431 protein-coding genes, 9 tRNA genes, 2 pseudogenes and 1 riboswitch (2 of these 443 only partly in view) are annotated in these 447,702 nt (G+C 66.6%); of the genes and pseudogenes, 207 read left to right on the top strand and 235 right to left on the bottom strand.

What is annotated here, in order from left to right:
- The 3 genes in view from sufB to ACIQC9_RS04100 are tightly spaced (at most 3 nt apart) and all read right to left on the bottom strand, a layout consistent with a single transcriptional unit that may run on beyond the window.
- Positions 1-97: the 5' end (the start) of a Fe-S cluster assembly protein SufB gene (gene sufB, locus ACIQC9_RS04110; protein WP_400612693.1), read on the bottom strand. It extends 1,370 nt beyond the left edge of the window; 97 of the gene's 1,467 nt are visible here — the first part of the coding sequence; its start codon is at positions 95-97; its stop codon lies beyond the left edge, outside the window.
- Positions 98-100: 3 nt separating this feature from the next.
- The gene (locus ACIQC9_RS04105) at positions 101-1,237 is read right to left on the bottom strand and encodes a cysteine desulfurase family protein (RefSeq protein ID WP_400612691.1); all 1,137 of its coding nucleotides are present in this window, start codon (positions 1,235-1,237) and stop codon (positions 101-103) included.
- Positions 1,234-1,698 (bottom strand): Rrf2 family transcriptional regulator, encoded by a 465-nt coding sequence (locus tag ACIQC9_RS04100; RefSeq protein WP_400612688.1) that lies wholly within the window; start codon positions 1,696-1,698, stop codon positions 1,234-1,236. Before ACIQC9_RS04100 ends, ACIQC9_RS04105 begins: the two co-directional genes overlap by 4 nt.
- Positions 1,699-1,858: 160 nt before the next feature.
- Here ACIQC9_RS04100 and ACIQC9_RS04095 point away from each other — a divergent pair, with 160 nt between their 5' ends.
- Positions 1,859-2,509, top strand: coding sequence for an alpha/beta hydrolase (locus ACIQC9_RS04095; RefSeq protein ID WP_400612686.1), 651 nt, complete (start codon positions 1,859-1,861; stop codon positions 2,507-2,509).
- Here the strand turns inward: ACIQC9_RS04095 and ACIQC9_RS04090 are convergent.
- From ACIQC9_RS04090 to ACIQC9_RS04075, 4 genes are read right to left on the bottom strand one after another with little or no spacing between them, the layout of a single operon-like run.
- On the bottom strand, positions 2,506-3,192 hold the full coding sequence (locus ACIQC9_RS04090) for a DUF6624 domain-containing protein (RefSeq protein WP_400612683.1): 687 nt from the start codon (positions 3,190-3,192) through the stop codon (positions 2,506-2,508). The genes ACIQC9_RS04095 and ACIQC9_RS04090 overlap by 4 nt on opposite strands.
- Positions 3,193-3,246: 54 nt before the next feature.
- On the bottom strand, positions 3,247-4,449 hold the full coding sequence (locus tag ACIQC9_RS04085; RefSeq protein ID WP_400612681.1) for an exo-beta-N-acetylmuramidase NamZ domain-containing protein: 1,203 nt from the start codon (positions 4,447-4,449) through the stop codon (positions 3,247-3,249).
- On the bottom strand, positions 4,446-4,952 hold the full coding sequence (locus tag ACIQC9_RS04080; RefSeq protein ID WP_400612679.1) for a DOMON-like domain-containing protein: 507 nt from the start codon (positions 4,950-4,952) through the stop codon (positions 4,446-4,448). The genes ACIQC9_RS04085 and ACIQC9_RS04080 overlap by 4 nt, the downstream gene beginning before the upstream one ends.
- Position 4,953: 1 nt before the next feature.
- Positions 4,954-5,238, bottom strand: a complete 285-nt coding sequence (locus tag ACIQC9_RS04075) for a hypothetical protein (RefSeq protein ID WP_400612678.1) — start codon at positions 5,236-5,238, stop codon at positions 4,954-4,956.
- 63 nt (positions 5,239-5,301) lie between these two features.
- Here ACIQC9_RS04075 and tyrS point away from each other — a divergent pair, with 63 nt between their 5' ends.
- The 3 genes from tyrS to ACIQC9_RS04060 all read left to right on the top strand — a co-directional run bounded on the left by tyrS (position 5,302) and on the right by ACIQC9_RS04060 (position 7,852).
- On the top strand, positions 5,302-6,558 hold the full coding sequence (gene tyrS / locus ACIQC9_RS04070) for a tyrosine--tRNA ligase (protein WP_400612675.1): 1,257 nt from the start codon (positions 5,302-5,304) through the stop codon (positions 6,556-6,558).
- 144 nt (positions 6,559-6,702) lie between these two features.
- Positions 6,703-7,176 carry a thioredoxin-dependent thiol peroxidase gene (gene bcp, locus ACIQC9_RS04065; protein ID WP_400612672.1) on the top strand — a complete coding sequence of 158 codons (474 nt, stop codon included), beginning with the start codon at positions 6,703-6,705 and terminating at the stop codon, positions 7,174-7,176.
- A gap of 103 nt (positions 7,177-7,279) precedes the next feature.
- Positions 7,280-7,852, top strand: a complete 573-nt coding sequence (locus ACIQC9_RS04060; RefSeq protein ID WP_400612670.1) for a polymer-forming cytoskeletal protein — start codon at positions 7,280-7,282, stop codon at positions 7,850-7,852.
- Here the strand turns inward: ACIQC9_RS04060 and ACIQC9_RS04055 are convergent.
- A complete protein-coding gene (locus ACIQC9_RS04055; protein ID WP_400612667.1) occupies positions 7,849-9,306 on the bottom strand; it encodes a phospholipase D-like domain-containing protein in 1,458 nt (485 codons plus the stop codon). The two genes, ACIQC9_RS04060 and ACIQC9_RS04055, sit on opposite strands and share 4 nt — an antisense overlap.
- A 187-nt stretch (positions 9,307-9,493) precedes the next feature.
- Between ACIQC9_RS04055 and ACIQC9_RS04050 the strand changes: the two genes are divergently transcribed.
- From ACIQC9_RS04050 to ACIQC9_RS04040, 3 genes are all read left to right on the top strand, one after another.
- Positions 9,494-9,682 carry a hypothetical protein gene (locus tag ACIQC9_RS04050; protein WP_400612665.1) on the top strand — a complete coding sequence of 63 codons (189 nt, stop codon included), beginning with the start codon at positions 9,494-9,496 and terminating at the stop codon, positions 9,680-9,682.
- Positions 9,683-9,800: 118 nt separating this feature from the next.
- On the top strand, positions 9,801-12,311 hold the full coding sequence (locus ACIQC9_RS04045; protein ID WP_400612662.1) for a tipN: 2,511 nt from the start codon (positions 9,801-9,803) through the stop codon (positions 12,309-12,311).
- A gap of 89 nt (positions 12,312-12,400) precedes the next feature.
- The gene (locus tag ACIQC9_RS04040; protein WP_400612660.1) at positions 12,401-13,000 is read left to right on the top strand and encodes a hypothetical protein; all 600 of its coding nucleotides are present in this window, start codon (positions 12,401-12,403) and stop codon (positions 12,998-13,000) included.
- Here the strand turns inward: ACIQC9_RS04040 and ACIQC9_RS04035 are convergent.
- Positions 12,997-14,154, bottom strand: coding sequence for an MFS transporter (locus ACIQC9_RS04035; RefSeq protein ID WP_400612658.1), 1,158 nt, complete (start codon positions 14,152-14,154; stop codon positions 12,997-12,999). The genes ACIQC9_RS04040 and ACIQC9_RS04035 overlap by 4 nt on opposite strands.
- Positions 14,155-14,201: 47 nt before the next feature.
- Between ACIQC9_RS04035 and ACIQC9_RS04030 the strand changes: the two genes are divergently transcribed.
- Entirely contained in the window at positions 14,202-14,573 is a 372-nt protein-coding gene (locus ACIQC9_RS04030) for a DUF423 domain-containing protein (protein ID WP_400612656.1), read from the top strand.
- 25 nt (positions 14,574-14,598) lie between these two features.
- Positions 14,599-15,573, top strand: a complete 975-nt coding sequence (gene pip / locus ACIQC9_RS04025) for a prolyl aminopeptidase (RefSeq protein WP_400612653.1) — start codon at positions 14,599-14,601, stop codon at positions 15,571-15,573.
- Here pip and ACIQC9_RS04020 read toward each other — a convergent pair.
- The 8 genes from ACIQC9_RS04020 to ACIQC9_RS03985 form a co-directional block, all read right to left on the bottom strand.
- Entirely contained in the window at positions 15,570-16,058 is a 489-nt protein-coding gene (locus ACIQC9_RS04020; RefSeq protein WP_400612651.1) for a DUF6173 family protein, read from the bottom strand. The genes pip and ACIQC9_RS04020 overlap by 4 nt on opposite strands.
- A 28-nt stretch (positions 16,059-16,086) precedes the next feature.
- A complete protein-coding gene (rodA, locus tag ACIQC9_RS04015) occupies positions 16,087-17,244 on the bottom strand; it encodes a rod shape-determining protein RodA (RefSeq protein WP_400612649.1) in 1,158 nt (385 codons plus the stop codon).
- Positions 17,241-19,247, bottom strand: a complete 2,007-nt coding sequence (gene mrdA / locus ACIQC9_RS04010; RefSeq protein ID WP_400612648.1) for a penicillin-binding protein 2 — start codon at positions 19,245-19,247, stop codon at positions 17,241-17,243. The genes rodA and mrdA overlap by 4 nt, the downstream gene beginning before the upstream one ends.
- A complete protein-coding gene (locus ACIQC9_RS04005; protein WP_400612646.1) occupies positions 19,244-19,750 on the bottom strand; it encodes a hypothetical protein in 507 nt (168 codons plus the stop codon). The genes mrdA and ACIQC9_RS04005 overlap by 4 nt, the downstream gene beginning before the upstream one ends.
- A gap of 8 nt (positions 19,751-19,758) precedes the next feature.
- Positions 19,759-20,775: a rod shape-determining protein MreC gene (gene mreC, locus ACIQC9_RS04000; RefSeq protein ID WP_400612643.1), complete on the bottom strand. Its 1,017-nt coding sequence runs from the start codon at positions 20,773-20,775 to the stop codon at positions 19,759-19,761.
- A 150-nt stretch (positions 20,776-20,925) separates the two neighbouring features.
- Positions 20,926-21,966, bottom strand: coding sequence for a rod shape-determining protein (locus tag ACIQC9_RS03995; protein WP_400615368.1), 1,041 nt, complete (start codon positions 21,964-21,966; stop codon positions 20,926-20,928).
- A 246-nt stretch (positions 21,967-22,212) separates the two neighbouring features.
- On the bottom strand, positions 22,213-22,830 hold the full coding sequence (locus tag ACIQC9_RS03990) for a glutathione S-transferase family protein (protein ID WP_400612641.1): 618 nt from the start codon (positions 22,828-22,830) through the stop codon (positions 22,213-22,215).
- A gap of 23 nt (positions 22,831-22,853) precedes the next feature.
- Entirely contained in the window at positions 22,854-23,573 is a 720-nt protein-coding gene (locus ACIQC9_RS03985; protein WP_400612639.1) for a TVP38/TMEM64 family protein, read from the bottom strand.
- 104 nt (positions 23,574-23,677) lie between these two features.
- Between ACIQC9_RS03985 and ACIQC9_RS03980 the strand changes: the two genes are divergently transcribed.
- The gene (locus ACIQC9_RS03980; protein WP_400612637.1) at positions 23,678-24,883 is read left to right on the top strand and encodes a pyridoxal phosphate-dependent aminotransferase; all 1,206 of its coding nucleotides are present in this window, start codon (positions 23,678-23,680) and stop codon (positions 24,881-24,883) included.
- Here the strand turns inward: ACIQC9_RS03980 and ACIQC9_RS03975 are convergent.
- On the bottom strand, positions 24,880-25,908 hold the full coding sequence (locus tag ACIQC9_RS03975; RefSeq protein WP_400612635.1) for a polyprenyl synthetase family protein: 1,029 nt from the start codon (positions 25,906-25,908) through the stop codon (positions 24,880-24,882). The genes ACIQC9_RS03980 and ACIQC9_RS03975 overlap by 4 nt on opposite strands.
- 107 nt (positions 25,909-26,015) lie before the next feature.
- Here ACIQC9_RS03975 and ACIQC9_RS03970 point away from each other — a divergent pair, with 107 nt between their 5' ends.
- The 3 genes from ACIQC9_RS03970 (at position 26,016) to ettA (ending at position 29,208) form a co-directional block, all read left to right on the top strand.
- The gene (locus ACIQC9_RS03970; protein WP_400612633.1) at positions 26,016-26,774 is read left to right on the top strand and encodes a tRNA1(Val) (adenine(37)-N6)-methyltransferase; all 759 of its coding nucleotides are present in this window, start codon (positions 26,016-26,018) and stop codon (positions 26,772-26,774) included.
- 42 nt (positions 26,775-26,816) lie between these two features.
- Entirely contained in the window at positions 26,817-27,428 is a 612-nt protein-coding gene (locus ACIQC9_RS03965; protein WP_400612631.1) for a TIGR02466 family protein, read from the top strand.
- Positions 27,429-27,540: 112 nt separating this feature from the next.
- On the top strand, positions 27,541-29,208 hold the full coding sequence (gene ettA, locus ACIQC9_RS03960; RefSeq protein WP_400612628.1) for an energy-dependent translational throttle protein EttA: 1,668 nt from the start codon (positions 27,541-27,543) through the stop codon (positions 29,206-29,208).
- A gap of 41 nt (positions 29,209-29,249) precedes the next feature.
- On the opposite strand, the gene ACIQC9_RS03955 is transcribed toward ettA, so the two are convergent.
- Positions 29,250-31,085, bottom strand: a complete 1,836-nt coding sequence (locus tag ACIQC9_RS03955) for a PHA/PHB synthase family protein (RefSeq protein ID WP_400612627.1) — start codon at positions 31,083-31,085, stop codon at positions 29,250-29,252.
- Positions 31,086-31,384: 299 nt separating this feature from the next.
- On the opposite strand from ACIQC9_RS03955, the gene ACIQC9_RS03950 reads away from it, so the two are divergent.
- Genes ACIQC9_RS03950 through metH form a run of 8 tightly spaced genes read left to right on the top strand, consistent with a single transcriptional unit; the run spans position 31,385 to position 40,486 of the window.
- Positions 31,385-32,293, top strand: coding sequence for a LysR family transcriptional regulator (locus ACIQC9_RS03950; protein ID WP_400612625.1), 909 nt, complete (start codon positions 31,385-31,387; stop codon positions 32,291-32,293).
- 46 nt (positions 32,294-32,339) lie between these two features.
- Positions 32,340-33,269, top strand: a complete 930-nt coding sequence (locus ACIQC9_RS03945; RefSeq protein ID WP_400612622.1) for a 2-hydroxyacid dehydrogenase — start codon at positions 32,340-32,342, stop codon at positions 33,267-33,269.
- Between the two features lie 32 nt (positions 33,270-33,301).
- Complete coding sequence (locus tag ACIQC9_RS03940; protein ID WP_400612619.1) at positions 33,302-34,081, top strand: DUF6065 family protein; 780 nt, start codon at positions 33,302-33,304, stop codon at positions 34,079-34,081.
- A 50-nt stretch (positions 34,082-34,131) separates the two neighbouring features.
- The gene (locus tag ACIQC9_RS03935; RefSeq protein ID WP_400612617.1) at positions 34,132-35,094 is read left to right on the top strand and encodes an ArsR/SmtB family transcription factor; all 963 of its coding nucleotides are present in this window, start codon (positions 34,132-34,134) and stop codon (positions 35,092-35,094) included.
- Positions 35,091-36,038 carry a methylenetetrahydrofolate reductase [NAD(P)H] gene (metF, locus tag ACIQC9_RS03930; RefSeq protein WP_400612615.1) on the top strand — a complete coding sequence of 316 codons (948 nt, stop codon included), beginning with the start codon at positions 35,091-35,093 and terminating at the stop codon, positions 36,036-36,038. Before ACIQC9_RS03935 ends, metF begins: the two co-directional genes overlap by 4 nt.
- A 1-nt stretch (position 36,039) precedes the next feature.
- Complete coding sequence (locus tag ACIQC9_RS03925) at positions 36,040-37,134, top strand: homocysteine S-methyltransferase family protein (RefSeq protein ID WP_400612613.1); 1,095 nt, start codon at positions 36,040-36,042, stop codon at positions 37,132-37,134.
- On the top strand, positions 37,131-37,820 hold the full coding sequence (locus ACIQC9_RS03920; protein WP_400612611.1) for a class I SAM-dependent methyltransferase: 690 nt from the start codon (positions 37,131-37,133) through the stop codon (positions 37,818-37,820). Before ACIQC9_RS03925 ends, ACIQC9_RS03920 begins: the two co-directional genes overlap by 4 nt.
- Positions 37,820-40,486, top strand: coding sequence for a methionine synthase (gene metH / locus ACIQC9_RS03915; protein ID WP_400612609.1), 2,667 nt, complete (start codon positions 37,820-37,822; stop codon positions 40,484-40,486). Before ACIQC9_RS03920 ends, metH begins: the two co-directional genes overlap by 1 nt.
- A gap of 83 nt (positions 40,487-40,569) precedes the next feature.
- On the opposite strand, the gene ACIQC9_RS03910 is transcribed toward metH, so the two are convergent.
- The 3 genes from ACIQC9_RS03910 to ACIQC9_RS03900 all read right to left on the bottom strand — a co-directional run bounded on the left by ACIQC9_RS03910 (position 40,570) and on the right by ACIQC9_RS03900 (position 48,049).
- The gene (locus ACIQC9_RS03910; RefSeq protein WP_400612607.1) at positions 40,570-43,764 is read right to left on the bottom strand and encodes a TonB-dependent receptor domain-containing protein; all 3,195 of its coding nucleotides are present in this window, start codon (positions 43,762-43,764) and stop codon (positions 40,570-40,572) included.
- Positions 43,765-44,130: 366 nt separating this feature from the next.
- Positions 44,131-44,676 (bottom strand): hypothetical protein, encoded by a 546-nt coding sequence (locus ACIQC9_RS03905; protein ID WP_400612605.1) that lies wholly within the window; start codon positions 44,674-44,676, stop codon positions 44,131-44,133.
- A gap of 112 nt (positions 44,677-44,788) precedes the next feature.
- Positions 44,789-48,049, bottom strand: coding sequence for a TonB-dependent receptor domain-containing protein (locus ACIQC9_RS03900; protein ID WP_400612603.1), 3,261 nt, complete (start codon positions 48,047-48,049; stop codon positions 44,789-44,791).
- A gap of 213 nt (positions 48,050-48,262) precedes the next feature.
- On the opposite strand from ACIQC9_RS03900, the gene ACIQC9_RS03895 reads away from it, so the two are divergent.
- Together ACIQC9_RS03895 and ACIQC9_RS03890 are read left to right on the top strand one after the other, a co-directional pair.
- The gene (locus ACIQC9_RS03895; RefSeq protein ID WP_400612601.1) at positions 48,263-48,676 is read left to right on the top strand and encodes a TIGR01244 family sulfur transferase; all 414 of its coding nucleotides are present in this window, start codon (positions 48,263-48,265) and stop codon (positions 48,674-48,676) included.
- 208 nt (positions 48,677-48,884) lie between these two features.
- Entirely contained in the window at positions 48,885-49,781 is an 897-nt protein-coding gene (locus tag ACIQC9_RS03890; protein WP_400612599.1) for an MBL fold metallo-hydrolase, read from the top strand.
- On the opposite strand, the gene ACIQC9_RS03885 is transcribed toward ACIQC9_RS03890, so the two are convergent.
- On the bottom strand, positions 49,776-50,456 hold the full coding sequence (locus tag ACIQC9_RS03885) for a hypothetical protein (RefSeq protein ID WP_400612597.1): 681 nt from the start codon (positions 50,454-50,456) through the stop codon (positions 49,776-49,778). The two genes, ACIQC9_RS03890 and ACIQC9_RS03885, sit on opposite strands and share 6 nt — an antisense overlap.
- Before the next feature lie 4 nt (positions 50,457-50,460).
- A complete protein-coding gene (locus ACIQC9_RS03880) occupies positions 50,461-52,092 on the bottom strand; it encodes a long-chain-fatty-acid--CoA ligase (RefSeq protein WP_400612595.1) in 1,632 nt (543 codons plus the stop codon).
- Between the two features lie 139 nt (positions 52,093-52,231).
- Here ACIQC9_RS03880 and udk point away from each other — a divergent pair, with 139 nt between their 5' ends.
- Both udk and ACIQC9_RS03870 read left to right on the top strand, forming a co-directional pair.
- Entirely contained in the window at positions 52,232-52,879 is a 648-nt protein-coding gene (gene udk / locus ACIQC9_RS03875; protein WP_400612593.1) for a uridine kinase, read from the top strand.
- A 66-nt stretch (positions 52,880-52,945) separates the two neighbouring features.
- Complete coding sequence (locus ACIQC9_RS03870) at positions 52,946-53,590, top strand: TetR/AcrR family transcriptional regulator (protein WP_400612591.1); 645 nt, start codon at positions 52,946-52,948, stop codon at positions 53,588-53,590.
- Here ACIQC9_RS03870 and pdxH read toward each other — a convergent pair.
- On the bottom strand, positions 53,581-54,255 hold the full coding sequence (gene pdxH, locus ACIQC9_RS03865) for a pyridoxamine 5'-phosphate oxidase (protein ID WP_400612589.1): 675 nt from the start codon (positions 54,253-54,255) through the stop codon (positions 53,581-53,583). The genes ACIQC9_RS03870 and pdxH overlap by 10 nt on opposite strands.
- Positions 54,256-54,354: 99 nt before the next feature.
- Here pdxH and ACIQC9_RS03860 point away from each other — a divergent pair, with 99 nt between their 5' ends.
- The 3 genes from ACIQC9_RS03860 (at position 54,355) to ACIQC9_RS03850 (ending at position 57,279) form a co-directional block, all read left to right on the top strand.
- On the top strand, positions 54,355-55,059 hold the full coding sequence (locus ACIQC9_RS03860; RefSeq protein ID WP_400612587.1) for a DnaJ C-terminal domain-containing protein: 705 nt from the start codon (positions 54,355-54,357) through the stop codon (positions 55,057-55,059).
- Positions 55,060-55,069: 10 nt separating this feature from the next.
- Positions 55,070-56,155, top strand: a complete 1,086-nt coding sequence (gene aroC, locus ACIQC9_RS03855) for a chorismate synthase (protein ID WP_400612584.1) — start codon at positions 55,070-55,072, stop codon at positions 56,153-56,155.
- Between the two features lie 428 nt (positions 56,156-56,583).
- Positions 56,584-57,279, top strand: a complete 696-nt coding sequence (locus tag ACIQC9_RS03850; protein ID WP_400612582.1) for a pirin family protein — start codon at positions 56,584-56,586, stop codon at positions 57,277-57,279.
- Here the strand turns inward: ACIQC9_RS03850 and ACIQC9_RS03845 are convergent.
- Positions 57,276-57,899, bottom strand: coding sequence for a methyltransferase family protein (locus tag ACIQC9_RS03845; protein WP_400612580.1), 624 nt, complete (start codon positions 57,897-57,899; stop codon positions 57,276-57,278). The genes ACIQC9_RS03850 and ACIQC9_RS03845 overlap by 4 nt on opposite strands.
- 93 nt (positions 57,900-57,992) lie before the next feature.
- Positions 57,993-60,389, bottom strand: coding sequence for an endopeptidase La (gene lon / locus ACIQC9_RS03840; protein ID WP_400612578.1), 2,397 nt, complete (start codon positions 60,387-60,389; stop codon positions 57,993-57,995).
- A 352-nt stretch (positions 60,390-60,741) separates the two neighbouring features.
- Here lon and ACIQC9_RS03835 point away from each other — a divergent pair, with 352 nt between their 5' ends.
- Complete coding sequence (locus ACIQC9_RS03835) at positions 60,742-61,059, top strand: hypothetical protein (RefSeq protein WP_400612577.1); 318 nt, start codon at positions 60,742-60,744, stop codon at positions 61,057-61,059.
- A 54-nt stretch (positions 61,060-61,113) separates the two neighbouring features.
- On the opposite strand, the gene clpX is transcribed toward ACIQC9_RS03835, so the two are convergent.
- A complete protein-coding gene (clpX, locus tag ACIQC9_RS03830) occupies positions 61,114-62,391 on the bottom strand; it encodes an ATP-dependent Clp protease ATP-binding subunit ClpX (protein WP_400612575.1) in 1,278 nt (425 codons plus the stop codon).
- Between the two features lie 192 nt (positions 62,392-62,583).
- On the opposite strand from clpX, the gene ACIQC9_RS03825 reads away from it, so the two are divergent.
- The gene (locus tag ACIQC9_RS03825; protein ID WP_400612573.1) at positions 62,584-63,222 is read left to right on the top strand and encodes an HAD-IB family hydrolase; all 639 of its coding nucleotides are present in this window, start codon (positions 62,584-62,586) and stop codon (positions 63,220-63,222) included.
- A 7-nt stretch (positions 63,223-63,229) separates the two neighbouring features.
- Here the strand turns inward: ACIQC9_RS03825 and ACIQC9_RS03820 are convergent, their stop codons facing one another.
- From ACIQC9_RS03820 to tig, 5 genes are all read right to left on the bottom strand, one after another.
- The gene (locus tag ACIQC9_RS03820) at positions 63,230-63,547 is read right to left on the bottom strand and encodes a hypothetical protein (protein WP_400612571.1); all 318 of its coding nucleotides are present in this window, start codon (positions 63,545-63,547) and stop codon (positions 63,230-63,232) included.
- 71 nt (positions 63,548-63,618) lie between these two features.
- Entirely contained in the window at positions 63,619-64,260 is a 642-nt protein-coding gene (locus ACIQC9_RS03815) for an ATP-dependent Clp protease proteolytic subunit (protein WP_400612569.1), read from the bottom strand.
- A 101-nt stretch (positions 64,261-64,361) separates the two neighbouring features.
- Positions 64,362-65,288 (bottom strand): hypothetical protein, encoded by a 927-nt coding sequence (locus tag ACIQC9_RS03810; RefSeq protein WP_400612567.1) that lies wholly within the window; start codon positions 65,286-65,288, stop codon positions 64,362-64,364.
- A gap of 70 nt (positions 65,289-65,358) precedes the next feature.
- Complete coding sequence (locus tag ACIQC9_RS03805; RefSeq protein WP_400612565.1) at positions 65,359-66,291, bottom strand: hypothetical protein; 933 nt, start codon at positions 66,289-66,291, stop codon at positions 65,359-65,361.
- A 67-nt stretch (positions 66,292-66,358) separates the two neighbouring features.
- A complete protein-coding gene (gene tig / locus ACIQC9_RS03800; protein WP_400612563.1) occupies positions 66,359-67,702 on the bottom strand; it encodes a trigger factor in 1,344 nt (447 codons plus the stop codon).
- A 179-nt stretch (positions 67,703-67,881) separates the two neighbouring features.
- Here tig and ACIQC9_RS03795 point away from each other — a divergent pair, with 179 nt between their 5' ends.
- Entirely contained in the window at positions 67,882-68,577 is a 696-nt protein-coding gene (locus tag ACIQC9_RS03795) for an MBL fold metallo-hydrolase (protein WP_400612561.1), read from the top strand.
- On the opposite strand, the gene ACIQC9_RS03790 is transcribed toward ACIQC9_RS03795, so the two are convergent.
- Positions 68,574-68,858 carry a hypothetical protein gene (locus ACIQC9_RS03790; RefSeq protein WP_400612558.1) on the bottom strand — a complete coding sequence of 95 codons (285 nt, stop codon included), beginning with the start codon at positions 68,856-68,858 and terminating at the stop codon, positions 68,574-68,576. The genes ACIQC9_RS03795 and ACIQC9_RS03790 overlap by 4 nt on opposite strands.
- A 147-nt stretch (positions 68,859-69,005) precedes the next feature.
- Here ACIQC9_RS03790 and ACIQC9_RS03785 point away from each other — a divergent pair, with 147 nt between their 5' ends.
- Together ACIQC9_RS03785 and ACIQC9_RS03780 are read left to right on the top strand one after the other, a co-directional pair.
- Positions 69,006-69,185 (top strand): hypothetical protein, encoded by a 180-nt coding sequence (locus ACIQC9_RS03785; protein ID WP_400612556.1) that lies wholly within the window; start codon positions 69,006-69,008, stop codon positions 69,183-69,185.
- A 123-nt stretch (positions 69,186-69,308) separates the two neighbouring features.
- Positions 69,309-69,533, top strand: a complete 225-nt coding sequence (locus ACIQC9_RS03780; protein WP_400612554.1) for a general stress protein — start codon at positions 69,309-69,311, stop codon at positions 69,531-69,533.
- 54 nt (positions 69,534-69,587) lie between these two features.
- Here the strand turns inward: ACIQC9_RS03780 and egtB are convergent, their stop codons facing one another.
- The 3 genes from egtB to ACIQC9_RS03765 form a co-directional block, all read right to left on the bottom strand.
- Positions 69,588-71,744, bottom strand: coding sequence for an ergothioneine biosynthesis protein EgtB (gene egtB, locus ACIQC9_RS03775; protein WP_400612552.1), 2,157 nt, complete (start codon positions 71,742-71,744; stop codon positions 69,588-69,590).
- Between the two features lie 99 nt (positions 71,745-71,843).
- Positions 71,844-72,857, bottom strand: coding sequence for a threonine aldolase family protein (locus ACIQC9_RS03770; protein ID WP_400612549.1), 1,014 nt, complete (start codon positions 72,855-72,857; stop codon positions 71,844-71,846).
- A 4-nt stretch (positions 72,858-72,861) separates the two neighbouring features.
- Complete coding sequence (locus ACIQC9_RS03765; RefSeq protein WP_400612547.1) at positions 72,862-73,842, bottom strand: mechanosensitive ion channel family protein; 981 nt, start codon at positions 73,840-73,842, stop codon at positions 72,862-72,864.
- A 101-nt stretch (positions 73,843-73,943) separates the two neighbouring features.
- Between ACIQC9_RS03765 and ACIQC9_RS03760 the strand changes: the two genes are divergently transcribed.
- Positions 73,944-74,561: a hypothetical protein gene (locus ACIQC9_RS03760; protein ID WP_400612545.1), complete on the top strand. Its 618-nt coding sequence runs from the start codon at positions 73,944-73,946 to the stop codon at positions 74,559-74,561.
- Here the strand turns inward: ACIQC9_RS03760 and ACIQC9_RS03755 are convergent.
- The 4 genes from ACIQC9_RS03755 to ACIQC9_RS03740 all read right to left on the bottom strand — a co-directional run bounded on the left by ACIQC9_RS03755 (position 74,546) and on the right by ACIQC9_RS03740 (position 79,131).
- Positions 74,546-76,240, bottom strand: coding sequence for a cisplatin damage response ATP-dependent DNA ligase (locus tag ACIQC9_RS03755; protein WP_400612542.1), 1,695 nt, complete (start codon positions 76,238-76,240; stop codon positions 74,546-74,548). The two genes, ACIQC9_RS03760 and ACIQC9_RS03755, sit on opposite strands and share 16 nt — an antisense overlap.
- A gap of 70 nt (positions 76,241-76,310) precedes the next feature.
- A complete protein-coding gene (locus tag ACIQC9_RS03750) occupies positions 76,311-76,781 on the bottom strand; it encodes an RcnB family protein (RefSeq protein WP_400612540.1) in 471 nt (156 codons plus the stop codon).
- 137 nt (positions 76,782-76,918) lie between these two features.
- Positions 76,919-78,634, bottom strand: a complete 1,716-nt coding sequence (locus ACIQC9_RS03745; RefSeq protein ID WP_400612538.1) for an ATP-binding protein — start codon at positions 78,632-78,634, stop codon at positions 76,919-76,921.
- Positions 78,635-78,837: 203 nt separating this feature from the next.
- Positions 78,838-79,131, bottom strand: a complete 294-nt coding sequence (locus ACIQC9_RS03740; protein ID WP_400612536.1) for a BolA family protein — start codon at positions 79,129-79,131, stop codon at positions 78,838-78,840.
- Between the two features lie 45 nt (positions 79,132-79,176).
- Between ACIQC9_RS03740 and ACIQC9_RS03735 the strand changes: the two genes are divergently transcribed.
- From ACIQC9_RS03735 to ACIQC9_RS03715, 5 genes are read left to right on the top strand one after another with little or no spacing between them, the layout of a single operon-like run.
- The gene (locus ACIQC9_RS03735; protein ID WP_400612534.1) at positions 79,177-79,851 is read left to right on the top strand and encodes a J domain-containing protein; all 675 of its coding nucleotides are present in this window, start codon (positions 79,177-79,179) and stop codon (positions 79,849-79,851) included.
- A 51-nt stretch (positions 79,852-79,902) separates the two neighbouring features.
- Complete coding sequence (locus tag ACIQC9_RS03730; RefSeq protein WP_400612531.1) at positions 79,903-80,331, top strand: organic hydroperoxide resistance protein; 429 nt, start codon at positions 79,903-79,905, stop codon at positions 80,329-80,331.
- 10 nt (positions 80,332-80,341) lie between these two features.
- Positions 80,342-81,451, top strand: a complete 1,110-nt coding sequence (locus ACIQC9_RS03725) for an FAD-dependent oxidoreductase (RefSeq protein ID WP_400612529.1) — start codon at positions 80,342-80,344, stop codon at positions 81,449-81,451.
- A gap of 10 nt (positions 81,452-81,461) precedes the next feature.
- Positions 81,462-82,466 (top strand): cobaltochelatase subunit CobS, encoded by a 1,005-nt coding sequence (gene cobS / locus ACIQC9_RS03720; protein WP_400612526.1) that lies wholly within the window; start codon positions 81,462-81,464, stop codon positions 82,464-82,466.
- A complete protein-coding gene (locus tag ACIQC9_RS03715) occupies positions 82,463-83,638 on the top strand; it encodes a hypothetical protein (protein WP_400612524.1) in 1,176 nt (391 codons plus the stop codon). Before cobS ends, ACIQC9_RS03715 begins: the two co-directional genes overlap by 4 nt.
- Here the strand turns inward: ACIQC9_RS03715 and ACIQC9_RS03710 are convergent.
- Complete coding sequence (locus ACIQC9_RS03710) at positions 83,627-84,211, bottom strand: DUF2239 family protein (RefSeq protein WP_400612522.1); 585 nt, start codon at positions 84,209-84,211, stop codon at positions 83,627-83,629. The two genes, ACIQC9_RS03715 and ACIQC9_RS03710, sit on opposite strands and share 12 nt — an antisense overlap.
- Before the next feature lie 136 nt (positions 84,212-84,347).
- Between ACIQC9_RS03710 and ACIQC9_RS03705 the strand changes: the two genes are divergently transcribed.
- Positions 84,348-84,740: a GFA family protein gene (locus ACIQC9_RS03705; RefSeq protein ID WP_400612520.1), complete on the top strand. Its 393-nt coding sequence runs from the start codon at positions 84,348-84,350 to the stop codon at positions 84,738-84,740.
- Positions 84,741-84,853: 113 nt separating this feature from the next.
- The gene (locus ACIQC9_RS03700) at positions 84,854-85,165 is read left to right on the top strand and encodes a CsbD family protein (protein WP_400612517.1); all 312 of its coding nucleotides are present in this window, start codon (positions 84,854-84,856) and stop codon (positions 85,163-85,165) included.
- A 79-nt stretch (positions 85,166-85,244) separates the two neighbouring features.
- On the opposite strand, the gene ACIQC9_RS03695 is transcribed toward ACIQC9_RS03700, so the two are convergent.
- From ACIQC9_RS03695 to ACIQC9_RS03680, 4 genes are all read right to left on the bottom strand, one after another.
- On the bottom strand, positions 85,245-86,786 hold the full coding sequence (locus ACIQC9_RS03695) for a methyltransferase domain-containing protein (RefSeq protein ID WP_400612515.1): 1,542 nt from the start codon (positions 86,784-86,786) through the stop codon (positions 85,245-85,247).
- Positions 86,787-86,879: 93 nt separating this feature from the next.
- Positions 86,880-89,189, bottom strand: coding sequence for an ATP-dependent Clp protease ATP-binding subunit ClpA (gene clpA, locus ACIQC9_RS03690; RefSeq protein ID WP_400612513.1), 2,310 nt, complete (start codon positions 89,187-89,189; stop codon positions 86,880-86,882).
- Between the two features lie 8 nt (positions 89,190-89,197).
- Positions 89,198-89,530 (bottom strand): ATP-dependent Clp protease adapter ClpS, encoded by a 333-nt coding sequence (clpS, locus tag ACIQC9_RS03685; protein ID WP_400612511.1) that lies wholly within the window; start codon positions 89,528-89,530, stop codon positions 89,198-89,200.
- Between the two features lie 260 nt (positions 89,531-89,790).
- Positions 89,791-90,282: a phasin family protein gene (locus ACIQC9_RS03680; protein ID WP_400612508.1), complete on the bottom strand. Its 492-nt coding sequence runs from the start codon at positions 90,280-90,282 to the stop codon at positions 89,791-89,793.
- Positions 90,283-90,537: 255 nt separating this feature from the next.
- On the opposite strand from ACIQC9_RS03680, the gene ACIQC9_RS03675 reads away from it, so the two are divergent.
- The 7 genes from ACIQC9_RS03675 to ACIQC9_RS03645 all read left to right on the top strand — a co-directional run bounded on the left by ACIQC9_RS03675 (position 90,538) and on the right by ACIQC9_RS03645 (position 98,473).
- On the top strand, positions 90,538-91,971 hold the full coding sequence (locus ACIQC9_RS03675; protein ID WP_400612506.1) for a D-alanyl-D-alanine carboxypeptidase: 1,434 nt from the start codon (positions 90,538-90,540) through the stop codon (positions 91,969-91,971).
- A 192-nt stretch (positions 91,972-92,163) separates the two neighbouring features.
- Entirely contained in the window at positions 92,164-92,553 is a 390-nt protein-coding gene (gene rpsF / locus ACIQC9_RS03670) for a 30S ribosomal protein S6 (protein ID WP_400612503.1), read from the top strand.
- A 12-nt stretch (positions 92,554-92,565) separates the two neighbouring features.
- On the top strand, positions 92,566-92,844 hold the full coding sequence (gene rpsR / locus ACIQC9_RS03665) for a 30S ribosomal protein S18 (RefSeq protein ID WP_400612500.1): 279 nt from the start codon (positions 92,566-92,568) through the stop codon (positions 92,842-92,844).
- Position 92,845: 1 nt separating this feature from the next.
- Complete coding sequence (gene rplI / locus ACIQC9_RS03660) at positions 92,846-93,430, top strand: 50S ribosomal protein L9 (protein WP_400612497.1); 585 nt, start codon at positions 92,846-92,848, stop codon at positions 93,428-93,430.
- A gap of 109 nt (positions 93,431-93,539) precedes the next feature.
- Positions 93,540-93,648, top strand: a riboswitch (SAM riboswitch).
- Between the two features lie 286 nt (positions 93,649-93,934).
- Entirely contained in the window at positions 93,935-96,388 is a 2,454-nt protein-coding gene (locus ACIQC9_RS03655) for a TonB-dependent receptor plug domain-containing protein (protein ID WP_400612495.1), read from the top strand.
- Between the two features lie 101 nt (positions 96,389-96,489).
- Positions 96,490-96,873 carry a hypothetical protein gene (locus ACIQC9_RS03650; protein ID WP_400612492.1) on the top strand — a complete coding sequence of 128 codons (384 nt, stop codon included), beginning with the start codon at positions 96,490-96,492 and terminating at the stop codon, positions 96,871-96,873.
- Between the two features lie 112 nt (positions 96,874-96,985).
- Positions 96,986-98,473: a replicative DNA helicase gene (locus ACIQC9_RS03645; RefSeq protein ID WP_400612490.1), complete on the top strand. Its 1,488-nt coding sequence runs from the start codon at positions 96,986-96,988 to the stop codon at positions 98,471-98,473.
- Here ACIQC9_RS03645 and ACIQC9_RS03640 read toward each other — a convergent pair whose 3' ends face one another.
- The 6 genes from ACIQC9_RS03640 to ACIQC9_RS03615 all read right to left on the bottom strand — a co-directional run bounded on the left by ACIQC9_RS03640 (position 98,474) and on the right by ACIQC9_RS03615 (position 107,138).
- Positions 98,474-99,289: a carbohydrate ABC transporter permease gene (locus ACIQC9_RS03640; protein ID WP_400612489.1), complete on the bottom strand. Its 816-nt coding sequence runs from the start codon at positions 99,287-99,289 to the stop codon at positions 98,474-98,476. It lies immediately after the preceding gene.
- Positions 99,286-100,185: a carbohydrate ABC transporter permease gene (locus tag ACIQC9_RS03635; protein WP_400612487.1), complete on the bottom strand. Its 900-nt coding sequence runs from the start codon at positions 100,183-100,185 to the stop codon at positions 99,286-99,288. Before ACIQC9_RS03635 ends, ACIQC9_RS03640 begins: the two co-directional genes overlap by 4 nt.
- Positions 100,182-101,456 (bottom strand): extracellular solute-binding protein, encoded by a 1,275-nt coding sequence (locus ACIQC9_RS03630; RefSeq protein ID WP_400612484.1) that lies wholly within the window; start codon positions 101,454-101,456, stop codon positions 100,182-100,184. Before ACIQC9_RS03630 ends, ACIQC9_RS03635 begins: the two co-directional genes overlap by 4 nt.
- Positions 101,453-102,799 carry a glucoamylase family protein gene (locus ACIQC9_RS03625; RefSeq protein ID WP_400612482.1) on the bottom strand — a complete coding sequence of 449 codons (1,347 nt, stop codon included), beginning with the start codon at positions 102,797-102,799 and terminating at the stop codon, positions 101,453-101,455. Before ACIQC9_RS03625 ends, ACIQC9_RS03630 begins: the two co-directional genes overlap by 4 nt.
- Before the next feature lie 191 nt (positions 102,800-102,990).
- On the bottom strand, positions 102,991-106,080 hold the full coding sequence (locus ACIQC9_RS03620) for a carboxypeptidase regulatory-like domain-containing protein (protein ID WP_400612479.1): 3,090 nt from the start codon (positions 106,078-106,080) through the stop codon (positions 102,991-102,993).
- A gap of 14 nt (positions 106,081-106,094) precedes the next feature.
- The gene (locus tag ACIQC9_RS03615) at positions 106,095-107,138 is read right to left on the bottom strand and encodes a LacI family DNA-binding transcriptional regulator (RefSeq protein ID WP_400612476.1); all 1,044 of its coding nucleotides are present in this window, start codon (positions 107,136-107,138) and stop codon (positions 106,095-106,097) included.
- Positions 107,139-107,392: 254 nt separating this feature from the next.
- Between ACIQC9_RS03615 and ACIQC9_RS03610 the strand changes: the two genes are divergently transcribed.
- Positions 107,393-108,760: a GH1 family beta-glucosidase gene (locus ACIQC9_RS03610; RefSeq protein ID WP_400612474.1), complete on the top strand. Its 1,368-nt coding sequence runs from the start codon at positions 107,393-107,395 to the stop codon at positions 108,758-108,760.
- Between the two features lie 3 nt (positions 108,761-108,763).
- Here the strand turns inward: ACIQC9_RS03610 and ACIQC9_RS03605 are convergent, their stop codons facing one another.
- Positions 108,764-110,347 (bottom strand): carboxylesterase/lipase family protein, encoded by a 1,584-nt coding sequence (locus tag ACIQC9_RS03605; protein ID WP_400612472.1) that lies wholly within the window; start codon positions 110,345-110,347, stop codon positions 108,764-108,766.
- Positions 110,348-110,451: 104 nt separating this feature from the next.
- Between ACIQC9_RS03605 and ACIQC9_RS03600 the strand changes: the two genes are divergently transcribed.
- The gene (locus ACIQC9_RS03600) at positions 110,452-111,960 is read left to right on the top strand and encodes a sensor histidine kinase (RefSeq protein WP_400612470.1); all 1,509 of its coding nucleotides are present in this window, start codon (positions 110,452-110,454) and stop codon (positions 111,958-111,960) included.
- Positions 111,957-112,334: a response regulator gene (locus tag ACIQC9_RS03595; RefSeq protein WP_400612468.1), complete on the top strand. Its 378-nt coding sequence runs from the start codon at positions 111,957-111,959 to the stop codon at positions 112,332-112,334. Before ACIQC9_RS03600 ends, ACIQC9_RS03595 begins: the two co-directional genes overlap by 4 nt.
- Here ACIQC9_RS03595 and ACIQC9_RS03590 read toward each other — a convergent pair.
- Both ACIQC9_RS03590 and ACIQC9_RS03585 read right to left on the bottom strand, forming a co-directional pair.
- On the bottom strand, positions 112,331-113,914 hold the full coding sequence (locus ACIQC9_RS03590; protein WP_400612466.1) for a phytoene desaturase family protein: 1,584 nt from the start codon (positions 113,912-113,914) through the stop codon (positions 112,331-112,333). The genes ACIQC9_RS03595 and ACIQC9_RS03590 overlap by 4 nt on opposite strands.
- Positions 113,911-114,768, bottom strand: coding sequence for a DUF817 domain-containing protein (locus ACIQC9_RS03585; RefSeq protein ID WP_400612463.1), 858 nt, complete (start codon positions 114,766-114,768; stop codon positions 113,911-113,913). Before ACIQC9_RS03585 ends, ACIQC9_RS03590 begins: the two co-directional genes overlap by 4 nt.
- 121 nt (positions 114,769-114,889) lie before the next feature.
- Between ACIQC9_RS03585 and ACIQC9_RS03580 the strand changes: the two genes are divergently transcribed.
- From ACIQC9_RS03580 to ACIQC9_RS03570, 3 genes are all read left to right on the top strand, one after another.
- A complete protein-coding gene (locus tag ACIQC9_RS03580) occupies positions 114,890-115,237 on the top strand; it encodes a hypothetical protein (protein WP_400612461.1) in 348 nt (115 codons plus the stop codon).
- 102 nt (positions 115,238-115,339) lie between these two features.
- Positions 115,340-116,491, top strand: coding sequence for an efflux RND transporter periplasmic adaptor subunit (locus tag ACIQC9_RS03575; protein ID WP_400612458.1), 1,152 nt, complete (start codon positions 115,340-115,342; stop codon positions 116,489-116,491).
- A 2-nt stretch (positions 116,492-116,493) separates the two neighbouring features.
- On the top strand, positions 116,494-119,655 hold the full coding sequence (locus ACIQC9_RS03570; protein WP_400612456.1) for an efflux RND transporter permease subunit: 3,162 nt from the start codon (positions 116,494-116,496) through the stop codon (positions 119,653-119,655).
- Between the two features lie 2 nt (positions 119,656-119,657).
- Here ACIQC9_RS03570 and queF read toward each other — a convergent pair whose 3' ends face one another.
- Positions 119,658-120,119: a preQ(1) synthase gene (gene queF / locus ACIQC9_RS03565; RefSeq protein WP_400612454.1), complete on the bottom strand. Its 462-nt coding sequence runs from the start codon at positions 120,117-120,119 to the stop codon at positions 119,658-119,660.
- 103 nt (positions 120,120-120,222) lie between these two features.
- Here queF and ACIQC9_RS03560 point away from each other — a divergent pair, with 103 nt between their 5' ends.
- Positions 120,223-121,155: an NAD(P)H-dependent flavin oxidoreductase gene (locus tag ACIQC9_RS03560; protein ID WP_400612452.1), complete on the top strand. Its 933-nt coding sequence runs from the start codon at positions 120,223-120,225 to the stop codon at positions 121,153-121,155.
- A gap of 146 nt (positions 121,156-121,301) precedes the next feature.
- Here ACIQC9_RS03560 and ACIQC9_RS03555 read toward each other — a convergent pair whose 3' ends face one another.
- On the bottom strand, positions 121,302-121,700 hold the full coding sequence (locus ACIQC9_RS03555; protein ID WP_400612450.1) for a hypothetical protein: 399 nt from the start codon (positions 121,698-121,700) through the stop codon (positions 121,302-121,304).
- A 121-nt stretch (positions 121,701-121,821) separates the two neighbouring features.
- Here ACIQC9_RS03555 and ACIQC9_RS03550 point away from each other — a divergent pair, with 121 nt between their 5' ends.
- From ACIQC9_RS03550 to ACIQC9_RS03530, 5 genes are all read left to right on the top strand, one after another.
- On the top strand, positions 121,822-122,508 hold the full coding sequence (locus ACIQC9_RS03550) for a TorF family putative porin (RefSeq protein ID WP_400612448.1): 687 nt from the start codon (positions 121,822-121,824) through the stop codon (positions 122,506-122,508).
- A 56-nt stretch (positions 122,509-122,564) separates the two neighbouring features.
- Positions 122,565-122,780: a hypothetical protein gene (locus ACIQC9_RS03545; RefSeq protein ID WP_400612446.1), complete on the top strand. Its 216-nt coding sequence runs from the start codon at positions 122,565-122,567 to the stop codon at positions 122,778-122,780.
- Positions 122,781-122,943: 163 nt separating this feature from the next.
- A complete protein-coding gene (locus ACIQC9_RS03540; RefSeq protein ID WP_400612443.1) occupies positions 122,944-123,156 on the top strand; it encodes a cold-shock protein in 213 nt (70 codons plus the stop codon).
- A gap of 248 nt (positions 123,157-123,404) precedes the next feature.
- Positions 123,405-123,617, top strand: a complete 213-nt coding sequence (locus ACIQC9_RS03535) for a cold-shock protein (RefSeq protein WP_400612441.1) — start codon at positions 123,405-123,407, stop codon at positions 123,615-123,617.
- Between the two features lie 71 nt (positions 123,618-123,688).
- Positions 123,689-123,949, top strand: coding sequence for a hypothetical protein (locus ACIQC9_RS03530; protein ID WP_400612439.1), 261 nt, complete (start codon positions 123,689-123,691; stop codon positions 123,947-123,949).
- On the opposite strand, the gene ACIQC9_RS03525 is transcribed toward ACIQC9_RS03530, so the two are convergent.
- Together ACIQC9_RS03525 and ACIQC9_RS03520 are read right to left on the bottom strand one after the other, a co-directional pair.
- On the bottom strand, positions 123,946-125,109 hold the full coding sequence (locus ACIQC9_RS03525; protein ID WP_400612437.1) for a cystathionine gamma-synthase: 1,164 nt from the start codon (positions 125,107-125,109) through the stop codon (positions 123,946-123,948). The genes ACIQC9_RS03530 and ACIQC9_RS03525 overlap by 4 nt on opposite strands.
- 4 nt (positions 125,110-125,113) lie before the next feature.
- A complete protein-coding gene (locus tag ACIQC9_RS03520; protein WP_400612435.1) occupies positions 125,114-126,517 on the bottom strand; it encodes a pyridoxal-phosphate dependent enzyme in 1,404 nt (467 codons plus the stop codon).
- A 113-nt stretch (positions 126,518-126,630) separates the two neighbouring features.
- Here ACIQC9_RS03520 and rnr point away from each other — a divergent pair, with 113 nt between their 5' ends.
- Positions 126,631-128,955, top strand: a complete 2,325-nt coding sequence (gene rnr, locus ACIQC9_RS03515; protein ID WP_400612432.1) for a ribonuclease R — start codon at positions 126,631-126,633, stop codon at positions 128,953-128,955.
- A 1-nt stretch (position 128,956) separates the two neighbouring features.
- Here rnr and ACIQC9_RS03510 read toward each other — a convergent pair whose 3' ends face one another.
- Entirely contained in the window at positions 128,957-129,556 is a 600-nt protein-coding gene (locus ACIQC9_RS03510; protein WP_400612430.1) for a Pr6Pr family membrane protein, read from the bottom strand.
- Positions 129,557-129,640: 84 nt separating this feature from the next.
- On the bottom strand, positions 129,641-129,979 hold the full coding sequence (locus tag ACIQC9_RS03505; protein WP_400612428.1) for a hypothetical protein: 339 nt from the start codon (positions 129,977-129,979) through the stop codon (positions 129,641-129,643).
- A gap of 105 nt (positions 129,980-130,084) precedes the next feature.
- On the opposite strand from ACIQC9_RS03505, the gene ACIQC9_RS03500 reads away from it, so the two are divergent.
- On the top strand, positions 130,085-130,804 hold the full coding sequence (locus tag ACIQC9_RS03500) for an NUDIX hydrolase (RefSeq protein ID WP_400612426.1): 720 nt from the start codon (positions 130,085-130,087) through the stop codon (positions 130,802-130,804).
- Between the two features lie 2 nt (positions 130,805-130,806).
- On the top strand, positions 130,807-131,217 hold the full coding sequence (locus ACIQC9_RS03495; RefSeq protein ID WP_400612424.1) for a DUF5990 family protein: 411 nt from the start codon (positions 130,807-130,809) through the stop codon (positions 131,215-131,217).
- Here the strand turns inward: ACIQC9_RS03495 and ACIQC9_RS03490 are convergent.
- Positions 131,214-131,774 carry a hypothetical protein gene (locus ACIQC9_RS03490; protein WP_400612422.1) on the bottom strand — a complete coding sequence of 187 codons (561 nt, stop codon included), beginning with the start codon at positions 131,772-131,774 and terminating at the stop codon, positions 131,214-131,216. The genes ACIQC9_RS03495 and ACIQC9_RS03490 overlap by 4 nt on opposite strands.
- A gap of 77 nt (positions 131,775-131,851) precedes the next feature.
- On the opposite strand from ACIQC9_RS03490, the gene ACIQC9_RS03485 reads away from it, so the two are divergent.
- The 3 genes from ACIQC9_RS03485 (at position 131,852) to ACIQC9_RS03475 (ending at position 135,504) form a co-directional block, all read left to right on the top strand.
- Positions 131,852-133,708, top strand: a complete 1,857-nt coding sequence (locus ACIQC9_RS03485) for a sulfotransferase (protein WP_400612420.1) — start codon at positions 131,852-131,854, stop codon at positions 133,706-133,708.
- An 81-nt stretch (positions 133,709-133,789) separates the two neighbouring features.
- The gene (gene rpmG / locus ACIQC9_RS03480) at positions 133,790-133,957 is read left to right on the top strand and encodes a 50S ribosomal protein L33 (RefSeq protein ID WP_029417689.1); all 168 of its coding nucleotides are present in this window, start codon (positions 133,790-133,792) and stop codon (positions 133,955-133,957) included.
- Between the two features lie 128 nt (positions 133,958-134,085).
- Positions 134,086-135,504 carry a response regulator gene (locus ACIQC9_RS03475; protein ID WP_400612418.1) on the top strand — a complete coding sequence of 473 codons (1,419 nt, stop codon included), beginning with the start codon at positions 134,086-134,088 and terminating at the stop codon, positions 135,502-135,504.
- A 3-nt stretch (positions 135,505-135,507) separates the two neighbouring features.
- Here the strand turns inward: ACIQC9_RS03475 and ACIQC9_RS03470 are convergent, their stop codons facing one another.
- Both ACIQC9_RS03470 and ACIQC9_RS03465 read right to left on the bottom strand, forming a co-directional pair.
- Positions 135,508-136,872 (bottom strand): PleD family two-component system response regulator, encoded by a 1,365-nt coding sequence (locus ACIQC9_RS03470; protein ID WP_400612416.1) that lies wholly within the window; start codon positions 136,870-136,872, stop codon positions 135,508-135,510.
- Positions 136,869-137,234 (bottom strand): response regulator, encoded by a 366-nt coding sequence (locus tag ACIQC9_RS03465; protein WP_400612414.1) that lies wholly within the window; start codon positions 137,232-137,234, stop codon positions 136,869-136,871. Before ACIQC9_RS03465 ends, ACIQC9_RS03470 begins: the two co-directional genes overlap by 4 nt.
- Before the next feature lie 116 nt (positions 137,235-137,350).
- Between ACIQC9_RS03465 and ACIQC9_RS03460 the strand changes: the two genes are divergently transcribed.
- Complete coding sequence (locus ACIQC9_RS03460) at positions 137,351-138,595, top strand: DNA polymerase IV (protein WP_400612412.1); 1,245 nt, start codon at positions 137,351-137,353, stop codon at positions 138,593-138,595.
- 6 nt (positions 138,596-138,601) lie between these two features.
- On the opposite strand, the gene ACIQC9_RS03455 is transcribed toward ACIQC9_RS03460, so the two are convergent.
- From ACIQC9_RS03455 to ACIQC9_RS03360, 20 genes are all read right to left on the bottom strand, one after another.
- Positions 138,602-140,020, bottom strand: a complete 1,419-nt coding sequence (locus ACIQC9_RS03455) for an NAD(P)(+) transhydrogenase (Re/Si-specific) subunit beta (RefSeq protein WP_400612410.1) — start codon at positions 140,018-140,020, stop codon at positions 138,602-138,604.
- 19 nt (positions 140,021-140,039) lie between these two features.
- Positions 140,040-140,435: a hypothetical protein gene (locus ACIQC9_RS03450; protein ID WP_400612407.1), complete on the bottom strand. Its 396-nt coding sequence runs from the start codon at positions 140,433-140,435 to the stop codon at positions 140,040-140,042.
- Positions 140,432-140,722 (bottom strand): hypothetical protein, encoded by a 291-nt coding sequence (locus ACIQC9_RS03445; protein WP_400612405.1) that lies wholly within the window; start codon positions 140,720-140,722, stop codon positions 140,432-140,434. Before ACIQC9_RS03445 ends, ACIQC9_RS03450 begins: the two co-directional genes overlap by 4 nt.
- The gene (locus tag ACIQC9_RS03440) at positions 140,719-141,015 is read right to left on the bottom strand and encodes a hypothetical protein (RefSeq protein ID WP_400612403.1); all 297 of its coding nucleotides are present in this window, start codon (positions 141,013-141,015) and stop codon (positions 140,719-140,721) included. The genes ACIQC9_RS03445 and ACIQC9_RS03440 overlap by 4 nt, the downstream gene beginning before the upstream one ends.
- On the bottom strand, positions 141,012-141,329 hold the full coding sequence (locus ACIQC9_RS03435; protein WP_400612400.1) for an NAD(P) transhydrogenase subunit alpha: 318 nt from the start codon (positions 141,327-141,329) through the stop codon (positions 141,012-141,014). Before ACIQC9_RS03435 ends, ACIQC9_RS03440 begins: the two co-directional genes overlap by 4 nt.
- Before the next feature lie 232 nt (positions 141,330-141,561).
- Positions 141,562-142,695 carry a Re/Si-specific NAD(P)(+) transhydrogenase subunit alpha gene (locus tag ACIQC9_RS03430; RefSeq protein ID WP_400612398.1) on the bottom strand — a complete coding sequence of 378 codons (1,134 nt, stop codon included), beginning with the start codon at positions 142,693-142,695 and terminating at the stop codon, positions 141,562-141,564.
- Between the two features lie 119 nt (positions 142,696-142,814).
- A complete protein-coding gene (locus ACIQC9_RS03425) occupies positions 142,815-143,060 on the bottom strand; it encodes an aa3-type cytochrome c oxidase subunit IV (protein ID WP_400612396.1) in 246 nt (81 codons plus the stop codon).
- Positions 143,061-143,118: 58 nt separating this feature from the next.
- Positions 143,119-144,930, bottom strand: coding sequence for a M3 family oligoendopeptidase (locus ACIQC9_RS03420; protein ID WP_400612394.1), 1,812 nt, complete (start codon positions 144,928-144,930; stop codon positions 143,119-143,121).
- Between the two features lie 150 nt (positions 144,931-145,080).
- The gene (locus ACIQC9_RS03415) at positions 145,081-145,632 is read right to left on the bottom strand and encodes a DUF2059 domain-containing protein (protein WP_400612392.1); all 552 of its coding nucleotides are present in this window, start codon (positions 145,630-145,632) and stop codon (positions 145,081-145,083) included.
- 148 nt (positions 145,633-145,780) lie between these two features.
- Positions 145,781-146,470: a 50S ribosomal protein L1 gene (gene rplA, locus ACIQC9_RS03410; protein WP_400612390.1), complete on the bottom strand. Its 690-nt coding sequence runs from the start codon at positions 146,468-146,470 to the stop codon at positions 145,781-145,783.
- Positions 146,471-146,472: 2 nt separating this feature from the next.
- Positions 146,473-146,904, bottom strand: coding sequence for a 50S ribosomal protein L11 (gene rplK / locus ACIQC9_RS03405; protein WP_400612388.1), 432 nt, complete (start codon positions 146,902-146,904; stop codon positions 146,473-146,475).
- Positions 146,905-147,100: 196 nt separating this feature from the next.
- Positions 147,101-147,673, bottom strand: a complete 573-nt coding sequence (nusG, locus tag ACIQC9_RS03400) for a transcription termination/antitermination protein NusG (protein ID WP_400612385.1) — start codon at positions 147,671-147,673, stop codon at positions 147,101-147,103.
- 12 nt (positions 147,674-147,685) lie between these two features.
- Positions 147,686-147,970, bottom strand: a complete 285-nt coding sequence (gene secE / locus ACIQC9_RS03395) for a preprotein translocase subunit SecE (protein WP_400612383.1) — start codon at positions 147,968-147,970, stop codon at positions 147,686-147,688.
- A gap of 73 nt (positions 147,971-148,043) precedes the next feature.
- Positions 148,044-148,119 (bottom strand) — tRNA-Trp (locus ACIQC9_RS03390).
- A gap of 100 nt (positions 148,120-148,219) precedes the next feature.
- Entirely contained in the window at positions 148,220-149,554 is a 1,335-nt protein-coding gene (locus ACIQC9_RS03385; RefSeq protein ID WP_400612382.1) for a hemolysin family protein, read from the bottom strand.
- 104 nt (positions 149,555-149,658) lie between these two features.
- The gene (locus ACIQC9_RS03380; RefSeq protein ID WP_400612380.1) at positions 149,659-149,787 is read right to left on the bottom strand and encodes a hypothetical protein; all 129 of its coding nucleotides are present in this window, start codon (positions 149,785-149,787) and stop codon (positions 149,659-149,661) included.
- Positions 149,788-149,888: 101 nt separating this feature from the next.
- Positions 149,889-150,671: a ZIP family metal transporter gene (locus tag ACIQC9_RS03375; RefSeq protein WP_400612378.1), complete on the bottom strand. Its 783-nt coding sequence runs from the start codon at positions 150,669-150,671 to the stop codon at positions 149,889-149,891.
- A 150-nt stretch (positions 150,672-150,821) separates the two neighbouring features.
- Positions 150,822-152,012 carry an elongation factor Tu gene (gene tuf / locus ACIQC9_RS03370; protein ID WP_400612376.1) on the bottom strand — a complete coding sequence of 397 codons (1,191 nt, stop codon included), beginning with the start codon at positions 152,010-152,012 and terminating at the stop codon, positions 150,822-150,824.
- Between the two features lie 52 nt (positions 152,013-152,064).
- Positions 152,065-152,138, bottom strand: a tRNA-Gly gene (locus ACIQC9_RS03365).
- Between the two features lie 74 nt (positions 152,139-152,212).
- Positions 152,213-152,296, bottom strand: a tRNA-Tyr gene (locus tag ACIQC9_RS03360).
- A 148-nt stretch (positions 152,297-152,444) separates the two neighbouring features.
- Here ACIQC9_RS03360 and rlmB point away from each other — a divergent pair.
- On the top strand, positions 152,445-153,362 hold the full coding sequence (rlmB, locus tag ACIQC9_RS03355; protein ID WP_400612374.1) for a 23S rRNA (guanosine(2251)-2'-O)-methyltransferase RlmB: 918 nt from the start codon (positions 152,445-152,447) through the stop codon (positions 153,360-153,362).
- A 51-nt stretch (positions 153,363-153,413) separates the two neighbouring features.
- On the top strand, positions 153,414-154,259 hold the full coding sequence (locus ACIQC9_RS03350; RefSeq protein WP_400612372.1) for a TerC family protein: 846 nt from the start codon (positions 153,414-153,416) through the stop codon (positions 154,257-154,259).
- 3 nt (positions 154,260-154,262) lie between these two features.
- On the opposite strand, the gene metG is transcribed toward ACIQC9_RS03350, so the two are convergent.
- Both metG and ACIQC9_RS03340 read right to left on the bottom strand, forming a co-directional pair.
- The gene (gene metG, locus ACIQC9_RS03345; protein WP_400612370.1) at positions 154,263-155,975 is read right to left on the bottom strand and encodes a methionine--tRNA ligase; all 1,713 of its coding nucleotides are present in this window, start codon (positions 155,973-155,975) and stop codon (positions 154,263-154,265) included.
- Positions 155,976-156,033: 58 nt separating this feature from the next.
- Positions 156,034-157,368, bottom strand: coding sequence for an MATE family efflux transporter (locus ACIQC9_RS03340; RefSeq protein WP_400612368.1), 1,335 nt, complete (start codon positions 157,366-157,368; stop codon positions 156,034-156,036).
- A gap of 109 nt (positions 157,369-157,477) precedes the next feature.
- Between ACIQC9_RS03340 and ACIQC9_RS03335 the strand changes: the two genes are divergently transcribed.
- Positions 157,478-159,085 carry a carboxyl transferase domain-containing protein gene (locus ACIQC9_RS03335; protein ID WP_400612365.1) on the top strand — a complete coding sequence of 536 codons (1,608 nt, stop codon included), beginning with the start codon at positions 157,478-157,480 and terminating at the stop codon, positions 159,083-159,085.
- Positions 159,086-159,100: 15 nt separating this feature from the next.
- Here ACIQC9_RS03335 and ACIQC9_RS03330 read toward each other — a convergent pair whose 3' ends face one another.
- Complete coding sequence (locus ACIQC9_RS03330) at positions 159,101-159,340, bottom strand: hypothetical protein (protein ID WP_400612362.1); 240 nt, start codon at positions 159,338-159,340, stop codon at positions 159,101-159,103.
- Positions 159,341-159,537: 197 nt separating this feature from the next.
- Between ACIQC9_RS03330 and ACIQC9_RS03325 the strand changes: the two genes are divergently transcribed.
- Positions 159,538-160,416, top strand: coding sequence for an enoyl-CoA hydratase-related protein (locus ACIQC9_RS03325; RefSeq protein WP_400612359.1), 879 nt, complete (start codon positions 159,538-159,540; stop codon positions 160,414-160,416).
- A gap of 42 nt (positions 160,417-160,458) precedes the next feature.
- Complete coding sequence (locus ACIQC9_RS03320; RefSeq protein WP_400612357.1) at positions 160,459-162,450, top strand: acetyl/propionyl/methylcrotonyl-CoA carboxylase subunit alpha; 1,992 nt, start codon at positions 160,459-160,461, stop codon at positions 162,448-162,450.
- Here ACIQC9_RS03320 and ACIQC9_RS03315 read toward each other — a convergent pair.
- The gene (locus ACIQC9_RS03315; protein ID WP_400612355.1) at positions 162,447-163,403 is read right to left on the bottom strand and encodes a hypothetical protein; all 957 of its coding nucleotides are present in this window, start codon (positions 163,401-163,403) and stop codon (positions 162,447-162,449) included. The two genes, ACIQC9_RS03320 and ACIQC9_RS03315, sit on opposite strands and share 4 nt — an antisense overlap.
- Before the next feature lie 106 nt (positions 163,404-163,509).
- The gene (locus ACIQC9_RS03310; protein WP_400612353.1) at positions 163,510-163,803 is read right to left on the bottom strand and encodes a putative quinol monooxygenase; all 294 of its coding nucleotides are present in this window, start codon (positions 163,801-163,803) and stop codon (positions 163,510-163,512) included.
- An 80-nt stretch (positions 163,804-163,883) separates the two neighbouring features.
- Between ACIQC9_RS03310 and ACIQC9_RS03305 the strand changes: the two genes are divergently transcribed.
- Positions 163,884-164,282 carry a DUF1489 family protein gene (locus ACIQC9_RS03305; RefSeq protein ID WP_400612351.1) on the top strand — a complete coding sequence of 133 codons (399 nt, stop codon included), beginning with the start codon at positions 163,884-163,886 and terminating at the stop codon, positions 164,280-164,282.
- Positions 164,283-164,284: 2 nt separating this feature from the next.
- On the opposite strand, the gene ACIQC9_RS03300 is transcribed toward ACIQC9_RS03305, so the two are convergent.
- Complete coding sequence (locus tag ACIQC9_RS03300; RefSeq protein WP_400612349.1) at positions 164,285-164,665, bottom strand: putative quinol monooxygenase; 381 nt, start codon at positions 164,663-164,665, stop codon at positions 164,285-164,287.
- A gap of 96 nt (positions 164,666-164,761) precedes the next feature.
- Between ACIQC9_RS03300 and ACIQC9_RS03295 the strand changes: the two genes are divergently transcribed.
- Positions 164,762-166,603, top strand: coding sequence for a patatin-like phospholipase family protein (locus tag ACIQC9_RS03295; RefSeq protein ID WP_400612347.1), 1,842 nt, complete (start codon positions 164,762-164,764; stop codon positions 166,601-166,603).
- A 259-nt stretch (positions 166,604-166,862) separates the two neighbouring features.
- On the opposite strand, the pseudogene ACIQC9_RS03290 reads toward ACIQC9_RS03295, so the two are convergent.
- The 13 genes and pseudogenes from ACIQC9_RS03290 to murA form a co-directional block, all read right to left on the bottom strand.
- Positions 166,863-167,270: pseudogene (locus ACIQC9_RS03290) on the bottom strand (methyltransferase domain-containing protein); the annotation flags it as partial.
- Positions 167,271-167,298: 28 nt separating this feature from the next.
- Positions 167,299-167,375, bottom strand: a tRNA-His gene (locus ACIQC9_RS03285).
- Between the two features lie 157 nt (positions 167,376-167,532).
- Positions 167,533-168,252, bottom strand: coding sequence for an energy transducer TonB (locus ACIQC9_RS03280; RefSeq protein WP_400612345.1), 720 nt, complete (start codon positions 168,250-168,252; stop codon positions 167,533-167,535).
- 9 nt (positions 168,253-168,261) lie between these two features.
- Positions 168,262-168,699, bottom strand: coding sequence for a biopolymer transporter ExbD (locus ACIQC9_RS03275; protein WP_400612343.1), 438 nt, complete (start codon positions 168,697-168,699; stop codon positions 168,262-168,264).
- Positions 168,700-168,704: 5 nt separating this feature from the next.
- The gene (locus tag ACIQC9_RS03270; protein WP_400612340.1) at positions 168,705-169,604 is read right to left on the bottom strand and encodes a MotA/TolQ/ExbB proton channel family protein; all 900 of its coding nucleotides are present in this window, start codon (positions 169,602-169,604) and stop codon (positions 168,705-168,707) included.
- Between the two features lie 380 nt (positions 169,605-169,984).
- A tRNA-Phe gene (locus ACIQC9_RS03265) sits at positions 169,985-170,060 on the bottom strand.
- Positions 170,061-170,123: 63 nt separating this feature from the next.
- Positions 170,124-170,288, bottom strand: a complete 165-nt coding sequence (locus tag ACIQC9_RS03260; protein ID WP_400612338.1) for a DNA gyrase inhibitor YacG — start codon at positions 170,286-170,288, stop codon at positions 170,124-170,126.
- 6 nt (positions 170,289-170,294) lie between these two features.
- Positions 170,295-171,323, bottom strand: a complete 1,029-nt coding sequence (locus ACIQC9_RS03255) for an RNA-binding protein (protein WP_400612335.1) — start codon at positions 171,321-171,323, stop codon at positions 170,295-170,297.
- The gene (locus ACIQC9_RS03250) at positions 171,320-171,898 is read right to left on the bottom strand and encodes a Maf family protein (protein WP_400612333.1); all 579 of its coding nucleotides are present in this window, start codon (positions 171,896-171,898) and stop codon (positions 171,320-171,322) included. Before ACIQC9_RS03250 ends, ACIQC9_RS03255 begins: the two co-directional genes overlap by 4 nt.
- Positions 171,899-171,903: 5 nt before the next feature.
- Complete coding sequence (gene infA / locus ACIQC9_RS03245) at positions 171,904-172,122, bottom strand: translation initiation factor IF-1 (protein WP_008261544.1); 219 nt, start codon at positions 172,120-172,122, stop codon at positions 171,904-171,906.
- Positions 172,123-172,221: 99 nt separating this feature from the next.
- Positions 172,222-172,680, bottom strand: coding sequence for a UPF0262 family protein (locus tag ACIQC9_RS03240; protein ID WP_400612331.1), 459 nt, complete (start codon positions 172,678-172,680; stop codon positions 172,222-172,224).
- Positions 172,677-173,159, bottom strand: a complete 483-nt coding sequence (locus ACIQC9_RS03235) for a DUF2948 family protein (RefSeq protein ID WP_400612329.1) — start codon at positions 173,157-173,159, stop codon at positions 172,677-172,679. The genes ACIQC9_RS03240 and ACIQC9_RS03235 overlap by 4 nt, the downstream gene beginning before the upstream one ends.
- Complete coding sequence (gene murA / locus ACIQC9_RS03230) at positions 173,149-174,438, bottom strand: UDP-N-acetylglucosamine 1-carboxyvinyltransferase (protein WP_400612328.1); 1,290 nt, start codon at positions 174,436-174,438, stop codon at positions 173,149-173,151. The genes ACIQC9_RS03235 and murA overlap by 11 nt, the downstream gene beginning before the upstream one ends.
- A 368-nt stretch (positions 174,439-174,806) precedes the next feature.
- Here murA and ACIQC9_RS03225 point away from each other — a divergent pair.
- Positions 174,807-174,881, top strand: a tRNA-Thr gene (locus ACIQC9_RS03225).
- Between the two features lie 48 nt (positions 174,882-174,929).
- Here ACIQC9_RS03225 and ACIQC9_RS03220 read toward each other — a convergent pair.
- From ACIQC9_RS03220 to ACIQC9_RS03210, 3 genes are all read right to left on the bottom strand, one after another.
- Positions 174,930-175,493 (bottom strand): hypothetical protein, encoded by a 564-nt coding sequence (locus tag ACIQC9_RS03220; RefSeq protein WP_400612326.1) that lies wholly within the window; start codon positions 175,491-175,493, stop codon positions 174,930-174,932.
- Positions 175,494-175,539: 46 nt separating this feature from the next.
- Positions 175,540-176,031 (bottom strand): peptide-methionine (R)-S-oxide reductase MsrB, encoded by a 492-nt coding sequence (gene msrB / locus ACIQC9_RS03215; RefSeq protein ID WP_400615366.1) that lies wholly within the window; start codon positions 176,029-176,031, stop codon positions 175,540-175,542.
- Between the two features lie 70 nt (positions 176,032-176,101).
- The gene (locus ACIQC9_RS03210) at positions 176,102-177,592 is read right to left on the bottom strand and encodes a hypothetical protein (protein WP_400612324.1); all 1,491 of its coding nucleotides are present in this window, start codon (positions 177,590-177,592) and stop codon (positions 176,102-176,104) included.
- Positions 177,593-177,750: 158 nt separating this feature from the next.
- Here ACIQC9_RS03210 and ACIQC9_RS03205 point away from each other — a divergent pair, with 158 nt between their 5' ends.
- Complete coding sequence (locus ACIQC9_RS03205; protein WP_400612322.1) at positions 177,751-179,730, top strand: acetyl-CoA carboxylase biotin carboxylase subunit; 1,980 nt, start codon at positions 177,751-177,753, stop codon at positions 179,728-179,730.
- Here ACIQC9_RS03205 and ACIQC9_RS03200 read toward each other — a convergent pair.
- On the bottom strand, positions 179,727-180,794 hold the full coding sequence (locus tag ACIQC9_RS03200; protein WP_400615365.1) for a pectate lyase: 1,068 nt from the start codon (positions 180,792-180,794) through the stop codon (positions 179,727-179,729). The genes ACIQC9_RS03205 and ACIQC9_RS03200 overlap by 4 nt on opposite strands.
- Before the next feature lie 621 nt (positions 180,795-181,415).
- Complete coding sequence (gene lipB / locus ACIQC9_RS03195) at positions 181,416-182,144, bottom strand: lipoyl(octanoyl) transferase LipB (protein ID WP_400612320.1); 729 nt, start codon at positions 182,142-182,144, stop codon at positions 181,416-181,418.
- A gap of 75 nt (positions 182,145-182,219) precedes the next feature.
- Here lipB and ACIQC9_RS03190 point away from each other — a divergent pair, with 75 nt between their 5' ends.
- The 6 genes from ACIQC9_RS03190 (at position 182,220) to ACIQC9_RS03165 (ending at position 186,983) form a co-directional block, all read left to right on the top strand.
- Entirely contained in the window at positions 182,220-182,471 is a 252-nt protein-coding gene (locus tag ACIQC9_RS03190; RefSeq protein ID WP_400612318.1) for a FliM/FliN family flagellar motor switch protein, read from the top strand.
- 51 nt (positions 182,472-182,522) lie between these two features.
- Positions 182,523-182,607 (top strand) — tRNA-Leu (locus ACIQC9_RS03185).
- A gap of 469 nt (positions 182,608-183,076) precedes the next feature.
- The gene (gene mgtE, locus ACIQC9_RS03180; RefSeq protein ID WP_400612315.1) at positions 183,077-184,486 is read left to right on the top strand and encodes a magnesium transporter; all 1,410 of its coding nucleotides are present in this window, start codon (positions 183,077-183,079) and stop codon (positions 184,484-184,486) included.
- 73 nt (positions 184,487-184,559) lie between these two features.
- Positions 184,560-185,546: a lysozyme gene (locus ACIQC9_RS03175; protein WP_400612313.1), complete on the top strand. Its 987-nt coding sequence runs from the start codon at positions 184,560-184,562 to the stop codon at positions 185,544-185,546.
- 36 nt (positions 185,547-185,582) lie between these two features.
- Positions 185,583-186,746 carry an isovaleryl-CoA dehydrogenase gene (locus ACIQC9_RS03170; RefSeq protein WP_400612311.1) on the top strand — a complete coding sequence of 388 codons (1,164 nt, stop codon included), beginning with the start codon at positions 185,583-185,585 and terminating at the stop codon, positions 186,744-186,746.
- 51 nt (positions 186,747-186,797) lie between these two features.
- Positions 186,798-186,983: a DUF3008 family protein gene (locus ACIQC9_RS03165; RefSeq protein WP_400612308.1), complete on the top strand. Its 186-nt coding sequence runs from the start codon at positions 186,798-186,800 to the stop codon at positions 186,981-186,983.
- Positions 186,984-186,985: 2 nt separating this feature from the next.
- On the opposite strand, the gene ACIQC9_RS03160 is transcribed toward ACIQC9_RS03165, so the two are convergent.
- Positions 186,986-187,492: a DUF3617 domain-containing protein gene (locus tag ACIQC9_RS03160; RefSeq protein ID WP_400612306.1), complete on the bottom strand. Its 507-nt coding sequence runs from the start codon at positions 187,490-187,492 to the stop codon at positions 186,986-186,988.
- A 173-nt stretch (positions 187,493-187,665) separates the two neighbouring features.
- On the opposite strand from ACIQC9_RS03160, the gene ACIQC9_RS03155 reads away from it, so the two are divergent.
- Entirely contained in the window at positions 187,666-188,304 is a 639-nt protein-coding gene (locus ACIQC9_RS03155; RefSeq protein ID WP_400612305.1) for an exopolysaccharide biosynthesis protein, read from the top strand.
- Here the strand turns inward: ACIQC9_RS03155 and flaF are convergent.
- Together flaF and flbT are read right to left on the bottom strand one after the other, a co-directional pair.
- A complete protein-coding gene (gene flaF / locus ACIQC9_RS03150; protein WP_400612303.1) occupies positions 188,301-188,666 on the bottom strand; it encodes a flagellar biosynthesis regulator FlaF in 366 nt (121 codons plus the stop codon). The genes ACIQC9_RS03155 and flaF overlap by 4 nt on opposite strands.
- Positions 188,626-189,045 (bottom strand): flagellar biosynthesis repressor FlbT, encoded by a 420-nt coding sequence (flbT, locus tag ACIQC9_RS03145; protein WP_400612302.1) that lies wholly within the window; start codon positions 189,043-189,045, stop codon positions 188,626-188,628. Before flbT ends, flaF begins: the two co-directional genes overlap by 41 nt.
- A gap of 157 nt (positions 189,046-189,202) precedes the next feature.
- On the opposite strand from flbT, the gene ACIQC9_RS03140 reads away from it, so the two are divergent.
- Positions 189,203-189,649: a hypothetical protein gene (locus tag ACIQC9_RS03140; RefSeq protein WP_400612299.1), complete on the top strand. Its 447-nt coding sequence runs from the start codon at positions 189,203-189,205 to the stop codon at positions 189,647-189,649.
- Positions 189,650-189,659: 10 nt separating this feature from the next.
- Entirely contained in the window at positions 189,660-189,863 is a 204-nt protein-coding gene (locus tag ACIQC9_RS03135; protein WP_400612296.1) for a hypothetical protein, read from the top strand.
- A gap of 21 nt (positions 189,864-189,884) precedes the next feature.
- On the opposite strand, the gene cysS is transcribed toward ACIQC9_RS03135, so the two are convergent.
- On the bottom strand, positions 189,885-191,294 hold the full coding sequence (gene cysS, locus ACIQC9_RS03130; protein ID WP_400612294.1) for a cysteine--tRNA ligase: 1,410 nt from the start codon (positions 191,292-191,294) through the stop codon (positions 189,885-189,887).
- Between the two features lie 107 nt (positions 191,295-191,401).
- Between cysS and folE the strand changes: the two genes are divergently transcribed.
- From folE to ACIQC9_RS03115, 3 genes are all read left to right on the top strand, one after another.
- The gene (gene folE / locus ACIQC9_RS03125; protein WP_400612291.1) at positions 191,402-192,019 is read left to right on the top strand and encodes a GTP cyclohydrolase I FolE; all 618 of its coding nucleotides are present in this window, start codon (positions 191,402-191,404) and stop codon (positions 192,017-192,019) included.
- A 119-nt stretch (positions 192,020-192,138) separates the two neighbouring features.
- Positions 192,139-192,579 (top strand): biopolymer transporter ExbD, encoded by a 441-nt coding sequence (locus ACIQC9_RS03120; RefSeq protein ID WP_400612289.1) that lies wholly within the window; start codon positions 192,139-192,141, stop codon positions 192,577-192,579.
- A 159-nt stretch (positions 192,580-192,738) separates the two neighbouring features.
- Positions 192,739-193,161 (top strand): biopolymer transporter ExbD, encoded by a 423-nt coding sequence (locus tag ACIQC9_RS03115; RefSeq protein ID WP_400612287.1) that lies wholly within the window; start codon positions 192,739-192,741, stop codon positions 193,159-193,161.
- Between the two features lie 8 nt (positions 193,162-193,169).
- On the opposite strand, the gene ACIQC9_RS03110 is transcribed toward ACIQC9_RS03115, so the two are convergent.
- The 4 genes from ACIQC9_RS03110 to ACIQC9_RS03095 form a co-directional block, all read right to left on the bottom strand.
- A complete protein-coding gene (locus ACIQC9_RS03110; protein WP_400612285.1) occupies positions 193,170-194,093 on the bottom strand; it encodes a MotE family protein in 924 nt (307 codons plus the stop codon).
- 75 nt (positions 194,094-194,168) lie between these two features.
- Positions 194,169-194,714 (bottom strand): DUF6468 domain-containing protein, encoded by a 546-nt coding sequence (locus tag ACIQC9_RS03105; RefSeq protein ID WP_400612284.1) that lies wholly within the window; start codon positions 194,712-194,714, stop codon positions 194,169-194,171.
- Entirely contained in the window at positions 194,714-195,769 is a 1,056-nt protein-coding gene (gene fliM / locus ACIQC9_RS03100; RefSeq protein ID WP_400612281.1) for a flagellar motor switch protein FliM, read from the bottom strand. The genes ACIQC9_RS03105 and fliM overlap by 1 nt, the downstream gene beginning before the upstream one ends.
- Positions 195,770-195,771: 2 nt before the next feature.
- Positions 195,772-196,482 carry a flagellar basal body-associated FliL family protein gene (locus ACIQC9_RS03095; protein WP_400612280.1) on the bottom strand — a complete coding sequence of 237 codons (711 nt, stop codon included), beginning with the start codon at positions 196,480-196,482 and terminating at the stop codon, positions 195,772-195,774.
- A 146-nt stretch (positions 196,483-196,628) separates the two neighbouring features.
- On the opposite strand from ACIQC9_RS03095, the gene flgF reads away from it, so the two are divergent.
- From flgF to ACIQC9_RS03055, 8 genes are all read left to right on the top strand, one after another.
- Positions 196,629-197,366 (top strand): flagellar basal-body rod protein FlgF, encoded by a 738-nt coding sequence (gene flgF, locus ACIQC9_RS03090; RefSeq protein WP_400612279.1) that lies wholly within the window; start codon positions 196,629-196,631, stop codon positions 197,364-197,366.
- 14 nt (positions 197,367-197,380) lie between these two features.
- On the top strand, positions 197,381-198,169 hold the full coding sequence (gene flgG, locus ACIQC9_RS03085; RefSeq protein ID WP_400612278.1) for a flagellar basal-body rod protein FlgG: 789 nt from the start codon (positions 197,381-197,383) through the stop codon (positions 198,167-198,169).
- Positions 198,166-198,780, top strand: a complete 615-nt coding sequence (locus tag ACIQC9_RS03080; protein WP_400612276.1) for a flagella basal body P-ring formation protein FlgA — start codon at positions 198,166-198,168, stop codon at positions 198,778-198,780. The genes flgG and ACIQC9_RS03080 overlap by 4 nt, the downstream gene beginning before the upstream one ends.
- Positions 198,781-198,790: 10 nt before the next feature.
- Positions 198,791-199,546, top strand: a complete 756-nt coding sequence (gene flgH / locus ACIQC9_RS03075) for a flagellar basal body L-ring protein FlgH (protein ID WP_400612274.1) — start codon at positions 198,791-198,793, stop codon at positions 199,544-199,546.
- A gap of 195 nt (positions 199,547-199,741) precedes the next feature.
- The gene (locus ACIQC9_RS03070; RefSeq protein ID WP_400612271.1) at positions 199,742-200,197 is read left to right on the top strand and encodes a hypothetical protein; all 456 of its coding nucleotides are present in this window, start codon (positions 199,742-199,744) and stop codon (positions 200,195-200,197) included.
- 25 nt (positions 200,198-200,222) lie between these two features.
- On the top strand, positions 200,223-200,642 hold the full coding sequence (locus ACIQC9_RS03065) for a hypothetical protein (protein WP_400612269.1): 420 nt from the start codon (positions 200,223-200,225) through the stop codon (positions 200,640-200,642).
- Between the two features lie 12 nt (positions 200,643-200,654).
- Positions 200,655-201,143, top strand: a complete 489-nt coding sequence (locus ACIQC9_RS03060) for a hypothetical protein (RefSeq protein ID WP_400612266.1) — start codon at positions 200,655-200,657, stop codon at positions 201,141-201,143.
- A gap of 46 nt (positions 201,144-201,189) precedes the next feature.
- Entirely contained in the window at positions 201,190-202,998 is a 1,809-nt protein-coding gene (locus ACIQC9_RS03055; RefSeq protein WP_400612264.1) for a DUF885 domain-containing protein, read from the top strand.
- Here the strand turns inward: ACIQC9_RS03055 and ACIQC9_RS03050 are convergent.
- Together ACIQC9_RS03050 and msrA are read right to left on the bottom strand one after the other, a co-directional pair.
- Positions 202,995-203,336 carry an MmcQ/YjbR family DNA-binding protein gene (locus ACIQC9_RS03050; protein ID WP_400612262.1) on the bottom strand — a complete coding sequence of 114 codons (342 nt, stop codon included), beginning with the start codon at positions 203,334-203,336 and terminating at the stop codon, positions 202,995-202,997. The genes ACIQC9_RS03055 and ACIQC9_RS03050 overlap by 4 nt on opposite strands.
- Positions 203,337-203,339: 3 nt before the next feature.
- A complete protein-coding gene (gene msrA, locus ACIQC9_RS03045) occupies positions 203,340-203,987 on the bottom strand; it encodes a peptide-methionine (S)-S-oxide reductase MsrA (protein ID WP_400612260.1) in 648 nt (215 codons plus the stop codon).
- A 134-nt stretch (positions 203,988-204,121) separates the two neighbouring features.
- Here msrA and ACIQC9_RS03040 point away from each other — a divergent pair.
- Positions 204,122-204,211, top strand: a tRNA-Ser gene (locus ACIQC9_RS03040).
- A 334-nt stretch (positions 204,212-204,545) separates the two neighbouring features.
- Positions 204,546-205,709, top strand: coding sequence for a hypothetical protein (locus ACIQC9_RS03035; protein ID WP_400612258.1), 1,164 nt, complete (start codon positions 204,546-204,548; stop codon positions 205,707-205,709).
- On the opposite strand, the gene ACIQC9_RS03030 is transcribed toward ACIQC9_RS03035, so the two are convergent.
- Genes ACIQC9_RS03030 through ACIQC9_RS03015 form a run of 4 tightly spaced genes read right to left on the bottom strand, consistent with a single transcriptional unit; the run spans position 205,655 to position 208,233 of the window.
- Positions 205,655-207,235, bottom strand: a complete 1,581-nt coding sequence (locus ACIQC9_RS03030) for a recombinase family protein (RefSeq protein WP_400612255.1) — start codon at positions 207,233-207,235, stop codon at positions 205,655-205,657. The genes ACIQC9_RS03035 and ACIQC9_RS03030 overlap by 55 nt on opposite strands.
- Positions 207,232-207,663: a DUF2924 domain-containing protein gene (locus tag ACIQC9_RS03025; RefSeq protein WP_400612254.1), complete on the bottom strand. Its 432-nt coding sequence runs from the start codon at positions 207,661-207,663 to the stop codon at positions 207,232-207,234. The genes ACIQC9_RS03030 and ACIQC9_RS03025 overlap by 4 nt, the downstream gene beginning before the upstream one ends.
- On the bottom strand, positions 207,656-207,883 hold the full coding sequence (locus tag ACIQC9_RS03020; protein WP_400612252.1) for a hypothetical protein: 228 nt from the start codon (positions 207,881-207,883) through the stop codon (positions 207,656-207,658). Before ACIQC9_RS03020 ends, ACIQC9_RS03025 begins: the two co-directional genes overlap by 8 nt.
- On the bottom strand, positions 207,880-208,233 hold the full coding sequence (locus ACIQC9_RS03015) for a DUF3489 domain-containing protein (RefSeq protein ID WP_400612250.1): 354 nt from the start codon (positions 208,231-208,233) through the stop codon (positions 207,880-207,882). The genes ACIQC9_RS03020 and ACIQC9_RS03015 overlap by 4 nt, the downstream gene beginning before the upstream one ends.
- A 231-nt stretch (positions 208,234-208,464) precedes the next feature.
- Here ACIQC9_RS03015 and ACIQC9_RS03010 point away from each other — a divergent pair, with 231 nt between their 5' ends.
- From ACIQC9_RS03010 to ACIQC9_RS03000, 3 genes are all read left to right on the top strand, one after another.
- Positions 208,465-208,779 carry a hypothetical protein gene (locus ACIQC9_RS03010; protein ID WP_400612248.1) on the top strand — a complete coding sequence of 105 codons (315 nt, stop codon included), beginning with the start codon at positions 208,465-208,467 and terminating at the stop codon, positions 208,777-208,779.
- Positions 208,780-208,866: 87 nt separating this feature from the next.
- Positions 208,867-209,073 carry a helix-turn-helix domain-containing protein gene (locus ACIQC9_RS03005; protein ID WP_400612246.1) on the top strand — a complete coding sequence of 69 codons (207 nt, stop codon included), beginning with the start codon at positions 208,867-208,869 and terminating at the stop codon, positions 209,071-209,073.
- A gap of 22 nt (positions 209,074-209,095) precedes the next feature.
- Positions 209,096-209,713 (top strand): GIY-YIG nuclease family protein, encoded by a 618-nt coding sequence (locus ACIQC9_RS03000; RefSeq protein ID WP_400612244.1) that lies wholly within the window; start codon positions 209,096-209,098, stop codon positions 209,711-209,713.
- Here ACIQC9_RS03000 and ACIQC9_RS02995 read toward each other — a convergent pair.
- Both ACIQC9_RS02995 and ACIQC9_RS02990 read right to left on the bottom strand, forming a co-directional pair.
- Complete coding sequence (locus ACIQC9_RS02995) at positions 209,681-210,031, bottom strand: hypothetical protein (RefSeq protein ID WP_400612242.1); 351 nt, start codon at positions 210,029-210,031, stop codon at positions 209,681-209,683. The genes ACIQC9_RS03000 and ACIQC9_RS02995 overlap by 33 nt on opposite strands.
- Before the next feature lie 72 nt (positions 210,032-210,103).
- Positions 210,104-210,367 carry an excalibur calcium-binding domain-containing protein gene (locus ACIQC9_RS02990; protein ID WP_400612240.1) on the bottom strand — a complete coding sequence of 88 codons (264 nt, stop codon included), beginning with the start codon at positions 210,365-210,367 and terminating at the stop codon, positions 210,104-210,106.
- A 253-nt stretch (positions 210,368-210,620) separates the two neighbouring features.
- On the opposite strand from ACIQC9_RS02990, the gene ACIQC9_RS02985 reads away from it, so the two are divergent.
- Complete coding sequence (locus ACIQC9_RS02985; protein WP_400612238.1) at positions 210,621-212,225, top strand: hypothetical protein; 1,605 nt, start codon at positions 210,621-210,623, stop codon at positions 212,223-212,225.
- Between the two features lie 728 nt (positions 212,226-212,953).
- Here ACIQC9_RS02985 and ACIQC9_RS02980 read toward each other — a convergent pair.
- On the bottom strand, positions 212,954-213,502 hold the full coding sequence (locus tag ACIQC9_RS02980) for a hypothetical protein (protein WP_400612236.1): 549 nt from the start codon (positions 213,500-213,502) through the stop codon (positions 212,954-212,956).
- Between the two features lie 102 nt (positions 213,503-213,604).
- On the opposite strand from ACIQC9_RS02980, the gene ACIQC9_RS02975 reads away from it, so the two are divergent.
- The 8 genes from ACIQC9_RS02975 (at position 213,605) to ACIQC9_RS02940 (ending at position 224,029) form a co-directional block, all read left to right on the top strand.
- Positions 213,605-214,795, top strand: coding sequence for a DUF3644 domain-containing protein (locus ACIQC9_RS02975; RefSeq protein ID WP_400612234.1), 1,191 nt, complete (start codon positions 213,605-213,607; stop codon positions 214,793-214,795).
- A 77-nt stretch (positions 214,796-214,872) separates the two neighbouring features.
- Positions 214,873-215,976, top strand: coding sequence for a restriction endonuclease (locus ACIQC9_RS02970; protein ID WP_400612232.1), 1,104 nt, complete (start codon positions 214,873-214,875; stop codon positions 215,974-215,976).
- A 360-nt stretch (positions 215,977-216,336) separates the two neighbouring features.
- Positions 216,337-216,873 carry a hypothetical protein gene (locus ACIQC9_RS02965; protein ID WP_400612230.1) on the top strand — a complete coding sequence of 179 codons (537 nt, stop codon included), beginning with the start codon at positions 216,337-216,339 and terminating at the stop codon, positions 216,871-216,873.
- A 69-nt stretch (positions 216,874-216,942) separates the two neighbouring features.
- A complete protein-coding gene (locus ACIQC9_RS02960; protein WP_400612228.1) occupies positions 216,943-217,635 on the top strand; it encodes a helix-turn-helix domain-containing protein in 693 nt (230 codons plus the stop codon).
- 11 nt (positions 217,636-217,646) lie between these two features.
- Positions 217,647-217,750 (top strand) — tRNA-Thr (locus tag ACIQC9_RS02955).
- A gap of 585 nt (positions 217,751-218,335) precedes the next feature.
- Positions 218,336-221,701, top strand: a complete 3,366-nt coding sequence (locus tag ACIQC9_RS02950) for an AAA family ATPase (protein WP_400612226.1) — start codon at positions 218,336-218,338, stop codon at positions 221,699-221,701.
- The gene (locus ACIQC9_RS02945) at positions 221,698-222,579 is read left to right on the top strand and encodes a hypothetical protein (RefSeq protein ID WP_400612224.1); all 882 of its coding nucleotides are present in this window, start codon (positions 221,698-221,700) and stop codon (positions 222,577-222,579) included. Before ACIQC9_RS02950 ends, ACIQC9_RS02945 begins: the two co-directional genes overlap by 4 nt.
- Positions 222,569-224,029 (top strand): N-6 DNA methylase, encoded by a 1,461-nt coding sequence (locus ACIQC9_RS02940; protein ID WP_400612222.1) that lies wholly within the window; start codon positions 222,569-222,571, stop codon positions 224,027-224,029. Before ACIQC9_RS02945 ends, ACIQC9_RS02940 begins: the two co-directional genes overlap by 11 nt.
- A 149-nt stretch (positions 224,030-224,178) precedes the next feature.
- Here ACIQC9_RS02940 and ACIQC9_RS02935 read toward each other — a convergent pair whose 3' ends face one another.
- Positions 224,179-224,634, bottom strand: coding sequence for a hypothetical protein (locus ACIQC9_RS02935; RefSeq protein WP_400612221.1), 456 nt, complete (start codon positions 224,632-224,634; stop codon positions 224,179-224,181).
- A gap of 664 nt (positions 224,635-225,298) precedes the next feature.
- Here ACIQC9_RS02935 and ACIQC9_RS02930 point away from each other — a divergent pair.
- Positions 225,299-225,556 (top strand): hypothetical protein, encoded by a 258-nt coding sequence (locus ACIQC9_RS02930; protein ID WP_400612219.1) that lies wholly within the window; start codon positions 225,299-225,301, stop codon positions 225,554-225,556.
- A 62-nt stretch (positions 225,557-225,618) separates the two neighbouring features.
- On the opposite strand, the gene ACIQC9_RS02925 is transcribed toward ACIQC9_RS02930, so the two are convergent.
- The 14 genes from ACIQC9_RS02925 to ACIQC9_RS02860 all read right to left on the bottom strand — a co-directional run bounded on the left by ACIQC9_RS02925 (position 225,619) and on the right by ACIQC9_RS02860 (position 239,357).
- Complete coding sequence (locus ACIQC9_RS02925) at positions 225,619-225,852, bottom strand: hypothetical protein (protein WP_400612217.1); 234 nt, start codon at positions 225,850-225,852, stop codon at positions 225,619-225,621.
- Positions 225,853-226,248: 396 nt separating this feature from the next.
- A complete protein-coding gene (locus ACIQC9_RS02920; RefSeq protein ID WP_400612215.1) occupies positions 226,249-226,548 on the bottom strand; it encodes a hypothetical protein in 300 nt (99 codons plus the stop codon).
- A gap of 106 nt (positions 226,549-226,654) precedes the next feature.
- Complete coding sequence (locus ACIQC9_RS02915; protein WP_400612213.1) at positions 226,655-230,776, bottom strand: RHS repeat domain-containing protein; 4,122 nt, start codon at positions 230,774-230,776, stop codon at positions 226,655-226,657.
- Positions 230,773-231,282, bottom strand: a complete 510-nt coding sequence (locus ACIQC9_RS02910) for an RHS repeat domain-containing protein (protein ID WP_400615364.1) — start codon at positions 231,280-231,282, stop codon at positions 230,773-230,775. Before ACIQC9_RS02910 ends, ACIQC9_RS02915 begins: the two co-directional genes overlap by 4 nt.
- Positions 231,283-232,069: 787 nt before the next feature.
- Positions 232,070-232,303, bottom strand: coding sequence for a hypothetical protein (locus tag ACIQC9_RS02905; protein ID WP_400612211.1), 234 nt, complete (start codon positions 232,301-232,303; stop codon positions 232,070-232,072).
- Positions 232,304-232,796: 493 nt separating this feature from the next.
- A complete protein-coding gene (locus ACIQC9_RS02900) occupies positions 232,797-232,970 on the bottom strand; it encodes a hypothetical protein (RefSeq protein ID WP_400612209.1) in 174 nt (57 codons plus the stop codon).
- A gap of 213 nt (positions 232,971-233,183) precedes the next feature.
- On the bottom strand, positions 233,184-233,900 hold the full coding sequence (locus tag ACIQC9_RS02895) for an OmpA family protein (RefSeq protein WP_400615363.1): 717 nt from the start codon (positions 233,898-233,900) through the stop codon (positions 233,184-233,186).
- A gap of 442 nt (positions 233,901-234,342) precedes the next feature.
- A complete protein-coding gene (locus ACIQC9_RS02890) occupies positions 234,343-234,690 on the bottom strand; it encodes a helix-turn-helix domain-containing protein (RefSeq protein WP_400612207.1) in 348 nt (115 codons plus the stop codon).
- A gap of 211 nt (positions 234,691-234,901) precedes the next feature.
- On the bottom strand, positions 234,902-235,183 hold the full coding sequence (locus ACIQC9_RS02885) for a hypothetical protein (RefSeq protein WP_400612205.1): 282 nt from the start codon (positions 235,181-235,183) through the stop codon (positions 234,902-234,904).
- Positions 235,184-235,547: 364 nt separating this feature from the next.
- Positions 235,548-236,246 (bottom strand): hypothetical protein, encoded by a 699-nt coding sequence (locus tag ACIQC9_RS02880; RefSeq protein ID WP_400612203.1) that lies wholly within the window; start codon positions 236,244-236,246, stop codon positions 235,548-235,550.
- Positions 236,243-236,698 carry a thermonuclease family protein gene (locus tag ACIQC9_RS02875; RefSeq protein ID WP_400612201.1) on the bottom strand — a complete coding sequence of 152 codons (456 nt, stop codon included), beginning with the start codon at positions 236,696-236,698 and terminating at the stop codon, positions 236,243-236,245. Before ACIQC9_RS02875 ends, ACIQC9_RS02880 begins: the two co-directional genes overlap by 4 nt.
- Before the next feature lie 145 nt (positions 236,699-236,843).
- Positions 236,844-237,536, bottom strand: a complete 693-nt coding sequence (locus ACIQC9_RS02870) for an IS6 family transposase (RefSeq protein ID WP_400612199.1) — start codon at positions 237,534-237,536, stop codon at positions 236,844-236,846.
- Between the two features lie 91 nt (positions 237,537-237,627).
- Entirely contained in the window at positions 237,628-238,923 is a 1,296-nt protein-coding gene (locus ACIQC9_RS02865; protein ID WP_400612198.1) for a PQQ-dependent sugar dehydrogenase, read from the bottom strand.
- Positions 238,920-239,357: a DUF2231 domain-containing protein gene (locus ACIQC9_RS02860; protein WP_400612196.1), complete on the bottom strand. Its 438-nt coding sequence runs from the start codon at positions 239,355-239,357 to the stop codon at positions 238,920-238,922. Before ACIQC9_RS02860 ends, ACIQC9_RS02865 begins: the two co-directional genes overlap by 4 nt.
- A gap of 225 nt (positions 239,358-239,582) precedes the next feature.
- On the opposite strand from ACIQC9_RS02860, the gene ACIQC9_RS02855 reads away from it, so the two are divergent.
- Both ACIQC9_RS02855 and ACIQC9_RS02850 read left to right on the top strand, forming a co-directional pair.
- Positions 239,583-240,305 carry a cytochrome c oxidase assembly protein gene (locus ACIQC9_RS02855; protein ID WP_400612194.1) on the top strand — a complete coding sequence of 241 codons (723 nt, stop codon included), beginning with the start codon at positions 239,583-239,585 and terminating at the stop codon, positions 240,303-240,305.
- The gene (locus tag ACIQC9_RS02850; RefSeq protein WP_400612192.1) at positions 240,302-241,036 is read left to right on the top strand and encodes a cytochrome b; all 735 of its coding nucleotides are present in this window, start codon (positions 240,302-240,304) and stop codon (positions 241,034-241,036) included. The genes ACIQC9_RS02855 and ACIQC9_RS02850 overlap by 4 nt, the downstream gene beginning before the upstream one ends.
- Here ACIQC9_RS02850 and ACIQC9_RS02845 read toward each other — a convergent pair.
- Positions 241,029-241,553 (bottom strand): annotated as a pseudogene (locus tag ACIQC9_RS02845) (c-type cytochrome); the annotation flags it as partial. The gene ACIQC9_RS02850 and the pseudogene ACIQC9_RS02845 overlap by 8 nt on opposite strands.
- A 122-nt stretch (positions 241,554-241,675) precedes the next feature.
- Between ACIQC9_RS02845 and ACIQC9_RS02840 the strand changes: the two are divergent.
- The 5 genes from ACIQC9_RS02840 to ACIQC9_RS02820 all read left to right on the top strand — a co-directional run bounded on the left by ACIQC9_RS02840 (position 241,676) and on the right by ACIQC9_RS02820 (position 246,556).
- Entirely contained in the window at positions 241,676-242,077 is a 402-nt protein-coding gene (locus ACIQC9_RS02840) for a c-type cytochrome (protein WP_400612190.1), read from the top strand.
- Entirely contained in the window at positions 242,074-243,027 is a 954-nt protein-coding gene (locus ACIQC9_RS02835) for a c-type cytochrome (protein WP_400612188.1), read from the top strand. Before ACIQC9_RS02840 ends, ACIQC9_RS02835 begins: the two co-directional genes overlap by 4 nt.
- The gene (locus ACIQC9_RS02830) at positions 243,024-245,561 is read left to right on the top strand and encodes a cbb3-type cytochrome c oxidase subunit I (RefSeq protein ID WP_400612186.1); all 2,538 of its coding nucleotides are present in this window, start codon (positions 243,024-243,026) and stop codon (positions 245,559-245,561) included. The genes ACIQC9_RS02835 and ACIQC9_RS02830 overlap by 4 nt, the downstream gene beginning before the upstream one ends.
- Position 245,562: 1 nt before the next feature.
- Positions 245,563-245,853 carry a hypothetical protein gene (locus tag ACIQC9_RS02825; protein ID WP_400612184.1) on the top strand — a complete coding sequence of 97 codons (291 nt, stop codon included), beginning with the start codon at positions 245,563-245,565 and terminating at the stop codon, positions 245,851-245,853.
- A gap of 391 nt (positions 245,854-246,244) precedes the next feature.
- The gene (locus tag ACIQC9_RS02820; RefSeq protein ID WP_400612182.1) at positions 246,245-246,556 is read left to right on the top strand and encodes a TonB family protein; all 312 of its coding nucleotides are present in this window, start codon (positions 246,245-246,247) and stop codon (positions 246,554-246,556) included.
- A 9-nt stretch (positions 246,557-246,565) separates the two neighbouring features.
- On the opposite strand, the gene ACIQC9_RS02815 is transcribed toward ACIQC9_RS02820, so the two are convergent.
- From ACIQC9_RS02815 to ACIQC9_RS02790, 6 genes are all read right to left on the bottom strand, one after another.
- Positions 246,566-246,781, bottom strand: coding sequence for a hypothetical protein (locus tag ACIQC9_RS02815; RefSeq protein WP_400612180.1), 216 nt, complete (start codon positions 246,779-246,781; stop codon positions 246,566-246,568).
- A gap of 203 nt (positions 246,782-246,984) precedes the next feature.
- Positions 246,985-248,871 (bottom strand): PAS domain-containing protein, encoded by a 1,887-nt coding sequence (locus tag ACIQC9_RS02810; protein ID WP_400612178.1) that lies wholly within the window; start codon positions 248,869-248,871, stop codon positions 246,985-246,987.
- Between the two features lie 117 nt (positions 248,872-248,988).
- On the bottom strand, positions 248,989-250,179 hold the full coding sequence (locus tag ACIQC9_RS02805) for an HlyD family efflux transporter periplasmic adaptor subunit (RefSeq protein WP_400612176.1): 1,191 nt from the start codon (positions 250,177-250,179) through the stop codon (positions 248,989-248,991).
- Entirely contained in the window at positions 250,172-252,310 is a 2,139-nt protein-coding gene (locus tag ACIQC9_RS02800; protein WP_400612174.1) for a type I secretion system permease/ATPase, read from the bottom strand. The genes ACIQC9_RS02805 and ACIQC9_RS02800 overlap by 8 nt, the downstream gene beginning before the upstream one ends.
- Positions 252,307-253,581 carry a TolC family protein gene (locus ACIQC9_RS02795; RefSeq protein ID WP_400612172.1) on the bottom strand — a complete coding sequence of 425 codons (1,275 nt, stop codon included), beginning with the start codon at positions 253,579-253,581 and terminating at the stop codon, positions 252,307-252,309. Before ACIQC9_RS02795 ends, ACIQC9_RS02800 begins: the two co-directional genes overlap by 4 nt.
- Positions 253,578-262,448: an Ig-like domain-containing protein gene (locus tag ACIQC9_RS02790; RefSeq protein WP_400612171.1), complete on the bottom strand. Its 8,871-nt coding sequence runs from the start codon at positions 262,446-262,448 to the stop codon at positions 253,578-253,580. Before ACIQC9_RS02790 ends, ACIQC9_RS02795 begins: the two co-directional genes overlap by 4 nt.
- Positions 262,449-263,243: 795 nt before the next feature.
- On the opposite strand from ACIQC9_RS02790, the gene ACIQC9_RS02785 reads away from it, so the two are divergent.
- The 6 genes from ACIQC9_RS02785 to csgH all read left to right on the top strand — a co-directional run bounded on the left by ACIQC9_RS02785 (position 263,244) and on the right by csgH (position 269,786).
- On the top strand, positions 263,244-263,840 hold the full coding sequence (locus ACIQC9_RS02785) for a curli assembly protein CsgF (RefSeq protein ID WP_400612169.1): 597 nt from the start codon (positions 263,244-263,246) through the stop codon (positions 263,838-263,840).
- Positions 263,837-264,796 (top strand): CsgG/HfaB family protein, encoded by a 960-nt coding sequence (locus ACIQC9_RS02780; protein ID WP_400612167.1) that lies wholly within the window; start codon positions 263,837-263,839, stop codon positions 264,794-264,796. Before ACIQC9_RS02785 ends, ACIQC9_RS02780 begins: the two co-directional genes overlap by 4 nt.
- A gap of 132 nt (positions 264,797-264,928) precedes the next feature.
- Positions 264,929-267,952, top strand: a complete 3,024-nt coding sequence (locus tag ACIQC9_RS02775; protein WP_400612165.1) for a hypothetical protein — start codon at positions 264,929-264,931, stop codon at positions 267,950-267,952.
- A 97-nt stretch (positions 267,953-268,049) separates the two neighbouring features.
- Positions 268,050-268,808 (top strand): hypothetical protein, encoded by a 759-nt coding sequence (locus ACIQC9_RS02770; protein WP_400612163.1) that lies wholly within the window; start codon positions 268,050-268,052, stop codon positions 268,806-268,808.
- Between the two features lie 22 nt (positions 268,809-268,830).
- Positions 268,831-269,484, top strand: coding sequence for a hypothetical protein (locus ACIQC9_RS02765; RefSeq protein ID WP_400612161.1), 654 nt, complete (start codon positions 268,831-268,833; stop codon positions 269,482-269,484).
- Positions 269,485-269,492: 8 nt separating this feature from the next.
- The gene (gene csgH, locus ACIQC9_RS02760; RefSeq protein WP_400612159.1) at positions 269,493-269,786 is read left to right on the top strand and encodes a curli-like amyloid fiber formation chaperone CsgH; all 294 of its coding nucleotides are present in this window, start codon (positions 269,493-269,495) and stop codon (positions 269,784-269,786) included.
- Between the two features lie 10 nt (positions 269,787-269,796).
- Here the strand turns inward: csgH and ACIQC9_RS02755 are convergent, their stop codons facing one another.
- The 6 genes from ACIQC9_RS02755 to gspG all read right to left on the bottom strand — a co-directional run bounded on the left by ACIQC9_RS02755 (position 269,797) and on the right by gspG (position 275,489).
- Positions 269,797-271,206, bottom strand: coding sequence for a DUF4861 family protein (locus tag ACIQC9_RS02755; protein ID WP_400612157.1), 1,410 nt, complete (start codon positions 271,204-271,206; stop codon positions 269,797-269,799).
- A gap of 127 nt (positions 271,207-271,333) precedes the next feature.
- On the bottom strand, positions 271,334-273,355 hold the full coding sequence (gspD, locus tag ACIQC9_RS02750) for a type II secretion system secretin GspD (RefSeq protein ID WP_400612155.1): 2,022 nt from the start codon (positions 273,353-273,355) through the stop codon (positions 271,334-271,336).
- A gap of 10 nt (positions 273,356-273,365) precedes the next feature.
- Positions 273,366-274,223, bottom strand: a complete 858-nt coding sequence (locus ACIQC9_RS02745) for a type II secretion system protein N (protein ID WP_400612153.1) — start codon at positions 274,221-274,223, stop codon at positions 273,366-273,368.
- Positions 274,220-274,585, bottom strand: a complete 366-nt coding sequence (gspI, locus tag ACIQC9_RS02740; protein ID WP_400612151.1) for a type II secretion system minor pseudopilin GspI — start codon at positions 274,583-274,585, stop codon at positions 274,220-274,222. Before gspI ends, ACIQC9_RS02745 begins: the two co-directional genes overlap by 4 nt.
- Positions 274,585-275,037: a prepilin-type N-terminal cleavage/methylation domain-containing protein gene (locus ACIQC9_RS02735; RefSeq protein ID WP_400612149.1), complete on the bottom strand. Its 453-nt coding sequence runs from the start codon at positions 275,035-275,037 to the stop codon at positions 274,585-274,587. The genes gspI and ACIQC9_RS02735 overlap by 1 nt, the downstream gene beginning before the upstream one ends.
- A 5-nt stretch (positions 275,038-275,042) precedes the next feature.
- Complete coding sequence (gspG, locus tag ACIQC9_RS02730; RefSeq protein ID WP_400612147.1) at positions 275,043-275,489, bottom strand: type II secretion system major pseudopilin GspG; 447 nt, start codon at positions 275,487-275,489, stop codon at positions 275,043-275,045.
- Positions 275,490-275,559: 70 nt separating this feature from the next.
- Between gspG and gspL the strand changes: the two genes are divergently transcribed.
- From gspL to ACIQC9_RS02710, 4 genes are read left to right on the top strand one after another with little or no spacing between them, the layout of a single operon-like run.
- Positions 275,560-276,687 (top strand): type II secretion system protein GspL, encoded by a 1,128-nt coding sequence (gspL, locus tag ACIQC9_RS02725; protein ID WP_400612145.1) that lies wholly within the window; start codon positions 275,560-275,562, stop codon positions 276,685-276,687.
- Positions 276,684-277,178, top strand: a complete 495-nt coding sequence (gene gspM, locus ACIQC9_RS02720) for a type II secretion system protein GspM (RefSeq protein ID WP_400612143.1) — start codon at positions 276,684-276,686, stop codon at positions 277,176-277,178. Before gspL ends, gspM begins: the two co-directional genes overlap by 4 nt.
- Positions 277,175-278,665 (top strand): type II secretion system ATPase GspE, encoded by a 1,491-nt coding sequence (gene gspE, locus ACIQC9_RS02715; protein ID WP_400612141.1) that lies wholly within the window; start codon positions 277,175-277,177, stop codon positions 278,663-278,665. Before gspM ends, gspE begins: the two co-directional genes overlap by 4 nt.
- Position 278,666: 1 nt before the next feature.
- Positions 278,667-279,890, top strand: a complete 1,224-nt coding sequence (locus ACIQC9_RS02710; RefSeq protein ID WP_400612139.1) for a type II secretion system F family protein — start codon at positions 278,667-278,669, stop codon at positions 279,888-279,890.
- Positions 279,891-279,900: 10 nt separating this feature from the next.
- Here the strand turns inward: ACIQC9_RS02710 and ACIQC9_RS02705 are convergent, their stop codons facing one another.
- Positions 279,901-280,632 (bottom strand): hypothetical protein, encoded by a 732-nt coding sequence (locus ACIQC9_RS02705; RefSeq protein WP_400612137.1) that lies wholly within the window; start codon positions 280,630-280,632, stop codon positions 279,901-279,903.
- Here ACIQC9_RS02705 and ACIQC9_RS02700 point away from each other — a divergent pair.
- Positions 280,578-281,240, top strand: coding sequence for a type II secretion system protein J (locus ACIQC9_RS02700; protein WP_400612135.1), 663 nt, complete (start codon positions 280,578-280,580; stop codon positions 281,238-281,240). The genes ACIQC9_RS02705 and ACIQC9_RS02700 overlap by 55 nt on opposite strands.
- Positions 281,237-282,076, top strand: coding sequence for a general secretion pathway protein GspK (locus ACIQC9_RS02695; protein ID WP_400612133.1), 840 nt, complete (start codon positions 281,237-281,239; stop codon positions 282,074-282,076). Before ACIQC9_RS02700 ends, ACIQC9_RS02695 begins: the two co-directional genes overlap by 4 nt.
- A gap of 62 nt (positions 282,077-282,138) precedes the next feature.
- Here the strand turns inward: ACIQC9_RS02695 and ACIQC9_RS02690 are convergent, their stop codons facing one another.
- A complete protein-coding gene (locus tag ACIQC9_RS02690) occupies positions 282,139-284,946 on the bottom strand; it encodes a TonB-dependent receptor (RefSeq protein ID WP_400612131.1) in 2,808 nt (935 codons plus the stop codon).
- A gap of 413 nt (positions 284,947-285,359) precedes the next feature.
- Here ACIQC9_RS02690 and ACIQC9_RS02685 point away from each other — a divergent pair, with 413 nt between their 5' ends.
- The gene (locus ACIQC9_RS02685) at positions 285,360-286,700 is read left to right on the top strand and encodes an MFS transporter (protein WP_400612129.1); all 1,341 of its coding nucleotides are present in this window, start codon (positions 285,360-285,362) and stop codon (positions 286,698-286,700) included.
- 4 nt (positions 286,701-286,704) lie between these two features.
- Positions 286,705-288,549, top strand: coding sequence for a hypothetical protein (locus ACIQC9_RS02680; RefSeq protein WP_400612127.1), 1,845 nt, complete (start codon positions 286,705-286,707; stop codon positions 288,547-288,549).
- On the opposite strand, the gene ACIQC9_RS02675 is transcribed toward ACIQC9_RS02680, so the two are convergent.
- The 4 genes from ACIQC9_RS02675 to ACIQC9_RS02660 all read right to left on the bottom strand — a co-directional run bounded on the left by ACIQC9_RS02675 (position 288,550) and on the right by ACIQC9_RS02660 (position 294,680).
- A complete protein-coding gene (locus ACIQC9_RS02675; protein WP_400612125.1) occupies positions 288,550-290,127 on the bottom strand; it encodes a carboxylesterase/lipase family protein in 1,578 nt (525 codons plus the stop codon).
- 13 nt (positions 290,128-290,140) lie between these two features.
- The gene (locus ACIQC9_RS02670; protein ID WP_400615361.1) at positions 290,141-291,040 is read right to left on the bottom strand and encodes a LysR substrate-binding domain-containing protein; all 900 of its coding nucleotides are present in this window, start codon (positions 291,038-291,040) and stop codon (positions 290,141-290,143) included.
- 66 nt (positions 291,041-291,106) lie between these two features.
- Complete coding sequence (gene kdgD, locus ACIQC9_RS02665) at positions 291,107-292,051, bottom strand: 5-dehydro-4-deoxyglucarate dehydratase (RefSeq protein WP_400612124.1); 945 nt, start codon at positions 292,049-292,051, stop codon at positions 291,107-291,109.
- 136 nt (positions 292,052-292,187) lie between these two features.
- Positions 292,188-294,680 carry a glycoside hydrolase family 3 N-terminal domain-containing protein gene (locus tag ACIQC9_RS02660; RefSeq protein ID WP_400612122.1) on the bottom strand — a complete coding sequence of 831 codons (2,493 nt, stop codon included), beginning with the start codon at positions 294,678-294,680 and terminating at the stop codon, positions 292,188-292,190.
- 156 nt (positions 294,681-294,836) lie between these two features.
- Here ACIQC9_RS02660 and ACIQC9_RS02655 point away from each other — a divergent pair, with 156 nt between their 5' ends.
- The 17 genes from ACIQC9_RS02655 to ACIQC9_RS02575 all read left to right on the top strand — a co-directional run bounded on the left by ACIQC9_RS02655 (position 294,837) and on the right by ACIQC9_RS02575 (position 313,315).
- Positions 294,837-295,577 (top strand): DUF4129 domain-containing protein, encoded by a 741-nt coding sequence (locus tag ACIQC9_RS02655; RefSeq protein ID WP_400612120.1) that lies wholly within the window; start codon positions 294,837-294,839, stop codon positions 295,575-295,577.
- Positions 295,574-296,794: a DUF4350 domain-containing protein gene (locus ACIQC9_RS02650; RefSeq protein ID WP_400612118.1), complete on the top strand. Its 1,221-nt coding sequence runs from the start codon at positions 295,574-295,576 to the stop codon at positions 296,792-296,794. Before ACIQC9_RS02655 ends, ACIQC9_RS02650 begins: the two co-directional genes overlap by 4 nt.
- Positions 296,781-297,737 carry an AAA family ATPase gene (locus tag ACIQC9_RS02645; RefSeq protein ID WP_400612116.1) on the top strand — a complete coding sequence of 319 codons (957 nt, stop codon included), beginning with the start codon at positions 296,781-296,783 and terminating at the stop codon, positions 297,735-297,737. The genes ACIQC9_RS02650 and ACIQC9_RS02645 overlap by 14 nt, the downstream gene beginning before the upstream one ends.
- Positions 297,734-299,041, top strand: a complete 1,308-nt coding sequence (locus ACIQC9_RS02640; protein WP_400612114.1) for a DUF58 domain-containing protein — start codon at positions 297,734-297,736, stop codon at positions 299,039-299,041. The genes ACIQC9_RS02645 and ACIQC9_RS02640 overlap by 4 nt, the downstream gene beginning before the upstream one ends.
- On the top strand, positions 299,038-300,027 hold the full coding sequence (locus ACIQC9_RS02635; protein ID WP_400612112.1) for a stage II sporulation protein M: 990 nt from the start codon (positions 299,038-299,040) through the stop codon (positions 300,025-300,027). Before ACIQC9_RS02640 ends, ACIQC9_RS02635 begins: the two co-directional genes overlap by 4 nt.
- The gene (locus ACIQC9_RS02630; RefSeq protein ID WP_400612111.1) at positions 300,024-300,902 is read left to right on the top strand and encodes an RDD family protein; all 879 of its coding nucleotides are present in this window, start codon (positions 300,024-300,026) and stop codon (positions 300,900-300,902) included. Before ACIQC9_RS02635 ends, ACIQC9_RS02630 begins: the two co-directional genes overlap by 4 nt.
- A gap of 113 nt (positions 300,903-301,015) precedes the next feature.
- Positions 301,016-301,168 carry a hypothetical protein gene (locus ACIQC9_RS02625; protein WP_400612109.1) on the top strand — a complete coding sequence of 51 codons (153 nt, stop codon included), beginning with the start codon at positions 301,016-301,018 and terminating at the stop codon, positions 301,166-301,168.
- A gap of 99 nt (positions 301,169-301,267) precedes the next feature.
- Positions 301,268-303,013 (top strand): dihydroxy-acid dehydratase, encoded by a 1,746-nt coding sequence (locus ACIQC9_RS02620; protein ID WP_400612107.1) that lies wholly within the window; start codon positions 301,268-301,270, stop codon positions 303,011-303,013.
- On the top strand, positions 303,013-304,026 hold the full coding sequence (gene ilvC, locus ACIQC9_RS02615) for a ketol-acid reductoisomerase (RefSeq protein WP_400612105.1): 1,014 nt from the start codon (positions 303,013-303,015) through the stop codon (positions 304,024-304,026). Before ACIQC9_RS02620 ends, ilvC begins: the two co-directional genes overlap by 1 nt.
- An 18-nt stretch (positions 304,027-304,044) precedes the next feature.
- On the top strand, positions 304,045-305,748 hold the full coding sequence (gene ilvG, locus ACIQC9_RS02610; protein ID WP_400612103.1) for an acetolactate synthase 2 catalytic subunit: 1,704 nt from the start codon (positions 304,045-304,047) through the stop codon (positions 305,746-305,748).
- A 3-nt stretch (positions 305,749-305,751) separates the two neighbouring features.
- The gene (locus ACIQC9_RS02605) at positions 305,752-306,015 is read left to right on the top strand and encodes an ACT domain-containing protein (RefSeq protein ID WP_400612101.1); all 264 of its coding nucleotides are present in this window, start codon (positions 305,752-305,754) and stop codon (positions 306,013-306,015) included.
- Positions 306,012-307,232, top strand: a complete 1,221-nt coding sequence (locus ACIQC9_RS02600) for a 2-isopropylmalate synthase (RefSeq protein WP_400612099.1) — start codon at positions 306,012-306,014, stop codon at positions 307,230-307,232. The genes ACIQC9_RS02605 and ACIQC9_RS02600 overlap by 4 nt, the downstream gene beginning before the upstream one ends.
- On the top strand, positions 307,219-308,637 hold the full coding sequence (leuC, locus tag ACIQC9_RS02595) for a 3-isopropylmalate dehydratase large subunit (protein ID WP_400612097.1): 1,419 nt from the start codon (positions 307,219-307,221) through the stop codon (positions 308,635-308,637). Before ACIQC9_RS02600 ends, leuC begins: the two co-directional genes overlap by 14 nt.
- Positions 308,630-309,214 carry a 3-isopropylmalate dehydratase small subunit gene (leuD, locus tag ACIQC9_RS02590; protein ID WP_400612095.1) on the top strand — a complete coding sequence of 195 codons (585 nt, stop codon included), beginning with the start codon at positions 308,630-308,632 and terminating at the stop codon, positions 309,212-309,214. Before leuC ends, leuD begins: the two co-directional genes overlap by 8 nt.
- Complete coding sequence (gene leuB / locus ACIQC9_RS02585) at positions 309,211-310,314, top strand: 3-isopropylmalate dehydrogenase (protein WP_400612093.1); 1,104 nt, start codon at positions 309,211-309,213, stop codon at positions 310,312-310,314. The genes leuD and leuB overlap by 4 nt, the downstream gene beginning before the upstream one ends.
- Before the next feature lie 353 nt (positions 310,315-310,667).
- Positions 310,668-312,368, top strand: a complete 1,701-nt coding sequence (locus ACIQC9_RS02580) for a homoserine dehydrogenase (protein ID WP_400612091.1) — start codon at positions 310,668-310,670, stop codon at positions 312,366-312,368.
- Between the two features lie 2 nt (positions 312,369-312,370).
- Entirely contained in the window at positions 312,371-313,315 is a 945-nt protein-coding gene (locus ACIQC9_RS02575; protein ID WP_400612089.1) for a homoserine kinase, read from the top strand.
- A gap of 137 nt (positions 313,316-313,452) precedes the next feature.
- Here the strand turns inward: ACIQC9_RS02575 and thrC are convergent, their stop codons facing one another.
- The 3 genes from thrC to ACIQC9_RS02560 form a co-directional block, all read right to left on the bottom strand.
- Positions 313,453-314,829: a threonine synthase gene (gene thrC / locus ACIQC9_RS02570; RefSeq protein WP_400612087.1), complete on the bottom strand. Its 1,377-nt coding sequence runs from the start codon at positions 314,827-314,829 to the stop codon at positions 313,453-313,455.
- Positions 314,830-314,885: 56 nt separating this feature from the next.
- On the bottom strand, positions 314,886-316,157 hold the full coding sequence (locus ACIQC9_RS02565; RefSeq protein WP_400612085.1) for a NupC/NupG family nucleoside CNT transporter: 1,272 nt from the start codon (positions 316,155-316,157) through the stop codon (positions 314,886-314,888).
- Between the two features lie 85 nt (positions 316,158-316,242).
- Positions 316,243-317,121 (bottom strand): branched-chain amino acid aminotransferase, encoded by an 879-nt coding sequence (locus tag ACIQC9_RS02560; RefSeq protein WP_400612083.1) that lies wholly within the window; start codon positions 317,119-317,121, stop codon positions 316,243-316,245.
- Positions 317,122-317,209: 88 nt separating this feature from the next.
- On the opposite strand from ACIQC9_RS02560, the gene ACIQC9_RS02555 reads away from it, so the two are divergent.
- Genes ACIQC9_RS02555 through ACIQC9_RS02545 form a run of 3 tightly spaced genes read left to right on the top strand, consistent with a single transcriptional unit; the run spans position 317,210 to position 319,863 of the window.
- Positions 317,210-317,941 (top strand): response regulator, encoded by a 732-nt coding sequence (locus ACIQC9_RS02555; RefSeq protein WP_400612081.1) that lies wholly within the window; start codon positions 317,210-317,212, stop codon positions 317,939-317,941.
- A gap of 7 nt (positions 317,942-317,948) precedes the next feature.
- Positions 317,949-319,349 carry an ATP-binding protein gene (locus ACIQC9_RS02550; protein ID WP_400612079.1) on the top strand — a complete coding sequence of 467 codons (1,401 nt, stop codon included), beginning with the start codon at positions 317,949-317,951 and terminating at the stop codon, positions 319,347-319,349.
- 22 nt (positions 319,350-319,371) lie between these two features.
- Positions 319,372-319,863 carry a hypothetical protein gene (locus ACIQC9_RS02545; RefSeq protein ID WP_400612077.1) on the top strand — a complete coding sequence of 164 codons (492 nt, stop codon included), beginning with the start codon at positions 319,372-319,374 and terminating at the stop codon, positions 319,861-319,863.
- Here the strand turns inward: ACIQC9_RS02545 and ACIQC9_RS02540 are convergent.
- The 3 genes from ACIQC9_RS02540 to ACIQC9_RS02530 form a co-directional block, all read right to left on the bottom strand.
- Positions 319,853-320,656, bottom strand: a complete 804-nt coding sequence (locus tag ACIQC9_RS02540) for a pyrroline-5-carboxylate reductase family protein (RefSeq protein ID WP_400612075.1) — start codon at positions 320,654-320,656, stop codon at positions 319,853-319,855. The two genes, ACIQC9_RS02545 and ACIQC9_RS02540, sit on opposite strands and share 11 nt — an antisense overlap.
- 4 nt (positions 320,657-320,660) lie before the next feature.
- Positions 320,661-321,164: a YbjN domain-containing protein gene (locus ACIQC9_RS02535; RefSeq protein ID WP_400612074.1), complete on the bottom strand. Its 504-nt coding sequence runs from the start codon at positions 321,162-321,164 to the stop codon at positions 320,661-320,663.
- Between the two features lie 64 nt (positions 321,165-321,228).
- Positions 321,229-321,516: an accessory factor UbiK family protein gene (locus ACIQC9_RS02530; protein ID WP_400612072.1), complete on the bottom strand. Its 288-nt coding sequence runs from the start codon at positions 321,514-321,516 to the stop codon at positions 321,229-321,231.
- A 177-nt stretch (positions 321,517-321,693) separates the two neighbouring features.
- Here ACIQC9_RS02530 and lgt point away from each other — a divergent pair, with 177 nt between their 5' ends.
- The 3 genes from lgt to pgeF are packed head-to-tail and all read left to right on the top strand — an operon-like array spanning position 321,694 to position 324,431.
- Positions 321,694-322,584 carry a prolipoprotein diacylglyceryl transferase gene (gene lgt / locus ACIQC9_RS02525; RefSeq protein ID WP_400612070.1) on the top strand — a complete coding sequence of 297 codons (891 nt, stop codon included), beginning with the start codon at positions 321,694-321,696 and terminating at the stop codon, positions 322,582-322,584.
- 4 nt (positions 322,585-322,588) lie between these two features.
- A complete protein-coding gene (locus ACIQC9_RS02520) occupies positions 322,589-323,662 on the top strand; it encodes a class I SAM-dependent methyltransferase (protein ID WP_400612068.1) in 1,074 nt (357 codons plus the stop codon).
- 1 nt (position 323,663) lies between these two features.
- Positions 323,664-324,431, top strand: a complete 768-nt coding sequence (pgeF, locus tag ACIQC9_RS02515) for a peptidoglycan editing factor PgeF (protein ID WP_400612066.1) — start codon at positions 323,664-323,666, stop codon at positions 324,429-324,431.
- Here the strand turns inward: pgeF and lpxC are convergent, their stop codons facing one another.
- The 13 genes from lpxC to ACIQC9_RS02450 all read right to left on the bottom strand — a co-directional run bounded on the left by lpxC (position 324,432) and on the right by ACIQC9_RS02450 (position 340,772).
- Complete coding sequence (lpxC, locus tag ACIQC9_RS02510) at positions 324,432-325,331, bottom strand: UDP-3-O-acyl-N-acetylglucosamine deacetylase (RefSeq protein WP_400612064.1); 900 nt, start codon at positions 325,329-325,331, stop codon at positions 324,432-324,434. It abuts the gene before it with no gap.
- Between the two features lie 192 nt (positions 325,332-325,523).
- Positions 325,524-327,068 carry a cell division protein FtsZ gene (ftsZ, locus tag ACIQC9_RS02505; RefSeq protein WP_400612062.1) on the bottom strand — a complete coding sequence of 515 codons (1,545 nt, stop codon included), beginning with the start codon at positions 327,066-327,068 and terminating at the stop codon, positions 325,524-325,526.
- Positions 327,069-327,285: 217 nt separating this feature from the next.
- Positions 327,286-330,342 (bottom strand): TonB-dependent receptor plug domain-containing protein, encoded by a 3,057-nt coding sequence (locus ACIQC9_RS02500; RefSeq protein WP_400612060.1) that lies wholly within the window; start codon positions 330,340-330,342, stop codon positions 327,286-327,288.
- A 227-nt stretch (positions 330,343-330,569) separates the two neighbouring features.
- Positions 330,570-331,898 carry a cell division protein FtsA gene (gene ftsA, locus ACIQC9_RS02495; protein ID WP_400612058.1) on the bottom strand — a complete coding sequence of 443 codons (1,329 nt, stop codon included), beginning with the start codon at positions 331,896-331,898 and terminating at the stop codon, positions 330,570-330,572.
- A 15-nt stretch (positions 331,899-331,913) separates the two neighbouring features.
- A complete protein-coding gene (locus tag ACIQC9_RS02490; protein ID WP_400612056.1) occupies positions 331,914-332,798 on the bottom strand; it encodes a cell division protein FtsQ/DivIB in 885 nt (294 codons plus the stop codon).
- On the bottom strand, positions 332,786-333,724 hold the full coding sequence (locus ACIQC9_RS02485) for a D-alanine--D-alanine ligase (RefSeq protein WP_400612054.1): 939 nt from the start codon (positions 333,722-333,724) through the stop codon (positions 332,786-332,788). The genes ACIQC9_RS02490 and ACIQC9_RS02485 overlap by 13 nt, the downstream gene beginning before the upstream one ends.
- A 98-nt stretch (positions 333,725-333,822) precedes the next feature.
- Entirely contained in the window at positions 333,823-334,725 is a 903-nt protein-coding gene (gene murB, locus ACIQC9_RS02480) for a UDP-N-acetylmuramate dehydrogenase (RefSeq protein WP_400612052.1), read from the bottom strand.
- Complete coding sequence (gene murC, locus ACIQC9_RS02475; protein WP_400612050.1) at positions 334,722-336,146, bottom strand: UDP-N-acetylmuramate--L-alanine ligase; 1,425 nt, start codon at positions 336,144-336,146, stop codon at positions 334,722-334,724. Before murC ends, murB begins: the two co-directional genes overlap by 4 nt.
- A gap of 39 nt (positions 336,147-336,185) precedes the next feature.
- A complete protein-coding gene (gene scpB / locus ACIQC9_RS02470) occupies positions 336,186-336,848 on the bottom strand; it encodes an SMC-Scp complex subunit ScpB (protein ID WP_400612048.1) in 663 nt (220 codons plus the stop codon).
- A 7-nt stretch (positions 336,849-336,855) separates the two neighbouring features.
- Positions 336,856-337,677, bottom strand: coding sequence for a segregation and condensation protein A (locus tag ACIQC9_RS02465; RefSeq protein ID WP_400612046.1), 822 nt, complete (start codon positions 337,675-337,677; stop codon positions 336,856-336,858).
- The gene (gene nagZ / locus ACIQC9_RS02460) at positions 337,674-338,720 is read right to left on the bottom strand and encodes a beta-N-acetylhexosaminidase (RefSeq protein WP_400615358.1); all 1,047 of its coding nucleotides are present in this window, start codon (positions 338,718-338,720) and stop codon (positions 337,674-337,676) included. The genes ACIQC9_RS02465 and nagZ overlap by 4 nt, the downstream gene beginning before the upstream one ends.
- A 1-nt stretch (position 338,721) precedes the next feature.
- Positions 338,722-339,528, bottom strand: coding sequence for an SPOR domain-containing protein (locus ACIQC9_RS02455; RefSeq protein WP_400612044.1), 807 nt, complete (start codon positions 339,526-339,528; stop codon positions 338,722-338,724).
- A gap of 68 nt (positions 339,529-339,596) precedes the next feature.
- Positions 339,597-340,772, bottom strand: coding sequence for a deoxyguanosinetriphosphate triphosphohydrolase (locus tag ACIQC9_RS02450; protein ID WP_400612042.1), 1,176 nt, complete (start codon positions 340,770-340,772; stop codon positions 339,597-339,599).
- 61 nt (positions 340,773-340,833) lie between these two features.
- Here ACIQC9_RS02450 and erpA point away from each other — a divergent pair, with 61 nt between their 5' ends.
- Positions 340,834-341,211, top strand: a complete 378-nt coding sequence (gene erpA, locus ACIQC9_RS02445; RefSeq protein ID WP_400612040.1) for an iron-sulfur cluster insertion protein ErpA — start codon at positions 340,834-340,836, stop codon at positions 341,209-341,211.
- On the opposite strand, the gene ACIQC9_RS02440 is transcribed toward erpA, so the two are convergent.
- The 3 genes from ACIQC9_RS02440 to ACIQC9_RS02430 form a co-directional block, all read right to left on the bottom strand.
- Positions 341,208-341,594 carry a response regulator transcription factor gene (locus tag ACIQC9_RS02440; RefSeq protein ID WP_400612038.1) on the bottom strand — a complete coding sequence of 129 codons (387 nt, stop codon included), beginning with the start codon at positions 341,592-341,594 and terminating at the stop codon, positions 341,208-341,210. The genes erpA and ACIQC9_RS02440 overlap by 4 nt on opposite strands.
- A 9-nt stretch (positions 341,595-341,603) precedes the next feature.
- A complete protein-coding gene (locus tag ACIQC9_RS02435) occupies positions 341,604-342,935 on the bottom strand; it encodes a dihydroorotase (RefSeq protein ID WP_400612036.1) in 1,332 nt (443 codons plus the stop codon).
- 146 nt (positions 342,936-343,081) lie between these two features.
- Entirely contained in the window at positions 343,082-344,062 is a 981-nt protein-coding gene (locus tag ACIQC9_RS02430) for a glycosyltransferase family 9 protein (RefSeq protein ID WP_400612034.1), read from the bottom strand.
- 81 nt (positions 344,063-344,143) lie between these two features.
- On the opposite strand from ACIQC9_RS02430, the gene ACIQC9_RS02425 reads away from it, so the two are divergent.
- Positions 344,144-344,923 carry a YgfZ/GcvT domain-containing protein gene (locus ACIQC9_RS02425; RefSeq protein WP_400612032.1) on the top strand — a complete coding sequence of 260 codons (780 nt, stop codon included), beginning with the start codon at positions 344,144-344,146 and terminating at the stop codon, positions 344,921-344,923.
- 166 nt (positions 344,924-345,089) lie between these two features.
- On the opposite strand, the gene glyS is transcribed toward ACIQC9_RS02425, so the two are convergent.
- Both glyS and ACIQC9_RS02415 read right to left on the bottom strand, forming a co-directional pair.
- Positions 345,090-347,297 (bottom strand): glycine--tRNA ligase subunit beta, encoded by a 2,208-nt coding sequence (glyS, locus tag ACIQC9_RS02420; RefSeq protein ID WP_400612030.1) that lies wholly within the window; start codon positions 347,295-347,297, stop codon positions 345,090-345,092.
- Positions 347,297-348,184, bottom strand: coding sequence for a glycine--tRNA ligase subunit alpha (locus ACIQC9_RS02415; protein ID WP_400612028.1), 888 nt, complete (start codon positions 348,182-348,184; stop codon positions 347,297-347,299). The genes glyS and ACIQC9_RS02415 overlap by 1 nt, the downstream gene beginning before the upstream one ends.
- 110 nt (positions 348,185-348,294) lie before the next feature.
- Between ACIQC9_RS02415 and ACIQC9_RS02410 the strand changes: the two genes are divergently transcribed.
- Entirely contained in the window at positions 348,295-349,032 is a 738-nt protein-coding gene (locus ACIQC9_RS02410) for a polysaccharide deacetylase family protein (RefSeq protein ID WP_400612026.1), read from the top strand.
- Here ACIQC9_RS02410 and ACIQC9_RS02405 read toward each other — a convergent pair.
- The 5 genes from ACIQC9_RS02405 to ACIQC9_RS02385 all read right to left on the bottom strand — a co-directional run bounded on the left by ACIQC9_RS02405 (position 349,029) and on the right by ACIQC9_RS02385 (position 355,686).
- A complete protein-coding gene (locus tag ACIQC9_RS02405; RefSeq protein WP_400612024.1) occupies positions 349,029-349,952 on the bottom strand; it encodes a hypothetical protein in 924 nt (307 codons plus the stop codon). The genes ACIQC9_RS02410 and ACIQC9_RS02405 overlap by 4 nt on opposite strands.
- A gap of 102 nt (positions 349,953-350,054) precedes the next feature.
- Positions 350,055-351,011 carry a fasciclin domain-containing protein gene (locus tag ACIQC9_RS02400; RefSeq protein WP_400612022.1) on the bottom strand — a complete coding sequence of 319 codons (957 nt, stop codon included), beginning with the start codon at positions 351,009-351,011 and terminating at the stop codon, positions 350,055-350,057.
- A gap of 213 nt (positions 351,012-351,224) precedes the next feature.
- Entirely contained in the window at positions 351,225-352,091 is an 867-nt protein-coding gene (locus ACIQC9_RS02395) for a 4-(cytidine 5'-diphospho)-2-C-methyl-D-erythritol kinase (protein WP_400612020.1), read from the bottom strand.
- A gap of 3 nt (positions 352,092-352,094) precedes the next feature.
- Positions 352,095-353,984, bottom strand: a complete 1,890-nt coding sequence (locus ACIQC9_RS02390; RefSeq protein WP_400612018.1) for a tetratricopeptide repeat protein — start codon at positions 353,982-353,984, stop codon at positions 352,095-352,097.
- Positions 353,985-354,039: 55 nt separating this feature from the next.
- Positions 354,040-355,686: an electron transfer flavoprotein-ubiquinone oxidoreductase gene (locus tag ACIQC9_RS02385; protein ID WP_400615356.1), complete on the bottom strand. Its 1,647-nt coding sequence runs from the start codon at positions 355,684-355,686 to the stop codon at positions 354,040-354,042.
- Between the two features lie 194 nt (positions 355,687-355,880).
- Here ACIQC9_RS02385 and ACIQC9_RS02380 point away from each other — a divergent pair, with 194 nt between their 5' ends.
- Positions 355,881-356,672 (top strand): uracil-DNA glycosylase family protein, encoded by a 792-nt coding sequence (locus ACIQC9_RS02380; RefSeq protein WP_400612016.1) that lies wholly within the window; start codon positions 355,881-355,883, stop codon positions 356,670-356,672.
- Positions 356,673-356,870: 198 nt separating this feature from the next.
- On the top strand, positions 356,871-358,511 hold the full coding sequence (locus tag ACIQC9_RS02375; RefSeq protein WP_400612014.1) for a lytic transglycosylase domain-containing protein: 1,641 nt from the start codon (positions 356,871-356,873) through the stop codon (positions 358,509-358,511).
- Positions 358,512-358,703: 192 nt separating this feature from the next.
- Here ACIQC9_RS02375 and ACIQC9_RS02370 read toward each other — a convergent pair whose 3' ends face one another.
- Positions 358,704-359,351 (bottom strand): glutathione S-transferase, encoded by a 648-nt coding sequence (locus ACIQC9_RS02370; protein WP_400612012.1) that lies wholly within the window; start codon positions 359,349-359,351, stop codon positions 358,704-358,706.
- A 133-nt stretch (positions 359,352-359,484) separates the two neighbouring features.
- On the opposite strand from ACIQC9_RS02370, the gene purB reads away from it, so the two are divergent.
- From purB to ACIQC9_RS02355, 3 genes are all read left to right on the top strand, one after another.
- Positions 359,485-360,786, top strand: coding sequence for an adenylosuccinate lyase (gene purB, locus ACIQC9_RS02365; RefSeq protein ID WP_400612011.1), 1,302 nt, complete (start codon positions 359,485-359,487; stop codon positions 360,784-360,786).
- Positions 360,783-361,277, top strand: coding sequence for a DNA-deoxyinosine glycosylase (locus ACIQC9_RS02360; protein WP_400612010.1), 495 nt, complete (start codon positions 360,783-360,785; stop codon positions 361,275-361,277). The genes purB and ACIQC9_RS02360 overlap by 4 nt, the downstream gene beginning before the upstream one ends.
- 133 nt (positions 361,278-361,410) lie before the next feature.
- Positions 361,411-362,028, top strand: coding sequence for a fasciclin domain-containing protein (locus ACIQC9_RS02355; RefSeq protein ID WP_400612009.1), 618 nt, complete (start codon positions 361,411-361,413; stop codon positions 362,026-362,028).
- Between the two features lie 71 nt (positions 362,029-362,099).
- Here the strand turns inward: ACIQC9_RS02355 and ACIQC9_RS02350 are convergent, their stop codons facing one another.
- Positions 362,100-362,423 (bottom strand): DUF1476 domain-containing protein, encoded by a 324-nt coding sequence (locus ACIQC9_RS02350; RefSeq protein ID WP_400612008.1) that lies wholly within the window; start codon positions 362,421-362,423, stop codon positions 362,100-362,102.
- 249 nt (positions 362,424-362,672) lie between these two features.
- On the opposite strand from ACIQC9_RS02350, the gene purC reads away from it, so the two are divergent.
- The 6 genes from purC to ACIQC9_RS02320 are packed head-to-tail and all read left to right on the top strand — an operon-like array spanning position 362,673 to position 365,568.
- The gene (purC, locus tag ACIQC9_RS02345) at positions 362,673-363,431 is read left to right on the top strand and encodes a phosphoribosylaminoimidazolesuccinocarboxamide synthase (RefSeq protein WP_400612007.1); all 759 of its coding nucleotides are present in this window, start codon (positions 362,673-362,675) and stop codon (positions 363,429-363,431) included.
- Complete coding sequence (gene purS / locus ACIQC9_RS02340) at positions 363,431-363,664, top strand: phosphoribosylformylglycinamidine synthase subunit PurS (RefSeq protein ID WP_400612006.1); 234 nt, start codon at positions 363,431-363,433, stop codon at positions 363,662-363,664. The genes purC and purS overlap by 1 nt, the downstream gene beginning before the upstream one ends.
- Positions 363,661-363,792, top strand: a complete 132-nt coding sequence (locus tag ACIQC9_RS02335) for a hypothetical protein (RefSeq protein ID WP_400612005.1) — start codon at positions 363,661-363,663, stop codon at positions 363,790-363,792. Before purS ends, ACIQC9_RS02335 begins: the two co-directional genes overlap by 4 nt.
- A gap of 59 nt (positions 363,793-363,851) precedes the next feature.
- Positions 363,852-364,316, top strand: a complete 465-nt coding sequence (locus tag ACIQC9_RS02330) for a YbhB/YbcL family Raf kinase inhibitor-like protein (RefSeq protein ID WP_400612004.1) — start codon at positions 363,852-363,854, stop codon at positions 364,314-364,316.
- Positions 364,317-364,357: 41 nt separating this feature from the next.
- Positions 364,358-365,020 (top strand): phosphoribosylformylglycinamidine synthase subunit PurQ, encoded by a 663-nt coding sequence (gene purQ / locus ACIQC9_RS02325; protein WP_400612003.1) that lies wholly within the window; start codon positions 364,358-364,360, stop codon positions 365,018-365,020.
- On the top strand, positions 365,017-365,568 hold the full coding sequence (locus tag ACIQC9_RS02320) for a sugar O-acetyltransferase (RefSeq protein WP_400612002.1): 552 nt from the start codon (positions 365,017-365,019) through the stop codon (positions 365,566-365,568). The genes purQ and ACIQC9_RS02320 overlap by 4 nt, the downstream gene beginning before the upstream one ends.
- Positions 365,569-365,595: 27 nt before the next feature.
- On the opposite strand, the gene ACIQC9_RS02315 is transcribed toward ACIQC9_RS02320, so the two are convergent.
- Positions 365,596-365,835, bottom strand: a complete 240-nt coding sequence (locus ACIQC9_RS02315) for a hypothetical protein (protein ID WP_400612001.1) — start codon at positions 365,833-365,835, stop codon at positions 365,596-365,598.
- 53 nt (positions 365,836-365,888) lie between these two features.
- Between ACIQC9_RS02315 and ACIQC9_RS02310 the strand changes: the two genes are divergently transcribed.
- Positions 365,889-366,686 carry a hypothetical protein gene (locus tag ACIQC9_RS02310; RefSeq protein WP_400612000.1) on the top strand — a complete coding sequence of 266 codons (798 nt, stop codon included), beginning with the start codon at positions 365,889-365,891 and terminating at the stop codon, positions 366,684-366,686.
- 64 nt (positions 366,687-366,750) lie between these two features.
- Here ACIQC9_RS02310 and ACIQC9_RS02305 read toward each other — a convergent pair whose 3' ends face one another.
- From ACIQC9_RS02305 to ACIQC9_RS02295, 3 genes are all read right to left on the bottom strand, one after another.
- Complete coding sequence (locus ACIQC9_RS02305) at positions 366,751-368,019, bottom strand: aminotransferase class V-fold PLP-dependent enzyme (RefSeq protein WP_400611999.1); 1,269 nt, start codon at positions 368,017-368,019, stop codon at positions 366,751-366,753.
- Positions 368,020-368,142: 123 nt separating this feature from the next.
- The gene (locus ACIQC9_RS02300) at positions 368,143-368,373 is read right to left on the bottom strand and encodes a hypothetical protein (protein ID WP_400611998.1); all 231 of its coding nucleotides are present in this window, start codon (positions 368,371-368,373) and stop codon (positions 368,143-368,145) included.
- Complete coding sequence (locus ACIQC9_RS02295; RefSeq protein ID WP_400611997.1) at positions 368,373-368,528, bottom strand: hypothetical protein; 156 nt, start codon at positions 368,526-368,528, stop codon at positions 368,373-368,375. Before ACIQC9_RS02295 ends, ACIQC9_RS02300 begins: the two co-directional genes overlap by 1 nt.
- 86 nt (positions 368,529-368,614) lie before the next feature.
- Between ACIQC9_RS02295 and purL the strand changes: the two genes are divergently transcribed.
- The 3 genes from purL to ACIQC9_RS02280 are packed head-to-tail and all read left to right on the top strand — an operon-like array spanning position 368,615 to position 372,716.
- Positions 368,615-370,813 (top strand): phosphoribosylformylglycinamidine synthase subunit PurL, encoded by a 2,199-nt coding sequence (gene purL / locus ACIQC9_RS02290; protein WP_400611996.1) that lies wholly within the window; start codon positions 368,615-368,617, stop codon positions 370,811-370,813.
- A 17-nt stretch (positions 370,814-370,830) separates the two neighbouring features.
- Positions 370,831-371,259, top strand: coding sequence for a DUF305 domain-containing protein (locus ACIQC9_RS02285; RefSeq protein WP_400611995.1), 429 nt, complete (start codon positions 370,831-370,833; stop codon positions 371,257-371,259).
- Positions 371,260-371,303: 44 nt separating this feature from the next.
- Positions 371,304-372,716, top strand: a complete 1,413-nt coding sequence (locus ACIQC9_RS02280; protein WP_400611994.1) for a cytochrome P450 — start codon at positions 371,304-371,306, stop codon at positions 372,714-372,716.
- Here the strand turns inward: ACIQC9_RS02280 and ACIQC9_RS02275 are convergent.
- The 3 genes from ACIQC9_RS02275 to ACIQC9_RS02265 all read right to left on the bottom strand — a co-directional run bounded on the left by ACIQC9_RS02275 (position 372,698) and on the right by ACIQC9_RS02265 (position 374,420).
- The gene (locus ACIQC9_RS02275; RefSeq protein ID WP_400611993.1) at positions 372,698-373,534 is read right to left on the bottom strand and encodes a DUF5694 domain-containing protein; all 837 of its coding nucleotides are present in this window, start codon (positions 373,532-373,534) and stop codon (positions 372,698-372,700) included. The two genes, ACIQC9_RS02280 and ACIQC9_RS02275, sit on opposite strands and share 19 nt — an antisense overlap.
- A 119-nt stretch (positions 373,535-373,653) precedes the next feature.
- Complete coding sequence (locus ACIQC9_RS02270) at positions 373,654-373,965, bottom strand: BlaI/MecI/CopY family transcriptional regulator (protein WP_400611992.1); 312 nt, start codon at positions 373,963-373,965, stop codon at positions 373,654-373,656.
- A 2-nt stretch (positions 373,966-373,967) separates the two neighbouring features.
- The gene (locus ACIQC9_RS02265; protein ID WP_400611991.1) at positions 373,968-374,420 is read right to left on the bottom strand and encodes a MotA/TolQ/ExbB proton channel family protein; all 453 of its coding nucleotides are present in this window, start codon (positions 374,418-374,420) and stop codon (positions 373,968-373,970) included.
- 98 nt (positions 374,421-374,518) lie between these two features.
- On the opposite strand from ACIQC9_RS02265, the gene ACIQC9_RS02260 reads away from it, so the two are divergent.
- On the top strand, positions 374,519-374,710 hold the full coding sequence (locus ACIQC9_RS02260) for a hypothetical protein (protein WP_400611990.1): 192 nt from the start codon (positions 374,519-374,521) through the stop codon (positions 374,708-374,710).
- Between the two features lie 3 nt (positions 374,711-374,713).
- On the opposite strand, the gene ACIQC9_RS02255 is transcribed toward ACIQC9_RS02260, so the two are convergent.
- The 4 genes from ACIQC9_RS02255 to ACIQC9_RS02240 form a co-directional block, all read right to left on the bottom strand.
- On the bottom strand, positions 374,714-375,538 hold the full coding sequence (locus ACIQC9_RS02255) for a YmdB family metallophosphoesterase (protein ID WP_400611989.1): 825 nt from the start codon (positions 375,536-375,538) through the stop codon (positions 374,714-374,716).
- Positions 375,535-376,080: a 5-formyltetrahydrofolate cyclo-ligase gene (locus ACIQC9_RS02250; RefSeq protein ID WP_400611988.1), complete on the bottom strand. Its 546-nt coding sequence runs from the start codon at positions 376,078-376,080 to the stop codon at positions 375,535-375,537. The genes ACIQC9_RS02255 and ACIQC9_RS02250 overlap by 4 nt, the downstream gene beginning before the upstream one ends.
- 324 nt (positions 376,081-376,404) lie before the next feature.
- Positions 376,405-376,713 carry a cell division protein ZapA gene (locus ACIQC9_RS02245; RefSeq protein ID WP_400611987.1) on the bottom strand — a complete coding sequence of 103 codons (309 nt, stop codon included), beginning with the start codon at positions 376,711-376,713 and terminating at the stop codon, positions 376,405-376,407.
- A complete protein-coding gene (locus ACIQC9_RS02240; RefSeq protein WP_400611986.1) occupies positions 376,713-376,970 on the bottom strand; it encodes a hypothetical protein in 258 nt (85 codons plus the stop codon). Before ACIQC9_RS02240 ends, ACIQC9_RS02245 begins: the two co-directional genes overlap by 1 nt.
- A gap of 98 nt (positions 376,971-377,068) precedes the next feature.
- Here ACIQC9_RS02240 and tkt point away from each other — a divergent pair, with 98 nt between their 5' ends.
- From tkt to purT, 3 genes are read left to right on the top strand one after another with little or no spacing between them, the layout of a single operon-like run.
- A complete protein-coding gene (gene tkt / locus ACIQC9_RS02235) occupies positions 377,069-379,063 on the top strand; it encodes a transketolase (protein ID WP_400611985.1) in 1,995 nt (664 codons plus the stop codon).
- 6 nt (positions 379,064-379,069) lie between these two features.
- Positions 379,070-379,459 (top strand): VOC family protein, encoded by a 390-nt coding sequence (locus ACIQC9_RS02230; protein ID WP_400611984.1) that lies wholly within the window; start codon positions 379,070-379,072, stop codon positions 379,457-379,459.
- 3 nt (positions 379,460-379,462) lie between these two features.
- Positions 379,463-380,659 carry a formate-dependent phosphoribosylglycinamide formyltransferase gene (purT, locus tag ACIQC9_RS02225; protein WP_400611983.1) on the top strand — a complete coding sequence of 399 codons (1,197 nt, stop codon included), beginning with the start codon at positions 379,463-379,465 and terminating at the stop codon, positions 380,657-380,659.
- Here the strand turns inward: purT and ACIQC9_RS02220 are convergent.
- Positions 380,656-381,879: a S41 family peptidase gene (locus ACIQC9_RS02220; protein WP_400611982.1), complete on the bottom strand. Its 1,224-nt coding sequence runs from the start codon at positions 381,877-381,879 to the stop codon at positions 380,656-380,658. The two genes, purT and ACIQC9_RS02220, sit on opposite strands and share 4 nt — an antisense overlap.
- A complete protein-coding gene (locus tag ACIQC9_RS02215; protein ID WP_400611981.1) occupies positions 381,876-382,982 on the bottom strand; it encodes a S41 family peptidase in 1,107 nt (368 codons plus the stop codon). Before ACIQC9_RS02215 ends, ACIQC9_RS02220 begins: the two co-directional genes overlap by 4 nt.
- Positions 382,983-383,320: 338 nt before the next feature.
- On the opposite strand from ACIQC9_RS02215, the gene ACIQC9_RS02210 reads away from it, so the two are divergent.
- The 6 genes from ACIQC9_RS02210 (at position 383,321) to ACIQC9_RS02185 (ending at position 391,033) form a co-directional block, all read left to right on the top strand.
- On the top strand, positions 383,321-384,037 hold the full coding sequence (locus ACIQC9_RS02210) for a response regulator (protein WP_400611980.1): 717 nt from the start codon (positions 383,321-383,323) through the stop codon (positions 384,035-384,037).
- Positions 384,034-385,554: an ATP-binding protein gene (locus ACIQC9_RS02205; RefSeq protein WP_400611979.1), complete on the top strand. Its 1,521-nt coding sequence runs from the start codon at positions 384,034-384,036 to the stop codon at positions 385,552-385,554. The genes ACIQC9_RS02210 and ACIQC9_RS02205 overlap by 4 nt, the downstream gene beginning before the upstream one ends.
- A gap of 154 nt (positions 385,555-385,708) precedes the next feature.
- Positions 385,709-387,244, top strand: coding sequence for a glycosyl hydrolase family 18 protein (locus ACIQC9_RS02200; protein ID WP_400611978.1), 1,536 nt, complete (start codon positions 385,709-385,711; stop codon positions 387,242-387,244).
- A gap of 124 nt (positions 387,245-387,368) precedes the next feature.
- Positions 387,369-388,376 (top strand): type I glyceraldehyde-3-phosphate dehydrogenase, encoded by a 1,008-nt coding sequence (gene gap, locus ACIQC9_RS02195; protein ID WP_400611977.1) that lies wholly within the window; start codon positions 387,369-387,371, stop codon positions 388,374-388,376.
- Positions 388,377-388,693: 317 nt separating this feature from the next.
- Positions 388,694-389,890, top strand: coding sequence for a phosphoglycerate kinase (locus ACIQC9_RS02190; RefSeq protein ID WP_400611976.1), 1,197 nt, complete (start codon positions 388,694-388,696; stop codon positions 389,888-389,890).
- 117 nt (positions 389,891-390,007) lie between these two features.
- Positions 390,008-391,033, top strand: a complete 1,026-nt coding sequence (locus ACIQC9_RS02185; protein WP_400611975.1) for a class I fructose-bisphosphate aldolase — start codon at positions 390,008-390,010, stop codon at positions 391,031-391,033.
- A 7-nt stretch (positions 391,034-391,040) separates the two neighbouring features.
- Here ACIQC9_RS02185 and ACIQC9_RS02180 read toward each other — a convergent pair whose 3' ends face one another.
- Positions 391,041-391,469, bottom strand: coding sequence for a hypothetical protein (locus ACIQC9_RS02180; protein WP_400611974.1), 429 nt, complete (start codon positions 391,467-391,469; stop codon positions 391,041-391,043).
- Positions 391,470-391,761: 292 nt separating this feature from the next.
- On the opposite strand from ACIQC9_RS02180, the gene ACIQC9_RS02175 reads away from it, so the two are divergent.
- Complete coding sequence (locus ACIQC9_RS02175; RefSeq protein WP_400611973.1) at positions 391,762-394,794, top strand: TonB-dependent receptor domain-containing protein; 3,033 nt, start codon at positions 391,762-391,764, stop codon at positions 394,792-394,794.
- A gap of 71 nt (positions 394,795-394,865) precedes the next feature.
- On the opposite strand, the gene ACIQC9_RS02170 is transcribed toward ACIQC9_RS02175, so the two are convergent.
- Positions 394,866-395,507, bottom strand: a complete 642-nt coding sequence (locus ACIQC9_RS02170) for a DUF2799 domain-containing protein (protein ID WP_400611972.1) — start codon at positions 395,505-395,507, stop codon at positions 394,866-394,868.
- A gap of 84 nt (positions 395,508-395,591) precedes the next feature.
- Between ACIQC9_RS02170 and ACIQC9_RS02165 the strand changes: the two genes are divergently transcribed.
- Genes ACIQC9_RS02165 through ACIQC9_RS02155 form a run of 3 tightly spaced genes read left to right on the top strand, consistent with a single transcriptional unit; the run spans position 395,592 to position 397,935 of the window.
- Positions 395,592-396,575, top strand: a complete 984-nt coding sequence (locus tag ACIQC9_RS02165) for an RluA family pseudouridine synthase (RefSeq protein WP_400611971.1) — start codon at positions 395,592-395,594, stop codon at positions 396,573-396,575.
- A gap of 9 nt (positions 396,576-396,584) precedes the next feature.
- Positions 396,585-396,890: a GNAT family N-acetyltransferase gene (locus tag ACIQC9_RS02160; RefSeq protein ID WP_400611970.1), complete on the top strand. Its 306-nt coding sequence runs from the start codon at positions 396,585-396,587 to the stop codon at positions 396,888-396,890.
- 43 nt (positions 396,891-396,933) lie between these two features.
- Positions 396,934-397,935: a ThuA domain-containing protein gene (locus tag ACIQC9_RS02155; RefSeq protein WP_400611969.1), complete on the top strand. Its 1,002-nt coding sequence runs from the start codon at positions 396,934-396,936 to the stop codon at positions 397,933-397,935.
- Here the strand turns inward: ACIQC9_RS02155 and ACIQC9_RS02150 are convergent.
- Positions 397,853-399,445 (bottom strand): DUF5605 domain-containing protein, encoded by a 1,593-nt coding sequence (locus ACIQC9_RS02150; RefSeq protein ID WP_400611968.1) that lies wholly within the window; start codon positions 399,443-399,445, stop codon positions 397,853-397,855. The genes ACIQC9_RS02155 and ACIQC9_RS02150 overlap by 83 nt on opposite strands.
- A gap of 273 nt (positions 399,446-399,718) precedes the next feature.
- Between ACIQC9_RS02150 and rpoH the strand changes: the two genes are divergently transcribed.
- Positions 399,719-400,603, top strand: coding sequence for an RNA polymerase sigma factor RpoH (rpoH, locus tag ACIQC9_RS02145; protein WP_400611967.1), 885 nt, complete (start codon positions 399,719-399,721; stop codon positions 400,601-400,603).
- Positions 400,604-400,616: 13 nt separating this feature from the next.
- Here rpoH and ACIQC9_RS02140 read toward each other — a convergent pair whose 3' ends face one another.
- The 8 genes from ACIQC9_RS02140 to ACIQC9_RS02105 form a co-directional block, all read right to left on the bottom strand.
- Positions 400,617-401,414 (bottom strand): PleD family two-component system response regulator, encoded by a 798-nt coding sequence (locus ACIQC9_RS02140; RefSeq protein WP_400615354.1) that lies wholly within the window; start codon positions 401,412-401,414, stop codon positions 400,617-400,619.
- 91 nt (positions 401,415-401,505) lie between these two features.
- Positions 401,506-402,801: an adenylosuccinate synthase gene (locus ACIQC9_RS02135; protein WP_400611966.1), complete on the bottom strand. Its 1,296-nt coding sequence runs from the start codon at positions 402,799-402,801 to the stop codon at positions 401,506-401,508.
- Between the two features lie 82 nt (positions 402,802-402,883).
- On the bottom strand, positions 402,884-404,032 hold the full coding sequence (locus ACIQC9_RS02130; RefSeq protein ID WP_400611965.1) for a phosphoserine transaminase: 1,149 nt from the start codon (positions 404,030-404,032) through the stop codon (positions 402,884-402,886).
- Positions 404,033-404,039: 7 nt separating this feature from the next.
- Positions 404,040-404,954 (bottom strand): DnaJ C-terminal domain-containing protein, encoded by a 915-nt coding sequence (locus tag ACIQC9_RS02125; protein ID WP_400611964.1) that lies wholly within the window; start codon positions 404,952-404,954, stop codon positions 404,040-404,042.
- A gap of 65 nt (positions 404,955-405,019) precedes the next feature.
- Positions 405,020-408,691, bottom strand: a complete 3,672-nt coding sequence (locus ACIQC9_RS02120; RefSeq protein ID WP_400611963.1) for a glycoside hydrolase/phage tail family protein — start codon at positions 408,689-408,691, stop codon at positions 405,020-405,022.
- Positions 408,692-409,123: an NlpC/P60 family protein gene (locus ACIQC9_RS02115; protein ID WP_400611962.1), complete on the bottom strand. Its 432-nt coding sequence runs from the start codon at positions 409,121-409,123 to the stop codon at positions 408,692-408,694. It abuts the gene before it with no gap.
- A complete protein-coding gene (locus tag ACIQC9_RS02110) occupies positions 409,120-409,773 on the bottom strand; it encodes a DUF2163 domain-containing protein (protein WP_400611961.1) in 654 nt (217 codons plus the stop codon). Before ACIQC9_RS02110 ends, ACIQC9_RS02115 begins: the two co-directional genes overlap by 4 nt.
- A 2-nt stretch (positions 409,774-409,775) precedes the next feature.
- Entirely contained in the window at positions 409,776-410,405 is a 630-nt protein-coding gene (locus ACIQC9_RS02105) for a TIGR02217 family protein (RefSeq protein WP_400611960.1), read from the bottom strand.
- Between the two features lie 82 nt (positions 410,406-410,487).
- Between ACIQC9_RS02105 and ACIQC9_RS02100 the strand changes: the two genes are divergently transcribed.
- The 3 genes from ACIQC9_RS02100 (at position 410,488) to ACIQC9_RS02090 (ending at position 412,704) form a co-directional block, all read left to right on the top strand.
- On the top strand, positions 410,488-411,141 hold the full coding sequence (locus ACIQC9_RS02100; protein WP_400611959.1) for a DUF805 domain-containing protein: 654 nt from the start codon (positions 410,488-410,490) through the stop codon (positions 411,139-411,141).
- A 73-nt stretch (positions 411,142-411,214) separates the two neighbouring features.
- Entirely contained in the window at positions 411,215-411,967 is a 753-nt protein-coding gene (locus ACIQC9_RS02095; RefSeq protein WP_400611958.1) for a DUF805 domain-containing protein, read from the top strand.
- 50 nt (positions 411,968-412,017) lie between these two features.
- Positions 412,018-412,704, top strand: coding sequence for a DUF805 domain-containing protein (locus ACIQC9_RS02090; protein ID WP_400611957.1), 687 nt, complete (start codon positions 412,018-412,020; stop codon positions 412,702-412,704).
- A gap of 49 nt (positions 412,705-412,753) precedes the next feature.
- On the opposite strand, the gene ACIQC9_RS02085 is transcribed toward ACIQC9_RS02090, so the two are convergent.
- The 8 genes from ACIQC9_RS02085 to ACIQC9_RS02050 form a co-directional block, all read right to left on the bottom strand.
- Positions 412,754-413,263 (bottom strand): phage tail tape measure protein, encoded by a 510-nt coding sequence (locus ACIQC9_RS02085; RefSeq protein WP_400611956.1) that lies wholly within the window; start codon positions 413,261-413,263, stop codon positions 412,754-412,756.
- Between the two features lie 152 nt (positions 413,264-413,415).
- Positions 413,416-413,568 (bottom strand): phage tail assembly chaperone, encoded by a 153-nt coding sequence (locus ACIQC9_RS02080; protein WP_400611955.1) that lies wholly within the window; start codon positions 413,566-413,568, stop codon positions 413,416-413,418.
- Positions 413,569-413,582: 14 nt separating this feature from the next.
- Positions 413,583-413,870, bottom strand: coding sequence for a GTA-gp10 family protein (locus tag ACIQC9_RS02075; protein ID WP_400611954.1), 288 nt, complete (start codon positions 413,868-413,870; stop codon positions 413,583-413,585).
- Positions 413,867-414,280, bottom strand: a complete 414-nt coding sequence (locus ACIQC9_RS02070; RefSeq protein ID WP_400611953.1) for a phage major tail protein, TP901-1 family — start codon at positions 414,278-414,280, stop codon at positions 413,867-413,869. Before ACIQC9_RS02070 ends, ACIQC9_RS02075 begins: the two co-directional genes overlap by 4 nt.
- Positions 414,277-414,681: a DUF3168 domain-containing protein gene (locus ACIQC9_RS02065; protein ID WP_400611952.1), complete on the bottom strand. Its 405-nt coding sequence runs from the start codon at positions 414,679-414,681 to the stop codon at positions 414,277-414,279. The genes ACIQC9_RS02070 and ACIQC9_RS02065 overlap by 4 nt, the downstream gene beginning before the upstream one ends.
- Positions 414,678-414,908, bottom strand: a complete 231-nt coding sequence (locus ACIQC9_RS02060) for a phage head-tail adapter protein (protein ID WP_400611951.1) — start codon at positions 414,906-414,908, stop codon at positions 414,678-414,680. The genes ACIQC9_RS02065 and ACIQC9_RS02060 overlap by 4 nt, the downstream gene beginning before the upstream one ends.
- 74 nt (positions 414,909-414,982) lie before the next feature.
- Positions 414,983-415,249 carry a head-tail connector protein gene (locus ACIQC9_RS02055; RefSeq protein WP_400611950.1) on the bottom strand — a complete coding sequence of 89 codons (267 nt, stop codon included), beginning with the start codon at positions 415,247-415,249 and terminating at the stop codon, positions 414,983-414,985.
- A 63-nt stretch (positions 415,250-415,312) separates the two neighbouring features.
- Positions 415,313-416,548: a phage major capsid protein gene (locus tag ACIQC9_RS02050; RefSeq protein WP_400611949.1), complete on the bottom strand. Its 1,236-nt coding sequence runs from the start codon at positions 416,546-416,548 to the stop codon at positions 415,313-415,315.
- Positions 416,549-416,671: 123 nt separating this feature from the next.
- On the opposite strand from ACIQC9_RS02050, the gene ACIQC9_RS02045 reads away from it, so the two are divergent.
- A complete protein-coding gene (locus ACIQC9_RS02045; protein ID WP_400611948.1) occupies positions 416,672-417,541 on the top strand; it encodes a hypothetical protein in 870 nt (289 codons plus the stop codon).
- Positions 417,542-417,553: 12 nt separating this feature from the next.
- Here ACIQC9_RS02045 and ACIQC9_RS02040 read toward each other — a convergent pair whose 3' ends face one another.
- The 8 genes from ACIQC9_RS02040 to ACIQC9_RS02005 form a co-directional block, all read right to left on the bottom strand.
- The gene (locus ACIQC9_RS02040; RefSeq protein ID WP_400611947.1) at positions 417,554-417,847 is read right to left on the bottom strand and encodes a hypothetical protein; all 294 of its coding nucleotides are present in this window, start codon (positions 417,845-417,847) and stop codon (positions 417,554-417,556) included.
- Positions 417,848-417,905: 58 nt separating this feature from the next.
- Positions 417,906-418,364: an HK97 family phage prohead protease gene (locus ACIQC9_RS02035; RefSeq protein WP_400611946.1), complete on the bottom strand. Its 459-nt coding sequence runs from the start codon at positions 418,362-418,364 to the stop codon at positions 417,906-417,908.
- Positions 418,364-418,588: a hypothetical protein gene (locus tag ACIQC9_RS02030; RefSeq protein WP_400611945.1), complete on the bottom strand. Its 225-nt coding sequence runs from the start codon at positions 418,586-418,588 to the stop codon at positions 418,364-418,366. The genes ACIQC9_RS02035 and ACIQC9_RS02030 overlap by 1 nt, the downstream gene beginning before the upstream one ends.
- The gene (locus ACIQC9_RS02025; RefSeq protein WP_400615352.1) at positions 418,588-419,745 is read right to left on the bottom strand and encodes a phage portal protein; all 1,158 of its coding nucleotides are present in this window, start codon (positions 419,743-419,745) and stop codon (positions 418,588-418,590) included. The genes ACIQC9_RS02030 and ACIQC9_RS02025 overlap by 1 nt, the downstream gene beginning before the upstream one ends.
- Positions 419,746-419,902: 157 nt before the next feature.
- A complete protein-coding gene (locus ACIQC9_RS02020; RefSeq protein WP_400611944.1) occupies positions 419,903-421,117 on the bottom strand; it encodes a DNA-packaging protein in 1,215 nt (404 codons plus the stop codon).
- A complete protein-coding gene (locus ACIQC9_RS02015; RefSeq protein ID WP_400611943.1) occupies positions 421,065-421,484 on the bottom strand; it encodes a hypothetical protein in 420 nt (139 codons plus the stop codon). The genes ACIQC9_RS02020 and ACIQC9_RS02015 overlap by 53 nt, the downstream gene beginning before the upstream one ends.
- 130 nt (positions 421,485-421,614) lie before the next feature.
- Positions 421,615-423,993, bottom strand: coding sequence for a PAS domain-containing protein (locus ACIQC9_RS02010; protein ID WP_400611942.1), 2,379 nt, complete (start codon positions 423,991-423,993; stop codon positions 421,615-421,617).
- Between the two features lie 52 nt (positions 423,994-424,045).
- On the bottom strand, positions 424,046-424,522 hold the full coding sequence (locus tag ACIQC9_RS02005) for a YcgN family cysteine cluster protein (protein WP_400611941.1): 477 nt from the start codon (positions 424,520-424,522) through the stop codon (positions 424,046-424,048).
- A gap of 129 nt (positions 424,523-424,651) precedes the next feature.
- Between ACIQC9_RS02005 and ACIQC9_RS02000 the strand changes: the two genes are divergently transcribed.
- The 6 genes from ACIQC9_RS02000 (at position 424,652) to ACIQC9_RS01975 (ending at position 430,923) form a co-directional block, all read left to right on the top strand.
- Positions 424,652-424,867: an endonuclease domain-containing protein gene (locus ACIQC9_RS02000; protein WP_400611940.1), complete on the top strand. Its 216-nt coding sequence runs from the start codon at positions 424,652-424,654 to the stop codon at positions 424,865-424,867.
- Positions 424,786-424,959 (top strand): DUF559 domain-containing protein, encoded by a 174-nt coding sequence (locus tag ACIQC9_RS01995; protein WP_400615350.1) that lies wholly within the window; start codon positions 424,786-424,788, stop codon positions 424,957-424,959. The genes ACIQC9_RS02000 and ACIQC9_RS01995 overlap by 82 nt, the downstream gene beginning before the upstream one ends.
- A 178-nt stretch (positions 424,960-425,137) precedes the next feature.
- The gene (locus ACIQC9_RS01990) at positions 425,138-426,964 is read left to right on the top strand and encodes an ABC-F family ATP-binding cassette domain-containing protein (RefSeq protein ID WP_400611939.1); all 1,827 of its coding nucleotides are present in this window, start codon (positions 425,138-425,140) and stop codon (positions 426,962-426,964) included.
- Positions 426,965-427,628: 664 nt separating this feature from the next.
- On the top strand, positions 427,629-428,663 hold the full coding sequence (locus ACIQC9_RS01985; protein WP_400611938.1) for an ABC transporter substrate-binding protein: 1,035 nt from the start codon (positions 427,629-427,631) through the stop codon (positions 428,661-428,663).
- 74 nt (positions 428,664-428,737) lie between these two features.
- Positions 428,738-429,835: a hypothetical protein gene (locus tag ACIQC9_RS01980; RefSeq protein WP_400611937.1), complete on the top strand. Its 1,098-nt coding sequence runs from the start codon at positions 428,738-428,740 to the stop codon at positions 429,833-429,835.
- Positions 429,832-430,923, top strand: a complete 1,092-nt coding sequence (locus tag ACIQC9_RS01975) for a DUF2336 domain-containing protein (RefSeq protein ID WP_400611936.1) — start codon at positions 429,832-429,834, stop codon at positions 430,921-430,923. The genes ACIQC9_RS01980 and ACIQC9_RS01975 overlap by 4 nt, the downstream gene beginning before the upstream one ends.
- Positions 430,924-430,996: 73 nt before the next feature.
- Here the strand turns inward: ACIQC9_RS01975 and ACIQC9_RS01970 are convergent, their stop codons facing one another.
- From ACIQC9_RS01970 to cysK, 4 genes are all read right to left on the bottom strand, one after another.
- Positions 430,997-431,428 carry a MucR family transcriptional regulator gene (locus ACIQC9_RS01970; protein WP_400611935.1) on the bottom strand — a complete coding sequence of 144 codons (432 nt, stop codon included), beginning with the start codon at positions 431,426-431,428 and terminating at the stop codon, positions 430,997-430,999.
- A gap of 148 nt (positions 431,429-431,576) precedes the next feature.
- Positions 431,577-432,797 carry a DUF2336 domain-containing protein gene (locus ACIQC9_RS01965; RefSeq protein WP_400611934.1) on the bottom strand — a complete coding sequence of 407 codons (1,221 nt, stop codon included), beginning with the start codon at positions 432,795-432,797 and terminating at the stop codon, positions 431,577-431,579.
- Between the two features lie 27 nt (positions 432,798-432,824).
- Positions 432,825-433,754, bottom strand: coding sequence for a hypothetical protein (locus ACIQC9_RS01960; RefSeq protein WP_400611933.1), 930 nt, complete (start codon positions 433,752-433,754; stop codon positions 432,825-432,827).
- Between the two features lie 101 nt (positions 433,755-433,855).
- Positions 433,856-434,836, bottom strand: a complete 981-nt coding sequence (cysK, locus tag ACIQC9_RS01955; RefSeq protein WP_400611932.1) for a cysteine synthase A — start codon at positions 434,834-434,836, stop codon at positions 433,856-433,858.
- Positions 434,837-435,137: 301 nt separating this feature from the next.
- On the opposite strand from cysK, the gene ACIQC9_RS01950 reads away from it, so the two are divergent.
- A complete protein-coding gene (locus ACIQC9_RS01950) occupies positions 435,138-439,331 on the top strand; it encodes a PAS domain-containing protein (RefSeq protein ID WP_400611931.1) in 4,194 nt (1,397 codons plus the stop codon).
- A gap of 59 nt (positions 439,332-439,390) precedes the next feature.
- Positions 439,391-440,608, top strand: a complete 1,218-nt coding sequence (locus ACIQC9_RS01945; RefSeq protein ID WP_400611930.1) for a DUF418 domain-containing protein — start codon at positions 439,391-439,393, stop codon at positions 440,606-440,608.
- Here the strand turns inward: ACIQC9_RS01945 and ACIQC9_RS01940 are convergent.
- Positions 440,605-441,906: a cation:proton antiporter gene (locus ACIQC9_RS01940; protein WP_400611929.1), complete on the bottom strand. Its 1,302-nt coding sequence runs from the start codon at positions 441,904-441,906 to the stop codon at positions 440,605-440,607. The genes ACIQC9_RS01945 and ACIQC9_RS01940 overlap by 4 nt on opposite strands.
- Before the next feature lie 190 nt (positions 441,907-442,096).
- Here ACIQC9_RS01940 and fliI point away from each other — a divergent pair, with 190 nt between their 5' ends.
- The 7 genes in view from fliI to ACIQC9_RS01905 are tightly spaced (at most 29 nt apart) and all read left to right on the top strand, a layout consistent with a single transcriptional unit that may run on beyond the window.
- On the top strand, positions 442,097-443,440 hold the full coding sequence (fliI, locus tag ACIQC9_RS01935) for a flagellar protein export ATPase FliI (protein ID WP_400611928.1): 1,344 nt from the start codon (positions 442,097-442,099) through the stop codon (positions 443,438-443,440).
- Between the two features lie 13 nt (positions 443,441-443,453).
- Complete coding sequence (locus ACIQC9_RS01930; protein WP_400611927.1) at positions 443,454-443,864, top strand: flagellar export protein FliJ; 411 nt, start codon at positions 443,454-443,456, stop codon at positions 443,862-443,864.
- The gene (locus ACIQC9_RS01925) at positions 443,854-444,939 is read left to right on the top strand and encodes an endo-1,4-beta-xylanase (protein ID WP_400611926.1); all 1,086 of its coding nucleotides are present in this window, start codon (positions 443,854-443,856) and stop codon (positions 444,937-444,939) included. Before ACIQC9_RS01930 ends, ACIQC9_RS01925 begins: the two co-directional genes overlap by 11 nt.
- A gap of 16 nt (positions 444,940-444,955) precedes the next feature.
- A complete protein-coding gene (gene sfsA / locus ACIQC9_RS01920; protein WP_400611925.1) occupies positions 444,956-445,672 on the top strand; it encodes a DNA/RNA nuclease SfsA in 717 nt (238 codons plus the stop codon).
- 18 nt (positions 445,673-445,690) lie between these two features.
- On the top strand, positions 445,691-446,515 hold the full coding sequence (gene map / locus ACIQC9_RS01915; RefSeq protein WP_400611924.1) for a type I methionyl aminopeptidase: 825 nt from the start codon (positions 445,691-445,693) through the stop codon (positions 446,513-446,515).
- 29 nt (positions 446,516-446,544) lie between these two features.
- The gene (gene radC / locus ACIQC9_RS01910; protein WP_400611923.1) at positions 446,545-447,264 is read left to right on the top strand and encodes a DNA repair protein RadC; all 720 of its coding nucleotides are present in this window, start codon (positions 446,545-446,547) and stop codon (positions 447,262-447,264) included.
- 28 nt (positions 447,265-447,292) lie between these two features.
- Positions 447,293-447,702, top strand: the 5' portion of a protein-coding gene (locus tag ACIQC9_RS01905) for a GNAT family N-acetyltransferase (RefSeq protein ID WP_400611922.1). Its footprint extends 109 nt past the window's final position; only the first 410 of its 519 coding nucleotides appear in the window; its start codon is at positions 447,293-447,295; its stop codon lies beyond the right edge, outside the window.

Below are 447,702 nucleotides of genomic sequence, written 5' to 3'. Positions count from 1 at the left end.
CACGCGGCGCGAATTCCGTATCAATATCCGAGGTGAAGCCGTGCTCGTACTTCTCCAGCGCGGCGACGGCGTCAATGGTTTCCTGAACAGCAGCCATGACTTACGCGACTTCCCTCACGCGCTGCTCATGCCGCGCGCGATGCTTTTCGTATGCGGCGATCCACGCCTCGGCGAACCGGCTCCAGTCGCTTTCGACAGTGCCCCAGCCGCCCGACACCCGGACGCCGCCGGTGGCGAGGTCATGCAGGCCCATGGCGCTGATCGCCTTGGACGGCTTGGTCTTGCCCGACGAACAGGCGCTGCCGGCCGACACCATCACACCCTGCAAATCGAGTGTGATCAGTTGCTGCGGGCTGTCCCAGCCCACGACCGCCATGAACAGCGTATTGGGCAGCCGCTCGACGGCGCCACCGATGATCGTCGCGCCTGCCGCACTAACGCGGGCCTCGGCCGCGTCACGCCACGCCTTATGCTCACTGGCCAGATACAAATCCCTCGCCGCGCAGTCCGCCGCCGTTCCAAAGCCTGCGATACCCGGCACATTCTCGGTACCCGCCCGCAGCCCGCGCTCCTGCCCGGCTCCATGAAGAATGCGCACGGCCTCGCGGCCCGGCTTCAGCACCAGCGCGCCGACGCCCTGCGGCCCGCCCAGCTTGTGCGCCGACAGGGTCAGGCTGTCCGCGTCCAGCATCCGCATGTCGACGGCGATCTTGCCCGCCGACTGGATCGCATCGACGTGCAGCCAGCCGCCCGCCGCGCGCACCAGCGCCGCGGCCTCGACGATCGGCTGGATCACCCCACTCTCGTTATTCGCATGATGGATCGCCACTACAGCGGGCCCGCCGCGAGCCAGCGCGAGCCCCAGCCATTCCAGATCGACCACGCCGTTCGCATCGACCGGCAGTACTTCGACCGGCGCGCCCGACGCCGTCGCGGCCTCGGCCACGCACGGATGCTCCGTCGCGCCCACGATCAACCGCTCGCAACCGGCCTTCAACGCGCTGACGATCGCCTGTGCATTCGACTCCGTCCCGCCGGACGAGAAAACCACCGCCGTCGGATCGGCTCCGACCAGCTCGGCCACCTGCGCCCGCGCCGTCTCGATCCGCGCCCGCGCCCGCCGTCCGGCGGCATGCACCGCCGACGGATTGCCGTTGTCAGCCAAGGCCTTGGCCATGACGTCCTGAACTTCCGGACGAACCAGACCCGAGGCGTTGTAGTCGAGATAGACGCTCACGCCGCCACCTCCGACAGGGACGCCATCAGCGCCCGGCGACGCTGGCTGGTTCGGTTCAGGATCACGTCCTCCAGCGACACCGCCGCCAGATAGGCGTGGATCTCGGCGCCCAGATCTTCCCACAGATTGTGCGTGATGCAGCGTTCGCCGCCCATCATGCAGCCGCGGGGCGTGCCCTGCCCCGAGCAACGCGTCGCCCGGATCGGCTCGTCAACCGCCAGAACGATCTCGGCCACCACGGTTTCATTCGCCGCCTTGGCCAGTCGGTAGCCACCGCCCGGCCCGCGCACGCTCTTCACCAGACCGCTCTTGCGAAGGCGCGCGAACAGCTGCTCCAGATAGCTCAGCGAGATTTCCTGACGCGCCGCGATCTCGGCCAGAGACACTGCCCGCTCGCGGCCATTCCGGGCCAGATCGGCCATCGCCATCACGGCGTATCGTCCCTTGGTCGACAGTCGCATTGAGGACCCTCAAAAATCGCGCGCTTTTCGGGGCTCCTGTGCTAGAACCCGCGCCTTCGCGAGGCGGCGCAGCGCAAGCGGGACTTAGAAAGTCCTACCCCTGTGGTCAAGTATTGCGCACCTGCGAAATGACAATTGAACACGGGATTCTCGACCACCGATGCCTGAAGTCATCCTGCCCGGCGCCTCTGGCCGTATCGAAGGCCGTTATTCCCCGGGCAAGCGCCCGAACGCCCCGATCGCACTGATCCTGCACCCGCACCCCAAGGCGGGCGGGCACATGAACAATCCGGTGGCGGTCACCCTCTACCAGCTGTTCGTCAAGCGCGGCTTTGCGACCCTCCGCTACAACAGCCGCGGCGTCGGCAAGTCGCAAGGCGAGTTCGACAGCGGCATCGGCGAATTGGCCGACGCGGCCACGGCGCTCGACTGGCTTCAGTCAAATAATCCCGCCGCCACCCAGACCTGGGTCGCCGGCTATCAGTTCGGCGCCTACATCGGCATGCAGCTGCTGATGCGCCGGCCCGAGACGGATGGCTTCATCTCCGTGTCGCCCCCGTCGAATATGTACGACTTCAGCTTCCTCGCCCCCTGCCCCGCCTCGGGTCTGTTCCTGCATGGCACGGCCGACACCGTCGTGCCGCCGATCGAGGTCGAGCGCGTGGTCAACAAGCTGCGCACCCAGAAGGGCATCGTCATCGACTACGAACTGGAAGAGGGCGCGACCCACTTCTGGCAGGACCACATGGACGCCGTCGAAACCCGCGTCGGCGCCTATCTGGACAAGCGACTGGCCGAGAACCCGGCCTAGTTCTTGTCGCAGGGCGGATAGTCGGCGAACACGGCCTCGTATTCCGCGAGCGTCCATTGGAATCCCATGGCCCGTCGCCGTGCGTCGGCGTTGGCGGGGTCTTCCAGATTCTCCCAGTCAATGACCAGCTTGCCGCCCTTGCAGATCACCTGCGTGCCGTACCTCTGCGGTCGGCGCTCATTGATCGCCAGACGATCGTACATCAGGCCATAGGACTGGCCGTCGACCTCGCCAGCCTCGACCAACGGCTCCAGTATCGGAACGAACCGCCGCCACTGCTCGAGATCCGAGTGCTGGATGATTAGGAACGCCGCCTTCGAGGCCTGCTCTCCATAGACGCTCTTCCGGAACCAGCCTTCTTCCGGAACCATCGGCAACAGTTCCGCCAGCAGCCGGTCGTCCATCGCCATCACCGGCGCCCACATGACCGCTATCGCCGCCTGCCGCTCCGCCTCAGGCAGGACGCCCAGATCGATCGGGGTCAGGGTCCGACGGCCGACCTGGTCGAGCACCCCCATTCGCTCTAGACGCTCTCGATCGCTCGTCGCGGGCGGCAGGGCGGCCTGTCGGGCCTCCTCGGCCGCGATAGCCTCGGCTACCGGCGCGATCAGGGCCTGCGCTTCCGGGCTCAGCGGTGCAGGCGCCTGAAAAGCCAGAACGGCTGCAACCAGTAGTGCGATCATGATGTCCCTCCCGAACTCGGACAACAGCCGTCGATCATGGCGAAGATGCGACCGTCAGTAGAGCAGATGGGGCTTCCGCGCCTCTTGCCAAGCCTTCTCGTCCGGAAGAGCCAGCGCATCGAGTTCGTCCGCCGTCGACCCCGGCGCGTCCACCCATTCCCGCAGCCCCGGCCCGCCGTTGATCACGTCGATCGGAAGCTTGCCGAAGGCGTACTCATACGGGAAATCCCGCCACAGGTCGTAGTCAGGGTACAGCCGCCGCACGGCCTTGAACCCAAGCGCCTGCACCCGCCACGGCCTGAACGCCGCATGGTCGTAGGTCGGATCGTCCACATGGATCTGCACTCCGGAGCAGAGCTTGCCGACGTGTTTGTGGAAGGTCGGTTCGAACCACATGTCGCGTAGCATGCAGCCCTTCAGCCAGTCCGGCGCGAACGCCCGCATCTCCTCGATCACCGCCCGCGCATCGATGTCCGGCGCCCCGAACAGCTCCAGCGGTCGGGTCGTCCCGCGTCCTTCCGACAGGGTCGCGCCTTCCAGCATGACGGTGCCGGCATAGGCCCGGGCCATGCTCAGGTTGGGGGCGTTCGGGCTCGGGTTGACCCAGCTGCGCTGACCAAGCGGCCAGCCGTACCCGGGCCCTGTTTCCGGCTCCCAGCCTTCCATTGTGATCACGCGATAGTCCACGTCCAGCCGGAAGTGGTCGATGAACCAGCGCCCCAGCTCGCCCATGGTCAGGCCGTGCCGCATCGGCATCGGCCCCGCCCCGACGAAACTCTCCCAACCCGACAGCAGCGTCAGCCCCTCGACCGGCCGCCCGGCCGGGTTAGGACGATCCAGCACCCACACCGACTTGCCGTGCTTCTGCGCCGCCTCCAGCACGTAGAGCAGGGTCGTCACATAGGTGTAGATGCGACAGCCGAGGTCCTGCAGGTCGATCAGGATGACGTCGAACGTCTCCATCCATTCGTCCTTCGGACGACGGACCTCCCCATAGAGGCTGAACACCGGCACGCCGTGGACGGGATCCCGATAGTCCGGGCTCTCCACCATATTGTCCTGCAGGTCGCCCTTCATTCCGTGCTGCGGCCCGAACAGCGCCGTCAGGGTGATGTCCGGATGTCCGGCCAGCGCATCCACCCCATGGGTCAGGTCCGCCGTCACCGACGCCGGATGCGCCAGCAGCGCGACCCGCCGCCCCTTCAATGGCGCGCTCAGCTCAGGGTCGGACAACAGGCGGTCGAGGCCGAAATTCATGGCAGGTCCAGCGCGAAGGAATCGGAATGGTGAAAGTCCGGGAACGGGGACGGATGGGCCAGCGCCCAATACGTCAGGCCGCCGTCGACATCCTCGATGACCGCCGAGAGCGCCAGACGATCGGCGCCCGACGGCAGCTCGACCCGCGCCTCAAGCGCCGCATAGTCGCTCCCGGCGTCCAGCCCCAGCACGACCGCGGCCTCGTCGGCGTTCCGCATCCCCTCGCGATAGCCGTCGAAGCCGTAGCTCGCCCAGCGTCCTGACGGCGACAGGTTGAACTCGCCATAGCCGTCGGCCGTCCGAACGAAGGCCTCGAAACAGGTGTGCTTCCACAACTCGTCGGCCCGCCCCGGTTCCGCCGCCTTGGGCCATTCGATCCGGTCGACATCGCCCTCGACCACGAACCGCAGCCACAGCGACGCGCCGTCCCGCTCCAGCTCGACACACACGCACCCGGCGGGGCCGGACGGGTTCTGCGGAAAGGGTATGAGATCGACCTTCATCTCAGCTGATTCCCAGAGCGAACAGGATAAAGAAGCCGACGAACACCCCGAGTCCAAGACTCGGCAGGCCGACCATGAGCGTCCACGCCAGCCCGTAGCGTCGCGCGCGCCACAGGGCCCACGCGCCGGCGCCGATCAGCAGGAACACGCCGGGGATAATCAGCCCCTCCGGACTGTTCGGCGCAAATCCGCCCATCAGGCTGACGAGGGCGCACAGCACGACGGCCAACGTCAGGCCGGACACGGCCAACGCCAGCCCTTGCCGCCTGTGCTGCTGTTCGTCCATGAGTGCGCTCCGCTTCACCGCCGTGCTACACGCCCCTTCCCTCCCTCGCCAAGCGCCTTTCCGATGACCGATCCCGTCTTCAAGTCCGACTTCCTCAAGACGCTGCAGGCGCGCGGCTATATCCATCAGATCACCCATCCTGTTGAGCTGGACGAGGCGGCGAGCTCGGGCGTCGTGACGGCCTACATCGGCTTCGACGCCACCGCGCCTTCGTTGCACGTCGGCTCGCTGATCCAGATCATGATGCTGCGCCGCCTCCAGCAGGCCGGCCACAAGCCTGTCGTCCTGATGGGCGGCGGCACCACCAAGGTCGGCGACCCCACGGGCAAGGACGCCTCGCGGCCGCAACTGACCGACGAGACCATCCAGTCGAACATCGCCTCGATCCGCACGGTGTTCGAGAAGTTCCTGATCTTCGGCGACGGCCCGACCGACGCGATCATCGTCGACAACGACGAATGGCTGTCGACTTTCGGCTACATCCAGTTCCTGCGCGACTTCGGCACGCACTTCACGATCAACCGAATGCTCGCCTTCGACTCGGTCAAGCTGCGGCTCGAGCGCGAGCAGCCGATGACCTTCCTCGAGTTCAACTACATGCTCATGCAGTCGGTGGACTTCCTCGAGCTGAACCGGAAACGCAACGTCACGCTGCAGATGGGCGGGTCGGACCAGTGGGGGAACATCACCTCCGGCGTCGATCTGGTCCGCCGCGTGGACCAGAAGGCCGCCTTCGGCCTGACCACGCCCCTGCTGACCACCGCCTCGGGCGGCAAGATGGGCAAGACGGCGCAGGGCGCGATCTGGCTGAACGCCGACCAGCTGTCGCCGTATGACTACTGGCAGTTCTGGCGGAACGCGGACGACGCCGATGTCGGCAAGTTCCTGCGCCTGTTCACCGACCTGCCGCTGGACGAGATCGCCCGGCTGGAGACGTTGGAAGGCGCCGGCATCAATGACGCCAAAAAGGCGCTCGCCGACGCCGCGACGACCATGCTGCACGGCGCAGACGCCGCCACGACGGCGCGCGCCGCCGCCGAAAGCGCCTTCGAGAAGGGTCAGATTTCCGCCGACCTGCCCACCGTCGAGATTTCTCGCGACGAAGTGCTCGGCGCCATGCTGGCCGCCGTCGCCACCAAGGCCGGCCTCACCGGCTCGAACGGAGAGGCCCGCCGTCTCGCTCAGGGCGGCGGCCTACGTCTGAACGACGAAGCCATCGCCGACGGCGCCCGCCTGATCGAGGCTGGCGATGTCAACGCGGACGGCGTTCTGAAGCTGGCGGCCGGCAAGAAGAAGATCGTTCTGGTTCGCCCCATCTAGCCACGACAGTCACCCTCGGGCTTGACCCGAGGGCCAGACGTTCTCTCGCTTGGTGGTCAGGGTTGGCCAACACGGTCGACGCCGCCCCGGCTCCACCTCCGATCCTCGGGTCAAGCCCGAGGATGACGACGAAAGGGAAACCTGATGCGCGACATCCCCGAAGGCTCGAAAGCCCCCGCGTTCGACATGCCAACCGACGGCGGAGGTCACGTCTCGCTCGCCTCGGTCAGGGGCAAGCCGACCGTCCTCTACTTCTATCCCAAGGCAGACACCCCCGGCTGCACCACCGAGGGCCAGGATTTCTCGACCCTGATCGATGACTTCGCCAGCGCTGGCGCAATCGTGATCGGCGTGTCGCGCGACCCCGTCCGCAAGCTGGATCGCTTCAAGGCGAAGTACGACCTGAAGGTCGTTCTGGCGTCCGACGAGGCCGGCGAGGTCACTGAGGCCTTCGGCGTCTGGGGCGAGAAGTCCATGTACGGCCGCACCTATATGGGCATCGAGCGCGCCACCTTCCTGATCGACGGCGACGGCGTCATCGTCCGGGTCTGGCGCAACGTGAAGGTCAAGGGTCACGCCGCCGAGGTGTTGGCCGCCGTCCGCGGCGACGCTTCGTAAATCAAGGTTCGAAAACTGGGGTTGCCGGACCCGACCGCGTGAGCCTTACTCGCGTCGCTGGAGGGCCCTCGGCGTTCGCGTCGTGACAGCAATCGGAGACCTCATGTTCAACAAGAACAAGCCTGGATCGGAAGACGGCGGCTTCAACATTCCGGTCATGAGCGACCGAACGCCGGCGCCGACCGAAAGACGGGATGTCGAACCGGCGGCGCCCCGCGCGCCGACCCCGGCGTCCGCTCCCCGCTCCACCAACCTGTCCACCCTGACCGCCGGCGTTCGCTACGAAGGCAACATCAGCGGCGGCGGAGACATCCAGATTGACGGCGCGCTCAAGGGCGACGTCCGCCTCGCCCGCGTGGTCGTCGGTGAAAACGGCTCGGTCGAGGGCGCGGTGACGGCCGATCAGGTCGAGGTTCGCGGCCGCGTCTCAGGGTCGATCACCGGCAAGTCGGTGCGCCTGCTCGCCACAGCCCGCGTAGAGGGCGACATCACCCAGGAACAGCTGGCCATCGAGCCGGGCGCCTGGTTCCAGGGCCGCTCGATCCAGGCCAAGCGCGAACTGCCGACCGCCGCCTCGCTGGAAGCGCCGTCGGCCACGGCCGAAGCGCCGCCCAAGCCGGAGCGTTACAAGCCCGAGAAACCCGTTGCGGCTACGATGCCGGGCGGCACGGCCTAGCTCGACGACAGCTCCCGGTGCGACCGGCTTCGCCGCTTCCACGGCCGGAAGGCGTCGCGCGGCGAGGTCGGGTCGCCCAGCTGGAATTCGGCGATGATCCGCTCGACCCGCGACGGCGGCGCGGCGCCCAGCTGACGCATCCGGCCCCGGTCGAAGCGCAGCACGGCGTCGCCCGTCGACTGGGTCAGGGCTTCGGCCGCGGCGAACTCCTCGGCGGTCTCACCGATCCAGTGGCCGATTGTCCTGTGCCGAAACGCCCGGATCGCCTCACGGCCCTCGTCCGTTCCCGGCACCGCGCCGACGTCGCACTCGGTGTCGAAGCCCAGCGACCGGTTGTTCAGATTGGTGGAGCCGATCCGCAGAACCTCGTCGTCATATATCGACACCTTGGCGTGCACGATGATCCGCTCGCCGTCCCGGGTGTAGGGGGTGAAGCAAAAGAAGCGGTTGTTCCGGTCCGCCTTTTCCAGCCGGAACAGCACCTCGGACCGTGCGGTGTCCATGGTCATCCGGTCGAACCAGCTGGGGCTGGTCCCGGTCGAGACCAGCACCACCTCCGGTCCGTCCCACTCCGCCAGCCGCTCCGCCAGCGCCTCGGCGATACAGGGCGAGGTGAAGTACTGGTTCTCCATGTAAATCAGCTTTTTGGCGCGGCGGATTGCATCGAGATGGAAGGCTTCGTTTTCCCTCACCTCATGCCGCCCGGCCCAGCCCGGCTCGGTCCGCGCGATCCCGACCGGCACATCCGTCAGCAGCGGCTCGACGCCGTCCGGCCAGGGATCGTCACCGGGCTCGTCCGGCACCGTCCGCTCCCACGTTGCCTTGAACCAGCGCTCGCGCGCCAGATCGCCCAAGGCCCGTGCGGCCGGCCCGTCCATCACGCACATGACTTCGTGGCGGGGCGAAGGGATCAGGCCTGACGGCAGCGCCCTGCGCGGGTCGCCGTCCAGATGCTCGGCCGTATCCCATCGATCGGTCGAGATATCTCCGCCGCCGCAGAAGGCGATCGCATCGTCGATGATCACCACCTTCTGGTGATGGCACGCCCCGATCGGCCCCGGCTGGTCCAGCCGGAACTCGACCATCCGCTTGCGAAACCAGCGCTGCGCGAGCTGGGGATAGAACCCCTGCGACGCGGCGATCAGCAGCGGCGATTTCCAGATTAGCAGGCGCACATCCAGTTCCGGGCGGGATTTCACCAGCATGCGCAGCTGATGGCCAATCTGATTGTGGTGGTCCTCGGGCGAGGTCGCGGGGTCCAGCCGGGTGCGGGGGTCGAACTGCCAGCCCAGTATGACGATCGACTTGCGCGCCTTGTCCAGCGACGATCTCAGCGCGTCAAAATAGGCCTGGTTCTCCATCAGCACGGCGAAGCGCCCGGCCCTCTCGACCCGCCAGCAGTTACGGCCCGGCTTCAGCCAGCCTCCTGGTTCAGTGTCCGCCGAGGAATCCATGGATCCGGCCTGCCCGATTCGCGTGACCGCGACATGCGCGGCGGACAAAAAGGCCCGCTGCGTCTCTTCCGTTCCACGGCGACGCCTGCACGGTCAATGGCGACGCCGTCTTTAGCTCTGGCGCATTGTTTCGGGCGCGATTTCGGCGCATAAGATGCCAGCGTTTTGCAAAGGGGAGTGATAGGCGGTGCAATGGCTGGTCGATCTTGTATTCGGCTTCGTCGCCCTGCTCGCCGCTGTGGCCCTGTCGCAGTTCGGCCTGGACGTTGACGCCCCATCCAAGCCCACGCGCGAAGTCCATCGCGTCCGCGACTGCGGAAAGGATGGCCAGTCAGCGGTCTTCGCCGTCGCCGCCGAGCGCAAGCACGAGTGCTGACCCGCATTTAGCGGAAAGCACCCTCCTCTCCTTTGCGTTGCCGAAATGACTCGCTAGGGTCGCGCCTCCTTCCGTGCGGCGTCCCACGGGCGCCGCTCCGTGCCGAGAATCCAGTGCCATGAAGTCCCCTCGCCGGCCGCCGCTGATCCTCAACGATCCGGACCCGGAGTCGTTGGTTCCGCCTGAGGCCGCACAGGACGGCGCGCTCGAACCGGCGCCCGCGCTTGAGCCCGAACTGACCCTGCCTGAGCGCCCGATGTCCGAGCGCCGTCGCCGACGTCTGGCCGAGGAACAGCGTCAGGCCGAAGAGCGCCGCCTGGCCCAGGAGCGCGCCGCAGTTGAGGCCGCCCGGTCGACCGCCCCTGTCGAAATGGCCGAGTCCGCCGACGCACCGCCGGTCCCGTTCGAACCCTTCGCCACCACCAACAGCTTGCCTCGTCGCGAAAAGGCCCCGAGCGGTCAGGCGTACCTCATCGCCGGCGTCGCTTCGACCTTGTGGATCGGCGCCGTCGCGGCCTGGCTGGCCTATGAGATCGGCTCCGGCGCGGTCGAGCTGGAGCCGCTGCGGCTCGCCGTCTACGCCCTGATCGCGTTGGCGCCGGCCGGTCTGGCCATCATGTTGGCTCATGCGGTCCGTCAGGGCGCAGGGTTAGTCGCCGAGACCCGCCGAGCCCGCGAATTGTCCGACGCACTGCTGGCCCCGACGGCCCTGGCTGCGCAGCAGACCGGTCAGGTCCTTCAGTCCCTGCGCGGCGACATCGATCAGGCCTCGCTCGCCGCCGAGCGCGCCCGCAACGACATGGCCCTGCTCCGCGAGGCCCTGACGCAGGAAACCAGCCGTCTGAACGAGGCGGCGCAGGTGGCCGGCGAGACGGCGCGCCGGCTTGTCCAGCAGCTCGGCAACGAGCGCGAGCAGATGCAGGGCCTCGGCGCCAGCCTCGACACCCAAGCTACCGCCGTCATGGACGCGGTGGAGCGCCAGTCCCGCATGGTTGTCGACGCCTCCGACCTCGCCCAGACCCAGCTTCGCGAAGCCGAGGCCGCCCTCGCCGCTCGCGCCGCCGACCTCGCCGCCGCCGCCGGCGAAGCCCAGGACGCCGCCCGCGCTGCCGCCGACGATCTGGCCCGCCAGACCCTGCGTCTCGAGAACGCCGGGACCGGCGTCACCGAGCAGATCCAGTCGGTCGAGGAAGGCCTCGGCCAGCAGCGCGCCGCCCTCGTCAGCGCCGCCTACGCCCTGCGCACCGATCAGGAGGACTTCTCCGCCCAGGTCGAGAGCCAGCGCGCCCAGCTGACGGAACAGCTCTCCATCACCCGCAACGCCGCCGGTGAGCTGAACGAGACCGCCAGCCGCACGACCGAAGGGGTCAAGGACCTGGTCGAGGCGACCACGGACCAATTCCGCGCGCTCGTCGAGATGTCGCAACGGGAAGCCGACGCCTTCGACAACGCCACCAAGATCGCGCTGGACCGGTTCGAGGCGCTGGCCGCTGAGGCCCGCGACGCCCTGACCGAGGAAACCCGGCACGCCCTCGCCGCCCTGCAGGCCACGGCTGAAGCCTCGCGTGTCGCCACGGCCGAAGCCACCGAACAGGCGCAATTGCGGGCGGACCTCCTCGGCGAGGCTCTCTTCGACGCCGCCCAGAAGGCCGATCAGGCCGCCGACGCCCGCGTCGGCAGCGCACGCCGCATCGTGTCCGAGACGGGCGAACTGGTCGATCAGGCCGGCGACCGCGCGCTGCGCCGTCTTGAGGACATGGTCGAACGCCTCACGACCGCTCTCGGCCAGATCGATGACGCCGTGAGTGATCTGGATGAGCGTTCGGCCAGGTTGCCGGACGAGGCCCGTCGTCGCGTCGAGGACGTGCGCAACACAGTCGAGGAGGGTCTGGCCGCGCTGACCGCAGCCTCACGTCGCGCTGCCGAAGACACCGAGGCGCTGGATGTCAGCTTCCAGGATCGCGTGCGTCGTAACTACGACATGCTCACCGAGACGGCCAGGCTGATGGGCGTGGTTTCAGCGGACGCCGCGTCGCCTCCGCGCCGCCGCGAGCCGACGCCGGAACCGGAGCGCGCCCTTGCGCGCGAGCCGGCCTCGCGCGAACGCCCGAAGGACACCGGACGCGGCTTCGGCTTGCGCGGTCGCCTGCGTCTGGAGCCGACCGGCTCCGGGACGCCCCCAGAGACAGGGCCGATGGACTGGAGCGATCTGGCCCAGACTGGAGACGAAGCGCCGCTCGACCTCGACACGCCCGCCATGCCGCCGGCGGAAAGCGCGGCGCTCGGCGAGCGTATCCTCGCCTCCATTCGACGGATGGGCGTTGACCCGAACGCCCTGCTGCCCAAGGCCCGTATCGAGGAAAGCGCCGTCGCGGTCGCAGCACAGGACCCCGATCGTGCCCGCCAGATCGTCCGGCGTGTTGCGCCGGCCGCCGTGCGCAGCGTCTCGCGTCGCGTGCTGACCGATCCCGCCTTGCGCGCGGACGCCGAAGCCTACGTCCGCGACTTCTCGCGCGACCTGCGCCAACGCGCAGATGCGGGCGATGCACAAGGTGTTCTGGCCCGTCTGATGTCGGACGCCGGACGCGCGTATATGCTGCTGGACGCCGCCATCGGTGATATGAACTGATCGGGCCCGGGGCAGAAACGGCTTGACGACCGGGTCGCCTTGACGACACGGTCGACCCGTCACGAAATCGTCACGCGCCAGCAGGGTTCATGCTCGACACGACAGCCGAGACCGCGCCGGACCGACGTCCAGCCATCGTGATCTGTGCATGGGACGCCGACGAGCGAGCCTGGGATCCCGTCGAGGACCTGTCCGGCGAACCATGGAGCCCGGGCGGAGCGCGGACGATCGCCATCCCTTCAGCTGCACCGGCTGATCTGGCGGGCGCCCTTGTAGAGCAGCTTCAGGACGACCAGACCCGCGCCCTGCTGCTGGTCGGGCGCAGCAGCATCCCGAAAGGCTTTCAGGTCCAGATGCGGGCCGACAGCCACGCCCTGGGCGGCGAGGCGCGCATCGACGCCATCAGCCCCAGCGTGGCCCGCGCCACGGCCCATGTGGCCGAGATCGTAAGGGCGCTTGAAGACGCGGGCCTGTCAGCCAGCTCCACCTCCGAGGCCGAGGACGACGCCGGCAGCTACCTTCTCTACCGTGTGCTGACCAGCTTGCGCGAAGGGGTCGACACGCCCGCCGTCGGTTTGCTCCGGGCTTCGGCGAATGAGCCTGACGTGGCCGTGCAACGCGCGGTCAAGGCCGCGGCCGAAGCCATGGCCCGGCACCTGTCGCCCCTGCCCCGTCGACGTGTCGGTTAAGCCGACAGCCGCGTCCTGAGCGGAAGGGCTGCGATCAGCCCCGCCACCGCCATCCCCGCCATCGCCCAGTAGCCGCCGGCTCCGAACCGGTCGTACAGCGGCCCCGACGCCGCCGTCGCGAGCCCGATCAGCAAGCCCGCCGACAGCGCCGAGCTCAGGGTCTGACCGGCCGTCTGACTGTCCCTCGGCGCCAGCCTCTCCACGATCTGCACTCCGGCGAGGAAGGTGGCGGCGAAGGTCAGGGCGTGCAGGGCCTGCAACGGCCACAACAGCCAAAGCGGCGGGGCGAAGGCCATGGCGCTCCATCGCACGACGGCGGCCACACATCCGGTCACCAGCAGCGCCCACGGACCGATCCCGACCCGACGACGCCACGGCTCGAACACCCACATCAGGGCTATCTCCACCGCCACCCCGAACGCCCAGAGCTGGCCGGTGACCGCCTCGCTGATCCCTTGAGCCTTCCACAGCAAGGCCGAGAACCCGTACTGGAAGGCGTGAGCGCCCTGAACCGCGCCGATCGCGAAGATGGCGGTCATGAAGACGGGATCGACGACCAGCCGGCCAAGCCCCCTGAACCGGTCCAGTCCCCTCGCCGGCCCCGCGTCGCACACCGCCTCGCGTGGCAGGCCGAGGGCTGCGAAGAGGCCGATCGCCAGCGCGACGCCCGTGATCCATATCACCACCACATCGGTCGGCGCCCGCAGCAGCAGCGCCCCCATGCCAACGTTGGCCAGAACGAACGCCGCCGAGCCACATCCACGCGGCAGCGAGAAGTTAAAGGCGTCCCGCGACGCCAACCGCAGGGTCAGCACATCGCTGAGCGGAATCAGCGCGGCAGCGGCCGTCGCACCCACGAACCAGCAGACCGCCCAGCCCGCGAAGCCTTCGACCAGACCGGCGCCGCCATAGCCTGCGGCCATCGTGAGGCCGAGGATCGCGATCGGCGTTCGCCTGAGCCGGAACCCGTCCGCCCATACCGCCAGCAAAGGCCCCGTCACCACTCGACCCAGCATCGGCGCGGCCAGAAGCACCCCGATCTCTGCACCGCTCAGCCCCTGCGACCGGAACCACAGACTAGCGAACGGCAAGCTCACACCGCTTGCCGCAAAGAGCAGCACGTATTGCAGGGCCATGCGCTGGGCGGCGGTCATGGCGCGCATTAGCAGACGCCGGAGATTCTGTCGGCTAGGGTCCGCACATGACCCTGAACAGACCTCTCGCCGCCTTCGCGGCCCTGAACGGCGCCATGGCTGTGGCGCTCGGCGCCTTCGCGGCCCACGGCGCCGGCCCCGCCGTCAAGACGCTGCTGACGACCGGTGCGCACTACCAGATCGTCCACGCCCTGCTCGCCCTCGCCTGCGCTGTCTGGCCGAATCGGGAGCGGCTTATCGATGTGGCGGGATGGCTGGGCGTGGTCGGCGGCCTTGTGTTCGCGCTGGCCTTGTGGCTGATCGCACTGCTGTCACTACCTGCGATGGGCGCCGTGGCGCCGATCGGGGGTGTGCTGATGATCACGGCTTGGCTTTTGCTCGCCTTTGCCGCATTTCGGTCACGCGTTGTTTCAACGTGATTTCCGCATCGTAACGAGTAGCTGCATGGCCTTTCCCGCGCCCGACGCCCCGCGCCGCGAGCTGTATCCCGAGATTGAGCCCTTCGCGCACGGTATGATGCCGACCGAGGGCGAGCATCAGATCTATTACGAAGAGTGCGGCAACCCGCAGGGCACGCCCGTTCTGGTGGTTCACGGCGGCCCCGGCGGCGCGGTGAATCCGGGCATGCGCCGCTACTTCGACCCGGCGAAATACCGCATCGTCCTGTTTGACCAGCGGGGATGCGGCAACAGCACGCCCAACGCGTCCCTCGACGAGAACACCACGTGGCGGCTGATCGAGGACATGGAGCGCCTGCGTGAGCGGCTCGGCATCGACCGGTGGGTGGTGTTCGGCGGCAGCTGGGGTTCGACCCTATCGATGGCCTACGCCATCAAGCATCCGGACCGGGTGGGAGCGCTGATCCTGCGCGGCATCTTCCTTCTCACCCGCCACGAGCTGCGCTGGTTCTATCAGGAAGGCGCCTCCAACATCTTCCCCGACGCGTGGGAGCGGTTCGTCGAGCCGATCCCCGAGGCCGAGCGCGGCGATCTGATGGCGGCCTATTACAAGCGGCTGACCGGAGATGATCGCGCCGAACGCGAGCGTTGCGCCGTGGCCTGGTCCAGCTGGGAAGGCGAGACCGTCAGCGTCGAGGGGCCGGACGCCCGACCCGACAAATTCGCCGAGCCCGACTTCGCCGTCGCCTTCGCCCGCATCGAGAACTGGTACTTCACCAACAACGGCTTCTTCCCCGAGGAAGGTTGGCTGCTGAACAACCTCGACAAGATCCGCCACATTCCGTGCTGGATCGCGCAGGGCCGGTTCGACGTGGTCACGCCACTGTCCAGCTGCTGGGCCCTGCATCGCGCATGGCCCGAAGCGAAGCTGGAGATCGTCAAGGATGCCGGTCACGCCTCCAGCGAGCCGGGCATCATCGACAGCCTCGTTCGCGGAACGGACTGGGCGGCGACGCTCTAGGTCTGTTTCGGGTTGGTCTTCTCGACCAGTTCAGACAGCTGGAAGCCGATGCGACGGGCGGGCCGCTCGTCCGGCTTCTTGCGCGCGTCCAGCAGGACGTTGATCTGGGCGTAGTGCTGGATCAGGCGCACGGGCCGGCCGTCGGCGTTCTTGCCCAGGAACAGGATGAAGTCCGGCCCCCAGAAGCCGACGTCCTCGATCTGCATCACCCCGTCCCCGGGCAGGCCGACGATGCGCGCGCCCACCTCCTCGTCCTTGTCGAGGGTCTTCTCGTAGTCCTCGATCAGCTTGGACAGCCGCACGAAGGCCCACTCAGCCGGGTTCTCGCGCATGCGCACGCCGTCGGTCAGCGCCGCCTGCTGTTCGGCGGTCGCAGTGGGCAGGACGGGCTCGGGACAAGGGGCGTCGCCGCAGTCCGAGAACATCGAGGCGGGCGCCACGACCGGGCTGTCAGGGGCGGGCTTGGGATCTGCGGACTGGCTCATGCCGCCATCCTAGCTCCTGTCGCCCCGATCAGAACAGGTCGCGGCCCTTGGGCAGTTCGGCATAACGGTGCACCCGCACGGCCAGCACGAGAGCGAAGCCGAACATCACCGTCATCATCGACGACCCGCCATAGGACAGCAGCGGCATCGGCACGCCCACCACTGGCGCCAGCCCCATCACCATCGCGCCGTTGATCGCCACGAACAGGGCGAAGAAGGCCGTCATGCCACCCGCCGCGACGCGCCCGAAATGGCTGTGTGAGAGCGATGCGATCCGGAGCGCGATCAGGATGACTGCGATGTAGCAGGCCAGAACGGTGAACGAACCGACGAAGCCGAACTCCTCCGACACCGTTGAAAAAATGAAGTCGGTGTGCCGCTCGGGCAGGAATTCCAGCTGGCTCTGACTGCCGAGGCCATATCCCTTGCCGAGAAGACCTCCGGACCCGAGCGCGATCTTGGACTGGATGATGTTGTATCCGGTGCCGGTCGGATCGGACTCCGGGTTCAGGAAGGTCAGCACGCGATTTCGCTGGTAGTCGTGCATGCCGAAGATAACGAACGGCGGAACGATCGCCACGGCCGCGGCCGCGCCCGCCGCGATGATCCGCCAGCTCAGCCCTGCGAGGAACATGATCACCCCTCCTGTCAGCCCGATGATCATCGCCGATCCGAGGTCAGGCTGTTTGGCCACAAGGATGAAGGGCACGCCGATCATGCCGGCCGGAATCAGCAGCTTCCAGGACCACTTCGCGTCCTGGGCCGAATGATTGTGGTACCAGCGGGCCAGCGCCAGCACGAGGCCGAGCTTCATGAACTCGGCCGGCTGGATGCGGGTGAAGCCGAGGTTCAGCCAGTTCCGGGCCCCGCCGGCCGTATAGCCCAGCGGCGTGAACTCGATCATCAGCACAAGGATCAGCAGCAGCCCATACAGCGGATAGGCTGCCCGGAACCACCACTTCAGGTGAACCATCGACAGCGCCAGCATGGCGACCAGAAGCGCTGAGAACCGGATCAGGTGCTTGGCCGCCCAAGGCTGCCAATGTCCGCCCGCGATCGAGTACAGCATGGCCGCACCGACGCCAGCGATGACGCACAGCAGGCCCACCAGCCGCCAGTCGATCTCGCCAAGCTTGGTGGAGACGCGATCACGCTCGCCGGGACGGGTCAGGGCCGAGGAGGTCATCGCGGCGCCTCGGGCGGCGATTCGGCGACGGGAGCGGCGACGTCACCGACCGGTTGAGCGGCGGACTGTTCCGCAGCCACCGCCTCGACCTCGTGAGCTCCGGGATCTTCCGTCGTGACAAGCCCGGCCTGCTCGATCCGCTGACGCATCTCCGGATCTTTCAGCAGCGCTACCCTCATCACCTCGCGAGCACGAGGGGCGCCGGCCGTCCCGCCGCCCATGCCGCCGTGCTGGACGATCACCGACACCGCATAACGGGGATTGTCGGTGGGCGCATAGGCGATGAACAGGTTGTGGTCCTTCTGCTCCCACGGCCGGCCGGCCCCCTTGCGGGAACCGGAGCCATAGTTGCGGGCCTGCGCCGTACCGGTCTTGCCGGCCATCTTGATGCTGCCGAGGCCCAGCTGGCTATTGCGGAACCCGGTGCCGCCGACGTCGGTCACGGCCTCCATCCCGTCGCGAAGAACCTTGAGCATGGCGGGGTCATAGGCGAGGTCGGCGAAGTCGCCGTGGGTCTGCTCCACACCCCCGACCGACTTGATCAGACGGGGCATGACCGCCTTCTGCCCGTTGGCGAGCCGGGATGTGTACACCGCCAGCTGCAGGGCGTTGACGTTCAGGGCGCCCTGACCGATCGCGTAGCTCGGCGTTTCCCCGGGCCACCATGTCTGTTGCTCGCCCTTGAAGGTTTGGCGTTTCCATTCGCGGTCCGGAACGAGTCCAGCCTTCTGCCCACCGATGCCGATGTCGAACGTCTGGCCCAGTCCCATCGCGCGAGCCGTCTCGGCGATCGCGTCCGGCCCCATCTCGACGGCCAGCGTCATGAAGTAGACGTTGCAGGAGTTCTTGATGGCGCCGCGCATATCCAGCGCGCCGTGCCGTCCAAGGCAGGCGAACCGCCGTCCCAGATAATAGCCGCCGTTGCAGACGATACGGCGATCGGGATTTCCGCCCCGCTTCAGCGAGGCCAGTCCGACGACCGGTTTGAAGGTCGAACCGGGCGCGAAGGTGCCGGACAGGGCCTTGTCCAGCAACGGCCGCCGCTCATAGTCCGCGAGCGCGCGATAGATGCTGGACGGCACCCCGCCCACGAACAGGTTCGGATCGAACGACGGCGCCGACACCATGGCGAGGATGTCGCCGTTGCGCACATCCATGACCACGCAGCTGCCGGCCTCCTCGCCGAACACCTCAAGCGCGCGGTTCTGGATGTCGGCGTCCAGCGTCAGGACGACGTCGTCGCCCTGTATCGCGGGCCGGGAGCCGCCGACGTCCTCGGCGACGACACGCCCACGGGCGTCCACCTCGACCCGCGTGCCGCCGGCCTCTCCCCGCAGGGGGAGATCGAAAGCCTTTTCCACGCCCTGACGGCCGATGCGGAAGCCGGGGTTGTAGAGAATTTCCGGCACCTGCTCGCCGCGATCCTTGATCGCCTTGATGTCCCGGTCATTGGGCTTGGCCACATAGCCGATCACGTGGGCGAACGAGCCGCCAAACGGGTAGAAGCGCGCGTCATGCATGTCGGCCATCACGCCCGGCAGCTCGTTGGCGTGCAGGTTGACCCGGGCGAACTCCTCCCACGTCAGGTCGCTCTTGACCGGAACGGGGCTGAAGCGCGGGGCGGCGTTGACCTCGCGGATAATGTTGCGGCGGCGATCCAGCGTGTCCGGCAGCAGACGACCCAGCAGGTCCAGCGTCTGGTCCAGATCCTTGGTCTCATCGCGCACCACGAGCACGCGGAAACTTGGACGGTTGCCGGCGATCACCCGGCCGTCGCGGTCGAGAATCCGTCCACGCGGTGGTGGGACGAGGCGGAAGTTGAACTGGTTCTCGGTGGCCGCCGTCGCATACTGCTGGGCCTTGAAGATTTGCAGCTCGGCCAGCCGGCCGCTCAACGCAAGGCCGCCCAGTGCGGTCAGACCGCCCAGCACGAAGGTGCGTCGCAGGAAGGAGCCCTGCCGCTCGTTCGGGTCCGCGAAGAAGATGGACGGCTCAGAGCTCATCTGAATCTCACGTCGCCGTCGTCAAAGCGGTCGAGCATGAACAGCGCGATCGGGAACAGCGCGAGCGTCGGCAGGACCTGAAGAAGGACGGCCCAAAGGCTGGGCATCGACCCCGAGATCGACGACACCGCCAGCCAGGCGATCAGGAACGCCAGCAGACAACCGCCTGCGTACCAGAGGAACAGGAAGATGCTCTCCTGCCCCGCCAGGATGTTCCGCGCCGCCAGAATGACGCCGTAGACGACCAGCAGCACCAACGGCCAAAGACCCAGCGGCCCGCCCCAGAACAGATCAAGGAACAGGCCCAGCGCCGCCAGCACCAGCGGCGCCAGAACCGAGGGCCGGACCAGCGGCCACGCAAAGGCCAGCAGCATCGGCAGCACGGGTTCAGGCAGGCTGAGGCCGAACACTCTCATCGGAATGGCGAGCACGATCGTGGCGGCGATGACGATCAGCGCCGGGATTAGAATCCACTGTTCCGGCCCCACCACCCGAACGGCCATCGGCCGTCTCATTGGGCCGTTCCGGGTGCGGGCGCGGTCGGTTGGGTAGCCGCAGGGGGCGTCGAGGACGGCGAAGCAGCGGCCGTGGTCGCGGTTGGCGTCGCCGGACGTGGCGCGGGTCTGGGCGGAACCGGCACCGGCGTCAAACCGGACAGGGGCGGCGCATTCAGGGTGCGCGGATCGACCAGGTCGCTGAAGCTCTCGAACAGCATCACCCGGACAAAGTCGACCGGCCCGCGGTCGCTGAACAGCTTGACCCGCCAGGCGCCATCCGCGCCCTTGGCCGCGACCCCGATCGGCACGCCACGGGGAATTTCGCCGCCGTCGCCGGACGACAGGATACGGTCGCCTGCCTGAACAGTCCCCTCCCCTCTGACATACTCGAGACGCGGACTTTCCGACCCGTCGCCGGTCAGGATGGCCCGGCCGTCGGTGCGGTCGATCATCACGGGCGTCCGGCTGGCCACGTCGGTCAAAAGGACCATGCGGCTGTATCGCCCGGTCACTCCGGAGATGCGACCAATCAGTCCGTATTCATTGATGACCGGATTGCCTATGCGGATGCCCTTGCCCGTACCGGCGTCCAGAACCCGGGCGTTCTTGAACGGCCCGCGCGACTCCGCGACGCTGCGGGCGGTCGCGAGCGCGACGGCGGGTTCAGGCTGCAGGCCCAGCAAGGTCTCGTAGCGGGCATTGATTGTCTTCAGCGCGATCGCATCGTCGCGCCATCCCCGCATCTCGGCGAGTTCCTGCTTCAGCCGGCGGTTCTCGGAAACGGCGAAGAAATAGCCGCCAATCCCGTCACGCACGCCGCCAAGCCACCGCACAGGCGCAGCCAGTACGCCGCCCACCGGCCCGGTCGTCGCATCCACGCCATCGCGCGCGCCCTGGTAGGGCGAAGCGTCGCCGCCGCTATCGGTTACGAGCAACGCCAGTGCGCCGACGATGGCGGCAACGACCACCACCGCGGACGTCCAGACCAGCGGCACCTTGATGTTCTCGAACGGTCCGTCGCGAAACGCCACGGCGCGCCTTCCTGAAATGAGGGACTCAGTCGGACGCCACCGGCCGACTTGCCGAATCTATCGCAAAATCCGCGCCCGCGGGAAACGGAAGAAACGGCGAAATGCCAAGGATTTGAGGCGGTCTTTCGACCTTTGCCGCAACGCCGCGACTTAAAGCGCGGAGTCGAGCACGCCCTTCATCCACCGCGGATGCTCCAGCACGCGGCCACAGCCCACGGCCACGCAGGACAGCGGGTCCTCAGCGACCGAGACCGGCAGGCCGGTATGGTCGCGGATTTCGACGTCCAGACCCCGCAGCAACGCGCCGCCGCCGGTCAGCATGATGCCCTTGTCGGCAATATCGGCGGCCAGTTCCGGCGGGGTGGCTTCCAGCGCGACCTTCACGGCCTCGACGATCTGGGTCACCGGTTCGGCCAGAGCCTCGGCGGCCTGACGCTCGGAGATCCGAACCTCGCGCGGCACGCCCTGCATCAGGTCGCGGCCCTTCACGTCGATCGACAGGCCTTCGCCGTCGGCCGGGATGCGGGCGGTGCCGATGTCCTTCTTGATGCGCTCGGCGGTCGTCTCGCCGATCAGAAGGTTATGGTTGCGGCGCATGTAGCTGATGATCGCCTCGTCCATCTTGTCGCCGCCGACGCGAACCGAACGCGAATAGACGATGCCCGACAGCGACAGCACGGCCACCTCGGTCGTGCCGCCGCCGATGTCGACGACCATCGAACCCTGCGGCTCGTGAATCGGCAGGCCGGCGCCGATCGCGGCGGCCATCGGCTCGTCGATCAGACCCACGCGGCGCGCACCGGCGTTTAGGCAGCTGTCATTGATGGCGCGGCGCTCAACCGCCGTGGCGCCCGACGGCACGCACACGATGACCTTCGGGTTCACGAAACCCTTGCGGTTGTGAACCTTGCGGATGAAGTGCTTGATCATCTCCTCGGCGACTTCGAAGTCGGCGATGACCCCGTCGCGCATCGGACGGATGGCTTCCATGTGGCCGGGAGTACGGCCCAGCATCTGCTTGGCTTCGAGGCCCACGGCATGGACAACCTTGCGGCCGCCGACGGTGCGCAGGGCGACAACCGAAGGCTCGTTCAGGACAATGCCCTTGCCCTTTTGGTAGATCAGGCAGTTGGCGGTGCCGAGGTCGATGGCGATGTCGTTGGAGATCGCGCCGAAGAGTCCAGACAGCATGGGATTGGAATACCGTTCCTTCAGGCCCGGGGCCAGGCCGGGGAGTGCGTCAAACCTGATCCGTACGGCGACGGCCCCGGCGGTGCGCATCCCCACGCGCCTCGCCTCCTGATCGTTATCGCCTGACCGATCGATGGCCCGTTTGCCCGTGTGCGCAGACGAATACAAGCCCTCGTGGACCCTCGAACCAGCCAACCGGTCCACTCGGGGACCTTGGCCGTTCACGATGCCGTCAGCAGGCCTTCGTCAAACTGGCGCGAGACCTTCCATCGACAACACGAGCTGGACAGCCGGCCGCTCCTGAACGCGATCCAGATGGGCGTTCAACTTCGGAAAACGGGACGCGTCCAGCAGGTTCGCCTGCCTCAGCCAGCGGGTGAAGACCGACAGATAGCCGTCCGCCACAGTGTACTGTTCTCCCATCGCCCAAGGCCCCTTCAGAAGGTGCTGTTCGACCAGATCGTACTTCGCCAAAGCCATCTCCAGAGCCTTGTCCCGGGCCTCGCCCTCAAGCGGCGGACGGGCGAACAGCACCCTGCCGATCGCCGGGTGCAGGGACGAGCCGAGGAAACCGTTGAACGCCTGCATCTTGCCGAACTCGAAGCTTGAATCGTTGTCCGCCAGCTTCGCCTCGGGATGGGTCTGGGCGACATAGCCCATGATGACGAGGTTCTCTGTCAGCACGCCCTCGTCGGTGACCAGCGCAGGGGTCACGCCCGCGGGATTGATCGCCAGATATTCCGGCGTCTTCTGCTGACCGGTCTTCAAATCGATGGCGACCACTTCGTAGTCCGCCCCCGCCTCTTCCAGTGCGATGTGCGAGGCCATGGCGCAGGCGCCGGGCGAGTAATAAAGCTTGAGCATCGGTCTCTCTCCGTCGTTTCAGTTCAGTCCGGCGCGCCGGCGGCACGCTCCCGTCGCTTCACCAGTTCGCGGACACCCAGCATCAGACCCAGCCAGACCACCGCCACCCCGGCGAGGATCAACGACGTCCAGACCCCGTCGCCTGATACCGCCGAAACCACCGCGCCGCCGAAGAACGCCACCAGCGCTGTCTTGGGCAATACACCCAACGCGCAGCCGGCAAGGAAAGACCAGAACCCTGCCCGCGTCGCCCCGAACGCCATGTTGACGACGATGAACGGCGCGGACGGCACGTTCCGGATCATGAAGCTGGCGTAGAAGGCGTTGCGCCCGATGAAGGACTTCAGGCGCTCCATCGTCCGCCCGCCGAAGCGATCGACCAGCCGAGCGGTCGGCCCTCGACCCAGCCAGTAGGTCACCCCCGCCGACGCCACCGTCGCCGCCCAACTGTAGAAGAACCCCAGCGACGGGCCGAAAGCGACAACGCACGCAGCGATCAGGATGAACTGCGGCGCGCCAATGAAGGCGGCGATGATGAACAGCGCGACCGTCGCCGCGAACGCCCACGGGCTGCCCGCATATCCCTGAAGCCACGCTTCCAGCTTCGCCTCGGTCGCGAGCCCCAGCTGGCTCTTGCCGATCGCCAGCAGACCCAGCGTCAGCCCCAGCAAGAGCGCAGTCGCCAACGCCGCCCGCCACCGGCGGCCCTCCATGTTCAGGATGAAGTCGAGGATACGGCGCATCACCCGCCGCGATTATCACCCTCCAGCGGCCTCGGCGAGCCATCCTCGTTTGCCCCCGCTTTCGCATCTGCGTAAGGAAGTTCCCCGTCCCCGGGGAATCGTCCATGTCCAGTCTGCAGTCCTCCGCCCTTGCTCGCGTGAAGCCGTCCGCGACGCTGGCCGTCACGGCCATGGCGCGCAAGCTGAAGGCCGAAGGACGCGATGTGATCGGGCTGGGCGCCGGCGAACCGGACTTCGATACGCCGGAGAACGTCAAGCAGGCCGCCATCGCCGCCATCCAGCGGGGCGAGACCAAGTACACGGACGTGGACGGCACTCCGGCGCTCAAGGCCGCCGTTGTCGCCAAGTTCGCCCGCGAGAACGGCCTGACCTACGGCGTGGACCAGATCCATGTTGCGCCCGGCGGCAAGGCGGTGCTGTACAACGCCCTCGTCGCCACCCTGTCGCCCGGCGACGAGGTGATCGTGCCGGCGCCCTACTGGGTCAGCTATCCGGACATGGTGCTGCTGGCCGGCGGCGAGCCGGTGACCGTGATCGGTCATGAGGCGGATGGCTTCAAGCTGAAGCCCGAAGCGCTGGAAGCCGCGATCACGCCGAGAACGAAGTGGCTGATCCTGAACAGTCCGTCGAACCCGACCGGCGCAGCCTATACTCGCGCCGAGCTCGAGGCCCTCGCTGTCGTCCTGCGTGGCTACCCGCAGGTCTGGGTGATGACGGACGACATGTACGAACACCTGATCTACGGCGACTTCCAATACTCGACGATCGCGCAGGTCGCGCCCGATCTCTACGACCGCACCCTGACCATAAACGGCGTCAGCAAGGCCTACGCCATGACCGGCTGGCGCATCGGCTACGCGGGCGGACCGAAGCCGCTGATCGACCTGATGCGCAAGGTCGCCGGCCAGACGACGTCCAACCCCTCCTCCATCAGTCAGGCGGCGGCCGTCGAGGCGCTAAACGGTCCGCAGGATTTCATCGCCGAGCGCGGCAAGGCGTTCGAGGCGCGTCGCGATCTGGTCGTGTCCATGCTGAACCAGGCGACCGGCATCCGCTGCCCGGTCCCTGAGGGCGCCTTCTACGTCTATCCCTCGATCGAGGGGCTGATCGGCAAGCGAACCGAAGGCGGCGCCGTGATCGACAGCGACGACGCCTTCGCCGCGGAGCTGCTGGGCGCTGAAGGCGTGGCGGTGGTTCAGGGATCAGCCTTCGGCCTCAGCCCCTATTTCCGCATCAGCTACGCCACCTCGGAGACGGTGCTCGAAGAGGCGTGCGTGCGCATCCAGCGGTTCTGCGCAAGCCTGCGCTAGGTTGCCCGGCTGACCGCGAAGTCGGCGAGAAGCTCCAGCGCCTCACGCCACGGGCCGTCCGGTACAGGTGAAAGCGCAGCTTTCGCCCGATCGGCGTAGTCGCCGGCGACGTCCAGCGTCGCCCCGATCGCGCCCGCGCCGACCACCAGTTCGCGCGCCCGCTTGAAATCATCAGGCGTGCGTTCGCCCCGGTTGATGGTGCGTTCCCAGAAGCCGTCGTCGTGGCCCTTCGTCCGCGCGACCGCCAGCAGCAGCGGGAGGGTCGCCTTGCCTTCGTTGAAGTCGTCGCCGGCGTTCTTGCCCAACGTCGAGGACGCGCCGCCGTAGTCGAGGGCGTCGTCGGCCAACTGGAACGCGATGCCCAGGTTGAGGCCATAGGCACGCAGCGCCTGCACGACCTCTTCATCCGCCCCTGCGCCAACCGCGCCAGCCTCAGCAGCGGCGGCGAACAGTTCGGCGGTCTTGGCGGAGATGATCTGCAGATAGGTGTCCTGATCCAGATTCAGGTCGTGGGCGCGCGTCAGCTGCAGCACCTCGCCTTCGGAGATCACGCTGGACGCCTTGGCCAGAATGCCGAGCGCCCTCATCTGCCCCGTCTCGACCATCAGCTCGAAGGCGCGCGCGAACAGGAAGTCGCCCACCAGCACGCTGGACGGCGCGCCCCAGATCAGGTGCGCCGCGACCTTGCCCCGCCGCAGATCCGAAGCGTCGACGATATCGTCGTGCAGCAGGGTCGCGGTGTGGATGAACTCGACCGCCGCCGCCAGACGGACCGGCGCCTCCATGCCGCTCGGCGCATTCGCCGCTCGCGCCGCCGCGACCGTCAGCAGCGGTCGCAGCCGCTTGCCGCCCGCCGCCACGATGTGGTCCGCCAGCATCGGGATGACCGCCACGTCGGACTGCATCCGCTCAACGATCAAGGCGTCCACCACCGACATATCGTCGCGCGCCAGTCGAACCAGCGGCTCGACGTCGCCCTTGCGACGGGTCTCGGTGACGGTGACAGCGTCCAACAGAATACTCATCAGGAACGGCGTGAGAGAGGGAGGATCACGCCTGAAAATCCACACGCAGCCTTGCCCGGCGACGATGCGGCGCACAATGGTGTTCGGGCCAGAAGGGGTCAAGCCGCGTGACCGTCGCAACCGACACTGAATCAACGCCGGAGGTAGTGGAGAACGCTTTGCTGGGCGGCCGCGTCCGGCTGTTGCAACCGGCGAAGGGGTATCGGGCGGGGATGGACGCCGCGCTGCTGGCCGCCGCTGTGGACGCCCGGCCCGGTCAGCGTGTGATCGAGGCGGGCTGCGGCGCGGGGGCGGTTCTGATGCAGATTGCGGCGCGGTCACCCGGCGTTTCGCTGACCGGTCTGGAGCGCGATCCCGGCGCAGCCGATCTGTCGCGACGGAACGCGACGCTCAATGGCGTCGAGGTTGAGATCCTGACCGGAGACGTCGCGGCCGGTTTTCGCGCGCTGGATCGCGCGCCATTCGACTGGGCGGTGTCCAACCCGCCCTTTTTCGACGACCCGACCGCCCTGCGCGCGCCTTCGCCCGGCAAGCACGGCGCCTGGATGGCCGACGACGGCCTGATCGCCTGGACCCGTTTTCTGCTGAAGGGGGTGCGTGAGCGCGGGAAGATCGTCGTCATCCATCGCGCCGACCGTCTGGCTGACCTGCTGGCAGGGCTTGGCGAGACCGCTGGCTCATTCGCCGTACGCCCCATTCACGCCTTCGCCGATGAGCCGGCCAAACGGGTGCTGGTGCAGGCCGTAAAGACCGGCAAGGCGCCGCTCAGGCTGCTGCCCGCGCTGGTTTTGCATGAGCGCAGCGGGGCGAAATATTCGAAAGAGGCGGAGGCGATCCTCCGAGGCGAGGCCGCTCTGCCTTTCTGAGGCTCCCTTCTCCCCGGCAGATAGACCGGCTATCCAGCGCCCATGTCCTTGCGCCCGCTGTTCGTCACTCAAGTCTATGAGGCCTCGCTTGCCGAAGGGCGGGGCTTCGATGCCTTCAACGCCAGCCTCGCCGATGCCTGCCGGATGCTGGCTGAGGAAGACGGGGCCGGGCGCGCATGGAGCAAGGCGCACGGCTATCGCGGCTACACCTCATACGGCTCGCTAGGAGACCTGCCCCACCGGCTGCCCGAGTTCGCCGAGCTGAAACGCCATCTCGATCGGCACGCCGCCCTCTATGCCAAGGCGCTGAACTTCGACCTCGCCCGCAAGCCGCGTCTCGACAATCTCTGGGTCAATATCCTCAAGCCCGGGGGCGGCCACACCGGGCACATCCACCCCCATGCCTTCCTTAGCGGCACGGTCTATGTCGAGGTCCCGGACGGCGCCTCGGCGTTGAAACTGGAAGACCCCCGCCTGCCCATGATGATGGCCCGCCCCGGAGTCGTCGCCGAGGCACCTGAGGCCGAGAAACCCTTCGTCTATCTGACGCCGAAAGCTGGCACAGTCCTGATGTGGGAGAGCTGGCTGCGCCACGAGGTGCCGACCAACGCGGCGAAGTCCGAGCGCATTTCGATCAGCTTCAACTACGCCTGACGGTCATCAAACCGCCCTGCCCGGCCGCTAGTCATTTGCCGAACGGCGCGGCGGTCGCTACATCCCGCGCCAACCTCCCCATCCGATCAGACGACAGGGCGCACCGCACCTCATGGCGCAGCAATACATTTTCCAGATGCAGGGCCTGACCAAGGCCTTTCCCGGCGGCAAGAAGATTTTCGAGAACATCTGGCTGAGCTTCTACAACGACGCCAAGATCGGCGTCGTCGGAGTGAACGGCTCGGGCAAGTCCACCCTGCTGAAGATCATGGCCGGGCTGGACAACGAATTCTCCGGCGAGGCCAAGGCCGCCGACGGCGTCAAGCGCGGCTATCTGGAGCAGGAGCCCCAGCTCGACGACAGCCTGAACGTCCGTGAAAACGTCGAGGCGTGGTGCGAGGAGAAGCAGTGGGTCAACCGCTTCAATGCCATCGCCATGGAAATGGCCGAGAACTACTCGGACGAACTGATGGAGGAGATGACCACCCTCCAGGAGAAGATCGACGCCGGCGATGTCTGGGACATCGACAGCCGCATCGAAATGGCCATGGACGCCCTGCGCTGCCCGCCGGACGACTGGGCGACGACAAACCTCTCGGGCGGTGAGAAGCGCCGCGTCGCGCTGGCCCGCCTGCTGCTGTCGAAGCCCGACATGCTGCTGCTCGACGAACCGACCAACCACCTCGACGCGGAGTCGGTGGCCTGGCTGCAGCACCACCTCGAGAATTTCCCGGGCTGCGTGATCCTGGTCACCCACGATCGCTACTTCCTGGATCTGGTGACCAAGTGGACGCTGGAGCTGGACCGCGGCAAGGGCCATCCCCACGAAGGCAACTACTCCTCCTGGCTGGAAGCCAAGCAGAAGCGCGTCGTGCAGGAGCAGTCGGAATCCGAAGCCCGCCAGCGCGCCCTCACCCGCGAACTGGAGTGGGTTCGTTCAGGCGCCAAGGCCCGTCAGGCCAAGTCCAAGGCCCGTCTGGCCGCCTATGAGCGGATGGTCGATGAACAGGAGGCGCAGCGCGGCGCCCAGACCCACGCCGTCATCCAGATCCCGCCCGGCCCGCGTCTCGGCAATGTCGTGCTGGAAGTCGAGGGGCTGGAGAAGTCTTACGGCGACAAGCTGCTGTTCAAGGATCTGAACTTCAAACTGCCGCCGAACGGCATTGTCGGCGTGATCGGCCCCAACGGCGCCGGCAAGTCTACCCTGTTCAGGTTGATCACCGGTCAGGAACAGCCGGACGCCGGCAAGCTGCGCGTCGGCGAGACCGTCAAACTGGCCTATGTCGACCAGAGCCGCGACGACCTGAAGCCGGACGAAACCATCTGGCAGGCGATCTCGGGCGGCACCGATGTGATGATGGTCGGTAAGCGCGAGATCAACACGCGCGCCTATGTCGGCAGCTTCAACTTCAAGGGCGGCGACCAGCAGAAGAAGGTCGGTCAGCTGTCGGGCGGTGAGCGCAACCGGGTCCACCTCGCCAAGACGCTGGCGACGGGGGGCAACCTGATCCTGCTCGACGAACCGACCAACGATCTGGACATCGAGACGCTGCAGAACCTCGAAGAGGCGCTGGAAGAGTTCGCCGGATGCGCCGTGGTCATCTCCCACGACCGCTGGTTCCTTGACCGTCTGGCCACCCACATCCTCGCCTTCGAGGGCGACAGCCACGTCGAATGGTTCGAGGGCAACTTCGAAGCCTATGAGGAAGACAAGAAGCGGCGCCTCGGCGTTGAAAGCCTGATCCCGCACCGGATCAAGTTCCAGAAGTTCGGACGATAACAATGAAAGGGGCGGCGGTTCGAAACCGCCGCCCCTTCTACTTAGTGTTTTACCCGAACGTAGGAGCCGGGAGCCGCCTCGCCGGCCGGCAATTTACCGGATCCGACCACGCGGGCCTTGACCTTCTTGTCTCCGGCCGCCTCGTCCAACCAGCCCTGCCACTCCGGCCACCACGAGCCAGACTTCTGTTCGGCCTCTTCCAGCCATGCATCGGCATCGACCGGGGCATCATCGTTGGTCCAATAGCCATGCTTGTTGGCGGCCGGCGGATTGATCATGCCGGCGTTGTGGCCCGATCCGCCCAGCAGGAACCGCGTCGGCCCACCGAAGTAGCGCCGGCCGGCGTAGGTGTTCTTCCATGCGGAGACGTGATCGTCCTTCAGCGCGACGATCATCACAGGCGTCTGGATCGCCGAAAGATCAAGCGCCACGCCGTCGATCACCAGTCCGCCCTTGTCCTTCAGACGGTTCTGCTGAAGCACCTGACGGCCGTACTCCTTCAGCGTGCGGGCCGGAATGCGCGAGCCGTCGTCGAACCACCACAGCAGGTCGGAGGCCCGGACCTCGTCGCCCAGCAGATAGTGGTTCACCACTGACGACCAGATCAGGTCGTTGGCGCGCACGGTCGAGAACAGCTTGGCGAGATCGTGGGACTCTACGTAGCCCTTGTGATCCAGATAGCGGTCGAAGGCCTTCAGATCGGCCTCGCCGGTGAAAACCGACCATTCGCCCATGTCGCCGAAGTCGACCAAGGTCGCGATCAGCGTCGCACTGGCGACGCGATCGCCTCGTCCCGTCTGCGCCAGATACGCCAGGGTCATGGCCGACAGCGTGCCGCCCAAACAGTAAGACACGAGGTCGACATCAGCCTCGCCCGTCGCCTGTTCGATGGCGTCCATGGCGGCGATCAGGCCGTCCTTCACATAGCTGTCCAGACCCGTGTCGGCCTGGCTCTCGTCCGGATTGGCCCACGAGATGACGAAAACGGTATGGCCCTGCTCGACCAGCCATTTCAGGTAGCTGGACTTCGGTGACAGGTCGAAAAGGTAGTATTTGTTGACCAGGGGCGGCACGAACAGCAGCGGACGGCGATAGACCTTGTCGGTCGTCGGCGCGTACTGGATCAGTTCCATCAGGTCGTTTTTGAACACGACCGCGCCCGGAGTGGCGGCGATATTGACGCCCAGCTCGAAGTCGTTCGGCGCACGGCGCTGGATCAGGCCGTGACCGGCGGACACGTCCTCCAGCAGGTTCGACAACCCGGTCATCAGGTTCATGCCGCCGCTCTCGATCGTGCGGCGGGCGACCTCGGGATTGGTCTGGGCGAAGTTGGTCGGCGAAAGGGCGTTCATCAGCTGACGGCTGACGAAGTCGACCTGTGCGCGCACCTCGTCCGTCACGGGCGCGGCGGCGACGAACTCCTGCAGCTGGCGCGCAGCCAGCAGGTAGGACTGTTTGAGGAAGTCGTAGACCGGCTCTTCCGTCCAGGCCGGATCGGAGAAGCGACGATCGCCCTTCGCGGGCGTGGCCACCGGCGTCGTCTCCTGCCCCAGCGCGCGCTCGCCCATGGTCCGCCACAGGGCGGTCCAGTCATTCCAGCCCTTCGCCTGAGCCGCCATAAGGGCTGCGGGCTGCATCATCACGCTGGTGTTGAACTCGATGATGGCGCGGGTCAGCGTCGTCGGATCATAGGGCAGCGGCTGCGGCGACGCGGCCTGCGCCCAAGCCGCGCGGGTCGCGGCGGCCGCGTTCTGCATCAGCTGTATCAGGGTTTCGGCGACCACCAAGGGATCAGGCGCGCCGAAGCTGGTGAACAGGGCGTTGGCCGGATGCGCCGCCGTCATGCCCGGAATGCTGGAGGTCCGCGTCTCGGTCATGCCGTCGCCTCAGAGCGAAAGAAGAACGTCGACCGCCGCGCAATCGCTCGGGGCCACGAACAGGAACGCCATGGCTCGGTCCGGGTTCTCGGCCGTCCAGACCGGGCACAGAGCCTCCGCGGAGGCGGAAACTGCGCTGTCCAGTATGGGCTTCGGCATCGGATAGGCGGCTGAATCGAAGGGCATGACGGTCTTTCGCTGGCGGCGCGGTTGAGCGAGCGGCGATATCGCATGGCCATTTCGCAAATACGATGGCAAGTTTCGCGCAATCAATGTGCGATTTTGCACAGGATCGCAGAATGTCCGATTTCAACTGGAACGACCTCCGCGCCTTTCTGGCCGTCGCCCGTACGGGCCGCCTCACCGGCGCGGCCGCGCGGGCCGGAATGGATCACACCACCGTGGGTCGTCGCATCGCCGCGCTTGAGGCCGGGCTGGGCGCCCGCCTGTTCGATCGCAGCCCGCAGGGCTATGCGCTGACGCCTCACGGCGAACGCCTGATGCCAACCGCCGAAAAGATCGAAAGCCTGACCCTGTTGGCCGCCAACGAGCTGGGCGAAGCAGATCAGGCGCTCAGCGGTACAGTTCGGATCGGGGCGCCAGAAGGCTTCGGCAGCTATGTGTTGGCGCCTCTGATGGCCCGGCTGGCCGACCGCCATCCAAACCTCGAGATCCAGCTGATCGCCATCTCCGGTGTTCTCAGCCTGTCGAAGCGCGAGGCCGATATCGCTATCACGCTCAGCGCGCCGCGCGAGGGCCGGCTCGTGTCCCGGCGACTGACCGACTACGGCCTCAGCCTCTACGCCGCCCCCGCCTATCTCGATGCACGGCCGCTTATCGTTTCCCGTGGCGACATGGCTGGCCACCGGTTCATCGGCTACATCGGCGACCTGCTCTACGCGCCCGAGCTGGACTACATGTCCGCCCCGGACGTGGATATCCATGTGGGGCTGCAGAGCTCCAACCTGATCGCCCAGCTTCAGGCCTGCATCGCGGGCGCCGGACTGTGCGTCCTGCCTGACTTCATCGCCGCGCGGGAGCCGTCGCTGAGGCGGGTGTTGCCCGACGCCGTGCATCTTGAGCGCAGCCTGTGGCTGGTCGTGCACGCCGACCTGCGCAACCTCGCCCGCATCCGTGCTGTGACCGGCATGATCACCGAGGCGGTCAAGGCCGACCGGCTGCTGTTCGCCCCTCCTGCGCCGACGTGATCCAGCGGCGCTTGGCGTTGCGCTTCGGGACTGGTGTAATCCGGCAATGAGCGACCGTCCCGCCCTTCTGATCATGCAGCGCCATCTCGCGCCCCTGACGCCGTTTCTGGAAAGCCAGTGGACCGTCTACCGGTTCTGGGAAGGGCCGCCGGTGGAGGCGCAGGCCGATATCCGCGCGCTCGTGGTGGCCGGTGAGTTCCCGCTCGACAAGACGCTGATCGAACAGCTGCCGGCGCTGGAGCTGATCGCCTGCTTCACCTCGGGATACGACGGCATCGACGTCGACTGGTGCAGGGCGCGCGGCTTGCCGGTCACCCACGCGCCCGGGGTCAACCACGAGGACGTGGCCGACCATGCGATCGGGCTGATCCTCTCCGCCCGTCGGCGCATCGCCGAGGGCGATCGCAGCCTGCGCACCGGCGGCTGGACGCCGGACTCAAAGGTCATCACGCCCTCGCTCAAGGGCCAGCGCCTCGGCGTGGTCGGGCTCGGCGCCATCGGTCAGGCGATCGCGACGCGGGCCGAGGCGCTGCGTATGGCGGTCAGCTGGTGGGGACCGCGTGAAAAGGCCTCGGACTGGCCTCGCGCCGCGAGCCTGCTTGATCTGGCCAGGTCGAGCGACATCCTCGTCGTCGCCTGCAAGGCGGACGAGAACAATCGCGGCCTGATCTCGCCGGAGATTATCGAGGCGCTCGGCCCTCAGGGTCTGCTGGTGAATGTAGCCCGCGGCCAGCTGGTGGACGAGGCCGCGCTGATCGACGCCCTGAAGTCAGGTCGACTGGGTCAGGCCGCGCTTGACGTCTATGAGGACGAGCCGACCGACCCCGCCCGCTGGGCGGACGTCCCGAACACGGTGCTGACTCCTCATACGGGCGGCGCGACCACCGAGGCGGTGCAGGGGATGCTGGGGCTGCTTATGCAGAATCTGTCGGCTGCCTTGGCCAAGCAGCCGCTTGTCACGCCCGTTCGCGACTGACACTGCCGACCCGAACCGCAAGAGACTCCGCATTGACCGACGCCGCCGCTCCGATCCTCGAATGCTTCCCTTTGCGCCCCGACCCGCCCGCGCTCGTGCCCGGTCGGCCGGAGCGCGACTGGATGGACGCCTTCGCCGCACGTCATCCCTATCGCTGCCTGCCCCTGACCATGGCCAATACGACCGGCTGGGAGCTGCTGTGCCCCTTCGGCTTCGAGGCGCGTTGGGACGGTCGGAAAGGCGTGGATTCGATCACCTTCAAGCCGGACAAGGACGCCGTCCTGTTCGACCACTTCGCGACCTCGCACTTCACCGAGGGCGTCCTGACCTTCCATCTTGGCTGGTTGTTCCGCACGCCGCCGGGCTGGGCGCTGCGGGCATCCGGCGTGCCCAACCGTTTCAAGCACGGCATCGCGCCGCTCGAAGGCCTGATCGAGACTGACTGGCTCCCCTACCCCTTCACGATGAACTGGCGCTTCACCGCTCCGGGACGCGTAAAGTTCCAGAAGGACGAGCCCTTCTGTTTCATCCAGCCCGTCGAACACAAGCGGATCGAAGCCTTTCAACCCGTGCAGTCCAGTCTGGCGCAGGACAGCGACCTTGCCCGCCAGCACGAGGCCTGGACCAAGGCTCGCACCCTGTTCAATGACAGCCTTGCAGCCGGTGATCCCGAAGCGACCAAACAGCAGTGGCAGCGCTACTATTTCCGCGGCGAATACCCGGATCAGGCCGCGCCGCCCCCTGAGGGACACGTGAACAAGCGCCGGCTGTCGACGCTGGATGGCCAACCCGGTGACGAAAAGGCCGACTGAGCGGCGCATTCCGCTTGCCAAATCATATAAGGATATCTTTATATGATTTTATGAGCCTATCCGCCGAACAGACCGTCGAAGCCCTGCGCGCCGCCGGCGAGCCGACCCGTCTGCGGGTGCTGTCGCTGCTGTCCGGCGATGAGCTGTCGGTGATGGAGCTGTCGCGAATTCTCGACCAGAGCCAGCCGCGCGTGTCCCGACATCTGAAGCTGATGACGGACGCCGGACTGATCGAGCGTTTTCCGGATGGCGCCCGCGTCTTCTACCGCCTGTCGTCGGATGCTCCGGCCCGTCGGTTGATCGACACCGTTCTCGACCTGCTGGACGCTTCGGCGGGCGAGGCGGACGACCGGCGGCTGGAAGAGGTTCGTCGCGAACGCGAGACCGCGGCCGAAGCCTATTTCGAACGCGTCGCGCCCCAGTGGGACCGCATCCGCTCGCTGTATGTCTGCGAGAGCGCGGTCGAGGCCGCGATCCTGAGAGCCGCCGGCGAGGGCCCGTTTGATCGCGTCGTCGACCTCGGCACCGGCTCGGGCCGGATGCTGACCCTGCTCGGCAAGAAGGCCAAGATGTCGGTCGGCCTCGACCTTAGCCACAACATGCTGAACATCGCTCGCGCCAATGTCGCCAAGGCCGGACTGGACAAGGTCGAGCTGCGCCACGGCGACATCTTCGCGACCCGCCTGTCGTCCGCCAGCGCGGATCTGGTGCTGGTGCATCAGGTGCTGCACTACCTCGCAGACCCGGCCGCCGCCGTGGCCGAGGCTGCGCGGCTGGTTTCCCCGGGCGGCCGTCTGCTGATCGTCGACTTCGCCCCCCACCAGCTGGAGCAGATGCGCGATGAGCATCAGCACCGCCGCCTTGGATTCTCTGATGCAGAAATGCGCGGCTGGCTGGACGAAGCGGGCCTTGAGCCCACAGCGCCGATCGCCCTGCCCCCTGACACCGATGGCCTGACGGTCGTCATCTGGACTGCCCGGCGGCCCAGCGAAGCCAAGGCCAACGCCGCATGAGCAAGCCACTGAGTCTGTCCGAGGCTCGCGCCCTCCTGCTTTCCCCGCTCGGCCCGGTGGCCCGGGCGGGTCAGGACACTTCGCGCCCCCGCGTATCGTTCGAATTCTTTCCGCCCAAGAGCGATGAGGCCGAGGCCAATCTCTGGAAGGCGATCCAGCGGCTTGCGCCCCTGAACCCGGCTTTTGTGTCCGTGACCTACGGCGCGGGGGGATCGACCCGGGAGCGAACGCATCGCACGGTCACCCGCATTCTTGCCGAAACCGAGCTGAAGCCTGCCGCCCACCTGACCTGCGTCGACGCCAGCCGCGAGGAAGTCGATCAGGTCATACGCGACTATAAGGCCTCCGGCGTCGACCACATCGTGGCCCTGCGTGGCGACCCGCCCGGCGGCGCGGGCATTGGCGGCGTCTACCAGCCCCGCGCCGACGGCTACGCCAACGCCACCGAGCTGGCCCAGGCGATCAGCCGCGTCGGCGGCTTCGACATCACTGTCGGCGTCTATCCGGAACGCCATCCGGAAAGCCCGTCGATCGAGCACGACATCGATGTGCTGAAGGCCAAGATCGACGCCGGCGCGACCCGCGCGGTCAGCCAGTTCTTCTTCGACATGGACGCGTTCCTACGTTTCCGGGACCGGGTCCGTGCGGCGGGGGTCACGGTTCCCCTGATCCCCGGAATCATGCCGGTATCGAACTTTAACGGCCTGACGCGGATGTGTGGCGCATGCGGCGCCTCGATCCCCGACTGGCTGAAAGCCCACTTCGACGGCCTCGACGATGATCCGGAGACCCGCAAGCTGCTGGCCGCCTCCGTGGCCGCCGAAACCTGCGCCCGTCTGCAGGAAGAGGGCTTCCAGGATTTCCACTTCTACACCCTGAACCGGGCGGACCTCGTCTACGCCATCTGTCGGGTTCTGGGGGTTCGCGAACAGGCGACTGCGTAACATGGCCTCTCCCCTCACCCGAACGGAGCGCATCGCCGCGCTCCACGCCGCCGCGCGCGAGCGCATTCTCGTTCTGGACGGCAGCTGGGGCGTGATGATCCAGCGGCGCGGTCTGGATGAAGCCGACTTCCGCGGCGACCGCTTCGTGGCCGCCAACGGCTATGACGAACGCGACCAGATGAAGGGCAACAACGATATCCTTTGCATCACGCGCCCGGATGTCATCGGCGACCTGCACGACCAGTATTTCGCCGCCGGCGCCGACATCTCCGAGACCAACACCTTCTCGGCAACGGTCATCGCGCAGGACGACTACCGGCTGGACGAACAGGCCGTCTGGGACATCAACTTCGAGGGCGCGAAGCTGGCCCGCGCCTCGGCCGACCGCTGGACGGAGAAGGAGCCGCACAAGCCGCGCTTCGCCGCCGGCTCGATCGGCCCGCTGAACAAGATGCTGTCGATGTCGTCGGACGTGAACGATCCCGGCGCACGGCTGGTGACCTTCGATCAGGTCTATGAGGCCTATCGCCATCAGGTGAAGGCCCTGAACGAGGGCGGGGTCGATCTCTATCTGATCGAAACCATCACCGACACGCTGAACTGCAAGGCCTGCATCAAGGCGATCAAGGATCTTGAGGACGAAGGTCTCGAGCCCCTGCCCCTCTGGATCTCCGGCACCATCACCGATCGTTCCGGCCGGACCTTGTCAGGCCAGACGGCCGAGGCCTTCTGGAACAGCGTGCGCCACGCCAAGCCGTTCGCTGTGGGATTCAACTGCGCACTGGGCGCAGACCTGATGCGGCCCTTCATCGCCGAGCTCAGCCGCGTCGCGGACACCCTCGTCGCCGCCTATCCCAACGCCGGCCTGCCCAACGCCATGGGCCAGTACGACGAGCAGCCGCACGAGACCGCCCACTTCATCGAGGAATGGGCGGCGTCTGGTCTGGTCAACATCGTTGGCGGCTGCTGCGGGACCACGCCGGACCATATCCGGCATGTCGCCGAAGAGGTCGCCCCGTTGAAGCCACGTGTGATTCCGGAGCGCCCGGTGGCGATGCGACTGGCCGGCCTCGAACCGTTTGAACTCGTCGCATGACCAAACCCGCCTTCAACTTCGCCGACCCCGAGTTCGTCGCGCGCTACGTCGAAAAGGGCCCGCGCGCCTTCATGCCCGGCCAGCCCGGCGTGCTGCAGATGGCAGGCGTGCTGCTGGCCGAGCGCGTGCCGGACGATGGCCACGTGCTGGTCGTGGGCGCCGGCGGCGGGCTGGATACCCAAGCCATGGCCAAGGCCGTACCGGGCTGGCGATTCACTGGCGTCGATCCAGCGGCGAAGATGCTGGACCTCGCTCGCCACATCCTCGGTGAGGAAATGCAGCGCGTCGAACTGATCGAGGGCGGAGTAGAGGCCGCGCCGGACGGGCCGTTCGACGGCGCGACTATGATCCTCGTACTGGGTATCCTGCCCGACGATGGCTCCAAACTGGCGACGCTGCGCGACATCCATCGCCGCCTGAAGCCCGGCGCGCCCTTCATCCTCGTCGACCGCTGCGACAGCGCCGGCAATCCGCAGTTCGATCGCAATATGGATCGCTATGTCGCCTATGCAGCAGCGAACGGCGTCGATCCCGAGACCCTGAAGACCGCACGGGCCAGCCACCGCGGCAACCCGGGGCTCGTCACGGCTGAACGCGACGAGGCCCTGCTGGCCGAGGCCGGCTTCACCGATATCGAAAGCTTTTATCACGCCATGAATTGGTATGGCTGGGTGGCCTACGCGTGATGCGTCCTGTCTTCATCAACGTCGGCGAGCGGACCAACGTCACCGGCTCGGCCAAATTCCGCAAGCTGGTGGTCGAGGGCGACTATGGCGCGGCGCTCGATGTCGCTCGTCAGCAGGTGGAGGCGGGCGCCCAGATCATCGACATCAATATGGACGAGGGCCTGCTGGACGGCGTCGTCGCCATGCGGACCTTCCTCAACCTGATCGCGGCTGAACCCGATATCGCCCGCGTGCCGGTGATGATCGACAGCTCGAAATGGGAGGTGATCGAGGCGGGCCTGAAATGCGTGCAGGGCAAGCCGATCGTCAACTCGATCTCGATGAAGGAAGGTGAACCGGCCTTCCGAGAGCATGCGGTCAAATGCCTGCGTTACGGCGCCGCCGTCGTGGTCATGGCTTTCGACGAGGTCGGTCAGGCCGACACGGCCGCCCGCAAGATTGAGATCTGCACGCGCGCCTATCGCATCCTCGTGGACGAGGTCGGCTTCCCGCCCGAGGACATTATCTTCGACCCCAACATCTTCGCCGTGGCGACGGGGATCGAGGAACATGACAACTACGCCGTCGACTTCATCGAGGCAGTGAAGGTCATCAAGGCCACCCTGCCCTACGCCCGCATCTCGGGTGGAGTGTCCAACGTCTCGTTCAGCTTCCGCGGCAACGAGCCGGTTCGCCGGGCGATACACTCGGTCTTCCTCTACCACGCCATCAACGCCGGTATGGACATGGGCATCGTCAACGCCGGCGACCTGCCGGTCTATGACGACATCGACCCGGTGCTGCGCGAGGCGGTCGAGGACGTGATCCTGAACCGGCCACAGCGGACGAACGTGTCCAACACCGAGCGGCTGGTGGACATGGCGCCCAACTACAAGGGCGAAAAGGGCGCGGCCAAGGTCGTGGACCTGAAGTGGCGCGAACAGCCGGTCGGCAAGCGGATCGAGCACGCCCTGGTCAACGGCATCACCGAGTTCATCGAGGCCGACACCGAAGAGGCGCGACTGGGCGCCGATCGCCCGCTGCACGTCATCGAAGGCCCGCTGATGGACGGGATGAACGTGGTCGGCGACCTGTTCGGCTCGGGCAAGATGTTCCTGCCGCAGGTGGTGAAGTCCGCGCGCGTGATGAAGCAGGCCGTGGCCTGGCTGGAACCCTTCATGGAGGCGGAGAAGGCCGGCCAGCCGCGTCAGCAGGCCGGGCGTCTGGTGATGGCCACGGTCAAGGGCGACGTCCACGACATCGGCAAGAACATCGTCGGCGTAGTCCTGCAGTGTAACAACTATGAGGTCATCGATCTGGGGGTCATGGTCCCGGCCGACCGCATCCTCGACGCTGCGATCGAGCACAAGGCGGACATCGTCGGCCTGTCGGGTCTGATCACGCCGTCGCTGGACGAGATGGTCTTCGTAGCGGCCGAGATGGAGCGGCGCGGGCTGGACATCCCCCTCTTGATCGGCGGCGCCACGACCAGCCGCACGCACACGGCGGTGAAGATCGAGCCGGCCTATCGCCGCGGCTCGACCACCTACGTCGTCGATGCCAGTCGTTGCGTCGGGGTGGTGGCGGGCCTGCTGTCGCCGAGCGAAAAGGCGAAGAATGAGACCGCCACGCGCGACGAATACGTGCGTATCCGCGAGCAGTACGCCCGCGGGCAGGAGGTCAAGGCGCGCGCGACCCTGCAGGAGGCGCGTGAGAACCGCTGGCGGCCCGAGGCAGGGCAGGCCCCTGCCCCGGCGCCGACCTTCCTTGGCGTGCGTGCGTTCGACGCCTGGGACCTGCAGGATCTGGCCGACCACATTGACTGGACACCCTTCTTCGCCAGCTGGGAGCTGATCGGACGGTATCCGTTGATCCTCGAGGATGAGATCGTGGGCGAGGCCGCGCGCGATCTGTTCCGGGATGCGCAGGTGATGCTGAAGCGGATCATCGACGAGAAATGGTTCACCGCGAAGGGTGTCGTCGGCTTCTGGCCCGCGCGCGCAGAGGTCGACGATGTCGTGGTCTTCAACGACGAGAACCGCAGCGACGAGATCGCCCGCTTCCACACCCTGCGCCAGCAGATCAGGAAGTCGAACGGCAAGCCGAACCTCGCCCTGTCGGACTTCGTGTCAGAGGCCGACGACGACTACATCGGCGCCTTTGCGGTCACCGCCGGTCACGGCGAGCTTGAGATCGCCAAAAAGTTCAAGGACGCCGGCGACGACTATTCCGCCATCCTCGCCACCTCCCTCGCCGACCGTCTGGCCGAAGCCTTCGCCGAGCGTCTCCACAAGGAAGTCCGCACGCAGCTGTGGGGCTATGCCGCCGGTGAGCAGGCGTCAGTGCAGGACCTGATCGAGGAAAAGTACCAGGGCATCCGCCCGGCGCCGGGCTATCCGGCCCAGCCGGACCATACCGAGAAGGCGACCTTATTCCGCCTGCTGCAGGCCGAAACCAACGCCGGCATGGCCCTGACCGAAAGCTTCGCCATGACCCCGCCTGCCTCGGTCTCAGGCCTCTACTTCAGCCACCCCGGCAGCCACTATTTCGGCGTCGGCAAGATCGACCGCGATCAGGTCGAGGACTATGCGGCGCGCAAGGGGATGGACGTGGCGGTGATGGAGCGGTGGTTGGCGCCAATCCTGAACTATGAGCCCAAGACTGCCACACGCAGCGACGCAGGTTAGAAGGCGCGGCCTACCGCGACAGCGTGCGGCAAAAAGAAGGGCGGCGGACCGAAGTCCGCCGCCGTAGGCGTTTAGCTCATCTGTTAGAAGTTGTAGCGCAGGCCCAAACGGATCGTTCGCGGGGCTTGGTACGTCCGCGGCGACCCGTAGTAGGGCGACAGGACGTTCTGAACTGGAACGATCCCCTGTTCCACAACCCGCGTGACCGCGTCGCCATCGAACAAGTTCTGGATGTTGACGGAAGCTGTCAACTTACCTTTGGTGGGCGAATCGATCAGGTCGAGATTGAAGTTCAAGTCAGTCTGGTAGGTCCAATCCGTCTTCCCCATCGATCCGCGCGGAGTCTGAACCACAGACCCGCCTGGACCCACCGGACAATACCAGCCAGAAGCTGTGCCCGCTTGCGGCGCGTAGGGATCAACCGAGAGCGGAACGCGGCCGATACAGCCGAAGTAACGGCCCGACTGTGCGGTGAAGCTCAACCCTAGGCTCACACCCTCGACCGGCGCCCAACTGCCGAAAGCCTTCAACGTATGCCGGTGATGGTTCGGCAAATAGCCATAGGCTCCCAGCATATTGGCCGAGTGGTCATAGTCTTGAGTCAGAGAGGTGTCGGTCTGGCCGATGTCAGATTTGACCGCGCCTTCATAGTTCCCTTTGGACTCTCCAAGAGTGTACGAGCCTTGCAAGCCCCACACGCCGTCAAACGGACGCTCGAACGTGAACTCCATCGCCTGATACTTCCGGTTTACCTCCGGCAGGTTGAGGTCTTCAGCGGTCAGGTCGAGCATGACGGGATTGAACGCCGGGTTGGCGACGCCATTGAGCGAACGCGGATCAGCCTGAAGGTCCACAAGAACGCGAACGCCATCGCCCGGATTGATCAACACGTAATTGAACAATGACGAGAACGCAGCACCATCGGCTGGCGTTCGGCCCGCGGCGGTGACGCAGGTCGTGTTGCCAGTGCGCACACAATAACGAGCGACAGCATCCCCGATCTGGGTGTCTTCGATGGCACTCTCCAGCTTACGATGAACGTAGCGCGCGCCAACGCGCCAATCCGCGAACACGCCCTCCTCGAACTGATGTTCGTATCCAAGGATCATCTCACGCTCGTACATGGGCTTGAGATCTTGCTCTGCGATCTGCTCCGGGGCTGGAGCACCCGGAGGGCTCAAGAACTGTTGAACCTGTCGGGCACCTAAGCGAGGACGTATACCGTCAAGAATCAGATTTCCTGCGGCATCACGCTCGGCAACGAAGTAGTTATCCGTAAAATCTTCGCCCGAAGAGGCGCGGATAGATGTATTTGTGGCAATCGGGAGGTAATAATCTCCCAGAGATCCATAAACACGATCAACATTGTTGCCGAACGGATCCCAGTTGAAGCCCAGACGTGGCGCCCACTGGTCTTCGATGGTGACATAGCTTCCGCCGTCGACGTTCATGTAATCGTACTTGTCGTTACGCAGGCCGATCTGGAATGACAGGTCAGGCGTGACGTCCCAGGAATCCTGGATGTAGAGAGCTGTCTGCTCAGCGCGGAAGGTGCCGACATTGGCGAGCCTGAGAACGTTGACACAGCCCGTGGCCGCCGCCGTCGTTCCCGGAGAAATCTCGTCGTAGATTTCCTGACAATCAGCTTGGCCATAGGCCGTGTACCTCGCTCCACCGGAGAAGGCTGAATCAGCGGTGGTCGTGAGATCTTCTTTGTCCCAACCCACGCGGATGTGGTGTTCGCCAAAGAACGAAGCATAGAAATCGGCATCGACTCGGGTCGTTTCTCGAGTGTCGTTTCCGGCTAGGTTGAGGAGCGCGGTGTGCCGCCCGCTGGTGAGCCAGTTAGCTCCGCCCGGCCGGGCCTGATCATAGATCCCCGGCAAACTGACGGGTGAGCCATAGTCCAGATATGAGTTCTCAAGCTTTCCGTACAAAGCGGACAAGGTGAACCAGTCGGTGAAGACACCCGTATACTTGTAAATCTGGGTGATACCACCCGCCTCAGCGTGTAGCGGCTCCGTAATTGCGGTCTGGGCGCCCGAAACCGCGGAAATGGTACGCGTCTGGGAAAGAGTTGTACTTTCGTCGTTAATGTAGGTCGCTTCGATCCGATGATCAGGATTGAAGACAAAATCCAACTTCACCGCCCACCGGGGATCGTCGTAAGACGAGATAACCTGAGACATCGTCGAAGCGCCAGTAACGACGCCCGTGCTGGCCGAGCGTGGGAAATTCCGCGCGATGGGGCCTTCGGAGGTCTGGTCGCGCACATTGTAGACGCCAAAGAAGAAGAGGTGATCACGCCAGATCGGTCCACCGAGATAAGCCGTGTAATCGACCAGCTCGGATTTGGCGAAGGAGTTGTAGTTTTCGCTACCCGCGCTATTGCTTCCACCGGGACTATAAGTGGTTCCACGATTGGCCCGAAGTTTATCCGGCGTATAGAATGCACTGAATCCGCCGGTCCATTCATTTGTCCCCGATCGTGTGACTATATTGACGATGCCACCGGTTCCGCGACCGTATTCGGCTTGGTATCCGCCGGTTTTGGTCTCGATGTTCTGGATGAAGTCGAACGGCAGCTCACCGTAGCCGAGGAAGCTTCGTTGATCGGTGACGTTCAGGCCGTTGATGTAATAGACACTCTCGGCAGCCGATGTACCCGACAGCGACACGAGGCTCTGGTTACGTCGCGACGAAGCCGCGATCGAGGCATCCGGCGCGCTGGCGCCCGGGGCGAACAGCGTCACCGCGTTGATCGAACGGGCGACCGGCACCCGACCGGCGAAGTCCTGAACATCGACACTCAGGCCAGTGTCAGTCGCATTGAAATCCTGCACGCGCCGCGCCGCGGTGACAACGACATCTTCAAGCGTAGAAGCGTCGTCGGAACCCGCCGTCAGGGTGAAGGCATACGAGGCGCCGCCTGGAGCTACAGAAGCTCTCTGAACGATTGTCGAGAAGCCCGACTGTTCGATCTTGATCTCATAGGCCCCGACCGGAAGGGCGGGCATCCGAAACGAACCGTTGGCGTCGGTGGTTGCGGACCTAACGGTGCCCTGACCCGATGTAACGGTAACTGATGCGCCGGCAACGGGAGCGCCGTCAGCGTCCGCTACAGCGCCGCTCAGGACGCCGGAGGTATAGTCCTGCGCCGAAGCAATCGTCGGCATCGCCAGCAGCGTCAAAGCCGGAACGGCCGTCAGCGCCATCAGCGCGGCGCCCCCGATTATGGTTGAATGCAGCAGCCGCTGCCGGATCGTCTGGATCTTCAAAGCTATGGTCCTCCCGAGGCCGAGGCCCCCAAGGAGGTGACCAACGGCGATCAATATCCGCGAGCCCCGATGCGCGCAGATTGGCCATAGTTGTAAAGTTGAACGCTATTATCCGCACGATTGATTAGACCGATACACAGACTTGACAATATTACGTCGCCAAACAGTCACGTGAGTTAGGTCGATGATTTACAATATTTATTACAAATACGAATTTCCCGTCGGTAATCTCAGGCGCTCATGCCGAAATCATACAGGGTGATCCATGATTTTTATGTGATCCTGCAGTAAGCTAAGCTGGCCAAATTTATTCAGCAGCATGTCCCTATTTCCCGCCCGGACGGGTCGCGGAATCGGGCAGCGATTTTAGCTGCCCTCCCCGTCTTCCAGCCCAACCTCATCCGGAGTTGTCGGCGGCGAAGTGATGTTCTCACGGATGCGACGCGCCGCGTGTTCGCACCGCCCCGGCAAGCCGAAGAACAGACCGAACGCTTGACTGCGAACCGCTTCGTCCTGGTCCTTCAGCGGCGTCCACTTGGCAGTCGCTTCGGCCGATGCGGCGCGAGCGGCCGCCAGGGTCTGCGGCGACTGGCGTGGCGCCGCCCGCTGGAGGGCGCTCCGGAAGTCGGCGGCCTCGAGTTTGCCCAACCTGATGATGTCTGCGTCCAGGGGGTCGGGAGAGGTCAGGCTCTCCCCCAACTCGACATGACCATTCACCAGGGCCTCGCACCAGGCAACCAGCGGATAGTCCTGCTCGGGCGCCCCGCGCGGCAATGGGTTGGCATAAGCCACGGCCTCGCGAAAGCGGAGCGAGTCCGCCGTCTCGTTGCCGGTGGGAGCCGCCGTTACGACCGGCGCGTCCTGAAGAGCGAAGCCGCCGAGCACCGCAACAGCGAGCAGATGAAAAGACATGGTGTTTCTCCGGTGCGGCCTCGGCCCTGAGGCGTCGATGTATGTGAGCTGACGCGCAGAAAAAAGGCGGCGAAGCCGAAGCCTCGCCGCCCTTTTTCCGGTTCTAGAGCGACTAGAAGCGGTACGACACGCTCAGTCGGACCGAACGCGGAGCCTGATAGCCCGTGACCAGACCGTAGTTCGGGTTGCGGCTCGACGGCAGGTTAGGGTCTCTGTTGACGAAGCCAGAGCCGGCGATGTCACCCAGCGTGCCGAACTCGTTGTAGTCGAGCTCGGACTGCCAGTTGAACACGTTGAACACGTCGGCGCGCAGGGTCAGGCCGTCACCCGGCAGGCTGAACATGTTGTTCAGATTGTACGAGAACGTCAGGTCGATGTTCTTCAGCCAGTCCGATTCAAACTGCGAACCGCGTGGGGTCGGCACAAGTTGGCCGGCCGCGTTCGGGCAGAACCACGACGCGTTCGCGTACTGGTACGCGAAGTCATCCGTGGCGTGCTCGCCTTGGCAACCGAACTGACGCGGCGACTGGATGACAAGATTGGCGCCAACCAGCAGGTCGCGAGTGGCCTGCCAGCTGCCGAACATCTTGAAGGTATGTTCGCGGTGTCCGGGCAGCTTGCCATAGGCGCCGTCGGTCAGGCCGGGCTGGTCGAAGTCCTGCGACAGGCCGGGGTCGACCTGACCGTTGTCGGACTTCAGGGCGCCTTCGTAGTTGCCCTCCGAGTCTGACCACAGATAGCTGAAGCGCGCGCCCCAGATACCGTCGAAGGACTTCTCGGCGGACAGTTCGACCGCCTTGTAAACCCGCGAAGGCTCGGGATAGCCGAGCTGGGCGGCGGTCAGGTTGATCTCGCGATCCGCCGTCACGCGTCCACCGGTCGCCGCAGCCAGATCCGCGCCCGAAAGGGTCACGGTCATGTCTTCGCCGGGGTTGGTCAGGACGTACTGGTGGAAGCCGTACCACACCGAATAGCACTCGGCGTAGCTCAGACCCGACGAGGCGTCGGAGCAGTAGTCCAGAACAGCGGCGTCGATGGCGACGTCGTCGATGGCGCGGCCCAGATCGCGATAGGTGCCCTTCAGACCGAAGGTCCAGTCGTTCACGCGTTGCTCGTAGCCGAGGATGAACTCGTCAACGAACATCGGGTCCAGCTGGCTGTCGACCTGGGTCGCGATCGGCTTCACGTCACCCGTGGCCAGAGTGGTCTGACCAACCTGGGCGTTCAGGATCGGCAGTTCGGTCGTGTCGTCGATACCGTCACGGTTCAGGTCGTTCGGTCCACCGGCGACGTTGAGGCTGTAGGTGTCGCGGATGAAGAACTCCGCACCCGCCAGACGCTGGTTGGTGTTGACGGCCACCGGCAGGAAGTAACGGCCGTAGAAGCCGAACAGCTTGGCGTTGCCGTCACCGAAGACGTCATAGGTGGCGCCTACGCGCGGGGCCCACTGGTCCTTGATGTCGACGAAGACGTCGCCGGCGATGTTGGAGTTCTGGAAGGCTTCATTGCGGACGCCGAGGTTCAGAGTGAGGCGATCCGTGACCTCCCAGCTGTCCTGGATATAGAAGGCGGTCTGTTCGGCCTCCCACGAACCCGAGTTGTCATAGACGGTGATCCGCACCCGTGTGGGGGAATCGATCAGGTCTTGCCGGCCGACGAAGGTGGGGTTAGCGGCCCGGAATGCGATTGAGGTGGGCAGGACTCCTGTCAGTTGTTCCTGCGTTAGGCCGTTCTGATACCGATAATCGATACCGCCCGTGATGTCGCCGGTGCAGTTGATGCCCGCAGCCGGGTTGATCGGGCCAGACGGACGGCAATAGCTGAAGCCTTCACCGGAGCGTTGCAGCGACTGGCTCGACTCCAGCTTCTCGTAGTCAAGACCAAAGCGGAAGTGGTGCTCACCGAAGAGCGACGCATAGACGTCAACGTCGGCCCGGAACATCTTGCGAAGGTCGTCATTCGTGCTCGGCGAGCCGACCAACCAGTTACCGCGCTGGGCGACAAGACCGCTGGCGACGTCGAGAACGCCGTCGTCATTGTAGTCGTAGCCCGTGATGTCCGTGATCATCGGATTCACGTCTTCATCGGAATAGATCTTGGTAGTGTTCTTGTTTTCGCCGTAGGCGATCGAGGTCGTAAGCCAGTCCGTCCACACACCGGTGTAGCGGGCGATCCAGTTCACGCCGCCGAACTCGGACGTAAAGGTCCCGTCGTCCTGCGAACCGGCATCGTTGGCGTAGTAGGTGGTCTGCAGGGTTTCCTGCGTGGTCTTGTCGCTCCACCCTGTCACTTCGATGCGGTGATCGTCGTTGAGCAGGAAATCGACCTTGCCGCCGTAGAACGGATCATCCGACTGGACCCGGAAGCCGAGACCGTTCGTCCCACGGTCAAAAGCTTCACGCTCGCGGGCGTTGTACAGACCATAAACGAACAGACGATCCGGGATCACCGGACCACCCGCTTCCAGAATGACGTCCCACGACTTGCGCTCATCGAACTCGTTGAGCGCCAGATAGGTGTTCGGCGTGGTTTCGCGCAGGTCCTCGGGCTCATAGTAGCCCGTGATGCCGAATTCCCACTCGTTGCCGCCCGACTTGGTGGTCGCGTTCAGCACGCCGCCGGTGGCGCGGCCGAATTCGGCCGAGTAGCCGCCGGTCTTGGTTTCGAACGTCTGATAGAACTCGAACGGCACCGTCGATCCGCCCAGGAAGCTGACGAAATCGGTGATGTTCAGGCCGTTGACGTAGTAGGTGTTTTCACCCGCCGAGGCGCCCGAGATCGACGGCAGGCTGCCGAAGGCGGAGTCGGATTGGGTCACGCCGGGCGCCAGCAGGGCCAGCGAGGTGGCGTCACGCCCGATCGGCACGTTACGCGACAGTTCCTCGACGTTGACAGTCAGACCCGTTGTGGTGGCGTCGAACTCCGAAACGGCCTGACGAACGCCAACGACAACGACCTCATCGATCTCCGTGGCGTTATCAGAGGCGGCGCCGACCGTCAGCGTCAGTGAGGCCGTACCACCCGCGTTGACGACCACGCTGTCAGACAGGGCTTGATAGCCACCCGCATCAACCGTGACGTCATAGCGGCCAGCGGGCAGGGCGACGGCGCGGAAGCCGCCATTTGCGTCAGTGGTGAACGAACGGCTGAAGCCTTGCGACTGGGACCGAATAGTGACGGCGGCGCCGGAAAGCGCGGTGCCGGCCTGATTCTCGACTCGACCCTGGATAGCGCCCTGAACGGCGTTCTGGGCGACTGCGGTTGCAGGCGCCATAAGGGAAATGGCCGGGGCCGCGACGAGCGCCATGGACAGGGCGGAGCCGCCGATCATGGTCGAATGCAGCAAGCGCTGCCGAATGGTCTGGGTCTTCAAACTGTGGTCCTCCTGAGGCCGAGGACGTCCAAAACAATGGACGTTCATACGACAACCAACACCCGCGAGCCCCAATGCACGCAGATTCCCGTACCCTAGACCTAGGTTTCAGGGATTGGCACCAACAATTGCCTATCTGTAATGTTCTCGTCTTTGGCGTGTCGCAATCGGGCCACAGTGATTTTAACCCTCAGTTTTTGAAGCAGAAAATTTATGGCAACGCTCGGGAACCACATTACGGATCGTATATTCGCCAGCCCACAGGTGACCGAAAGGCAGATCGCCTGCCTTCGTGAAGAGGGCATCAGCGTGGTCGTGAACCACAGGCCTGACGGCGAAGAGGCTGGTCAGCCCACATCAGAATCCTTGGCAGACGCGGCTGCGCAGCATGGGCTGAAGTACGTGCATGCGCCTGTAAGCGGTTTGCCGAACGCCGCCGCCGTGCAGGCGACGCGGGAGGTTCTTGACGCCCTCGGGCCCGACGACCGTGCGCTCTTCTTCTGCCGCTCGGGCATGCGCTCGACGGCGGCCTGGGCGATGGCGGAGAGCTTGAGGGGAGCCGACCCCGACGAGTTGCGGTCCCTCGCCCGTGCGGCTGGCTATGATCTGGACCGTCTGCCGCTATGATCGACTAGCGATCGACGAGCACGCGGACGGCGTAGGGGGCCGGCTCAGGGTCGCACGAGGCGACGACCAGTTGCACAGTCATGAGACACAGGAAGGCCACGGCGACCTTCTGGAGCCGATTTGATACACTCAGAGCGATGGAAACGGCCAAGATCGGGGCTCCGGAAATGGTTCACGAAGTCCTAACGCAAGCTCCAGGCCGTGCCGGATGATCCCTTTCGTCCGTGCGTTCGACTTCGAATACGGCCGTTGCGACCGGCTGACCCCGCTGATCCGGCGCGTGGTGGCGAACAATCCCGGGCCGTTCACCTTCACCGGGACGGGGACCTACATAATCGGCCATGAGGGTCCCGGCCGCGGCGTCGCGGTGATCGATCCGGGACCGCCCGACGACGCCCATCTCGCGGCGCTGCTGGACGCGGTCAGAGGGCAGACGGTCAGCCATGTGCTGGTCACTCACACCCACATGGACCACGCCCCCCTCGCCCGCCCTTTCGCGGAAGCCGTCGGCGCGTCCGTGCTGGCGGCGCGTCCGCCCCTTTCAGACGGCGGCGCTTCACTTGACGAAGCCGGCGACACGGCGTTCGAGCCGGACGTTGTCCTGACGGGCGGCGAGGTCCTCGGAGGCGACGGCTGGACGCTCGAGGCGCTGGCCACACCGGGCCACATGTCCAACCACATGGCCTTCGTGCTTCGCGAGGAGCGGGCGCTGTTCAGCGGCGACCACGTCATGGGTTGGTCCACTACCATCGTCGCCCCGCCGGACGGCGATATGGCGGACTATATGAGCAGTCTGGACACGGTGATCCGGCTGGCCCCCGATAGGATCTGGCCAACTCACGGCCCGCCAATCACGGACACCGCACCCTTCCTGATTACCTACAAGGCGCACCGGCTTGATCGCGAGGCCCAGATCCTGACACGGCTCGCCGCGGGTGACCGCCGGATCGCCGACATCGTGCCCGCCCTCTATCAGGCGGTGGATCAGCGACTGTGGCCGGCGGCCAGTCTCTCGGTGCTGGCGCACCTGATCGCGCTCGAGAAGGCAGGTCGGGTAAATGCTGAGCCGGAGTCCGCCATGGACGCCGAATGGCGCCTGTTATGAGCGCTCGCCCACACGCAGCGCAGCGCTGAGTTCGCTGGCCAGTCGGCAGGCCTGATCGCCATGCGGCCTGTCATCCCGGGCTGCGACGCGGATGTCGGTGCGGCCCGGCCGGATGCGTACCGCGACGTCATGGGTGAAGCCGAACCAGAAGCCCCTGTGCGTTCCGTACACGCCGGTCACGCCGGCACGGCGAACGCTGAAGCCGCGCTTCTGAAGCTCAAAGACGACTGACTCAGGCAACGATTGCGTCATCGCCGGAAGCGCCCCGGGACAGGCGTCGACGCCCACCGTTCCAGATGGCCCGCCCGCCGATCGCACGGCCGAGAGCGGCCCAAAGCCGGGAATCTCGTTCAGGTCTGAGCTGACATCCTCGCCAACGGATTGATCGACCCTCGGCCCCTGCCAGACGTAGACTCCGAGCGTGAGAACGGAGACCGCGACCGAGACCAGCGCCAACAACCAACCCGCTTTTTTCCAAACCGCGAGAACCAGAGCGGCCAGACCCGCGACCGCACCCACACCGGCAAGACCGAACAGCACTATTCTTGAGATCAGATCGTAGCCGATCTCGGGCGACAGCAGCCCTGTCCGGGTGCTCAGAGCCGTTGCGAGCAGCAGCACAGGCGTCGCACAGGCGACGACGAAGAGGATGCGCGCGACGGGCCGCCCGGTCATGACCTCATCCCGCTGTCGGAAGGCGGTAATCCTTCATCCGCTCGCGCAGCAGCTTCTTGTCGATCTTGCCGGTGGCGCCCAGAGGGATGTCGTCGGCGAAGACCACATCGTCGGGCATCCACCATTTGGCGATCTTGCCCTGAAGGAAGTCCAGGTGCTCCTGCTTGTCCTGGCCCTCGCCGGGCTTGAGCTTGACGATGAGCACCGGCCGCTCGTCCCACTTGGGATGAGCCGCGCCGATGACGGCGGCCAGTTCGACCTTGGGGTGGCCGATCGCGATGTTCTCGATCTCGATAGAGCTGATCCACTCGCCGCCGGACTTGATCACGTCCTTGGCGCGGTCGGTGATCTGCATGAAGCCCTGCTCGTCGATGGTCGACACGTCGCCGGTGTCGAAGAAGCCCTCGGCGTCCAGGATGTTGCCGCCCTCGTCCTTGAAATAGGCGCCGGCGATGGTCGGCCCCTTGATCATCAGGCGGCCGTAGGTGTGCCCGTCATGCGGCATCTCCTGACCGGCGTAGTTCTTCAGCTTTAGTTCGACGCCCAGCGGCGGCGTGCCCTGCTTGATCCGCCACTTCATCTGCTCGTCATAAGGCAGCGACGCGATCTCTGGCGTCAGGTTCGACAAGGTGCCGATGGGCGAGGTTTCGGTCATGCCCCAGCCCTGCAGCACTTCGATACCGAACTCGTCGTGGAAGGCGCGGATCAGGCTTTCCGGCACGGCCGAGCCGCCGATCAAAACCCGCTTCACCGTCGGGATCTTCAGCTTGTGCTCGCGCAGGTGGGCCAGCAGCCCCTGCCAGACGGTCGGCACGGCCGCCGAGAAGGTCACGCCCTCGCTCTCGATCAGTTCATAGATGGCCGCGCCGTCCATGCGCGCGCCCGGCATGACCAGTTTCGAGCCGGCCGCCGGACCGCCGAAGGCGATGCCCCAGGCGTTGGCGTGAAACATGGGCACCACCGGCAGGATCACCTCATTCGGCGTCGCGCCCAACACCGTGGCCTGCAGGCCCAGTAGCGTATGAATGAAGTTCGAGCGGTGCGAGTAAAGCACGCCCTTCGGATTGCCCGTCGTGCCCGAGGTGTAGCAGAGGCCGCACGCCGTCTGCTCGTCGAACGCGCCCCATGTCACCTCGGTGGAAGCGCCTTCCAGCAGGCTTTCGTAGCATTCGACGCCGGGCAGCGACGTCTCCGGCATGTGCGCCGCATCGGTCATGATCACGACCCGTTCCACCGTCGGACAGTGGGGCAGGATCGCCTGCAACAGCGGGACGAAAGTCAGGTCGACGAAGATGATCCGGTCTTCGGCATGGTTGATGATGTAGACGAGCTGCTCGGGGAACAGCCGGGGGTTCAGGGTGTGGCAGACCGCCCCAATCCCCATGATCCCGTACCAGGCCTCGATGTGGTTGGCGGTGTTCCAGGCCAGTGTCGCGACCCGTTCTCCGATCTTGATGTCCCAGTCCAGCAACACGTTCGACACCCGACGCGCGCGTTCGTGAATCTCGGCATAGGTGATGCGGACGATCGGTCCCTCGACGGACCGCGTGACCACCTCAGCCCGACCGTGCCAGTGCTTTGCATGGTCCAGAATCTTGTCGACCGTCAGCGGCCAGTCCTGCATCAATCCCAGCATTCGCAGTCCCTCGTTGCGTCTTCATCATCGAGACGCTTGCCGTCACGCTATCGAGGTGATCGCTGTTAAGCAACGTGCCGCCGGGTAACCTGCGGCGACGTGACTTGGCTTTCGGCTCGCTCCGGCCCTAGAAGCGGTCATGCCCATTCTCATCGCGATCACCGGCGGCTCCGGGTCCGGCAAGAGCACGCTGGCGGAGACCCTGGTCGCCGCCCTGCCCCGTGGATCGGCTGTGCTAATGCGGGAGGACTCCTATTATCGGGATGCCGCCAGCCTGCCGGGCTTCGACGCCGCGACGTTTGATTTCGACGATGTGGCCGCGCGGGATCACGAGCTGCTGGTGCGCGACCTGACCGAGCTGAAAGCCGGCAGGGATATTGAGGCGCCGGTCTATTCCTTCATCCATCATGGCCGCGAGCCGGGCGGCGAACCGGTAAGCGCCGCGGAAGTGGTGATCGTCGAAGGCACGCATGTGCTGTGCACGCCGGCACTGGTCCAACTGTTCGACATCCGGGTCTTCGTCGACACCCCGGCCGATATCCGCTTCATCCGCCGCCTGTTGCGAGATCAGGCGGAACGTGGCCGCACAGCGGATTCGGTCATCGCCCAATACCTTGCGACCGTTCGGCCGGGACATGAGAGACTGACCGAACCTTCACGCGGCGCGGCGGATTTCATCGTCGCGGATGCAACGGCGGCCGTCCGGCTTGAAGACCCGCAGGCGGTGGTGAGACTCGCAGCGCCAGTTCTGGCGCATCCTGCACTAGCCGCCCTGATTGCAGGCTAAAAGTCTGATTTCGTCAGCTTTTACCCCTTGCTCGCGGTGATCCTCGCGGGCAACGTTAACTTTCAGATGGAAGAAACCTCGTTCGACAGTGCGCAGAACGGCGCGACCGACAATCCCCGACGCGAAGCCGTCCTGCGCTGTGCGCGTGAAGCCTTCGTGACGCAAGGCTACGCCGCCGCAAAGGTCGAGCCGATCGCCCGCGACGCCGGTGTATCCACCGCCACCCTCTATGCGCTTTTCGACGGCAAGGCCGGGCTGTTTTCGGCGGTCATTGATCATGCCGCCGATGAGTTCGCGGACAGGGTGCGCGGGTTCGACATTGGCGGCGGCGATGCGCGAGAGCAGCTGCTGCGCTTCTGCCGCGCCTACGCAGATTTCATGGGCGATCCGCTGGTCCGGTCGGTGTTTCGCCTTGTGATTTCAGAGCGACGTCGCTTCAACGACGTCGCGAACCGGTTCGTCGAACGCGGGCGGTCAGACTTTGGCGCGGTTCTGATCCGGATCCTCGAAGACCTGGTCGACGCCGGCGGCCTTGCCCCCATCGCAAAACCCTCACGGGCGGCCGGCCAGCTTCTGGGCATGATCGAGCACACGGTCTTCTTCGTGCCTCTGGTCTCAGGCGAGGACCTGAAGATCCGCCAGACCCGCGCGGAGATCGTCGAGGACGCCGTCGAGACGTTCCTCGCCCGCTATGGCGCCCGTCAGGGCTGAAGCCGGGTCCCAGTCCAGCCGCCGCCTGTTCGGTCAAAGCGAACGCGGTCATGCAGGCGGAAGGGCCGATCCCGCCAGAACTCGACGCTCCGGGGAATGACCCGCCACCCGATCCACCGCTCCGGCCGGGGCACGTCCGCGCCTTCGAACCGGGCCGTTTCACGAGCGACGGCCTGCTCCAGCGCCGCGCGGTCGGAGACGGGCCGGGACTGGTCCGACGCCCAGGCGCCGATCCGGCTCTCCCGCGCCCGGCTGGCGAAATAGGCGTCGGCTTCCGCCACAGAGACGGGCTCGACCCGCCCCCTGACCCGCACCTGCCGACGCAGGGTCTTCCAGTGGAACAGCAGGGCGGCGACCGGATGAGCTTCAAGCTGAAGACCCTTGGCGCTTTCGCGGTTGGAGTAGAAGGCTAAGCCGCGATCGTCGACATCCTTCAGCAGCACCATCCGGCTGTCCGGCAGGCCGTCCTCGCCGATGGTCGAAAGCGCCATCGCATTTGGATCGTTCGCCTCGTGCCGCCCCGCCTGCGCCAGCCATTCGATGAACAGGCCGATCGGCTCCGCCTGTTCGAACAGGGTCTCGTCCCCGTTCGCGGCCAGAGCGGCGGCGTAGTCGCGAGCGTATTCCTCACGGGTCGGGCTGGACGGAATGGCGGCGTCGGTCATGTCGGCAGACTACTCCGGACGACACGGGGGCCGAAAGGGCCACGCTGGCAGATCGTCAGGGTTAACCCGGCCTTGACCATATCGCGCCTTCATGGGCGCATGCGCGCGCGCTCGCTCTCCGAAGTCGCTTCCCTGGACGAAGCCCGAGCCCTGCTGGACATCAGCGGGTCGATGGACGCCGCCGCGCAGAAGCTTGCGTTCCGCGCTGCGATCAAGGCCGCCCGGCCGGCGCCCGGAGAAGACGAGACCCGCTTCCGGCGACTGATCGCGGCCTGGCGTCTGATCCAGACCGATACCGCCTCCCCCATCGCCCGGCCTGTTCCCGCCAGCCCGCCGACCGCCGTGCTCACGCCCATTCAGGCGCTCAGGGGCGGACGGGCCGTGCTTCAGGTCGACGGCCGGAAGTTCGGCACCCGCCTGCCCCGCGGCTTGCGGTCTGGCGACGTCATTCGAGTCAGGGACGCGGGAGGTCGACTGACCCTGCCCGTTCTGATCCGGGGCGAAGCCGGTCTCAGCGTGATCGGCGACGATTTGCACATGAGTTGGCCGGTGTCGCCGGACCTGATCGAGGACGGCGGGCGGCTGGAGATCGAGACCCACGCCGGGCCGCGCTCACTCTGGATCACGCCGGGCCAGCCGTCGCTGCGTCTGCGGATCCGCGATCTGGGCCTTCCCGCGCGAGGCGATCGTCCGGCAGGCCATCTGTTCGTGACCCTGACGCCCAGTTCCCGGGTCGTCTCGCCGACCGAGGAGCGGCTGGCGCGGTTCACCCGCGTCTGGACGCCTGACCATCTGGCGGCCTAAGCCTTAGGCGATGTCGCACAACACCTTCGGCCATCTGTTTCGCGTGACGACCTGGGGCGAGAGCCACGGGCCGGCCATCGGCTGCGTCATCGACGGCTGTCCGCCGTTGATCCCGCTCACCGAAGCCGACATCCAGCCGTGGCTGGACCAGCGCAAGCCGGGCGGCAGCCGCTTCGTCACCCAGCGGAAGGAGAGCGACACTGCGCGCATCCTGTCCGGCGTCTTCGATGACGGCGCGGGTCCGGTCACGACCGGCACGCCCATCGCCATCCAGATCGAGAACGAGGACGCCCGGTCCAAGGATTACGGTGAGATCGCCCGCGCCTACCGCCCCGGTCACGCCGACTACACCTATCAGGCCAAATACGGTGTCCGGGACCACCGCGGCGGCGGCCGGTCCTCGGCGCGTGAGACGGCGATGCGGGTCGCGGCCGGCGCGGTGGCTCGCAAGGTGCTGGGCGACGGCGTCCGCATCCGCGCGGGCGTAGTCCAGCTCGGGCCGCACCGGATCGCGCCTGAAGCCGTCGACTTTGACGCCGTCTACGACAACGCCCTGTTCGCCGCCTCTTCCGCCGTCATTCCCGAGTGGGAGGCCTATCTCGACGGCGTCCGCAAGGCCGGCTCCTCCATTGGCGCGGTCGTGGCGCTTGAGGTGACCGGCGTCCCCGCCGGCTGGGGCGCGCCGATCTATGGGAAGCTCGACGCCGAACTGGCCGCCGCGATGATGTCGATCAACGCCGTGAAGGGGGTCGAGATCGGCGCAGGCTTCGGCTCGGCCGAACTGTCCGGCGAGGAGAACGCGGACGAGATGCGCCTCGGCGACGACGGCCATCCCGTCTTCCTGTCCAACAACTCCGGCGGCGTCCTCGGCGGCATCTCCACCGGTCAACCCTTGACCGCCCGCATCGCCTTCAAGCCCACCTCGTCGATCCTGACGCTGCGCCAGACGGTCACTCGCGACGGCGCGGAGACTGACCTGCGCACCAAGGGCCGCCACGATCCGTGCGTGGCCCTGCGTGGCGTACCCGTAGTCGAGGCGATGGCGGCGTGCGTGCTGGCGGATGCGATGTTGAGGCATAGGGCGCAAGTCGTGTGACGAAGCTCAAGCCCGCTCGGTTCTGGTGGGCCGTGCACAGCGTGAACCTAGTCGGCGTATCGATCGCTGTCGGCATCGCTGCCTGCATCTTCGTTGTTGTCGCGATCGCCTTCGTTCCAAGTGGCCGCTCATCAACTGTCCTCGGCGAGGTCGTCGGTTTCGGCATGCGGTCGAGCGATCAGGGCTCTTATCGGGTCATGCTTGTCCGCACCGATGGCAGGACACACACGATCCGGGCTCCTGTGTTTCTCAACTGCAGCATAGGAGACAGCGTTAGGCTGGCGGAAACCCGCCATTGGTGGGGGAAGCGCGCCGCCATTCCGATCGGTGAAGCAAGACCCTGCACCTAGCCCCCTTCCGCAACCGACACTGTTACCTATATAGACGCCAGCGAGGTTCATAACCCTCGGATTCCCGGGAGCATCCCCATGATCGACGTCAGACCCTTCAACAGCCTTGGCGGCGCCAACCACGGCTGGCTGAACGCCAAACACCACTTCTCCTTCGCCAACTACTATGAGCCCAGCCGCATGAGCTGGGGCCGCCTGCGCGTCTGGAACGACGACGAGATCGCGGCGAAGTCGGGCTTTCCGCCCCACCCTCACTCGGACATGGAGATCATCACCTACGTGCGGACCGGCGCGATCACCCACGAGGACTCGATGGGCAACAAGGGCCGGACGGGCGCGGGCGACGTGCAGGTGATGAGCGCCGGCACGGGCGTGCGTCATGCCGAGTTCAATCTGGAAGACGAAACCACAACCCTGTTCCAGATCTGGATCGAAACCGACAAGCCGGGCGCCAAACCCGACTGGGGCATGAAGCCGTTCCCCAAGTCGGATCGCAGCGGCAAATTCGCGGTGCTCGCCTCGGGCGAAGCGGGCGATGAAGCGCTGACCATCAATGCGAACGCCAAGGTGCTCGGCGCGACCCTGAACGCCGGCGAGACCATCCGTTACAGCCTCGGCGAAGGCCGCCGCGCCTATCTGGTGCCGGCGGTGGGCGAGATCGAGGTCAACGGCGTGGCGCTGAACGCCCGCGACGGCGCCGCCATCAAGGACGAAGCCGAGATCACGATCACGGCGAAAGCCGACGCCGAACTGGTGATGGTCGATAGCCTCTAGGGCAGACTGAACACCACGTGCACCCAGCCCACGTGCTGGGCCTGCTCGAGCGCCTCAAACAGCGGGACGGCCAGGAAAAACGCCAGGCCGTCCCGTAGCGTTGTAAGGAAGAAGACGGGACGCACCTCGAGCGTGTCCACGTCCCGCCATTTCGAGAAGTCCGGCCAGAACCGCGGCGTGCGGGCGCAATAGGCGCGATAGGTCTCGCCGAAGGTCGCCGAGAGCCACCCCTCCTCCTGACGCACCGTCAGATAGAATACCCCCACCGAGATCAGCAGGAACAGCAGCGCGATCACCACGCTGCCCGTTTGCGCGCCCATGCCGAAGGCGCCGATGAAGCTGAACACGTAAAGCGGATTGCGGCTGACCGAGTACGGCCCCTGATCGACGATCTCGGCTTTCTTCCGCCCGCCGATGTAGAGCGAACACCACGCCCGGCCGACGACGCAGATGGCGATCATGGCGAGACCGACGGCCTCGAGCCCTTCGTGCAGGGAGGTCTCACCGCCGAGGCTCTGGGTCAGGGCGGCGAGGCCGATAACCAGCACCAGTGCAAAGAACAACGCGCCCTTGCGAATGAGCTGGACGCGACGGAGATGGTGCGGGTCGGCTGCGATCATGCGCGAGGCTAGAGCCTGCTCCGCGTCAACATCAAGGCAAAGCTTGGAGCGGCAAGAAAAACGCCGCCCCGGCTCTCCGGGACGGCGTCTGTTCTAGTGCGTGGCGGGAACCGCGCCGGGATCCTGAACCGGCGGGGCCGCCGGCAAGGGTTCGGCGGTCTCGTCCCATTCGACCGGCGTCAGCGTCCCGGTCAGGGCCCACTTCAGCGCCTCGTCCGCAGTCTTGATCGGAACGATCTCCAACGCACCCTTCACATTGTCCGGGACGTCGGCGAGGTCCTTCTCGTTCTCTTCCGGGATCAGCACCGTCTTGATGCCCGAGCGGAGCGCCGCGAGCAGCTTCTCCTTCAGGCCGCCGATGGCGGTGACCCGGCCCCGCAGGGTGATCTCGCCGGTCATCGCGATGTCCTTGCGGATCGGAATGCCGGTCAGGACCGAGACCATGGCGACCGTCATGGCCACACCGGCGGAGGGGCCGTCCTTGGGCGTCGCGCCGTCCGGCACGTGCACGTGGATGTCGGTCTTCTCGAACACGGGCGGCTTGACCCCGAACGACAGGGCCCGGGCCCGGACGTAGGAGGCGGCGGCGGAGATGGACTCCTTCATCACCTCCTTGAGGTTGCCGGTCACGGTCATGCGACCGCGGCCCGGCATCTTGATCGCCTCGATGGTCAGTATGTCGCCGCCGAACTCGGTCCAGGCCAGACCGGTAACGATGCCGACCTGATCCTCCTCGTCCGTCTCGCCGTAGCGGAACTTCTTCACGCCCGCGTACTCGGCCAGCTTGGCGTCATCCACGGTGATCGAAAGCGTCTTCTCCTTGGACATCTCGCGCACGGCCTTGCGCGCCAGTCCGCCCAGCGCCCGCTCCAGCGAACGCACGCCGGCTTCCCGCGTGTAGTAGCGGATCAGGTCGCGGATGGTGTCGTCAGGCACCACGAACTCGGCCGGCTTCAGGCCGTTCTCGGTCGTGACCTTGGGCAGGACGTGACGCTTGGCGATCTCGACCTTTTCATCCTCGGTGTAGCCCGACACCCGGATGATCTCCATCCGGTCCATCAGCGGCTGCGGCATGTTCAGGCTGTTGGCCGTCGTCACGAACATGATGTTGGAAAGGTCGTAGTCGACCTCGAGGTAGTGATCCCCGAACGTCGAGTTCTGGGCCGGATCCAGCACCTCAAGCAGCGCCGATGAGGGATCGCCGCGCCAGTCAGCGCCCAGCTTGTCGATCTCATCCAGCAGGATGAAGGCGTTGGTGGTCTTCACCTTCTTCATCGACTGGATGATTTTGCCGGGCATCGAGCCGATGTAGGTCCGGCGGTGACCCCGGATCTCGGACTCGTCCCGCACCCCGCCCAGCGACATGCGGACGTACTCACGCCCCGTCGCCTTGGCGATCGACTTGGCCAGCGAGGTCTTGCCGACGCCGGGAGGTCCGACGAGGCAAAGGATCGGCCCCTTCAGCGAGTTCGTACGCGCCTGGACGGCCAGATACTCGATGATCCGTTCCTTGACCTTCTCGAGGCCGTAGTGGTCCTCCTCGAGAATGTCCTCGGCCTTCTGCAGGTCGATCGGCTTGGCTTTCGCCTTGCCCCACGGCACGGACAACAACCAGTCGAGGTAGTTGCGGACCACCGTCGACTCCGCCGACATCGGGCTCATGTTGCGCAGCTTCTTCACCTCGGCCTCGGCTTTGGTGCGGGCTTCTTTGGACAGGCGCGTCTTACGGATGCGCTTCTCCAGCTCCATGATCTCGTCACGGGAGTCGTCGGTCTCGCCCAGCTCGCGCTGGATCGCCTTCATCTGCTCGTTCAGGTAATATTCGCGCTGGGTCTTCTCCATCTGGCGCTTCACGCGCGAGCGGATCTTCTTCTCGACCTGCAGGACGGAAATCTCGCCCTCCATCAGGCCGTAGACCTTTTCCAGCCGCGCCGGCACGGCGACCGTTTCCAGCAGGCCTTGCTTGTCGGTGATCTTGACCGAAAGATGGGCCGCGACGCTGTCCGCCAGCTTCGACGGCTCGGTGATCTGCGGAATGGAGCTGAGGGCCTCGGGAGGGACCTTCTTGTTCAGCTTCACATAGTTCTCGAACTGCTCGATCACCGCGCGCAGCAGCGCTTCGGACTGGCTGGGCTCGCCCTGCTCGTCCGCGATCTCGACGGCCTCGGCCTCGAAATACTCGGTGCGGTCGGTGAAGCGGGTCAGGTGCGCTCGCGACTTGCCCTCGACCAGCACCTTAACGGTGCCGTCCGGCAGTTTCAGCAGTTGCAGCACCGTCGCCAGCACCCCGATCGGATAGATGGCGTCGGACGAGGGATCGTCGTCGGTCGAGTTCTTCTGGGTGGCGAGCAGGATCTGCTTCTCGCCCTTCATGATCTCATCCAGCGCCTTCACCGACTTCTCGCGACCGACGAACAGCGGCACGACCATGTGCGGGAAAACGACGATGTCCCTGAGGGGCAGGACGGGAAGAGTTTTGGTCTCGGTCATGATGCGTACTTTCCGGGGCCCTCGTTGATCTCGGACCCGCCGGGCCGGCAAACGGGACGCCCATGCCCCGCCGTATCGACTCGGCCCGCATTCCGCGGCCTTCGGATGAGTATGTGGCCCCGATGACGCAGGGTTCAAGCGTGACCGGACCTGTTGCGCGAACGGTCCCCAGTCGTGGTGAAGCTGCACGGACAGTGCACGGCTTCGCTCTTTAGCTTCAGGTTCTGTGTGCAAGCTCGGCGAGAGGCAGCAAAATCAGGCGTAAGACACTGTGGCCGGGACGCATCATCGACCGCGCAACGCAACACTTCGCCAGCTTGGCCGTTCGCTACAGGTCAAGGAGGAGGACCCCATGAGATCCGTCATTCTGCTCGCTGCGACCGCGCTGACCCTTTCAGCCTGCCAACGCCCCGCTGAAGAGGCTTCACCGCCGATCACCGCCGACGAGGCCATCGACGCCCAGCCTACAGAGGCCCAGCCCGACCGCACGACGCCGCCCGCCCCTGCCCCGGTCCGGTCTTCCAACCGCAAGGCGGACGCCGCGGCCGATACCGCGGCAGCCGAGGTTTCGGCCGCAGCGCCCGCCGCCGCTGACGGCCCCACCCCTGCGGTTCGCGACGGGGCCAAGCAGGCAGCGGAGGAAACCAACCTCCACCCGCGCACGCCCTGAAACGAAAAAGGGCGGACCCTGCGGTCCGCCCTTCCTTCAATCCGTCTCTGAAAATCAGGCAGCGCTGTCAGGCGTCGCCGACTTCTTGCCCTTGGTCTCGGCGTAGATCAGCAGCGGCTGCGCCTTGCCTTCGATAACCTCGGCGTTGACCACGACCTCTTCGACGCCCTCGAAGGTGGGCAGTTCGAACATGGTCTCGAGCAGGATGCCTTCCAGGATCGAGCGCAGGCCCCGCGCGCCGGTCTTGCGGGTGATGGCCTTCTTGGCGACCGAGATCAGCGCGTCGTCGGTGAATGTCAGATCCACGTTCTCCATCTCGAACAGACGCTTGTACTGCTTGACCAGAGCGTTCTTCGGCTCCGTCAGGATGGTGACCAGCGCCTTCTCGTCCAGATCTTCCAGCGTCGCCAGAACCGGCAGACGGCCGATGAACTCGGGGATCAGGCCGAAGCGCATCAGATCGTCAGGCTCGACGTTCTTCAGGATGTCTCCGGTGCGGCGTTCGTCCACTTCCTTGACCTTGGCGCCAAAGCCGATCGAGGCCCCTTCGCCGCGGGCCGAGATCACCTTTTCAAGGCCGGCGAAGGCGCCGCCGACGATGAACAGGATGTTGGCGGTGTCGACCTGCAGGAACTCCTGCTGCGGATGCTTGCGACCGCCCTGCGGGGGCACGGAGGCGACGGTGCCTTCCATGATCTTCAGCAGGGCCTGCTGCACGCCCTCGCCCGACACGTCACGGGTGATCGACGGGTTGTCCGACTTGCGCGAAATCTTGTCGATCTCGTCGATGTAGACGATGCCGCGCTGGGCCCGTTCGACGTTGTAGTCGGAGGCCTGAAGCAGCTTCAGGATGATGTTCTCGACGTCCTCACCGACATAACCGGCTTCGGTCAGCGTCGTGGCGTCCGCCATCGTGAAAGGCACGTCGATGATGCGCGCCAGCGTCTGGGCCAGCAGCGTCTTGCCCGAGCCGGTCGGCCCGATCAGCATGATGTTCGACTTGGCCAGTTCGACGTCGTTGTTCTTCGTCGCGTGGTTCAGGCGCTTGTAGTGGTTGTGGACCGCGACCGAGAGGACCTTCTTGGCGTGCGACTGGCCGATGACGTAGTCGTCCAGAACCTCGCGGATCTCCTTGGGCGTCGGGACCCCGTCCTTCGACGCCTTGAAGGAGATTTTGTGCTCCTCCCGGATGATGTCCATGCACAGTTCGACGCACTCGTCGCAGATGAAGACCGTAGGTCCCGCGATGAGCTTGCGCACCTCATGCTGGCTCTTTCCGCAGAACGAGCAGTACAGGGTGCTTTTGGCGTCAGTGCCGGCGGCTTTGGTCATAGACCCTTCTCACTCCCGCGAACCGCCCCGATATGAGGCCGGACGCGCTTCCTTCGCGTTGATTCCCCAACAGTGGGCGCAAAGGTCTTCAAAAATTGACAATCACCCATCCCGTCCCTTGCCACAACCCCGCCTTGGCGCGGAGCGTTGACGACACGGTGAACAAGGCAGTCTGCATGGGGATCACGGCGAATGTCTGACATGGGAAGCAAGGACCGTGCCCGCCAGTCCGGGACGCCGATTGTCGCGTTCGACTTCGACGGCACACTGACGATTCGCGACAGCTTCACCGCCTTCCTGCGCTGGCGCGTCGGGCCGGGCCGATGGGCGCTCGGGCTGGTCAGGATGGCTCCGGCCGTAGCCGGTTACGCGCGGGATCGCGATCGGGGGCGGATCAAGGCGGCCTCGGTGAAGGAGTTTCTGAGGGGCGTGACCCGCGAACAGCTGGAGGCTGATGCGGAGACCTTCGCCGCGGAGGTCTGGTCAGACTTCATGCGGCCGGACGCCCTCGCCTGCTGGAACGCCTGGGGCGAGAAGGGTGCGCACCGCGTGATCGTCACGGCCAGTCCGGAGACCACCGTCGCGCCGTTCGCGCGCCGGTTGGGGGCGGATGCATTGCTGGGCACACGGCTGGTCTTTGACGGCGAGGATCGCGTGACAGGCGCCTTTGACAGCCCGAACTGTCGTGGCGAGGAGAAGGTGCGACGCTTGCGCGCGGTCTATGGAGATGACCTCCGGCTCGCGGCTGCCTACGGCGACACCTCCGGCGACACTGAAATGCTGCAGATCGCGGACGAGCCCGGCTTCCGGGTGTTCAACGAACTTCCCTGAGCGGTCTCTACCGCCCTTGGGCGTCCACGTCGAAGCTGACCGGCTTGCCGCGCGAGGTCGGGTTCCAGCCGGCCTCGATCACGGCCGTCACAGCGTTACGAACGTGGTCCGTGTTCACGAACTGCTTCTCGGTATCGGGCCGGCCGTTGGGGCGCAGCGGCGGGGGGAACTGAACGATGGCCTCGCGCTGGAAGTCCTGCAGTCGAAGGGTCACGGCGATGCCGTCCCAGTCTCCACCCGTCGTCGGCCGCGGCTGGCGCCGAAGCTCCCAGTGATAGATGTCGCCGTCGACCTCTACGGTCCCGCTGGAGTCACGTGTCTGCATGAGGGCCTGATAGCACAAAAGAAAAAGGCGCACCGGTGAGGCGCGCCTTTCGCTGTTTTCGCTTGGTTCGATCAGACCGTCTTCACGCCGTCCTCGTCCGCCTGTTCGCGGCGGTCATAGACGTGGTCCACGATGCCCCAGTTCTTGGCCTCCTCGGCGCTCATGAAGTGGTCGCGGTCGAGAGTCTGTTCGACTTCCTCGTAGGTGCGGCCGGTATGATGGACATAGATCTCGTTCAGCCGCTTCTTGGTGTAGCGGATGTCCGCCGCGTGCAGTTCGATGTCCGAGGCCTGACCGCGGAACCCGCCCGACGGCTGGTGAACCATGACCCGTGCGTTCGGCAGGGCCACGCGCTGGCCGGCGGCGCCGGCGGCGAGGATCAGCGAGCCGGCCGAGGCCGCCATGCCCATGCACACCGTCGACACGGGCGAGCGGATGTATTGCATGGTGTCGTAGATCGCGAGCGCCGAGTGAACCTGTCCGCCCGGGCTGTTGATATACATGCTGATTTCCTTCTTCGGGTTCTCCGATTCAAGGAACAGCAGCTGGGCGCAGATCAGCGACGCCATCCCGTCCTCGAAGGGTCCGGTCAGGAAGATGATCCGCTCGCGCAACAGGCGCGAGAAGATGTCGAAGGCCCGTTCGCCCCGGCTGGATTGCTCCACGACCATGGGAACGAGGTTGGATTGGATATAGTCGATCGGATCGCGCATTCAGGCCTTCTCGGGATGCTGGAGGGGGCGACTCAGGCTCGCCCTTCGCTCACCCCGATATCGGCCCGGACGCCTGACTGTGCAAGGCGCCCGGCCTTTGATCAGCCGCCCTGCCCCGTCAGCCGAACAATCTCGCGACTCAGTTCGCGCTGTTGCTGCGAGGGGCTGAGGGGATTGGGCTTGGACTCGTACAGCGAGACCAGGAAGGCGGCGTCCCATTCGGTCATGCCACGCGGCGCGGCCTGATCCGGGTTGAACAGGTTCAGTATGGTGTCCGCAGAATGGACATCAAGGGCCGGATCGATCTGGGCCAGCGCGACCATCGCTATGTAGTCGGCAAGCGCGGCGAACGAAGTCGTCTGCATCTTCGACAGGTCGGCCAGGATCACCACGCCCATCAGATCGGTCCGCAACTGGGAGGAAATCCGCGACGCGCCACGCACCACCAGCTGGGGTGGCGGCTCACCATTCAAGGGGATCGCCGGAATGCCTTCGTCCAGCGTCCGGGGCAGACTGACATGCCACCACCTCACCGGGGCGGTTGAGTTCGCAAACTCGCGGAGCGCCACGCTGCCGAGGTCGGTCCCACCCCGTGATGGGCGCCACGCCATCGGCCGGTCACGGACCGAGTTCCGCGCAAGGGTTGCGAGCTGGTCGGTATTACCGGCGATGACCAGAACATTGGGCTTGCAGCCCGGGGGCTCCGTTTCAAGGCCCAGCGCAACGGCGACTGTCGAAATCCTGTCAATCATGGCTTGCGCTGCGACAGGCTCGATGTTGGTCACTCCCACACAGAGCGGGTCGTTCCAGCGCGCGAGCGGGCGGCTGAATGCGGGCCGGCTGACTTCCTGCACGAACCGCTGCGCACGGTCGACAGGGTCGCCGCCATACACGACCACATCATCAATCTCAGTCGCGGTTTCGGGGTCGGGCGCAGGGGATGCGGGGACTGGCGGAGCAGCGGGGACCGGGTCCTGCGGCGCTCCGGCGAGAAGGGCGAGCGCGGCCAGACTGAAAACGAGGTTCATGGCGTTTCCCCGAACAACCGATAGTCCACGATATCGCGGTTTTCCGATTGCGTCAGCTACTGAACCAAAGTCAGCCGCCGTCTCCGACCGCCCGGATCATGTCTCTGGCCATCTCGTTGGCCTGCTGGGCGGAGCTCATGGGGTTTGAGCGGGACTCATAGAGAGAGACCAGAAACGCGGCGTCCCAGTCCGTCATTTTCGTGGCCCGGGATGCGTCTGCGTTAAACAGGTTTAGGATCGAGTCCGCCGACCCCACCTCGACGGCCGGATTGATCTGGGCAAGCGCCACCATCGACAGGTAGTCGGCGAGGGACGCGAAGGATACGGATCGGGTCTGGTCTACGTCGACCACGATGATCGCGCGCATGAGGTCATTCCGAACCGGCTGACTGATCCGCGACATACTCGGCACCATGACCATATACATCGGAGGGGTATCGCCGGTAGGCGGAGGCGTCGGAGTGTCGCCGTCCAGCAGAAGCGCCGGCTGTCCTGTTTCAGCCATGACCGGCAGACTGACGTGCCACCAGCGGACCGGCGCCCGTGACTCCCTGAACGCTTCCAGCGCCTGACTGCCCAGATCTGTACCTCCCCGGGACGGACGAAGCTGGTACTCGTCTTCGGAAACGAACTTGTCGACCAGCGCGTCCGCATCGCTCGCGTGGGCGGCGACGATCAGGATGTGGGGCTTGCAGCCGGGCTCCGCGGGCTCCAGCCCCAGTGACGCCGCCACGCTGGCGATCCGGTCAATCAGGGCCTGCGCTGCGTCGGGCTGCAGGTTCGCCACGCCGATGCAGATCGGCGCCGTCCACCGGGCCAGCGCACGACCGAACGGCGGCCGCGAGACCTCATGGACAAATTGCCTCGCCCGCTCGGCCGGAGCGCCACCATAGACCACGACGTCGTCAAGGGATGCCGGATCGTCTTCGGGCGGCGTCTGTGCGGACACAGTCCACGCCGGAAGCAAGAGCGCCGCGGCGACTCCGAGTGTCAGAAAACGCATCAGGCTCTCCCGGCTGGCGCCGAAAGAGCCTGATCCAACACCGCTTGGGTTACAACCCCGCGTTCGGTTAAAGGTCGTCGTCTTCCTTGAGAAGCTCTTCCTTGGTGATCTTGGTGTCCTTCACCTCGGCCTTGTCGAAGATCAGGTCGCAGACCTTTTCCTCGTAGATCGGCGCGCGCATCTGGGCGGCGGCGTTCGGGTTCTGGCGGTAGAAGTCCAGCACCTGGCGTTCCTGACCCGGATAATTGCGGGCCTCGTTCATGATCGCCTGGTTCAGTTCCTGATCGTTGACCTGCACGTTGTGGGCGCGGCCGATCTCGGCGAGCACGAGGCCCAGACGCACGCGGCGCTCGGCGATCTTGCGGTACTCGTCCTTCAGCTTCTTGTCGGTCTTCTTGGCGTCTTCTTCCGGCAGGCGGCCGGCGGCCTTGTCGGCCTCGACCTGTTGCCAGATGCCGTCGAACTCGGCTTCCACCATCTTCGGCGGCAGCGGGAAATCGTGGGCCTTGTCCAGCTCGTCCAGCAGCGCGCGCTTCAGCTTGAAGCGGGCAGCGCCCGAGTACTGCTGGTTCAGGTTCGAGCGCAGCAGCTCCTTGAGCTTGTCGAGCGATTCCAGACCGATGCGGGTGGCGAACTCGTCGTCCACCTTGGTCTCGGCTTCGGCCTTGATGGCCTTGACGGTGACGTCGAAAGTCGCGGCCTTACCGGCCAGATTGGCGGCCTGATAATCTTCGGGGAAGGTGACGTTGATCGTCTTCTCTTCGCCGACCTTGGCGCCCTTCAACTGCTCTTCGAAGCCCGGGATGAAGCGGTTCGAGCCGATGACCAGATCGGCGTCGGTGGCCGAGCCGCCCTCGAACACTTCGCCGTCCAGCTTGCCGACGAAGTCGATGGTCAGCTGGTCGCCGTCAGCGGCCTTGACCGTCTTGCCCTTCTTGTCCTCGTACGACTTGGCCTGACCGGCGAGCTCGGTCAGCGCCTCGTCGAGGTCGGCGTCGGAGGCCTCATAGGTCGGGCGCTTCAGCTTCAGCTTGGCGATGTCGACTGGCGTGAAGTCAGGCATGACTTCCAGCGACATTTCATAGGCGAGGTCTTCCTCGCCCTTGATGACCTTGTCCATGTCCGAGGTCAGCTTCATCTCTGCCGGGGCGGCCGGGCGCACCTTGGCGTCGTCCAGGGCCTTCTGGCTGGAAGCGTTCAGCTCGTTGTTGACGATCTCGCCCATCAGGTCGCGGCCGAAGGTCTTCTTGACGTGCGCGGCCGGGACCTTGCCGGGACGGAAGCCCTTGAGCTTCATCTGCGGCGCCACTTCCTTCAGACGGGCGTCCAGCTTCTGGTTCAGCTCGGCTGCGGGAATGGTGACCGCGATCACGCGGCTGAGGCCTTCGGAGGACTTTTCGACGACTTGCATGGTCGGATTCTGACGCTCTGGGGCGGCGTCCTTGAGGCGGACGCGCGCGAAGATGGAAAAAGCAGAAGGGCCGCCCTTTGACAGGGCGGCGCCTCGAAGCCCGCCCTTATGTCGATGACCGCCCGAAAGGTCAACGCGCGACGGTTCCTGTGCAGGCCGGGGCTCGCTATCTAGGGGATATGAGCACCTCTCCGATCGGCGTCGCCGTCTTCCCCGTCACCCCGCTGCAGCAGAACTGCACCCTCGTCTGGTGCCGCAGGACGATGAAGGCGGCCATCATCGACCCGGGCGCCTCAGTTGACGACCTGCTGGCGGCTGTGACCCGCCAGGGCCTGACGCTGGACGCGATCTGGATTACCCATGGCCACCTCGATCACGCCGGCGGGGCGGCGGAGATGCAGGAAAAGACGGGTCTGGACATCATCGGTCCGCACGAGGCCGACCAGTTCTGGATCGACCGCATTCCAATGCAGGGTCAGCTCTACGGCATGCCGGACGTGCGCAGCTTCACGCCGACGCGCTGGTTGTCAGACGGCGACACGGTGTCGCTCGGGGATACGACTTGGGAGGTCTACCATTGCCCGGGCCACACCCCCGGCCACGTCATCTTTTTCAACCGTGAAGCCCGCTTCGCCCAGGTTGGCGACGTCCTGTTCCAGGGCTCGGTCGGACGTACCGATTTTCCACAGAGCGACCATCAGGCTCTGCTCGACTCCGTCGTTACAAAGCTTTGGCCGCTTGGCGACGACGTGACCTTTGTGCCCGGGCATGGCCCCCACTCGACCTTCGGAGTCGAGCGGCGGACCAATCCCTTCGTTTCGGACGTGGCCCTGAAGGGAGCGCCCCGGATGCGAGAGCCTACAGGGCCGTCCTAGCGGCTGATCAGCATCCCGATCACGACGCCCAGACCGAGAGCGTACAGGGAGGCGCGAACGGGTTCGGCCTCAACGGCGCCACGCAGTCGGGCTCCGCGCTCACGTCCCCATTTACGGACGTCTGCGGCATCCTCGCGCACAGCGCGGCGCAGCGGGCGCCCTTCAAACGTGCGACCCTCATCGAGGATGGCGTCAGCCTGACGGTCCAGCCGCCCGGACGGCGTGTCGAACGCGTCATCGATGTCGTCAGCGGTGCGATCGGCGGAATAGGGGTCGGTCATGGCGGAGGTCCTGAAGAGGATGTCGGGGATAGAGCCTGCTCAATCCGCGCCGCATGCCGGGGTTCCCGTGACATCCCCATGTCGTCGCGATCGTGATTGAACGGCCGTGCCGCCAGACGCGTTCGAGTCCCACAAGGAGTCTGACGCATGACCTATATCGAACCCGACAGCCCCGGCGGCGAGCCCGAGATCATGCCCCCGGAGACCCCCGGTCCAGACATCGATCCCGGCGACCAGCCCTCGGAAAGTCCCGGCGGCAGTCCGACCGAAATTCCCCAGCAAGACCCAGGCGGCGGCGGGCCCGGCGATTCCCGGCCGTACGGCTGAGAAGACCATGCTTCGCTCCAACCCCTGTGATTCGTTCGCATTTGTGAGGAGCAGCCCCGGAACCGGACCGGACCCGGAGGGTTCATTCCGCAACCGCCACCGTCGCCACGAAAGGATCACCAGATGGCTCAAAGTCAGCCCACGAGAGCGTCCGGCGTCTCCAAGCGGGGCTTCGCCTCGATGGACCCGGAACGCCAGCGCGAGATCGCCCGAAAGGGCGGCGCCAGCGTACCCAGTGAGAAACGAAGCTTCTCGCAAGACCGCAGTCTGGCGGCGCAGGCGGGTCGCAAGGGCGGAGAAGCCTCGCACGGTTCCCGCACTCGCGAGACGCCGGTAGTTCCCGAGTAAGAACGAACAGTCAGCGTAAAAAGGGCGGCGTCGGTGACGCCGCCCTTTTTCGTGTCAGGACGACAGCAGCGCCAGCGCCACAGAGGGTTCCGGGCCCGCCTGGAACGCTTCCACCGTCCAGCCCGCAGCCTCAACCATCTGGCGCAATGACGCCTCGGTGAACTTCCGGGAGTTTTCGGTGTGCACCGTCTCGCCGGCAATGAACCCGATCCGCTCGGCGCCGATCGCCACGGTCATGTCGCGCCGGGCTTCAAGATGCATTTCCATACGCGAACGCTCTGCATTCCATACGGCGCGATGAGTGAAGGCGTGCAGGTCGAAGTCGGCGCCGAGTTCACGGTTGGCCCTTACGAGCAGATTGCGGTTGAACGCCGCAGTCACCCCTTGGACATCGTCATAGGCTGCAACCAGAATGTCGGGCTCCTTGACCAGGTCCACGCCGAGGACGAACAGCGCGCCCTCACCCAACAGGCCGCGCGCGGCCTGCAGGAAGGCGACGGCTTCTGTCGGCTCGAGATTGCCGATGGTCGAGCCGGGGAAGAAGCCCACCTTGCGGCCCTGCCCGATCCCCGCCGGCAGAGCACCGAGATGCAAAAAATCTCCGACCAGCGGGCGGACCGCCAGCCTGGGATAGGCCTCGGCGACCCGATGTGACGCCGCGTCGAGGGCGTCGGCGCTGATGTCGATCGGCACATAGGCGGCGAGATCGGACGCGGCGTCCAGCACGATCCGGGTCTTCTCGCTTGCGCCTGAGCCGAATTCGACCAGCACCGCATCAGTCCCGAAGCGGCTCGCCCACTCCGGCGCGATCCGGCGTAGCAGGGCGGCCTCCTGACGGGTCGGATAGTACTCCGGCAGACGGGTGATCTCCTCGAACAGACGGGAGCCCTCGGCGTCGTAAAACCACTTGGGCGACGCGACCTTCGGCGATTTTTTCAGGCCGTCGATCAGGTCCCGCCTGAACCGCGCGGTCTCGGCGTCGTCGCTGACCTTCGTCGTCGAAGGCGCATCGGCGGCCAGTCGCAGCCCGATGAAAGCCCAGCGCTGATGCGGATAGAAGAAGTTGCGATAGGTCGCCCGCGCATGCCCCTCGGGCGTACCGAAGCTGGACCCACGCAGGACCATCTGATTGGCCATGAACTTGCCGTTGTACTCCGACGCCGTGCCTTCCGTCGGGGCGAAGCCGGGATAGGGCGCGTAGGGACTGGCGGTCCATTGCCAGACCTCGCCGAAGGCGTTGGAAAAGGCGTCCGGCCGACTGCGCACCGCATGTTCCCACTCACTCTCGGTCGGCAGGCGCTTGCCAGTCCATCGGGCGTAGGCGTCGGCTTCATAAAAGCTGATGTGCCGGACAGGTTCGGTGAGGTCCACCGGCCGGCGACCGGTCAGCGTCATCACGCTCCAGCCGCCGTTTTCCTCACGCCAGTAGAGCGGCGCGTTCCAGCCCTCCGCTTTCACTGTAGCCCAGCCGTCAGACAGCCACAGTTCGGGACGGGCGTAGCCAGAGTCATCAATGAAGGCGATCCAGTCGCCATTCGTCACCAGGTCGGCGGACAAGGTATAGGGCTCCAGCCACTGCCGATGCCGCGGCCCTTCGTTGTCGAAGCCAAAGCCCGCGCCGTCATGGCCGACCCAACAGAGCCCGCCCTCGAACCGCGTCTCGCCGCCCCTCCCCGTCTCTACCGGGCGCGACCGGGGCTCCGCGTCGTAAGCAGCAGGATCCAATGGCGATCGCGACATCAGGTTGAGCAGGTCCATCAGGAAAAGCTCCTGATGCTGCTGGTCGTGGTTCAGACCGAGGGTGAACAGATACCGTGCACGGGCGTCCGCGCCGCCCGCGTCGATCCACGCCGCCATCCGTCGGTCGATCTCGGTGCGGTAGGCCATCACCTGATCCAGCGACGGCCGCGTCATCAGCCCGCGCTCGGGACGCTCCACCCTTTGGCCAAGCGCCTCGTAATAGCTATTGAAGAGCGTCTGAAACCCGTCGTCGACCGGCGTGTAGCCGGGCTGTTCCGACAGGATCATGGCCTCGAAAAACCAGCTGGTATGAGCCAGATGCCATTTTCCGGGGCTGCAATCCGGCATGGATTGCGCCCCCAGATCCTCTGCGCTCAAACCCTCGGCCAGCATCGGCATGGCCCCGCGCACCATGCGGTACAGCAGAAGGTCGTCCGCCGTTCGGTCGGCGATCCGCGTCGTTGCGCTCATGACTTTCCCCTGCAGCATGGAACATCACCTGCCTGTCGCAGATGGTCTCGTTTTGTTCCAGATAGTCGGCTCATCGCCAGCGTTCAATGAACGACGGCGTCAAAGCGTTGCGATTGCCGCCAAAAGTTCATCGACGGCGTCTTCCTGCGTCGCCCAGGAACAGACGAACCGCACCGAGCCGTCGTCGAAGCGGTAGCAGGCCCAGCCCAGATCGTTCAGGCGCTGATGCGCCTCGGGCGGCATGCGCACGAAGACCGCGTTGGCCTCGACCGGATGAGCGAGCACGAAGGTGGACTTCGCCGCGATGCCGTCCGCCAGCCGTTGCGCCATCAGGTTGGCGTGCGCGGCTCCGGTCTCCCAGGCGTTGGATTCCAGCAATCCGAGGAAGGGCGCAGCGAGGAACCGCCCCTTCGACGCCGTCTGTCCGGCCTGCTTCAGCCGATTGTCGATCCGGCGGGCCAGCTTCCGGTCGAACATCACGATGGCCTCGGTGCAATTCGCGCCGGCCTTGGCCCCGCCGAACACCAGCACGTCGACATCCAGCCGGGCGATCTGACCAAGGTCGAATCCGGCTGCCGCGGCGTTGGCCAGCCGCGCGCCGTCCATGTGCACGCCCAGCCCTCGCGCCTTCGCCGGCTCGATCAGATGACGAAGCTCTTCCTCGGTGTAGACCGAGCCGTACTCCGTCGATTGGGTCAGGCTGAGCGCGGCCGGCGGCTGCCGATGACCGACCTCCGGCTCGTCCAGCGCCAGTTTCAGGGCGGCTGGATCGATCTTGCCCGAGAACCCCGGCAGGCCGATCAGCCCCAATCCGTGCCCGAACAGTCCGGGCGCGCCCGTTTCGTCCGTACAGATATGAGCGGCATGGTGGGCCAGCACCGCCTCGTGCGGCCAGGCCAGCATGGAAAGGGCGATGGCGTTCGCGGCCGTGCCGCTGAAGACAAACCGGATCTCGGCATCAGCATCCAGTCGCGCGCGGATAAGGTCAGCGGCGCGGGCCGTGACGTCGTCCGTCCCATAGGACCGTGCATAGCCGGTGTTCGCCGCGACCAGCGCATCCAGCGCAGCGGGCGCCATGCCGGCGGTATTGTCCGAGCCGAAATCGTAACGCACGCGGCTAGCCCTCTTCACTCGGGTCAGGATGGCTGTCGGCCGGCGAGACCGCGCCCGGCGCCGGCTTCGGGGCGCGCTTGCGGACTGGCGGCGCTTCCTCCGGTTCCTCGCCGTCCCAGGGCACGGCGACCTGATGCGGGAACGGGATTTCGATACCGGCGGCGTCCAGCGCCTCCTTGCCGGCCTGGAACAGATCGGCCTGGGTCTGGAAATGGTCCTCGGACTTGACCCAGGCGTGCAGCGACACCTCGACAGAGCTGTCCAGCAACGCCGTAACGCCGGCCCACGGCTCGGGATCGCCCAGCACCTTCTCGTGCGCCAGCGCGGCAGACTCCAGCACCTTGCGGGCGTCGTTCAGATTGTCGCCGTAGCCGACGCCGAACTTGATCTCGATTCGACGCGTCTTCTGGCCGGACAGGTTCAGAATGACGTCGCTCAAGACCTTGGAATTGGGCACCACGATCTTGACGTTGTTCCCGTTCGACAGCTGGGTCGTGAAGAGGTCAAGCCGCTGCACCGACCCGATGTTGCCGCCCAGATCGACGATGTCGCCGACGCGATAGGGTCGAAGCACAAGCAGCATGACGCCCGCAGCCACGTTGGAGAGCGTACCCTGCAGGGCCAGACCGACCGCCAGAGATGCGGCGCCCAAAACCGCGATGATCGAGGTCGTCTGCACGCCCAGCCGCTGCAACACGGCGATCAGGCCGATGATCAGAACGACCACCCGCACAATCTGCACGGCGAAGCTGAGGACCGTGGGATCGTGACGGAACCCGCGCACCCGCGACAGCGCCCGTCGCGCGGCGCCCGACGCCCACTTCGACGCGAACAGCGTCACGATGAAGATGATCAGGGCGACCGACAGGTTGATCGCGAAATCGCCCGCCACATCCGTGATCTTGGCGAGCATGGCGGCGTCAATGGCGGTGGCCCGGCGGCCCGCCTCGACGGCCTCGTTCAGGGGAGTTCCGAGGATCGACATGAGCCGGGTCTAACGCCTTGAGGCCGGATTGGAAGCCCGACGGCGGCGATAATTCATCGACTTTGCTCCTGCAGGGCGTAACGATCCACGCCGGAGTGGCGATGAACAAATCTGCGTTGAAAGTCGGAGTCGACGTCCCCTGGGTGACCAGTTGGACCGAGGAAACTGTCCTCGGCGTGCGGCCCTGCGCCACCGTTGGAGGACGCGCCGCGCTCGTGCAGACCGGCGCGGCCGGCTTCGGCAAGCCTCTCTATTCCCAGAACCACCTTGTCCGACAGCGCCAGACCGTTCTGGGGATGCTCTGCCCCATGTGCGGAGAGCCGACGTCGTCGGACGACCGGTGGACGCAGGTCGCGCAACAGACTTCGGCCGGAAGATTGCGGCGGGAGGGCAAGGCGATGAACCTTGACCGCGCTCTTGAAGACCGCCGGGTCGTGATCGACGCCGGGTCGATCGCGCCGCTTCACAGGCGCTGTGTCGACCGGTCCCTGAGGTACTGCCCGCACCTGAAGGCCGACCCGAACGTCAACGTGATGCCCTTCCCGGCGAAGTGGACCGTTTTGCCCCTCATGATCGAGGCGACAGCGCCGATGGAAGCGGGCGTCGCGGTCGCGGCCATCGCGGTCATCACCTTCCTGCAGCTGATCGGGGTGACGGACCGCGTCGACCGCAACTGGCGGTTCAGGAAGCCTGTCAGACGGACTCACCGGAGCGGCTGAGCCACCCGCCCTCCACCACTTTCGATGGCATCCAGCAGGTCCATCACGTCGTCGATGGTGTTGGCCTCGCGCGCCGGCTTGTCCCAGCGGATCCGGCTGACACGGGGAAAGCGCATCGCCACCCCCGACTTGTGCCGCGTCGATCGCTGCAGACCTTCAAAGGCGATCTCCAGCACCAGACCGAAGTCGCGCGTGGCCTTGACCGACCGCACCGGACCGAACCGGTCGATGGTGTGGTCGCGCACGAACTTGTCCAGCTGCTTCAACTCCTCGTCGGTGAAGCCGAAATAGGCCTTGCCCACCGGTGTCAGCACACCCTCGTCCGTCCAGACGCCGAAGGTATAGTCGGAATAGAAGCTCGACCGCTTTCCGTGCCCGCGCTGCGCGTACATCAACACCGCGTCGATGACGTGCGGATCGCGCTTCCACTTGAACCACGGCCCCTTCGGCCGACCGGCCACATAAGGACTGTCCCAACGCTTCAGCATCAGCCCCTCGGCCGCCGCGCCGACCGGCGGATCGGCGCGGAGCACGCCCAGACCTTCCCAGCTGTCGAACGTCACCACCGGCGACAGGTAGAGGCGCTCGCCCTCATGGGTCCGGACCACCGCCTCGAGTCGACCCCGACGATCCCTTAACGGCAAGCCCCGCAGGTCTTCCCCGCCCTCGGCCAGCAGGTCATAGGCGTAGAGGGCCGCCGGATAAGCCGTCATCAACTTCGCATCCACAGCCTTGCGATTCAGCCGCTGCTGCAGGTCACCAAACGACGCCACCTGCCCGTCTCGAAAGACCAGCAGCTCTCCGTCGATCGCCCCCTCGAACGTCAACCCCTGCATCAGGTCCGGGAAGGCGCTGGTGATCTCGTCTCCATGACGGGAGTACAGCCGCGCCACGCCATTCTCGCGCACCGCCTGTACGCGGATGCCGTCCCACTTCCACTCGGCGGCGTAGTCTGCCGGGTTCAGCTTGGCGAAATCCACGGCCTCATCGATCGCCACCGCCAGCATCACCTGACGGAACCGGCCCGCCGCCTCGGTGTCAGGGCGGTCAGCCCTGCCCTCGACCCAGGCGAACAGCTCGGCGTAGGGAGCCTCGACCGCATGCCACACCTCGACGATGTCCGCGGCGGTCAGGGGCTCCAGCGCGACGGTCGCCTCGCCGCCGTCCGGCTCCGGCGGTTCACTGACGGCGTCGGGCCGCATCATCGCCACCGCCATCCGGGCCAGTTGCGCGGACAGGCCCACCCGCATCGCTCCGGTCACCAGTTTCAGCAGCGCCCATCGTCCCTTTGGGGCCAGCGCATCGAGCCAGCCCTCGATGAGACCCTGCACTTCCCCGCGTTTTGCCTGTGTCAGGGCGTCGACGACCTCGCCCAGTTCCGGTTCGCGGTTTGGCCGGTGATCCGGATTTTCCGGCCAGATCAGGGCAACGGTCTCGGCGAGATCGCCGACGTAGTCGTAGGACCAGCCGAACAAGGTTGCGTCCACCCTGCCCTCGACCGCCCTGCGTATCATCGCCGGCTTGGCCGCCGCGAAGCTGAGCTCTCCGGTCAGCGCCGCCAAAGCCCACCCCCGGTCAGGATCCGGCGTCGCGCGCAGATAGTCCCTCAGCAGAACCAGCTTCGCATTGCGCGAAGCCGTGAGGGACAAACGATCAAGAAGTTCGGCGAAGGCGCGCATTCAGGGCATCAAACGCGAAAACGCCCCGGAGGTCTCCCTCCGGGGCGTCACGTCGAACTTCAGGGCCGTATTAGTTGAACAGGCCCGCGATGACGGCGGTGATCAGGCCGGTCGCGACCGCGGCCAGAACCACGTCATTCCCGCTGCGGACGTACTGGTAGCCCTGGGGCGGCTGACGCAGGCCGTAGCGATTGTAGTCCCGGACCACATAGGCGTTGCTGCGGTAGTAGGACGGCATCCGCTGGCCATAGGCCCACTGGCGGGTCTGGTAGCCGCGCGGCGGGGCATAACGCCCTGCGTTGTAGCGGCGCTCTGCCTGCTGCCAGCGCGCATAGCTGCGTTGGTCCTGACGGAACTCACGACGATCGTCGCGGCTGTCCTGACGATACTCGCGACGGTCGTTCCGGTCGTCACGACGATCGTCGCGGCGGTCCTGACGTTGCTCTTGGCGGTCGCGCGATTGGGCTTCGGCGGCCGAGGCCACGCCCAGCGAGCCCATGGTCAGGGTCGCGGCGATGGCGGCGGTGAGGATCTTCTTCATAAGATGTCTCCAGTTGCGGCCGAAGGATTTCGACTTGCCCGCACTCTGGTCCCCGGCGGTTGAGCCGGGTCTGAACACCCCTGATCACCTGCCATTCACACGGCGACCTCTTTTCGAACGCGAGGATTGCCTGCCGGTCAGGCCGCGACGGCCGCCGCCTCGGTGCTGTCGGACAGCGCCCGGACCGCAGCCCGCCCGCCCGCGACCCGGTTCATGACCTGTGCGAGGGCGTTGAAGTCGATCGGCTTGTTCAGATAGGCGTCCGCGCCGGCGTCCAGACCCGCCTCGTGATCCTCGGTCCTCGCCGAGGCCGACAGGACGACGATCGGCGTTTCGCGGTTCAGGCCCGAACCCGCGCGGATCGCCCGCGTGGCCGTCAGGCCGTCCATCACCGGCATGTTTACGTCCATGACGATCAGGTCGAACTTCCGTTCCGCCGACATGTCGACGGCGATCTGTCCGTTCTCCGCACTGGTCGAGGCGTGACCGGCCGAGGCCATCCACGCATCAAGGATCATACGGTTGACCGGGTGATCCTCGACCACCAGCACGTTCAGCGAGTGGCCGCCGTCGACGTCCGCGGCGATCGGCGCTGCCGCTTCCGGGGCGCTCCATTCGATCACCTTGGCGTCACAGGTGAAGGTGAAGGTCGAACCCTCTCCCACCACCGACTGCACCGTAATGTCGCCGCCCATGATGTTGGCCATGCGCTGGGCGATAGTCAGGCCGAGACCCGTGCCGCCGAACCGACGGGTCGAGGAAGCGTCTACCTGCGTGAACGGCTGGAACAGGCGCGCCAGATCCTCCGGCGAGATGCCCGTGCCCGAATCCCGCACCGAGAAGGCGAAGCGGACGTGTTCCTCGTCCAGACGGTCGGCCCGGACCCGGTAAGCGATCTCGCCCGCGTCGGTGAACTTCACGGCATTGGACAGCAGGTTGTGGATGACCTGACACACACGCAGCGGATCGCCCCGAACCACCGCAGGGATCTCGCCCTCGAAGGTCGTCACGAAGGTCAGGCCCTTGGCCTCGGCCTGCGCCTCGAACGGTCCGGTGACGCGCTTGTGCAGATCCGGGACCGAGACGTCGACCGTATCGAACGTCATCTTGCCGGCCTCGATCTTGGTCATGTCCAGGATGTCGTTCAGCAGGCTGAGCAGATTGTCGCCCGAGTTGCGGATGATCGACAGATACTCGCGTTGCGACGGCTCCAGACGGGTCGCGCCCAGCAACTGGGCGGCGCCAAGGACGCCATTCATCGGCGTGCGTAGCTCATGCGAAATGACGCCGAGGAAGCTGGATTTCGCATCGGAGGCCGCGTTCGCCTTGTCGCGGGCGGCTTCGAGCTCCTCGATCAAGTGGGCCTGATGCTCCTGGAATGCGCGAATTCGCTCCTCGCGCAGCATCGACATCAGCACTAGTACGAAAAGGCCGGCCGCCGTGAACGGCACCACGGCCATGAACGGCCAGAACAGCTTCGTGCCCCACAGCGAACCGGCGATGATCGCGGCGGACACGCCGTAGGGAGACGAGATCATCACCGCCTGACGGGGCGAGGTTCTCAGTTGTGAGAACACCAGCACATAGCCGCAGATCAGGAACGCCAGCGCCAGCGGGTGGCCGAAGGGGTGGCCCGAGAACCAGGCCAGATTGGGCGCGATCGCCCAGATCGCGGTCGTTCCGGTGGCCACCAGCGGGAAGATCAGGCCCCAGCCCGTGCCGACGCGGTTGCTCAGGCGATGCTCGACCGCGCCCCGCAGCGCGCCCGCGCCGATCGTTCCGACAAACCAGGCCAGGGCGACCAGCAGCCCGACGACGGGCACCAGCCCCAGCGCCCAGGTGGCGATGATCATGTACCGCAGGTACTGAGTCTGAAGGATCGCGCGCAGGGCCTGCGCCGCTTCCCCGCCCCCCGGTTCACTAGCCGTAGGCTTACCGACGCCGTCGGATTCAACCATTCCCAGCCCCATCCCCTGCAATCGGCGCGGAACGTAGGTTGAAACCTTCTAAGACGAGGTGAACGCTGACAGTTTTACGACGAACGTCAGTCTCGCCGTCAAATTTCGTCGGGAGAGAGGGCCTTGATGGACAGGGCGTGCACGGGCCCGGCCAGTTCGTCGCGCAACAAGGCATTGACCATCCGTTGCCTGGCCAGCCTGCCCTGCCCTTCGAAGGCCGTCGAAACCACCGTCAGGTTGAAATGCGACTCCCCGCCCGGCTTCGCATCCATCCCGCCTTCGTGATGGTGACCGGCGTGCCGCCAGCTGTCGTCCTCGATATCGAGACGGGCCGGAGCCAGCGCCGCGGTCAGTTTCTCGCGGATAATCGTCGCGATCGGGCCCTCTGGCATCGTCAAGTCCTTGTTGCGGTCTAATTCGGCCCTACACTTCGGGCGATGTCATCCGCCTTTCAATACACGCCGCGCTTCAAGGACATGCGCATCAAGCCGCCGAAGCCCGAGGAAGAGGCTGCGGAGGCCGATGTCCTGCATCTCAAGCCCGGCGAGAAGCCTTGTCAGTGGCCCGACTGCCGCATGCCCGCGACGGCGCGGGCGCCCAAGTCGCGCGAGCGGCTGAATGACTTCTATGACTTCTGCCAACGCCACGCGGGCGAGTACAACAAGGGCTGGAACTTCTACGCCGGCATGAGCGAGGGCGAGGTTCGCGCCGCCCAGGAAAACGAGGCCATGACCGGCGGTCGCCCGACGTGGGAGATGAAGGCTGGCGCCGGCAGCCGCGAGGCCGCCGCCTTCGCCGCCAAGATGGGCACCGCCAACAAGACCGGCGCCGGTTCATGGCGCGACAGCTTCGGCCTGTTCGGTCGCCGTACGAAGGAACAGGCGGGGCCGGAGGGTCAGGACGACCTGCGCCTCGGCAAGCTGGAACGCGCCGCGCTCGCGGACCTTGATCTGGACGTCCGCACCGACAAGAAGGCGGTCAAGGCGCGCTATCACGAGCTGCTCAAACGCTTCCACCCGGACCTGAACCAGGGCGACCGCGGCGCGGAGGCCAAGCTCCAACGCGTGATCAAGGCCTACAAGACTCTGAAGAAGGCGGGGCTGGCGGCCTAGCTTCGCCGCGCCGAACGCCTAGGTATGGGGCTCCAACCGAAGGAGCGCCCTATGGAAGTCCTGTACAAAGCCCACGCAACGGCCAGCGGCGGCGGTCGCGAAGACGGCCGCTCGACCACCGACGATGGCAAGATCGATGTGAAGCTGTCCACCCCGACCGAAATGGGCGGCAAGGGCGGCGACGGCACCAATCCGGAGCAGTTGTTCGCGACGGGTTACGCCGCCTGCTACCTCGGCGCCCTGCGTCTGGTCAGCGGCAAGGCCGGCACGCCGGTGGGTCCGGACACGAAGATCCACTCCACCGTCGGCTTCGGCAAGAATACGCGCGGCGAAGGCTTCAATCTCGACATCGCGCTGAAGGTCACCGACCACGGACTGGAGCAGTCCGTCATCGACGACCTGATCCAGAAGGCCCATCAGGTCTGCCCCTATTCCAACGCCACCCGCGGCAACGTCGACGTCGCCCTCAGCGCGGAATAGGCTCGCGGCCATGAACGCCGCGCCGCAGGTTCTGATCGTCGGCGCCGGTCCCACGGGACTGGCGGCGGCGCTGTTTCTGACCCGGCGCGGCGTTCCCGTGCGCGTCATCGACGCCGGCGCCGAGCCGACCCGGACCTCCAAGGCATTGGGCGTCAATCCGCGCACGTTGAATCTGCTTGAAGACACCGGCGTCACGGCCGCCATCGAGGCCGAGGCGCAGGCGATGCGGGCGCTGCGTCTTCACCGGCGCGGCAAGCCGCTGGCGACCCTGGGCATCGACTGGGCCGCCATGGGCGCCGAGCATCGCATGGTCATCCTGCCTCAGGCCCGGACTGAGGCCCTGCTGACGGTCGCGTTGGCGGCCCTCGGCGTTTCCGTCGAACGCGGCCTTGGGCTGACGGCGCTCAGCCAGACCGCCGACGCCGTCTCCGCAACCCTGTCCGATGGCTCGACCCGGACAGTCCCGGTCCTGTTCGCCGCAGACGGCGCCCATTCCGTCGCTCGTAAGGCGCTCAATCTCGAGTTCCCCGGCGATGGCTGGAATGAGCCTTGGCAACTGCTGGACGTCGACCTGACCGGCCCGGCCGCCGATGAAGGCTGGATCGACCTGCGGCCCGAGGGGCCGTTCGTCTGCCTGCCCTTCTCCGGAAAGACCTTCCGTCTGATCGGCTTTGGCCCGCCGATGCTGGACAGCCTGCCCGCGGGCTGGACCGCCGGGACCGTCCACTGGCGCTCCGACTTCCGCATCTCGCACCGCATGGTCGAGCGGATGAGCGTCGGCCGGGTCTGTCTGGCCGGCGACGCCGCGCACATCCACTCGCCCATCGGCGCCCGGGGCATGAACCTCGGCATCGAGGACGCTTTCGTCTTCGCCGCCTGCGCCACTGACTTCCTGTCAGGCCAGCCCGGCCGTCTCGACGACTACGGCCGACTGCGCCATCCGGTCGACGCCGCCGTCGTGCGCAATGTCCGGGCCCTGACCTCGGCGGTTCGCAACACCTCGCCCGCGGCCGATCTGATGCGCCGTCTGGTCATCCCGGTCGTCGCCCGGACGCCCTTCGTCCTGAACCGCATCCTCAAGGTGGGCATGGGCCTCGACCACCCGGTCACGCTGCGCTAATCGCACCAGCATGGCCTCCCCCCTCGACTCGACGCCCGATCCCCTGCTGACGCTGGAGCCGACCCAGCAGAAGTCTGTCCGCGAGCTGTTCGGTATCGACAGCGACATGACCGTGCCGGTCTTCACCGAGCGCGACGCCCATGTGCCCGAGGTCGATGAGGCCTATCAGTTTGATCCCCAGACGACTCTCAGCATCTGCGCCGGCTTCGCCTTCGACCGTCGCGTGATGGTCCAGGGCTACCACGGCACCGGCAAGTCCACCCACCTTGAGCAGGTCGCCGCCCGGCTGAACTGGCCGATGGTGCGCGTGAACCTCGACGCGCACGTCAGCCGGATCGATCTGATCGGCAAGGACGCCATCGTCCTCAAGGACGGCAAACAGGTCACCGAATTCCGCGAAGGCATGCTGCCCTGGGCGCTGCAGCGCCCGGTCGCCCTTGTGTTCGACGAATACGACGCCGGCCGTCCCGACGTGATGTTCGTCATCCAGCGCGTACTCGAGGCCTCGGGCCGACTGACCCTGCTTGACCAGAACCGCGTCCTGCGCCCGCACAGGTATTTCCGCCTGTTCGCCACCTCGAACACCGTCGGGCTGGGCGACACCACCGGCCTGTATCACGGCGCCCAGCAGATCAATCAGGCCCAATTGGACCGCTGGAACATCGTCTCGACGCTCAACTACCTCGACCACGACGTCGAGGCCGAGATCGTCGCCGCCAAGGTGCCCGAGTGGTCCGACGCCGACGGCCGCCGCCGCATCGCCGCCATGGTCCGCGTCGCCGACATGACCCGCAACGCCTTCATGAACGGCGACATCTCCACCGTCATGAGCCCCCGCACCGTCATCACCTGGGCCCAGAACGCGACCATCTTCGCGGGGGATGTTGGTCTGGCCTTCCGGCTGACCTTCCTCAACAAGTGCGACGAGCTTGAACGCCCGACGATCGCGGAGTTCTATCAGCGGGCGTTCGGGGAGGATCTTCCCGAGGCGGCGACGCGGGTGAAGGTGGGATGACTGGGGAAGCAGACGGTTCGCTTCGCCGTCTGATCGTCGCTCGTCATCTCCTTAGGATGGCCGAAAGCCAAGGCAATTCTGCTTCCGAAAGCGAGATCTTTACTAGCCTCATCCTTCTGCAAGATGCTTGCGAACTATTTCTTGTAGCGGCCTCTGACCACAAGTCACTGCCGCTAAAGCTGAAAGCGTCTTTCGAGGAAACCTTAACGACGGTCGAAAATCACCTTGGCAGCCCTTTAGAGAGGCGAGGCACCGTTCTCAAGTTAAACGCTGCCAGAGTAACCGCTAAACACCACGGAATTTGTCCTGACCCGAAAGAGGTTCAAGGATTTGTAGCAGCGAGCCGTCAGTTCCTTCAGGCCGCCACAACGAAAGTTTTCGGTTGGGATTTCGATACTGTTAGTCGATCAACTGAAATTTCAGCAGCTGATGTTAAAGCTTGGCTTGTTCACGCCGAGGCGTTTTACGAGGCTGGAGATTTCTCTGGTTGTCTCTCCGCGGCGAGGAAGGCGCTTTACCTCACTTTCGAGAAGCCATTCGATATTGCACCGTACCGAGATGGAGGAAATCTCGTCGGACTTCTGGGACCACAATGTGACGCTCCGGCCTTCGCGCGTTCGGCAGAATACATAGGGAAGAGCGTACGCATTCCATTTGATCACATCGTGATTGATCACGGGCTGATGGAAAGCCGACTTCTAGGCTTCGGCATACGTCCAATAACATTCTGGAATGTTCGACGTATAACTCCACGCGTCTATCTTTCGACGGAAGGCATTTGGCTTACTGAGAATGCATTGGACATATTGCGGGGAGACCACATCCAAGAGAGTGCAAGGTACGCACTTTCCAACATCACTGAAATGATTGTTCAAAAACAACAGCATGAGGCGGATCAGAAGTACATTGGCATCAAATCGAACTGGGTTCTTCGGCTGAAGTCCGAAGGAGCAAAGCTCTTTGAAAAGGCCGACGTCACCGCCAATTTTACATACACTCCTCCGGGACTGCTTACCTTCTCCACGACAGGATCAACGCCAGATTTGAAAGGGGAGAATGAGTTTTGGAACGTTTGGGCCGCATTGCCGGGCGACATGATCTACGGGTACATTCTCGAAGATCAGTTTGACCATAGCTGGAAGCCAGATCCGGTGGCCGTTTCACAGGGGTAAGCGGACTCCATTTCGCCAAGCCCCCTCCGCCATCTCCTTTACCACCTCCCTCACCCCATCCGGCCACCCTTCCACCGCCGCGTCGAACGCCGTCCAGTCGCCGGCGAACAGCACGCGTGTCGCCTCCTCGTAGCCCGGCCGGTCTCCCGCCAGCGTGGTCATGACGCGATACGTCGCCTCCTTGGCCCGGCGGGCGCGGTCGGGGCCCTCAGCGTCCTTGAGGGCGGTTTCGACGAGTTTTCGCAGGGCGACCGAGGCGCCGCCGGGCTGGCTGGCTAGCCAGTCCCAGTGGCGGGGCAGCAGGGTCACCTCGCGGGCGGTGACGCCCAGCTTCGGCCGGCCCGGACCGCGCTTTTCGGCTTCGGGCGCCGGTTTCAGACGCGCCAGAACGTCAGCTGTATCGCCGCGCAGGTCGAAATCAATGACCCGGCCGTCGGCGGCGTCGAAGGCCAGCACCGCCTCCCCCGCATCGGTCGCGGCCTTGATGGCCGAGAGGGCCTCGGCGGCCGGGCCACGCGCGATCAGGCGATCTCCGGAGAAGGCGAAAACGGGATGGTCGGCGGGGATGGTCATGGTCGGCTCCGGTGATGTCGGCAGGGATTTACCCGGGCTAAATACCGCCGTCAATATCATCCGGGTAAATATCCTCGCGCCAGCAACGACCGGCCGCCCCGCGCATTCCACTGCCGGACTTCGGAGGAGACGCGGCATGGATCGGTTCACCGGCGGCTGCCTGTGCGGCGACCTGCGGATCGAGGCGACGGGTCGGCCGTATCGCAGCGGCGTGTGCCACTGTTTCGACTGCCGCAAGCACCACGGCGCCCTGTTTCAGGCCTATGCCGTGTTCCCGGAGGCTGCGGTGGCCATCACGGGCGAGACCCGGAACTATGGCGACCGGCACTTCTGCCCGCGGTGCGGTTCGCCTGTCTTCTCGCGATCCGACGACGAGATCGAGGTCCGCCTTGGCGCACTCGACGCCATCGATCAGCTGACCCCGACCTATGAGCTCTGGACCGTCCGCCGCGAGGGCTGGCTGCCGCCGTTTCAGCACATGAGGCGCTACGACCGTGACCGCGAGACCACGGGTCGCTCGGACGACTGACAGGTCAGCGCGGCATTCCGCGCGCGAACGGAACCGGCGTGACGCTGCCGCGCTATCCCGGCAAGCCTCCCCGGCCCCCTCATTCCCGACCTGCCAGACAAGGACTTCCACCCATGACCGACCAACGCACCGAAGGCGCCGCCGACCAACTGACCGGCAAGGTCCAGAACGGCATTGGCGACCTCACCGGCGACAGCAAGCTGCAGCTCGACGGCAAGTTTAACGAGATCAAGGGCAAGGCGAAGGACGCCTACGGCAAGGTGATCGACAGCATCGACCAGAATGTTGATCGCGTACCGGTCCAGTATCGCGACCAAGCCCGCAAGGGCGTCCAGTTCGCGCGCGACAAGCCGCTGCTCACTACCGGCATCGTCGCCGGCGCGGCCATCCTGCTGGCCAACCTGCTCGGCGGCCGTCGCCGCTAGGGCGCGATCTGAATATCAACCGTTGTCGGCCGCCTGTGCGAACGGGCGGCCGATTTCGTTTGCCAGCGCACCGGCCGTCTCACCGCTGTGCCCACAGATGATACATCCCGGCGAATAGCGTGGGGTGGTTCTGTTCCAGCCTGTCCCAAAGGGCGAGATCCAACCTGTCCGCCCCGGCTCCAAAGGCCTCGACAAAGCGCGTCCGGGCCTCGCGCGTCGCCTCGAAGCCGACCAGCCGCAGCCCTGCGCCGGCCAGCAGTTCCCCCAATTGCAGCGGCTTGTAGCGGTGCTCCCGCGCATGAAACAGCAGGTCGCGGCAGCCGCTGACGCTGTAGAAGTCATCGCTCTCGCGCAGCGCCGCCAGCGGCGCGTCGGCCGGCAGGGCCAGCACGTGGTTGCGGAAGGTCCGGATGTCGTCCGGCGACGGCGTCAGGCCGCGCGCCGCGATCTCCTGATGCGCCAGCTTCACCAGCGCCCGCCCCCGCTCGCTGTAGAGGGCCAGCCGCATCACCCCGCCCGGGGCGAGCACGCGCACCAATGCGGCCAGTCCCGCCTCCGGCCGTTCCAGATGATGCAGCACACCGGTGCTGGTGATGACGTCGAAGGTCCGGTTCAGCGTGCCGACGTTCAACAGGTCGCCCTGCATGAAGGTGACGCCCTCGACCTGCAGCTCCGACGCCTTCGCCTCCGCATAACTGATGCTGGCCCGGCTCAGGTCCATCGCGGTGATCGTCAGCGTCGGGTCCATCCGGGCCAGTTCGATGGGCTCGAAGCCCGTGCCGCAGCCCGCGACCAGTACGCTCAGCGGCGGCGCTGACAACAGCCCGGCGCCCACGCCCGGCAGCGCCTCTATCACCGACCGCAACGCCCTCGGCTGCGGCGCCGGCGGGGCGGACCAGCGGGGATAGGGGTTCTCCTCATAGTGCTGCCGGACCACATCGGACCCCGCGTCGGCGACGGGTGGCCCGGTCTCCGGTTCGTACATGGCCCGCAGGACAGCGGCGTCGTCACCCAATGCATCAAGCGCCTGCCGCTCCGCGTCGTTGACCGGCCAGAGGTATTCGCCTGACGCCGCCTGCTGTCCCAGAGCCTCGGCGAGCCCGGTTCCCTGCCCTCGCGCCAGCACCGCACGCCTCAGCGTCGTCAGCCGCGCCTCCATCGCCGCATCGACATTGATGCAGCGGGTGAGGAAGGCCAGCCACAGGGGATCATCATCGGGGACCTTCCCTTCCGGCGTCTTCAGCAGCAGCAGTCGCGCGGCCGCCTTGGCCAGCGTCTGCGGATCGACCGCCGGGCTGGTCAGGCAGGCCGTCAGATCGTGGTCCAGCTGCCGATGCCACGTCGTCGGCGCCAGACCAGCCAGCAGACCGGCCAGCGGCGGTGCGATCAGTTTCGCGCCTTCCCCGTCGGTCGCCGCAAGGCCCCGGCTCAGCACCTGCGTCGCCTGTCCGAAGTCGCCCCGTTCGATCAGAATCCGCGCCGCGCCGACATAGCCCCGCGCCAGCTCCGGCGCGGCCCGCACGCTGTCGCGATAGGCGGCGAAGGCCTCTTCCAGCCGTCCCTCGACCGCATGTCGGTCGCCCGTCGCCGCCAGATGGCGGGCCGCATTCACGTCTGACATCGCCCGGCTCATGCCCCGGTATAGCGCCCCTTCGCCCACGAAAAAGGCCCGGGCGTTTCCACCCGGGCCTCTTCCCGCCACGACTGACGATCGTCAGTCGGCGGCTTCCTCTTCCTCGACCTTGGCCGGCGCGCCCTTCTGGGGCGTGATGTCGAAGTCGATCTTGCCGTCCTTCAGCGCGACCTTCACATGGCCGCCGCGCGTCAGGCGACCGAACAGGATGTCGTCGGCCAGCGGCTTCTTGATGTGCTCCTGGATCGTCCGGGCCAGAGGCCGGGCGCCGTAAAGCTCGTCGAAGCCGTTCTTGGCCAGCCAGTCGGCGGCCTCGTCAGTCAGCTCGATGGTGATGTTGCGGTCCGCCAGCTGGGCCTCCAGCTGCATGACGAACTTGGACACCACCGACTTGATCGTGTCGGAGTCCAGCGCCTTGAACGCGACGATGGCGTCCAGACGGTTGCGGAACTCCGGCGCGAACAGACGTTGGATGGCCTTGTCGTCCTCGCCTTCCACCTTGCCCCGGCCGAAGCCGATGGCGGCGCGGGCGTTGTCCGCGGCGCCGGCGTTGGTGGTCATGATCAGGATGACATTCCTGAAATCGACCTTCTTGCCGACGGCGTCGGTCAACTGGCCGTTGTCCATCACCTGCAGCAGGATGTTGTAGACGTCCGGGTGAGCCTTCTCGATCTCGTCCAGCAGGACCACGGCATGCGGATGCTGGTCGACGGCGTCGGTCAGCAGGCCGCCCTGATCATGGCCGACATAGCCCGGAGGCGCGCCGATCAACCGCGAGACGGTGTGACGCTCCATGTATTCCGACATGTCGAAACGCAGCATCTCAATGCCCAGGGTCGACGCCAGTTGCTTGGCGACCTCCGTCTTGCCGACGCCCGTGGGGCCGGAGAACAGGAAGGCGCCGATCGGCTTCTGGGGATCGCGTAGACCGGCGCGCGCCAGCTTCATCGCCGCCGAGACCTGCTCGATGGCGCCGTCCTGACCGAAGACGACCCGGTTCAGGTCGGCTTCAAGTTCACGCAGCGACTCGGTGTCGGACTTGGACACCGACTTCGGCGGAATGCGGGCCATCTTGGCGATGACGGCCTCGACCTCCTTCTGGCCGATGACCTTCTTGCGCTTCGATTCCGGCAGCAGCATCTGCGACGCCCCCGCCTCGTCGATCACATCGATCGCCTTATCCGGCAGTTTGCGGTCGGTCATGTAGCGGGCCGACAGCTCCACCGCCGTACGGATGGCGGCGTCGGTGTAGCGCAGCTTGTGATGGCCTTCGTACGAGGTCTTCAGCCCCTTCAGGATCTTGATCGTGTCATCGACCGTGGGCTCGTTGACGTCGATCTTCTGGAACCGGCGCACAAGCGCGCGATCCTTCTCGAAGTGCTGGCGATACTCCTTGTAGGTCGTCGACCCCATGCAGCGCAGGGTGCCGGAGGCCAGTGCGGGCTTCAGCAGGTTCGACGCATCCATCGCACCGCCGCTGGTCGCGCCGGCGCCGATAACCGTGTGAATCTCATCGATGAACAGAACCGCGTTGTCGTGGTTTTCCAGTTCCTTCACGACCTGCTTCAGTCGTTCCTCGAAGTCGCCACGGTAGCGGGTGCCGGCCAGCAGCGCGCCCATGTCGAGGCTGTAGATGGTCGCGCCTTCCAGCACGTCCGGCACCTCGTGATTGACGATCTTGCGCGCCAGACCTTCCGCAATCGCGGTCTTGCCGACGCCCGGCTCGCCCACCAGCAGCGGATTGTTCTTCGTCCGGCGGCAAAGGATCTGGATCGAGCGCTCGACCTCGGCATGACGGCCGATCAGCGGATCGATCTTGCCGTTGCGGGCCTTCTCATTCAGGTCGACGCAATAGGCCTCCAGCGCCTCGCCGCCGGTCTTGGCGGCGGCCGCATCCTCGGCGTCCTCGGGACTGCCGCCAGCCTTGGCCGGACGGGTCTCGCCGGCGCCGGGCTTCTTGGCGATGCCGTGGGCGATGAAGTTGACCGCGTCGTAACGCGTCATGTCCTGCTCCTGCAGGAAGTAGGCGGCGTGGCTCTCGCGCTCGCTGAAGATGGCGACCAGCACATTGGCGCCGGTCACTTCCTCGCGGCCCGAGGACTGGACGTGGATCACCGCGCGCTGGATCACGCGCTGGAAGCCGGCGGTCGGCTTGGCGTCCTCGCCGTCCGACGTCGCCAGCGCGGCGAGATCGGTGTCGACGTATGAGGTCAGCGCCGTCCTGAGCGCGGTCAGGTCGACGTTGCAGGCCGCCATGACGGTCGACGCGTCCTGGTCATCGAGCAGGGCGAGCAACAGGTGCTCGAGCGTCGCATACTCATGCCGACGCTCGTTGGCGTAGTGCACCGCGCGGTGCAGGGTTTCTTCCAGGGGACGGGAAAACGAGGGCATGCGTCCACTCAGTCCTTTTCCATCGTGCATTGCAGGGGGTGCTGGTGACGCCTTGCGGTCTCGATCACCTGGGCGACCTTGGTTTCGGCCACCTCGTAGGTGAAGACGCCGCACACTCCCACGCCATGCTGGTGCACATGCAGCATGATGCGAGTCGCGTCCTCGCGGCTCTTCTGAAAGAACCGCTCCAGCACATAGATGACGAATTCCATCGGGGTGTAGTCGTCGTTCAGGATCAGCACTCGATACAGCGAGGGCTTCTGAAGCTTCGGTCTTATTTCGGTGACGGTGGCGGCGCCGAGGCCTCCATCCTGATCACCGACCTTACGTGACGGCGGCATTCGTTGTCCGGTTTTGGGGAGTCGGATGGACAGATAGGAACTGTCGGGCGGTTTTGTAGATGCGGCAAGTCACCATCTCTTGTTAGCCGCGCTCGTCGGCCCTGCGGGACCTCCCGACCCGACGCGACCTGTGACGCATAGCGAACCGCCCTCAAGCAGGCAGGCGCCGCGCGACGACCGATAGGGCAAACAAAAAGCCCCGGCGTGACCGCCGGGGCTCTGGGTACTCTACGCTACGCTTACTGGAAGCGGTGGTCGCCTTAGCGGGCGGCCTGCAGCTTTTCGACCGAGGCGGTGACGCGCTCGTTGATCGGCTGGAAGCTGTCCTTCACCGAAGCGGTGAAGACTTCAGTCATGCGGGTGACTTCAGCCAGATAGGTTTCGGCGGCCGACTTGGCCCACGACGTTTGCAGCTCGACCAGTTCCTGCACCGAGCGCGCGGCGGTCAGCGACTGGGCGGCGGCGACGCTGTCTTCCCAGCTCTTCTTGCTGAAGGCCAGCGAAGCGGCCGACAGGGTCTCCGCGCCCTTCTGGGCGGCCGAGGCCGATGCGACGAGCGCTTCGATGTTCTTTTTGCCTTCGACGTTCAGCTCGGCGAAGCCGGCGACCGACTTGTCGATGCCTTCGCGGAACGCCTTGGCGCCGGCGGCTTGCACCGTTTCAGCCTGGGCCTGGAACTTGTTGGCCGACGCCTGAGCGGTGGCCGCGGCGGTTTCGACGGTCTTCTTGATGGTCTCGGCGTTGTCAGCCATGGAACTCTCTCCTGAACCAGTCGCGGCGGTCGCCGCTTGAATTGTTCTGCGCGACCGGGGCCGCGCGACGACGGCTATATGGTGCAAGTGCGAAAAGGGGTCAAGCGTTTTTTGTGCACTGCACAAAAACTTCATGCGACGCCGTTCGGCGCTTCACAAGTTTGTTGACCGCTTGTTTACCATCACGCAACCACGACCTCGCATGCTAGCTTTTCATCAGCGACGCGCCGGGGGGCCGACGCCGCGCCAGTAGAGATGAGGCCTGTCGCTTTGCCGATCACCGCTCTGATCCGTCGCGGACTTCTTTCGCTGTTGCTGGTCGCAGGGCTCGCCCTGACGCCCACGTCGCCGCCGCTTGAAGCGCAGTCCTCTGACAATTCGCGCTACGCCGCCATCGTGGTGGACGCCGCGTCGGGCGAGGTGCTGTTCGCGCGTCACGCCGACAGCCGGCGCTATCCGGCGTCGATCACCAAGGTGATGACACTCTATCTGACGTTCGAGGCCCTGTCCGAGGGACGGGTCAAGCCGACGGACGTGCTGACCATCTCGCCGCACGCCGCCAGCATGCCGCCGTCCAAGTTGGGTCTTGCCGCCGGCCAGACCATCACGCTGGACGACGCCATGAAGGCCACCGCCGTTCGCAGCGCCAATGACATGGCCGTCGCCATCGCAGAGCATGTCGGGGGTTCCGAGGATCGCTTCGCCGCCCAGATGTCGCTGAAGGCCCGCGAGCTGGGCATGAGCCAGACCCGCTACGTCAACGCCAACGGCCTGCCCGACAGCCGCCAGCTGACCTCGGCCCGTGATCTGGCCGTCCTCGCCCGGGCGGTGATGCGCGACTATCCGCAGTACTACCGGTACTTCGGCCTGCACGACTGGGCCTACAACGGCCGTGACTATCGCAACACCAACGGCCTGCTGCTGGGCGGCAACGGCTATGACGGCATGAAGACCGGCTACACCAACGCCTCGGGCTACAATCTGGCGGCGTCCAAGGTGGCGGACGGCAAGCGGCTGATCACCATCGTTCTCGGCGGACGTTCCACCGCCAGCCGAAACCAGCACGTCGCCGCCCTGATGGAGACCGGCTTCGAGGTCGAGCGCGCGCGGGGCCGCGGCCAGTCCGTGCCGATCGCCCAGGCCTTCTTCGAACAGCGCGGCTTCGGGATCAGCGCCGACACCTCCGGGCCGATCACATACGCCTCGGCGGCGTCGGGTGAGGACGGCGAAACCGGCATGGGTTCGTCCGGGGTGGCTTACACCGCCCTGCCCGCCACGCCCCCGACCCCGACGCGCGTCACCCCGGCTCCGTCGCAGCGCGCCGCGCTTGAGGGCCGCCCCGCCGACGTCACCGCCATCCTGAATGGCGGATCGTCCTCTCCGCGCGCCTCGGCCCCCGCACCGCGGGCCAGCGCGCCGCGGTCGACCCCGGCCCGCGCCACGACGCCCGCCGGCCGCTGGTCGGTACAGGTCGGCGCCTTCCGCGACGAGAAGGTGGCGACCGACTGGCTAACCGAAGTGAACCGCCGCTTCCGCACGGCCTTCACCGGCGCCGAGCGCAACGTCCAGAATGCCGAGGGCTGGTACCGCTCGCGCTTCATCGGCATGACCGAGGCGTCCGCGCAGGCCGCCTGCGAGACGCTGTCCGAGCGGCGTGTGACCTGTCTGGTGATCCGACCGCAAGGCTGACGGTCCGACCGGCCGGGCGCGGCTTGCTCCTGCGTCCCTTTTCCCCTATACGCGCCGCCTTTCCAGGGCTTCGGTCCTGACGCGGAGTTCCAAAGGGTTCGGGAAGTCATCCCGGCCGCCGCTTCAGGATCCATCGTGGGACAGGACTTACCCGGTCCACCCGCGCCGGCGCCCTACAAGGGAGACTGCCGCATGGCTCTTTATGAGCACACGGTCATGACGCGCCAGGATATCTCGGCGCAACAGGCCGAAGCGCTGAACGACACCATCAAGGACCTGATCACCCAGGGCGGCGGTTCCGTCGCCAAGATCGAGTACTGGGGTCTGCGCAACCTGACCTACCGGGTCAAGAAGAACCGCAAGGCGCACTATTCGCTGCTCGCCGTCGACGCTCCTCCGGCCGCCATGGCCGAGGTGGAGCGCCAGCTGGCCATCAACGAAGACGTGCTGCGCTGGCTGACCGTCCGCGTCGACGAACTCGACCTGGAACTGTCGCCGCTGCTGGCCCGCCGTGAGCGGGAACGCGAGCGCGAGCGTGAACGTGGTCCGCGTGAAGACGCTGACGCCGAAGCCGCATTCTAAGGAGCGATGGACATGACTGACACGACCGCCGCCCCGATCCCGGGTACGACCGTAGGCTCCGGCCCGGCCCGTCGCCCGTTCTTCCGCCGCCGCAAGGTGTGCCCGTTCTCCGGCCCGAACGCGCCGAAGATCGACTACAAGGACGTGAAACTGCTGCAACGCTACATCAGCGAGCGCGGCAAGATCGTGCCTTCGCGCATCACGGCTGTTTCCCAGAAGAAGCAGCGCGAACTGGCCAAGGCCATCAAGCGCGCCCGCTATCTGGCCCTCCTGCCCTACGTGGTGAAGTAAGATGAAGGTCGTTCTGCTTGAACGCGTCGAGAACCTCGGCGCCATCGGCGACGTCGTGTCCGTCAAGGACGGCTTCGCCCGTAACTTCCTTCTGCCGCGCGACAAGGCCCGCCGGGCCACTGCCGCAAACCTGAAGGCTTTCGAACTCGACCGCGCCGCCATTGAGCAGCGCAACGAGAAGAACAAGACCGACGCACAGAAGGTCGCCGACAAGATCGACGGCCAGACCTACGTCATGATCCGCCAGGCGGGTGAAACCGGTCAGCTGTACGGTTCGGTCGCCGGTCGCGATGTCGTCGAGGCCGTTCAGGCTGAAGGCGGCAAGATCGAGCGCTCGCAAGTCGTGCTGAACGTTCCGATCAAGACGCTGGGCGTCCACGAAGTGCTGGTTCGCCTGCACGCCGAGGTCTCGGCTACCGTCAAGATCAACATCGCCCGTTCGGCTGACGAAGCCGAGCGTCAGGCCAAGGGCGAGGACGTGATCCGCTCGCAGTTCGACGATGAACGTCAGGCCGCCGACCAGGCCGCCCAGGACCTCATCGAAGGCGGCGCCGGCCAGCAGGACGGTCTGGGCTCCGAAGCCTGATCCGACCTCTGCGTCTGAAAAGTCACGGCGGCGTAGGGGCGACCCTGCGCCGCCGAACTTTTTTGCGACAACGCCTTGACGCTTTTCTACCGCATCGCAATATCGCAAGTGCTCATCGAGACCGGCTGAGGGAAAGGCCCTTGGACGCCGGGGCAACCTGCGGATCGCCGTAAGGTGCCAACTCCTTCGGGACCCCTCCGGGTCGCGGCAGATGAGAGGACCCGGCAAAGGCCGGACTCCCTCCATCCGTCACCGAAGCGGTTCCCGATGATGACGGGAGACGACCATGCGTGACCATGTTGCGTTGCTTGATTCAGCTCTCACGCCGCCGGCCCTTGCGGCCGCGCGCGGCTTTCGCCTCTGTATGATGCGATGTCGCCTCCCGGTCTGACCTGACCGACGCCGGCCCCCGCCGGCTCCCCCGACAATCGAAGCTCGACACCGGCGCCGGCCTGACCGCGTCGCCCGGCCGGTTGCGCTCGCCCCATCGAGAAGACTGAAACCATGAAAACCTTTTACACCGCCCGCTTCGCCCTGTTGACCGCGGCCTCGTCCGCCGCCCTGTTCATCGCCTTGCCTGCGCAGGCCCAGACGCCGCCGCAGGAGCCTGTCTCCGACGTTGACGACATCGTCGTGACCGGCACCCGCGTTCCCGGCCGGTCTCGTCTCGACACGGTCGCGCCGGTCGACGTTGTGACTGCCGAAACCCTGCAACAGCGCGGCTCGACCGAACTGGCGACCCAGCTGGCCGCCAGTGTGCCCGCCCTGAACTTCCCGCGCCCGTCCGCAACCGACGGCACGGACTCGATCCGCCCCGCCACCCTTCGGGGACAGGGACCGGATCAGACGCTGGTTCTGGTCAACGGCGTCCGACGTCACGCGACCGCTCTCGTCAACACCAACGGCTCTGTCGGGCGCGGGTCCGCGGCTGTTGATCTGAACGCCATCCCCAGTTCGGCGATCGAGCGGATCGAGGTCCTGCGTGACGGCGCCGCGGCCCAGTATGGCTCGGACGCCATCGCGGGCGTGCTGAACCTGCGTCTGCGGGAGGCGGCCAGCGGCGGCGGTGCGACCGTGACCTACGGCGGCTACGTCACCGACTATCCAGGGTATTACGGCGGCGGGAAGGACATCAGCGATGGCGAGGCCCTGACTGTTTCCGGCTGGCAGGGATTCGCCCTCGGCGACGACGGCTTCCTGACCGCCTCGGTCGAATATCGTGACCGGGCCCGCACCAACCGCAGCGACATCGATCCCCGCTTCACGCCTGCCCGCGTTCGAGGCGGCCAGGGCGATCCCGAAAGCGAAGACCTGGCCGTCTATCTGAACGCCGGCGTGCCCATTTCCGCCGGATGGGAGGCTTACGGATGGGCCGGCTATCAGACACGGGACGCCTCAGCCGCCGCCTTCTACCGGACGCCCACGGACAATGCGCAGAACCCGTCTTATCCGGGAACAGGCCGCGTCTATCCCGACGGCTACCTGCCCTACATCCTGACTGACACCACCGACTGGACCGCCGCGGGCGGCGTTCGCGGACAGGCCGGCGGCTTCGATGTCGACGTCAACCTCGGCTACGGAAAGAACGAGATTGAGTTCGGGGCCGAGAATACCCTCAACCCGTCTCTCGGTCCGACCTCGCCGACCAGTTTTTACGCCGGCTCCCTGACCTACGATCAGCTCGTCTTCGGCATCGACGCCAGCCGCCAGTACGAGTTCGGCCTCTACGCCCCCCTGAATGTCGCCTTCGGTCTGGAGGCGCGTCAGGAAAGCTATCAGATCGGCGCGGGCGAGCCCGGCTCCTACGCACGCGGGACCTTCCTGAACATCGGCGGCACCGACCTGAACTGGGGCTCGCGCGGCTTCACCGGCTTTACCCCGGCCAATGAGGTCGACGAGGACCGGCACAACGTCGGGGTCTATCTGGATCTCGAGGGCGAGGTGGTCGAGAACCTGACGCTCTCCGGCGCCGTCCGCTACGAGAACTATTCGGACTTCGGCGACAACGTCTCGGGCAAGCTGGCCGCCCGCTACGACTTCACGCCCAACTTCGCCATCCGCGGCGCGGTCTCGACCGGCTTCCGCGCGCCGAGCCTGCAACAGCAATACTTCACCCAGACGGCCATCCTCTACATCTCGAACGTACCGTATGAAACCGGCACCTTCCCGTCGGTCAGCCCGGTCGGACTGGCGCTGGGCGGCACCGCGCTGGAAGCCGAGACCTCGACCAACTATTCGCTGGGTCTGGTCTACCGGCAGGGCCCGTTCGAGTTCACCGCCGACGCCTATCGCATCGACATAGACGACCGGATCATCCTGTCCGAGACCCTGACGGGCAGCGCGACCGCGGCCGTGGGCACCAACGCCCGCACCATCTTCGACCTGTTGCAGCCCTACGGTGCGACCGGTGCGCGCTTCTTCATCAATGGGGTGAACACCGAGACGACCGGCCTGGATGTCGTCGCCCGCTATCGGATCGACGAGGGCTTCGGCCGTCTTGACCTGACGCTCGCAGGCAACGTCAACGACTTCAAGGTCACCAAAACTCCGACCACCGCGACCGGCATCCTGCCCACGCCGGTCAACCTCTTCGCCCGTCAGGCCACCCTGCGGTTCGAGGAAGGCACGCCGCCGTGGAAGGTGGTGACCCAGGCAGACTGGACGAAGGACCAGCTGGGCGGGACGATCCGCGTGACCGGCTATGGCGATGTACTCGCCCCCGGCGCTACGGCCGCCACCGATCTGCAGCTGGGCGTATCCCTCGTCGTCGATCTGGAGGCGCGCTACAGCCTGACGGACCGGATCACCCTGGCCGTCGGCGCCGACAACGCCTTCGACGAGTACACGAAGCAGATCCTGCCGGCGAACAACACCTCCGGCGCCTTCCCCTTCTCCAACTTCTCGCCGTACGGCTTCAACGGGCGCTTCCTGTATGGCCGCGTCAGCCTGAACTTCTGATCGCAATCAGAGCCTGAGAGGGCGCGTCTTCAGGCGCGCCCTTTTAGTCAGCCGTTGTTCCGCCACGAATTGCCGATCAAGCTAAGCCATTCGGAGGGAACATGAAGACAAGCTTGATGACTCTGGCGGTATCCGCCAGCATGATCGCCGGCGCCGCGGAGGCGCAAGCCGGTGTATCGCTGGACGACTTCGTCAGGCGCGCGAACCGGATACCCATGAACCCGACCGCCATGCTGCGGCCCGATGCGCATAGGCTGAAAGGCGAGGCAGAACGCGCCCTGACCGCCGTGAACCGCGAGGTTCGTGAAGCCCGCGCAGCCGGTCGGACGCCGCCCGCCTGTCCGGGCGAAAGCATCAGCGTCAGCCCGAATCAGCTGTTGGCTTTCCTGAACGGAATCCCCCAGACCCGACGTCAGCGCATGTCTGTGGTCGATGGCTTTCGCGCATGGATGGCCGACCGCTATCCCTGCCCCCGGCAGGCCTGAACTGATCCGACGTCGGAATTCCGGACTGCCCACAGGGCGCCTGACCTTGTCCCCGTTCATCGGTGCGACCGAACATGACGCAGGCGGCGTGTAAGGGCATGACATCACTCCGATGAACGCCTTCGCCCCCGTCCAATTTCCACCGATGGATTCCACCTCGGTCCCGTCCCTGCCCCACAATCTGGAGGCGGAGCAGGCCCTGCTGGGTTCGTTGATGTTCGACAATGCGGTTTTCGAACGTCTGTCGGATCGCCTGCGCGGAAGCCACTTCTACGAGCCGTTTCACCAACGCCTCTACGACGCGATAGAGGATCATATCCGACAAGGCCTGCTGGCCGAGCCGACCATCCTGATGGAACGGTTCAAGCCCGATCCGGCGTTCCAGGAGTTCGGCGGTCTGCGCTATCTCGCCGACCTCGTCGACCGCGCCCCTCCCGGCGCCAACGCGCCCGACTACGCCCGCGTCGTCTACGATCTGGCCCTGCGTCGCGACCTGATCCGCATCGGCGGCGAGATCATCAAGGAAGCGCCCCAGCCTGAAACGGCCGCGATCGATCAGATCGAGAGCGCAGAGCAGCAGCTCTACACCCTGGCCGAGACCGGCAAGCCGTCGTCCGGCTTCGTCGCCTTCAGTCATGCGCTCAGCGGCGCCGTCCAGATGGCGGCCGAGGCGTATCAGCGCGACGGCAAGCTGGCCGGTCTGGCCACCAATCTGGACGACCTCGACCAGAAGCTGGGCGGCCTCCACCCGTCCGACCTGCTGATCCTCGCGGGCCGCCCGTCGATGGGCAAGACGGCGCTGGCCACCAACATCGCCTTCAACATCGCCCGCAACTATCGCTGGGAGCCGACGCCCGAAGGCCGCAAGACCGTGTCGGGCGGCGTCGTCGCTTTCTATTCGCTGGAAATGTCGGCGGAGCAGCTGGCCATGCGTATTCTCGCCGACGCCTCGGGCGTGTCGTCCGACAAGCTCCGCAAGGGCGAGATTGACGCCGCCGACTTCGGCAAGATCCGCGACGCTGCGGTCGAGATCGGCGAAAGCCCGCTCTACATCGACGCCACCGGCGGCCTGTCCATCTCCAAGCTCGCCGCCCGCGCCCGCCGACTGAAGCGGATGGAGCACGGCCTCGATCTGATCATCGTCGACTACCTCCAGCTCGTGACCACCGGCGAAAACAGCCAGAAAAACCGGGTCCAGGAAGTGTCCGAGATCACCGGCGGTCTGAAAGCCTTGGCGAAAGAGCTGTCGGTGCCGATCATCGCCCTGTCCCAGCTGTCGCGCCAGGTCGAGAGCCGCGAGGACAAGCGGCCCCAGCTGTCCGACCTGCGGGAATCCGGCTCGATCGAGCAGGACGCGGACTGCGTCATGTTCGTCTATCGCGAGGCCTACTACCTCAGCCGCTCCGAGCCGCGTGAGGGCTCCGAAGAGCATCTGAAGTGGCAGGAGGACATGGATCTGCTGCGCCATCAGGCCGAAGTCATCGTCGGCAAGCAGCGCCACGGCCCCATCGGCACCGTACGCCTCAGCTTCGACGCCGACACCACCAAGTTCGGCAATCTGGCGCAGGGCCAGCAGCGGTACGGAAGCTACGACGAGTAGCTAGCCCTTCACGCTGCCCGCCAGCATCCCCCGGATGTAGTACCGCTGAAGCGCGAGGAAGAGCGCCAGCACCGGCAGCACCGTCACGGTCGCCCCGGCCATCATCAGCTCGGCGTCCTGCACATGCTCGCGCGACAGGGCGGCCAGCGCGACCGGCAGGGTGTAATTCGACTGGTCGGTCAGGATGATCAGCGGCCACAGGAAGTCGTTCCAGCTGCCGAGGAAGACGAACAGCGCCAGAGTGACGAGGATTGGCTGCAGGGCCGGCAGGACAATACGGCGGAAGATCTGGCCCTCGCTCGCGCCGTCGATCCGGGCGGCCTCCAGCATCTCGTCCGGGATCGACAAGGCGTATTGGCGCACGAGGAACAGGCCGAAGATCGACGCCAGCCACGGCACCAGCGCCCCGGCGTAGGTGTTCACCAGCCCCATCCCCTTCAGCATCAGGAACAGCGGCAGCGTCCCGATCTGCGCCGGCACCACCAGCGCGGCGACGAGGAACTGGAAGATCCGCTCCCGCCCCCGGAACCTCAGCTTGGCGAAGGCGTAGCCGGCCGGGACGGTGAACAGCAGCGCCAGACCTGTCGCCAGCGTGGCCAGTGCGAAGCTGTTCCACAGATACCGCCCCATCCCCTGCGTCAGGAACAGGTCGCGGTAGTGCTCCAAGGTCCAGACTTTCGGCAGCAAGGGCGGAGGAAACGCCGCGGCCTCGCCGGTCGACATGAAGCTGACCGACACCATCCACGCCAGCGGGAACAGCACGATCAGGGCGATCGCCGCGACGGCGACATTCAACAGGATGGCGCGCGGCTTCATTCGTACGCCCCCACCCGCTTCGCCACCGCCAGCTGCACCAGGGTCACCGCCAGAATGCAGATGAAAAGGATGAAGGCCACGGCGCTCGCGGAGCCGAGATTCCACCATTTGAAGCCCTCTTCGTACATGAAGTAGAGCACCGTCACGGTCGACTGCGCCGGGCCGCCCTGCGTCATCACATAGGGCTCGGCGAACAGCTGGAAGAAGCCGGCGACCGAAATGATCGACACCAGCAGCAGCGTCGGCGCGATGGCCGGCAGGGTCACGTGCCGGAACTGCTTCCAAGGCCCGGCGCCGTCGATCCGCGCGGCCTCATACAACTCGTCCGGGACGGTCTGCAGGACCGCGAGGAAGATCAGCATGTTGTAGCCGAAGATCTTCCACACGACGAAAAGCAGGATGGCCGGAATGGATGTCCGTGGATCGCCCAGCCAGTCCACCGGTGGAATGCCGATCGCCCCGATGGCCCAGTTGATGACGCCGTATTTGGTGTGCAGCAGGTAGTTCCATAGCACCGCCGTGGCGACCAGCGTCGTCACATAGGGGGCGAAGAACATCACCCGCCACACCGGCCGCCACCGGATCACCCGCGCATTCAGGATGACCGCCGCGCCCAGCGACGCCGCGATCGACAGCGGCACGCCCAGCAGGGCGAATAGCCCGGTGTTCCGCATCGCACCCCAGAACAGGGGATTGGTGAGCAGCCGCTCATAGTTCTGCAGCCCTACGAACCGCACATTGCCGATGTCGGCCAGCGCATAGATGTCGAAATCCGTCAGGCTCAGCAGCAGGGCCGCGAACACCGGGACGGCGAAGAAGACGCCGATGGCCAGCAGGGCCGGAGCGACGAAGCCCCAGGCGGCGCGTTCTCTCTGGCGGGCGGTGCGCGCTGTCATATCGCCCTCCCCTGCTCGATCATCCAGCGCCGCTTCTCCAGCAGCCGGTCGGCGCGACGGTCGATCTCGGCGGCGGCGGCCCGAGGCGTGAACTCCCCGCGCACCATCCGCTCGGCGACGATCTGCATCTCGGTCACGATCCGCTCCCACTCCGGCACCTTGGGGACGGCCTTGGCGCGCGAAAGTTGCCCCTTGAAGGCGGCGATAGCGGGATCGTTGGCCACCGCAGGCGCCGCCCACGCGCTCTGTCGCGCCGGCAGATCCCCGGTGATCACATTGAACTGCGTCTGCACGCCCGGCTCCGACAGGAACCGCACCAGCTTCCACGCCGCCTCCTGATTGGGCGACGACCTGTACACGACCAGCGACGACCCGCCCGGCGCCGATGCGCCCGGTCCGTTCGGCCCCGGCACCCCGGCCGTCATCCAGCGCGTCTCCGGCTTCAGCCGCTGGCGGAAGTCGCCGATGGTCCACGGGCCGGAGAAGTAGAAGCTGAAATATCCGCGCTCGAACTCGGTCCAGACGTTGGAGATCTGCGTCGACGACGCCACCGGCGCCAGCTCTTCGTCGAACAGGCTCTTGTAGAACTCCAGCGCCGCGACGAACGACGAGCTGGCGAAGTTACCGCGTGTATCCCGGTCCCGCAGCAGCGGCTGATCGCCCTGCAGCCCGAACGTCAGCAATTGCTCGAACTCGTTGACCGGCAGCAGCACCGCGAAGTTTCCGGCGCCGGCGACGCGCTTCACCGCGTGCATCGCCGCCTTCCACTCGGCCCACGTTCTGGGCATCGCGCCGTAGCCCGCGCGCTGCAGCAGGTCGGTCCGGTAGAAGATCAGCCGCGTGTCGACATACCACGGCGTCGCCATCGGCCGCCCGTTGATCCGGTTGGTGTCCAGCACCGCCGGAAACTGGTCGGTCAACAGATCGGCGGCGAAGTCCGGCGTCGGGCTGATCGCGCCGATGGCCGTCATTTCCGACACCCAAGTGTTGCCCACCTGACTGACGTCAGGCAGCGAGTCTCCGGCATAGGATGTCAGCAGCTTGGAGTGCGCGGCCGTCCACGGCAGGGCCTGCACCTCGACCCGGATGTCCGGATTGCGTCGCTCGAACTCGGGCATCAGTTCGCCGACCTTGGTCGCCTCCGTGCCCATGGCCCAGAAGCGCAGCCGCGTGCGCCCATCGTCGCGTGTCCCGCATCCGGCCAGACCGGCCACGCCCGCCCCGGCCAGAAGGCCGAGCGTCGTCCGCCGATCGGGTCGGGCGCCGGTCATTCCTCGACCACGATCCGGTCGATCCAGCCGCCGGTGAAGCCGGACCGCTTTAGCCCCCGGATAAGGTTCGGCTCAGCCCGCATGCGGCGCCAGACGGCCTCGTTCCGGTGGTTCTCGATCTGGATGACGATCGGCCCCTGATCGATGCCGAGATAGTCGCCGTTCACCCAGCCGATGCCGGGCACGACCTTGCCATGCTGAAGAGGCGCGTCGTCGACGGTCATCGTCGGATTGAACGAGTCTAGGAAGCCCCACTGGGTGTAGATCGCCGTCCCGTATTTCGCCTTCATCGCCTTCAGGCAGGCGGTCACGTGATCCGGCGCGAACGGCATCGAGGCCATGGCCGCCGTCGGCGCGATGGTGCCGTCGTCCCGGTCTCCCGGTCCGCGCGCGGAGTAGCTGAAGAACTCCCGCTCCCTGCCGTCGATCACCCGCCTGAAGTCGCCCGGCCCGTCGCAGGCCGTCAGACCCCAGACGTCTTCCGAATAGCCGACCCATTTCTCCGGATTGCGGATGGCGTAGGCCCGTTGGGCTTCGACCGCCCGCACGCTGTTCTGGAAATAGTCGAGCTGCGCCCCGACCTCGGCCGACTTGCCCCGCGTCCAGGCGTCCTGGATGCCGCGGAAATCGACGTACATGTGGCTGTACTGATGTCCGAACAGGGGCGCGAAATGCAGATAGGACGGGCCCCAGGCGTCACTCCAGCTGTCGCCGTAAACAACGCACCACTCGTCCCAGACCGCCTTCGACACCGGATGGGTCGGACTCCCGATCGCCAGCAGCAGCGTCAGCATGCCCTCGTTGTAGACGTGCCAGTCGGACGGAATGAACCCGCTCTCGGGATGCCAGCCCATGGTGATGCGGTTCTCGCGCACCACGGCCCAGTCCCACTCGATCCGCTCATACACCGCCTGCGCCAGCCGCCGGATCTCGACCTCGTCCGCATGGTCGCGTTCGAACCAGCGCGCGGCGAACAGCATCCCGGCGACCAGCAGGGTCGTATCCACCGTCGACAGTTCGCATTTGGCGAAGCGGGCGCCCGTGTCGAACTCGAGGAAGTGGTAGAAGAAGCCCTTGTACCCCGCCCTGCCGGTCGGCTCCGGTCCCTGCGGCAGGTCGTGGAAATAGCGGATGGTGTTCAGCGTTCGCGTCCGCGCCTCGGCCCGGGTCATCCACCCCCGCTCGACCCCGATCGGCCAGCAGGTCAGGGCGAACCCCACCGCCGCTACCGAGCTGAACGTCCGCGTCGGCCACCGGTCGGGCGTCAGCCCCTTCTCACGATCCGTGACGTGCACGAACCAGTCGAAGGTCCGGCGTTGCAGTTCCTCGACGTCCGGATCCATACGTCGCCTCGTTTGCGCAAAAGCCGGCGTCGTTCCCACCGCAAGAGCAAGCGCGGCGCCCGCTGTAGAGGCAACCAGGAAGTTTCGACGGTCAATCGGCTTTCGGGTCATACGCAACTCACTACCAGTCAGAAAAGAAAAAGGCCGCCCTTCGGATTGCTTCGAAGGGCGGCCGATAGTCTCAGGAGACGTTAGAAGCTGTACCGCATGCCCACCTGGAAGGTGCGGGTGGGGAAGGCGACGCGCGAAGGATTACCGAAGTTCGGGTTCGGCGTCGGAACGCCACCCGGGAAGTCATTCAGCGAGCGGTTGTAGTCATTATAGTTGCGGAAGTTGAATACATTGATTGCATCAACGAAGACGGAGAGGTTGGAGCCACCCCAGACTCCGAAGTTTTTAGTCAGACGCAGATCGACGTTCCGGTAGGCGAAGGCGTTGGGAATGATGAAGCTGTGCTTCTCTCCCCGGAAGGCGTTGACTTGGTCAGGGCCGCCCGTGCCGAACAGGTCATAGGGTAGGCCTGACCCGAACGTCCCAATGCCGGAGAGTTGCAAGTCGAGGGGCAGATCGACAATCCCGTTGATGACCAGACGGTGCCGTTCATCATTGTCCGTCGGACGGACCGGTGAAGTCTCGACACTGAAGCAATCGAAGCAGAACGCATCCCGGCCGCCGTTCTGTTCGGCGTCAGCCAGCGTGTAAGCGATGTTCAGGCCCCAGCCGGAATCCCGGGTGTAGGCCTTATCCGCCTTGAAGTAGAGCGCCGTGAACTCACGGCTCTTGCTGTGATCCGAAACAAGATAGGTCCGGTAAGGGTTTGGTCCGTTCGAGTCCGGCGAGCAGAAGCCGCCATTGTCGCCAAACACTCCACCCTGAGCCGGTGTGTTGGGCTCGCGACAGCGGTTCAGATACTGCCAGGTAAATTCGTTCTCGGTCTTGCCGTATGCGAGCGTGAGTTCGGTCTGCCAGTCTCCAAACCGCTGACGAACGCCGAGGTTGAACTGGTCCGTGCGGGGCGGCTCCCAATCATTTTTGAGCAGGAAGGCCTCGCCCTTGCCGGGCAACGCAGCCAGGACTGGATCAAGGCCCGCAGCCGTACGGTACGCTTCCTGCCACAGGATCGGATCGCCGGCATCGCCCGGGGTATCAACGCCTGCGCCAGGATCACGGTCTTGGCCGGCGGGACGGCCGGTCGTGCTGAAGAACGCGTTCCGGCGGATGTTGAAAGGGCCAACGAGTTCGTCATAGGCGAAGTTGAAGTTGATCCGGTCGTAGTAGCGACCAGCGCCGCCGAAGATGACCGTCGAACGATCGCCGAAGACGTCGTACGAGAAGCCGATGCGCGGTTGGAATGCACCCGCGAACGGGTCGCGATTGTCGCCCGTCGAGAAATAGTCCTCGCGATTGAACCAGCTCGGCACATAGCCGGCCGCCTTGCCGCCCTGGGTCGACGCGATCCACTGGTCGAGGCCTGTCGAAACGTTGGCCGGAGTGACATAGTCCTTGTTGTTTGAGTTGGTCTCATAGTCCCAGCGAATGCCGAGGTTCAGCTCAAGCTTCTCGGTGATGCGCCAGTCATCCTGAATGTACAGGCCAATGACCGTGTTATCGAGATCGACCTCGGGGTAAGCTACGCCCAACTCGACCCGATATGGCACCGTCGTGCTGCCGCTTGTTTCCGGCCGCCCGTCCACGTCGTAATAGAAGAACGGATTGCGGGCGAACTGCTTCAGGACCTGATAGTTCTGGAGCGATACTTTCCCACCCATCTTGATCGTGTGGAAGCCGTTCAGCTCCAGCTCGTTGAACGTCAAATCATTGCGGAACGTGATTGCGTTGTCGTGGATGTCCTGCGTGCTGTCCCGGCCGCCCAGATTGATGATCTCCGCACCGCCGAAGTAAGCCGGCTGGAAGCCGGGGACGTTCGGATTGTCGTCCTGATCGAAGATGCGATAGGTCTCACCGGAAGCCGAGAAATTCGCCGCGCCCGGATTGTAGTTGTAGTCGCGGTAGTCGACGGCCATCTCGTTCAGGAAGGCATCGGTCTGCCACTGCCAGCGGAGGTTGCTGGTCAGCGTCGTCTGTTGCAGGTTCGTCGCGCGTTCGAAGGCGTTCCGGTCTCCGAAGTCACGCAGATCGGCTTCGTCGCGATAGGTTACGCTCCAGTCGATCAGGTGACCATCAGTGGGCTGCCAGCTCAGCTTGCCGAAATACAGATCTTCCTCGAACGGAGCGGCGAAGGTTCCAAGGTAATCAGCGAAACGGGTCAGGAAGCGCTGATCCTGGCGCCCCAGACTGACGGTGTTAGCCCGGTTCTCCTGCTTGCGTTCGTAGGTCCCGAAGAAGTGCAGGCGATCCTGAATGATCGGCCCACCAAGAGCGAAGCCATACTGACGGACTTCCAGATCCGGCTTCTCGGCGTTGTTGCGCTTGGCGAATACATCCTGGGTTACGAAGCTCTGGTCACGATAGGTGCCGAAGACCTCACCGTGGAACTCATTGGTGCCCGAGCGGGTCACCGCCGTGATGATCGCGGACGAAGCCTGTTCGTATTCAGCCTTGAAATTCTGGCTGACGACGCGGAACTCCTGAACCCCTGCTTGGGGGAAAGGATTACCGCGGCTGTCGTCCTGACCGATGATGCCGCCAGCGATGACGTTCGATTTCAGGCTGGCGCCATCGATGAAGGCGTTGATCGATTCAGCGCGCTGGCCACCCGCAGTGATGGTCTGCTCGTTCTCGTCGAGCGAGGTCCGCACGCCGGGCGCGAGGCCGGCGAAGTTCAGGAAGTTGCGGTTGATCTGCGGCAGGGTGTTGATCTGCTGCGTCGTAACGTTGGTTGCGTTTTCCGGGGTGCGCACCTCGACAAGACGCCGGCCCGTCACCACCACATCGCCCAGATCGGTTGCGCCGGCGTCAGCGGTCTCCACCGGCTGAGCCGCCACGTCCAGATCCAGGCTACCGACCTGACCCACGCCAACGCTGACGACTTCTGACGCCGTCTGGCCGTCCGAGGTCGTGACAGATACTTCGTACGTCCCCGGTCGCAGACCTGACAGCGTGTAGCCGCCGGTGGCGTTGGCTGTGGTCCGGCTGGTGAAACCGGTCGACACCTCACGGGCAGTCACCGCCGCGCCGGCTTCGGCCGCCTGACCGTCGCGAATGGCGCCGCGCACAGTCGAGGTCGAAACCTGCGCATACGCCCCGCCGGCGCTTGCCAGCGAGATCGCCATGGCCAGCGCGGAGGCTGCTCCCAGATAGGTCTTGGTCTTGCGGGTCATTACGGGTTCCTCCCTCAGGATGACGTAAGGACGCCGACGCGGGGCCGGTCGCCTGTTGTGGTGGTTGTCGCTGCGGTCGAGGCGCGGGCGACGAGTTCGGGTTTCACGACCTCGCAGGCCGTGTCGGAGGCCTCGGCCCCCGCATCGATCAGCCGAACCAGACGCGACAGCGCGCCCCGTCCCGTCTCGGCGATATGGATCTTCATGGTGGTCAGGCCGGGCCGGACCATCGAGGCGATGGGCACGTCGTCGAAGCCGACCAGCGCCACGTCGTCCGGCACGCGGAGCCCGGCTTCCTGCAGGGCCAGCATGGCGCCCACGGCCATCATGTCATTGCCGGCGAAGATGGCGTCGGGACGATCCTGCCGTCGGGCCAGATCGGCGCAGGCGTCGTGGCCCGCGCCCTGGGTGAAGTCGCCTTCGACCACCGTGGTCGGCAGACCGGCCTTGGCCATGGCGTCCAGATAGCCGCCCAGCCGCGCCTCGGCCTCCAGGTTGCCTGTGGGACCGGAGATGTGCGCGATGCGGCGACGCCCGACGGCGATCAGATGCTCAACCGCCTGAACCGCGCCGCCGTGGTTGTCGACAACGACCGAGGGCCGGTCGCCTGCCGCGCCGCCGTTCATCAGCAGCACCGGCGTCCGCCCCGCGAGGCTGGACGCCAGATTGGCTGCGTCCAGGTGCGGCGACAGCACGATCAGGCCATCGACCCGACCGCGCATCGAACGGATCGCCGCAGAGGCTTCCTCGGCGTCGTCGTGCGAGCTGGAAACGATCAGGTGATAGCCAGCCGCCCGAGCCGCGACGTCCATGCCTCGGATCAGCTCGGAGAAGAACTCGCCATACAGGTCCGGCAGGATGACGCCGATCGTCTGGGTCTTGCTGGTCGACAGGCTGCGTGCGCCGGAGTGGGGCACATACTTCAGCGCCTCGACCGCCTCCATGACCTTCAGCCGGGTCGCTTCAGTGACCGCGCCGGCGCCCGTCAGCACACGCGATACGGACGCGACGGATACCGCCGCGCGCTCCGCCACATCGCGGATCGTTGCCGCCTTCATGCGGCGTGACTCGTGCTGAAGGCGATCCTGAGCGGCGCCAAATCCATCCTCCCAAGCGGTCGTTCCGATCCCGGCCCGCTTTGCATGGGTCCGTTCGTGAATTCCGTGTAACCGATTACATGGCACACTAGCCATCGACGCCGCAAGTGCCCTAGTTTGGACATACGGAGGTTGTGTCGAGGCTGACACGCCGTTACGCACGGCCTCCGGCATCGCCGACCAGTCGATTTACCCGCTCGCCAAGGCCTTTACAGATGACCGCAGATTCCACCGGCAAGTATCGGTTTCCGGACGGCTTTCTGTGGGGTGCGGCCACCGCGGCCTATCAGATCGAAGGCTCGTCCATGGCCGACGGCGCGGGCGCCTCGATCTGGGACCGTTTCAGCCACACTCCCGGAAAGATGGTCAACGGCGACACCGGCGACGTGGCCTGCGACCACTACAATCGCTGGCAGGAAGACATCGATCTGATGGCCCGCCTGAACCTCCAGGCCTACCGATTCTCGGTCAGCTGGAGCCGGGTGATTCCCGAGGGGCGCGGCGCGATCAATCCCAAGGGTCTCGACTTCTACGACAAGCTGGTCGACGGCCTGTTGGAGGAGGGCATCGAGCCGCTCTGCACCCTCTACCACTGGGATCTGCCGGCGGCGCTGGACGATCGTGGCGGCTGGCTGAACCCCGACATCGCCGACTGGTTCGCCGACTACGGTCAGGTTCTGTTCGAAAAGTTCAAGGGCCGGGTTAAGACCTGGGGCACGATCAACGAGCCGTGGGTCATCGTCGACGGCGGCTATCTGCACGGCGCGCTGGCGCCCGGGCACAACTCGGCCTTCGAGGCGATGATCGCCGGCCACAACGTCCTGCGGGCCCACGGCGCCGCCGTCCGCCGCTTCCGCAAGGTCGGCGAGGGCCAGATCGGCATCGTTCTGAACATCGAACCCAAATATCCGGCCAGCGACCGGCCGGAGGACGAGGCCGCCCGCCGTCGCGCCGACGCCCAGATGAACCGCTGGTTCCTCGATCCCTTGATGGGGCGCGGCTACCCGGCCGAACTGCGCGAGGTTTACGGCGAGGCCTATCAGGACTTCCCGCAGGAAGACTTCGACCTGATCGCCACGCCGACCGACTGGATGGGCCTGAACTGGTACACCCGCGCGGTGCCGGAGAACGCGCCTGACGCCTGGCCGACGCGTTCGCGCCCGGTCAAGCAGACCCAGCACGCCCACACCGAGACCGGCTGGGAGGTCTATCCCCCCGCCCTCACCGACACCCTCGTCTGGATGCATGAGCAGACCAACAGTCTGCCGCTGATGATCACCGAGAATGGCTCGGCCTGGTACGACCCGCCCCACGCCATCGACGGCCGCATCCACGATCCGATGCGCGTCGACTATCTGAAGAACCACCTGAAGGCGGCGCACGACGCCATCGGCAAGGGCGTCGACCTGCGCGGCTACATGGCCTGGTCGCTGCTGGATAATCTTGAATGGTCGCTGGGCTTCTCCAAGCGGTTCGGCATCGTCCACGTGAACTACGTCACGCAGGAGCGGACGCCGAAGGACTCAGGGCTGCTCTACGCCGAGATCATCAAGAGCCACGGCGCGCTGCTGGACACCCTCTAGACCCTACCTCCGCTGTGGCGGCGTCCCCGCTTCCCCGGCCGAGGGCTCGACGGCGCCCTCGCGCACGGCCTTGTCGTAAAGCCGTTCGATCAGGTCCAGCCGTTCGGTGTTCGGCACGGCCCGGATGGCCGGTCCGTCATTGGTGAACTCCAGAAGCTGGTCCACCTCGCCCCGCAGGTCAGGCCAGCGCAGCCGCCCCTCCCCGTTCGGGTCGCCGAATTTCGCGAACTCGGTCCAGTAGCCTGCCATCTGTGTCGCCACCTGCTGGTCGCGCGGAAAGTCCCAGCGGACGCTGTACAGGGTGTCGAAGACATAGGGCCGCTCGGACGCATGGGTGGCGCCCTCATGCGGCTCGTTGTTACCCTCGGACACCACGTCGAAACGGTAGAGGTAGGTGGGGTGACCATTGCGGGCGTGCGTGCGCGCCAGATGCCGCGCCGGCTCGTTAAAGATGACGTCGCTGATGATGTGGGCGTCGTAGGTTTCCGGCCCGCCATATCCCTGCATCAGCTCCGCGATCTGGGCCTCGGTCAGCGCGTCGTCGAAGCGGGCGTAGGGAGTGTCATCGCCCGGCTTGATCCACCAGAACTCGGCGCTGTTGGTGCCGATAATCAGCGGCACGGGCGCTTCCTCTCCGGCCTCGAAGGCCGTGACGATGTCGTGCTGGATGATGATCCCGTCATTGATCACCAGATCGCCGCCATAGATACTGGGCGCGGGCCGCATCAGCCTGTCCGCGGCCACCGCACGCAAGGCCTCAGCCGTCGGCTGCACGCCCGCGTCCCGGGCCCATTCCGCCCCGCGCACCCGCGTCGACCGCAGGCTCTCGCCCTCGGCCTCGGCCAGCACCACGCCCTGCTGGCGACCCAGCCCGGACTGCACGATCGCCTTGGAGAACAGCCCGCGCGCTTTGGGCGACACCATCAGCTGCGTCACCGCCACCCCGCCGGCCGACTCGCCGAAGATCGTCACCTGCTCCGGATCGCCGCCGAACACGGCGATGTTCTCGCGCACCCATTCCAGCGCCGCGATCATGTCCATCAGGCCGTAGTTGCCGGCCGGCTCGCCCGCCGGCCGTTCGGCCGCCAGCGCCGGGTGATCGAAGAAGCCCAGCCGCCCCAGCCGATAATTCAGGGTGACCAGCACCACATCCCGCCGCGCGAGGTTCGCCCCGTCGTATAGCCGCGCCGTACCCGAGCCGTTGTTGTAACCGCCGCCGTGGATCCAGACCATGACCGGCAACGGTCCCGCCCGCTCGGTCGGCGTCCAGACGTTGAGGTTCAGACAGTCCTCGCTCATGGGCAGCGGGCCGACGCCCGGATCGCCGGGCTGATAGGGCTGCACGCACATCGCCCCGACCTCGCCCGCGTCGCGGGGCAGGCGCCACGGCTGCACCGGCTGGGGCGGCCGCCAGCGCATCGCCCCGGTGGGCGGCGCGGCATAGGGCAGGTCCTTGAAGCTGTCGACGCCGTCCAGCGTCCGGCCGATCAGTTGTCCCGCATCGATCCGGACGAGGGGAAACGCCTTGGCGGCCGCCGCAGGGGCCATCATGACAAAGGCGACGAGGAACAGGGACTTCAGCTTCATGGCCGCCAGTCTAGCCGCGTGACCGGCCCGCGCTCAAATCGTTCCGGGCCATGCAACCGGTTTCCCGGTACAAGCGTTGCCGCAGGTCTGGGTTGGGGTGCGCGTTGAAGGAACTGTCGAAATCGGGTGACCTGAGGGTTGATCTGGCCGATGCGTTTGACGCGTCGCCGAACCCCTATGTCCTGCTGACGCCGGACCTGCGCATCGCCGGACTGAACCAGGCCTACCTCGACGCCACCGCCAGCACCCGAGAGACCACGATCGGCCGCGACCTCTTCGCTGCTTTCAACTCCGGCCCCGGCGAAGACGCGCCCGAGAACGTGCGTCAGGTGAAGGCCTCGCTGGAGCGCGCGCGGGACACGCGCCAGCGCGATCACCTCGCCATGGTCCGTTTCTCCATCGCCCGCGCCCAGACGGACGGCGCGACAGCCTTCGAGGATCGCGTCTGGAGCGCCACCCACACGCCCATTCTCGACGACGCGGGAGAGGTCGTCTTCCTGCTCCAGCACACTGTGGACATCACCGAACTGCAGCAGCTTCGGGAAAGCCGCAGGGGTGAAACGGACGAGCTGGACTCCATGGGCGGCGCGGTGCTCGGCCGGGCCCGAGCCGTGCAGGCCGACAACCAGCGCCTTTCGGACGAACGCAACCAGCTGACCGACATGTTCATGCAGGCTCCCGGCTTCGTCACCCTGCTGACCGGCCCGACCCATATCTTCCAGATGCACAATGCGGCCTACGCCCAGCTGATCGGCCACCGCGACATCGCCGGCAAGCCGATCCGGGACGCCCTGCCCGAGCTGGCGGGTCAGGGCTATTACGAGTTCCTCGACAACGTCTACACCACCGGCGAGCCGTATGAGGGCCGCGCCAGCAGGGTCCAGTTGCAGCGGACGCCCGATGCGCCGCTGGAAACCGTCTATCTGGACTTCATCTGCCAACCGATCCGCGACGCGGCCGGTGCGGTTACAGGTATTTTCGTCCAGGGCCACGACGTCACCAACAATGTGGTCGCCGCCGAACGTCAGAAGCTGATGATCGATGAGCTGAACCACCGCGTGAAAAACACCCTCGCGACGGTCCAGTCGATCGCCATGCAGACCGCGCGCTCACACGACGACCCGCGCACCTTCGCGGAGAGCTTTCAGGCCCGCCTGCTGGCCCTGTCCCACACCCATGATCTTCTGACCCGCAGCCACTGGGAAGGCGCCCTGCTGCTCGACATCCTGCAGCACGAGACCGACGCCCACGGCGCGCATCGGGTCACGCTCAACGGCCCCCGGATTGAGCTGGAGCCGGCCGCTGCCTTGTCGCTGGGCATGATCTTCCACGAACTGGCCACCAACGCCGCCAAATACGGCGCGCTCAGCGCGCCGGACGGCCGGGTGATGGTTGACTGGTCCGTCGCCGACCTGACCGACCGCCGCCTGACCGTGTCATGGCACGAGATCGATGGCCCGGTCGTCACGCCGCCGGAGCGCCGCGGTTTCGGCAGTCGACTGATCGAACGCAATGTTCGCCATGATCTGGCGGGCGATGTCGAACTGGACTACGCCCCACAGGGCTTCAGGGCGGAATTCTCCATTCCGCTGGATAGGGATCGCACCTCATGACCCAACCGCTGTCGGGCCGCCGCATTCTGGTGGTCGAGGATGAGTCCCTCGTCGCCATGCTGCTTGAGACCATCCTCGAGGACATGGAGTGCGTCCCGGTGGGCCCTGTGTCCAGCGTCGCGGACGCCCTGAAGACGGTCGACGAGGAGGACGCGCTGGACGCCGCCCTGCTCGACGTCAATGTCGCCGGCACCTACGTCTTCCCGGTCGCCGAGGCTCTGAAGGCGAAAGGCGTCCCGTTCGTCTTCTCCACCGGCTACGGCGAGGGCGGCCTGCCCGACGAATGGCGTGGCCAGCCGACGATCCAGAAGCCCTTCACCGAAGACACCGTCCGTCAGGCCCTGATGCAGGCCGTGGGCGTGGCCGAGGTCTAGCGCCCAAGGTCATTCAGGACCGCTCTGGCCGCATTGTGCCCCGGCGCCCCGGTCACCCCGCCGCCCGGGTGCGCGCCTGATCCGCACAGATAGAGCCCCGGCACGGGCATGCGATGATCCGCATGCCCCATCACGGGCCGCGCGCTGAACAGCTGGTCCAGCGTCAGGCGGCCATGGAAGATATCTCCGCCCACCAGCCCGAACCGCCGCTCCAGATCGCGCGGCCCCAGCGCCAGCCTGCCGACGACGGACGCCTTGAACCCGGGCGCATGCCGGTCGACCGTCTCGATCATCAGATCCGCCACCGCCTCGCGATGCTCGTCAGCCAGATCGGGCGACACATGCTGGCAGAACAGGCTGGCCACGTGCTGTCCGGCCGGCGCCAGATTGTCGTCCAGCGTGGACGGGATCAGCATCTCCACGATCGGCTCGCGCGACCACCCGTCCAGCCGTGCGCTGGCATGGGCGCGGTCCATGTAGGCGAGCGACGGCGCGATGATGATGCCCGCCGTCAGGTGATCCCCCTGCCCCGGCAAGGCGATGAAGTTCGGCAGTTCCGACAGCGCCACATTCATCCGAAATGTGCCGGACCCCGACTGGTAGTTCCCGATCCGCTCGCGGAAGTCAGCGGGGACCACGGCATCATCCACCAGCTGGTCGAACAGCAGCCGCGGATGCAGGTTCGATACGACCGCCCGCGCCCGCACCACATCGCCCGCTTCCGTCACCGCCCCGACGGCCCGCCCTTTCTCTGTCAGCACTTCGGCCACCGGCGTATCCAGCCGAAGCTCGACGCCCTGTTCGGCGCACGCCGCCGCCATCGCCTGCGTGATCGCTCCCATGCCGCCGACGGCGTGGCCCCAGACGCCCTTCTTCCCGTTCACCTCTCCGAACACATGGTGCAGCAGCACATAGGCCGACCCCGGCGTGTACGGACTGCCGTAGTTGCCCACGATGCTGTCGAAACCGAACAGCGCCTTGATCGGGTCACTCTCGAACCAGCCGTCCAGCCAGTCCCCCGCCGACTTGGCGAACAGGTCCAGCAGATCGCGCCGCCCCTGCGTATCCAGCCCCGCCGCCTGCCGTCCCAGCGACGCGCCCTTAAGCAGCTCCGGCAGCATGGCCGTCCATCCGCCCTCGACCACGTTCGGCGGCGCCTTCAGGATCCAGTCTCGCAGCACCCCCGCCACGACCTCCAGTCGCCTCTCGTACTCCGGCAGCCGTTCCGCATCCCGCGCCGAGAACTTCGCCACCTCTCCCTGCGTCCGCCTCTCGCCGGCCAGCAGATATCGGCCGTCGTCGAATGGCAGGAAGTTGGAGACCTTCCGCTCGACCACCTTCAGCCCGTGACGGGCCAGATCCATGTCGGCGATGACTTTCGGGTTCAGCAGGCTGACGGTGTAGCTCGCGGTCGAGTTGCGGAAGCCCGGGTGGAATTCCTCCGTCACCGCCGCCCCGCCGACCACATGCCGCCGCTCCAGCACGGTCACCTTCAGCCCGGCCCGCGCCAGATAGAAGGCGCACACCAGCCCGTTGTGGCCCCCGCCGAGGATGACGACGTCGCTTTCGCTCTGGCTCATGCAGGCTCGCGCTCCGGCCGGTGCACGATCGACACCAGTACGATGGATATGATCATCAGCAGGTACCACGCCCCCAGCTTGTGGATCGAGACCATCGCCCATCCGTCCTCTTGTCCCGGATAGCTCCACGCCCGTCCAAAGGTCGCCAAGTTCTCCGCTAACCAGATGAACAGCGCCACCAGACCAAACCCGAGTAACAGCGGCATCCGCCGCCCCACCCGATCCGCTGTGAAATAGAACGACCCTCGTCCGAACAGCACGAACGTCGCAGCGAACAGCGCCAACCGCACATCCGGCGTCCAGTGATGGGCGAAGAAGTTGACGTAGATCGCCGCTGCCAGCACCCACGTCGTCCACATCGGCGGATACTGGCGAACCCGGATATGAAAGATCCGCTGCACCCGAGCGATGTGGCTGCCCACCGCCGCATACATGAACCCCGAAAACAGCGGCACGGCGCCGATCCGCAACAGGCTCTCCTCGGGATAGAGCCACGACCCGTGCGCGGTCTTGAAAAGCTCCATCACCGTACCCGCGACGTGGGACAGGAAGATGACCCGCGCCTCCTCCCAACTCTCCAGTCTGAACAGCAGCATGCCGGCCTGTATCGCCAGCGCCCCGACCACCAGAAAGTCGTAGCGGGAGATCGGCGCGCCCTCGGGCCAGAACAGGAATGTTCCGACGATCAGGGCCAGCAGCAGTCCGCCGAACAGGCAGGCCCATCCCTGCTTCAGCCCGAACCACAACAGCTCGAACGCCCGCCCGCGCAGCCACGAGCGATCCGCCCACGCCTGCGCATCGGTCAGCCAGCGACGCCCCCAGGCTTCAAGCGGCAAACGGCGGGATTCGGTCATCGGGCCAGACTAGCGGCGCCGCCCGATCGGGCTCGTGGAGATTTCATGCAGACCGGGATGCTTCATCACACCGCAAGCGGACCCCGCGACAGCCGGCGTCCGGGATGTTACTGGCGTCCCGATGCTGAAGGCCGTTCGCGACATGATCCGGCGACTGGGCTTCGTCGGCGGCGTGCTGCTGACGTTGGCCTTCGCCGCGCCTGCGTTCGCGGCCCACGTCTGTGCCGACGAGTTGTCCCCGCCCGTGGCCGAAGCCGCCGTGGATGCGCCGGCCAGTCCGGACCAGCCCTGCCCGGATTGCGGGCCCGCCTGCGCCAACGGCTGCTGTCACGCGCCGCACTCCGCGACCGCGCCTGAAACTCTGGTCGCGCCGAAGCCGCCGCTGTTCGCCACGCCTGTCCATTGGGTGGATGTCCTGGGCCACGCCCTTGATGCGCCCGCCGGGCCTGATCGACCTCCACGCCTCTGATCCTCGACCGGGTTCGCCCCGGTCCGTCCGGAACCTCGCGCGGCCCCACCGATCGCGCGTCCTGAACTGTGAGCCCGGCCGCGCGTCGGGCGAGGATCAAAGATGCAAATCCAGAGACATTGGCTGATGACCGGCGCCGCCGTCATCGCCGCCCTCGGCGTGGGCTTCGGCGCCGCCAGCGTGATGAACCGTCCTGCCCCCGGGACCGCCGCACATGCGGAGGAAGGGCATTCCGACGACGAAGCCGAGGGCGCGGTCGTCGCCCTGTCCCCCGCGCAAGCCGAACAGGCGGGCGTGACCGTCGTCGCCCTCCAGAGAGGCGGCGGAGCCGAGCTGAAGCTTCCCGGACGGGTCGACTTCGCCCCCGGCGCCGAGGCGGCCGTGGACGCGCCGCTGGCAGGGGCCGTGGCCCGCGTCCACGTGGGTCTGGGCGACCGGGTTTCCGCCGGTTCGCCGCTGGTCACCCTGCGCAGCCCCGACGGCGCTGCATCCCGCGCCACGGCTGACGCCGCACAGGCCGGCGCTGATGCGGCTCGTGCGGCCGAGCGTCGGGACCGCACCCTGTTCGAACAGGGCTGGGTCTCCCGGGCGCGGCTGGACGTCACCGCCGCCGAAGCCCGTCGGGCCGAGGCCGAGCTCCGCGCCGCCCGCGCCCGCGTCGGGGCCTATGGCGCGCCCGGCAGCGACGGCCTGACCGTCGTGCGCAGTCCCATCGCCGGCGTCGTCACCCGTCTGAGCGCCGCGCCCGGACAGGTGCTGCATGAGGAGGCGCTTCAGGTCGCCGCCGTTGCCGATCCACGCCGCGTCGAACTGGTATTCGAGGCCCCGCCGTCAGCGGCGGCCCTGCTGCGCGTCGGCGATCGGCTGGAAAGCACCCTTGCGGGGTCCAGCGCCGTGTCCGGCGTGGTCATCGCGATCGCCCCCGCTAACGCCGCCGGCGTGGTCATCGTCCGCGCCCGCCCCGATGGCGCTGTTCCTCCCGCCGGCTCTGTCCTGTCGGCGCGGATATCGGCCGGCGCCGGAACCGGCGCATTTGTCGTCCCGCTGGACGCCGTCCAGACGATCGAGGGCGTGTCCTCCGTCTTCGTCGTCGAGGGTGACGGCTTCCGCGCCCGTCCGGTCGTCACCGGCCGCACTTCGGACGGCCGGATCGAGATCGTCTCCGGCCTGACCGGCAGCGAACGCATCGCCGGCCCCGGCGCCTTCCTGCTCAAGGCCGAACTGGCCAAGGGCGAGGCGGAGCACGGACACTGATCATGCTCGACCGCATCATCGACGCCTCCGTGCGTTTCCGCTGGCTGGTCGTCGGACTGGCCGTCGTTCTGGCCATCCTCGGCGGACGCGAGCTCCTGCGTCTACCCATCGACGCCGTGCCGGACATCACAAACCGGCAGGTCCAGATCACCACCGTCGCCCCGGCTCTGGGGCCCGAGGAAGTCGAGCGGCAGGTCACCTTCCCGCTTGAGACCGAACTGGCCGGCCTGCCCGGCCTGATCGAGACCCGGTCCCTGTCCCGCCACGGCTTCTCCCAGATCACCGCCGTCTTCACCGACAGCACCGACATCTATTTCGCCCGGAATCTGGTCAACGAGCGCCTTCAGGCCGCCCGCGGGGACCTGCCTGAAGGCCTGGCGCCGTCGATGGGCCCGGTCGTCACCGGCCTTGGCGAGGTCTACATCTGGACGCTGGAGCTGACCGGCCCGGCCGCCCGCTCCGGCGTCCCCTACGTCACGCCCGAGGGCGAACGGCTGGTCTCCGATCAGGAGAAGGCGACCTACCTCCGCACCGTTCAGGACTGGATCGTCGCGCCCCAGCTCAAGACCGTGCCCGGCGTCGCCGGCGTCGACGTGCTGGGCGGCTATGTGAAGGAGTATGCGGTCCACCCCGATCCCGGCCGCCTTGCCGCCTACGGCGTCGGCCTCGTCCAGTTGGTCGAGGCGCTGGAGCACGCCAACCGCATCGCTGGCGCGGGCTACGTCAACCGCGCGGGCGAGGCCTACATCGTCCGCGCCGACGCCCGCCTGAAGAGCCTTGAGGACCTCGCCCAGACCCCGATCCTGAATCGTGGCGGTCAGGTCATCCGCGTTTCCGATGTCGCGACCGTCGAGATCGGCCGCGCGCCCCGCCTCGGCTCCGCCAGCGCTGATGGCCGTGAGACCGTGGTCGGCACCGCCCTGATGCTGCAGGGCGAGAACTCGCGTGAGGTCGCCCACCGCGTCGGCCAGAAGCTGGAGGCCATCCAGCCCAGCCTGCCGCCCGGCGTCCGGCTGCGACCCGAACTTGACCGCACCGATCTGGTCGAGGCCACCATCAGGACGGTCGAGCACAACCTCGCCCTCGGCGCCCTGCTGGTCATAGCCGTCCTGTTCTTCGCGTTGGGAAATGTCCGGGCGGCGGTCATCACGGCGCTGGTCATCCCGCTCAGCTTCCTGTTCGCGGCCTCGGCGATGAACCGCTTCGGCATCAGCGCCAATCTGCTCAGTCTGGGCGCGCTGGACTTCGGCCTGATCGTCGACGGGGCCGTGGTGGTGATCGAAAACACCCTGCGCCGCCTCGGCCTCCGGCGGGAAGAGACGGGCCGCCCGCTGACCGTCGCAGAGCGCCTGTCTGTCGCCGCCGCCTCGGCGCGCGAAATGGCCCGACCCGCGGCCTTCGGTCAGGCCATCATCCTGCTGGTCTACGCCCCCCTGCTGATGTTCGAGGGCGTCGAGGGGAAGATGTTCGGCCCCATGGCCGCGACCGTCATGCTGGCTCTGCTCGCCGCCTTCGTCCTCAGCTTCACCTTCGTGCCAGCCATGGCCGCCCTGATCGTGAAGGAGCCGAAGGCGGATCACAAAGAGACCCGCCTGACCCGCGCCGCCAAGGGCCGCTATGCGCCTCTGCTGGCCCAAGCCATCGCACGCCCCCGCGCCATCCTGATCGGCGCCGGTGTCGCCCTTCTGGCCGGCGCGGTCGCCTTCGCCACCCTGGGCCGGGAGTTCGTGCCCCAGCTCGACGAGGGCGACGTGCTGGTTCAGGCGCTCCGCGTGCCGTCCACCTCGCTGGAGCAGAGTCAGGCGATGCAGTTCCGGGTCGAGACGACGCTGAAGGCCATGCCCGAGGTCGAGCGCGTCTTCACCCGCACCGGTACGGCCGAGGTGGCCTCGGACCCGATGCCGCCGTCGATTTCCGACACCTTCGTGATGCTGAAGGACCGCAAGCACTGGCCGGAGCCGGGTCTCGCCAAGGCGGAACTGGTCGGGCGGATGGAGCAACGACTCTCGACCCTGCTGGGCAACAACTACGAGTTCACCCAACCGATCGAGATGCGGTTCAACGAACTGATCGCCGGCGTCCGCTCGGACGTCGCGGTGATGATCTATGGCGACGACTTCGCCGCCATGACCCGCACGGCCCAACAGGTCGCCACGGTTCTGAACGGCATCGCGGGCGCCGCTGACGTCCGTGTCGAGCAGGTGTCCGGCCAGCCCACCATCACCGCCAGCGTCGACCGCACTGTCGCCGCCGCGCAGGGCGTCCACGCCTCCGACGCCGCCGACGCGCTGGCCATTGCGCTGGCCGGTCGCAGCGCCGGTCAGGTCAATGAGGGTGATCGCCGCTTCGACGTAGTGGTCCGGCTGGGCGACCAGTTCCGCAACGATCCCACGATCATGGAACAGCTGCCGGTCATGCCCGAGAACGCCGAGGCCGGAGCTCCCACCGTTCCCCTGTCCTCGCTGGCTCGCTTCGACGTCGCCGAGGGCCCCAACCAGATCAGCCGCTCGGACGGCAAGCGCCGCATGATCGTTCAGGCCAACGTCCGTGGGCGGGATTTGGGCGGCTTCGTCACGGAGGCGCAGCGAAAGGTGGCTGATCAGGTCCAGCCTCCCCCCTCCGGCTGGATTGACTGGGGCGGTCAGTTCGAGAACCTGCAGCGCGCATCGGCCCGCCTCGGTCTTATCGTGCCGATCGTCTTCCTGACCATCGGCGGCCTGCTGGTTCTGGCGCTGAGGTCGTGGAAGGACGCGGCGCTGGTGTTCGCGGGCGTGCCTCTGGCGCTGGTGGGCGGGGCCTTGGCGCTGGCTGCGCGAGGCATGCCTTTGTCGATCTCGGCGGCGGTCGGCTTCATCGCCGTCTCCGGCGTCGCCACCCTGAACGGCCTCGTTCTGATGCAGGCGATCCGCGAGCGTACGGACGCTGGCGTGGCGCCTCCGGAGGCCGCCCTGCAAGGCGCGGTGTCCCGGCTGCGCGCCATCATGACCACGGCGCTGGTCGCGGTGCTCGGCTTCGTGCCCATGGCCTTCGCCTATGGCGCGGGGGCGGAAGTCCAGAAGCCGCTGGCCACGGTGGTCATCGGCGGGCTGACCACCGCGACCCTGCTGACGCTGTTCGTGCTGCCGGTGCTAACCAGCCTCGTGGGACGGGCCCGGTCTGTCTGACGTCAGCCTCGCCCGCGATAGGTCGGCACGCCCTGATCGGGCAGCCACAGGCCTTCGGGGGCGGGGCCCGTCTGCCAGAAGACGTCGATCGGGATGCCGCCGCGCGGATACCAGTACCCGCCGATCCGCAACCACTTCGGCGCCAGCAGCTCGGCCAGACGCTTGCCGATGGCCACGGTGCAGTCCTCATGGAAGGCGCCGTGGTTGCGGAAGCTGGTCAGGTACAGCTTCAGCGACTTGGACTCGACCAGCCACTCGCCCGGTGCATAGTCGATGACGATGTGGGCGAAGTCGGGCTGGCCCGTCACGGGGCAAAGACTGGTGAATTCCGGCGCCGTGAACCGGGCCAGATAAAGGGTGTCCGCGTGCGGGTTCGGCACCCGCTCCAGCACGGCGGTCTCGGGGCTGGTCGGAGCGGCGGTCATTTGGCCTAGCTGGTGCAGGCCGGAAACATCAGTGGTCATCCGCGCGATTTAGCGCCGATGAGCGGCGACGTCACGCGGGAGGATTTGCCTTCCCCATCGTCACCCCGCTATCCGTAGCGAAAGACAACGCGGGGAGACGACCATGGCCATTCCGGCTTCGCTGAAGAAGGGGCTCAAGCTGCCGGTGATCGCGGCGCCGATGTTCCTCGTCTCCGGTCCTGATCTGGTCGTTGAGACCTGCAACGCCGGCATGATCGGGACCTTCCCGTCCCTGAACCAGCGCACCACCGAGGGCTATCGGGAGTGGCTGCACGACATCAAGTCGCGCCTGACGCCTGAGGCCGCCGGATACGGCGTCAACCACATCGTCCACCCGACCAACGCCCGCCTGATGGCGGACCTCGAGGTCACGGTGGCCGAGCAGGTCCCGCTGGTCATCACCTCGCTGGGTGCGGTGCGCGATCTGGTTGACGCAGTGCACGGCTACGGTGGCGTGGTCTTCCACGACATCGCCAACGTGCGCCACGCGAAGAAGGCGGCGCAGGCCGGCGTGGACGGACTGATCCTCGTCGCGAACGGCGCGGGTGGCCATGCGGGCGTGGTCAATCCATTTGCGCTGGTGGAAGAGGTGCGCGGCTTCTTCGACGGGACCATCATCCTGTCCGGCTGCCTGTCCACCGGCCGCGACGTCGCCGCCGCCCTGACGATGGGCGCGGACTTCGCCTACATGGGCACCCGCTTCATCGCCACGACCGAGAGTGAGGCGCAGGGCCACTACAAGGAGATGATCGTCGAGGCCGGCTCGATGGACATCACCTACACCCCTGCCGTCTCGGGCATCCCCGCCAACTTCCTGACCCCCTCGCTGGTCGAGAACGGCATCGATCCCAAATCCCTGCCCGAGCACAAGCTGGACATGGGCGAGGAAGCCAAGGCGTGGAAGACTGTATGGTCGGCCGGTCAGGGCGCGGGCGCGATCCACGACGTTCTGCCCACCGGCGAGCTCGCCGCCCGCCTGAAGCAGGAATATCGCGACGCCACTCAACGCATGAACGCCCTGTCATGGGTTGATTGACTCCGATATCAAGGGTTGTACAACTTTAGCCAGGATCGGTTTGGGAGGTCGAAATGCGGCGTCTGTTGATGGTTCTGAGTGCTGGTGTTGGCTTATGCGCACCGTCCTTGGCGGCGGCCCAGACTCCCAACCCCTCCCCTCCGCCGCTACAGTCTGATCCCGGTTCGATACTCGCTCTCCAGAAGGAAGCGATGCAGCCGACCATTCAGGCCCTGAATCGTCAGGACGCGACCATGCGTCTCCGCGCCTTCACACCCGCAGAAATCCGGGAAGTCGAACGGCAGACCAGCGATATCCTTTCGGCGACAGGAACCGAGTGTGACGTGGTCGATGCTGCCCGGGTTGGACAGACGATCCGCCGGCGGAACATTTTCGAGGTTGCTTGCGCCAACGGGTACGGATACATTTTGGCCGATGGGCCTGAGGTCAGGGCTTACGACTGCACCGTTCTCGCGCGGGCTGCCGTTATGCGTCGCCAGGCGGACATGCGCGCGGATATCGGAACCCAGTGCGCGCTTGAGCTGAACGGTGGTCGCCAGTTTCATCGGACCCGCTACGGCGCACGTTACTGACGGCAAGCGTGGATTGATCCGTTCCCGGACGGGTTCACAGACAGGCCCTGATTGGTCTAGGAACACCCGCGTCTTTCCGCGCGTCTGGTGCCCCATGATCCGAACCTGTCTGATTGCCTCGCTGTTCATCGCCGCTGCAGGCGCTGCCCATGCCCAGGACTCGCGGAACCCCTGGTCCTTCTCTCTTGGCGCAGCCACTGACAACCGCTCCAAGGACGCGTCCAAGTCCGACGGTGATCCCTACGTCTGGGGCGAGGCCCAGTGGGAGAGCGCGTCCGGCCTGTTCTACGCCGGACCGCAGTTCGAGACGATCAAGGCCTCGACCGGCTCCGAGCTGGAAATCGCCCTCAGCGCCGGCGTGCGTCCGCAGATCGCCGGCTTCGACCTCGACCTGAACGCCGAGCACAAGTGGCATGTGAATGCTGATCCGGGCACGGACGATGCGGCGTGGGAGTTCACCGCCAATATCAAGCGCTCGATCGGCCCCGCCAGCGCCCGGGTGCGCCTCCAGCACTCGCCCGACAGCACCGGCTCGACCGAGGCCTGGACCTGGGTCGCCCTTCGCGGCGGCTGGGACTTCACCAACAAGCTGACCGGCACGGTCGAGATCGGTCGTCGCGAGCAGGACAACAGCGTTGACTACACCGGCTGGAACGCGGGCTTCACCTACGCACTGACCCGCAATCTGGAGGCCGAGGTGCGCTATCACGCCACTGACGCCGATGTACCCGGCGAACAGTATGCCGACGCCCTCGTCGCCGGCATCAGCGTGGCCTTCTAGCAAAGCTTATTGCGCGCAAGGGTCGACACCGGCGTTCATCGTCCCCATCTAGGGCCATGACCACCACGCACAGACCGACGACTCTTGAACGCGCCTACGAACTGGCTCGCGGCGGCTCCTGCCGCAATGTCAGCGACATCAAGGCCGCCCTCTCGACCGAGGGCTTCGACCGCATCAATGACTCCCTGTACGGACCGACCCTGACCGCGGCGCTGCGCAAGCTGTGTCAGGACAACTATGTCGACACGGCTGAGGCTGAACCAAACGCCTGAGCCCCGGCCTTGCTTTCGCCGCCCCTTGGGTGCAGAAGGCGAAACGTCGATCTCGTTCTGCGAAACGCCACCCTCTGCTTCGCACGAAGGTCAGCCGCTCCATTCAGACCCGACAGGCCTTCAGGGGCTGTTCCCTGAGGCCAACGCCAAACGGAGGTCTACGATGGCTACCGGCACTGTAAAATGGTTCAACGGCACCAAGGGCTACGGCTTCATCCAGCCGGATGACGGCGGCAAGGACGTCTTCGTCCACATCTCGGCCGTCGAACAGGCTGGCCTGCGCGGCCTCGACGAAAATCAGAAGGTCTCGTACGAGATCGAGCGCGATCGCCGTTCCGGCAAGGAATCGGCCGGTCAGCTGAAGGTCGAGGGCTAAGCCCCACCTGTCTAACGACACGGATTTGACGGCGGCGAGGGGCGACCTTCGCCGCCGTTTCCATGTCCGCCCGCTGACACAGGCCTTGCTATTGTCGCCCGAAGCGCCCACCTGTGTGTGGTCGATCTCTCTGCGAAACGCTGCTGCCCTTTGCATCGCGCACCGAGGTCCAAAGCCGATCCCATTCAGAATCCGACAGGCCGACCAGGACATCCTTCCTGCGGCCAATGCTTGCGGAGGTCCTGAAAATGGCTACCGGCACTGTAAAATGGTACAATTCCACCAAGGGCTACGGCTTCATCCAGCCGGATGACGGCGGCAAGGACGTCTTCGTCCACGCCTCGGCCGTCGAGACGTCCGATCTGGGCTCGCTCAACGAAAACCAGAAGATCTCCTACGAAGTCGAACGCGACTCGCGTTCGGGCAAGGAATCCGCCGGCCGCCTGAAGGCCGCCGAGTAGATCCAGATCCGGAAGGGCCGGCCGCCGAGAGGCGCCGGCCCGACCACACCTTCCCTTTCAAGGAGACGACCATGACCCCGCTGGCCGACATGATCCCCGCCATGAGCGATCCCGACCTCAAGTCCCTGCGCGTAAACGCCGCCCGGCTGGTCGAGCACGGCTCCAGCACACAGGTTCTGGCCGCCGCCGACATCATTCCACTGATCGACGACGAAACCGCCCGTCGCGCCGCCCTGCCGACCACGACCGTCAAGAAGGCCCGCGCCCCGGCCAAGAAGAAGGCTATCCCCGCGACCGGTCACCAGACCGCACTGCCGTCAAAGGCGGCCTAGGCCAGCGCCTGATCCAGATCGGCGATCAGATCGTCGATGTCTTCCACACCGACCGACAGCCGGATCAGGTTGTCGGTCACGCCGCCGGCTTCGCGCACGTCTTTCGGCACCGAGGCGTGGGTCATGATGGCCGGGTGGTTCACCAAGCTTTCGACCCCGCCCAGAGACTCCGCCAGCGTGAAGACCTGAAACCGTTCCAGCACCTGCTTTGTCCGTGACAGGTCGCCGTCGATGAAGGCGGTGACCATGCCGCCGTAGCGGCCGTTCATCTGCCGCGAGGCCAGATCGTGCTGCGGATGACTGATCAGGCCGGGATAGACCACGCTCGCCACGCCTTTGCGGGCTTCCAGCCAGCGCGCGACGGTCAGGGCGTTCTCGTTGTGCGCCTTCATGCGCAGGCCCAGAGTCTTCAGCCCCCGGTTGGCCAGGAAGGCGTCGAAAGGCCCCATAACCCCGCCTACCGAGTTCTGCAGGAACTTGATCTGGGTCGCGAGGTCGGCGCTCCCGGTCACCAGCGCCCCGCCGATGATGTCGGAATGGCCGTTCAGATACTTGGTGGCCGAGTGCATGACGACGTCCGCGCCCAGCTTCAGCGGCTGCTGGCTCCAGGGCGTGGCGAAGGTGTTGTCGACGATCAGCAGCAGGTCGTGCGCTTTCGCGATCTTTGACAGGCCCGCGATGTCGGCCAGCTTCATCAGCGGATTGGTCGGCGTCTCGACCCACAACATCCGGGTCTTGTCGGTGATCGTCGCCTCGACCGCCGACAGGTCCGACAGATCGACATAGCTGAAGTCCAGCCCCATCGACCGCCGCCTTACCCGCTCAAACAGACGCCAAGAGCCTCCGTACAGGTCATCGCCCGTGACGATGTGAGCCCCCGCATCCAGCAGCTCCAGCGCGGTCGATGTCGCGGCCATGCCCGAAGCGAAGCCAAACCCGTGCGTCCCGCCCTCCAGATCCGCCAGACAGGCCTCGAAGGCCTCCCGCGTCGGGTTCTTGCCGCGGGCGTACTCATAGCCCTTGTTCACGCCGGGGCTTTCCTGGGCGTAGGTCGAGGTCGCATAAATCGGCGTCATTACCGCGCCGGTCGTCGGGTCCGGCCGCTGGCCCGCATGGATTGCGCGGGTAGAGAAGCCCTGGCTGTTCTTGAGATTCGCCATGGGCTTACCGGTTCAGGCTCAGATGGTTGATCAGGTCGGTCCGCGTGATCAGCCCCACGAACCGCTCGCCGTCCAGCACGATCGCCACCCTGTCGCGGTCGAACAGCGGGATCAGGGCGTCCAGCGATTCCGACGCCTGCACCGTGTCCAGATCGCGGGTCATGGCCGACGACACCGGCTTGGCGAACCGCTCCTTGCGGGTGATCTCGTCGGTGTTCATCACATGAACCAGATCGCTCTCGTCCAGAATGCCGATGAGACGGCCGTCCTGAATGATCGGCAGCTGGGACACGTCGGCGCCCCGCATGCGCTTGAACGCGGTGTCCAGAGTATCCTCGGGCCCGGCGAAGACCACCGCGCCGTCCTCGTACTTGCGCGTGATCAGGTCCGACAGGTCGCCGTGAAGTTCGCGCTCGCCGATCCCCTGATCCGCCAGCCAGGCGTCGTTGTAGACCTTCGACAGGTACTTGGCCCCGGTGTCGCAGACGAAGGTGACGCAGGTCTTCGGCTCGGTCTGTTCCCGGCACCAGCGCAGCGCGGAGGCGATCAGCGTCCCCGACGACGACCCCGCCAGCACGCCTTCCTTGAGCAGCAGTTCCCGCACTGTCCCAATCGCCTCGCTGTCCGGGATCGAATAGGCCTTGTCGATCAGGCTCATGTCCGCCGTATCCGGCACGAAGTTCTGACCAATGCCCTCGACGGTGTAGCTGCCTTCCGGCCCCGGCACGCCGTCGTTGACGATTCCCGCCAGCGTCGACCCGACGGGGTCCGCCAGAATGATCTCGGCCTTCGAGCCCTTCGACTTCAGGAAGCGCGCGATCCCGGTGATGGTGCCGCCCGACCCGATCCCGGCCACGAAGGCGTCGACCTTGCCGTCCAGCTGCTCCCAGATTTCCGGCCCCGTTGTTTTGAAGTGGGCCTCGGAGTTGGCGTCGTTGGCGAACTGGTTGACGTAGAACCCGCCCGGAATCTGCTGCGCCAGCCGTTCGGCCATGTCGGTGTAGTATTCCGGATGTCCGTGCGGCACGTCCGAACGCGTCAGGCGAACATCCGCGCCCATCGCCCTCAAATGCTGGATTTTTTCCTTCGACATCTTGTCCGGGATGACCAGAAGCACCTTATAACCCTTGGCCTGCCCGACGAGTGTCAGCGCCAGACCCGTGTTGCCGGCCGTCGCTTCCACGATGGTTCCGCCGGGCTTCAAAAACCCCTCCGCTTCCGCCGCTGCGATCATCGACAGGGCGATGCGGTCCTTGATCGACCCGCCCGGGTTCTGGCTCTCCAGCTTCAGGAACAGCCGGCATTTCCCGGTGCCGATCTTCGTCACCTCCACCATCGGCGTCTTGCCGATCAGGTCCAGCAGAGAGCCGGTGGGACCGGACAGGACCGGGGAAGAGGCGACAGACATTCACAGACTCCGTGGGGCTCAGCGCCGGAAGCTAGGCGCGCCCCACCCTCATCACAAGCCGCGCAAGATTTCGCCTCTCGAAGAGCGCCGAAGCGCGGTATCAAAGGACTCACATGACAAAATCATCCAGCCGTCCCCCTGCCGGCCTCCCCGACAAGCCCACCCTCCTCGCCTTCCTTCGCGAGGCCGGTTCGGCCGAAAAAACAGACATCGCCCGCCACTTCGGGCTGAAGGGCGGCGACCGTCGCGCCCTGCGTGAAATGATCCGCGAGCTTGAGGCCGAAGGCGCCCTCGGCAAACGCGGTCGCAAGGGCTTCAGCGAAGCCGGCGCCCTGCCCCCGGTCGGCGTCGCCGACGTGGTCGAGCGCGACGTGGACGGCGAAATGTACGTCCGCCTCGTCGAGGCCTCGCCCGACGCGCCGCGCGCCCTTCTGGTTCCCGACAACTCCGGCCGCACGGGCCCCGCGCCCGGCATGGGCGATCGCCTGCTCGTCAAGTTCGCCCGTGGCGGCGAAGGCTGGGAAGCCCGCCTGGTCAAGAAGCTGGACAGCGAGCGCACCCGCGTCCTGGGCGTCATCCGCAAGTCCAACCGCGAGGTTCGGGTCGAGCCCGTCGACCGCCGCTCGAAGGACGTGCTGCTGGTCCCACACGCGCAAGCCGAGGGCCTGAAAGACGGCGACCTCGTGCTGGCCGCCATCGAGAAGGGCGATCAGCGCTACGGGCCCAAGCGCGGCAAAATCCTCGAGACCATCGGCCGCGAGGACGACGCCCGCGCCGCCTCCCTGATCGCCATTCACGCCCATAATGTCCCGACCGGCTTCTCCGAGGCTGTCGAGGCCGAGGCCGGGGATCAGGAACTGCCGTCGCTCAAGGGTCGCGAGGACCTGCGCGAACTGCCACTGATCACCATCGACCCCGCCGACGCCCGCGACCACGACGACGCCGTCTATGCGCACCGCGACGAGGATCCGAAGAACGAGGGCGGCTGGATCGTCTGGGTCGCCATCGCGGATGTCGCCGCCTACGTCCGCCCGAACACCAATCTGGACCGGGAGGCTCGCGACAAGGGCAACTCGACCTACTTCCCCGACCGCGTCGAGCCCATGCTGCCCGAACGCCTGTCCAACGGCCTGTGCAGCCTGACCGAGGGCGACAACCGCGCCTGCATCGCCGTGCGCATGGTCTTCGACAAGGATGGCCGCAAGACAGGCCACAGGTTCGTCCGCGGCCTGATGCGCTCCAAGGCCAAGCTGTCCTATGAGCAGGCGCAGGCCGCCATCGACGGCCAGCCCGACGACACGACCGGCCCGATCATGGAGCAGATCCTTTTTCCGCTCTGGAATGCGTATCACGCCATGCTCAAGGGTCGGCTGAAGCGCAGCCCGCTGCAGATCGAGAGCGCCGAGCGCCGCATCCGCATGAATACGCAGGGCGAGATCACCTCAATCGAGGCTCGCGTTTCCCTCGAAGCCCACCGGCTGATTGAGGAGATGATGATCCAGGCTAACGTCTGCGCCGCCGAGACGCTGGAGCAGAAAAAGACGCCCCTGCTCTACCGCGTCCACGACGCGCCCAGTCAGGAGAAGCTGTTCAATCTCGGCGACTTCCTCTCGACCATCGGCAAGCCGTGGACCAAGGGCGAGCCGGCGACGACCAAACGCTTCAACAAGCTGCTGGACGAGACCCGCGAGGGCGAACACGCCGAGGTCGTCAACGAGGTCGTGCTGCGCACCCAGATGCAGGCCATCTATTCCGCCGAGAACGTCGGCCACTTCGGTCTGAACCTCGACCGCTACGCCCACTTCACCTCGCCGATCCGTCGCTACTCCGACCTGATCGTGCACCGCGGCCTGATCCGCGCGCTGGGCCTCGGCAAGGACGGGCTGACGGACCGCGAGATCGCCGAACTGCCGGCCATCGCCGAACACGTCGTCATGACGGAGCGCCGGTCCATGGCCGCCGAGCGCGACGCCATGGACCGCTACATCGCCGCCTATCTGGAGGATCGCGTCGGCGCGACCTTCACCGGCCGCATCACCGGGGTCACCCGTTTCGGCCTGTTCGTTCGGCTGGACGAAACCGGCGCGGATGGTCTCGTGCCCGTCTCGTCGCTGGGCGGCGAATACTTCACCCACGACGACCGTACGCACGCCCTCGTCGGCGAGCGCACAGGACAGCGCTGGATCCTCGGCCGCAAGGTGGAGGTGAAGCTGCGCGAAGCGACCCCTGTCACTGGCGGCCTGCTGTTCGAGATGTTGAGCGAACCCGGCCCGCGCGATCCGAATGCGCCCGCTGCCCGTCTGGGCATGCGTGCGCGCGGCGACAAGGTCGGCGGCTATCCCAAGCGCGGCGCCAACCGCCCGGGTGGACCCAAGCCGCCCAAGGGCGGTCGTCCGTCAGGCGGCCTCAAGGGCGTACGCAAGGGCAAGCGGCGGTGAACTAGCCCCGCCTGCCCATGACGCGATCCAACAACAGCAGCGCGACCGTCCATCCCGCAAGCACGGCCGTGATCATTCCAACGATCGCAGCGATATCCGCCGCGCTCGACTGTGCAGGATCAAGGAAGGGGTAGGCGTAGTCGCCGGTCATGGCCCCCCGCGCCAAGGCATACGCGAAATAGCCGATCGGCCACGCGAGCCAGAGGAGGGCCCGCTTCCAGCGCAAAACGCCCTTGGGCGCGAACAACAACCAGAACAGCAGTCCTGCCCAAGGGGTCACGGCGTGCAGCAGGATATCCTCCAGCGCTGACTCCCGGACCGTCAGCGTCCCGCCGATCAGCCAGAAGCCGACGCCGACCGTCGTGTTCGCCGCGATCGCCCAGCCGACGATGTGCGGACGCGACAGCGGCCTGACCCCCAGCGCGACGCCTGTCATCACCACCGCGAGAAGCAGATTGGAGAGGTCGGTCAGGTAGCCGAGATTGACCCAGACCGCGCGCAGCAAGTCGCCGTTCTGGCTCGCGACACCGGCGACCAGATAAAGAACGAGCCCCAGCCAACCTGTGAGCGCCAGAAGTCCGGCCGCCAGCCGGCCAATCACCGAGTATTCCCTCATCGCCCCCTCCCAAACCCGCGTCACTCAAGCACGGTCGTCCGGGAGGCGCCAAGGCGGCTGTAGAGCGCGCTATGCCGCCCTGCCCAGCACCCGACAAGTCGCGACGCCGTTCGCCACCTCAACACGAACATCGCGGCCGGGCTCGACCTGATACCAGGTGTGGCGGCCGTTCAGGGTGATGTGGATCAGTCCGGGCGCGCGGAGGGTGCAGCCACCCTCCCTTTGCTGACGGAAGTCGCAGGACGTCGAGCCCGCTTGCGAGCGCATGGCGAAAGGTCCGATAGCGTTGGCGTTCGAGAACTGCGTTTCGCGCTGGGCCTGCGTCGGCTCGATGGTTCGGCAGAAGTCCGGTGGAGCGGGCGATGCCCCCGCGAGCACGGCGATGAGCAGAAGGGCAGTCGATGTCATGAGCGATCCTCCGTTCACTTACCGTCGCGCCGACCGGCCGCGACCGCCAGTGAACTCTTGGTAAGCCCACGCCCCGATCTGCTCCGGGCGTGCTAAGGCCGATCAATGCCTTCCGAGACCGTTCAGCCCTTCGATGGCGATCAGGACCTGCGCGACGCGCCCCGAACCGGCGACCGCCAGCGCCCGAAGGACGCCGCCACCCTGATCCTGACCCGCGGCCGACCTGATCGCACTGAGGTGTTGATGGGCCGGCGCGCGAGGGGCCATGTCTTCATGGCCTCCAAATGGGTTTTCCCCGGCGGCCGGGTCGAGCGCACGGACGCCTCCGCCGCGTCCGCGACTGAACTCGCCACAAGTGATCAAGCCCGCCTGACCCGCGAGGTCCCCCCCCGCCGCGCCCGTGCCCTCGCGCTCGCCGCCGTCCGCGAGACCTTCGAGGAGACGGGCCTGCTCCTCGCCGAGCCAGCCGCTCCCGCATCTGTCCCCGGACCGTGGAGGGAGTTCCGCGCTGCCGGCGCCCTGCCCCACCTCGCTGCCCTGTCCTACGTCGCCCGAGCTATCACCCCGCCGGGCCGCACCCGCCGCTTCGACGCCCGCTTCTTCATGGCCGACGCCGCCGCCCTGCTGCATCCCGAGCCGACCGCAGGGTCCGGGGAACTGGACGAGATCGAGTGGCTGCCGATTGAAGAAGCGCGCGCGCTTGATCTCCCCGCCATCACGCGCTTCGTTCTGGGAGAGGTTTCGCAGCGCCTCACGCATCCGGATCGGCCCTTACCGTTTGTCCGCATGGTTCGCGGGGCGCATGTGGTGGAGCATCAGGACTGACCATGGCCGACACGTCCATCACCCTGCGCCTGACCATCGCCGACCCTGTGCCGGGCGTCCGCTACAGCCTGCAGCAGGACGACGCCCCGTTCGAGCCGGTCACCGCCGGCGATGCGCCGCTGTCCTTCGACGTCCCGATCCGCCTGTCCGCCGATAACCGTTTCCTCGGTCCCTTCGTGCGCCGGGAGGGCCCCGAGCGTCGGTTCGTCTACATCCGCATCGGCACATCGGCCGGCGATCACGCCAGCGCGTGGAGCCGCCGCGCCAAGATCGATATCCACGACATCCCGGCGGCCCTGCTGGCAGGGGCCCGCGCCGGTCGTGTGCTTGAGATCGTTCTGCCCGGTCGCGGCAAGGACGGTTCGCCCGCTTGCGCCACGGTGCGCTCAACGACCGGCTGGCGCGCGGTCTAGTCAGCCAGCGGCCGCGTCAGATCGAACTCCACCCGAAAGAACCGCCCCTCGGGCCGGCGCAGTTCGTAGGCGAACATCCGATCGGGATGGACCTCAATCGCCCAGACGTTGGTGTTGGACACGGTCCGGCCCTCGCGCGTGAACAAATCTTTCGAGAACTGGTCCACCGGAAAGGTTTGCCGCTCCGCCGTGCCTTCGGACGCCGTATCACCGCCGTACTGGCTCAGCACATCCTCGGTCCCGTCCGGGTGACGATGATCGTGCTTCAGCCGAACCCCGACGTCCGTTCGCGTCACCACCCACGTCCGCGAGCGATCCTCGCCGACCGCGAAGGGAATGCGCACCTCGTCCGCCGAACAGTCCCGCACGTGCATGACCAGCGGCGCGCTGGCGAAGGCGGCGTCCGCAGGATCGTCCGTGACCACCCGACCCGCAAATTTCTTGCCGCACAGATCATTCAGCCGCGCCATGAACCGGTCCTGCGGCTCTGCGGCGACAGGCGTCGTGCCGCAGGCGGCGACGAACAGGGAAGCGGCGAGGAGGATCGATCGGATCATCCGACCACCCTATCCGCATCCCCGCGGCCGTCGAGCGGCCGCTTTGACGCATCGCCCACCGCTGCTATCCCTCAGACATGAAACTCCAGGCGCCGTTCATAAAGCTGCCCTTCCGCTTCGACGTTGCGCGCCTGCAGGCGGAGATCGCCGCCTTCCCGGCCGAGGCCTGGGTCAAGCACCCCAACAACATCCCCGGCAACAGCGCCCTTCGACTGATCACGGTGGGCGGGGGCGAGAACGACGACGTCGCCGGCCCGATGGCGCCGACGGAGCATCTGAAGGCCGCGCCCTATCTCCAGCAGGTCCTGTCCCACTTCGGCGTGGTCTGGAGCCGCTCGCGCCTGATGAAGCTGGGACCGTCCTCAACGGTGCCGCTGCACACCGACATCAATTATCACTGGTTCCACCGGGTCCGGCTGCACATCCCCATCGTCACCACGCCCGACGTGAAGTTCTTCTGCGACGACCAGGTCGTCCACATGGCCGAGGGCGAGAGCTGGATTTTCGACAATTGGCGTCCGCACAAGGTCGAGAACAACTCTGGCATCGAACGCGTCCACCTCGTCGCCGACACCACCGGCAACAGCCGCTTCTGGGACATGGCGCACGCCGCCGGTGAACAGGACCTGCCAGTTCAGACCGTGCCGTTCCAGCCCGGCGCCCGCGTCGGCATCGCGACCGAGCAGCACAATGTCTACCGCGTCATGCCGCCGTCAGAGGTGGATGCACTGCTGATCGACCTGTTGGGCGAGACCGTCTCGATCAAGCCCGGCGATGCCGGTCGTGCCGAGTTCAAGGCGTTCGAGCGCCTGCTCTATGGCTTTCGTCAGGACTGGCGGCAGCTCTGGTCCCTGTTCGCCGATACCGATCGGGGCGTGCCCCACTACCGCAAGCGGCTGGAGCAGTTGATGGCGCAGTTGTCCGGCCTCGGCGAGGATCTGCGCATCGCCGGCAACCAGATGCCCGCCATCCGCGTGGTCGGCCAGCGCATCGGGGCGTATGCGGTCAACATCTCCGCAGCGGGCGTCGCGGCCTCTCCGTCTGTCGCGTCCGCCCCCGACCAGACCGCGCAAGCTGTGGGTCGGCCGGTGATCAAGACCCCGGATTACGACCGCCCCCTGATCATCGTCGCCGCTCCTCGCTCAGGCAGTACGGCGCTCTACGAAACCATGGCCGTCACGCCCCAGCTGCATAACCCGGGCGGAGAGGCCCACTGGCTGGTCGAGGGGTTCCGCAAGCTGGCGCCCGGCGCGCCCGGCGTGGATTCCAACCGCCTCACCGCCGAACATCTGACGCCTGAACTGGCGCTGGCGATGAAGTCGCGTCTGGCCGAGCGCCTGCGCCGCGCCGACGCCCCGGCGTTCGACAACGCGCCGTCGGTTCGCCTGCTGGAGAAGACGCCCAAGAACGCCCTGCGCATCCCGCTGTTCGACGCCCTGTTCCCGGACGCCCGCTTCGTCTTCCTGTGGCGAGAGCCGGAAGAGAACATCTCCAGCATCATCGACGCGTGGCGCGCGGGGGGCTGGGTCACCTATCCGCAACTGCAGGGCTGGGACGGCCCGTGGTCCCTGCTGCTGCCGCAGGGCTGGCAGGCGCTGAAGGGCCGCCCCCTGCCCGAGATCGCCGCCTATCAGTGGCGCGTGACCAATCAGACGGTGATGGACGACCTGTCGGCCCTGCCCGCCGATCGCCGTCATGTGGTGCGCTACAGCGACTTCGTCGCCGATCCGGCCGCCGTGGCCCGCGGGATCGCCGATTTCGCCGACATCCAGTTCGATCCGGCGCTGGCGCAGCGCACCGCTGGTCCCCTGCCCGACTCGCGTCACACCCTGTCGTCACCCGCCCCTGAAAAGTGGCGCAAGAACGCCGCCGAGATCGAACCGCTGCTGCCTTCGCTACAGCCCACGCTGGACCGTCTTCGCGCGTTCCGCTGAACCGGTTGACTTCGGAGCGCGCCTGAGTATGTTCCGCGCCTCTCGTTTCAAGCGGCTTTCGCCGTCGCAAAGGTAATTCCGATGGCCAAGCCCGCCTCCATCAAGATCCGCCTCAACTCGACCGCCGACACCGGCTTCTTCTACGTCACCAAGAAGAACGCCCGTACGATGACCGAAAAGATGGTCGTCAAGAAGTACGACCCGGTCGTCAAGAAGCACGTCGAGTTCAAGGAAGGCAAGATCAAGTAAGCACTTGATCTGCTGACGTTTTCAAGGACGCCCGGCCCTCTGGCCGGGCGTTTTTCTTTGCCCTGATCGTCGCGCTGGACAGGCCCCGCTTAAGCCTTGCTTCAGGCCCGGCGTGTCATACTCGGGCCATGGACGCAGAGCTTTCGGACGCCACCGCCGCCTTGTTCCGGTCCTGGGACCAGCTGCGCCGTCCGATCTGGATGTTCGATCCCTGGTCGCGCGAGGGCGTTTACGCCAATCCCGCCGCGCTCACGCTCTGGGGCGCAGAATCTCGCGAAGAGCTGCTGGCCCGCGACTTCTCGAACCTGTCTGCGGCCGTCGTCGCCCGCACCGAGCGCCTGATGCGCGCCACGGCGGACGGTTCCGAACTCAGCGAGCGCTGGACCTTCTATCCCAACGGCGCGCCCGTCACGGTGCAGGCGACCATTTCGTCTTTCGCGCTGGAGGATGGCCGTATTGTCCTGCTGTTCGAGGCCGCGCCCGCTGATGTCGAGGCCGAGGAGCGGCGCGCCGTTGAGGCCCTCCGCCACACCTCAACGCCCATCACCCTGTTCGACGCCGACGGTCGTCGTCTGTTCGCCAACCCCGCCGCGCACGCAGCCTACGGCGACGTGGAAGGCGGCTTTGTCGATCACTTCGCCGACCGCGATGACGGCGAGACCCTGCTGGCCGCGGCCCTGTCAGGCGGGTCCAGCGGCGGCATGCGTGAGATGATGACCGACGAAGGCCTGCGCTGGCACCACGTCGACGCCCGCACTGTCCTCGACCCCGTGACCGGCGCGACGGGCGTGCTGCTGAACGAGCAGGACGTGACCCAGCGCGTCGTCGCCGAGACCGCCCGCGCCACGGCCGAGCAGACCGCCGCCATGTTTGATGCCCGCCAGCGCTTCCTGACGGAGATGTCTCACGAGCTTCGGACGCCCCTGAACGCCGTGCTGGGCTTCTCCGAACTGCTGACGCAGGCCGACCTCGAACCCGCACAACAGGACCAGTCCCGCCGCATCCACGAAGCCGGCCAGCGCCTGTCCTTGCTCGTCGAATCCATGATCGCGGAAGAGGCTGTCCCTGTCGCTTCGGTGGAAACCATGTCGGAAACCGTCCGGGCGGACGACGCCGCCACCGACGAGATCAGCGCCCTCCAGGTGCTTTACGTCGATGACAACGACAGCAATCGCGCACTCGTCACCACCATCCTGTCCGTCCAGGGCATCATCTGCGCCACCGCTGACGATGGACGTCAGGGTCTCGAGATGGCGCGGTCGCAGGTTTGGGACCTGATCCTGATGGACATCCAGATGCCGGTCATGGACGGCGTCGAGGCGACCCGCGCTATCCGCGCCCTGCCCGGCGCGGCCGGCCGCACGCCCATCGTCGCCGTCACCGCCAACACCTTGCCGGAGCAGTTGGTGGAATACGCGGAGGCCGGCATGGATGATGTGCTGGGCAAACCCGTCAACATCCTCGGCCTGCTTGAGAAGGTGGACTTCTGGTCCCGGCCCCGGGAGAGCGACGAGATCGGGGATGTTGAGGCGGTCTGCGCCGCCTGACCCCTAGGCGGCCCGGGCGATGACCTGGTTGCGGCCCCGGCCCTTGGCCTCATAGACGCCTTCGTCCGCCCGCTTCAGTAGGGCGTCCGGCGTATCGCTGACGCCGTCGCTGGACGCCACGCCGACCGAGACGGTGATCGTCAGGCCTTCCAAGCCGCCCATGATCGGGAACGGCTGGCTGGCCACGTCGCGGCAGATGCGGTCTGCCACGCGCGTCGCGTCTTCCAGCGTCGCGCCCGGCATGACGACGACAAACTCCTCGCCGCCCAGACGGCATGGCAGGTCGATGGCGCGCACGTTGGTCGCCAGCCGCACCGCGAACTCGCGCAGCACCTCGTCACCGGCGTCGTGGCCGAAGCTGTCGTTGACCGACTTGAAGTGGTCGATGTCCATGACCAGCACGGCGACGGGATCGCCGCCCTGCCCCGCCCGGCCCATCATGCCCTGCAGCTGACCGGCCATGTAGCGGCGGTTATGCAGCCCGGTCAGAGCGTCGGTGACGGCCATCTCAAGGCTGTAGTCCAGCTTCTGCTTCAGGAAATCGGCGTAGCGCTTGCGCTTGATCTGCGTCCGCGCCCGCGCTTCCAACTCTTCTGGATCCACCGGCTTGGGCAGAATGTCGTTGACGCCCAGCTCCAGCGCCTTCAGCAGGCGCGGCCGGTCGGCGGGGTCCACCACGGCAAGGATCGGGGCCTTGCGCGACGCCTCCGTCGAGCGCGCCTGGGCGATGAACCGCAGGCCGTCGAAGCCCGAGCTGGAGACATTGACGATCATCAGATCGATCGGGCCCCGCGCGGCGATGAGCGCACCAGACGGGTCGGCTTCGACCGTGGGTCGGTGTTCGCCCGCCATGTGATCCGCAACGGCCTGGGCCTGGATCTCGTTGTCGTCGACGACCAGAATGCGTCCTCCCGACCCGCGCAGTCGGCCCGCGCCATCAGTGTCGACGCCCAGCCGGCGTCCGCTTTCCTCGCGCTCGCGCAGCTCGTCCATCACGGACTTGAGCCGCACCAGCGATTTCACGCGGGCGAACAGGATGACGTCGTCGATCGGCTTGGTGACGAAGTCGTCGGCGCCGACGCCCAGTCCCTTGATCTTGTCCTCGCGGCCATCCAGCGCGGTGACAAGCACCACCGGGATGTGTCGCGTCACCGGATCGGCTTTCAGCCGTCGGCAGGTCTCGAACCCGTCCATGCCGGGCATCATGACGTCCAGCAGGATAATGTCGGGCCGCTCTGACGACGCGATCTCCAGCGCCGTCGCGCCGTCCGTGGCGGTCAGCACTTCGTAGTATTCCAGCGTCAGCTTGGCTTCGAGAAGCCGGACGTTGGGCTCGACGTCGTCAACGACAAGAATACGCGCCGTCATCCCAGATGCTTCCTCACGACCTCGAGGAAATGCATCACCGAGATGGGTTTGGAGATATAGGCCTCGCAGCCGCCCTGCCGGATCCGCTCCTCATCGCCCTTCATGGCGAAGGCGGTGACCGCGACGACCGGGATGTGAGCCAGTTCCTCGTCGTCCTTCAGCCACTTGGTGACCTCAAGGCCGCTGATCTCGGGCAGCTGGATGTCCATCAGGATCAGGTCGGGATGATGTTGGCGCGCGAGGGCCAGCGCCTGCAGGCCCTCGCGGGTCTGCAGGGTCTCGTAACCCTGCGAGTCGAGCAGATCATGAAACAGCTTCATGTTCAGCTCATTATCCTCGACGATGAGGACCTTCTTCGACATCACCACCCGGCCTGTTCACGCCTGAAACACGAGGCGTCTTCGCCTTCTTCCGATGCACCCTGCGCGATGCAGTCTTAAGTTGGGGTGAAGCCCGCCTTCAGGCACACTGCGAACCAATGAAATCCATCTGCCGCGATTGCCTCTGGACCGCCGACCGCGTGGTGGACCGGTGCGGCGTCTGCATGTCGCGGCGCGTGATCGCGCATCCCGAGCTCGACCAGCTGACGATCGCCCACCTCGACTGCGACGCCTTCTACGCCTCGGTGGAAAAGCGCGACCGGCCCGAGTTGCGCGACCTTCCGGTGATCATCGGCGGCGGCAAGCGTGGGGTGGTCTCCACCGCCTGTTACGTCGCCCGCCTGTACGGCGTCGGCTCTGCCATGCCGATGTTCAAGGCGCTGAAGGCCTGCCCCGAGGCCGTGGTTATCAAGCCCGACTTCTCCAAATACGTCCCCGAGAGCCAGCGCATCTTCGGCTTCGTTCGAGAGCTGACGCCTCTGGTGCAGACCCTGTCGCTGGATGAGGCCTGGATCGACCTCGCTGGCACCGAACGCCTGAACGGCGGCCCGCCCGCGCTCCAGCTCGTCCGCCTGCAGAAGCGTATCGAAGATGAGACCGGCCTCAGCGTCTCCATCGGCCTGGCCCTGAACCGCTTCCTCGCCAAGGTGGCGTCAGAGCTGGACAAGCCACGCGGCTTCTCGGTCATCGGCACAGAGGCCGCCGCCCTGCTGGCCCCCAAGCCGGTCGGCATCCTGCCCGGCGTCGGCCCGGTCTTCAGGAAGACGCTTCAGAGCGACGGCTACGCCACGGTCGGCGATCTCGCTGCGGCGGAGGTTCGCGATCTGGTCAAACTCTACGGCGAGACCGGCCTGCGCCTGCACAACCTCTCCCACGGCCGCGACCACCGGGCCGTCAATCCCGAGCGCGACCGCAAGGGCATGAGCGCCGAGACCACCTTCAATGAAGACCTCACCAGCGCGGAAGACCTCGAAGCCGAACTCTGGCCCCTGTGCGAGAAGCTGGCATCGAAGGCGCGCAAGGACGGCGTCGCCAGCCGCGTCATCGTGCTGAAGCTGCGCAGAACGGACTTCAGGATCGTAACCCGGCGGATCAGCCTGCCCGAACCCATCCAGACCGCCCGCGCCCTGTTCGCCGCCGGGCGCGACCTGATGGGCCCCGAGCTGGGCATCCCATACCGTCTGATCGGCATCGGCATGGGCGAGGTCATCGACGCCGTCGACACGCCCGTCCTGTTCGAAACCACGGAAACCCGCACCCTCAAGACCGAGAAGGCCATCGACGCCCTGCGCGAGAAGTTCGGGCGGGACGCGGTCGTGGCCGGGCGCGCGCTGAAGGGCTGAACGGCCCTAGAGCGCCTTGACGATCCCCTCGACCATCTTCTTGGCGTCGGCGAACAGCATCATGGTGTTGTCGCGGAAGAACAGCTCGTTCTCCACGCCCGCATAGCCCGCCGCCATGCCCCGCTTGATGAACAGCACGGTGCCCGCCTTCTCCACGTCGAGGATCGGCATGCCGTAGATGGCGCTGGTCGGATCGGTCTTGGCCGCCGGATTGGTCACGTCGTTGGCGCCGATGACGAAGGCCACATCGCAGCTTCCGAACTCGGAGTTGATGTCCTCCAGCTCGAAGACCTCATCATAGGGGACGTTGGCCTCGGCCAGCAGTACGTTCATATGGCCCGGCATCCGCCCGGCGACGGGGTGGATGGCGTATTTCACATCGACCCCCTCTTCCTTCAGCTTGTCGGCCATCTCGCGCAGCGCATGCTGGGCCTGCGCCACCGCCATGCCGTAGCCGGGCACGATGATGACCTTCGAGGCGTTCTTCATGATGAAGGCCGCGTCGTCAGCGGAGCCCTGCTTCACCGGCCGGGTTTCGACATGACCGCCGCCAGCGGCCGCGGCGTCCCCGCCGCCGAAGCCGCCGAGGATGACGCTGATGAAGCTGCGGTTCATGCCCTTGCACATGATGTAGCTCAGGATCGCCCCCGAGCTGCCGACCAACGCGCCGGTGATGATCAGGGCTATGTTCTCCAGCGTGAAACCCAGCGCCGCCGCCGCCCAGCCGGAATAGCTGTTCAGCATGGACACCACGACCGGCATGTCCGCCCCGCCGATCGGGATAATCAGGGTCGCGCCAAGGATCAGGGCGATGATGAACACGCCCCAGAACGCCCAGGTCGCCGTGCCGCCCGAGCCGATCATCACGCCGATCAGCAGCACCAGACCCAGCGCCAGACCGATGTTGATCAGGTGCCGCGCCGGCAGGATGATCGGCGCGCCGCTCATGTTGCCGTTCAGCTTGGCGAAGGCGATGACCGAGCCGGTGAAGGTGATCGCGCCGATGGCGACGCCAAGGCTCAGTTCGATGATCGACAGGGTCTTGATGCCCCCGCCCGCCGCCGCGATGCCGAAGCCTTCGGGCGCATAGACCGCGCCGATCGCGACCAGACAGGCGGCCATGCCGACCAGACTGTGGAAAGCCGCGACCAGCTGGGGCATCTGGGTCATCTGAACCCGCCCCGCGATCAGCGCGCCCAGCCCGCCGCCCACGACGACGCCGGCCAGAATAAGCCCGGCTGTCAGCGTATCCAGCACGCCGCTTGACCACAGCGTCAGCAGCGTCACGCCGACGGCCAACGCCATGCCGATCATGCCGAAAGTGTTGCCCTGCCGGCTTGTCTCGGGGCTCGACAGCCCGCGCAGCGACAGGATGAACAGGACCCCGGCGACCAGATAGGCCAGTGCGGCCAGCGAAGCGTTCATTCCATTCCCCCGAAAGTCATCACAGGAAGCCCACGCCGATCCGGCGCCCCGTCGCCGCTGTACCCTCCGCGCGTATCTCGCGCGGTTCGCGGACGATGGCGATGCCGACGGGCCCGCGCCCGCCGGTCTTGGTCACATGACAATGGCCGACATTGAGGGGCAGCCGCCCCCGGTCCGACCCCTCGCCGGGTCGCTCCAGCTTGTTGATCCAGTGGTGCTGGTCGTAGGCGCTTTCCCAATAGGTCACCGGCGGAAACCGGCAGGTCAGCAGCCAGCTCGCCCCCTGCGGCGCAGAGACTGCCCAGTGCATGCCGCCCTCGACGTTCTTGCCCACATGCGTCTGGGCGCCCGCGGTCGAAGCCGCGGTCAGCGCGACGATCAGGCCGACGCCGACGATGCCCGCCCGGCGGCTCACGCCTGCGGCTCCTTGGGACAGGTGGTCCGCGCCAGCCGCCACAGGCCGGCCGCGATGAACAACGGCCCGAGGAAGGCCATGGCCCAGTCGAACACGCCCATCGGCCGGTCCTGCGCCACGATGCGCAGCAGGACAGCCGAGAACACCAGCACAACGCCGCAGTCGCTGAAGCGCATACGCTGGATCGGGTTCTTCTCGCCGAACCAGCTCCACAGCCACAGCGCTATGCCGATCCCGGTCGCGACCCATGACGCCACATCGATGAACTGCTGCACGTTCGGGGTCACGACGCGGCCCTGCTCTGAAACAGGCGGCCTCGGCGAAGGGCCAGAACTGCGTTGACGCCGAAACACCCGGCGGCGGCGACCAGCACAGCGACCATGAACCAGTCCGCATCCTTGGCGTAATCGCCCGCCCGCACGCCCATCGTTCGCATGAGCGTGCCGTACAGCAGGATCGCCATGACGCGCTCAATCCCCGCGCGCACCTTAGGGGAAATCCTGCCGCTCGCGACCACCAGCGCCAGCACGCCGAGCAGCGCCAGCGGGATCAGGGCCGTAAAGAGCAGCGCCTGCGTCATGCCTTGGGCCGCTCTTTCTTGCGGTACATCGCCAGCATGCGTCGCGTGACCATGAAGCCGCCGAAGATGTTGACGCTGGCCAGCGTCACCGCCGCGACGCCCGCTCCCTTGGCGACCCAGCCGCTGGCTCCATCGCCCGCCAGCGCGGCCGAGGCGATGAGACCGCCGACGATAATCACCGATGAAATGGCGTTGGTCACCGCCATGAGCGGCGTATGCAGCGCCGGCGTCACCGACCAGACGACGTAATAGCCGACGAAGATCGCCAGCACGAAGATGGCCAGCCGGAAGACGGTGGGATCGACGTGTTCCATTACGAGTTCCTGGAGCGTTTCATGTCAGCCAAAGTCAGAAGCGTAACTCCGACACCGATGGGCGTCGCCATCCCGATCAGCCATGTGAACAAGGTGCGCATCACAAAGACCGGGTCTCCTAGAATCTCGTGCTGCCCGGTCAGAAAGTCGGCGGCAGACCAGAGGCCGAGGACCAAAGAGCCGACGATCAGCACCCACCCAAGTGCGTGAAGGATTACATCTGTTCGCGATGTCATCCCTTGACCCCTTCATGCACGACGCCCCCGCCGTGGGTGACCACCGACGCCTTGAGGATTTCGTCCTCCAGATCGACCGCCAGCGCCCCGTCCTTGACCATCAGCCCCACGAACGCGACGAGGTTGCGCGCGTAGAGGGCCGAAGCGTCGGCCGCGATCCGGCCCGGCAGGTTGGACCATCCGACGATCTGTACGCCGTTCGCCGTCGTCACGACCTCGCCCAGCTTGGCGCCCTCGACGTTGCCGCCGTTGTCGATGGCCAGGTCCACCAGCACCGAGCCCGGCTTCATCGAAGCCACGTGCGCCGCCGTCACCAGTCGCGGCGCGGGGCGGCCCGGGATCAGGGCGGTGGTAATGACGATGTCCTGCTTGACGATATGCGAGGCGGTCAGCTCGGCCTGTTTGGCCTGATATTCCTCCGACATCGGCTTGGCGTAGCCGGCGGCGGTCTCGGCGGCCTTGAACTCCTCGTCCTCGACGGCGACGAACTTGGCGCCGAGCGACTCGACCTGTTCCTTGGAGGCCGGACGCACGTCGGTGGCGGTCACCACCGCGCCCAGTCTGCGCGCTGTGGCGATGGCCTGCAGACCCGCGACACCCGCGCCCATGACGAAGACCTTGGCCGCGGCGACCGTGCCGGCCGCCGTCATCATCATGGGAAAGCCCTTGCCGTAGGCGTAGGCCGCCTCGATCACCGCGCGGTAGCCGGCGAGGTTAGCTTGCGAGGACAGGACGTCCATCACCTGCGCGCGCGTGATGCGCGGCACGAACTCCATGGCGAAAGCGGTCGCGCCGGCGCCCTTCAGCGCCTCGACGGTGTCCTTCTCGCGGTAGGCGTCCAGCATGGCCGCCACCACGGCGCCGGACTTCAGCGCGCTGATCTCCTGCGCAGTCGGCCCGCGCACCTTCAACACGACATCCGCACCCGAAAGGGCCGCCTGCGTGTCCTTGGCGATCGTCGCGCCGGCCTCGGCGTAGTCTGCATCAGGGATCGAGGAACCCGTCCCCGTCCCCGTCTCGACCGTCACCGTCGCGCCCAGCGCGATCAGCTTCCTGACCGTCTCCGGAGTAACAGCGCAGCGCGTCTCGCCTTCTCGGCGTTCGCGGGTCACGGCGATCGAAACAGCCAAGCGAATCCTCCCGTCTTCTCTCGACGCAGGAACGTTAGGCTGTTCAGGGGCGGCGCGTCAAAGCGCCGTCATTCCGCGGGCCGCGGTCAGAAGGCTCCGCCTTCTCGACCCGACGCGTCCTAGTGCGAGGACTTCGGCTTGCGCAGGAAGAAGACGCCCGCGACGACCAGTACGATCGCCACGAAGGCGCCGCCGAAGAAGCTGCCGCCCGGCATGAACCAGATCGTCAGGAAGGCGAGCAGGGCCGCGATGGCCAGCGAGCCCCACTTCGACATGCCCATGAAGGCCGAATAAGTGGCTTCCTGCTCGCCGATCTCTTGCGAGCCGCGAACATAGTCGGAGTGGTCGTGCGGGGCGGAGGCCATGGCGGGTGTCCGGAATCTCGAAGCGATTGGGGCTCTTATAGCGGCAAGCGCCTCAGGCTCAAGCGCCCGCCTTCACCTGATCCTCGAACTGGTCAATCAGTCGCTCCAGCCGCTTCGTTCCGATGGTCCAGAACGCGGGATCGCGCGGGTTCAGCCCGAACGGGGCCAGAGCCTCGACGTAGCCCTTCGATCCGCCCCCGGCCAGAAGCTCGCGGTACAGGGGCGTGAACCCTGCCGGATCCTTGGCCCGGGTCTCCATCAGCGCCGCCACCAGCAGATCCCCGAAGGCGTAGGCGTAGACATAAAAGGGTGCGTGCACGAAGTGGCTGACGTAGCTCCACCAGTGCTCATAGCCGGCGTTCAGTGTCACCGCCGGCCCGAGCGAGCCGCCCATTTCCTCCAGCCACAGCTCGCCGATCCGCTCGACCGGCACCTCGCCGTTTGCCCGCTCGTCGTGGAAGCGCGTCTCGAACCGGTGGAAGGCGATCTGGCGCACGACGGTGTTCAGCCCGTCCTCGATACGCCCGGCCAGCAGGCCTCGCTGCTCGCTCTTCGGCGCGGTTTTCAGCAGCCGGTCGAAAGTAAGCCCCTCGGCGAAGATCGACGCGGTCTCCGCCAGCGTCAGCGGCGTATCGGCCAGCAGACTGCCCTGCCCCGCCGCCAGCGTCTGGTGCACGCCGTGGCCCAGTTCGTGCGCCAGCGTCAGCACATCGCGGCGCTCGCCCATCCAGTTCAGAAAGACATAGGGGTGGCGATTCGACGTGACCGGATGCGCATAGGCGCCCGACTGCTTCCCGGGACGCGCCCGCCCGTCGATCCACGGCTTTTCGAAGAAGCCGCCGGCCCGTTCGGCGAATTCGCCGCCCAGATCGGCGAAGCTCTCCAATACGATTTCCCGGCCTTGCGACCAGTCGAACGCACGCGGCGCGCCCAGCTCCAGCGGGGCGTTCCGATCCCACTGGTTCAGCTTCGGCAAACCCATCGCCTGCGCCTTCAGCGCATAATAGCGATGCGACAGACGCGGATAGGCCTCCGCCACCGCCTCGGCCATGGCGTCGACGGCATCGCCGTCCACCTCATTGGCCAGATGGCGGCTGTCGGCCGGCCGCTTGAAGCCGCGCCAGCGATCCTCAAGCGCCTTGTCCGCGGCAACCGTGTTCAGCACCAGCGCCATGGTCGACGCCCGTGCGGCCAGAGCCTCGCTCAGACCCTCCGCCGCGCTCTTGCGCCGCGCCGGCCTAGGGTCGGAAAGGCGGTTTAACGCCTCGGACAGGGTCAGGTCTTCCTTGCCCGACTTCACCGCCATCGCCGCCAGCGTTTCGTCGAACAGACGCGGCCACTGGGCGCTGATCGGCATACGTTCGGACAGGAAGGTCTCCAGCTCCTGCGACAGCTCATGCGGCTTCATCGCACGCACGCGCCGGAACCACGGCGTCCACTTCGCTGCCGCCGGATGGGCCTCGGCCGCCGCTTCGATCTCGGCGTCCTCCAGCTGGTTGATCTCCAACGTCAGCCAGACCGTCGGCGTCGCCAGCACGGCCGCCTTCTCCCGGATCGTCGCTTCGAACCCCTGCGCCGCAGCGTCGCTACGGTTGGTCGAAGCCGCCAGAAACGCATAGGCGCCCAGTCCGCCGAGCACGTCGGCGGATTGCTCATACAGCTCCGCCGCCCGCGCCAGTCGCTCGCCCAGTACCTCGGGCTCGGCCCGCGCTGCGACCAGCTGCGTCTGCAGGGCGCCCAACGCCTCCACCAGCGCCCTTGTCCGCTCCAGATCCGCCGCGATGCGCGGGTCCTCGCGTGAAGCGTAGAGGTCGGAGAGATCCCACAGGGGGGCGTCGAGCGGGTCGGTCGGCTTGAAGGGGGCGTTCATGCTCCCCGTTGTGGGGATGCGGACCGGTCGATGCAACGGCCGGCCCCGCCAGACGCCGCGTTTGTGGCCTTCCATATGGCCTGATGGAGGTTGACATGACCCGGCGCAGAGAGCGCCCGTGCCGAACCGCTCAGCCCCCGGTCGCCCGAGTTATTTGGTGCACACCGGCGCCGCCGACGCGCCACCCATAATCGCCTCCGCCTCGCCCGGTTCGCAGCCGTAACGGGCGCAGATGCGGGCCGCCATCTTCTCCATCAGTTGCGGCAGCACCGACATCATGGCCTGATTGGCCTCGGGCATGCTGGTGTAGGTCTTGTCGATGATCGAGCGGCCGGTCTCCGAATCATAGAAGGCGACCAGCGCCTGCAGCTCCGGCTCGGTGAACGTCCGCGCATAGACGGGCACCAGCTGTTCCAGCATCTGCGGCATCATTTCGGTGGTCAGTTCGGTGGTCAGCTCAACCATGAACTCGCGGTCTTCGCTCTCCAGCCCGTCGGTCATGTCGCCCGTCTGCTGGCCGATCATCAGCCGGACCGTCTGTTCCAGCTGATCGCTCTGCATCAATTCGACATAGCGGCGGCTCAGCGCCATCTGGCGCGCGGACGGCGCGCCCGCCTCTGTCCCCGGCGCGCGCTTCGGCTCGCTCGCATGCGCGCTCGTGGCCAGCACGGCGCAGGTCAGTATCGTCGTCAGAAATCGCATTGGAGGGCCCCCTCAAGGCCATCCTCGCTCGACCCGGCCGCGGGTGCAACCGCAGCAGGTGATATGAAAAAGGCGGCGACCGGAAAGCCGCCGCCTCTTCATTCTCGTAGCCTATGCTCGGCGCGCGGCGCCTCGCGACTTGAGGCTATCAGGCGCCCAGCGAGGCCGGGTCGATCTTGAAGCCCGGGCCCATCGTCGACGACAGGCTGATGCGCTTCACATAGGTGCCCTTGGCGCCCGACGGCTTGGCGCGGACGAGGGCGTCCACGATCGCCTTGACGTTGGCTTCCAGGGCGTCCTGCGCGAACGAGGCCTTGCCGATGCCGGCGTGGACGATGCCCGCCTTCTCGACGCGGAACTCGACGGCGCCGCCCTTGGCGTCCTTGACCGCTTGCGCGACGTTCGGCGTCACGGTGCCGACCTTCGGGTTCGGCATCAGGCCGCGCGGGCCCAGCACCTTACCCAGACGACCGACGAGGGCCATCATGTCCGGCGAGGCGATGACGCGATCGAAGTCCATCAGACCGCCGTTGATCTGTTCGTACAGATCCTCGGCGCCGACGTATTCGGCGCCGGCCGCGCGGGCTTCGTCAGCCTTGGCGTCCTTGGCGAAGACGGCGACGCGAACGTCACGGCCCGTGCCCGACGGCAGGTTGACCACGCCGCGGACCTGCTGGTCAGCGTGACGGGGATCGACGCCCAGGTTGACGGCGATCTCGATCGACTCGTCGAACTTGGCCTTGGCGTTGTCCTTGACGGCCTTGATCGCGTCAGCGAACGCCATCGGCGTTTCGCGGTCGCCCGACCAGGCCTGAATGCGCTTGGCTTGCTTCGCCATGATCAGGCCTCCACCACTTTCAGGCCCATCGCGCGGGCCGAGCCTTCAATGATCTTGGCCGCGGCCTCGATGTCGTTGGCGTTCAGATCCTTCATCTTCTTCTCGGCGATCTCGCGCAGCTGGGTGCGCGTGATCTTGCCGGCGCTTTCGCGGCCGGTCAGCTTCGAGCCCGACTTCAGGCCGGTGGCCTGCTTCAGGTACCAGGTCGCCGGCGGCGTCTTGGTCAGGAAGGTGAAGCTCTTGTCCTGATACACGGTGATCACGGTCGGAAGCGGGGTGCCCTTGGCTTCCTTCTCGGTGCGTGCGTTGAACTCCTTGCAGAAGCCCATGATGTTGACGCCGCGCTGGCCGAGCGCCGGCCCGATCGGGGGCGAAGGCGTCGCGGAGCCCGCGGGCACCTGCAGCTTGATGTAGCCGAGAATCTTCTTGGCCATTGGTCTCTCCTGTTCGGTAGCCCGGAACTTAATCCGGACCGGTGAGCCGTGGTCGGGCATGGCTGCCTCCCACGGATTTATGCGAGCGAGCCCGCACCGCCCTGTTCAGAGCGAGGCGCGCGTTTATCAGAGCAGCCCCTGAAAAGCAAACGGCGGCCCGGAGGCCGCCGCTGCTGAAATCGCGATGGGACCGGGCCTACGCAGCGACCTTCTCGACCTGATTGTATTCCAGATCCACCGGGGTCGGTCGGCCGAAGATGGATACGGCGACGCGCAGGCGGGCGTTGTCCTCGTCGACGCTCTCGACCTGACCGTCGAAGCTGGCGAACGGACCGTCGATGACCTTGACGGTCTCGCCGATGTCGAAGCGGATCGTGGGCTTCGGACGTTCGACGCCCTCTTCCACGGCACCGATGATGTTCTGGACCTCACGCTCCGAGACCGGCAGCGGCTTGGTGCCGCCCGCGGCGCCGAGGAAGCCCGTCACCTTCGGGGTGTTCTTGACCAGGTGATAGGCGTCGTCGGTCATCTCCATCTTCACCAGCACATAGCCGGGGAAGAATTTGCGTTCCGAGTTCACCTTGCGGCCGCGACGGATCTCGACGACGTCCTCGGTGGGGACCAGAATCTCGGAGAAGTTCTCGGCCAGTCCCAGACGCGCGGCCTGGTCACGCAGCTGCTCGGCGACCTTCTTTTCGAAGTTCGAGTAGGCGTGAACGATGTACCACTTGTGGCGCGGGTTAGAGACGGGCTTGTCGACGTCGGTCATCATGAAATCTCGTTAGGAGCCCAGCGCCAGAAGCCAGGTGGACAGGCGCGCCAGACCGAAGTCGACCACGAAGAAGAACACCGTGGCGATGAGCACCATGATGAAGACCATCACCGAGGTGATCCAGGTCTCCTTGCGCGACGGCCACACGATCTTGCGGCCTTCAGCGCGAACCTGGCTGATGAACTGCGGGATCGAAGTGCGCTTCTTCGGCGCGGCGTCCGTCGCCACGGCGGCGCCGGCCAGCACGGGCGCCGGCTGGGCGGTGGTGGGGCGGCGGGTCTTGGCCTTGGCCATCGAAGCTCTCTTCAGTCAAACAAACCTGCCGCCCCCAGATAGGAAGACCCATCCGGCGGCGACAGGGGAAGAATGGCAGGAGTTGGGGGACTCGAACCCACGACCCCCGGTTTTGGAGACCGGTGCTCTACCAGCTGAGCTAAACTCCTGGAGCAAAACGCAACACACCCCGGACAGGCCGACAGCGCGTGTTTTCGCCAGACGCGGGGCTATGCCCGACACCGGCGACGTTTTCAAGGGATATGAGGCCTACTGATCGAGGTGGGCGGCGACCGCCTCGGCCTCGTCTTCCTTGTTGACCACCTGCTTGAACAGCAGCTTGTCGATGCGCCGGTCATCCATATCGATGACCTCGACCTCGAAACGACCCAGCTGGAGGACCTCGCCCTCGTCCGGCACGCGCGACAGCTGGTGCAGCACCAGACCCGCCACGGTGTGGAAGCCTTCGGCCTCGCCGAAATGCTCGCCCAGTTCGTCCGCCAGTTCCTCAAGATCCGTCTGGCCGTCGACCAGCCAGCTGCCGTCCTCGCGCTGACGGATATAGGCCTCGGCCTCGTCATGGCCCTCGTCGAAGTCGCCCGCGATCATTTCCAGCAGGTCGGTCGCGGTCACCACGCCCTCGAACGCGCCGAACTCGTCGACGAGGAAGGCCATGTGCACCTTCGACGCCTTCAGGATTTCCAGCGCCTTCAGCACCGATGTCGACTGGGGGATGAAGGCCGGCGTCTGGACGTGTTTCTCGATATTGAACTCGCCATTGTCCAGCAGGCTGTCCAGCAGGTCCTTCTTGTGGACCACGCCCAGCGGGTTATCGACGTCGTTCTCACGCGCCACGACGATGCGCGAATAGGGACAGGTGCGGACTTCCTCGCGCAGTTGCGCCTCGGTGTCGTCCAGCGCGACCCAGTAGACCTCGTGGCGCGGCGTCATGGCCACGCGGATCGGCCGGTCGCCGAGGGTCAGGATCTCCTCGATCATCTCCTGCTCTTCCGGCTCGATCAGACCGGCCGAGGTGCCCTCGGCGATCATGGTCTCGACCTCTTCCTGCGTGACGTCGGAGCCGTCGCGATCCTTGACGCCCATGATCTTGAGGATGCCCGAGGTCGAGGCGGTCAGCAGCACGACGAACGGCTTCAGCACGACCGCCAGCATCGAGATCGGCGCCGCCATCTTGGCCGCGATCGGTTCCGGGAAGATCAGCGCCAGCCGCTTGGGCACCAGTTCGCCCACGATGACCGACACATAGGTGATCAGCACGACGACGAGGCCGGTCGAAATCGCCGACGACCATTCTGCCAGCGCCGGAATGCCGTTCGCGATCATCCGGTTCAGCTCGCCGCCGATGGCCGCCTGACCGTAGGCGCCCGCCAGAATGCCGATCAGGGTGATTCCCACCTGGACAGCCGAGAGGAAATGCGTCGGCTCTTCCGCCAGCTTCAGCGCCGCCCGTGCGCCTCGATCTCCCCGTTCAGCCCGGCTTTGCAGCTTGGATTTGCGCGAGGACACGACCGCGAGTTCGGTCATGGCGAACAGGCCGTTGAGCACCACGAGGAGCAGAACGACGACGATGGCGATGGCTAACATCTAGGGGGAGAGGACCGGCGCGGCGCGACAGCCGGCGTCCGCTCGCTGACCATAGGGGCATTTTCGAGCCGCCGCCACGTTTTCCTTGAACTCGCGCCGCTCGTTCAGCGGCGTGGCCCCGCGTCTCCGGCGACATAGGGGCCCGAGGCCGTCCCGCCCTGTGGCGCGGTCGCGCAGGCGCTCATGCCGATCAGGGTGCCGATGAACAGGCCGATACGAACCGCGCGGAGCATGAATGGTTACCGAAATCTTAACGACGTCGGTGAACGTAAGCGCTGCGTTGCGGTTCCCCGCAACCCCCTTTCCCCTCAGGGGCGAGCGACAGGCGATGGTATCAGCCCAACGCGATGTCGAGGAACATCATTCCCACCAGTCCGATCATCAAACCGATCATCGAGCCTTCGCCATGGCCTTCCCGGCGGGTCTCCGGAATGATCTCGGCGGCCACAACGTAGATCATGGCCCCGGCCGCCAGACCGAGTCCCCAGGGCAGCAACCCGGGAACGCCGGCGACGACTGTCGCGCCCAGCAGGCCGCCCACCGGCTCCACCAGTCCGGACGCCAGCGCCGCGACGAAGGATTCCAGCCGCCCGTATCCCAGCGCCCCGACCGCGGCGGCCACGGCCAGCCCCTCGGGAACGTTCTGGATGCCGATGCCCAGCATGGTCGACACGCCCTGGGCTGTGTCTCCACCGCCGAAGCTGACGCCCACAGCCATGCCTTCCGGAAAGTTGTGCAGGGTGATGGCGATGACGAACAGCCAGATCCGCCGCGCCAGCGCCGGCGACCCCGCCGGCCCCAAGGCCAGATGACCCACGGGCGCAAACCTGTTCAGCAGGCCGATCACCGTCGCCCCGATCAGCACGGCCGCGCACATCGTCCCCGCCGCCCCGGCCGGACCGACCCCGTCGCCCTCCAGAATGTCGACGCCCGGAATGATCAGGGAAAAGAACGAAGCGGCCAGCATCACCCCGGCGGCGAACCCCAGCAGGATCGCCTGCAACCGCTCGCTCGGCTTGCGTACAGCCAGCACGGCCAGCCCGCCCAGCGCGGTCATCAGCCCCGCGATCAGGCTGCCCAGAGCCCCGGCCCATACCGGCGACAAACTCTCGAACATCCAGCGCTCCCCTGCCCTTCACGCTCTAGCCTAATGCACGAGCACGGCAACAGGATTGCGCGGCGCTGATCGTAGCGTCGGGCGACAAACAAAAGCGGCCCCCGGATCGCTCCGGGGGCCGCTCTGTAGTCGATCAGTCGGATCGTCCGATTACTCGGTGATCTTGGCCACGACGCCGGCGCCGACGGTGCGGCCGCCTTCGCGGATGGCGAAGCGCAGGCCCTGGTCCATGGCGATCGGGGTGATCAGCTCGACGTTCAGCTCGGCGTTGTCGCCGGGCATGATCATCTCGACACCTTCCTTCAGGTGCACGATGCCGGTCACGTCCGTCGTACGGAAGTAGAACTGCGGACGGTAGTTGGTGAAGAACGGCGTGTGACGGCCGCCCTCTTCCTTGGTCAGGATGTAGGCCTCGGCCACGAACTTGGTGTGCGGGGTGATGGAGCCCGGCTTGCAGAGAACCTGACCGCGCTCGACGTCTTCACGCTTGGTGCCGCGCAGCAGCACGCCCACGTTGTCGCCCGCCTGACCCTGGTCCAGCAGCTTGCGGAACATTTCCACGCCCGTGCAGGTCGTCTTCTGGACCGGACGGATGCCGACGATCTCGACTTCCTCACCGACCTTGACGATGCCCTTCTCGACGCGGCCCGTGACCACGGTGCCGCGGCCCGAGATCGAGAACACGTCTTCCACCGGCATCAGGAACGGCAGGTCCACCGGACGCTCCGGCTGCGGGATGTAGTCGTCGACCGTCTGCATCAGCTCCAGCACGCGCTGTTCGCCGATCTCCGGGTTCACGCCGTCGGTCGCGGCCTTGGCCGAGCCCTTGGTGATCGGAATGTCGTCGCCCGGGAACTGGTAGGACGAAAGCAGCTCGCGCACTTCCATCTCGACGAGCTCGAGCAGCTCCTCGTCGTCGACCAGATCGACCTTGTTCATGAACACCACCAGAGCCGGCACGCCGACCTGACGGGCCAGCAGGATGTGCTCGCGGGTCTGCGGCATCGGGCCGTCAGCGGCCGACACCACCAGGATCGCGCCGTCCATCTGCGCGGCGCCCGTGATCATGTTCTTCACATAGTCGGCGTGGCCCGGGCAATCGACGTGGGCGTAGTGACGGTTGGCCGTCTCATATTCCACGTGCGCCGTGTTGATCGTGATGCCCCGCGCCTTCTCTTCCGGCGCAGCGTCGATGTCGGCGTAGTTCATCGCCTTGGCGCCGCCAGCCTTCGCCAGCGTCATCGTGATCGCCGCCGTCAGCGTCGTCTTGCCGTGGTCAACGTGACCAATCGTGCCGATGTTGCAGTGCGGCTTGGTGCGTTCGAACTTTTCCTTGGCCATGGCCAAACTCCTGATGGCCCGGGTTGAGGGGCGCTGGGTGCTATCAAAAACCTGGAGCGGGTAGACGGAATCGAACCGACATATTCAGCTTGGAAGGCTGCTGTACTACCATTGTACTATACCCGCACGGAGACGGCCTTGGCCCGAAAGCCTCGACCGCCGACCCGATATGGTGTCCGGACCGTCGTTTCGAAAGCGCGTGGTGGGGGAAGCAGGACTCGAACCTGCGAAGCTTACGCAGGGGATTTACAGTCCCCCCCCTTTGCCGCTCGGGACATTCCCCCAACGCGCTGTTTTCGAACCGTCGGACCACCGCGTCGACCACCTTTCGGCGACCGGCGCGACAAAAGCTTCGGAGTCTTGCGTCGCCTGCGATAGGAGGGGCGCCAGACCCGAAAGCCCTTGGGGCTCCAAATCGGAGGGCGTCTTATAGTGTCGAGAAATCCAGAACGCAACGACCGGAAATCGGGCAAAAAACCGACAGCCGGAGGCAGGCCCGGCGGGCGTTCGGACGCCCCGCGCTCCGCAGACAAGGGCACGCCGAAAAGCGGCGGCTGGAACCCGAATCCCCCGACGCGGGGCTTCAGTGATTCCGCCCCCCGCGCCGCGCGCAACACGAGGACGGACGCCGACAACTTCGTCTGGGGCCGGCATCCGGTGCTGGCCGCGCTGGCCAACCCCGCGCGCAAGGGCATGGGACGGCTGCTGGCCACCGAGGATCGGGCGGCCGAGATCGAGCGGGACCGACTGGCTCCCCACGGCCACAAGGTCGAGATCATCGACGGCGTGGCGCTGGCCCGCATGCTGCCGGCCGGCGCGGTGCACCAGGGCCTCGCCTTCAAGGTTCAGCCGCTGGAGGGCGTGGCGCTGGAAGATATCGCCGAGCCCGCATCCGGCGTCATCGTCATGCTGGATCAGCTTACCGATCCTCAGAACGTCGGCGCCATCTTCCGCTCGGCCCTCGCCTTCGGCGCAAAGGGCATCGTGGTGCAGGACCGGCACTCGCCTGCGCTCGCGGGGGCGCTGGCCAAGGCATCGGCCGGCGCGACTGAGCGACTGCCGTGCGCGCGGGTGACCAACCTCAGCCGGGCGCTGGAAAAGCTGTCCGACCTCGGCTGGCGCGCCGTCGGTCTGGACGGAGAGGCGACCGAGACGCTGGAGCAGGCTCTGGACGGTCAGCCGACCGTGCTGGTCATGGGCTCTGAAGGCGACGGCGTGCGTCGGCTGGTGGCCGAGCATTGCGACGCCATGGCCCGCATCCCCATGCCTGGCGGCTTCGAGAGCCTGAACGTCTCAAACGCCGCCGCCATCGCCCTGTATGAGGCGTCCCGCAAGCAGGGCGGAACCTGAAAGCCCGCTGATCGCTTGCCGAAACGCCCCGCCCTGCCCTAGAGCGCGACCATGGAATTCCTGAGCTCCCCCGAACTGGCCTCGCAACTGACCGCACTGGGTCAGGTGTTGATGATCGATCTGGTGCTGGCCGGCGACAACGCCGTGGCCGTCGGTCTGGCCGCCGCCGCCCTCGCGCCCGAACAGCGCAAGAAGGCGATCCTGGTCGGTCTGGCCGCCGCGGTCATCCTGCGTATCGGCTTCGCCCTGATCACGGTCCAGTTGCTGGCCATCGTGGGCCTGCTGCTGGCCGGGGGCGTGCTGCTGCTGTGGGTATGCTGGAAGATGTGGCGCGAGCTGCGGGAGCAGGCCACCCACGATCAGGCCGAGGCGCAGGCGGAGCTTGAGCTCGCCATGCAGATCGAGCACGGCCGCGGTCCGACGCCCGAGGAACTGGGCCTGAAGCGCAAGAGCTTCGGCGCCGCCCTGCTGCAGATCATGATCGCCGACGTCACCATGTCGCTGGACAACGTCCTCGCCGTCGCCGGTGCGGCGCACGAGCATCCGTGGATCATGGTCTTCGGTCTGGTGCTGTCCATCGCCCTGATGGGGCTGGCCGCCACCTTCATCGCCAAGATGCTGAACCGCTTTCGCTGGATCGGCTACGTCGGTCTGGTCATCGTCCTCTACGTCGCCCTGCACATGATCTGGGACGGCTACCGCTCGGTCGTGGTCCGCACGGGCAACACCGAAGCGTTCAACAGCGCCGCCCCCGCCATGCTGGACATCACGCCAGAGGAAGAGGCCAAGTTCTGGAAGGGCGTCCGCAGCGAGGACACCACAGCCCCGGCGACGGGCGCGCCGTCTTCGTCGCCTCCTCCGGTCACCGTGCGGCCCAAGGCCGAACCGGCCGGCTGACGATCAGCCGGCGGCGGTCGACCCGCCGAACCGCTCTGACCACTCGGCGACCTGTGCGTCCTCGATCTTGGCGAACAGAACGCCGCCGGCCGCCACGCTGCGCCCCCGCGGCAGTGTGTCCAGAAGGAGAGCGTCAGCCGACGGCCAGCTCAGATCACTTGCGCCGACCGAGGCGGCTATGCGCGAGGCCGAGAAGGGCATGACAGGTGCGGCCAGACGCCCGAACAGGGCCACAAGATTGAGGCCGGTCCGGACGCCGACCGCCGCGCGATCCACGTCCGTCTTGAACGCGGTCCAAGGCGCGGCTTCCTGCAGATACTCGTTGCCGAGCACCCAGACGGCCCGTAGCGCCTGCGCCGCCTTGCGGAACTCCATGGCCTCAAACTGCTCCGTCGCTTCGGCGATGCCGGCGCGCAGGTCGGCCTCCAGCTTCTGCTCCAGCGGTCCCGCCTCGCCGCCGTCGGGCACGACGCCGTCGAACTTTGACTCGGCGAACTTGACGATACGGTTTACGAAATTGCCCAGCACGTCGGCCAGATCCTTGTTCGTCGTCGACTGGAACTGCTCCCAGGTGAAGGCCGCGTCCGAATGCTCGGGACCGTAGGCCGTCAGGTGCCAGCGCCAGTAGTCGGCCGGCAGCAGCTCCAACGCCTGATCCATGAAGACGCCGCGCTTCTGGCTGGTCGAGAACTTGCCGCCATACCAGTTCAGCCAGTTGAAGGCCTTCAGGGTGTCGACCATTTTCCATGGCTCGCCCGAGCCGAGAATGGTCGCCGGGAAGCTGACGGTGTGGAAGGCGACGTTGTCCTTGCCCATGAACTGGACATAGCGCACGTCGTCCGCGCCCTCGTCGGTCCGCCACCAGTCGCGCCACGTCCGGCCGGTCGCGTCGGCCCACTCCTCGGTCGCGCCGATGTATTCGATGGGGGCGTCGAACCAGACGTAGAAGACCTTGCCCTCCATGCCGGGTCGCGGGCCGCCGTCGGGCGCCACCACCGGCACGCCCCACTTCAGGTCGCGGGTGATGCCCCGGTCGATCAGGCCTTCGTCGAGATGTTTGTAGGCGATGGATTTCGCCAGCGTCTGCCAGTCGGTTCTGGTCCCGATCCAGTCGCGGATCGGCTGCTCCAGCTTCGTCTGCAGCAGATAGAGGTGACGGGTGTCGCGAACCTCGAGGTTCTTCGACCCCGACACGGACGAATACGGGTCGATCAAGTCGGTCGGATCCAGCAGCCGCCCGCAGTTGTCGCACTGGTCGCCTCGCGCGCCGACGTGGCCGCAGTGCGGGCATGTGCCCTCGACATAGCGGTCCGGCAGGAAGCGGGCGTCGTCGACGGAATAGATCATCCGGTCGACCCGCTCCTCGATCAGGCCGCGCTCTTCCAGCACCTTGGCGAAATGCTGCGTCAGTCGCCGGTTCGGCTCGTTCGAGGACCGGCCGAACCAGTCGTAGCTCAGGCCAAACGACTGGCCGGCCGTCTTCTGGATCTCGTGCTGCTCGTCGCAATAGGTGCGCACGTCCTGCCCGGCGGCGGCGGCGGCCAGCTCGGCCGGGGTGCCGTGTTCGTCGGTGGCGCAGATGTAGAGCACGTCATGGCCCTGCGCCCGTTTGAACCGCGCATAGACGTCGGCCGGCAGCATCGAGCCCGCCAGATTCCCAAGGTGCTTGATGCCGTTGATGTAGGGCAGCGCCGAGGTGATGAGGATGCGGGCCATGGGAATCCGGAAACTTGGGGAGCGGACGGATATAGAGGGCCGGATCGCTGGCGTCACCTCAGGCCGGCAAACGCCTCGCCACCCGGATGAACCGCCCGGTCAGCAGGACCGACGACACCAGGCTGGCGATGATCACCGCCCAGACCAGTCCGTCCACGCCGATCTCGTGCGCCAGCCACCAGCCCAGCGGCATCATGACCAGGGTGTAGGCGCCGAAATGCATGATCGTCGGCCACCAGACGTCTCCCGCCGCGCGGTTCGCTGACGCCGACACCACCTGAATGCCGTCCGCCACGAAGAACAGGGTCGCCAGCACCAGCGCAGGAATGACCACTGCCAGCAGCGCCGGATCGCGGTTATAGGCGCTCGCCACCAGCGGCGCGGTCGGCCACAGCACCAGCGCCACGATCGTCGTCAGCGATACGACCACCCCGATCCCGACCAGCCCGGCCCTCAGCACGCCGCGCCCGTCCTGCGCCCCGTAGGCCCGCCCGACCAGCACCGCAGTCGCCGACGCCAGCCCCATCGGAACCATGAAGACGATGGCCGATACGTTCAGCACGATGGTCCACGCGGACGTCTCGATGGCGCCCAGCTGTCCGGCGATGAAGGTCATGGCGGCGAACGCGCCGACTTCGATGAAATAGCTCGACCCGGCGCCATAGCCGACCTTGCGCTGCTCACGCTCGTCCGCCGGGTTGCGGGCCGGCCGCCGGAACACGCCCAGCGCCCGCGCCTCGGGCAGGCGGACGATGTAGATGATCAGGAACACCGCCAGCGACGTCCGCGCGAACACCGTCGCCCACGCCGACGCCACCGCGCCGTCCATGCCCAGGCCCAGAATGTCCGGCACCAGCAGCAGGTTGAGCGCCAGATTGATCCCGTTCGCCACCCACATGGCCCACATGCCGGCCCGCGGCCGGTGCATGGCCTCGAGGAAGAACTGCGCCGCCACACTGACCAGATAGCCCGGCATCGACAGGGCGAAGACCACCAGCACCGGCGAGGCGCCCTCGCCCAGCCCCTCAGCCAGTCCCATGTTCTTCAGCGCCCATGGCCCGATCAGGATCAGACCCAGCATCGAGACGATCCCGATCTGCAGCGAATAGACGACGCCCCGGCGCAGGACGGCCCCGACCTCGTCACGCCGCCCCTCGCCCAGGAGACGCGCGGTCATCACCTGCACGCCCATCATCAACCCGACGGCCGTCGTCACGATGATCGCCGTCGGCGCCAGCGCCAGCGCGCTGAAGGCCAGCTCCAGCTCGGAATAATTGCCGACCACGATCACGTCGGTCAGGCCCATGGTCATGATGCCGATGCGCGCCAGCACCACCGGCCACGCGAGGTGCAGCAGGTCCTTGAGGGTGGCGCGGGTGGTCAGGCTCAACATGGGACGGCGGACAGGCCACGGCGAAGGTGGAAGGTCAACCCGAGTTTCCTCCGCCAACCCATAAGGAGACCCGCTTCCCCCATCGCCGGAACCGCCCTAAACCGACCCCATGCCCAAGCTGACTTCCGCCATCGACACCTCAGGCGCCGCCTTCAGGGCGCTGGACGCCCACAACCGCGCGCTCCGCGACGAGCTCCACGCCCGGGTGGCCAAGGCCGCGCGCGGCGGGTCTGACGCCAGCCGCGAGCGTCACATGTCCCGCGGCAAGCTGCTGCCCCGCGATCGCGTCGAACGCCTGCTGGATCCCGGCTCGCCCTTCCTTGAGGTCGGCCAGCTGGCCGCCAACGGCATGTACGGCGATGCGAAAGACCCCGACGGAGCCCCCGGCGCAGGCATGATCTGTGGCGTGGGCCGGGTCTCGGGCCGCGAGGTCATGATCGTCGCCAACGATCCGACGGTGAAGGGCGGCGCCTACTTCCCGCTGACGGTGAAGAAGCACCTGCGGGCGCAGGAGATCGCCGAGCAGAACAACCTGCCTTGCGTCTATCTGGTCGATTCCGGCGGCGCGAACCTGCCGCATCAGGCCGAGGTCTTCCCCGACCGTGACCATTTCGGCCGCATCTTCTTCAATCAGGCGCGGATGTCGGCGAAAGCCATCCCACAGATCGCCTGCGTCATGGGCTCATGCACCGCCGGCGGGGCCTATGTCCCGGCCATGTCGGACGAGACGGTCATCGTCCGCAATCAGGGCACCATCTTCCTCGCCGGCCCGCCGCTGGTGAAGGCCGCCACCGGCGAGGTCATCTCGGCCGAGGAGCTGGGCGGCGCCGAGACCCACGGCAGGAAGTCCGGCGTCGTCGACTACTTCGCCGAGAACGACGAGCACGCGCTGGAGATCGTCCGCGACATCGTCGCCAGCCTGAACACGGTCAAGGACGTCCAGCTGGACGTGCGTGAGCCCCGCGCTCCCGCCCTGCCGGCCGAAGAGCTGTACGGCATCATCCCCGACGACGTCCGCGCCCCCTACGACGTGCGCGAGGTCATCGCCCGCACCGTCGACGGCTCCGAGTTCGACGAGTTCAAGGCGCTGTACGGAACGACGCTTGTGTGCGGCTTCGCCCGCATCTGGGGCTATCCGGTCGCCATCCTCGCCAACAACGGCGTGCTGTTCTCCGAAAGCGCCCTGAAGGGCGCCCATTTCATCCAGCTGGCCTGCAAGCGGAAGATCCCGCTGGTCTTCCTGCAGAACATCTCGGGCTTCATGGTCGGCGGGAAGTACGAGGCCGAGGGCATCGCCAAGAACGGCGCCAAGCTGGTCACCGCGGTCGCCAGCGCCAATGTGCCCAAGTTCACCATCCTGATCGGCGGCAGCTTCGGCGCGGGCAACTACGGCATGTGCGGCCGCGCCTATTCGCCCCGTTTCCTGTTCACCTGGCCCAACAGCCGGATCAGCGTCATGGGCGGCGAACAGGCCGCCAGCGTGCTGGCAACGGTCCACCGCGACGCCGACACCTGGACGCCGGAAGAAGCCGAGGCCTTCAAGGCCCCGATCCGTCAGAAGTATGAGGACGAAGGCAGTCCCTGGTACGCCACCGCCCGCCTGTGGGACGACGGCGTCATCGATCCGGTCCAGACCCGCGACGTGCTGGGTCTGGCGATAAGCGCCTCGCTGAACGCCCCCATCCCGGAAACGGACTTCGGCGTCTTCCGTATGTAGATCGGACTGAGGGGCTTACGCCCGCTCCAGCGCCCACCGGCGCGAGTCAGGTCCCAGCGGCAGGGCGAACAGCTTGCACGCTCCGCTTTCGGGCGCGGGCTCCAGATGCAGCTCAAACGCCGACAGCGCCAGTCGGCGCGCCTTCTCAGCGTCCTTGCCCTTGGCGCGGCGGGTGGACACGATCCGGTCCAGCACCAGATCGCGATGCGCCGCGCCGCCGTATTGTGAGAGATGAAGGCGGATCTCCTCCGCCATCCTGACCTTCGCGGCCGTTACCTTACTCGACCCACCCCGATACGCACCCACAACACCCCCCTGTGGATAAGCTTACGAAACTGGCGCACATTCAAAGGACTGCTGCGGCTTAATGTCAAGCTGGACGAGGCGCGAACACCGACGCTTCCGTTCGCCGTCCCGCGCGTTAGAACGGTGACTAACCACAGGAGCCCGCCATGACCCAGCCGACGCCAGACGAAACCGACGCCGCCGTGGTCGACAACTCGATCTCCCACCCGCTGCAGATCGAGCCGACGATCGAGTTGGGCGAGGGTCTGGTCCACATCGCCTCGACCCCCGATGGCGTGGCCTTCGTGACCCTGAACCGCCCGGACAAGCGCAACGCCTTCAACGCCGTAATGATCAACGCCCTGCATGAGGCGTTCGAGACCCTGCACGGCGCCGACCACGTCCGGGTCGTCTTCATCCGCGGCGCGGGCGGGACCTTCTGCGCCGGGGCCGATCTGGAATGGATGCGCGACGCCGCCGAGTGGTCCGAGAGCGACAACCGCGACGACGCCATGGGTCTGGCGCGGATGCTGAAGGCCCTGCACGACGTCCCGGCCCTGACCGTCGCCCTCGTCGAGGGCGCGGCCATGGGCGGCGGGGCCGGCATCGTCGCCGCCTGCGACATGGCGGCGGCTGTAAAGGGCGCGAAGTTCGCCTTCTCCGAGGTCAAGCTGGGCCTGATCCCCGCAACCATCGCCCCCTATGTGGTCGAGGCCGTCGGCGCCCGCACCGCCCGCGCCCTGTTCATGACCGCTGACCTGTTCGACGCCGACGCCGCCCTGTCCTTCGGCCTGATCGGCCACGTGCTCGACGACGCCGCTGGCATAGACGGCTTCATCAGTCAGTTCGCAACCTCGATGAAAGCCTGCGCCCCCGGCGCTATCGGCGACGCCAAGCGCCTTGTCCACCACGTCTCGGGCCACAAGATCGACGGCGGCCTGATGGACGACACCGCCCGCCGCATCGCCCGCGCCCGCGTCTCGGACGAGGGTCAGGAGGGTGTCCGCGCCTTCCTTGCCAAACGGAAGCCGACCTGGGCGGTATAGCCCTCCCTTCTCCCTGTGCGGGAGACGGGCTATGCACCCCTCATGTTCAAATCCGTTCTGGTCGCCAACCGTGGCGAGATCGCCTGTCGCATTTTCCGCACCGCCAAGCGGATGGGCATCCGCACGATCGCCGTCTATTCCGAGGCCGACGCCGAGGCCCTGCATGTGCGCGAGGCCGATGACGCTGTCCTGATCGGCCCGGCGCCGGCCCGCGAGTCCTACCTCGTCGCAGACAAGGTCCTCGCCGCCGCGAAACAGACTGGCGCCGAGGCAATCCACCCCGGCTATGGCTTCCTGTCCGAGAACGCCGACTTCGCCGAGGCCGTCATGGCCGCCGGTCTCGTCTGGATCGGCCCGCCTCCCGCCGCCATCCGCGCCATGGGCCTGAAAGACGCAGCGAAAAAGCTGATGATCGAGGCCGGCGTGCCTGTCACCCCGGGCTATCAGGGCGAGGACCAGTCGGTCGAAACCCTGACCGCCGAGGCCGCCCGCATCGGCTACCCCGTCCTGATCAAGGCCGTCGCCGGCGGCGGCGGCAAGGGGATGAAGCTGGTCGAGCGCGCCGAGGACTTCGCGTCCGGCCTCGCCTCGGCCCAGCGCGAGGGCCAGTCCTCCTTTGGCGACCCGCGCGTCCTGATCGAGAGCTACATCACCCGCCCGCGCCATATCGAGGTGCAGGTTTTCGGCGACAGCCACGGCGAGGTCGTCCACCTCCATGAGCGGGACTGCTCCCTGCAGCGCCGCCACCAGAAGGTCATCGAGGAAGCCCCCGCCCCCGGCATGGACGCCGCCACGCGCAAGGCCGTCACCTCAGCCGCCGTCCGCGCCGCCCGCGCTGTCGATTATCAGGGCGCCGGCACCATCGAGTTCATCGCCGACGCGTCCGATGGCCTGAAGGCCGACCGCATCTGGTTCATGGAAATGAACACCCGCCTTCAGGTCGAACATCCGGTGACCGAAAGCATCACCGGCGTCGATCTGGTCGAGTGGCAATTCCGCGTCGCCGCCGGCGAGCCGATGCCGCTGAAGCAGGCCGACATCCCGATGAACGGCTGGGCCATGGAGGCCCGCCTCTATGCAGAGGATCCCGCGAACGGCTTCCTGCCCTCCATCGGCCCGCTGACCCATTTCGAACTGCCTGAGGACATTCGCGTCGACACCGGCGTCGAACAGGGCGGCGAGGTCAGCCAGTTCTACGATCCGATGATCGCCAAGCTGATCGTTCATGAAGACACGCGCGAAGCTGCCGCCGGCCATCTGGCCGAGGCCTGTCGCTCGGTCGAGGTCTGGCCCGTCCGCACCAACGCCGCCTTCCTCGCTCGCTGCCTCGACCATCCACGCTTCGTCGAGGGCGACGTCGACACGGCCTTCATCGCAGCGGAAGAGGCGACATTGCTGCCGGCCGCCGACCCGATCGTCGATATCGCCGCCCTCGGCCTGGCCGCGGAAGACGTCCTCTACGACCGCAACCATCCACGCTCGGGCGACCATCGCTCACCGTGGCAGGGCGCGCCGGGCGCCGGCTACGGCTTCCGCCTGAACGGCCCCGACCACGCGCAGCAGCGCGCCTTCGTCAACGGCCGGTCCGTCACAGGCGTCGTCAACGCCCACCTCGCCAGCGGCGGCTGGCGCATCGGCGAAGGCGACAGCGCCGCCATCGTCGATGTCGGCCCCGATGTCATCACTGTCGACGGCCGGCCCTTCGCCTGGGCCTATGGCGAAAACGACGACCAACTGCTGTTCGCGGACGGCGAGACCGTCTTGGTCAGCTGGAAGCCGCGCGGCGCGACCGGCGGCTCATCCGGCCCCGCCTCCGACGGCTCGCTGCGCGCACCCATGCCCGGCAAGATCGTCGCCACGCCCGCCAAGGCCGGCGACACGGTCACGAAGGGCCAGCCTGTCATCGTTCTCGAAGCCATGAAGATGGAACACGCCCTCACCGCCCCCTTCGACGGCGTCGTCGGCGAAATCGCCTTCGCGGTCGGCGATCAGGTCGGCGCAGACGCCGTGCTGGCGAAGGTGGAGGCGGTCTAGGCCAGCGCCGTCAGACTGGTCTCGAGCACATAGTCGATCAGCGTCGGCCAGCGGACGGCGTCTGTTTGATAGATCGTCAGATTTTCTTCCAGAGATCCCAGCAACCGCTTCATCCCCCCATCGGGGAATGCCGCCGAGATCCGGTAGTCCGCAGGGATCATGCCGCACGACTGCGGCAGCGCGACCTGCATGAGAAGGCACGCGATCTCTTCCAGATCGATAGAGCGTGGCTCCGCGAGCGCGCGAGCCCGAGACGCCAGTGGATGGGCTTCCCACTCGGTTCCCGTCGCGCCGCTCCAGATTAGATGGGTCGCCTCATGACCGAGAAACCAGCCGAGGTTCGGACGGCGCGACAGGCTGGAGTACACACCGGGAGGGTCGACGGTGCCGCTCCCCGACGCGTGGAATGGCATGGCGACCACAGGCAGCGCATCGACCTTCAACCCGGGCAGTCGATGCAGGGTGGCCAGTCTATCAAGAAGCCCATGCTGCTCGTTCTGGAGGCGCCACTCGCTGATCTGGGCCTGGGACAACGCCTGCACATTTTCGCGCCAGTAAGCCTCGAAGGCTTCGTAGAACGGTTTCCCAAGCCTGAGGTACTCAAACGAAGGCGCGAGCTCCGCCATGGCCGACGCGGCCTCGCCTGCTTCCAGTCCACGGCTGACATGTGCGCGGATGAGGGGCTCGACGTCATCGTAAGCCGTCAACTGCTGACGTGCGACGCGCTCCGGGATAGACGCCAGAATGCCTGGCTCGGGAGCCGCTGGAAAGCCATCCGGCCTGAAAACCGGAAGCGCCGGTTTGTCGGCACGCACCAACAGGACGTGCAGATAGTCGCCCAACGGGCTGCTCATGAACTCAAGCGTCGTCTTGCCCGGCGTCGCTGCCCACACGGGAGCGGGAAGGGTCAGCGCCGCGGCAGCGAGACCAAACGTACGACGAGACATGTCCATGAGATCGACCCCGGCTCAACAGCAAGCTTGGCCGTCGGCCTGCAAGGTCATCTGGACATGAACAAATTCATTGCGACTAATGCCGGATAGGGCGCGACGAGGCCGCCTAGTCCAGACCCAGACCGCCTAGCGGCCGCGTGATCACGCTGTCCTCCATGCCCGCCACCATGGGCCAGCCGCGGATGGTGAAGGCCTTGATCTCGGGCGCGGTCAGCGACGCCTTGTGCGCGGCCTCATCGACCCAGACCTCGGTCACCCACAGATCGGCGCTGGATTGCGGGTCCTCGGCCACCACATAGATGAGGCAGCCGGGTCGATGGGAAAGGCCGCCGATCAGGAGCTGCGCCAACACCTCGCGCTGGCCCGGTTTCGCGGTAACTCTGGTGATAAGCCCGTACACAGATTCGATCTCCGCCCGCCCCCGACCTACGCCGGAACCCGCCTCAAGTCTCCCAACCCCTGATTGAACCTTCGCCGTATATGCCCCTCCACATGATCAAGCTTTGCGTCGGCGTTTCCGAGGTCGAATGGCTGGAGAACCGGGCCTCGAACGGCAAGCCGCTGATCGTTCACACCCGCATGACGCCGAAGCGCGCGACAGAACTGGAAGATGGCGGATCGCTGTACTGGGTCATCAAGGGGACCGTCGCCTGTCGCCAGCCGATCCTGGACGTGAAGACGCTGGGCGAGGGCAAGGCCAGCCGCTGCGAGATCACGCTGGAGCCGTGCGTCATCCGCACCGCGCCGCTGGGCCGCCGTCCATTTCAGGGGTGGCGCTATCTGGAAGGCAAGGATGCGCCGGTCGATCTGTCCTCAGCGGAGGCCACCGACCTGCCGGACGATCTGGCTCGCGAACTGCGAGAGCTCGGCGCCTGGTGAGGCTACAGGCCGACACCGCCGAGAGGCTCTGTCTCCGTCTGGCCGTCGAAACCCGCGATAAGGGGTCGCCCCCGCGCGATAGCGGCCTGTACGGCCGGCAGCTGCAGCGAGGCGCGATGGCTGGCCTGACTGTCCCAGACTTCGGTGATCCACAGGGCGTCGGCATCCGCCGGATCGCGAGCGACGATGTAACTGAGGCAACCCGGCATTGCGCCCGTGCCCTCCAGCAGGATCGCGGCGAGAGCGTCGCACTGGCCCGGCTGCGCCTTCATCCGTCCGATCAGTCCGTACATCGCCTCTTCGCTCCCTTTCGCCGGCCGGATCGCGACCGTCAGGGCAAGGCCGAAGCCTGCGCCCATGACCTGTCTGCGGTTGCCTGTCATGCGCCTGAGGCTAGGACGGAACGATGCCGGCGGTCGAGCCTTCAAGCCGTTCGGATGACCCTCGCGCGAACTCACGGCAAGGCTTAAGCAGGTCGCATGGCCCCTGTCCGCTCCGACCGACTGGAAAACGCCCTGAACCGCATCTTCGACGGCGGGCGTAACGATCGCGCCAGCTGGTTCGCCCTGACCGGCGGCGAGACCCTGTTCACGGAGGGCGAGGAGGCGGACACCCTCTACCTGCTCCGCGCGGGCCGTCTGGGCGTGTTCCGACGCGAACAGAACGACCAGCCGCCCCAGTTCATCGGCGTCGTCAGGCCGGGAGAGCCTGTCGGCGAAATGGCCATGCTGGCCGGGGGCGCCCATACCGCTGATGTGGTCGCCTTGCGCGATTCCGAGGTGCTGGCCCTGCCCCGTGACGCCTTCTTCGACGCGGCCCGCACAGAGCCCGATCTGATGGTCGAACTGTCGCGCCTGATGATCCGGCGAGCGCGCGAGCGGCGCGACGGCGGCGGCGGCGATCCCAGCGTCTTCGGCTTCCTGTCAGCCCGTCCCCGCCCGATCCGCGCCTTCGTCGAACGCATCGCCCAAGCCATCGTCGCCGACGGCTTCACCTGCGAGGTCATCGACCATTCCGCCCTGGCCTCGGCCGCAGAGTGGTTCAGTCGGGTCGAGGACGCCCACGACTTCGTCCTCTATGTCGCCGAAGAGGACGAGCCGGCCTGGGCCAGCCTTTGCGCGCGTCAGGTCGACCGCCTGTTCGTGGTCGGAAGCGGCCTTATGGCCCCGCCTAACCGGCCGATGCCGCACAATCAGGTGCTGGACGCCCAGCGTCGCACTGACCTGATCCTTCTTCGCGATCCGCGCATGAAGCGGCCGATCAACACCAACATCTGGCTGGACACCATCCAGCCCGGACGTTGGTTCCATGCCATCGAGGGCGATCAGGCCGACGCCGAGCGGATGGCGCGAGTCGTAACGGGCAGCGCGGTCGGGGTCGTCATGTCCGGCGGCGGGGCGAGGGCTTACGCCCACATCGGCGCCCTCAGGGCTCTGCGCGAAGCCGGCGTGCCGATTGATTTCGTCGGCGGAGCCTCCATGGGCGCGGTGATCGCCGCTGGCCCGGCCCTGGGCTGGTCGCAGGAAGAGCTCGAGGCGCGGATCCGGAAATCCTTTGTCGACAGCGATCCGTTGTCCGACATCACCTTCCCGCTTCTGGCCATGACCCGGGCGCGCAAGGTGGGCCGCCTGCTTGAGGAGGCCTACGGCGACATCGATCTGGCCGATCTGGAGCGGCCGTTCTTCGCCGTCTCCACCAATCTGACGACGGGCAAGATCGAGGTGCATCGCCGCGGCCTGATGCGCCGGGCCATGCGGGCGTCGATCGCCATCCCCGGCGTCATGCCGCCGGTGGTCATCGACGGTCAGGTGCTGGTCGACGGCGCCGTGCTGAAGAACTTCCCCGCCGAGGTCATGCGTCAGATGAACGCCGGCCCGATCGTCGGCATCGACATGTCGGAAGCGCGCGGGGTCGATCCCGAGATGATCGAACACCCGCCGGGCCTGTGGCGACTGCTGGCGACCGGCGCGTGGCGTCGCGGGCCGCCGATCGTGTCGGTGTTGATGCGGGCCGCGACCCTGACGACCGATGCCGATCTGGAAACCTCCCGCGCTGCGACGGACCTGCTGGTTCAGCCCACGCCGGACGGCGTCGACATCCGCGACTGGAAGGCCTTCACCCCCGCGGTCGAGGCCGGCTATCGCGCGATGAAGGAGGCGCTCGCTGCCCTTGACGGCCCCGTCAGCGGCCTTCGCCGTCGAAGCGTCGCTGCGCTACCAGAAACAGACGGGGAAACGGAAGCAGGGTCGATCCGTCGGCGCGGACGGGGAAAGCCCGCCGCAGCCGCTCGCCCAGGGCGGAAAGGAAATCCGCCCGCATAGCCGGATCAGCGAGACGCGACAGGTACGGCCGCAACGCCGTTCCCTTCACCCACTCCAGCACCGGATCCTCGCCCCACAGGACGTGCTGATAGGTCGTCGCCCAGATATCGATCGCGTCGCAGACCGGGGCCAGCAGGTCGTAATAGGCTTCAGGCGAAAGCAGCGGCGAGACAGGGCGGGCGCCCGAAAGCAGGTTCGCCCACGGTCCGGTCTCCACCGTCCCGGCTATGGCCATGTGGTGCGCCGTGCCCTGTGCCACCGGCGCCTGGATCGCCAGCACCCCGCCCGGAGCCAGAGCCTTCGCCAGCTTTGGAATCAGGGTCTCATGATCTGGCAGCCATTGCAGCGCGGCGTTGGTGAAGATCAGATCGACCGGCGCCTCGGGCGTCCAGTCAGCGATGCCGCCATGCCGCCACTCCACGTCGACCGGCAAGGCTGTCGCCTGATCCAGCATTTCGGTGCTCAGGTCGAGACCTTGCACGCGAGCTTCGGGATGGCGTCGTTTCAGAAGAGCCGCGTGCTTGCCCGCGCCGCATCCTAGGTCCCAGATCTCCCGCGGGTCCATATCAGACGGCAGGCGCAGCAGCAGGTCCAGCGCGGGACGATCCCGTTCGGCCTCATAGCGTCGATACTGTTGGGGATCCCAGGTCGGAGACGCATCCGTCATGCGCATTTCGCCTCCGATCAGGCGGGGATGGTACAGCCTCTCAGGTTTGAACTGAGGACCTCCGGCTCCACAAACCGGCGCTCTAACCAACTGAGCTAAGGCTGCACATATCCGCGCGAGCGGCGTCTGTAGCTCCGGCCGTCCTCTCGATCAAGCGCCCTGCCCGCATAATTGGCTATCCGTGAAACAATGGGCTCGGCCGCCCAAACGAAAACGCCCCGACCTTTCGGTCGGGGCGCTCGTAGAGACTTTGGGTCCGGAACTACTCCGGCAGACGGAACCGGATATTGAACCGTGCCTGACCACCAGAAGCGACGCCATCGACGGTGCGCGGAGCAAACCGTGCGCGAGACATAGACCGGAGAGCCGCCTGGCCGAACCCGGCGCCGCTCGGATCCTCCGAGACAACGCTGCAGTTCGAGGCAGAACCGTTGGCGTTGACCGTGCAGAGCATCTGAACAGTGCCCGACTCGATACCTCGGCTTTGCGCCCGCTCCGGGAATTCCGGAGCCGGCTGGCGCTGCCACGTCACGTTGGTGATCGTGGCCGGCCGGGCCGGAGCCGGAGGGGCCGGCGGGGTGACCGGACCATCGACACGTCCTGGCGGGATGGTCGATTCGATACGGTCTTCCTTGGGCGTCGGCGGCACGGGAAGCGGCGGCACCGGGATCTGCGTCGGGATCGGGGCCGGGACACGGACCTGAAGCTTCGGCGGCGGCGGCGCAGCGTCCGGCGGCGGAGGCGGCGGAGGCGGAGGCGGCGGAGGCGGCGGGATCGGTTCGATCAGCTCGACGTCCACAGAATCATCCGAGTAGGTCACCTGCTTCATGGTGAACTGCTGGTTGATGATGTAGGCGATCAGCAGCGCGAACAGAACGACCACGACCAGCAAGCTGATCAGCACGATGTGGGTCGGAACCCCCATGAAGCCTTTCGGCTTCGGCGGGTCGTAGAGACTGCGGTGATATTCGACTTCGCTCATTCGCCGCTCCTACTTGTTCGACTGGTCTTCGCCGACCAGGGCGACGCTATAGAAGCCGCTGTCCTGGAGCGAATTCATGACCTGCATGAAATCGCCGTACCGGGTCGTCTGGTCGGCGCGGATGAAGATCCGCTCGTCAGACGGGGTCTTGTTTCCGATCAGGCTCAGCAGCTCGGATCCGACGCTGTCGATGTCGACCTCGCCATCACCGATATAGGTCCGGCCATTGTTCTGGATCGAAATGTAGAACGGCTTGGGCGGAGACGTTTGGGGAGGAACGGTCGCGGACGGCAGCTTGACCTCCACCGACACGGTGGCGAGCGGAGCCGCCACCATGAAGATGATGAGCAGGACAAGCATGATATCCACGAACGGCGTGACGTTAATCTCGCTGTTCTGCTGGATGGCATACTTGCCACCGCCGCCGCCTGAGAGTTTGGCGGCCATGCTGCTTACGCTCCCTTGTCGAGGTTACGCGACACGAAGTTCAGGAGCTCGGCGTTAAAGCCGTCCGAACGGGTGCCGTACGACGCGATACGGGTGTTGAAGTAGTTGTAGAAGATAACCGCCGGAATAGCGGCGAAGAGGCCGATACCGGTAGCCAGCAGGGCTTCGGCGATACCCGGGGCCACGACGGCCAGGTTGGTCGTGTTGGTGTTCGCGATGCCGATGAAGGACACCATGATGCCGTACACGGTGCCGAACAGACCGATGAACGGACCGGTCGAACCGACCGACGCCAGGAACTGCTGACCGCCCGACAGGCGCTTGGCCAGACCCGACTGAACCGCGTTCACAGCGGCTTGGGCGCGGGACAGAGCCGAGTCAGCGTGCTCGCCGGTGACCGAGAGGCCAGCCTGACGCGACAGTTCGACTTCGTCGGTCGCCGCGGCGGCCATGTCGGCCAGTGGGTTGCCTTCGAACTCTTCCGACATCGCGATCTTGCGGGCGTCGGCGATCGTACGGGCGCCGCGGAAGGACTCGAGGAAGGCGTCGCTCTTCTTGTTGAGGGCGCCGAACTCGAACAGTTTGATGAGCAGAAGGACCCACGAGAAGATCGAGGCCAGGATCAGGCCGATCATGACGACCTTAACGACGATGCCGGCGTCCATGAACATGGACGACAGGGTCAGCTTGCCGCTGTGGCCGCCTTCAGCCTCAGCGACGGTTTCGGGGGCCGGAGCAGCCGGGGTGGCCGCAACCGGAGCGGTCGAGGCCGCCGGGGCGGTCGAGGCGGCCGGAGCGGTCGTGGCCGGAGCCGCGGGATCCTGCGCGAGAGCGGGCGAACCGGCCATGAGCACGGCGGCGCCGGCCATAGCCAGGAGGATGTTGGTCTTCTTGATGGTGATCATAGTTCGCCAGTTCCCTGCATTGGTCTGACTCGTGGAACCCATGAGAGCCCCGCCAGGGACGGGACGCTCGATGAAAATCTCGGTCGCAGCGCTGGGAGTCGTCGACCCCCAATCTGCGGAACGCTCCCTGACGTTTCCAGTTGCCGAAGGCCGCTGGAATGGTGCGATTGCGCTCGGGAAACCGGTTCCCGTGCCCTTTCGACACGCTCGTCAGGAAAAGCGGTCAAGCTCCTTTGGCGAACGGTTACCAGAGCGTCAAGTGCGGAGGTCCGCTTTCTCCCATGTCGGGGGAACATCGACCCTCAGGGCCAGTGTTTCAGGTCGAAAGCGACAATTTCATGATGGCCCGCACCCCATTTTTGCAATGGAATAACGGGCAATGGTGCCTGGGGGCGGATTCGAACCACCGACACGCGGATTTTCAATCCGCTGCTCTACCAACTGAGCTACCCAGGCGCGCGTTTGCTCGCGGGAGCGGCGTCTATAGGCGAGCGTCTGCGGCGAGGCAAGCGCAGGTTTTCAGTCTTTATCGCCATCCTCGAACGAGGCTTCGTCGATGCTGTCAGGGATGGCGTAGCCGCCCGTGAACCACCGTTGAAGATCGACATCGGCGCATCGTTTCGAACAGAACGGCCGGTATTTGGGATCCGTCGCCGGACGTTTGCAGATGGGACAGTCAGCCATGCTGTTTCAGCCTGAATTGATACGCAGTTCGCATAGGCCCAGCTTCGGGTCAGCCAGAAGGCGCGCCCGGGGCCCCAGCCGCGCCACCAGCGGCTCGGCCAAGGCGGCGATCGCAGGGCTGCAGCACACCGTCAGATAGGGACTGGCCCGATCCTCCGCCATCGCCAGACGCAGACGACGGGTCGCATCGATCGCGACGGCTTCGGTCGTCCGGCGACCTTCACTGTCCAGCATCCGGGATTCGAAAGGCATGGTTCGCCACGGCAGGGACAGCATCAGCACGCCGAACCGGTTGACCGGCCCCGCCACTGCGCCCGGCGTCGAAAACGCGTCCCGGGTCATCGCAGCCAGCGCCGCCCCGTCATGGCCGACCCCCACCAGATCAACAGCCGCCAGCCCGCCCCATCCCTTCAGACCGATCAGGCGGGCGGCCTGTATAAGCCCCTCGCGATTGGCGGACGCCTTGTCGCGCCGGCCATCCCGGCCCGGCGTGGGCGCATGGTCGATGTCGACGGCCACCAGCGCCCGCGTCCGCTCAACGGACAGATCAATGCCCGCACTTCGGAAACTGTGATGCGAAGCCAGCGCCTCTTCCTCGGCTTCCAGACCGGCGAGTATCGCGTCGGCGCCCGTCACCGGCGTGACGCCCGGCGCCAGTTCGGCCATGCGCTCTTCGACGCCCGGCCCTGCGGCGATCAGGCCCGGCTGACCCGCAGCTTCCGCCACGCGCCGCAGCGCAGGCCCCTTCCCGTCGCGGGGTTCGGCGATCACCTCAACCTCGACCTTGTGGCCCTCTATCAGGCGATCGCTCTTCTTCAGCGGCAGAAAGCCGAAAGGCTCCCCGACGCCCAGGTCCACAAACGCTGCGGCCAAGGTCGGTTCGACGCGCACGACCCGGCCGACGGACCGCGCACCCAGCCGAAACGCCGGGACATCGCTCTCTCTATGTATCAGCAGATGTGCGGGCCGCCCGTTCCGTCTGACAATCCCGCGGACCTCGCCGGGGGTGTCGTCCAGAAAGACCTCGACGGTCACGGCCGCCAGCCCGCCCCGGCCAACAGGTTCAGCGTCTCGGGGAGCGGCAGGCCCATGACGGCCGGGTAGCTGCCCACGAGTCGCGCGACGAAGGCGCCCGCGCGACCCTGAATGCCATACCCGCCAGCCTTGCCGCGCCATTCTCCCGAGGCGACGTATGCGGCGATCTCGGAGGGAGAGAGAACCTTGAAGGTCACCCGCGTCTCGACGACCCGATGCCGAACCGCACCGCCCTGCGCAACGGCCACGCCGGTATAGACGCGGTGTCCCCTGCCCGAGAGCAGTTCCAGGAAGCGGATCGCTTCCGCCTCGTCGGCGGCTTTCTCAAGGAAGCGACGCCCGACCGACACCACAGTGTCTGCGGCAAGCACAACCGCGTCAGGCGCACGCGCGGCTGTCGCCTGCGCCTTGCCGATCGCCAGACGGGCGGCCAGCCGGGCGGGCGTCTCGCCCTTCAGCGGCGTTTCATCGATATCAGCGGGGTCCACGCGATCGGGCGTGATCCCGATCAGCCCCAGCAGCTCCACGCGACGAGGGCTGGCGGACGCCAGCACCAGTTCGGGCCGCGTAGCCACCGGTCTTATTTGAAGCGGTAGGTGATGCGGCCCTTGGTCAGGTCATAGGGCGTCATCTCGACCAGCACCTTGTCCCCGGCCAGCACGCGGATGCGGTTCTTGCGCATCTTGCCGGCGGTGTGGGCGATGATCTCGTGGTCGTTCTCAAGCGTCACGCGGAACGTGGCGTTCGGCAGCAGTTCGCTGACGGTGCCGGGAAACTCGAGCAGTTCTTCCTTAGCCATGCGGCCTCTCACGCCCCGTGAATGCGAATCGGACGCGCGCCGGGCGGAAGCGCGCGTGAAGGTGCGGCGCTATGCACCAAAATGCTTCGATAGTCGAGTTCAGCGGCGATAGAGCGCCGTCACCAGCGTGAACAGACGTCGCGCGGTCTCATGGTCCAGCGTCACCTTGCCGTTCAGACGCGATCGAAGCAGGTCCGCGCCATCGTTGTGCAAACCACGCCGCCCCATATCGACCGCCTCGATCTTCGACGCAGACGTGCCACGCAGGGCTTCGTAGTAGCTGTCGCAGATCTCGATGTAGTCGCGGATCACCTTGTTCAGCGACGACATCGACAGACCGTGCGTGCGGGCGAAGTCCGGTCCGGTGATGTCCAGCACCAGCCGTCCATCCTGAGACGACATCTTCAGCGCGTAAGGCCCGCGCTCCGCGCCTTCAGGCTCGAAGGTGTTGCTGCCGATCAGGTCGGCCATGGCGCGCTGTCGGTCGCTCTCGATCTCGACGTTCGGCGCGGGCAGGCTGGAATCGAGCTCGACCGAGCTAAGGCGGTGATCGCTCACGCGCCCTCGCCTTCCCCGCCCAGATGGGTCGGCGCAATCCGGGCCGGCCAGCGTTCCGACAGGTCGGTCAGCACGGCGTCGAGACATTCCACGTCGATCCGCAGGTCTCCGCCGCCGGCGAACATCATGATCACCCGTCCGCCGGGCGCCTCGTCCGGCATGAAGTCCATGGCCAGCAATTCCAGCGCCGCCTCGGGTCCACGCGGCAGGCGGCGGCTCTTCACCGCCAGCACGTCGCCGAACTGCATCGCCGCCATCACCCGCGTCCCGCCGCACTCCCAGCAGAACCGGCTCAGCGCCAGCGTGACCCGACGCGCGGCCGGCTCCCAGACGATGTCCACCGGACGCAGGATCGCATCCTGAAGCGCGGCCGAGATGATCTGCAGGTCGTCCGCATCCTCCGCCAGCAGGCGCAGCGGCTCGACCGGCGTCTTCACCGGGGTCTCGTCCTGGGTCTCGATGACCGCGTCAGTGCTCATCCGCCTCGCCTGTGATGCGTCGGATCCGGGCCCCGCAGGCGCCCAGCTTTTCTTCCAAACGCTCGAAACCGCGATCCAGATGATAGACGCGACCGACTGTCGTCTCGCCCTCCGCTACAAGACCGGCGATCACGAGGCTGACCGAGGCGCGAAGGTCGGTCGCCATGACCGGCGCGCCGTGCAGGGCAGGAACGCCCTTCACCACAGCCTCGCCAGCCCCGACGTGAATATCAGCGCCCAGCCGGGCCAGTTCCGGTGCGTGCATAAAGCGGTTCTCGAAGATGTTCTCGCGGATGACGCTCTCGCCTTCGGCCGTCGTCATCAGGGTCATGAACTGGGCCTGCAGGTCCGTGGCGAAGCCCGGGTAGACCTCGGTCGTGACATTCACCGCCTTCAGTCGCTGGCCCGGATCGCGACGCACGACGACGCCGTCGCCGGTCGGCGAGATATCGACCCCGGCCTCCACCATCTTTTCGGTCAAGGCGGTCATCAGGTCGGCCCGCGTCTTCGTCAGCCGCACCTCACCGCCCGCCATGGCGGCGGCGACGGCGAACGAGCCCATTTCGATCCGGTCGGGAATGACCGACCAGTCGGTTCCGTTCAGCGAGGATACGCCGGAGATGGTCAGGACGTCGGTGTCGATTCCGTCGATCTTCGCGCCCATGGCGGTCAGGCACCGGGCCAGATCGCCGATCTCCGGCTCCATGGCGGCGCGACGCAGCACCGTTGTCCCCTCGGCCAGTACAGCCGCCAGCATGGCGTGCTCGGTCGCACCGACAGATACGAACGGGAATTCGATTTCCGCGCCCCGCAGCCCCTTGGGCGCCGTGGCCGAAACATAGCCTTCTTCCAGCTCGATCGCCGCGCCCAGTCGGCTCAGCGCGTCGAGGTGAAGGTCGACCGGCCGCGCCCCGATGGTGCACCCGCCCGGCAGGGACACTTTGGCATGGCCGGTCCGGGCCAGCAGGGGACCGAGCACGTTGAAGCTCGCACGCATCTGGCGAACCAGATCGTAGGGGGCGAAGGTCGAGGTGATCTCGGCCGCGTGGAACAACGTCTCCTGCTCGCCTCCGTGGCCGTTCTCGGTGACCTCGACACCCAGCGCGCGCAGCAGCTTGCCCAGAAACTTGGTGTCAGCCAGCCGGGGCATGTTGGTCAGGCGCAGCGGCTGGTCGGTCAGTATGGACGCGGCCATCAGCTTCAGAGCCGAATTCTTGGCCCCGCTGATCGGAATCGAACCGTTGAGGGGCGAGCCCCCGATGATGGCGATGCTGTCCATGTCGTCTCGTCAGGCGCCGGCGGGGCGCCGGAGGATCGGCTATCTAGCGCGGACGCCCCGTCGAGCGGAAGGGCGGTCCGGGGAAGACCGATGACTTTCAGTTGCTCGGTTTTGCGGGCCGGGCGGGCGGCGCAAGCTTTCGCCGTCGCAGGTTGTCGCGCAGCGCTGATGCAAGGCGACGGGCCCGCTCGGTCTTCGCGACGTCCTGGGGCGACGGCGCGGGCTTCGGGGTCTGGGGGTGCGGCGGGGCGGTGTCCGACTCGTCCATGGGTCGATGATGACCCCCGCGCAAACTTTTCCGCAAGCGCCCGATTTCGGGTCTTCCCCCTTTGACTCGGTTTGGCTATACGGCCGCTTCCTCAGTTTCCGCCGCCGTAGCTCAGTGGTAGAGCGCATCCTTGGTAAGGCTGAGGTCGTGGGTTCGATTCCCCCCGGCGGCACCACCACAATCGAAAGGCCCGGTCGATCGACCGGGCCTTTTGTTTTCCGCCTCAGGGCGCCGGCCGCTCCCGGGCCGCCGGCGCAGTCCAAGCACCCGGGGAGCGATTTGATCTCCGGCTATCCGATTCGAAAGACAGGCCGAAGCTCTGCGAACGGCCCGTCGGAACGACATAGCCGTCGTCGAATGACCGATATCCGTACCCGCCCCCGTACGAATAACGAGGGTCGTACGCATAGCCGTAGCCGTTCTCGGTCTGGCTGTAGCTGAGATCGAGACGACCCGTCTCGCCGATGGGCATGGATACCGTGCCGCCGTAGTTGCGATAACCGCCGGTGCCGATGCCCGCGAAGACTTCGCCGTGCGGTTTGCGATCGTCGACCCAAGGGGTCAGGCCCGGCATTTCATCCACCGGTCGCGCGGGTCCGGCGGAAATCCAGCGATCGATCTGCTGTTCGGTGGTCAGGCCATGAGCGGACTGGATCGACTCGCTGACGCTGGGCGCCTCGACCGGCGTGTTCGCGGTCAGATCGACCGGCGTGGCCGAAGCCGTCGCAATGACGCCGTCCGGATCGCCCGTCGCCAGCAAAGCCAGCACCATCGCGGAAATCAGCATCACTGCACTCCTTGGCGGATCACCCTAGCCTCAAATGCGGCCAAGGTCAGGCGTTTCCGTCGCCGCGCCCCAATGGGTCCGGCAGCGCCTCGCCCTCAGCTACGAAGGACAGGGCCACCGAGTTGATGCAGTAGCGCAGTCCGGTCGGCGGCGGGCCGTCCGCGAACACGTGCCCCTGATGGCTGTCGCAGCGGGCGCACTGGGTCTCGGTCCGGACCATCCCGTAGGACCGGTCAGTGATCGCCTTCACATGCGACTCGTCCACTGGCTGTGTGAAACTGGGCCAGCCCGTGCCGCTCTCGAACTTGGTCGCGGCGCGGAATAACGGCAGGCCGCACTCGCGACAGCAGAAGACCCCTGCCCGCTTCTCGCCCAGCAGGGTGCCGCAAAACGGCGCCTCGGTGCCGTGGGAAAGCAGGACCCGCTTCTCCTCCGGCGACAGGTCAGCCTCCAGCCGCGACCGTTCCGCGTCATCGGGCGGAGTCAGGTCATAGCCGGAAGGAGAACGGGTCGGGGCGGTGGTCTGGATGTCGGTCATGTCGTGCAAATAGGAACGGCCGGACAAGGGTTCCACCTCGTCCGGCCGTCCTGCTGGTTTCAGCCTGTTCTCACTGGAACAGGGTGGCGACCCAGGTCCTCACCGCGGCCTCGTCGGTCGGGTTGCCCGTGTAAGCGAGGCCTTGTCCGGGCGTGAACGGCTGGTTGTTGCCGCGCTCCCGCGAGGTCCAGGCCTTGTGACCGTAGCTGAGGTCCGCATAGTTCGACGGCAGGCGGCTGACGGTCTGCTCGATGAAGATCGAATCCGGCGGCGTCGGCGAACCGGCGATCCGGACGTTCGGCAGACGGCTCAGCAGGTCGACGGTGTCGAGGCAGCCCCCGCCACAGCTGGCGTCGACCAGCACCACGACCGGACCCTGAACCGGATTGGCCGCGCCCGTGTCGGTGGCGGAGGCCGGGGCCGGGAGGTTGAAGGTCGTCTGCCCGGCGGCGATGGCGGCGTCGAAGCCGGCCAGGATCGCCTGCGTCTGTTCGATCACCTGCGGCGATTCATAGACGAAGCGGGCGTCCTGCTGCATCCGGCCGATGACGACGTTGTACCACTCGCGGGTCTTCGGTGATGCGCGGTAGGTGAAGTCCTGACCGCTCGGCTGCTTGCTCTGGGCGAACTCGGGCGTCCAGATGCGGTTCACGGCGCCGTAGCCGCGGGCGCTGGAACCGAGGTTCGACGAGCCGGCGGCTCCGCGCAGATCCAGCACGAAGCCTTGCGGGCCGCGCAGCGCCGCCGCCTGTTCGGCCAGCTGGGCGTTGAATGCATCCCAGCCCGCGTCGTCGGAGAACGAGTGGACGTTCACCCACGGACGACCGTTGACCGTCTCGATCGACAGCGGCGTCGCCCCGGCGGTGTAGACGGTGGCGCGATAGGCGGCCTCCAGGTTGGCCGGCGTCGCAGGCTGCGGCTTCAGCTCGAACTCGCGCTCACGACGACCAACGCGGAATTTGCAGATCGAAGGCAGGCCGTTCACGAACGGGTTGTTTCGGTTCCACAGCAGATAAGGCGCGGTCGTCACGCGGCCGGCCTCGCTGTTCAGGTCGCCTTCCCAGAGGTCCAGCTTCGACCGGGCGTATTCCTCGATCGGAGTCAGGTTGCACTCGGTGGCGACGGCGCCCAGCGGCGGCGTGTTGCGCACGCCCGGCTGGACATAGGTCACGACATACTCGCCGTTACGCCAGCCGGTGGCGAAGCCGGGCCAGTTGGTGGCGAAGAAGCGCGTCTCCGGCGTGTCGTAGCTGGCCCGCGCCGTGATGTTGGAATCCCGGAACCCGGCGGCGTAATAGCGCAGAAGGTAGGCGTGGCTGGAGCCGCTGTTAACCTGACCAACCTTGGCCATGGCTTGCTGCAGGCCGGTGTCCAGCCACGCGTTGAAGCTCTGGGCCGCAGCGCCGCCGACCACGGGGGCCGGGTGCTCCGCCGCCAGTTCGTCATGCGCCGCCTGAAGGTCCTGACTGGCGAGACTACGGAAGTCCTGGGCGATCGCGGAGCCGACGCCGACGACCATGACAAGAGCCGCCGTAGCGGCGGCGGTAAGGAAACGGGACATACAGTCGGGCTCCAGAGCCGGTTAACGGAGAGGTGGCGGCTATAAACCCCATCGGTAAGGGGCTTGCCAACCCCGAACCGGTGCGACGGACCGCCCCTCATGTTTACTCGACGGACATCGCGGCCTAATCGGGGCGAAGCCACGACGACCGGAAGCCCATGTTCAAGAAGATCCTGATCGCCAACCGAGGCGAGATCGCCGTCCGTATCATCAAGACCTGCCGGAAGATGGGCATCCGGACGGTGCAGGTCTATTCCGAGGCCGACGCCGGTTCGCTCGCGGTCGAGATGGCCGACGAGTCCGTGCTGATCGGTCCGGCGCCGGCCAACCAGTCCTACCTGTTGGCCGACAAAATCTTGGACGCCGTCAAGCAGACGGGCGCAGAGGCCGTGCACCCCGGCTTCGGCTTCCTGAGTGAGAACGCCGGCTTCGCGCGTCGGCTGAAGGCCGAGGGCATCGCCTTCATCGGTCCGAACCCCGAGGCGATCGACGCCATGGGCGACAAGATCACCTCCAAGAAATTCGCGGCCGAGGCAGGCGTGTCGACCGTTCCCGGCCACATGGGCCTGATCGAGTCGACCGAGGAGGCGGTGAAGATCGCCCGCGAGATCGGCTATCCGGTGATGATCAAGGCCTCGGCCGGCGGTGGCGGCAAGGGCATCCGCGTCGCCCACGGCGACGACGACATGGCCGAGGGCTTCGCCGCGGTGAAGGCCGAGGCGCTGAACGCCTTCGGCGACGACCGGGTCTTCCTCGAGAAGTTCATTATCGACCCGCGCCACATCGAGATTCAGGTCTTGGGCGACAAGCACGGCAACGTCGTCCACCTGTTCGAGCGCGAATGCTCGATCCAGCGCCGGAACCAGAAGGTCATCGAGGAAGCCCCTTCCCCGCTCCTCGACGAGGCCACTCGCATGGCCATGGGCGCGCAGGCCGTCGCTCTCGCCCAGGCTGTGAACTATGACTCCGCCGGGACCGTCGAGTTCGTGGCCGGGCAGGACAAGTCCTTCTTCTTCCTCGAGATGAACACCCGTCTTCAGGTCGAGCACCCGGTCACCGAACTGATCACCGGCGTCGATCTGGTCGAACAGATGATCCGCTCGGCCTGGGGGGAGAAACTCGCCTTCGAACAGAAGGATCTCGCCATCAACGGCTGGGCCATCGAGAGCCGCATCTACGCCGAGGATCCCTACCGCGGGTTCCTGCCCTCCATCGGTCGCCTTGTCCGCTATGAACAGCCCGAAGAAGGCGATCAGGGCGATTACACCGTCCGCAACGATTCCGGCGTCCGCGAGGGCGACGAGATCAGCATGTTCTACGACCCCATGATCGCCAAGCTGTGCGCATGGGGCGAAACCCGCGACGCCGCCCTCGACGGCATGGCCCGCGCGCTGGAGAACACCCACCTATCCGGCCTCGGCCACAATGTGCCCTTCCTCGCCGCCGTCATGGACCAGCCGCGCTTCCGCTCCGGCCAGCTTTCGACCAGCTACATCAAGGACGAGTTCCCGGACGGCTTCCACGGCCTGACGCCGTCGCCCTCGCAGGTCCACATCATCGTCGCCGCCGCCGTGGCCATGAACGAGATCATCGCCGAACAGGACGGCGACCCTTCGGATCGCACCGACTGGGTCGTGCTGATCGACAAGACGCCGCACGGCGTGACCCTGTCCTACGACGAGGACGAAGCCCTGCTGCTCTCCTTCACCGGCGGCGGTCATGCGCGCCTGTCCGACATCGACTGGCGGCCGGGTCTGGCCCAGTTTCAGGCCGTGCTGGACGGCGAGCCCTTCACCGCGGAGGTCGGCCGCGTCGCCGACGGTTTCTCGATCCGCCACCGCGCGGCCAGGGCCCGTGTTCGGGTGCTTCGCCCCCGCCTCGCCGACCTGTACGCCCGCCTGCCCGAGAAACAGGCCGCCGACACCTCCAAACAGATCCTCTCGCCGATGCCCGGTCTGGTCGTCGCCATCCCGGTAACGGTGGGTCAGGAGGTCAAGTCGGGCGAAACCGTCGCCATCATCGAGGCCATGAAGATGCAGAACATCCTCAAGGCCGAACGCGACGGCGTCGTGAAGGCCGTTAGCGCCAAGGCCGGCGATCCCGTCGCGGCCGACGACGTGCTGGTGGAGTTCGGCTAGGCCCGCGTCTCCGCCAGATAGTGGATCAGCCGGCTCATGTTGTTGATGTAGGTCCCGGTCGAGATACCGATCGGCCCGGTAGGCTCGGTGAACGGCGAGGTGTCCCACTCGTCGCCCACCTGACCGCGATCGACGAAGCCTGGAGGCGGTTCGGCGGGTCCGTCGCCCTTGTACGGGTGGCTGGTGGTCCGCAGTTCGACAGGCCAGTAGCCCTCGGCGTTCAGCTGCGAGATCAGCGTCTCCACGCCCGCGGCCCGACGCGTCGCCTCTGTCACGTTCAGGTCGGACCCGCCCACCTCGTGGGTCACCACATAGCGCGGCAGAAGCAAAGGACCGCGGCCCAGCAACGCCGAATTGCGGCTCGCCTCTTCCGGCGACAGGGCTGACAGCCGCTCGTATCGCGCTCTCAGCGCCGCCACGTCGATGACCTTCTCGGGACGGACGCGGCTGGTGTCGAAATCGGACCAGTATTCACCGTTCTGGGCGTTCGATCCCCGCCGATGCGTCCCGATCAGGCGACCGGTCCCCGGCTCATAGTTCCGGTAGAAGTTGCGCCCGTCGGAGGCTCGCTTCTCCGGCGGCAGCTCGACGCTGGCGATCCAGTCGATCGCCTCGCCCACCCGCGCCAGATATTTCGGCTCGCCGGTCAGCTCATAGTAATCGAGCAGCTGCGTCACCGCCGCCGCCGTTCCGTGCGGCGTGATCGACCGCGGCTCATAGGTTCGCGCCGCCACCGGATCGAGGTCCAGCGTGTACTGCATCGCCCAGCCCGGCGTGGGCTGCGGTTGCTGCAGTTCGATGATCAGCTCCATCGCCTTCACCAGCGGCGCCCGCACCCGCTCGTCCTTCAGCTGCTGCAGCACCAGCAGCAGGAAGCGGATGTTCTCCTCGGACACCTCGTCGTTCATGGTGATGTAGCCGGTGTAGTCCGGGCGTCCGTGGTTGCGGAACTCGCCCATGCGGGGCCAGCGCTGCGGCCAGCCGCCGTTCGGATACTGGCTCTCGAGGACGAAATTCACCGCCTTGTCGACCGGCCTGCGATACTTCGAATCGCCCTTCTCCAGATGCAGGCGCAGCAGGAACCGGCCGCACTCGATGGTGGCGTGGTCGTCGAAGGTGGCGTTGCCGTAGTAGTGCTGGAATTCCTCCAGTCGCCAGCCGTTCTTGCCGATCGTCTCGTACCAGCGCCGGATCGACTCCTCGCCGGCCGTATCGATGATGTAGTTCCAGCCGCCCGAGGGATGCTGGCCCGCGACCAGGGCGTCCGCCGCCTTCTCGGCCGCGCGGTAATAGGCCTCGTCTCCCGTCGCATGATAGGCGTCCAGAAAGACCTGCCCATCTCCGGCGTGCCAGGCGCCTGGGTCCAGATCATGGTCGGATAGGCTTCCATCTCGCCCCAGCGGCGCGAGAAGTCGGCGAGGTAGGACCAGACGTAGCCGCCGTTGACGGCCACCTTGTCGGTCATGAAGTCCGTCGCCCGGCGCATCACCGCCATGACCGACTCGCGGCTCGGCGCGGTCTCAGCGAAAGCCCGTCCGGCGAATGCAGCGGCGAGCGGCGCGACGGCGACGCCCATTACGAGTCTGCGTCTGTCCAGCATAATCCCTCCGTTCGCTCCCCAGCGAGCCGACCCGACTTTGCCACCGGTGTCATGCCGAGACGCTAACACTCGAAACGAAGGTTTGTCAGCCCGCTTTCGCTAGCGGAGGCACGGCCTGTTCGGCCGGCCCGAATACGTCCTCGAAGGCCGTCCTCAGCGCCGCGTCGGCGTCGTCCATCGTCGCCAGCACGCCCAGATCGAAAAGGCTCGTGACGCCGTGCTCGGCGATGCCGCACGGTACGATCCCGGTGAAGTGCGACAGTTCGGGTTCGACATTCAGGCTGATGCCGTGAAAGCTGACCCATTTGCGGACCTTCACGCCGATGGCGGCGATCTTGTCCTCACGTGACCAGCCCGGCCCCTTGCGCTCGACCCAGACGCCCACCCGGCCCTCACGAACGTCGGCCTGCACGCCGAACCGATCGAGCGCGCCGATGATCCACTGCTCCAGACCACGCACGAAGACGCGAACGTCCTTTCCGCGTCGGTTGAGGTCCAGCATCACATAGGCCACGCGCTGGCCCGGGCCGTGATAGGTGAACTGCCCGCCCCGCCCGGTCCGGTGGACCGGAAACCGCGCCGCATCCAGCAGATCGTCGTCCTTCGCGGAGACGCCGGCGGTGTAGAGCGGTGGATGCTCCAGCAGCCAAACCAGCTCGCCGGCCTCGCCCGCCGCGATCGCCGCCGCGCGCGCCTCCATCACCGCAACCGCCTCTTCGTACGGGACGTAGCCGGTCGACACCGCCCATTCGACCGGTCGGCCGTCGGCGCGAACCAGCTTCGAAACGGTTTCGCTTAAGGAGTGGGAAAGCATGAAGGCCCAATGTGTGGCGTCAGGAGCGTCATGCAACAGTCGCCACCCCAGTTCCAGTCAGAGCCGCAATCCACAATGAGCCAGATCGAAGCTGTAGATGTCGAGATCTCGGTCGTGCTGGGCCGCTGCGTGCTGCCCATGAACCAGCTGCTCAAGATGGGCCGCGGCGCCGTCATTCCGCTGGATACGTCCGAACAGGACGAGGTCTGGATCCTCGCCAACAACCACCCGGTCGCCCGCGGCGAGATCATGATCCACGACGACCGGATCAACATCACCGTCACCCGGGCGGCCGACGTTTACGACTTCATGGCCGGAGCGGCCTGAGGCCTCTTCCCTTCCGCCGATCTCTCCGCTATCAGCCCCGCTCCGATGCGAGCGGTCGTGGCGGAATTGGTAGACGCGCAGCGTTGAGGTCGCTGTGGGGCAACCCGTGGAAGTTCGAGTCTTCTCGACCGCACCATCCTGCTTCGCCCCTCCGGGGCTTCGCAGGACTTGTCGTTTCGGAGCGAGGCGAAGCAGGATGCCCTGCGAAGCCTTGGCGTAGCAGGGCTGCCTGAAAAGAGGTCGCCGCGCACTACGTCTATCTGCTCGAAAGTCACGCCGACCCGGCCCAGCGCTATGTCGGCGTGACTTCCGACCTCAAAGCCCGCCGCTGGAACACAACATCGGGAAATCCACACACACCGCAAAGCACAGCCCTTGGCGCCTCGTCACCTACGTTGCGTTCTCGGAGAGATCGCAGGCGGAGGCGTTCGAGCGGTATCTAAAGTCCGGCTCGGGACACGCCTTCGCCCGCAAACGGCTATGGCCATCTTGACCGTGGCAATCCCATGGTGGACAGACGCCTCAACCGGGCGCTCCTTGCGCGCCTGAATTACCAGGGCGAACCATCGGCGTGATGCTGATCTGACAGACAGGGAGGCCGACGCGTGAACACCACCGTAACCGCCCCCCTGCCGCCCGAAACCGACGACATCGAACATGTGGCCCTCGACGAGGACTATGTGCTGACCCCGGCCTTCGTGGAGAAGGTCGTCGACGCCGCCGATGACGGCGACGGCTTGCGCCTGCGCTCGCTGCTGGAAGACCTCCACCCGGCCGACGTCGCCGACCTGATGGGCTTCCTCACCGAGCAGCATCGCGGCGTCGTGGTCCTGTGGCTGCCGCCCGAACTGCTGGCGGAAACCCTGCCCGAGCTGGACGACAGCATCCGCGAGGAGGTGCTGGAGCGCGTTCCCCATCTGACGCTGGCCGAGGCGCTGCAGGAACTCGACTCCGACGACGCCGCCGCCGTGGTCGAGGACCTCGAGGATGATCAGCGCGAGAAGGTGCTGGCCGCCATGCCCGAGCTGGATCGCGCTGCGATCGAAAGCTCGCTGGGCTATGCCGAGGATTCCGCCGGCCGCCTGATGCAGCGCGAGGTGATGGCCGCGCCCCAGTTCTGGAACGTCGGCGACACCATCGACCACATCCGCAAGCAGGGCGAGGACCTGCCCGAGCTGTTCTTCGACATCTATGTGGTCGATCCGCTGAACAAGCCGGTCGGCGGCGTGTCCGTCAGCGGCCTGCTGCGCGCGCCCCGGGCGACCGCCCTGTCCGAGATCATGGAGCCGATCAACGAGATCGCCGTCGATCAGGATCAGGAAGAGGTCGCCTACATCTTTGAAAAGTACCACCTGATCTCGGCCCCGGTCATCGACGCGGCGGGCCGGCTGGTGGGCCAGATCACCGTCGATGACATCGTCAACATCATTCAGGAAGAGAACCGCGAGGACATCCTGCGCCTCGCCGGCGTGTCCGACGAGGACCGGGGCTCCTCGGTCCCGGAGATCGTACGCAGCCGCGTGCCCTGGCTGGCGATCAATCTGGCGACGGCCGTGCTGGGCGCCAGCGTCATCTCCTTCTTCGGCGCGACGCTCGAGGCGGTCATAGCGCTGGCGGTTCTGATGCCCATCGTCTCGGCCATCGGCGGCAACGCCGGCACCCAGGCCCTGACCGTCACCGTCCGCGCGCTGGCCACGCGCGAACTGAACAGCTCCAACGCCCCGCGCACCTTCTGGCGCGAGCTGGCGGTGGGCTTCGCCAACGGCGTCGTGCTTGCCCCCCTCATCGGCATCGCGGCCGGGCTATGGTCCGGCGACTGGCGGATCGGCGCGGTGATCTCGATTTCGATGGTCCTGAACCTGATGGTCGCGGCCACCGTCGGGGTGCTGACGCCCCTGACCCTGTCCAAGCTGAAGTTCGACCCGGCCGTGTCTTCGGCTGTCTTCGTCACGGCGACGACGGATTTCTTCGGCTTCCTGATCTTCCTCGGCCTGGCGACCGTCGTTCTGCTTTAGGGCGAGTGCGCTGGCGCGACGCTTGCGGGTTCGCCATCAAGGCGAGTACGCCTGTCTCGTTTTGGGTCATTCCGTGTCCGACACGCCTAAGCCGCGCCTGAAGATTTCCCGCGAGGGGATCGTCCTCATCAAGAGCTTCGAGGGCTTCCGTCCGCATGCCGTGCGCAGCAACGGCGGCTGGGCGATCGGCTATGGCCATACCGCATCGGCCCGCGCGGGCGCCACGGTGACAGAGGACGAGGCCGAATTGCTGCTGCGCTATGACTTGATGCCGGTCGAAAAGGCGCTCAACGCCCTGCCCGTCGCGCTCAATCAGCCCCAGTTCGACGCACTGGCCAGCTTCGCCCTGTCGGTCGGCGTGGAGCGGTTCATGGCCTCCGATGCGGCCCGCCATCTACAATCCGGCGCGGCCTCCGGCGTCGGGGAAGCCCTGATGCTGCTTCCGGCCCAGCCCCGCATTGACGGCGGGCTGCAACGTCGCGCCGCCGAGCGCGCCCTGTTCGACTCCGACCCCGCCCGGCCGGCCACACTGGCCGAACTCCTGTCCGCCCCCATCGCCCTTTTCCCCGCGACTCCGGCCGCCGCGACCGACGCCCGCGCCGCCGCGTTGGCCGCACTGCTGGGCGAGAACCAGCCCGCGCCCTTCCCGTCAGCGGAAGAGCCCGACGCGCCCGCCCTGTCGCCTGCCGATGCGGCGCTGGCCGCCGAGCCTGCGTTTGTCGTCACCGAGCCCGAACCGGCACCGGTCGAACCAACGCCGCCTCCCGCGCCGCAGCCGACCGCCTCAGAGCCGATCGCCGAGCAGCCTGTCCTGCGCCACGAGGCCCCGACCGACGCCCCGTCCCGCTTCGACTGGAGCGAGGCCGGCCTTTACGTCTTCATGTGCGTGATCGGCCTGATCGCCTGCGCCTTCGCCGCCGCGGCCTTTCGCTGGTCGTTGCTGCAGCCGCAAAGCAACGGCGACCCGGCGGTCATCGCCTCCGCGCTGGCCATCACCGGCGCCATGTGCGTCGGGGTCTCGGCGTGGAACCTGTACGTGCACTGGCGCAGCCGCGGCTGACTTTCCGGATGCGTCGGGCGGTGCTACGCCCGCCCCATGAGCATTCCTTTCGCGCCCCAATCCATGGAATTCGGCCTCGGCGAGAACGCTGACGCCATCCGCGACACCACTGCCCGCTGGGCCGCCGATCGGCTCGCGCCGCGCGCCGCCGAGATCGACGAGACCAACAAATTCGCCCGCGACCTCTGGCCCGAAATGGGCGAGTTGGGCCTGCACGGCATCACCGCCGCGGAAGAATACGGCGGCCTCGGCATGGGCTACCTCGAGCACGTCGTGGCGATGGAGGAAGTCTCCCGCGCCTCGGCCTCGATCGGCCTCAGCTACGGCGCCCACTCCAACCTGTGCGTCAACCAGATCAGCCGCTGGGGCAACGCCGAGCAGAAGCAGAAATACCTGCCAAAACTGATCTCCGGCGAACACCTCGGCTCGCTGGCCATGTCCGAAGCCGGCTCCGGTTCGGACGTCATGTCCATGCGGACCCGGGCGGAGAAGAAGGGTGATCGCTACGTCCTGAACGGCACGAAGTTCTGGATCACCAACTCCCCCACGGCCGACACCCTCGTCGTCTACGCCCGCACCGGCGAAGGCAACGGCGGCGTCACCACCTTCCTGATCGAGAAGGGGATGAAGGGCTTCAGCGTCTCCAAGAAGCTGGACAAGATGGGCATGCGCGGCTCGGATACCGCCGAGCTGGTCTTCGAGGATTGCGAGGTCCCGGAAGAGAACGTCATGGGGCCCGTCGGCGGCGGCGCCGGCGTCCTGATGAGCGGTCTGGACTATGAGCGCACCGTCCTCGCGGGCGGCCCGCTGGGCATCATGCAGGCGGCGCTGGACGTGGTCCTGCCCTACGTCCGTGACCGCAAGCAGTTCGGAAAGGCCATCGGCAGCTTCCAGCTGATGCAGGCCAAGGTGGCCGACATGTACGTCGCCCTGAACAGCGCCCGCGCCTACGTCTACGCCGTCGCCCGCGCCTGCGATCAGGGCAAGACCACCCGCTACGACGCCGCCGGCGCGATCCTGCTGGCCTCCGAAAACGCGGTGAAGGTCTCGCTGGAAGCCGTTCAGGCCCTCGGCGGCGCCGGCTACACGAAGGAATGGCCCGTCGAGCGGCTCGTCCGCGATGCCAAGCTCTACGACATCGGCGCCGGCACCAACGAGATCCGCCGTTTCCTGATCGGGCGCGAGCTGCTGGGCAGCTGACGGAACCGGACCGCGGGCGACAGGTTTGCTCCCTGCGAAAGGAGCCGCCCCATGCCCGCCAAATCCGCCGCCCAGCAAAAGGCCGCCGGCGCAGCGCTCAGCGCCAAGCGCGGCGAGACGCCCAAATCAAAACTGAAGGGCGCCTCGAAGCAGATGGTCGAGTCGATGACCGAAAAGCAGCTTGAGGACTTCGCTCACACGAAGCGCAAGGGAAAGCCCGAGCACGTCGACGACTGAGATCAGCCCCCGGCGGCCGCGCCCGCCGGGCAGTCGCCCAACCGCTCGGCCGTCATGGTGACCTTGCTGTCCTGCGGCGGAACGCCGGCGATGGTCAGCTTCTGATCGATCTCCATCGTATAGTTGCGGCTGAAGTCGCCCGTCACCCGCATGGTCGATTCGCTCTTGCCGCCGTTCGGCAAGGTGCAGACGGCCGATCCCACCATGGCGTCGCCGTCCCGGCGATAGGCGGTGTGGGCGCACTCGACGCCCTGCCCTTCCGGACCACCCTGCGGCGCCTCGAACTTCGCCTCGGTGATGCAGGTCTCTACCGGCGGAATCGTCATTCCGGCGGGCGCACCGCTCATCGCGGTCGTCACACGCCAAAGGCCCGGCGTCGGCCCGTCCGGCAGTCCGGCGGGCGCAGCGGCCGGGCTTCCAGCCTTGGCGGCTTCACCCTTTTCGCCGGCCTGCCCGCAGGCGCTCAACGACAGCGCGGCCAAGCCGGCCACGATCATGACAGTACGCATCTTTCATTCTCCTCGGCGGACCCCCATCCGCATCGACCCTGCACGCAACTTGCACGCCCGTGCAGCGGTTGTCAGCCAGCCAAGGTGGTTTACCGACATGGAGATTCATTAAGTGGCGCGATGGACCGATCAGCCCTAGATCGCAGTGAACCCTCACCGGACGCGCCGTTGCGATGACCGATCACGATCAACAGCCCGGCGACGGCCTCACCTTCTCACAGGTGCTGGAGCGGATCGGCGCCCGCGAGGAGCCAAAGCTCTATCTCGGCGAACTAGTCAATGCGTTCGGGGAGCGCGGCTTCGGCGCCCTGATGCTGTTCCTCGGCCTGATCAGCGCGGTCATCGGCGCGGTCCCCGGCACGACCACCGTCCTCGGCGCCCCCATCGTCCTGATCGCCTTCCAGCTGATCATCCGCCGCGACCAACTCTGGCTGCCGAAATGGGCGCTCAAGGGCAGCCTCGACCGGTCCGCCTATCGTGACGCGGTCGCCAAAGTGATGAAGCCCCTGCGCTCGGTCGAGCGGATCTCCCGACCCCGCTTGCTCTTCATGAGCACTGACGCGGCAGAGATGCTGATCGGCCTGATCTGCATGCTTCTGGCGATCATCCTCATGCTGCCGATCACCGGCGGAAACCTGATCCCGTCCCTGATCATCGCCGCCTTCGGCTTCGGCATGACCCAGAAGGACGGCCTGATTGTCCTGATCGCCATGGCGGCCACGGCCGCGGTCGCGACCGGCATCTGGCTGGCGTGGGAGTTGATCCAGCCGTTCCTGATGAACGCCTGGGAGTGGGTGACGTCGCGGTTCTAGACCGCCTGCTGGCCCGGCCCGGCGAGGCCCTGCATCATCATTCGGTTGATATCGATCAGCGGCTCGAAGTCCTCGTCCCCGCGCATGACCGCCGAAGAGTGCGTGTTCACGAACAGGCTCAGCGAGATGATGTTCGCCCGCATCTTCATGTCCATGGCGTTGGTGCCGTCCGCGCAGTCGCTGGCCAGCGTGCCCCACAGACGGCGGTTCCAGTCCAGGGCGTCGATACGGGTGGCGATATCGGAGGTGTCCACCGTGGCGGCATGCATCAGCGCCCGGGTCACCTGCCCGAACAACCGATACTCCATTTCACGCGGAGACTCAGACCGCGTCGCCGCGGTCTTGTACGCCTGAAGCGACATTCAGACTCTCCTCGTAATCCACCAACTTGCGCGCCGACATCAGGGCCTTGTAGAATTCCTGCGCCATCACATGCCTCGACGTCGAGACGCACTCCGACTGCACGATCGGATTGCGCACCGCGGTCATGAACTCGCTCAGGCGCACGGCGAACTCGTCGTACAGCTTGGGCGACACCTGACCTTCCAGATACATCATCATGACCGGGAAATAGATGCGGCGGGCGGGCGTGGTCGCCTCGTCCGGCTGCATGATGTCCTTCTCGCGAAGGACCGAGGCCTTGTTTTGCAGGATCAGCACACCGCGACGGTCGCCGTTCTGAACGACAGCGCCGTTCAGAACGAACTTTTCGCCGGGCTTGAGCGAGAGCTTCAGAGGCATGGACGCGCGGGTCTCCTGACAGGCCCGGCGCGACGTTAGGAAACCGGGACTGACGCACGTTAAACAAACGTGGTTAACCAACCCTTCCGAACGGCCAAGCTTCGGGAACGTCCCCGCTTCACGGTGCGTTGCTCCCTCTGAACAGGGAGATGCGACCATGCCGGACCTCGACGACTATTCGGACGACCAGGAACAGTCTGAAACCTTTGACGAAACCCATCTGGATGACGAAGGTGACGGCGAGTTTCTGCTCGACGAGGCCGATCCGGTCCTCGACGTCACCCAGGCCGACGGCGACGCCGATGAAGATGAGTTCGACGAGGACGAGCTTCCGGACACCGATGAAGAGCTGGGCGCTTCGGGGATAGAAGCCGAGGCTGACGCCCTTCTGGGCGTTGATGGCGAACGGTTGACCGAAGTTGACGCCGAGAGCGGCGGCCAGCGCGGCGCCGACGAGGTCGAGCTGGTCTATTCTGGCCTGATGGAAAACGACCGCGGCGCCCAGGCCAGCGCAGCCCATTGGGAAGCCAAACGCCTGTCCGACGATGACATCAGCGAGCTGGGCTACGGCCCCGACGCTGACGAAGATCACCCGAAAAACTGAGGACGAACCGATGTCCGACCACAAGTCCGACCACCAGCAATCCCCCGCCGACGACGTGAAGCACGCGAAAAAGGCGGCTCCGGAGTTCGGCAAGGCCGATCAACTGAAAGACAAGGAAGCCGCGGCGGAAGACCGTCAGGAAGCGCTCGTCGATGAAGGCATCGAGGAAACCTTCCCCGCCAGCGACCCGGTGAGCGTAAAGCGGATCACCTGATGTCCAGAAGGGTGAAGGGGTCTACCCCTTCACCCGCCAGGTCGCGCCTTGCGGCCCGTCCATGACCACGACGTTCAGGGCGTTCAACCGATCCCGGATACGATCCGCCTCCGGCCAATCCTTGGCGGCCCGCGCCGTGGCCCGCTGCTCCAGCAAACCCTCGACCTCGACTCTCAGTTCATCCGAGACCTCGCCTTCGAGCCACGCTGCCGGCTCGGACTGCAGGACGCCCAGTACGTTCGCCGCTGCGACCAGCTGACCTTTCGCTTTCGCCACGCCGGCGGTATCGCCCGCAGTCATGCCGCGCTCGATCTCGCTCGACAGGCCGAACAGCACCGCCATAGCGCCCGGCGTGTTCAGATCGTCCTCGATCGCCTTCAGAAACTCCGCAGACGGCTCGTCACCGTCCGCCTCGACCGCGGCCGCGCGGTGCAGCGCGCCATACAGCCGATCGAGCGACTTCCGGCTCTGCTCAAGCAACGCCTGATTCCAGTCCAGCGGCTGACGATAGTGCGCGCTCAGCAGCGCCCACCGCACCACCTCCCCCGGCATCGCCTGCACCAGATCGTGCAGCAGCAGGACGTTGCCGATCGACTTGGACATCTTCTCTGCGTCGACGGTCAGGAAGCCGTTGTGCATCCAGTAGCGGCTGTATTCCGCATGCGGCTGGTCGCCATGGGCATGGCCATGGGCGCAGACGCCCTGGGCGATCTCGTTCTCATGGTGTGGAAACACCAGATCGATCCCGCCGCCGTGAATGTCGATCGGCAGGCCCAGATTGGCCTCGATCATCGCCGAGCACTCGATGTGCCAGCCCGGCCGCCCCTCGCCCCATGGCGAAGGCCACGACGGCTCCCCCTCTTTCGAAGGCTTCCACAGCACGAAGTCGTGCGGGTTCTTCTTGTAGGGCGCGACCTCGACCCGCGCGCCGGCGATCATGTCGTCCAGATTGCGCCCGGACAGCCGGCCGTAGGCGTCATAGGCCGAGACGTCGAACAGCACATGGCCTTCGGCCGCATAGGCGCAGCCCTGATCGATGATGGCGCCGATCTGGGCGACGATCGCTCCCATGTGGTCGGTCACGTGCGGCGCGATGTCGGGAGCGGAGACGTTCAGTCGCGCCATGTCCTCCAGATAGGCCGCCTCATAACGCGCCGTGATCTCGCCGATGGGCACGCCTTCCTTCGCGGCCTTCGCGTTGATCTTGTCGTCCACGTCAGTGACGTTGCGGGCGTAAACCACCTTGTCCGCGCCGTAGGTCCGGCGCAGCAGCCGCACCAGAACGTCGAACACGACCGGCGGCCGGGCGTTTCCGATATGGGCGAAGTCATAGACCGTGGGCCCGCAGACGTAGAGCGTCACCCGGTTCGGATCGCGCGGTTCGAAGACGCGCTTTTCGCGGTGCAGGGTGTCGTGGATCGTCAGCGGCATGGGGAGAGTTTTCTTGCGGGACGGAGGCGCGGTCCCATATAGGCCGCTTAGCTGATAAACAGTCACCGCTGACTGTGAAATCCCCCGTCGTCGATCCGGACCGTAGAATGAGCATCACCCCCGCCAAGCCTGTACTGGTCGGCGACAACGACCAGGCCACGCGGCCGTCGCGCGAAGAGGCCCTGAAGGCCGTCCGCACCCTTCTGGCCTGGGCCGGTGACAATCCCGATCGCGAAGGCCTGAAGGACACGCCCCGGCGCGTCGTCGATGCTTATGCCGAATGGTTTGATGGCTATGACGCTGACGTCGAGAAGGAGCTGAGCCGCACCTTCGAGGACGTGCAGGGCTATGACGATATGGTCCTGCTGCGCGACATCGAGGTGGAGAGCCACTGCGAGCACCACATGGCCCCGTTCCTCGGCAAGGCCTACGTGGCCTACATCCCCAACGAAAAGGTCGTCGGCATCTCAAAGCTGGCCCGCGTGGTCGAGATCTTCTCCCGCCGCCTGCAGACGCAGGAAGTCCTGACCAACCAGATCGCCGACGCCATAGAATCGCATCTGGCCCCGGCCGGCGTGGCCATTCTGATCGACGCCGAGCACCAGTGCATGACGACGCGCGGCGTGCATCATCGCCACGTTTCGACCATCACCACCCGGTTCACTGGCGCCTTCAAGGCCGACGCCGCGTTGAAAGATCGCTTCCTGAAGCTCGCCAAGGGTTGATTGGAACCGTTCCGGCCTCGAACCCGCTTTACAAGCGCGGCCGGGGACGCCAAGACACGGTCCGAGCTTTCAGCGACGCTCGCCGCATGACGCGACGAGCCTGAGTGGAGAACCAGCGCATGGGCGCCAAGCTTTCGGGACCGGGTGGCGGCAGCCACACCATCGAACAGAACGCGGACATCAACGTCACGCCGTTCGTCGACATCATGCTCGTGCTGCTGATCATCTTCATGGTCGCCGCGCCGCTGGCCACCGTGTCGATCCGCCTCGACCTGCCGCCGGCGGTTCCGCCGCCCCCGGGCGCGGTCCAGAAGGATCCGGTCTACATCACCGTCCAGGAAACCGGCTCGATCTTCATCGCCGACAAGCAATCGTCGCTCGAAACCCTCGGCGTCGACGTCTGCGCCGCCCTCGGCGGCGGCGACCCGGCCTGTAAGGAAGAGCGCGTGTTTGTCCGCGCCGACGCCGACGTGCAGTACAACCAGTTCATGGAAGTCATGAACGACCTGCAGTCCAAGGGCTTCTACAAGGTCGGCCTGCTGAACGAAGACATCGAATAGGCTCACCGCCTCTTCGCACAGGACAAGGGCCGCATCTCCGGATGCGGCCTTTTTCTTTGGCCGCACGGCCGCCGCAGACCAGCCCCAAATCCGTCGCCACCCGCGCGCCAACCTTCGCCGTCAGCGGTCGCATCCCGCGACCGGACAGGAGGGAAGACCATGGGAATCAGGCTTTCAGGCGCGTCGGCGGTCCGCACCGCGGACCAGAACGCGGACATCAACGTCACGCCGTTCGTCGATATCATGCTGGTGCTGCTGATCATCTTCATGGTCTCGGCGCCGCTGGCGACCGTCTCCATGAAGCTGGACCTGCCGCCGCCCATCATCGACGGCCCGCAGGTCGAGCCGGTCTATGTGACGGTCAGGGAGGACGGCGGCCTGTTCATCGGTTCGGCGCCGACATCCCGGGCAACCCTGTCCGCCGATGTCTGCTCCGCCCTCGGCGGCGGCGATTGCCGGAGCGAGCGTGTGTTCGTTCGAGGCGACGCCGGGACCCGCTACGGCGACTTCATCGCCGTCATGGACGGCCTTAACGCGTCCGGCTTCACGAAGGTGGGGTTGGTCAACGAGGATATCAGCTAGGCGATCGCCTACTGCACCGACTGCCTCGGCTGCGCGGCGCCGCCGGCGGCCGCGGCGGATGGCTGGTAAGGCCGCTCGCCCGCGGCTTCCGGCGGGGCGGCCGCCGGCGTCTGACGCGGCGCGGGCGTGGTCGCCGGGCGGCGCTGGGGCGTGCGATTCGCGGGGCGAGCCGCGCGGGTCGGCTGAGGCGTCGTCGCGGCCGGCGTCGCTGCAGCGGGCGTCGGGGCCGGAGGCGTCGTGGTCGCAGCCGCCGGCTGGGCGACGGGGGTCGCCGCGGCGTCAGCCGCCGTATTGGCAGAAGCGGCGGCGGCGCGGGCCGCCAACTGCTGCTGGGCGGCGAAGCGGCGGGCCAATTTCTCGGTCAGCTCGCGCGCGGCGGCCGGCTCCATCTGCGCCATGATCGCCGCCAGCGAGCGCGGACGCATCTCTGCCGCGACCGGCAGGCGCACATCGTCGCTCAGCGTCGAGAACACCCGCGCCGCCTCACGCGGCCGCATGGCGGAATAGACGGCCACCAGACGACCCGTCTCGGCCTTGGCCTTCTCGTCGACCTGCCCCAGCAGCCCCTGCACCTCGGCCTTGATGGCGTTCAGCGCGGCGGTCTTCTCGTCCAGCTTCTGCTCGGCGGTGGCCAGCAGGGGCAGCATAGAGGCCAGATCCGTATCGCGGGCGTCCAGCTCGGTCCGGCGATCCTTCAGCGCCACCAGAATACGCATCTCCGCCGGCGACAGACCCGCCTGTTCGGCCAGCTGGTCAGGGCTCAGGGCGCAGACCGCCGCCGGAGCCTTGGCCGGAGCCGCCGCGGGCGTCGCTTCCTCGGCCCACGCCTTGGCGCCCTCGAAGAGGCCGGGCGCCACGCCGATGGCGCGCACCACCACCACCCCGCCGATGGCGACGGCGATCAGGGGCAGAAGGCGGGGGATCTTGGCCATCGCGTCGGTATTCCAGCTACGTCGCCCTCAAGCCGCCGAGCGCCGCGCGCGAGGCATAGGGCAAGAAAAATGTCTTCAGGCGGCGAACAGGTCTTCGTCCAGATTACGACGCGCAGCCTTGAGGCTTTGCTTCCCGGATTGGTTAGCGGTCAGGGCCGACACGATGGCGGCGACGTTATCGCGACCGCCCATGGCCCGCTGTGGCGCGGCCATGCCCTGGATGCGCTGGGCCAGCGCCGCCATGCGCTGGGCCCGTTCTTCGTCCGCGTCGCTACGCACCGGCGCGAGCTCGCGAACCACCGGCGCGGCGACCGCTTCGACCGGCTCAGGCCGCGCTGTCGGCAGGGTCGGGGCCCGGGCGATCAGGCTTTCCAGCTGCGCCTTCACCTCGCGTGCCTTGACGATGCGGTCGTGCAGCAGGTCGGTCTCCTGACCCGAGGCCCGCAGCGAGGCCAGAGCGGTCTCCGCCCGTGACGCCGCGACGTTCAGTTCGGTCACCGCCGCGGCGAACGCCTGCTGTCCGGCGCGCAGGGCGCCCAGCTTCTTCTCCAGCCGAATGCCGTACCCCAGCGCCGCCACCAGCAGCAGCATCAGCACGCCGTCCAGAATCATACCGGTCATCAGCCTCTCCTCCCAAGACGATCAACCGCTTCCGGGCTGATCGGCGCTTCCACACGCACGGCGATATGCTGGCCCTTGCGGCCCATCCGTCCGACGGTCAGCGGTATTGATCCGGCCCGCACCGAGATTTCGGAGTCGGGCGTGGCGTTCAGCATCAGGGTGTCCCCGACCTTCAGGTTCAGCACCTGCGACAGGGGCACCTGCTGCTCGTCCAGCACGGCGCGCACCTCGGTGTCGGTGGTCCAGAGCTCGGTGGCCAGGTGGCCTTCCCAGATGTTGTCGCGACCGAACTTCTCGCCCATGAACTGCTGCAGCAGCATCTTCCGGATGGGCTCCAGCGTCGCATAGGGCAGCAGCAGCTCGACCCGGCCGCCGCGGTCTTCCATGTCGATCCGCAGCTTCACCAGAATCGCCGCGTTGGCCGGGCGCGCGATGGCGGCGAAGCGGGGATTGGTCTCCAGCCGGTCCAGATTGAAGTGAACGGCCGTCAGAGGCTCGAACGCCGCCTGCGCATCCGCCAGAATGACCTCGACCATCCGCTGCACCAGCACGCGCTCGATCGTCGTGTAGGGCCGGCCCTCGATCCGCAGCGCCGCCGTACCCCGGCGTCCGCCCAGCAGCACGTCGACGATCGAATAGATCAGGTTCGAGTCGACCGTCAGCATCCCGTAGTTGTCCAGCTCCTCGGCGCGGAACACCGCCAGGATCGCCGGCAGGGGGATGGAGTTCAGATAGTCGCCGAACCGGATCGACGAGATGTTGTCGAGGCTGACCTCGACGTTGTCCGAGGTGAAGTTGCGCAGGCTGGTCGTCATCAACCGCACCAGGCGGTCGAACACGATCTCCAGCATCGGCAGGCGCTCGTAGCTGACCAGCGCCGAGTTGATGATGGCGCGGATGCCGGACCGTTCGGCCTGCTCGTCCTCGCCCATGTCGAAGCCCAGAAGGCTGTCGATCTCATCCTGATTCAGGACGCGTTCGGACAGGGCCGAAGGACGGTCCTCCTCCGGCTGGGGCGCGAACGGATCGGCTTCGGCGAGGGCGGCGTCGCTCATCGCTATTGCACCAGCATTTCTTCGATCAGGACGGCGTCGACCTTGCCCGGAGCCGCCACCAGATTGACCCGGCGCAGGATTTCGGCCCGCAGCTGGAATGTGCCCGCCGAACCATCCAGATCGTCGGGGCGCAACTCGCGCAGGAAACCCTGGAACAGGTCCTGAAGGCGCGGCATCTGACCTTGCAGCTGCTCGGCGACCGAGGCGTCGTGCATTTCCAGCGTCAGCTTCAGCTTCAGATATGTCGGGCGTCCGTCGGGCGACTGAATGTTCACCACCATGTCCGGCAGGGTGAAGAAGGTGACCCCGTCAGGGCCCTCGGCGATCGTGCCCAGCGAAGGATCGGCCTCGCCGCCTTCGCCGCCGCCATGGCCGCCGCCACCCTTCTTCTCGCCGTGACCGCCGGCTTCCTTCTTTTCGCCGTGGCCGCCGGCCTTCTCGGCCTCGCCATGCCCCTCTTCCGCCGCGGCCGGCTTGGGCTGCAGCAGGAAGAAGGCCGCGCCGCCGCCTCCGCCCAGCACGACCAGCGCCGCCGGGATGATGATGAACAGCAGCGGAAGCTTCTTTTTCTTCGGTGCGCCCTCGGCGCCCTCCTCGCCTTCCGGCGTGGCGTCGCTCGTGGCTGGAACCGCTGCGTCGTCCGCCGCAGCCTCCGCCTTCTTCTTCTTGCCGAATTTCAGCATGCCGACCGCCCCGGGAATCTCAAGGGCCATTCCAGCCATTTTTGGTTAACGACCCGTTTACGATCGGCAAATCCTGCCGGGCTCCGGGTGCAGCTTTACCGCTGAAATGCCCGCCGGCACTGGATTAACCCTGTTGGCACGGCCGTTGCGAGGTCTTCCGTCGAAAGGAGCTCGCCATGGAAAACGCCGCCTACGTCGGTTTGTCCCGCCAGATGACCCTGCGCCGCGAGCTCGACATCGTGGCCAACAACATCGCCAACGTCGACACCACCGGCTTCAAGGTCGAGCAGTTGCTGGTTGGCGAGGAGATCGGCCAGCGCGCCCGCAACGCCTTCGTCCGTCCAGGCGTCAGCTTCGTCATGGACCATGGCGTCGGCCGCGACTTCGGTCAGGGCCCGCTGGAACAGACCGGCCGCGACATGGACTTCGCCATCGAGGGCGAAGGCGCCTTCTTCAAGGTTCAGGAGGGCGCCCGCGAGGCCTATACCCGCGACGGTTCCTTCACGCTTGATCCCACCGGCCGCCTGACGACCAAGCAGGGCCTGCCGGTCGTGGGCGACGGCGGCGAAATCATCCTCGACCGCACCCTCGGCGAAGTCGCCGTGGGGCCCGACGGCACCATCACCCAGAACGGCCAGATCACCGGCCGCCTTTCGGTCGTCCGCTTCGACGCCCTGGCGGTGCTCGAAAAGGGCGGCGACAGCCTCTACCGCAACGCCTCCAACGCCACGCCGATCGAGGCGACCGACGCCCGGGTGCGTCAGGGCATGCTGGAAGGCTCCAACGTCAATCCGATCCTCGAGATCACCAATCTGGTCGAGATCCAGCGCGCCTACGAAAGCGTCAGCCGGATGATCGAAAACACCAACGACCTGTCACGCCGCGCCGTCGAGCGGCTGGGCCGGGTCGGCTAAGGGAGAACCGGGACATGAGAGCGCTCAGAACCGCAGCCTCGGGCATGGCTGCCCAGCAGCTGAACGTCGAGGTCATCTCGAACAACATCGCGAACATGAACACCGTCGGCTACAAGCGCCAGCGGGCCGAGTTCCAGGACCTGCTCTACCAGAACGTCGAGCGCATGGGCGCGCAGTCGTCCAGCCAGGGCACGGTCGTCCCGACCGGCATTCAGGTCGGCGCGGGTGTGAAAGCCGGCGCCGTCTATCGCATCACCGAACAGGGCACGCCCCAGCGCACCGACGGTCGCTACGACGTGGCCATCGACGGTCGCGGCTATTTCCAGATCCTGCTGCCTTCGGGCGAGACCGCCTACACCCGCGCCGGCAACTTCGCCGTCAACGGCGAGGGCCAGCTGGTCACCGACGACGGCTATTCGGTCCAGCCCAACATCTCGATCCCGCAGGACGCGATCGATGTCACCGTTTCCAAGTCCGGCCAGGTGCAGGTCACCCAGGCCGGCCAGACCGAGCCGGCCATCGTCGGCCAGCTTGAGCTTGCGACCTTCTTCAACGAGGCCGGCCTCGAGGCCGTGGGCGACAACCTGCTCATGGAAACCGCCGCATCGGGCGCCGCCAACGTCGGCACGCCCGGCGAGGTCGGCTTCGGCGAAATCCTGCATGGCTACACCGAAGCCTCGAACGTCGACGCCGTGGCCGAAATCAGCGCCCTGATCATCGCCCAGCGCGCCTATGAGATGAACTCCAAGGTCATCACCACCGCCGACGAAATGCTGTCGGTCAGCGCGCAGGTCAAATCGTGAGGGCCCTGATCCTCGGCGTCGCCGCCACACTGCTCGGCGCCACACTGCTCGGCGCCACGGCCGCCCTCGCCGACCCGGTCGCCCTGAAGGTCAATCCGACAGACGACGACGGCTCGGTGACGCTGGGCGATCTGTTCGATGGCGCGGGATCGGCTGCAGGCGTGGTGGTCGGTCGTCGAGTCGGCCCCTCGATCGTCTTCGAAGCCGGCCAGTTGCAGGGCATGGCCCGGCAGGCCGGACTGGACTGGGCAAATCCGACCGGCCTGCGCCGCGTCGTGGTGCGCGGCGTCAACTTCGCCCCCGGAGCCTCTGCTCCGGCCGCCGCCGATCAGGCCCAGCCTGCCGTCGCCCGCGCCGCCGCGCCTGTTCGCGCCGCTTATGGCGACCGCGTCATCAACCGCAACGACATCGTCGAGGTCGCCTACGAGGCCGGCGGCGTCCGCCTGACCATCAGCGGCCGCGCCGAAGGCAATGCCGCCGAAGGCCAGCGGATCGCCATCCGCAACCTGCAATCCAACCGGGTCATCGACGCCGTCGCCATCGGCCCCGGCCTGGCGGTCGCCGGCCCCGGCGCCCAGACCATCCGCACCCAACAGTTCGCTTCCCGCTAGGACAGTCCATATGCGCACCGCCCTGATCGCCACCGCCGCCGCCCTGTCGCTGGGCGCCTGCTCCACCGCCATCGAGGCGGTTCGCGGACCCGAACTGGCCCCGATCGGCTATCCGGCCGCGCTGGTCCCGACCAGCCAGGTCTATCTGGCCTCCCCCGAGGACCAACGCGCCGCCCGCGACGCCCAGAACCAGCGCTGGGCCGCCAGCGCCAACAGCCTGTGGCGCGTCGACTCGCGGAGCTTCTTCGGCGACCAGCGCGCCCGTCGCGTCGGCGACATCGTCACCATCAACATCGACATCGACGACAGCGCCCAGACCTCGAACACCACCAACCGCACGCGCTCCAACGACATCTCGGCCGGCATCTCCAACTTCCTCGGTCTGGAAGGCAGCCTCGGCAAGGCCTTCCCCGGCGGCTTCGATCCGCAGGCTCTGGTCGGCATGGAAGGCCAGCTGAACGCCAACGGCTCCGGCTCGGTCAACCGCGCCGAGAAGGTCAGCCTGACCATCGCCGCCACCGTCACCGACGTCCTGTCCAACGGCAATCTGGTCATTCAGGGCCGGCAGGAAGTCATGACCAACCGCGAGGTGCGCGAACTCACCGTCGCCGGCATCGTGCGGCCCGAGGACATCTCTTCGGCCAATACCATCCGCCACACCCAGATCGCCGAAGCCCGCATCGCCTATGGCGGCCGTGGCGACATCAGCCGCGTTCAGGCCACCCCGGCGGCCCAATCGCTGGTGGAGCGCTTCAGCCCGTTCTGATCTGACGCCTACGTCCGGATCTGACGCAGGTTTGTGCCATGACAGCCTCATGGTCAGGCCGCGCCCACACCTCTTGTCCGGACGATCCGGACGCATCGGACGCTTCGGACGGTCTTTTTTCGTCCGGATCGTCCGAAGCGGCGCCGTGAACCCTTGCCCGAAACCCGCGTTAGCCCGTCAGACGCGAGTTTCTGTATGTTGAAGACCGCCATCCCCGTCATCGCCGCCTTCGGGCTCGCCGCCGCAGCGGCGCAGTCGTATGCGACCGATCCCGCGCCCGCCGCGCCGGGCATGGGTTGGCATCTGAGCCATGAAGGCGACTGGGCCAAACTTGCCTACGGCGCCGAAAACTCCGACCAGCTGGCCCTGATGCTGATGTGCGAGCCGGGCCAGACGCAGGCCGTTGTCTATGGCGACGTCCAGCCCGCCGCCGCCCGCATGATCGATGCGTCCGCCCCGATCGACCCCCTCAGCGGCGACATGTTCGACGAGGCCCGCCTGAACCTGAATGACCGCTCCGTGCGTGGTCTGGTCGACAACGGCCGCATCGTCGTGGAGACTGAAACCGGCCGCGCCCAGTTGACCGCCACCCGCGACGAACGTCGCCTCATCTCGCATTTCGTGTCTTACTGCTCACAGAGCCGCGCCTGAGGGTGCATTCAGCGGGGGCTGAACCATGATCGCCATGCTTGCCGCCCTGGCCCTGACGGGTCAGACGCCCACCGAGGCCGCCTGGACCTGGTCCCTTTATGAGGACAGCCACGTCGTGCTGGCCAACGAGGTGCCGGATACCGCCAACCTCCGCACAACGCTGGAATGCGAAGCGGGCGAGAGCGTCGCCCATCTGACGCTCTACGGAGGCGGAGCGCCCGGCATGGCCCGCCTCAGCGCCGGCGACGCCACCGCCGTCGCGGAGGCCGAGGCGGGCCGGGGCGGCTCCCTGAAGCTGGCCATGCGCACCGACCACCCGGCCTTCGCCGCCTTCGCCGCCAGCGGTCGGCTCAACGTCGCGCTGGGCGACCAAAGGCAGACGGTCGAGGTCCAGACCGCCCACCTTGCCAAGCTGCGCCGCTTCGCCGAGCTTTGTTCCGGCTGATCCGGAGCGCCCATGCGTCCTGCCCTTGTCCTGACCCTGCTTCTCGGCCTCTCCGCCTGCGCCACCGCGGCGCCCGAAGCTCCGCCCGCCGAAAGCGGCTCGCCTCAACCCGTCGCCCGCTATGACTGGATGCTCAATGGCGATGACCACACCGCCAGCCTCGTCTACGGCGTGCCCGAAACCGACGATCTGCGCCTGGGCCTCGACTGCCAGAGAGGCTCCGGCAAACTCGACCTGACTGCGCAGGTCGCCGCAGGCGCATCGCCCGAAATCTACCTCGAATCCGGCGGAGACACCGAGCGCTACCCCGCGGAGGCCTTCCCGTCCGAGTTCGACGACGGTCTGATCCTCACCGCCTCGGCCGGCGCGAAAGAGCCCGTGTTCCAGCGCTTTCGCCGCCTCGGCTGGCTCGCCGTCTGGCAAGGCAAAACCCGCGAACCACTGGTCGCTCACCCCGGCTCGGAAGCCCTCATCGAGCGCTTCTTCGCCTTCTGCGGTTGACGCCCGCCGCCGGCTCCGCTGCATTCGCCCGCGTCGGAGGGACACCATGAAGATTATCGCTGCCATCGGAGCCGCCGCGCTCCTCTCCACCGCCGCGCCCGCCGTTCTGGCCCAGGCCGCGGCGCCAGAGGCCGCCGCCCGCCGCGACGCGGACAACCCCGCCCTCGCCTCCATCCTGGCCGACTACGAGGCCTACCTGCGGCAGGTCGACCCCATCACCGCGGGCTCGGAGGGCGACCGCGCCGCCCTGTCCCGCCTGCCCGACGCCTCCCGCGCCTTCGAGGTCGCCCAGGAGCCGGTGCTGAAAGGCTTCGCCGACCGCCTCGCCGCCCTCGACCCGGCGACGCTGTCTGACGAAGACCGCATCAACCACGCCTTCCTGATCTGGGTCCTGCAACGCTCCTGCGACCGCATCGCGCTCGACACCGGCCGTCTCGACGCCTTCAACTCCGAAGGCGGCCCCGGCCAGACCGCCGGCTACCTCGCCAGCTCCACCCGCATCGCCAACGAGGCTGACGCCGTGGCTTACGTTACGCGCCTCGAAGCCCTGCCCGCCTATTATCGCGACGTTCTCGCCAGCGCCCGGCGCGGCCTCGACACCGGCCTCGTCCAGCCCCGCCCCACCGTCGAGAACGCCCTCAGCCTGATGGAGCCGGAGGCGAAGCTGACGCCAGAAACCGACCCCTTGCTGAAACCCCTCGCCACCCTGCCCGCTTCGATCCCGGCGGCGCGACAGGCGGAGCTCCGCGCCCGCGCCGCCCGGGCCGTGGCAGACGGCGTCATGCCCGAGCGGCGGGAATGGGCCCGCTTCCTGCGTCAGGACTACCTGCCCCGCGCGCCCGAAACCCTCGGCCTCGTCCACCGCCCCGGTGGACGCGAGCTCTACGACTTCCTGACCCGCGGCTTCACCACCACTGACCTGACCCCTGACCAGATCCACCAGATCGGCCTGGAGGAGGTCGCCCGCATCCGCGCCCGCATGGACGAAGAGATGCGCGCCGCCGGCTGGACCGGCGACTTCGCCGGTTTCCTCGCCTTCCTGCGCAGCGACCCGCAGTTCTACTCGACCACCCGCGAGGACCTGCTGGAAAAGGCCTCGGAGATGGCCAAGCGGGCCGACGATCGCCTGCCCGCCCTGTTCGGAACCCTGCCCCGCACCCCGTACGGCGTCCGTCCCGTCCCGGCCGAGATCGAGGCCAACTACACCACTGGCCGCTACTTCGTGGGGTCGCTCAAGAACGGGGTCGCCGGCGGCTACATGGTCAACACCTCCGCCCTGAACCAGCGCCCGCTCTACGAGCTGCCGGCCCTGACGCTGCACGAGGCCGTCCCCGGCCACCACATCCAGATCGCCTTGCAGCAGGAAGCCGCCGAGGGCCCCTATTTCCGCCGCGGCGTCGACGTCACCGCCTTCACGGAGGGCTGGGGCCTTTATGCCGAGTTCCTCGGCGAGGAGATGGGCTTCTACCGGACTCCCTATGAGCGGTTCGGCCGCCTGTCCTACGAGATGTGGCGCGCCTGCCGTCTGGTCGCCGACACCGGCATCCACGCGCTGGGCTGGAACATCGAACAGGCCCGCGCCTGCTTCCGCGACAACTCCGCCCTCGCCCCGCTGAACATCGAGACCGAACTCCAGCGCTACATCGGCTGGCCGGGTCAGGCCACGGCCTACAAGATCGGTGAAATCCGCCTGCGCGAAATCCGCGCCCGGGCCGAGCGTGAACTGGGCGACCGTTTCGACGTTCGCCGCTTCCACGACGCCCTTCTGGTCGACGGCCCCTTGCCGCTGGGCCTGCTGGACCAGCGCATGGATCGCTGGATCGCGGAGGAGAAGGTTCGGCCGGCGGCGCCCTAAAGCCCAAGCGCCGCCCGCTGCTTCTTCGACAGTTTCGCGGCGATGATCGCGTGCGCGATGGCCAGATGCTCGGCCAGTTCGTCGTCCGGCCAGTCGCCTATCGAGGGCAGGTTCACCCACTTCGCCCGCGCCAGATACGGCGCGGGCCTGGCCCGGCCATCCTCGGTCAGCACCTCATAGGCGATGTCCGAGACCTTGAACGAGATGCCGCCCGTCTCGCCGACCATGGCGAACATCTTGCCGCCGATGCGATAGGCGTCGTGATGCTCGCCGAACGGATGGTCCAGCGTGGCGCCCGGGAACGCCAGGCACACCTTGCCCACCCCCGCCCGATCCATGGCTCAGGTCGTGACGCCGACGCCGATCGGGCAGGTCACCCCTGTCCCGCCGATGCCGCAATAGCCGTTCGGCACCTTGGCCAGATAGGCCTGATGATAGTCCTCGGCGAAGTAGAACGGGCCTGCGGATTCGATCTCGGTCGTGATCTCGCCCCGCCCGGCCGCGGTCAGGGCCTGCTGATAGACTTCTCGCGACGCCTCAGCCTGGGCCTTCTGCTCGTCATTTAAATAGTAGATCGCCGACCGGTAGGTGGTCCCGATGTCATTGCCCTGACGCATGCCCTGCGTCGGGTCGTGGTTCTCCCAGAAGGTCTTCAGCAACTCGTCGTAGCTGATCTCGGCCGGATTGAAGACGACCTGAACCACCTCGGTATGCCCCGTGCGGCCGGTGCAGGCCTCCTCATAGGTCGGGTTCGGCGTAAGGCCGCCCGCATACCCCGCCGCCGTCACCCAGACGCCCGGCAGCTTCCAGAAGATCCTCTCCACGCCCCAGAAGCAACCCATGCCGAAGATCGCGGTCTGGAACCGCTCCGGATACGGCCCCTTCAGCGGCCGGCCGTTCACATAATGGACCTCGTCCGTATGCAGAGGCGTCGCCCGTCCCGGCAGGGCGGTGTCGGGTGTTGGCATGGTGGTCTTCTGGGACAGCATGGTGAAACTCCAGTCTTTCGGCTTTCCCCTCATATGGGCCTTCACACGCCGCTTGCCGAGGGGGGCGGCTTGTTCTATCAGCCTCGCCTCGCGCCGGAGAGACCTTCCGGCGGGTTCACGCGCGTCGTGGAAACGGACAGGTGGCGGAGTGGTCGATCGCGCACGCTTGGAAAGCGTGTGTACGTGAAAGCGTACCGAGGGTTCGAATCCCTCTCTGTCCGCCACCGCCTTTGGGCGAGATTTACTCTCTCAGATCTTGAATCAAATAGATCAATACTAGCGGGAGCTTCGCGCTCCAATATTGGGGCGAGCTGCGTTCCTACGTCCAACGCTTCGCGCGTTTGCGCGCAAAATAGGCGCGGGTTTCTCTGAGCGCCCCCCGCCGCTACGGTTTCAGCGTTGTCCTAAGCCACGACTAGCGTTGTCAGAGCCCATTAGTCGTTTGCGATAATCCAACCGTTTGTCCGGTTACAGAGATGTAACCGCGCGATTGAACGCCGGGTGGCCGACTTTGGCGCTAGTTCTTAGGCCTATTCCCAGTGACGCGGGAGAACTTGTTTGACTGACACAACGGATTCCTGCTTGGGTGGTAGTATGGGGCGTAGGCCAAATCCCTTTCAATACGACGACCTACTCGAGGACCACCCCGCCATCTTGGCGAGTGAGCTAAACAGGCGCGGGGTCTTCGATGACAGATCGCTTGAAACATTCGTCCTAGATGTCGACGGTCGATCCATAGAAATAAAGTATTTGGCCGATGTGCCAGCGGTTTTCACAAGAATCCGCTGGGGGCGAAAAGTCAAGGAACAGGTATTCCCCATCAAGACGGTCGAAAACACGTTCGGTACGCGGTATCTGTTTCGCTGCGGCTATACCAAACGACCAGTCACCGCGCTTTATCTGAACGGAGGCGAGCTCAGGAGCCGCCATGCGCTACAGCTGCCCTACACTTCCCGCGCCGGTTGGGAGGAGCGGGAGCAACTGGAGGCCCAGCGTCTTTGCAGGCGACTCGCTGGCACAGACGGACGCGGACCGGCCCGACAGCCGAACAAGGGCAAAATCGTCAGCCGTCTAAATGATCTAGCACGAAGGGGGGCCTATCTGACCCCACAGGCTCGCGCCGTTCTTTTGCGCTCACTTGAGGAGCAGCAGAAACCGGGGCGAAAGGTTCGCAGAGCAAGTGAGAAGGTTGGAACTCAGGCCGCTGCGAAACGACAGCGCAGAAGCGGATATATCTCTCCGCATATCATCGTCGCCGGATTGCTTGAGTGGGTTCAGACTGCTCGCAAGAGGTCGCCAACCAAGCCGGCAGGGCGCGTGACGACCAGTCCGAACGATTTCATCGACAGATACCCCAGCCTGCTGCTGAGTGAGCTCAATCGCATGAACAAGTTCGACCCGGAGAACTTGTGGGCTGAAGCCCTTCTGTGGGACCTGCCAACCGCGACGCTGCGAACCCACGTGTGCGTTGACCGAAAGTTCGAACGCCACTTTGCGATCGTCCGCTCGTTCGAAGGAGAGGTCGAGAACACCCAAACGGTCGACATCGTCTACGGTCAGCAGAAAAACCCGAAACCGTATTTCGTCTGTCCCGTCCTCGGCATCAGGACGGAGGGTCTGTATTACCGAGACGGGCGGTTCGGGTCCGCCAAGGCGCAACGGCTGCTTCACCGTTCGCAGCGAGGCAAAAGGTCCCTCTGGCGTCCCGATAGCCTGCGCTGACCCGCCCATGACAGAGGGATTTCCGTCATCAGATCTGCGAGCGTCAACGAGGCTGGCTGGGTACCTTTCAGGATAGAGGCCTGAATATCGGGAGCGAGGAACGCGAGTGCAGCCAGGCGCCGCTCGTAGGTGCTTTTGGGTCCGATGGGCTGACGCTGATTGATTATCGCGGGGCCAACAAGTCGGTGTCCCTCTCTAAGCGCTTTGACCAAAGCCCTGTCGGGCCGAATAACACTCGCTTGGGCCGCGCCCTGCAGGATTGTTCGGCCTCCCCGGAAACTCAGTCTTCCTGTCAGGGTAACGAGCACCCCGCCTTCGGCTTCGGACGCATACTCGCCGTTCGCCAAGTTCGGACTGATCTGCCGGAACAGCCGGGCGGCCTCTGTCGTCGCCGACGCCAGCAAGAGATCAACCCCGTCTTCCCGGAGGACGACCTTGCCAATACCCGCGCAGCTGCCGGGGCAGAGCCGAGAGACGGTTTCTGCAACCAACCTGTCCAGATCAGGTCCGGGCAACCGTCGCGCCTTTCCCGGTTTGCCAGTCACGCTGCCGGTCGAGACATAGTATCGATAAGTCTTGCCGCCCCGCCCGCCGGTGAAGGTCGGCGTCATCGGCCGGCCGTTCTCGTCGAACAGCTTGCCCATCAGCGGTGACGACGTCCGGCGCGCCGAGCCGGTCGTGCGTTTCACGGCATTGGACTTGAGCTGCGCCTGCACCTGATCGAACAGCGCCTGATCGATGATCGGCGGATGGAGCCCGTCGTAGATCTCGTCCTTGTGGCGGACCTTGCCGAGATATGCCGGGTTGGCGAGCAGCTTGTAGGCCGCACCGCGATCGATAGGCACACCACCCCGCTGCCGTCCCGTCGAGAACATGGACAACTTGGACCGGACCCCCTGCGCCTTCAGCTCAGCCACGAGGGCATGCACCGATTTGAGCTCGAGGTACCGGGTGAATATGTGCCGGACCGTCTGCGCCTCTTCCTCGTGGATCCTGAGCGTGCGTCCCTCGGCCTCGTAGCCGAGCGGCACGCCGCCGCCCATCCACATGCCCTTCTTCTTGGACGCCGCGATCTTGTCCCGGATCCGCTCTGACGTGACCTCGCGCTCGAACTGGGCGAACGAGAGCAGCATGTTCAGCGTCAGCCGCCCCATCGACGAGGTGGTGTTGAATGACTGCGTCACCGACACAAATGAGACGCCGTGCTTGTCGAACACCTCCACGATCTTGGCGAAGTCCCAAAGCGACCGGGTCAGGCGATCGACCTTGTAGACCACCACCACATCGATCTTCCGGGCGGCGATGTCGGCGAGCAGTTGTTTGAGGCCCGGCCGCTCCATGGTGCCGCCGGAAACCCCGCCGTCGTCGTAGGCCGTCTTCAGGCAGCTCCAGCCCTCGCCGATTTGGGAACGGATATAGGCCTCGCAGGCATCCCGCTGGGCGTGGAGGGAGTTGTACTCCTGCTCCAGCCCCTCCTCCGAGCTCTTGCGGGTGTAGACGGCGCAGCGAACGGTCTTCGGCTTCATGCGGCCCTCGCCTTCTCGGCTTCACGCAGTCCGAAGAACCGGGGCCCGTTCCAGCGCGTGCCGGAAATCTCGCGGGCGATCTCGGACAGGCTCCGGTAGCTGCGGTCGGCGTAGCGGTAGCCGCCCTCCTCCACGATCACCTCGTGCGGCACCCCCTTCCACTCCCGCATGAGCCGCACCCCCGGCTGTAGCCGGTCGGCCGCAGACGCTCCCGCGCCGCCTCTTCGAAGCCGGCGTTTGGTTTCTGCATCCAGCCCGCCGAAGGCGTCGGCCTGAATGCGCCACGCCAAGTTCAGGCGAAGCAACTGCGGGGAGCGCAGCCTGGGCGGCGGTCCGTAGCGCTTGCGCCAGACCTCTCGCAGCTCCTCCAGACCCATGGGGACCAGTGCGGCGACCTCCGCTTCAATGCGGGTCTCCAGATCAGTCATGACGCCGACCCCAGTCCTCGACGCCAGCCCGGCGGCGGAACACGCGCATGGCGCGAACGAGGGTCAGGATGTCGTCGCCGGCTTCGGCGATCTGGTCCTCGCGGCTCAGGTCGCCGCCGATTACCGCATCAAACGTGATGGGGTGGGTCTCTTCAAGGATATCCGAGACCGCCACCGACAGCCTCTCCAGCACCTCTTCGGCGAAGCGTCTGTCGATCACGCCAGCGCCTCCGCCTCGGGCGCGATGCGGTAGACCCGGACGCCGTCGATCCGGTCCGAGGCGATCTGGTAACCGCGGGTGCGCTTGAGCGACCCGGCCAGCGCGCCCCGCACTGAATGGGGCCGCCAGTTCACCGCGTCGCACAGGGTCTGCAGGCTGGCGCCTTCGGGACGGCGCATCAGGCTGACGAGAAGCCCGAGCTTGCCGACGACCGGCGCCGGGGCCGAACGGGGCTCAACGGGGATACGGGCAATCGGGTGCGTGGCGCCTTGTCGACTGGCGCGTCGCGCCGCGCGAAGTACGCGGCCCGGCTCGGGCTTTGGCGAAGGACTGCGGGTTCTGATGGACATGGCTCTCTCCTGGATCGAGCCGTTGGCGCGGCTCTCACCCGGACAGGCCAGTCAGACCCCGAAGGTCCGCCGGCCTTGCTCCGGCGGCTCGCCGGATGACCCGACTAGCGCTCTGATCCGATGCATAGTCCAGCGCCTAAAGGCTTGTTTGAGAGAGGTTTTGACTAAGTGCAGCACCGGAGCGATGCGTGACTGTCCGAGACTCTTCGGATGCATCAACGGGAGGCCCAAATGAAGGCCAGAACACTTATCCTCATCGCTGCGGTCGCCCTCGCCCAGCCCTTGGCCGGCTGTATGACCAGCGGACCGCGCTTCACGATGGCGGAAGTGCGCACGCTTAAGCCGGGCGTCACCACAAAGGCCGAGGCGATCGCCCTTCTGGGCGAACCGTCCGCCCGAAGCGCCATGGCTGACGGCTCCGAACTTCTGCAGTGGATGTTCACCGAGGCGATCTATATCGCCGCCGAAGGGCGTCACGTCGCCATTCTGTTCGGCGCGGATGGCAAGATGATCCGTATCACCCACCAGTCCGAAACCCGGATCTGATTGACCCTCTCATCTGCGGGTGCGATCACCCGCAGATGAGACTCATAGTCTGTAGTCCGATCGGCTGCGCCATCGCCCTCTCCGGGCATGGACATCCGTCGCCGCGTCGGGCGCAACATCAAGGCTCTGCGCGAGGCGAAAGGCTGGTCGCAGGAGGAGCTCGCCGATCAGGCCGAGCTGCATCGCACCTATGTCTCCGGCGTCGAGCGCGGACTGCGCAACCCGACGGTCACCGTTCTGGAACGGCTGGCCAAGGCGCTCAAGGTCACGATCGGAAAGGTCACGGACGCCTGACGCTCCCGGCAGGGTCGCCGGCATGAGCGAGGGGTTCGTCTATATCCTGCGCAACGAGTCCATGCCGGGCTACGTCAAGATCGGCCTGACGCAGCAGGACGATATCCAGATCCGGCTACGCCAGCTGGACAACACCTCCACGCCCCTGCCCTTCGAATGCGTTTACGCCGCGCGCGTGCCGGACTGTAGGCGGCTGGAGCAGACGCTTCATTTTGTTTTCGGCGAGAAGCGCACGCGCCTGAACCGCGAGTTCTTCCAGACCGATCCGGACCTCGTGAAGGCGATCATCCAACTGGTCGAGATCCGGCCAGTCGAGTTCTCCGATAGTCAGCAGGCGATCAGTCCGGAGCAGCGCGACGCGATCGAAGAGGTCAAGGCGCGCAAGGAAGCCATCACGCTCGATGGCTTGGGGCTGGCGCCCGGGACGGTGCTGACGTTCACGAAGAACCCGGAGGTGACTTGCACAGTCTCGGGACCGAGGCGGGTGACGTTCAGGGGGAGTGAGATGAGCCTGTCAGCTGCGGCGCTGAAGGCGGTGCGCGAGATGGGGTTCGAGTGGACGTCCGCGCGAGGGCCTGAATACTGGGCCTTCGAGGGCGTTAAGCTATCAGCCCGATCCGCAGGCCAGCCAGCGAGTTAGCTGCGTCGGCCAGCGTATTCCAGTCACCCAAGGCGCGACCGGCCGCCGGCAATACGCACCGCTGGAGCTTGCCCTCAACGCCGTCTGCAATATCTTCGGCGAATGACTGATGCCGAGAAAACAGAAGCGCTTCTGGATATCGTTGACGAGACGCGAGCTGAGGACGTTTCCCGCACAGAGAAGCTGGTTGTCCTCGGTTACGTCGAGCGTCGGGGTCGAAAGGGCTTTTGGCCGACCACTGCAGGCTGGAACTTCCTCGGTGACCGGGGTCGCCAGTTTGACGTAAGCGCCTAACCGTTCTGCGCCAAGAGCGGTCATTCACATCAATCCAAGAACCGGACCTTGTGCCGAGCAAACCTCGTTAGGTCCGCTTCCGAGGTCGGCGGACGCTCAAGGGTAGGGCTCGCAAGCTAACCCGTCCCCATCGCCATCCATATGATCTCGGTAGCTCGGCTCCCACGAGGCGATGTCCTCGTGATTATTGGCGCGCGCTTGGCCGCACCCGGAATAGTGTTGGTCCGTCGTCCGCTTGCTCCACTCTCGATGGAGCTCCGCCTTGCCGGGAGCATCCGGTGTGAGGACGTACGTCGCTCCGGCAAAGGCAATGGCGAACGCCCCCGTTCCCGACAGCCAAAGCGGCGTCGGTTTGGGCATGCGTTTTGATCGTTTTGACCATCTGCGTGGATACCGGGCCATTCAGTCGGAATAGAACACCGAGGTTTCCAGACCGTCGACCAGCAGGGTGAACGGCGCCTCCGCGCCAAGAGCGGACCTTGAGTCAGGGCCAGGAAGCAGACATTCAGCGGCTAACCGTAAGGTCGTCGGAGCCTGCGTAGCAGCGTATAGCGGACGCGAGGCTTGATTGACGCTCCCAACGCGGTTCTGTTGGGCTCGTCGGGGGAGCGCGATGGGCACGTACTGGTGGAAGGATCGTCCGGAGGAGCGCTTCTGGCTGGAGTCCACGGACCGGGCGGATATCGGCGCGGACCTCCGCGCTCCGCTTGCCGACGACGCCGGCCGCGACAACTGGCGCTACACCCTGTTCCGGTCGGCACGCCCGGGCGACGTGGTCTTCCACTATGACAAGCGGAAGGCGGCGGTCGTCGCAGCCTCACGGGTTTCCGGCCCTTCGGTTCCGGCGCCGATCGTCTGGGCCGCGCGTGGCAGCTACGCCCGCGAGCGCGGCGCGAAGCCGACCGAACTCCCCGGCTATAAGGTTCCGCTAGAGGACTATACAGAGCTCGGCGCGACCCTGCCGCTCGCGGTGCTAAGGGCCGCAAAGTCAGACCTTGAGGCGTTGGTTGCCGCCCTCCCGCCAGGTGCGAAATACTTCCCGTTCGAGCTTTCAGACCGGCCAGTCCGCCCCTTGCAGGGCTACGCGTTCAAACTCCCGGCGGCTTTCGTGCAGGCCTTCCCAGCGCTTCAGCTCTCCTCGCTGGCCCATAAGGGGCTCACCGCGACCGCAAACAGCGACGCGGGCGCCGAGCTCGACCGGTTCCGGACCCTGCTCTCTGCGATCGAGGCCGCGGCGGCGCCATTTGCCATCGGCCGCCTGCAGGAACGCCGCGCCCATTTCCGCGGCCTGAAGCGGACGTCCAAAAGGATTTTCCGCGATCCGCCTCCCGCCGCCGATTGGACCTTCCATCGGGGTGGGCGGGAGGAGCTGCAGTTCAACGTCGGCCTCGACACGCTCGCTGACCAGCGTCGGAGCTTCCGGGCCGGCGTCGCCTTCTCTCTGGAACCCAGTCGCTCCCTGCCCGACGTATCGGTGCTCGAACCGAAGATCGCCCGCTTCAACGCGTGGATGCGTGAGCATCCGGATGCGTTCGCCGAGCTGTCGATGTGGTGGTGGCAGGGCAGCAACCGAAGCCCGGATCTCCCGCCTGGACCCATCTCACCCGCGCTCGCGCGGGCCGGCGTCTTCATCTTCCTAGGCCGCCACACCGCGCTCGACTCCGCAGATGCACTCGAGGCGCTCCGCACCTTGGACGCGCTCATGCCTCTGTGGGAGTGGGTAGAGGCCGGCCCGTCGTTCCAGGCCCCACTCGCCAACCGGGGCGGCCTCGACACCCTGCGCCTCGAGGCGGGTCGCGAGATCGACGGCGGCCGATGGATCCGGGCCTCCAGCCCGGAACGATCCCTCGACATATATCTGCGGCACGCTGAGATTCAGCGGCGCCTCAAACTCCAATTGCTCGCTGAGGGCTGCGACGAGGTGATCCTCGAACCGCCTATTGGCCGCCGCGCCATCGACTTGGTCGCTCGCCATGGCACAGCGCTGTGGTTCTACGAAGTGAAGACCGGTCCCGACGACCGCGCCTGCCTGCGCGAGGCGCTAGGCCAGCTGCTCGAGTACGCGTTGTGGCCCGGCGCGACTAAGCCCGACCGGCTCATCGTCGTCGGTGAACCGCCGCTCTCTAACCTCGGCGCGGAATACCTCGATCGCCTGAACGCCAGCTTCCCAGTCCCCATCGCGTACCGCCAGCTCACGCTCATGAGCATGAAGGCCTAAGTAGCTCTCATCGGCTCGACGTGAACGCGACCGCCCTGCCGTCGCAGCGGCTGAGCTGCGCCAGAAGTCGCCCTTGGGATCGCGCCGGAATCAGGAGGTTTAACCAGGAAGGCGCCCCTGCGCCGAAGCGGCCCGGTGCGGCCCGGTGCGGCCCGGTGCGGCGAGCTACGCCTGAAGACGTGCGGGCATCAAGCACGTTCAAGCTCGACTAGTCTGAGCCAGGCGCTGCGAGCTCGCGTTCGAGCGCCATCAAGTGGTGGCGCCACCAGTAAACCGCTTCACGAAACAGCTCGAACGCGTCGAGCCCATCTTCGAATTCGACGTAGGCATACTGATCTTCGCCCCAAGCAAGTCTTGCGCCGAAGGAGTAGGTCTTGAGGAGATTTCCTCTCCTTCTCGATGAAGTCCCAAAAGATCGCCGTTGCCCTGCGGTCCGCCTGAAGGTTCTTCCAGAGCGCGCTAATGGCGCTCGCGTGGTTCGGCGACGTTTTGGCATCGACCTTCGCCAGCACATGGCCAACGGTCCTCAGAAGGGCTAAGCCCGCAACCCAATAGATTCGCCACTCCGGCAGCTCCTCTTCTCCGTCCGCAACGTCGGAATTCTGGAATTGAAACAGAATGGAGATGCAATCCCAAAGGGGTGCCCACGCCTTCAAAGTCTGATCCGGGGGTGAGCGTACAAAGATGTCCCCCGTCACGTAACTCGACATGTGTGTCTCACTTCCAGTTCAGTCTTCCACGTTGCTGGCCGCGTCTTCCAGGCTCTGCGCGCCCAACAGGTCAAAAACCCCCATGTTCATGGCCAAGAAGCTGCCATCGGACAGGCGGTCCAGCTCGACGAAGCCCGCCCGCTCGAAGATCGCCCAGATGTTCCGTTGCCCACGGGACAACCAAATCTGAATAGCCGACAGCCGCCGCGCCATCAGGCGACAGCTCTCCGCATCCAGTTCACCCGGCCAAGCGCCTTCATGAAACAGGCGATGGACGAAGTAGTCGCGCTTGTCCTTGATCCACTTGAGATACCGGAGATCATCCTCGGCGATCGCGTGGCCCTCCAGAATTTTTATCAACGACCCAAGCGTGGAGCCCCGAAGCTGGGTCTTCTTTGCGAGTGATTGGGCCCACCGATCCGTGTCGTCGCCAAGGATATTCTTGAGCTTCACCCGGTCGCACATGTGCATCGCGGAGATCAGCATGTCTTCGAACAGACCCACCGACATATAGGTTGCGGCCATCTCCTGGCAGTAGACGAGGCGCGCGAAGTCCAGGTCGGACATCGCGTCGATTATCTTGTGAAGCTGATCCTTCGTGAGATTTGGGCCGAACATGCCGTGGCGCCGTCATTGTTGATGGGTGGATAAGCTTAGCCTTTCGCTCCTATGGTGGCGGTCATGGCTAGGAATCCGAACAACAAGCTGGAGCGTTGGGAAGTCGCGATCATCAAGGCGATGATGGCGACAACGCCGCGCAAGACCGACCAAGACATCCTCGCCTATTTCACGCGGCCGACGCGATCCATCAACCACGGCCGGATCAAGGACATCCGCGACGGCAAGACCCACGGGGGCGTCGTCGTCGCGTCTGCGCAGGAACTGGCCGACTTCCTCGACGCCTGGCCGAACGTGGACGGCAGCGGCCTGCATCTGATCGGCGAGGAGCTTCTCATCAAAGCGCGCGAAGCGATGCTTCACGCTGTCCAGGGCTTCAACAACCCCCGAGCATTCTTCAAGTCCGAAGTGTTCATCGTTACCGCGGTGATCGCCTGGACCTATTTGATGCACGCCCACTTCAGGCGGGCCGGCGTCGATTATCGCCATCGTAACAGGGCAACAGGCGAGGTGATGAAGACGCGCCATGGCGCCGAAAAGCACTGGGAGCTGGAGCATTGCCTCGGCGATCCTGCCTGCCCACTCGACGACGCCACCAAGGCCAACCTCAGGTTCCTGATCGAGATCCGCCACGAGATCGAGCATCAGATGACGCGTCGGATCGACGACATGATCAGCGCCAAGCTTCAGGCCTGCTGTTTGAACTTCAATGCAGCCCTCAAGACGATGTTCGGCGCCGAACACGGCCTTGATCAGGAGCTCGGCGTCGCGCTGCAGTTCGCCGGCATCGCCAAGTCGCAGCGCGACCTTCTGCTGAAGGACACGGACCTGCCACCCCACCTCATAGCCGCGCACCTTGCTTACGAGGACGCGTTGCCAGACGCCGTGATCCGCGATCCGAAGTACGCCTACCGGGTCGCCTATGTGGAACGGTCGGTCAATTCAAAGGGTAAGGCGGACCAGGTTGTGGAGTTCATCCGGCCAGAGTCGGCTGAGGGCCAGCAGATCGCCAGCGTGCTGGTCAAGGAATCCGAGCGCAAAAAATACAAGCCCAAGGACATCGTCGAGGCCATGCAGCAGGAGGGCTACGGCGGGTTCAACCAGTATGCCCATCAGCTCCTATGGAAGGCCGTGGACGCCAAGAACCCAGAGCACAAGTTCGGTGTCGAACTGCGTCCCGGCGACTGGTGGTGGTACGACAAATGGCTCGACCACGTCCGTGCGGCTCTGGCGGGTCAGTGATGCCTGTGTCCGGAGGGAGGAGCACACCGTCCAGCGGCGGCGAGCGGCGGCCTCGGTCGGCCCTCGAGCAGCAATGGATGACGATGGATCCGCCACTTGCCACGGCGCATTCGCCCGAGCTCACCACGGTGCTGCAGATGATCGGCTCGCCAGGCAGCATCACCGAGGTCGTCGCCGCCCCTGGCATGGGCAAGACAACCCTGCTGAAGATGGCGGCCGAGCTCTACCGCCAGCAGTTCGGCGGTGTGGTCGAGTTCATTGATGGCGGGCGTGGCTTCAATCCGCAAGACGCCATCGAGCTGATCGCCAGTAGCTTTCGCGCCGCCGCCGGCCAGAGCCTGCTCGTCATCGATAGGGCCGAAGACTTGGACACAGGCGACATCCTTGAGACCGTGAACCGGCTCGGAACCGGGCCATGGAGTTTCTCCACGCTCGTCGGGACTCGCGAGCCGAAGGACGTAGGTCATCGGATCACCCTGCAGCCTTTTGCACGCGACGCCATCACCCGCCTCGTGACGGAACGGCTCGGCGAGGCCGCACCGCCGGGGGCGATTGATCGACTTCTGCAGGCAAGCCGGGGGGTTCCTCTGTTCGCGGAGGTGCTGGTTGACCAACTGCGCGGTGGTGCCAGCTTGGACGACATCGAACGTCTGGTCGCGCCTTGGCGCGCCACCGGCCTGATAGGCCTCGATGGGCGATCGCTCAGCGGTCGAGACTCGAACGGTCGCCGCCTCTTCACAGATGTCCGGCTTATCAGCAACGAGTTGATCGAGCATCTGAGCCGGTTTCCTGACGAGGTATATAGCCTGACCAGCCGCCAGTTCGAGGAACTCACGGCCGAACTGCTTGAGCGCCAAGGTTACGAGGTCGAGCTGACGTCCGAGACGCGGGATGGCGGCAAGGACCTTTACGCCGTGAAGAAGGACGGCTTGGGCTCGTTTCTCTTCCTGGTCGAATGCAAGCGTTATGCGCCGGACAGGTCGGTCGGCGTCGGGGTGGTGCGCAGCGTTCACGGCGTCGCTCAGCATGAGCGCGCCAACGGCGCGGTCGTGCTGACAACGTCGTTCTTTTCGGAGCCTGCCACGCGCTTTGCGCACGATCTTAGGGGACAGATGTCCCTAAAGGACTTTGTTGACTTGCAGGTTTGGCTGCACCACGCGCAACAACCGAAGCGCCCATGATAACTTCAGGACGCCGCGAACAAGCGCGCGGACAAGGCCACACTAGCCTGGAGCGACTGATGGTTTCGATCTCTGCAGGAACAGGAACGCAAGTCCAGATCGTTGGCCACGGCCTAACCTTGGGCGAGGAGTTCTCGCTCGCGCCCGGCATTACCGTCTCTCCAGCAACACCGAAGCATCCGCCGTCTTTCGGCTCAACGATGGGGCAGCTGCGCTCCGCCGTCACCATCCTGGGCATGGAGCCGCTCGCCAGCTTTTTCCCTGCGCATCGAGCATGTCGATGGTGGGAAGGCACTGGCCGCCAAGTCTTGGAACGCGCTCTGGGACTTCAGCCTGCTCGCGCTGGCATGCCGATCGCCGATGATGTCGCTCTACAGCGTCGCCGACGGTCAGTTCACTCTCGCCAACCGAAATCTCGTCATCAACGCGCTTCCGAAGGTTCCTCGGGCCACGGAAGCCGAGTTGCAATGGGCCGCGGACAACTATGGACGGTTTAACGCGATGCTCGGCAATGGCCGGTTTCAGGCGGCGCAACGTTATTATAACAACGCCCATTACCTCTTCGACGACGACGCCAAGATCATGCTCCTCTGGGCCGGGATTGAGGGTCTTCTTGGGATCGAAGCGGAGCTAAGCCGGCGCATCGCCCTTCATGCGGCCATTCTGTTCGATGGTGACCGATCGGAAAAGGCCGCGCACCTCGCGCAGATCAAGAAGGCCTATGTGATCCGCTCCAAAGTCGTCCACGGCACGGGTGTGGACCGGGCCAGCTTGCCGGAGGCATACTTCTTCGCGAGCCGCCTCCTTGTCGGTCTTCTGCGCAAGATGGTCGAGCTTGGTCGTGTACCGGAAGCATCGGAGCTCGACCAACTGGCGGCCAGCGTCGAAGTGCGCTGAGTCCTTTGCTCGGGGCCGACCGGGTGTTTCGGGGTTCGCCCCCGCTATTGTCCTTATTGCTCTGACCTGTTGATCCTCGACGCGTTCGTCCTGGTTACGGAACGTCCTGATTTGGGTGCACCAAGCGGCGCCCGCTCGCTGCACCAGGATTCATCCGATCCCCGTCTTGGGATTCGTGCGGGGGCGTCCCCACATGCACCCCCAGAACAGACCGCACCCATTGAAGTGGGAGCTGCACAGGCGGATATTCGCCTCAACAGAACACGGGTTTCCACCATGACCAATACCGCGATCAAGCCCGCCGAGGCTGAAGCGCTCCGCAAGAACGAAGCGAAGTGGACGAAGCCGCTGATGGCGGCCGGCTGGAACGCCATTCCGAGCATCATCATCGAGAAGCAGGAAGCCCTGGGCCTCGATGCGATCGATATGAACATTGTCCTGCACCTGTCGAACTACTGGTGGCATGCCGACAACCTGCCTTGCCCGTCCGTCGCCACGATCGCCAAGGCGATCGGCGTGAAGCCGCGGACGGTCCAGAAGCGTGTCGCCGCCCTGCAGGCCCTCGGGCTCCTGACCCGAACCGAGCGTCGCAACACCCGGTACGGAAGCGACACCAATCTCTACAGCTTCGAGGGCCTCATCGCCGCGGCGGCGCCCTTTGCCGAGGAGAAGCTGGCAGAACGCGAAAAGCGGGACGCCGACGAGAGGGACCGCATCGCCCGGAAGAAGCCTAGGCTGCAGCTCGTGAAAACCACCGAGTAAAGGGGCCCCGTGGCGGCGTAGCTCAGCCGGCTGGAGCCCCCGTTTTCTACAATCTAGGTGGGTCGCTCCCCTAGTATGGGCGGGGAGGTCGCGGGTTCAAGTCCCGCCGCCGCCAGCCACCTTCAGCGCTATCAGCCCCCGAGGCCTCCCGGAATTCCCATGTTGCTCGCGGACTTCGCTGCATACGCCGCCGCGGTCGAGGCGTTCTGGATCGAGGCTCCGGCCGCTGACGAGGATTGAGGCCTAGCTAAGAAGGCAATCGTGCCATTTGCCTGGATCGGCGCGGCAGGCACTGAAATCAGCGTCTCGTTCTCCTAGAGCTACGCGCCTTCCTTTGACCTGCCATTCTCTGCAATGAGCAGGAGCTCGCCTTCGCAGGGCAGCTCCGCCAAGTTGCTACGAAGCGGACGTTGCGAACTTCTCCTAAGAGTCATGAGCGGACTCACGTGCGGGACCGCAACCGAACGGCGGCTACTGACTCAAAGCGGCGATGTCTGACATCCGCTTCTGGGGATGTCAGACATCGTCCGTTAGATCGGGGCAAGAGGCGGATCAGGTCGAATACATCTTCCTCTTGCCGCTACGCCGCTGGCTCTTGCCAGGCCCGCAGAGAAGGACGTAACGAACCCATGATGTGCGCGGCCGAAGGATTGTGGAATCCGTTGGAAGAGGTGGGGATTATCGCGTCTCTGGCCGACGGATGACCAAGGTCGCAACGCCCGAGGGTTGGCTACGCACAAGCTTGGGTGCGGTTACGCGGCTTAGACGTGATCGAGTTGACCCGCGGTCGGCGCGGGGGCTGACTTTTGTTGGCTTGGGGGATGTCGAGAAAGACACGGGCCAGCTGCTCTCGTCCTCGGGCGCTGACGTCAAAAGTCAGACGACCGCATTCAGCAGCGGTGACGTGCTTTACGCACGGTTGCGACCAAACTTGAATAAGGTTTGGCGAGCGACATTCGACGGGGTCTGCTCAACCGAGTTCTTGGTTTTTCGCAACCTGCGGAACATAGATCCGGATTGGCTCGCCTTCCGACTCCTGGCCGATGACGTGGTGGCGTTTGCTTCAGTTGCCGCGAGCTCTTCGCTGTATCCGCGCATCTCCCACGCGCAGCTCGCCGCATTTAAACTTGCAGTACCTCCCTTGGGTGAACAGACCCGCATCGCGCGCCGGGCGCGGCTGATGCTCGGCCGAATCCGAGAGGCCACGGAAGATGTTCAACAAGTCGGCGCTAGGACCCAAGCTTATCGTCGCTCAATCCTGCAGCGCGCTTTCGCAGGCGAACTGACGGCCGACTGGCGAGCCGAGCATCCTGCGGCGTCCAGTCGGACCGAGCAATTGGCCCGGGTTCATCAGGAGCTGGAACGCCGCCAGTTGCAAAGGCGGGTTGTTGGCAGGCCGGGGAGCATGGACGCCAGGCAGCCACCGAGGGGGCTTCTTAACGACGCCGTCGTGGACGGCACACACGAGGATTGGCTGCACGTGCCGTGGGCGGCCGTCGGGTTCGAGCAGTCCGGACGCGCTTTCCCCAGCAAACACTACGTCGAGACAGGCACCCGCCTGCTCCGCCCCGGGAATCTGGCTGCGGACGGCTCGATCGTATGGCCGCCACGCGCGACTCGGCGGCTGCCAGACGCCTTAGCGGCGGGTAGCCCCGACCTCGCGGTAGGACCGGGCGAGGTGATCATGAATCTCACGGCCCAGTCGCTGAACGACGACTTCCTTGGCAGGGTCTGCATCACAAGCTCAGACGACACCTGTATTCTAAACCAACGGCTAGCGCGGCTTGAGGTGGCAGGACTGTCCAACAGGTTCCTCTATCACCTTCTTCGGTCGCCGCAGTTCCGTCGTTATTTGGAAGGCCAGAATACCGGCAGCCTAATCCAGCACATTTCCATCCGCCAGCTCGGAAGGTTCATCACGCCCATTCCGAGCGAGGCAGAACAGGCGATCATTGTGGAGCGCTTGGACACTGCCTTGGCACGGATTGCCGACGCGGAGCTCGCCGCCACCGAGGCGTTAGAGCGCCTCGGTTCACTGAGACGCGCAATCATCGCCAATGCGGCAATCGGAGGTTTAGTGAGTCAAGACCGCAAGGACGTGACGGTCGGAGGCCTCCTCCGCGATATCGAGGTGGAACTGCGGGCGATCGAAGACGCCGAGACCGAAACCAAGCTGAACCGACCCAGAGGTAGGACCAACACGATGGCGCCACCCAAACATTCAACCATCGCGGAGACGCTCACGCGGCTCGGCTCTCAGGCGGACGCTACGGCGCTTCTCGACGGCTCCGACTATGGCGCTGAGGATGTGGGACGGTTTTACGAGCAAATCCTAGCGGATCCGGCTCTCCTCGAACATTTTAAGACGTTGAGAGGGCCGCTCATCGAGGCTCCCAAGGTGTTTTTGGCTCCTGCGGAACAATCCTCCCGCGCGCCCGGTCACCGGTTTCGACTTCTCAGCCTTTGGATCGGCGCCTTCAAGAATCTGCGTGACTATCGGGTGGATTTCGATCCCGAATATGCCATTGATATCATGCTGGGCTGGAACGGAACTGGTAAGTCCAACCTCTTCGAGGCTCTCGTAATCATCTTCCGCGACCTATCGATGGCGCGAGGAAAGCTGCCCACAACAGACTTCGCCTACTCCGTTCGGTACGAGATCGGTGGACGAACGGTTGAGGTCTCTTGGTCACCGGAAGGGAAGCGAAGCCTCAAGGCCAAGGCCAGCGGGGTGGGAGAGAATGACCCCCGTTTAGTGCCGATCCAGCGCTCTGCGATCCCGCTTCCGCGCTTCGTATTTGGATACTATTCGGGTCCGACAAACCGGTTGGCCGAACATTTCCTGCCCCTCGACCGCGAGCATTACCATCGTCTGGTCGACAGTGCGTCAGATGATCCCGCCGAGATGCTGCGGCTATTGGAGGAACGACGGTTTTTCTGCGCCGAAACCCACCACGCGAAATATGTCATGCTCGGCTTCTTCCATAAGGAAGATGAGCTCATCAGCAAATTCCTAAGGGAGCGTCTCCGGATTCTCGGCTTCGGCGCGGCCGTTTTCGTAATCCGCAAGCCCAACTGGGCACGGCCCGGTGAGGACGCGACGACCTTTTGGGGTGCGACCGGTGTAGTGCGCCATTTCTTAGAGCGGCTTCGACGCATTGCGATCGCGCCTTTGCGCATCCAAGCCGTTATCGACGAAGGCTTCCGCCAGACCCGAGAAGAGCAGCTTCACTTCCTCATTCCTGACGCGGCCCACCTGCGTCTCCTCGCGGAAGAATATCCGAATGCCCGCACCTTCTTTTTGGCTCTTGAAAGCGCCGATTTCTCCCGAATGGTTCGGGAAGTGAAAGTGAGCGTCCTTGTAGAGGGCGAAAACCATGTCGAGACGCCGATCACTTTCCGGGAGATGAGCGAAGGTGAGCAGCAACTGCTAACCGTACTTGGATTATTGAGGTTCACGCGGTCTCATGACTCCTTGGTGCTTTTGGATGAACCCGACACCCACCTCAATCCGCACTGGTCTATCGACTATCTGGAACTTCTCCGCTCAATCATGGAGGAAGAGACGGAGGATCTTGCGACTAGCCAGATCCTCATGTCCACGCACGATCCTCTGGTAATCGTCGCCCAAGACAAGGAACAGATTCATCTGCTGAAGCGGTCCCAGACGGAGGGCCGCTGTGAGTGGCGGCCTGCCTCGGAAAACCCGCGTGGACTAGGGTTCACAGGGATTCTCACAAGTGAGATGTTCGGGTTTGGCTCCGACTTAGATCGCCCGACGCTCGACCTACTGCACACTCAGGCAGTGCTGGCTGGCAAGGATATGTTGGAGCCCGGCGAGCAGGAAGCCCTGGACCAAGTCACCAAGCAGATTGATGCTTTGGGATTCCGGACCGCGAGTTCGGACCCCTATTTCCGGGCCTTCCTGCAAGGCGTCGCACGCAGCGGAAAGGCGGCGACACTTCTCCAAGAAGAATTTCTGGAGCCGGCGGATATGGCGGCGCTTGCCGCCGAAACCGATGAAATTCTTGCCAAGATTGATGCGGAAGAGGTGGGCTCCGCGTGAGATACATTCTGTGTGAAGACGTCGAGGTGGAACTACCGCCCGACTGGGACACGATCGTCGGAGAGGCGCGACAACACGTGATCGATAAGACCACGGCTGCGAGGGATGCCGCTGCGGCTGAGGGAGCCACGCCGGAGGCCGCCGAGGTCGTCGCGATGAAAGCTCTCCACAAGGCGGTCGCCCAGAAAGCGTCCGTATGGGGCAAGGCTGCGCCGGCGCTGATGCGGGCCAGTGACGAGAAATGCTGGTACTGCGAGAAGCGTCAGGTCCGGTCCGACAATCCGATCGACCATTTTCGCCCTAAGGGTCGGGTGCACGGCGCGCCGGATCATCCCGGATATTGGTGGCGGGCTTTCGACTGGAAGAACTTTCGGCTGTCATGCACCTACTGCAACTCCCGTCGGCGAGACGTTGAAACCGGCCGCGTCGGCGGCAAGCAGGATTTTTTCCCGGTGCTCGAACCACCTCCACGTCAAGGGGCCGAGGGTGACCCCGACGACCGGCCGCGGCTGTTGGACCCGCTTGTGGATGCCGACACCAAAATGATCACCTATCTCGCCAATGGCTATCCGGCACCGGTGGACGAAAACCCCGCAAGTGAAGCGCGAGCGCGGGTGCTATGCAGCATCGATCTCTACCACCTCGATCAAGCCGCCTTGGTCCGCGAACGAAAACAGTTGGCTATCGATATTCGCTCGTTCGTCGAGGCCGGTCAGCAAGCTGACCAGGCAGGCGACGCCGTGGGTAGGCAAAACGCAAAAACGGAACTGATAAAGCGGGTCAGACGCAAGGCTGAGCTGTCGAGCGCTGCCCGGATCTTTCTCGGTGCATACAAGCAATTTCCGTGGGTTCAGGAGATTTTCGACCGTGACCTCTGACCCATCAGCTCCGGCAGATGTACGCGCGATCGTCCAGCGGCTGTGGAGTTATTGCCACGTCCTGAAGGACGACGGCGTGAGCTATGGCGATTATGTCGAGCAGCTCACGTTTCTTCTGTTTCTCAAGATGGAAGATGAAACGGTCCGGGACGCCAACCGAATTTCGAAACTCCCCAAGGGAGCTCGGTGGAACGATCTCCTAGGACTTTCGGGCCTGGATTTGGAGGCCAAATATATCGACGTGCTGCAGATTTTGGCCCACCAGCCGGGAGTTGTCGGAAGGATCTTCGCTCGTGCTCAGAATAAGATCCAGGATTCTGCGAAACTGAAGCGCCTCGTCACCCTGATTGACTCCGAACGATGGTCGAACATGACTGTCGACGTAAAAGGCGCGATCTATGAAGGCCTTCTTGAACGGAACGCCGAGGACGTAAAAAGCGGCGCCGGCCAGTACTTCACCCCACGACCCCTGCTCCGCGCCATCACGGCGGCTGTCGAACCCAGAATGGGTGAGAGAATATGCGACCCCGCGTGCGGGACGGGGGGCTTCTTGCTCGAATCTCGCCGGTTCATTGCGGAACGCACCGATCGGAAGACGCCCTCCGGGTCAGGTCGCTCAGTGTACGCTGGCGTTGAGATTGTCCCGGACACCGCACGCCTCTGTCTGATGAGCCTACATCTTCGTGGCATCACGGATGAGGAGATCGATATACGGGTCGGGGACGCGCTAATGAGTTCTCCCGAGCCGATCTTCGATGTGGTGCTCACAAATCCACCATTCGGTCGGCGCAGCTCAATGACCTTCACGAATGAATCTCGGTCCGATAGCGACCGCCTCGTCTATCGTCGCGACGACTTCGTCGCGACGACCAGCAACAAACAGCTCAACTTCCTTCAGCATGTAATGTCGATTCTTGCACCGACCGGTCGTGCCGCCGTCGTTGTGCCAGACGGCACTCTCTCTGAAGGCGGCGCAGGTGAAGCGATCCGGCGCGTTCTTCTTGAGCGATTTGACGTTCACACCCTACTCCGCCTCCCCGCGGGTATCTTCTATGCGGGATCGGTGAAATCCAGTGTCCTGTTCTTTGATCGCAAGCCCGCCAAATCCCGTCGTGAGGCCGGCAGCATTTGGACTTACGATCTTCGAAGTGGTCACCGCTTCAGTTTGCGATCTGACCCTCTCACAGATGAGGCCCTGACGGACTTCGTGGAGCGATACGGCGGAAAGGGCAGACGGGCGCGTAAGGAGTCGGAGCGCTTCAAACGGTTCGCTGTCACTGAGGTGCTCGCCTCCGAGCGCTGCAGTCTGGATATCGGCATAATCGGCCAAGGCGCGCATGCCGCGCAGGATGAGCCCCCCGCATCGATCGCGACCGACATCATCGACCGACTTGAGGCGGCTGCGGATGCCATTCGGGCTGTGGAGCAGCAGCTCGACGAACGCCCTTAAGAGCGTGATCAGATGCTTCCGGTTTTGCCATTGGCGACCATAAGAAAGGTCAAATCTCGTACCTCCACGGTGGGGGGGCGGTTAGCGTCGGGTACTTGGAACCAAACCAGGGTCCGCTCCTAGCGCAATGGCGCGGACACAGCGGTCCGCTAGGACTGCAGGAGCACGTCGTTGAGGTTTACGTAGGGTGCGAACAACTCGTGGAGAGCCACCCTCGCAGACAGCAGACGCGCAGAGCGATCGGGATCTCTGCTGATCAGTTGCTGCTGACCAAGATCAAACAGTTCGGATAGCCGGTCGTAGACTTCAGGGCCAAAGAGGAACTTAGCCCGATCGACATTCTGGCGCGTAGCCTCGATGATTGGCTGCAGCTGTTGCGCCCCATCTGCCGCGGTGTCGAGAAACACTCCGAACTCCACAAACACGCGATAACGAAGATCGAACAGGTCGGTTTTCGCTTTGAGCTTTTCGACCCGGTGTTGAGATTCTTGGATGCTAGTTTGCCTCCAAGCGATAGTGACCGCGCCGGCGACGGCGAGCAGGCCGGTTACAAGCGTAGCCGCCGCTTCCCAGCTCATGTAGTCGAACTTCATCGGGGGAAACATGTTGGCCTCCTAGACGCCTTGGAATGTCGGCTTCCTGAACAGCGGTCAATGTCTGCTGTTGGCGCGAAGGCGACAACGTGGCTTCATTTCCATGTGACTGTTGCGGACGCTCGGTGAGGAGGGCAGAACGCCATCGTGCGCGGACCGGGCGGGCTTGATGGTTGCTATCACTGCAAATTACGATCGTCGTCGCGTCGTCGCTGCGGTGCCGCCGGATACGCCCTAGCGCGCTTTCCATGAAGAAGTCCGCGCTGTGATTGCCCAAGCGCCCGCGTTGACGGACTACGACTGGGTCATCGACGACCAAGGACCGATGGACGATGTCGACGTGGATGCCATGACGACGACGGGCGAAATGTTCAGAACACTCAGTTCGAAGGCGGACCGAGCGACCTTCACGATCGTGGTTTCAACGGACCGCTTCCCCCCCCTAGACGCGGCTCCCGCGTTGTCGATGCGTGCGTCAAACTAGGCAACTCCCTAGGTCAGCTTCCCGGTGCGATCCCGATGTCCGCTTGTGGCGCGGAGCCGCCCTCCCCTGTTCCCGGCCGTTCGCGAAATGCGCCTAATGTGCAATCCCGGAAGCGGTCGCTGCGACAGTCCGCTATGGGGTGGAAATCGGACATTAGCTTGCGTGCTCCAGCCATCTAGTGATGATGAGCGGATGACCATCTCTCTCGTCCGCCTCGATCCCGGTTGTTCGCTAGAGTTTGGTGTTGCCGACATTGAGCGTGTGCGAGCAGCAATCGAGCGGCACTACGGCAAACCTGACACCGACAGATCGAGCCCGATCCTCACGGTTTACACATTCGCCAACACCAAGCTCATCTTTCAGAACGAGTGGGATGACCCTTGCCTGCTAGCTAGTGATGCGGTGGGAACTGCGATGCTAGAGCAACTGGCGGGGGAACTAGCCTGGTAGCTTTAGTGCGTCGAAGAGCGGAACCACCCAAAATCCCCAACGGGTCGGAAGCCAACAGTCGGCTATTTACGTGAAGCGGCCCCTCGTTCCCGCGCTGCCATGATGGCGGTGGCTAGCAAAGCAGCGGATATCTCAACGCCGAAGGTATTGACGGTCATTTCGCCAATCACAGGACCACTGACGTCGAACATCACATCGTCATCGGCGGTCAGCACCTCAAGTCGGATGCCGTCGAAATCGACTTCGCTCGCATACTGATACTTATACTCGCCGGACGTCGTGCTGAGCCTTGCCATAGCGTAGGATAGCGCTCCACAGAGGTCGCCTATGGGTCGGAAGCGGGTATCGGCATTCGCCCGCTGGAGCGGCATCGACTAGCGGGAGGCGGGATTTCCACCCGCAACTGCGGTTGTAACCGGCGTTTTACTTAAACTACTCCCGACGCCAATCTAACCAGACCCGGCATACTCGCAAGTCCGCAATGGGTCAGGGGCGACGCGAGAATGGAGTCAGAATGGAGACGCCTCAATGAGATGTCCGACCATCCCTCGGGAAGGAAAGACACTGAGGTTTCTCGCCGGTCCACCTCTCGAGCGCTGACGCTGTTCCAAAACGATTGGTCGAATACCAGTGGCGGCATCTACACAAAGAGGGATCCAGCGGGACAGGTCGCGGGAACAAACAGCCGATTGTTACACACCACCCCAAGGCGTCACATTAATGCTCGACCGCAACTGAGCGGCACGTATTGAATCTGTTCGAACTAAATCAAGCGCCTCGAGAACCAGCGTTTTATCGCGAGGCGCTTGATGAAATCGAAGGTCGGCTAGCTCAAGGGCCGCCTCACTATCCCCCATTCTCGCCGCGCTTAAAAGGAGCTGCTCCTTTTGCTCACCCGACCAATTGGGAAAAAAGCGGTCAAAAGCATGAGCCCTTAAAAGCTCCACGCCAGCGAGCGTCGAACCATTTGACGCCCGCCTGTAGAGTTCCATCAGAGCATCTTCTCGCTCAGCCACACATCGAGGTTGCCAAATCGCCTGTACAGTCTTCGATATAGCTCTTCGCTGTATAGCGAACCTCACGCGGTTATAGAAACGCTTAATCACCGCTGCGCCCCGGTCTCATACGTCTCCAAACATCACGAAGTACTTGAGGAAGGTCGCGCGCATTAGCTCTTCCCTCCGACGTAAGCGGAGCTGAACGCTGTGCGCGGTACTCCATTCGTTCCCAAACCACCCGAGGCAACCGATCTTGGAGATGTGCCGCCGTTCCGCGGTGAAACACTTCCCGCGTGGCATCTCGGATAAACCTTTGCTCCGGTGGCGTAAGCTTCTCAAGCCATTCATGTTGGGCCCGGGTCATCCGCTGAGCATCTGTTGGCGTTAAAGGTTCAAAAGTATAGGCGTTCACTCGGACATCAGGGCCATTTGGACCTCGCGTGAGGTGAAAGTGGTACTCCGCGCCCGGCCCCGAGCGAGCATGCTCAATCCCTCCTGCTTGCGGCCCAGCATAAGCTTTTAAGATGTAGCCCTGATCGTAATATATTCGTTCTCGGCCATCTGGGTCCTTCGAGTTCACCGGATCGTTCCCGACATAGGCATACAGGTTGACTTGGTCCTCGTACCCGATGGGATCGGTCTGCAGGAACCGGCCGAGTGTCGGCGAGTAGATGCGAGCCTTGTAGTGGTACATGCCCAGCTCGGGCAGCCAAGCCTGGCCGGTGTACTGGAAGCGACCGGCGTTGTTGGCGTTCGGGATGCCGTATTCGTCGTAGGCGTTTACGTTGGTGACCGCGCCGTTGGTGTCCGTGATCGCCACGACCGAGCCTTGGTGGTCGGCGTAGAGATGCTTGGGCGCCGACGTCCCGGCTCCGTCGTACCAGATCAGCGGATCGTCGTTGCCGTCGCCATGGGCGTAGCGGCGCAGCATGTTGCCCGAGGCATCATACTCCGCGGTCAGCTGGTCGCCGTCATAGACGTAGCGCGTGGCCGCATGGCTGTTGCTGGAGCTCTGGAACAGACGGCCCAGCGGATCCCAGACCAGAGTCGCCCCGTTCGGGCCGCCAATCAGCCGGTTCTCCACGTCATATGTGTAACTGCCGCCCTGACCGTCCGAGGTCAGGTTGCCGTTGGCGTCATGGGTAAAGCCGAAGCCGCCGACGGTCGTGTACTGGTTCAGGCCGTTGACGGCGTAATAGCGGTCCACCGTCGCATGGCCGGTGAAGGCGTAGGCCGCGTTCGGCTGGGTGCGGCTGATGACCTGACTGGCCGGGTTGTAGGCGAACACCGTCTGGGCGTCGTAGGCCGGGGTGTTGAAGTTGTGCGTCAGGGTCGCGAGCCGCGAGACGCCATCGTAGGTGTAGCTGGTCGGGGCGAACCAGCTCCACGATCCGTTGGCGCTGCGGTAGAGCGCCGACGGCCGGCCAAGGGCGTCGTACTGCGGGTGGATCACCGGCGTGCCGTTATCCAGCGCCGTGTAGTAGAGCCGATCCAGCCCATCGCGGGCGTAGTTCATGTACCGGCCGTCCGGCCAAGTCATGACAGTCCGCACGCCGTTGATGTTGTACTGGCTGCCGATCGTGCGGCTCATGCCGCCCATGTTGATGTTCGACGAGGTCAGCCGGCCAAGGCCGTCAAACACATTGGTGATCCCCTCGCCGGACGCGCTGTCGAAGCGGGCGAAGGTCTGCAGGCCCCTAAGGTCATAGCCGAAGTAGACGTCCCGCGTCGCCCAGGCCGACAGGCCCGAGCCGTCCGGGACGATCTTGGAGGTCATTCGGTTCAGGGCGTCATAGGCATAGGTGATCGTGCGGCCGTCGCGCTTGCGCAGGCTCGTGCGGTTGCCGTTCGCGTCGTAGGTGTAGGCCTCGTAGTCCGACGAATTGGCCGAATGTGCGCCGACAGAGTTGGACGGAAAATTCAGCTGAATCAGCCGATCAAATCCGTCGTAGGTATAGTCGGACCGGTTGCCATTGCCGTCCTCGATCCAGTCTACTTTGCCGTTGGCGGTATAAGCTTGGAGGATTTCGAGCCGGACGTTTGGAGTACCGTAGCCAGTGCGCTGCTCTGTCGGTCGGTCCGCGGCGTCGTAGGTGGTGTGAGTAATCCGGTCCGGACCGACGGCGCCTTCTGGCGCGAGTGAGCAGGCTCCGGGCAACGCGCTGTAGGTCGCCGGGTTCATCCTAACCGTCTCGCAGAGAAGCCGTCCCGCCGAGTCGTAGGCGTACTGCTTGATCGACGCGGTTGATGAACCTGATCCCGTGATATCCTGCGCCTTCAGACCTTGGGGATTGTAGGTGCTGGTATCCGTTTCGATGGCGGTGAACGCCGACCAAGCGGCGTCGGTCTGGCCGGTCGTTGTCCCCCGCGAAACAGATGCAGGCTGACCATCGGCGTTCCAGACCGTTTTGGTCGCGGGATGAGGCAGAGCCCCAGAGCCGTCAGGGTCCGGGCTGATCACCCCGGTCAGCTGTCGCATGGCATCCCGCACATAACGGGTCGTATCAGCACTGCCGGTCAGCGGTCCGTCCACGAAGAGGGGATCGCCGACGGCGTCAAAAGTCGTTGCGGTTGTCGCAGCGAGACCACCATCGCCCGACCCCACCGTAACGACGGTCGGAAGGAGGTTCGACCCGGTCGAAGCCGAGCCCGCCTGATAGACGATGCTCGTCTGCGCTTCTTCGGGCAGGCCGTCGCAACTCGCCGACGTGGCGCAGGTCGAGGTCTCCACCGGTACAGAGATTGAAGTCGCCGCTTGGGTGATGGACGCGGCGCCGCCCTGTTTGAACCAGGCATTCCGCGCCGCGTAGGTCGTGCGCGTTTGCGGTCGAACAGCGCCGGGGGTCGGTGCGGGTCCCGTCGTAGTCAGCACCTGGCCCGAGGCGTTGTAGGTCATGTCCGTGACATTGCCGCGTGCGTCGGTGATCGACGTCGGGCGGCGACAGCGAATCGGCGTCGAGCAGTCGCCATAGGTCGCCGAAACCGTCGTGGTGACTCCGGGCGGCGCGGAACGCCGGACGATCTCGACCAGGTTGCCCTGGGCGTTACGGAGGAACAGGTACCCATCTCCGGCCGGATAGCTGACGGACTGCAGACCGCCGGCATCCTGGTTGATATAGGTGGTCTGGTTCAGGGCGTTCGTGATGGAGGCCAGATTGGCCTTCGGCCGGCCAAGCCCTTGGTCGTCAGTCCAACTGAACAGGTAGCGGGTTGCGTGGCCAAGCGGATCGGTGACGGTGGTGGTCGTTGTGTACGGCGCGCCTGTTCCAGGGGGAAGCTCGTAGGCGTAGGTCCACGTCCCCGCACCATCCGAGAAGCTCCGCACGCGGCGCCGGCCGTAGTTGTCGGGCACGCTATCGTAGGCGATGGTGTCGTTTTGACCCGACGGGGTGGTAGGTCGTGCAATGCCCGTGATGTTGGGCAGACCGATCAGTCGCAGGGTGCGTCCAAGACTGTCGGTCACGAGGCCGACCCCCAGCGACAGGGACGGCCATGTGCGGGAAAAGGTGCAAGATGCGGCCGTGGGTGCACAGGTGTCGACGGCGTTGTTGAGGGCCGTCACCTCGACCGGGCTGGTGTCCGTGGCTGACGCATACCGGAAAAGCAGTTGATAGCCGCGCGATGTCGTGACCGAGGTCAGTCTTCGCTTCGCCGGAGACGCATTATAAACATAGGCGTAGGTCCAGCGTTCGCCGTCTGGCCTGGTGATGGAAACGACCGGACCCCGACTCGCAAGGCCCGTCATACCGGGGGCGAGTGTTTCATCGAATGTGGCTACAGTCCCGTCGGGCGAGGTGAACGTCCAGAGGCTGCCTGATTTTGTGAGCTGGCCGTAGCCGTCGATCGCTGTGTAGACGCCTCCGCTCTGCGAGAAGACCACCGCACGGTCCATGAGGGTGACCGTGTAATAGCCGTACTGATGATAGGGATAGGGGTAAGCTGTGTAATGGACGCCGCCGGCTACGCTGCTCCGCCAAGCTCCGTTGCGGGTGTCATAGGTCGCTGTGTATGACAGGCCGCCGTCACTCGGCCCCACAGATATCGTCGGGCTGGAGACGCTGAGCATGCCATCCGTCAGGCTGACGCCGTTCCGGTCGATGGGACTATAAGGCGGCGGAGGCGCGATATCCGACTGCGCTGAACAAGGCGCAGACGCGAGGAGCGCCGCCGAGGCCGCCACAGCCATGCAGCCGGCTCGGGTGAACAGTCCGGCGATGGTCATGATATGAAGATCCGAACGGTGACGGTCGCTGAATAGGCGACGGTGCTTGCAGCATCCGTGACCCGGCATCGCCACGTCGAAACCTTCGTGGTGCCGGTGTACGGGCCAGAATAATTCCAGTCCGTCGTCCATGAGGTCGGGTCGGCTGCGGTCGTCGCAGTGTTTCCTGACAGGCGTTCCCACAGGTAGATGAATGGCGCGACCCCGCCGGTCACCGTGGTCGATACCGGCAGGTCACCGTGTGTCCCGCCTTCCCACGACGTCTTGTCGACGGACACCGCCAATGGGCCTGGTGGAGGAGGTGGTGGCGGGGGCGGTGGTGGTGGTGGAGGATTCGAACCGCCATAGGATCGAGACGTTCGATTGTTCGCGTTGTCATACCCGTAGCGAGAGACCGATCCGTCCGGGTACGTCACAGCTGTGAGCCGGCCAAATACGTCGTACGTATAGGTCAGGCTTTGTCCTCGGGCCGGCGCTCGAAGCGCCAAGGTCGCCAACCCACCCATAATCGCCGTCAGGGCGAACCGCCGCGCTTTGATCACCGCCAAGCCCTCGGTTTAGAGATCGAGAGCCCGCGAAGGTCCGCACGCGGTTGACGCCGGTCAGCAAATCCGCCGCGCCTGCGCTGCACTGGTACTTTGGTCATGCTCGCCTCCCCGGCGAGAGGCTAACGGCTTTCAAGGAAGGCAGCGTCCGTCTTGCGACGGATTTTCGATAAACCGTAAGGCCCGTCATGAGACGGGCATCCTCCAGACACTACAGGGATCGAACCGACAGCATCTAACAGCCTCCCCGGAAGCGGTCGTTGTGGGCGTCCGACAAGGGTGGAAAGCGGACCTACCTTACTGGCTCGGCGACCTCGACCTTCAACGCCAAGGTCACGTCACCCGTCGGAGTGCGCACCGTGGTGCTTTGAGCAGCCTTGAAGACCCGCGCACGGCGCGCACTGATCGTGAGTTCGTCGCCTGTCCAGTGCAACTGGAGCGGCCCGTCCAACTTATCCGCGACGAACAGAGGATCACCCTTCGGCTCACTTTCGGCAGGGACCACATAAACCCATTCTGCAAACCCGACGGTCGCGTCTGTTCTGGGCTGAACGTGGACAGCCTCGACGGCCCTTGTCGGGCTTCTGACCCGTGATACTTCGTCGGCTTCCTGAGAGCATCCTGCGCACGCGACGAGAACGAGAGTGAGCAGAGTTCGACGGGTCATCCGTGCAGCTATAAGCCCTTCATGTGCAGACTGGATGCAGACGCAATAAAGTTCTGCAACGGGTCGAGAGCCGACGGTCTCTTATGTGCCTGAATCGGTCCTTCGTTTCCGCGCTGCGTTGACGGCGGTGGCTATTAACTCAGCGGGTATCTCAAGGCCGAAAGTGTTGACGGTCATATCGCCGACCTCAGGAACACTGACGTCGAACATCACGTCGCGATCGGCGGTCAACACCTCAAGTCGGATGCCGTCGAAATCGACGTCGCTCGCCCATTGATACTCAAACTCGCCGGACGTCGCGCTGAGCTTTGCCATGGCGAAGGATAACCCGCTCCGCCGAGGTCGGCTATGGGTCGGATTGCGAAGTCAGAACGGCGCCCGAAAGCAGACCTTCTGGCCGCCCGCCGAAGGTCGCGTTTGCGGCCTGGTGCGCACGACCACTTCTGGCGCGGAGCCGCCCTTTCCGTTCCGGTCCCGTTCGCGAAATGCGCATAAGGCGCCATCCCCGAAGCGATCCGAACCTCACCCGCCCAACAGGTGATCACGTCTCATTCCGCGCAACGCGCGATCCTTGGAACCTAGCCGCGATGTCCGCATGTCTGGGAAGCACACCTTGCGCATACGGCTCTTCGATCGGCAGCCCTGTTCGCAGCTCGATCAAGGACCGATCGACAGTATCCGCAAAGCCCGGGGGCCGGGACTTGGCGCGAAAGAGATAACACCGTGACCCCGTTCACGTTGTCCGAGCGGGACAGCAAAGCGGCCGCCCCCGAAGAAGCGGCCGCAACACTTACGGTTTGAAGCTTGATCAGGTGCCGAAGCCGCCCGATCCGCCGGCACCCGCGGCACCTTCACCACCGGTTGCCGGGTCTTGGCGCTGTTCGCCTGGCTTGTTCGTTCCGCCTTGGTCTGGGCGGTTGACGCCGACGTTGCTCTCGCCGTCTCGATCGGTGTCGGGGGTCTGTCGAGTTGTGTCGGTCATGGCTGGTCTCCGTTCTACCGAAGCGAACAGGTGGTGCCCAATCACGTTCCGGCCCTGACGCGTTCGTGACAGCGCCGTGGCGCCCTTTTATATTGCGACCTTGAGACCAAGCGAGTCGCACGCCCGTGAGTCTTCCACGCCGGACCGGGGCGACCTGCAGGTCGCCGGGCTTGTCAGGGACAGCCCAGGTCGCCCGGCGGGCGTGGCGACAGCTTAATCAAACGTCGCCGGTCGAAACCGCATGTCTATCCAGACCCGGCGATTCAGGGGTTCCGACGCCTCGTCGGGCGAGGGGCGGGCCAACTGTGTTTCGCCATGGTAGTTAATCTCAATGTCCTCCCATCGGACACCCCGCCTGACCAGTTGCTCCGCGACGGCGATAGCGCGCCGCCGGCTGAGCTCGAGATTCCCATCGACAGTCCCCAACGTGTCCGTGTGACCATTCAGCACGTAAATCGCACCGGGGCGGTTGAGCGCGGCCGCGATATCGATCCAGTACAAACCGGCCTCACCCGGCGTCGTACTTCCGGAGTCGAAGTAAGCCCCGCGGAGATGCCAGAGCCGCGGTGGAGGCGGAATTTCGGGCGGAGGAGTCACCGTCACTTCGAGCAGAAGGCAGCCAGGTTCGACCTCGCGATCGGAGACTGTTCCTGTTTCAAGCAAGCTTGGCGACAGTCCCGCCCTCAGTGCTTCCAGATAGGCCTGCGATAGCCGGGCTCTCTGCAACCGGTCCAGCTCTGGCCCGTCCCTCTTGATGCTTATGCGGGAGCGGGCGCGAAATCGCTCTGTCGTAGCGACAATGTGAGACGCCTCACGAAATGCGACATAGGTCGCCGGCAAGGGGTTAGTCTCGCCTTGGAAACAGAGTGGCCACGTTTGGGCGAAGGCCGGTACTCCGCCGCCGAGAGCCAGCACGAACGATAACGCCATCCGTTTCAGTGCGCGCATCCCATTACGATACCCGCACAACCGTCGCGCGTCACTCCTCCTTGTCGGCCGAGACGACTGGATGCATCACGCGGCTTGAGCTGCACGCACTCTCAGGCAATCTGTCGATATGTTCTGGCTGGTTCTCATTCCGCTCATGGTCGCATGGGGCGTAGCGCTGATGCAGGACCGCGCCGAACGGCGTCGAAGGCGCGAGGCTCTACGCGAACCTGATGCTGGTCCACCGGGACCGAGGCCGCTCGGACAGATCGTCGAGGCCCAAGATTCTGAGGGCGGATGGGGGCGAAGCCCTATCTGGTGGGCCTTCAATGCGATTATTTGCGCAGTTCTATTCGGTGACGCTATCCTCAGGTGGATGGCCGAGAGATCCTGATTAAGACGTGGATGCATCACGCGGCCTAACCGACCGGCAGCCGCTTACAGCTTAGGCCTTGATCATGCTCTCGAGCATCGACCGGGCGAGTGCCTGCTGCTCGGATGTCAGTTGTCGATAATGGTTGACGAGCTGCTGTTCTCCCGGTGCCAGATCGGAGGCCGCGCCTCCGCCGAGCAGCAGCGCAGCTTCGACGCCCAGAGCCTTGGCGATCAGAGCCAGACGGGAGGCCGCCACGCGGTTTGTGCCGCGCTCGTACTTCTGGATTTGCTGGAACGTGACTCCGGCAGCCGTCGCCAGCTCCGTCTGCGTCATGCCGGCCTGTTTGCGGAAGTCACGGATTCGCGCTCCGACCTCATTGTCGAAAATCACGTCGTCTGCGTCTCGGGAGGCTTTCATCCGCCTTCGATATCACAGAGCATTTCTGGTCGCACCGAGCGCACGTGAAGAAGGGAACCGAACCTCACGCTCGCTGTTTTCGACCTGAGGCTCACGCCCCCGTGCCTTACTCTTGAGCGCCCGTCGTCATTTCGTTGGCGGCGGGCGTTCGCGTTTGGGCCGGGCCGTTTCGGGTTGTTGCCGGCAGCTAACTCCTATCACTCCCAAGGCCTCACACCGGCGCGATGCCACTGTCTGGGTGCTCCCAGAACTTCATCCTGAACCTGACGGTTTGCGGCGGCTGGGCCTCGAGCACAACTTTCCCCTTCATCGCCGCTCGAACAGCAGCGTCTGCAAACCCCGGATCGGCTGAGGTTGAGCTGAGTGCCCGGCAATCCGTGAGAGAGCCGTCGGCTTGTGCGGTGCACTCAACGTCGACGACGACTTCGTATTTCGGCGTGGCCGCACATCCGGCTGCTGCGAGACTAGCTGCAAACCAGAGCACCCGGATCATCTGTCCCTCCACTCCTAAGGCGCTTCTAGCGCGGCTGGCTGGAGCGAACGTGGATGGTGAACCTGACCCTCTCCGGCCAAGTCCCTTCAGCGAGCCGAGCGTGGCGCGCTGAGGTCAAGACGGCACGGGCAATGCCGAGGTCACCTGCCTCATAAGCTACTCGGCAATCCGAGAAGCGGCGATCCGGACGAACCGCGCAGTCAAGCCCAACTTGGCCCTCACCTTCGTAACTGCGCGGTATTTCGGGCATCGGCCGCCGATCCCATCGAACCAGACTTGGCTCGAAGTCGGCCAGCGCAAGGTTCGGCGGCGGCGCCAGCGGCGCGGCTTGAAACAGAAGCAAGACGGCACCAATCGCGATCATCTATTCCTCCATGCCAGAGGCATCCTCAGACCGCTCCGGCAGAGGCACCCAACCCCTATAGGTGTATCGGCGGCCCGTTCGCCAGTATGAAAGCGCTCGGCCAATCCGGTGAGCCTCCTGCACTGCAAACTCGCCGTCTCCCGGGTCATCGTTGTCGATCGTGACCAGTTGGCAATCCTTCACGGTGTGGTCGGGATTGGCGAAGCAGTTGAGGAGGACGTAGGCCGACCGGCCGGGGATAAACGGGTCGTCCATCCAGACCCCCTCACCAAACACCAAGGGAACCGCCACAAACACGGGGACCTCGGCCGCCGCTTCCTCAGAACGTGGGTCGGGTGCGCCCGGGTCGTATGGCAGGGGCGGCCCATCCGGATCGCCCGGCAGAGGAAACCGCATAGCGTAGGTGTAACGCCGTCCGACTTTGAGCCCTGCCTGACTTAGCCCTCGTTCCGAAATCGCTTGCGCGACCTCCGCCCCGTACAGAATCGGAGTTGCGTAAACGACCTTGCAGTCAGAGACCCGTCGATCGGCCATCTGGAGGCAATCAGCCTGGATGTACCCGATATAGCCTGACCCACCGTGGACCTGTGTTTGAAGATACGGACGGCCGTCGAGCGCGACGACGGGAAGATCCTGACGCATACGCGCTTGCAGTTCGGCGAACTCGTTCGGCGGCGTTTGGATGGACAGTTCGATCACCTCGCTCTCCACTCCCAAGGCATCTGGAACTCGCCGGCCCACATGCCTGCTCGGCCCGCGCGCGCTGTAGCCTGATGCTGCGCATAGGCTCGCCGACTGTAGCGCGGATAATCAACCGCAAGGCCAGCAGTGACCATGCCACCCGCAAGGTCGTAAGCGATCCGGCGCCCGGCATCGTCAAAGGTCACGCATTTGGCGACAATGCGACCGTACCGGTCTGGCCTGCCCTCTGGCATGCAGATGACGACGCGGTCGCGGACGTCCTCAGCCAAAGCGGTCGCCGCCTCCTGACCACAGCGGTACGTCTCTCCACCGCGGCTACAGGTCTGGCCGGCCTCAGGCGCGTCTATGCCCCAAAGCCTGATCCGCTTCCCGTGGATCTCGATCGTGTCACCGTCGATCACCGAGGCGCGTCCGATGATGGCGGGAGGGTCGGGGGGAAGAGCGATCACTTCAGTCCTGCTTTATGCTGCGTAGTCTTTGTGCGCCGACGACCGAGCCCAGCCTCCCGGTTTAGTCTCACACAGATGAAGATGACCGACAGCCCTGTCAGGTTAATTGGACCGCTCACGACTCGCCCTGCCCTGCCCTGCCGTCTCACGCGGTCGCCGCCGCCCATGCCACATCGGCTCCGGCGCGGAACTGGCGCAGGGTTGCTCGGCTGATCAGATGTCGCTGTGTGTAGAAGGTGTTGTAGACGCCGGCATGAGTGGTGAGAAAGCGCTGGGCTGAGGCTTGGCTCTTGAAGAGCTGCATCTTCCACTCCCGCCTTCGGATCGGCAGGTGCGAGTTCTCCGCCCTGTTGTTCTCTCGAAGTCGGCCCGGCCGGTGGATGGCGTCCAGACCGAGCTCCCGAAGCGCGGATCCATACGACGGCAGACCGTCCGTCACGATCGTTTCCGGCTCGACGGGCTGGTTGCGCAACAAGCGCTTAAGCAAGGTCAACGCTGAGTCGTGATCGCGGCGTTTCTGGACCACCACGTCCAGAACTTCCCCTTCGTCGTCTACAGCGCGCCAGAGGTACATGCGCTTGCCGCCGATGTTGCAGACCACCTCGTCGAGATGCCACCGCGGCGAAGGCGCAGGACGCTTGCGTTTCAGGTTTCTGGCGATCTGGCGACCGAACTTGATCGTCCAGCAGCGGATGGTTTCGTAGCTCACATCAATGCCGCGCCGGGCAAGCATCTCCTCGACATCGCGGAAGCTGAGGGTGAAGCGGAAATATAGCCAGACCGCCTGACGGATGACCTCTGGCGGGAACCTGTGCCGCTTGAACGAAAGTGGCCGCATGCCCGTCGCCTCACCACGCGCGAGCCACGCCGGGCCCAAGGTGGAGACTTTTTAGCGTTAGACTGACAGCACCGCCACGGCGGCTCGAGCCTTACCCGCGCGGGGCGATCCTCCAGATCGTGTTGGACAGGTCGTCCGCAACGAAAAGGATGCGTCGTCCGGCGTCGAAGGTGACGCCCACCGGGCGGCCTCTCGCCCTGCCATCCGAGGTCAGGAAACCGGTCGCGAAATCGACGGGCTGGCCCGAGGGGCGGCCGTTGGCGAAGGGCACCCAGACGACCTTGTAGCCGGACAGGTCCTGACGGTTCCAGCTGCCGTGCTGGCCGACGAAGGCGCCTTGGCTGAAAGCGCCGCCGAAGCCGCCGTTGACGGCGAAGGACAGACCCAGCGCCGCGACGTGTGAGCCGAGGGCGTAGTCCGGCACGACGGCCTTCGCGACCATCTCGGGCTTTTGCGGATGGACGCGGGGGTCCACATGCTGGCCCCAGTAGCTGTAAGGCCAGCCGTAGAAGGCGCCCTCGCGGACCGAGGTCAGATAATCCGGCGAAGCCTGCGGGCCGATTTCGTCCCGCTCATTGACCACGGCCCAGACCGCGCCTGTGGTCGGTTCGATCGCGAGCGCGGTCGGGTTGCGGATGCCGGTCGCCATGGTCCGACGCGCGCCGGTGGTCCGATCAATCGCCCAGACCACCGCCCGTTCCTCCTCGACCGCCATGCCGCGCTCGCCGGCGTTGCTGTTCGAGCCGATGCCGACATAGAGCGTCTGGCCGTCCGCGCTGGCTGTTAGCGACTTGGTCCAGTGGTGGTTGATCTGTGAAGGGAGTTTGGTGACCTCCTGGCCCGCGCCCGTTACCCGGGTCTGGCCCTCGGTGTAGGGGAAGCGCAGCAGGGCGTCCTGATTGGCGACGTAGATCGAGCCGTCGACGAAGGCAAGCCCGTAGGGGGCGTCCAGATTGTCGATGAAGACGGTGCGGACCTCGGCCCGTCCGTCACCGTCGGCGTCGCGCAGCAGAGTGATGCGGTCGCCGCTTTCGACCTTGGTGTTGCCCTGCTTCTTGATCACGCCCGCGATGATGTCCTTCGGCCGCAAGGCTGGCGCATTACCACCCCGGCCCTCGGCTACGAGGATGTCCCCGTTGGGCAGGACCAGCATCTGTCGCGGGATCTGAAGGCTGGTGGCGAGGGCGGTGACGGTGAAGCCCGCGGGCACCGTCGGCAACTGGTCTCCCCAACCGGTCGGCTTGGCGATCTTCATCGGCGGAACGAGCGACTCGCGAATGGCCGGCACGTCGGGGTCGGCGCCGGTCTGCCTCAGTCCCGGATCGCTACGGCCGCAGGCGGACAGGACGAGCAGCATGGCGCTGGCGGTCATCAGGGCGCGGATCATCGGACGACCTCCCGGTGGGCGAAGCCGGTGAAGGCGATAAAGGCGGCGATCAGGGCCAGAACGGCGGTGATGATGGACAGGGTCAGCCCGAAGGCGCCTACGGAACTCCAGCCGTCCTGACTGTGCTTGAACGCGTTCACCAGACCGACGACCCACATGGCCGCGACGACGGCGAGGTAGATCAGGCGGCTGGTCCGCGATGGCGAACGCAGATGCAGGATCAGGGCGACGAGCGCCCAGGCCAGCACAGCGCCGCCGAACACAAGGCCGCCGCTGATCAGCCAGGCCGAAAAGTTGGTCCACTGGATCTCGGAGCTGCGCAGATAGGCGATGTCGCTGACGACCGCGGAGGTGAAAAGCGCAACCGGAAAGCCCAGCAGGATTCCGTGAAGGGGGTGCGCCCCCCGTCTCGTCTCGATACGATCAACACTCATCCAGCCGTCTCCCTGCGCCTCAACCGTGAGACCAATCCGCAGCGCTTCATTTGGTTCACGGGGCCAGAGGACGCAGGATCGGCGAGGCTCATCGGTTCGCCCCGGGCGCGATCGCCCTCACATCCAAGCCGGAACTGGAGACGGCCTAGCGGGGTTGAACCGTGACGCTTGGCAGGAGGGCTAACTTTTGAAGGGTTGCTATCCCGTTCGTTCGCCGGTCCCGGCATGACGGTCTGGATTCCCTATTGTGGTCCGGGATCGACGCCCCTCGATGCGTTGGAGCGGTGGAATTTCGACCCAATTGTGCTGCTGTGCCTCGCAGGGATGACGGTGCTCGCCTGCTCGAGGCTGCGCGGGTCTTCGAGGGTGTCGGGTCTGGCGAGCGTCGCGGTTCTGACGCTCTCCTTCGTGTCCCCGCTTTGCGCACTGTCCTCCGCCCTGTTCGCGGCGCGCACCGTCCATCATGTCCTCCTTTTCGCCGTAGCGGCTCCGTTGATCGCCTTCGCCCTGCCGCGTCGACACGTCGGTTCGCTCGCTCTCGCGACCCTGATCCAGAGCGTGGCGTTCTGGGTCTGGCACGCGCCGGGCATGTATGAAGCTGCCCTGTCCAGCACCGCGATCTACTGGGTGATGCAGGTATCCGTGCTGGGTACGGCGACATGGTTCTGGATCGCGGTGCGGCATTCGGGCGTCGCCTCGGCGGTGATCGCCCTGCTCGCCGCCATGGTCGCCATGGGTCTGCTTGGCGCCTTGCTGACCTTCAGCCCCGAGGCGCTCTATGCGCCGCACCTTTCCACGACGCAGGCGTGGGGCCTGACTCCGCTGGAGGATCAGCAGACCGCCGGCCTGATCATGTGGGCGCCCGCCGCAGCCGTTTATCTGGCCGCCGCCTTGCTGGTGCTGGGAAGGTGGATCGGACCGGACCGCGCCGGACCGCACGCCGCATGATCGATCGCCTGATCATGACCACCCTCGAGTGGGCCGCCGGGCACCACGACGAGGGGCGCTATTCGCCAGTGGCGATCATCTTCCACTGGACCATGGCTGCGCTTGTCAGCTTCCAGCTCGGCTGGGGCTGGTGGATGGGGCGTCTGCCTGTGGGCGGGGACAAGGTCGCGGCGCACGATGTTCACTACGCCGTCGGCGTTCTGATGCTCGTGCTGGTCATCGGCCGTTTCGGATGGCGGCTTCTCGCGCCCGGCCCGATCAACGACGCCGACAAGCCGGGATGGGAGAGCGTCGCGTCCAGCCTCACTCACTGGCTGTTCTACATCTGCCTGTTCGGCCTGCCGCTGACGGGCTGGGTCATGGTTTCCGCAACGGCGCGCGAACAGTCCTTGTCTATCGCCGGACTGATCCCTTGGCCGTTGTTCCCGCTACAGGCGCTGGACTCGATGACCGCGTGGCGTGTTGAAGCGGTGTCGGAGTGGATGCACTGGGGCCTGATCCTGACGCTGCTTCTGCTCATCCCCATCCATGTGGGCGCCGCGCTCAAGCATCAGATCATCGATCGGGATGACGTATTCCACGGGATGCTGCCGGTTCTGCCGCAGCCGTCGCCGAAACGGACCCGCTGGCAGCGCCGTTATCGGGCGATCGAGATGGCGATCGGGTCTGCAGCCAGACGGCTATTTCGTCGATCTCCGCCGAAGTCAGCGGCGCGACCGCGGCGGTCATGACTCCGCGCGGGTCGTTGCGCCGGTCGGTCTGTTTCCATCGCAACAATTGCTCACGCGTATAGGCGGCCGGCTGTCCCGCCAGCGCCGGATTGCCCGGGCCCAGCCCCTGTCCCTGATCCCCGTGGCAGGCCGCGCAGGCGACAACGCCGCGACCGGGATCTCCTACGGCGTAGATCGCGGGCGCCGGGGAGGAAACCGATGGGCGATCCCGGACTGGCATGGCGGCATACCACGCGACGACAGAGCGGCGCTCGTCCTGCCTCAGACGGCGGGCGATCCCGCCCATGACATCGTCAGGCCGTCGTCCGTCGGCGTAGTCCTGCATCTGCTTCTGCAGATATCCGACGTCCATTCCGGCCAGACGGGGGACCGCGTCTCCATCGCCCATCCCGTCCAGTCCGTGGCAGCTGAAGCAGGCGTTGCGGGCGCCCGCCCCGCCACCGCTCAGCGCGACAAGCTCGCCTGTGGCCGTGAGCGCGGCTTCGGTCTCGTTCGTCGCCGGATGGCACGCGGCCATGGCGAGAAGCGTCAGAAGTGTCGGGAGCGCGCGCACCCTTCGCCAACACCAACAAAGCGTAGCGGTTCCGGGGAACCCCCAGCTTGGCGGTGGGTTAGCTGATCGAGTGCGGCGGGGAGCGTATGGCGCGGACGAAACAGACACCTGCGGCGGTGAGAGCCGCGATACTGGCGACGATCGCGATCACCGCGGCCGGTCCGGCGGCGTGCAGCGACAAGACCAGCCAGCCCCGCACCCTCGCCGGCGCTGATCCCGACCGGGGTCTGGAGATCATCCGCCGCACCGGCTGCGCCGCCTGCCACGCCGTCCCCGGCGTCGACTGGCCTACAGGCGCGGCCGCTGCGTCGCTTGACGGCTTTGGCGACAGCCCCCTGATTTCCGGGCGTCTGCCCAATCAGCCAGACACGCTGGTGCGGTTCCTGCGCGACGCACCGTCGCTCGATCCGCAAACGGCGATGCCGCCCATGCCGCTGACCGAGCCGGAAGCCCGCGACGTCGCGGCCTATCTCTACACGCTCCGATGAGTGCCGCGGTTGAGGGAACGGCGGGCTGGCCTCCGCCCGTGCTCGATCCGGCGGGGCCCTTCGCCGGGCCGGTGAACATCGTCTCATGGGTCCTGTTCGGCATGGGCGCCGTGGTGCTCGTGATCGTGCTGATCACCCTTGGCGTCGCCCTGTTCGGTCCCCGTCGCTGGCGCACGCGGCTGGGCGGAGCGAAGTTGATCTGGATCGGCGGACTGGCTTTCCCCGTCGTCGTCCTCAGCGCCCTGCTGATCTATGGCCTCGGCCTGACCAGTCATCTGTCCGACGAGGGCGCGCCCGGCGAGATGCGGGTCCGGGTCACCGGCGAGATGTGGTGGTGGCGGGTCGCCTATCTGGACGACCAGGGCCGCGAAGCCTTTAAGGACGCCAACGAGATACACATCCCGACGGGTCGCCCGGTGGTGTTCGAACTCGAATCCGCCGACGTCATTCACAGCTTCTGGGTCCCCCGTCTGGGCGGCAAGCGCGACATGATCCCGGGGCGTCGCACCTTCCTGCGACTGCAGGCTGACGAACCCGGCGCCTACGGTGGACAGTGCGCCGAATACTGTGGCGGTCCTCATGCGCTCATGGGGCTAGTCGTCGTCGCCCACGCGCCAGCCGAGTTCGAAGCCTGGCGGCAAAGGCAGGCTGCCCCGTCGCCGGCCGCGGCGATCCCCGCCCGGGGCGCGGAGGTCTTTCGCACCGCCGGATGTGGCGCCTGCCACTCCGTAAATGGGACCGGCTTCAACGGCGTCGCCGGGCCTGACCTCAGCCATGTCGGCTCGCGCCGGACCCTGGGCGCCGGCATCCTGCCGAACAATCAGGGCACGCTCGGCGGCTGGATATCCGACAGCCAGTCGCTGAAGCCGGGTAATCGCATGCCCGCCTATCCCGTCCTGTCCGGACAGGACCTGCGCGCCGTCTCGGCTTGGCTGGACAGTCTGGAATGAGTTCGGAAACGGGCTTCGACCCCGAACTTTACAAGCGCTTCCCGACCACGGAACCCCGGCCGGACGGCGAGCTGGAAGAGCTTGAACGCCTCTGGTGCGCACCGAGGGGCTGGCAGTGGATCAGCGCGATCAACAACAACTATGTCGGCGTCTATTACATCGGCGCGGCCATGCTGTTCTTCGTGCTGGCGGGCATCCTCGCCGTTTTGATGCGCACCCAGCTGGCGTTGCCGATGCAGGGCTTCCTCGCGCAGGAGACCTACAACCAGCTCTTCACCGTGCACGGGACCATGATGATGTTCCTTTTCGCGGTGCCGGCGGTGGAGGCGCTGGGCGTCCTGCTGCTGCCCCAGATGCTGGGGGCGCGGGATCTGCCGTTTCCGAGGCTGAGCGCCTACGCCTTCTGGGCCTATCTGATCGGCGGTCTGGCCTTCTTCTGTTCGCTGTTCTTCGGTCTGGCGCCAAACGGCGGCTGGTTCATGTACCCGCCGCTGACCTCGATGACCTATTCGCCGGGCATCAACGCCGACTTCTGGCTGGTCGGGATCGGCTTCATCGAGATTTCGGCCATCGCCGGCGCCATCGAGATCATCGTCGGCGTGCTGCGTAACCGCGCTCCGGGCATGAGCCTGGACAAGATGCCGATCTTTGCCTGGGCCATGCTGATCTTCGCGGTGATGATCATCATCGCCTTCCCGTCGGTGATCCTCGCCACCACCCTGATGGAGCTGGAGCGGGCGCTGAACTGGCCGTTTTTTGATCCGGTTCGCGGCGGCGACCCGATGCTGTGGCAGCACCTGTTCTGGTTCTTCGGCCACCCCGAGGTCTACATCATCTTCCTGCCGGCGGCGGGCGCCACCTCGACCATCATCCCGGCGATCACGGGGACGAAGCTGGTCGGATACCGACTGGTGGTGCTGGCCCTGCTGGCTACGGGCTTCATCAGTTTCGGCGTGTGGGCGCACCACATGTTCACCACCGGCATGCCGACGATCTCGACCAGCTATTTCTCGGCCGCCTCGATGGCGGTCAGCATTCCGGCCGGCGTTCAGGTCTTCGCCTGGATCGCAACTATCGCCGCCGGAAAGATGCGCTTCAACACGCCCGGTCTGTTCGCCGTCGGGGGTCTCGTGACCTTCGTCATGGGCGGGCTGACTGGGGTCATGGTCGCCATGGTGCCGTTCGACTGGCAGGCCCACGACAGCTACTTCATCGTCGCACACCTGCACTACGTGCTGATCGGCGGGATGGTCTTCCCCTTCTTCGCGGCCATCTACTACTGGCTGCCCATGTCCTCCAGCCGGCCGCTGAGCGAGCGCTGGGGCAAGTGGGTATTCTGGCTGATGTTCGCCGGCGTTCACATCACCTTCCTGCCCATGCACCTGACCGGGCTGATGGGGATGCCACGCAGGGTCTACACCTACCTGCCGGACCGGGGCTGGGACCTGCCCAACATGATCTCGACCGCCGGCGCCTTCCTGACCGCATTTGCGGTGCTGCTGTGGGTCATCGACATGGCTCGTAACTTCCGCCCGTTTGGATCGAGGGATGCGGGAAACATCTACGGCGGCCCGGGTCTGGAGTGGCTGCCTACGGGCCTCTACTCCGCGCGATCGGTCCCGGTAATTACGAGCCTCTACCCCCTGTGGGAACAGAAGGGGCTGGCGCGCGACGTTGAGGCCGGCCGCTACTTTCTGCCCAACAGCGCGACCGGCCGGCGCGAGACCCTCGTCACCTCCACCCTGAACGCCGAGCCCCAGTATCTGCAGCGGATGCCGGTCCCATCGCCGTGGCCGATCTGGGCGGCGGTGTTCACGGCGGCCGCCTTCCTGCTGCTGACGGTGCAAGCCTACTGGCCCAGTCTCATCGCGGCGGTGCTCGCCATCTATTGCGTTTTCAGCTGGTGCTGGCTGCTGGACCGGCCCGTCGATCAGCTGACGGCCGACATCGGCGCCGGCATCCGCGTTCCGACCTACGTCAGCGGGCCCGGCAGTCACGGCTGGTGGGCAATGATCATCACGCTGGTCGTCGGCGGAATGGTGCTCCTGCTGGCGGGCTTCAGCTACGTGTTCCTGTGGAGCCGCAATCCGGCGACCTGGACGCCGCCGCCCGACCTCGTGACCCTTCCGGCGACGCTTGGCCCTTATGTCGCGGCGGCTCTGCTGGCGTGGGGCGCGTGCATCGCCTTGCGTCTGGGCCGCTCGCGCAGCCGCATGATTGGAACCGCCATGATGGTTCTCGCCAGCCTTCTCGTCGCGACAGGCTGGGGCTTCGACTGGCAGGCGTGGCATGCGATCGGCGCAGATCCAACAACCAGCGCCCAGTTCGCCATGGTCTACGCCTTCATCGCCTGGGATGGCTTCTTCGCCTTCGTCTCGGTCCTGATGGGACTGTTCGTGGCCCTTCGGCAGGCTGCCGGCCTGGTTTCGCCTGATCGCCCGTCGACCTTCGATCTGGTCGCCCTGTTCCTTATCTACACGGGCATGCAGGGCGTGGCGTCCAGCCTGCTCATCCGCCTGTTCCCGGGCGCCTGACGTGAGACGCTGGCTCTGGATGACGGGCGGTCTGGTCGTATGGGCGATCCAATTCTCGGCGCTGTATGCATTATCGAGCCTCGCCGATGTGACAGCAGACGCCGCTGGCCCGCACTGGCGGCTTGCCGGCCTTCTGCTCAGCGTCGCCTGCGCACTTGTGTGCATCGCTCTGCTCTGGAGGGCAGCGAGGAAGCGCCAGCGAACCTTCATCGACGACATCGCCGCCCTGTCCGCACTGATTGGCGTTATCGCGACGCTGTGGCAGGGCCTGCCGACCGTGATCGGCTTTTAAAGCCGAAACCGGAGTGTTCTTTTGAAGGTGACAGAGACGCGCTTTCCAGACTGAAAGCACCGCCTCAGTCCAACGCTTTTAACCTCTAGGGTTTCGCCGGCGGCATCCGTCCTACTACACCTTCGACATGCGCTTTAAGTAGGTCGTTGATCTGCCGATCGGCGAGACCGAACTGTTCCTCAATGTGTTCAAAACCGCCGGCCTTCTTGCTGGTGGCCGGGGCCGCCCCTTTTGTCGTCAGGCCCGACCATCGTGGCTAGAACCCAATGTCGCGTATCAACGTGCAATCCGCCGGATACGGCCAATCGGTCGACACACTTCCCGATGCCGGTCGTTAACTTCTTCGGGAACGGAATGCAGGGCGCGATCTTATCATGTCAGGAGGGACATCATGATCGCCCTGACAATCGCCGCCGCCCTGCTTCTCGATCCATCTTTCGCTCCTGACGCCGTCAGCAAGCCTGTCCGCAATGAGACGCTCGTGCGCGTTCAGGCGGCTGAGCCTCCTGCGCTCAATCTCGTCGCCGTGACGCTGGAATGCACGGCGCGGGCCGACGGTCACGTGGAGCGCTGCAAGGTGCTGGAAGAAACCCATCCGGGTCGCGGCTTCGGCGAGGCGGCGATCGCGTTGATGCAGGGCGCAGAGGTCGAACCGGGGCCCCGGGACATGCAGTTCGCACGCACGATCCAGTTCACGCCCTGACGAGGAGTCCTACTCCGCCGGAGGCGCGAAGCTCACGGGCTCGCCCACAAACAGCGCCTCAAGGTTCCTGAGCGGGCGGTGCGGCTTTCGCATGCGGATCACCGTATGCAGCAGATCCGCAAGGTCCAGCGCTTGACGGCAGGACATCTGTGACGACGCCTTCAGCAGGCTGTCCCGCAAATCCAGATAGTCCTTGTCGGGCATGATGCGATCCAGACCAGCCAAACGCCCTCTCCTTTCCTCGTTTTGAAGGCGACGGGAAGCCGGACGCGGCGCCGGTTTTCGGGGGTCCGGTGGTTTTCGCCATCGGCCTCCCGTCGCGCAGGAAGCGGCGTGCCCCTTCCCCTCCAGCATTTGGCCGTAGGGCGAAAACGGAATCTACCGGCCTGACCCTGAGTAGAAACCCGGTTCGCGGGTTAAGTCCTTGTTTACCGTACTGCTCGCGCAGACTCGTCCTTGGCGACGATACCGGCTTCCGACGCCAGCCGGATCAGGTCCGCGAGCGTCGACACGCCCAGACGATCCATCAGATGCGATCTGTGGGTTTCAACCGTACGCGGACTCAACGACAGACGAATCGCGATGGTCTTGTTCGTACCGCCGGCGATCAAGCCCTCAAGGACCTCGCGCTCACGTCGGGTCAGTTGCCCGATCCTTTGCCTCGCGTCGCCGCCCCCGGTTACGCGCTCTCCCGTCTCGGGCTTCACCAGCGCCAGCGCCGCCCGGCTTGCCGCCGCCACCGCATCCGGGGTCGGATCGGACAACGCGTCCGAGGCGCCCAGCTTCATCAGCTTGACCACATCGCCGAGGCGGGACTCAAACTTGCCGATTGCGATCCACGGCAGGCGCGGCGTGAGCTTGAGCCCCGCCGCCGCGTTCAACGCCGGTTCCACATCGCCCCACACCCCCAGAACGACACATCCCGGGAGAAGGTCGTCGGAAACACGCTCCAGCTCCGCACTCGAGTCAAAGGCACGCACCCGGAACCCGCGACGACCGAGGGCATGAGCGAGGGCGTTCTGTCGGCCTTGGTCAGACTCGACCAGATAAATGCGGGAATCGATATCCTGACCGACCTCCACAACCAGACCGCCGATCCGTCTGCCTTCGCCGTCCTCGGAGGCGACCGGAAAGGCCGTCAACTGGAACCGGCGCACGACCCCCATTTCGGTGAGGCGGCGGAATTTGACCTGCGCGGTGGCGCCGCCGGTCGCCCGGTCGAACGCAGCGCGGAACTGAACGCGGTCGTCCGGATGGACGGTGTCGGCCCACGCCTCCCACGAGATCGATTCGCCGTCTGCCGGCAGGGCCCAGCAAGTGCGGGTTTCGGGATTAATGGGCGTCACTTGCCGGGTCGCAGTATCCGCGACCCACAACAGGGTGGCGTCGGCGCCATAGAAGTCGCGCAGCAGTTCCTCGCGCTGGCTCAGTCCGTCCGCAGCCACGCGCCAGTCATCGATGTCGGTGGCGGAACCGCACCACCCGGTGACATCGCCTTCCGTATTGAAGGTCTGTTCGCACCGGACCATGAACCAGCGCTCAACGCCCTTCGCGTCGCGAAGTCGCTGCTGGCATTCAAATGGCCGGCCTTCGGACATACAGACCGTGTGTACCGCCTGGGCGGTTGAAACATCATCGGGATGCACATGGTCGTCCCAGAATGTCTCGCCCATCCCGGTCAGTCCAAAGTAGGTCTGAAGACGTTGATTGACCCAGGTCAGCCGCCCATCGGCGTCGCATCGCCACAGCAGGCTGGGCGCCATGTCAGTCACGGCCTGCAGCGCCGCTTCACTGGATCGCAGCGCCTCGTCGGAAAGGAACCGACGCGTCGTCTCGTAGACGACCCCAAGAACGCCCGCGACGTTTCCGTCCTGTTTCCGAACAGGCGAGTACGAAAACGACCACCACGTCGAAGACAGGACCGAGTTTCGAATCAACGGGAGATGAAAGTCCTCAAAATAGCTGGACTCGCCGGCCAGCGCTCTCGCCATGACAGGCCCTACCTCGCCCCAGGCTTCCGGGAAGACATCTTCAAACGGCCTCGCGAGGCAGTCGCTTTTCCCCACCAGGGCCGGCTCGTAGGCGTCGTTGTAAAACAGCAGGTTCTCGTCGCCCCATGTCAGGAACATGGGAAAACGGGTTTCGAGCATGATGTTCAGGGCCGCGGTCAGACCTGGGTCCCATTCGTCCGGCGGGCCGAGGGGCGTCTCCTGCCAGGAAAAAGTGCGGATGCGTTCCGCCGAGCGACCTTCAGCCCTGATCAGAGAGACTTCACGTGCGTAATCGTGGCGGCCGAAGGACCGGGATTCAGACATTTCGGGCCGCTTGCCCCCCACAGAGTTCTCCCGCTCAGGTGGCGTCATGCGTAGCACGTTGTAACCGACCAGTGGTTGTCAAGAAAACTTGATCGATGAGGAGAGCGACGACGCGGCTCAAGACAAACGGGCTTTCAGAAGCGGACGCAGAAGATAGTTCAGAACGCTGCGCCGGCCTGACCTGACGTCTACCTCTGCAACCATTCCCGGCCTGATAGGAAGGCTTTGGCCGCCCTTTTGAAGGAAGGCTCGGTCCGTGCGAACAAGTACACTGTAATACGAGACTTTTCCCCGAGGCGTGTCCTCCTCGAGGGTGTCTTCGCTGATCTGCACGACCCGCGCAGGCAGGTCGCCGTACACGGTATAGTCGTACGCTGTAATTTTTACCCGGGCAGGCATCCCCGGGCGAAGGAAGGCGACGTCGCGAGGCAGGACGCGGGCCTCGACCAGCAGCTGATCATCCAGCGGGGTGAGCTGCATGATCGGCTCACCGGGCTGCACCACCCCACCCCGCGTGGTGATCAGCACGTCGTTGACCCGCGCGCGAACCGGCGCGATCAGCTTCGTGCGATTCAACTGGTCCTGACGTTGGTTGTGGATCTGGGTCTGCGCCGCCAGTTCGGCCTTCTTGGCGGCCAGCTCCGCATAGGCCTCCTGCATGTAGGTGTTGCGGACCTCGGTCTGGCGACCGGTCAGGGCGGCGATGTCCTTGCCGAGTCGCAGCGCCTCGACCTCGCTGACTGCGCCCCGCGCCGCGAGGGGTTCGACCATGGCCAGCTGGCGGCGGGCGTAGGCCGTCTCCTGCGTCAGGGCCTGCACGGTGGCGTTCAGATTGCGTCGCCGGGCCTCGAACAGGGCCCGCTCCGACGCGATCACGGGATCGCCGGCGGGTATGTTCGCCGGAAAGACCACGCCCGGCCGCCCCAGCACCTCGGCCTCCAGCCTGGCGATGGCGGCGGTCAGCGCCTTCACCTGCGCACCGGCCTCCAACGCGGAGGATTCGAAGCGGGTGCTGTCCAGCTGCGCAAGCGGCTGACCCGCCTGAACGATGTCGCCTTCCTTGACCAGCAGGTCGCGGAGGATGCCGCCTTCCAGACTCTGGATCACCTGCACCCGGCTGTTGGGCACCACCCTGCCCTCGCCGCGCACGACCTCATCCACCTGCGCCCACGACGCCCAGGCGACGAAAACGACGACAATGCCGACGGAGACCCACAAGACGGGCCTGGCTGCGGGATGGCTTTCGGCGATGCGGCCGCCGGACAGGGCGCGGCGCAGGTCGCGCTCGATACGAGCGGCGTCAGCCATGGACGGGCCTCATCTTCGTGACTCCAGCCACAGCGGGCTCCCGCGGACCGTCACCGACGATCCGGCCGCCGGACAGCGCCAGCACCCGATCCGCCACCGCCAGAACGGCGCGCTTGTGGGTCGCGACAACCACCGTCCGTCCCCTCGACCAATCCTGCAGAAATTCCACCACCCGCCGCTCGTTCGTCTGGTCATAGGCGGAGGTCGGCTCGTCCATCAGCACCACGCGGGGGTCCTGAAGGAACAGGCGCGCCAGCGCGATCGCCTGCCGCTGTCCGCCCGACACGCTCTGCGATCCGGCGATCGGCAGATCCAGCCCTGACGGATGGCCTCGCACGAAAGGCCCAAGCCCGACCGAATCCAGAGCTTCCAGCAACTCGGCGTCCGACCGCCGCGCGCCGTCCAACGTCAGGTTCTCACGCAGGCTGCCGTGGAACAGGGCGTTGTCCTGCGGCAGGTATCCGATGGCCCTTCGCCGGTCCGCCGGTTCGATCTGGGCCAGGCTGACATCGTCCAGCAGGAGACGGCCCGACGACGGATCACCCAACCCCGACAGCATGCGCAACAGGGTCGACTTGCCCGCGCCATTGCCGCCGATGATCGCCAGCCGCTCTCCGGCCGCGATCTCCAGTTGGGGAATGACGAGGGTCGGCGCGCCTTCGGGGTCCGGCCGGACCTCCAGCCCCTCGATCGTATAGCGACCTCTGGCGTCCGGCATGCGGGTGAACTCACGCCCCGCAGGTCTTTCGACCGGAGACGCCATGAGTTGGTCCAGCCCCTCCAACGCCACCTTTACATGCTGCCAGCGGGCGAGGATGGCGGTGAACTGCGCGGTGGGGGATACGGCCCGGGACACCAGCAGCGAACAGGCGACCAGCGCACCGGTGGTCATCCGGCCCGCGGCGATCTCGTAAACCCCGATGACGACGACGCCCATGTAGGCCAGTTGCTGAGCCGCCGCCGCGGCATAGGTCAGGGTGGAGGAAATGTTCCGCCCCTTCGCTCCCGCATCCGCCAGCTGGTCCGACAGCATCTCCCAGAGACGCAGATTCCGGCCCTCGGCCCGTGTGGCCTTCACCGTTTCGAGGTGCTCCACCGTCTCCAGCAGCAGGCCCTGTTTGACCGCCCCCTCGCGCAGATTATCGCGGGACAATTGCGCCAGACGGCGTTGCAGGAAGAAGGCGGGCGCCAGCATCAGGGCCACGGCCGCCAGCGGCGCAAGCGCCACAGGGCCGCCCAGCAGGGCGATGATGCCGATGAAGACCAGAATGAACGGCGCGTCGGTCAGGGCCGCGAGGGTCGAGGAGGTGAAAAACTCCCGCACCGTCTCGAATTCCCGCACCTGACTGGAGAAGGCGCCGGTCGAACCGGGGCGAGCGGACAACCGGATCTGCATCACCTGCTCGAACAAAACCGACGACAGTCGCAGGTCCAGCCGCCGGCCCGCCACGTCCAGCAGATGCGACCGCAGCAGGCGCAGCAGCAGCTCGGCGCCGATGGCGAGGAAGACCCCGCTGGCCAGCACCCACAGGGTGCCGAAGTTCGAGGTGGGCACGACGCGGTCATAGACCTGCATCGAGAACAGCGACGTTGCGATGGCCAGCAGATTGGCGAACACCGCCGCCACGCCGATCTCGATCAGCGAGGGCCACGCCTGTTTCAACGGCCCCCGCAGCCAGTGGCCGGGCGCCGCCTTGGCGTAGCCGCCGGCGCGTGCGTCGCCGGTGTAGAGCGGTCGTGCGAAGACGATCAGACCGGCATGGGCCGCCTTGAGGTCCGCCAGCGGCAGCCGGCCCTCTCCGCCGCCCGTCTCGGGGCTCAGCACGACGGCCTCGCCCCCTGCCTTCGACATCAACACCCGGACGCCGCCGTCCCGCATCAAGAGCAAGGCAGGCAACAGAGACTCGGGGGCCTCCTCAACGCCCAGAGGCGTCGCGCGCGCGGACAGGCCGGCGCGGCGCATGGCCTTCTCGACCTGATCCAGCGGCAGGCGGCCGTCGTCCAACGCCATCCCGTCCCCGAGCTGGGCCGGAGTGGTCGGCCGACCGAGCTCGGCCGCGAGCAGGCTCAGGCCTTCCCGGAGCGGATCCTCGACGGCCCTCGCCGCGCCGTGGGGCCAGGCCAGACTCATGAGGGCGCCCCCGTGGTGTTCATGGCATCGCTTTCCATGGTGGAAGCCAGCAGTCCCAGCTGCGCGGCCGCCCGGTACTGCAGCCGCAGCCGCTCGATGATCAGCTCCAGCACCTGACGCTGGGCCTCGAAGCTCTCGGTTTCCATGATCACGAGATCCTGGATATCGCGACGGCCGACGAGGAACTGCTCGCGGTACAGGTCGCGCACAGCCTCGGCCTGCTCGGCCTGGGTCTCCAGAGCGGTGATGCGCAGGGCCAGCGACGCATCATTCTGGATCAAGGATCCGACCAGACGTCTGAGATCGCGCGCCACGACCTGCGCCTCCCATCGCGCCGCCTCGCGACGTTGCGCTTCCAGCTGAGGGCGCTGGAAGGCTGACAATCCCTGCTGGCTGGACAGGCGCAGGCGTACGCCCACGAAACTGTCGTCGACCATGCGGCCGCCGATCTCCCGGCGTTGCAGTGAGCCCTCGACATTGAGGCGGGGAAAGCGTGCGGCCTGCGCTTCACGGAAGCCGGCGTCGGCGGCCTGCACCGCCATGTTCGCCTTCCGGAAGAGCGGCGCCGCGACGACGGCGGCCTCCAGCGCCCCAGGCTCCCTGAAGGCGTCGAGGAAACCCGGTGAAGCCGGCGCACGAACGCTCTCCGGCGGCGATCCGACGATCAGTTCGTAGCGGTCCCTCGCCTGAGCCAGATCGCCCTGAATCCGCGCCCGCGACCCTGCTACCGTCGAGAGCGCCAGCTCGACGCGTCCCGTCTCGCTGAGGTCCGAGTATCGCGCCTCCACCCGCGTGCGGGCGATCTCGGCCAGAGACTCCAGCTGAACCCTTTGATCATCCAGCAGCGACAGCTGCGCGCGGGCGCTGGCGATATCGAGATAGACCTCGACGATCTCGAGCGCGGCGTCGTCCTTCACCACCTGCAGATTGGCCTGCTGGAGCATCAGCAAGGCGCGCCGCTGATCCACAGCCCTGCCCGTCGCGCCCCAGTCGTAAACCGTCTGGGCCAGATTGACGTCGTACGACACGCCGCCCGCGTCCGGTCCCACCGAGCTCGTCAGGGTCGGCAGATAGCCGTTCCGGGCCATATCCACCTCGGTCGAGGCCTGACTGATCCGGGCCTCCGCCAGCCGGACTTCCGGGTGACGCGACAAGCCGCGCTGCACCGCCTCGTTGATCGTCTCCGCCGAAGCCGGAGACGCGGCAAGGGGTGCGGCGGCCAGGGCGACCGCCGCCATTTGTCCGAGTTGCGACCGGATGAGGCTGATCATGGATGGCCGATCGGGGGCTCCTCGGGAATGACCAGATGAGGGATCCAGCCGGCGTGAACATCGGCGACAGGCGACAGCGGCCGGGCCAGTTCGTTATCGAAGGCGAGCGCTCCGGGGACATCCGGGGTCGTTTCGGTGAACCGCTCGATCATCTCGCCGGTCAGGGCAGGAACGATGATGTCCTCGCGCACGGACACCGCCTCTTCGAACCCGAAATCGACCTGGATGTCATCGTCAGCCGAGAAGGCGGCGAACAGGCCGGCCGGGTCGGGGCCGTCCAGACTGTTCAGCGCGTTGACATTCACCACCGACCCGATGACCGCAGAGCTGCTGAGCCCCTCGGCATCCGTAGCCGTGATGGTCAGGGCGTTGAGCAGATTGAGGCTCAGCACCGAGCTGGACAGCAGACCGCCGCCGGTGTCAGTCAGATGCACGCTCTCGAGGAAGCGGTTGATCTCGACGTTGTCGAGCACGCCTCCGTCCGCCGCCGTGATCGTAATCCGCGCGCTAGGGGCCACGATGCCAAGCAGCCCGTCCGAGTCGGTGACCTGAACATTGATCCCGTACTGGGCCGCAAGCGCCGTCGACCAGGCGAAGGTCAGCGGCGACAGGTTCAGTGCGACGAGAGGCGCGTACTCAACTTCGACCCTGCTGAGGTTGCCGTTCGCGTCGGCTGCGAGCAGGTCCTGACCGTTCAGATTCAGACCCAGCGCGCCCAGACCGATCAGACCCAGCAGGTTCTGCGCCGACAGTTCAACGACCGGCGCCACATTGCCCGGGACGGGCGGCAGGGGATCGACGTTCGAGCTGTCGATACCGATCGAGGTTGATCCGGTATCGCCATCTCCGTCGACCGCCGAACCGCCGATGGTCAGCAGGTCGGGTGCGGTCGTGCCGTCCACCGACAGCGTGTCCACCACCAGCTTCCCGCGCAGCAGCAGGTCGCTCAGGATCGCCTGATCCGACCCCAGCCCGGAAACCAGATCGACGCCGGACAGAAGGATGGTCTGATCCGCCGCGCCCGCCGTCGCCGAGCCGAAGCCGCCGGTGAAGGCGCCGGTCGTGCTGATGTGCACCAGCGTGCCGGAGGCCGTCAGCTCGAAGTGGATGTAGTTGGCGAGGTTGCCCGGATTGTTTCCTATCCGCCCCTCGCCAACCAGCAGGCTGGACAGATCCAGCACGTCGCCGCCCAATCGCACGCTGGCGACATTGAAGTCCTGAATGACATCGGCCGCAGGCTGGGCGGTCGTGCCCTGATCGCCGCGCTCCCACCGGAAGACGTCGACACCGGCGCCGCCGTTCAGGGTGTCGTTACCCGTCCCGCCGATCAGCAGATCGTTGCCTGCGCCGCCGTTCAGCGTGTCGGTTCCGGCCCCGCCGCGCAGGATATCGTTGCCGAGGCCCGCGTTGAGCGTGTCGTTGCCGGCATAGCCGTACATCCGGTTGTCCAGCGCCGCACCGGTCCCGACGTCGGACGCCGTCAGCACATTATTGGTCCCGCTGCCGGTGACGATCTGCGCTGGCTGCGTCCCGCCCAGCAGACCGGCCAGCACGCCCAGATCGGCAAGCGAGCTCTCGGAATCCAGCGTCACATGGCCGGCGAGGTCGGTCGCCTGAATGCTCAGCGTCTGGGCGACATTCAGGTCCAGCAGCCCGGACAGGCCGCCGCTGATTGTGATCGAGGCGAGGAACTCGTTGAGCTTCAGATTGTCGACCGCGCCGCCGTCCGCCGCACGGATGGTCAGTTGCGACGAACCCGGCAGCAGGAAGGTGTTCACCTGTGTGACCACCAGCCCAAGCTCGGCCGCCAGGGCTGCATTGTACCCGAATGTCTTCAGGCCCAGCCCGATCGCGGCCGAGTAGCGGACCACGACCGTACCGATGTCATTGTTGGCGTCCGACGCGGTGAAGAACTGTTGCCGGTCCAGCTGGATCAGACCCAGCACATCCGCATCGATCAGACCAAGCAGACCTTCGCCGCCGCCCAGCGCCACATCGGGCCTGACCGAGGGCGCAGGCGCCGAGTCCTGCCCCGTAACCTGCACCCGATACTCGCCGGTCTCGAAGTCGACGGTGATGGACTCGCCGCGCACGGTGGTGACCGACAGGACGCCGTCGTCCACGCCGTAAGCCAGCAGGGTCGTGGACGAGCCGCTGACGCCCACAGTGTCCGTCGCCGGGTTGTAGGTGAAGGTCCGCCCGTCGATCGTCACCGACACCAGCCGCCCGCCGTCAGGGCCGAAATCGTTCACCAGATCACCCACGATCACACCGGGCGCCGTCGGCGTCAGGGTGATGGGCGCCGCCAGCTGGGGAACGCCGTCGACGATGCCCACGGAGATGGCGCCGCTCGCCGTGCCGTCCGCATCGGTGACCCTGACGCCGATCTGGGTCTGAAGCACGTCCGCTCCGGCGCCGGGATGATCCAGCGCGTCCAGCAGCACGATCCGGTACTGACCGCCGGCGCTGATCGAGGCGCGGATGACTTCCCGTCCACCGGCCGAGCCGATCAGCACGCCGTTCGCGTCGAGCGCCCATGTCACGGTCTGGCCGTGCGAGGTCAGCACGCCGGCCGGAGCCTGCAAGGCATATGTCACCGTGCCGGTCGCGCCGGTGATCGGGATCGTCCCGATGGTCTCCACGCCGATGGCCGCTTCGGTGACGCTGGCCGTCGTCGCGCCGATGTCGATCGGCACCGTGTCCACCTCGAAGCTCAGCACGGTCGATGGCGGCGTGGTGTTGCCTGCGCCGTCCGTGATCACCGCACGAGCCGTGAACTGCCCGTCGCTGAGAGCGGCGCCGATCGGGATGGAGATCTGGCCGGCCAGAATGTTCGCGGCGCTCAGCACGATCGGGAAGGTCTGCACCGTGCCGCCCGTCGTCAGCGTCAGGGTCACCGTATCCCCGGCCTGCGCCGAGGGGGTCAGGGTGACGACGGCCGCGACGCCGCCGGTCAGTTCGCTGGAGCTGATGATGCCGTCGGCGGCGGCCGCGATGCTCAGACCCGGGGTCTGGGTCCCGCCCGGTCCCCCCGGCCCGATCAGGTCGACGGTGTAGGGCCGGCTCCCGGTGATCGTGCCGACATTGCCCGCCGCATCGCTGGCCAGAACCGTGGCCTGAAGCTGGCCGCCGACAAGCGCCGCGCCGGTCACCGTAATCGAGAACACCCCGTTCGCACCGACGACGCCGCTGAAGGTCGTCGCGCCCGCCGTCAGGGTGACAGAGTCGCCCACCCGGTATTCGCCCGTGACCTGACCGGTCACCACGACGCCGCCCTGCGACTCCGCCAGATTGACCACATCGTCGCCGGCGATGACGTTGATCGAGACCGTCGTGGTCGTGCCGTCAGGCGGCGTGACGTCGATCGGCGGCACCGTGGTAAAGGCCGAGACATTGCCGGCGGCGTCCACGGCGGCGAGTTGGCCCGTGAAGTTGGGCGGCGTGGCTCCGCCGACGAAGGCCGTCGCCGGGATGGTCCAGCTGCCGTTGGCCGCCACCGTGACGGTGATCGGTTGGCCGGAAGCGCCGATGATCGGCGAGCCAGAGCCGTCCAGCAACTGGATCGTGGCTCCGGCCTCTCCCGAGCCCGACAGGCCCGTGACGCCGGCAGAGGACAGGACGGGGGCGCCGGGCGCCGCGACGTCGACCCCATAGGGCCGGTCGGCTGTCACGGTCGCGGTATTCCCTGCCGCGTCCGTTACGGTCACGGCGACGCTCACGTCCGTCGAGGCCGCCAGATTCGCGCCGGGGAAGTTGACCGTCCAGCTGCCGTTGGCCGCGACAGTCGTTGTCCGGACCGTCCCGTCGGTCAGGGTCACCGTCACGGTATCGCCGGCGGTAAACTCACCCGCCACCGTACCCGACACGGCGATCGCGGCGGCGGCCGACTCGGCGATGTTGACGACGTTGTCGGCGGTCACTGCTCCGACTGTGATCGAAAGATTGATCGCGCCGTCGACAGGGCCGACCGGCGACGCCGCTGTGTTGCCCGCCGGGTCTGTAGCCTGCACCGAACCGCTGAAGCCGTTCAGGCCGGTCTGGATCTGGGCCGCCGGCAGCGTCCAGGCTCCGGTCGAGTCCGCGACCGTGGAGCCGACCGTCTGCCCCGCGCCGTTGCGCAGGGTGATGGTGGCCCCCGCTTCAGCCGTACCCGACAGGCCGGCGCCATTCGCCAGGGCGATTACCGGCGCCGGGGTCGACAGATCGACCGCATAGGTCTGGACGTCGCTCACCGTCACCGTGTTGCCGGAGGCGTCAACGGCCGTGGTCGTGGCCGTGACCGAGGCAGCGCCCGAAAGGGCCGCGCCGGGCACGCTGACGCTGAAGACGCCGTTGGCTCCGATGACAGCCGTGAAGGCCGCCCCGGAGGACAGGACGACATTCACCGTCTGTCCGACCGTGAACTCGCCGACCGCGCGGCCGGTGACCGTCACCGAGGCTTGGGCCTCCGCGCCGTTCAGCACATTGTCGGCGGTGACCGCGTCAACAACCAGCGTCAGGCTGATGTCGCCGTCGACCGGCCCCACCGTCGCCGAAGCCGTGTTGCCGACCGCGTCCGTGGCGGTGACCGAGCCGGTGAACCCGTCCAGCCCGCCGGGAACCTGCACCGCCGGCACGGTCCAGACGCCGCTGGCGTTGGCTGTGACGACAATCGGGTTGCCCGAGGCGTCGAGCACCGGATCGCCGTCAGCATCCAGCAACGCAACGCTGGCTCCGGCCTCGGCCGTGCCGCTCAGGCCCGCGCCGTTGGCGGCGGTGATGATCGGGATCGGGGTTGATCCATCGACGGGTCCGACAGTCGCGTTGGCGGTGTTCCCCGCAGCGTCGACCGCCCGCAACGATCCGGTGAAACCGTCCAGCCCGCCGGGAACCTGCGCCGCCGGCAGCGTCCAGCTGCCGTCGGGAGCCACCGTGACCGTGACGGGATTTCCGGCGCCGTTTAGCACCGGCGATCCGTTCGCGCCCAGGAGGGTCAGGGTGGCGCCCGCTTCGGCCACGCCCGTCAGCCCCAGTCCGTTGGCGGTCGCAACCACCGGAGCTGCGATCACGCCATCCACCGGCCCGATCGGCGCAGCGCCGATGTTGCCGGCGGCGTCCACCGCCTGCACTGAACCGGTGAAGCCGTTCAGACCACCAGCCACCTGAGCGGCCGGCACACTCCAGCTGCCGTCGGCCGCCACGGTCGTCCGGGCGATGAGGGCGCCGTTTGTGTCCCGCAAGATCAAGGTGGCGCCCGCCTCGGCCGTGCCTGACAGGCCCAGACCATTGGCGGTCGTGATCACAGGCGCTCCCGGCGGCGTCACGTCGACCGTGAAGGCCTGCACGTCGGTGACCGTCACCGTATTCCCGAAAGAGTCCGTCGTCGTCGTCGTCACTGTAACGGCCGTCGACGCCGCCAGCGCAGAGCCGGGGAAAGTCGCCGTCCATGATCCATCGGCCGCGAGCGTCGCCGTCGTGCTGGCGCCATTCGACAGGGTCACCGTGACGGTCTGGCCGACCGTGAAGTCTCCGATCACCCGGCCGCTGACGGCCACCGCCGCCTGGGCCGACTCCGCCAGGTTGACGACATTGTCGCCCGCCACGACGTCGACGTTCAGCGACAGGGTCACCGACCCATCGATGGGCCCGACGGCCGCGCTGGCCGAGTTGCCTGCGGGGTCGACCGCGCGCACCGAGCCCGTAAAGCCGTCCAGCCCGCCCGGAATCGCACCGGCCGGGATGCTCCACTGACCGTTCGCGTCGACCGTGGCCGTGACCTGCTGGCCATTGGCGCCGATCACCGGGGCGCCGTTCTCGTCCAGCAGAATAACCGCGCCCGGTTCAGCCGTGCCCGAAATGCCGGCGCCGTTCTGGGCGATCACGACGGGCGCTGGCGTCGAGCCGTCGACCGGGCCCACAGCCGCCGCGGCTGAGTTGCCGGCGTCGTCCTCGGCCCGCACCGATCCGGTGAAGCCGTCCAGTCCGCCGGGAACGGTTCCCGCCGGGATCGTCCAGGTTCCGCCCGCGCCTACCGTCGCCGTAACGGGGCGGCCGTTGACGTCCAGTACGGGAGTGCCGTTTCCGCTGATCAGGGTGACCGTCGCGCCGATTTCCGCCGTACCTTCAAGTCCTGCGCCATTCGCCGTCGTGATCACCGGCGCAGGTGTGGACCCATCCACCGGGCCCACGGCGGTCGTGGCCGGGTTGCCGGCCGCGTCGACGGTGCGCACCGTTCCGGTGAAGCCGTCCAGCCCGCCGGCCACCGCCGAGGCCGGAACGCTCCACAGACCGTCGAAGCCGACCGTCAGGGTGATGATCGTCGCTCCATTTGCATCAATCAGGGACAGGGTCGCGCCCGGTTCGGCGGTTCCGGAAATCTCCTGTCCATTGGCTTCGGTGATGACCGCCGCCGTCCCGGCGAGGTCAACCGCGTAGGTGCGGTCGTCGGTGACCTCGACGGCGTTCCCGGATGTATCGACAGCATCCATCGACACAGTCACCGAGGTCGCCGCAGCGACCGCCGCGCCGGGCACAGAGATGCTGAAGGTCCCGTCCGCGCCGAGCGTTCCTGCGAAGGTGACGCCCGGGGACAACTCGATCTCCACGGCCTGACCCGGCGTGAACTCGCCCGTGGCGCGCCCGGTGATGACGACCTGACCCTGGGACTCTGCAAGGTTCAGTACGTCGTCCGTTGCGATGACATCAAGCGACAGTGAGACGCGGATCGATCCGTCGACAGGCCCCACCGACGTCGCCGAGGCGTTGCCCGCCGGATCCACCGCCTGCACCGACCCGACGAAGCCATCCAGACCTCCGGGAATGGCCGTTGCGGGGATCGACCATGTGCCGTCGGCAGCCACCGTTACAGTCACAGGCTCGCCGTTTGTGCCGATGACCGGTTGGCCGTTCTGGTCCAGCAGGATCAGGGCGCCCGGTTCGGCCGTACCCGTCAGACCTGCGCCATTCGCGCCGGTTATCACCGGCGCGGGGGTCGAACCGTCGACAGGCCCAACAGCCGCCGAAGCGGTGTTTCCTGCGCCGTCGGTGGCGCGTACCGAGCCCGTAAAGCCGTCCACGCCGCCCGGAACGGCCGTCGCTGGAATGGTCCAGCTTCCATCGGCGGCCACCGTCGCCGTCACCGGTTGACCACCACCGCCCAGCACCGGATCGCCGTCGCCGTCCAGAAGGGTGACGGTCGCGCCGGCTTCCGCCGTGCCCTGTAGCCCGACTCCGTTGGCAGACGTCACCACCGGCGTCGTCGTGACCGTATCCACCACAAAGGCGACGGCGGCCGACGGCGCCGACGCATTACCCGCGCCGTCCGCGATGACCGCCACGCCGCTGTATGAACCATCAACCAGGGTGGCCGGCAGGGTTACAGTCGCCTCGCCTGCCGCGATGTCCTGCGCCGTCAGCACATGGTCGACGGCGATCGTCGCGCCGCCCGAAGTCACAGTGACCGTCACGATGTCGCCCGCCTGGGCTCCGGGCGTCAGGATCACGCGCGCCTGCACGCCGTCCGACAGCTCCGACGCGCCTACACCGCCAGCCGCCTCTGCGATGACCAGCACCGGCGCATCGGTTCCATCCACGCCGCCCGGGAAGGTCAGATCCGGCGCGATTGCACTGGCGGGGGGCGAGACATTGCCCGCGCCATCGGCCTGAACCACCGACACGGTCTCACTGGCGATCAGCGGTGGGTTCAGGGTGATCGTGAAGGCGCCGTTCGCGCCCACCACCGCCGTGCCCAGCACCTGTCCGTCCGGGCCGCGAGCGGTCACGATCGCGCCGACCTCGCCCTGTCCCGTGATCGACGCGCCGTCGTCCGACACGTCCACTCCCGTCGGAGCTGCGGGCGCCGTGACGTCAGGGGCAACCGCCGTGACCGGCGTCGAACCGTTTCCGGCCCGGTCAGTCAGAACCACGCTCACCGTCTCGCCATTCGTCAGCGGGGGTTGCAGGGTGACGGTGAAGGCGCCGTTCGCTCCGACCGTGCCGGTTCCGATCACCTGACCGCCCGGCCCTCTGACTGTCACGGTCGCGCCCGCTTCGCCCGTCCCCGTGACGGCGCCGCCGTCGTCGGAGACATCCACGGCGCCCGGAGCCGCCGGCCCCGTGGTGTCCGGCGCGGTCGCCGACGCGCCCGGCGACACATTGCCGGCCGCGTCCGTCAGGGTGACGGTCACGCCCTCCCCGTTCGTCAGCGCCGGAGCGACTGCGACGGTGAAGGTCCCGTTCGCAGCCACTGTACCCGTGCCGACCACCACGCCCGCGGCGTTGCGGATCGTGACGGTCGCGCCCGCCTCGCCCGTGCCGCTTAGCTGATTGCCGCCGGTGTTGAATGCCAGATTGACCGGCGCGCCGGGGGCCGTGGTGTCCGGGGTTGGTCCTGGTGGGGGTGTAGAATCGCCGCCTCCACCGCCCCCGCCGCCGCCCGCCGCGGCGGCGAGCCCGGCCGCCGCGGCCAGCCCGCCCAGCACTCCGGCCGCGCCAAAGCCCTCGCCGCCACCCTCGGTCATGCTGACGAACGGGGACATTTCTCCCTGCGGTATGAATGTCAGGCGTACGGGACCGTCGGTCAGCATGCCGCCGGTGTCGACCAGAACGGTTCGATCATCGGTATTCTCAAGGAAGAGGCGACGAGGCGTGGCGCCGTCGAAGAAGCCGTTCAGCCTCAGAACATTGCCGGCCTCGTCGACCAGAACCAGATCCGCGCCGTCGCGCCGGATAGAAGCGACGTCGGCCGCGTCGAGATTGAGATAGACGTCATGTGCGCCGTGCACATCGAGCTCACCACTGACCTCAACCGTCGGAACATCGGCGACCCGCGCCTCTGACGACGCCAGTTTCGCCTCGGTGCGAAGCGGATCGACGACAACGTCCTGCATCTCTGAACTCCCTGAGCGTTAGCCCGGCTTCTGCAGCGCGACGAGCCCGAACCCCGCCTTGAAGCGGCAGCCCGCGATTCGCCTATCGCGCGAGTTCGGTTCTTTCAGAGGAGAAGATGACAGTCGTCCGTAATTCTACTCAGGAGCGATACCACCCAAGAATTAAGCATTATCAATGCATTAAGAATTTGGCCCTGATGCCGATCGTACCTTTGGCATGGTCGGGACAACCCCGCGTCGATCCGGAAAATTCTTGTAGCGACATACTGATTGCGGACGTCGCACGGGATTTGACGCCGATGTCACTCCCCATCACGGTGTCGCACGCCCCTGACGATGGCTCGCAACCCGAGTAGGTGTTGCGGCGCCTCGTCTGCGGCTGACCTGCCACTCTGCGTCGGCCTGTCTCGGGCTCGCAATCCAGGCGACGACCAAGCTCACCCACCCTTCAGGGTCGCTGAAGTTCGTCTCGACCGCCGCAACAGATTACGCAGCTTCATCACAATCCGGAATCGCAGACGAAATCAACCTTTAACACAACCCTAGGTGACCACATGGGGCCTAGGGACGTTGTCTCGCCAAGATTTCGCCCGCTTCCAGATCGTGCCGTCCACCCACTCTTGCGTCGCTAAACGTACATAAATGCTGGATTTCATCCCCAGACCGCGCGCCATTGTGGCGCACTATTCGCCTATGAGGCGAGAGAAAGCCGCATTTCCTCCCAGATTGGCAATTCGCAGTTGCGCTACCGCTGGTCACTCCTTAACACCCCGTTAACGGTTGGGAGGAGTAGGTATGCGTCGGGGGATTACGGTTTTATTCGCGGGGGTGATTTGCGCCCTGACAGCGGGCGCGGCGACCGCGCAGGAACTGAGCTTCAAGTTCACGAATCCATCATTCGGCGGCAATCCGTTCTACGCGGATCACCTGCTGGCCGTGGCCACGGCTCAACGCCCTGAGAAGCCGTCCGAGGACGATGGTTTGAGCGAAGGCGAACAATTCGCCCGCCAGATCCAGAGCCGCATTCTCTCCGCCCTGTCGTCCAGCATCGTCGAGGCCATCACCGGCTCGGCGCCGGGCACCTCGGGCGAGTTCACGGTCGGCGACCAGACGATCTTCTTCGAGCGGACGCTCACCGAGATCCGCCTGACGATCACCGACAACGTCACAGGCGAAGTCACGACGATCGTCGTGCCGGTGTTCAACTTCGACAACACGGGCACGAGCAACGCCCAGTCGGCTCAACGGAACTCCGAGTCGATCGGCCTCTCGCCGATGATGCCTAGCAACAACAGCGGCCAGAGCGGCAGCCTGTTCTCCTCCTCCCCGCTGGAAGGCAGCTCGCTGCTTCCCAACACACCCCTCGTCCAGGGCACGGGGCTGATCCCGTGAACATCGCTCTATTGAAAAAGGCGGCCGTGGCCGCCCTCGGCGTGCTGATGCTCGCCGGTTGCGCCTCGCTCGAAACGGTGGCCGAGCCTCCGACGCACGCGCCCACCCTGCAGCCCTCGACGGCTGCGCGCCGCGAGCTGCTGTACATGCCGCCTCCCCCGGCCCCAATCGCGGTCGCGGTCTACAACTACCCCGACCAGACCGGTCAGCTGCGCGCCTCCGACACCGTGCAGAGCCTGTCCCGCGCCGTGTCGCAGGGCGGCACCAGCATTCTGGTCAAGGCTCTTCAGGACGCCGGCAACGGCAACTGGTTCACCGTCGTCGAGCGCGAGAATCTGGATAACCTGCTGAAGGAACGGCAGATCATCCGCGAGATGCGCCAGCGCTATCTGGGCGAGGCCGAAACTCCGGCCAACGTCCTGCCTTCGCTGCTGTTCGCCGGCGTGCTGCTGGAAGGCGGCATCATCGGTTACGACAACAACGTCGAGACCGGCGGCATCGGGGCCCGTTATCTGGCCATAGGCGCGGCGCGCGAATACCGCCGCAGCACCGTCACCGTCCACCTGCGCGCCGTCAGCGTCCGCACCGGCGAGGTGCTGAGCTCGGTCGTGACGTCCAAGACCGTCGCCTCGGTCGCGCTTCAGTCCAGCGTCTTCAAATTCGTCGCCTACGACGAGCTGATGGAATTCGAGGCGGGCGTGACCGCCAACGAACCGGCCCAGATCGCTCTGCAGCAGGCGATCGAGAAGGCCGTCTACGCCCTGATCCTCGACGGCGCGAACAACGGCCTGTGGGAGTTCGCAGACCGCACGGCCGGCCAGGTCTGGCTGGACCGCTACGCCGAGGAACAGCGCCGCGCGCTCGACGCGGCCTGGGACTTCAAGGGGGGCGAGCAACTGCCTCCCGCCACCCATGCATCGACCAACGCACCGGCGACGCCGGCTGGCGGTCGATGACCTGAATCCCCGGCGACGGGGAAGGAGTTGGAGCGCCGTCGCCAGCGGGCGCTCCTCAGTATTCGGGCCGAGTAGCTGGCCATCACTACCAACCGCCGGAATTCGCCCGGCATCTGCTTGGAGGCAGGACCAATGATTAAGAGTCTTATGATCGGGGTTTCGGCCCTGGCGTTGAGCGCAGGGGCTTCGCTCGCGCAATCCGTACCCGTCGGGCCTGGAAACCCCACAGCCGGCACGATCATCGGTTCGCCGGTGTCGGGCATCTATTCGGACATTCTGCAGGTCGGCGACGGCAACCTCGCCGAAGTCACCCAGACGGCTGCTGACAACTCGTATGCGGTGATCGATCAATCCGCGCCGACCACAACCAAGAACCGCGGCAACGTCGCTGACGTGACCCAGGCTGGCGTTGGCCAGAACAGCGCCCTGATCGTTCAGGAATCGACCGCCTCGACCTCGGCCTTCCCGGACGCCGCCGGCCTGCCGATGGCCTCGGCCGATAACCGCCAGATCGCCATCATCGATCAGGTCAACACGGGCGGGACGAACGCCCAGGCGAACAACGCCGTGATTCTGCAAGGCGTCATCGGTTCGGACGGCTTCCGCAACTACGCTCGGATCGGTCAGACCGGCCGCGGCAACGAAGCGCTGATCCAGCAAGGCGGCGGTACGGACGGCGAAGACGGCCGCATGTACTCGGTCATCGAGCAGAACGGCCGCAACAACATGGCCGAGAACCGTCAGGGCGAATCCGACGCCTCGCGCATCTATCAGGACGGCAACAACAACGAAGCCTACGTCGATCAGGAAGCCCTTAGCGGCGTCACCAACCGCACCAGCTACGTCGATCAAGGCTTCGCGGGCGGCAACGGCAACTTCGCCATCGTTGGTCAGCGCGCTGACAATAACGAAAGCGTCATCGTCCAGTCGGCCTACCTCGGCGGCGACAACAACCTCGCCAGCGTCGACCAGCAAGTCGGCTCGGACCGTTCGATCAGCTACATCGACCAAGACTTCAACCGCAACGAAGCATACGTCGTGCAGTCGGGCATGGACAACGAAAGCTCCATCTCGCAGGGCTATTTCGGCGGCCGTAACCTCGCCACCGTCGACCAGTCCGGCGAAGGCAACTTCAGCGGCGTGGTCCAGTACGACCGCGACGACGCCGACATTAACCAGTCGGGCGACAACAACTTCAGCGGCGTCCGTCAGACGGGCACGTTCGAGTTCGCTCTGGTCGGTCAGGCCGGCGACAACAACAGCGCCGACGTGCTGCAGTCCGGCATCGAGAACCGCGCCTACACCTGGCAGGACGGCGACCGCAACGAAGCGGTGGTCGATCAGTCCGGCTCCGACTGGTCGTACATCGACCAGACCGGCAACGCCAACTACGCCGAAACGACCCAGGCCGGCTTCGACAACCTGTCGGACGTCTGGCAGGACGGCAACCGCAACAGCGCGATCGTCGAGCAGTCCGGCGAGTCCAGCGATGTCACGATCGTTCAAACTGGCAACGGCAACAGCGCCGACGCCTGGCAGGGTTCGTCGGCCTTCCTCGAGAACGCCGAGATCAACCAGTCGGGCAACCGCAACGACGCGGTGACCGAACAGCTCGGCTTCCGCGATCTGGCCATGATCGACCAGAGCGGCAACGGCAACTCGGCCTACGTTGGTCAGGACGGCGTCTTCGAAGGCGGCACGATCAACCAGTCGGGCAACCGCAACACAGCGGAAACCTTCCAGCTCGGCGACTTCAACAGCGCCCTGACGGACCAGAGCGGCAACAACAACTACGCTCTCGTTCAGCAGTTCGGTTCGGAAGACATGGTTGACATCAACCAGTCGGGCAACCGCAACGACGCGGATGTCTGGACGAACGGCTGGATGGAAGTCTCCAACCTCGACCAGCTCGGCAACGGCAACTCGGCGTTCACCACCCACGTGGGTATCGGCGAGTACAGCTGGATCGATCAGATCGGCAACCGCAACTCGGCCGAAGTCACCCAGGCTGGCCTCTTCAACGAGAGCTACGTCCATCAGACGGGCAACGAAGGCTCGGCCATCGCCGCTCAATACGGCGTGGGTCAAGTCGGCCTGATCGTGCAGGGCCCGTACCTGCAGTTCTCGGGCTCGGTCGGAAACGCCGCTGACGTGTGGCAGGGTTCGGGCGCGGACAACGCCTATAGCGAAGTGCTTCAGGACGGCGACCGTAACTCGGCCTTCGTCACGCAAGCCGGCGCTGACGCCTACAGCAACATCCAGCAGGGCCGTTTCCTGTTCTCGGATGACAGCTCGGCCGACGTTCTGCAGACGGGCGCTCGCGCCAACAGCTTCATCGCGCAGGAAGGCATCGCCAACACGGCGGAAGTCGTCCAGTCGGGTGACGACAACATCAGCAACGTGGACCAGTTCGGCATTCTGCTGAACGCTGAAGTCGAGCAATCCGGCTCCAACGGTGGCAGCAACATCACGCAGTCGGGCTTCGACAACACCGCTTCGGTCACCCAAACGGGCGACTGGAACGGCAGCGATGTGGTTCAGGAAGGCGACTTTGGTTCGGTGACGGTCGAACAGACCGACATGTCGAACAACAGCTTCGTCAACCAGGGCACCTTCTACGCCTCGACCGGCAACGTGGCGCAGATCCAGCAGATCGCTGGCGCTCGCCTCGCCTACAGCCTGCTGGAGCAAGACGGTGACTTCAACTTCGCCTCGGTCACCCAGGCGGCCGAAGGTGCAAGCAGCACCGCCTATCAGGGCTACAACATCGCCACGAGCGGTTCGAACAGCGCTTACATCGAGCAAGCTGTTGGCGCCGACGGCGCTGAAAGCTTCCTGATCCAGGACGGCAACGGCAACCGCGCCTCGGTCTACCAGACCGCGACCGCTGAAAGCGTCATCCTGCAGGGCTTCTACTTCGGCGCCACGAACAGCAGCGCCCAGGTGATCCAGTCGGGCGACAACGCCTACAGCTACGTTGACCAGGACGGTGACAACAACCAGGCCACGATCGAACAGTCGGCTGCTGACGCCTACAGCTACGTCAGCCAGACCGGTGAATCGAACCAGGCCTTCGTCACCCAGGCGGCCAATGCCGGCGCGGTCAGCTTCGTCACCCAGTCGGGCGTCGGCAACACCGCGATCGTCAACCAGTAAGCGTCTTGCCGGGAGCGCCCTCGTGGTGCTCCCGGTTCCGGACTGGCCGGGCCCTTCGGGGTCCGGTCGGCTTCGTCTTGTTCAGGAGGGATGGAAGATGATCAAAGCTTCACTCGGTCTTTCGGCAGGCTTCGCGCTCGCCGCACTGATGACGGCCTCGCCCTCCAGCGCGCAGGTCGCGATCGAGCAGATCTCGCCAACCCTGAATATCAGCCAGACCGGCTCTGCGAACCGTAGTGTTGTGGAAGTCTCGGGCGGCGCCCACACCGGCGACATCACCCAGACCGGCGACGGCAACCAGGCGCTGATGATTAGTCGCGGATCGGGTTCGCGCCAGAGCATCGCCCAGTACGGTTCCGACAACATCGGCGTTCAGATGAGCGTCGGCTTCGACAACACCGCCAGCCTGACGCAGGGAAACGCCCTGACCCCGGGTTCCGGCAACCTCGCCATTCAGGCCCAGGTCGGCGCCCGCAACACGGCGCGCATCGTCCAGAACGGCTCCAACAACGCGGCCGCCCAGATCCAGACCGGCGCCCTCACCTTCGGTCAGGCGCGCGCCGTGGCGTCCGCGCTGACGTCCGACCTGCGCGACGGCCGGGTCAACTCACGCATTCAGGAACTGGCCGGCCTCAGCGGCGGCGTCGGGAACACCGCCGAGCTGACGCAGGACGGGGACGACAATCTGGCCGTCATGATCCAGGCCGGCGACCACAACCAGATGGACATCCATCAAATCGGCGGCGCCGCCAACGTCTATGTCCAGCTGGGCGACGGCCTGCGCCGTTCCGCCACCGTCGAGCAACAGGCCGGCGTCAACGGCGTTACCCCGATCACGATCATCCAGTCGCGTTAAGCGTTCGCCTGAAAGGCCTGTCATGCCCATCCGCCTGCCGCTCGTCGTCGGCACGATCTGCGCCTCGCTGGCCAGCGCGGCCGTTGGACAGGACGCCGGCCGCGCCAGTGTTGAGCAACTGAGCCAGCCCGCGGCGGGCCGTGTGATGGCGCCGGTCGCCGCCACGCCCGCCAACCCCGACGTCGCCCAGTTGGCCGCCGATGCGCCGCGCCGCGTCGTCACGACCGCACGCCCGACCACCGAGGCGCGGCGTCCGACGACTGTCGCGCCCGGAGAAGCAACCCGGAACATCCGCATGGCCGCTCCGCCCGCCGAGGCCGTGGACCGCTGCGAGGCGGTATCCGCCGGCCGCGCCGAACCGCTTGAAGGCGTTGACTGCTCGGCCGTGCTCGAGGCCGCGGCTTTCGCACGTCGCTCGCCCGAAGAACGGTTGCTTGCGGCTGAAGACACGCTGGCGTCCAACGACCAGCGACAGACGACCGTCGGCCAGACCATCCCCAACGCCGCGCTGGTGGCCGAGCGTCTCGCGACCGGCAACGTCATGGGCTCGGCCGCAGCGCAGGCCATCGCATCCCAGCCGGGCGCCGCGTCCCAGCAGGCCGCGCCGACGGTCATCAGCATCACCAATCCCGACGGCTCGACCGGCACGATCGTCGTGCCGCCCAGCCAGCCCTGACCAAGTCCATGCCTGTCGTCTGGATCGAACCGACTTGGAGTGACGGCGTCGTCGACCTCGCGGCGTGGGCGAAATCAGAATTCGACCTGTCCGGCGACTTCTCTCTTGAGGTGACGCGAAAGTCCGCCGCCGGCTCGGCGAGAACCCGGCAAGGCGGTCGCGTGACGTTGACGGCCGGGGAGGCCAGACGCCTGTCGGTCGTGGCTATCGGTCCCGTGGCGACTGATCAGGACTGGACCGCTCACCTGAGCCTGTCTTCTGACGGGCGGGTCATCGCCGAAGCGGACGCGCCCGCCGCCTGAACAATGTCGGTCAGGGCCTCGCTTCGGCCGTTTCGCCCGCCAGCCGGACCGGGCTGTTGTACTCACGTGCGGTCTTGATGACGTAGTCCTGAAACGCCTGCCGGGTGTTCAGAACGGCGCCTTCGCTCCACGCCGCGGCGATCAGGTATTCGAAGCTGTGGTCAGGTGTCACAGGAATGCGGAAGGCGTGGTTGCCCTGATAGTCGGGCACGAAGACGTACTCCGGCCGATAGACATCCTTCACCACCAAGGCCGACCCGGCGAAGTCCACGGTCAGGGCGTTCTGGGCGGAGTCGCGATCGTCCGGGTTCCGGATGGCCTCGGCCCCGCCGGTAATGACCACGCCGCCCTGCTGGTAGGCGATCTGCTCATTGCCGTGCCGACGGATCGCCGCCGCGAACGCCGTGCCCGGGTCCTCGGGCTGGAAGGTGCTGTAGGTCACCCGCGCCGTGGAATAGTTCTGGTGGGCGTAGGCGGTGTAGACCTGCTCCATCTCGTAAAGGCCCTCGCCCGTGCGCCAGTTCATCGTGCGCACCTTGATCATGCTGCGCACCGGCCCGTTCACCACCACCTCGAAGGCGTACCGTGTGTCGTCGATCTGGTTGAGATTGAAGTTGGTCTCCGCGACCTCGGTGTTCTGCGGGGTGAACCGGGGCTTGGAGACGCGGGTCGGCTCGGTCGGATGCTCGAACAGGCCGATGCCGCCGCCGCCGAATGAGTTGTCGACGGACATGATGTCCGATCCCAGCGCGGGATCGATGTAGGACACCGCGTAGCCGTCGAGGTTCTCCATATAGAGCCGGTTGGACATCAGCAGCGGCTGACGCTTGCCGTAGACGTCCACGTCGGTCGGAAACCACAGCTTCCAACCGACATTTTCCGACTCCCAGAACGGGATCTGGTGCCGCGCATAGCTGCCGATCGCGGCGTGGCTGCCATGGGGATTCCAGCCGCGCTGGTTGAAGCCGATGTAGGCGTAGACCGTCTTCGTCTCGTGCGGTTGCAGGTCGATCTGGAAGAACAGCTCGTCCCAGATGCCGTCCTTGTCGAGGTCATCCATCTGGAAGAACACGGCCCGGCCGTTGGTCTCCTTCAGGAAGCCGTGGGGCCCCTCCTGCGCCCGCTGGCGGGCGTCGGGTTCCGGGCGGGGCTCGCCCGCCGGGTCGACCACGGTGACGTACATTTCCTGCAGGCCCCGCAGCTCGGGAACCTGATCCGGCAGGATGGTGACCGGCGCGTTCGTGCGCGGCTCATCCAGATCGTTGGTCAGGGTCAGCGCGACCCGCCGTAGAGGCTTGAACCCGCCCTGCTCATACCACCCAGCGTCTTGCGCCATCGCGGCTGACGAGACGATCAGACTGCCTGCGAGCATCGTCGCCCACGCTGCCGCTGTTCGGCCAAACCGATGCTGACGCGCCATTTTCGTTCTCCCGTGCGAGGTTTTTACCGATTGCCACCGGTTACCTTCTCCAATCTGGGCACATTTTCACGGGTTGCTGGGAGCCGAAAGACGCAATCGGGACGCGGGTTGGAAAAGCTCGGGGTGGCTAGAAGACCTCGCCAACGTCGGGCTGCAGACGGGGCGCGACGACCTCTTCCCGATCCAGTCGAGGGTTGGGCGCGGCGGTCTCCTGCTGGCGCAGGCGGTCGTAGTTGCGCTGGGCGTCGAGGCGTACATCCTCCGCACTGCGCAGGATCGTTGGCCGCAGGAAGATGAAGAGCGTCCGGCGCGTCTGGGTGTCCCGCCGCGAGCGGAACAGGGCGCCGAGGCCGGGGATGTCGCCCAGACCCGGCACCTTGCCATCGCTCGCCTGCCGGTCGTCGGTGATCAGGCCGCCCAGGGTGATGACCTGCCCGTTGTCCGCCAGAACCGTCGTGTCGACGCTGCGGCGATTGGTGATCAGGTCGGCCGCGCCCGACACATTGGTGGTCACCAGAGAGGACACCTCCTGACTGACTTCCAGCCGGACGACATCGCCGTCATGGACGCGTGGCGTGACGCGCAGGGTGACGCCCACGTCCTCGCGGGAGATGGTGGTGAAGGGGTTCACCGTATTCCCGTCCGTAGCGAAGGCGCCGGTGCGGAAGGGCACGTTCTGGCCGACGACGATTTCGGCTTCCTCGTTATCCAGCACGGTGATGCTGGGGGTGGAGAGCAGGTTCGCGCTGCTGACGCTCGACAGGGCCTGCAGCAGAACGCCGAACTCGCCCTCGCGGCCGGCGGCGAGGTTCAGCCCCTCGGACAGGGCGGCAGCGCCGGGCACGCCAAGCGTCTGCAGGATCGTGCCGAGCGACGTGCCGGCCTGGGTGAAGGAAGATCCGCCGACCACGCCTGTCCCCGGCACAGCCCCGCCGGCCGCAAGCTGGACGCCCAGCCGCTCGCCAAGCTCGCCGGTGATTTCGACGATGGCGGCTTCAATCACGACCTGCGGACGGCGCACGTCCAGTTCGACGATCAGGTCTTGGATCATCTGAACGGTCGCGGGCGAACCGCGCATGACCACGGCGTTGAGTTCGCTGGCGGACTGAACGGTGACGTCGTCCAGAGCGAAACCGGTGGATCGTGGCGTGCGGTCTTCAGCGGCCGCGGGCGCGGGCGCAGCGTCGTTCGTGGCGGCGGGCGTCAAGGGGGAGGGTCGACGCGAGGCGCTGAGGCTGGCGAGCCCCGATCCGCTGCGCAGACTGCGGCTGACAGCGTTGGTGGCGGTCGGCTCGGCGCCCATGAGGCCCCGGATGATGTCGACCACGCCTTCTGCATCAGCGTTGCGAAGGCGGACTACGCGAGTGATCGGCGAGGCGCCGCCGGGCTGGTCGAGCGCACTGACCACACTCCGCGCCTGGGCGATGTCCTCGGCGGTGCCGCGCACCAGCACGGTGTTGCTGCGCGGATCGGCGGATACCCGGGGGCCGCCGGCTTCCTCGCCGAACAACTGGCGCATGGCCTCGGCGACTTCCTCGGCGCTGGCGTGCTGCAGGGTCAGGCTTTCGAACGCCTCGCCGCCACCGCTGTCGAGCGCTTGCGCGACCTGCTGGATGCGACGGACGTTATCGGCGTAGTCAGTGACGACGACGGCGTTCGGATTGGTCACGGCTTCCAGCGACCCGAACTGGGCGACCAGCGGGCGCAGGGCGCGCGCGGCCTGATCGGAGGGCAGGTTGCGCAGGCGGATCAGCCGGGTGATCACCTGCTGGCCGGAGTCGCCAGACGCCGAGGCGCTGTTCTGAATCACGGTCGCCTGCGGCACCACGCGCCATACCGCGCCATTGCGAACCGCCGCGAAGCCGTAAGTGCGCAGCACCGTCTGATACAGCTCCCACACCCCGTTGGCCGACAGCGGCTCCGCCGAGACCACGGTCACGACACCGCTGACATTGGGGTCGAGCACAATGGTGCGGCCGGTGATGCGGGCGATCTGTTCGGTGACGTCGCGGATGTCGACGCCGCGCATATTGACGACGACCTCGCCCTGAACGGCGGCGGGCGCGGTCTGGGCGACGCCGGCGGCGGGCGGCGCGGCCATCATCAGGGCCATCAGGCAGATCATGCCGTTGCGAGACTGTCTGTACACGGATCGTCGCCTATCTGAGCGGAACGGTGAGGGTCATGGAGCGACCGTCGCGGAGGATTTCAACACGGGCGCGGCCGGCGCCGGCCGCGCTTTCGAACACCTGTCGGTCGCGCGTCGGATCGCCGAGCGTCTGGCCATTCAGGCTGCGGATCACATCGCCGGCCTTGAGGCCTGCGCGCAGGATCTGAGGCGGGGAGTCGGCGCTGACGACATAGCCTTGCGGGGATGACGCCACGCCCATAGTCGTCATCGCCGCAGCGGGAGAGGTCGCGGATCCCGGGGTCCGGGTCGCAGTTGTGGGGCTGCTACCTACCGGGGATGAGGCTGTCGGCGCTGGCTGGGCGTCCGGAGCCGCAGCGGGCGTCGCGGCGGGCCCCGAAACCACGGGAGTTGCCGCCGACGTCGATCCCGGCGCACCTGCGGCCTGGGGCAGCAGAAGCGCCTCACGACGGCCGCCTGTATTGAGAATGACCCGATCGCTCTCGATGGCTTCGATGATCGCCGACCCGATCGGCGTATCTCCCACCGAGAAAATCTGAACCGGGCCCTCGCCCGCCGAGATCAGGGCTGTCGAGCCGCCAGCCGGCGCATAGACCACGCCCTTCAGAACCAGACCCAGATTGGAGATTGGCAACCCGTCCGAACCGCCCCCGCCGCCAAAGGGCGCCCAGCCGAGGATGGACGCCAGCTCGCCGCCGCCCTGACCACCCATCGGCGCCAGCGCCGCCGGGGTCCAGACCGTCTCGCGACCATCATCCCAGCCGACCAGCCGCCACGTCAGGCGCGCGACGCCGAGCGCCACGCTGACCACAACGACCAGACTGACCAGCCGGAACCAGAAGGTCGGGGATCGCAGCAGGCCGTTCACGACACCGCCCCCGTATCGATGAAGCCGCTCAGACGGGCCGCGGGCGACGCTGCCCCGCGACGGCTGACCAGAATATCGACGGCCTGCAGGTCCGGATCGTCCGTCGCGCCGCGGTCGACCTGCACGGCCCAGTCCACCTCCATCATGCGGACATCGTCGGCGGGCGCGTCGCCGATCGACAGTTCCGCAAGACGGTTCTCCGCGATCCACTGCGCCACCACACGGTCCTCAAGACCTCGCACGCCATCGACATGCGCCTGGGTCGCGACCAGCAGGCCGGCCGAGGCGATCGCCAGAATGAACAGGGCGACGATCGCCTCCATCAGGGAATAGCCAGTGCGGCGGGTACGTTGCGAGCGCATCAGCCCCGCCCTTCCGCAACCGGGCGCGCCACCGCGTTCAGCCCATCGAAGTCCACAGTCCAGAGGTGATCGCGATCGCGCACGTTGATGCGACTGGGCGGCGTCGCTCCATCCGGATCGACGACCACCGTGTCTGACTCTCCGGACAGGCGGACGCCGCGCGGCAGGTCGTACCGGCCGTCATCGGACGCTGCACCGGCCAGCTCATAGCTCGTACCCGTCATCCGCAGCGTGACCGGCTGGCCGTCCACCAGTACGTCGTCCGCCGCCAACCTGAGGCGCTCGGCCAGACGGTTCGCCTCGACCTGCGCCGAGGCCTCGCTGCGCCCACCGATGCTCAGCACCACCATGCCCGCGCAGACGCCAACGATGACGAGGACGATCAGCATCTCGACCAGCGTCATGCCGGCGCGCGCGCCGGACCGATGTTCGATTGTCCCGCCCCCGCGCATCGACACTATCGCGATCGATCTGTCAGATCGGCGTCCAGACCCTCGCCGCCCGGCTCGCCGTCCTTGCCGTAGGACATCAGATCAAAACCGGCCGTCTGGCCTGGGCTGCGGTAAACGTAGTCGCGACCCCAAGGGTCCTTCGGCGGCTCCGGCAGATAGCCTTCGCTGTTCCAGTTCGCTGGCTGCGGATCGCTCGCCGGCCGCTCGACCAGCGCCTTCAGACCCTGTTCGGTCGTGGGGTAATCGCCGTTGTCGAGACGGTACATCCGCAGCGCCGCCGCGATCGCTTTCAGATCGGTCTTGGCCACGGTGACGCGCGCCTGATCGGGACGACCGATGACGTTCGGCACGATCATGACCGCAACCAGAGCGATAATGGCGAGCACGACGATCATCTCGACAAGGGTCAGCCCCTGCCGCCGACGCCGCCGACTGCGTGGTAGCGTAAACATCACATCTCTCAGCTAGCGATCACCCGCCCGTCGCTGCTATAGACCGCCCCCAGTCGGGGAACCAAGCCCAATGCAGACTGCTGCCGAGCGCACCCATTCGGGGCGAACAACGATCGTCAAATCCGGCCTCTGGCGAATCCAGTCAGGCGGGGCGGTTCCGCTGAATCAGGCGTGGGACGGGCCTTTGATTGTCTTGGTTCCGTCAGAAAAATTTCTGACAGTTGTAATCGATCTACCCCTCGCATCGCGCCGTAAACGGATCGAAGCCGCCCCCTTCGCGGTCGAAGGCATGATCTCGGAGCCGCTGGACCGGGTGCATGTTGCTCTGGGCATGGAGGTGTCGGCGCACCGCCATCTGTGCGCCGTCGTCGGGCATTCCGACATGCAGCTCTGGATTGCAGAGCTGGCGAAATCGGGACTGGAGCAATGCGTCCTGCTGCCCGACGCGTTGGCGCTGCCGTTGCCGCCCGTCAGCGCATGGAGGGTCGCCGTCGATAGCGGGCGGGCGGTGGTGCGTACGGATGACGGCGCGGGCTTTGCGCTGGACGTCGACGCCCTTCCGATGGCGTGGGAAGCCGCGGGCCGTCCGGGGCTGATCGCAGAGGGCGACCCCCTGCCGGATCTCATGCGGGACGGGCTTGACGAGCTCAGCCTGCAGGCGCCCGGCGTGTCGCATCCCACGCTCTTCATCCCGCCGATCGATCTCAGACAGGGCCGCTACGCCGCCGCCCGGGCCAAGGGCTCGCCGTGGCGTGCGGTCGCCCTTGTCGCCGCCGCCGGGTTCGCCGCCCATCTGGCCCTCGCCGTCGTCGACGTCGCAGCGCTTAGCGGCATGGCCGACCGGCGCGAGGCGGAGACCCGGCGGCTGCTTTCGGAGCGTCAGCCGGGTCTTGCCGAGGCGCCGGATCTGACCGCCGCAGTGGATCAGATCGCACCCGCAGCCGCTGCCGGCGACGGCCCCGCGACGCGCCTGCTCGGGCGCACAGGTCGCGCCCTGACACGTCAGGCCCTCGACTATCGCACCGTCAGCTACGACGACGGCAACCTTACGCTGGCCGTCACCGCGCCGGACGCGGCCGCGCTGGACGGCGCCGTCTCGACCCTGAACCGGGCCGCCCTGCCTGCCCGCGCCGCCGCCGAGCCGACGACCGTCGGCGGAGCGAACGCTGTCATCACCATAGCCGGAGCGGCCCGATGATCGCCGCGGTCACCGCCCGCACCGCCCCCGTACTGGAACAGGGCAAGGCCTGGATCGAGGGCCGCTCTGCGCGCGAGCGGCTGTTGCTCGGCGTCCTGGCCTTGGTCGGTCTCGCCGCCGTCGGATGGTACGGCGTGATACAGCCGCTCGCTGCCGCCCGACGAGACGCCGTCGAGCGGATCGCCCTCTACGAAAGCCTGCAGGCCCGCCTCCGCTCCGCGCCCTCAGGCGCGGTTCAGCCGGCTTCGCCCCCCGTCTCCGGTCCGCTCATCGACGCCGTGCGGCAGGGCGCCAGCCAGCAATCCCTGACGGTCGAGATCGCCGGAGACGGCGCCCGGGTGACCGCAACGGCCACCGACACCCGTTTCGATTCAGCCGCCGCTTTTGTGGATGCGCTTGAACGCGGAGGGATCACCGTCTCCAGCCTGCAGCTGACCGCAACCGGGCAACCCGGCGTTGTGGACCTGACATTGATGGCGACCCGCCCATGACCGCCGAACCTCTGACCACTGATCGGGAGCCGCTCCGCGTCGGCTACGGCTTCGCCAGCCGGAATGGCGTCATGATCGACGAGCGGGACGACGGTCCCGTCTGCCTGCATCGCCGGTCGGCGCCGCTCGCCGCCCTGCTGGAAGTCCGCCGCCTGCACGACGGGCCGGTCCGGTTCGAGGTCCTCGACGACGCCGCCTTCGACGCCCTGCTGCGGAACCGGGCGGGAGACGCCGCCGACGCCGCCGCAGATATCGCTGTGGACGAAAGCGATCTGCATGCCCTTGCGGAGGACGCCGCCGCCATCGACGACCTGCTGGACAGCCGCGACGACGCTCCGGTCGTCCGGCTGATCAACGCCATCCTGCTGCAGGCCGTCCGCGAGGGCGTGTCGGACGTGCATATCGAGACAGAGGAACGCCGGTTGGTCGTGCGCTTCCGCATCGACGGCGTCCTTCGTGAAGTGATCAGCCCGCCCCGATCGCTCGCGCCCCTGCTGGTCAGCCGCATCAAGGTCATGGCGCGGCTGGACATCGCCGAGAAGCGCACGCCTCACGACGGCCGGGTGACGCTGCGGATCGGCGGCATGGACGTCGATGTGCGGGTGTCGACCATCCCGACCCAGCATGGCGAACGCGTGGTGATGCGTCTGCTGGACCGCAACACCTCGGGGCTGGACCTCAGCCACCTCGGACTGGACGAACGCGACCTGTCGGCCCTGCGCCGCATGGTGCACCGGCCGCACGGCATCGTTCTGGTCACCGGCCCTACCGGTTCCGGCAAGACGACGACCCTCTACGCCGCCCTGACCGAGCTGAACGATCGCAAGCGGAACATCATGACGGTCGAGGACCCGGTCGAATACGCGCTGGATGGCGTCGGCCAGATGCAGGTCAACGCCAAGATCGACCTGACCTTCGCACGCGGCCTGCGCGCCATCCTGCGTCAGGACCCCGACGTGATCATGGTCGGGGAGATCCGCGATCAGGAGACGGCCGAGGTGGCTGTGCGCTCCAGCATGACCGGGCACCTGGTGCTGTCGACCCTGCACACCAACTCCGCCGTCGGCAGCGTAACCCGCCTGATCGATATGGGCGTGGAGCCCTATCTGCTGGCTCCCATGCTGACCGGCCTGATCGCCCAGCGCCTGGTGCGCCGGCTATGTCCCGACTGTCGGCGCGAGGATGTGGCTGACGCCGCCGATGCCGAGCTGACGGCGGGTGCGGTTCCGGTCGGCTCTCGCGTCTTCCGGCCGGTCGGCTGCCCAAACTGCCGCGGCGACGGCTATCGCGGCCGGACAGCCCTCTACGAAGTGATCGAGATCGATGCGGCCTTCCAGGCTCTTGTCCACGACGGCGCCTCCGAGGCCGATCTGGTCCGCCACGCCCGCAAGTCCAGCCGCTCGATCCTCGACGACGGCGCGGCCAAGGTCGCGGCGGGCATGACCTCCGTCGCCGAGGTCGTCCGCGTCGTGCGCGAGGACGGCTGAGTTGGCCGGCTGGCGCTATCAGGCGGTCGACGCGTCCGGCCGCGCCTTGACCGGCATGGTCGAGGCGACCAGCGAAACCGCCGCGCGCGCCATGGTCCGGGACCTCGGTCTGCTGCCGACACAGGTCAGCGCCCAGCCTCGCGCGGGAACCAAGGCTCCGGGCCTGTCCCTGCCCGGCTTTGGTGGCCGTGTTTCCGCCCGCAGCCTCGCCGCCGCCACACGCCAGCTGTCCACCATGATCGGCAGCGACATCCGCATCGAGGAAGCGGTCCGCATCGTCGGCCAGGAACACGAGAACCAGCCGATCGGGCCGATCCTGATGGAGGTCGCCTCGTCCATCGTCGAGGGTCAGAGCTTCGCCGCCGCGCTCGAACGCCATCCACGCGTCTTCCCCGAATACTTCCGCGCCTCGATCGCGGCGGGCGAGCAGTCGGGCCGCCTTTCCGAGGTCCTCGCCCACCTGACCGACTTCGTGGCCGCCCGTGAGAAGGCCGGCCGCAAGATCCAGCTGGCCCTGCTTTACCCGGCGCTGCTGGCCGGGGTGTCGCTGCTGATGATCACCCTGTTGCTGGTCTATGTCGTGCCGGACATCGTGAAGGTTTTCGTCTCGCGCGGCGCGGCCCTCCCCCTCCTGACGCGGGCCCTCATCGGGCTGAGCGGCGCGGTGCAGAGCTTCGGGCTGCCGCTACTGGTGTTCATGGCTCTACTCGGCTTCGGCTGGAACCGCTGGCTGGCCGTTCCCGCCAACGCCCGCGCTTTCGCCCGCTTCCGCCTGAACACCCCGCCGTTCCGGGGCTTCACACGCCAGCTCAACGCTGCCCGGTTCGCGGGCAGTCTGGCGACGCTGGTGCGCAGCGACGTGCCGCTGGTAGACGCCCTGCGCGCCGCCGCAGCCGTCACGCCCAACGCCTATGTGCGCGAGCGCGCCCTCTACGCCACCCAGCGCGTTCGCGAAGGCGCCAGCCTGAGGCGCGCCCTGTCAGAGGCGGAGGTCTTCCCGCGCATGCTTCTGGCCGTCGTCGCCTCGGGCGAGCAGAGCGGCCGTCTCGGACCGGGGCTCGAGCGCGCGGCGGCCGATCTGGAGCAGGATCTGGAGCAGCTGGTCACCGCGCTGGTTGCTCTCGTCGAGCCGGCGGTTCTGCTGGTGATGGGCGGCGTCGTGCTTCTGATGGTGCTGGCGATCCTGATGCCCATCATCAACCTGAACAATCTGGCGGGCCTGTGAGCCCCCGGCGTCAGCGGATCCCGACGGTCGAGGCCGCCATGCCGGGAAGGACCGCCGCACCCGCCGGCGTGACCGTCAGGCTCACCGTCCTGTCGCGGGCCATGCGGGCGCGCACCAGCTCGGCATTGTCCGGTCCGCGCAGCGACAGACCCGAACCCTCCGCATCCGACGTCAGATCGCCGGTCAAGGCGGCAGGCGTGGTCGTCACGCCACCGCCGACGCAGCGAGCCGGGCTCGTCCGCAGCCTGCCCTCGCCGGTCCCGCCGCCGCCGATCGCCAGATCCGTCGCGTCCAGCGTCATCTCGCCATCGCAGGTAAATGGCAGGGCCGAGGTCATGGCGTTGATCAGCCGCAACGATCCGGCGCCCTCCGCCCGGCGCAGCACCAGCGCATGGGATCGCCACAGGGCGTCCGCGAGGATTTCCGTCTCCGGCCCGTGCAGCCGAAGATCGGCCGCCGGCGCCAGCGCGACGACGGAGCGCACCGGCCTCGTCGTCCAGCCGAGGGCGAAACCGGGCTCCAGCGCCGTCTCCCCTCGCCAGACCGTACCGACCGTATCGCCCTTCGTCCCCACCGCGGCCTCGGCCGGCAGGTACACCAGCAGGCCCAGCAGATACGCACCGACAGCGGTGGCGCCGAGCACGATCTTCCACGGGGTGACCCGCACGTACAGGCGCTCGAACTGAAATGCCCCCGCGCCGTGCAACTGATCGCCGTCCCGGGTCCGCCAAACGCCGAACATGGTCTCTCTCCGCGCCGTCGGGGGCCCTGATCGCCGACAGAACGCGCCGCCGCAAGCCCAGATCCGCTCGCGCCGGCTTCACCCTCGTGGAAGTGATCGTCGCACTCGGCCTTTTCGCCCTGATCGCGCTCGCGGGCTTCAGTCTGGCGCGCACCGTTCTGGACACCCAGGCCCGCACCGACGACCGCCTGTCGCGCATGTCAGAAATCCAGCGGGCGATGTTCGTCATCGCCTCGGACCTCGATCAGGTTAGCGGCACGATCGAAGGCGGGGGCGAGAATCTCGTCTTCCAGAAGACCGACGCATCCGGCAGGCCGCTGATCGTCCGCTACGCCCGCGCAGGCGACGCCCTGACGCGAACGGTCTCCGGGCCGATGGGAGAGCGGGTCCAGCCATTGTTGCGAGGCGTCGGTTCAGCCCAATGGTCGTTTCGCCTTGCCGGGCTGGGCTGGGCGCCCGCGACCGCTCCTGCCTTGCCTGTGACGGACCCGGCCGCTCCGGCCCTGCCGGCTGTCCGCGCCGTCGCGCTGAACCTCGGCTTGATGGGACCGGACGGTCGCCCCACCACCCTTCGCCGCGTCGTGGCGACGCCGGAGATCGCGCCGTGATCCCGCGTTCGCGTCGCGACGATCGCAGGGGCATGATCCTGCTCAACGTGCTGATCGTGGTCGCCATCGCCGCGGCGGCGGTCACCGTGATGATCGTCGCGCAGGACATGCAGGTCCGCCGCGCGATCCGTCTGCACGACGCCGCCCAGGCCCAGGCCTATGGCCGGGCGGGCGAGCTGTCCGCCGTGGTCGCCCTGCGCCGCGATGCACTGACCGCGCCGACCATCGACACCCTTGACGAACCGTGGGCCGCCATCGGCCAGCAGGCGATCAGCATCCCCGGCGGCGAGTTCGCCCTGACGATCGCCGACGAGCAGGCGCGGTTCAACATCAACTCGGTGGCCAGAGGCGACGCCGTCTCGGCTTATGCCCTGCTGAACATCGCAGAAGCGGCCGGTGTGCCGCGTCCGACCATCGAACTGATCGCCCTGACCATCTCCACCCTCGGCCCGCTTCGCGATGACGGCCCCCTGCGCACCGCCGGCGTCGACCCGGCCGAGCTTCAACGGCTCGCGCCCTATGTGACCTTCCTGCCGGCGGATGCTCGGGTGAACCTGAACACGGCGGATCGGGCTCTGCTGGAGATCCTGCTGCAGGATCCCGCAGCGGTGAGGCGCGTCATCGACGCCCGCTCGCGCGGCGGTCTGAGACAGGAAGAGGCTATGGCCTTCAGCGCCGGTGGTCTTCTAGGCGTCACCTCCGATCACTTCAGGGTCGACACCACCGTCAGGGTCGGAGACGTCGTGCGCCGCACGTCTAGCGTGATCGAGCGCAAGCCCGGTCTCGAAGGGCCCGCCGTCACGGTCATATCCCGCCGTCGTCTGCCGACCGCCTGAGCGCAAAAAAAGACCGGGCCGCGAAGGGCCCGGTCAGACGGCTCAGGGGAGAGAAGCGACCGTCAGAAGGTGTAGCGGAGGCCCACGACGAACTGCCGGCCGGTGTGGGTGTAGGCGTTCAGGCGATTGTCCCGATCGACGTACAGATCGGCGTACTCGTCCGTCAGGTTCAGACCTTCGACGCTGAGCCGGACGTTTTCGGTCAGGTTGTAGGACATCTGGGCGTCGATGTTGGTCGTCGCATTGGTGCCCTGCCAGCTGTTGAAATCGGCGCCCGGAACCGCGGTCAGGTACGGGTCGCGATAGGCGGCGGAGACGCGGGCGCTGAAGGTGTCGTTCTCGTAGTAGACCGTGACGTTCCACGCCGTCTTCGACAACCCGATCAGCGACGCGTCGATCACCGGCCCCGTCCCGTTCGTGGAGGTCAGATACTCGATGTCAGATGACACATAGGTGTAGTTCGCCAGCAGGCCGAAGTCGGACCAGAAGCCGGGCAGGAAGGTGAAAGGCTGCTGGTAGTTGACCTCGAAGCCCTTCAGCTCGCCGCCGGGCGAGTTGATCGGCTGGGTCACCTGGAACACCATGTCAGGCGTCGCGACTGTTCCGTCCAGCAGGGAATCCGGCAGACCGAGGGTGTTGTAGACCGCCGACCGCTGGAGCGATTGAACGAAGGTGTCGATGTCCTTGTAGAACAGGCCCAGCGCGAGAACGGCTCCACTCTGCGGGTACCATTCCAGCGAGACGTCGACGTTCTTGGACTGCGTCGGATCAAGGAAGGGGTTGCCGGAGGAGTAGTTCCGGTTGGCGCCCTGCACCGTCACATTGCCGCCGGGAGACAGCGAGCCCAGCCCGGGGCGAGCGATCGTCTTGGCCACGCTGACCCGGCCGATCAGGTCCTCGCGGAAGTCGACCGCGAGGTTCCACGACGGCAGCCACATGTCGTAGCTGTTCTCGACCGTCACATACTCCCGCCCCGTGCCGCGGATGACATTGCCGCTCGAGGCCTGATCGGTCTTGAAGTAGCGGACGCCGACGTCACCGCGCCACGGCAGACCGAACAGGTCGAACTCGAAGTCCGCCTGAACATAGGCGCCGCTCGTTTCCTCGGTCACATCGGCCCGTGAGCCGGTGTTCTCCTGCAGGGCCCAGATGCCTGTGCCGCTGTAGATGTCGTAAGTGTCGTCGTACGCTTGCAGATCGGGCGCCAGCCAGACCCGCAATGCGCTATCGGGCAGACCCAGTCCCTTGTCGAACTCGAAGATTCTCGACAGGGCGGCGATCCCCGCCCCGCCTGGAATAGCCGGCACGTCAGAGGTGTTCACCCGCTGCAGCGCGCGAGACCCGTACTCGAACTTGCGATAGTCCACCCCGCCCTTCAGCGTGACGCCGCCGTCCAGATCGTACTCGCCGTTCAGCTTGTAGGTGGTGAAGCTGTTGTCGACCCACTCCGGCGTCAGGCGCACTTCCGACTGCCCGGGCACCGCGGCCCAGGCGGCGGGATCGGTGGCGTCGAAACCGAGGTTCATCCCCATCATCCGGGGACGGAAATCGTAGGTGAAATTGTCGGAGTCGATGCGCTCGAAGGTCACGGTCGTCGCGATTGGATCACTGTAGGCGGACTCGGAGTGACCGGCGACGAACTTCACGCGAGCCCGATCGCTGAACTCGTGATCGACCACCGCCGTGAACTGCTGGAATTCGGTGTTGACCTGATTGTTGCTCGACTGTGTGCGCAGATCGACGTTGTCGATGTTGGCCTGCACCAGGTTGTTGCCCTCGACGATGCCGCTGCGGATGATCGACTGCGGTTTGCCCACGCCCGGGCGGCTCAGACCGATCGCCTGAAGCTGGGATTCCAGCCGCTCACCTTCGAAGTTGGAGTACAGCGCCTCAAGGGTGATGAGCGTCGCGTCCGTCGGACGAAACTGCAGCGCGCCCGACAGGCCCAGTCGTTTGGAGGAGGTGTCGTAGCTCGCATAGGCGGGAATACGCGGATGGTAGATGGCCGTCTCTGAAACGGCCGGATCCCAGGCGCTCGGGCTCGTAAGGTTCTGATTGAGCTGGGCCAGAGTGACGCCCGCCACCGTCGACGCCGGGTTCCAGCCGCCGTTGGCGCCGCCGTAGACCCAGCGCGTGATGTTGGCGCCTTCCTCGATCAGGTGGCGCTCGTCGTAGGACGCCGAGAACAGCAGGCCGAGCTTGTCGTCCATGAACCGGTCGCTGGCGAGCAGCGAAAAGCCCGGCGTCACATCACCGGCGAGGTCGTTGTAGCTGCCCTGTGCTGACAGAACGAGGCGGCGGCCGCTGGAGTCGAACGGCTTCGACGCGTTCAGATCGACGGTAGCGCCCAGCGAGCCTTCATCGACGTCCGCCGACGCCGTCTTGCGGACGATCAGGTTCGAGAACAGGTCGGATGAGAAGATATTGAAGTCGAAGCCGCGACCGCGATTGGTGCCGCCCGAGTTGGAGGTCCCCGACGACGTCGCGATGGCTTCCATGCCGTTCACCCGAACGCGGGTGTAGTCGGAACCGAGGCCGCGCACCGAAATCTGGCGGCCTTCGCCCGAGCGGCGCGTGATGGCGACGCCGGGGATTCGTTGCAGGGATTCCGCGAGGTTCAGATCGGGGAAGTCGGCGATGTCCTCGGCGCTGATCGCGTCGACCACGCCGCTCTCGTTGCGCTTGATGTTCAGCGCGTTCTGAAGCGAGGCGCGAAAGCCGGTGACGATGACGTCGTCGACCTGGGTGGTGTCTTCCTGCACCGGGGTCGCCTCCTGCGCCTGCGCGACGCCGGCGATCAGTGCGACCGAAAGGGCGAGGGCCGAAACGCCGACGGAACGAGACTTACGGAATCCATGCGTGGTGCGCATCGTCATATAACCTCCCCATGCCCGCGTATCGCGGATCATTATTGGATCGCCGAACCAGTTTCAGGCCCGACTGTCGCCGTCCGCCGAACGGTGGAAGGCTTCGAGCGAAACATGCGCGGGGCCGCCCTGACAGGCCAATCCCAATCGGGCATGGACCAATGCAGGATGTGAACCGATCTGTACGGCGCCGCGACGAGCGCGTCAGTGAAGCTGTGCGGCACGCCGTCGCGGACGCATCGGGCGACCCAGGCCGTGGCTGATTGATGCCGCATCTGGATCGATCCATAGTCGTTTTGGCTTAGACGCCGCCTATCCCCGGTCCCTATCGTGCCGCCAGACGTCCGAAGAGGCGTGAGAGGAAACGCGATCCGCGACGGCCCCGCGCCGCCGGTTCGCCCATCGGGAGGCCGCGAATGACCCAGCCGCAGACAGAGGCCAAGCCCGCCCCCCGATCCCGGATGCGCTACTGGATCCTGTTGCTGATCTTTGTGATCACCACGATCAACTACGCCGACCGCGCCACCTTCTCGATCGCCGGCGATGCGGCGTCCGGAGATCTGGGGCTCAGCCCGATCCAGATGGGCTACATCCTCTCGGCCTTCGCATGGGCCTATGTGCTGGGCCAGATCCCGGGCGGTGCCCTGCTCGACAAGTTCGGCACCAAACTCATCTACACACTGGCGATCGCCTTCTGGTCGCTCTTCACCCTGTTTCAGGGCTTCTCCGGCTTCATCACAGGCGGCGCGGTCGTTGCGACCCTGTTCGCCCTGCGCTTCGCCGTCGGTCTGGCGGAATCGCCCTCCTTCCCCGGCAACGCCAGACTGGTCGCCGCGTGGTTCCCCGGATCGGAGCGCGGCACGGCCTCGGCTATTTTCAACTCGGCCCAGTATTTCTCGCTGGTGGCGTTCGCGCCGCTGATGGGGTGGCTGGTCCACACCTTCGATTGGCACTCGGTCTTCTTTGTCATGGGCGGCCTCGGCATTCTGGCGGCCATCATCTTCTGGAAGGTGATCAGCAGCCCCGCCGACCATCCCGGCGTGAACAAGGCCGAGCTGGACCACATCGAGGCCGGCGGCGGCCTGATCAACATGGAGACCAGCGCCGCGACGAAGTCCGCCTCGTTCAACTGGCACAACGTCAAACAGGTGCTGGGCAGTCGCATGCTGATCGGCGTCTTCATCGGCCAGTACGGCATCAATGTGCTGACCTATTTCTTCGTCACATGGTTTCCGATCTATCTGGTCAAGGAGCGTGGCCTGTCGATCCTGGACGCCGGCTTCGCCGCAGCCGCCCCGGCCCTGTGCGGTTTCGTGGGCGGCGTTCTTGGCGGCGTCATTTCGGACCAGTTGCTGAAGAAGACCGGCTCGCTCACCATCGCCCGCAAGACGCCGCTCCTGATCGGCATGGTCCTGTCGGCCGCCATCATCGCCTGCGCGTACATCCAGGAATCGTGGCTGGTCATCGTGGTCATGGCCATCGCCTTCTTCGGCAAGGGCATCGCCTCGCTGGGCTGGGCGGTCGTATCCGATACCTCGCCGCGAGAGTTCATCGGCGTGACCGGCGGCATCTTCAACACCTTCGGCAATACGGCCGGCATCGTGACGCCCATCGTCATCGGCTACATCGTCTCGGCGACCGGGTCGTTCGACGGGGGTCTGTGGTTCGTGGGCCTGCACTGCATTCTGGTGATCGCCGCCTACTTCCTGATCACGGGCAAGATCGAGCGTCTGACGCTCAAGTCTTCGGAGGGCTGAGCCGATGAAATCCAGCCGTCGCGCATTTCTGGCGGGCGCTTCCGCCGTCGCACTCGGCGCGGCCGCCGCACCGGTTCGCGCCGCTGAAACCGTGCGTATCGTTTCGCCGATGGCGGCGCCCGACTGGGCCCTGTTGCAGCGCGAGCTGCTACGCGTCTCGGCCGAAGCCTGCGCCGTCTATTACGCGCGCTATTTCGACGAGCGCGGCTACTTCCTGCACTTCGAACGCTGGGGGGCCAACGACGGCCCCGACGACACGATCGAGAACGTCAACGACTGGCCCCAGCTGCATGCGCTGGGTGCGCCCGACAGCATCAAGGCCATGTACACCCAGGCGTGGGAAGGCCACCTCCGCCAGTTTACGGCGGCGAAGACGGTCGATGTCGAGATCGGCCGTCAGGGCATGTTCTACAAGGAGTTCCACGTTCAGAACGACTGGCAGCATCACTCCGAAGAGATGACGCTGTTCAACGTTCAGGGCCTGTCTGATCCCTACAACCCCCGCTTCCGTGACCGCGCGCGACGCTTCGCCGGCCTGTACATGGGCGAGGATCCGGACGCGCCGAACTATGATCCCGAACACAAGATCATACGCAGCCTGATGAATGGCAGCCGGGGTCCCCTTCTGCGCAAGGCGACCGCGCTGGATTGGGCCGGCGATCCGTTCGACACGCGGGGCTTCCATCTGGGCCACGGCGAGGATTCCTACGCCCAGTTTCTGGAGCACTACGAAGAGTACACCGACGTCGTCGGCGACCATCCGCTGAACCTGTTCTCCACGACCCTGGCGCTGAACGCCTACATGCTGGAGCACGAGCCCAAATATCGCGACTGGTTGCTGGGCTATGTCGATGCGTGGGCGCAAAGGGCGCGGGCCAACGACGACATCCTGCCCTCGAATGTCGGACTGGACGGCGCGACGGGTTCGGCTGCCGACGGCAGGTGGTGGGGCGGGGCCTATGGCTGGGGCTTCTCGCCGATCAATCCGTCAAACGGTCAGCGCGAAGACAGAAACCGCGTCCAACGCACGATCCTCGGCTTCTTCAACGCCTATCTGCTGACCGGCGACGACAAGTATCTGGACACCTGGCGACGCCAGACGGACCGGATCAACGCCCAGCGCCGCACGGTCGACGGCAAGGTCCAGACACCGGGCATGTATGGCCCCGAAGGCTGGTACGGCTGGCGCAACGGCCTGAACCAGGCGAACACGCTGGATATCTGGTGGTTCTCGATGAAGGAGAGCGACCGCCGTCGCGCGCCCGATCATCCGTGGGTCAGCTACCTCGAAGGTCGCAACGCCGACTACCCGGCGACCGCGCTGCGCGAGGATCTGGCCGAGGTCTACAAGCGCGCCGACGCGCAGCGTAAGGACACGACGGCGCCGGACACCCGATTGGCCGACGCGGTCATGGACCAGAACCCGGCGCAGGTGACGGCGCTGATGCAGACCATGATGGGGGCGCTGCACATTGCGCGGCCCGCGTGGTCGTCGACCTCATCCGGATCGGGCGGCTCGCCCCTCTACGCCCGCCTGCGCTACTTCGACCCCGCCCGTGGCCGCGCCGGCGTGCCCGAAGATGTGGCGGCGCTGGTGGACAGCATGACCGCCGATGAGACCGCCGTCACCCTGATCAATCTCAGCCCCACCCAACCCCGCACCGTCGTGGTTCAGGGCGGGGGCTACGGCGAGCACCGCATCCGATCGGTCGCGATCGGGGACACCCGCCATCCGGTCGACGGCGATCACTTCACCCTGCGGCTGGAGCCCGGCGCCGGCGCGAGACTGGTGCTCGCCATGGACCGCTACGTGAACCAGCCCTCTCTCGCCTTCCCGTGGGACCGTTGATCAGGTCCCCTGCTTGAGGAAGGGCGCCGTCTGGAACAGGCGGCGCTCATCGGCGCGGGGATCGTTCTCCACCCGACTGTCGACGTCGAAGATCATCGTCGCCCGTTCCGGCAGGGTATAGCGACCCCAAGCCGGGATCGCCCGGTTGTTCGGATCGCCCGTCCGCGCAAAGGCGATGAAGGTCTCGCTCATGGCCTCGGCCACGCGCAGCGCCTCCGGGCCTGTCCCTGTCTTCGACGTCGGCTTGTCGCAGTTGTCGAACGCTAGGGCGATGTCGAAGCTGTGGTAGGCGCGCAGTCGCGGATCGACCGGCGAGCCGAAGTTCAGCTGGTACATCCACGTCGGCCCGTTCAGCTTCGCCCGCTCTTCGGCCTGTATCAGATGCCCCGGCCGCGATCGCCCGCAGGTGACGGCGGCAAAGAAGACGTCGCTGGGCGACATCTCGGGAAACTGGCGACGGTACCAGTCGACGACGAACTGCGCGTTCATGTCGACGACCAGCTCTGGAGCCAGCTTCGCCGCCACCGTGTCCCACGTCAGGCTGAAGTTGGAGGCGTCGCCCGCGGTGAAGGCCCTGCCCTCGTCGTGCGTATTGCCGATGATCATCGGGATATGGGCCGACTCCCTCGGCGCGTCCGGCACGAAGGGGTGTCGCGGCAGGGTGTCGTGGTCCATCACCGACCAGAAGTAGATGTCCCCTTTCTCGATGGGATCATCCATCTGCAGGACCTCGACCAGCCGCGCCGTCGGCAGGGTCGTGAGCTCCGCCGCGCGCTCGGGTGTCAGGCCGACATGATCCAGCACCCGCCGGATGCGCAGCTCGGCATGCCGGGGGCCCATGGCCGTGACGTGCTGGCCGCTCATGGTGATCAGCTTGTGATACAGGCCCGCCGCCGACGGCATGGCCATCAGGGTCACCAGCTTTCCCCCGCCGCCGGACTGGCCGAAGACCATCACATTGCCCGGGTCGCCGCCGAACTCGGCGATGTTGTCCCGCACCCACTCCAGGGCCAGCAGCAGGTCCAGATTTCCCACGCTGCCAGACCTCGCGAACTCCCCGCCCAGCAGCTGGCCCAAGCCGTTGTAGCCGAACACGTTCAGGCGATGGTTCAGCGTCACGACCACGACATCGCCGCGCCGGCACAGGGCGACGCCGTCGTACAGCGGGCTGGACCCCGAACCGTTCGCATGCGCCCCGCCGTGGACATAGACCATGACCGGCCGACTGCCGCCGTCGCGCAGCTCGGGCGTCCAGACGTTGAGGAACAGGCAGTCCTCGCTCTGGTTCGGCTCGCTGCTCTTCTGCGGAGACGCCGCGCCGTATTCGGTCGCGTCGAGGATTTCGCTCCACGCCTCCGGCTTTACCGCCGGGCGGAAGCGCCGCGTGCTGGTGTCGGCGCCATAGCGCACGCCCTTGAAGACCTTGATGTCCCGATCGAGGTAGCCGCGCACCCGCCCATGCCGGGTCGTCGCGACGGGCGCCGCCGGCTGCGCATGGACCGCCGGGGCAAGGACCGAAATCGCCGCCGCGCCGCCAAGGGCGCAAACCGTTCTGCGGGAAGGCGTCGACTGGTCCATGGCTCGTCCTCGTCTAGGTGGGCGTTTCCCCGACCTCAGCCTCGATGAGGTCGAGCAAGGGTTTCAGGCTGGGATTGTCGTTGTCGCGGCGCCAGGCGACGAAAAGCTCGACCGGTTCGACCGGCACGGTGTTCAGCGGACGGAATTCGACCCCGTCGAAGTGCAGGCGCATCGCCGCCTGCGGCACCACAGCCGCTCCAATCCGCGCGTGGACGAGAGCAAGGATCGAATGGATCTGGCTCATGTGCTGGACATAGAGCGGGGACACATCCACCGCGTCGAACATGCCGATCAGCATGTCATGGAAGTAGCCGGCGCCCTCGGGCGAATACATCACCATCGGCAGGGCGTCGAAGTCGGTCAGCTCGATCGTCGCCTTCTCCAGCCGGGGATCGCCGGACGGCAGCGCCGCCACCAAGGGCTCTGACAGCACACGCACCTTGTCGAACTCGGGCCGGGTCAGCGGCGGCCGCACCAGACCCAGATCGATCCGCCCGGTCACCAGCGCCTCGATCTGCTCGCCCGACACCAGCTCTCTCAGCGTCAGATCGACATTGGGCAGCCGCGTCCGCGCCAGATCGACCAGTCTTGGCAGGAAGCTGTAGCCCGAGGCCGCCGTGAAGCCGACGGCCACCCTGCCCGCGTCCCCACTCGCGATCCGCCGCGTCGCCAGCGCCGCGCTGTCGGCCAGCCGCAGGATGCGCCGCGCCTCGATCAGGAAGGCTCGCCCGGCCGCGGTCAGCCGCACCGAGCGGCTGGTCCGGTCCAGAAGCTGTACCCCCAGAATACGCTCCAGCAATTGCACCTGCCGGCTCAGCGGCGGCTGGGTCATGTTCAGGCGTTGGGCGGCGCGCCCGAAGTGGAGCTCCTCCGCCACGGCGACGAAGCAACGAAGTTGGCTGAGTTCGAACATGGTCACGCCCATTCTTGGTCGGGACCGTCAGCTTTAGGCCGTCCGGCGCTCACCGGACAGGCCTTCTCAGGCGTTCGCCGCGAGCTTGGGCGCGTCCGGCTGAACGCGGGCGATCAGCGCCTTTAGCTCCGCCAGTTCGCCATCGCTCAGATCGACCAGCGGCGTGCGCACCGGCCCGGCCGTCCGGCCGATCGCGGTCATGCCCGCCTTGACGATGGACACGGCGTAGCCCCGGCCACGGTTCCGCAGGGCGATGTAGGGCAGCACGAACTCGCGAAGGCCGCTCATGATCGTGGCGTGATCGCGGGCGCGGACGGCGCGATAGAAGTTCAGCGCGAAGTCCGGCACGAAGTTGAAGATGGCCGAAGAATAGGTCGTCACGCCCATCTCCAGATACGCGGGTGCAAAGGTCTCGGCCGTCGGCAGGCCGCCGATGTAGGTCAGCCGGTCGCCCATGCGCGCATAGACCCGCATCATCAGCTCAATGTCGCCCACGCCGTCCTTGAACCCGACGAGGTTCGGATTGCGGTCGCACAGCTTCGCCAGCGTGTCTTCGTTGAGGATCGCGTTGTCGCGGTTGTAGACGATGACGCCCAGCTTCGTGGACTTGCACACCGCTTCGATGTGGGCCGCCAGACCCTCCTGCCCCGGGACCATCAGATAGGGCGGCAGCAGCAGGATGCCGTCAGCGCCGGCCGCCTCGGCCGACCTGGCCAGATCGACGGCGATCGCCGTCCCATAGCCGCAGCCCGCCACCACCGGCGTGCGCCCGGCCGTTTCGGCCACGGCGGCTCTCACCACCTGCTCGACCTCGGTCGGCTGCAGTGAGAAGAACTCACCGGTGCCCCCGGCGGCGAACAGGCCGGCGAGCTCATACTCCAGCATCCACGCGCAATGCTCGCGATAGTCCTTTTCAACGAAGCGCTGCTCGCGGTCGAAGTGGGTGACCGGAAAGGACAGCAGGCCGCCGCCGATCGTGGCGGCCATCTCCGCAGGCGTCATTCTGGACATCGACTTCCTCGCTCAATGACGGCCCTCGCCGCCCGGCGCTGTAGTCGCGCCCTGAGCCAGAACGGTATCGACCGCCCTCGCGCGGGTCTAAGCCAAAGCCGCTATCGACCGATGCGGCTTTTGGCTTGATGCGCGATCACGTCGCCGGACAGACCGTGTCGTTGTTGTTCGGCGCCAGCCGGATGTCCTCGACCGTGATGGTCAGGGCCCCTGTCGCGGCGAGCACGAAGGGCACGTCGGCCGACGCCACATTGGCCCCCGCATCCCGGAAACAGGACAGCCGCACCTTCATCGTCCGCCACTCGCCCGTCGGAGCCGCAGCCAGCAGGTCGGTGATCGGCACAGCCGCTGATCCCACACCGAGATGCACCGGTCCCTGAGCCGGCGCATCGACGCGATAGCGGAAGGACAGGGCCAGTTCGCCGTTCGCCTGCCGGGTCAGATCAACGGGCGCGCCCGCAACCACCGCCTGGCTCGGCCCTGTAAAGGTCAGGGTGCGGGCGGACTCCTGCGCAGACCCGTCACTGACCGCCAGCCGCAGCAGGCCGCGCGGCGACTGGGCCGTACGCTCGGAGTTCATGCGGAACTCGCCCCCGCCATCGCGCAGCATGAACGACCACGGCGACACCATGCGGCCGTCGACCAGATAGCGATCGACCGTCGAGGTCTCGCCGCCCACACCCGACTCCTCGGAAAGGGCGCCCACCGATGCGGGCGCGGCATAGGTCAGACCGTAGCCATAGGCGAACTGCGGGTCATAACCCGGCTGGCCGACATTCAGCGGCTGGCCGGCCGCCGTCTTCGGCCAGCTGAAGGACAACGTTCCCTTGAAGTCGTTGCGTGCCTTGCCCTCACGGTCGCCGATCAGGACGTCGGCCACGCCGCCGCCCTCGGTTCCCGGCAGCCAGGCGGCGACGAAAGCGTCGGACTGGTTGATTTCCGGATTGGTCCAGAGCGGTCGGCCGGACAGGAAGACCGACACCGTCGGAATACCCGCAGCCTTGAGCTTGCGAAGGGTTTCCAGCGGCCCTTCCGGCGCGAAGTCCAGATTGTCCAGATCTCCCTGGAATTCGGCGTAGGGCGTCTCGCCGAACACGACGATGGCCACGTCCGGCTTGTCGGTGAAGGCGCCGTCTGCGCTCAGCGAGGCCTGACCGCCCGCGGCTTTCACCGCCTCCTCGATCCCGGCCCAGATCGACTGGCCCTGCGGGAAGTCGGCGTTGGTGTTCCCCGTTCCCTGCCAGCTCAGGGTCCAGCCGCCCGCCGCCTGACCGATGTCGTCCGCCGCGGTCCCGGCCACCAGTACCCGCGCGCCGGCGCGGATCGGCAGGACCGAGCCTTCGTTCTTCAGCAGCACCAGCGATTCCCGCACGGCCCTGCGGGCCAGCGCCCGGTGCTCGGCCGAGCCGATCACCTCCAGACGACCCTCGACCGGACGCTCTTCGCGGAACACGCCGGCCTTGACCTTGGCGCGCAGGATCCGCGTCACCGCCTCGTCCAGCCGCGCCATCGGAATCTCGCCCGACTTCACCTGCGCGAGCGTGCTGTCGTACAGCGCCTTCCAGCTGTCCGGCGCCATCAGCATGTCGATGCCGGCGATGATCGCCTGCGGGCAGCTTTCGTTCGAACAGCCCGGCAGCTGGCCGTGGGCGTTCCAGTCCGACACCACGAAGCCGTCGAAGCCCAGTGGGCCATGCAGCACGTCACGCAGGATGCCGGCGTTGCCCGAGTGCTTGACCCCGTTCCAGCTCGAGAAGCTGGCCATCACCGACAGCACCCCGGCGTCGATCGCCGCCGGATAGCCGCCCAGATGGATGTCGATCAGCTCCTGTTCGGTCCCCTGAAAGTCGCCCTGATCCTTGCCGCCGGCTGTGCCGCCGTCCGCCAGATAGTGTTTGGCCGACCCGGCGATGCGCCCCGGCGCCAGCGAACCGTCTGCCGACAGCTCGCCCTGCAAGCCCAGCGTCATAGGCCCGGCATAGGCGCGCTGCACTTCGGGATTCTCGGAATAGCCCTCATAGGTGCGGCCCCAGCGATCGTCCTGCGGCACGGCGAGCGTCGGCCCGAAGGTCCAGTCCGCGCCCGTCGCGGCGACTTCCAGCGCGGTAGCCACGCCGATGTCATGGATCAGTTGCGGATCACGCGCCGCGCCCAGTCCGATGTTGTGCGGAAAGATGGTCGCGCCGGGCACATTGTTGTGCCCGTGCACGGCGTCGATGCCGTAGATCAGCGGCACCTTGGCCCCCGGACGTGCCGCCGCCGCCGCGCGGAAGGCCTGCGCCAGCTCCACCCATTTCGCCGCCGGCGCCTTGTCGTCGCCCCACGGCCCGGAGCTGCCGCCCGCGAGGATCGAGCCGAGCGGATACTGCGCCAGATCGGCGGGCGTCACCGACGAGATGTCGCCCTGGATGATCTGGCCCACCTTCTCCTCGACCGTCAGCCGCGAAAGCAGATCGGCGACGAAGGCCTCGGTGCGCGGGTCGCTCATGGCGTCCGGCGATGCGGCTCGGGGCCAGCGGTCCGGATGGGTGAGAACGTTCTCAGAAGCCGGCGTCGAAACCTGCGCAAAGGCGACGGCGGGCGTGGCCAGTGCAAGTGTCAGGGCAAGTAGGGAGGCGGCGGTGCGCATGGGATCTGTCCGTTTCCTCTGGCCGCGATTCGAGCCGCCGCCGTTATGGCTCCGCGATTGACGGACGCCGTTCTTGGTCGATGACAGGACTATCGAGGCAACCGTCGCGGTTTGGCAAACGCCCATGTCGCCGCACAGGCGGTACGGAAACCGAATGTGAAGGCTTCGGAACTGTCGAAAACGGCGTTCTCGCCGCTCGACTTCCGGATTTCCAGCGGGCATCGTTCCACCCGCATGGGGCGCAAGGTGCAGGTCATTAACGCGGCGGACGCGAGCGGTTCCGCCGCGGGCAGCGGTGATTTCGCCGCGGCTCACGCGGCCGTTTCCGCCGACAAGTCCCTGCAGTTCGAGATCGCGGCCATCCCCCCGCCCCCGCCCCCGCCGGGCTGGCTGAAGGGACTGCTTGAATTCTTCGGCGCCATGGCGCCGGTGTTCGAGATCCTGTTCTGGCTCGGGGTCGCCGCCATCGTAGGCGCGCTGCTCTGGCTGATCGTGCGGGAAGTGCTGCGCATCCGCCTGCCGGATTCGAAGAAGGCGAAAGCGAAGGCAGCCGAACCGGAGTGGCGTCCGACATCTGCGGCCGCTCTGGCCTTGCTGTCCGACGCGGACGCACTGGCCGAGCAGGGGCGTTTCGCCGAAGCGGTTCACCTGATCCTGTTGCGCAGCATCGGCGACATCGATGCGCGAGTGCCGAACCTCGTTCGCCCCGCCTTCACCTCTCGCGACATCGGCGGGCTGAGCCGCCTTCCGGAAGCCGCCCGCCCGGCGTTCCACCGCATCGCACAGGTGGTGGAGGCCAGTCTGTTCGGCGGGCGCGACGTCGACCGCGAGACCTTCACCGCCTGCCGGCAGGCCTACGAGGCTTTCGCCTTCCCCGACGTGTGGAGGCGCGCGTGACGGAGGCCGTCTCGTCAAAAGCCCAGGCGGTGTTCCGGCCCGTCGTCGTGATCGCGCTGGTTCTGGCTGCGGTTTTCGCCCTGTCGGGCATCGGCGTCCTCGGCGCCTTCGCCCCGGAACTGGACAAGGGCGACGACGGCCGGGCCCACGCCCTGTCGAAGTCCGCGATCGGATATGCCGGCGTCGTTCGCCTGCTGAAGGATACAGGCAAGACGGTCGTCCTCAGCCGGGGCTTTCGCACGGGCTACTCGGACACGCTGGTGATCCTGGCGCCCCCGCCCGAAGCCGACAGAAAGATGCTCGACGCCGCCCGGCAGGGGCCGGACGCCACCCTGATCATCCTGCCCAAATGGCAGGCGATGGGCGATCCCCGGCATCGGGGATGGGTCGGCCCCGTGGCGCAGATCGGTTCAAAAGATGTGCTGACGGCCCTGCCCGAGGACCTTCGCAAGGACCTGACGCTCACCACGACGCCCGGTCGAAGCGTACCCCAGCTTCAACGGAACGGCGGGTTCACCCCCGGCGCGCCCGTGGAGGGTCTGCGCACCCTTTCCGGCCCGGGCTGGAATCCGGTCATCGAGGACGGAAGCCGGCGTGCCATCCTCGCCTATCATGAAGACACTGGCATCTATGTCCTCTCAGACCCGGACCTGCTCAATACCCGCGGGTTGAACGACGCCGCCAAGGCGCGAACCGCCCTTGCAGTGATCGACGCGATCGTGCCGGGCGACAGCGTGGTGTTCGACCTCTCGCTGAACGGCTTCGGCCGGCCGCGCAGCGTCCTGCGCCTGCTGCTTGAGCCGCCCCTGCTCGGCTTCACCCTGTGTCTGCTGGCCGCCGTGGCGCTGGTGGGCTGGCAGGCGGCGGTCCGGTTCGCACCGCACCGGCATACGCGCCGGGCCGTGGCGCTGGGCAAGAAGGCGCTGGCTGACAACACGGCGGCGCTCGTCCGGCTGGCCCGCCGCGAAAAAAGCATGGCCGCGCCCTATGCGGAACTGATGCGGGGTCAGGCGGCCAAGGCCGTGTCCGCCCCGCCCAATCTGTCGCGCGAGGCTCTGACCGCCCTGCTCGACCGCCTCGCCGCCCGACAGGGCGCAACCACCTCTTACGACGCCCTCGCCGCCGAGGCGGACAAGGCGTCCAACGCGAACGACCTGATGACGGTCGCCCGCGCCCTGAACACCTGGAAATCGGAGATGACGCGTGGACGTGGCTGAAGTCGGGGCGATCGCCGCCCGTATACGCGCAGAGGTCTCCAAGGCCGTGGTCGGCCAGACCGGGACGGTGGACCTGATGCTGACCGCCCTGTTCTGTGGCGGGCATATCCTGCTGGAGGGACCGCCCGGGACCGCCAAGACCCTGCTGGCCCAGAGCTTCTCCCGCGCGCTCGATCTTCAATTCGGCCGCATCCAGTTCACGCCAGACCTGATGCCCGGCGACATCCTCGGGTCCAACATCTTCAACTTCCAGACCTCGACCTTCACCCTCACCCGCGGCCCGGTCTTCTGCGACCTGCTGCTGGCCGACGAGATCAACCGCACCCCGCCCAAGACACAGGCGGCCCTGTTGGAGGCGATGCAGGAGCGGTCGGTCACCGTCGATGGCGACACCCACCCGCTCAGCGATCGCTTCACCGTCATCGCCACCCAGAACCCCATCGAACAGCAGGGCGTCTATCCCCTGCCTGAGGCCCAACTGGATCGCTTTCTTTTCAAACAGGTGCTCGACTATCCGTCGCGCGAGGATGAGCTGCGGATCGTCGAATCCCACGGCTCGCACGCCGGCATGCCGGACCCGGTCGCGCTCGGCGTTCAGCCCGTCGCGGACGCCGCCGCCCTGTCGGCGGCCATCGCCACCGTCGGTCAGGTGCGGCTGTCGCCAGAGATCGGCGGGTATGTCGTGGACCTGATCCGCGCCACCCGCGAGAGCGCCGACCTGCAGACCGGCGCCTCGCCGCGTTCCGGCGCCATGTTGTCGCTGGCGGCCCGGGCGCGTGCGGTGCTGGAAGGTCGGGACTTCGTGATCCCGGATGACGTGAAGGGCCTCGCCCTGCCCGCCCTGCGCCACAAGGTCGTCCTGTCACCCGCCGCGGAGATCGAGGGCCGCCGCGCCGAGAACGTGATCGCCGCCCTGATCGATACGGTCCCCGCCCCGCGATGATCTACCCCACGCGCCCCTGCGTGCTGGCCGCCCTGATCGGCGCCCCCCTGGCCCTGGTCGCTGCACTCATGCAGCCGAACCTGTGGCTGGCGGCGCCCGGCTGGCTGCTGGGTCTGGGGTTGCTGATGGTGGTCGATGCGGTGCTGGCCGCGCCGGCGCGCTCAGCCGACGTAAGACTGGACGTCCCCGGCTATCTCGCCGTCGCCGCGCCGTCGGAAGCGCGGCTGATCGTCGACTTCGGTAACGGTCGGGCGGTCCACCAGAAGCTGGAGGCGGCGCTCGATGCCGAGGCCCGTGTCGGTCTGGAGCAGTCGCGTGGCAGACGGGTATCCGAGACTGAGTTCGCCTTCCCGCTGAAACCTGAGCGCCGCGGGACCGCGATATTCAACGAGGCCATCGTGCGCTGGCGCGGGCCGCTGGGCCTGATCTGGCGTCAGACGCGCCGCCCTCTCCCCGTGCAAACCCCGGTCGGCAGCGACATTCGCCGCATCGAGGACGAAGCCTTGCGGATGTTCAGCCGCGACGACCAGCATGGCGCTAAGGTCCAACTCGATGTGGGCGAAGGCGCCGAGTTCCACGCCCTGCGCGACTTCCATTCCGGCATGGACCGGCGGACCGTCGACTGGAAGCAGTCCGCCCGTCACCACACCCTGCTGGCCAAGGAGTTCCGCATCGAGCGCAATCACCAGGTGGTCATGGCGCTGGACTGCGGGCGCACGATGAGCGAGCCGGTCGACGGCGCGCCCCGCATCGACCGCGCCATCCACGGCGCCCTGATCCTCGCCTACGCCTCCCTGCGCGGGGGCGACCGGGCGGGTCTGTTCGCCTTCGACGGACGCCCACGGCTGTCGACCGGTGCGGTGACCGGAGTGGGCGCCTTCCCCCTGCTGGTGCGGCAGGCGGCGAACATCGACTACGGAACCGAAGAGACCAACTACGCCTTCGGCCTGACCAGTCTGTCGGCTACTCTGAAGCGCCGTTCGCTGATCGTCATCTTCACCGAGTTCGCGGATTCGACGTCCGCCGAACTGATGATCGAGAGCGTCGGCCGCCTGATCCGCAAACATCTGGTCCTGTTCGTGGTGATGCGGGATGACGAGCTGGAAGGACTGGTCTCCGCTGTTCCCGAGACGCCCGAGGACGTCTCCCGCGCCGTGGTCGCCGCCACCCTGTTGAGAGAACGCGACGTCGTCCTCGGCCGCCTGCGCCGACTGGGCGCGCACATCGTCGAGGCCCCGGCGGATCGCCTCGGACCGGAGGCGCTGAACGTCTATCTCGACCTTAAGCGACGGGATCTGCTGTGATCGACATCGAGCTGAAAAGTCAGCGCTTTCGGAGCGAGCGGCAGGCCGACTGGAAGCGGCTGGAGGGGCTGGTCGACAAGGCTGAAACCCGGTCGCCTTCAGCCCTGTCCGACGGCGAAATCCTCGCCATGCCGGTGCTCTACCGGTCGACCCTGTCGTCCCTGTCCGTCGCCCGCGCCACCTCTCTGGACGCCGGCCTGATCGCCTATCTCGAGAGCCTCTCCGCCCGCGCCTATTTCTTCGTCTACGGCGCCCGCTCAACGCCGCAGGAACAGCTGGGCCGCTTCTTCGCCCGCGACTGGCCCGAGAGCGTCAGGACGATCTGGCGCGAGACGCTGATCGCGCTGGCCCTCACCCTGCTGGGCGTCGCCGTCGCCTGGTGGCTGGTCGGTCAGGACAGCGACTGGTTCTACGCCTTCGTCGATCATGATCTGGCGGGCGGACGCGATCCGACCGCCTCCCGAGCCGCCCTGCGCGAGACGCTCTATGACGGCGGCGGCGAGGGTCTGTCGGTGTTCGCGACCTTCCTGTTCACCCACAATGCGCAGGTCGCCCTGATGGCGTTCGCCCTCGGCTTCGCTTTCGGCGCTCCGACCATTGTGCTCCTGCTGATGAACGGAGCCATGCTGGGCGCCATGCTGCAGGTCTTCTTCGCCAGGGACCTCGGCTTCGAGTTCGTGGGCTGGCTGATGATCCACGGCGTGACCGAGTTGTTCGCCATCATCCTCGCCGGCGCGGCCGGATTACGCATCGGCTGGGCCGCCGCCTTCCCGGGCGCCAGCAGCCGTCTCGAGGCCTTGAGCGCCGCGGGCAGGATTGCAGGACCCGCGATGGTCGGCGTCGTCATCATGCTGCTGATCGCCGGGGTGCTTGAAGGCGTCGGCCGCCAGCTGATCACCAGCGACATCAACCGCTATTCGATCGCAGGCGGAACCGGCCTGCTCTGGCTCACCTACTTCTATGGCCCGCGCCGGAGCCGCGCATGACGGCGACCCACATGCATCGCGATGTCAGGGTCCAGCGCAGTCTGATCACCCCGGAAGGCGTCAACCTGAACCTCGAACTCGCCTCGATCGGCCAGAGGTTCGGCGCCCTTGTCATCGACATGGCGATCATCATCGGGGCCGTCATCATCCTGACCATCGTCGCCCTGCTGGCCGCCGCGAACGGGGCGACCACGCACGGGACCGAGATCGTCGCCATCATCTGGCTGCTGGGCCTGTTCTTCCTCCGCAACGGCTATTTCCTGTTCTTCGAGATGTCAGGTCGGGCCGCGACCTGGGGCAAGCGGGCCGTGGGCATACGCGTCGCCTCGCGCGACGGCGGCCGCCTCGGGTTCAGCGCCGTCTTCACCCGCAACGCGTTGCGTGAGCTGGAGCTGTTCCTGCCGCTGACCGTGCTGATCGGCGCGCCCATCGCCGGACAGGGCGAAGGCTGGACGGTCCTGCTCAGCCTCATCTGGTGCGGGGTCTTCGTGCTGCTGCCCATGTTCAACCGGGACAAGCTGCGGGCCGGCGACCTTGTCGCGGGCACTTGGGTGGTCAAGGCGCCGCGCCAGAAGCTGCTGCGTGACATGGCCGATGATGGCGCCGCGCACCGCAACGCCTTCGACTTCACGGTGGCCCAACTGGACGCCTACGGGGTCAAGGAGCTGCAGGTTCTGGAGCAGGTTCTGCGCACGCCCGAGCGGGCCACCGTGCGCGCGGTGGCCGACCGGATCGCCAACCGCATCGGCTACAATCGCGGCTCGGCCAGCGACATGGACTTCCTGCGCGCCTACTACCACGCCATGCGCGGACGGCTGGAAACGCGGCTGCTGATGGGCAAGCGGCGGCAAGACAAGTTCGACACGACGCACTGACCGGGTTTTGCGCCGGAAATGCGAAACTGGCGCTCCAGAGCAATATTTTTGCGAAAGCTCTTGTGCGGTGCGGTCGCCCGTGTTTTCCTGAGCGCTGAACCCAAGGAGCCGACGTGGCCCATCGCGCCCGCACTGCTGACCGTCGCATCGCCGCCAAGGCGAGCGCTGTCGCGCGTGCGTCCAGCGCTGAACTGGCCCTGAACACCCTTATTCTCGGCGTATCGCTTGTGCTGCTCTTCGGAGCGGTGTGGACGCACGCAACCTGACCTAAGCAAACTCAGGATCGCACGCAGCCACCCGCTCCCGAAAGGAAGCGGGTTTTTTGTTGCGCGCGGTCCGGACCCTCTCCGGAACGACCTCTCGCCATGACGCAATATTTCACCCCGAAGGACCGGCCAGCGCCCAACGCGCGGAGCCGCGCCGTCACGGCCGGTCCGAACCGCGCCGCGGCCCGCAGCTATCTGCGCGCGGCCGGGATGCAGGACGCCGATTTCGACAAGCCGATGATCGCGATCGTCAACACCTGGTCGTCGGTCACGCCCTGCAACATGCATCTGGACCGGCTGGCCGATGACGTCCGCGCCGGGATCATCGCGGCGGGTGGCTATCCGGTCGATTTCAACACCATCGTCGTCACCGACGGCATCTCGATGGGCACGCCCGGCATGAAGGCGTCGCTGATCAGCCGCGAGGTCGTCGCCGACTCCATCGAACTGGCCGTCGAGGGCCACCAGCTGGACGGCGTCATCTGCATCGTGGGCTGCGACAAGACTATTCCGGCGGCCGCCATGGTGCTGGCCCGAATGGATATCCCGGGTCTGGTCTACTACGGCGGCACCATCCTGCCCGGAACCATCGGCCAGAAGGAGATCTCGGTTCAGGAGATCTTCGAGGCGATCGGCGCCCACTCCGCCGGCGCGCTGGATGATGCGGGCCTGAAGGCGGTCGAGATGGCGGCCTGTCCCGGCGCCGGCGCCTGCGGCGGTCAGTTCACGGCCAACACCATGGCCATGGCCCTGTCGATCATGGGCCTGTCGCCGATGGGCGCCAACGACGTCCCCGCCGTCGATCCGGGCAAGGCGGCGGAGGGCGAGCGCTGCGGCCGCCTGATCGTCGAGCGCGTCTTCGCCGGCGACACGGCCCGCAAATACATCACCCGCGCCAGCCTGAAGAACGCCGCCGTCGCGGTCTCGGCCTCGGGCGGATCGACCAACGCCGTCATGCACCTGACCGCCATCGCGGCCGAGGCGGGCGTCCCGTTCGGCGTCGAGGACTGCCATCAGGCCTGCGTCGAGGCGCCGGTCATCTGCGACCTGAAGCCCGGCGGCCGTTTCCTGGCCTCGCACCTGTTTGCCGCCGGCGGCACCCGTCTGGTCGCCCAGCGGCTGGCCGAGGCCGGCAAGATCGTGAACGCGCCCACCGTCTCGGGCGAGACCCTGTTCGCCGAGGCGGGCAAGGCCGAGGAGACCCCGGGCCAGCAGGTCGTCACCGATTTCCGCAACCCGGTCATGGATCGCGGCAGCTACGCCGTCATCTACGGCGACGTCGCCCCGGACGGCGCGGTCATCAAGCTGACCGGCCACAAGGTCGATCGCTTCGAGGGGCCGGCCTGCGTCTTCGACAGCGAGGAAGACGCCTTCCACGCAGTGCAGGACGGCTCGGTAGGCGAAGGCGACGTCATCATCATCCGCTACGAGGGACCCAAAGGCGGCCCCGGCATGCGCGAAATGCTGCAGGTCACCGCCGCCCTGAAGGGCCGCGGCGTGCACAACGTCGCCCTCATCACCGACGGCCGCTTCTCGGGCGCCAGCTACGGCTTCGTCGCCGGCCATGTGTCGCCGGAAGCGGCGGTCGGCGGCCCAATCGCTCTCATTCGCGACGGCGACCGTGTCGCCATCGACGTCGCCAATCGCCGGATCGACGTGGACGCCGATCTCGCGAAGCGCCGGGCGGACTTCGTCCCCCGATCGATCCGCCCGGCGCACGGCGTCTTCGCCAAATACCGCGCCGCCGTCGCCTCTGCTGCTCAGGGCGCCGTGACCATCCCCGATCCGCCGCCGGTCCAGCGACCCGCTGACGCCGAAACCCGATCCGCCCGAGAGAACGCCTGATGCCCATCACCATCTACATTAACGACGACATCCGCCCCGGCGCCATCGCTGGCCAGCGCATCGCCATCATCGGCTACGGCTCGCAGGGCCGGGCCCACGCCCAGAACCTGAAGGATTCCGGCCACGACGTGATCGTCGGCGTCCGCCATGGCGGCAAGGGCTGGCGCAACGCCACCGCCGACGGCGTCCCGACGGCCGAGCCGGCGGATGCCGTGAAGGATGCGGACATCATCGCCATCCTGACCCCGGACATGATCCAGGCCGAGGTCTATCGCGACATCATCGAGCCCAACGCCAAACAGGGCGCGGCCATCCTGTTCGCCCACGGCTTCTCGATCATCTACGGCCGGATTACGCCGCGCGAGGACATGGACGTCATTCTGGTGGCGCCCAAGGGTCCGGGCGATCTGGTCCGTCGCGAATACCAGCGCGGACGCGGCGTCCCCTCCCTGTTCGCCATCGAAAAGGACGCGACCGGTAAGGCCCGCGACCGCGCCATGGGCTACGCCAAGGGCAACGGCGGCGCGACGGGAGGCCTGCTGGAGACCACGTTCCGGGAAGAGACCGAGACCGACCTGTTCGGCGAACAGGCCGTCCTGTGCGGCGGCGCCAAGGAGTTGGTCATGTCCGGGTTCAACACCCTGGTCGAGGCCGGCTACCAGCCCGAGATCGCCTACTTCGAGTGCATGCACGAGCTGAAGCTGATCGTGGACCTGTTCTACGAGGGCGGCATCACGAAGATGAACGAGTTCATCTCCGAGACAGCCAAGTGGGGCTCGGTCAAGTCCGGGCCGCGCGTCATCACCGACGAAACCCGCGCCCGCATGAAGACCATTCTGGACGAGATCCAGTCGGGTCAGTTCGCCAGCGAATGGATCGCGGAGAACGAGGCCGGCAAGCCCCGCTACGACGCATGGGTCAAGGCCGATGGCGAACAGCCGATCGAGAAGACCGGCGCGAAACTGCGCGAGCGGATGGCGTGGCTGCACGCGCCCAAGTCTGAAGCCGCCTGAAATCAAAGCCCAGTGATCATGACCTCCGCCGCCGCCTTCAAGTCAGCTCCCGACGCCGCTCCCAAAAGCGGCGCCCGCCTGCTGGTCTCCACCCTGGAGCGGCTGGGGGTAGAGGTCGTGTTCGGCTACCCCGGCGGCGCGATCATGCCGGTCTATGACGCCCTGACCGGCTCGTCCCTGCGCCACATTCTGGTTCGCCACGAACAGGCCGCCGCCTTCGCCGCCGATGCATACGCGCGCCGCAGCGGCAAGGTGGGGGTCTGTATGGCGACCTCCGGTCCGGGGGCCACCAACCTGATCACCGGCATCGCCAACGCGATGATGGATTCCATCCCGATGGTCTGCATCACCGGCAACGTCGCCCAAGGCGTCATGGGCACCGACGCCTTTCAGGAGATAGACATCCTGGGCGTCACCCTGCCGATCGTGAAGCACTCCATTCTGGTCCGCGATCCGGCCGATGTTCCGGCGGCGGTCGAGGAGGCCTTCCACATCGCCGCCTCGGGTCGCCCCGGTCCGGTCCTGATCGACCTGCCCAAGGACGTTCAGGTCGGTCAGACCACCGAGGACTTCGGCTTCCACTATTCCAACGCCGTCCAGTCGATCGACCACGAAGCCATCGCCCGCGCGGCCGACATGATCCGCAGCGCCAGGAAGCCGCTGATCTACATCGGCGGCGGGGTGAAGATCGGGCGCGCAACGAAGCAACTGCGCGCCTTCACCGAACAGACCGGCATCCCGTCCATCTCGACCCTGAACGCGCTGGGCACAGTTCCGACCGACGCGCCGGGCTTTCAGGGCATGCTGGGCATGCACGGTACGCGCGCGGCCAATGAGGCGGTTCAGGAAGCCGATCTGCTGATCGTCTTCGGCGCCCGCTTCGACGACCGCGCTACGGGCAAGCTGGCCGAGTTCGCGCCGCACGCCCGCGTTGTTCACTTTGACATCGACGCCTCGGAAATCGGCAAGCTGCGTGAGACCCACGTCGCCGTCGCGGGCGAGATCGCGCCCGGCATCGAAACACTGACCGCGCATCTGGCCGACACGCCCCTGTCCATCGATCCGTGGATGATCCGCTGCGCCAGCCGGGTCCAGCGCACCGCCTTCCGCTATGACGCGCCCGGCGAAGGCGTCTACGCCCCCGCCCTGCTGAAGGCCGTGTCGGAAGCCGCCGGTGACGACTTCGTCGCCGCCTGCGACGTCGGCCAGCACCAGATGTGGGCCGCCCAGCACTGTCGCTTCGCCAGACCCGAGGCGCATCTGACCTCGGGCGGTCTGGGCGCCATGGGCTTCGGCCTGCCCGCCGGCATCGGCGCCAAGCTGGCGGATCCAGAGGCGACGGTCGTGGTCATCGCCGGCGACGGCGGCTTCATGATGAACGTTCAGGAGCTGGCCACCGCCCGCCGCTACGGCGTCGCGGTCAAGATACTGCTGCTGGACAACAGCTCGCTGGGTCTGGTCCGCCAGTGGCAGGAGCTGTTCTTCGCGGAGAACTATTCCGAGATCGACCTGTCCGACAATCCTGACTTCGTGAAGGTCGCCGAGGCCTTCGGCGTCGAGGCTTTCCGAATTAGCCGGCGCGAGGAGGTCGAGGCCGGGATCGCCCGCCTGCTGGCCGCCGACGGCCCCTGCCTCGCGCACGTGATCATCGATCCCCGGGAAAACGTGTGGCCGCTGGTCCCGCCCGGAAAGAACAACGCCGAAATGATGGAAGGCGCCTGAGCCATGACCACCAACACCCTGCACCTGAACATTGACCGCGCCGACGGTTCGCTCCAGCGCCTGATCGGGCTTGTCGAGCGCCGCGGCTTTCACATCGACGGCCTGGCCCTGCGCGACGAGGGCCATGCCCGCCGCGTTGAGATGACCGTGCGCGGCCGCGACGCCAATCGCTGCTCCGAGACTCTGGGACGCCAGATCGACAAGCTGTTCGGCGTTACCCGCGTCGCCGTTCCGGCCGCCGTCTTCCATCCCGAGGTAGCGGCATGACGAAGGTACAGACAGCCGTCGCCGCCGACCCCGACAAGGTCGTCGTGTTCGACACCACCCTGCGTGACGGCGAACAGGCGCCGGGCTTCTCCATGTCGCCCGACGACAAGGTCCGCATGGCCCATGTGCTGGCCGCCATGAACGTGGACGTGGTCGAGGCCGGCTTCGCCGCTGCATCCCCCGGTGACGAGGAAGGCGTTCGTCGCGTGGTCGGCGAGGTGGAAGGCCCGGTCTTCTGCTCGCTGGCCCGTTCGACCGAGGCCGACATCGACGCAGCATGGCGCGGCCTGCGCGCCACGGAGGAGCGGCGTTGCCACATCTTCCTGGGCACCAGCCCGATCCACCGGTCGGCCAAGCTGAAGATGACGACGGACGAGGTCTTGGCGGCCACGGCCCGCTCCGTCGCTTATGCCCGCACCCGGTTCGAGGACGTCGAATTCAGCCCCGAAGACGCCATCCGAACCGAGCCGGCGTTTCTGGCAGAGGTCTGTGAAGCTGCCGCGGAAGCCGGCGCCACGACCCTGAACATCCCCGACACCGTGGGCTATTCTACGCCCGGCGAGATCGGCGACATCTTCGGCAACCTGATAGCATGGGTGCGGACACGCTTTCCGGACGTCGTCTTCTCGGCCCACTGCCACGACGATCTGGGCATGGCCGTCGCCAACTCGCTGGCCGCCGTCGAGGCCGGCGCGCGTCAGGTCGAGGGCGCCGTCAACGGCATCGGCGAGCGCGCGGGCAACGCCTCGATCGAGGAGATGATCATGGCGATCCGCACCCGGTCGGACCGCTACGGCCTGCACACCTCCGTCGACGCCACCCATCTGGTCCGCGCCAGCCGTCTGCTGAGCGAGATCACCCACACGCCGGTGGTCCGCAACAAGGCCATCGTCGGCCTGAACGCCTTCGCCCACGAGGCCGGCATCCACCAGCACGGCATGATGGCCGACCCTTCGACCTACGAGATCATGCGCCCTCAGGACGTCGGCTTCGAGGGCACATGGTTCGTGCTGGGCAAGCACTCCGGCCGCCACGCCGTCGCCAAGCGCGCCGCCGCTCTGGGCCAACCGGTCGGTGGCCAGCACCTGCAGGACGCATTCATCGGCTTCAAGCGCCGCGCCGACGAGATCGGCGAGATCAACGATCACGAACTGCTGGCCATCATCGAAGCCGCCCGCCCCTGCCCCGTCGAGGAACGCGCCCATGTCGCGGCCTGAAACCCTCTACGACAAGGTCTGGAGCCGCCACGTCGTTACCTCCGAGACGGAGGCGGCGCCGGCGGTCCTCTATGTCGACCTGCATCTGGTCCATGAGGTCACCAGCCCGCAGGCCTTCTCCGAGATCGAGAGTCGGGGCCTGAAGGTGCGCCGGCCCGACAGGACGTTCGCAACTCTCGACCACTCCACCCCGACCCTGCCGGCGGACGCCAGCGGCGAGCGGCCCTATTACACCACCGCCTCGCGGACGCAGGTCGAGACACTGGAGGCCAACTGCGCCCGGCATAATGTCTCACTGGCGGGCTGGGAGAGCGAGCACCGCGGCGTAGTGCACGTCATGGGCCCGGAGCTGGGCCTGACCCAACCGGGCATGACCGTGGTCTGCGGCGACAGTCACACCGCCACTCACGGCGCCTTTGGAGCCCTCGCCTTCGGCATCGGCACGTCGGAGGTCGGCCATGTGCTGGCGACCCAGTGCCTGCTGCAGCGCAAGGCGAAGGCCATGCGCGTGACGGTGTCGGGTCAGCTGCAGCCCGGCGTTTCCGGCAAGGACGTGGCTCTTGCCATCATCGCCCGCCTCGGCTTCGGCGGGGGCACCGGCTACGTCGTCGAATACGCCGGCGAGGCCATCCGTGCGCTGGACATCGAAGGGCGGATGACCGTCTGCAACATGTCTATCGAGGCGGGCGCCCGCGCCGGGATGATCGCCCCGGACGACAAGACTGTCGCATGGTTGCAGGGTCGCAGGCACGCACCGCAGGGCGCCGCCTTCGCGACGGCGGCCGCCGACTGGCTGACCCTGCGGTCGGACCCCGACGCTGTCTTCGATGCCGAGATCCACATCGACGGTTCATTCATCCGCCCCATGGCGACATGGGGAACGACGCCGGACGCCGGCTCCGCCATCGGCGAGGCCGTGCCTCAGCCGAAGGACGCCTCCGCCGAAAAGGCGCTGGCCTATATGGGCTTCGCGGCTGGAGAGGCCACGACCGCCCACGCCGTCGATGTCGTTTTTATTGGCAGTTGCACCAACGGCCGCCTGCCCGACCTGCGCGCCGCCGCCGAGGTGCTGCGCGGTCGCAAGGTGAAACCGGGCCTGCGCATGCTGGTGGTGCCGGGTTCGGAGGCCGTGCGTCGCGACGCGGAGGCCGAAGGGCTGGATCGTGTGTTTCTCGACGCAGGCGCGGAATGGCGCATTCCGGGCTGCTCCATGTGTCTGGCCATGAACGGCGACATGGTCGCGCCCGGACAGCTGGCGGTCTCGACCTCCAACCGCAACTTCGAAGGCCGTCAGGGCCCGGGCTCGCGCACCATCCTCGCCAGCCCCGCCACCGCCGCGGCGACAGCGGTCACGGGCGTGCTGACGGACCCGCGCGCCTTCCTGATGGAGGCGATCGATGCCTGAACCCTTCAAGACACTCACCTCAAAGGCCGTGGTCCTGTCGCAGTCGAACATCGACACCGACCAGATCATTCCCGGCCGCTTCCTGTCGACCACGACCCGCGAGGGTCTGGGCGCCTGGGCCTTCCATGACTGGCGCTACGAGGCCGACGGTTCGCCGAAGCCCGAGGCGATCCTGAACCGGATCGATCCCACGGAGCACCGCATCCTGCTGGCCGGACGCAACTTCGCCTGCGGGTCGTCGCGCGAGCATGCCCCTTGGGCCCTGCTGGACTACGGCTTCCGGGCCGTGGTCTCGACGGAGATCGCGGACATCTTCACCTCCAACGCCCTGAAGAACGGCCTCCTGCCCGTCGTTGTCGATCAGACGACGTGGGACGACCTCGCCGCCCATGCCGACCAGCCGGTCACCATCGACCTTGAAGCCTCCACCATCCAGCGCGGCAACGCTGAGCCCGTTGCCTTCACGGTCGAGTCCTTCGCCCGCCAGTGTCTGCTCGATGGAGTCGACACCCTGGGCTGGCTTCAAGCCCGTCTCCCCGCCATCGAAGCCTTCGAACGCCAGAAAGAGTCCGCATGACGCCCTCTCCCAAAACCTATGACATCGTCGTCCTGCCCGGCGACGGCGTCGGCCCCGAAGTCACCCATGCGGCCCGGAGCGTGCTGGCGGTGATCGGCGACTTCTTCGGCCACAAGTTCCGCTTTCATGAGCATCTGATCGGCGGCGCCGCTATCGATGCCACCGGCGATCCCCTGCCGAAGGCGACAATCGACGCCTGTCTGGCTTCGGACGCTGTGCTGCTGGGCGCGGTCGGCGGACCGCAGTGGGACGGCGGCAAGCGGCGGCCCGAAGAAGGCCTGCTGGGTCTGCGCAAGGCAATGGGTCTGTTCGCCAACCTGCGGCCCTTGCAGGTCTCGCCGGTGCTGGCTCATCGTTCTCCCCTGAAGCGCGAGATCGTCGAAGGCGTCGACCTGATCGTCTTCCGCGAGCTGACCGGCGGCGTCTATTTCGGCGAGAAGACCCGCACCGACACCATGGCCTCGGACCTGTGCATCTACACTGTGCCGGAGATCGAGCGCGTCGCCCGCGCCGCCTTCCAGACCGCCCAGCAACGGCGCGGCAAGGTCACCTCGGTCGACAAGGCCAACGTCATGGAGACCAGCCGCCTGTGGCGTGAGGTGGTGACACGCATCCACGCCGACGAATTCCCGCGCATCGAGCTGGAGCACGCGCTCGTAGACTCCATGGCCATGCACCTGATCCGCAAGCCGCGCGAGTACGACGTCATCCTGACCGAGAACATGTTCGGCGACATCCTGTCGGACGAGATCTCCGTGCTGGGGGGCTCCATCGGTCTGCTGCCCTCGGCCTCGCTGGGGTCGGGAGGTCCGGGCCTGTTCGAGCCGATCCATGGCTCGGCGCCCGACATCGCCGATCAGGACAAGGCCAATCCGGTCGGGACCATCCTGTCCGCCGCCCTGCTGCTGCGTCACAGCCTCGGACTGGAGGATGAGGCCGGCTCTATCGAGGCCGCCTGCGCCGCCGTGCTGTCGGCAGGTGCGGTGACCGAGGATCTGGGTGGGAACCTCGGCACGCGCGCAGCTGCAAACGCCGTGATCGACGGCATTCGCGCCATCCACTGGGCCGCCGCCCACCGCGTCCAGATGCACTGGGCGTGATCCGAACACGCGGTGCGGGGTTGACGGACCCTCGGTTTGTCCGTCAGCCTGCATCCGAACCTGAACTGGATTTGGTCCCTTGGTCCGCTCTGACACCCGCATCGCCATCGCTTCGACCGCCTCGCGCGGCGCGATGGCGCGCGTCATTGGCATGACCGGTATGACCACCACCACGCCCATGGCGGGGACAGGTTAGCGCGCACCACTCTCAGGAACGCAAGCAACCCACCCCCGCCGGATCACCCGGCGGGGTTTTTCGTATTTCACCCCCCTCGCGATTGACCCCTTTCAAGGCCCCCGTCATGTCAGACCTCGACCTCCTCCCCCGTCCCCGCCTCAAACAGAGTCAGCCCATGCCCGCCAAACCCGCTCCCGTGGTCGTGATGAAGTTCGGCAGTTCGGTGCTGGTCTCGCCCGCCGACGCACCGAAGGTGGCGTCCGACATCTACGCCGAGGTCCGGCGCGGGCGTCGTGTCGTCGCCGTCGTCTCGGCCTTCGCCGGCGAGACGGATCGCCTGCTGTCCGAAGCCCGCGCCTTGGGCCTGTTGCACGACAACTCCATCCTGCCGTCCTACGTCGTGCAGGGCGAGGAGCGGTCGGCCGCCATGGTCGCCCTCGCCTGCGATCGGGTCGGTCTCGGCGCCTGCACCCTGACGGTCCGCGAACTGGGCCTGATCGCCGAGGGCGACAGCGAGCACGCCAAGCCCATCGGCTTCGATCCCGCCGCCCTCGAGCGCGCGCTGGATCAGCATGAAGTCGTGGTGGTGCCGGGCTACGGCGCCCTGTCGCCGGAGGGGAAGGTCGTGCTTCTGGGCCGGGGCGGCTCCGATCTGACCGCCCTTTTCCTCGCCGCCGAACTGGGCCTGCCCAGCGTCCAGCTGGTGAAGGATGTCGACGGCCTCTACGACCGCGACCCCAACACCGACATCGACGCCCGCCGCTACGATCAGGCCAGCTGGTCCGAGGCCAAGGCGCTGGGCGGCGGGCTGGTTCAGCCCGATGCGCTCGATCTCGCCGAAACCCGCAAGCTGAACGTCGAGGTGCGCAACTATCTCGACGGTCACCGCACCGTCGTCGGCGCGGTCACCACCCCGCCTCGCCTCGCCGAGCCGCACCGTCCGCTGCGGGTCGCGGTCGCCGGTTGTGGCGTGGTGGGCGGCGGCGCTCTGGCCCGACTGCTGGAAGACCCGCGTATCGATGTCGTTGGCGTGCTGGTGCGCAACCCGGCCAAGCCCCGCGACGTTCCCGGCGCCTCGCCCCGTCAGATCCGCCCGCTGCTGGTGTCGGAGCCCGAGGCCCTGATGGCGCGTGACCCGGACATCGTCCTCGAAGCCCTCTCCGAAGCCGACGCCGGCCACGCCGTGATCCGCGCCGCTCTGGAGCGCGGTATCGATGTCGCCAGCGCCAACAAGCAGGCCGTCAGCCGTGACCCGGCCGGCCTTCTCGCGCTGGCCGAGACCAGCGGCGCGAAACTGCTCTGGTCCGCCTCGGTCGGAGGCGGCGTCCCCATGGTCGAGACGCTGCGGGCGGCCCGCACCGAGGGCCCCGTCGCCGCGTTCGAGGCGGTGCTGAACGGCACCGTCAACTTCATGCTGGCCCGTCTTGGCTCTGGCGCATCTTTCGATCAGGCTCTGGCCGAGGCCCGCACCGCCGGCTTCGCCGAGGAAGATCCTTCCGCCGATCTTGAGGGCCTCGACGCCCTCGCCAAGGTTCGTTTGCTGGCCTTCGAGGCGTTTGGCGTCATGCCTGAGGACGCGGAAATCCCCCGCGACGTCCTGCGCGCCGACGCCCTGCCGCCGGCCGGAACGCGCCAGATCTGTCGCTGTGAGCTGAAGGACGGCAAGCTTGTCGCCAGCGTCCGGCTCGTCTCGAACGATCTGGACCCGTTGTTCGCCGGTCTGAAGGGCGAGGAAAACGCCTTGAAAGTCATTGCCGAGGACGGATCAGTCTACCGCTGCCGCGGTCGCGGCGCCGGCCGCTGGGCCACGGCGGAAAGCCTGCTGGCCGACCTGTCCGATCTCGCCGCCCGCCGCCTCGCGCTTCAGGCCGCCTGACGATGGCCGTCTTCACCCCTGTCGAGGAGGCCGAGGCCGAGCCTTTCATTAGACGCTATGGCCTCGGCGACCTGCACGCCCTGACGCCCATCGCCGAGGGGGTGGAGAACACCAACTACCGGATCGACACTGACAGGGGCCGGTTCGTCCTGACCCTGTTCGAGGGCCGGACGGACGCGGCCTCACTGCCCTTCTGCCTCGGCCTGACCGAGCAGGCTGCCGATCGCGGCCTGCCCTGCGCACGGCCGCTCAGGGACGAGACCGGACAGACCGTGGGCGTGCTCAACGCCCGCCCCGCGGCGATCCTCGAATGGCTGCCCGGTGCCTGGAAGCGCGCGCCGTCTCTGGAGAACCAGCACGCCGCCGGCGCCCTGCTGGGACGCCTGCATCTCGCGGGTCGCGACTTCGCGCTCGAGCGCCCGAACCCGGTGGGGCCCGAGGCGCGCCGGGCCCTCTTCGCCCGTTGCGAAACCCGGGCCGAGGGCGCCGATCTTGCCCTGTTGCGTCGAATGGCGCCGTGGGTCGACGGGGCCCCGGGCGTCGATCCGGACCTGCCGCGCGGCGCCATCCATGCCGACTACTTCCCGGACAATCTGCTGTTCGACACGGACGCGCCCAGCGGCCTGATCGATTTCTATTTCGCCTGCACCGACGTGTGGGCCTACGACCTGGCCATCGCCCTCTCCGCCTGGGGCTTCGACGATGAGGGCGCGCCGTCGCCGGACGCTCTTGAGGCCTTTCAGTACGGCTACGAATCCACCCGCCCGCTCGACCCCGCCGAGCGCGCCGCCCTGCCCCAACTCGGCGCCGTCGCCGCCGTCCGCTTTTCCCTGACGCGCCTGCACGACCGGCTGTTCCACGACCCCAGGAATCTGGTGACGCCCAAGGACCCGACGCCTTTCCTGCGCCGCCTCGACTACTGGACCGCGGACGCACTGGCGGCCTGAGAAGGGAATTTATTCCTTCTTCTCTCTTGCCGTCGCGCGAAGGCGTCCTACCTCCCTTCAGTCAAGTGCGGGCGGGACGACAGCGCAATGTGCACAATGTGCACTCCGTTTTTTTTGAGTGCACCTTTGCGGCCGGGTCAGCCGATCGCGGCCTTCACCGCATCCAGCTTCGGATCCACGGTCTCGAAGCGCTCCACCCGTCCTTCGAGACCTGCGAGCTGGTGCGGCTGTTCCGGCTCGAACCCCAGCGCGGCCTCTACGCTCTCCGGAAACTTCGCGGCATGGGCGGTCGACAACGCCACCACCGGACCCGACGACCGATCCAGCCGCCGCGCCGCGTGCAGCGCCACCGCCGTATGCGGGCAGATCACACGCCCGCTCCCCGCATGGGTCCGCCGGATCTCCTCAACCGTCTCCGCCTCGCTGACGGCGACAGCCGACACCTCGCGGCGAAGCGCCGCCAGCAGGTCGCCCGGCAACGCCATACGCCCGGTGCGCGCGAAGTCCTCGAACAGTCCCCGCGTCAGGTCCGCATCCCGGCCAGACGCCTCGAACACCAGTCGTTCGAAGTTCGACGGCGCCTGCACATCCATGCTGACGCTCGCCGTCGGCTCCGCCTGCGTCCGCTCATAGACGCCGGTGTCGAGACCCCGCACCAGCGCGTCGTTGCGATTGGTCGCCGCGACCAGCCCGCCCATCGGCAGCCCCATCCGCCGCGCCGCCCAGCCCGCGAAGGCGTCGCCGAAATTGCCGGTCGGAACCACGTAGGTCGCCCGCCCCGCCGCCTCGCCCAGCGCCTTCGCCGCCCCGACATAGTAGGGGATCTGCCCCGCCAGCCGCGCCCAGTTGATCGAGTTGACCGAGCTCAGCCGCCGGCCTGCCCGCAGCCCGTCGTCGGTCAGCAGGGCCTTCACCAGCCGCTGGCAATCGTCAAAGTCGCCCCGCACTGCGAGGTTCAGCACGTTCGACGCGCCCGTCGTGGTCATCTGCAGCCGCTGCACCGGCGACACCCGCCCGAGGGGATGCAGCACGACCAGATCGACCCCCTCAATGCCGCCGAACGCCCGCACCGCCGCCGCGCCCGTGTCCCCGCTGGTGGCCGTGATCAGCAGCAACCGTTCCCCGCTGGCCGCCAGCGCCGCCTCGGCCAGCACCGCCGCCATCTGCATGGCGTAGTCCTTGAACGCCGCCGTCGGCCCGTGGAACAGCTCCAGCACGAACAGACCCGGCGCAACCTCGACCAGCGGCGTCAGCTCCTCCGTATCGAAGGTCTCGACCAGCCGCCGCGCCGCCCGGTCCAGCGCACCCTCCGGCAGCGACGCCCCCACGAACGGCTCCAGCACCGCCCGGGCGCGCTCGGCAGGATCATCTGCCATGGCCCCGGCGCCCAGCTGCGGCCAGCGGCTCGGCGCATACAAGCCGCCATCAGGGGCCACGCCTGTCAGCAGGGCCTCGGCGAAGTCCGCGGCGGGCGCACGGCCGCGCGTGCTAACGTATGAGATCGGGGAGGACATCAAATCTATCTGACCGCTCTCGCTGGACAGACGCAACCTCAACCTTGGCCTTTGAGCTATCCAAAGATCGCCATAGGCATCGCCCCGACGACACAGGCGGTCATCAGGGTCGCAAGGAAGCCGGCGAACAGACCCTTCCAGACGAGTCCAAGCACCTCTTCGCGACGCTCGGGCATCAAGACGCTGAGGCCCGTCACCGTGATCCCGACCGAGCCGATGTTGGCGAAGCCGCACAGCGCATAGGTCATCAGCATCCGCGTCCGCTCGCTCATCTCGGCGACGGGCACCTTGCCCAGTTCGATGAAGGCGACGAACTCCGTCAGGGTCAGCTTGACCCCCAGCAGCCAGCCCGCCTTGCCCGCTTCGGCCCCGTCGACGCCCGTCAGCCAGGCCACCGGCGTGAAAACCCAGCCCAGCATCCGCTCCAGAGTCAGCACGTCGCCGCCGACCCAGGTCCAGCCCAGCATCACATTGACCAGCGCCACCAGCGCCACGAACACGATCAGCACCGCCGAGATGTTCAGCACAACCATCAGGCCGTCGGAGGTTCCCTTCACGATGGCGTCGATGGCGCTGTCGTACTTCAGCGCGGAGTCATAGTCCGCGACCGCCCCGCCCTCGCCCGGCTTCTCCGGGATCATGATCCGGGCCAGCAGCACGCCCGCCGGCGCCGAGACGATCGAGGCGACCAGCACATGCCCCGCCGCGTTCGGCAGCACCGGCGCCAGAATGGCGGCGTAGGCGACCATGGTCGATCCGGCCACCGTCGCCAGACCCACGACCATCATCAGGAACAGCTCGGACCGGGTCAGCTTGTCCAGATAGGCGCGGATCACGATCGGGCTCTCGATCATGCCGAGGAAGATATTGGCCGCCACCGCCAGCGCCGACGCGCCGCCCAGCCCCATGGTCCGCTGGAACAGGAAGCCGAAGCCGTGGGTGATCCACTTCAGAATCTTCCAGTGCCACAGCAGCGCCGACAAGGCGGAGATCACGAGGATCAGCGGCAGCACCTGAAACGCGAAGGTGAACAACGCCGGCTGGCTGGTCACGGGATAGGGCTGATCACCGCCAGCCAGATAGCCGAACACGAACCGGGTGCCCCGGTTGGTGGCCAGCGCCAGACCATCGACCGCGCCGGTGATGGCATGCAGCACGACCTGCGACCCCGGGATGGCGAACAGCGCGAGGACCAGCCCCGCCTGCACCGCCACCGCCCCCAGCGTCAGCCGCCACGGGAAGGCCTTGCGGTTCTCCGACATCGCCCAGCAGGCCGCGACGATCACGACCAGACCCAGCAGGCTCTGGAGATTCAATACGCTGAACATCTACGCGTCCCCCGTCGACGATCAGCCGACCCCTCGCGCCGTTGAACGCCGCCGCGGGCCATCTGGCAAGAGGCCAGCCTCGGGATCAGCCCTGTCGGCGCACCAGCCTGCCGTAGTCTTCCATCAGGCCGAGGCTCAGGTCGCCGGGGGTGAAGCGGTATTCGCCGATCTCGCTCACCGGCGTCACCTCGGCGGCCGTGCCCGTCAGGAAGCATTCGGTGAAAGTAGACAGCTCTTCCGGCCGGATGTGGCGCACAACCACCTCGATGCCCTTGGCCTTGGCCAATTCGATCACCGTCTGGCGGGTGATGCCGTCAAGGATGGCGTCGATGGGCGGGGTGTGCAGCGCGCCGTCCTGAACGAAGAAGACGTTGGCGCCGGTCGCCTCGGCGACGTATCCGCGCCAGTCCAGCATCATGGCGTCCGAGTATCCGCGCTGCTCGGCGGCGGTCTTGGACATGGTGCAGATCATGTAGAGACCGGCCGCCTTGGAGGCTGAAGGCGCGGTCGCCGGATCCGGGCGACGCCACTTGGCCCATTCCAGTCGGATGCCCTTCTTCTTGGTCTCGGGGTCGAAATAGCTGGGCCAGTCCCAGACGGCGATGGCGACGCGGGTCTTGTTATGGATGGCCGAAACGCTGACGGCTTCGGGCCCGCGGAAGGCCACTGGCCGCACATAACAGTCGTCCAGACCCATGCGCGCGCAGGTTTCCTTGCAGGCGGCGTCGATCTCGGCCACGCTGTAGGGAATCTCGAAGTCCAGCAGTGCGGCGGAGCGATGAAGACGTTCCGAATGCGGCGTGAGCTTGAAGATTTCGCCGCTGTACATACGCTCACCCTCGAATACCGACGAGCCGTAGTGAAGGGCATGGGTCAAAACGTGCGTTTTCGCTTCCCGCCAGGGCACGAAATCACCGTCCATCCAGATCCAGCCGTCACGATCGTCGAAAGGAACGAAGGCCATTGAAGAACGTCTCCCGCAAAGCTGACCGGGTTAGACCTCCCGCAATCGCTCAGGTCAACGCCTGTGGCCCCTGTCGGGTCGCATTCGCATGAGCGACGTGCGTTCCCATGGGCGCTCAGGCCCCATCGCAGGCCCGGGGTCCGGCCGCCATCTGCTGGTCGTCGACGACGACGACCGCATCCGCGAGCTGCTGAAGGAGTTCCTGACCCGCGAGGGCTACCGCGTCACCGGCGCCGCCCACGCCGCCGCCGCCAAGCGCCTGGTCGAGATCATCGAGTTCGACCTTATTGTGCTCGACGTCATGATGCCGGGCGAGAGCGGCTTCGACCTGACGACGTGGGTGCGTGAAAAGGCGCTGGCGTCCAAGACCCCGATCCTGTTGCTGACGGCGCGGGGCGACGCCGAGGACCGGATCGAGGGTCTGTCGCGCGGCGCCGACGACTATATGGGCAAGCCGTTCGAGCCGAGGGAGCTGGCTCTTCGCATCGACGCCATCCTGCGTCGCACGGGCGGCAAGCCCCTCACCCCGCGCGAGATCAAACTCGGACCGGCGATCTTCGATATGGAGCGGCTGGAGCTGTCGCGAGACGGCAAGCCCCAACGCCTCACCGAGGCCGAGGCCCAGTTGCTGAAGACGCTGGCGATCCACGCCCACGCTCCGGTCGAGCGCATGAGCCTGTCGCCGGACACCGCCGACATCACCGGCCGCGCCGTCGACGTGCAGGTCACCCGTCTGCGCCGCAAGCTGGAAGCCGATCCGAAGAACCCGCGCTATCTCCAGACCGTGCGCGGCATCGGCTACATGCTGGCTCCGGACTGACGACGCCATGAGGCTGTTGCCGCCCAGCCTCTGGCCGCGCTTTCTGAAGCGGCGTCTGCCCACCAGCCTGTGGGGGCGGTCGCTCCTGATCATCGTCCTGCCTGTGCTGGTCATGCAGGTGGCGGTCACCTGGGCCTTCTTCGACATGCACTGGCAGACGGTGACGGCCCGCCTTTCGGATGGCCTCGCCGGCGACGTCTCGTGGGTCGCCACCGCCTATGCGGACGAGCCGACGCCTGAGAACCTCGCCGTCATCTCCGACCGCGCCCAGCGCGCCATGTCGCTGTCTGTCGCCCTGCAGGACGGAGCAACCCTGCCCCAAGAAACCCGACGGGGGACGATCGGGGTCGTCGACCGGGCGCTGGGTGACGCCTTGGCCGCCCGGATCGACCAGCCCTTCTGGTACGACACCACCCGCTATCCGGCCTATGTCGATATCCGCGTGCAACAGCCCCAAGGCGTGTTGCGCATCATCGCGCCGCGCGAACGGGCGGTGGCGACACAGGCCCATATCTTCGTCCTGTGGCTGCTGATTGCGACCGTGCTGCTGATGGGCGTGGCCATCCTGTTCATCCGCAATCAGGTCCGCGCCATCGAGCGGCTAGCCGAGGCGGCCGAGGCGTTTGGCCGGGGCGAAACGCAGGAGCGGTTCAAGCCCTCCGGCGCCAAGGAGGTCCGGGCCGCCGCCAACGCCTTCATGGACATGCGCGCCCGCATCCAGCGCCATATCGAGCAGCGCACAGCGCTGCTGGCCTCCGTCAGCCATGATCTTCGCACCCCGCTGACGCGCCTCCGACTCGAACTCGCCCTCGCTCCGGCGTTCAAGCGTCAGGCCGCCATGCGCGGCGATCTGGACGAGATGGAGCACATGATCGACGAGTATCTGGCCTTCGCCCGTGGTGAAGCCGGAGAGGCCGCGCAGGAGGTGGCGATCGGACAACTGCTGGCCGATGTGGCGGCCGACGCGCGACGGGCGGGGGCCGAGGTCCAGATCGTGTCGCCCGAAGGTCTCATCGCCGCGGTTCGTCCGATGGGTTTCAAGAGGGCGCTGGTGAACTTGGCCGGCAACGCTGCTGCCCACGGCGACCATGTGCGTCTGTCCGCCCGGCCCCTGCCCTCGGGCGGACTTGAGGTCGCCATCGACGACGACGGTCCAGGCATTCCGGAGGACATGCGGGAGGAAGCCTTCCGGCCCTTCTCGCGCCTCGACGCCTCGCGCAATCAGAACCGCAAGGGCGTGGGTTTGGGCCTCGCCATCGCCCGGGACGTGGCGCGCGGACACGGCGGCGACATCACGCTGGATCGAAGCGATCTCGGCGGGCTGCGCGCGATCATCCGCATCCCCGGTCGATCACAAATGGCCGCACCCACTGGCGAAGCGGAGCCGCAGGGCGCATCTTCCTCCTGACAGGGCTTGTTTGGAGAGCATCATGCGTAAGTTCGCCTTCGTCGCCCCTCTCGGCGCCGTCCTAGCCATCGCCGCAACGCCGGCTCTGGCCCAACCCGTCGTCAACGTCACTCTTGGTCCCGACGTGCAGGAAAAGGTCGATGAACTCGGCGCGCGCGACGTCGCTCAGCAGACCGATCGTCTCGCCACTGTCGTCCAGCGCGCACTGGAGCGCGAAGGCGCACTCGACGGCGCAACGATCAATCTGGTTCTGACGGATCTGAAGCCCAACAAGCCGACGTTCCAGCAGATGGCCGATCGTCCCGGCCTCGACTATTTCCGCAGCCTGTCGATCGGGGGCGCGACGATCGAGGGTCAGGTCACGCTCGCTGACGGCACGACCCATCCGGTCAAGTACGACTGGTACACCAGCAACATCGCCGATGTGCGCGGCTATAGCACCTGGCAAGACGCGGACCGGGCCTACAGCCGTCTGGCCGAGAACCTGATCCGCGGCCGTTACGTCACGCGCTGAGTTCCTTCGCCCGCCTGATGGCGGCGGACACGGCGGCCCCGGCCAGACGGTCAGGGCCGCCGTCTTGCGTCATGGCCTCCAGTCCGGCGCGGGTGGTGCCGCCCGGCGAGGCGATCCGGCCGATGAGCTCGGTCAGCCCGGCGTCGGTATCCACGCCCGCGCCCGCCGACCGCAGCGCCCCGCGCGCCAGTCGGGCGGCGGCCTCGCCGGACAGCCCCGCCTCCTCGCCAGCCCGGGCCAGGGCTTCGACGAAGGCGTAGATGAAGGCCGGCGCCGATCCGGCCACCGCGGTCGCCGCGTCGATCAGCGCCTCGTCCTCGAGATCGACCACATCCGCAACGGCCGAAAACAGGGTCCGCGCCATCTCGCGCGCTAACGCATCATCGGACCACAAAGCCGCGACGCCACGCGCCTGCGCCACCGCCGTCGTTGGCATCGCCCGTGCGACTGGCACTTGAAGAACGGCCTCAATGTCTCCCGCCCGAATCCCGGCCATCACCGACACTACAACGGCGCCGTTCAGGACAGCTGTCAGGGACGCGGTCGCTTCTCTCCACACGGCAGGCTTCACCGCCAGCAAGACCGCATCAACAGGGCCGATGGCGTTCAGATCGGGATTGATGCGCGCGCCTCTGCCCTGAGCAACGTCGGCAGCAGGCTTCGAGGACGGCGTCAGGACGACCAGCCGCTCGGGCGCAATGGCGCCCGTCGCCAGCCAGCCTTCCAGAATGGCGGAGCCCAGCCGCCCGCAGCCCACAAGGACCACGGCGCCGGGGGTGGTGTCCGGGCTCATGGCCTCAGGCGGTGCCGACGGTCTCGAACAGGCAGGCGTCGATCGCCTCCTGCGGCTTCTTGGCGCCCCGGATCATGAAGTCGAAGGCGGGGTAGTAGCGGTCGGCCGCCTCGATCGCCGCGTCGATCATCGACGCCGCCTGACCCAGGGTCGGGCGCTCGCCCATCGGCAGGGCCAGCGAGTGACGGAAGACGATCTCGCCGTCTTCGGCCCAGACCTCGAAGTGACCCATCCATGTCCGCTGGTTGATCAGGCCGGCCAGCTCATACGCGGCCGCGCGACGCGACTTCGACGCCTGCAGATCCAGCGCGCAGCACAGCTGAAGGCAGTCGCCCTCCGGCCGCCAGGCGAACCACAGCTCATAGTCCTTCCAGTCGCCGGCGAGGGCGAAGGCCAGATCGCCGTCGTCAGTGCGGTCGAACGGAAGGTTTTCCGCCACCAGGACATGCTCGACCACGTCCAGCGGATCGTGGGGCACGTCAATCTCTTCGGGGCGAACTGCGTCCATCAAACACTCTCCGGGCGCGACTCACACCCTGCTTCACGACGGTATGCGGGTTCGCAGATTCGGCTCAACCGGCTGCGTCCTTGGGGGGAACCGACGCTGTGGACGTTCCCTTGCGAGGCGTCTTTGAAGCGGTTTCCGCCGTCTTCAGCGTCGCCAGCTCGGCCCGCAACGCGGCGATCTCGGCTTTCAACGCGTCGAACTCGTCGCGGCGAACCAGGTCCATATCGGCGACGAAACGATCGGCCTGTGCGCGGAAGGCGGTCTTCGCCTCTTCGCCCGCCGCCTGCGCCAGACCCATGGCGCCGGTCGTCAGCTTGGCGAACTCGTCCATGATGGGATTGCGCGTCTGCATTCTGAAACTCCGACTCGACGAACCGAACTCGTTAACGAGGGTTGACCGATATGGTGAACGAAACCTTTCCGTCCGCTGCTCCTATGGCCTGATTTGGGCGAAGTCTTCCTCTCAAATTTCGGGGACGCCGCCCGCGACGCTTGCTAAACCGGCGACCTGACCTCGGCAGGAGCGCCCGTGCAGTTTCCCGACTTCAATCCGATCTGGTTCAGCATCGGGCCCATCGACATTCGCTGGTACGCCCTCGCCTATGTGGCTGGCATCGCGCTTGGCTGGTGGTACGCCGCCCGCCTGCTGAAGACCGAGCGCATCTGGGCGCCGGGCAAGCCGCCGATTTCGACGATCCAGCTGGACGATCTCGTGCTGTGGATCGTGCTCGGCATCATTCTGGGCGGCCGGTTCGGCTATGCCCTCTTCTACCAGCCGCACCTCTACGGCGACCTGTTCACGGGCGGGACTTGGGGCGACCGGCTGGCGCTGTTCCGGCTGTGGGACGGCGGCATGTCGTTCCACGGCGGCCTGCTGGGCTGCACCATCGCCGTCGTCGGCTACGCCTGGCGGCAGAAGGTCAATACGCTAAGCCTCGGCGACATGGCGCTGGCCGCCGCGCCATTCGGTCTGTTCTTCGGCCGTATGGCCAACTTCGTGAACGGCGAGTTGTGGGGACGCGCAAGCGACGTGCCGTGGGCCATGAACTTCTGCAACGCCCACGCCCGCTCGATCTACGGCGCCTTCTGCGACTATCCGGGCGGCCCCGGCATGATCACCCGCCATCCCAGCCAGCTGTACGAGGCGCTGCTGGAAGGCGTCGTCCTGTTCGCCATTCTCGCCTTCGCGATCTGGAAGGCGCGCCTGCTGGCCAAGCCCGGCTATGTCACCGGCCTGTTTCTGCTGGGATACGGCGCGGTCCGCGCCTCGCTGGAGAATGTCCGTCAGCCCGACTTCGGCATGGATCAGTTCCCCTTCGGCCTGACCATGGGGATGATGCTGTCGATCCCGATGATGCTGGCCGGCGCCTGGCTGATCTGGCGCGCATGGAGCCGTCCGCCGGTGGCGGCCGCCGACTGACGTCATGTCGCTGAAGGACCGACTGGCGCGCGAGATCGCCCTGACCGGCCCGATGACCGTGGCCGACTATGTCACGCGCTGCCTGCACGATCCCGAGGCGGGCTACTACGCAACCCGTCCCGCCCTCGGCGCGACCGGCGACTTCATCACCGCGCCGATGATCAGCCAGATGTTCGGCGAGTTGATCGGCCTGTGGGCGGTCGAGGCGTGGCGGCGACTGGGCGCGCCGGAGCGGGTGAGACTGGTCGAGGTCGGCCCCGGCGACGGTACGCTCATGGCCGACGCCCTCCGCGCTGCCCGGCTGGACCCCGACTTCCTGAGCGCGGCCGAGCTGATCTTGATCGAGCCCAGTGCCCCGCTGCGTCAAGCGCAGGCGCGTATGCTTGCCGACAGCGACCTTGACCTGCGTTGGGTGCGTGGTCTCGACCGGATAGAGACCGACGCCCCGGTGATCCTGATCGCCAACGAAGTGCTGGACTGTCTCCCTGCCCGCCAGTTCGTCAGAACCGAAGACGGCTGGGCCGAGCGGCGCATCGGCGTATCCGATGAGGGCGCACTGGAGTTCGGGCTGGTCCGGATCACCGGCGGCTTCCAGCGCCCTGCCTTCCAGGTCGAGCCGGGTCAGATCGTGGAGGTTTCCGAGCATCAGGCCGCTTTCGGGCGTGATCTCGGGCGTCTGGTCAGCGAGACGGGCGGTGCGGCCCTGCTGATCGACTATGGCCGGGCGCGAGCCGAGGCCGGGGATACTCTCCAGGCCCTGACTCGCCACCGCAAGGTCGATCCGCTGGAGACGCCCGGTGAAGCAGATCTGACTCAATGGGCTGACTTCCCCACGGTGCTTGAGGCCGCCGTCCACGCCGGCGCCGATGTCACCGGCTGTCGGAGTCAGGGCGAGTTTCTCCGCCTTCTGGGCATAGAGGCTCGCGCCGCTCGCCTGCGTGACCTGCGCCCCGACGCCGCCGATGTCATCGATCGCCAACTGGCCCGTCTGGTCGACGACGACCAGATGGGGACCTTGTTCAAGGCGTGCGCCGTCTTCGCACCATCGACGCTGATCGTGCCGGGCTTCGAGACCTGAGATGCTGACCCCGATCACCCATCCCCTGCTCGACAAGACCGGCCTCCGCCATGGCTTCTTCACGCGTCAGGGCGGCGTCTCTACGGGCATCTACGAAGGGCTGAACACCGGGGTCGGGTCGAAGGACGATCCCTCCGCGGTGGCCGAGAACCGCCGCCGGGTCGCCGCGCACTTCGACGGCCAGCCTGACGATCTCGCCGCCTGCTACCAGATTCACTCCGCCATCACCCGTACGGCCGAGGCTGGCTGGAAGGGCGAGCGGCCGGAGGGCGACGCCGCCGTCACCGCCGCGCCGGGCGTCATCTGCGGCGTCCTGACCGCAGATTGCGCACCCATACTACTGGCCGATCCTGAGGCCGGGGTGGTTGGCGCGGCGCACGCCGGATGGAAGGGAGCCTTGGGCGGCATCATTCACTCTACAGTGTTCGCCATGCAGGCTCTCGGCGCTGAACCCGCGCGCATGGTCGCCGTCGTCGGCCCTTGCATCGCCCAGGCCAGTTACGAGGTCGGCGCGGACTTCGAGGAACGGTTCGAGCATCACGATCCCGGCAGCAGCCGCTTCTTCGTCGAGGGCGAACGCCTCGACCGTCGCCTGTTCGACCTACCCGCCTTCGTTCTCTGGCGTCTCGAGCAGGCCGGCGTGGGTCACGCCGCATGGACGGGCCACGACACACGAGCGGATAAGACGCAGTTTTACTCAAACCGCCGGGCGTTCCTGAACGGAGAGCCGGACTTCGGACGCCTGATGAGCGCGATCAGCCTCGGCTGATCAGCCCGCCATCGCCAGTTCGGGCACGCGGGTCACCTCGCGCCACGCCTGCGGATTAGCCAGCAGTTCGCGGACCAGCAGGTTGTTGATCGCGTGACCCGCCTTCACGCCCTCATAGCGGCCCAGCAGAGGCGCGCCGAGCACGTACAGGTCGCCGATGGCGTCCAGCGCCTTGTGCTTCACGAACTCGCGTTCCATCCGCAGGCCGCCGGGGTTCAGTATCTGGTCGCCGTCGATGACCACGGCGTTCTCCAGCGAGCCGCCGCGGGCCAGACCGGCGCGACGCAGGGCCTCTACCTCATGGGCGAAGCCGAAGGTGCGGGCAGCCATGATCTCGTTGCGGAAGGTATCCTCGTCGACGACGAAGTCCACGACCTGGTTGCCAATGACCGGCGTCGGAAAGTCGATCTCGAACCGCATCTCGTAGCGATCGCAGGGCAGCAGGGCGGCGGACTTGTCGCCGTCCTGAACCCGGACCGGCTCGAGGATCTCGATGTAGCGGACCGGCGCTTCCTGACGACGGAAGCCGGCGCGATCCAGCAGCTGGACGAATTGCAGCGCAGACCCGTCCAGGATGGGCAGTTCGGGGCCGTCCACCTCAACTACGGCGTTCGACACGCCCAGCGCGGCGAAGGCGGCCATCAGGTGCTCGATGGTCGACAGGCGAACGCCGGCGGCGTTCTCGATCATGGTGTTCAGGCGGGCGTCGATCACCGCCTCGCCCGACACGGGGATGCGGTTATCGCGGTCGGTGATGTCGGTACGGACGAAAACGATGCCGGTCCCGACCGGCGCCGGACGCACGGCCAGCCGTACACGGTCGCCCGTGTGCACGCCGACGCCCGCGATGATCGCGGGGGCGACGGTGGTGCGCTGGTTATGGTCGTGACGGACCGGCAATCGGCATCTCACTCTGGTTTCGCGCTCCGCCTCTCCGTGCGGATTTCGCCTTGCAGGTTAGGTAAACGGTCTCTCGCAAGCGCGAAATGAAAGTCGGGTTTCGGATTGTTTCGGAATTGCTACGGCGTTCCGCAAACGAGAAAGCCGCCCCGGATCGCTCCGGAGCGGCTCGCGCTTCAGGTGTGACGTGGATCAGTTCGCGAGGCGGCGGAGAAACGAGGGAATCTCCAGATCGTCCTCCGCCTGACCGACTTGCGGTTCCGGCTGGGGCTGAACTTGCTGCGTCGGGCGCATTTGGGTCGTTTGCGATCCGCGCGTCGGATAGTTGGGCTGCGGCTGCTGGCGCTTGCCGCGACCAAACAGGCTCCAGCCCGACTTGCGGTGGTCACGCTCCTCATAGTGGTCGTAGGCCGGCTCTTCCTGAACCGACTCGGGCTCGGGACGATCCGCATAGAGATCGCCCTGCGCGACCTGGGCGGCCGTACGCGGGGCGGATTCATATTGCTCCACCCACGGATCGACGATCGGCTCGAGCGTGCGCTCTTCGGCGACGTGGATCACCGGCTCGGGCTTGGGCTCGGGCGAAGGCGCAGCGGCGTAGGTCGGCTGATACGCCGGGGCCGGTTCCGGTTGCGGGGCGACTTCGGCGCGGACGGGCTCGCGGATCGGCTCCTGACGAACCGGCTCCGAGGCGCGCGGCGCGAAGGTCGGGGCGGCCGGGCGGCGATCGAAGATCGAGCTGGAGGTCGACGGCGGCGCCTTGACGGCGGCCAGGTCTTCCATGCCCGTCGCCACGACCGAGACGCGGATCTTGCCGTCCAGCGCCGGATCGAAGGCTGCGCCGAAGATGATGTTGGCGTCGGCGTCCACTTCGCCGGCGATGGCGTTGGCGGCCTCGTCGACTTCCAGCAGGGTCATGTCCATGCCGCCGGTGATGTTCACCAGCACGGCCTTGGCGCCCTTCAGCGAGGTCTCGTCCAGCAGCGGGTTGGCGATGGCGTTCTGGGCCGCCATCAGGGCGCGGTCGTCGCCCGAGGCCTCGCCCGTGCCCATCATCGCCTTGCCCATCTCGGACATGACGGCGCGGACGTCGGCGAAGTCGAGATTGATCAGGCCCGGCAGGATCATCAGGTCGGTGATCGAGCGGACGCCCGAGTGAAGAACCTGGTCAGCCATGCCGAAGGCGTCGGCGAAGGTCGTGCGCTCGTTGGCGACGCGGAACAGGTTCTGGTTCGGAATGACAATCAGGGTGTCGACGTAGCGCTGCAGCTCGGCGATGCCCGCATCGGCCAGACGCATGCGGTGGCGGCCTTCGAAAGTGAACGGCTTGGTCACGACGCCGACGGTCAGGATGCCGCGGTCGCGCGCGCATTTCGCAATGACCGGAGCAGCGCCGGTGCCGGTGCCGCCGCCCATGCCGGCGGTGATGAACACCATGTGCGCGCCTTCGAGGTGCGTATGGATTTCGTCGGCGGATTCTTCAGCGGCGTTCATGCCGACCTCAGGGTGGGCGCCGGCGCCCAACCCTTGCGTGATCGTCTCACCAAGCTGAACACGACGGTCCGTCTTGGCGAATGACAGGTGCTGTGCGTCGGTGTTGGCGACCACAAACTCGACGCCTTCAAGACCTGCGTCGATCATGTTGTTGACGGCGTTGCCGCCCGCCCCGCCCACGCCGAAGACGACGATACGAGGCTTCAGATCCGTAGCTTGCGGACGCACCAGCGAGAGAGACATTTTCGTTCGACCTTATCCGACCCAGCTCGACAGTCCCAATGCGAGATTCCCCGCCGATTCGCATTGGTTATGAGCGCGTTAAGGAAGCGCCCGAACTGCTTAAGAGAAGGTTACCGGATAGCCCGAGTCGGGCGTCTTGGGCCAATTTTCGTTAACGGCAAAAGAAAAAGGGCGGCTCCCGAGAGCCGCCCTTTCCTGTTTTTGAGCCGGCTCGACCTTAGAAGGTCTTACCGATCCGGATCGAAGCCCGACGGCCACGCATGTCGTAGCCGTTGAGAGCCGAGGTGCCGAGACGGAACTGGCCGGCGGCGGCGGTCGGCGGATGCTCGTCCCACAGGTTCTGGATGCCGAGCGATACGGACCAACCGTCCTCGTTGCGGTAGCGCACCGAGGCCGAGTGGGTTGAGTAGAAGTCGGCGTAGTACTTGTAGACCGAGCAATAGCTGGTCGCCGGCAAGGCGCAGTTGGTCGAGTTGATGCCGTTAGCGAGGTCGGCGTACTTCGCGTTGGCGAAGATCCGGCCGCCAGCTTCGGCGACATCCGAGCCACGGCCAATCATGTCGACCCCGTAGAAGTACGAGAAGTCGCCGCGCTGCAGGGTCACATACAGGTTCCCGGCATAGCCCGGACCAGTATAGTTGAAGGTCGAGTTCAGGTAGGAACTCGTGTCACCTTCGAACGTCTCGGTGTCTTCCAGCTTGAAGTTATGCTGCGACTCGATGGTCAGACGGCCAAGCGGGGTGTCTTCCGAGAAACGGATCTGCAGGTCGATGCCGCGGTTGTTGATCTCGTTCACGTTGACGTAGGCGTTGTTGACCGTGGCCAGCTTGCCGTTGTCTGCGCCGGGGACGCGGATACGGCTGTAGAGACCGCAATACCCTGTCTGACCTTGGTAGCACTTGGTCAGGATGTCGAAGCCACCGAGTTGGCTGACCGCGTCCTCGATCGAGATCTCATAATAATCGATCGCGACGCTCAGAGGCATGAACGAAGGCGTCCAGACGAAGCCCAGGTTCAGGTTATCAGCCGTTTCAGCGTTCAGGAGTGCACGACCCCCCACTGACGAGATGGCGACCGAAGAACCGCCAAGCGTAGTGGAGGCGCCATCCGCGACGCAGCCTGCCAGGATGACCGGATCAATCGTCGCGTTGTTGGTGTAGTCGTAGCAGGGGTCATTCGCCGATTGTCCGCCGTAGCCGACCTGGGCGCCAAGGAACTGTTCGTACAGCGACGGAGCACGGAACGAGGTGCCGTAGCTGGCGCGGAGGCGATACTCAGGCGTCACCGCCCAGTTCAGGCCCGCCTTGTAGGTGTCGCTCTGACCATAGGAGTCGTAGCGCGACAGGCGACCCGAAACGTTCAGGGTCAGCGAGTCGGCAAACGGCATGTCGCGGAGCAGCGGCAGCTCCAGTTCGGCGAACGATTCCAGGATCGTGTCCGAGCCCGCCGTACGACCAGCTGTCGTGTAGAGGGCGACGTTGCGGCCAAGCGCCTGGGCGCCGGGGGTGTCGTCGATCTCTTCGCGACGGATTTGGGCGCCGAAGGCGGCCCCGACGTCGCCAGCCGGAAGGCTGAACAGGCTGTTCGTTGAGATCACACCTTCCAGATACATGTGATCGTAGGTGGTGGTGTTGTCTTCGGTGAAGAACAGGAAGTCGCGTTCCGCATCCGTGAACTGGCCCGCCAGAACACGCTCCGAGGTCCACGGAATGCCGCCCGGCAGAGCCGAGCAGTCAAAGCCGGAGAAGTTGCCGCCGGCCGGAGTGTTCGTACAGGCGACGTTCGGGCTGTTAAGCGCGAGCAGACGATCCAGATAGATGCGCGGACCGTTGTTGTAGCTGGCGTCCGACAGCGAATACTGACCGTACACATCCCAGTCCCAATCGCCGGCGGTACCGCGCAGACCGATCACGCCGCGGTAATAGTTGACCTCCTGGAACGAGCTGGACTCGTAGGGAGCCACCGTCTGAACGGGCTGACCGAACGGGTTGTTCGGGTTCGAAGCCGGCAGGGCGTTGGCCGCACCGTTGACGATGTTGCGCTGAGCGAAGCTCTGGAACACCTGAGCCATGCCGATCTGGCTGGACTCGCGCTGGCTGAAAAGGAACTCACCGTACAGCTCGACGTCGTCAGTGATCTGGTAGCCCATGTTGGAGCTGACCGAGATACGCTCCAGCGGGCTGATAATCGACGAGTTGCCCCACAGCGGGTCGTCCGTCGTGGCGTACAGATAGGTCAGCGGATAGCCGGCGCGGTTTTGACGCGCCCAGCCCTGATAGGCCGCCGCGAATGCCGGGAAGGCCAGCGCCGGCGCACCCGTGCCGGTCAGCACGTTGTTGCCTTGAGCCGCCGTCGGATAAGTATAGCCCGGGATGTTGGCGCGGGTGATGCTGAAGCCCGAAGTCAGCAGCGACACCTGTTTGATCGCGGTGTTGTAGCACTTGTATTCGCCGGTGAACGGATCGATGTAATCCTGGCGTGCGCCGGTTTCCGGGTCGAACAGGTAATCTTCGGTACAGCTGGTGTAATCACGCTGGTTACGGCGCTGGATGAAGGTCTTGGCGTAGTCGACACCCAAGTTGATGAAGCCGCGGTCAAAGGTGCGGCCAAACGCGGCGTCAGCGCGGAATTGCTCGCCGCCCTCTTCGAAGGGCTGGCTATAGAAGACGTTCATCGCACCGCCGTCGAGGTCGCGACGGGTGATGATGTTGATCACGCCGGCCACGGCGTCAGAGCCGTAGATCGACGAAGCGCCGTCTTTCAGGATGTCGGAGCGCTCAACAATCGAACCCGGGATGACGCCGAGGTCGAAGGCTTGAACCTGGCCGCGCGTACCGGCCGGACCGGCGCGACGGCCGTTCAGCAAGGTCAGGGTACGCTGTGTGCCGATACCGCGAAGGCCGACCGACTGGGTGCCGCCGCCGCCGTTGGTGACATAGCCGGTCAGTTGATCGTTCAGCTGGAAGGAGCTGACGGCGAGCGTCGAACTCAGCAGAGCTTGAGCGGCGTCCGGAATACCGCGCAGGTCGGTTTGCTCGGTGGTGATGGTCTGCACCGGCGAGGCGCTGGTGAACTCCGAGTTACCGCGGATCCGGGTGCCGGTGACGATGACTTCTTCCAGCTGCTCTTGCGTAGCAGGCACGGGCGCCGGCTGCTGGGCAGCGCGCGGGTTGGCAGGTTGCGGCTGGGCTGTTTGAGCCAGGGCAGGAGCGGCGGCGGCGATTACGCCCGCCAGAACCGTCGTGCCGAAAAGGTACTTGCGCCGAAGAAGCATTCTCTAGGTCCCCGTCTTGCTACTCGATCCACGGCAAATGCCGCGGCGATGCCACGTCGGCGGCGACACTAGGGGCCGACTTCTTGGTGAACAAGGGAATGTGGCCGCTTGGCGACCATAACCAAGCCAATCTGTAACAATCCGGACACAGTTACCGGTGGCTTTTGTAATAATTCTCACCCCGACAGCGTGGGTCGAAGGTTCTTCTGCGCTGATAAATTTGAGAATTACAGGTTTTCGCGGAGCCAGCCCGCCGCTCGCGCGACCAGACCGCCGCTTACAGCCCGTGGCGCATCTGCGGCCGTAATCTGGCGAGACATCAGCTTGCGGGCCGATACAGCTTCACGCGGACCGTAGGCAGCCCGTAGTAAAACGCCCGCCGCGGAACAGAATGCGGGGCCGGAGGCGGCGTCGGCCAAGTGAGGCGCGCGTTGAGGTTTGCCGAGACGAACGGGACGGTCGAAGACGCGCACAGCGAGTTCGCGCACGCCGTTCAGCTGGCTGGCCCCACCGGTCAGGACGAGACCGGCGCCCGGCTCCAGACCGACACCGGCGTTGCGCAGGCGGTCGCGGAGGAGCTCCAGCGTCTCTTCCACCCGCGGCGCAATGACCGTCTTCAGCATGGCGCGCTGGACATAGATCGGGCCGGCCGACGCGTCCTCGCCACGCGGCGGCGCCTCCAGCATCTCGCGATCCTCATGCGCGCTGGCCATGGCCGAGCCGTGCAGGGTTTTCAGACGCTCGGCGCCGGCCTTCGAGGTCGACAGGCCTCGCGCGATGTCGGCGGTCACATGATCGCCGCCGACGTTCAGGCTCTCGATGTGCAGCAGCGAGCGTCCGCCCCAGACGGCCGCGGTCGTCGCGCCCCCGCCCAGATCGAGGCAGACGCAGCCCAGATCCATCTCGTCCTCTTCCAGCGCGGCCAGCGAGCTGGCGACCGGCGCGGCGACCACGCCTTGCAAGTCCAGATGCGCGAGTTCGAGGCAGTGGCTCAGGGTGTTGAACACGCTCTCCGCCATGGACACGACAAGCAGGTCGAGACCCAGCGAATGGCCCTTCATCGCCCGGGGGTCGTGCACGCCCCGCGCGCCATCGACCGACCAGGTGATCGGCAGGACGTGTATCGGCCGGCGATTGGGCAGGCGGATCTGGGCCAGCGCCATGCCGATGGCACGGGCCAGATCGGCGTCGCTGACCGGGTTTGCGCCCAGCGAGACGCGGGCCTGCACCCGGTGGCTGGCCATCTGGCCGATCGCGGTGGTGACAACCACACCCGAGACCGGGCTGCCGGCCGCACGCTCGGCGCGCTCGACGGCATGGCCGATGGCTTGAGCCGCCTCGTCCATATTGATGATGCCGCCGCCACGAATGCCGCGCGACTGGACGTGGCCGGCGCCGGCGACACGGATGGTGCGGTCGGCGTGGCGTACGCCGTCGGGCTTCATGATGAAGCAGCCGACCTTGGACTGGCCCAGATCGAGCGCGGCCACCACCGGCGCGCGGTTCGCCGCCGTCTTGGCGTTGTCGTTGGCCTTGTCCCTCAAACGTCCAGCCATCCTGCCTCGTGGTCCCTATGCTTCGCCCGCGGACGGGCGCACCGCCACCGCGTCAGGTGTTCTCAGATCGATCCGGGCGAAGCCCAGCTCCAGCAGCCGTTCGCGCTGGTCCATGGCGTCCAGCTGGATCAGCGCCTGTTCCTGCTGCGTCGCAGGCAACTGGATCAGTCCGCCGTCTTTCAGGCGCAGATCCCAGCGGCGTTCATCCACCCGCACCAGCGCCTCAACCCGCCCGGCCAGACGCGGCCGCTCGGCGATCAGGGGCAGAACATCCGAGGCAGCCTGCTCGGCGCCTTTGCCCACGATCAACGGCAGGTTCGGGTAGCGGCCGGGATCGGCGCCGGCGATGACCTGACCGTGGCCGTCGATCACATAGTTGCGGCCGCCGGTCTGCCAGACGGCCAGACGGTCGTGCTCGGTCACATGGACGATCAGGGTGTTCGGCAACAGGCGCACGACCTGCGCGCCCTTGACCCAGCTGACGCCCTCGACCCGCTTGCGAACGGCGTTCAGGTCGATGGCAGTCATGGGCTGATCGTCATAGACCTGCAGCGCCCGTTGGATGGTCGCCGTCGCCTCAGGGCTTTCGCCTTGGATATAAACCTTCTCGAGCTTCAGCCCCGCCCCGGCCGCAAGCCCGTCGACGCCCTGACTGAAAGACGCGCTGATACGCTCGGCCCGCGCGCCCGTGGCCAGCACGCCGCCCAGCACCAGTACGCCCGCGGCGATGGAGACGATGACGGCGCGCGGCGACAGATCCAGTCGGCCGATCGCCGCCAGCTTGCCCGGCGTCGCCGGTGCGTTGCGGGGAGCGCGACCGCGCCCTCCGTTTTTGGGGGCCGCGGATCGCTTCTGCGGGCTCGAACTCTGTCGCCGACCGCCGCGAACTACCGCGGGCATGAGGCGTCCTCCACCATCCACCGGACCAGGTCTTCGTATCCCATCCCGACGAACGCGGCCTGCTCCGGCACGAGCGAGGTCGGCGTCATGCCGGGCTGGGTGTTGACCTCCAAAAGAACGAGAACGTCCTTAACATCGTCATAACGAAAGTCGGATCGGGAAACGCCCCGGCAACCAAGGGCGACATGCGCCTGTTCGGAAAGCCTGAGTGCGCGGTCGAATATCGCCGGCGGCAGGTCGGCCGGAAGCTTGTGGATCGATCCGCCCGGCGCGTATTTGGCTTCATAGTCGTAGAAGCCCTTCACCGGTGTGATGTCGGTTACGGTCAGGGCGCGCGGGCCACTCGCCTCGCCCAGCACGGTCACGCAGAGCTCGCGTCCGGCGATGTAGGGCTCGACCATGACCTGCTCGCCGTAGGTCCAGTCATCAGCGCCGACCGCGGCCTGAGGGCCGTTCGCGCCCTCCGGCACCAGGTAGACGCCGACCGACGATCCCTCAGCGTTTGGCTTGACTACATAAGGCGGCTCTATGACGTGACGGCGGGCGACCTCACGGCGGTCGAACAGGCCGCCGCCCGGAACCGGGACCCCCGCGGCGCGCAGAACGGCCTTGGTCTTGTCCTTGTCCATTGTCAGGGCGGAAGCCAGCAGTCCCGAGTGGGTATAGGGTATTTGCAGCGTCTCGAGGATGCCCTGGACGCAACCGTCCTCGCCCCATTCGCCATGAAGGGCGTTCAGCGCCACATCGGGCTTCAGCTTCGCCAGGACCTGCGCCAGATCGCGACCGGCGTCGACACGCGTGACCTTGCGCACCCGGCCTTCCAACGCATCGGCGCAGCCCTGGCCTGAACTCAGCGACACCGCCCGTTCGGACGACAGACCACCCATCAGGACGGCGACGTGCAGATCGGAAAAGGGGCGGCTCATGACGGACTCCGGAACACTCAACGCAATGCGCCGAACGTCCTTAACAGCCTGTCAACGATTGGAGTCCAGGTCGCCGAATGACAAGGCGGTGAGTGCTTTCAGGCGGATCTCCCGACCCGCTTGATCTCCCAGTCCAGCTGCACGCCCGTCTTCGCCAGAACATCGGCGCGAACCGCCTCGCCCAGCCCCTCTATGTCCGCCGCAGTCGCCTCGCCGGGGTTGATCATAAAGTTGGAATGCAGCTCGCTGAACTTCGCCCCGCCGCCGGTGACGGCATGCAGCTTGCCGCGCCAGCCGGCCTCGTCGACCAGTTTCCATGAGGAATGGCCTTCGGGGTTCTTGAAGGTCGAGCCGCCGGTTTTCTCCCGGATCGGCTGGGTCTGTTCGCGGCGGCTTGTGATCTCGTCGATGCGGGTCTGAACGGCTTCGGGCGCATCGGGCGTCCCGCGATAGGTCGCCTCAATCCAGATGATGTCAGCGGGCGCCTCGGAATGGCGATAGGTGTAGCCGAAGTCCGCCAGCGAATACTCCACCCGCTCCCCTGCTCGGTTCACGCCCCGGGCCGACACCAGCACATCTTTCGTTTCGGCGCCGTAGCAGCCGGCGTTCATGGTCAGGGCGCCGCCGATCGTACCCGGGATGCCGGCATAGAACTCCAGCCCCGCCAGCCCGGCTTTCGCCGAGGCTCTGGCCACCATCGAGTCCAGTGCTCCAGCCCCGGCGGTGATCGTGTCGCCATCTGTCGCGATAGTCGCCCACGAACGCCCCGCCAGACGGATCACCACGCCCTCGACCCCGCCATCGCGCACGATGACATTGGAGCCGACGCCCAGCACCGTCACGGGCACGCCAGATTCCAGCGACTTGAGGAAGTCCGCCAGATCTTCGGCGTCCGCCGGGATGAACAGGCCGTCCGCCGCTCCGCCCACCCGGAACCATGTGTAAGGCCCCAGCGGCTCATCGCGCAGCAGCTTGCCGCGGACTTCCGGCAGGTCGATCACGACAGCGCCTCCAGCTGTCCCGGCAAGGCATAGGCCCACTGGGTGATGTCGCCGGCCCCCAGAAGGACGACCAGATCGCCCGGCCTGGCCTCGGCGCGGATCACCGCCGGCAGCGCCTCGACACCGTCCAGCGCATGAACCGAACGATGGCCGAAACGGCGCACGCCGTCGACCAGCGCATGCTTGTCGACGCCCTCGATCGGCGCCTCGCCGGCCGGATAGACATCGGCCACGATCACGCTGTCGGCGTCCGAGAAGCAGGTCGAGAACTCTTCCATCAGATCGCGCAGGCGGGTGTAGCGGTGCGGCTGGACCACAGCGATGACGCGTCCCTCGGCCACCTGTCGCGCGGCCTTGAGGACGGCGGCGATCTCCACCGGGTGGTGGCCATAGTCGTCGATGATGCGAACGCCGTCAGCAACGCCGGTGGTGGTGAACCGACGACGTACACCGCCAAACGCTGCAAGCCCGGCCTTGATCGCCTCATGCGAGACGTCCAACTCTCGCGCCACAGACACGGCGGCCAGCGCATTGGAGACATTGTGCCAGCCGGGCATGGGCAGATGCAGGCCGTCGATGCGGGTCTGCTCGCCCCCCTCAACCGGCGTGTCGATGACCACGTCGAACCGGCAGCCGTCTGTCGCCATCTCGACGTTCTCGGCCCGGACCTGCGCCTGCGGGTTCAGGCCGTAGGTGACCAGTCGCCGGTTATCGATCTGCGCGACCAGGCGCTGCACCTCGGGGTGATCCAGACAGACGGCGGCGAAGCCGTAGAAGGGGATGTTCTCGACGAAATCCACGAACGCCTTCCGGACGCCGTCGAAGTCGCCGTAGTGATCCAGATGTTCCGGGTCGATGTTGGTGACGATGGCGACCGTGGACTTCAGGCGCAGGAAGCTGCCGTCGCTCTCGTCGGCCTCGACCACGATCCAGTCGCCGTCGCCGACCTTGGCGTTGGTGCCGTAGGCGTTGATGATGCCGCCGTTGACGATGGTCGGGTCCAGCCCGCCGGCGTCGAGGATCGCAGCCACCATCGACGTCGTGGTCGTCTTGCCGTGGGTGCCCCCTACCGCGATCGAGAACTGCAGCCGCATCAGCTCGGCCAGCATCTCGGCGCGACGAACGACCGGGATGCGGCGCTCGCGGGCGGCCATCATTTCGGGATTGGTCGGCTTGACGGCGGTGGAATAGACCAGCGCCGATACGCCCTCGGTCACATGTTCGGCCTCATGGCCGATGAAGATGCGGGCGCCCAGCTTCTCCAGCCGCTCGGTGTTGGCGCTGGCCTTGGCGTCCGAGCCCTGCACAGAGTAGCCGATCTTGAGCATGATCTCGGCGATCCCGCTCATGCCGATGCCGCCGATGCCCACGAAGTGGACGGGGCCGATGTCGAACGGAACGGGGCGAAGGCGAGCGATCATCCCAGCGGATTAGCAAACGGGGGCTGCGGCGCAAGGCGCCTAGTCCTCGCTGACGAAGTCCTGCGCAAACTCGGGACCATCATCGTCGCCCGGCAGCAGGGGCGTCTCGTCCTCGTCGGACACGCGGGTGGGATCAGGCACCTCGAAGCCCACAGGAATGGACAGGTCGAGCAGGCCCGCCGCCTTCATCTCCTGCACACCGGGCAGGTCGTAGAGGCTGGCGAGGCTGAAGTGTTCGAGGAACCTGTCTGCCGTAGCGTAGGTCACGGGACGGCCGGGCGTGCGACGCCGGCCCTTCAGCTTCACGAAGCCCATCTCCAGCAGCAGATCCAGCGTGCCCTTGGACAGGGACACGCCCCGTACGCTCTCGATCTCGGCGCGGGTGCAGGGCTGGTGGTAGGCGATGATGGCGAGCGTCTCGAGCGCGGCCCTGGATAGGCGGCGCGGCTCCTCGCGCTCTTCCGTCATCATGAACGACAGGTCGGCGGCGGTGCGGAAGCGCCAGCTGTCGGCGACGCACTCCAGCTCAACCCCCCTGCCCTGATAGCGCTCGCGCAGGGCCGAGATGGCGCCGCCCACATCCGCGCCCTCGGGCAGGCGGCGTGCGATCTCTGCGGCCGACAGCGGACCGGCGGCGGCGAACAGCAGGGCTTCGACGCGGCGTTCGATCTCGGCGTGGTCGGGGGCGAACTGGATGCTCATGGGCGGACTACGGAGTCAGCTCCAGCGGCTGGCCCTGCCCGCGCCGCTTGAGGAAGACGTCGGCGAACGCCTCGGCCTGTTTCACATCCATCGCCCCCTCCTTGACCAGCTCCAGACTGGCCGAAAGCGTGGACGCCGTATAGCTGGCCTGGGTCGGACCCTCGTCGCCGTCACGCTCGGGCGCGATGCGGTCCAGGGAAGTCCACTGCTCCAGCCGGGGCAAGACATCGCGCAGCCAGTCGCGGGCGGCCTCGAGCTGGAAGGCCTCGACCCGCTGGGTGGGGTTGTAGCGCCGCAACTCTTCGCGCCGTCGCTGGGTCACATAGGCGGCCATTAGCTCGTACAGGCTGGCGTCGATGCGGTCGGAGGGGATGATCACCGTCGCCTCGGGATCGCCGCGGGTGAAGACATCGCGTTTCAGCTGGGGCCGGGCCTGAATGGCCTCGACCGCCTTGCGCATGGCTTCCAGCTTCTGCAGGCGGAAGGCGAGCGCCGCAGCCATCTCTTCGGCCGGCAGTTCGTCGCCCTTGCCCTTCTCGTTGCGCGGCAGCAGCAGACGCGACTTCAGATAGGCCAGCCAAGACGCCATCACGAGATAGTCCGCCGCCAGCGCGAAGTTTCGCCGCCGGGCCTCGTGGACGAAAGCCAGATACTGTTCCGCCAGCCGGGTGATCGACAGCTTCAGCAGGTCGACCTTCTGGGTCCGGGCGAGCGCCAGCAGGACGTGCAGCGGGCCCTCGTACCCTTCCAGATCGACGACGAAGGCCTCGCGGTCATCGACCTGTTCGGCGGCGCTGAAGTCGAGATTAGGCTGGAAGGCGTCGGTCATGCCTGCGCCTCCCCTACGTCAGGGCCCTTGGCGGCATTCAGGCGACCGGACATCATGGCGTCGAAGCGGTCGCGGGCCTCGCGGACGTCCAGCGGTTCAGGCGTATGCACGATGCGGGCAAGCGCCGCGTCGGCCCGGCGCAGGGCTCCGCCCTTCAGACGGCCCACGCCCTCGGCTACCTGACGCATCTCCGCCATGTCGCCGTTCCAGTGGATGACAAGGTCGCAGCCGGCCTTCAGCGCCTTCTGCGCCCGCTCGGTCAGCGTGCCGGACAGGGCGTTCATGACCAGATCGTCGGACAGCAGCAGACCGCCGAAGCCCAGCTGTTCGCGGATCAAGCGGATGGCCTTCTTCGACTGGGTCGCCGGACGCCTTGGATCGATGGCGGTGAAGACGATGTGGGCGGTCATGCCTATGGGCATGTCGGAAAGGGCCCTGAACGGCGCGAAGTCCCAGGCGTCGAGCGTGGCGAGGTCGGCGTGGACCGTCGGCAGCTCCTTGTGCGTGTCGCCGAACGCTCGGCCGTGACCGGGCATGTGCTTGATGACCGGCAGGACGCCGCCTGCCAGCAGCCCCTCGGCCGCCGCACGACCCAGCTGGGCGACCGTCGCCGGATCATGAGCGTAGGCGCGGTCGCCGATGATGTCGTGGGCCCCGGGGACCGGCACGTCCAGCACCGGAAGGCAGTCGACGTTGATCCCGACATCATGGAGATCATGCGCCATGAGCCGCGCACCCAACCGGGCCAGTTCGCGGGCGGTCAGCGGATCATTGGCGGCCTTCAGATAGGCCTCGCCCGGCGGATACTTCGGCCAGTGGGGCGGGCCCATGCGCTGGACCCGTCCGCCCTCCTGATCGATCAGGAGCGGCGCATGGCGGCCGACGCAGGCGCGCAGCTCTGCGGTCAGGTCTCGTACCTGTTCGGGGCTGTCCACATTCCGGCGAAACAGGATGAAGCCCCACGGGTCGGCGTCGGCGAAGAAGACCTTCTCCTCCGCTGTCAGCCGATGCCCGGCGCAGCCATAGATCGCCGCAGTCGCCAGCTTACCGCACCAGACAGTCGCCGCCCGCGTCGCGGATGGCGGCGCAAAGGCCGGTAGCCTGCTCGCGGCTGAGGTTGCCGACGGTGGTGCGATAAACGGTGGCGCCGCTGGCGGTCTGGACCTCCTGCACCCGGCGGGTCGCGCCCTGGGTCAAGCGGGAGTAGCGGCCGACGACGGCGTTGTATTCGCGCTCGGCCAGCGAAGGCGTGGAGAAGGCGCCGATCTGGACGCCGGAGCTTCCACCCGAGGGAACGGCGCTGGGCTGGGTCTTCGCAGGCGGCGGAGCAGTCGGGGTCGGCGCGGGGGCCGGAGTCGCCGGACGCGTGGCGGCCGGCGGCAGCGGGGTCGCGGCCTCGATCGGCTGGGCGGCCGGACGCGGACCAACCTCTTCCGGGGGCGGGGCGTAGGTCGGGTCAGTCGTCGGCGGGGTGGCGCCGGAATAGACGTCGATGCCGGCTTCCGGATCGACCGGCTGGGCGTCGACGGGCGCCTCGGCCGTCATCTCCCTGACCGGCGTGCCCACGGCAGGCGGAGCGTCGCCCGAGGCACGCGGACCCGCGCGGTAGTAGACGACCACCGCGATGATGAGGGCCAGCAGCACGACCGCCGAGATGATCAGGGTCACCGGCGGTCCGCCGCGCCCTCCACCACCGCCGCCACGGCCGGGTCCGCCGCCTCCGCCAGTCCGGCGGGGGTCGTAGGACTGCCGGTCGAAGGGCAGATCGTCATCCGTCGGGGGCGTATAGGCGCCCCGGTCACGGCCGTAGTCGCGGCCGGGGTTGGGACGGTAGGGATCATCGTTCGACATGGTCGCGCCTTCCGGGTCACGCGAATCGAACGCGTGGTCGCCTGATCTTGCCGCCCCCGTCCTTGGAATCACAGATCGAGTGCGAGGTCGAGGCTGAACAGTTTCCTGTGCTCCTCGATGGCGTAGCGATCGGTCATGCCGGCGATATAGTCGCAGACCGCCCGGGCGCGCTTCGCCTCGTCTCCGCTCAGGGCCTTGCCGGACCATTCGGGCGGCATCGTCTCGGGTTCGGCCATGAACAGCTGGAACATCTCGGCGAGGATCCGGCGGGCCTGACTGCGGGTGCGGTTGACGCGGTAGTGGCGATACATCCGCTCGAACAGGAAGCGGCGCAGCACGCCCAGATCGGCCAGCATGGCGGGAGAGAAGGCCACCAGCGTGCGATCGGCGGTGCGCACGTCCTCGGTGGAGCGGATGCTGGCGGCCTCGATACGACGCTCGGTCTCGGCCAGCACGTCCTCGACCATGACGCCGATCATGCGGCGCACGGCCTCGAGCCGGAGCATGCGGGCGTCGATGGCGGGCCAGTCCCTGCGCACATCATCCAGCACGGGGCCGATCAGAGGGACGTCGGCGAGGTCCTCAAGCGTAAACAGGCCCGCCTGCACCCCGTCGTCGACGTCGTGATTGTTGTAGGCGATGTCGTCGGCGATGGCGGCGGCCTGGGCTTCCAGCGAGGCGAAGGTGTCGAGGCGCAGGTCCCAGCCGGGGGCGTAGTCGGCGATGGCCTTCCACGACGGCTCTTCCAGCTTATGCGTCACCGGGCCGTTGTGCTTGATGACGCCCTCGACGGTCTCCCAGCTCAGGTTCAGGCCGTCGAAGCGGGGATAGCGCTCCTCCAGCTTCGTCACGACGCGGAAGGTCTGCACATTGTGATCGAAGCCGCCCCACGGCTGCATCTGCGCCTGCAGCTCGTCCTCGCCCGCATGGCCGAAGGGCGGGTGGCCGAGGTCGTGGGCCAGAGCGACGGTCTCGGCCAGATCGGTGTCCAGCCGCAGGGCGTGGGCCAGCGACCGGGCGATCTGGGACACTTCGAGCGAGTGGGTCAGGCGGGTGCGGTAGTGATCGCCCTCGTGGGCCACGAAGACCTGGGTCTTCTCCTTCAGGCGGCGGAAGGCGGTGCAGTGGATGATGCGGTCGCGGTCGCGGGCGAAGGCGTTGCGCGTGCGGCTGATCGGCTCGGGCTCCAGCCGCCCCCGGCTGTGCTCGGGATATTCGGCGTAGGGGGCGCGTTCGGGGTTCACGGGCGGCTCATCACAGGGCAGGCCCTTTGCGAAAGCCCGTCAGCGCCTCATATAGGCCCCTGTGAGCAGCGTCCAATCCACCCCCTTCGCCCTGTCGCCCTCCTCCGCCGGAGGGCACGGCCTGTCGCTGGCCGACAGCGCGGCGCGGCGGCTGGCCCGGCTGGGCGAGGCCGAGGGGCGTGCCTTGATGCTGCGTGTCGCCGTGGACGGCGGCGGCTGCTCGGGCTTCCAGTACCGGTTCGAGCTGGTCGAGACGGCGGATGCCGAGGATCTGCGCATCGAGACCGAGGGTCAGGCGGCGCTGGTGGACCCCGTGTCCCTGCCCTTCCTCCGCGGGTCGGAGATCGCCTTCGTGGACGATCTGGCCGGCGCACAATTCGTGGTTCGCAACCCCAACGCCGCCTCCAGCTGCGGCTGCGGCGTCAGCTTCTCGATCTAGCGCCGGGCGACCTTCGCCGCGTCGAGCGCCTTGCGCACGCGGGCGACCAGCTCAGGCCCCTCGAAGGGCTTCAGCAGATAGCCGTTGCCGCCCAGCGCCAGCACGTCGCGGATGACGTCGGCGCGGTTGTCGTGGGTCATCATCACCACCGGCATGGCGTGCCCGGCCTTGCGCAGGCGACGCAGGGCCTCGACCCCGTCCATGCCGGGCATGCGGATATCCATGAGCACCAGATCCGACGGCTGCTCCGTCAGGTCCAGCAGGGCCGCCGCGCCGCCCTGAACCACCCGAGCCGAGTAGCCGGCCTGGGTCAGGTAGAAGGCCGCCATCCGGGCCAGCAGGTCGTCATCGTCGACGATCAGTACGCTTTCACTCACACTCATTCCTCACGCTCAGGGCAGGGTCTCCTGGAACCGCGCGGGCCGGCCATGGGCGGAACCCTGCAGCTCACCGTCCCGCATAACCACACGACCGCGCACGATTGTGGCCATCGCTTTGCCGGTGGCCTCAAAGCCGTCGAAAGGCGTCCAGCCTGAGCGGGTGGCCATGTCCGCGTGCGTCAGGACATGCTTCGCCTTCAGGTCCACGATGGTCAGGTCGGCGTCATAGCCTTCGGCCATACGGCCCTTGCCGGCGATGCTGAAGACCCGCTGCGCCCCGGCGGAGGTCAGGTCGATGAAGCGCTCCAGCGACAGGCGGCCGTTGGCGACATGGGTCAGCATGATCGGCACCAGCGTCTGCACCCCCGGCATGCCTGAGGGTGAGGCCGGATAAGGCTTGGCCTTTTCTTCCAGTGTATGCGGGGCGTGGTCGGAGCCGAGCACGTCGACGACGCCATGTTCGATCCCTCGCCACAGACCGGCGATATGCGGGGCGTGGCGGATGGGCGGGTTCATCTGGGCGAGGCCCTTCAGCCGCGCATAGGCCTCGTCGCCGTCCAGCGTCAGGTGCTGGGGCGTAACCTCGACGGTGGCAACATCCTTGTGGTCGGCGAGGAAGGCGATCTCCTCGGCGGTCGAGACGTGCAGCACGTGGATGCGGGCGCCGGTCTCCTTCGCCAGCCGGACCAGACGGCGGGTGGAGCCGATGGCGCTCTCGGCGTCGCGGACCTCCGGGTGGCTGGTCCAGTCGCCGGGGCGGGCCAGCGGGCGGCGCTCGACCAGACGGTACTCGTCCTCGGAGTGGAAGGTGGCGCGGCGGCGAACGTTGGACAGCACCTTGCGGACCCCGTCGTCGTCGGCGACCAGCAGGGTGCCGGTCGAGGCGCCCATGAAGACCTTGACCCCGCAGCAGCCCGGCAGGCGTTCCAGCTCGGCCAGATGGTCGGCGTTCTCGTGGGTGCCGCCGATGTAGAAGGCGTGGTCGGTCCACATACGGTCGCGGGCACGGGCGAGCTTGTCTTCCAGCGTGGCCGGGTCGGTGGTGTTGGGCTCGGTGTTCGGCATCTCGAACACAGCCACGACCCCGCCGAGCGCGGCGGCGCGGGAGCCGGTCTCCAGATCCTCTTTCCACTCCAGCCCCGGTTCGCGGAAGTGGACCTGGGTGTCGATGACGCCCGGCAGGACCGTCAGGCCCGCAGCGTCGAAGGTCTCGCCCGCCGAGGCCTGCGACAGATCGCCGACGAAGACGATGCGGCCATCGGTGATCCCGACATCGGCCATGCCCCGCCCGGCGTGGTTGGCCACTTCGCCGCCGCGAACGATCAGGTCATAGGTCTGGGGCATGGCGAGCGGTCCGGGGAAAGGAAGACTGATTATTGCGAACCGGGCGGCGGGGGCCAGTCGGGTGATCGAAAAAATACCGTCCGAAGCGTCCGATGCGTCCGGATCGTCCGGAAGGCCGCCCGCGAACCGGCGAGCAGAAGCGTACCTTACACGCTCGCTACGTCAGAAACGGTCGCCCGTTCAGCCAGCAGCTTCTTCGCCGCCCGGATCACGCGATCGGCGGGCAGGTCGTTCATGTGCTGGAAGGCCTGATTGAGCTTCGGGTCGATCTTGCGGAAGTCATCGACGGTGCGAGGACCGCGGACAGAAACGCCGCCCCACGGGCCGCGCACGCGATCGTCGGACGGTCCGAACAGTCCCAGAGCGGGCGTGCCCGACGCCGCCGCCAGCTGGGTCCACAGGGTGTCGGCGCCGACGTAGAGGTCGGCCTTTTCAAGCGCGGCCACGGTTTGGAGCGGGGTCAGCCGTCTGCCCTGCAGCTCGATCACCCGGTTGCGCTTCAGCGACAGGCGGATCAGGTGCGCCGCCTCGCGGGCGTTCTCTTCGCCCACCACGATCACACGCCCGCCGGCCAGCGGGCCGTCATCGCCGACCAGCGCGGCGGCGACGAGGGCGTAGCGCTCGGGCGGCCAGACCTTGCCCATCCACTCCGCGCCCGGGCCAACAGCGAGGATCGGCGTGGTCTCGGTCGGGATCAGGGCGTCGACCGCGGCGCGGGTCTGATCGCCGACGTAGAGGCGCGGCGCGGGGATATCGTCCAGATGCAGCACCCGGGCGGCCAGTTCGACGGCGTGCACGCCCGGCTCGTCCTGCCCGCGCACAGCCCGCTTCTGGCGCTTCAGCTTGCCGGAGAAGGTGGTGCCGCGCATGTCGACGATCAGGCCCCAGCGCACCGACTGCACCTGACTCCAGAGGTTCAGCCACTCAAGATGGCCTTCCTTCTCCAGCACGATCAGTTTGCGCAGGCGCGGAGTGTCGGCGAACAGCGGCGCGCTTTCGGGCGAGCCGACGACAGTGAAGGTCGCGTTCGGCAGGCTTTCGACCAGATAGGCCAGCACGCCGGACGACATCACGGCCGCGTCGGCCTCGGCCTCGGCCAGATACAGAATTGGGAACCGCCCCGTCATCGGCAGCACCGTACACGGATTCTCGGCGCGAGCAGCGTCTCTCGCCTTTGGCGCGAGGGGAAAGCGCCCTATCTAGCGGCCATGCAGATCACCCGCATCGCCCGTCTGGACAGCCGCGCCCTGATCCGCGTCTCGGGGCCCGACGCCCGGCCCTTCCTGCACAACCTGCTGACACAGGACGTCGAGACCTTGGCACCCGGCGAGCTGAGGTTTGGCGCCCTGCTGTCGCCCCCGGGGCGGCTGCTGTTCGACCTGTTCCTGTGGGGCGAGGACGGGGCGGTGGTTCTGGACGTCGCAGCGGACCGGCGCGAGGCGCTGATGCAGCGACTGGGCATGTACCGGCTGCGGGCGCAGGCGGAGGTCGCGGCGCTGGATGAGCCGGTGTTCGCCTGCTGGGACGGCGAGGCGGCGGGGTTCGCGGCGGATCCGCGTCTGCCGGAGCTGGGCGGACGGCGATACGGTGGCGAACCTGTCGCCAACATGACCGAGGCCGACTGGCGGGCGCATGAGCTGGCGATGGGCGTGCCGGGGACGGCGGACTGGCCGGACGACAAGACCTATCCGATCGAGGCCAACTTCGACCTGCTAAACGGCATCGACTTCCAGAAAGGCTGTTTCGTCGGGCAGGAGACGACGTCGCGGATGAAGCGGCGTGGAGCGATCAAGAGCCGGATGCTGCCGGTGCGGTTTGACGGACCGGCTCCGGCTGTAGGGACCGAAGTGCTGAATGGCGAGCTGCGCGCCGGCGAGGTGCTGGGCGGCGGCGACGGGGCCGCGATGGCGCTGCTGCGGCTGGACCGGATAGACGGGGTGCTGACAACGGATGGGCGGGTGGTCGAGATCGTTCAGACCTACGTCTGAGCCCTATGCCCCCGATCACTCCGCTCATCCCCGCGAAAGCGGGGACCCAGTACTTTGGGTGACAGAGCGAGGCTGTTCTGGATGCGGCGCGCTGTCCCGAAATGCCGCCGTCAAGCTGGAAAGAACTGGGTCCCCGCTTTCGCGGGGATGAGCGGAGAGTGAGAGCCTACCCCGCGATCTGGCCGAAATCCGCCACCCGGCCCATGACATCCCGGACCTGACCCAGCAACCGCAGGCGGTTGTCGCGTTCGCTGGGGACGTCAGAGTTGACCAGCACGGCCTCGAAGAAGGCGTCGACCGGGGCGCGCAGGCCAGCCAAAGCGCGCATGGCGGCCGCGAAGTCCTCGGCGTCCAGCGCGGCGTCGACGGCGGTCGCGGCGGCGGCGGCGGCGAAGGCGAGCGCGGTTTCCTCGGCGGGCTGGTTCGGCAGGCCGGTCTCGACCATGCCGGTCGGCAGAGGCCCCTTCTTCTCCTCGGCGCGCAGGATGTTGGACGCGCGACGATAGCCGGCCAGCAGGTTCGCCCCGTCATCGGTGGCGAGGAAGGCCGCAAGCGCCTCGACCCGACGCACGATGCGTACGAGGTCGTCGTCGCCGAGCGCGAAGACGGCGTCGACGAGGTCGTGGCGTTGGCCTTGATCGCGGAGGAGGACTTTCAGGCGGTCGGCGAAGAAGGCGAGGAGTTCATGGTCCTGCTCCGCTGGGGCATAGCCTTTCCCAAGCGCCCAAGTGTCTCGGAGCAGCTTGTTAATAGCGTCGACCGCCTCCGCCATCAGGGGCCCGGTTTCAAGCGCATGCTCCACGCCGAGCTTTTTGATCTCAGCGAAGGTTTCGGCGTCCAGCCGCTCGGTGTTTAGGGGAAGTTTGGATGCGATGACTCTCGCCCTCTGGCGAGACAGAGGGCGGAGAAGATTTTCTCGGATTCCGCTCTGAAGCGCCAGCCGAATCACACCCAATGCCGCCCGTCGCAGCGCATAGGGATCCTTTGACCCGGTGGGCTTCTCATCGATCGCAAAGAAGCCGACCAGCGTGTCCAGCTTGTCGGCCAGCGCCACGGCCACCGTCAGCGGCGCGGTCGGCACTGTGTCCGCGGGCCCCTGCGGCTTGTAGTGATCGCGCACGGCGTCGGCGATGGCGTCAGGCTGGCCGGCGGCGCGGGCGTAGTAGCCGCCCATGACGCCCTGCAATTCGGGGAACTCGCCGACCATGCCCGAGGCGAGGTCGGCCTTGGCGAGGCGGGCGGCCTGTTCGGCCTGATCCGGGTCGGCGCCGACCAGGGGGGCGATCTCGCGGGCCAGCGCGGCGATGCGATCGACGCGTTCGGCCAGCGTGCCCAGCTTGGCGTGGAAGGTGACGCCCTTCAGCTTGTCCAGCCAGGCGTCGAAGCCGACCTTCAGGTCCTCGTCCCAGAAGAAGCGGGCGTCGTTCAGGCGGGCGGACAGGACGCGGCTGTTGCCGGCGGCCAGCGCGCGGCCGCTGTCGGAGGCCTCGACGTTGGCGACGACGACGAAGTGCGGCGCGAGGCCGTGTCTGGCCGGATCGCGGACGGCGAAGTATTTCTGGTGCACCTTCATCGACAGGCGCACCACTTCCGGCGGCAGGTCGAGGAACTGCGGGTCCATGTCGCCGAGGATCGGCGTCGGCCATTCGGCCAGACCGGCGACCTCGTCCAGCAGGCCGTCGTCGTCGACGAGGGCGAGGCCCTTGTCCGAACAGACCTTTTGCGCGGCTTCGAGGATGCGCAGCTTGCGGTCGGCGACGTCGAGCAGGACGTGCTCGCGCTCCAGCTTCTGGCGGTAGTCGGCGAAGTCTTTCACCGTGAAAGGCTTGCCGGAGCCGAGGAAGCGGTGGCCCTCGGTGGTGTCGCCCGAGGCGATGCCGTCGATATCGAACGTGACCACAGCGCCGTCGAACAGGGTGACGATCCGCTTCAACGGCCGCACCCAGCGCAGCGTGCCGGAGCCCCAGCGCATCGACTTGGGCCACGGGAAGTTGCGGACGATCTGGTCGACCATCTCGGGGATCAGATCGGCGGTCGCCCTGCCCTTCTGGCTGATCACGGCGAACAGGACGCCATCCCGCTCGACCAAATCGTCGCGGGTCAGGCCGGTCTTGCGCAGGAAGCCTTCCAGCGCCTGTTCGGGCGCCGAGGTCTTGGGTCCCTTCAGCTCTTCCTCGCGGTCAGGCGTGGCGGCGGGCAGGCCGTCGATGACCAGCGTCAGGCGGCGGGGGCCTGCGTAGGTGGTGAGCGCCTCATAGTTGAGGCCGGCCGCCTTCAGCCGCTCAGCCGCCATCCGCTCCAGATCACGCGCGGCGCCCTGCTGCATGCGGGCGGGGATTTCTTCGGAGAAGAGTTCGAGGAGAAGTTGGGGCATCAGGCGGTTTTCCGCTCTTGTTCGACGTAGGCGAGCGCACACGCCTTACAGAGTTCCCGGATCCGCCCGATGTAGCTCTGGCGTTCGGCGACGGCGATGGCACCGCGGGCGTCCATCAGATTGAACAGGTGGGACGCCTTCAGGACCTGATCGTAGGCGGGCAGGACCAGCGGCTGGCCCTGCGGCCCGGTCATGGCGAGCAGGCGGGAGACCTCGGCGACCATGTCCTCGAACCGGCGCTTCAGGCCGTCGACGTCATAGCCGTGGAAGTTGGCTTCCGACTGCTGCCGCTCGTTCTCGAGGAAGACCTCGCCGTAGGTCGTACCTTCCTTGGTGAACTTCAGATCGTAAACGTTATCAACGCCCTGCACATACATTGCCAGACGTTCCAGCCCGTAGGTCAGCTCGCCCGAGACGACGTCGACCTCGATGCCGCCGACGCCTTGGAAGTAGGTGAACTGGGTCACCTCCATGCCGTCGCACCAGACCTCCCAGCCCAGCCCCCAGGCGCCGACGGTCGGGTTTTCCCAGTCGTCCTCGACGAAGCGGATGTCGTGCAGTTTGGGATCGATGCCGATGGCCTCAAGGCTCTTGAGATAGAGCTCCTGAAGGTTGTCGGGGTTGGGCTTCAGGATGACCTGGAACTGGTAATAGTGCTGGAGCCGGTTGGGGTTCTCGCCATAGCGGCCGTCTCCGGGGCGGCGGCTGGGCTGGACGTAGGCGGCCTTCCACGGCTTCGGACCCAGCGCGCGCAGGACGGTTGCGGGGTGGAGCGTGCCGGCGCCGACCTCGATGTCATAGGGCTGCATCAGGGCGCAGCCCTGTTCGCCCCAGTATTTCTGGAGGGTCAGGATCAGGTCCTGGAAGGCGAGCGGTTCGGTCGTCACGGCGGGCTTTTACAATCCGGGGAGAATGGCGGCGGACCCTAGACGGGGCCGTATCGGCGGGCAAGGCGAGGCCATACGGTTCCTTAAGCGCGACCCGCTATCACGCCCCCATGAAGCAGATCGACCAGATGCGTCGGCGGGCGGCGCGCTATCTCGACGTCGAGGCGGTGGAGATCGCGCCGGCGACGGGCGTGTTCTCGCTGAGCTTCGACGACATACCGGCGACGGCGTGGACCGAGGCGGGTCCGATCCTCGCGGAGCATGGGGTCAAGGCGACCTACTATGTCTGCGGCGGTCTGGCGGGACGGCGGAACATGGACCGCGACCAGTTCGTCGAGCGGCACCTGCAGGAGCTGCACGCGGCCGGGCACGAGATCGGCTGCCATACCTTCGGCCACACCAGCGTGCTGCGGATGAGCGGTGACGCGCTGAAGCTGAGCCTCGACTTGAACGCCGCGTGGGTGGCCGAGCGGCTGGGCGGGTACCGGATGGAGACGTTCGCCTACCCGTTCGGGGACTGCACGCTGGGGGCCAAGCGATATGTGCGTAGCCGGTTCGTGCTGGGGCGCGGCGTGCGCGACGGGGTCAATGCAGGCCGCGAGGACCGGGGGCTGATCAAGTCCGTCGGGCTGGAGAGCCGGCGACTGCCGCACTACGACCTTGAGGCGCTGATGGCGGAGACGGCGGCGTCGAAGGGCTGGCTGACGGCCTATGGGCACGATGTATCGGACCAGCCGACGGACTACGGCTGCACGCCGGAGGATCTGAACCGGGTGCTGCGGCTGGCGAAGGCTGCGGGACTGGAGATCAGGCCGGTGGGCGAGGCCTGGGGTGCAATAGCGGCCTAGGCCGCTTCCGCCTGAGGCTCAGCCTTCCGCGCATCGGCCCATTTGATCAGCGCCGCTCTCGGCCAAGCGACGATCCACGAGCGGGCGGTGTACTTGCCCTCCTCAATCAGCGCGGCGCGGGTGGGGGAACTGGTGGCGGCGCGCTGGGTGTGGATGTCACCGGGTCCCTGATGGATCAGGAAGGCGCCGTTGTTCAGCGGGTTGACGCGGAGGTAGGCCAGCCGCGGGCTGATCTCTTCCAGCGGGGGATCGTAGAACCACGAGGAGCCGAGCATGCCGGCCATCTCGGGGCGGCGTTTGCAAATTTCGGCGGCGGCAGCCCAGGCGCGGTCCCAGCCGGCCTCGTTGAAATCGCGCAGGCAGCGGCTCTCGGTGTGAACCTCCAGCCACGGCTTCCAGGCCTGTGCGGCGGCGTAGGCCGGGATGACCGACCAGCCCCAGCCCTCGCGGGCGTGACGCAGGATCTGGCCCGGCCCCATGGGCGAGGACAGGTCGATCATCTGGGTGCGGGCGCCGGGGACGCTGAGCACCAGCGAGATGCGCACGTCCTTGGCCCAGAAGTCGCGGTCGTAGGGATCGTCGGCCTTCGTCAGGAAGTCGGCGAGGCGCTGGATCCACTCGGGATAGAGCTCCATTACTGCCGGGGGCATGTTCGCGGCGGGCACGCGGGCCGGCATTTCCAGCGCCCAGATGGCGACGAGCGCGCGGCGGTGGTCATCGGTCAGAGCAGCGCCGAAAGCTTCGGCCAGATGCTCCTGGGCGCGATGGCCGGGCTGGTCGAAATCCCAGTGGGGGGCAGACGCCTCGGCGGCGGCGGCGGCGGCGTCCTTGAGCGCGTGCAGCTTCGCGCGGTCGTCGGGCGAGACCCTTGCGACGACAGCTTCGAACGCGACGATCTGATCAGGCGTGAGCGTTTCCATGACCTCAGGATAACGAACCTGAGTTTGCCGACCGTTAAGCGGACAAGCGAAAGGCGGCGGACCTTTCGATCCGCCGCCTTCGATGCCTTCAAAGCCGTGAACTTACGACTGAGGCTGGGCCGGGGGTTCCGAACCGTCCTCGTCGCCGTCAGCCGGATCCGGCGTCTCGACGGGAGGGGTGGTGCGGGCCGGGTTGTCGACCTGGCCGTCCGTCGGGTTCGGGACCGGAGGAGCGGCGGTGGTAGTAGTCGTTGCGGCCGGTTGGCCGTTCGGCGCGGTCGTGCCGGGCTGGGCGGGCGCCGTCGTGGTCGTCGCCGACGGGGTCGCCGGAGCGGCCGGGGCGGCGGCGGCCGGAGCCGGGGTCGTGGTCGCCGGGGCGGCGGCGTCGGCAGCCGGAGCGGCGGCGTCCTCGTCACCCATGGCCGCCTGCGACTGGGCCGGGTTCAGCACGCGATCGATCGGGAAGACTCCGCCGTTCGAGGCGTCCAGCTCAGCCTGCGTCACCGTCGCGGCGTCGGCCTTGATGGATTCGCCGGTGCCGTCGATCTGGATCTTGGCGCCGCCAGCGGTCTCGACCGGACCGGCCGCGCCCTTGATCTGGCCTTCTTCAACGTCGGCCACCAGCACGTGGTAGAGCAGCAGGCTGCGCAGCTCCTGGGCGTTGGCGGGGTCCATCAGGCGGGTCCGCTCGGCTTCCGGAAGGGCCGCGAAGGCCTCGTCGGTCGGCGCGAAGATCGTGATGGCGGGACGCGACGCGAGCGTCTCGGTCAGCTGGGCCTGATCAAGCGCCGACAGCAGGGTCGAGAACTTGCCCTGGGCTTTCAGCACATCGATGACCGAGTTGGTCTGGGCGGCCGGAGCGGCGGCCTGGGTCGTCGCGACGGCTGGAGCCGTCGTCGCGGCCGGCGGCGTCACAGGAGCCGGAGTGGTCGCCGGCGCCGGCATGGTGGCCGGGGGCGTCTGGGGCGCCGGGGTCTGCTCCGGGGTTTGGGCGAAGGCGGCCGGGGCGACGAGCATCGCGGTCGCGGCGGCGGCGGTCAGAAGACGGGTTCTCAGCATGGGTGTATCCCTTCCGTGGAATGATCAGCCGCTTGGGAGACAAGCGCGGCCATTAGGCGGTGGAGACAGAGAAAGCCTCTACGTCGCCTTGAGTTCCATATTGGTCACAGGAGAAAGAAATTCACCCCATAGAACGGGGTCATCTCAAGGCCATTCAGGGTCAGCTTCACAATATCGCCGATATACCGCCTTAAAGCTTTGCGGCGACGACCATCATCTCAGAATGGTGGAGCTTACCCACCAGTCAGGCTTCTCGTTGCTGAGCTTTTTCGCAGCGTTGCTAGCGTCGACAGCCGACTCGAACAGGGCAAAAGCCGTTGCGCCCGAACCGGACATCCGGACCAGCCGGACGGCGGGCAGGTCGCGGGCGGCCGACAGCGCCTCGCCGATCGCAGGCTGGTTTCGAACGGCGGGCGCCTCCAGATCGTTCCGTCCTTCCGCCAGCCAGGCGATGACCATCGGAACATCCCAGATCACCGGCGGGGCCGGACGGTCAGCGCCTGCTGCGACACCCTCATCATAGGCGCGATAGACGGCGCCGGTTGGCGACGGGACCCCGGGGTTGATCAGTACCGCGGGAAGCGGCGGCAGACGGGGCTCGAACTCCAGATGATCTCCCCTGCCCCCGGCCCATGCGGCGCGGGCGTGAACGCACATGGCGCCGTCCGCGCCCAAGGTCCCGGCGATATCGGCCAGTGCAGTCTCATCGAAGGGAAGGCCCAGCAGGTCGCGCGCCAGACGCAGCGCGGCGCCGGCGTCCGATGATCCGCCGCCGAGGCCGGCCGCGATCGGCAGGACCTTGTCCAGCGTCACGCGAAGGGGCGGTTCGCCGATTCCCGCCGCCTGTCCCAGCGCCCGTAGCGCGCGCAGGACCAGATTGTCCGGCTCACCGGCGAGCGCGGAGCCGAAGCGTCCCTGAACCGTCAGCGACAGCCGATCGCCGCGTTCGACGGTGAGGCGGTCGCCGACGTCCGCAAACGCCACGAGGCTGGCGAGCGGATGGTAGCCGTCCGGCTGTACCGGCCCGACGTGAAGGAACAGATTGACCTTGGCGGGCGCCAGGCCCGTCAGCGTCGTCATGCGTCAGGGTTCGCCGGCGGTGGCGGCCTGTTGCGTCGGGGCTGCCGAAGGCTCCAGACCCGAAGCGATCTTGCGCTCGACCTCGGCGCGGCGTTCGGCGTCCGGATCCAGCGTCAGGACACGGGTCCACTGCCAGCCGGCTTCCCGGCGACGGCCGACCTGCCAGTAGGCGTCGCCCAGATGGTCGACGATCTCGGCGTTGGCGGGCTGTTTGGCCACGGCCTGTTCGAGGGTCTCGACGGCGGCTTCATAGTTGCCCTGCTTGAACTGGGCCCAGCCGAGCGAGTCCTGGATGTTGCCGTTCTCGGGTTCGGCTGCATGGGCGCGGGACAGCATCTCGGCGCCCTGATCCACCCGGCGGCCGGTATCGACCCACATGTAGCCGAGCTGGTTCAGAATGGTCGGATTGTCCGGGGCCGCTTGCAGGGCGGTCCACAGTTCGGCCTCGGCCTCGTCGATCCGGCCCAGCTGGTTCAGGGCGTAGCCGCGCAGGAACCGGATATCGAGGCTCTGGCCCTCGGTGTTGATCGACGGGCGGTTCAGCACGACGAGCGCGTCGTCGAAACGCTTCAGGTCCAGCAGGCCGGCGGCCAGACGGCGCGCCACGGCCGGCTGGTCCGGAGCGACGGCGTCGGCGCGCTGGAGAACGACCAGGGCCTCGTCCTGACGCTCTTCGCCGGAAAGGATTTCGGCGATGCCGACCTGGGCGGCGGCGTATTGGATGGGATTGGTCTGGCCGACACGGCCAAAGGTCTCGATCGCCAGCTGGCCATGGTCGGCCCGGGCGAGGGTCTGGCCGAGGCGCAGGGTCACGCTGTCGTCCGGTCGCAGCGCCAGCGAGAGCTGGAGGTAGATGACCGCGAGGTCCTGTCCGCCCAGCTCCGACGCCTCAAGAGCGGCGAAATTCATGGCTTCGGCGCCGATCTCGGCGATGGTCGGCAAGGCCGGCGCGCGGCCACGATGGTTCACGCGGTTCAGCTCGACCAGCGCGCGCGGGTCCGGCGATGGCCCGGCCAGAGCGGCCAGGTAGGCGTCGCGCGCGTCGTCCCGGCGGCCGCGTCGCTCGAGGAAGGCACCGTAGTTGATGCCGTACAGACGCCGTCCCTGCGGCATGGCCATCAGGGTTTCATACTCGGCCTGAGCGTCGTCATGGCGGCGGCGGAGCTCAAGCAAGCCGGCGCGCTGCTGGCGCTGGATCAGGGCCGTGGTCGGTTCGGTCGGATCGGGGACCACCTCGGCCAGCGCTGCGTCCCAGTCGCCGTCCTGCGCGGCGATGGCCTGGGACAGATAGCCGACGGCACGGTCAAACGGAGGGGTGAACGGCTGACCGGTGATGTCTGCCCGGGCGGCGCGACCGTCGCCGCGACGCAGAGCGTCGACCGCCGTGGCAAGACGCCCGGCCTCGCCCAGCGGCAGGGTGCGGGCCTCGGCGGACAGGCGGGTGACGCTGTCCAGATCGCCGGCCAGCAAGGCCGCGAGGAAGGTCTCATTTGCCAGCGTCGGCTGTTCGGGGGCCAGTTCCTGACTGGCGGCCAGATATTCGGCGCTGGTCTCGCGGTCTCCGCGCATGCCGGCAAGGCGGCCGGACAGATAGAGACCATAGGCGGAACGGCCCTCGGCGTCCGTCGGCGCCGGCGACCAGATCGCGGGGATCGGCGGGGGCGGCGGCGGGACGGGCGGGCGATCGATCTCCTCGGTCCGGATCACGATCGGCTCCGCGCCCGACGTCGGCGCATCCTGCGGCGCGACCACGACAGCGGGCGCGGATGGCGGCGGCGAGGCCTGAAGCTCGTTCAGCGCGGGCGAAGACGCAGGCGTCTCCTGCGCGGCGACGGTCGAGGCGGCGAGGGCCGCACCGGCGAGCAGGACGAGACGAAGACGGATCATGCGCATGGCCCGAACCTTTCCCGAATATGCGGCGACGACAAGGCCTGACGTGTCTGTCCCGTTACATGTTCGGATAGTTGGGCCCGCCGCCGCCCTCGGGCGTGGTCCAGACGATGTTCTGAGACGGGTCCTTGATGTCGCAGGTTTTGCAGTGGACGCAGTTCTGGGCGTTGATCTGGAAGCGCGGGTCGGCGCCCTTCTCGTCGTACAGGACTTCGTACACGCCGGCCGGGCAGTAGAGACGGGCCGGCTCGCCATAAAGCGGCAGGTTGACCCGGATCGGCACCGACGGATCGAGCAGGCGCAGGTGGGCGGGCTGTTCCTCGGCGTGATTGGTGTTGGAGATGAACACCGATGACAGCTTGTCGAACGACAGCTTCCCGTCGGGCTTGGGATAGGCGATCGGCTTGTGGTCCGCAGCCTTGCCGGTCGAGGCGGCGTCTGTTTTGCCGTGCTTCAGGGTCCACGGGACGTTCAGACCGGTGAGCGACGAGAACCACATGTCCATCACGCCCAGCGCGCCGCCGATCGTGGTGCCGAACTTCGACAGATAGGGTTTGGCGTTCCGGACCTGCTTGAGCTCCTTGTAGACCCAGCTCTTCTCATAGGCTGTCTGATAAGCGTCCAGCACATCGCCTTCGCGGCCGGCGACGACGGCGTCATAGGCGGCGTCGGCGGCCAGCATGCCGGTCTTCATGGCGTTGTGGCTGCCCTTGATGCGGGGCACGTTCACGAAGCCGGCCGAGCAGCCGATCAGGGCGCCGCCCGGGAAGGCCAGCTTCGGCACGGACTGGAAGCCGCCCTCGGTGATCGCACGGGCGCCGTAGGAGATGCGGGTTCCGCCTTCCAGATGCTCGGCGATCGCCGGGTGGTGCTTGAAGCGTTGGAACTCGTCGAACGGCGACAGGAACGGGTTTTTGTAGTTGAGGTGCACGACGTAGCCGATGGCCACGTAGCGATCGCCGAAGTGATACAGGAAGCTGCCGCCGCCGGTGTTCTCGTCCAGCGGCCAGCCGGTGGAATGCTGGACCAGACCGGGGCGATGCTTGTCCGCCGGGATCTGCCACAGCTCTTTCAGGCCGATGCCGAACTTCTGTGGGTCGGCCGAGTCACACAGGTTGTGGCGGGCCATGATGGTCTTGGCCAGCGAGCCGCGCACGCCCTCGGCGATGAAGACGTATTTGCCGTGCAGCTCGATGCCGGGCTGGAACTCACCGGTCGGCTTGCCCTCGCGGTCGATGCCGAAGACGCCGGCGACGACGCCCTTCACCCGGCCCGTGGCGTCATCCCAGACCACATGGCTGGCGGCCATGCCGGGATAGACCTCGACGCCCAGAGCCTCGGCCTGTTCGCCCAGCCAGCGGGCGAGGTTGGCCAATGAGGCGATGTAGCAGCCGTCGTTGTGCATCAGCGGCGGCATGGCGAACATGGGCAGCGACGCCTGCCCCGCCGGGCCCAGCAGCAGGAAGCGGTCCTCGGTGACCGGCGTCTCCAGCGGCGCACCGCGGGCCTTCCAGTCGGGGAAGAGTTCGTTCAGCGCCTTGGGATCGATGACGGCTCCCGACAGGATGTGGCCGCCGATCTCGGCGGATTTCTCCAGCACGGCGACGGAGATCTCCTTGCCGTCCTTTTCCGCGCGCTGCTTCAGGCGGATGGCGGCCGACAGGCCGGCGGGACCGCCACCGACGATGACGACGTCGTATTCCATCACCTCGCGCTCGACGCCCGTCAGAGCCTCGGCCGCCGGCAGCTTGTCGATCACGGCTTCCTGCCAGGCGTTGGTCGCCCCGCCCTCGATCTCGGCCATGCCCGGTCTTCCTCGTCGTCAGTGTCGTCTTGTTACATGCGGTTATCGGGAGGTGACGCGGGGGCGGTCAAGGCTTATCCCTGCGCCTCAGACGCATGAACACACAGCCCCTCGATACGGCCGCCGCCGAAAGCCTGCTCGCCTTCTGGCGCGATGCGGGGGTCGACGCCTGTTTCGAGGATGCGCCGGTCGATCGGACGCATGTGGCGCCGACGCCCTCCGTGAAGGCGGTGGCCAAGGCGACCGCCTCGATCGGGGCGGCGCCGGTGCAGGCGTCCGGCGACGCGATCGCCGAGGCGCGCAGGCTGGCGGCGGGGGCGGAGACGCTGGAGGCGCTGGGACTGGCGATCGCCGGGTTCACAGGCTGTCCGCTCAGCGGCATGGGCGCGACCCAGTCGGTCTTCTCGCGCGGCAATCCGGAGGGCGACCTGCTGGTGATCGGCGAGGGCCCGGGCGCGGACGAGGATGCTCAAGGCAAGCCGTTCGTCGGCAAGGCGGGGCAACTTCTGGACCGGATGCTGGACGCGGCGGGGCTGGGCGAGCGAGCCTTCATCACCAACACCGTCTTCTGGCGGCCGCCGGGCAACCGGACGCCGACGCCGGTCGAACAGACCATCTGCGCCCCCTTCGTCGAGCGCGCCTTCGCCCTGCTGCAGCCCAAGGCCGTGCTGCTGCTGGGCGCGGCGGCGTCGAAATCGGTGCTGTCGACGGATGAGGGAATCATGCGGCTGAGGGGCCAGTGGAAGGAATGGCGGTTGCCGGAGGGCGCTGTGTCCGCCCCGGTCATGCCGACGCTGCACCCCGCCTTCCTGCTGCGCACGCCGATGGCGAAGAAGGCGGCCTGGGCCGACCTGCTGGCGCTGGCGGCGCGGCTGGACGAGGCCTGATCACTCCCGCGTGAGGCGACTCAAAAGCGCCTCAAATCCCCCGGAAACTTGACACGGACCCCGATTGCACGGGCATACAGGGTCTGACGACCAAACGAACAGCGACGAAGCGGACCGTGTCGAGACGGCTGATTTCGCGCTCTCAGGGGGGCCGCCGTAGTGGTGTCTTGTTTCCGCCGCGCGTTTTTCGCGCCGACGTTGGCTATCGCGTTGTGCGCATTTGCGGCCGCCTCTCATGCCGAGGAAGGCAGCCGGCGCGCGCCGTCCGCGCTGAGCGCCGCGGATCGCCTGAGCTACACCACCGCCTTCGACGCCCTTCGCCGCGGCGATCTCGAGACCGCCCGCACGGCGGCGCGTCAGGCGCAGGATCGCGTCCTGCTGGGTCAGGTCGAGTTCGAACGCCTGTTCCACCGCGACTACACCGCTACCTATGAGGAGCTGTCGGCCTGGCTTGACGAATACGCCGACCTGCCGTGCGCCCGCCGGGTCTACGATCTGGCGGTCAGCCGCCGCCCCGACGGCGCGCCGGACCCTCGCCGTCCGTCGGGTGTGATCATCAGCAGCCGCACTTGGGCCGCCGTGGCGCAGGCGGGCGGCAACAGCACGGGCGACCCGGCCAAGGCCGCGCGCGTCGCCTACAACGACAACGACATGTTCACCGCGGCCACTGTCGGCGAACAGCTGGGCGACTGGTGGACCGTGGGTCTGGCTCAGTACCGGCTGGGCGAGTTCGGCAAGGCGAAGACCGCATTCCAGCGCGTGCTGGACGATCCGACCGAGGACGGCTGGGTTCGCGCCGGCGCGGCCTTCTGGGCGGCGCGGGCGGCGGGCCAGTCGGGCCAGCTGGATCAGGTCCAGCCGCTGCTGCACCGCTCGGCCAGTTGGCCGGCCAGCTTCTACGGCCAGATCGCCATGCGTCAGCTGGGCATAGAGCCGACCATCGAGAACCTCGGCCCCACGGCCTATGGCGAGGCCCGCCCCTACCAGACAGCCGCCTATGACGAGCCGGTCGGGGTCGGGGCGGACGAGCTGGACGCGTTTGTACGCGAAGACGCACAGGCGCGCCGCACCGTCGCCTTCTATGAAGTGGGCCGCCGGTCGGACGCCCGCGACGAGCTGCGCGTCGGCATCCGGGCCGCCGTCACGGACAAGGGCCGCCAGATGTGGGCCGCGCTCGGCCGCGCGCTGGGCCGGGGCGTGGTCGGCGCGGACGGCGACGCCCGCCGGATCGACGCGACCCTGTATCCCCAGCCGGTGATCGACCCGCAGGGCGGCTTCACCATCGAGCGCTCGCTGGTCTATGCGATCGCCCGCAAGGAAACCAACTTCAACGCCCGTGCCCGCTCGGGCGCCGGCGCCTACGGCCTGATGCAGGTGATGCCGACGACGGCGTCCGAGCTGACCAACGACCGGACCTTCGCCCGCAACCCGACCCAGCTGTTCGATCCGGCGGTCAATGCGCGCCTGGGTCAGGCCTATGTGACCCGCGTGCTGGCCATGCCGGCGATCAACGGGGACCTGCTTCGAGCGGCCTCGTCCTACAACGCCGGGCCGGGTCCGATGGTGAAAGCCGTCAGCCAGTTGGGCCAGAACGCCGACCCGCTGCTGCTGATCGAGACGATCGAGGTGCCGCAGGCGCGCGAGTATGTGGAGAAGGTCGTCGCCGCCTACTGGATCTATCAGCGTATGAACGGCCGGCCGTTGAACACGCTGGACGCCGTGGCCTCGGGCGCGACGCTGGTTCCGCTGGCGCTGGACTATGTCGCCCCGCCGCCGCAGCCGGTGGAGACCGCACCGGTTCAACTCGCCTCGGTCGCGACGACGAGCGGCGGGCAATAAGTCCTAGATACGCACCAGAAGCAGCGCCGGCAGACAGCAGGCGACAATGATCATCACCCCGTAAACCATCAGGCTGGGGCGTTTGGCGGCGGGCTGTTGGGCTTGGGTCTGCATCACATCCCCTGAACGCCACGGGCGTCATCAGGCTCCCACGATAGCGGTCGTATCTTAAGTTCGGATTGGAGTGTGCGGTTAACGCAACGCTGCCGCCGACCACTCAAGGAAGTCCGGCTGGGCCAGCAGGGCGTCGCGATAGGCCGCCGCCGTCCCATCCTCATCGCCGTACGCCGCAAGATCGACCTGGAAGTGCCGGAAGCGGGTGGCCACGGGAGTGAAGAAGGCGTCCGGCACCGACCACTCGCCGAACAGATAGGGGCCGCCCTGACCGAACCGGGCGCGCATGTCGCGCCACAGGCCGACGATCCGGCGAATATCCCGCTCCAGCCCCTCGCCGGTCGGGGTCGGCGAGCGATCCGGCCCGACCATGGTGTGGTCCGGACCCATGCCGCAATAGGTGCGCAGGGCCATAAAGCCGCCGTGCATCTCGCAGGCGGCCGAGCGGGCCAGCCAGCGCGCGTGGGCGTCCGACGGCCATAACTTCGCTTCGGGGTACCGCTCTGCCGCCCAGACGGAGATGGCCATGGAATCCCAGACCGTCTCGCCATCGACCTTGAGCAGGGGCACGAGCCGCGACGGCGAAATCCGCTCCAGCTCGGCCTGACCGGCGGGGGAGTAGATGTCGAGTTCGGTCACCGTGAACTCAGCGCCGCAGCGTTTCAGCACCAGCCACGGGCGCAGCGACCAGGTCGAATACAGACGCGGTCCGATGATCAGTTCCATACGACCCTCCCGAGGTTCACGGACGGCATACGGCGACAGCGCCGGATTCGCCACGGCGGGTAGCCTGAGTTTGATCGCCCGAAACACAAGCGGCGCTTGACTCGGAACGCCCCTGCCCCGACACGGCGCGTCCATGATCACGCGCTATTCCCGCCCCGACGCCGTCGCCATCTGGTCGCAGGAGACCAAGTACCGGATCTGGTTCGAGATCGAGGCCCACGCCGCCACCAAGATGGCCGAGCTGGGCGTCATTCCGGCTGAAGCCGCCGAGGCGATCTGGGCCAAGGGCAAGGACGCGGTGTTCGACGCCGACCGTATTGACGAGATCGAGCGCACCACCAAGCACGACGTCATCGCCTTCCTGACCCATGTTTCAGAGATCGTCGGCGACGAGGCGCGCTTCCTGCACCAGGGCATGACGTCGTCGGACGTGCTGGACACCTGTTTTGCGGTGCAGCTGGCCCGGGCCTCGGACCTGCTGATCGGCGGCGTCGACCGGGTGCTGGCGGCGCTGGAGACGCGGGCCAAGGAGCACAAGTTCACGCCGGAAGTCGGCCGCAGCCACGGCATCCACGCCGAGCCGATCACCTTCGGCCTGAAGCTGGCCGGCTATCACGCCGAGTTCCAGCGGGCGAAACGTCGCCTGATCACCGCCAAGGAAGAGATCGCCACCTGCGCCATCTCGGGCGCCGTGGGCACCTTCGCCAACGTCGATCCGGCGGTGGAGCAATACGTCGCCGACAAGATGGGTCTGCAGGTCGAGCCGGTCTCGACGCAGGTGATCCCGCGCGACCGTCACGCCGCCTTCTTCGCGGCCCTGGGTGTCGTCGCCTCGTCGATCGAGCGGCTGGCGACCGAGATCCGCCACCTGCAGCGCACGGAAGTCCTCGAGGCCGAGGAGTTCTTCGACAAGGGCCAGAAGGGCTCGTCGGCCATGCCGCACAAGCGCAACCCGATCCTGACGGAGAACCTGACGGGTCTGGCCCGGCTGGTCCGTTCGGCGGTCGTCCCGGCGATGGAGAACGTCGCCCTGTGGCACGAACGGGACATCAGCCACTCTTCGGTCGAGCGCGGCATCGGCCCGGACGCCACCATCCATCTGGACTTCGCCCTCCACCGGTTGGCGAACGTGGTCGAGCGGCTGAACGTCTATCCGGAGAACATGCAGAAGAACATCGACCTGCTGGGCGGACTGGTGCACTCGCAGCGGGTGATGCTGGCCCTGACGCAGGCGGGCGTGTCGCGCGAGAGCGCCTATGCCGCCGTTCAGGAGAACGCGATGAGGGTCTGGCGCGGCGAAGGCAAGTTTATCGACTTCCTGAAGGCGGACGAGCGGGTGACGCTGCCGCATGACCAGCTCGAGGCTCTGTTCGACCTCGGCTACCACACCAAGCACGTCGACACCGTCTTCACGCGGGTTTTCGGAGCAGCGTGAGCCTGAAACGCGCCTTCGACCCGGTCGTCGACGCGAGGACGCGGCTGCTGATCCTCGGCAGCCTACCGGGCGACGCTTCGCTCGAAGCAGCCCAGTATTACGCTCACCCGCGTAATGCCTTCTGGCGGCTTCTGGGCGGCGTCATCGAGCGCGATCTGGCCGGTCTGGCTTATCCGGATCGGCTTGAGGCCCTCAGAGCGGCGCATCTGGGCCTGTGGGACGTCATCGCCCGGGCGGAACGAAGGGGCAGCCTCGACCAGGCGATCCGAAATGCCGAGGCATCTGATCTCCGTCAACTCGTGGCCAACCTGCCTGAGCTGCGCGCCGTCGCCTTCAACGGCGCGACGGCCGCGCGTATCGGACGTCGCTCTCTCGGCGCGGCGCCGGGCCTGCGCCTGATCGATCTGCCGTCGTCCAGTCCCGCACATACGCAGTCGTACGCCGACAAAGCGACAGCCTGGGCGGTCTTGCGGGCGGCTGTTTCAGGCTAGCCGATGTCTCGGTGACACCGCATGCGATCACGTGTCACGCCGGGAAACGTGATCACAAACGCATCCTTTGGGCGGCTGAACCGTCTCTTACACGACGCCGCCGTACGCGCGGCCGTTCTCAGGAGAAGTCACCATGAATTCCCGCATTCTCGCCATGACTGCCGCCTCGATCGCCGTTCTGGGCCTCGCGGCCTGTAATAAGGCCGAAGAAACGCCCGCCGCCGCGCCCGCCGCCACCGACGCCTCCGCCATGGCCCCCGCCAGCACCGATCCCATGGTCGGCGGCGTCGCCATGAGCCCTAACGACACCATCGTCGCCAACGCCGCCAAGGCTCCGAACCTGACCACGCTGGTCAGCGCGGTTCAGGCCGCAGGCTTGGCCGAGACGCTCGGCGGCGCCGGACCGTTCACCGTCTTCGCGCCGGACAACGCCGCCTTTGAAAAGATTCCGGCCGCCACCCGTGACAGCCTGATGGCGCCCGCCGGCAAGGCCGACCTGACCAAGATCCTGACCTATCACGTCGTCCCCGGTCGCCTGACCGCTGCCGACCTGCAAACACAGGCGCAGGCTGGTGGCGGGACTGCAACCCTGACCACCGTGCAGGGCGAACAGCTGAAGGTCTCCGCCGGCCCGAATGGCTCGTGGGTCGTCACCGACGCCAAGGGCGGCACCTCGACCATCACCCAGGCTGACGTCGGCCAGTCGAACGGTGTGGTGCACATCGTCGACACGGTCCTGATGCCGAACTAACTCTCGGCCAGACAGCGAAAGGGCCGCTCCAGCGATGGAGCGGCCCTTTTTTGTGGCTGACAGATCCTGTCCTAGCCGTCGTTTCGGATTTGCTCGCGGGCAACGGACGACAGCTCGTCCATCTTGCGGCGGATTTCGCCTTCGGACACCACGAGACCGGCGCCTTCCAGATCCTGCTGGATCTTGCGGTAGACGTCTTCCTCGCCCGGCTGTTCGAAATCAGCCTTGACCACGGCCGAGGCGTACTGGTCGGCACTGTCGGCGTTCAGTCCCATTTTCTCGGCAGCCCACAGGCCCAGCAGCTTGTTGCGGCGGGCCACGGCCTTGAATTCCTGAGCCTGATCGAGCGCGAACTTGGATTCGAAGCCCTTTTCCCGATCGTCGAAGGTGGTCATGGGCGTACTTGAGGCTCCGCTTGGGCCGCGGAGCGGCCAGGTCGAGGTGATCTATAGCCGCCCCACGCCGGACGCAATCGAAACCCGACACCGTCCGGAAGCCGACTTTTCCCACGTGGCGTTTGTGTCGCGCACGCCGTTCCGCTAGGTTGCGCCGCGTCAAATTCCCCTGCCCGCCCGATTCACCGTCGCGCCGCCTGGACTGGCTCCAGCCGCGCGATTTTCGTTTCCGGCGGGGCGAGACCGAGCATGAACGTCAAGCGCAAGAAGCTCTACGAGGGCAAGGCCAAGATCCTGTACGAAGGACCGGAGCCCGGCACCCTGATCCAGTACTTCAAGGACGACGCCACCGCCTTCAACGGCGAAAAGAAGGCCCAGCTAGAGGGCAAGGGCGTCATCAACAACCAGATCAGCGAGTTCGTCATGTCGCGCCTGAACGGCATTGGCGTGACCAACCACTTCATCAAACGCCTGAACCTGCGCGAGCAACTGATCCGGGAAGTCGAGATCATTCCGCTGGAAGTCGTCTGCCGCAACGTGGTGGCCGGATCGATGAGCAAGCGCCTCGGCATCGAGGAAGGCACGCCCCTGCCGCGGTCGATCATCGAGTTCTACCTGAAGAAAGACGAGCTCAACGATCCGATGGTGACCGAAGAGCACATCACCGCCTTCAACTGGGCCTCGACGCAGGAACTGGATGACATCCTGGCGATGACGGTGCGGGTGAACGACTATCTGTCGGGCATGTTCGGCGCCGTCGGCATCCAGCTGATCGACTTCAAGATCGAGTTCGGCCGCGTCTGGGAGAACGAGTTCGCCCGCGTGATCCTGGCCGACGAGATCAGCCCGGACAGCTGCCGTCTGTGGGACATGACGACCGGCGAGAAGCTGGACAAGGACCGCTTCCGCCGCGATCTGGGCAATGTGATCGAGAGCTACACCGAAGTCGCGCGCCGCCTGGGGATCATGAAGGGCATGCCGACCGTGATTCAGGGGGGACTGCACTGATGGCCAAGGTGAAGGTGCATGTGTTCCTGAAACCCGGCGTGCTGGACGTTCAGGGCAAGGCCGTCGAGGGCGCCCTGAAGGGTCTGGGCTGGGGCGGGGTGTCCGACGCCCGCGTCGGCAAGCTGATCGAGTTCGACTTCGCCGGCGACGATCCGCAGGGCGAGGCGAAGAAGATGTGCGAGACCTTGCTGGCCAACACGGTCATCGAATCCTACCGGATCGAGGTGGCGTGAGCCGCATCGCCAAGCTTCTGATCGCCCTGTTCGTGCTGGCCTGCTGCCTGATCTTCGCGGGCGCGCTGGCGGGCGGGCTGATGGACGACAGCGCCTTTACGCAACAGGCCAAGGACGCGGCCCACTGACGGTGACGATCCGCGCTGTCGCGCGTTAGGCTGGCTCAACTCGAAAGCGGAAGCCGCCCATGACCTTCACCCTGACCTCGAATGACATTACCGACGGTGGCGTGCTGCCGGACGCGCAGGTGCAGGCGAAGGGCAACACCTCGCCGCATCTGAAATGGTCAGGCGCGCCTGAGGGGACGAAGAGCTACGCCATCACCGTCTATGATCCGGACGCGCCGACCGGCTCGGGCTTCTGGCACTGGACCGTGGCGAACATTCCCGCGGACGTGGGCGAGATCGCGACGGGCGGCCCGGTCCCGGCAGGCGCGGTCGAAGGCCGCACCGACTATGGTGAGCCCGGCTTCGGCGGCGCCGCGCCGCCTCCGGGCCATGGGCCGCACCGGTATATCTTCACCGTCTTCGCGGTGGACGTGGACAGCCTGCCGGTCACGCCGGAGGACTCGGGCGCCAAATACGGCTTCAACCTGCACTTCCACACGCTCGCCAAAGCAACGATCACGGCGACCTACGAGAACAAGGGCTGAGCGCCTGACAGACGCGATGAAGCCTGCTACATGGCCGCGCCATGAGCGCAGCCGTCATCGTCTTCCCCGGTTCCAACTGCGATCGCGACTGCAAGGTCGCCGTCGAACGCTCCACCGGCGAACCGGTGCAGATGGTCTGGCATCAGGAGAGTGAGCTCCCGTCAGGGCTGGACCTGATCGTCCTGCCGGGCGGCTTCTCCTACGGCGACTACCTGCGTTGCGGCGCCATGGCGGCCCAAGCGCCGATCATGCAGGCGGTGAAAAAGGCGGCGGACGACGGGGTCGCGGTGGTCGGCATCTGCAACGGCTTCCAGATCCTGTGCGAGGCCGGAATGCTGCCGGGAGCGCTGCTGCGCAACTCAGGGCTCAAATACGTCTGCAAACCGATCAGCCTGACCGTCGCCAACGGCCAGACCCGCTTCACCTCGGGCTATCAGGGCCAGCGCGAGGTCGTCATGACCCAGGGCAACGGCGACGGGAACTACTTCGCCGACTCGGAGACCCTGAAGCGGATCGAGGGCGAGGGGCAGGTGGTGTTCCGCTACGTCGACAATCCGAACGGTTCGGTCGCCGACATCGCCGGGCTTCAGAATGCGCGCGGCAATGTGCTGGGCATGATGCCCCACCCGGATCGAGCCTTCGAGGCCGAGTTGGGTTCGGCCGACGGCGCGACGCTGTTCCAGAGCATCTACAACGCGGCGTGACCGCGCTCACGGAAAAGCAGAAGATGCTGGCCGGGGCGCCTTACGACCCCGGCGATCCCGAACTGGTCGGCGACCAGGCCGCCGCCAAGCGCTGGATGGTTCGCTACAACGCTGCTCTCGCCGCCAGCCCGGCGGACAGGCTTGCCTTGTTGCGGGAACGGCTGTCGTCCGTCGGCGATGGCGCGGTGATACGACCGCCGTTTCACTGCGACTATGGCTTCAACATCCACCTCGCCGAGGGCGCCTTTTTGAACTTCAACTGCGTCATCCTCGACGTGTGCGAGGTCCGGATCGGTGCGAGAACGCAGATCGGGCCGGGGGTGCAGATTCTGACGCCGGATCATCCGCGCGATCCGGCCGAACGGGCCAAGGGGGTCGAATGGGCCCGGCCCATCAGCATCGGTGCGGACGTCTGGATCGGCGGAGGCGCGATCGTGTTGCCGGGCGTGACGATCGGGGATGGTGCGATCATCGGTGCAGGCGCAGTGGTCACGCGTGACGTGCCCGAAAGCGCGACCGCCTTGGGCAATCCGGCGCGGGTGCGCTGAGCCTCACAGCCCAGCGCACAGCTGTCGTCAGGGCGTGGCGTCGCCCCGAGTGTCGTCGGTGGAGCCCTGAACGCTGACCGACTCGTCGAGATCGTCCTCCTCGTCTCCAACGTCGACGTCAGGCGTCGAGACGCCGCCGGGATCGCGCTGGGCGGCGATCTCGCGGGCGCCGAGGCCCTGCCCGTTCTCGACGGCGCGATTAGCTTCGACGGTATCGGTTTCGAAGGTCGGATCTTCCGCGGGGGTGGGGCGATCGGCGTCGGTCATGGCGTTCTCCTTGTGAAGATTGAACCGACGCGAGGCTGAGCGGTTCCAGCATCATGTCGATCATCCGCCCCACTCCCGCCCAGACCACACGTCGCTTCATCGTCATGGCGAGCGTGCTGTTCGCCATTGTCGTCGCCTATGGCCAGATGGCCGGTGGATGGGGCCAGACCCCGTCCGAATTCGCCGCGGACAGCGACGCAAATCTGAGGGTGGCGAGTTACGCGTTCGCGATCTGGGGGGTCATTTATCTGGGTCTGGTCGTTTACGCCGTGCGGCAGGTTCTGCCCCAGACGGGTGAGAGCGACATGATCAACCGGTTCGGCTGGCCCTCGGTCGTGTCTTTCCTCGGGATCGGCCTCTGGATCGTGGCGTCCGCGGCCGATTGGGAGCTGGCGACGATCGTGATCATCTTCGGCTCCCTGCTGGCCGTGTTGGTCCCGCTGGTGACCTATTCGGGTCTGATCCGGTCACTCTCGCTGCGGGATCGCGATCGCTGGATGACGCTCTGGCCGCTGGCCTTGCTGGCAGGCTGGCTGACGGCGGCCGCGCCACTGAACCTGATCACGGTGCTGACCGGTAACGGCCAGATTCCGACGGGTGGGACCGGAACGCTGGTGGCGATGGGGGCTGTCGTCGCAATCACGATTATCGCTCTGGCGGTGACCCAGCGCATCCGGACCATGGCCTACGCCCTGCCCATCTCGTGGGCCCTGCTGGGCGCGTTCGTGGCGGAGCAGGAGCGCAACCCATCGCTCGGCTTCCTCGCGCTAGGAGCTGCGCTGGCGGTTGTCGTAGGCGCGGTGATCCTGACCTTCCGGCTAAAGCCGGGCGTGGAGCGCGCCTCAGCCTAGGCCAGCGCACGCACCTCCCGCAGGGCCCGCTCCAGATCTTCGGCGTTGTTGCGGATGCTGGGCGTCAGACGAACGTACTGCCGGGCGTAAGGCGCCAGCGACGCCATGATCCGGCGGGAACGCAGCTTCTCGACCGCCGCCGCCGGTGTGACGCCCGCGATCTCGAACGACACGATGCCGGCCGACAGCTCTGCGTCCTGAGGCGTGTGGACGGCCACGCCGCGAATGGCGGAAGCGAGGTCTTGAGTTCATCCGCCAATTCCGCCGTGCGAGCGGCGACGGCCGCACGACCGACGCGATTGTGCAGGTGGAACGCCTCGGGCAGAGCCCACAGATGTTCGAACGGTTTGAAGCCGCCGGGCGTCATCAGACTGCCGGTCGTGCGCGAAGCCGGGGCGCTGTTGATCCAGCCCGAGTAGGCGCCGGAATCTAGGAAGCTGGGAATTGTCGGATCCACCGCGCCCCAGCCCGCCGCCGTGCCGGCGATCATGCCGGTCCCGCGCGGTCCGAACAGCCACTTGTGGCAGCCGCTCATCAGGAAGTCGCAGCCCAGCGTGTCCAGCCCGGCGTCCTGATTTCCGAAGCCGTGGGCGCCGTCCAGACAGAAGATCACCTTCCGGTTCGCCGGACGGTCCGCGTTGATCGCCTTCAGGCGTTCGGAAATCCGGGCGGCGGGGATCTTGAGACCCGTGGACGACTGGACCCAGGTCAGACCGAGCACCCGCGTCTCGGGCCGGATGGCGGAGATGACCCGGTCGACCATCTCGTCCGCCCGCGCACTTCGCGACCCGCCTTCGTGGATCGAAACCCGCCGCACGGTCGCGCCGCGCTTGGCCGCGGCGTACCGGGCCGCTTCATGGGTCACATAGTAATCCTGCCGCACCGTCAGGATTTCGTCGCCGGGGTTCAGCTTCAGGCCGTTGTAGACGAGGGCCACCGCCGAGGTGGTGCTGTCGGTCAGGGCGATCTGGTCTCGGCCGCAACCGAGATAGCGGGCCACGGCGGAGCGGCCGGCGTTCTGGCGATCCTTGTTGTCCTTGAGGGCGACGACCGGCTGGCGGTCCAGCGCGCGGCGATAGCGGTCGATCGCCTCGCGCACCGCTCGGGGATGTGACGCCAGCAGCATGGCGCTGAGGTCGACATAGTCGGGATCGAGATCGAACTCGGCCCGGACGCTGTCCCAGATGTCAGACGACACGGGCGCGGCCGGTTCGGCCGGGTTCCCCGACCGCGGCGCGACGGAATAGTAGGGCACCTGCGCGGCCGCGGCGCTCGCCACCAGCCCCCCGCCTGCGCCCAGCAAGGCGCCCCTCAGCATCGTCCGTCTGTCCATTTTAGCCCCCGAAACCGGTCGGGGACGAGGTCATACATACTCAGGGCTGCATAAGGTCAAGCTTGCGACCAGGAGTCGACGGACGACCGCCTCTCTGGCGACCAACCGGCGACGAGGACGGCTTCAGTCTGGGGACGTCTGGCCGGGAGCTTTGTCTTCGCCCTCGATCTCGAACACGCCGTCCTCGTCAAAGCCTGTGCTGCCCACGCCTTCGGCCGAGCCGGTCAGGCGCTGACGGCGACTTTCGAGTGCGCGCTCAGGTGCAGTCTCGATCAGGCGCTTGGCTTCTTCCGGATCGTTGGAGAGGTCCATCTGCTGATGGTCAGGGGTGATGTCGTCGCGGCTGTGGCCCATCACACGCCCTCCCCGTCTTCGCCTTCGCGGTCATCGTTGGCGGCCTCTTTCGCCACGCGCTCTGCAATGGCCGAGGCGCCGGCGTCGTCCGCAGCGATCTCCGGAGCGTTCGGATCCTCGGGCGTTGCGGCGGGGTCGATGGGTCGGTCAGGCATGGCGGCCTCCTTTCCATCAACAATGGACAGGCGAGGACGCCGTTCCCGGTTACGTTTCGCGCCGAGTCCCGCTATGACGCCCGGCCATGAGCGCTCCTGAAAAGTCCATGGCCGAACTGGCCGCCGAATACGGCCTCGCCCCGAACGAATATCAGGTCGTCCTCGACCGGCTGGGCCGGGAGCCCAACCATGTCGAACTGGGCGTCTTCTCGGTGATGTGGTCCGAGCACTGCTCGTACAAGTCGTCGAAGATCCACCTCGGCAAGTTCCCGACCAAGGGATCACGCGTGATCTGCGGACCGGGCGAAAACGCCGGCGTCATCGACATCGACGACGGCGACGCCTGCATCTTCAAGATGGAGAGCCACAACCACCCCAGCTTCATCGAGCCCTATCAGGGCGCGGCGACGGGCGTGGGCGGCATCATGCGCGACGTGTTCACCATGGGCGCGAGGCCTGTTGCGCTACTGAACGCCCTGCGCTTCGGCGATATCAGCCATGAAAAGACGAAGCGGCTGGTGTCGGGCGTGGTCTCGGGCATCGGCGGCTATGGCAACTGCGTGGGCGTGCCGACGGTGGCGGGCGAGACCAACTTCCACGCCGGTTACAACGGCAACATCCTGGTCAATGCCATGTGCGTGGGTCTGGCGAAGGCGGACAGCATTTTCTACTCGGCCGCACCCTCGTCGGGGCTGTCGGTCGTCTATTTCGGGTCCAAGACGGGCCGCGACGGCATCCATGGCGCGACCATGTCCTCGGCGGAGTTCGACGACGAGTCCGAGAGCAAGCGCCCGACCGTACAGGTGGGCGACCCCTTCGCCGAGAAGCTGCTGATCGAGGCGACGCTGGAGCTGATGGCGTCGGGCGCGGTGGCCGCCATTCAGGACATGGGCGCCGCAGGCCTGACCTCATCGTCGGTCGAGATGGCCGGCAAGGGCGGCGTCGGCATCGAACTGAACATGGACGCCGTGCCGCAGCGCGAAGAGGGCATGTCCGCCTATGAGATGATGTTGTCGGAAAGCCAGGAGCGGATGCTGGCGGTGCTGAAGCCCGGCCGGGAGGAAGACGGCTATCGCATCTTCGAGAAGTGGGGTCTGGACGCCGCCGTGATCGGCAAGACCACAGACACCGGCCGTCTGGTGCTGAACCATCATGGCGAGGTCGTCTGCGACGTGCCGCTGGCCCCGCTGTTCGACGACGCGCCCCTGTACGACCGTCCGTGGGTCCAGCCGGAACTTCAGCCACGCCTGACGCCGGCCGAGGTTCCCGCCCCCGACAGCTGGGTCGATGCGGTGATCAAGGTGCTGACCTGCCCCGACATGGCGTCCAAGCGCTGGATCTGGGAGCAGTACGACCGGCACGTCATGGCCGACACCCTGCATGACTCCGCCACCGGCGCGGACGCGGGCGTGGTGCGGGTGCATGGGACGGACAAGGGTCTGGCGGTGACCAGCGACTGCACCCCCCGCTATGTGCTGAACGACCCTTATGAAGGCGGCAAGCAGTGCGTGGCCGAGGCTTGGCGCAACCTGACAGCCGTGGGTTCGCAGCCCATCGCCATCACCGACAACCTGAACTTCGGCAACCCGCAGCGGCCCGAGATCATGGGCCAGATCGTGCGCGCCATCGACGGCATGGCCGAGGCCTGCCGCGAGCTGGACTTCCCGGTCGTGAGCGGCAACGTCAGCCTCTATAACGAGACCAACGGCGCGGCCATTCCGCCGACCCCGACGGTCGGCGCTGTTGGCCTGCTGACCAACTACGACACCGTCACCGGCTTCGGCGGGATGGTCGAGGGCGACGTACTGGTGCTCATCGGCGAGACCCATGGCGAACTGGGCGCGTCCATCTATCTGCGCGAGGTACTGGGTCGTGAAGACGGCGCGCCGCCGCCGGTGGACCTGAAGCTGGAGCGCAAGACCGGCGACTTCGTGCGCGGCCTGATCGAGAGCGGCGACCTTACCTGCGTGCACGACCTGTCGGACGGCGGCCTGATCGGGGCGGCGGCGGACATCGCGCTGGCCTCGGACGTGGGGATCGAGCTGGACGCCACCTCGCCCACCCACGCCCACCTGTTCCTGTTCGGCGAGGATCAGGCCCGATATCTGGTCGGCGTGTCCGACCCGACCGACCTGATCGCGAAGGCGCAGGCCGCCGGTCTACACGCCTCGGTCGTCGGCCGGGCCAGGGGCCGCGACTTCATGTCCGGCGAGCTGTTCCGGCTTCCGCTGGATCATCTGCGCGAGATGCACGAGGGTTGGATGCCGGGCTGGATCGCCGGCTGATTGACCGGAGACCCGCGATGCGCACGCCGTTCCTGATGGCCGCCCTGCTTCTGCTGACCGCCTGCGACGGCGGCGGCGATCCGGTGCAACAGGCTCTGCGCGATACCTCGAGCGCCAACCACGCGGCCGCGACGAAGACGACGGAAGAAGCCGCCGTCGACCACGCCGCCATGGGACACGGCGCCGGAGCCACGCCGGGCGATCAGGCCTTCGCCGCGTCTGAAGCCGAGATGCACCGGCGCATGGGCGCGGCGTCCGGCGAGACCGTGGATCAGGCCTACATCGCCAAGATGATCGAGCACCACCGCGGCGCCGTCGCCATGGCCGAGGTGGCGCTGAAGGAGTCCCGCGACCCGGAGGTCCGACGCATGGCGCAGGTGGTCGTGGACAGCCAGACCCGCGAGATCGCCGAGATGCAGGCCTGGAAGCCGACCGCGGCGCAATGAGGCGCCGCCTTCCGGAGGCCGTGATCGGTACCTAGGTTCCTTCCATGGCCGACGGTTCTCCCGCGTTTCGCCCATGGACCCCGCCCCGGCGCGACAAGCCGCTGGGCCTGCTTCCATTTCTCTGGATCAGCTGGCGCGATCCGCTCGGCATGTGGTCGAACCGGCACTTCCGGGAGCCACAGCTGCACGGCACTTCGGCGCTGGGCGAGATCGTGGTGGTCAGCCATCCCGAAGGCGTCCGGCACGTGCTGTCGGCCAACGCCGCCAACTATGAAAAGGGCGCCCTGCAGCGCCGTGTGCTGGGCCCCATGCTGGCCGAGGGCCTGCTGCTGACAGAGGGCGACGCGTGGCGGCGCGTCCGGCGGATACTGGCGCCGCTGTTCACGCCAGCGCGGACCGCGACCATGACCGGGCGCATGGCGGCCAGTGCGGTCGCGCGAGTGGAGGGCTGGCGGCTGGATTTCGGCCCGCGCGTGCTGAACATGGACACGGAGATGTCCGGCCTGACGTTCGACATCCTGTCGGCGACCCTGTTCTCGGACCAACTGGATGGAGACGCCAAGGGCTTCGAGCAGGCTCTGAACAGCTATCTGTCGCTGGCCGCGCGGATCGATCCGCTGGACGTGCTGGGCGCGCCGGACTGGGCGCCGCGTCTGGGTCGGCTGACCGGAGCGGGCGCCGGCCGGTTCTTCGAGCGCAGGGTGTCCGCGCTGGTGACCCGACGACGGGCCCAGATCGAGGCTGGAGAGACCGTCGAGGACGATCTGCTGACCGCCCTGCTGACGGCGCGCGACGAGGATGGCGGCGACGGCCTGAGCGACCGCGAGGTGGCGTCGAACGTACTGACATTTATCCTCGCGGGGCACGAGACCACGGCGCGGACGCTGGGCTGGGCGCTGCATCTGATCTCGCGAGCGCCCGAGGTGGCGGCGCGGCTTCGGGATGAGGCGGACGGCTTTGACGTCAGCGCGCCCGACTGGGCCGAACGCCTGCCGTGGACGCGGGCGGTGATCGAGGAGTCGATGCGCCTGTTCCCGCCCGCCCCCACCCTTGCCCGCAAGGCTCTGGGGCCGGACGAGATCGGCGGCGAGGCGGTCGGGGCCGGCGCCACCGTGCTGATTTCGCCCTGGGTGCTGCACCGGCACGAGGCGTTGTGGGAAGCGCCCGACGAGTTCCGGCCCGAGCGCTTCCTGCCGGAAAACCGCAAGGCCATCGATCGCTGGACCTACATCCCGTTCAGCGCGGGACCACGCGTCTGCATCGGCGCCGCCTTCGCCATGAACGAAGCGATGATCGCGCTGGCGACCATTCTGAAAGGCGCGGAGGTCGAGGCGGTCTCATCCCTCGAGCCTCGCCCGGTTCACCAGATCACCCTGCGCAGTCGGCGACCGATCCTGCTGAAACTGCGTCAGCGGACACAGGATCAGTCGCCGCCGGATCAGTCTTCCGTCAGATAATCGTTCGGCTCGACCAGACGGAAGCCCGGCGTGCTGGAGGCGAAGTGGCGCAGCCAGTAGCTGTGTCCCGCGCCGAACATCAGAACGATGCGATCCCCGGGGCGGGCGACGCTCATCAGCTTGGCCCAGATGATGGCGTTGCGGGTGTACCACCGCCCGTTCAGCTCGGCGCCCGGCCATTGGTCGCCTCCGCCGAACTGGTTGAACCGGTTGTAGTAGAGGCCGTTGCCGGTCGAGAGCGGATTGCCCGGCCGGTTGACCTCGGCCAGAAGCGCGCCAAGCGTTTCGGTGCGCTGCCGCTCCTGGAGCTGGGCGAGGAAGCCCTTGACCTCGTCCCCCATGGCCGCGAGTTGATCGCCACGATCATGCGACTGGGCCCAGCCTACGACTTCGCCATAGGGGAAGTAGGACGGCTTGCCCTCGGCGTCCTTCTCATCGACGGCATAGACCCGCGTCACATCCGCCAGCCGGGCGAGGCGATAGCCGATCTGCACCCGCTCGTTGGCGTCGGTCGTCAGCGTCGCGGGATCGAAGCCTGCGAAGTCGCGGTCCACCATGGTCGTCTGATCGGCCGCGACCTTTTCCAGCGCCAGGGCGGTCGGCCGAAAACGGCTCAGGTCCTCCGCGATCCGCTGGAGCTGGGTCTGCTTCTCAGGCGTGGTGACCGGATCGATCCGGATGTTGTGAACGTCCCGGCCGGGATTGTTCAGGTGGGGGGCGCCCAGCACCATCACCTCGATCACGTCAGTCGACGGGGTTTGGGCCAAGGCGAGGGTCGGCGTGAGAAGGGCCAGAAGAACGGCCGCGATCTTGATCATGTGTCTAACCTCCATTGTCGCGGATAGAGGCCGCGTCTGGTCGACACGGATGCAGGAGCCGAGGTTAAACCGCATCTATGAAGCGGTAGTCAGACGGAAATTCGGGGCCTGCCTCGCCGTCAACGCTCCGTCAGATGAGCCGCAAGCGCCGCGCGATCCCCGCCGAACAGGCGATCGACCAGGGTCTGAACCTCGCCATCGACATAGGTCTGCCGGTCGATCTGCGGATGGTAGAGCTGTCGTCCGTCCGCCTTCTCCGACTTCACCGCACCCTTCTGCATCAAGCGATGCAGAAGGGTCTTGATCGTGGCGTCGCCCCACGGGTTCCCGGCCTTCACCTCTTCGATCAGCGACGCGGCGGAGAGAGGGCCCAGCCGCCAAAGGGCGGCCAGAACCGCACTTTCGGCCTCGGTTACGGCGATCCGGGCCATGATCAGGCCCTGAGAACCGTGCGGTCGATGCGCGCCTCGACGACCCAGTTGCAGATCACGGCGACCACGCCGGCGATCAGGCCGAGCACGAACAGGAAGGCGGCCTCGGCCACCCCGGGCGCGAGCACGGCGTAGGACACGTCGCCCACATTCGCGATGCCGATATTGATCATCAGTGTATTGAAGGCCGCGCCCAGCAGGCCGATCAGGGGGCCGCCGAGGCGGAGCGCCTGAAGAAAGGTGGAGCCGCCGGAAAGGCTCGGTCCCGACAGGACTTTCCGAACCGCCACGACAATCGCCGCCAGAGTCGCAATGATCAGCAGGAACATGACCAACTTCATGACCGGCGCCGCGTCGAAGAAGATCGTGGTCGGGGTCAGGCGTCCGGCAGCCAGGGCAACGCAGGGGACCGCGAGAGCACCGACGGTGACCGCAGTAAGTGAAGACACGCGCATGAAAGCCTCGAGGATTACGTTTGTAATCTGCTAAGATTACGTGTGTAATATCTCCTGTCAAGCCTCGGTGAAGGCCTGCTGTTGAGAGGAAACGTCCGATGGCTGATCAACGCATCCTGCGCAGACGGCATGGATCCAATGGCCGTCGCGCTTCGCGCTATGTTAGCGAGCGGATCGAGACCGTGATCGTCGTTGGTTTGGCCCTGCTGGTCCTGGTCTATGGCGGGAGCGCCATGGCGCAGGTTCTGCTTGGGATGGGCAGGATGACGCTCGCCGTCCTGCGCGGCTGACCATCAGTCGACGACGGGGATCGCCTGGCTGAGCCGCCCGCCGACGCGGATCGGCTCGACCCGCACAGCCAGTCCCGTGCGGTCGTCGGTCTCGACATAGACGCCGCAGACGGTCGCCGATCCGTGGGCCGGGGTATAGCGACCACCGGACAGGCGCGTCGTGAAGCGCCGCAGCGGCTCTTCCTTCTCGTTGCCGATCACCGAGTCATAGTCGCAGCAGCCGCCGGCGTCGGTCTGATAGGCCGTGCCGCCGGGCAGGATCTGGCAGTCGGCCGTGGGCACGTGGGTGTGGGTGCCGACGACAAGACTGGCTCGCCCGTCGCAGAAGTGGCCCATGGCCATCTTCTCCGAGGTCGCCTCGCAATGCATGTCGACGATGATGGCGTCCGCCGCCATGCCAAGTGGGCAGGCCGCAAGCTCCTTCTCGACGGCGCCGAACGGGTCGTCGACGGCGTCCATGTGGATGCGGCCGAGCGCGTTCATGACCAGCACAGTCTTGCCGGAGTGGGTCTCGAACAGGTTGGCCCCGGCCCCGGGCGCGTCCATCAGGCGCGGATAGTTCAACGGCCGGATCAGGCGCGGCTCACGGACGATGTAGGTCAGGGCCTCGCGCTGGTCCCAGCTGTGGTTGCCCAGCGTCAGGCAGTCCGCGCCAGCCATGAACAGCTCGCGCGCCGTGTTCTCCGTGATGCCGAAGCCGCCGGCCGCGTTCTCGGCGTTGATGACCACGAAGTCGAGCTTGAGGTCGCGCTTCAGGCCCGGCAGGTGATCGCTCAGTCCGTCCCGGCCGGACTTGCCAACCACATCGCCGAAAAACGCCAGTCTCATGGGAGGGCTCTATAGCCCTTCTCGGTCAGAACGCCATGCAGACGGATGTCGTGGGGCTCGACCTCCAGCCGTTCGACCTCCTGCCCGGCATAGGCGAAGCCGATGCGGATCGCATGCGGCACAACGGCGAAGGTCCGGTCGTAATACCCGCCCCCCTGCCCCAGCCGCGCGCCCGTCGCGTCGAAGGCCAGCAGCGGGGTCAGGATCAGATCGGGCGTGAGCGTCCCGGCCAGAGGCAGGGGCGCGGGGATGCCGGCGTCGTCCAGCTCAAGCGGTTCACCCGGCGACCATCGGCGGAACAGCATCGCCTCGTCCCGCTCGACTACCACGGGAAGGCAGAGGGTGCGGCCGGCGCGTTCGAGCGCCAACGACAGGGCGTCCATGTCCAGCTCCGACCCGATGGCGCGATAGACGGCGACCGTATCGCCGGCCGGCAGGGCGTCCGCTTGCTCCGCTGCCCGTGACGCCGCTTCGGGATCCAGCCCGGCCAGCCGCTTGCGCTCGGCCCGCATCGTCGCCCGAAGCTCGTGCTTGTCGGTCATGGGAAGCGCTCAAGCCGCGTGGAGCACGCTGCACAGCGGTAGCGCGAGCACACTCTTCGCTCAAGCAGCGAGAGACCGCGTCGCGAGCGATAGCGACAGAAAGGAAGAGGTTGGCGGCGCCGCAAGAACCGTGAAGGACGTTTAAATCCTCTCGACCTGGGTAGCCAGGTGGGCTCCGTGTGCCCGGGCCCTCGAGCCCAAACAGGGACAGATCCCTTCGAGTGAATTAAGGTCGCGAGGAAATGTTGCCTTCGACGAGGGCCGCAGCAGGACCCGCCATCGAGCAAGATAGTCCTTCCGCCGGGGCGGAACAATGGCGCGGGCTCAGAGACCCTGGACGATCTTCTCCAGCCGCGCGGCGACGGCGTTCAGCGCCTCGGCCACGCCGTCAGGAGCCGGCAACGACGGCGGGGTGTCGGGCGCGCCGTTCTGGCGAAGTTCATGCAGCTCGTCGGCCAGCAGCAAGGCGGCCATCAGGAAAAGCCGAAGGTCGCCGACATGGCCGACCTGACCCGCGACCGACTGGACGTGCTCGTTGAACTGGCGGGCGAGCATGCCGACCCGCTCTTCCTGGCCATCGGCGCAACCCACAGCGTAGGGGCGGCCGTTGATCTCGACCGTGACCGTGGCCATCAGCGCGCCTCCTGCTCGGCCAGCGTATCGCGGATGGCGTCGGCGGCGCGGGACAGGGCTTCGGCGGCGTCGCGGCCGGCGGACTCCAGATCGTGGATGCGGGCGCGGTCGGTCTCGCTTGAGGGCTGAGGCGCAAAGAGGTCGTCATCGGGCGTGCGCACCTGACCCGCGGCCTTGCTCTTCAGCTCAAGCAGCCGCCGTTCAAGAAGCGCCAGGGCGCGGTCCACGCGATCCTTTGCGGCCGATGCAGCGTCCATTCGGTCACTTACCTCCAGAATCCGTATAGAACCCGCCCGCGCGTCGGGGTAAAGCGGCGCGCCTCCCTTTTTCCGCCTCCCGACGAAAGGTCTCGTCCGTGACCGACGCCAAAGCCGTATCCGAAAAGGCCACACCGAAGCAGATGGCGGACGCGATCCGCGTACTGGCTATGGATGGCGTCGAAAAGGCGAAGAGCGGCCACCCCGGCATGCCGATGGGCATGGCCGATGTGGCGACGGTGCTGTTCTCGAAGTTCATGAAGTTCGACGCCAGCCGCCCCGACTGGGCGGACCGGGACCGGTTCATCCTGTCGGCGGGCCACGGGTCGATGCTGATCTACGCCCTGCTGCACCTGACCGGGTACAAGGCGGCGACCAAGGAAGAGCTGTCGAACTTCCGTCAGTGGGGCTCGAAGACCGCCGGCCACCCGGAGTACGGCCACATGCCGGGCGTCGAGGTCACCACCGGCCCGCTGGGTCAGGGTCTGGCCACCTCGGTGGGCTTCGCGCTGGCCGAGCGTCATCTGGCCGCGAAGTACGGCGACGACCTCGTGGATCACCGGACGTGGGTCGTGGCGGGCGACGGCTGTCTGATGGAGGGCGTGTCGCAGGAGGCGATCGCGCTGGCCGGCCGCCTGAAGCTGAACAAGCTGACTGTCCTGTGGGATGACAACGAGATCACGATCGACGGCAAGGTGTCGCTGTCGGACGCCACCGACCAGAAGGCGCGCTTCAAGGCCGCCGGTTGGGCCGTAAAGGCTGTCGACGGTCACGACATGAAGGCGATCAAGTCGGCGCTGCAGTGGGCGACGAAACAGGACAAGCCGGTCCTGCTGGCCTGCAAGACCAAGATCGGCAGGGGCGCCGCCACCATGGAAGGCAGCCACAAGACCCACGGCGCGGCGCTGGGGGCGGCCGAGGTCGCCGCGACCCGACTGGGTCTCGCCTGGGATCACGATCCGTTCGAACTGCCCGAGGCCATCGAGAAGGCCTGGCGCAAGGTCGGCCGTCGCGGCGCCAAGGACCGCAAGGCGTGGGAAGCCCGTCTGGCCGCCTCGAAACAGGCCGCCGACTTCACGCGCGCCATGAAGGGCGACCTGCCCGAGGGGGCCTTCGCCAAGCTGGACGCGAAGATCGCCGAGCTGGTCGAGACCCAGCCGGCGCAGGCCACCCGCCAGTCGTCGGGGGCCGCATTGGACGAGCTGTTCGCGGCCGTGCCCGAACTGGTCGGCGGCTCGGCCGATCTGACCGGCTCGAACAACACCTTCGTCAAGGACACGCCGATCCTCGACGCGCCGACCTACGAGGGCCGGTACGTCAACTATGGCATCCGCGAGTTCGGCATGGCCGCGGCCATGAATGGTCTGGCGCTGCACGGCGGCGTCATCCCCTACGGCGGCACCTTCATGGTCTTCGCCGACTACAGTCGTCCGGCGATCCGGCTCGGCGCGCTGATGGGCGTGCGGGTGATCCACGTCCTGACCCATGACTCCATAGGTCTGGGCGAGGATGGCCCGACCCACCAGCCGGTCGAGCATCTGGCGGCCCTGCGGGCCATCCCGAACCTGCTGGTCTTCCGCCCCGCGGACACCATCGAAGCGATGGAGTGCTGGAAGCTGGCGCTGGAGCACAAGGACAAGCCGTCGGCCCTGGCCCTGTCGCGCCAGAAAACCGCCGCCGTGCGAACGGTCGCTTCATCGGAAAACCTGTCCGGCAAGGGCGCCTATGAGCTGCGCGCCGCCAACGGCGAGGCGAAGGTCACCCTGTTCGCCACCGGCACCGAGGTCCCCTTGGCGCTCGCCGCCGCCGATCGACTGGAAGCCAACAACACTCCGACCCGCGTGGTCTCGGTTCCCTGCTTCGAGCTCTTCTTCCAGCAGCCGAAAGCCTATCAGGACAGCGTCATTGGCCGCGGGACGGTTCGCGTCGCCGTCGAGGCCGCGATCCAGCAGGGCTGGGAGCGGTTCATCGGCGAGGATGGCGCCTTCGTGGGCATGACCGGCTTCGGCGCCTCGGCGCCGGCCGAGGTGCTGTACGAGAAGTTCGGCATCACCACCGACGCGATCGTCGCGGCGGCGAAGGCCCGGCTCTAGGCGTCCATGCCTCACCTCGCCGCGCTCAGCCTGCTGGTCCGCGACTACGACGAGGCCATCGCCTTCTATGTCGGCAAGCTGGGCTTTGATCTCAGCGAGGACACTGACATGGGCGGTGGGAAGCGCTGGGTTCGTGTGACGCCCAAGGGAGGTCAGACCTCGCTGTTGCTCGCCCGCGCGACGGACGACGCCCAACAGGTCCGTGTCGGCGACCAGTCCGGCGGACGGGTGTGGCTGTTTCTCCAGACCGACGACTTCGCAAGGGACCATGCGGCTTTCGTCGCCGCAGGGGTGCATTTCCGGGAAGCGCCGCGGCATGAGCCGTACGGCGTGGTCGCGGTGTTCGAAGACCTGTACGGCAACGGCTGGGACCTGATCGAGCCCGCGGGAGTCTGACCGATGAAACTTGGCACGCCGCTTTCCGACTCCGCCGTCCGGGTGATGCTTCTGGGCGCCGGCGAACTGGGCAAGGAGGTGGCGATCGAGCTGCAGCGCCTCGGCGTCGAGGTCATCGCCGTCGATCGCTATCCCAACGCCCCGGCGATGCAGGTGGCGCACCGCAGCCACGTGATCCCGATGACCGACCCGCAGGTGCTGAACGGCGTCATCATGGCCGAAGCGCCGCACATCATCGTGCCCGAGATCGAGGCTATCGCGACGGATGTGCTGGCGCGGATCGAGGAGGCCGGGCTGGCCACAGTGATCCCGACGGCGCGCGCGACACAGCTGACCATGAACCGCGAAGGCATCCGGCGGCTGGCGGCCGAGGAGCTGGGTCTGCCGACCAGCCCGTACGCCTTCGCATCGTCGGCGGAAGACCTTGCCGAAGCCGCGGATCGGATCGGCCTGCCGGTCTTCGTAAAGCCTGTGATGTCGTCGTCCGGCAAGGGCCAGTCCTTCGTCGAGAATGCGGACGAGACAGCCGACGCCTGGGCCTACGCCCAGTCCGGCGGGCGCGTGGAGACCGCGGCCGTCATCGTCGAGGGCCGCATCGACTTCGAGTTCGAGATCACCCTGCTGACCGTCCGGTCAAAGGCGGCGGACGGCTCGATCCGCACCGATTTCTGCGCCCCGATCGGCCATCGGCAGGTCAAGGGAGACTATGTCGAGAGCTGGCAGCCGCAGGCCATGACCGCCACGGCGTTGGCGGCGGCTCAGGACATCGCCGGCAAGGTCACGGGTGCGCTCGGCGGTCTGGGCGTGTTCGGCGTCGAGCTGTTCGTGAAGGGCGACGAGGTCTGGTTCTCGGAAGTCTCGCCCCGTCCCCACGACACGGGACTGGTGACGCTGGCCACCCAGACCATGAGCGAGTTCGCCCTGCACACGCGCGCCATCCTCGGCCTGCCGGTCGACGTCAGCCAGCGCGACGTCGGCGCCAGCGCAGTCATCTACGGCGGAATGGAAGCTCAGGGGGTCGCCTTCGAGGGCGTGGCCGAGGCTCTGGCGGTTCCGACCGCGGACCTGCGCCTGTTCGGCAAGCCGGAAGCTTTCGAGCGCCGCCGTATGGGCGTGGCGACCGCACGGGGCGACACCACCGATCAGGCCCGGGAGCGGGCGCGCGAGGCGGCCGGCAGGATCAGGGTCGTCACCAGCTAGGGCGCCAGCAGTGCGGACGCCGCAGCCTCCAGCGCCGGATCACGGCCCGCCCGCTGATCCTCCAGCGCCGGCTCCACAACCAGATCGGGCGTGACCCCGACTCCCTCCAGCAGTCGCCGTTGCTGACCGGTCAGCACGGTCCGGATGCTCAGGTTCATCTCGCCGCCGTCGGGCAGGTTGATCGGGCGCGATCCGATCACCGCGCCGGCGCTCGTCTGGCCGACGACTGGCCCCCGACCGGTTTCCTGCAGCAGAGCTGCGAGGAGCTCGGATGCGCTGCCCGATCCCGGCCCGATCAGCGCCGCCACTGGCCCCTCCCAGATGCGTTCGGCCGGCGCCGTGTGCAGCATCAGGTTCACGAAGCGACCTTTGAGGAGCATGTAGTCCATGCGCTTGCGATAGAAGCGTGCGGACACATCGCCCAACACGGCGGCAAGCCCGCCCTGATTTTCCCGCAGGTCCAGTACGATCGCTTTCGGAGGATCGGCGATTGCGGCGTCCATCTGATCCTGCAACCAGCCAAGGCTCAGCCGGTCGAAGTTATTGAACCGAAGGACCAGCACGCCATCGTCGCGACGTACGGCTTCCTGTCGAGCGCGAGGCTCCAGAATCGCAGGCGTGATCGTCAGATGTTGCTCGGCGCCGTTCTCGTCCTCAAAGACGAAGGCGTCGGACCGATCGATCCGGGGCACGACAGGATGCATGGGGCCTTCGCCGTTCACCCTGACCAGACGCCAGCCGACCTGAACGCCCGCCGGGCTCGCAGGTCCGTCTGCCCGGACCCGTGTGACCAGGAACTCATCGCCCCGACGGACTGCGGTGAAACCGTAACTCACGCCGGACTGGCCTGTCCGGGCCGCCTCTTGCCTCGCCCGCGTCGTCGGAGAGGTTACCGAGGTGTGGCGGTCGTCCAGGTCATCGACCAGCGCCGAAAGAACTCCATAAAAGGACTCCTCCGTGGGCCGCGACACGGCGGCCGCCCGGGCGGCCGCCCGCATGGCGGGCCAGTCATGTCCGTTGAAGGCCGGGTCGTAGTAATGCCTCTCGATCCACCCGGTCGCAGCGTCGAACACACGGGCGTTCAGGACGGTCCGCTCGGGCGAGGCGTCGGCCACAACGACCGGCGGCGGCAGGATGCCTTCCTGTGCATATGGAAGAGTCTGGCAGGCGGCGAGAGCCCAGAGGAAGGCAAAGGAGAGAAGGCCCTTCAGAAGCCTCATGGCGCCTCGACGCGAACCGCGGCGGCAGCGGACAGGGCGGCGACGGCGGCGTCAAGCGCGGCATCGACGCCGCGACCGCGGTCTTCACGAGTGGCCATGGCGGTCACATCCGGCGTCACCCCGCGCTTCTCCAGCCGCACGCCGCCCGAGGTGACGAAGTCCGCCCGGCTGAGGGTCAGGCGGCCGCCGTCCGGCAGCCGCGTCTCCTGTGAGATAAGAACAGCGCCCGCGGTCGGCTGACCCACGACGACCGCGCGTCCGGCTTCCTGAAGCGCGGCGGGGGTCAGCTCCGCCGCGCTGCGGCTCTCCCTGTCGACGAGGACGGCGACCGGGTTGGCGACCGGACCGTTGAGGCTTCCGCAACCGCCGCCCGTTCGCAGGACGAAATGCCGCCCCGACCTTGCGGTGCGGGTGGCCCAGGCGCGGTTCGATGGCAGGAAGCAGCTCAGCACGGCGTCCGCTTCCGAAAGACGGCCGCCGGGGTTGCCGCGCAGATCCACTACGATGTCGGTCGCGGGGTCAAGTCCGGTCAGTTGCTGGCCCATCCAGCGCCCCAGCCCCGGCTCGAAGCCCTCGACCTTCAGCACCATGACGCCCGGACGCGACCGGTCGGCCGTAAATGCGGGCTGGGGTTCCATCATGCGGGGCGAAAGCGTGGTGGGGCGCGCGGCGCCGTCGGCGTCGACAAAGGCGAGGGTGACGGCTTCTCCCTCGACCACATCCATTTCAGGAACCCAGCTGCCTTCGGCGCTGACATCCAGTCGCCAGCCCTCCGTCACACCCGCCTCCTCCGCGGGTGAGTTGGGCCTTACGGCTTCAACCGTATAGCTGTCGCGGCCTTCGTCGCGTCGCAGCACGACCCCGATCGCCGCGCGTCTCTGACGCAGGGTGTCGCTGCGTCGCGCCATGGCGGGCGCGGCGACGGAGGCGTGATCGTCGTCGAGCAGGTCCAGCATCCGGCCGAGAACCCGGTACAGGGCCCGGTCGTCCGTCGCCGCGAGCGCCTCGGGGCGATAGGATCGACGCGCCTCTTCCCAGTCTACCCCATGCAAGCGGGCGTCGTAGTACTGGTTGCGGACCTCGTTCCAGACGGCGTCGAACACCCGGCGGTTGGTTTCACCACGATCGTTCGAAACCTCAGCTCTGGCGGGCGCACCCCTGTCGCCCGAAACCGCAGCTGAAGGCGGCGCAGCGAGCGCAAGGCACGCGACAAGCGTCGCCAAAAGACCTGACCGCCACTGACCTGTCCGCATTCGCCGAACGTAGGACAGCGGATCAGTGGCTGGCAATGTTCGATCTCCGGGCCGCGCCCTTCAGGATCCGACTGTATGGCTCGCGTCCGACCGTCGAGCTTCGTCGACTTGTGTCCGCCTTCCAGCCGGGCGAGATTTTGTTTCACCGCTGAAATGATGGCGGCGAATTTGTCGTTCAGGATGGGTCGATGAGCAATGACGACGCCGCCCGCATCCTCGTGGTCGATGACGATCCGGGCATCCGGGAGGTCCTGACCGACTATCTCTCACAGCACGGCTACGATGCTGTGGGAGCGGCCTCGGCCGCGGAAATGGATCGCGCCATGGCGGCGCGGACGCCCGACCTGATTGTGCTGGACCTGATGATGCCGGGCGAGGACGGGCTGTCCGTCATCCGCCGGCTGTCGGGCACGGGCGGGCCGCCGGTCGTGATGCTCAGCGCCATGGGCGAAGAAACGGACCGCATCATCGGGCTGGAACTGGGCGCAGACGACTATCTGGCAAAGCCCTGCAATCCGAGGGAGTTGCTGGCCCGGGTTCGCGCGGTCCTGCGTCGACCGCGGGAGGGTGCGGCAAAATCCGGCCCCGCCCTGACCTTCGCCGGCTGGCGGCTGGACCTTTTGCGCAGGGAGCTGTCGCGTCCGGACGGCCGGAATGTCGGCCTGTCGGCGGGCGAGTTCGCGCTGCTGAAGGCGTTCGCGGAGTCGGCGCGGCGTGTCCTGACCCGCGAACAGTTGCTGGATCGCGCCCGCAGCGCGGACAGCGAAGTCTTCGACCGCGCCGTCGACGTCCAGATCAGCCGCCTGCGGAAGAAGCTGGATGATGGCTCAGGTCTCGAGATGATCCAGACGCGGCGTGGCGAGGGCTATATCTTCGACGTGCGCGTCGACAAGGTCGGCGCGTGAAACGTCCCTCTGCCCTTCCAATCTGGGTTCAGGTGGCGACGTTGGCGGTGTTCGCCGTCGTCATGAGCCAGGCTGTGGCGTTTGGCGTTGTTGTGCTGTCGCCCGAGCCGAAACCGACCGGCTTCACTGTCGAACAGGCTGCCGCAGCTCTGAGGGGCGAGCCCGCCGAAACCAGCGATGGCCGGCCCTTGAAGCGCCGCCTTACAAGCGCGCTCCCCATGTTCGACAAGGGCCAATCTAACCCGCCAGAGCGCGAAGTCGGCGTGCTGTCCAACATGATCAGGGATGGGCTGGTGGAGCAACTTCAGGTCTCGAAGGACCGGGTTCAAGTGAGGTCGTCTCCTCCAGAGAGCCGCATAACACTCACTGGCAATGCATCGAACATGATGGTCCTCAGATCATCACCGGTCCGCCCGGGTCGTCCACAGACTCACACGATTCAATCCGCCGAGCGCCCGTCCGCGGCTTCACAGAACTTGCCCATCGTGTTGCAGGGCGCGTTGAACCGGGCACAAGGTCCTGATGCGCCTCGTCGGATCGAGCGTGTCACAATCCTCTCCAACAATCTGACCTTTCCGCCTTTCTCCGCCGCGCTGAAACTCGATGACGGGCGATGGGCGGTTGTGGAGCCACCTCGCGGCTGGCTGGCCCCCTGGCAAAAGCGGCTCTTGCTCGGGTTCGGCATTTCGATGCTGCTGCTGGCGCCGCTGGTCTGGTGGATGGGGCGTCGTCTGACGCGTCCCATCCGGGTGTTCGCCGATGCAGCCGCGCGGCTGGGAGCGGACCCCGAGGCGGCTCCCCTGCCGGCGACCGGTCCAAGCGAGGTCCGCACCGCGATCACGGCCTTCAACGACATGCAGGGGTCTCTTCGGGACCACGTCCGCAAACGGACCCAGACCGTCGCGGCGATCGCTCACGACCTCCGTACACCCCTGACCCGCCTGCGCTTCCGCGCAGAACAGGCGCCGGACCCTGTCCGCGACCGTATGGCCGCCGATATCGAGGAAATGGACGCCCTGATCGGTCAGGCCATGGCCTATGTGCGCGGTGAAACGCCATCCGAACGGCGCGAGCGGTTCGATCTGGCGGATCTGGCCGCCGATTGCGTTCAGGGCTTTTCGGAGACGGGCACGGATGTGACCTTCATCCGCGACGCCTACCTGCCCGTCGACGGCGATCCGGCGGCTCTGCGACGAGCGTTGACCAATCTGATCGGCAACGCCGTGAAGTTCGCCGGCGCTGCGCGTGTCACGGCCGAACGGGTCGAGCAGGCGCCCGTCATACGCATCGAGGACGACGGGCCCGGCCTCCCGGACGCGGAGCTCGAGGCTGTGTTCGACCCCTTCCACCGCGGCGAGGCGTCGCGCAACCGCGAGACGGGCGGCGCCGGTCTCGGCCTTACCGTGGCGCGTCAGGCCGCCCGGGCGCATGGCGGCGATGTGATTGTGCGCAACCGGTCCGGCGGCGGACTGGAAGCCCTACTCAGGCTGGATTCGACGGCGACAAACAACGCCTGAAGCTTGGCCGGAGGCCTGCGACGAGCGCCGACCTGGCTGCGACCAGGGTGGTCGAACGCGTCCGCCCTGGAGCGCATTGTCGGTACACGCCCCCTCCGCCCAACGACCTTTCAGGGACGTGTACAGTATGTTTCGGTTTGCCGTTGTTCTTGGTGTGGCCCTCACCTTGGCGGGGTGTGGCGGCGGTGGAGGTTCTGGCGGGGAGCAATCTCCACCGGAACCTCCGGCGCAACAGGTCCAGATCAACGTCACGCCGACGACGGCGACTATCGCTGCCTCAGCGACGCAACAGTTCACCTGCACGGTCACCGGATCAGCGAATACCCAATGCAACTGGAGCGTCGAGGGCGGCGCGGCCAATGGCGCGATCAGCGCGACCGGCCTTTACACCGCACCGACGGTCGCGGGGACCTATCAGATCAGAGCGGCCAGCGCCGCCGAGACAAGCCGCAGCGCAACCGCGGCCATCACGGTCACCGCCGCGCCCCAGACCACGACCAGACCTTGGGTAACCGGCTACTACGCCGGCTACGACTGGCACACCTATGAGCCGCATCTGGTCGACATGACCACGATGACTCACTTCGTCTTCGCCCGCGTGGCGCCGGGTGGCGGCACCTTGCAAGGCGCGCCCGGCACGGTTCAGTTGGGCGCGGTGTCGGCCCAACAACATGCCGGTTCTCCATATGGCTCCCAGACCGTTGAGCAGTACGCTGTGTCTCGCGCGCATGCCGCCGGGGCCAAGGCGCTCCTCATGCTTGGCGGCGTGGGTGACGGGGCAGGCTTCTATGCATCAACCGCCAACGGCATCCGGGCCACCTTCGTCCGTCGACTCGTCGACTACATGGTGGCGCAGGACTACGACGGCATCGACGTCGACTGGGAAGACTATCTGAGCTCCCCGAACGACCGGAACATTCCGGAAGCCGAAGCCCGCCGCCGATTGATGGCGCTGATCACTGATCTTCGGGCGGAAGCCAACTCCCGGCCGCGATATCAGGGCGCAGGACGTCAGGTGATCATCACCTTCCCGTGGTACCCCAAGAACATCAACTTCCTCGAGCCCGGGGGCCGGGTTGAGCAGTGGGAAGCCGACGTCGCCAATATGGTCGATCAGTTCAATCTGATGAGCTACGGCATCGGCACCGCGTACAATGCTCCCGGCTGGCAGTCGTGGCTGAGCGGCCCGATTTACGGCGCGAGCCCAACGACTCCGTATGATCTGGACACCAGCGTGAAAGCCTACGTCGCGACCGGCGTGCCCCGCAGCAAGATCGGCATCGGCATCGGCCTGTTCGGCATCTACTATACGCCGGACATCCAGAGGCCCCGCCAGAACCTGAGCGCTACTACCCAACTCATCCTGAACGATGGGCCTCTGGCCTATAACGAACTGCACAAGCTCGGCTTCCTGACTCAGGGAGACTATACCTTCGACCCTGACTTCCAGGTCGGATATCGTAGTTATCCCCTCGATGACTACCCCGGAGGATATAACCCCGCGGAATGGCCCGATGCCGTCGGCATGCTCTCTTACGAGAATGAAGATTCCATCCGCGCCAAGGGGGCATGGGTCCGCAATCCGGCGACGGCGGTGGGCGGGACCATTATCTGGACCATCAACTACGGCTGGCTCGCGAACCAGACCAATCCCCTGATGGCCGAGGTGAAGCGCAGCTTCCTGCAGTAGAAAGCTGCGCTTCACGTCGAAGCGTTACAGTTCATCACGCCATGTTACAGGCGCGGGGTTGAATCCGGCGGCGCGGAGTTCCATTGAAGCGCCAATCCCAACGCGCCTCCCAGGAGCTCTACCCATGACCGTCCGCGTCGCCATCAACGGCTTCGGCCGCATCGGCCGTCTTGTCCTTCGCTCGATCGTCGAACATGGCCGCAAGGACATCGAGGTCGTGGCGATCAACGATCTGGGTCCAGTGGAAACCAACGCCCACCTGTTTCGCTATGACAGCGTTCACGGCCGCTTCCCCGGCACGGTGACCTCGGGCGAGGACTGGATCGACGTGGGCACGGGCAAGATCCGCGTCACGGCCGAGCGGGATCCCTCGAAGCTGCCGCACGCCGATCTTGGCGTCGATATCGCGTTCGAATGCACCGGCATCTTCACCGCGAAGGACAAGGCCTCGGCCCACCTGACCGCCGGCGCCAAGCGCGTGCTGGTGTCGGCTCCTGCCGACGGCGCAGACAAGACCATCGTCTACAAGGTCAACCACGAGACCCTGACCACCGACGACATCGTCGTGTCCAATGGCTCTTGCACCACCAACGCTCTCGCCCCGGTCGCCAAGGTCCTGCACGACCTGTTCGGCATCGAGCGCGGTTACATGACCACGATCCACAGCTACACCGGCGACCAGCCGACGCTGGATACGATGCACAAGGACCTGTACCGCGCCCGCGCCGCCGGCCTGTCCATGATCCCGACCTCGACCGGCGCGGCCAAGGCGCTGGGTCTGGTTCTGCCGGAACTGAAGGGCAAGCTGGACGGCTCCTCGATCCGCGTCCCGACCCCGAACGTTTCGGTCGTTGACCTGAAGGTCGTCGCCGGTCGCGAGGTGACCGTCGAGGAAATCAACGCCGCGCTTCAGGCCGCCGCTGACGGACCCATGAAGGACGTGCTGGCCGTGACCACCGACCCGCTGGTCTCGCACGACATCAACCACATCGCCGCCTCCTCCACGGCCGCCCTGCCCCAGACCCAGGTCGTCGACGGCAAGCTGGCCCGCGTGCTGAGCTGGTACGACAACGAATGGGGCTTCGCGACGCGGATGGCGGACACGGCGCTGGTGATGGCGAAGTTCCTCTAGGATGCGATGGGCGCTGGCGACCCTTCTGGTACTATCAGCGCCCATCACTCTCTACGCGTTGTTGTTCCTGCCGAGCACCGTAGCGGGCGTTTTGACGACGGAGGGAAGAGCTCACGTCGATTGGAGAGGCGCATGGATCTGTTTCGTCGCCCCTGCAGTCTGGTTGTTCGGGCTCTATCGATGCTTCCGCGGTTCAGCGCTGTGTAACCGTGTGATCAGCATTCTGCTGTTGCTGACCTTGGCGGCAGGCGCCGTCGTTAGCCTCGTTCTGATATACGGCCTGTGGTCGTGGGGTAGACCTTGAACTGGATGCTTGGATGACCTTCCGAACCCTCGATGACGCAGGCCCCCTCGCGGGCAAGACCGCCCTCGTCCGCGTGGACTTCAATGTCCCGATGGAGGACGGCCGGATCACGGACGACACCCGCCTGCGCGTGGCCTTGCCGACGATCCAGAAGCTACGCGACGCCGGGGCCAAGGTCGCTCTCATGGCCCACTTCGACCGGCCCAAGGGTCAGCGCGTTCCGTCCATGAGTCTGCAGCCGCTGGTGCGGCCACTGTCCGATCTGCTCGGCGCGCCCGTACGTTTCGCTGAAGACTGCATCGGCGACGCCGCCAAGGCCGTGATTTCCGACCTCGACGCCGGCGGCGTGGCCCTGCTGGAGAACGTCCGCTTCCACCCAGGCGAAGAGAAGAACGACCCCGCCTTTGCCCGCCAACTGGCTGAGTTCGGCGACATCTACGTCAACGACGCCTTCTCCGCCGCCCACCGCGCCCACGCCTCGACCGAGGGCCTCGCCCGCCTGCTGCCTGCCTACGCCGGCGAGTCCATGCGCCGCGAGCTGGACGCTCTGGACGCCGCCCTCGGCAATCCGCAGAAGCCCGTCATCGGCATCGTCGGCGGCGCCAAGGTCTCGACCAAGCTGGACCTGCTGAAGAACCTCGTCGGCAAGCTGGACCGTCTCGCCATCGGCGGCGGCATGGCAAACACCTTCCTGTTCGCTCAGGGGATCGATATCGGCGGCTCGCTGGCCGAAAAGGACATGGCCGACACCGCTCGCGAGATCATGGCCGAGGCGAAGGTCAAGGGCTGCGAACTGCTGCTGCCCGTCGACCTCGTAGTCTCAACCGAGGTCAAGCCGGGCGCCGCTTCCCGTACCGTCAAGGCTGGCGACGCCCTGTCGGCCGACGACAAGATTCTGGATGCCGGTCCTGAAACGATCGCCCGCCTCACCGCCGCCATGGACGCCTCGAAAACGCTGATCTGGAACGGACCGCTGGGCGTTTTCGAAGTGCCGCCCTTCGACGCCGCTACCGTCGCGGCCGCGAAGCATGCCGCTGAGCTCGCCAAGGCCGGCAAGCTGGTCGCCGTCGCGGGCGGCGGCGACACGGTCTCCGCCCTGAACCATGCAAGGAAGGCCGACGACATGACCTTTGTGTCCACCGCAGGCGGCGCCTTCCTCGAATGGATGGAGGGCAAGCCTCTGCCCGGCGTCGAGGCGCTGAACGTCTGACGTGGCCGCGCGGCAACGCTGGCGGGGCTAGCGTCGCGCGTCTGTAACATTGCGTGACTTTCCGGCGACTCCGGACTAAAGCACCGCGCAACAAACAGTCGGCATCAGGAGGCTTCAATGGATCTGGCGGCGCTCAACGCGGTGGCCCAGCAGATGGTCACGCCCGGCAAGGGCATCCTCGCGGCCGACGAGTCCACCGGCACCATCAAGAAGCGCTTCGACGCCATCGGTGTGGAGAACACCGAGGAGAACCGCCGCGACTATCGCGAGCTGATGTTCCGCGCCGAACAGACGATGCGCGAGCACATCTCCGGCGTCATCCTGTTCGAGGAGACCCTGTATCAGGACGCCGCCGACGGCACGCCGCTGGTCGATCTGATCACCGCCGCGGGCTCGATCCCGGGCATCAAGGTCGACAAGGGCGCGTCCAAGATGGCCGGCTTCCCCGGCGAGACGGCGACCAAGGGCCTCGACGGGCTATCCAAGCGTCTGCGCGCCCACTACGAGCGCGGCGCGCGCTTCGCCAAATGGCGCGGCGTCATCGACATCGCCGACGGCATCCCGAGCTGGGGCGCCATCAAGACCAATGCTCACGCCTTGGCCCGCTACGCCCGCATCTGCCAGCAGGAGCAGATCGTTCCGATCGTCGAGCCCGAGGTGCTGATGGACGGCGCCCACGACATCGCCCGCTGTGACGAAGTCACCCGTCAGGTGCTGCAGGCCGTTTTCAACGAACTGTCGGAACAGCGCGTCGCGCTGGAAGGGATCGTGCTGAAGCCCAACATGGTCATATCGGGCAAGGGCAGCGTTCGTCAGGCTAGCATCGAAGAAGTCGCCGAACGCACCATCGCCGCGCTGAAGGCGACCGTCCCTTCAGCCGTTCCTGGCATCGCCTACCTCTCGGGCGGCCAGACGGATGAACAGGCCACCGCCCATCTCGACGCCATGAACCGCATTGGCGGCTTCCCGTGGAAGATGACCTTCTCGTACGGCCGCGCCCTTCAGGCCGCGCCGCAACGCGCCTGGTCGGGCAAGGCCGAGAATGTCGCCAAGGCCCAGGCCGCCTTCCACCACCGCGCCCGCATGAACGGCCTCGCCTCTCTGGGCCAGTGGGAATCAAAGCTGGAAAAGAAGGCGGCCTGAGACCGCCCTATTGCTCCCGGCGCGCGCGTACCGAGCGCGCGCCGTTGACACTCAGCATATAGCTGCCCATCGCAGCCTCGCGAATGCGCACAGATTGGCCAGCCCTCGGTGTGCCGGAAATCTGTTCGCTGTCGATCTGCCGCCAGACCGACCCGTCCGCCAGCGTGAAGACCCATGCTCCCCGCCCCTGCTGTCGCGCGGACGCCAAGGTCGTTTCCAGCGCCTCGACCTTCGCTTCGCCCGGACGGTCGAACAGGCTCAGTGAACCGACGTTGAACCCGAACAGCCTGTTGCGGGCTTCTCGCACCTGATCCCGGTCGACCACCGTCACTTCACCCGTGCGTTCGGCCGCGTCCAGCGCTTCCACGGCGCGGTCGTAACATGCCAGTCGCGCAACCGCCTCCGGGATCGTTTTGCACTCGATCACACCGGTCAAAGCGGGCGCCCGCTGCTGGGACTGAGCATGGGCGAAAGGCGAATACAGAACAACGCTGGTTGCTAATGCAACCGGTATCAAATGCCGCGACATAAAGGCTCGCCTCTTCTTGGGTTGGGCCAGTGTTATAATTCATGAGTGATGAAAGCGTAACAGTACGGAACCAAAATGTCGCAGAACTGCCATTATCATTGACCGGCGAACGATGATCCCTGACTCTCCGCCGCATCTCCACTGACTTCGGTGGGGGGGACAGGCCCTGCCTGTGTGCCGTTCTCAGGAGAACTCCACTTTGACCCGAACCCAGTTTCGCAACCGCCTGCTCGGCTCGACCATGATCGGCGGCCTGACGGTCGTCGCCGCCTCCTTGGCCATGACGTCGGCAGCCCAGGCGCAAAGCACCCCGCCGCAGGGTGAGCCGACGCAGGATCCCGCAACCCAGGTTGACGACATCGTCGTCACCGGTTCGCGCATCGCCCGTCAGGACTATGTGTCGACCAGCCCGATCGTGACGGTCGGTCAGGAAGACTTCCAGGACACCGGCTCGGTGACCATCGACACCCTGATCAACGACCTTCCGCAGTTCGTGCCGTCGATCAACTCGACCTCGAACAACCCGTCGAACGGCGGTCAGGCCAACATCAACCTTCGTGGTCTGGGCACCCAGCGTACGCTGGTTCTGATGAACGGCCGCCGCGTCGTTCCGTCGAACTCGGACGGTACGGTCGACGTCAACATCATCCCGACGCCGCTGATCCAGAACGTCGAAGTCATTTCGGGCGGCGCTTCAGCCGCCTACGGTTCGGACGCCCTCGCCGGCGTGGCCAACTTCATCCTCAACGAGCGCTTCGAAGGCGTCCAGTTTGACGCCCAGTACGGCGTCACCGATCGTGACGACGGCGCGACCGAGGCCTACTCCATCACGCTCGGCGGCAACCTCGCCGACGACCGGGGCAACATGGTCCTGTCGGTAGGCCGCTCGACTCGCGGCCTGATCTACAACCGCGACCGCGAGTTCTCGTCGATCTCGGGCGCCTCGGCCGCATCGCCGCTCGGCAACGCGGTGTTCGATGCCGGCAACCAGCCGTCGCAAGCCTTCCTGAACACGACCTTCGGCACGCCGACGGTCTGCCCGATCCCGAGCAATGCCAACGCGCCTTGCGTCGCGCCGGGCGGTTCCTTCGGCTTCAACCAGGACGGTTCGGTCTTCAGCTACACGCTGAACCGCAACTTCAAGAGCCCGGGCGGCATCGAGTACGACGGCTTCAACGTCGCCGGTCAGGGCAGCTTCGCCTACAACACCGGCCCACTGAACTATATGCAGCTGCCGCTCGATCGCTGGAACGCCTACGCTGGCGCCAGCTATCGACTGAGTGACGCCGCTGAAGTCTACGGCAACCTGCTCTTCACCCAGTATGAGTCGGCCAACGAACTGGCGGCCACGCCCGCCTCGGCCGCGACCGGCTTCCGCGTTCCGTCGACTAACCCATTCATCACCGCGGGTCTGCGCAGCCTGCTGAACGCCCGTCCGAACCCGGCCGGCTCGTTCCGCCTCGACAAGCGCTTCACCTCGCTGGGCGGCCGTCGCGCGACGGAAAACTACACCGTCTATCAAGGCACCGTCGGCGTTCGTGGCGATCTCGTCGGCCTGCGCGACTGGACCTACGACATCTACGCCCAGCAGGGCCGGATGGAGCGGGTCACCGTCCAGACGGGCAACGTCTCCCGTTCGGCGGTCCAACAACTGCTCGACGCGCCTGACGGCGGTCGCACCCTGTGCGCCGGCGGCTTCGACTTCGAAGGCGACAACGCCCTGTCCGCCGCTTGCGTGGCCTTCATTGGCCGCACCTCGCAGAACGTTACGACCTACGAGCAGAGTGTCGTCGAAGCCTCGCTGCAGGGCGGCCTGCTGACCCTGCCCGCCGGTGAAATGCGCTTCGCCGCTGGTATCCAGTACCGTCAGGACGACTACGACTTCCGTCCGGACGCCTCGCTGGCCCGCGTCAATCCGACGACCCCGCACCTCGGTGCGAACGGTCTGCCGGACGGCGGCAACGTCGGCGGTTCGGAAATCGCCGGCTTCAACCCCAGCCAACCGCTGTCGGGCGTGACCAACTCGGTCGAGTACTTCGTCGAAACCCTGGTGCCGCTGATCAGCGACGTTCCGTTCATCCAACAACTTGATCTGACGTTGGGTTACCGGATCTCGGACTACAACACGGTCGGCTTCCTCGACGCCTACCGCGCTGATCTGGAATGGCAGGTGTTCGACATGCTCCGCATCCGCGGCGGCATCCAGCACTCGGTCCGCGCTCCGTCGATCGGCGAACTCTATGCGCCGCTGAACACCAGCTTCCCGGCCATCGGCGCCGTGACCACCGCCAACGCCGGCGATCCCTGCGATACGCGCAGCAGCTACCGGAATGGCGCCAACGCCGCTGCGGTTCGCGCGCTGTGCCTCGCGCAAGGCGTGCCGGCTTCGGTCATCGACACCTACACCTACGGTAACAACCAGGTGGGCGGCGTCACCGGCGGTAACCCGAATCTCGAGGAAGAAACTTCCGACTCCTTCACGGTCGGCGCCGTCATCACCTCTCCGTGGAGCAATCCTTGGCTGTCGGGCATGTCGGCCTCGGTCGACTATTATGACATCACCATCGACAACGTGATCGCCGCCATCGGCGCCGCGACCCAGCTGCAAGGCTGCTTCAACGCGCAAGGCCAGAACCCGACCTACGATCCGAACAACGGCTACTGCCAGCTGTTCACGCGCGATCCTCTGTCGGGCAACGTGTTCGAGGCTCGCGAGCTGAACGCCAACCTGGCCCAGCTGAAGACCTCGGGCATCGACGCACAGCTCGACTGGCGTCTGGTCATGGGCGACATCGGCCTGCCGGATTGGGGACAGCTCGACATCAACGTTGTCGTCGGCTGGCTCGAAAACCGCGAACGTCAGGACGTGCCGAACGGTCTCTACACCGACCGCACCGGCACCATCGACAGCGTCTTCGGCAACACCTTCCCGGAATGGAAGGCGCTGACTTCGATCGGCTGGAGCAACGACGGCTTCGGCTTCGGCGTTCGCTGGCGCCGCATCGGCGAGATGACCCAGTTCAGCACCACGAACGAGATCCCGTCCAAGGACTACTTCGATCTCAACGCCAGCTGGGCCATCAACGACACGGTGTCGCTGCGCGCCACGGTCAACAACCTGACCGACGAAGAACCGGCGATCTACGCGCCGGGCGTTCAGGCCAACACCGATCCGTCGACCTACGACACCCTCGGCCGCCGTTACTCGGTCGGCCTGACGGCTCGCTTCTAGACGACAGTCAAAGCCCACAGACGAAAGCGGCCGATGGAAACATCGGCCGCTTTTTTCTTGTCAGGCCCCTGTCACCAGTAGCCGTAGATGTCGCGGAAACGGTAGCGGACATCTTCCGCCTGGCTCCGGGCGTATTCCAGATCGTTCTCCGCCGATCTCAGATCGCGGCGCGCATCGCGTATCTCCTCCCGAACTTCCCGGATGCGGTTGCGGATTTGCTCACGCTGCGCATCGGTCAAGCCGTCCTGCCCGAGCTCACGTTCCTTGTCCGCCAGCTTGTCCTGCCGATCGGACAGTCTGCCCTCGGCCGAGCTCACATTGCTTTCCGCCGTCGAGAGCGCGGACTCGGCGGTGTAGACGATCTGGCCATCCCGGTAGGCCGGCAAGAACGACCCTTCCAGCTCGGCCGGACAGACGCCGCGATATTCCGAGCCTCGCCGACCGAACTCGAACCCGCCCTCGACCGTGCAATACCGCCGAAGCCCGTCTTCACGCGCCGAGAAATAGGCCCGCTCATCCGGGACCACGCCCACCTTGGCGCAGGCCTTGGCGTGATCCTCCAGCCGGCTCATCAGCAAGCCTTCAGCGCCGTCCTTCAGACCTTGACCGCCCCAGTCGCCGGCCATGCACTGGTCTTCGCTCATCGTCGCGCAGCTGCTCAGCAGCACCGCCCCCAACCCGACCGCCGCCCCGGCGATCACCAGCCTCAACATCGTCTTTCCTCCCGTCGCCCGCATGGACCCTTGTCCCCACGGCTACGCTACGTGCTAGATCGACACGTGTCAGATGAACCGATCATGACTGACGAGGACGATGCAACGGTCCTCACCGCGCGCATCGACGAAGCTGGCGTTCGCGTCGACAAGGCGCTCACCAAGGCCTTCCCCGAGCTGTCACGCGCCCGACTTCAGGCTCTTATCGTCGAAGGCGCGGTGACCCGCGACGACCAGCCGGTCAGCTCCGGCTCATCGAAGGCCCTGCCCGGCCTCTATCAGGTCGCTATCCCGCCGGTTGCGCCCGCCGATCCGCAGCCTGAAAACATCTCGCTGACGGTTCTGTTCGAGGACACAGACCTGATTGTGCTCGACAAACCCGCCGGTATGGCCGCGCATCCCGCGCCGGGCAATGAGACCGGCACCCTCGTCAATGCCCTGCTGGCCCACTGCGGCGACAGTCTGTCCGGCATCGGCGGCGTCGCCCGTCCCGGCATCGTCCACCGTTTGGACAAGGATACATCCGGCGTCATGGTCGCCGCGAAGTCGGATCGCGCCCATGCCGGCCTGTCCGCGCTGTTTGCGACCCACGACATCGAACGCACCTACATCGCGCTGACCCGCGGTGCGCCCGATCCTGCGAAGGGTCGCATCGAAACCCTGATCGGCCGCTCATCCTCGGATCGCAAGAAAATGGCGGTCCTCCGCTCCGGCGGACGGCAGGCGATAACAGACTATGTCGTCCAGCAGACCTTCGGCCAGCCCGCGCGCGCCGGAGGTCCACCGCTGGCCGCACGCGTCGCCTGCACCCTGCATACGGGCCGGACCCACCAGATCCGCGTCCATCTGGCGTCCAGAGGCGCACCTATCCTCGGCGACCCGGTCTACGGCTCAGGCAGCCCGTCGATCCCGGTGCGCACCGCGATCGCCGAGGCCGGCCTGACACGTCAGGCCCTCCACGCCGCCGTGCTGGGCTTCGTTCATCCCGTCACCGGCCAGAGTCTGCGGTTTGAAACCGCGCCGCCAGCCGACATGCGCGACCTCGAACACCTGCTTGCTGAACTCTGAGAAACACCCATGACCGATTCCGACATTCGCAACGACACAGAGGCCCACCGCTACGAACTGGCCATCGGCGACCAGATGGCGATCGTGACCTACAACCTCTCCGACCCCAACCTGATGATCACCGAAACGCTCGTGCCGGAAGCGCTTGAGGGGAAGGGCATCGCCAGTCGACTGGCAAGGCACGTGATCGACGACGCGCGCGGCCGGGGCTTGCTCATCCTGCCGGTATGCCCCTTCTTCTCCGCATATCTGCAGAAGCACCCGGAGCACGCCGATGTGGTTCACCCGACCTACCGAACGATCCTCGGTCTCTAGGCTCCCGTTTGCGACTCTCGTCCTTATCGGCTTTCTCCTCGTCATGACTGGGCCGACCTCGGCCGCTGCGGAGCCCATCCGGGCGCTCTACCTTTCGCAGTCCGTGGGCTTCGTCCACGAGACGGTCCGTCGGCCAGAGGGCGGCTTGTCCCTGTCCGAGATCGCCTTGCAGGATATGGCGCGAGATAGCGGCGCCTTCACGCTCGAGCTGACGCAGGACGCCCGCGACATCACGCCTGCGCGACTTGCACAACTGGATGTCCTGATCTTCAGCACGACCGGCGCGCTGCCAATCGATCGGGCCACATGGGACGCCATCGTCGCCTGGATCGAGAGCGGGCGTGGCGGCTTCGTCGGCATCCACAGCGCAGCCGACACCTCGCTCGCGTTCGAGGGGGGAGAGGCCGCCTGGACTGCCTTCCTGGGTGGTCGCTTCGACGGTCATCCGTGGACCGAAGGGACGCCCATTCGCCTGTCGACGATGGGACCGCCAGTCGGGCTCGCCACAAGCTGGCCGAACGGGACGCGGTTCGCCGAGGAGATTTATCAATACGCGGGATTCGACCCGTCGCGCGTACGCGTGCTCCAGACGCTCGACATGGGTTACGGCCCGCTCCGTCGGCCCTACCCAGTTCCCGTCACATGGATCCGCCAGATCGGTCAGGGGCGGCTCTTCTACACCAACCTCGGCCATACACCGTCGACCTGGGCCGATCCCCGCTTTCACGACCAGATCGTCAACGCCATCCGTTGGGCCGGCGGTCGCGTCACCGTCGAAGCCGCACCCAATCCAGAGGCTCAGGACGCCTCGGCCGTCATGGCCTTCTCCGCTGCGGAAGGCCTGCCACCCTACGCCGGCAATCCTGCGGACATCGCCGAGGAAATCCGCGACCTGCAAGGTGTCCACCCCGAGAAGCGCGACGGCGACGCCCGGGCATGGGACGATGCGCGTGCCCGGCTGATCAGCCGTTTTCCACCCGCGTCACCCGGACAGCCATCCACTGTCGTGCGGGAAGGGCGATTGTGGGCCGCTCCGGGTCGCTGAAAAAGTACCGGGTATTCGGCTTCTGTCGCATGACGAACTCACCGGGAACCGGTTCGATCGTCATGTTCCATGTGTCGATCAAGTCGACCTTGAACCGCTCCCCGCCTGTCAGGTCGTCGCGCGGCAGGTCGACCGCCCATTCCGTCGGCGCCTCGTCCCCGAAATATCGCAGGTAATACCGGCCCGGGACGCCGCCCAGGTGCTGTTCCCACCATTTGTCGATCGGCTCGATTCCAGGCGTCGGCCCCGCCTCCATGATCGACTTCAGGAACGCCAGCCGGGGCGCGCTCTCGCCTCTCAGCTCGCCGCCCTCACCCAGCCAGAAGCCACCGCCGGGCTCGGTCGGCAGGCATTCGCTATGGCCGACATAGGTCCCGGCGATCAGCCCGTGCCAGAACGCCCTGACCATTTCCGGACCTGTCAGGTCGCCCCAACGCTCGTTCAGCGAGCCTTCGTAGCAAACCTCGTCAAAGATCACGGCCTTCTTCCAGACGCTGCGATAGGTCTCCGCCCGAGCGTCATCCAGCACCGCCGAGCCGTTCTGGATGCTGGAGTGCGTCACCCACGGCTTGCCGTTGTCGTACAGCGTCCGCCAGTTGTGGATCGACCTCGGCCGCCCATAGGGATCGGCCTCGCGCACGATCTGGAACAGCCGATCCCAGTCCGCCTCGGTCTTGGTTTTCAGAATATCGAATTCATTGGCCAGCGACCACCAGACGTTCCGGTACGCCGCCAGCCTCGCCACCACATAGCGCAGGTAGGCCTCGTCTACCGCCGCGCTCATCTCGTCGAAACCGTACTTGCCGTCATAGGGATGGAACAGGATCACATCCGCCTGAACCCCCAACGCGCCCAAGGCCGCCACCGACGCCTCCAGTCGCTGGAAGAAGGCGGGATCGAAGCGTGACGCATCCCAGTCCCTGTCCGCTTCTCCCGTTCGCGCGAAGGGCAGAGGTCCGACGTTGGTTTTCAGCGATGCGTTGGGAAACACCGCCATCCGCATCTTGTTGAACGGCGCCCGCCGCATCGTCTCCAGCGTCAGCCGGCGCATGGCCTCCGGCTGATGGGTCCAGCCATAGCTGGTTGTGCCGATCTGACGGAACGGCGTCCCGTCCGCATGGGCAAAGTGATAGCCGACCACCGAAACGGGGCCGTGGTTGCCGTTCGATGGCGCCGTAACCGTGAAACGGCCTTCACGCCCGTTCATCAGCGGGGCGTTGCTCTGCGTCGTCCATCTCCATTCTCCTGTATCCGGCGGGGAGAAACGGACGCGATACACGCCGTCGCCGTCGTAGAAGCCCGGCGTCTCGATCGCTGTTCGGCCCTGCGTGAACCGGGCGCTCACCTCGATATCGGCGAAGGGATTGCCTTCCTTGGGCCCCTCCAGAGCAATTTCGTGCAGGCCCCAGCGCTCAACGCTTTCCGCCGCTTTGGCCACGTCTCCGATCAACGCTGATCCCGCCAGTCCTCCGGCGACCGCTATCGCCTCCCGCCGTGAAATCCGCGCCATGCCCGCCTCCCGATTGTCTACCGGTGTCATAGCGCGCAGCAGGAGATGGTCAAAGCGAGTAAGTCTTGATTAAAGACCCACTCTGGACTATATGAGCTCTCGTTTGGTGCAAGTGGCGCCCGGGCAACGGTCACGCTTTCGTGTGACGATCCGCCTCTGACGAAGTCGGAAACCCGTTCCTATTTGCATCATTGAGGGGTGAGGCGTCGGCGCACATATCGTGGCCGTCTCCGTTGGACCCGCTCGTTTGATACGGTCGGAGGGACCAGACTAATGGCTAACAGCACGCTCGCGGTAATGTCGCCTGAACAGGGACTGTCGCGCTATCTTACTGAAATCCGCAAGTTTCCGATGCTGGCGAAGGACGAGGAGTTCATGCTCGCCAAGCGTTGGACCGAGCACCAGGACCCTGAGGCCGCGCACCGCCTCGTGACCTCTCACCTTCGTCTCGTGGCCAAGATCGCCATGGGGTATCGCGGCTACGGCCTGCCGATCGGCGAGGTGATCTCAGAGGGCAACGTCGGCCTGATGCAGGCGGTCAAGAAATTCGATCCGGACAAGGGCTTCCGCTTGGCGACCTACGCCATGTGGTGGATCCGCGCGTCCATCCAGGAATACATCCTGCGCAGCTGGTCGCTCGTGAAGATGGGCACGACCGCCGCGCAGAAGAAGCTGTTCTTCAACCTTCGCAAGGCCAAGAGCCAGATCTCGGCCTTCGAGGAAGGCGACCTGCATCCCGAACACCTCTCCGCCATCGCCACCAAGCTTGGCGTGTCGGAAGAGGAAGTGACCAACATGAACCGCCGTCTCGGCGGCGACGCCTCACTGAACGCGCCCCTCCGCGCTGACGGTGAAAGCGAATGGCAGGACTGGCTCGCCGACGACACGGCCGTCTCGCAAGAGACCCAGCTGGCCAACGACGAGGAAAAGTCGATCCGCATGAGCCTTCTGCAAGAGGCCATGGAGGAGCTGACTGACCGTGAGAAGCACATCCTGACCGAGCGCCGTCTCAAGGACGATCCGGTCACGCTTGAAGAGCTGGCCGGCCAGTACGGCGTCTCGCGCGAGCGCGTTCGTCAGATCGAGGTCCGGGCTTTCGAAAAGCTGCAAAAGGCGATGCGCGCCGCTGCCGAGGAACGCAATCTGGTCGACGCCTGACTTCGGTCAGGCGTCAGCCGGCGCGTTTCAGCTGTTCCACCGGATAGAGCGCCAGCAAACCCTGGATCGGGGCGGTCAGGATATCCCGCGTCACCGTCCCGGACGCCATCGACACCTCAAGAGCGCCAACGGCGACGGCCAGCTGGCTGTCGGCCGTCTTCATCGCCAGCGCCTTCAGCTGCGCGGCCTGCTCACGCACGGCCCGCACGGCCTGCGCCGGATCTGCGTCGAACTGGTCAAGCGCGGCGGTCAGAATGCGCATCGCCTGATCGCGCGTATTGGCGACCATCTCGCCCGCAGAGCTGTTCCGATCGTTCTTGCGCTTGGCCGGCCCGTTGTATTCGCCTGAGTTGAACCGTCGGCGATCCGGCCCGACATAGCCCACGCCCTCGATCCAGTCGCGCGGCTTCAGCGCCACGTTCTCGACACGCCTGAACAGGTCGGAGCTGGTGAAGGGCTTTCTCAGGAACTCGTGAACGCCCGCGTCGCGAGCGGCCTTGATCGTCGTCGCGGTCGCTTCCGCTGTGACCATGATGATCGGCGCCCGCCGACAGGCCAGCACCGAGCGGCGCAGCGACCGCGTCAGGCTCTCGCCATTCAGGTCCGGTCCCGAATACTCGGTGAACACCAGACTGGGCTCCAGCGAGGTCGCCATGCGCATAGCCCGCCCCTCGTCCGGCTCGATCGCGACATCGCGCGATCCCATGCCCTTCATGATGTCGAGCAGCAGCTTGGCCCCATGCGGATTCGGATCGACGATCAGCACACGGCGGATCGTCGGTTCGATCTTCGCGACAAGGCGGCGATCCATGGCGAACAAGGGTCGTTCTCCGGCGGCGTCCGGCTTTCCTCCGGGACCTGCCGAAATCATAGCCCGTGACCGTTAAAGGCCGGTTGACCCGTTAACCCTGGAAGGGATCCCGCATCAGGATGGTGTCGTCCCGTTCCGGGCTGGTCGACAGCAATGCGACAGGCGCGCCGATCAACTCCTCGATCCGGCGCACATATTTGATCGCATTGGCGTTGATGTCCTTGAAGCTGCGCGACCCGGCGGTGCTCTCGCTCCAGCCTTCCAGCTCCTCGAACACCGGCTCGGCGGCCGCCTGATCCTTAAGGCTCGAGGGCAGATAATCCAGCACCTCGCCGTTCACCCGATAGCCCACGCAAATCTTCAGCGTTTCCAGCCCGTCCAGCACGTCGAGCTTCGTCAGCGCGATCCCGTCGATGCCGTTGATCGCCACGGACTGCCGCACCAGCACCGCATCGAACCAGCCGCACCGACGCGCCCGCCCGGTGTTGACCCCGACCTCACGCCCCACGGTCGCCAGATGCTCTCCGACCGCGTCGTTCAGCTCGCAGGCGAAGGGCCCCTCGCCCACCCGCGTGGTGTAGGCCTTCACGATCCCCAGCACGTAGCCGACGCCCCGCGGCCCAAGCCCGGAGCCGGCCGCCGCCTGTCCAGCGACCGTGTTCGAGCTGGTCACATAGGGATAGGTGCCGTGGTCGACGTCCAGAAACGCGCCCTGCGCGCCCTCGAACAATACCCGCTTGCCCGCCTTCTGGGCCTGATCCAGCACCCGCCACGCCGGCTTCACGTAGGGCAGGATCTGCGGCGCGATCTCCAGCAGTTGCGCCAGCAGCGCCTCCGGATCGATCGGCTCCAACCCCAGCCCCGCCCGCAAAGGATCGTGATGCGACCGCAACCGATCGATCTTGATCTTCAGATCATCGGCATTGGCCAGATCGCAGACCCGGATCGCCCGGCGCCCCACCTTGTCCTCATAGGCCGGACCGATGCCCCGCCCGGTCGTGCCGATCCTGGCCCCCGGTGCGCTCGCCGCCGCCTCACGCGCCACATCCAGCGCCGGGTGGATCGGCAGGATCAAACAGGCGTTGTCCGCGATGGTCAGGATGTCCGGCGTGATCGCCACGCCCTGCGCCGTGATCTTCTCGATCTCGCCGATCAGGTGCCACGGATCGACCACCACGCCGTTGCCGATGATCGAAGGCTTGCCCTGCACCACGCCCGACGGCAGCAGCGCCAGCTTGTAGACCTTGCCGTCTACGACCAGCGTATGGCCCGCGTTGTGGCCGCCTTGGAACCGCACGATCACATCGGCGCGGTTCGACAGCCAGTCGACGATCTTGCCCTTGCCCTCGTCGCCCCACTGGGCGCCGACCACCGCCACGTTCGCCAAGGTTCGTCTCCGCTGCCCGGGATTTCGGAATGCGGGCGCAGCCTATAGCCGGGGAATCGGCGGATGTCCCGCCGTGGCCGGATTATTCCGCCATCGCCGTGGCGAACGCCCAGTCCAGCCATGGCGTCAGCGCTTCGACATCGGCGACATCCACGGTGCAGCCGCACCAGATGCGCAGCCCCGCAGGCGCATTCCGGTGCCCCTCGATGTCGAAGGCCGCGCCTTCGTCCTCGACCATAGCCTTCATCCGCGTCACCACCTCGCGACGCTCATCATCGTCCATCGCCTCGACGCGCGGATCGACGATTTTCAGGCATACCGACGTCGTCGACCGCACCGCTGGCTCGGCCAGATAATCGACCCAGTCCGTCCGCTGCACCCATGCGTCCAGCGTCGCAGCGTTCGCGTCCGTCCGCGCGATCAGCCCGTCCAGTCCGCCGACCGACAGCCCCCACTCAACCCCGTCGATCCAGTCTTCCAGCGTCCAAAGGCTGAAGGTGTTGATCATCGATCCGGTCGCCAGCGTCCGATCAAACCCCTTGCCGTCTCTCAGTCTCAGCACCTTCGGAACCGCCCGCGGCGGCTCATAATCATCCAAACGCTGGATCGCCCGCGGCGACAGCGCCGCCACGCCCAGCCCGGCCTCGCCGCCCAACGCCTTCTGGAAGCTGAAGGTCACGACATCCAGCTTGTCGAAAGGCAGGGCCATGGCGAAAGCGGCCGAGGTTGCGTCGCAGATCACCAGCCCCTCGCGATCCGCCGCGATCCAGTCCGACCCCGGCGCCCGTACGCCCGAGGTCGTGCCATTCCACGGAAAGACTACATCCTTCTTCGGGTCGACCCTGGACACGTCCGGGAACTGGCCCCACGGCGCCGTCAGCACCTCCGGCTCCAGCTTCAGGTGCTCGACCGCGTCGGTCGCCCACACCTTGCCGAAGTTCTCGAACGCCAGCACCTGCACGGGCCGCTCGCCGAGCATCGACCACATGGCCGCCTCGACCGCCCCCGTGTCCGAGCCCGGCACATAGACCAGCGCCCAGTCGTCCGGGACCTGCAGCAGTTCGCGCGTCAGCCTCAGCCCGTGGGCGAACCGCTCCACCACCTCCGGAGCACGGATGCCGCGCCCCAGAAGATCATGCGGGATCGTCTGGCTTGACCAGCCCGGGCGCTTGGCCGTCGGCCCAGACGAGAACCACGGCCGCGCGGGCTTCACATTCGGCTTGTTCGCCATTCTCGCCTCAGTCCCGGAAGGGCTTGATCGGCCCTTCGTCCCGCACAGTTTCCGCCAGCCGTGTCAGGCGGTCGTCGCCCTCCGGCAGCATGATCATAAGCTTCGCCAGCAGATCGCCACGTCGCCCGTTCTGGAACGCCCCGCGTCCCTTCAGTCGCATCACCTTGCCCGAGTTCGATCCCTTGGGAATGGTCAGGCTGACGGTACCTTCGGGCGTCCGCACCGGCACCTTGCCGCCCAGCACGGCGTCATACAGAGCCACTGGCTGATCCATGGTCAGGTCCGCGCCATCCCGCGTGAACACCGGATGCCTGGCGACCTTCAGCTCGATCAGCGCATCCCCCGCGGGCCCGCCGCGACCCGGTGCGCCCTGTCCCTTCAGGCGGATCGTCTGCCCGTCGCCCGCGCCCTTGGGGATGGCCACGTCCAGCGTCCGTCCGTCCGAGAACTGGATCCGCCGCGTCGCACCCGAGATCGAGTCTTCCAGACTGATCTCCAGCATTGCCTTGACGTCCTGACCCCGGCCGACGCTTCCGCCGCCAAAGCCGCCACGCCCGCCGCCGGGTCTCGCCCCACCGCCAAACATGCCGCCGAACAGTTCGTCCAGATCGATGTTCTCGAAGCCGGCCTGCCCGCCGCGCGATCCAAATCCGCCGCCCGCGCCCTGACCGAACGGATTGCCGCCCCGGAACTGCTCGCGCCCGTCGGCGTCGATCTCGCCCCGGTCAAACTTGGCCCGCTTCTCGGCGTCGCCCAGCAGGTCGAACGCCGCCGTTACCCGCTTGAACCGCTCGTCGGCCTCGCGATTGCCCGGGTTCTTGTCAGGATGCAGCTCCTTGGCGAGCTTGCGGAACGCCTTCTTGATCTCGTCCTGGCTCGCCCCGCGCGCAACGCCCAGTTCCTTGTAGGGATCGCCCGCCACGTTCCAGTTCGCTCCGTCAAAAAGTCCAGAGCGTCAGTTAGGCTATCCGGCCGGGTCCGCCAACCTTATCCCAGCGCCAGTCGCGTCTCGGAGCCCCAACCATAACCGTCGCCCCATTGTGCGACATCGACCATCGCCCCTGAAACACCGCCCGGGAAATCCGCCGAAAGTTGCTCCGCGGGATAGATCGCTCCCGTTCCCTCGACCTCCCATGCCTGCACCACGGCCTCCCCGGTCAAAACCCGTACCCGAAACCGTAGAGGATCGCGCCCGGCCGGCTCGCCGTCCCAGCGATCCCCGTCGATCCGCGAGCGCGCCACCCAGCTCAGGTCCAGCCCGCCGTCCAACCTTGCCTTCGCTCGCAGGTGCGCTGGCGCCCAAGGCCGCGCCTGCACTCCGGCCGCCGTAAACATCACCTCCGCCACGCCCGCTCCGCCCGCAGGCTCGCCCGCCGGAGCCGCGCGCCAGACCAGCGGCAGCCCGCGCTCACTTGTAGCCAGCTCCGCCCGCGTCACCTGCGCGTCCAGCAGTACGGCCAGCGCGCCTGCCTCGGCGCCGGCCTCGTGCGCCTCGTCTGTCCCTTGTTGAGCTCTCAACAGACCGGTCAGCCGCCATGTCCCCGCCGAGATCAGCGTCGCCGCCCGGTATTGCACCACCTCCCACCCCGCAGCCGTCTCAACGGCCACAGCATTTCCACCCGCGAACACCGCCGTATCCGCCCGGGTCTCCGGCGCCTCTCCTTCAACACGGATCATCAGCGCATTCGCCTCATCCCAGCGCCTGGTCACGCCGCGCGCCAACGGTTCGACCAGCGTCCCTACCGTTGCCGGTTCCCGCGCCTCGCCCCGGACGGTCAGCGCCTCCGCCGTGGGCCCGGCCCACAGCCGCACCGCCCGCCACGGCTCGCCCGCGACCACCGCGATGGGCCGTCCGTCATCCTCGCTCCCGATCAGAGGCGGCAGCTCGATGATCCGGAAAAGCGGCGTCCCGAACACCGAGGGTGTCTCCCCCGCGCCCGGCCCGCCCGGATCCTCGCCGACCACCACGGCCGACACCGGCTCCAGCATCGCCGTCGGCGTCTCGTCCAGATCGATCCGCGCCACGCGCCAGTCGCCCCCTTGCCCCTCAACCGTCACCACATCGCCCGGCTCCAGTCGCAGCGCCTCAAGCGGTCCCAGCGCAACAGTCAACCGCTCGCCGTCGTCCTCCAGCGCCCGCTCCGCCGCCGCGCGCGCGACCGCCCCGGAACAGACCGCCGGTACATCCAGATCGACCCCGCCGCCCTCGCCGTCTCCACGCACGACCACCGCGCCGGTCTGGTAGTCGTCATATCCGTCAATGAACCGCACCCGCGCCGAACCCGGCCGCGCTTCCAGCACCCGCTCCGCCTTTAGGCTCCCGCCCTCCTCCGGCAGCGCCATCGCCTTTTCGGCAAGCTCCAGCACCGCCGCTTCGTCACCCGACACCGCGACCCTGCCGGCCCGCTCCGCCGCTGTCAGACCCAACGCACCCAACAAGGGCTCCAGCGCATCCCGCGTCCGCATCGGTCGATCGATGACATAGCCCGCCACTTCGGCGCCCACGGCTCCAATCGCGAACTCATCGTCCTCCAGCCCGCCGCGCCGCAGGATTTCCGCAACCAGATCCCGCGCCTCACCTGACAGACGCCCGTTCAGCCAGTGCCCACACCGCCACGCACTGGCGTCAGCCCAGACCTCGGATCGCCCGGGAAACGCCGGCCAGGGCCTCGCATCCCAGCACCACGCGTCCGCCGCCTCCAGCATCGGCTCGCCATAGACCGCCGACACCGGATTGTTCACAGGCTCCGCGAAATGCCCCAGCACCGCCTCCAGCGCCCGCCTCTGCATGCGGTCGTCCCGCGCCCCGGTCGAGTGCGGCGGCAGCGCATTCTCCGAACTCTTCGGATCCTGAAACAGGTTCGGCGCATTGGCCCCGCGATCCACAGCCGCGCATCCGAACTCAGTCAGCCGGATCGGCTTCATGCCGGGGACCCACGCCGTCGGCGTGCCGCTGCGCACCCCGCCCGGCCGGTCATGGTGCGCGTTCGACCACCAGCCCTTCAGGTCTTTCGGCCGGAACACCCAGTCCTCGCCGTGCGCCCCGTCCGCGATCGGCGTCCGCACCTGCGCCGCCCGATCGGTATCCGAAGCATAGTACCAATCGAACCCCTCGCCGCCCGCGACCTGCGCCGCCAGATAGTCAGGATCGTCCGCGCCGGAATAAGTCTCAGCGTCGAGTCCGCCGTCTCCGCCACGCCAGTCCCCCAGCGGCGGATACCAGTCGATGCCCACGTAATCGACGTTCGCATCGGCCCACAGCGGATCGAGGTGAAACAACCGTTCCCCGTCCCGCTGGAACCCGAAATACTCCGACCAGTCCGCGGCATAGGACAGCTTCACATCCGGCCCGACGATCGCCCGGCACTCCGCCGCCAGCGCCCGGAACTGCGCCACCGCCGGAAACCCGCTGTCCGCCCCGCGCGTCCACGTCAGCTCGCGCATCTCCGACCCGATCAGCAGCCCATCCGCGCCCGTCTCCGCCGCCAGCACCGCATAGTGCCGCGCCATCCGCCGCAGACCCCAGCCGTCCGCCGCTCCGAACATCGCCGCCACATCAGCCGCCGCTTGCGGACCGTCCCGACCGCTTACTCGACCGCGCCACGGATAGCCCTCGCAGTCCATGAACACGAACGGGTACAGCGTCACCTCAAGCCCGCGCCGCTTCAGCTCCACCACGGCCTGCCGCACGCTTTCGTCCGAGGGCGTCCCGCCGTACGCCGGACCACCCCCGCTCTCGCTGATCAGATGCGCATCGCCGCGCCCCAGCCCGGCCGCCGACCAGACCAGCGGCTCTGTCGGCTTGTCTCTCCGCTCCACGCCCGGCCGCACCCGACAGTGCGCCGCCCGTACGTCGTCTCCGAACCAGCCGACCACCAGACTGACCCGCTTCAGGTTTGGCGCCTGCGCCTGCAACTGGTCCAGAGACACGACCAGATCCGTGGCCCCGCCCGCCGCGTGCACATTCTCCGCCGCCGATCGCGTCAGGCCCTCGCGCCGCATCACCGCCTCGGTCGCCAGCACGAACTCGCCGGCGCCGGGGATCAGGCACACGCCCTCCAGCCGATCCTCCAGCCGCCCCTCGCCCCGCGCCCGCCGGAAGACCTCGAAGCTCAACTGCGGAACCCGGTTGCCATAGGGCGCCAGCGGCAGGTCCTCGAACACCACATAGGCGACCCCGCGATACGCCGGCGCATCGCCCTCCACCGCCTCGATTGTCGCATCCGGCGCTTGATCCCCGCCGCCGCGATGCACCCGCATCGTCACCCCTGACAGGTCCATCGGCCGCCCGTCGGCCCACACCCGACCGACCCCATCGATCTCGCCTTCGCAAAGGGCCACGGCGAAGCTCAGCGAATAGCCGTACTCCACTGTCCTCGGCCCGCCCTTGCCGCCGCGCGAGGTCGTCCGGCTCTCCCGGAACCGCGCCGCCCAGATCACATGCCCGGTCACTCGCGCCCGCCCCGCGACCCAGGCCAGCGGCGCGCCTTCCGCCGTGCCCTGGATCTTCAACCCGTCCAGTCTCGGCCCCCGCTGCCGCGCCGGCTGCAGGCTGGAGATCACGCGCTGGTCGATCGCGCTGCCGATCATCGATCCGATGACCTGTCCGACCGGGCCGCCCACTGCGGCGCCGACCGCGCCCAGAACCACCTGCGCCATCTATCCTCCTGTCGGCCAGCGGAACGCGGCGACCATCCGCCCGCGCCACCACTCGCCCATCCAGCTCTCGACCACCGCCCGGCCCCAGTAGGCGTGGATCATTCGTCCTGCGCCGCCCGTCTCGCTGACGATGGCGCAATGCTTCGCCGGTGCGCCCGCCGCCATCCGGAACAGCACCACATCGCCCAGCCCGACGGCCTCCAGCGGGATCTCCACCAGCCACCGCCGCGCCGCCTCCAGCAGCGTCTCCTCGCCCCCGACCTCGGCCCAGTCCGGCGCGTACGGCGGCAGACTCTCGGGCTCCTCACCCATCACCGCCCGCCACACGCCGCGCACCAGCCCCAGACAGTCCGCCCCCACGCCCTGCAGGCTCGCCTGATGCCGATAGGGCGTCCCCAGCCAGCGCCGCGCCTCGTCGACCGCCGCGCTCACCTCCGGCTCCCGCCGTCGTTCCGCCCGCCCTCGACCGGAACAGCCGTCAGAAAATCGTCGCCCGGAATGTCCGGAAAGCCCTGAAAGTTCGCGCCGTTCGCAAAGGTCCCGATGCAGGTCGAAAACCGCTTGTCGCAAACCGTCCCCGGGAACGCCTCGACATCCACCCGACACCGCCCGTCGCCCAGCACCGCGTCGCAATCCCGCCCGAGGGTTCGTCCGACCACCCTCTCCAGCTTCGCAAGCGGTCCTTCCAGCTCGGCGCTGAATCCCGCGCCCTCTCGCCGGATCTTCGCCAGTCGCCCGACCCACAGCCGCACCCGAAGCTCCGGCCACCGCCAGTCCACGCGCCACAGCTCGACCCCGGCCCGGTCGTACTGCCCGGCCTCGACATCCGCGTCTGCGATCGCCGCATCGTCCAGCCCGCCCGCGACCGTCGCGCTCCCCGCGCCCAGCCCGACCGCACCTTCCGCCGCGCCAGCCGTCCACCCGCTCGCCGCGCGACATACGACCTCGCCCAGATCCAGATCGCGGTCGTGATCGGTGAAGCCCATCGCCACGCCGTCCGCCCGCCTCAGCACCCAGGCATGGCAAAGCGTCGCCGCCCCGCTCTCCATGCGGGCGGCCATCTCCTCCGGTATGTCGCGCACAGTTAGACCCTCACCTCGATCAGCGGCACGGCCGCCATCCGACCCGCCTCGAAGCTCTCCAGCGTCACCTCGATCCGGTCCGCGTCGAAGCGCACCGGCGTGTCGAACTCGAACCCCGCCGTCACCACCGCGCCCTCCGCCGGCGCCGTCGCCAGCGTCACTCGACCTGTCGCCGTCTCGACCGCAAAGGCCCCGATCGCCAGCTCGACGCCATCGATCGCCATCCGCACTGTCCCCGAAACCGGTTTGGCGATCGTCCGCTCGACCGCGTCCACGCCTTCGCCGTATCGCCTGATCAGCTGGAAAACCGTCCGCGCGCCGTCGCCGTCACCCACCACCTGATCCGTCGGCTCCACCGCCTGCCCCGGTCCGCCCGAGCGCCAGTCCGCGAAGTCCCGGAACCGGAACCCGTACAACCGCCCCCGGCGCGCCTCGAAGAAGTCCGTCAGCGCCGCCATGTCCGCCAGCGACCTCAGGTTCGCCCCGATCAGATAGCGCCTGCGCCCCATCGCCCACGGCGTCGACCGCCGCTCGAAGCCAGAGCCCAGCGTGACGATCTCCGTCCGCCGCTCGACCCCGCCCGTTGATCCGAACGCCAGCCGTGCGGGCAGGCGCACCTCGTGAAAGGCCATGGATTTCATCTCCTTGAATGCGTTCGCCCTGACGGGCATGGTCGCCCCGCGATCAGGGGGATCGCGCTGAAGGGGCTGGCGCGTGCGCGGCGAGATTCTCGAACTGACCGGCTATGGCGATGGTCTGATCAGTGGCGATGACGGCCGGCGTTACGCCTTCGACCGCGGGCAGACCCGCGTTTCGGATGCCCTCGTCCCTGGCATGCGCGTTGACTTCGTTCCCGTCGACGATCGCGCGACCGCCATTATCCATCTCGCTGCGACCTGGCATCGCCCGCCCGATCCGCCGCTTGGCCCTGACACCGACCGCACGACGCCGTGGGGCTATTTCGTCGGCTGCCTGCGCCGCTACGTCGACGGATACGGCCGCGCCCGGCGCAAGGAATACTGGTTCTTCGTCCTGTTTCAGGCCGTCATCCTGACTGGCCTCGTCTGCGTCAGCGTCGCCTTCGCCATGAGCAGCGGATCCAGCGACGGCTACGCCATCATGGCCGGCGTGGTCATGATCGCGACCGCTCTGGTCTACGTCGCTCTTTTCCTGCCCGGCCTCTCCGTCCTGATCCGCCGTTTCCACGACGTCGGCCTGTCCGGCTGGCTGGTGCTGTTGGGCCTCATCCCCTACGTCGGAGGCCTGATCACACTCGTCATCACCGTCCTGCCGTCCCAGCCCTATCCCAACAAGCACGGCCCCGTGCCCGGACGCACCACACGCTCGACCGCCGACATCTTCGCCTGACCTTCACAAACCGACGCTTGCCGACGCGCCCCGGCTCGGCCAAGCTCGCCGCCGCAACTCAGGGGAGCGGGTTATGAAGGGTGAAGTCATCAGCGTGGACGCGTCCACGGGCGGGGGTCTGATTTCGGGCGACGACGGTTCGCGGTACGCCTTCGACGGCGCCTCGTCCCGCGGACCGGTCCGCGTCGGCGATCGCGTCGATTTTCTCGGCCTCGACGGTCAGGCGCGCGACGTGATGGTCCTCGCCGGCGGCGCGGCGTCATCGTTCGGCGGCGCCCAGTCCTTCGGGTCAGGCGCCTACGGGTCGGCCCCGTCCTACGCGGCTTCCGGGCCGGTAGCGGGAGCGGGCTACGACTTCGCCACAGCCATGTTCAGCTTCAACGGTCGCCTGCGCCGATCCCACTTCTGGATCAGCTGGGCCATCCTGTTCGTCGGCGGCTTCGTACTCGGCCTGATCCCGTTCCTCGGCATACTCATCAGCCTCGTTCTGCTGTGGCCCCAGTTCGCCATCCAGGCCAAGCGCCTTCACGACATGGGCTATTCCGGCTGGCTTGTGCTCGCCCCCATCGCCGCCAACATCGTCCTCATGATCGTCGGCTTCGGCAGCGTCTTCGGCCAGATCGCCATGAATTCCAACGCTCTCGAGAACGAGGATCCGGCCGCCATCATGGGCCTGCTCAGCTCGATGGGTCTGCCGCTTCTGCTTGGCGTCATCCTCAACATCGGCTGGCTGCTGTGGATCGGCATCACCGACTCGAAACGCGGACCCAACCCGCACGGCCCGAACCCGAAATATCCGGACGACAACGCGTCCGTCTTCAACTGATCCCGACAAGACCCTGTAGCCCGACGGGCTGACTGAAACGGAGAATGCGCGTGCGTGGTGAAGTCCTGACCTATGACGACAGCCCCGGTACGGGTCTGATCAGTGGCGACGACGGCGCCCGCTACGCCTTCTCCCGCTCAGACCTGCAACAGCTCACGCCGATCCGGGCGGGAATGAAGGTCGACTTCGTCCCCGTCGACGGCGCCGCGACCCAGGTCTTCATCACGGCCCAGGCCAGCGCGGCGACCGGCTACACCCCCGGTGTCGCAGGGTCTGGCGCGAGCTTCGACTGGCGCACCCTGTTCCTCAATGCATCGGGCCGGATCGGACGCAAGGACTACTGGATCGGCATCGCCGCGCTGTTCGTCGCCAATGTGGTTCTGGGCTGGCTGCCCCTGATCGGCTTCGTTGTCTCGCTGGCCAGCATCTACGGCGGCGTCTGCGTCGCCTCCAAACGCCTGCACGACATGGGCAAGACCGGCTGGCTCGCCGCGGTGCCCTATGGCGTCTACGCCGTAGCCCTGGTCTTCAGCGCCATGGCCTTCATCGGCGGCATCGTCAGCACGGCGAGCTACGACAACGACTTCGGCGTACTCACCGGCCTGGGTGGCGCAATGGGCCTGTGGGGCCTCGCCCTCCTGATCAACTTCGCCTTTGTCATCTGGCTCGGCGTCACCGAGGGCGATCGCGCCGACAACGCCTACGGCCCGCCGCCCCAGCCGCTCGCCAACTTCTGATCATGGCGCTCAAGCAGCGAGCGACCGCGTCGTTCGCGATAGCGCACTTTTAAAGCCGCCGCGCACCCAGCGCGGCGGCTCTCGCCAGCATCTGCGCGATCTGCGCCTCCGACCGAAGCAGCGCCTGCGGCCCGCCGTCGACCCTCACATTGACTGTCACGGCGGAACCGGCGCCCGCCGCCTCGACCGTTCCCGACTGTGCCGGCCGAAACACCTCAGGTCCTCGTTCCCCGACCAGATAGGCGCCGCCCGCCAATACGGGCCCGCCCTCCGCCCGCGCGCCCGAGAATAGCGCCCCGGCCGCCTGTGCGATCGCCTGCCCGAGATTACCGCCGGGTCCGCCCGCCGCATTGGCCGCCCCGATCACCGCCCGCGCCAGCTCGGCCAGCGTCACCTCCCCGTCCGCCGCCGCCCGCGCCAGCGATCGCACCAGCCCCTCGCCCGCTCGCTCGAACGCCGCCTCGATCGCGCTCGCCGCTTCCTCCGCCGGCTGCTTCAGCGCCTCCAGCGCCGCCGCGGCCTCGGCGGCCCTTCGTGTAGTGTCATCCAGTCCAGTCATCCTGCCCTTTCTCCCTCCCCTTCAGGGGAGGGTGTCGGCGCTCAGCGACGACGGGTGGGGGCGGCCCGAGGAGGCCATTGCACTCACTTCGTCCCGCCGTTCCCACCCGGTCGCTGCGCGGCCACCCTCCCCGAAGCGGGGAGGGAGAAGTCTCAATCCGGCCACTCCCGCACCATCCGTTCCAGCGCCGCCCGCCCCAGCGGCTCTCCCTCGCCCGACGGCGCCGTCAGCATCCGCCATTCCTTCAGCGACAGCCGCCAGAACTCCGCCGGCCCCACACCCAGCGAGACCGCGACCCGAACCATTCCCGCCCAGTTCGTCACAGCGAGGCCGCGAACGCCTTGGCCACCGCCTCCGCCGCGGCCTTCGGCTCCACCGCCGCGTCCGCCAGCGTCGCCGCCAGCTCGCGCTCCCCGCCGCCCCGCAACAGCGCGGCCAGCACCAGCATCAGATCCTTGGCCGACAGCCGCCGCATCCGGTCCGCCAGCGCCTCCAACCCCTCGACGCCCAGCGCCGTCTCGATCTCCGCCAGCGCCCCCAGCGTCAGACACAGCGTCCGCTCCGCCCCCGCCAACCGAGCCGTGGCCTCGCCACGCGCCGCATTCATGCGATCGCTCCGAACGTCACCGGCCCCGCGCTGGCCAGGCTGATCGCGAACGTCGCCTCGCCCTCGTGCTCGCCGGCATACTCCAGCGCCGCCACCAGAAACGGCCCTTCCAGCTGCCCGAAGTCCGGCACGATGAGCCGCCAGGTTCGCGCGCTCTGGTCGAAGAACGCTTCCCGGATCAGCGCATCCGACGCCGCATCGCGAAAGATCCCCTGCCCGCTCACCGCCGCCGATTTCACGCCCGCGCCCGCCAAGAGCTCACGCCACCGCCCGGCTGAGTCCCCGTCCGTCGCATCCACCGTCCGGGCGTTCAGACTGATCGTCCGCGCCCTCAGGCCCGCCACGGTCACGAAGGCCCCGCCCTCGCCCGCGATCTTCAACAGCATGTCCTTGCCGCGTTGCGCACTCATGTTTCGATTTCCTCCGTCACCGCTCTCACCCGCATCACCGCGAAGGTCCGCACCTTGTCCGGCGCCGGATAGACGTCTGCGAACCGCACGCCCAGGCTGACCGTCCGGACGCCGTCGGCTTCCAGCCTCGCGTCCTCCAGCCGAGCCCGCGTCGCCGCGACGACCGCCTTCGCTTCCTCGGTCCCGCGAAACCGCGACACGCAGGTCAGGGTCAGCACATGCTCGACCCCGCCCCCGTCCGCTCTCACCGGCCGGCTCTCGCTGCGCCCCACCTTCAAATGCGGATAGCCGGGCGACTGCGGCCCCTCGTCCCACACACGCCCGTCCAGCAGCGCCGTCATTGACGCATCCGCCTTCAGATGCGCGATCAGCGCCTTCTGCAGCGCAAGGTCATGGCTCATCGCATCCGCTCCAGATTCAGGATCGCGCGACCGCCGACCGTCTCGTCCGAGGCGATCCGCCAGTCGCCGCCGCCAAAGCGCAGCACCCGCCCGGCCGTCAGCCGCGCATCCGCCCGCGCCTCGGCCGTCACCGTCTCGACGCCCCGCGAGCCGCCGGCCTCGCGAACGTCACGCCGTCTTCGCGCCCCCAGCTTCAGCCAGGTCGAGCCTACCGGTTCGAAGCTCACGCTCCTTCCCCCGTACGGCGTCTCATTCTCGACGGCCTCAAACAGCCCGGCCAAGGCCTTGAACCGCCCCGCCATCACAGACGCACCACACAGTAGGGCGCGATCCACGCCTGCACCGGCGCGATCGGCATCTCCGCCTCGCCCCGCTCGTAGGCGCGCAGGGCGAGCATCAGGATCGCCAGCCTCAGCGGCGCCGGCGAGGTCGAGGTCAGGCTCAGCCCCACCTCCCCCTCCACCCGCGCCCGGGCCGCCTCGATCAACGTCTGGATCAGCCCGTCTTCCGCGTCATGCTCCACGCGCAGAAACAGCTTCGCCTCGGTGAGGCTCACCGGTGCGGTCATCGTCCACCTCGATTGTCTGAAAGAGTTCTCCCTCCCCGTCATGGGGAGGGAGAGGTCGCATGGTCAGCTCACGGCGAACTTCATCACCTTGATCGCGTCGAAGTTCTGCACCCCGCCGCCAACCCGCTTCGTCGTGTAGAACAGCACATAGGGCTTGGCTGAGTACGGATCTCTCAGCACCCGCACACCCGCGCGATCGACGATCAGATACCCCCGCTGGAAGTCCCCGAAGGCGATCGACAGGCTGTTCGCGCCGATGTCCGGCATCGTCTCGATCTCGGTCACCGCATAGCCCAGCAGCGACGCCGTCTCGCCCGGCCGCGTCGCCGGCTGCCAGATGTAGTTGCCGTCCGCGTCCTTGAACTTGCGCACGGCCGACACCGTCTTGCGGTTCATCACGAAGCGCCCGTTAGGTCGGTATTGGGCCTTGGGCGCATAGACCAGGTCGATCAGCCTGTCCGCCGGACTGGTCCCCGCAAACGCGCCCGCCGCGCCCGACGCCACATAGCCGATCTGGCCCCATGCATGGCTCGCATCGGCGACCGTGGTGTAGTTCAGGAAACCCTTCGGCTTGTTCGTCCCGTCGCCGTTGACGAAAGCCTGGGTTTCCTGCGCCGCGAAGGCGTCTTCCACCTCGGCGGCCAACCACTCGTCCAGATCGATCATGGCGTCGTCCAGCAGCGACTGGGTCGCGGCCGGGCTGGCGTACAGATCAGCCGACGGGAACTCCAGCAGCGCCAGCGTCGCCGGATCCGTCTCCGGCCGCGCCGCCGTCTCGGCCACCCAGCCGGCCGCCACGCCCGCCGTCGACACCGGCTTGCGGAACACGCCGGCGCCGATGGTGCGCACCGTCGCGATCTCCCGCATCGGACTGCCGGCCATCAGCCGTCGCTCGATCGCCCGCTCGGTCTGCTCCGGCACGACATAACCGCCCGACGCAGCTCCAGAGTTCAGCCCCGCCTTCACCTCCAGCCCGAACCCGGTCTTCAGATAGCCGTCGAACGCGCTCTTCTCCTCCCCCTTCATGGGGGAGGCGGCCCGGCCGATGGCCGGGACAGGGGGCGCCAGCTCCGGCCTGCGCACCTCGCTCACCATCCGGTCCAGCCGCGCCTGCGCCCCGGCCACCGCCGCGTCGATCCGCGCCACCTTCTCCTCCAGCAGCACATCGGCCGCCGACTTGCGCTCGATCTCCTCCAGCCGGGCGTCGTTCGCCCCTTTGAACGCCTCGAACGCCGCCATCATCTCATGCATGGCGGCGCGCGCCTCGGGCGTGCCCGAGGCGGTCTTGGTCTCTTTCATATTTCCGCTTTCATTCTCCCTCCCCGTCCCGGAGAGGGTGGTCGCGCAGCGACCGGGTGGGAGCGGCCCGCGATTGGCCAGCCGCCCTTTCAATGCGCCGCCGTTCGCGGCAGTGTCCGGGGCGTGACCCGCCCTCTTCGATCCCTGTCTGCCGCGACCAGCGTCTACACCCGCCTCGAGCGCGTGGTCATGGAGGCGCTCGCCGCCGATCTTCGCGCAGTCGTCCCCGACCTCACGCAACAGTTCGCGGCCAGCCGGCCGACCCTTCGGCGCAACTCCGGCTTCGGCGTGTTCACGGAAATGTCCTCAGGCAACCGTTTGCCCGGCGGCAATGCCACCGGCGACCTCGGCACAGTTCATGCCATGGTCGGCTCTCTCCCCGATCCCATCGCCTTCACCGCCCGACTTCAGGACGGCCGTCTCATCGGCCTGATGGGCGACAGCTATGGTCAGGACACACGACTGATCGACTTCGCGACGGTCGCGTTCGGCCAGGTCTTCACCGTCGACGACTCCGGCCGCTCGGTGCCGTTCCGCTCAGCCTCGGCCCCACCTGATCCGGCGCCTCGGCCGGCTCCACGTCCTGCGCCTCTCACCGCCGAGGTCGAGTCCCTGCGTCGCGCGATCGCAACCACAAGCCCATCACTGGCCAACGTCGTTCAGCGGGTTCAGGACCAGGCCAAAGCCGATCATTCCGCGATGATGCTCGCGCGGCCGGACGCTCCCGCTCCCGACAGAGCCCCGGCGACGGATGCTACCAGTGTCCTGATCGGCGCCTGGGTCGTCATCGGCGCCATCGCCATCATCGTCGGCCTCCTGACCGACCTGCCGTGGCCCTTTATTCTGGTCATCGCGATCTGGGCCGGCTCCGCGCTTCGGAAACCAAAGACGCTGTCAGCGCTAAAGGCTGGCGTTGACCGCTGGGAAGCGGCGCGTCCTGCGGCCGAAGCGTGGAAGGTCATGGGCGAGCGGTATCCCAACCGACCGGACTAGGAGCGGCGGCTCCTAGAACAGCCCCACCGCCCCGTCGGCCCATACCACCAGCACGCCCGCCAGCACCGCGCCGATGACCAGCACGCGATACAGCGGCCTGCGCGTCACCCGCATCGCGATCTCCGCGCCGATCCCGACCAGCGCCAGCAGGATGCCCGCGAACACAAAGTCCGTCGCCGTCCAGTTCACCTCGCCGGTGAACTGCATCGCCGCCAGCGGAACCGCCAGCAACCCCGCCAGTCCGGCCCACATCACCGGCCGCCACAGTCCGCGTCCGCCCTTGCCGCTTTCGTCCGTCACGCTCATCGCCCCGCCTCTACCCTGATATCCGAGGCCCCGAGACTGCCTGATCACATTGCTATCGTCATGAGGAGTTGCAGCGGTCTTCGCGTGCAGAAGCGGTGCAGGCGAATCTCGCCCCCGGCAGCATCGGAAACGTCACCAGCGACACCTCCCACAGCTCCACCTCGACCAGCACCCGCAACCGCCCGTCGCGTCGCGCCTTGCGGCTGCGAAATCCGATCGACAGCCCGTCCAGCGCCCCGGCCCTTGCCAGCGCCCTCGCGAACCGCGCCTCGGCCGACCAGTCCATGATCTGCCCGCGCACGAACAACCCCCGTTCGTCCTCCACCGCCTCGTCCCAGACGCCCACCGGCGCCCGGCCTTCATGCTGATGCAGCATCTTCACCCCGCCGGCGCCGATCCGCGCCAGCGTCTCCGCGAACGCCCCGCGCGCGACCACATCCCCGTTCAGATCCGCCACGCCCCAAAGCGAGGCGTAACCCTCAATCTTCAAGCCGGCGTCCGCGATCACAGCCGTCATCACCGATCCTCCAGCTGCCATTCGATCCGGTCCATCGTCGCCCGCAGCGCCAGGCTCTGCTCTTCCAGCCGCGCCAGCCGCTCCGCCACCTGCCGCTGCTCGCCAACCTTGGCTTCCAGCGCCGTGATCCGCGCCGCCGCTGCGCCGGCCCACATCAGCCCCGCTATCGCCTGAACCGCCAGCGCGGCGATCACCGCCGCCGGAACCTTCCTCAGCGCCTCCATCACCCCTGCACCCCCGCCATTTTCCGCCGCTCGTCGTCGGTCAGGAAGCTCGCCGCCTCAAGTCGCGCCCACAGTGCATCGCGCTCGGGCTGCAGCGCGGGCACGGCCTCCAGATCGGCCTCGATCCTGGCCTCTCCGAACCGCTTCCCCAGCCACCCGGTCAGGGCGCTCGCCGTCTTCCTCACCAGCGGCACCACCGTCCCGCGCCAGAAGGCGACATTGGCCTCGCGATAGTTTGCATAGGTCGCGTCCCCCGGGATCCCCAGCAGCTGCGGCGGAACCCCGAAGGCCAGCGCGATCTCCCGCGCCGCCGCGTGCTTGCCGGCGATGAAGTCCATGTCCGCGGGCGTCCAGCTCATCGGCTTCCAATCCAGCCCGCCTTCCAGGATCATCGGCCGTCCGGCGTTCATCCGCCCGGCATGGCTCTCCTCGACCTGCGCCCGCAGCCCCTCGAACTGCTCAGCGGTCAACCGCTCGCCGTCCTTCGCGCCATAGACCAGCGCCCCGCTCGGTCGCGCGGCATTGTCCAGCAACGCCTTGTTCCAGGCCCCGCTGGCGTTGTGCACGTCCACCGCCGCCATCGCGGCCTCCAGAGGCGAAAAGCCGTAGTGATCGTCCGTCGGGTGGAACAGCTTCAGATGCATCACCGGCGCCCAGCCGTCCGGCCGACGCCCGATCTGCACCGAGCGCCCGTCGACCGAATACTCCCACGCCTCGGGCCATCCCGCCCGCCCCGGCACGACCTTCATCCGGTCAGGCCGCAGGGTCCACAGCTCCTCCGGCGTCTCATCGCCCACCGCTTCCGCATAGGCGTTCCCCGCCGTCTGCAGGGCGCCGTACAGCCCCTCCAGCCACTCCGCCCCCGACTGCTCCGGGTTCGGCCTCGCCAGCAGTCGCGCCAGCGGATGCGCATCGTCCCGCGTCCCGCCTGCGAACACGCCCAGCGGCACGCTGGCCGCCGCCTCCGCGATCATCCGCACGCAGCGATACGCCACCGGATTCCGCCCGAACCCCTGCTCGGCGAGGCTCGCATAATCGTTTGGCGTCCACCGCGCCCGACCGCCCGCGCTGAACGCGATCAACGGCCCGCTCCGGCTGTCCTTGATTTCAGGCGCGTGTATCTGCGCGCGACCAAAAGGTCTTCGCCAGTCAAACATCAGGTCCTCCATGATTTCTCCCTCCCCGCCCCGGGGAGGGTGTCGGCGCGAAGCGACGACGGGTGGGGACGGCCCCCCCGATATGAGCAGACCGCGTCAAAGGTCGCTCCCGCCCGGTCGCTGCGCGACCGCCTCCCCGGTGCGGGGAGGGAGAGGATCAAAGGATCCTGATCCTTGGCCCGGCCTTGGGCGTCGGCAGCAACCAGGTCACCGCCCACACCAGCGCATCCGCCCGGTCCGGACTGTGCCCTACGCCCTCGGCGCCCAGTCCCATCAACTCCTCCTCCAGCGCCGGGAAGTCGCCGCACTGGACCACGCGGCCCTGCTCATACAGCGCCGCCACCGGCGCGGCCCGCTCGACCTTGCCCCGGCTGGCGTGCACCAGTTTCACACCGACTGAACAGTTCGCTTGCGCCAACACCGTGCGCACCATGTCCCCGCCCTGATTTTTCTCGGCCACGATCTGACGTGCGCCGAACTCGGCCGCACAGGCCGCGACCTTCGCCGCCCAGCCGCCCGGCGACAGTCCCCGCTCCGACCGGTCCGCCAGCACGAAGGCCCGCCCTTCCCGTCGTCCCGCCACCACGATCCCGCAGGCGTCCCCGCCTGCGCTCGCCGGCGGATCGACCGCCACGACGACCATGTCGAAACTCTCGGGCCTCGCGCCTCGCGCCCGTTTCAGATCCTCGGCTCGGAACAGCGCGCCCTCGGTCTCGACCAGCAGCCCTTCCAGCTCCTGCGCCTCCAGCCGCGTCCCGCCGTACAGCGTCCGCAGATGCCCCAGAAAGCCGGGCGACAGGTGCGCGGCGTTGGCCGATGTCGGCGCGCGTTCGGCGAACAGTCCCGGCTCGGCCATCAGCCGTCTCAACGCCGGCGTCGGCCGGGGCGTCGTCGTCATCACCAGCCTCGGAGCGACGCCCAGCCTCAACCCCATCCTCAGCGTCTGCAACACCGTCTCCGGCTTGCGCCAGGCGCAGAACTCGTCGGCCCAAGCGTGATGAAACTGCGGTCCTCTCAGACTGTCCGGATCCTCGGCGGAGAAGGCGTAGGCCACGCTGCCGTTCGACCAGACCAGCCGCCTGCGACCGCCTTCCCAGCGCGGGCGTCCGCCCTTCGGCGTCAGGGCCTTCAGTCCAGACGGCCCCTCGACCATCACCTCGCGCACATCGTGCAGCGTCGGCCCGACCAGCGCGAAGCTCAGCACATGGTGGCAGGCCTGATCCGCCACCCAGAAGGCGCCGGCGAACGTTTTCCCCGACCCCCGGCCGCCCAGCAGCAGCCACGTCCGCCAGTCGGCGCGCGTGGGTGCGATCTGGTGGTCATGCAGCGATCGGCGGCCGCTCCAGATCTGGTGCAGCTGATCCGCCGTCATCTTGCCGACCTGCGTCCTTACGTTCGATCTGGATCCGCATGCGATCGAAGTGCTCCACGAGGTCGTCTCGCATACGCTGGAGGGTCTCGGGGCTGTCGTCACGATCCGCCTTGCTCACATCCTGCTCCGTTTGCATCGGCGCCGCCCGCGCGGGTCGCGGTGCGGCCGCCATCTTCTCGAGGGTCAGGCTCGCCTTCGCGACCAGTTCGACCCCGCGAATAACCTGGTGGATCTTGACCGGCGTCGTGGCGTCCTGAGCACACGCCAGCAGCGCGTCCTTCGCCCGATCCAGAAGATCCTGCATCTCATCATGGCGCGCCTCTGTGCGAGCTCTCGCCCGGGCCGCCCTGTCCTGATTTCCCGACATGCCTGCATCATAGTCGGGCAGCGTCCCATGGAGCGTATGACGCTCGACAAAACGCATCGCCCCTTGATCAGACTGGTGTTTCTGGCCCCAGGTGTGAGCGCAAGGTCCCCTCAGGGCCCGAAGATGACGCTCAGGCCGCCGCCTCGTCCCGGCTCCGGCGCTCCAGCACCTCGGTCATCGCGCCCAGCAATTCCTGCACCCGCACCGGCTTGCCGACATGCGCGTCCATGCCCGCCCGGCGGCATCGCTCCACCTGCTCGGGCAGGACGTTTGCAGTCAGGGCGATGATCGGCGTCCGACCCGGCGCGCCCTCCATGGAGCGGATCGCCTGCGTCGCCTCCAGCCCGTCCATCTCCGGCATGTGCACGTCCATCAGGATCAGGTCGAAGCCGCCGTCCCGCGCCGCGGCCACGGCCTCAACGCCGTTGGTCGCCGTCTCCAGCTGCACGCCCATCGCGCCCAGCATGATGCTGATCAGCTCGCGGTTCGCCGGCGCGTCGTCGGCCACCAGAACCCTCAGGTTCCAGTCCGCCGCCTCGACCTCGCCCGCCTGTTCCTCGACCCCGTCCGCGACCTCCAGAGGCAGCTCGAACCAGAAGGTCGAGCCTTCGCCCATCCGGCTCTCGGCCCCGATCTCGCCACCCATCAGGGTGATCAGCTTGCGGCTGATGGCGAGCCCCAGTCCCGTACCGCCGTAGACGCGGGTGGTCGACGTATCCGCCTGGGTGAACCGGTCGAACAGGGCCTCGATCTTCTCCGGCGACACGCCGATGCCGGTGTCCGACACCTCGACCTTCAGCCGGTCGTCGCGCCATCCCAGCTTCAGCCGGACCTCGCCCTCGCCGGTGAATTTCACCGCATTGGACAGGAAGTTCAGCGTCACCTGTCGGATCCGCCCTTCATCGCCCACCAGACACTCGGGCGTCGCCGGATCGACCTCGACCGCCAGCCGCAGCCCCTTGCCGCTCGCCAGCTGCTCGACGATCGACGCCGTCGCTTCCGCCAGCCTCCGCGGTTCGAACGCTACCGCCTCCAGCGAGACCGCCTCGGCCTCAAGCTTCGAGTAATCGAGAATATCGTTGATCACCGCGAACAGGCTCTCGCTCGCCGTGGCGATCCTGTCCGCATATTGCCGCTCCGTCGGCCCCAGCGAGGCGCTGTTCCGCAGCAGGTCCGAAAAGCCGATCACCCCCGTCAGCGGCGTCCGCAGCTCGTGGCTCATATTGGCCAGAAACTCCGACTTGGCCCGGGCGGCGGCTTCCGCCTTGCCCAGCGCCTGCATCAGCTCGCCCTCCAGCAGCTTGCGCTCCGAGATATCGCGGATCACCGCCACCATCTCGCGCCTGCCCTGCTCGTCAGTCACTGCCTGGAAGTGTCCCTCGACCCAGACCTCGTGCCCGTCCGAGTGCATCAGCCGGTACTCCAGCCGCTGCCCCCGGTCAGAGCCCAGACACCGCGCGATCGCCGCCTGCAGCCGGGTCTGGTCCTCCTGATGAATGAAGTCCCGCACCGGCCGCTCGGCCATGACCTCGCGCGTCTCACCGATCATAGCCTCGATGGCCGCCGAGATGTAACCGATCTCGCCGCCCGGCCGGATGCGGGCGATCACGTCGCCCATGTTGTCGGTCAGGAACCGGTACCGCTGCTCGTTCTGCTGCAGCTGGTCCAGCGCCTTCGCCTGCTCGGTCACGTCCTGGAATACACCGACGATCCAGCGAACCGCTCCGGTCTCGTCCCGTTGGGCCGAACCCCGCGCACTGACCGTCCGCTCCTCGCCGTCCGGTCGGATCAGCCTCAACCGGTAGGCCTGCGGCTCCCCGGTCTGGACGATGGCGGCCATGGTGGCCCTGACCGTTTCGGCGTCATCCGGATGGTAGAATCCGTAGCAATCTCCGACACCTGGATCGAACTCGTCCCGCGTCACCCCGTGGATGTCATAGATCACGTCCGACCAGAACGCCGTCCGGTTCAGCAGGTCGTAGCTCCAGTGGCCGATCCCGGCCATGGTCTCGGCCAGCCCCAGCATCTTCAGATGCTCGTCCTTGGCCTGCGCCGCCAGCTCCTGCGCCAGCACGGTTTCGGCCAGCTCCGCGAGGCCCTTCAGAGCCTCGATCTGCACCTCGGTCGGCGCCGGTCTCGTCGTGACGTCCATCACGCCAAACGCGCCCAAGGGTTTGCCGTCCGGTCCCCGCACCGCCACGCCCACGAACCAGCGGAAGCCGGGCCCGCCGGTGACCATCGGATGGGTCTTGAGAACCGGATGCGCCAGAGTATCCTCGACCACCAGCACGCCGCCCTGACCCAGCTTGACCACCAGATTGCTGGCGGTCGTCTCGCGCGGCATCACCGTCAGGCCCATGCCGATCTGGGCCCGCACGACAAGCTTGCTGTCGTCCATGACCGACACCATCGCGGCCGGCGCATCGAACACCGTGCACGCAAGCCGCGTCAGCCGGTCGAACGGCGACGCCAGGGCTCCGTTTGCTCGCGCGATGTTGTCGTCGGTCATGCGACCCGGCCCCTCGAAGAGGACAGAATGCCGCAGACTCCCCAACTATTGGTTAGCGCCGGGGTGGCTCTCCCAGCCCGCGTTCGGCCACCCATTCGGGCGCCTCGAAATCCAGCGCGTCCTCTGGCTCGACCAGCGTCTCCTCCGACACCGTCTGCCTTCGGATCGACACCCCGGCCTCATGCACCGTCCCGGCCCGGCCCGAAACCAGCGGATGCCACCAGGCAAGCCCCCGCCCCTCGTGGATCCGCCGATACCCGCAGGACTTCGGCATCCACTCCAGCGCCTCGATGTTCCACGGCGTCAGCTTGATGCAGTCCGGCACATGCTGCTTGCGATTGGCGTAGTCCGAACAGGTGCAGCGCTCGGAATCGAACAGCTTGCAGTGCACCTTCGTCGGGATCACCTCGCCGGTGTCCTCGTCCTCATAGCGCACCAGACAGCACAGCCCGCACCCATCGCACAGGCTCTCCCACTCCTCGCGGGTCAGCTGGTCCAGCCGCTTGGTTTCCCAGAAGGGCTTATCCATCAAATCCTCCCCCGTTCACGGGGGAGGGGGACCGCGCGAAGCGTGGTGGAGGGGGCGGAAGCGTGCACAATACTAACCATAAGAGCTCCGGTCCTTAGCCAAAAGCGCGCGCGAAGTCTTCGGCGCGTCATGACTCCACCCGAAGCCGCTCTGTGGAGCCGGTTGCGCGGCCGTGAGCCCGGCCGTCCTTCAATCCGCCGCCAGCATCCGATCGGCCCGTACATTCTTGATCTTTACTGCGCGACCCTCCGTCGGCCATCGAGATCGACGGCGAAGTTCACAGCACAGGCGATAATCCTGACCACGATGCCCGCCGAACCTCCTGGCTTGCGGATCAAGGCATAGAGGTCATGCGCATACCTGCCCGCGACGTTCTTCAAAACGCCGACGAAGTCGCGGAAGGCATATGGTCCTCGGTCCGATCTCGCCTCCGCTGATCTCCACCGCGAAGCGGAGGAGGGGGACCGCTCGAAGCGTGGTGGAGGGGGCAGCCGCATTCACAGACGCCTCCCTATGGAAACTGCGCCCCAAACCGCCTAGATCAGCGCCCGTTTCCGCCCCCTCCACCATCCTTCGGATGGTCCCCCTCCCCCGCTTCGCGGTGGAGGATCAAGGATGCTCATGGCCGCCCGTCCGCCTCTCGTCGCCCTCAAGGATGTCCGTCTGCAGGACGGACCGCGCCCCCTGTTCGACGGCGTCGATCTGGCCATCGAACCGCGCAGCCGCGCCGCCCTTGTCGGCCGGAACGGCGCCGGCAAGTCGACCCTGATGAAGCTGGTCATGGGCCTGATCGAGCCCGACGCCGGCGACCGGTCTGTGCAGGCCGGCGTCCGCTTCGCCTATGTCCCGCAGGAGCCGGACATCAAGGGCGAGACCCTGCTCGACTACGCCGCCTCCGGCGAAGCCGAGCGCTGGACTGCAGAGGCCTGGCTGACCACCTTCGGCCTCGACCCCGAAAAGCCGGCCGTGAACCTGTCCGGCGGCGAGACCCGCCGCGCTGCCTTGGCCAAGGCCTTCGCTGAAGAGCCGGACCTGCTCCTGCTCGACGAGCCCACCAACCACCTCGACATCCTCGCTATCGAGTTGCTCGAGAGCGAGCTGCTGCAGGCCCGCTTCTCCGTGCTGGTCGTCAGCCACGACCGCGCCTTCCTGAACCGCGTCACCCAGTCCGTGCATTGGCTGGAAGGCCGCCGCGTCCGCACCCTCGACAAGGGCTTCGCCGCCTTCGACGACTGGTCCGCCAAGGTCATGGAGGAGGAGGCTGAATCCCTCCGCCGCCTGACCAAGAAGATCGAGGCCGAGACCTACACCTTCTACCGCTCCATCACCGCCCAGCGCACCCGCAATGAGGGCCGCGCCCGCGCCCTTCAGGCCATGCGCGCCGACCGCGCCGAGCGGGTCCGCGACCTGCCCCGCGACCTGAACCTCGGCGTCGACAGCGGCGTCGCATCGGGCAAGCTGGTCGCTGAACTGAAAGGCGTCAGCAAGTCCTTCGGCGACCGCCCGGTGATCAAGCCCTTCACCACCCGCGTCATACGCGGCGACCGCCTGGCCATCGTCGGCCCGAACGGCGCGGGCAAGACGACGCTGGTCAAGATCCTGTTGGGCGAACTGGCCCCCGACGCCGGAACCGTCCGCCTCGGCGCCAACCTGGACCCGGTCTACCTCGACCAGTCCCGCGAGGGCCTGAAGTCCGACATGACCCTGTGGGACGCCCTGACCCCCGGCGGCGGGGACAGCATTCTGGTGCGCGGACTTTCCAAACACGTCGCCGCCTACGCCAAGGACTTCCTCTTCTCCGAGGCCCAGCTGCGCCAGCCCATCTCCACCCTGTCCGGCGGCGAGCGGAACCGCCTGCTGCTGGCCCGCGCCCTGGCCAGGCCCGCCAATATGCTGGTCCTCGACGAACCGACCAACGACCTCGACATGGACACCCTCGACAAGCTCGAGGAGCTGCTGGAGCAGTACGACGGCACACTGCTGCTGGTCAGCCACGACCGCGACTTCGTCGATCGCCTCGCCACCTCAACCATCGCCATGAATGGTCGCGGCGACATCGTCGAAACACCTGGCGGCTGGACCGACTTCATCCGACAGAACCCCGGCTTCCTCCAGCCCGGCGCCAATCCGCGCCCGCAGGACAAGGAGGCCGCCCGTCGCGCCGAAGCCGCCCCGCCGCCCGCCGTCACCCCGAAGAAGCCCGCCGCCAAACTCTCCTTCAAGGACGCTCACCGGCTCAAGGAGCTCGAAACCCTCCTCGAAGCCCTCCCCGGCCAGATCGCGGCCCATGACGCGACTCTTGCAGACCCCGACCTCTACGCTCGCGACCCCAAGGCCTTTGACCGCGCGATGACCGCCGCCGCCAAGGCCCGCGAACAGCTTGAAGCCGCCGAGCTGGAATGGCTGGAGCTGGAGGAGAAGAAGGCCGCGCTGGCCGGCTAAGCCGCCGAACCGGCTTGAAATCGCGCAATTCGGAGCTCACTCACGCTCCCTGTGCACAAGTCACAAGATCTTCACAATGCGAAGAATTTTGCCCTGCGCACACTGATGATCCGCTGACGGACAAGATTTATCCCCAGACCACTCCACAGACACGCGTTTCGGACCCATTGTGCAAAATCCGGATCGGAGCGAGCTTGATCAGGCCGAGGGACACGGCGGCGCGGAAAACCGGGGAGACCCGGGGATCAAGCGGACCGACCCGGCTCTCCGACCCGACACCACGGGCGGTCTTCGGACCAAACGGGTGGGAGGCGGGATCAAGGCCCAAAGGCTTGCTCAAAGGCTTCGGCCGGCGAGCGGCTCCGAGGGAACCGGATCGGGATCGATGGACGGCGCAAGGCTCAGGCCTCGCGGAACGCCGGAGACCAGGAGCGCGACAGGATACAGCCGATTTTCACCGGAGCTTGCTCCGCTGAAGCTGAGGCCAGGGTCTTGAACCTCAATGGCCAAGTCCAACCCGGACTTGGCGAGGGGACGAGGAAAACCGGTTCGCCGGGGCTCTTCGTCCCCTCGCTCAATTCCGGGCCCGGCTTCCCCTCCCTCAACCGCGCCGACCGGTCGCCTTCCCAAGCGGAACGGCGGGCCGTACACCGTGGCCATGAGTATGCGCGGGAATCGCCCCCCTCTGCCCCACCGCCGCGCCCTGATCGCTGGCGCCGGCGCGCTGGCGGCTACGGCGGCCCTGTTCGCCTGCACCCGCAACGAGGTCCAGCCAGACGAGACCGGCCGCGTGCGCCTGCGCTTCGCGCTCGGCGGTCTGGCCGACGCCGGACACGGCGGCTTCTATCAGGCCGTCGCCTCGGGCGCGTACGAGCGCCGAGGGCTGAACGTCGAGATCCTGCAGGGACCGGCCGGCGCCGACGTGCCCGGTCTGCTGGCGTCCGGCACGGCCGAACTCGGTCTCGGCGCCGACAGTTTCGCCGCCCTGAACCTCGTGGCCGCGGGTGCGCCGGTGAAGGCTGTGGCCGCCTGCTTCCAGAAGGACATCCACGTCCTGATCGCCCACCCGGGACCGGAGCTGGAGGACGCCTCCGATCTGGTCGGCCAGCCTGTCTATGTGCCCGACGACGCGACGGAGACCGCTTGGGCGTGGCTCAAGGCCCGCTACGGGTTCACCGACGCCAGCCTGCGTCGCTACACCGGCGATCCGGAGGCCTTCCTTGCTGACGAGCGGGCCGTGCTGCTGGGCACGTTGACCTCGACGCTCGGCGCGGTCCGGGTGGCCGCCGACATGACTCCGCGCGTGCTGGTCCTCGCCGATGAGGGCTATCCGCCCTACGGCGGTCTGGTGCTCGCTCCCAACGCTTTCGCCCGCGACAACGCCCGGGCCCTGCGCAGCTTCATCGTCGCCTCCGCCGAGGGCTGGCGCGACTATATCCAGGGCGACGCCCGCGCCGCCGACGCCCTGATCACCGCCGCCAATCCGGCCTCGACCGCGCGGCTCCTCACCCAAGGCCGCGACGCCCTGCGGCTGAACGGCGTGGTGGCCGGCGGCGACGCCGCCCTCTACGGCCTCGGCGCCATGACCGAGGACCGCTGGCGCGAGTTCTTCGTCATCGCCAGCCAGGCCGGCCTCTACGCCGAGGATCTGGACTGGCGTCAGGCCTTCACCGCCCAGTACCTGCCCGGACGCGGCTGAACCCGGCGCGGCCGTTAGGCTGAGCTTAAGGCGCACATGGTTGTGTAGGGGCTTCTCTCCTCCCGGAGCCTGCCTTGCGCCGCGCCCTAGCCCTGCTCACCGCCGTCTCCGCCCTGTCGCTGGCCGACGCCGCCTGCGCGCAATCGCGGGCGGGCGAGAACGCAGGCCTGCGCTACATGGGCTGGCCCAGCCGCCCCGCGCCGCAACCCGTCGCTCGACCGGCCGATGCGCCCGCAGCCCAGCCGCGCGACGCCCTGCGCCGTCCAAACATGGTCATCCCACACGGTGGTTTCGCCCAGGCCGAGGCGGCTCAGCCCGGCCTCACGCCCGCCCCCGGTCCCCGCTCGGTCGGCCTGACGCCCGCCAACGCCTGGCTGCGTCGAGGCGGAACGGTCCAGCCGCAGCCGCAGCCCCAGCCACAGCCGGCCCCGCCGCCCGCGGCGGCGTCTGCGCCGACCCAGCCGCGTGAGGCCGTGGCCTACAACACGCCTCCGGTCAGCCAGATGGAGGCGCCGCGCGAGCTGACGCCGCCGACCTACCCGGACCACGCCCCCAGCCGCGGCTATCGCCCCTATGTGCCGGGCGAGGTCATCATGCCGGTGACGCCCGAGGGCCAGCCCGTCTATCACGGCGAAGCCGACCGCCCCGTTCCGCCGCAATCCTCGACCGCCCCGCGCCTGCAGCCGCAGTCGATGACCACGCCGCAGGATCAGCCGGCCGCCGAACCCGCACCGTCCCCTGCTCCACTGGTCAACGCCGATCCGATGGCTCCGCGTCGCGACGCCCCGATTTTCCGCATCCAGCAAGCCCGCGCCGCCCAGCCCGCGCCCCAGCCGACGCAACCACAGCCGGCTGCTGCAGCACCGGCCGCGACCCGCGAACAGGCCGACTCGAACGCGCCTCGCCGTGTGGCGCTCGTGACGCCCAACAGCGCCGACCGCCCAACCCGCGACATGGGCGCCCGCTACTATTCGGTGCACCGTCAGAACGGCCAGCAACCCGACGCCATCGCCCTGCCAGACCCGACCTATGTCGACGCGCTGGCCGTAAATCTGGCCGAGACGCCGGCTTCTCAGGATCTGGCCGCTCCAGACCGTGGCCCGACCCTCATTCGCGACAATCAAGGCCGTCTGCGCGCTGCGCCCGCCGCCTCGGACGGAGACCACCAATGACCGACGTCGCGCCGTCGCGCCTGCCGGACCTGATCTCGCTCGCCCACGAGAAATCAAGCGAGAAGCGTCGCGCCCTGCTGCGTGAGCTGACCGACCACTTCTTCGGCACCCAGCCGCACGCGGACGCCGAGAGCGCCCTCTACGGCGACGTCATGTCCAGCCTCGCCAAGGACATGGAGACCGCCGTCCGCGCAGAGCTGTCGGCCCGCTTCGCCCAGGCGCTGGACGCTCCGCACACCCTCGTCCGCCGCCTCGCCAACGACGTCGCCTCGGTCGCCTCGGTCATGCTGACCCAGTCGCCGGTGCTGACCGAGCAGGACTTGCTGGACGTCGTCCGGGCGCATGGTCAGGAACACCTGCGCGCCGTCTCCTCGCGCGCCCTCGTTCCCGAGGCCGTGTCCGAGATCATCGTCGAACGCGGCGACGATCACACCCTCGACACCCTGCTGCGCAACGACGGCGCCAAGCTGTCGCGTCAAGCATCCGAGGCCGTTATCGAGCGCGCCAAGGCCAACCCGGAACTGCACGAAGCAACGGTCGGCCGGGCGGCCCTGCCGCCGGATCTCCTGAACGAGATGTATTTCGTGGTCGAGCAGCGCTTGCGCGCCCAGATTCTCGAGCACAACGCCCGCCTCGATCCGGCCCTGCTGGAAAGCGCCCTGGCCGCCGGCCGCGCCCGCGTGGCGACCGACGACGGCCTGTTCCCCGAGGACTACAGCGAGAGCCTTGCCTACGTCGAGGAACTCAAGGCCGCCGGCCAGCTGACGCCCCAGATGCTGGCCCGCTTCCTGCGCTCAGGCGGTCAGACCTCCTTCCTGATCGCCCTGTCGCAACTGGCCGATATCGACTTCCACACCGCCCGCCAGATCGTGGAGCGGCGCGAACTGGATGCGCTGGCCGTGGTCTGCAAGTCGGCGAACCTCGATAAGGCCCTGTTCCTGACCTATGCGGTCGTCCTGCTGAACGACGATGGCGACGCGATGGGCAAGGCCCATGCCTATGCCCGCATGTACGCCGAGCTGGAGAAGGACGCCGCGCTCCGCACGCTCCGCTTCTGGCGCATGCGCCGCAGCGCCGCCGCGGCCTGATCAGACGACCCGCCAAGTAAAAGCGCCCGCCTCCGATCCGGAGGCGGGCGTTTCTGTTTGGGCCATGGCCCGATTACTTCTTGGCGCGACCGGCGGCGCGGGCGGGCTTGCGACCGCCCTGGCCCAGACCCATTTGCTTGGCCAGATCCGAACGGGCCTTGGCGTAGTTCGGGGCGACCATCGGATAGTCTTTCGCGAGGCCCCACTTGGCGCGGTATTCCTCGGGGCTCATGTTGTATTTCGTGCGCAGGTGCCGCTTCAGCGACTTGAACTTGCGGCCGTCTTCCAGACAGATCAGATAGTCCGGCGTGATCGACTTGCGGACCGGAACGGCCGGATCCTTCACCTCGGGCTCGGGCTCGACCGCACCCGTCGAAACCTGCGTCAGCGCGGCGTGAATGCTGGCGATCAGGCCCGGGACTTCGGCCGCCTGAACACTGTTGTTGCCGACATACGCCGAGACGATGTCTGCGGTCATCTCAAGCAGTTGCGAGGTTTCTTCCATCAGCCAGCCCTTCTGTTCTGATTACTGTGCGCACCAGAATCACTGATGAGCGACGACGGATCAGGTCCATATTCTGGATCAGTGGAGCGCGCAATACTTGTGGCCAAAATCCGGCCAAGGTTCCGGTAAATCTATTCCAGACCGGTAATCAGCGACCGAAGTTTTCAGCCAGTGCGAGCATCGCCGCGCGTTCGGGAGCTGAATAGTCGTCCAGACCTTCTTCCTCGCCGTCACGGATAGCGCGAAGTAGTGCAGGCGTCAGGGCCGAGGACAGCGACCAGTTCCAGTAACGCAGAACCGTCTGCGCCCGGTCAACCGCCAGCATGTCATAGACGATCTGCACGCGTTCCCACGCCGCATGAACCTCGCCGTCCGCGTCCGTCTCGGGCCGCCGCATGGCGCGCCACAGGCAGGCGAGGTCGGACTTGGCCAGACCCGTCGCCTTGCAAAGGATAGCCAGCGGCTCTCCGCCGGCGTCGCCAATGATCTTGGCGCCGGTCACGGGCTTGATGCCCGACAGATAGGAGATCTCTGTGGCGATCTCGCGGTTCATGCCGACGTCGGCGGCGGCTGCGACAGCCTGCTCCAGCCCCGCGTATGGACTCTTCTCGATCGCGGCGCGATTGCGCTGGCGGCGCTCGATGAACTGGAGGGCCTTGCGAGACACCGGATCCTGCCAGTCCTCCTCGGCGGCCATGGCGAACACGTCCTCGGCCACCTCCTGCAAGACCTCGCGAGAGACGGCGAAACGCTGGAGAATGGTCCGCCGGTCGTCGCCGTCGCACCACCAGAACATGACATAGGCGCCCGACGGCCTGAGCTCGGGCCGGCGCAGCAGATGCTGGCGCAACAGTGAGTCCGTCCGGCTAAGCCCGACCACGCCCTCAATGGCCACCTGCCCGATACGGGCGGTGTTGTTCTTCAGGATCGTGTCGATGACCGCGCTTTCGCCGAAACTCATCAGGGTCTCGGTGACCACTTCCGACAGGCCACGGCGGCTGGCCATGATCAGGCGATGAGCCTCGGTCGTATCCCGCGCACAGGCGGCGAGGTCGGCGTCGGTCAGGGAGGCGCACTGTTCGATCAGCAGCCCCGCGATCGCCGGCTCGTCGCGCAGCAGCAGGCGGACCAGGGCGTTGGGCAGCTCGGCCAGCGGCGCCAGACGCGCCGCCACCTTCTTGCGGTCCTCGAACGCGGCCAGCCGCAGGGTCTCGACCAGCAGGTCCCCGGTCACCGCCCGCTCGAAGGCGTTGATGCGGCTGGTAGGCAGGGAGACCACATCGGCCAGCCGCTTCAGCAGCGCCCCGCGCGCGCGGAAATGCACAGCCGGTGCGGCGTCATCCTCAGGCAGGGCGGCGAGATCGGACATTCGGCGGCCAGACTAGCGCCGACGCGGTTAACCGGGCGTATCGGTCCCCGGCCCCTCCAGCATACGCACCAGATCCGCCTCCGGCAGGTTCGGATCGGCGAACGGATTGGCGCGGACCTGACCGTACCAGTCGCCGGCCCCCTGCACCCGGGGGCGAGCGAAGCGGATCCAGTCGGCCTCCAAAATCATGTCGACGGGCGCCGCCCGGTTGACCTCCCGGTTGTCGACCTCCGGGTTCTCCGGTCCCGGCGGCACGGCGTCGCTGGTGGTGTAGGCGATCAGACCGACCTGCATCACCGGGTTGTTCTCCATCCGGTAGTAGCGATCCCGAACCCGCCATTCCGTCTCGCCCTCGGGCCGGGCCAGCGCGACGATCGCCATGCCCACCCTGACCAGCCGCAGCTCGATCCAGCCGCTGGGCGCCGGCCGCAGTTTCAGGGACGAGTAGCTGTTGAAGGTCGACTTGGTCTCGATCATCGTCTCGCCGGCGACATGGCCGACGCCGGTGGTGATGAAGTGCCAGTTCTCGGCCCGCGGAGCCCGGCGGCTGGCGCTGAGTCCATTGGGCACCCGGGCCATCAGACCGCCGAGCGACCAGGTTCCACCGGGGACCGCGCCGCCCGCGCCCCGCACCCGAACACGCGCCGTCACGTCGAAGTCGCCGTTGACCTCCCGGAACAGGAAGGGCGCGTTCAGGTCGCGGACCCACGCGGAGTGATGGGGCTCAAGATGCAGGCTGCCGAGAACGGTCCGGCCGACGTCCAGCGCCTTGATCTTGTCCGGCCACCCAAAGGCCTGATCGAACCGCGTCCAGCCCTCCAGGTCGCCGTCGTTGAACTCGTCGGACAGGGCGGTGATGTCCGCCACCACGCCTGGGGGCGCTGTGGCAGGCTGCTCCTGCGCGGCGGCGGGAAGCGCCATCAGGGCGAGGGCGGAAAGGCGGAATGCGAGATGCATGCGAAGGTCCTGAAACTGACCTCCGCAATATGGCGACATATCCCGGTTCGCCGGGGCGCGTGCGGCGAAGATTCGACGAACCTCGCCCCACTCCTTGAGGTTCAAAGCCCCTCGAACAGCGCCGTCGACAGATAGCGTTCGGCGAAGCTGGGAATGATGGCGACGATGGTCTTGCCCTCGTTTTCCTGCAGGGCGGCCTGACGGAAGGCGGCGGTGATGGCCGCGCCGGACGAGATGCCGACCGGAATGCCCTCCACCCGCGCCACCTTGCGGGCCATGTCGAAGGCGTCCTCGTTGGAGACCTGTTCGACGCCGTCGATGACGGAGCGGTCGACGATGGAGGGAATGAAGCCCGCGCCGATGCCCTGAATCTTGTGCGGTCCCGGCTCCCCACCCGACAGGACCGGGCTGGCGGTGGGTTCGACGGCGATCATCTTCACCGACGGCTTCTTCTGCTTCAGCACCTGACCGACGCCTGTGATGGTGCCGCCCGTTCCGACGCCGGCGATGACAATGTCGACCTGACCGTGGGTGTCGGCCCAGATCTCTTCGGCCGTGGTGACGCGGTGGATGGCCGGGTTGGCGGGGTTGTCGAACTGGGCCGGGCTGATGGCGTTCGGCGTGCGGTCCAGCAGCTCCTGCGCCATGGCGATGGCGCCCTTCATGCCCTTCTCGGCCGGGGTCAGCACCAGTTCCGCGCCCAGCAGGGCCAGCATCTTGCGTCGTTCGATCGACATGCTCTCCGGCATGACAAGGATCAGGCGGTAGCCCTTGGCCGCCGCAACGAAGGCCAGCGCGATGCCGGTGTTGCCGCTGGTCGGCTCGATCAGGACGGTGTCGGGGCCGATCTTCCCGGCCTGCTCCAGCGCGTCGATCATGGCCACGCCGATCCGGTCCTTGACCGAGGCGATCGGGTTGAAGAACTCCAGCTTGGCCAGCACCCGGGCCTTGGGCTGATATTCCGCCGACAAACGCGGCAGGCCTACCAACGGCGTGTCGCCAATGGTGTTGAGGATGGAGTCATAGACCTTACCCCGCCCGGCTTTGGCGTGGCGGCTGGGGTCGTAAGCGGTGTCGGACATGGGGAGACCTCCGGCATGGATGAGAGTCCGTGAGAGTCGACTCTACTCTCTCTCACGTCCGTCGAAAGCAGACCCTTCGATCTAGGCACGGCGTGGCCGCGAAGCAACGGCGACGATAGCGTGACTTGACTGGTCGTCGGGCATGAAGCCTTTGCGCAGGATCCGCGTTCATCTGCGCGGAGCCGCAGCCAGGCGGCGCCGTGGGGGGAGCAAGCCACTGAAAGATCAGGCGGACAGTGCGTCTTCGGAGCCGTCGGCGGCCGGAGGGATCGGCGAGTCCTTTCTGAAGGGATCGGGCGAAATGGCGCGCCTGATCCGCACCCACGACTGGGCGTCGACGCCGCTCGGACCGATCGAGGGCTGGCCGCAGAGCCTGAAGACCGCCACCGGCCTGCTGATCGCCGCCCCCGTGCCGATCGTCATGCTGTGGGGTCCCGCCGGCGTGATGATCTACAACGACGCCTATTCGGTCTTCGCCGGCGGGCGGCACCCGACCCTGCTGGGCTCGAACGTCCTCGAAGGCTGGCCCGAGGTCGCGGACTTCAATGCCAACGTCATGAAGGTCGGTCTGGCCGGGGGCACCCTCGCCTACAAGGATCAGGAACTGACCCTGCACCGCCACGGCCAGCCCGAACAGGTCTGGATGAACCTCGACTACTGGCCCGTCCCCGGTGAGGACGGTCAGCCCGCGGGCGTGATCGCCACTGTGGTCGAGACAACCGCTCGCGTACTGGCCGATCGCCAGAAGGCGCTGGTCGGCGAGCGGCTGGAACTGGCGTTGTCCGCCGGCAGCGGCGTGGGCACCTGGGACTGGGATCTGGTCAACGACCGGGTCGTCGCGGATGAACGGTTCGCGCGCCTGTACGGCGTCGATCCCGAGATCGCGAAGGCGGGAGCGCCGATCGCGGAGTTCTTTGGGGCCATGCACCCGGATGACTCCGACCGGGTGGCCCGGCGGATCGCCGAGACGCTGGAGACGCACCAGCCGTTCCGCGCCGAATACCGGCTGGTCCAGCCGGACGGGTCGGTGCGCTGGGTGGCCGCCGAGGGCCGCATCGTCCCCGGGCCCGACGGCAAGGCCGCGCGGTTCCCGGGCGTCAGTTTCGACGTCACCGACAGACGCGAGGTCGATGCCGCCTACGCCGAGAGCGAGACCCGTTACCGGACCCTGTTCGAAACCGTCGGCTCGGGCTTCTGCATCATCCAGATGAAGTTCGACGAGGCGATGCGTCCGGTCGACTACATGATCGTCGAGGGCAATCCGGCCTTTGAGGAGATGACCGGTCTGCGCGACGCCAACGGCAAGTGGGTCTCCGAGATCGCGCCGGGACTGGAGCAGCACTGGTTCGATCTCTACGGCCGGGTCGCCCTGACCGGAGAGACGGCCCGCTTCGAGAACCCCGCCGACATCTTCGGCCGCTGGTACGACGTCGAGGCCCTGCGCATCGGCGATCCTGACGAGCACCGCGTCGCCATCCTGTTCAACAACATCACCGAACGGAAGCGGTTCGAGGCGCGCCAGGCCGCCCTGATCGAGCTGGACGACGCCATCGCTTCGGAAGGCGATGTCGCCGAAATCGGCTTCAGGGCGTCGCGCATCCTCGGTGCGGCGCTCGACGCATCCCGCGTCGGCTACGGCGTCATTGACGCGGACAGCGAGACCATCGTCATCGAGCGGGACTGGACCCGTGAGGGCCAGCCGAGCGTCGCGGGGACCCATAACTTCCGGAGCTACGGCAGCTATGTCACCGATATTCTCGCTGGCCTGCCCGCCGCGATCGCCGATGTCGAGACCGACCCGCGCACCCGCGACGCGCCGGAGGCTCTGCTTGCCTACGGCATCCGCGCCCTTCTGGACGTGCCCATCGCCGAAAACGGCAAGGTGGTCGCGCAGATCCTCGTGCACTCCGCCCGGCCGAGAGAATGGTCACCGGAGGATATCGCCTTCGTACGGAATTTCGCCGAACGCACCCGGGCCGCGCTGGCCCGGCGCGAGGCGGAGCAGGCCTCCAGCGAGAACGCCGAGGAACTGCAGCGTCTGGCCGACAGCCTGCCCCTGCTGGTCAGCTTCGTCGGCAAGGACCTGCGCTACGCCTTCGCCAACAAGGCCTACAATGATTGGTTTGGTCTGGTCTCCAGCGAGCTGAAGGGCCGGCTGGTGCCGGATGTAGTGGGGCCCGCCGCGTGGGACGTCATGGGCCCGATTGTCCAGCGGGCGCTGGCCGGAGAAAGCTTCGTCAGCGAACAGACCGTCACCTACAACCGGATCGGCCAGCGTCACGTCCGCTCGGAGTTCGTACCCCGGTACGACGCCGAGGGAGAGATCGACGGCTACTACGCCATGGTGCAGGACGTCTCGGATCAGCACCGCAACCGCGTCGCCTTGCAGCGAAACGCGGCCCGTCTGAGCTTCCTGAACGCGCTCGCCGTCGAGACCCAGCGTCTGTGGGACGCCGACGAAATGCTGGCGGTCACCACCCGCATGGTCGCGGACTATCTGGGCGTCACCAACTGCGCCTATGCCGACATGGACGCGGACGAGGACGGCTTCACCATCCGGGGTGACTGGGCGGCGCCGGGGTCGCCCAGCATTGTCGGCCACTACAGCCTCGCGGACTTCGGCAAGCTGGCGGTTCAGGAGCTTTCGGCCGGGCGGCCGCTGATCGTCAACGACAACCTCAAGGAGCTTGCTCCCGAAGAGGCCGCGACTTTCCAGGCCATTGGCATCTCGGCGACGATCTGCATGCCGCTGGTCCGGGAAGGCCGGCTGACGGCCTTGATGGCGATCCACGACAAGGCTCCCCGCGTCTGGACCGACGAAGAGCTGGACACGATCCGCGAGGTCACCGAACGGTCCTGGGCCCATATCGAGCGGGTCCGCGCCGAGGCCGACCTCCGCGACAGCGAGGCCCGCTACCGCACCCTGTTCGACACAATGGACGAGGGCTTCTGCATCATCGAGTTCATCGACGGCCCGCACGGTCCGATGAGCGACTACGTCCACGTCGAGGCCAACGCCGCCTATGCCGAGAACGCGGGCATTCCCGACGTCGTCGGCCAGAAGGTGCGCGAGATGGTGGGGGCCGAGGCGCAGAGCTGGATCGACCTGTACGGCGGCGTGCTGCGCACCGGTCAGCCAATCCGCTTCGAGAAGGAGCTGGAGGAGACGGGCCGCTGGCTGGAGCTGTCCGCCTTCCGCGTCGAACCCGCCAGCCGCAAGCAGGTCGCCGTCCTGTTCAAGGACCTGACCCAGAAGAAGCTGGCCGAGGTCGCACTGCAGACCATGAACACCACGCTGGAAGAGCGGGTGCAGGAACGCACCCACGAACTTCAGGCGGCCCACGAGGCCCTGCGCCAGAGCCAGAAGATGGAGGCCGTCGGCCAGCTGACCGGCGGCATCGCCCACGACTTTAACAACCTGCTGGCCGGGATTTCCGGCAGTCTTGAGCTGTTGGGCAAGCGGCTGTCCGAAGGACGGCTGAACGGGATGGAACGCTACATCGAGGCGGCGCAGGGATCGGCGCAGCGCGCGGCGTCCCTGACCCAGCGCCTGCTGGCCTTCTCGCGCCGCCAGACGCTCGATCCCAAGCCGACCGACGTGAACCGTCTGATCAACGGGATGGAGGACCTGATCCGGCGCAGCGTCGGGCCGGACGTTCAGGTCGAGGTGGTGGGCGCGGGCGGTCTGTGGCCGACGCGGATCGACCAGTCGCAGCTGGAAAACGCGCTGCTGAACCTGTGCATCAACGCGCGCGACGCCATGGCTCCCGGCGGCGGTCGCCTGACCATCGAGACGGCCAACAAGTGGCTGGACGAAAAGCCGGCTCGCGAGCGCGATCTGGAGCCGGGACAGTACGTCTCGTTGTGCGTCACGGACACCGGGACGGGGATGGACGCCGTCACGATCGAGAAGATCTTCGACCCCTTCTTCACCACCAAGCCGCTGGGTCAGGGCACGGGACTGGGCCTGTCGATGATCCACGGCTTCGTTCGTCAATCGGGCGGTCAGGTGCGGGTCTATTCCGAGGTAGGCAAGGGCACGACCATGTGCCTGTACCTGCCCCGGCATCTGGGCGCCCTGGAGGATGTCGATCCCGTTGATGCGGCCCTCGCGGTCATTCCCGGCCACGGCGAGTCGGTGCTGGTCATCGACGACGAGCCGACCGTGCGGATGCTGGTCGTCGAGGTCCTGCGGGAACAGGGCTACGTCGCCATCGAGGCCGCGGACGGTCCCGCCGGTCTGCGCATCCTTGAAAGCGAAGCCCGGATCGACCTGCTGATCTCGGACGTCGGCCTGCCTGGCGGGATGAACGGGCGACAGGTGGCCGACGCCGCGCGGATCAAGCGGCCCGACCTCAAGGTGCTGTTCATCACCGGCTATGCCGAGAACGCCGCCGTCGGAAACGGCCTTCTGGCCCCCGGCATGGAGGTCATGACCAAGCCCTTCGTCATGTCCGATCTGGCGGCCAAGGTGACCGAGATGATCGACGCCTAGGGGCGCTTGCGAAGCCCACAACCTCTGATAGCGTCCCGCTTGCAGAGGGGGACTGCATCATGACCGACATCGCTGCGCCCGTCGGGCAATCCGACCGCATCGGAGAGATCGACATCGTGCGGGGCTTCGCCCTGTTCGGCGTGCTCTGGATGAACGTGCTGGGGATGGGCGGCTTCGTCGTCCCCGAGGACAAGATCCACGGCCTGACGCAGTTCGAGACGCTGGAGAAGGTGGTCGGCTTCTGGTCGCACCTGCTGATGGCCGGCAAGGCGCAGGCGCTGTTCTCGCTGCTGTTCGGTTTCGGCTTCGCCATCATGATGGACCGCATCGGCCAGCGTGGCGGCGACGGGACCAAAATCTACCTGCGGCGGCTGACCATCCTGCTGGTCGTCGGCATCGCGCATACGTGCCTGCTCTGGACCGGCGACATCCTCAACGCCTACGCCGCTATGGGCTTCCTGTTGCTGCTGACGCGGCGTTGGTCGAGCGGCTGGCTGCTGGCGGCCGGTGTCGCACTGGCGACCCTGGTGCCGCTGGCGGTGCTGGTTTTCTACCAGATGACGACCCCTGCCGGTCAGCCCCCGGCCTTCGTCGCGCTGATGGAGGCGGGGGCGGAGTCGCGCTGGCCCATCGTCATGGGGCGCGACTACCCGGCCTTCGTGGTCGCGATGTTCAAGGCCCTGTTCATCGAGTTCTACAGCCAGCCGATGATGCTGAGCTATTTCGGCTGGATCCTCGGCCGGTTCATGATCGGCAGCTGGATCTTCCGTCAGGGGTGGGTGCAGGAGCCCCGGCGCTACCAGATGGGCTATGCGCTGACGGCGGCGACCTTCATCCCCGTCGGCCTGCTGCTTTCCGTGCGCCGCTTCATCATGCAGGGCATCGAGGTAGAGCCGATGGAATGGGCGACGTCGCTGTTCCGCAGCCTCGGCGCGGTGTCGGAGCTGGTGCTGGCCATCGGCTACGGCGCCCTGCTGATGCTGCTGTGCCAGATCCCGGCGGTGCGGCGCGCGCTGTCGGGACTGGGCACGGTCGGGCAGATGGCGCTGACCAACTATTTGACGCAGAGCCTGTTCTTCGTCTTCGTGCTGTACGGCTTCGGCCTCGGCCTGCTGCCGTGGATGGGGGCGACGCTGAGCCTCGTCTTCGCCGTCGTGGTCTTCGCCATCCAGATCGCCTTCAGCCGCTGGTGGCTGTCCCGCTACCGCTTCGGCCCGGCCGAGTGGCTGTGGCGCTGGGGCACCTACGGGACGAAGCCGGCGCTGAAGCGGACCTAGACGGTCGCCGTTCGGGAAGCCGCCGGCGCGTCATCCTCGTCGGACAGGGCTCCCAGCTCACCGCGTTCGCGGGCCTTGCGGCCGTAGACCAGCTCGAACAGGGGCGAGGCCATCAGGGTCGTGATGATGGCCATCAGCACCAGCATGGAGAACAGCGCCGGGCCGATGATGCCGCGCTGAAGGCCGATGTTGATAATGATCAGCTCCATCAGACCGCGGGCGTTCATCAGGGCGCCGATGCCCATGGCGGTGGCGTTGTCCTGCCCCGTCAGACGCGCGGCGCCCCAGCAGGCGACGCCCTTGGCCAGAACCGAGCCCACCAGAATGGCGACGGTGACGGCGACCAGACTGACGCTGTTGACCATGGTCAGCTGGGTGTTCAGGCCCGAGAAGGTGAAGAACATGGGCAGCAGGACGACGACGGCGAACGGCTCGAGCTGACGGCGCAGCTCGGTCGACAGCAGGCCTCGCGGCATGACGCAACCCAGAATGAAGCCGCCGAAGACGGCGTGGATGCCGACCCAGTCCATGACGAAGGCGCAGAGCATGAACAGGATCAGGACGATCCCAAGCGTCGAGGCCGTCAGCTTGCCCTCGCGCTCGACCCTGCGGCCAAGCGGGGCGAGAAGCCTCGGCCCCAGCGTCAGCATGAAGATCACGAAGGTCGCGCCGCCCAGAATGGCCTTGATCGCCACCGGCGCGCCGTCGCCGAAGGTGGCCAGCACGATGGCCAGCACGCACCATGCGCCGGCGTCGTCGATGGCCCCGGCCGACAGGGACAGGGCGCCCAGCGGCGTACCGCTCAATCCCCGCTCGTGAATGATGCGGGCCAGCATCGGGAAGGCGGTGATGGCGATGCAGGCGCCCGTGAACAGGATCGCCTGCGCGGTGGTGATGCCTTCGCCGAACAGGCCATGGCTCAGCAGCCACGGACCGATGGCGGCGGCGACAAGGAAGGGCGCGGCCATCCCGGCCAGCGAGACCGAGAAGGCGCTGGGCAGGTTCTGGCGGAAGTGCTCGGTTTTGAAGCCGAGCCCGACCAGGAACATGTACAGGCCGACGCCCATCTGGGCTCCGACGAACAGGATGGGCTTGGATTCCGGCGGGAACAGCGCGCCCTGTATCTGGGGCGCCAGCAGGCCGAGCAGCGAGGGCCCGAGGATGACGCCGGCGATCATCTCGCCCACCACCTGCGGCTGACCGAGGTATTTGCGCGCCAGCCAGCCCACGCCGCGACAGGCGGCGATGATCACCGCCATCTGCAGGAAGAAGGCCACGCTGAGTTCCGCCGGTGTCATGTCTTGTCTCCGCCCCGATATCCGCCCGCTCTTCGTCGGGTCGTTCGCCAGAACTATTGGCGGTGCGGCGAGACGACGCAACCGCATTGTGAACGCTCCCGCGATCACGAGCGGTTTCGGCCGGAGGCCCGATCTTCACCAGTGGTTAACCACGATCCCCGCATCCCTAGGCCCTGTTCAGGGGCCCGTTTTGCGCAATCTCGCCGCCGCCGTCGAAGCGATCGACCCGCTGGTCGTGACCGGCAAGGTCGCGGGCGTGAACGGCCTGCTGATCGAAAGCCGGGGCGGGCTGTCGCGACTGGCGGTCGGAGCCCGGGCCGAGATCGAGCGGGGACGCGGTCTGAAAGCCCTGCCGGCCGAGGTCGTCGGCTTCCGCGACGCCAAGGCTCTGCTTATGCCTTTCGGCCCGGTCGAGGGCGTGACGCCGGGCGCCGATATCCGCATCATCGACACCGCCGCTTCCGTGCGTCCGACCACCGCATGGCTGGGCCGCATCATCGACGCCTTCGGCCAGCCCATCGACGGCAAGGGCCCGCTGCCGCAGGGGCCGGCCCCCTACCCTCTCCGTGCGCCGCCGCCCCCGGCCCATTCGCGCGGCCGGGTTGGCGAGCGGCTGGACCTCGGCGTCCGCGCGATGGACGTCTTCACCACCACCTGCCGGGGCCAGCGTCTCGGCATTTTCGCCGGCTCGGGCGTCGGCAAGTCGGTGCTGCTGTCCATGCTTGCGAAAGAGGCGACCTGCGATGTCGTCGTCGTCGGCCTGATTGGCGAACGGGGCCGGGAGGTGCGCGAGTTCGTCGAGGAGACGCTGGGCGAGGAGGGCCTGCGCCGCGCGGTTGTCGTGGTGGCGACCTCGGACGAGCCGGCCCTGAAGCGGCGTCAGTCCGCCTACATGACCATGGCGATCGCCGAATATTTCCGGGATCAGGACCTCGAAGTCCTCTGCCTGATGGACTCGGTCACACGCTTCGCCATGGCCCAGCGCGAGATCGGTCTGGCCGCGGGGGAGCCCCCGACGACCAAGGGCTACACCCCCACCGTCTTCACCGAACTGCCCAAACTGCTGGAGCGGGCCGGGCCGGGTCCGATCCGGCCGGACGGCACCACGGCCGCGCCGATCACCGCCCTGTTCACCGTGCTGGTGGACGGCGGTGACCATGACGAGCCGATCGCCGACGCCGTGCGCGGTATTCTGGACGGCCACATCGTCATGGACCGCAAGATCGCCGAACGCGGCCGCTTCCCCGCCATCGACGTGCTGAAATCCGTCAGCCGGACCATGCCGGAGAACCAGACGCCTCCCGAGCGCGACCTGAACAAGCGCGCCCGCCAGTGCCTGTCGGCCTATGCGAACATGGAAGAGCTGATCAAGATCGGCGCCTATCGCGCGGGGGCCGATCCGATCGTCGACCGGGCCATCGCCCTGAACCCTGCGCTGGAAGCGTTCCTCGGTCAGGACAAGGAAGACGCCACGCGTCTTACCGATTCCTTTACCCGGCTGGAGCAAATCCTGAATCAGGGAATGATCTCGTGACTGGAGTGACGTTATGACCGCCTGGGCCCAGTCGCTGATCCGCATCTCCAACTACGAGGTCGAAACGCTGCAAAAGCGTCTGGCCGAGATCACCGCCCGCAAGGCCGACGCTGAAATGCGCGTGGTCATGCTGGAGGCCGAAGCCGAGGCTGAGCGCGATCGCGCCCGCGAAGACACGATGGCCGGCATGATGCTGGGCGCCTATCTCGACGGCTGGAAGCTGAAGAAGGCCGCCGCCGAGGCCAATGTCGCCGTCATCGGCTCGGAAGAAGACGGCGCTCGCGACGCCCTGACCGGGGCGTTCGAGGAACTGAAGAAGTTCGAACATGTCGCCGAAACCACCCGCCTGAACGCCATGCTCGCCGCCGCCAAGCGCGAGACGGCGGCGTTCGACGAGATGGGTCTGAGACGGCGTGCGGGCTGACCCCACGGCCCTGAACCGCCGCCTGTTCCTCGCCGCGCCCATCGCGCTGGCCGCCTGCAATCCTCTCTCCGCCGAAGCCTCCGACCCGCCTGCGCCCGAGGCCGCGCCGCTGAAGGACATCGTCCCGTGCCCGTTCGGGGCCACGGCGACGACCAGCCAGATCGGCGACTCCATCTTCGTCGACCAGATGCTGAAGCACGTCGATCAGGTGACCCCTGAGTGGGAGCTGAAGATGGAGCGGACGCTGGGCGCCGGCTTCACGCATGACTTCTCGGCCTCGGACCGCGTCGTCGACTGGGCACACGGGCACGGGCTGCGCAGCCACGGCCACACGCTGATCTGGTATTCCCAAGGCGGCGAGGTCTTCAACGACAGCGTCCCGCGCGACCGTTTCGTCGCCGAGTTCGACCGATACATCGCCGCCGCCGTCGGTCGCTATCGCGGACGGATGGCCGGCTGGGATGTGGTCAACGAGCCGGTGGCCGAGGACGGGAACGGCCTGCGCGACTGCCACTGGAGCCGGGTTCTGGGTCAGGACGGCTACATGATCCGCGCCTTCCAGCAGGCGAAGGCGGCCGATCCGGACGCGGTGCTGTTTCTCAACGAGTACAATCTCGAGAACAATCCGGTGAAGGGCGCGACCTTCCTGAGGCTGGTCGAACGCCTGCTCAAACTTGGCGCGCCCATCAGCGGGATCGGCACCCAGTCGCATCTGGACATCGAGATCCCGGCCGGGCGGATCACCGCCTTCATGCGCGACGCGGCCTCGCTGGGCCTGCCGATCCATGTGTCGGAGCTGGACGGGTCCCTGTTCCGCTGGGAGCGCGGTGTTGACCTGCGACCCCGCAGCGAGCGCCGCGCCCAGCAGGCGGCGCGCATGGGCGAGCTGGCCGAGGCTTTCTTCGCCCTGCCCGACGCCCAGCGCTACGCCTTCACGACCTGGGGTCTGCGGGATATCGACAGCTGGCTGCTACGCCCCGAAGGTCGCAACCTGCCGGACGACAGCCCTGTGTTGCTGAACGCCGAGGGGCGGGCCAACCCGGGCTATGCGGCGGTGGTGAGGGCGGCGAGATAGTCGGGTAAGGAGCGCCATGCTCTTCCCTCGCCCCCTTGAACGCGGAACCCTGATCCGACGCTACAAGCGCTTCCTCGCGGACGTCACGCTGGCGGACGGATCCGAGACGACTATCCACGTGCCCAACCCCGGCGCCATGCTGGGCCTGACGGAGCCGGGCCTGCAGGTCTGGATGTCCCGCTCGCCGGATCCAAAACGCAAGCTGCCCATGACGCTGGAGATGGTCGAGCTGCCGGGCGCGGGGCTGGTCGGAGTCAACACCATGAACCCCAACCGCATCGGCGAGACCGCCATTCCGCAGGGTCTCATCCCCGAACTGACCGGCTACCCCATCCTGCGGCGCGAGGTCCGGTACGACGAGAACAGCCGGATCGACATCCTGCTGCAGAGCGACCCGGACGCCCTGCAACGGCCGTCCTGCTGGGTCGAGATCAAGAATGTGCACTTCAGCCGGACGCCCGGTCTGGCCGAGTTTCCCGACTGCCGCACCGAGCGCGCGGTCAAGCATCTGAGGGCACTGGATCGGGTGGTTCAGGCGGGCGGCCGGGCGGTGATGCTGTTCATCGTCCAGCGTATGGACTGCACGGTCTTCACCACCGCCGACGACATCGACAGGGCCTATGGCCCCGCCCTGCGCGAGGCCGCCTCCCAGGGGGTTGAGGTTTTGTGCTACAGTTGCCACCTGACGCCCGAGGCGATCCGGCTGGATCGCGCCCTGCCATGGCGGCCCTGACCGCCTCTGAAAGACCGCATGTACGAGACCCAGGACATCGCCGAGGACGCCTTCGTCCGCACCCACGAAATCCGCGTCCATCAGGATGAGGAAGCCTGGGAGGGCATGCGCGCCGCCGGCAAGCTGGTGGCGCAGGCGCTGGACATGATCACGGAGTTCGCGGTTCCCGGCGTGACGACGCAGGAGATCGACGACCGCATCCGCGAGTTCACCCTCGACAACGGCGCCCTGCCCGCCTGCCTCGGCTACAAGGGCTATGAGAAGACGGTCTGCACCTCGATCAACCACGTCGTCTGTCACGGCATTCCGGGCGACCGGGTCCTGAAGGACGGCGACATCGTCAACATCGACCACACCGTCATCGTCGACGGGTGGCACGGCGACTCCAGCCGCATGTATGCGATCGGTGAGATCAACACCCGGGCGAAGAAGCTGATCGACGTGACCTATGACTCGCTCGCGGCGGGTCTGGCGGTCATCAAGCCCGGGAACACCTTCGGCGACATCGGCTATGCCATCCAGCAGGTGGTCGAGGCCAACCGCATGTCGGTGGTGCGCGACTTCTGCGGCCACGGCATCGGCCGTCTGTTCCACGACAGCCCCAACGTCCTGCACTACGGCCGTCGCGGCGAGGGCGCGGTCTTGCGCGAGGGCATGTTCTTTACCGTCGAGCCGATGGTGAACCTGGGCAAGCCGCACGTGAAGGTCCTGTCCGACGGCTGGACCGCCGTGACGCGGGACAAGTCCCTGTCGTCCCAGTGCGAACACACGATCGGCGTCACCGCCGACGGCGTGGAGCTGTTCAGCGCCAGCCCGGCGGGACTGTTCAGACCGAAATTCTAGGCTAGGTTGCCTCCCGCACGGGGAGGCGAATGCTGGATCAATCGAACGCAAAGCCACACCATGCCGGCCACCGCGAGCGGCTGCGCGACCGCGCCCGCTCTGCCGGTCTGCCCGCCCTGCCCGATTACGAGTTGCTGGAGCTCTTCCTGTTCCGCAGCCAGCCGCAGGGGGATGTTAAGCCGATCGCCAAGGCGCTGCTGCACCGGTTCGGGTCGTTGGCGGCGGTGCTGGCGGCCTCGGTGGAGGATCTGATGACGGTCAGGGCCGAGGACACCCGGGGGCGGACCAAGGGGATCGGGGCGGAGACGGCGCTGGATCTGGCGGCCCTGCACGAGGTGGCGCGGCGCATCGCGCGAGAGGAGGCGGGCAAGCGGCCGGTGATCTCATCGTGGTCGGCGCTGCTGGCCTATGTGCGGATGGCGCTGCAGCACGAGCCGAGGGAGCAGTTCCGGATCCTGTATCTGGATAACCGTAACCAGCTGATCCTCGATGAGATCCAGAACCGGGGCACGGTGGATCACGCGCCGGTCTATCCGCGCGAGGTCGTGCGTCGGGCGCTGGAGGTGTCGGCCAAGTCCATCATCATCGTGCACAACCACCCCTCCGGCGATCCGACGCCCAGCCGCGCGGATATCCAGATGACCAAGCAGGTGGTCGATGCGGCGCGAGCGCTGGCGCTGGACGTGCATGACCATTTGGTGGTCGGGCGGGACGGCGTGGCCAGCTTCAAGCAGCTGGGGTTGATGTAGAGCTTCAAACCAGCCGATACGAAGGTGCATGACCACCACGCTTCTAACCGACCGCCTGATCCTGACGCCTGTCGCGGAGGCCGACTTCGACGATCTGAAGCGGTTGTGGGGCGACGCGGACTTCATCCGCCCGCTGTTTCCCAATCCCATGAACGGCGAGGAGGTCTGGACCCGCCTGCTTCGCGACATCGGGCATTGGGAGGTGCGCGGGTACGGCAACTGGTCGATTCGACTGAAGGACAGCGGCGATCATGTCGGCAGCGTGGGGGTGCTGGACTACCAGCGCGAGATCGAGCCGCGGCTGGACGCGCCCGAGCTGGGCTGGGGCGTGGCGACGCGGTTTCAGGGCCAGGGTATGGCGTATGAGGCGGTGTCGGCGGCGCTGGCGTGGTGCGACGACGCGCTGAATGCGCGGCGCACGGTCTGCATCATCAGTCC

The organism is Brevundimonas sp. NPDC092305, assembly GCF_044755415.1.
In the GTDB taxonomy this organism is placed as follows: domain Bacteria; phylum Pseudomonadota; class Alphaproteobacteria; order Caulobacterales; family Caulobacteraceae; genus Brevundimonas.
Note: the sequence above shows the minus strand (reverse complement) of the source record. Positions and strands in the feature narration are given on the sequence as shown.

Bases quoted from the DNA above. Each gene is read 5' to 3' on its own strand.
- ACIQC9_RS04100 (WP_400612688.1), bottom strand. From the start codon at position 1,698: ATGCGACTGTCGACCAAGGGACGATACGCCGTGATGGCGATGGCCGAT.
- ACIQC9_RS04095 (WP_400612686.1), top strand. From the start codon at position 1,859: ATGCCTGAAGTCATCCTGCCCGGCGCCTCTGGCCGTATCGAAGGCCGT.
- ACIQC9_RS04090 (WP_400612683.1), bottom strand. From the start codon at position 3,192: ATGATCGCACTACTGGTTGCAGCCGTTCTGGCTTTTCAGGCGCCTGCA.
- ACIQC9_RS04085 (WP_400612681.1), bottom strand. From the start codon at position 4,449: ATGAATTTCGGCCTCGACCGCCTGTTGTCCGACCCTGAGCTGAGCGCG.
- ACIQC9_RS04080 (WP_400612679.1), bottom strand. From the start codon at position 4,952: ATGAAGGTCGATCTCATACCCTTTCCGCAGAACCCGTCCGGCCCCGCC.
- ACIQC9_RS04075 (WP_400612678.1), bottom strand. From the start codon at position 5,238: ATGGACGAACAGCAGCACAGGCGGCAAGGGCTGGCGTTGGCCGTGTCC.
- tyrS (WP_400612675.1), top strand. From the start codon at position 5,302: ATGACCGATCCCGTCTTCAAGTCCGACTTCCTCAAGACGCTGCAGGCG.
- bcp (WP_400612672.1), top strand. From the start codon at position 6,703: ATGCGCGACATCCCCGAAGGCTCGAAAGCCCCCGCGTTCGACATGCCA.
- ACIQC9_RS04060 (WP_400612670.1), top strand. From the start codon at position 7,280: ATGTTCAACAAGAACAAGCCTGGATCGGAAGACGGCGGCTTCAACATT.
- ACIQC9_RS04055 (WP_400612667.1), bottom strand. From the start codon at position 9,306: ATGGATTCCTCGGCGGACACTGAACCAGGAGGCTGGCTGAAGCCGGGC.
- ACIQC9_RS04045 (WP_400612662.1), top strand. From the start codon at position 9,801: ATGAAGTCCCCTCGCCGGCCGCCGCTGATCCTCAACGATCCGGACCCG.
- ACIQC9_RS04040 (WP_400612660.1), top strand. From the start codon at position 12,401: ATGCTCGACACGACAGCCGAGACCGCGCCGGACCGACGTCCAGCCATC.
- ACIQC9_RS04035 (WP_400612658.1), bottom strand. From the start codon at position 14,154: ATGACCGCCGCCCAGCGCATGGCCCTGCAATACGTGCTGCTCTTTGCG.
- ACIQC9_RS04030 (WP_400612656.1), top strand. From the start codon at position 14,202: ATGACCCTGAACAGACCTCTCGCCGCCTTCGCGGCCCTGAACGGCGCC.
- pip (WP_400612653.1), top strand. From the start codon at position 14,599: ATGGCCTTTCCCGCGCCCGACGCCCCGCGCCGCGAGCTGTATCCCGAG.
- ACIQC9_RS04020 (WP_400612651.1), bottom strand. From the start codon at position 16,058: ATGAGCCAGTCCGCAGATCCCAAGCCCGCCCCTGACAGCCCGGTCGTG.
- rodA (WP_400612649.1), bottom strand. From the start codon at position 17,244: ATGACCTCCTCGGCCCTGACCCGTCCCGGCGAGCGTGATCGCGTCTCC.
- mrdA (WP_400612648.1), bottom strand. From the start codon at position 19,247: ATGAGCTCTGAGCCGTCCATCTTCTTCGCGGACCCGAACGAGCGGCAG.
- ACIQC9_RS04005 (WP_400612646.1), bottom strand. From the start codon at position 19,750: ATGGCCGTTCGGGTGGTGGGGCCGGAACAGTGGATTCTAATCCCGGCG.
- ACIQC9_RS03995 (WP_400615368.1), bottom strand. From the start codon at position 21,966: ATGCTGTCTGGACTCTTCGGCGCGATCTCCAACGACATCGCCATCGAC.
- ACIQC9_RS03990 (WP_400612641.1), bottom strand. From the start codon at position 22,830: ATGCTCAAGCTTTATTACTCGCCCGGCGCCTGCGCCATGGCCTCGCAC.
- ACIQC9_RS03985 (WP_400612639.1), bottom strand. From the start codon at position 23,573: ATGCGCCGTATCCTCGACTTCATCCTGAACATGGAGGGCCGCCGGTGG.
- ACIQC9_RS03980 (WP_400612637.1), top strand. From the start codon at position 23,678: ATGTCCAGTCTGCAGTCCTCCGCCCTTGCTCGCGTGAAGCCGTCCGCG.
- ACIQC9_RS03975 (WP_400612635.1), bottom strand. From the start codon at position 25,908: ATGAGTATTCTGTTGGACGCTGTCACCGTCACCGAGACCCGTCGCAAG.
- ACIQC9_RS03965 (WP_400612631.1), top strand. From the start codon at position 26,817: ATGTCCTTGCGCCCGCTGTTCGTCACTCAAGTCTATGAGGCCTCGCTT.
- ettA (WP_400612628.1), top strand. From the start codon at position 27,541: ATGGCGCAGCAATACATTTTCCAGATGCAGGGCCTGACCAAGGCCTTT.
- ACIQC9_RS03955 (WP_400612627.1), bottom strand. From the start codon at position 31,085: ATGACCGAGACGCGGACCTCCAGCATTCCGGGCATGACGGCGGCGCAT.
- ACIQC9_RS03950 (WP_400612625.1), top strand. From the start codon at position 31,385: ATGTCCGATTTCAACTGGAACGACCTCCGCGCCTTTCTGGCCGTCGCC.
- ACIQC9_RS03945 (WP_400612622.1), top strand. From the start codon at position 32,340: ATGAGCGACCGTCCCGCCCTTCTGATCATGCAGCGCCATCTCGCGCCC.
- ACIQC9_RS03935 (WP_400612617.1), top strand. From the start codon at position 34,132: ATGAGCCTATCCGCCGAACAGACCGTCGAAGCCCTGCGCGCCGCCGGC.
- metF (WP_400612615.1), top strand. From the start codon at position 35,091: ATGAGCAAGCCACTGAGTCTGTCCGAGGCTCGCGCCCTCCTGCTTTCC.
- ACIQC9_RS03925 (WP_400612613.1), top strand. From the start codon at position 36,040: ATGGCCTCTCCCCTCACCCGAACGGAGCGCATCGCCGCGCTCCACGCC.
- ACIQC9_RS03920 (WP_400612611.1), top strand. From the start codon at position 37,131: ATGACCAAACCCGCCTTCAACTTCGCCGACCCCGAGTTCGTCGCGCGC.
- metH (WP_400612609.1), top strand. From the start codon at position 37,820: ATGCGTCCTGTCTTCATCAACGTCGGCGAGCGGACCAACGTCACCGGC.
- ACIQC9_RS03905 (WP_400612605.1), bottom strand. From the start codon at position 44,676: ATGTCTTTTCATCTGCTCGCTGTTGCGGTGCTCGGCGGCTTCGCTCTT.
- ACIQC9_RS03895 (WP_400612601.1), top strand. From the start codon at position 48,263: ATGGCAACGCTCGGGAACCACATTACGGATCGTATATTCGCCAGCCCA.
- ACIQC9_RS03890 (WP_400612599.1), top strand. From the start codon at position 48,885: ATGATCCCTTTCGTCCGTGCGTTCGACTTCGAATACGGCCGTTGCGAC.
- ACIQC9_RS03885 (WP_400612597.1), bottom strand. From the start codon at position 50,456: ATGACCGGGCGGCCCGTCGCGCGCATCCTCTTCGTCGTCGCCTGTGCG.
- ACIQC9_RS03880 (WP_400612595.1), bottom strand. From the start codon at position 52,092: ATGCTGGGATTGATGCAGGACTGGCCGCTGACGGTCGACAAGATTCTG.
- udk (WP_400612593.1), top strand. From the start codon at position 52,232: ATGCCCATTCTCATCGCGATCACCGGCGGCTCCGGGTCCGGCAAGAGC.
- ACIQC9_RS03870 (WP_400612591.1), top strand. From the start codon at position 52,946: ATGGAAGAAACCTCGTTCGACAGTGCGCAGAACGGCGCGACCGACAAT.
- pdxH (WP_400612589.1), bottom strand. From the start codon at position 54,255: ATGACCGACGCCGCCATTCCGTCCAGCCCGACCCGTGAGGAATACGCT.
- ACIQC9_RS03860 (WP_400612587.1), top strand. From the start codon at position 54,355: ATGCGCGCGCGCTCGCTCTCCGAAGTCGCTTCCCTGGACGAAGCCCGA.
- aroC (WP_400612584.1), top strand. From the start codon at position 55,070: ATGTCGCACAACACCTTCGGCCATCTGTTTCGCGTGACGACCTGGGGC.
- ACIQC9_RS03850 (WP_400612582.1), top strand. From the start codon at position 56,584: ATGATCGACGTCAGACCCTTCAACAGCCTTGGCGGCGCCAACCACGGC.
- ACIQC9_RS03845 (WP_400612580.1), bottom strand. From the start codon at position 57,899: ATGATCGCAGCCGACCCGCACCATCTCCGTCGCGTCCAGCTCATTCGC.
- lon (WP_400612578.1), bottom strand. From the start codon at position 60,389: ATGACCGAGACCAAAACTCTTCCCGTCCTGCCCCTCAGGGACATCGTC.
- ACIQC9_RS03835 (WP_400612577.1), top strand. From the start codon at position 60,742: ATGAGATCCGTCATTCTGCTCGCTGCGACCGCGCTGACCCTTTCAGCC.
- clpX (WP_400612575.1), bottom strand. From the start codon at position 62,391: ATGACCAAAGCCGCCGGCACTGACGCCAAAAGCACCCTGTACTGCTCG.
- ACIQC9_RS03825 (WP_400612573.1), top strand. From the start codon at position 62,584: ATGTCTGACATGGGAAGCAAGGACCGTGCCCGCCAGTCCGGGACGCCG.
- ACIQC9_RS03820 (WP_400612571.1), bottom strand. From the start codon at position 63,547: ATGCAGACACGTGACTCCAGCGGGACCGTAGAGGTCGACGGCGACATC.
- ACIQC9_RS03815 (WP_400612569.1), bottom strand. From the start codon at position 64,260: ATGCGCGATCCGATCGACTATATCCAATCCAACCTCGTTCCCATGGTC.
- ACIQC9_RS03810 (WP_400612567.1), bottom strand. From the start codon at position 65,288: ATGAACCTCGTTTTCAGTCTGGCCGCGCTCGCCCTTCTCGCCGGAGCG.
- ACIQC9_RS03805 (WP_400612565.1), bottom strand. From the start codon at position 66,291: ATGCGTTTTCTGACACTCGGAGTCGCCGCGGCGCTCTTGCTTCCGGCG.
- tig (WP_400612563.1), bottom strand. From the start codon at position 67,702: ATGCAAGTCGTCGAAAAGTCCTCCGAAGGCCTCAGCCGCGTGATCGCG.
- ACIQC9_RS03795 (WP_400612561.1), top strand. From the start codon at position 67,882: ATGAGCACCTCTCCGATCGGCGTCGCCGTCTTCCCCGTCACCCCGCTG.
- ACIQC9_RS03790 (WP_400612558.1), bottom strand. From the start codon at position 68,858: ATGACCGACCCCTATTCCGCCGATCGCACCGCTGACGACATCGATGAC.
- ACIQC9_RS03785 (WP_400612556.1), top strand. From the start codon at position 69,006: ATGACCTATATCGAACCCGACAGCCCCGGCGGCGAGCCCGAGATCATG.
- ACIQC9_RS03780 (WP_400612554.1), top strand. From the start codon at position 69,309: ATGGCTCAAAGTCAGCCCACGAGAGCGTCCGGCGTCTCCAAGCGGGGC.
- egtB (WP_400612552.1), bottom strand. From the start codon at position 71,744: ATGAGCGCAACGACGCGGATCGCCGACCGAACGGCGGACGACCTTCTG.
- ACIQC9_RS03765 (WP_400612547.1), bottom strand. From the start codon at position 73,842: ATGTCGATCCTCGGAACTCCCCTGAACGAGGCCGTCGAGGCGGGCCGC.
- ACIQC9_RS03760 (WP_400612545.1), top strand. From the start codon at position 73,944: ATGAACAAATCTGCGTTGAAAGTCGGAGTCGACGTCCCCTGGGTGACC.
- ACIQC9_RS03755 (WP_400612542.1), bottom strand. From the start codon at position 76,240: ATGCGCGCCTTCGCCGAACTTCTTGATCGTTTGTCCCTCACGGCTTCG.
- ACIQC9_RS03750 (WP_400612540.1), bottom strand. From the start codon at position 76,781: ATGAAGAAGATCCTCACCGCCGCCATCGCCGCGACCCTGACCATGGGC.
- ACIQC9_RS03745 (WP_400612538.1), bottom strand. From the start codon at position 78,634: ATGATCATCGCCACCTGGGCGCTGGGGCTGGTGCCCGTCGTCGGGCTG.
- ACIQC9_RS03740 (WP_400612536.1), bottom strand. From the start codon at position 79,131: ATGCCAGAGGGCCCGATCGCGACGATTATCCGCGAGAAACTGACCGCG.
- ACIQC9_RS03735 (WP_400612534.1), top strand. From the start codon at position 79,177: ATGTCATCCGCCTTTCAATACACGCCGCGCTTCAAGGACATGCGCATC.
- ACIQC9_RS03730 (WP_400612531.1), top strand. From the start codon at position 79,903: ATGGAAGTCCTGTACAAAGCCCACGCAACGGCCAGCGGCGGCGGTCGC.
- ACIQC9_RS03725 (WP_400612529.1), top strand. From the start codon at position 80,342: ATGAACGCCGCGCCGCAGGTTCTGATCGTCGGCGCCGGTCCCACGGGA.
- cobS (WP_400612526.1), top strand. From the start codon at position 81,462: ATGGCCTCCCCCCTCGACTCGACGCCCGATCCCCTGCTGACGCTGGAG.
- ACIQC9_RS03715 (WP_400612524.1), top strand. From the start codon at position 82,463: ATGACTGGGGAAGCAGACGGTTCGCTTCGCCGTCTGATCGTCGCTCGT.
- ACIQC9_RS03710 (WP_400612522.1), bottom strand. From the start codon at position 84,211: ATGACCATCCCCGCCGACCATCCCGTTTTCGCCTTCTCCGGAGATCGC.
- ACIQC9_RS03705 (WP_400612520.1), top strand. From the start codon at position 84,348: ATGGATCGGTTCACCGGCGGCTGCCTGTGCGGCGACCTGCGGATCGAG.
- ACIQC9_RS03700 (WP_400612517.1), top strand. From the start codon at position 84,854: ATGACCGACCAACGCACCGAAGGCGCCGCCGACCAACTGACCGGCAAG.
- ACIQC9_RS03695 (WP_400612515.1), bottom strand. From the start codon at position 86,786: ATGTCAGACGTGAATGCGGCCCGCCATCTGGCGGCGACGGGCGACCGA.
- clpA (WP_400612513.1), bottom strand. From the start codon at position 89,189: ATGCCCTCGTTTTCCCGTCCCCTGGAAGAAACCCTGCACCGCGCGGTG.
- clpS (WP_400612511.1), bottom strand. From the start codon at position 89,530: ATGCCGCCGTCACGTAAGGTCGGTGATCAGGATGGAGGCCTCGGCGCC.
- ACIQC9_RS03680 (WP_400612508.1), bottom strand. From the start codon at position 90,282: ATGGCTGACAACGCCGAGACCATCAAGAAGACCGTCGAAACCGCCGCG.
- ACIQC9_RS03675 (WP_400612506.1), top strand. From the start codon at position 90,538: ATGAGGCCTGTCGCTTTGCCGATCACCGCTCTGATCCGTCGCGGACTT.
- rpsF (WP_400612503.1), top strand. From the start codon at position 92,164: ATGGCTCTTTATGAGCACACGGTCATGACGCGCCAGGATATCTCGGCG.
- rpsR (WP_400612500.1), top strand. From the start codon at position 92,566: ATGACTGACACGACCGCCGCCCCGATCCCGGGTACGACCGTAGGCTCC.
- rplI (WP_400612497.1), top strand. From the start codon at position 92,846: ATGAAGGTCGTTCTGCTTGAACGCGTCGAGAACCTCGGCGCCATCGGC.
- ACIQC9_RS03655 (WP_400612495.1), top strand. From the start codon at position 93,935: ATGAAAACCTTTTACACCGCCCGCTTCGCCCTGTTGACCGCGGCCTCG.
- ACIQC9_RS03650 (WP_400612492.1), top strand. From the start codon at position 96,490: ATGAAGACAAGCTTGATGACTCTGGCGGTATCCGCCAGCATGATCGCC.
- ACIQC9_RS03645 (WP_400612490.1), top strand. From the start codon at position 96,986: ATGAACGCCTTCGCCCCCGTCCAATTTCCACCGATGGATTCCACCTCG.
- ACIQC9_RS03640 (WP_400612489.1), bottom strand. From the start codon at position 99,289: ATGAAGCCGCGCGCCATCCTGTTGAATGTCGCCGTCGCGGCGATCGCC.
- ACIQC9_RS03635 (WP_400612487.1), bottom strand. From the start codon at position 100,185: ATGACAGCGCGCACCGCCCGCCAGAGAGAACGCGCCGCCTGGGGCTTC.
- ACIQC9_RS03630 (WP_400612484.1), bottom strand. From the start codon at position 101,456: ATGACCGGCGCCCGACCCGATCGGCGGACGACGCTCGGCCTTCTGGCC.
- ACIQC9_RS03625 (WP_400612482.1), bottom strand. From the start codon at position 102,799: ATGGATCCGGACGTCGAGGAACTGCAACGCCGGACCTTCGACTGGTTC.
- ACIQC9_RS03620 (WP_400612479.1), bottom strand. From the start codon at position 106,080: ATGACCCGCAAGACCAAGACCTATCTGGGAGCAGCCTCCGCGCTGGCC.
- ACIQC9_RS03615 (WP_400612476.1), bottom strand. From the start codon at position 107,138: ATGAAGGCGGCAACGATCCGCGATGTGGCGGAGCGCGCGGCGGTATCC.
- ACIQC9_RS03610 (WP_400612474.1), top strand. From the start codon at position 107,393: ATGACCGCAGATTCCACCGGCAAGTATCGGTTTCCGGACGGCTTTCTG.
- ACIQC9_RS03605 (WP_400612472.1), bottom strand. From the start codon at position 110,347: ATGAAGCTGAAGTCCCTGTTCCTCGTCGCCTTTGTCATGATGGCCCCT.
- ACIQC9_RS03595 (WP_400612468.1), top strand. From the start codon at position 111,957: ATGACCCAACCGCTGTCGGGCCGCCGCATTCTGGTGGTCGAGGATGAG.
- ACIQC9_RS03590 (WP_400612466.1), bottom strand. From the start codon at position 113,914: ATGAGCCAGAGCGAAAGCGACGTCGTCATCCTCGGCGGGGGCCACAAC.
- ACIQC9_RS03585 (WP_400612463.1), bottom strand. From the start codon at position 114,768: ATGACCGAATCCCGCCGTTTGCCGCTTGAAGCCTGGGGGCGTCGCTGG.
- ACIQC9_RS03580 (WP_400612461.1), top strand. From the start codon at position 114,890: ATGCTGAAGGCCGTTCGCGACATGATCCGGCGACTGGGCTTCGTCGGC.
- ACIQC9_RS03575 (WP_400612458.1), top strand. From the start codon at position 115,340: ATGCAAATCCAGAGACATTGGCTGATGACCGGCGCCGCCGTCATCGCC.
- ACIQC9_RS03570 (WP_400612456.1), top strand. From the start codon at position 116,494: ATGCTCGACCGCATCATCGACGCCTCCGTGCGTTTCCGCTGGCTGGTC.
- queF (WP_400612454.1), bottom strand. From the start codon at position 120,119: ATGACCACTGATGTTTCCGGCCTGCACCAGCTAGGCCAAATGACCGCC.
- ACIQC9_RS03560 (WP_400612452.1), top strand. From the start codon at position 120,223: ATGGCCATTCCGGCTTCGCTGAAGAAGGGGCTCAAGCTGCCGGTGATC.
- ACIQC9_RS03555 (WP_400612450.1), bottom strand. From the start codon at position 121,700: ATGAAACTGGCGACCACCGTTCAGCTCAAGCGCGCACTGGGTTCCGAT.
- ACIQC9_RS03550 (WP_400612448.1), top strand. From the start codon at position 121,822: ATGATCCGAACCTGTCTGATTGCCTCGCTGTTCATCGCCGCTGCAGGC.
- ACIQC9_RS03545 (WP_400612446.1), top strand. From the start codon at position 122,565: ATGACCACCACGCACAGACCGACGACTCTTGAACGCGCCTACGAACTG.
- ACIQC9_RS03540 (WP_400612443.1), top strand. From the start codon at position 122,944: ATGGCTACCGGCACTGTAAAATGGTTCAACGGCACCAAGGGCTACGGC.
- ACIQC9_RS03535 (WP_400612441.1), top strand. From the start codon at position 123,405: ATGGCTACCGGCACTGTAAAATGGTACAATTCCACCAAGGGCTACGGC.
- ACIQC9_RS03530 (WP_400612439.1), top strand. From the start codon at position 123,689: ATGACCCCGCTGGCCGACATGATCCCCGCCATGAGCGATCCCGACCTC.
- ACIQC9_RS03525 (WP_400612437.1), bottom strand. From the start codon at position 125,109: ATGGCGAATCTCAAGAACAGCCAGGGCTTCTCTACCCGCGCAATCCAT.
- ACIQC9_RS03520 (WP_400612435.1), bottom strand. From the start codon at position 126,517: ATGTCTGTCGCCTCTTCCCCGGTCCTGTCCGGTCCCACCGGCTCTCTG.
- rnr (WP_400612432.1), top strand. From the start codon at position 126,631: ATGACAAAATCATCCAGCCGTCCCCCTGCCGGCCTCCCCGACAAGCCC.
- ACIQC9_RS03505 (WP_400612428.1), bottom strand. From the start codon at position 129,979: ATGACATCGACTGCCCTTCTGCTCATCGCCGTGCTCGCGGGGGCATCG.
- ACIQC9_RS03500 (WP_400612426.1), top strand. From the start codon at position 130,085: ATGCCTTCCGAGACCGTTCAGCCCTTCGATGGCGATCAGGACCTGCGC.
- ACIQC9_RS03495 (WP_400612424.1), top strand. From the start codon at position 130,807: ATGGCCGACACGTCCATCACCCTGCGCCTGACCATCGCCGACCCTGTG.
- ACIQC9_RS03490 (WP_400612422.1), bottom strand. From the start codon at position 131,774: ATGATCCGATCGATCCTCCTCGCCGCTTCCCTGTTCGTCGCCGCCTGC.
- ACIQC9_RS03485 (WP_400612420.1), top strand. From the start codon at position 131,852: ATGAAACTCCAGGCGCCGTTCATAAAGCTGCCCTTCCGCTTCGACGTT.
- rpmG (WP_029417689.1), top strand. From the start codon at position 133,790: ATGGCCAAGCCCGCCTCCATCAAGATCCGCCTCAACTCGACCGCCGAC.
- ACIQC9_RS03475 (WP_400612418.1), top strand. From the start codon at position 134,086: ATGGACGCAGAGCTTTCGGACGCCACCGCCGCCTTGTTCCGGTCCTGG.
- ACIQC9_RS03470 (WP_400612416.1), bottom strand. From the start codon at position 136,872: ATGACGGCGCGTATTCTTGTCGTTGACGACGTCGAGCCCAACGTCCGG.
- ACIQC9_RS03465 (WP_400612414.1), bottom strand. From the start codon at position 137,234: ATGTCGAAGAAGGTCCTCATCGTCGAGGATAATGAGCTGAACATGAAG.
- ACIQC9_RS03460 (WP_400612412.1), top strand. From the start codon at position 137,351: ATGAAATCCATCTGCCGCGATTGCCTCTGGACCGCCGACCGCGTGGTG.
- ACIQC9_RS03455 (WP_400612410.1), bottom strand. From the start codon at position 140,020: ATGAACGCTTCGCTGGCCGCACTGGCCTATCTGGTCGCCGGGGTCCTG.
- ACIQC9_RS03440 (WP_400612403.1), bottom strand. From the start codon at position 141,015: ATGACGCAGGCGCTGCTCTTTACGGCCCTGATCCCGCTGGCGCTGCTC.
- ACIQC9_RS03435 (WP_400612400.1), bottom strand. From the start codon at position 141,329: ATGGAACACGTCGATCCCACCGTCTTCCGGCTGGCCATCTTCGTGCTG.
- ACIQC9_RS03425 (WP_400612396.1), bottom strand. From the start codon at position 143,060: ATGGCCTCCGCCCCGCACGACCACTCCGACTATGTTCGCGGCTCGCAA.
- ACIQC9_RS03420 (WP_400612394.1), bottom strand. From the start codon at position 144,930: ATGAACGCCCCCTTCAAGCCGACCGACCCGCTCGACGCCCCCCTGTGG.
- ACIQC9_RS03415 (WP_400612392.1), bottom strand. From the start codon at position 145,632: ATGCGATTTCTGACGACGATACTGACCTGCGCCGTGCTGGCCACGAGC.
- rplA (WP_400612390.1), bottom strand. From the start codon at position 146,470: ATGGCGAAGCAAGCCAAGCGCATTCAGGCCTGGTCGGGCGACCGCGAA.
- rplK (WP_400612388.1), bottom strand. From the start codon at position 146,904: ATGGCCAAGAAGATTCTCGGCTACATCAAGCTGCAGGTGCCCGCGGGC.
- nusG (WP_400612385.1), bottom strand. From the start codon at position 147,673: ATGACCGACGTCGACAAGCCCGTCTCTAACCCGCGCCACAAGTGGTAC.
- secE (WP_400612383.1), bottom strand. From the start codon at position 147,970: ATGGCCAAGGCCAAGACCCGCCGCCCCACCACCGCCCAGCCGGCGCCC.
- ACIQC9_RS03385 (WP_400612382.1), bottom strand. From the start codon at position 149,554: ATGTTAGCCATCGCCATCGTCGTCGTTCTGCTCCTCGTGGTGCTCAAC.
- ACIQC9_RS03380 (WP_400612380.1), bottom strand. From the start codon at position 149,787: ATGCTCCGCGCGGTTCGTATCGGCCTGTTCATCGGCACCCTGATCGGC.
- ACIQC9_RS03375 (WP_400612378.1), bottom strand. From the start codon at position 150,671: ATGTTCGAGAGTTTGTCGCCGGTATGGGCCGGGGCTCTGGGCAGCCTG.
- tuf (WP_400612376.1), bottom strand. From the start codon at position 152,012: ATGGCCAAGGAAAAGTTCGAACGCACCAAGCCGCACTGCAACATCGGC.
- ACIQC9_RS03350 (WP_400612372.1), top strand. From the start codon at position 153,414: ATGGAATTCCTGAGCTCCCCCGAACTGGCCTCGCAACTGACCGCACTG.
- metG (WP_400612370.1), bottom strand. From the start codon at position 155,975: ATGGCCCGCATCCTCATCACCTCGGCGCTGCCCTACATCAACGGCATC.
- ACIQC9_RS03340 (WP_400612368.1), bottom strand. From the start codon at position 157,368: ATGTTGAGCCTGACCACCCGCGCCACCCTCAAGGACCTGCTGCACCTC.
- ACIQC9_RS03335 (WP_400612365.1), top strand. From the start codon at position 157,478: ATGCCCAAGCTGACTTCCGCCATCGACACCTCAGGCGCCGCCTTCAGG.
- ACIQC9_RS03330 (WP_400612362.1), bottom strand. From the start codon at position 159,340: ATGGCGGAGGAGATCCGCCTTCATCTCTCACAATACGGCGGCGCGGCG.
- ACIQC9_RS03325 (WP_400612359.1), top strand. From the start codon at position 159,538: ATGACCCAGCCGACGCCAGACGAAACCGACGCCGCCGTGGTCGACAAC.
- ACIQC9_RS03320 (WP_400612357.1), top strand. From the start codon at position 160,459: ATGTTCAAATCCGTTCTGGTCGCCAACCGTGGCGAGATCGCCTGTCGC.
- ACIQC9_RS03315 (WP_400612355.1), bottom strand. From the start codon at position 163,403: ATGGACATGTCTCGTCGTACGTTTGGTCTCGCTGCCGCGGCGCTGACC.
- ACIQC9_RS03305 (WP_400612351.1), top strand. From the start codon at position 163,884: ATGCCCCTCCACATGATCAAGCTTTGCGTCGGCGTTTCCGAGGTCGAA.
- ACIQC9_RS03300 (WP_400612349.1), bottom strand. From the start codon at position 164,665: ATGACAGGCAACCGCAGACAGGTCATGGGCGCAGGCTTCGGCCTTGCC.
- ACIQC9_RS03295 (WP_400612347.1), top strand. From the start codon at position 164,762: ATGGCCCCTGTCCGCTCCGACCGACTGGAAAACGCCCTGAACCGCATC.
- ACIQC9_RS03280 (WP_400612345.1), bottom strand. From the start codon at position 168,252: ATGAGCGAAGTCGAATATCACCGCAGTCTCTACGACCCGCCGAAGCCG.
- ACIQC9_RS03275 (WP_400612343.1), bottom strand. From the start codon at position 168,699: ATGGCCGCCAAACTCTCAGGCGGCGGCGGTGGCAAGTATGCCATCCAG.
- ACIQC9_RS03270 (WP_400612340.1), bottom strand. From the start codon at position 169,604: ATGATCACCATCAAGAAGACCAACATCCTCCTGGCTATGGCCGGCGCC.
- ACIQC9_RS03260 (WP_400612338.1), bottom strand. From the start codon at position 170,288: ATGGCTGACTGTCCCATCTGCAAACGTCCGGCGACGGATCCCAAATAC.
- infA (WP_008261544.1), bottom strand. From the start codon at position 172,122: ATGGCTAAGGAAGAACTGCTCGAGTTTCCCGGCACCGTCAGCGAACTG.
- ACIQC9_RS03235 (WP_400612329.1), bottom strand. From the start codon at position 173,159: ATGAGCACTGACGCGGTCATCGAGACCCAGGACGAGACCCCGGTGAAG.
- murA (WP_400612328.1), bottom strand. From the start codon at position 174,438: ATGGACAGCATCGCCATCATCGGGGGCTCGCCCCTCAACGGTTCGATT.
- ACIQC9_RS03220 (WP_400612326.1), bottom strand. From the start codon at position 175,493: ATGCTGATTTCCGCGATGGTGCTGGCTTTGCTGGCGACGGGCGATCCG.
- msrB (WP_400615366.1), bottom strand. From the start codon at position 176,031: ATGACCGACATCCAGACCACCGCCCCGACCCGTTCTCCTTCCGGCTAT.
- ACIQC9_RS03210 (WP_400612324.1), bottom strand. From the start codon at position 177,592: ATGTCCCGTTTCCTTACCGCCGCCGCTACGGCGGCTCTTGTCATGGTC.
- ACIQC9_RS03205 (WP_400612322.1), top strand. From the start codon at position 177,751: ATGTTCAAGAAGATCCTGATCGCCAACCGAGGCGAGATCGCCGTCCGT.
- lipB (WP_400612320.1), bottom strand. From the start codon at position 182,144: ATGCTTTCCCACTCCTTAAGCGAAACCGTTTCGAAGCTGGTTCGCGCC.
- ACIQC9_RS03190 (WP_400612318.1), top strand. From the start codon at position 182,220: ATGAGCCAGATCGAAGCTGTAGATGTCGAGATCTCGGTCGTGCTGGGC.
- ACIQC9_RS03170 (WP_400612311.1), top strand. From the start codon at position 185,583: ATGAGCATTCCTTTCGCGCCCCAATCCATGGAATTCGGCCTCGGCGAG.
- ACIQC9_RS03165 (WP_400612308.1), top strand. From the start codon at position 186,798: ATGCCCGCCAAATCCGCCGCCCAGCAAAAGGCCGCCGGCGCAGCGCTC.
- ACIQC9_RS03160 (WP_400612306.1), bottom strand. From the start codon at position 187,492: ATGCGTACTGTCATGATCGTGGCCGGCTTGGCCGCGCTGTCGTTGAGC.
- ACIQC9_RS03155 (WP_400612305.1), top strand. From the start codon at position 187,666: ATGACCGATCACGATCAACAGCCCGGCGACGGCCTCACCTTCTCACAG.
- flaF (WP_400612303.1), bottom strand. From the start codon at position 188,666: ATGTCGCTTCAGGCGTACAAGACCGCGGCGACGCGGTCTGAGTCTCCG.
- flbT (WP_400612302.1), bottom strand. From the start codon at position 189,045: ATGCCTCTGAAGCTCTCGCTCAAGCCCGGCGAAAAGTTCGTTCTGAAC.
- ACIQC9_RS03140 (WP_400612299.1), top strand. From the start codon at position 189,203: ATGCCGGACCTCGACGACTATTCGGACGACCAGGAACAGTCTGAAACC.
- ACIQC9_RS03135 (WP_400612296.1), top strand. From the start codon at position 189,660: ATGTCCGACCACAAGTCCGACCACCAGCAATCCCCCGCCGACGACGTG.
- cysS (WP_400612294.1), bottom strand. From the start codon at position 191,294: ATGCCGCTGACGATCCACGACACCCTGCACCGCGAAAAGCGCGTCTTC.
- folE (WP_400612291.1), top strand. From the start codon at position 191,402: ATGAGCATCACCCCCGCCAAGCCTGTACTGGTCGGCGACAACGACCAG.
- ACIQC9_RS03120 (WP_400612289.1), top strand. From the start codon at position 192,139: ATGGGCGCCAAGCTTTCGGGACCGGGTGGCGGCAGCCACACCATCGAA.
- ACIQC9_RS03115 (WP_400612287.1), top strand. From the start codon at position 192,739: ATGGGAATCAGGCTTTCAGGCGCGTCGGCGGTCCGCACCGCGGACCAG.
- ACIQC9_RS03110 (WP_400612285.1), bottom strand. From the start codon at position 194,093: ATGGCCAAGATCCCCCGCCTTCTGCCCCTGATCGCCGTCGCCATCGGC.
- ACIQC9_RS03105 (WP_400612284.1), bottom strand. From the start codon at position 194,714: ATGACCGGTATGATTCTGGACGGCGTGCTGATGCTGCTGCTGGTGGCG.
- fliM (WP_400612281.1), bottom strand. From the start codon at position 195,769: ATGAGCGACGCCGCCCTCGCCGAAGCCGATCCGTTCGCGCCCCAGCCG.
- ACIQC9_RS03095 (WP_400612280.1), bottom strand. From the start codon at position 196,482: ATGGCCCTTGAGATTCCCGGGGCGGTCGGCATGCTGAAATTCGGCAAG.
- flgF (WP_400612279.1), top strand. From the start codon at position 196,629: ATGGAAAACGCCGCCTACGTCGGTTTGTCCCGCCAGATGACCCTGCGC.
- flgG (WP_400612278.1), top strand. From the start codon at position 197,381: ATGAGAGCGCTCAGAACCGCAGCCTCGGGCATGGCTGCCCAGCAGCTG.
- flgH (WP_400612274.1), top strand. From the start codon at position 198,791: ATGCGCACCGCCCTGATCGCCACCGCCGCCGCCCTGTCGCTGGGCGCC.
- ACIQC9_RS03070 (WP_400612271.1), top strand. From the start codon at position 199,742: ATGTTGAAGACCGCCATCCCCGTCATCGCCGCCTTCGGGCTCGCCGCC.
- ACIQC9_RS03065 (WP_400612269.1), top strand. From the start codon at position 200,223: ATGATCGCCATGCTTGCCGCCCTGGCCCTGACGGGTCAGACGCCCACC.
- ACIQC9_RS03060 (WP_400612266.1), top strand. From the start codon at position 200,655: ATGCGTCCTGCCCTTGTCCTGACCCTGCTTCTCGGCCTCTCCGCCTGC.
- ACIQC9_RS03055 (WP_400612264.1), top strand. From the start codon at position 201,190: ATGAAGATTATCGCTGCCATCGGAGCCGCCGCGCTCCTCTCCACCGCC.
- ACIQC9_RS03050 (WP_400612262.1), bottom strand. From the start codon at position 203,336: ATGGATCGGGCGGGGGTGGGCAAGGTGTGCCTGGCGTTCCCGGGCGCC.
- msrA (WP_400612260.1), bottom strand. From the start codon at position 203,987: ATGCTGTCCCAGAAGACCACCATGCCAACACCCGACACCGCCCTGCCG.
- ACIQC9_RS03030 (WP_400612255.1), bottom strand. From the start codon at position 207,235: ATGAAGCCGAAGACCGTTCGCTGCGCCGTCTACACCCGCAAGAGCTCG.
- ACIQC9_RS03025 (WP_400612254.1), bottom strand. From the start codon at position 207,663: ATGACTGATCTGGAGACCCGCATTGAAGCGGAGGTCGCCGCACTGGTC.
- ACIQC9_RS03015 (WP_400612250.1), bottom strand. From the start codon at position 208,233: ATGTCCATCAGAACCCGCAGTCCTTCGCCAAAGCCCGAGCCGGGCCGC.
- ACIQC9_RS03010 (WP_400612248.1), top strand. From the start codon at position 208,465: ATGAAGGCCAGAACACTTATCCTCATCGCTGCGGTCGCCCTCGCCCAG.
- ACIQC9_RS03005 (WP_400612246.1), top strand. From the start codon at position 208,867: ATGGACATCCGTCGCCGCGTCGGGCGCAACATCAAGGCTCTGCGCGAG.
- ACIQC9_RS03000 (WP_400612244.1), top strand. From the start codon at position 209,096: ATGAGCGAGGGGTTCGTCTATATCCTGCGCAACGAGTCCATGCCGGGC.
- ACIQC9_RS02995 (WP_400612242.1), bottom strand. From the start codon at position 210,031: ATGACCGCTCTTGGCGCAGAACGGTTAGGCGCTTACGTCAAACTGGCG.
- ACIQC9_RS02990 (WP_400612240.1), bottom strand. From the start codon at position 210,367: ATGCCCAAACCGACGCCGCTTTGGCTGTCGGGAACGGGGGCGTTCGCC.
- ACIQC9_RS02985 (WP_400612238.1), top strand. From the start codon at position 210,621: ATGGGCACGTACTGGTGGAAGGATCGTCCGGAGGAGCGCTTCTGGCTG.
- ACIQC9_RS02980 (WP_400612236.1), bottom strand. From the start codon at position 213,502: ATGTCCGACCTGGACTTCGCGCGCCTCGTCTACTGCCAGGAGATGGCC.
- ACIQC9_RS02975 (WP_400612234.1), top strand. From the start codon at position 213,605: ATGGTGGCGGTCATGGCTAGGAATCCGAACAACAAGCTGGAGCGTTGG.
- ACIQC9_RS02970 (WP_400612232.1), top strand. From the start codon at position 214,873: ATGACGATGGATCCGCCACTTGCCACGGCGCATTCGCCCGAGCTCACC.
- ACIQC9_RS02965 (WP_400612230.1), top strand. From the start codon at position 216,337: ATGATGTCGCTCTACAGCGTCGCCGACGGTCAGTTCACTCTCGCCAAC.
- ACIQC9_RS02950 (WP_400612226.1), top strand. From the start codon at position 218,336: ATGACCAAGGTCGCAACGCCCGAGGGTTGGCTACGCACAAGCTTGGGT.
- ACIQC9_RS02935 (WP_400612221.1), bottom strand. From the start codon at position 224,634: ATGTTTCCCCCGATGAAGTTCGACTACATGAGCTGGGAAGCGGCGGCT.
- ACIQC9_RS02930 (WP_400612219.1), top strand. From the start codon at position 225,299: ATGACCATCTCTCTCGTCCGCCTCGATCCCGGTTGTTCGCTAGAGTTT.
- ACIQC9_RS02925 (WP_400612217.1), bottom strand. From the start codon at position 225,852: ATGGCAAGGCTCAGCACGACGTCCGGCGAGTATAAGTATCAGTATGCG.
- ACIQC9_RS02920 (WP_400612215.1), bottom strand. From the start codon at position 226,548: ATGGAACTCTACAGGCGGGCGTCAAATGGTTCGACGCTCGCTGGCGTG.
- ACIQC9_RS02915 (WP_400612213.1), bottom strand. From the start codon at position 230,776: ATGACCATCGCCGGACTGTTCACCCGAGCCGGCTGCATGGCTGTGGCG.
- ACIQC9_RS02910 (WP_400615364.1), bottom strand. From the start codon at position 231,282: ATGGGTGGGTTGGCGACCTTGGCGCTTCGAGCGCCGGCCCGAGGACAA.
- ACIQC9_RS02905 (WP_400612211.1), bottom strand. From the start codon at position 232,303: ATGGCAAAGCTCAGCGCGACGTCCGGCGAGTTTGAGTATCAATGGGCG.
- ACIQC9_RS02900 (WP_400612209.1), bottom strand. From the start codon at position 232,970: ATGACCGACACAACTCGACAGACCCCCGACACCGATCGAGACGGCGAG.
- ACIQC9_RS02895 (WP_400615363.1), bottom strand. From the start codon at position 233,900: ATGGCGTTATCGTTCGTGCTGGCTCTCGGCGGCGGAGTACCGGCCTTC.
- ACIQC9_RS02890 (WP_400612207.1), bottom strand. From the start codon at position 234,690: ATGAAAGCCTCCCGAGACGCAGACGACGTGATTTTCGACAATGAGGTC.
- ACIQC9_RS02885 (WP_400612205.1), bottom strand. From the start codon at position 235,183: ATGATCCGGGTGCTCTGGTTTGCAGCTAGTCTCGCAGCAGCCGGATGT.
- ACIQC9_RS02870 (WP_400612199.1), bottom strand. From the start codon at position 237,536: ATGCGGCCACTTTCGTTCAAGCGGCACAGGTTCCCGCCAGAGGTCATC.
- ACIQC9_RS02865 (WP_400612198.1), bottom strand. From the start codon at position 238,923: ATGATCCGCGCCCTGATGACCGCCAGCGCCATGCTGCTCGTCCTGTCC.
- ACIQC9_RS02860 (WP_400612196.1), bottom strand. From the start codon at position 239,357: ATGAGTGTTGATCGTATCGAGACGAGACGGGGGGCGCACCCCCTTCAC.
- ACIQC9_RS02855 (WP_400612194.1), top strand. From the start codon at position 239,583: ATGACGGTCTGGATTCCCTATTGTGGTCCGGGATCGACGCCCCTCGAT.
- ACIQC9_RS02850 (WP_400612192.1), top strand. From the start codon at position 240,302: ATGATCGATCGCCTGATCATGACCACCCTCGAGTGGGCCGCCGGGCAC.
- ACIQC9_RS02840 (WP_400612190.1), top strand. From the start codon at position 241,676: ATGGCGCGGACGAAACAGACACCTGCGGCGGTGAGAGCCGCGATACTG.
- ACIQC9_RS02835 (WP_400612188.1), top strand. From the start codon at position 242,074: ATGAGTGCCGCGGTTGAGGGAACGGCGGGCTGGCCTCCGCCCGTGCTC.
- ACIQC9_RS02830 (WP_400612186.1), top strand. From the start codon at position 243,024: ATGAGTTCGGAAACGGGCTTCGACCCCGAACTTTACAAGCGCTTCCCG.
- ACIQC9_RS02820 (WP_400612182.1), top strand. From the start codon at position 246,245: ATGATCGCCCTGACAATCGCCGCCGCCCTGCTTCTCGATCCATCTTTC.
- ACIQC9_RS02810 (WP_400612178.1), bottom strand. From the start codon at position 248,871: ATGTCTGAATCCCGGTCCTTCGGCCGCCACGATTACGCACGTGAAGTC.
- ACIQC9_RS02805 (WP_400612176.1), bottom strand. From the start codon at position 250,179: ATGGCTGACGCCGCTCGTATCGAGCGCGACCTGCGCCGCGCCCTGTCC.
- ACIQC9_RS02800 (WP_400612174.1), bottom strand. From the start codon at position 252,310: ATGAGTCTGGCCTGGCCCCACGGCGCGGCGAGGGCCGTCGAGGATCCG.
- ACIQC9_RS02795 (WP_400612172.1), bottom strand. From the start codon at position 253,581: ATGATCAGCCTCATCCGGTCGCAACTCGGACAAATGGCGGCGGTCGCC.
- ACIQC9_RS02790 (WP_400612171.1), bottom strand. From the start codon at position 262,448: ATGCAGGACGTTGTCGTCGATCCGCTTCGCACCGAGGCGAAACTGGCG.
- ACIQC9_RS02785 (WP_400612169.1), top strand. From the start codon at position 263,244: ATGCGTCGGGGGATTACGGTTTTATTCGCGGGGGTGATTTGCGCCCTG.
- ACIQC9_RS02775 (WP_400612165.1), top strand. From the start codon at position 264,929: ATGATTAAGAGTCTTATGATCGGGGTTTCGGCCCTGGCGTTGAGCGCA.
- ACIQC9_RS02770 (WP_400612163.1), top strand. From the start codon at position 268,050: ATGATCAAAGCTTCACTCGGTCTTTCGGCAGGCTTCGCGCTCGCCGCA.
- ACIQC9_RS02765 (WP_400612161.1), top strand. From the start codon at position 268,831: ATGCCCATCCGCCTGCCGCTCGTCGTCGGCACGATCTGCGCCTCGCTG.
- csgH (WP_400612159.1), top strand. From the start codon at position 269,493: ATGCCTGTCGTCTGGATCGAACCGACTTGGAGTGACGGCGTCGTCGAC.
- ACIQC9_RS02755 (WP_400612157.1), bottom strand. From the start codon at position 271,206: ATGGCGCGTCAGCATCGGTTTGGCCGAACAGCGGCAGCGTGGGCGACG.
- gspI (WP_400612151.1), bottom strand. From the start codon at position 274,585: ATGCGCTCGCAACGTACCCGCCGCACTGGCTATTCCCTGATGGAGGCG.
- ACIQC9_RS02735 (WP_400612149.1), bottom strand. From the start codon at position 275,037: ATGCGCGGGGGCGGGACAATCGAACATCGGTCCGGCGCGCGCGCCGGC.
- gspG (WP_400612147.1), bottom strand. From the start codon at position 275,489: ATGTTTACGCTACCACGCAGTCGGCGGCGTCGGCGGCAGGGGCTGACC.
- gspL (WP_400612145.1), top strand. From the start codon at position 275,560: ATGCAGACTGCTGCCGAGCGCACCCATTCGGGGCGAACAACGATCGTC.
- gspM (WP_400612143.1), top strand. From the start codon at position 276,684: ATGATCGCCGCGGTCACCGCCCGCACCGCCCCCGTACTGGAACAGGGC.
- gspE (WP_400612141.1), top strand. From the start codon at position 277,175: ATGACCGCCGAACCTCTGACCACTGATCGGGAGCCGCTCCGCGTCGGC.
- ACIQC9_RS02700 (WP_400612135.1), top strand. From the start codon at position 280,578: ATGCCCCCGCGCCGTGCAACTGATCGCCGTCCCGGGTCCGCCAAACGC.
- ACIQC9_RS02705 (WP_400612137.1), bottom strand. From the start codon at position 280,632: ATGTTCGGCGTTTGGCGGACCCGGGACGGCGATCAGTTGCACGGCGCG.
- ACIQC9_RS02690 (WP_400612131.1), bottom strand. From the start codon at position 284,946: ATGCGCACCACGCATGGATTCCGTAAGTCTCGTTCCGTCGGCGTTTCG.
- ACIQC9_RS02685 (WP_400612129.1), top strand. From the start codon at position 285,360: ATGACCCAGCCGCAGACAGAGGCCAAGCCCGCCCCCCGATCCCGGATG.
- ACIQC9_RS02680 (WP_400612127.1), top strand. From the start codon at position 286,705: ATGAAATCCAGCCGTCGCGCATTTCTGGCGGGCGCTTCCGCCGTCGCA.
- ACIQC9_RS02675 (WP_400612125.1), bottom strand. From the start codon at position 290,127: ATGGACCAGTCGACGCCTTCCCGCAGAACGGTTTGCGCCCTTGGCGGC.
- ACIQC9_RS02670 (WP_400615361.1), bottom strand. From the start codon at position 291,040: ATGTTCGAACTCAGCCAACTTCGTTGCTTCGTCGCCGTGGCGGAGGAG.
- kdgD (WP_400612124.1), bottom strand. From the start codon at position 292,051: ATGTCCAGAATGACGCCTGCGGAGATGGCCGCCACGATCGGCGGCGGC.
- ACIQC9_RS02660 (WP_400612122.1), bottom strand. From the start codon at position 294,680: ATGCGCACCGCCGCCTCCCTACTTGCCCTGACACTTGCACTGGCCACG.
- ACIQC9_RS02640 (WP_400612114.1), top strand. From the start codon at position 297,734: ATGATCTACCCCACGCGCCCCTGCGTGCTGGCCGCCCTGATCGGCGCC.
- ACIQC9_RS02630 (WP_400612111.1), top strand. From the start codon at position 300,024: ATGACGGCGACCCACATGCATCGCGATGTCAGGGTCCAGCGCAGTCTG.
- ACIQC9_RS02620 (WP_400612107.1), top strand. From the start codon at position 301,268: ATGACGCAATATTTCACCCCGAAGGACCGGCCAGCGCCCAACGCGCGG.
- ilvC (WP_400612105.1), top strand. From the start codon at position 303,013: ATGCCCATCACCATCTACATTAACGACGACATCCGCCCCGGCGCCATC.
- ilvG (WP_400612103.1), top strand. From the start codon at position 304,045: ATGACCTCCGCCGCCGCCTTCAAGTCAGCTCCCGACGCCGCTCCCAAA.
- ACIQC9_RS02605 (WP_400612101.1), top strand. From the start codon at position 305,752: ATGACCACCAACACCCTGCACCTGAACATTGACCGCGCCGACGGTTCG.
- ACIQC9_RS02600 (WP_400612099.1), top strand. From the start codon at position 306,012: ATGACGAAGGTACAGACAGCCGTCGCCGCCGACCCCGACAAGGTCGTC.
- leuC (WP_400612097.1), top strand. From the start codon at position 307,219: ATGTCGCGGCCTGAAACCCTCTACGACAAGGTCTGGAGCCGCCACGTC.
- leuD (WP_400612095.1), top strand. From the start codon at position 308,630: ATGCCTGAACCCTTCAAGACACTCACCTCAAAGGCCGTGGTCCTGTCG.
- leuB (WP_400612093.1), top strand. From the start codon at position 309,211: ATGACGCCCTCTCCCAAAACCTATGACATCGTCGTCCTGCCCGGCGAC.
- ACIQC9_RS02580 (WP_400612091.1), top strand. From the start codon at position 310,668: ATGCCCGCCAAACCCGCTCCCGTGGTCGTGATGAAGTTCGGCAGTTCG.
- ACIQC9_RS02575 (WP_400612089.1), top strand. From the start codon at position 312,371: ATGGCCGTCTTCACCCCTGTCGAGGAGGCCGAGGCCGAGCCTTTCATT.
- thrC (WP_400612087.1), bottom strand. From the start codon at position 314,829: ATGTCCTCCCCGATCTCATACGTTAGCACGCGCGGCCGTGCGCCCGCC.
- ACIQC9_RS02565 (WP_400612085.1), bottom strand. From the start codon at position 316,157: ATGTTCAGCGTATTGAATCTCCAGAGCCTGCTGGGTCTGGTCGTGATC.
- ACIQC9_RS02560 (WP_400612083.1), bottom strand. From the start codon at position 317,121: ATGGCCTTCGTTCCTTTCGACGATCGTGACGGCTGGATCTGGATGGAC.
- ACIQC9_RS02555 (WP_400612081.1), top strand. From the start codon at position 317,210: ATGAGCGACGTGCGTTCCCATGGGCGCTCAGGCCCCATCGCAGGCCCG.
- ACIQC9_RS02550 (WP_400612079.1), top strand. From the start codon at position 317,949: ATGAGGCTGTTGCCGCCCAGCCTCTGGCCGCGCTTTCTGAAGCGGCGT.
- ACIQC9_RS02545 (WP_400612077.1), top strand. From the start codon at position 319,372: ATGCGTAAGTTCGCCTTCGTCGCCCCTCTCGGCGCCGTCCTAGCCATC.
- ACIQC9_RS02540 (WP_400612075.1), bottom strand. From the start codon at position 320,656: ATGAGCCCGGACACCACCCCCGGCGCCGTGGTCCTTGTGGGCTGCGGG.
- ACIQC9_RS02535 (WP_400612074.1), bottom strand. From the start codon at position 321,164: ATGGACGCAGTTCGCCCCGAAGAGATTGACGTGCCCCACGATCCGCTG.
- ACIQC9_RS02530 (WP_400612072.1), bottom strand. From the start codon at position 321,516: ATGCAGACGCGCAATCCCATCATGGACGAGTTCGCCAAGCTGACGACC.
- ACIQC9_RS02520 (WP_400612068.1), top strand. From the start codon at position 322,589: ATGTCGCTGAAGGACCGACTGGCGCGCGAGATCGCCCTGACCGGCCCG.
- pgeF (WP_400612066.1), top strand. From the start codon at position 323,664: ATGCTGACCCCGATCACCCATCCCCTGCTCGACAAGACCGGCCTCCGC.
- ftsZ (WP_400612062.1), bottom strand. From the start codon at position 327,068: ATGTCTCTCTCGCTGGTGCGTCCGCAAGCTACGGATCTGAAGCCTCGT.
- ACIQC9_RS02500 (WP_400612060.1), bottom strand. From the start codon at position 330,342: ATGCTTCTTCGGCGCAAGTACCTTTTCGGCACGACGGTTCTGGCGGGC.
- ftsA (WP_400612058.1), bottom strand. From the start codon at position 331,898: ATGGCTGGACGTTTGAGGGACAAGGCCAACGACAACGCCAAGACGGCG.
- ACIQC9_RS02490 (WP_400612056.1), bottom strand. From the start codon at position 332,798: ATGCCCGCGGTAGTTCGCGGCGGTCGGCGACAGAGTTCGAGCCCGCAG.
- ACIQC9_RS02485 (WP_400612054.1), bottom strand. From the start codon at position 333,724: ATGAGCCGCCCCTTTTCCGATCTGCACGTCGCCGTCCTGATGGGTGGT.
- murC (WP_400612050.1), bottom strand. From the start codon at position 336,146: ATGATCGCTCGCCTTCGCCCCGTTCCGTTCGACATCGGCCCCGTCCAC.
- scpB (WP_400612048.1), bottom strand. From the start codon at position 336,848: ATGAGCATCCAGTTCGCCCCCGACCACGCCGAGATCGAACGCCGCGTC.
- ACIQC9_RS02465 (WP_400612046.1), bottom strand. From the start codon at position 337,677: ATGACCGACGCCTTCCAGCCTAATCTCGACTTCAGCGCCGCCGAACAG.
- ACIQC9_RS02455 (WP_400612044.1), bottom strand. From the start codon at position 339,528: ATGTCGAACGATGATCCCTACCGTCCCAACCCCGGCCGCGACTACGGC.
- ACIQC9_RS02440 (WP_400612038.1), bottom strand. From the start codon at position 341,594: ATGAGTGTGAGTGAAAGCGTACTGATCGTCGACGATGACGACCTGCTG.
- ACIQC9_RS02435 (WP_400612036.1), bottom strand. From the start codon at position 342,935: ATGCCCCAGACCTATGACCTGATCGTTCGCGGCGGCGAAGTGGCCAAC.
- ACIQC9_RS02430 (WP_400612034.1), bottom strand. From the start codon at position 344,062: ATGACGGGGCGGTTCCCAATTCTGTATCTGGCCGAGGCCGAGGCCGAC.
- ACIQC9_RS02425 (WP_400612032.1), top strand. From the start codon at position 344,144: ATGCAGATCACCCGCATCGCCCGTCTGGACAGCCGCGCCCTGATCCGC.
- glyS (WP_400612030.1), bottom strand. From the start codon at position 347,297: ATGCCCCAACTTCTCCTCGAACTCTTCTCCGAAGAAATCCCCGCCCGC.
- ACIQC9_RS02410 (WP_400612026.1), top strand. From the start codon at position 348,295: ATGAAGCAGATCGACCAGATGCGTCGGCGGGCGGCGCGCTATCTCGAC.
- ACIQC9_RS02405 (WP_400612024.1), bottom strand. From the start codon at position 349,952: ATGGAAACGCTCACGCCTGATCAGATCGTCGCGTTCGAAGCTGTCGTC.
- ACIQC9_RS02400 (WP_400612022.1), bottom strand. From the start codon at position 351,011: ATGCTGAGAACCCGTCTTCTGACCGCCGCCGCCGCGACCGCGATGCTC.
- ACIQC9_RS02395 (WP_400612020.1), bottom strand. From the start codon at position 352,091: ATGACGACGCTGACGGGCCTGGCGCCCGCCAAGGTCAATCTGTTCCTT.
- ACIQC9_RS02390 (WP_400612018.1), bottom strand. From the start codon at position 353,984: ATGCGCATGATCCGTCTTCGTCTCGTCCTGCTCGCCGGTGCGGCCCTC.
- ACIQC9_RS02385 (WP_400615356.1), bottom strand. From the start codon at position 355,686: ATGGAATACGACGTCGTCATCGTCGGTGGCGGTCCCGCCGGCCTGTCG.
- ACIQC9_RS02380 (WP_400612016.1), top strand. From the start codon at position 355,881: ATGAACACACAGCCCCTCGATACGGCCGCCGCCGAAAGCCTGCTCGCC.
- ACIQC9_RS02370 (WP_400612012.1), bottom strand. From the start codon at position 359,351: ATGGAACTGATCATCGGACCGCGTCTGTATTCGACCTGGTCGCTGCGC.
- purB (WP_400612011.1), top strand. From the start codon at position 359,485: ATGATCACGCGCTATTCCCGCCCCGACGCCGTCGCCATCTGGTCGCAG.
- ACIQC9_RS02355 (WP_400612009.1), top strand. From the start codon at position 361,411: ATGAATTCCCGCATTCTCGCCATGACTGCCGCCTCGATCGCCGTTCTG.
- ACIQC9_RS02350 (WP_400612008.1), bottom strand. From the start codon at position 362,423: ATGACCACCTTCGACGATCGGGAAAAGGGCTTCGAATCCAAGTTCGCG.
- purC (WP_400612007.1), top strand. From the start codon at position 362,673: ATGAACGTCAAGCGCAAGAAGCTCTACGAGGGCAAGGCCAAGATCCTG.
- purS (WP_400612006.1), top strand. From the start codon at position 363,431: ATGGCCAAGGTGAAGGTGCATGTGTTCCTGAAACCCGGCGTGCTGGAC.
- ACIQC9_RS02330 (WP_400612004.1), top strand. From the start codon at position 363,852: ATGACCTTCACCCTGACCTCGAATGACATTACCGACGGTGGCGTGCTG.
- purQ (WP_400612003.1), top strand. From the start codon at position 364,358: ATGAGCGCAGCCGTCATCGTCTTCCCCGGTTCCAACTGCGATCGCGAC.
- ACIQC9_RS02315 (WP_400612001.1), bottom strand. From the start codon at position 365,835: ATGACCGACGCCGATCGCCCCACCCCCGCGGAAGATCCGACCTTCGAA.
- ACIQC9_RS02310 (WP_400612000.1), top strand. From the start codon at position 365,889: ATGTCGATCATCCGCCCCACTCCCGCCCAGACCACACGTCGCTTCATC.
- ACIQC9_RS02305 (WP_400611999.1), bottom strand. From the start codon at position 368,019: ATGGACAGACGGACGATGCTGAGGGGCGCCTTGCTGGGCGCAGGCGGG.
- ACIQC9_RS02300 (WP_400611998.1), bottom strand. From the start codon at position 368,373: ATGGGCCACAGCCGCGACGACATCACCCCTGACCATCAGCAGATGGAC.
- ACIQC9_RS02295 (WP_400611997.1), bottom strand. From the start codon at position 368,528: ATGCCTGACCGACCCATCGACCCCGCCGCAACGCCCGAGGATCCGAAC.
- purL (WP_400611996.1), top strand. From the start codon at position 368,615: ATGAGCGCTCCTGAAAAGTCCATGGCCGAACTGGCCGCCGAATACGGC.
- ACIQC9_RS02285 (WP_400611995.1), top strand. From the start codon at position 370,831: ATGCGCACGCCGTTCCTGATGGCCGCCCTGCTTCTGCTGACCGCCTGC.
- ACIQC9_RS02280 (WP_400611994.1), top strand. From the start codon at position 371,304: ATGGCCGACGGTTCTCCCGCGTTTCGCCCATGGACCCCGCCCCGGCGC.
- ACIQC9_RS02275 (WP_400611993.1), bottom strand. From the start codon at position 373,534: ATGATCAAGATCGCGGCCGTTCTTCTGGCCCTTCTCACGCCGACCCTC.
- ACIQC9_RS02270 (WP_400611992.1), bottom strand. From the start codon at position 373,965: ATGGCCCGGATCGCCGTAACCGAGGCCGAAAGTGCGGTTCTGGCCGCC.
- ACIQC9_RS02265 (WP_400611991.1), bottom strand. From the start codon at position 374,420: ATGCGCGTGTCTTCACTTACTGCGGTCACCGTCGGTGCTCTCGCGGTC.
- ACIQC9_RS02260 (WP_400611990.1), top strand. From the start codon at position 374,519: ATGGCTGATCAACGCATCCTGCGCAGACGGCATGGATCCAATGGCCGT.
- ACIQC9_RS02255 (WP_400611989.1), bottom strand. From the start codon at position 375,538: ATGAGACTGGCGTTTTTCGGCGATGTGGTTGGCAAGTCCGGCCGGGAC.
- ACIQC9_RS02250 (WP_400611988.1), bottom strand. From the start codon at position 376,080: ATGACCGACAAGCACGAGCTTCGGGCGACGATGCGGGCCGAGCGCAAG.
- ACIQC9_RS02245 (WP_400611987.1), bottom strand. From the start codon at position 376,713: ATGGCCACGGTCACGGTCGAGATCAACGGCCGCCCCTACGCTGTGGGT.
- ACIQC9_RS02240 (WP_400611986.1), bottom strand. From the start codon at position 376,970: ATGGACGCTGCATCGGCCGCAAAGGATCGCGTGGACCGCGCCCTGGCG.
- ACIQC9_RS02230 (WP_400611984.1), top strand. From the start codon at position 379,070: ATGCCTCACCTCGCCGCGCTCAGCCTGCTGGTCCGCGACTACGACGAG.
- purT (WP_400611983.1), top strand. From the start codon at position 379,463: ATGAAACTTGGCACGCCGCTTTCCGACTCCGCCGTCCGGGTGATGCTT.
- ACIQC9_RS02220 (WP_400611982.1), bottom strand. From the start codon at position 381,879: ATGAGGCTTCTGAAGGGCCTTCTCTCCTTTGCCTTCCTCTGGGCTCTC.
- ACIQC9_RS02210 (WP_400611980.1), top strand. From the start codon at position 383,321: ATGAGCAATGACGACGCCGCCCGCATCCTCGTGGTCGATGACGATCCG.
- gap (WP_400611977.1), top strand. From the start codon at position 387,369: ATGACCGTCCGCGTCGCCATCAACGGCTTCGGCCGCATCGGCCGTCTT.
- ACIQC9_RS02190 (WP_400611976.1), top strand. From the start codon at position 388,694: ATGACCTTCCGAACCCTCGATGACGCAGGCCCCCTCGCGGGCAAGACC.
- ACIQC9_RS02185 (WP_400611975.1), top strand. From the start codon at position 390,008: ATGGATCTGGCGGCGCTCAACGCGGTGGCCCAGCAGATGGTCACGCCC.
- ACIQC9_RS02170 (WP_400611972.1), bottom strand. From the start codon at position 395,507: ATGTTGAGGCTGGTGATCGCCGGGGCGGCGGTCGGGTTGGGGGCGGTG.
- ACIQC9_RS02165 (WP_400611971.1), top strand. From the start codon at position 395,592: ATGACTGACGAGGACGATGCAACGGTCCTCACCGCGCGCATCGACGAA.
- ACIQC9_RS02160 (WP_400611970.1), top strand. From the start codon at position 396,585: ATGACCGATTCCGACATTCGCAACGACACAGAGGCCCACCGCTACGAA.
- ACIQC9_RS02155 (WP_400611969.1), top strand. From the start codon at position 396,934: ATGACTGGGCCGACCTCGGCCGCTGCGGAGCCCATCCGGGCGCTCTAC.
- ACIQC9_RS02150 (WP_400611968.1), bottom strand. From the start codon at position 399,445: ATGGCGCGGATTTCACGGCGGGAGGCGATAGCGGTCGCCGGAGGACTG.
- rpoH (WP_400611967.1), top strand. From the start codon at position 399,719: ATGGCTAACAGCACGCTCGCGGTAATGTCGCCTGAACAGGGACTGTCG.
- ACIQC9_RS02140 (WP_400615354.1), bottom strand. From the start codon at position 401,414: ATGGATCGCCGCCTTGTCGCGAAGATCGAACCGACGATCCGCCGTGTG.
- ACIQC9_RS02130 (WP_400611965.1), bottom strand. From the start codon at position 404,032: ATGGCGAACAAGCCGAATGTGAAGCCCGCGCGGCCGTGGTTCTCGTCT.
- ACIQC9_RS02120 (WP_400611963.1), bottom strand. From the start codon at position 408,691: ATGGCGCAGGTGGTTCTGGGCGCGGTCGGCGCCGCAGTGGGCGGCCCG.
- ACIQC9_RS02105 (WP_400611960.1), bottom strand. From the start codon at position 410,405: ATGGCCTTTCACGAGGTGCGCCTGCCCGCACGGCTGGCGTTCGGATCA.
- ACIQC9_RS02095 (WP_400611958.1), top strand. From the start codon at position 411,215: ATGAAGGGTGAAGTCATCAGCGTGGACGCGTCCACGGGCGGGGGTCTG.
- ACIQC9_RS02085 (WP_400611956.1), bottom strand. From the start codon at position 413,263: ATGACTGGACTGGATGACACTACACGAAGGGCCGCCGAGGCCGCGGCG.
- ACIQC9_RS02080 (WP_400611955.1), bottom strand. From the start codon at position 413,568: ATGGTTCGGGTCGCGGTCTCGCTGGGTGTGGGGCCGGCGGAGTTCTGG.
- ACIQC9_RS02075 (WP_400611954.1), bottom strand. From the start codon at position 413,870: ATGAATGCGGCGCGTGGCGAGGCCACGGCTCGGTTGGCGGGGGCGGAG.
- ACIQC9_RS02070 (WP_400611953.1), bottom strand. From the start codon at position 414,280: ATGAGTGCGCAACGCGGCAAGGACATGCTGTTGAAGATCGCGGGCGAG.
- ACIQC9_RS02065 (WP_400611952.1), bottom strand. From the start codon at position 414,681: ATGAGCCATGACCTTGCGCTGCAGAAGGCGCTGATCGCGCATCTGAAG.
- ACIQC9_RS02055 (WP_400611950.1), bottom strand. From the start codon at position 415,249: ATGACCGCACCGGTGAGCCTCACCGAGGCGAAGCTGTTTCTGCGCGTG.
- ACIQC9_RS02050 (WP_400611949.1), bottom strand. From the start codon at position 416,548: ATGAAAGAGACCAAGACCGCCTCGGGCACGCCCGAGGCGCGCGCCGCC.
- ACIQC9_RS02040 (WP_400611947.1), bottom strand. From the start codon at position 417,847: ATGAGCGTGACGGACGAAAGCGGCAAGGGCGGACGCGGACTGTGGCGG.
- ACIQC9_RS02035 (WP_400611946.1), bottom strand. From the start codon at position 418,364: ATGACGGCTGTGATCGCGGACGCCGGCTTGAAGATTGAGGGTTACGCC.
- ACIQC9_RS02030 (WP_400611945.1), bottom strand. From the start codon at position 418,588: ATGGAGGCGCTGAGGAAGGTTCCGGCGGCGGTGATCGCCGCGCTGGCG.
- ACIQC9_RS02025 (WP_400615352.1), bottom strand. From the start codon at position 419,745: ATGTTTGACTGGCGAAGACCTTTTGGTCGCGCGCAGATACACGCGCCT.
- ACIQC9_RS02020 (WP_400611944.1), bottom strand. From the start codon at position 421,117: ATGACGGCGGATCAGCTGCACCAGATCTGGAGCGGCCGCCGATCGCTG.
- ACIQC9_RS02015 (WP_400611943.1), bottom strand. From the start codon at position 421,484: ATGTCGGGAAATCAGGACAGGGCGGCCCGGGCGAGAGCTCGCACAGAG.
- ACIQC9_RS02010 (WP_400611942.1), bottom strand. From the start codon at position 423,993: ATGACCGACGACAACATCGCGCGAGCAAACGGAGCCCTGGCGTCGCCG.
- ACIQC9_RS02005 (WP_400611941.1), bottom strand. From the start codon at position 424,522: ATGGATAAGCCCTTCTGGGAAACCAAGCGGCTGGACCAGCTGACCCGC.
- ACIQC9_RS02000 (WP_400611940.1), top strand. From the start codon at position 424,652: ATGACTCCACCCGAAGCCGCTCTGTGGAGCCGGTTGCGCGGCCGTGAG.
- ACIQC9_RS01990 (WP_400611939.1), top strand. From the start codon at position 425,138: ATGCTCATGGCCGCCCGTCCGCCTCTCGTCGCCCTCAAGGATGTCCGT.
- ACIQC9_RS01985 (WP_400611938.1), top strand. From the start codon at position 427,629: ATGCGCGGGAATCGCCCCCCTCTGCCCCACCGCCGCGCCCTGATCGCT.
- ACIQC9_RS01975 (WP_400611936.1), top strand. From the start codon at position 429,832: ATGACCGACGTCGCGCCGTCGCGCCTGCCGGACCTGATCTCGCTCGCC.
- ACIQC9_RS01970 (WP_400611935.1), bottom strand. From the start codon at position 431,428: ATGGAAGAAACCTCGCAACTGCTTGAGATGACCGCAGACATCGTCTCG.
- ACIQC9_RS01965 (WP_400611934.1), bottom strand. From the start codon at position 432,797: ATGTCCGATCTCGCCGCCCTGCCTGAGGATGACGCCGCACCGGCTGTG.
- ACIQC9_RS01960 (WP_400611933.1), bottom strand. From the start codon at position 433,754: ATGCATCTCGCATTCCGCCTTTCCGCCCTCGCCCTGATGGCGCTTCCC.
- cysK (WP_400611932.1), bottom strand. From the start codon at position 434,836: ATGTCCGACACCGCTTACGACCCCAGCCGCCACGCCAAAGCCGGGCGG.
- ACIQC9_RS01950 (WP_400611931.1), top strand. From the start codon at position 435,138: ATGGCGCGCCTGATCCGCACCCACGACTGGGCGTCGACGCCGCTCGGA.
- ACIQC9_RS01945 (WP_400611930.1), top strand. From the start codon at position 439,391: ATGACCGACATCGCTGCGCCCGTCGGGCAATCCGACCGCATCGGAGAG.
- ACIQC9_RS01940 (WP_400611929.1), bottom strand. From the start codon at position 441,906: ATGACACCGGCGGAACTCAGCGTGGCCTTCTTCCTGCAGATGGCGGTG.
- ACIQC9_RS01930 (WP_400611927.1), top strand. From the start codon at position 443,454: ATGACCGCCTGGGCCCAGTCGCTGATCCGCATCTCCAACTACGAGGTC.
- sfsA (WP_400611925.1), top strand. From the start codon at position 444,956: ATGCTCTTCCCTCGCCCCCTTGAACGCGGAACCCTGATCCGACGCTAC.
- map (WP_400611924.1), top strand. From the start codon at position 445,691: ATGTACGAGACCCAGGACATCGCCGAGGACGCCTTCGTCCGCACCCAC.
- radC (WP_400611923.1), top strand. From the start codon at position 446,545: ATGCTGGATCAATCGAACGCAAAGCCACACCATGCCGGCCACCGCGAG.